Below are 453,111 nucleotides of genomic sequence, written 5' to 3'. Positions count from 1 at the left end.
GAGCAGTACTACCAGGACCAGGGCCGCGACTGGGAACGCTACGCGATGATCAAGGCGCGGGTGGTGGCCGGTGACCAGGTGGCAGGCGCGCAGTTGCTGGACCTGCTGCGGCCCTTCGTTTACCGGCGTTACCTGGATTTCTCGGCGATCGAAGCATTGCGCACCATGAAGCAGCTGATCCAGCAGGAAGTGCGGCGCAAGGGCATGGCCGAGAATATCAAGCTGGGTGCCGGCGGCATCCGCGAAGTCGAATTTATTGCCCAGGCCTTCCAGTTGATTCACGGCGGGCGCGACCTGAGCCTGCAGCAGCGGCCGTTGCTCAAAGTGCTGTCGACCCTCGAAGGCCAGGGTTACCTGCCGCCGGCGGTGATTGCCGAGCTGCGCGAAGGCTATGAATTCCTGCGCTATACCGAACACGCGATCCAGGCGATTGCCGACCGCCAGACCCAGATGCTCCCGGACGATGAACTGGACCGCGCGCGCATCGCCTTCATGCTTGGCTTTGCCGACTGGCCGAGCTTCCATGCCCAACTGATGCACTGGCGTGGGCGCATCGACTGGCACTTTCGCCAGGTGATTGCCGACCCGGACGAAGACGAGAATGAAGAAGGCGAAGTGATTGTCGGCGGCGAATGGCTGCCGCTGTGGGAAGAAGCCCAGAATGAAGAGGCCGCCTGCCGTCAGCTGCAGGACGCCGGTTTTGCCGACCCGCAAAAAGCCCTCAAGCAACTCGCCGGTTTGCGTGTCAGCCCGCAGTTGCGGGCCATGCAGCGCCTGGGGCGTGAACGTCTGGATGCCTTTATTCCGCGCCTGCTGGCCCAGGCGGTGGAGCACGCCGACCCGGACCTGGTGCTGGAACGGGTGTTGCCGCTGGTCGAAGCGGTAGCCCGGCGTTCGGCCTACCTGGTGTTGCTCACCGAAAACCCCGGCGCCCTGCGCCGTCTGCTGACCCTGTGCGCCGCCAGCCCATGGATCGCCGAGCAGATCACCCGCTTCCCGCTGCTGCTCGATGAACTGCTTAATGAAGGCCGCCTGTTCAGCCCGCCGCAGGCCCCGGAACTGGCCGCCGAGCTGCGCGAGCGGCTGACGCGCATCCCCGAGGACGACCTCGAGCAGCAAATGGAGGCCCTGCGCCACTTCAAACTGGCCCACAGCCTGCGCGTGGCCGCTTCAGAAATCGCCGGCAACCTGCCGCTGATGAAAGTCAGCGACTACCTGACCTGGCTGGCCGAGGCGATTCTCAACCAGGTGCTGGCCCTGGCCTGGCGCCAGACGGTCAGCCGTCACGGCCAGCCCAAGCGCAGCGACGGCAGCCTGTGCGACCCGGGCTTCATTATTGTCGGCTACGGCAAGGTTGGCGGCATCGAGCTGGGCCACGGCTCGGACCTGGACCTGGTGTTCATCCACGACGGCGACCCGCAGGCCGAAACCGATGGCGCCAAGCCGATCGACAGCGCGCAGTTCTTTACCCGCCTGGGCCAGCGCATCATTCACCTGCTGACCACCCAGACCAACTCCGGGCAGCTCTACGACGTGGACATGCGCCTGCGACCTTCGGGTGCGTCGGGGTTGCTGGTCAGCTCCCTGGGCGCCTTCGAGCGTTACCAGCAGAACGAAGCCTGGACCTGGGAGCACCAAGCCCTGGTCCGCGCCCGGGTGCTGGTCGGTTGCCCGCAGGTGGGCACGGCGTTCGAGGCGGTGCGCGCGCGCATCCTTGGCCAGGCCCGCGACCTGCCCAAGTTGCAGGCCGAGGTCAGCGAGATGCGTGCCAAGATGCGCGATAACCTCGGCACCAAGCTCAGCGCCGCCGGGACTGCGGCCAATGCTTTCGAGGCCGGCGTGCCCTTCGATATCAAGCAGGATGCCGGTGGTATCGTCGATATCGAATTTATGGTGCAATACGCCGCTTTGGCCTGGTCTCACGACCATCCGGCACTGCTGCGCTGGACCGACAACATCCGCATCCTCGAAGAGCTTGAGCAGGCCGGGCTGATGCCCGCCAGCGATGCCGTGCTGCTGCGCGAGGTGTACAAGGCGTTCCGTTCCGCCGCGCACCGCCAGGCCCTGCAAAAGCAGGCCGGGGTAATCGATGCCGGGCAGTTCGTCCAGGAGCGCCAGGAGGTGCGGCGGATCTGGTCGCAGCTGGGTTTGAGTTGAGCCATCGGCCAGGCGGTTCAGGCACCAGGACGCCTGCCACGACCACAGTACAGCCCGAGTGGCGTACACTGGTCGACATATAGCCTGAATATAAAGAGGGGAGGCCAGGCTGTTTGCGAACAGTTTGCAGCCTCCCTGATCGTTTCTGGATAAAGCATGAGAATTTTGATCATTGGCCCCAGCTGGGTGGGCGACATGGTAATGGCGCAGACCCTGTTCCAGTGCCTGAAGCAGCGTCACCCGGAATGTGTGATCGATGTGCTGGCGCCCGAGTGGAGCCGGCCGATCCTCGAGCGCATGCCTGAAGTGCGCCAGGCCTTGAGCTTCCCGCTCGGCCACGGCGCGCTGGAGCTTGCCACGCGCCGGCGTATCGGCAAGTCCCTGGCCGGCCAGTACGACCAGGCGATCCTGCTGCCCAACTCGCTGAAATCGGCGCTGGTGCCGTTCTTTGCCGGCATCCCCAAGCGTACCGGCTGGCGCGGCGAGCTGCGTTTCGGCCTGCTCAACGACGTGCGCAAGCTCGACAAGGCCAAGTACCCGCTGATGATCGAGCGCTTCATGGCCCTGGCCTACCCGGCCGGCGCCGAGTTGCCGCAGCCGTACCCGCGCCCGAGCCTGCAGATCGAAGCGCCGAGCCGCGACGCCGCCCTGGCCAAGTTCGGCCTGAGCCTGGATCGCCCGGTGTTGGCACTGTGCCCCGGTGCCGAGTTCGGCGAAGCCAAGCGCTGGCCGTCGGAGCATTACGCCAAGGTCGCCGAGACCAAGATCCGCGAAGGCTGGCAGGTCTGGTTGTTCGGCTCGAAGAACGACCACGCGGTCGGCGAGGCCATTCGTGCGCGGCTGATCCCGGGCCTGCGTGAAGAAGCAATCAACCTCAGCGGCGAAACCTCGCTGGCCGAGGCCATCGACCTGCTGTCGTGCAGCGATGCGGTGGTGTCCAACGATTCCGGGCTGATGCACGTGGCGGCGGCGCTGAACCGCCCGCTGGTGGCGGTCTACGGCTCTACTTCGCCAGGCTTTACCCCACCTTTGGCCGATCAGGTCGAGGTGGTGCGCCTGGGCCTGGAGTGCAGCCCATGCTTCGACCGTACCTGTCGCTTCGGCCATTACAACTGCTTGCGTCAGCTGGAACCGGAAGCCGTGGAAGCTGCGTTGCAGCGCCTGAACGGCCCGAGCCTGATCGACGTCATGGCCGAGGTCGACTAAGTGCGGGTACTGCTGATCAAGACCTCGTCCCTGGGCGATGTGATCCACGCGCTGCCGGCGCTGACCGACGCTGCCCGGGCGATCCCCGGCATCCGCTTCGACTGGGTGGTGGAAGAAGGCTTCGCCGAGATCCCCAGCTGGCACCCGGCAGTCGACACGATCATCCCGGTGGCCATCCGTCGCTGGCGCAAGAACCTCTGGCAGACCTTCAAGAGCGGCGAATGGCGCCAGTTCAAGCAGCGTCTGCGCGAGCGCAAGTACGATTTGGTGATCGACGCCCAAGGCCTGGTCAAGTCGGCCTGGCTGACCCGTTACGTCAAGGCGCCGGTGGCCGGCATGGACCGTTACTCGGCCCGTGAAGGGCTGTCCAGCCGCTTCTACGACCGGCGTTTGTCGGTCGAGCGCGGCCAGCATGCGGTAGAGCGGGTACGCCAGTTGTTTGCCCTGGCGCTGGGCTACAACCTGCCAGCAGGCCTGGGTGACTACGGCCTGGACCTGAACCGCCTGCAGTTGCCGCCGGCGGCGCCGTTCGTGGTGTTCCTGCACGGCACCACCTGGGCAACCAAGCACTGGCCGGAAGCCTACTGGCGCCAGTTGGCTGAACGCCTGGGCCAGCAAGGCCTGCAGGTACGCTTGCCGTGGGGCAACCCGGCCGAACAGGCGCGTGCCGAGCGCATCGCCAAGGGCCTGGCCAACTGCCAGGTATTGCCCAAGCTCAACCTGGTGGGTGTTGCCCGGGTGCTGGCGGCGGCCAAGGCCTGCATTGCCGTGGACACCGGCCTCGGTCACCTGGCGGCGGCGCTGGATGTGCCGACCCTGTCGCTGTTCGGGCCGACTAACCCGGGGCTGACCGGGGCCTATGGCAAGTCCCAGGTGCACATCGCCAGCGATTTTGCCTGCGCGCCGTGCCTGCAGAAAAAATGTACCTACAAGCCGAGCGCTGATGACCAGCGCCGGTTCGATCTCAAACGCGAGTGGCCGCTGTGCTTCACTCGCCTGAATCCCGAGCGTGTGGCGAGCCAATTGCGCGCGTTGCTGCTGGCTGAGGATGTTCGTTGATGCAACTGGCTTTTGTTCTGTACAAGTATTTCCCCTTCGGTGGCCTGCAGCGCGACTTCATGCGCATTGCCCTGGAGTGCCAGCGGCGCGGTCATCAGATCCGCGTCTATACGCTGATCTGGGAAGGTGACGTGCCCGAGGGCTTCGAGGTGCTGGTGGCGCCGGTCAAGGCGCTGTTCAACCACCGGCGTAACGAGAAGCTCAGTGCCTGGATGCAAGCGGATCTGGCCAAGCGCCCGGTCGATCGCCTGATCGGCTTCAACAAGATGCCCGGGCTGGATGTCTACTTTGCTGCCGACGGCTGCTTCGAAGACAAGGCGCAGACCCTGCGTAATTCGCTGTATCGGCGTTGGGGCCGTTACCGGCATTTTGCTGAATACGAGCGGGCAGTGTTCGCCAAGGATGCCAAGACCGAGATCCTGATGATCTCCGAAGTCCAGCAGCCGCTGTTCATCAAACACTACGACACGCCGATCGAGCGCTTCCACCTGCTGCCACCCGGCATCAGCCAGGATCGCCGGGCGCCGGCCAATGCCGCCGAGATCCGCGCTGAGTTCCGCCGCGAATTCGACCTGAAGGACGATCAGCTGCTGCTGGTGCAGATAGGCTCGGGCTTCAAGACCAAGGGCGTCGACCGCAGCCTCAAGGCCCTGGCCGCCTTGCCGTCGGCCTTGCGCAAGCGCACGCGGCTGATGGTTATCGGCCAGGACGACCCAAAAGTGTTTCAACTGCAAAGCGCGACCCTGGGCCTGACCGAGCAGGTGCAGTTCCTCAAGGGCCGCAGCGATATTCCGCGATTTCTGCTCGGCGCCGACCTGCTGATTCACCCGGCCTACAACGAAAACACCGGCACCGTGCTGCTTGAAGCGCTGGTCGCCGGGTTGCCGGTGCTGGTCTCGGCCGTGTGCGGCTATGCCCATTACATCGCCGAGGCCGACAGCGGCCTGGTGCTCGACGAGCCGTTCGAGCAGGAGCAGCTCAATCGCTACCTGCAGCGCATGCTCGAAGACGGCCCGGCCCGCGCCGACTGGGCGCGCAATGGCCTTGCATTTGCCGATACCGCCGACCTCTACAGCATGCCCGAGCATGCCGCCGACGTGATCCTGGCGCAGGAGCGCGCATGAAACTGATACTGGCTGAGCCGTTCAAGCGCCTGTGGGCCGGGCGCGATGCCTTCGAGGCCGTCGAGGCCTTGCAGGGCGAGGTGTACCGCGAGCTGGAAGGCCGCCGTACCCTGCGCACCGAGGTCGAAGGCCGTGGCTATTTCGTCAAGATTCACCGCGGCATCGGCTGGGGCGAGATCTTCAAGAACCTGTTCACCGCCAAGCTGCCGGTGCTCGGTGCCGGCCAGGAATGGCAGGCTATCCAGCGCCTGCACCAGGTGGGCGTGCCGACCATGACCGCGGTTGCCTATGGCGAACGTGGCGACAACCCGGCGACCCAGCATTCGTTTATCGTCACTGAAGAGCTGGCGCCGACCGTCAGCCTTGAAGACTTCAGCATCGACTGGCTCAAGCAACCGCCGCAGCCACGCCTCAAGCGTGCGCTGATCGCTGAAGTGGCGCGCATGACCGGCATGATGCACCGCGCCGGGGTCAACCACCGCGACTGCTACATCTGCCACTTCTTGCTGCACACCGACCGACCGGTGACGGCCGATGACTTCAAGTTGTCGGTCATCGACCTGCACCGCGCCCAGACCCGGGCGAAAATCTCTCGCCGCTGGCGTGACAAGGACCTGGCCGCGCTGTATTTCTCGGCGCTGGACATCGGCCTGACCCGGCGCGACAAGTTGCGCTTCTTGCGGGGCTACTTCCAGCAGCCGCTACGCCAGATCCTGGCCGAAGAAGCGGGGCTGCTGTCCTGGCTGGAAGGCAAGGCGCGCAAGCTCTACGAGCGTAAACAACGGTACGGAGACGCGCTCTGATGGCGGGTTGGAAACTGGAGCCTGCGTATCAGGCCCTGGCGACGGATTTTGGCAGTATCGACGCGGTATTCGCCCTCAAGGGCGAGCGCCTGACCCACGACCCGCTGAGCGAAGTGATCCGGGTCGAGCGCGACGGGGTCAACTATTACGTCAAACGCTATACCGGCGCCGGCAAGGGCTTGCGCCGCTACCTCGGGCGGCCGCGGATCAAGGCCGAATGGCAGAACCTCAAGCAGTTCGCCAAGTGGGACATTCCCACCGCCGAAGTGGTCGCCTTCGGTCATGAGCGCAATGGCCTGGCGTTCGGCCGCGGGGCGATGATCACCCGCGAGCTGCCGCGCACCGAAGACCTTTCGGCCCTGGCCGAGCGCAACGATGCGCGCCTGGCCGATCGCGCCTGGGTCGATCACATCAGCCGTCAGCTGGCCCGCCATACGCGGATCATGCATGACCATCACTTCACCCATAACGACCTGAAGTGGCGCAACCTGCTGGTGGACGACCAGGCCACGCTATTCTTCATCGACTGCCCGACCGGCGATTTCTGGTGGGGCTTCATGCTGCGCTACCGCATCACCAAAGACCTGGCGTGCCTGGACAAAGTGGCCAAGTATCACTTGTCCAACACCCAGCGCCTGCGCTTTTACCTGCAGTACCGCGGGCGCGAGCGTCTGAATGAATCGGACAAGCGCCGCATTCGTCATGTGGTGACGTTTTTCGAGGGACGCGAATGACTGATTTTCTTGCCGGTGCCGATAAGGCACTGCTTGAGCGCCATGGCCTCAACGGTTTCGATCAGCTCTGGGCCCTGCAGCTCGATGCGGTGGATGAGCCCAACACCGGCCGTGGCGGCTGGAGCAGCGTCTATCGCCTGGAACTTGAAGGCAAGGGCTACTACCTCAAGCGCCAGAGCGACTACCTGACCCGCACGTTGCACAAGCCGTTTGGCGAGCCGACCTTCGCCCGCGAGTTTCGCAATATCAGCCGCTACCAGAAGCTCGGCATTCCCGCATTGCAGGCGGTGTATTACGGCGAGCGCAAGGTTGCTGGCGAGCGCCGGGCGATCCTCATGACCCGCGCCCTGGATGACTGGAGCGACCTCGACAGCCTGCTGGCGCAGTGGCCACAGCTGGACATCGGCCAGCGCCAGGGCATCCTGCGCGCCTGCGGGCAGCTGGCGCGCACCCTGCACGCGGCCAACCAGGTGCATGGCTGCTTTTATCCCAAGCATATCTTCCTGCGCATCCGCAGCGACGGCTGGATGGCGCAACTGATCGACCTGGAGAAAACCCGGCCGTTGCTGCTGGGCATGCGCGACCGCCTCAAAGACCTTGAGCCGCTGTTACGCCGGGCGCCGATCTGGAGTGAGGCCGAAGTGCGGGTGATGCTCTCGTCCTACCTGGACCAGCCCAGCGACAGCCCGCTGGTCGATACCTGGCTGCAGCGCCTGACGCGCCGCCGCCGTGAGAAAGAGGCTCGCTGATGCGTTTGTCTGAACTCAAGGATGCCGGGCGCAGCCCGGACCTGCCACTGAACATCAGCCTGGCCGACGCCGCTGGCAGCGCCGAGCTGCAATTGCTCAGCCTGCTGCGAGTACTGCCCGGCCAGCGTTACGTCGGCGCCGGGATCTGGCGCGGCAAGCCGGTTTTGGCCAAGTTGCTGGTTGGCAGCAGCGCCGCCCGGCATTTTCAACGCGAGCTGGACGGCGCACGGCTGCTGGCCGCGCAGGGCCTGACCACGCCGTTGCTGCTGGCCGATGGCTTGCGCGAAGGTGAGGGTGGCTGGCTGCTGTTCGAGTTTCTCGAAAACGCGCAAAGCCTGGCCGATGCCTGGGCGCAGGTCGAAGCCCTGCCGCCGCTGGCCGATGAACAGCACCTGGTACTTGGCGAAGCGCTGACCGCCGTGGCGCAGATGCACGCCAAGGGCCTGTGGCAGGACGACCTGCACCTGGACAACCTGCTGCGTCACGACGGCCAGCTGTATCTGATCGATGGCGCCGGGATCAAGGCCGAAACCCTCGGCCAGCCCCTGTCGCGCCAACAAGTGCTACACAACCTCGGGGTGCTGTTCGCCCAGTTGCCCAAGCGCCTGGAGCCTTTTATCGAAGAGCTGCTGGTGCATTACCTGCTGGCCAACGCCGAGCACGCCTTGCCGCTCGAAGCACTGCAAAAGCAGATCGACAAGGTGCGCAGCTGGCGCCTGAAGGACTACCTCGACAAGGCCGGGCGCGAGTGCACGCTGTTCAGCGTCGAGCGCGGCCCGTCGGGCCTGCGTTCGATCCGCCGCACTGAAGTGGCCGCCATGCTGCCAGTGCTGGAGCAGGCCGATGCGCTGATCGACCAGGGCCACCTGTACAAGACCGGCGGCGCTGCCAGTGTCGCGAAAGTCGAGGTCGATGGCCGGCCGCTGGTGCTCAAGCGCTACAACATCAAGAACACCGCCCACTGGTTCAAGCGCTTCTGGCGTCCGAGCCGGGCCTGGCATTCGTGGATCGAAGGGCATCGCCTGGAGTTTCTCGGCATTGCCACGCCCAAGCCGCTGGCGGTGCAGGAGCTGCGCTTCATGGGCTTGCGCAGCCGCGCCTACCTGGTTACCGAGTATGCCGATGGCCCGGACTTGCTGGCCTGCTTTGCGCCTTATGTCGAGTCTGGCGAGGTGCCTGAGGAGCAGTTGCAGGCCCTGCAACAGCTGCTCGGGCAACTGATCCACGAGCGCATCAGCCATGGCGACATGAAAGGCCACAACCTGTTCTGGCAGGACGGCCAATGGTCGCTGATCGACCTCGATGCCATGTGCCAGCACGCCACCCAGATGAGCTTCGCCCAGGCCTTCGCCCGCGACCGCGCGCGGCTGTTGCGTAACTGGCCCGCTGGCAGCGCCCTGCATCAGCGTCTGGACGCTGCACTGCCAACGCTTGAAAGCTAGTTTTCGGTCAAGGGCAGCCAGTCGCTGGCACGTCCCGTCTGGCGCACGCGGATGTGCCAGTTCGGTGTTTGCCAGCGCAGGCTGATGCTGGTCGGGATGGCGCCCTTGAGGTGTTCGGGCAGCAGCAGTCGATATTGGTTGGCCAGCAGGCTGGGTTCCACGGCCAGTTGGCGGTCTCCCAGTTGCAGGTAGTGGCCTTCAGCGTTGCTGAACAGGCCGTTTGCCTGTGGGGTTGCGAGCAGCGGCGTCGCCAGCTGACTGTCGGCGATCAATCTGGGCAGGTCCGGCAGGCCCTCACGCCAATGTACCGGTGCATCGTACTGCCACTGACCCTCGGCGTTGCGCCGTACCGGCAGGTGCAGGTAGGCGTCGGGTTGGCGCGGATCCTGAATCCGCCAGCGGCTGCCGTCAAAACTCACCCGATAGTAACGATCGGCCTGATCCTTGATGTAGTACTGGCTCAACCCTTGATACTCGGACACCTGTTCGTACACCCCCTCGTGGTAGTGGCCGTCGATGCGATAGCGCAATCTGCCCGGGTGGACCTGGGTTGCCAGGTTGGGGCTGATCAGCTTTGGTACCCGGCCGGGAAGCCTGCGCAGGGTCTGGCGCATCAGGGCCGAGCCACCCAGCTGGGCCAGGCCATCGGTGGCGTGCGACAAGGCGTTGTAGAAGTGCTCCAGCGTTTGCGCAGTATCCGCTTGGGGCAAGTCCTCCAGACCCTCCCAGATTGACCACAGGCAGCGCGCGAAAGCCAGGGGGACCTGCACTTTACTGGGAAGCAGCACGGTGATCAGGTCAAGGATCAGCCAGATGCCTTGCCACAGGTGCTGGGCATCGAGCTGTCCGGTGCTTGTCCCTTGGGCGGCCGCATTACTGATGAAGTGGCGGACCTCGGCCTGGTAACACTGGGTAAAGAAGTCTGCGTTGATCACCGATTCCTGCACCTGGCCCTGGTGATGCTGGTTCGCGAACAGACTTCGCGCAGCGGGCTGCGCTGCCTGCGCCAGACGATCGACGAAGTAGGCTTGCAGGTCGGGGCTCTGCTGCAGTGTTTGCCAGAGCTGGCGGCGGTCATCGAATTCGCGCCACGGCTTGCGGTCCGGTGCGTCCGGAGTATAGAGCAGTAACGACGGCACCCCTTGGGCGTCGCGTGGGCTGATCATCAACACACCCTGAACCGTGGCTTGCGCTATCAGCAACTGTTGAACGTCCAGAACTTGCCCTGACACGGCTGGGCGGTTGCTGCTGTCGGGATGCTCGAGCACATTCATCGCCCAGCGGTAGCCGCGCTCCTCCCGGTCGGGGCGAAAGTAGCCGGCGTATCGACCCTTGATCGCCTCGGCGCGCATGCGTGCACCACTGATGTCACGGTAGGCCTGACGACGCCAGTGCGAGGCGGGTGAATGCAGCAGATGCCGGCGCAGGAATTGCCCGTAGCTGCCCGCAACACTCAGCTCGCGCACCAGGCGCTTGACGTAGTTCGCTGAAAGCCAGGGGATTGCCCGGCCATCGCTGTGGGTAATGCGCGCACTCAGCCAGTAGTCGACATCGAACAGGCCGACATTCTCCAGGGCAAATTCGCTCAGGGTTCGTTGCTGGCGTACCGGGATCAGCACCTCACCGGCCTGTGGCCGCGACCTGCCGGGAACACTGCTGCCAGGATTGGTGGGGATGGCCAGCGGCCCGCCTTGATGAATCAGGGTGGTGCTGACCTGTATCCGATCGGGGTCCAGCTCATGGCCGTGATCGTTGAGCAGTCGCTGGCGCAAGGTTCTACGGCAGTAGTCGAGCAGGCTATGGCGCTGCTGGAACTGTTGCAGGGTCAGCAAGCCCGGTGCACTGGCCAGTTCGATGGCGCTGGCCAGTTCCTGCAAGGATTGCATCATCTGGGTCAGGCCCTGCAGCGGTGTGCTTCTGAACCATGGCGGCATGTGTCGGTCCAGCAGTGCGCTGTAGCGGGTTGCCAGGCTGCCGGCGTTGCCCAGCCGGCTGTGCAGGTCGATGGCCGGCCCGGGCGCGGCAGCGGCATGCCAGGCGTTTTTCAGGGCGCGGCGCTGATGGGCGATGACGGCGTCGAGCAGGTGCTGAAAAACATCCTGCTCCTGGGTGGCAAAGGTCATGGTTTGCGCCGAGCGGCATTGCAACTGGCGCTCGACCGGTAGCAGGTCCAGCAACGCCGCTCCCTGCACCTGGTCATCCAGGCGCTCCGCCAGTTCGCGGGTCAGCGCCGGCAGGCCGCTGAAACCTTCCAAGCCATGCGCCAGGCTGAACAGCAGCACCTCGCCTTCGGCGTCGGCAGCGGTGATCAACAGGCAACTGCGCAGTTGGCTGCGCCAGTAGGGCTGGCTGGCACTTAGCACGACTGCCTTGACCTCGGCCTGCTCGGCGCGTGGCAGGCCGTGACGCAGCGCCGCACTGGGGTGGGTAACGATCCGCGAGACCAGCCGGTGCAGGGCAGGGCTCAGGGTCTGGTCGGCCAGGCGCAGGTCGGCCTCGGCCTGCCATTGCCCGGCGCGCAGGGTACGCAGGCGTTCACGTCGGCTTTGCTGGCTGTCGGGGCGAAAGGGCTGGTTGTAGTACTGGCGCAGCGCGGTGCGCCACTGGCCCAGTTTCAGGTAAGGGCCTTGCGGGGTAGCGGCAAGGATAGTGCGGATTTCGCGTTCGCTTTCTTCGAGTCGTTCGAGTGGCTGCATGACCTGTCTCCCTGGGGTGGCAGGTCATGCTAGGGCGCGTTGCTCAGGCGCTGGCGCTATACATGTATTCAGCTGCGCCGGACGGGCAGCAACGCACGCAGGCTGTAAAGCGCCGGCAAGCCCAGGCCGAGCCAGGCCAGCGCATCCCACCAGCCATCGCCGAGCAGGGCAGCGAACAGCCCCAGCGCGCCCAGCAGGGCAATGACTGTCGGTATGGCGAATACGCTCCAGAAACCTGACGACTTGCGCTTCATTGCAGCGTCTCCATCTGCGCCGCAACCAGCGGCTTGCTGGCCCGCCGGCGCACCACCCAAAGGTACACGCCGCTACCCAGGACGATGATGGTCAGCACATCCAGCACTGCCCAGAGGATCTGCATTGGCCGGCCGCCGTAGTCACCAAAGTGCAGCGGCTGCGACAGGCCCATGGCGTCCATGTACCAGGGGCGGTCGCCGATGGCGGTGACTTGCAGGTTGCTGGCGTCGATCAGCACCGGCGTCAGCAGGTGCGCGGTCAGGTGGGTGCTGCCCTTCATGAACACCGCATAGTGGTGCTCGCTGGAGAAACGCGTACCGGGGAAGGCGATGAAGTCCGGCCGCATGCCCGGTGCGGCGTCGGCGGCGATATCCAGCACACGGCTGACCGGTGCCAGTTCGGTGAGCGGCGGTGCATCGCGGTAGGGCGCAACCATCGCCGTCAGGCTGTCGTTGCGCCAGGCGGCGATGACCAGGTCCGACAGCGCGCTGATCACCCCGGTGACGCCCACCACCAGCGCCCAGGTCAGGGTAACGATGCCGATCAGGTTGTGCAGGTCGAGCCAGCGCAGACGCGTGGATTTGTCGTTGCGCACCGTAGCGAACTTCAGCCGGCGCATGAACGGCGCATAGAGCACCACGCCAGAGATGATCGCCACCACGAACAACAGCCCCATGAACGCCAGCAGCAGTTTGCCGGGCAGGCCGGCGAACATGTCCACGTGCAGGCGCAGCATGGTCATCATGAAACCGCCGTTGGCCGAAGGCATTTCCACCGCTTCACCGCTGCGCGCATCGAGCATGAAGGTGTGCGACGAGTTCGGCTCGGTACCTGCGGTAGCGGCCATGATCGCGACCACGCCGTTGCGGTCGTCTTCATCCCAGCCGAAGTATTGCATCACTTCACCGGGGCGATGGGCCTGGGCCTTGAGCACCAGTTCCTGCAAGTCGAGCCTGGGCGTGTCGGCCGGCATCTCCTTGAGCTCGGGGGCATCGCCCAGCAGGTGGTCGATCTCGTGATGAAAGATCAGCGGCAAGCCAGTAACTGCCAGCATCAGCAGGAACAGGGTGCAGATCAGGCTGGTCCAGGTATGCACGAAGGACCAGCGGCGGATGGTTCGGCTGTTCATCCGCGGCCTTAGAACTTGTAGTTGACGCTGGCAACCACGTTGCGCTCGTCACCGTAGTAGCACCAGTAACCGTCGCAGTTGGCCAGGTAGTCCTTGTTGAACAGGTTCTTGGCCTCGACGGCGACGGTCATGCCTTTGAGCGTGCTGACCTTGCGGCCCAGGTCGTAGTGCACCGAGGCGTCGTAGACGGTGTAGGAGCCAACATAGCCCAGATCGGTGTTGGTGGTGTTGCCGTAGTTGTCACCGACATAGCGCACGCCACCGCCGACACCGAAGCCGTCGAGCAGGCCGTTGTGCCAGGTGTAGTCGGCCCACAGGGTCGCCTGGTTGCGCGGGATCAGGGCCATGCGGTTGCCTTGCTCGTTGGCCGCACCCTTGAGGATCTCGGTATCGGTGTAGCTGTAGGAACCGATTACCTTGAGGTTCTCAGTCACCTGGGTGGTGGCTTCCAGTTCCAGGCCGCGGACCTGCAACTGGCCAACCTGCTGGGTAATGTTGCCTTCGGTGACTTTCACGTTGTCCTGGCGCAGGTCATACACGGCGGCGGTGTAGAGGTTCTTGCTGCCCACCGGCTGGTACTTGATGCCGACTTCGTACTGGCGGCCTTCGGTGGGTTTGAACGAGTCAGTCGAGGCGACGGCGGCGCCGGTGGTCGGCTGGAACGACTCGGTGTAGGAGATGTACGGGGTTACGCCGTTGTCGAACACGTAGCTCAGGCCGACGTTGCCGGTGAAGGCCTTGTCGCGCTCGGTGCTGGTGGCATCGTTCTGGTTGTGGAAGGTGGTGCCGGTGTGCACCCAGTCTTCACGCCCGCCCAGGGTCAGGCGCCAGTTGTCGAGGGCGATCTGGTCCTGAATGTAGAGGCCGGTCTGGCGGGTTTTCTGGCCGTAGTCGTACATGGTGAAGTACGACACCTTGGAAAAGTCCTGGCCGTACGGCGGGTTGATCACGTTGCCTGGCGGCACGCTGAAGGCCAGGCCGTAGTCCCAGCGGTAGTTGGTGTTCGAGCGCTGGTGATCGAGGCCGATCAGCAGGGTGTGGCTCAGGGCGCCGGTCTGGAAGTCGGCCTGGAAGTTGTTGTCGACGGCGAACTGGCTGATGTCTTCGTTGACGATGCCGGTTTCACGCGGGACGCTGCCGTCTGCTTCGACGCTGCCGCCTGGGGTGGAGGTATCGTTGTTCATGGTCGCGACGTTGATGCCCTGGAACGACAGGTCGCTTTTGGTATAGCGCAGGTTCTGACGGAACTGCCAGACATCGTTCAGACGGTGCTCGAAGGCATAGCCCAGGGCGTAGTAGGTGCGATCGTAGAACTCCCAGTCCGGGTCACCGAGGTTCTTGTGGTGGGAGATGTCGCCAGCCGGCGAGCCCAGCTTGGTGCCCTGCAGCGGCAGGAACTGGCCGCTGATACCGGTATCGTCACGGGTGAACTGGGTGATGAAGGTCAGGCTGGTGTCTTCATCCATGTTCCAGGTCAGGCTGGGCGCGAGGTTGTAGCGCTTGTCTGGAACGTGGTCGGTCGGTGCGCCGCTGTCGCGTACCACGCCGCTGACGCGATACAGGAACTGGCCGTCGTCATCGATCTTGCCGGTGCTGTCGAAGTTGATCTGGCGGTGGTTGTTGCTGCCAACCTGGGCTTCGACCTGGTGGGCGCTTTCAGCCTGGGGGCGACGGCTGACCATGTCGAGCATGCCGCCGGGCGGGGTCTGGCCATACACCGACGAGGCCGGGCCGCGCAGCACGGCAATGCGCTCAAGGTTCCACGGCTCGACCTTCGGGTTGGCGAACGAGCCTTTGGGTAAAGGCAGGCCGTCGAGGAACTGGGTCGGGTCGAAACCGCGTACCCGCAGCCAGTCGGCGCGGGGGTCGGAGCCATAGCCGCTGCTTTGTACGCCAGCGGTGTAGCGCAGGGCGTCGTTGAGGTTGAGAACCTGGCGGTCGTCCAGTTGTTCACGGGTGATCACGCTCATCGAGCGGGGTGCTTCAACGATCGGGGTGTCGGTTTTGGTACCAGCGGCGGTGCGCGTGGCGGTAAAACCGGTGGCCGGGCCCCAGGCGCTTTCGTAGTCGCTGCGCGCGTTGACGCTGGTTTCCGGCAGCGCCAGGGTGCCCTCGGGGGTGGCGATCAGGCTGTAGGTACCGGCGCTGCTCTGCTGCAGTTGCAGGCCGGTGCCGCGCAGGGCCGCTTGCAGGGCGCCGACGCCATCGTACTGGCCGTTGACCGGCGCCGAGGTGCGGCCGCTGGCCAGGCTCGGGTCCAGGGCCAGGGCGATGCCAGCCTGGCTGGCGATCTGGTTGAGCGTGGTCGACAGCGGCGCGGCAGGCAGGTTGTAGCTGCGCAGGGTGGCCGATTGCTCGGCAGCGATCAGCGGGCTGCTCGCCAGAGGTGCTGTCAGGGCAATGGCCACGGCCAGCAGACCGGGACGCAGGAAGTTCTCAAAAGCGCGGGACATACAGCGGCTCCTCGACGGAAGTAAGTGCTAACTAGCTTCCTTGCCGAGTGAGTTGGAAAAAGTGTCAGGGGTTAGTGAAAATAATTTTGATTTTTATTTCACGCTGCTCGCCGGCGTATCGCTTTTAGCCACCACCGTCACCCACCACGGCGTGCGCTGCTCGATCTGCACCGGCAAGGTCGGTAGCAACGAGGTCAGTGCCAGGTCGATATCATTGAGCGGGAAGCTGCCGGTAATGCGCAGGTCGGCCACATCCGTAGCAACCCCCAGGTGCCCGCTGCGGTAACGCCCCAGCTCCTCGACCAGATCGGCCAGGCGCACGTTGTCGACCACCAGCATGCCGCGGGTCCAGGCATCGGCACCGGCAGCCAGGCCGTCGGCGCGGCCCAAGCGGTCGTGGTTCATCAGCACCTGCTGGCCTTCCTTGAAAATCTGCTCGTCGCCGCTGTCTTGCGGGCGCGCCGCTACTGCCGACTGCAGCACGCTCAGGCGTGTGCCCTGGTCTTCGAGCTTGACCAGGAAGCGCGTTCCCAGTGCGCGCAGGCGGCCGTCTTCGGTAGTGACTACAAACGGACGATCGTCCTTGTGGCCGGTTTCGATGGAGATTTCGCCTTCGTGCAGGACGATCAGGCGCTGTTTCTCGTCGAAGCGGATATCCACCGCCGAATGGGTGTTGAGGCTGATCAGGGTGCCGTCGGTGAGACGCAAGGTGCGCTGCTCGCCGGTGCCGGTGCGCTGGTCGGCCAGCCAGTAGCCCAGCGACTGATGGGCACTGACCCAGCTCAGCAGGCCGACCACTAGTACCAGGCTGGCCAGGCCGCTGCCCAGCTTGCGCACACGCTGGCGCAGACCGGCGCGAGATTGCAGCAGGGCCTGGCGGGCAGGGCCGGCGGCGGCGCTGAAGCGCTGGTCGAGCATGCCCAGTTGCAGCCAGGCGCGGGCGTGCTCTTCGCTGGCAGCATGCCAGCGGGCGAACTCGGCGCGCTCGTCGGCGCTGCCGCTGCCCGAGTCCAGGCACAGCTGCCAGGCGATCGCGGCATCCAGTACCCGCGCCGAAACCGGCTTGCTGTTCATGTCGGTTCACCGTACAGCGCCACGTAGCACTGGCGCATGCCCTGGGCCAGGTACTGGCGCACCCGCGACACGGAAACCCCCAGGCGCTCGGCGATCTCGGCATGGCCCAGACCGTCCAGGCGGTTGTACAGGAACGCCGCCCGGGCTTTGCTCGACAGTTTGCCGAGCAGGCGGTCGATGGCCTTGAGGTCTTCGATGATCAGCTGCTGTTCTTCCGGTGAGGGCTGTTCGGCTTCGGGGATCAGCATCAATTCGGCCAGGTACGCCTGTTCCAGTGCCGCGCGGCGAAAGTGGTCGAACAGCAGGCCCTTGGCGATGGCCAGGAGGAACGCCCGGGGTTCGCGTGGCGCCGGCAATTGCTCGCGCCCGAGCAGGCGCACGAAGGTGTCCTGGCTCAGGTCTTCGGCGCGCTCGGCGCAGGCGATGTTGCGCCGCAGCCAGGCGAGCAGCCAACTGCGATGGTCGCGGTAAAGCGTACCGACCAGCTCAGTGTGTGGGCTTTGCACAGACGACAAGGCGTTCCCCGAAAAGATGCGTTAACTAACGAGAATTATTCGCGATTGTCGCAGAAGCTCCCCATTAGACGCAATTCACGCTCATCGGATGATGCTTAAAAGCCATGACTTTGTTGCCGCCGCCTGCGCAGGCGGTGCAACTGCTGGTCGAGCAAGGCCGGGCTGTCCAGCTGCTGGCACCGGGCCTGGCTGAACAGAATCAGCGCCAGCTCGGCGGTGACCATGGCATCGGCGCTGGCGTTGTGCCGTTCGGCGGCCTCCAGACCAAAGTAGGCGGTCCAGTCATCCAGCCCGGCTTCACGCAGGGTGATCTGCGGGTTGAGCAGCGGCGCCAGCTCGGCGACATCGAAGAATGGATGCTGCAGGCGATAACCCAGGTGGTCCTTCAGCGCACGGCTGAGCATGCGTTGATCGAATGGCGCATGAAACGCCAGCAGCGGGCTGTCGCCGATAAAATCCATCAGCTCCAGCAGCGCCTGGGCTGGATCACTGCCAGCGGCGATGGCGCTGGGGCCCAGGCCGTGGATCAGCACACTGGAGGTGAGCTTGTGGTCCCGCTGGTGCAGGGTGCGTTCGAACTGCTGGCTGAAGTCGATGGCGCCGTCTTCGATCACTACCGCGCCAATCGATAGCACCTGGTCGCGGTTGAGGTTCAGGCCGCTGGTTTCCAGGTCGAGCACCACCCAGCGCTGCTGGCGCAGGCTGTGTTCGGCCAGCGGCGCGTGGGCTGTCAGTTGCTCCACGCGCTGGCGCAGGTGCTCGTCGAGCCGCGGTTGGTTGGGGCGCAGCCAGGCAAACAGGCTCATAGCTGGTACCGCAGGGCCAGGCTGCTTTGCAGGCGCTGGGCCTGGCGCAGCGACTCGCGCAGGATGCGCCGGTCCAGGTGGTTGAGGCTGTCGGGGTCGACCCGGTTGGAGTAGGGCAGGTTCTGCCGGCTTTGCAATTGATGTTGCTGCATGCGGGTTTGCTGAATGAAGTGGTAGGCCTCTTCATAGGCGGCGCCGTCGAGCGGGTCGATCACTTGCCTGGCCACCAGTTGGCGCAGGCGCTCCAGGGTGTTGTTGGCGCCGATGCCGTTGGCCAGGGCCAGTAACCGTGCGCCATCGACGAACGGCGTCAGGCCCTGGACCTTGAGGTCGAGAGTGGCGGCCTTGTCGTTACCCTGGCGGGTCAGCACGAACTCCCGGAAACGTCCCACTGGCGGGCGCTGGCGCAGGGCATTATCGGCCATCATGCGCTGGAACAGGCGGTTGTCGGCTACCTGCTCGAGGATGCTCTGGCGCAGTTGCTCACAGGCCTGTTCGTCGCCCCAGACCACCCGCAGGTCGAAGTAAATGCTCGACGCCAGCAGGTTTTGGGGCGTGGCTTCGCGAATGAAAGCGGCAAAGCGCCGTGCCCATTCGGCGCGGGACAGGCACAGCTCGGGGTTGCCGGCCATGATATTGCCCTTGCACAGGCTGAAGCCGCATTGCGCCAGGCCCTGATTGATGTGCTGGGCCAGCGGCAACAGGCGCCCGCGTAGTTCGGCGGCATGGGCGGCATCGCGGGCTTCGAAGAGGATGCCGTTGTCCTGATCGGTGTGCAGGGTCTGTTCGCGGCGGCCTTCGCTGCCGAAGCACAGCCAGCTGAAGGGCACGCCCGGGTCGCCCTTGTCTTCGATGGCCAGCTCGATCACCCGGCACACGGTGTGGTCGTTGAGCAGGGTGATGATCTGGGTGATCTGCGTCGAAGACGCGCCATGGGCGAGCATGCGTTCAACCAGCTGGCTGATTTCGCCGCGTAGCGATACCAGGTTTTCGACCCGGCTGGCGTGGCGGATGGTGCGCGCCAGGTGCACCAGGTCGACCCGTTGCAGGGAGAACAGGTCCCGCTCGGACACCACGCCGCACAAGCGCCGCTCTTCGACCAGGCAGACGTGGGCGATATGCCGCTCGGTCATGGCGATGGCGGCGTCGAAGGCGCTGGCTTGCGGGCTCAGGTAGAACGGCGCGGCGGTCATGTGCCGGCTGATCGGCTGAGCGAAGTCGGCGCTGGCATCGGCGACCACCTGGCGCAGGTCGCGCAGGGTGAAGATGCCGATGGGAAAGCGCTGCTCGTCGACGATGACAATACTGCCGACCTGTTGCTCGTGCATCAGCCGCACCGCTTCACGCAACGGCGTGGCCGGATCGCAGACCACCGGGTGACGCATGGCCAGCTCGCCCAGGCGGGTGTTCAGTGAATACTGGTTGCCGAGGGTTTCCACCGCGCGGCGCTGGACCTGCTGGTTGACCTGGTCGAGCAGGCTGCTGACCCCGCGCAGGGCGAAGTCGCGGAAGGCTTCGGACAGGGTGAACAGGCGGATGAACGCGGCCTTGTTCAATTGCAGGCAAAAGGTATCTTCGCCGGCCAGGTGTTCGGTACGGGTCGCCCGTTCGCCGAGCAGGGCGGCGAGCGGGAAGCACTCGCCGCTGGTGATCTCGAAGGTGGTTTCGGTGCCCGGGCGGCTTACGTGCTGACGCTCGCCGACCACCCGGCCCTGCTTGACGATGTAGAAGTGCTCGACCGGGCCGTCGCTGGGCTTGATGATGCTGTCATTGGCCGCGTAGAAGCGCAGCTGGCACTGTTCGACGAGAAACGCCAGGTGGGCGTTCTCCATCTGATTGAAGGGTGGAAAGCGTTGCAGAAACTGCATGGTCCCCTGGATGTTCTGCATGACTGCAGTCTTTCCTGCCTGGGCGAAGGCGTCCTTTTTGCTCATGAGCATTACCGCGTCTTTGTGTCGAGCTGTGACCATCGACCTTGTTGTTTTCGTTGTTCATGGTCGGCCGCGGGCTGCTCAGTGCCCATTGGACGTAAGTCTATAAACTGCGTCAGGCTGTTGAAGCGTTGCGTCATGTGTCAATTTGCCGACGAAAGGCAGTTTGCAAGTAATCTCAATGCGGTCTGAACTTGATTCACAGGACATTTTGCAGGTCATTGATGATGAGACAGCCATGTCCGACCACGAAGACATACTGAGCGAAGCCGAGCGCAAAGCCCTGGCATCGGTGATTGCGCCTGAGGCTGCGCCGCCCAAGGTTTTGATCGTCGACGACAACCGTGTGGCCCGCGATGCCCTGGCCAGGTACCTGAGTTCAAAACGCATCAAATGCCTGACCGCCAACAGCGGCAAGCAGGCGCTGGAGTGCCTGGCCAAGGAGCGCGGTATCGGTCTGGTGATCACCGACCTGCGCATGGGCTCGTTCGGTGGGCTTGAGCTGATACGTCAGATTCGCGAATCGGAGCGCGCGGCGATGCCGATCATCATCGTCTCAGGGGCTGCGGATGTGAAAGACGCCATCGAGGCGATGCACTTGAGCGTCGTCGACTTTCTGCTCAAGCCGATCGATCTGGACAAGCTGGTGGGGTTGGTGCGCAGGGAACTGGGGATGGGCTGAAGCCATCACGGGTCAAGTCGGATCGGCGCACCGCCGCTCCGACTTGACCCGCGATGAAGACTACGCGATTACAGGCCGTTCCGGGCCTTGAACTCGCGACGACGACGATGCAGCACCGGCTCGGTGTAACCATTCGGTTGCTTGCTGCCTTCGACGACCAGCTCAACCGCCGCCTGGAAGGCGATGTTGTTGTCGAAGTCCGGAGCCAGCGGGCGGTACAGCGGGTCGTTGGCGTTCTGCTTGTCGACCACCGGCGCCATGCGCTTGAGGCTTTCCAGGACTTGCGCTTCGCTGACCACGCCGTGACGCAGCCAGTTGGCCAGCAACTGTGCGGAAATCCGCAGGGTGGCGCGGTCTTCCATCAGGCCGACATCGTTGATGTCCGGCACCTTCGAACAACCGACACCCTGGTCGATCCAGCGCACCACGTAACCGAGGATGCCCTGAGCATTGTTGTCCAGTTCGTTGCGCTTTTCTTCGTCCGACCAGTTGGTATCGGTCGCCAGCGGGATGGTCAGGATGTCATCGACCGAAGCGGGTGTACGCTTGGCCAGTTCCGCCTGACGGGCGAACACGTCAACCTTGTGGTAGTGCAGGGCGTGCAGGGCCGCAGCAGTCGGCGACGGTACCCAGGCGGTGTTGGCACCGGCCAGCGGGTGGGCGATCTTCTGCTCGAGCATGTCGGCCATCAGGTCCGGCATGGCCCACATGCCTTTACCGATCTGGGCGCGGCCTTGCAGGCCGGTGGCCAGGCCGATATCGACGTTGGAGTTTTCGTAGGCGCCGATCCACTTCTGGGTCTTCATGGCGCCTTTGCGCACCACGGCGCCGGCTTCCATGGAGGTGTGGATTTCGTCACCGGTACGGTCGAGGAAGCCGGTGTTGATGAACACCACGCGCTCGCTGGCCGCCTGGATACAGGCCTTGAGGTTGACCGTGGTGCGGCGCTCCTCGTCCATGATCCCGACTTTCAGGGTGTTGCGCTTGAGGCCCAGGGCATCTTCGATGCGGCCGAACAGCTCGTTGGTGAACGCAGCTTCTTCCGGGCCATGCATCTTCGGTTTGACGATGTACATGGAGCCGGTGCGGCTGTTCTTGCGGCTGGTGTTGCCATTGAGGTTGTGCATCGAGGCGAGGCTGGTGACCAGGCCATCGAGGATGCCTTCCGGCACTTCGTTGCCGTCCTTGTCGAGGATGGCGTCGATGGTCATCAGGTGCCCGACGTTACGCACGAACAGCAGCGAACGGCCGTGCAGGCTGACCGAACCACCGTTAGGCGCGGTGTATTCGCGGTCCGGGCTCATGGTCCGGGTGAAGGTCTGGCCAGCTTTGCTGACGCTTTCGGCCAGGTCGCCTTTCATCAGGCCCAGCCAGTTGCGGTAGATCACCACTTTATCGTCGGCATCGACGGCGGCAACCGAGTCTTCGCAGTCCATGATGGTGGTCAGGGCGGCTTCCATCAGCACGTCCTTGACCCCGGCGGCGTCGGTCTGGCCGACCGGGGTGCTGGCGTCGATCTGGATTTCGAAGTGCAGGCCGTTGTGCTTGAGCAGGATCGCAGTCGGCGCCGAAGCGTCGCCCTGATAGCCGATCAGCTGGGCATCGTCACGCAGGCCGCTGTTGCTGCCACCCTTGAGGGCGACCACCAGCTTGCCGTCTTCAATGCGGTAGGCAGTGGAGTCGACATGGGAGCCGGCAGCCAGTGGTGCCGATTCGTCGAGGAAGGCGCGGGCGAAGGCAATCACCTTGTCGCCGCGAACCTTGTTGTAGCCTTTGCCTTTTTCTGCGCCGCCGGCTTCGCTGATGGCATCAGTGCCATACAGCGCGTCGTACAGCGAACCCCAACGGGCGTTGGAGGCGTTCAGGGCAAAGCGGGCATTCATGACCGGCACGACCAGCTGAGGGCCGGCCATGCGGGCGATTTCGTCGTCGACGTTCTGGGTCGAGGCCTGGAAGTCTGCAGCTTCTGGCAGCAGGTAACCGATGTCCTGAAGGAAGGCCTTGTAAGCCACGGCATCGTGAGCCTGGCCTTTGCGCGCCTGGTGCCAGGCGTCAATCTGCGCCTGCAGTGCGTCACGTTTGGCCAGCAGTGCTTTGTTCTTTGGAGCGAGGTCGTTGATGATCTTTTCCGCACCCACCCAGAATTGTTCGGCGTTGACGCCGGTTCCGGGAATGGCTTCGTTGTTCACGAAGTCGAACAGGACTTTGGCGACCTGAAGGCCACCGACTTGAACGTGTTCAGTCATTGCTTGCCTCACTCTGCTCAGCTATTCAGCTCTTCTATTTAAGCCTTGCGCGCTTCTCTAAACACGGCACCAGAACATGCCCTTGTGGGCGGCTGGGTGCGGCCTGCCAGACAGGCTGGCAGGCGTTGGCGTATTTTCACAGGCGCCTTGGCAGACATCGATCCAACGTTTTGTAGTCCACGCTGCGGCATACTACATGATGCGCTGCGGTTGTGAAAATCAGACTAAATACGTCGTTCTGCGACCAATTGGTCGCATAGGGTCACGCTGGGAGTGCGTATGTTCTCAAAAAAGCGGCAGATTGTTCCAGATAAATCTTGAAACAGTACACGATTAGTCAATCGCTGCTCCTGCGGCAGGTTGCCGCGCCTTGCCTATACTTTCTGCGCGCCCTTTGATTTCGGGGGCTGAACGTCAAAAGCAGAGGGTTAGCGCGTGGATCATCTCGTATTGACAGTGATCGCCCCCGACAAGGCCGGGCAGGTCGAGCGGATCGCTCAATGCATTGCCGAGCATAACGGTAACTGGTTGGAGAGCCGCATGTCGCGCATGGCCGGGCAATTTGCCGGCATTCTCAAGGTAGCGGTGCCGGCCGAGTCCTACGATGAACTGGTCGAGGCGCTGAAGGCCCTGATCAAGCACGACATTCGTGTGCTGATCGCCGAGAGCGGCATTGAGCCGTCCTGCACCTGGAAGCCGATCGCCATGGAGCTGGTGGGCAATGACCGCCCGGGTATCGTTCGCGACATTACCCGGCTGCTGGCCGAGCAGGGCGTCAACGTCGAGCGTCTGACCACCGAGGTACGCCCGGCGCCGATGAGCAGCGAACCGCTGTTCCATGCCGATGCCTTGCTGGCGGTGCCGCTGACGCTGTCGCTGGAGGTGTTGCAGGGCAAACTGGAGGCATTGGCCGACGACCTGATGGTCGAATTGAACCTGCGCCCCGAGGATTAGTTATCCCGGTTTATCGGGGATGCGCCTGTGGATAAGCTTGGGAGATGTCGCTGCAGGCCACGATTGGCGTGGCCTGCAGGTGGTTGTGTGTTTTTTGATCAGCTGCGCCGGCGCAGGCTCAGCCAGGCGTCGACGCTGTACAGCGCCAGGCCCGCCCAGATGAACATGAAGGCCACCAAGGTGCTGCTCGACAGGTGCTCGCCGAACAGCCACACCGCCTGCAGCAGGACCAGGGTTGGCGCCAGGTACTGCAAGAAGCCCAGGGTGGTGTAGGGCAGGTGCCGGGCGGCGGCGTTGAAGCACACCAGCGGCACCAGGGTGACCGGACCTGCGGCTATCAGCCACAAGGCTTCGCTACTGGTATAGAAACTGGCCTGGGCGCTGTGAGCCATGGGGTTGAGCAGCATCCAGCCGATGGCCAGCGGCACCAGCATCCAGGTTTCCACCACCAGCCCGGGCAGGGCGGCGACCGGCGCCTGTTTGCGGATCAAGCCATAGAAACCAAAGCTCAGCGCCAGTACCAGGGATACCCAGGGCAGGCTACCGACCTGCCAAACTTGTTGCGCTACCCCAAGCGCGGCCAGCCCTACTGCGACCCACTGCAAACGGCGCAGGCGTTCACCGAGTAAAAGCATGCCCAGCAGCACGTTGACCAGCGGGTTGATGTAGTAGCCCAGGCTGGCTTCAAGCATGCGCCCGTTGTTAACCGACCACACGTAAGTCAGCCAGTTGCCGGCGATCAGCGAGCCGCTCAGGGCCAGGATTGCCAGGCGCTTGGGGTTTTCGCGCAGTTCGCGCAACCAGCCCGGATGTTTCCAGACCAGCAGCAGCAACGAGCCGAACAGCGCCGACCAGAGCACCCGGTGGACGATGATTTCTACCGCGGGGACGCTTTGCAGCGCTTTGAAGTAGAGCGGGAACAAACCCCAGATGATGTAGGCGCTCAGGCCCAGGATGTACCCGCGGCGCGGGTTGGCGGCGTGCATGCAGATTCCTTGCTTAGGCAGCTATCTAAAAGCAGGGGGCTATTGTAGACAGACTCGCACGCGCTTCAGAACAATTTCAGCGGTTCTTCATCCAGCGCCGCCATTTGCTCGCGCAGGGCGAGGATCTGGTCGCCCCAGTAGCGCTCCTGGCCGAACCAGGGGAAGCTGCGCGGGAACGCCGGATCGTCCCAGCGCCGGGCCAGCCAGGCACTGTAATGCAACAGGCGCAGGGCGCGCAGAGGCTCGATCAGCGCCAGCTCGCGCGGGTCGAAATCGTGGAACTCGTTGTAGCCATCCATCAGCTCGGCGAGTTGGCCAAGACGCTCGTGGCGTTCGCCGGCAAGCATCATCCACAGGTCCTGCACGGCCGGGCCGGTGCGGCAGTCGTCGAGATCGACGATGTGGAACACTTCGTCGCGGCACATCATGTTGCCCGGGTGGCAGTCGCCGTGCAGGCGGATGACCTGGTGCGGAGTGCTGGCGTAGATCGCTTCGACCCGCTTGAGCAGGTCGCGGGCTACCGATTCGAAAGCCGGCAGCAGGCTTTTAGGGATGAAGTTGCCTTCGAGCAGGGTGTTCAGCGAGGCGTGGCCGAAGTTATCCACCGCCAGCGCTTCGCGGTGCTCGAACGGGCGGGTAGCGCCAACCCCGTGCAGGCGGCCGAGCAATTGCCCGAGGCGATACAGCTGATCAAGATTGCCTGGCTCCGGCGCGCGACCACCGCGGCGCGGGAACAGGGTGAAGCGAAAGCCGCTGTGCTCGAACAGGGTCTCGCCGTTGTGCACCAGTGGCGCCACCACCGGCACTTCGCATTCGGCGAGTTCTGCGGTAAAGCTGTGTTCTTCGAGGATCGCCGCGTCGCTCCAGCGATCCGGGCGGTAGAACTTGGCGATCAGTGGTTCAGCCCCTTCGATGCCCACCTGGTAGACCCGGTTCTCGTAGCTGTTGAGTGCCAGCACCCGGGCGTCGCTGAGAAAGCCAATGCTTTCCACGGCGTCCAGGACCAGGTCGGGGGTGAGTGTTTCAAAGGGGTGGGACATGCTCGCTCCTGCTATGCGGCAGGTGGCCGCAAGGTTCCTGCATGGTATCGCACATCGCCGGCTCGTGTGGGAGCGGGCTTGCCCCGCGATGCAGACACCACCTGATGTGCCGTCTGCACTGGCGTCATCGCGGGTCAAGTCGAGTTGTCGCACCGCCGCTCCTACAGATGGGCGCCAACGATCCCACCATCCTCCCTGCTGATTGCCATCACCGACGAGCGCGGCTTGCCATTGGGCAGGTGCTCGGGGAAGGTCGAACCGCCGGTTTCGCCCGGATGCTGGATACCGACGAACAGCGTGCGCTGGTCCGGGGCAAAGGCGATGCCGGTCACTTCGCAGGCCACCGGGCCGACCATGAAGCGGCGGATCTCGCCACTGGCAGGATCTGCACAGAGCATCTGGTTGTTGCCCATGCCAGCGAAGTCACCGCTGTTGCTGTAGTCGCCGTCAGTCAGTATCCACAAGCGGCCATCGGCATCGAAGCCCAGGCCATCGGGGCTATTGAACATGTTTTGCGGGGTGATGTTGGCGGAACCTGCCTTGGCATCACCGGCATGCACGGATGGATTGCCGGCCACCACGAACAGGTCCCAGTCGAAGCTCATCGCGCCATGGTCATCGGCGCTTTCGCGCCAGCGCAGGATCTGCCCGTAGACATTCTTCTCGCGCGGGTTGGGGCCGCCGACCGGCTGGCCGTCTTCACCGCGTTTGAAGTTATTGGTCAGGGTGCAATAGACCTGGCCGTCCTTGGGGCTGACCACGATCCACTCCGGGCGGTCCATGCGCGTGGCCTGCAGGTGGCTGGCGGCCAGGCGTGCATGGATCAGCACCTGGGCCTGGCTGGCAAAACCGTTGGCGGCGTTGAGGCCGTGCTTGCCGTGGGTCAGTTCCAGCCATTGGCCTTTGCCGCGCGGATGGTCGTGGTTCTGGTCGCCATCGTCGAAGCGCGCCACATACAAGGTGCCGTGGTCCAGCAGATTGCGGTTGGCGCTGGCGTTCTTGTGGTCGATGCGCTCGCGGCTGATGAACTTGTAGATGAACTCGCCGCGCTCATCGTCGCCCATGTACACCACCGCGCGGCCGTCGGCGGTTTCGGCGAGGGCGGCGTTTTCGTGCTTGAAGCGGCCCAGGGCAGTACGCTTGACTGGCGTTGATTGCGGATCGAACGGGTCGATTTCGACCACCCAGCCATGGCGGTTGAGCTCGTTGGGATTTTTTGCCAGGTCAAAGCGCGGGTCGTGCGGGTGCCAGTCGACGTCCTTGCCGCTGACCGAAGCGCCATAACGCTTCTGCGCGGTATCGAAGGCCTGGGCCGGATCGCTGCTGCCGAAGCAGTCGGTGAAGTTCTCTTCGCAGGTCAGGTAGGTGCCCCACGGGGTTTTGCCGTTGGCGCAGTTCTGGAAGGTACCCAGCACCTTGCGCCCGCTGTTGTCGGCCGCGGTTCTGAGCAGGGCATCGCCGGCGGCGGGGCCGCTGAGGCTGATGGGCGTGTTGCCATGGATGCGTCGGTTGTAGGGCGAATCCTGGATGAATTGCCACTGGCCGTCGGCGCGTCGCACTTCGATTACCGACACCCCTTCAGCGGCCTGGGCCTTGTGCACCTCTTCGGCAGAGGCCGGTTTGCCGCCGTGGCTGAACAGGTAGCGGTAGTTGGTGTACTCGTTGTTGATCGCCATCAGCGCGCGGTTGTCGTCGCCGGGGAAGGGGAACAGGCTCATGCCGTCGTTGTGGTCACCGAACTGCAGTTCCTGGGCCTGGGCACTGCCATTGCCGGAAGGGTCAAAGGCTGGCGCGTTGGCGTGCAGCGGCTGGCCCCAGCTGATCAGCACCCGGGCCTTGTAGCCTGGCGGCAGGCTGATGCTGTCGGCGCTGGCGGCGGGAATGCTGGCAAAGCCCAGCAGGCTGCTGTTGCCGGCGCTGACGCTGGCGGCCAGAACGCTGCGGCTGAGCAGATTGCCACCGAGAAACAACGCTGCGCCGCACAGGGCCCCGGCACCGATAAAGCGCCGGCGGCTGAGATGGGTGAGCTGTTCGAGGTCGGTTGGCTGGTGTTCTTCTAATAGGTGCATGACAGGCTTCCTGCGGGTTTGGCAGTCACCTTAGTCAGGGCGCATGACGGTTTTGTGGCAGTTTTACAACGGCGTTCCGAGAAGTACGTAGGAAGGCTGGAACTGCACCTGCAGGTCGCTACCTACAACGACCCGGTGATCCTTCAGCCAGTGAGCTTCGGCAAAGGCACACAGGGTTTGCCCGCTGGCCAGGGCCAGGCGCACTTCGGTGGGGCCCTCGGCGTCGTCAAGCAAGGCATCGACCTTGACCGGCAAGCAGTTGTAGCCCTGCGCAGGTTGTTCATCGAGGCCGAGCAACTCCAGCCAGCCGGCCTTGATCAGGGCGACGACGGCGGTACCGGGGCTCAGTTCCAGGCGAGCGGTGCTGTCGTGGGTGATCTCGGCGTCGATGCGCAGATCACCCGCCAGGGTCAGGCTGATGCGGTCATAGCGGCCCTGGGTCTCGATCGAACTGATACGCCCGTGCAGTTGGTTGCGCGCGCTGGTGCGCAGCATCAGGCGGCCGAGCAGGTCGAGATCGCTGGCGTCTTCGGCGGCTTCGAGGATCTGCGCCTGCAGCGCCTGCAAACGCTGGTACAGGCGCAGCACCCGTTGGCCTTCGGTGGACAGTTTGGCCCCACCGCCGCCACGGCCGCCGACACTGCGCTCGACCAGCGGGCTGGCCGCCAGGTTGTTGAGCTCGTCGATGGCATCCCAGGCGGCCTTGTAACTCATGCCGGCGCTTTTCGCCGCACGGGTGATCGAGCCTTGTTCGGCAATGTGTTGCAGCAAGGCAATACGCTGCGGACGGCGGACGATGTGCTGGGTGAGCAGGGCAGGCAGAGACATAATCGGTAACGGGCACCTGAAAGGAAACAGCCCGAAAGTGCCCGCACCCCGCGTGCAAGTCAAGCGCTGCCGGGCTTGGCGGTGCGTGCCAGGCAGTAGACATCGACCCGCCGGGCGCCCGCCTTGAGCAGCAGGCTGGCCAAGGCCTGGGCAGTAGCGCCAGTGGTCAGCACGTCATCCACCAGCGCCACATGACGCCCGGCAATCAGCTTGCTGTCGTGGATGGCGAAGGCCTGGCGCAGGTTGCGTTTGCGCGCCTGCGCCTTGAGACCTTGCTGGGCCGGGGTATCGAGGGTGCGGATAAGCACCTGTTCGCTGCAGCTTATGCCCAGTTGCTGCGCCAGCCAGTGACCGAGCATGCCCGCCTGGTTGTAGCCACGTTGGCGCAAACGCCGCTTTGCCAGCGGCACCGGCAGCAACAAGGCCGGGCGCGGCAGCCCTTCTTCAAAGCGATGGATCAACCAGCGCCCGAGCAGTTGTGCCAGCAGGCGGCCCAGCGGCCACTGGCTGTTGTGCTTGAAGCGAGTGACCAGTGCATCGACCGGAAAGCCGTAGTGCCAGGGCGCCTCGACCCGATAGAAAGCCGGCGGGCGCCGGCTGCACTGGCCGCAAACCAGACCGTGCATGGGCAGCGGCAGGGCACAGACCTGGCAATGCTCATCGAGCCAGGGCAGTTCGCTTTCGCAGGCGACACACAAAGGGTAGGGCTGCTCGGCCGCTTCATTGCAGAGCAGACAGGTATGGTTATTAAATAGCCAGTTGTAAACCTTGTTTTTGACTTGTGGTTGACAGTGCATCAGCCTTCCTTAACTATGCGAGCTATCCGTGATGCGCTGGCGGGGTTTCCTGTGCCGGCGCTTGTACAAGCCTAAACAAGGAACCGCCGATGAGCGCCAGCACAACTGCAACAACACGTCACGACTGGTCCCTGGCCGAGGTCAAAGCCCTGTTCCAGCAGCCGTTCAATGACTTGCTGTTCCAGGCGCAAACCGTGCACCGCGCGCATTTCGACGCCAACCGCGTGCAGGTCTCGACCCTGCTGTCGATCAAGACCGGCGCCTGCCCGGAAGATTGCAAATATTGTCCGCAGTCCGGCCACTACAACACCGGGCTGGAAAAACAGAAGCTGATGGAAGTGCAGAAGGTCCTCGAAGAGGCCGCCCGCGCCAAAGCCATTGGTTCGACCCGCTTCTGCATGGGTGCGGCCTGGAAGCATCCGTCGGCCAAGGACATGCCCTACGTGCTGCAGATGGTCAAAGGGGTCAAGGCCATGGGCCTGGAAACCTGCATGACCCTTGGCAAGCTCGACCTTGAGCAAACCCAGGCGCTGGCCGAGGCCGGGCTGGACTACTACAACCACAACCTCGACACCTCGCCGGAGTTTTACGCCAGCATCATCACCACCCGCACTTACAGCGATCGCCTGCAGACCCTGGCCTATGTGCGCGACGCCGGGATGAAAATCTGTTCGGGTGGCATCCTCGGCATGGGCGAGTCGCTGGACGACCGCGCCGGGTTGCTGATCCAGCTGGCCAACCTGCCGGAGCACCCGGAGTCGGTCCCGATCAACATGTTGGTAAAGGTCGCCGGCACTCCGCTGGAAAACGCCGAAGACGTCGACCCGTTCGATTTCATCCGCATGCTCGCCGTGGCCCGCATCCTCATGCCCAAATCCCACGTGCGGCTGTCGGCCGGGCGCGAAGCGATGAACGAGCAGATGCAGGCCCTGGCCTTCTTCGCGGGCGCCAACTCGATCTTCTACGGCGAGAAACTGCTGACCACCGCCAACCCGCAAGCCGACAAGGACATGCAGCTGTTCGCGCGCCTGGGTATCCAGCCCGAAGCCCGTGAAGAGCACGCCGACGAAGTCCATCAGGCGGCCATCGAGCAGGCTTTGGTGGAACAGAAGAGCAGCGAGCTGTTCTACAACGCCGCCTCGGCCTGAGGCGCGCATGGCTTTTGATCTTCGCGCGCGGCTCGAGCAACGCCGCGCGGCTGACCTGTACCGTCAGCGCCCGCTGCTGCAAAGCCCGCAGGGCCCTGAAGTGGTGGTCGACGGCCAGCCGTTGCTGGCGTTCTGCAGCAACGACTACCTGGGCCTGGCCAATCACCCGGAAGTGATCGCCGCCTGGCGCGCCGGTGCCGAGCGCTGGGGTGTCGGCGGCGGCGCTTCGCACCTGGTGATCGGCCACAGCAGCCCGCATCACGCGGTGGAAGAAGCCCTGGCCGAACTCACCGGACGGCCGCGGGCATTGCTGTTTACCACCGGCTATATGGCCAACCTTGGCGCGCTGACCGCGTTGGTCGGGCAGGGCGATACGGTGCTGCAAGACCGCCTCAATCACGCCTCGCTGCTCGATGCCGGGCTGCTCAGCGGCGCGCGCTTCAACCGCTACCTGCACAACGATGCCCAGAGCCTGGCCAGCCGCCTGGACAAGGCCGTCGGCAACACCCTGGTGGTGACTGACGGGGTGTTCAGCATGGACGGCGACCTGGCCGACCTGCCCGCCCTGGCTGCAGCGGCCAATGCCCGCGACGCCTGGCTGATGGTCGACGACGCCCATGGCCTGGGTACCTTGGGACGCAACGGCGGCGGCATCGTCGAGCATTTCGGCCTGACACTGGCGCAGGTGCCGGTGCTGATCGGTACGCTGGGCAAGGCTTGCGGTACCGCGGGTGCTTTCGTGGCGGGCAGCGAAGAGCTGATCGAATGCCTGATCCAGTTCGCCCGGCCCTACATCTATACCACCAGCCAGCCACCGGCGCTGGCCTGCGCCACCCTGCGCAGCCTGGAACTGCTGCGCAGCGAACACTGGCGACGTGAGCACCTGGCGGCGTTGATCCAGCAATTTCGCCGCGGCGCCGAGCAGATTGGCCTGCAGTTGATGGACAGCTTCACGCCAATCCAGCCGATCCTGATCGGCGACAGCGCGCGCGCTTTGCGCCTGTCGCAGCTGCTGCGCGAGCGCGGCCTGCTGGTGACCGCGATCCGCCCACCCACGGTGCCTACCGGCAGTGCGCGGCTGCGCGTGACCCTGAGTGCGGCGCACAGCGCGGCGCAGGTGCAGCTATTGTTGAATGCATTGGCTGACTGTTATCCGCTGCTGGAGCCTGCTGATGCGTAATCATCTGATCCTGTTGCCGGGCTGGGGCCTGGGCAGCTCCGCCTTGCAACCGCTGGTGGCGACCCTGCGGGCCATCGACCCCGGTTTGCGGGTCGAGATCCAGGCCTTGCCCAGCCTGGTGTCGAGCAACCCCGAAGACTGGCTCGACAAGCTCGACCGGCAACTGCCACGCCATGCCTGGCTGGGTGGCTGGTCGCTGGGCGGCATGCTCGCCGCAGAGCTCGCCGCTCGGCGCGGCGATGACTGCCATGGCTTGATCACCCTGGGCAGCAACCTCAGTTTTGTTTCGCGCCCAGGCTGGCCGCACGGTATGGCGGTGGATACCTTCCAGACCTTCCTCGAAGGCTGCCGCTATCACACCCAGGTCACCCTCAAGCGCTTTGTTTCGCTGTGCAGCCAGGGCGCGCAAGAGCCGCGCAGCCTGGCCCGGTTGCTCAGCGCCTGCATGCCCGCGCCGGCCCCCGAGGAACTGGTGGCGGGGTTGCAGGTGCTCGGCCAGCTCGATACCCGGAAGGCTGTGCAAGATTATGGCGGCCCGCAGTTGCACCTGTTTGCCGGGCGTGACGAGCTGGTGCCGGCGGAGGTCGCCGGCGAGTTGCTGGAGATTCTGCCCGACGTGGAAGTCGGGCTGCTGGAAGACAGTGCTCATGGTTTTGTGATGGAAACACCTCATGAGTTGGCAGCAGCAATCAAGGCCTTTGTACATGAGAGTGGCGATGACTGATCTTTCCCTGCCGGGCCTGCCCGGCGCCTTGCCCGATAAACGCCAGGTTGCCGCGTCGTTCTCCCGCGCCGCCGCCAGCTACGACAGTGTCGCCGAACTGCAGCGTGCGGTAGGTACTGCGCTGCTTGAGCAGTTGCCGGGTGCACTTGAACCGCAACGTTGGCTGGACCTGGGCAGTGGCACCGGCTACTTCAGTCGCGCCCTGAACAGCCGTTTTCCCCAGGCCGCCGGTATCGCCGTGGACATCGCCGAAGGCATGCTCGAGCACGCCCGCGAGCAGGGCGGGGCGCATCATTATGTAGCTGGCGATGCCGAGCGCTTGCCGCTGCGCGACGCCAGTGTCGAGCTGATTTTCACCAGCCTGGCGGTGCAATGGTGCGGCGATTTTCGCGCCGTGCTCAGCGAAGCCCGGCGGGTACTGCAGCCCGGCGGTGTACTGGAGTTCGCCAGCCTCTGTGTTGGCACCCTGCACGAGCTGCGTGAAAGCTGGCAGGCAGTCGATGGCCTGGTGCACGTCAATCGCTTCCGGCGCCTTGAGGACTATCAGCGCCTGTGCGGCGAAAGTGAGCTGCAGGTGCTGAGCCTGCAGGCCCGGCCCCATGTGTTGTACTACCCGGACGTACGCAGCCTGACCCACGAACTCAAGGCCCTCGGCGCCCACAACCTCAACCCCGGCCGTCCGGCAGGCCTGACCGGACGCGCGCGCATGCAGGGGCTGTTGCAGGCCTATGAGCGCTTCCGCCAGCCGCAAGGACTACCGGCGACCTACCAGGTGGTCTACGGTGTACTGCAAAAGCCGCCGGTAGAAGGGGATTGAGATGAACCCGGCCTATTTCATTGCAGGGACCGACACCGACGTCGGCAAGACCACCATCGCCGCCGGCCTGCTGCACGCCGCGCACCTGGCCGGCCTGAGCACCCTCGGTGCCAAGCCGGTGGCGTCCGGTTGCGAGGCCAGCAGCCAGGGCCTGCGCAACGCCGATGCCATGGCGCTGATCGCCGAAAGTTCGCTCAAGCTGCCCTACGAGCAGGTCAACCCGTTCGCCTTCGCGCCGGCCATTGCCCCGCACCTGGCTGCGCGCGAGGCCGGTATCGCCCTGAGCGTGCAGGCCTTGTTGACGCCGATGCGCGAGGTGCTGGCCCAAGGCGCTGATTTCACCCTGATCGAAGGTGCTGGTGGCTGGCGCGTGCCGTTGTCCGACCAGGCCAATCTGTCGGACCTGGCCGTGGCCCTGAAGCTGCCGGTGATCCTTGTGGTCGGCGTACGTCTGGGCTGCATCAACCACGCCTTGCTGACGGCTGAAGCCATTGCCCGCGATGGCCTGCAACTGGCTGGCTGGGTGGCCAACATTGTCGACCCGCGCACCTCGCGCCTGGAGGAAAACCTCGCCAGCCTCGCCGAACGTTTACCGGCGCCGTGCCTCGGGCGGGTGCCGAAGCTCAAGCAGGTCAGCGCTGAAGCGGTGGCCGCGCACTTGCAACTGGACCTGCTGGACTGACGCTCGTCTATCGTAAGGCACAGTGCCATTAGTGTTTTCAACGGGCCTTTTGTTGGCAAGTCTGCTTCAATAGAGGCTGTTCGCCTTCAGCGTCATGGAGTTTCGACATGGAAATCTCGGGCAACTCAGTCTACTACGCAGGGCTCGGCGCCATTCAGGCCGGGCAGAACCGCGTCGATCAGGCCGCCAGCCAGATCGCCAACACCACCGTCGAGCGTGCCGCCACCAGCCAGTCCAGCGACTATCAGGCCGAGCGCCTGCGTGCGGTCGATCGCAGCCAGCAGATGGACCTGGCCACCAGCAGCGTCGAGATGGCGCTGGGCAAGCATCAGGTCGAACTTGGTGTCAAAGTGGCCAAAGCATCGGACGAAATGCTCGGCACCCTGATCGATACCTACGCCTGACCCCCTGCGGCTCGCCCTCTGCGCGCCTTCAACTAGTCTTTATGTATCAGCGCCTTGGCCTTGCAGGCCGGCGCTCGGCTGCGCGTTTGCGGGGTATTTGGCCAGGGCAATCGCGCAGTCTGGCATGGCCGAACTGCCCTCTGCTTGATGCTTGACAAGTTTTCGGCGTAAACGTATGTTTCAAACAACTGTTTGACCGAAAGCCGCCTAGAGCTGGTCGGTATATCGCGGTCTCCCTATCCAGGATTCATCAGCAGAGGTTCATCGCTATGCCTGATTACAAAGCCCCCTTGCGTGATATTCGCTTCGTTCGTGACGAGCTGCTCGGCTACGAAGCGCATTATCAGAGCCTGCCGGCTTGCCAGGACGCCACCCCGGACATGGTTGACGCCATCCTCGAGGAAGGCGCCAAGTTTTGTGAACAGGTACTGGCCCCGCTGAACCGTGTCGGTGACCTTGAAGGCTGCACCTGGAGCGAGTCGGGCGTAAAAACCCCATCCGGCTTCAAGGAAGCCTACAAGCAGTTCGTCGAAGGTGGCTGGCCAAGCCTGGCCCATGACGTCGAGCACGGCGGTCAGGGCCTGCCTGAGTCGCTGGGCCTGGCGGTCAGCGAGATGGTTGGCGAGTCGAACTGGTCGTGGGGCATGTACCCTGGCCTGTCCCACGGCGCGATGAACACCATCTCCGAGCACGGCACCGCCGAGCAGCAGGAGACCTACCTGACCAAGCTGGTATCCGGCGAATGGACCGGCACCATGTGCCTGACCGAGCCACACTGCGGTACCGACCTGGGCATGCTGCGCACCAAGGCCGAACCTCAGGCTGATGGTTCCTACAAAGTTACCGGCACCAAGATCTTCATCTCGGCCGGTGAGCACGACATGGCCGACAACATCGTCCACATCGTCCTGGCCCGCCTGCCCGATGCTCCTGCTGGCACCAAAGGCATTTCGCTGTTCATCGTGCCGAAGTTCCTGCCGACCGCCGAAGGCACTGTCGGTGAGCGCAACGCCGTTTCCTGTGGCTCGATCGAACACAAGATGGGCATCCACGGCAACGCCACCTGCGTGATGAACTTCGACGCCGCTACCGGCTACCTGATCGGCCCGGCCAACAAAGGCCTGAACTGCATGTTCACCTTCATGAACACTGCTCGCCTGGGTACCGCGCTGCAAGGCCTGGCCCACGCTGAAGTGGCGTTCCAGGGCGGCCTGAAATACGCTCGCGACCGCCTGCAAATGCGCTCGCTGACTGGCCCGAAAGCGCCGGACAAAGCCGCTGACCCGATCATCGTCCACCCGGACGTACGCCGCATGCTGCTGACCATGAAGGCGTTCGCCGAAGGCAACCGCGCCATGGTCTACTTCACCGCCAAGCAGGTGGACATCGTCAAGTACAGCCAGGACGAAGAAGAGAAGAAGAAAGCCGACGCACTGCTGGCCTTCATGACGCCGATCGCCAAGGCGTTCATGACTGAAGTCGGCTTCGAAGCAGCCAACCACGGCGTACAGATCTACGGCGGCCACGGCTTCATCGCCGAGTGGGGCATGGAGCAGAACGTTCGCGACAGCCGCATCTCGATGCTGTACGAAGGCACCACCGGCATCCAGGCGCTGGACCTGCTCGGCCGTAAAGTACTGATGACCCAGGGCGAAGCGCTCAAGGGCTTCACCAAGATCGTGCACAAGTTCTGCCAGGGCAACGAAGGCAACGAGGCGATCAGCGAGTTCGTCGCACCGCTGGCCCAGTTGAACAAAGAGTGGGGCGAGCTGACCATGAAGGTCGGTATGGCTGCAATGAAAGACCGCGAAGAAGTCGGCGCCGCTTCGGTGGACTACCTGATGTACTCCGGTTACGCCTGCCTTGCCTACTTCTGGGCCGACATGGCGCGCCTGGCTGCCGAGAAGCTGGCTGCCGGCACCACTGAAGAAGCCTTCTACACCGCCAAGCTGCAGACCGCGCGTTTCTACTTCCAGCGCATCCTGCCGCGTACCCGCACCCATGTCGCAACCATGCTGTCGGGCGCCAACAACCTGATGGACATGAACGAAGAGCACTTCGGTCTGTCGTACTGATTCAAAGGCTGTAAGGAAAAACGCCTGCCCTCACCGGCAGGCGTTTTTTTTTGCCTTTTGTTTTCTGTGGGAGCTGGCTTGCCCCGCGATGTGAGGTAGCTGACAGAATGCTATCGCGGGGCAAGCCCGCTCCCACCGACCAAGCGCATTCATCTATTCATGTGCGCTGCCGATACATTAAGGCACAATGCCATTATTGATCTGCCGGGTCGGAGATTACCCTTGTTTCGTTTATCCGCTGTACGCCTGAGCCACTTCCTGCCATCAGTCTGTTTGCTGGTGTCGGGGCTCGCGGCCGCTTATGTGAGAGACCTCAGCGTCTTTTTCACCTCACTGTTCAATGTCCTGCCTACTCTGGTCCTGTTGCTCGGCGGCGCCTATTGCGCCGTGTACCGTCGTCAGCGCGAACTGTTTCTGATGCTCACGGTGTACATCGCCTACTTCCTGCTCGACACCCAGACCGACTTCTACCGCGACAACGGTCGCGTGCGCGAAGACGCAGCGGTGGTGTTCCACCTGGTTTGCCTGCTGTTGCCGCTGATGTTTGCCCTGTATGGCGCCTGGCAGGAGCGTACCCACCTGTTCCAGGACATGGTCGCGCGCTTCGCCGTACTGCTGGCCGTGGGCAGCGTCGCCCTGGGCCTGGAGCAGAGTTTCCCGCAGGCACTGCTGAGCTGGCTGGCGGAGATCCGCTGGCCATCGCTGCACGGCCAGTGGATGAGCCTGATCCAGCTGGCCTACCCGGTGTTCTTCTGCGCCTTCATCCTGCTGGTGGTGCAGTACCTGCGCCAGCCACGGCCGTTGCATGCCGCGCAGTTGATCGGCCTGATCGGTATCTTCTGGATGCTGCCCAAGACTTTTATCCTGCCGTTCACCCTGAACATCATGTGTAGCCAGGTGATGCTGATGATTGCCGCAGCGGTGTCCCACGAGGCTTATCAGATGGCCTTCCGCGATGAGCTGACCGGCTTGCCCGGCCGCCGCGCGCTCAACGAACGCATGCAGCGCCTGGGGCGCAACTATGTGCTGGCGATGACCGACGTCGACCACTTCAAGAAATTCAACGACACCCATGGCCACGACGTCGGTGACCAGGTGTTGCGCCTGGTGGCCAGCAAGCTGTCCAAAGTTACCGGCGGTGGTCGGGCCTATCGCTATGGCGGTGAGGAATTTGCCGTGGTGTTCGCCGGCAAGAGCATCGAGGAGTGCATGCCGCACCTTGAGGCCGTGCGCGAGGTGATCGCCAACTACAACATCCAGTTGCGCAATCAGGACAGCCGCCCCCAGGACGACCAGCAAGGGCGCCAGCGCCGCGGTGCGTCGGCGGCCTCAAGCGTTTCGGTGACCATCAGTATCGGCGTCAGCGAGCGTCTGGCCGATCATCGCTCACCCGACGAAGTGCTCAAGTCCGCCGACCAGGCCTTGTACAGTGCCAAAGGTGCCGGGCGTAACTGTGTCGTCGCCTACGGTGTACAGGCCAAGCGTGGTGCCGTACGCATGGCGTGACCGAAATAGACTATACAGTCGCCAGATGACCCTATGTGTCACAAAAGTTGTTCGGTTACACTGCTTGCATAACAGTGATGCGGCCTGCGGGCCGTCCCCGACTCTAGTGTGAGAGGTAGCCATGGCTGACTATAAAGCGCCCCTGCGCGATATGCGCTTCGTCCTCAATGAAGTCTTCGAGGTGTCCAGGCTCTGGGCGCAGTTGCCGGGCCTGGCCGAAGTGGTCGACGAAGAAACCGCGCTGGCGGTGCTCGAAGAAGCCGGCAAGGTCACCAGCAAGAGCATCGCGCCGCTGAGCCGCAGCGCCGATGAAGAAGGCTGCCACTGGGACAACGGTGCGGTGAGCACCCCGGCCGGTTTCATCGAGGCCTACCAGACCTACGCCGAAGGCGGCTGGGTGGGCGTCGGTGGCGACCCGGCCTACGGCGGCATGGGCATGCCCAAGGTGATCTCGGCCCAGGTCGAGGAGATGGTCAACTCGTCCAGCCTGGCGTTCGGCCTGTACCCGATGCTGACTGCCGGTGCCTGCCTGTCGATCAACGCCCACGCCAGTGAAGAGCTCAAGGAAAAGTACCTGCCGAACATGTACGCCGGTATCTGGGCCGGCTCCATGTGCCTGACCGAGCCGCACGCCGGCACCGACCTGGGCATCATCCGCACCAAGGCCGAGCCTCAGGCGGACGGCAGCTACAAGGTCAGCGGCACGAAGATCTTCATCACCGGTGGCGAGCACGACCTCACCGAGAACATCATCCACCTGGTGCTGGCCAAGCTGCCGGACGCCCCTGCCGGGCCGAAGGGCATTTCCCTGTTCCTGGTACCGAAGGTCCTGGTCAATGCCGATGGCAGCCTGGGCGCGCGCAACCCGGCCACTTGCGGCTCGATCGAGCACAAGATGGGCATCCAGGCCTCGGCCACCTGTGTGATGAACTTCGATGAAGCGGTCGGTTACCTGGTCGGCGAGCCGAACAAGGGCCTGGCGGCGATGTTCACCATGATGAACTACGAGCGCCTGGGCGTTGGTATCCAGGGCCTGGCCTCGGCCGAGCGCTCCTACCAGAACGCCATCGAATATGCCCGCGACCGCCTGCAGAGCCGCTCGCCAACCGGCCCGCAAGCCAAGGACAAGGTCGCCGACCCGATCATCGTCCACCCTGATGTGCGGCGCATGCTGCTGACCATGAAGGCCCTCAACGAAGGCGGCCGTGCGTTCTCCACCTATGTGGCGATGCAGCTCGATACCGCCAAGTTCAGCGAAGACGCCCAGACCCGCAAGCGCGGTGAAGACCTGGTGGCCTTGCTGACGCCGGTGGCCAAGGCATTCCTAACCGATCTGGGCCTGGAATCGGCTGTGCATGGCCAGCAAGTGTTCGGTGGCCACGGTTACATTCGTGAGTGGGGCCAGGAGCAACTGGTGCGCGATGTGCGCATCACCCAGATCTACGAAGGCACCAACGGCATCCAGGCCCTCGACCTGATGGGGCGCAAGGTGGTTGGTAGCGGCGGCGCGCTGTACAAGTTGTTCGCCGACGAGATCCGCCACTTCACCGCCAGCGCTGGCAACGAGCTGGACGAGTTCGTCAAACCGCTGAATGCCGCCCTCGACAACCTCGACGACCTGACCGCCTGGGTGCTCGACCGGGCCAAGAGCAACCCGAATGAAATCGGCGCGGCGTCTGTTGAATACCTGCAGGCGTTTGGCTATACCGCTTATGCCTACATGTGGGCGTTGATGGCCCGGACCGCCCTGGCCAAGCAAGGCGAGGACGATTTCTACGCCAGCAAGCTGGGCACCGCACGCTTCTATTTCGCCCGTCTGCTGCCGCGGATTCACTCGCTGAGCGCTTCGGTCAAAGCCGGTAGCGAGTCGCTGTACCTGCTGGATGCGGCGCAGTTTTAAGCGTAATAGTTGTTTGTAAGCATTCTCTTACATGACGTGGTGACTTTTCGCCTCTATCGGAAGATTGGATCCACAGTTAATCTTCTCACATGGACGTAGCGCAGGAAGCGCAAAGTACAGAACACGGACACGAAGGATTCCTGCCAGGATGGCGGGGCGAAAAGGATTTCAGGGAAACAGTCTGCAAAGCCCCGCTTCGGCGGGGTTTTCTTTTGCCTGCGATTTGACCTCAGCCCAGTACATCCAGCGGCGACACGCCGATCTGGCGCGGGTCGGCTTCTTCTTCCAGCAGGTTGCGCAGCAACTCCACCGAGGCTTGCTGGCGCTGTGCATCGCGAAACACCAGGCCGATCTTCAGCGGCACCCGTGGTTCGCTCAATGGCTTCCACAACAAGTCCTGGTCATCTTCGACCACTTCCTTGGCGCGCCCGGGCAGTACCGTTGCCAGCGAGGTGTGCGCGAGGCTGTCGAGAATCCCGCCCATGTTGTTCATTTCCGCCTGCACTTGCGGGCGCCGGCCGAGGTTGGCCAGTTGCGACTGCCAGATCTGCCGCACCTGAAATTCTTCGCCGAGCAGCAGCATCGGCAATTCGGCGGCCTGCTTGAGCGATACCTTCTTGAATTCGCGCAAGGGGTGGGTGTTGGGGATGACCAGTTGCAGCTCGTCTTCGTACAGTAACAGCCCATGCAGGCCGGGCTGGCGCGGCGGCAGGTAGCTGATGCCGATGTCCAGGCTGCCATTGAGCAGGCGCCGCTCGATCTCCAGCCCCGACAGCTCATAGATTTGCACCACCAGGTGCGGCTGCGCCTTGCGCACCCGGTCTAGCAGTTGCGGCACCAGGCTTGGCCGCACGGTTTGCAGTACGCCGATGGCCAGGGTGCGCAACGACTGGCCCTTGAAATTGCGCAGGGCCTCACGGGCCCGCTGCAAGCCATCGAGCAAGGGCAGGGCGTGGTTGTACAGGGTGTGCGCGGCCAGGGTCGGCAGCAGGCGCTTGTTGCCGCGCTCGAACAGGCTGACATCGAGGTTCTGTTCAAGCTGGCGGATCTGCTGTGACAGCGCCGGTTGCGACAGCGACAAGCGCTCGGCGGCCCGGCCGACGTGGCCCTCTTCATACACCGCGACGAAATAACGCAGTTGGCGAAAATCCATAACTGATACTTATCAAAAATGCTCGAAAAACCAAATGGCCGTTAGCCGCCAAGAAGCCTAGTCTATCCCGTATTCACAAGGTTTACAGGGCCAGAAGGCGCGATGAATACCGTGTATGTGGATGGCGTTTACATAGGCAAGGCAAAAAACCTCGGGCATGGCTTGTTGACTGATATCGATAAGCAGGAGGTTGCAAGACGCTTGTGGTTATGGCCGCAAGGGTTGGGTAACGACGAACACGGCGACCCACGCTTCCATACCGGCCCCGAACGGGCCTTGCACCACTACCCGGCCGAGCATTACGCCTGGTGGCGGCAACGTTATCCACAGATCGACTGGCGCGCCCCGGGTTTTGGCGAAAACCTCTCGACCCACGGCCTGGATGAACATCAGGTATGCCTGGGCGACATGTTCCGCTGGGGCGGGGCGCTGTTGCAGATCAGCCAGCCGCGTTCGCCGTGCTATCGCCTGAGCCATCGCTGGGGTTTGCCGAACCTGCCGCAACAGGCCCAGGACAGTGGCCGCTGTGGCTGGTTCTACCGGGTGCTCAGGCCAGGTTTCGTCAGCGCCGACGAGCCTTTTGAACTGATTCAACGCAGTTATCCGGGCCTGACCGTGGCCTGGGCGCTACGCACTTTTTACCGTGAACCTCTGGAGCATGCAGGTTTGAAAAAGCTGGTGGATTGTCCGGCCCTCTCGTCTCGCTGGCGCGATATCGCCATCAAGCGCATGCGCACCGGTCAGGTCGAAGACTGGACCGCGCGTTTGCTTGGCCTGCCGCTCGAGGGGCTGCGCGCATGAACCTGTTCAACCTGCGCCGCCCGGCTCCGGCCGTGGCCGAGCGCAAGATCGCTGCGCAACCGGTAGAAGACCTGTCGCGGGAATGCCTGATGCCGGCGGTAGCGCGAGCGCCCCAGGTGTTCGTTCGCGGCCAGGGTTCGTGGTTATGGGACAGTGAAGGCCATGCGTATCTGGATTTTACCCAGGGCTGTGCAGTCAACAGCCTCGGCCACAGCCCCAGCGTGCTGGTCAAAGCCTTGGGCAGCCAGGCCCAGGCGCTGATCAATCCGGGTGCCGGTTTTCATAACCGCGGCCTGTTGAATCTGGTCAACCAACTGTGCGAAAGCACCGGCAGCGATCAGGCCTATCTGCTCAACAGCGGCGCCGAAGCCTGTGAAGGGGCGATCAAGCTGGCGCGCAAATGGGGCCAGCTGCATCGCAACGGCGCCTTCCACATCATCACCGCCAGCCAGAGCTGCCATGGCCGCAGCCTGGGCGCGCTGTCGGCTTCCGACCCGTCGCCGTGCAATCGCTGCGAGCCGGGGTTGCCGGGCTTCAGCAAGGTGCCGTTCAACGACCTTGAAGCGCTGCACGCGGCGGTCGACTCGCGCACCGTGGCGATCATGCTCGAACCGATCCAGGGCGAAGCCGGGGTGATTCCGGCGACCCAGGCGTACCTGCAGGGCGTCGAGCGGCTGTGCCGCGAGCTGGGCATCCTGCTGATTCTCGATGAAGTGCAGACCGGCGTCGGCCGCTGCGGGGCGATGCTCGCCGAACAGTTGTACGGCGTACGTGCCGATATTCTCACCCTCGGCAAGGGCCTGGGTGGCGGCGTGCCCTTGGCGGCCCTGCTGGCCCGTGGCAGCGCCTGCTGCGCCGCGCCCGGCGAGCTGGAAGGCAGTCACCATGGCAATGCACTGATGACTGCGGCAGGCCTGGCGGTATTGCAGACCGTGCTGGAGGCGGGCTTCTTCGAGCATGTGCAAGATTCCGGGCGGCACCTGCGCGATGGCCTGAGCCGGTTGGCCGGCCGCTATGGCCAGGTCGAGGTGCGTGGCCAGGGGCTGCTCTGGGCGCTGCAACTGAGCGAAGACAATGCGGGTGAGCTGGTCCAGGCTGCCTTGCACGAAGGCCTGCTGCTCAATGCCCCGCAAGCCGACGTGTTGCGCTTTTCGCCGGCACTGACGGTGAGCAAGGGCAACATCGACGAAATGCTGTTGCGCCTGGCCCGGGCCTTTGCCCGCGTGCATGCCGCGCAGCAGAACCAGCGACGCGAGGCCACGGCCTGATCAATACATCGCGTTAACGAATTTTCCGAACCGTCTCGCGTTCCTGCGCATCGCCCCGGGCCTGTTGTTTTTGGCTTGGGGCGTTTTTTTGTCTGCTGCCAACGAGTGGAACCCTGGTGCCGCGCTAGAGTCAGTTCTAGTACATCTTTGAAGGGAGCTGCCCAATGGATTTTATTCGCATCATCATCGCCATTCTCCTGCCGCCGCTGGGTGTGTTCCTGCAGGTCGGCTTCGGCGGCGCCTTCTGGCTGAACATCCTGCTGACGTTGCTGGGGTACATTCCGGGCATCGTGCATGCGGTGTATATCATCGCTAAGCGGTGAGGCCAATCGCGGGTCAAGTCGGGTCGCGATAGCGATCTAACTGCCCTCCAGCACCCGCCGATAGAACTTCCATTCCTCTTCCAGCGCATGCGCCAGGTTGCTCGCGGTACGAAAACCGTGACGCTCCGATGGGTAGAAATGCCCTTCGGCGCGAATGCCGTTGGCTTTCAATGCATCCAGCATCGAACGGGTCTGTTCCGGCACCACCACGGCATCCAGCTCACCCTGGAAGAAGATCACCGGCACCTTGATGTTGGCGGCGTGCAGCAACGGCGTGCGCTGCTGGTAACGTTCGGCGTCGACTACCGGGTCGCCGATCAGCCAGTCCAGGTAATCGCCTTCGAATTTGTGCGTGGCGCGGGCCAGCGCCTGCGGGTCGCTGACGCCGTAGAGGCTGGCACCGGCGCGGAATACATCATGGAACGCCAGGGCGCAGAGGGTGGTGTAGCCGCCAGCGCTGCCGCCACGGATGAACGCGCGCTGCGGGTCGATCAGCTTGCGTTCGGCCAGGTGCCTGACCACGGCGCAGGCATCTTCGACGTCAATCTCGCCCCAGCGCAGGTGCAGGGCCTGGCGATAGTCGCGGCCATAGCTGCTGCTGCCTCGGTAATTGAGGTCGGCCACGGCAAAACCGCGCTGGGCCCAGTACTGGATGCGCGGGTCGAGCACCGGGTAGCAGGCCGAGGTCGGCCCGCCATGGATGAACACCAGCAGTGGCGGCTGCGCCTCACCGTTCATGGCCGGGTAGAAGAAACCATGAGCGAAACCATCGCCACTGGGGTAGCGCAGGGCCTGCGGGCGGCTGATGCGTTCGGCCGGCAGCGGCAAGGCACCGCCTGCCAACACCTGCACCTGATGATTCTGGCGATTGATGGCGATAACCGCAGGTGGGCTGATGGCCGACGCGGCAATGGCATAGATGTGTTGCTCGTCGAGGTCTAGGCAGCGGAAGCGGTTGTAGTTCGCGCTGTAGTCTTCTACCGAACCGTCGGCATGACAGATGCCTAAACGGCTGAAGCCGTTTTCGAACCAGCTGGCCAGGTAGTGTTGCTGATCCAGCGCCAGCCAGGTGCTGGCGCCCAGTTGCCAGGGCGCGCCGGCGTGGTCGGCAGCGGCGGCCGGCAATGCGCTCCAGCCTGCGGCGGTTTCGCCCCAGGGTTGCCAATAACCGTTGCGGTCGGACAGGCAATACAAGCGGCCGCCGGCATCAAAATGTGGTTGCTGCAGGGACTGTTGCAGGCCTTGTTCACCGGCGATACAGCGCGGTGTGCTCCAGCGGCCATTGGCCTGGCGCTGGCAACAGAGCAGCCGGGTTGCGGTCCATGGTTGCTCGGGGCGGCTCCATTCTATCCAGGCCAGGCGCGAGCCATCGGCGCTGAGGGTGGGCGCGGCGTAGAAGTCGGCGCCTTCGGCCAGTACTTCACGGCTGCCCTTGGCGATGGCCACCAGGCGATGCTCGACCGTCCCCGGGCCATGGCTTTCTTCCACTGCCAGCACCTGGCCATTGGCCCAGCGCAGGTCGCCGTAACGCTTCAGACCCTCGGTCAGTGGTTGCGGCAACCCGCCGTCAAGGTCCTGGCAATAGAGCTGCTGGTCGGCCTCGTTGACGAACACCAGGCCATCGTCGCTCAGGCAGAAGCTGCCGCCACCGTATTCATACACCCGGCTGCGCACGCTGAAGCCATTGGGCGTCAGGCAGCGGGCCTGGCCATCGCGCCAGAGCCAGATCCGGCAGGCGCCGTCGCTGGGGCGAAACTCGTTCCAGAACAGGCCCTGGGCGGCAACCCGCAGCTCGGCGAAATCGGTACCGGCGGCGACCGCCTGTTCGGCGCTGAAGCGCTCAGCCGCGGACAATGACACGGGAGTTTCGCTCATTACGGAAGGTCAGCTCGTCGATGGTCTGATGGGCATGCTCGGCGTCTTCACGCGCCTTGAGGATGATGCCGTGCTCGGCCGACTTGGCGCAAACCGGGTCGGCATTGCTGGCGTCGCCGGTGAGCATGAAGGCCTGGCAGCGGCAGCCGCCGAAGTCTTTCTCCTTTTCGTCGCAGGAGCGGCACGGCTCGGGCATCCAGTCATAACCGCGAAAGCGGTTGAAGCCGAACGAGTCGTACCAGATGTGCTGCATGCTGTGCTCGCGCACATTGGGAAACTGCACCGGTAACTGCCGGGCGCCATGGCAGGGCAGGGCGGTGCCGTCCGGGGTGACGGTGAGGAACACGCTGCCCCAGCCGTTCATGCAGGCCTTGGGGCGCTCTTCGTAATAGTCCGGGGTGACGAAGATCAGCTTGCACGGGTTGCCGGCGGCTTGCAGTTTGGCCCGGTACTCGTTGGTGATGCGCTCGGCGCGTTCGAGCTGGGCGCGGGTCGGCAGCAGGCCGACGCGGTTCAGGTGCGCCCAGCCATAGAACTGACAAGTGGCCAGTTCAACGAAGTCGGCTTCCAGGGCCACGCACAGCTCGATGATGCGGTCGATCTTATCGATGTTGTGCCGATGGGTGACGAAGTTCAGCACCATCGGGTAGCCATGGGCTTTTACCGCGCGGGCCATCTCCAGCTTTTGCGCGAAGGCCTTCTTCGAGCCGGCCAGCAGGTTGTTCACCTGCTCGTCGCTGGCCTGGAAGCTGATCTGGATATGGTCCAGCCCGGCCTCTTTGAAGGTGGCGATCTTCTGTTCGGTGAGGCCGATGCCGGAGGTGATCAGGTTGGTGTAGTAGCCCAGGCGCCGGCCCTCGCCGATCAGTTCGGCCAGGTCCTGGCGCACCAGCGGCTCACCGCCGGAAAAGCCCAGTTGCGCGGCGCCCATCTCCCGCGCTTCGGCCATCACCTTGAACCACTGCGCGGTGCTCAGCTCCTGGCCCTGGGCGGCGAAGTCCAGGGGGTTGGAGCAGTACGGGCACTGCAGCGGGCAACGGTAGGTCAGCTCGGCGAGCAGCCACAGCGGCAGGCCGACGTCAGGTTTTGCCGGCAATTCAGGCAAGGCTGATCCAGTGTTCGGCACGGGCCACCTCCATGAACTGCTCGATGTCGTCACCAAGTTCAGGTACGCCAGGGAACTGCTTGTCCAGCTCGGCGATGATCGCGGCGACGTCACGCTGGCCGTCGATCAGCCCGCCGATCAGCGCAGCGCTGTCGTTGAGCTTGATCATTCCTTCCGGGTACAACAGCACATGGCCCTTTTGCGCCGGCTCGTACTGGAAGCGATAGCCCGGGCGCCAGGCCGGAACTTGCGCGCGATTAAAACTCATAGGGCGATTCCTTTGTGCCAGACCCTTTCGCTGGTGACACTGTGATAGGGCGGGCGGTTCAGTTCGTAAGCCATGCTCATGGCATCGAGCATGCTCCAGAGGATGTCCAGCTTGAACTGCAGGATCTCCAGCATGCGCTGCTGGCCTTCAACTGTAGTGTAGTGCTGCAGGGTAATTGCCAGCCCATGCTCGACGTCACGCCGGGCCTGGCCCAGGCGAGTGCGGAAGTACTCGTAGCCGGCCGGGTCGATCCATGGGTAGTGCTGCGGCCAGCTGTCGAGCCGCGACTGATGGATCTGCGGGGCGAACAGCTCGGTCAGCGAGCTGCTGGCCGCCTCTTGCCAACTGGCGCGGCGGGCGAAGTTGACGTAGGCATCCACGGCAAAACGCACGCCGGGCAGCACCAGTTCCTGGGAACGCAGCTGCTGCGGATCGAGGCCGACCGCCTGGCCCAGGCGCAGCCAGGCTTCGATGCCGCCGTCTTCGCCAGGGGCGCCGTCATGGTCGAGCAGGCGCTGAATCCACTCGCGGCGGATTTCGCGGTCCGGGCAGTTGGCCAGGATCGCGGCGTCTTTCATCGGGATGTTGACCTGGTAATAGAAACGGTTGGCCACCCAGCCCTGGATCTGCTCGCGGCTCGCGCGGCCTTCATACATCGCCACATGGTAGGGGTGATGAATGTGGTAATAGGCGCCCTTGGCGCGCAGGGCCTGTTCGAATTCGGCGGGGGACAGCGGTTTGGCGTCGCTCATGTCGGCTCCTAGAGGGTGATGCTCATGCCGTCGAAGGCCACTTCGACGCCGCGGCGTACGCATTCGGCGCGTTCGGCCGAATCCTCATCGAGAATCGGGTTGGTGTTGTTGATGTGGATAAGCACCTTGCGCTGACGCGGGAAGCCTTCCAGTACCTCGAGCATGCCGCCCGGGCCGTTCTGCGCCAGGTGGCCCATCTCGCGGCCGGTGCGGGTGCCGACACCGCGGCGCTGCATTTCATCATCCTCCCAGAGGGTGCCGTCGACCAGCAGGCAGTCGGCGTCGCTCATCATCTGCAACAATTTGCCGTCGACCTGGCCCAGGCCCGGGGCGTAGAACAGCTTGCCGCCGGTGCGCAGGTCTTCGACCATCAGCCCGAGGTTGTCACCCGGGTGTGGGTCGAAGCGGTGCGGTGAGTAGGGCGGTGCGGCGCTACGCAGTGGGAAGGGGGTGAAGCGCAGGTTCGGGCAGGCATCGATGACGAAGCTGCCTTCGAGCTCGATGCGCTGCCACTGCAGGCCACCGTTCCAGTGGCTGAGCATGGTGAACAGCGGGAAACCAGTGCTCAGGTCCTGATGGACCATGTCGGTGCACCAGACCTGGTGCGGGCAGCCTTCGCGCAGGCTGAGCAGGCCGGTGGTGTGGTCGATCTGGCTGTCGAGCAGGACGATGGCATTGATGCCGGTGTCGCGCAGGGCCCGGGCCGGCTGCATCGGGGCAAAGCTTTGCAGCTGTGCGCGGATGTCCGGCGAGGCGTTGCACAGCACCCAGTGGATGCCGTCGTCAGACAGGGCAATCGATGACTGGGTGCGCGCCGTGGCGCGCAGGCTGCCGTCGCGAAAGCCTTTGCAGTTGGCGCAGTTGCAGTTCCACTGGGGAAAACCGCCACCGGCGGCGGAACCTAGAATCTGGATGTACATGGCCACTCCTGCCGCGTCCTGAAATAAAAACGCCCCGGCGGGCCGAGGCGTTGTACCGCAAGCAGGTTCAGCGGCTTGCGAAATACATGGTCACTTCAAAGCCGATACGCAGGTCAGTGTAAGCAGGTTTGGTCCACATGGGATTACTCCTTCCGGATAGGTCTGGGGGTTGTCAGCTACTTATTTAGTCCACCCTCCAGGTGAGGGGTTCCATAGCCAAGATTGCGCTATCTTACTAAAAAAATACGGACCGAATGGTTAAATCTAAGATAAACGCCATTACCGGGACGGTAAGAATCGCCTGCATCAGTGCCAGTTTTCGCTGGGCGCCGGGCCGTTGGCCAGGCACAGCCAGCCGTGTTCGGCCTGGCTTACCTGGCGGGCCAGGTGCTGCAGTTGCGGCGTTTCGACCGCCAGGATCGCCGCTTGCAGATCCCTCAACTGCGGCTGGCGATGGCCGGCCAGATGCGCCTGCCAGGCCCATTCGGCCACCTCGTTGTTGGTCATCGCCGCTTCGTCGAACTGGGCGGCGAGGGCCTGTTTATCTGCAGGGTTGCAGCTCAGTGTGGCGGGCAGGTTATCGAGCAATGCCTGGATGTGCCCGATGATCTCGGTATGGCTGGCCGATGGCGACTGCACGCCAAGCAGCAGGCCGTTGCAGCCCTCGATCTGTCGGAAGGCGCTGAATACCGCGTAGCCCAGGTTCAGTTCGACCCGCAGGCGCTGATAGAAAGGCCCTTGTAGCTGCTGGGCAAACAGCCGGCCTGCGGCTTGGTCCTCGATCGGGCAGAACAGCAGCAAGGCCTGTTCACTGGCCGCTGGCGGTAGCGTTTGCCAGCGCCGCACAGGTTCGATTGTGGTCGGCAGATGCCTGCCATCGCACCCTGGCATTGCGCTTAGGGCCTGGTTCAGCGCCGATTGCTGGCTGGCACTGAAGCCGGTCGAAAGTCCAGTCCAGGTTGAATGCTCCCACAACGCATCCAGATCGCTCTGGCTGATTATGCAGGCTGGCAAGGGCTCGTCGACGCGGCGGCCTAGTAGTTGCTCCGGCAACTGCCTGAGCAGCGCGCGGATCGGCATGGTATCGGGCTGCTCGGCAGCGCCAGTTGTCCAGCTCTGGCTGGTCGGCTGCCGCAGGATGGCCAATGTCTGTTCAATCACTGCGCCCACCACGGTGCCATTGCCGGCGCAGCGCAACTGCCAGTATTTGTCGCAGGCGCTCAATTGCACTTGCACCCCAGCCTGCGCAGCCTGTTCACGCAAGGCTTGCAGCGCCCGATCAAGTACCTGACACAGGCGCCCACGCAAGGCTGAGGTGAGCTGCCAGCGCAGGTAGACCACACCATGCTCGCGCGACGGCGGTAGCAGGGGAGAGACAGTCAGGCGTTCGGGAACGGCGCTGACCGAGAGGGTCTGCGCCTTCACGCTCAGCAACGGATTTGCAGCGGGCAACTGCCAGGCGTGGGTAGGCGTTTTAACCTGGCCGGCGAGCATTGTTTCGAGCAACTGTTCAAGCGCAGCCAAGCCTTGCGCGTCCAGCGCTTCGAAGCGTTGCCCGGTGCTGTCCCGGCGTGCCAGCTCCAGCGCGCTGGCGGCAAGTTCGCGACAACGCTGCAAGCGGGCGTATTCCTGGTTGATGCTGCTCAGGTCCGCCGTGCGGAAAAACGCCAGCCAGTCAGTCAACAGCGCCTGGACCTGCGTGGCATCAGCCGTGTCGTTGAGCTTGAAGCCCGCATGCAGCAGCGTCTGGCCGGCAAAGCTGTACAGCGAGGAAAACGCGAAGTGCGCCAGCCAGCCCCGCGCGCGCAAGGTCGCCGGCAAGCCGCCGGGCCGGGTGTCGCTTAGCCAGGTAGCGAGAAAATCGACTGCCTGCTCAAAACCTGTGGGGAGTTGCTCGCACGGGTACAGCACATCCAGTTGCCGTTCGTTGTGCATCAACAGCGCAGCCCGGCTATAGAAGCTCGGTGGTAGCGATTGCTGCACTTTTGCCCCGCGACTGAACACCTGGCCGAAGCGATTCGCCAACGCCTGCAGTTCGTCGAGGCTTTGTGGCCCGCTCAGGCTCAAGGTGATTTGCCCGGCCTGGTAGAAGCGCTGGTGAAAGCCGCGCAACGCCGCCTGGAACGCCGGATTTTGAACCTGCAGGCTGTAGCGGTTGCCAGCTTGGAACGCGCTCAGCGGATGTTCGCTGCCCGCAGCCTGAAGCAAGGCAAACTGGTGCTGCGCTTGTGGATTGCGCGACCAGGCAATGAACTCGGCATGGATCACTTCCCGTTCGCGCACTTGCCGCTCAAGGTCGAACTGCGGCTGTGCGAGCATCTGGCACAGTCGCTCAAGCCCCCCGGCAAAAGCCGCGGGCGGTACTTCGAAAAAGAACTCGGTGCTGCGTTCACGGGTGCTGGCGTTGACCTGCCCGCCGTGGTGCTGCACATAGCGCATCAGGCCGTCGTCCAGGGCGAAGCGTTGATTGCCGAGGAAGAACAGATGCTCGAGAAAGTGTGCCAGCCCCGGCCACGCCGGTGGCGCGTCATGGCTGCCGGCCGCTACCCGCACAGCCGCCGCACAGCGTTTTAGCTGCGGTGCATGGCGCAGGGTGACCTGCAGGCCATTGGCGAGGGTCAGGTTGTGCAGGGCGCTGGGCATGACGACTCCGGGTACAGGCGAACCGTCATGCTAGCGGATTATTGCCGCGCCGTGCTGTAGAGCTCGGGGCGCAGGTCGTGCAGGTAAGGGTTGTTGGCCCGCCCTTGGTGCACTCGCTGCAGGTCGAGGTCGGCGCTCAGCAGCGCGCTGTCACGACCGGCCATCGCCAGGATGCTGCCATCCGGGCCAACGATGCTGCTCTGCCCGCAGTAGTGGATTTCGCCTTCGCTGCCGCAGTAGTTGGCGTACGCCAGGTAGCACTGGTTCTCGTAGGCGCGGGCGCGCACGGTGACCTGGGCAATGAAGTCGAAGGGCACCATGTTCGCCGTCGGCACCAGGATCAGTTCGGCACCGGCCAGGGCCAGGCGCCGGGCGTTTTCCGGGAACTCGATGTCGTAGCAGATCAAAAAGCCCAGGCGCCAGCCGTTGAGCTCGACCACCGGAAAGTGATCGGGCCCCGGGCTGAACATCGCCCGGTCGAGGCCACCGAACAGGTGGGTCTTGCGGTAGTTGCACAGGCTGCTGCCGTGGGCGTCGATCAACTGCACGCTGTTGAAGATCTGCCCGTCCTCGGCCAGTTCCGGGTAGCCGTAGGCAATGGCGATGCGGTTGCTCTGGGCGATCTCCACCACGGCCATGGCCGAGGGGCCGTCTTCGGCTTCGGCCAGGCGCGCGACGGCTTCGCTGCCGATGTTGTAGCCGCTCAGGAACATCTCCGGGCATACCAGCAGTTCGGCGCCGCGGGCAGCGGCCAGTTGCGCCTGCTGGTGCAGGCGCTCGAGGTTGCCGGACAGGTCCAGCGGTTGCGGTTCGCCTTGGAACAGGGCGATGCGCATGGCGATTCTCCCGTCAGTCGGCCAGGGCGATCGGGCCGATTTCATTGAATACGTCGCCCGGGCCTGGGTTGTCCGGGTGGGTCTGGCCACCAAAGTGATTGATGATACCCCACACCGCATTGAGCGACGTTTGCACCGCGCCTTCGACCCAGGCCGGGGTCCACGACACATCGTCACCGGCAATGAAGATGCCGCGCTGCTCGGCCGGCATGTCCTGCTGCATGAAGTGCGCGTACATGCGCTGGTTGTAGCGGTAATGGCCGGGCAGGGCGCCCTTGAAGGCGCCGAGGAAGTGCGGGTCGGCTTCCCACGACACGGTGATCGGGTCGCCGATGATGTGCCCGGCGATATCGACTTTCGGGTAGATCTTCTTCAGCGCATCGAGGGCCAGCTTGACGCGCTTTTCCACTGGGTGCGGGAGCATTTTCAGCGCATCGCTCATCCACGAGTACGACAGGCAGATCACCCCCGGCTTGTCGTCGCCGTTGTCGAACAGGTAGGTGCCGCGGGTCAGGCGGTCGGTCAGGGTCATGCTCATCAGGTCGCGGCCAGTATCTGGATCCTTGTCCTTCCAGAACGGCCGGTCGACCATGACGAAGGTCTTCGACGACTGCATGTAGCGGGTACGGTCCAGGGCCATCCACATCTTCTGCGAGAACAGCGATTCTTCGCACTCGATCTGGGTGGTCAGCAGCCAGCTCTGGCAGGTGGTCAGCACCGCGGCGTAGTGGCGGGTGTCGCCCCAGGTGTCGGTTACCGCCAGGCGCCCGTCGCTGTCGCGGGCAATGCTTTTCACCCCGGCACGTGGCGCGCCGCGGTGTAGCGAGCTGAGGCTGGTGCCGGCCGGCCAGTGCGCGCAACGCTCCGGCACATGGCGCCAGATGCCCAGCGGCACTTGCTCGACGCCGCCAACTACCAGGTGCTGGTGATCGTCGCAGTTGGTCATCACCACGCGGAAGATTTCCAGCATCGAATTGGGGAAGTCCGAGTCCCAGCCACCGGTGCCGAAACCGACCTGGCCGAACACCTCGCGGTGCAGGAAGCTGAGCTTGGCGAAGGCTTTTGAGGTGGCGACGAAGTCGTAGAAGGTGCGGTCGTCCCACAGCGGTACCAGGGTGTTCCACAGCTCCTTGAGGCGCGGCACATCGCGGTCGCGGATGGCTTGCTGGATGTCGCCGAAGCGGGCGCCGTCTTCCAGGGCATCGGCCCAGGCGTCGGCAACCTCCTGGAACAACTTGGGCAAATCGGAGAGTTTTTCCGCGTAGTGGGTCTGGCCTTCGAGGTCGATTACCGTGCTGCCCGACGCAGGGGTCAGCGGGTTGGGAAAGGGCTTGGTTTCAAGGCCGAGCTTGTCGACATAGTGGTAGAACGCCGTCGACGACACCGGAAAGCGCATGCCACCCAGCTCGGCGATGATCCCGTCGCTGCCTTCGAAGGCTTGCGAGCGCAGGCGCCCACCCATTTTCGAAGCTTCGTAGACCACAGGCTTGAGGCCCAGCTTCATCAGCTCGTAGGCCGCCACCAGCCCGGCGATACCGGCACCGACAATCGCCACTTCCTCTCCATGGCGCGCCGCCGGGATGCTACCCAAGCCGGCCGGGTGCTCGATCCAGTCGTCAAAGGCAAAAGGAAAATCCGGGCCGAAAATGGTGATGGGTTTCTTGCCGTCGGCGGGGTGACGATTGTTCTTGTTCATAAGTGACCTTGCCAGGCGCTGCGCGGGGTACGGAGCTTGAGTATAGAAAAAACACTGGCGGTCATTTTAGGGGGTGGGGGTTACGTAATTAAGATGCAGAGTGTCGTCGTTATGATTTGATGTAAGTCATTTTGACGATACTGATTGGCTAAATGACGAGTCAGGCCAGCGCAGCCAGGTGCTCCACGGTTTCAGGGAATTTTTCTACCAGGCGAATCAGCGTCATTGCCTGGGCATTGGGGCGAGCCCGACCCTGTTCCCAGTTTTCCAGGGTGCGGGCATTGGTGCGCAGGTACATGGCAAATACCGCGCGAGACATGTTCAGGTGTTCGCGAATAGCCACAAGCTCCTCCGCCGAGACGTCCATCAACTCGGCGAGCTGTACTTTGTGCGAGCGCAGGGTCAGTTTGCCCTGGCGCTCCTGGGCAAGGGCATCGAAGCCTTCGTTCAGTTCGGAAAAAATATCACGTTTCATTTTATCTCCTCGCTTCGATTTCCAGATCGAGCATCTGTTTGAGCGAATGGCGTTGCGCAGGGATCAGGTCATCCAGGTAGTCACTGCGATAGCGCGCAAAGGCCGGTAGTTCGACGAAAAGTGCTTCCATGCTTTGTACGTTACCTGCGTATAGTTTGTGGTTATCAAGCCTTGCCGTCAAGCGACGGGCCTGTAACCAGCCTATACGTGCAGCCGCGATGCATCCGGGGGGATGATTGCCTGGTGTGTCAAACCGGCTGTCCGCGATCCACCTTGCTGCTGAGGATGATCGAGGTGGTGGTTTTTTCCACGCCTTCAACGCTGCCGATCTGGTCGAGCAACTGGTCCAGTTGCTCGGGCGAGTCGCTGCGCAGCCAGGCGACGTAATCGAATTCGCCGCTGACCGCGCACAACTGCTGCACCTGGCCCATGGCGCTCAGGCGCCGCACCACGTCCTTGCCCGAACGCGGTTGTACCTTGATCCCGACATAGGCCTGCAGGCCACCATCGATCAGGCGCTGACCCAGGCGCACGCCGTAGCCGCTGATGACCTTGGTCTTTTCCAGACGGGCCAGGCGCGAAGTTACCGTGGTGCGCGCGATACCCAGTTGCCGGGCGAGCGTGGCGACGCTTTCACGGGCGTTGATCTGCAGCAGCGAGATCAGCTGGCGATCGATTTCGTCGAGGGCGACGGGGCGGCTGTCGGACATGGGCACTCTCTGGCAAGAGCCGCTTTGCGCGGCTCATGGAATAAGCGCGATAGCCTATCCATTGCCCTCACCCTGGGGCAAGGCGTCTGTGCTCAGCGCGCCTTGAAGCAGTGCTCGGCCTGGGGGAAGCTGCCGTCGCGTACTTCCCGGGCATAGGCGGCCAATGCCTGGGCAATCTGCGGCTGAAGGTCGGCAAAGCGTTTGACGAAGCGCGGTTGGTATTCACCGAACAAACCCAGCAGGTCCTCGGTGACCAGCACCTGGCCATCGCAGGCAGGCGAAGCGCCGATGCCGATGGTGGGGATTGTCAGCTCTTCGCTCACGCGGCGTGCCAGGGGTTCGGCGATGCCTTCGAGCACCACCGAAAAGGCACCGGCGGCCTGCATGGCCAGGGCGTCCTGGCGCACTTTGGCGGCGCCCTGGTCGTCGCGGCCCAGGGCCTTGAAACCTCCCAGGCAGTTGACCTGTTGCGGCATCAGGCCGACATGGGCCATGACCGGAATCCCACGGCGGGTGAGGAATTCTACGGTCTCGGCCAGCTCTTCACCGCCCTCAAGCTTGACGCCCTGGGCACCTGTCTCGCGCAGCAGCCGGGCGGCGCTGAGGAAGGCCTGTTCGGGTGAGGCCTGATAGCTGCCAAAGGGCAGGTCGATGACCACGCAAGCGCGCTGGGAGCCGCGCATCACTGCCTGGCCATGGGCAATCATCATCTCCAGGCTGACTCCCAAAGTGCTGGGCAGGCCATATAGCACCATGCCCACCGAGTCGCCGACGATAATCACGTCGGCTTCGGCATCTACCCAACGCGCCATCGGCATGCTGTAGGCGGTCAGCACCACCAGGTTGCCAGCGCCCTTGCGTTGCTGGATGGCGGGCACGCTCAAACGGTTTTCACGCACATGGCTGCTCATCGGTCTCTCCTTGGGTTGTTCAACGAAGCCGGGCGCAGGCTACCATCGGCCTTCGTCGGCTCACTTGAGCAAAGGAGACAGGCATTGCCGCCAATGAGACAAAGCAGTGAAGTACCGCCGTTGCCGGACTTCCAGCAACTGCCGGGGCCGGTTTACCGGCGCATGTTTGCCATTCCGGCCGGCCATCGCGTGCAATTGCACAGACACCCCTGGGTGCAGTTCACTTACGCCAGCGCCGGCATCATGCAAGTGGTCACCGAGCAGCACAGCTACCTGCTGCCGCCGCAATGTGCGTTGTGGATACCGGCGGGGGTCGAGCACACCGCCTACAGCGACCAGACCATCGAGTTTCGCGGGCTGTACCTGGATGACTCGCTGCTCAATGGCTACCAGCGCCCTTGCGGTGTGGTGCAAGTCACGCCGCTGGTACGCGAGCTGATCGCCAAGGCCAACAGCTTTGCGCCGCAATACCCTGCCCAAGGCGCCCAGGCGCGGCTGTTGCAGGTGCTGGTCGATGAGTTGCGCGAACTGCCCGAAGCGCCGTTCGGCCTGCCGCTGCCCAGCGATCCGCGCCTGCGCCGAATCAGCGAAGCCTTGCAGGCCAACCCTGGCGACAACCGCAGCATTGAAGACTGGGCGCAGCAGGTGGGGGCTTCGCGGCGCACCCTGGTGCGGTTGTTCCAGGCCCAGACGCAGTTGTCGTTCAGGGAGTGGCGCCAACGCTTGCGCCTGTTGGCGGCCTTGCCGTTGCTGGCGCAAGGCATGAGCGTCACGGCGCTGGCCAATGAGCTGGGCTACGACTCGGTGTCGGCGTTCATCGCCTTGTTCCAGCGCCACTACGGCAAGACCCCGGGCTTGTGGGCGGCAGAACTGCGCAGCTGACAGCGGGCACAAAAAAACCGCGCCATGCGCGGTTTTTTGTTTGGTGGGCCCAGCAGGACTCGAACCTGCGACCAAGGGATTATGAGTCCCCTGCTCTAACCAACTGAGCTATAGGCCCCAGTGGACGCGGATTATAACGAGGGTTTCCAGGCTGTGCTATCCGAAAGATCTGAAAGTGCTATGCGAAGGAAACTCGCGGCAAATTCTTCGGGCGGCAGCGGCAGGCTGACGATGTAGCCCTGGATCTGCTCGCAGCCTTCGGCAGCGAGAAACTGCTGCTGAGCCTGGCTTTCCACCCCTTCGGCGATGATGGTCAGTTGCATGCTGCGGCCCAGGGCAATGATGGCGCGGGCAATGGCCGCATCATGAGGATCGTCGGGCAGGCCGCGGATGAACGACTGGTCGATCTTGAGGATATCCAGCGGCAGGCGTTTGAGGTAGCTCAGCGACGAGTAGCCGGTGCCGAAGTCGTCGATCGCCAGTTGCACGCCCAGGTGCTTGAGTTGATGAAGGATGGCCAGGGCTTCTTCGGCCTGGCTCATGATGAAGTTCTCGGTGATTTCCAACTGCAGGTCACCGGCCATGAGCTGGTGGGTCTTGAGCAGTTGTTCGATGCGTTTGACCAGGCTTGGCTGGCGCAACTGGGCGCCGGCGAGGTTGACCGACAGCGGGCCGAACGCCAGGTAGTTATGTTTCCAGACCTGCATTTGCCGGCAGGCTTGTTCCAGTACCCAGTCGCCCAGTTGCAGGATCATGCCGTTCTCTTCGGCCAGTGCAATGAAGTGCTCCGGCGGGACGTCGCCGAACGTCGGGTTGGTCCAGCGGATCAGCGCTTCGGCGCCGACCAGGCTCTGGGTCTTGAGGCTGAACTTGGGCTGATAGCACAGGCTCAGTTCATTGCGCTCGATGGCCCGGCGCAGTTCGTGCTCCAGGGCGATGCGCTCGCTGGCCTGGGCGGTGAGGTCGCGGGTGTAGGACTCGACCCGGTTGCGCCCCTTGGCCTTGGAGCGGTACATGGCGGCGTCGGCGTTGCGGATCAGCGAGGCGACGTCGGTGCCGTCCTGTGGATAAAGGCTGGTGCCGATGCTGGCGCTGGTAAAGAACTCATGTTCGCCAGCCTGGAACGGTGCGCCAAAGCAGGCCAGCAGTTTGTGCGCGATGTGCTCGGCATCACTAGGCTGGTGCAGGCCGGGCAGCAGGATGATGAACTCGTCGCCGCCCAGGCGTGCGACGGTATCGATGTCGCGCACCTGTTCCTTGAGCCGCTGGGCGATGCCTTTAAGCAACAGGTCGCCGACCGGATGGCCGAGGCTGTCGTTGATGTGCTTGAAGCGATCGAGATCGAGAAACAGCACCGCGCCTTGGCGCTTGGAGGCCTGGGAACAGTTGAGCGCGGCCTGCAGGCGGCTTTCGAACAGGGTGCGATTGGGCAGGCCGGTCAGCGGGTCGTGATGGGCCTGGTAATCGAGCTTGGCCTGGGCGTGCTTGAGGCTGGAGATATCGGCGAACACCGCGACAAAGTGGGTGATGGCGCGCTCGCTGTTGCGCACCGCGCTGATGGTCAGCCAACTGGGGTAGACCTCGCCGTTCTTGCGCCGGTTGTGGATTTCGCCCTGCCAATGGCCCTCGGCCGTCAGTTGGTGCCACATGGCCACATAGAAGGCGCTATCGTGCTGGCCGGAGGCGAGCAGCCGTGGGGTCTGACCCAGCGCTTCAAACTCGCTGTAGCCGGTGATTTCGCTGAAGGCGCGGTTGACCGCACTGATGCGCTGGTCGATGTCGGTGATCAACACGCCTTCGGCGGTGTTCTCGAATACGGTGGCGGCCAGTTGCAGTTTTTCCTGCATCAGATGGCGCTCGGTGATGTCGCGGGCGATGGTCAGCATGCAATCGACCCCGGCAATCGGCAGCGGCCTGGCTGACAGTTCGCAGAGGCGGATCTGGCCGTCGCTGCGGCGGATATGGCAGCTGAAATCACGCACGAAGCCGTCGCGCTGGAGCATGTCCAGCAGCCGCCGGCGCTCGTTGAGGTCGACCCAGATACCCAGGTCCAGCGAGGTGTGGTCCAGCGACATGTGGGTGTCGTAGCCGGTCAGGCGGCAGAAGCCTTCGTTTACTTCGATCAGCAAACCGTCACTCTGGCGCGACAGCAACAGGCCGTCGGGGGAGGCGTGGAAGGCCTTGGCGAACTTCTCTTCGGAGGTTTGCAACTGCTCCTGGGTTTCTTTCAGCTGGCTGATGTCGCGTACTGCCACTACCAGCGCCGGCGTGCTGTCGAGCTGGAAGGTCTCGGCGGAAGTCAGGCCGGTGAACAGCTGGCCGTTGCTGCGCCGGAAGAGCATTTCCAGGTTGCGGATGCTGCCTGCCTGCAAGCGCTTGAGCAGGTCCGGGCCAACGCCGTCGATGCCCCAGATGTTCAGCTCGGTGGCGGTGCGGCCCAGCACTTGCGCCGGGCTCAGGCCGATCTGTTCTTCAAAGGCCTCGTTGACTTCCAGCAGGCAGCCGTCGCTCATCCGGGCGATGACCAGGATATCCGGGCACTGCTGAAACACCGAGGCGAACTTCTGCTCCGACAGGCGCAGGGCTTCTTCGGCGTTCTTGGTTTCGCTGATATCGATCATCAGCCCACGCATCACTGGTTTGTGCCCGTGTTCGATGAGGCTGACGATATCGCGCACCCACAGGCTGCGGCCGTCGGCGCGGATTACGCGGTAATCAAGGCTGTGATCGCGGCCGGCGGCGGTTTCGCTGTCGCAATAGGCCTGGGCCCAGAGGGCGTCGTCAGGGTGGATGATACTGCGCCAGAAGCCCGGGCGCAGCCACTGGTTCAACGGGTAGCCGAGCAGGTCTTCGGCATGGGGCGAGACGTAGCTGTAGGTGAAGTCGTTGGCGTCGGCTTCCCAGGCAATGGCCGAAAGGCTTTCGACCAGGCCGCGGTAGTGGTATTCGCTGCTGCGCAGTTCCTGCTCAAGGGCGATGCGCCGGGAAATCTCCGAGCTCAGGCGGCGGTTGACGCGGATCACCGCAGCAAGGATGGCGATCATCAGCAGCAGGGCGGGCAGGCCGTAGATCAGCAGGTCGTACCACAGCGTGCGGTGGTCAAGCACTTTGCCGACCCAGCGCTCCTGGATATTGCTGATTTCGCCGGGGCTCATGTCGGCCATGACCTTGTCGAGAATGCCGACGAGGATCTTCTGTTCCCGTGGCACTGCCATGGCCAGCTGATAGCGGTAGGGCGTTTCGCCGCTGACGTAAAGGCCTTCGAGCTTGAGCTGGCGCAGGCTCCAGATGCTCGAGGCAAGGTCGCCCACCACGGCGTCCACTTCATCGGTGGCCAGGGCCTGCAGCGCCGAGCTGACATTGGGCAGGGCCACCAGGTTGAGGTCCGGGTGGTGGGTGCGCAACAGCTCGTGGGGCGCGTAGTTTTCCACCACGGCGATCTTCAGGCCGTAGAGGTCCTTGATGGTCCGTGGCTGCGGCCCGCCATCATGGGCGAGGATGACGATCGGAAAATCCAGGTACGGGCGGGTGAAGGCCAGAAAGCTCTGGCGCTCTGGGGTCGACATGATACCGGGCAGCAGGTCGAGCTTGTTCTGCCGGGCCTGCTCGAGCACGGCAGTCCAGCTGATCGGCTCGATCGGCTTGAACTGCACGTCCAGGCGGTCCTGGATAAGGGCAATGTAGTCGGCGGCCAATCCCTGGTAGCGACCGTCCTGGTCCCGGTATTCAAAAGGTGGCCAGGATGCATCGACGCCCAGGCGCAGCTGCGGGTGGGCGCTGAGCCAGGCTTGTTCTTCCTCAGTCAGGGTCAAGGCGCCGGCAGTTGCACTCCAGACGAGCAGGAGAGCCAACAGAAGGGCCGGCATTCGGGGCATAACGGCCTCGTCACACAGGTGGATTGATTCGAGTGTAGACGGGCATTTCAGCGGCGGGGTAGTGGGCAAAGGCTGAAAAGCGCCGTTCGCCGGAAAAGAAAAACCCCGGCCTGGGCCGGGGTTTGTCATCACTCGTCGAGGAAGGAGCGCAGATGCTCGCTTCGCGTCGGGTGGCGCAGCTTGCGCAGCGCCTTGGCTTCAATCTGACGGATCCGCTCGCGGGTCACGTCGAATTGTTTGCCGACCTCTTCGAGGGTGTGATCGGTGTTCATGTCGATACCGAAACGCATGCGCAGCACCTTGGCTTCGCGTGCGGTCAGACCGGAGAGCACGTCACGGGTCGCTTCCTTGAGGCTTTCGACCGTGGCCACATCGATTGGCGACTGCATGGTCGAGTCTTCGATGAAGTCACCCAGGTGCGAATCTTCGTCGTCACCGATCGGGGTTTCCATGGAGATCGGCTCTTTGGCGATCTTCAATACCTTGCGGATCTTGTCCTCAGGCATTTCCATGCGCTCACCCAGCTCTTCCGGGGTCGGTTCGCGACCCATTTCCTGCAACATCTGCCGGGAAATACGGTTGAGCTTGTTGATCGTCTCGATCATGTGCACCGGAATACGGATGGTGCGGGCCTGGTCGGCGATCGAACGGGTGATCGCCTGGCGAATCCACCAGGTGGCATAGGTCGAGAACTTGTAACCACGACGGTATTCGAACTTGTCCACCGCCTTCATCAGGCCGATATTGCCTTCCTGGATCAGGTCGAGGAACTGCAGGCCGCGGTTGGTGTACTTCTTGGCGATCGAGATAACCAGGCGCAGGTTGGCCTCGACCATTTCTTTCTTAGCGCGACGAGCCTTGGCTTCACCGATCGACATGCGACGGTTGATGTCCTTGATCTCGGCGATGGTCAGGCCGGTTTCGCTTTCGAGGTCGATCAGCTTCTGCTGGCAGGCCACGATGGCGTCGCTTTTCTCACCCAGGGCAGCCGCCCATTTGGTGCTGCGCTTGGCCAGGTCGCTGGCCCAGGTCTGGTCGATTTCGTTGCTCGGGAACAGGCGCAGGAAGTCGGCACGTGGCATGCGCGCGTCACGGACGCACAGTTGCATGATGGCGCGTTCTTGCTGACGCAGGCGGTCCAGGGCGCTACGAACGCGCTCAACCAGGGCTTCGAACTGCTTCGGTACCAGCTTGATCGGCATGAACAGCTCGGCCAGATCAAGCATCGCCTTGAGGCTGTCCTTGTGGCTGCGGCCGTTCTTCTTCAGTACCTTGAGGGTAGCGTTGAGCTGATCCTGGACGGCACCGAAGCGCTGTTGCGCGACGACCGGATCCGGACCGCTTTCGACTTCTTCCTCTTCGTCGCTGCTTTCCTCTTTCTCTTCCTCGTCGTCGTCAGCATCGGCCTTGGCCGGGGCTTTCGGGTCGATCGGCGGCGGCACTTCGGCCGGCGGCGCGATGCCGTCGTCCGGGTCGATGTAACCGCTGAGAACGTCGGACAGGCGGCCACCTTCGGTGGTGACGCGATCGTACTCGGAGAGGATGTGCTCGACAGTACCCGGGAAGTGGGCGATAGCACCCATGACTTCACGAATACCTTCTTCGATCCGCTTGGCGATTTCGATTTCGCCTTCGCGGGTCAGAAGCTCGACGGTACCCATTTCACGCATGTACATGCGCACCGGGTCAGTCGTGCGACCAATATCGGTTTCCACAGCCGCCAACGCTGCGGCGGCTTCTTCAGCTGCGGCTTCGTCGGTGTCGGCTTCGGCCAACAAAAGGGCATCCGCATCCGGAGCACTCTCGAATACGTTGATCCCCATGTCGTTGATCATGCGGATGATGTCTTCCACCTGCTCCGGATCTGAAATATCCTCTGGCAGGTGGTCGTTGACCTCCGCGTAAGTCAGGTAGCCCTGCTCACGACCGCGGGTGATCAACTCTTTGATGCGAGACTGCTGTTGCGCTTTTCCGGACATAACACCCTATCCACTGAAGGTCTTGGCGGGCAAAAAACAAGCCGAGGATTATACCCGAGCTAGGACCTCACGCGCCAGTTGAGGTCGGGGTTTGTGCGGGAACATTACGGCTTAACAGGTCGCGCAGCTGATTTTTTTCCTCTGCGCTCAAGTCACTTTGACGTGCTTTCCTGAGCAGATGTTCCAGGCTGCGCTCGCGTTGGCGAGCGGACAAGCTAGTTATGGTGTCGAAAAACTGTTGTTCAAGGTTATCGGCATCGATCAGCCATTCCTTTTCTGCCAATGCCCTTAGCAGGCGGCCCTGTTCGGTGCCATGCCAGCGGGCGATCAGCTGTAGTGAGCGTAGCTCAGGATTCTTTTGCAACGCCTCGAGCAGGGCTACCAGCAGTTGGGCATAGACGTGTTCTTCGGCCGCCAGCTGGCTGGCATCTTCGACCTTTTTCGCCAGTTGCGGGTGATGCAGCAAGGTGCGCAGGGCGCTCAAGGTCGGCGGTTCTACCGAGGTCGGCACCCGTGGTGGCGCATCCTGGCGCTGGCCATTGCGCTCCCAGGGCTTGCCCTTCTTGTCCCAGGGTTTGCCGTCCCACTTTTTCTTGCCGCCCTTGTTCGGTGTCCACTGCTGTTGTGGCGCGGCGTACTCGGGCTGGTGAAAATCAGCGTAATCCGGTGTGTAGTCGGGAATCGCGTCGTAATCGATGCCCGGGTCGTAACTGGGTGGAGCTTCAGCCGGTGCAGTGTGCGCCAGTTGTTCGACCTGCTGGTTGTCCAGGCCGGTAATTTCCTTGAGGCGGTTGCGCATCAAGGCGCGAAGATTCGCCCCAGGCACTTTTTCGATCAACGGTGCAGCGAGGGTGGCCATGTGTGCCTTGCCCTCGAGCGAGCGCGGGTCAGCTTCCTCGGTCAACTGCTGGAAAAAATAATCGGCCAGCGGCTGCGCATGCTGATTGATGCGCGCGCGGAAGGCATCAGTGCCTTCGGCGCGTACCAGGGTGTCGGGGTCTTCGCCTTCGGGCAAAAACAGAAAGCGCGCCTTGCGCCCGTCCTGCAGGCTCGAAAGCGTAGCTTCCAGGGCGCGCCAGGCAGCATTGCGGCCGGCCTGGTCGCCGTCAAAACAGAACAGCACGCTCGGCACCACGCGAAACAGACGCTTGAGGTGCTCTTCGCTGGTGGCCGTGCCCAGGGTTGCCACCGCGTTGCGCAAGCCTTGCTGCGCGAGGGCGATGACGTCCATGTAGCCTTCGACCACGATGATCTCGTCGAGGTTGCGGTTGAACTTGCGCGCCTCGTACAGCCCGTACAGCTCCTGGCCTTTGTGGAACACCGGGGTTTCCGGGGAGTTGAGGTACTTGGGCTTGTCGTCGCCCAGAACCCGGCCGCCGAAGGCGATGACCCGGCCACGGCTGTCGCGGATCGGAAACATCACCCGGTCACGGAAGCGGTCGTAGCGCTTGCCGGACTCGGCGTTCTCGATCAGCAGGCCGGCATCGATCATGGCCTTTTGCTGCAAGGTATCGCTGCTCAAGTGTTTGAACAGGTTGTCCCAGCCGGGCGGGGCAAAGCCCAGGCCGAAGTCGCGGGCGATCTCGCCGGACAGGCCGCGGCCCTTGAGGTAGTCGACCGCGGATTTGCGCGTCGGATGGCTGCGCAGCGCCTGGCGATAAAATTCGGCGGCGGCTTCAAGCAGCGGGTACAGCGGTGAATCGACTGGTTGCCGGGGTTTGTGACCACGCCCGCTTTCTTCGCGGGGGATCTCCATGCCGGCGGCCTTGGCCAGTTCCTCGACGGCCTGGGGGAAATCCAGGTTGTCGTGGTCCATGATGAAGCCAAGGGCGTTGCCGCCCGCGCCGCAGCCGAAGCAGTAATAGAACTGTTTGTCGGGGCTGACGCTGAAGGACGGGGTCTTTTCCTTGTGGAACGGGCAGCAGGCCGTGAGGTTCTTGCCAGCTTTTTTCAGCTGCACGCGCGAACTCACCACATCGACGATGTCGGTACGGTTGAGCAGGTCGTCGATAAAACTCTGGGGAATCAGCCCGGCCATGGCACTCTCATCATCAGGCGATAAGCAAGTGTAATCGCTAATGCGGCGGGAACGGCTGCGCGTTCGAGCGATGTCGAATGGCGTAACACAAAATACGGAAAGACGTGCTCGTCTGCAGCCGGTGAAGGCTCGTCAGGAAGGACGCGCACAGCTGGCGTTGCGGCCAGTTCTGACGATTCAGGCAGGTTGTCCATGCTGCAGGGCAACAGGACGCCTTGGGCCCGAAGGCCAAAGGATCAAACAACAACTGCCGGCAGCCCGGCTGTGGGCCGGGCGAGGCAGAAGCTTGCGACGGACGTCTGTATTAGTACAGACGAACGGCGCGGCGCTGTTCGCGCTGAACTTTCTTGGCGTGACGTTTAACAGCGGCTGCTGCTTTGCGCTTACGCTCAGAAGTCGGCTTCTCGTAAAATTCGCGGCTACGAACTTCAGCCAGAACACCGGCTTTTTCGCAGGAGCGCTTGAAACGACGCAGAGCTACGTCGAAGGGTTCATTCTCTTTAACTTTGACGGCTGGCATCCAGAGCTACCTTCATTCATTACCGGGGTCAACGAACTCGTGGCAAAAATGTGCGCTGGAGAACGTCGGTTTTTAAGGGTTGCGGATGTTAACCCTTAGCCGACCGGAATGCAAAGCCTCTGATCGAAAACCGCTGGTCGGCGTCGGGAGCGGGGACTATCATGCGCGCCTTCGAATTCAGCCTCAACAAGGCACGGACCCATGCTAGTACTGGGATTGGAAACATCCTGCGACGAAACCGGCGTCGCATTATACGACAGTGAACGCGGCCTTTTGGCCGATGCATTGTTCAGTCAGATCGACCTGCACCGCGTCTATGGCGGGGTGGTGCCGGAGCTGGCCTCGCGTGATCACGTCAAGCGCATGCTGCCGTTGATCCGCCAGGTGCTGGCCGAAGCCGACTGCGTCGCCACCGAGATCGACGCCATCGCCTATACCGCAGGCCCCGGCCTGGTCGGCGCACTCCTGGTGGGCGCTTCCTGCGCCCAGGCCCTGGCCTTTGCCTGGGGGATTCCGGCGCTTGGCGTGCATCACATGGAAGGTCACCTGCTGGCGCCGATGCTCGAAGAGCAGCCACCCGAGTTCCCGTTCGTCGCCTTGCTGGTGTCGGGCGGGCATACCCAGTTGGTGCGCGTCGACGGTATCGGTCAGTACGAGTTGCTCGGCGAGACCCTCGATGACGCCGCCGGCGAAGCCTTCGACAAGACCGCCAAGCTGATCGGCCTGCCGTACCCGGGTGGCCCGGAGATCGCTCGCCTGGCAACCCAGGGCGTGCCCGGGCGCTTTGTCTTCCCGCGGCCGATGACCGACCGCCCGGGGCTGGATTTCAGCTTCAGCGGCCTGAAAACCTTTGCCCTCAATACCTGGCAGCAGTGCCAGAGTGCTGGGGACGACGGTGAGCAAACCCGTTGCGACGTGTCGCTGGCCTTCCAGCAGGCGGTGGTGGAGACTTTGACCATCAAGTGCAAGCGAGCCCTCAAGCAGACCGGCCTCAAGCGCCTGGTGATCGCTGGCGGCGTCAGTGCCAACAAGGCCTTGCGCGCTTCGCTGGAAGACATGCTGGCTGGCATCAAGGGTAATGTGTACTACGCCCGGCCGCAGTTTTGCACCGATAACGGCGCCATGATTGCCTACGCCGGCTGCCAGCGTCTGGCCGCCGGGCAGCAGGAAAGCCTGGCGATCAGCGTGCAGGCGCGCTGGCCAATGGAGCAACTGGCGCCGCTGTGAAGCTGAGCGTTGCTCATGCGCTGGATTCAGAAATGCCGTTCGCGTCCGGCGAAAAGGTCGCGTAGATTGCCGCGGTGACGCCAGACAATCAGCACGGTCAGCACGCTGATTGGCAGCAACGCTTCCGGCTCGCGCCAGGCCAGTAGTGGCAGGGTCAGTGGCGTTGCCACCAGCGCCGCCAGCGAGCTGGTACGGGTCAGGTAGAAGGTCAGCAGCCAGGCGCTGATGGCCAGCAAGGCGGCTGGCGGGTAAAGCCCCAGCAGCATGCCGGCGGCGGTGGCGACACCTTTGCCGCCGCGAAAGCGGAAGTACACCGGAAACAGATGGCCAATCACCGCGCACACGCCGATCCAGGCCTGTTGCTGCAGGTCGAGGCCAGCAAGATTGGCGACCAGCACGGGCAGCAGGCCCTTGCACAGGTCGCCAAGCAGGGTCAGGACCGCCAGTTTGCGGCCGGCCAGGCGCAGCATGTTGGTTGCACCGGCATTGCCTGAACCGCTCATGCGCGGGTCCGGGCTGCCATTGAGGCGGCTGAGGACGATGGCAAAGGACAGAGAGCCAAGCAGGTAGGCGCACAGCGCCAGTAACCAAAACATGCTAACCATTCCGGGCGAGGACGCCCTGATTCTAACGGCGCAACGCGCCCTTGTCGTGCTGTGGAGAGAAGTGCTTGGACAGAGTGTTCATCGAGGGGCTGGAAGTCGATACCGTGATCGGCGCCTATGACTGGGAGCGCGGAATCCGCCAGTGCCTGCGCCTGGACCTGAGCTTTGCCTGGGATAACCGCCCGGCCGCTGCCGGAGACGACCTGACCAAGGCCCTGGACTACGCCAGCGTGTCGGCGCGCATCCAGGCGTTTGCCGAGCAGTCCGAGTTCCAGTTGGTGGAAACCTTCGCCGAGCGCCTGGCGGCGGTGCTGATGAGTGAGTTCCAGATTCCCTGGTTGCGCCTGAAACTGACCAAGCCTGGCGCGGTACCGGCCGCCACTGGGGTCGGCGTGGAGATCGAGCGCGGATGTCTCTGAACAGGGTTTACCTCGGGCTGGGCAGCAATATCGAGCGCGAGCGGCACTTGACCGCCGGGCTCGATGCCCTGGCCGAAATGCTCACTGACATGCACTGTTCGGCGGTGTTCGAAAGCCAGGCGGTGGGCATCAAGAGCGGGCCGTTCTTCAATCTGGTGGTCAGCGGTTTGACCGAGCTGCCGCTGATGGAACTGGATCGCCGGCTCAAGCTCATCGAGGCCGACAATGGCCGCTACGCCCCCGAGCGCAAAGGTCTGCCGCTGGATATCGACGTGCTGATGTACAACGACCTGCATGGCAGTTTCGACGGGCTGGTATTGCCGCGGGCAGAGATTCTCAAGAACGCATTCGTGTTGTGGCCGCTGGCGTTGATTGCGCCAGCGCTTAAGCACCCGGGTGCCGGCAAAACCATGAGCCAGCTGTGGGCCGAGGCGCAAATCGAGCAAGTGCTGGCGCCGGTGCCGTTCGAGTGGCGTGGGCAGCAGTTGACCGGTCTTTAGCTTCGATCGCGGGGCAAGCCCGCTCCCACAGGATTGTAGGAGCGGGCTTGCCCCGCGATAGGTTCAGCGCTCGCTGCTGTCCTTGTACGCCTTCAACGCCTTCAGCCGCTCGCCCTTGAGCGCCTCGCCCAGCGCCTGCCCGGTCAGCCCTCGTTGCACCAGCGGTTGCACCTGCACTGCACGCGCCGCCGCCGCTGCGCCGCGCAGGTAATCAGCCTGTGGATAATCACGTTGCTCCAGGCCCTTGCGGCCCCGGGCGTCCATCTCGCAGGCGACGATAAACTCCTCGAAACGCTGCGGCCGGCGGTACACATCGAAGCTTTGCAGTAGCTCCAGCAAGGTCGAGGCGCGCAGTTCCAGTGCCCGGTGGCAGTGGGTGTGATATTCCCCGACCAGCAAGGCCAGTTCCTGGCATTCACGGGGCGCCTTGAAGCGCTGGTTCACCGCCTTGATCAACTTCAGCCCGCGTTGCTCGTGAGCGATGTGCCGTGGCCATTCTTCCTCTGGGGTAAGGCCCTTGCCCAGGTCGTGCAGCAAACAGGCCCAGCGCACGCTCAGGGGCTGCTGGTGCAGGGCGGCTTGCTCTAGCACCGAGAGGGTATGGATGCCGCTGTCGATCTCTGGGTGATGGGCCTCAGGCTGCGGCACACCGAACAGCGCATCGAGCTCGGGCATCAGTTGCTTGAGGGCGCCGCAATCGCGCAATACCTGGATGAATACCTGGGGTTGGTCCTCCATCAGCGCCCGGGCGATTTCCTTCCAGCTGCGCTCGGCGGTCAGGGCTTGCAGTTCGCCTGAATCTCCCAGTTCGCGCATCAGCTCGATGGTTTCCGGGGCCACGCTAAAGCCCATGCCGGCATAGCGCGCGGCAAAGCGGGCGACGCGCAGCACGCGCAAGGGATCTTCGGCGAATGCCGGGGAAACATGGCGCAAAATTCGGGCTTCTAGGTCTTTCTGGCCGTTATACGGGTCGCAGATATTACCCTGGTCGTCCTCGGCCATGGCATTGATGGTCAGGTCGCGGCGGATCAGGTCCTGCTCGAGGGTAACCTCGGGGCTGGCGTGGAAGGTGAAGCCGCCATAGCCGCGTCCGCTCTTGCGCTCGGTGCGCGCCAAGGCGTATTCCTCACCGCTTTTGGGGTGCAGGAACACTGGGAAATCCGCCCCGACCGGGCGATAGCCCAGGGCTTGCATTTGTTCCGCCGTGGCGCCGACCACGACCCAGTCGATATCACTGACCGGCCTGCCGAGCAGGCGGTCGCGTACGGCGCCGCCGACTTTGTAGATCTGCATGTAGAACCTCCGTTGATGCCACAGGATAACCTGTCTGGCAGCAACGGAGGGCGTGCTAGAGGTGCACTACCGCCAGGTCCAGGCGACCATAGTCAGCTTCGCCGTGCTCGCCTTTGGGCGGCACATGGTGGGTTTTCATCACCTGCTCGCCCTGCAGGGTCTCCAGGTGGATGTCAAAGCCCCAGAGGCGGTGCAGGTGCTTGAGAACCTCCTCGGTTGAGTCGCCCAGGGGTTTGCGGTCGTGTTGCTGGTGGCGCAGCGTCAGCGAGCGGTCGCCGCGACGGTCGATGCTCCAGATCTGCACGTTGGGTTCACGGTTGCCGAGGTTGTACTGGGCGGCCAGGGTCTCGCGGATGATCCGGTAGCCACTTTCGTCGTGGATGGCCGGTACCAGCAGGTCTTCGCGCTGATCGTCATCGAGGATGCTGAACAGCTTTAGGTCGCGGATTACCGTCGGCGACAGGTACTGGAGAATGAAGCTTTCGTCCTTGAAGCTGCTCATGGCGAACTTGATGGTCGACAGCCAGTCACTGCCGGCGATGTCGGGGAACCAGCGGCGGTCCTCTTCGGTAGGGTGTTCGCACATGCGGCGGATGTCGCGGTACATCGCAAAGCCCAGGGCATAAGGGTTGATGCCGCTGTAGTAGGGGCTGTCGAAGCCGGGCTGGAACACCACGCTGGTGTGCGACTGCAGGAACTCCATCATGAAGCCTTCGGTCACCAGGCCTTCGTCATACAGGTCGTTCATCAGGGTGTAGTGCCAGAAGGTTGCCCAGCCTTCGTTCATCACCTGGGTCTGGCGCTGCGGGTAGAAGTACTGGGCGATCTTGCGCACGATACGCACGATTTCACGCTGCCAGGGTTCGAGCAGCGGCGCGTGTTTCTCGATGAAGTAGAGGATGTTCTCCTGGGGTTCGGCCGGGAAGCGCGCGTTGTCGCGGTCGCTGTTCTTGTCGGCGCCCTTGGGAATGGTGCGCCACAGGTCGTTGATCTGTTTTTGCAGGTGCTCTTCGCGTTCCTTCTGCCGGCGCCGCTCTTCTTCAGCGGAGATCGGGTAGGGCCGCTTGTAGCGGTCGACACCGTAGTTCATCAGCGCGTGGCAGGAGTCGAGCAGGTCTTCGACGGCATCGATGCCATGGCGTTCTTCGCACTGGGTGATGTACTGCTTGGCAAACACCAGGTAGTCGATGATCGAGCTGGCGTCGGTCCAGGTGCGGAACAGGTAGTTGCCCTTGAAGAAGCTGTTGTGCCCGTAGCAGGCGTGGGCAACCACCAGGGCCTGCATGCAGATGGTGTTTTCTTCCATCAGGTAGGCGATGCAGGGGTCGGAGTTGATCACGATCTCGTAGGCCAGGCCCATTTGACCCCGGCTATAGGACTTTTCAGTGCTGAGAAAGTGTTTGCCGTAGGACCAGTGGTGATAGCCCAGCGGCATGCCGACGGAGGCGTAGGCGTCCATCATTTGCTCGGCAGTGATCACCTCGATCTGGTTGGGGTAGGTGTCCAGGGCGTAGCGCTCGGCCAGGCGGCTGATTTCCCGGTCATAGGCCTGGATCAGTTCGAATGTCCATTCGGACCCGGTAGAAATAGGGTGGCGCTTCTGCTCTCTAGCGGTCATGTCACTAACCTGCGCTGGAAGAGTTCACGGAAGACCGGATAGATATCGCCGGCCGACACCAGCTGCTGCTGGGCGAACGTATCGGCAAAGGCTTCGCCGATACGCTCATACTCGTACCACAATGCCTGATGTTCGCGAGGGGTGATCTCAACGTAAGTGTAGTACTGGACGAACGGCATGATCTGCTTGGTAAGAATCTCGCGGCAGATCGGCGAGTCGTCGTTCCAGTTGTCGCCGTCTGAAGCCTGGGCGGCGTAGATGTTCCATTCATTGGCCGGATAGCGCTCGGCCATGATCTCCTGCATCAGCTTCAGGGCGCTGGAGACGATGGTGCCGCCGGTTTCCCGAGAGTAGAAAAACTCCTCTTCGTCTACTTCGCGGGCGCTGGTGTGGTGGCGGATGAACACGACTTCGATCTTGTCGTAGTTGCGCTTGAGGAACAGGTACAAAAGGATGAAGAAGCGCTTGGCAATGTCCTTGGTGGCCTGGGTCATGGAGCCGGAAACGTCCATCAGGCAGAACATCACCGCCTTGGAGCTGGGGTTGGGTTGCTTGACCAGCAGGTTGTACTTGAGGTCGAAGGTGTCGAGGAACGGCACGCGGTGGATGCGCGCGCTCAATCGCTCGATTTCCGCTTCGATTTCCTGAATATCGCCGAAATTGTCCGGTTCTTCGCGCTTCAGGCGCGCCAGTTCTTCCTGCGCCTCACGCAGTTTTGCCCGGCTGCTGCCGGACAGGGCGATACGCCGGGCATGGGCTGAACGCAGGGTGCGGATGATGTTGATGCGTGACGGGTTGCCTTCGTTGCTGATACCGGCGCGCACTGTCTTGAAGGTGTCGGTGCCGGTCAGGTGACGTTTGACCAGGTTGGGCAGCTCGAGGTCTTCGAACATGAACTCGAGGAATTCTTCCTGGGTAATCTGGAAGACGAACTCGTCCATGCCTTCGCCAGAGTTGCCGGCCTTGCCGCGGCCGCCGCCCCCGCCGCCCCCTTGCGGACGGGCGATATGCTCGCCCGCGGTGAATTCCTTGTTGCCAGGGTGCACCACGGTCTGCTTGCCGCCGCGGCCATGGTGCAGCACCGGCTCGTCGATGTCGCGACCGGGAATGCTGATCTGCTCGCCATGCTCCATATCGGTGATGGAGCGGCGGCTCACGGCCTCCTCGACGGCCTTCTTGATATGGTCACGGTAACGCCGCAAAAAGCGCTGGCGGTTGACCGTGCTCTTGTTCTTGCCGTTCAGGCGTCGGTCGATCACATAGCTCATAGGCCCCTCCGGGAGTAGGCGGTAGCTGCAAGCTGTAAGCTTCAAGCTTCAAGTTGGATCACCGCTGCCCCCGCAAGCCGACACGTATTTGACCTACGTGCGCGACTTGCAGCTGACAGCTTGCAGCTTGGCGCTTATTGCGATTTTCTGACTCGCAGGTACCATTCCGAGAGCAGCCGAACTTGCTTGTCTGTGTAACCGCGTTCCACCATTCGGGTGACGAAGTCGTTGTGCTTTTGTTGATCCTCTTTGCTGGCCTTGGCGTTGAAGCTGATGACCGGCAGCAGGTCCTCGGTGTTGGAGAACATTTTCTTCTCGATCACCACCCGCAGTTTTTCGTAGCTGAGCCAGGTCGGGTTCTTGCCGTTGTTGTTGGCCCGGGCGCGCAACACGAAGTTGACGATTTCGTTGCGGAAATCCTTCGGATTGCTGATGCCGGCCGGCTTCTCGATCTTCTCCAGCTCTTCGTTGAGGGCGATGCGGTTGAGGATCTCGCCGGTTTCCGGGTCGCGATACTCCTGGTCCTGAATCCAGAAGTCGGCATACAACACGTAACGGTCGAAGATGTTTTGCCCGTACTCGCTGTAGGACTCCAGGTAAGCGGTCTGGATTTCCTTGCCGATGAACTCGATGTAGCGCGGTGCCAGGTACTCTTTGAGGTAGCGCAGGTAGCGTTCGCGCACTTCGGCCGGGAACTGTTCCTGTTCGATTTGCTGCTCCAGCACATACAGCAGGTGCACCGGGTTGGCGGCAATTTCGTGAGGGTCGAAGTTGAACACCTTGGAGAGGATCTTGAAGGCGAAGCGGGTCGACAGGCCGTTCATGCCTTCGTCCACTCCAGCGGCGTCGCGGTACTCCTGGATCGACTTGGCCTTGGGATCGGTGTCCTTGAGGTTTTCGCCGTCGTACACCCGCATTTTCGAGTAGATGTTCGAGTTTTCCGGCTCTTTGAGCCGTGACAGCACGGTGAACTGGGCGAGCATCTTCAGGGTGTCTGGCGCGCAATGGGCCTTGGCCAGCGAGCTGTTGAACAGCAGCTTGTCGTAGATCTTGATCTCGTCGCTGACCCGCAGGCAGTACGGCACTTTGACGATGTAGATACGGTCGATGAAGGCTTCGTTGTTCTTGTTGTTGCGGAAACTGTGCCATTCCGATTCGTTGGAGTGGGCCAGCAGGATCCCGGAGTAGGGGATCGCCCCAAGGCCTTCGGTACTGTTGTAGTTACCTTCCTGGGTTGCCGTGAGCAGCGGGTGCAGAACCTTGATTGGCGCCTTGAACATCTCGACGAATTCCATCAGGCCCTGGTTGGCTCGGCACAGTGCGCCCGAGTAGCTGTAGGCGTCGGCGTCGTTCTGCGGATATTCCTCGAGTTTGCGGATGTCGACCTTGCCGACCAGGGCGGAAATGTCCTGGTTGTTTTCATCACCCGGTTCGGTTTTGGCCACGGCAATCTGGTTGAGGATCGACGGGTAGAGTTTGACCACTTTGAACTGGCTGATGTCGCCCCCGAACTCGGCCAGTCGCTTGGTCGCCCAGGGCGACATGATGGTGTTCAGGTAGCGTCGTGGAATGCCGAAATCTTCTTCGAGAATGGCGCCGTCTTCAGCGGCGTTGAACAGCCCCAGGGGCGATTCGAATACCGGCGAGCCCTTGATGGCATAGAAGGGCACCTTCTCCATCAATTGTTTGAGCTTTTCGGCCAGGGACGATTTACCACCGCCCACCGGGCCCAGCAGGTAAAGGATCTGTTTCTTCTCTTCCAGGCCTTGGGCGGCATGGCGGAAATACGACACGATCTGGTCGATGCACTCTTCCATGCCATGGAAGTCTTCAAAGGCCGGATAACGGCGGATCACCTTGTTGGAGAAGATGCGCGACAGCCTTGAGTTGTTCGAGGTGTCGACCAGTTCCGGCTCGCCGATAGCCATCAACAGGCGTTCGGCCGCCGACGCATACGCGCTGCGATCGCTTTTGCAGAGCTCAAGGTACTCTTGCAGCGAAAGTTCTTCCTGACGGGTGGACTCGAAACGTTGTTGGAAGTGGCTAAAAATACTCATGACGTCACCTCGCTCGATACGTGGAGCCGACGCCGGATCAGTCAGCTGATGCTGGCATGCAATCGACACCGCCGATTGCTGTATACCCCCCAGAACACCTAGAACTCGCTACCGATGACCCGCACGCCGGTGTACCGGCTCTCCCCTTTTTGGATGGCCTGCGCTTAAGGATAGTTCGTTATCGGGGAGTTCAAGGGCGGTTGTACATGAAGTTCGCCATGACCGTTCGTCTGGCCAGGCGCGAGCCCGCACAGGACGCGGGCTGCGAGAGATGAAAAAAATTATTCGGCAGTGCCTTGGGCGGTTTCTGCAGGGTAGGTGCCACGCCACAGCTCGAAGCCGCCGTCGAGGCTGTAGACGTCGGAAAAGCCCTGGCTGATCAGGTAGGCGGCAGCGCTCTGGCTGGAGTTACCGTGATAGCAGACCACTACGGTGGGGGCATCGAGATCGGCATTGCGGATGAAGTCCGCTACCGAGTGATTGTCCAGGTGGCTTGCGCCGGTAATGTGGCCGGCGGCAAAGGCTTGCGGGTCGCGAATATCGACCACGACCGCACCTTGCTCGCGCAGCGCCTGGGCCTGCTCGGGAGGGATGCGTTTGAATTCGCTCATGGGTACGGTTTCCTTCAGGACTGGTCGTTCATTCTAGCCGGTTGTGCGGACGCAGGCTGCGTGCGCGGGGTGCCTTGCTCGGTGCATTCACAGCGCTGCAATGCGCCGGTATCGACGTTGTACAGGGTCATCGCGCCACCCCAGACGCAGCCGGTGTCCAGGGCGATCACCCCGGGCTCCTTGCAGCGCCCTTCAAGGGCGGCCCAATGGCCGAAGATGATCTTCACATGCCGTGAGCGGCGGCCCTTGTGGGCGAACCAGGGCTTGTAGCCGGGCGGGGCGGTGTCGGCGCCTTCCTTGCCCTTGAGGTCGAGCTTGCCTTCGCTGGTGCAAAAGCGCATGCGGGTGAAGTAGTTGGTGATCACCCGCAGGCGGGTGACGCCGCTCAGGTCCTTGCTCCACTTGTTCGGCTCGTTGCCGTACATGCCATCGAGGTAGGGCTTGAAGCGATTGTCGTCGCGCAGCGCTTCCTCAACTTCGCCTGCCAGCTCCAGGGCCTTGCCCAGGGTCCACTGCGGCGGGATGCCGGCGTGCACCAGCACTACGCCGCGCTGCTCGTCGTAATGCAGCAGCTTTTGCCGGCGCAGCCAGTCGAGCAGTTCGCCAGCATCTGGCGCATCGAGAATTTCGCGCAGGGTGTCGCTTTTTTTCAGGCGCTCGATGTTGTGCCAGGCGGCCAGCAGGTGCAGGTCATGGTTGCCCAGTACGCACACCAGCGATTCGCGGATGGAATAAAGGAAGCGCAAGGTTTCCAGCGATTCCGGGCCGCGGTTGACCAGGTCACCGACCAGCCACAGGCGGTCGACCTTTGGATCGAATCTCACCCGTTCGAGCAGACACTTGAGCGGCTGCAGGCAGCCTTGCAGGTCTCCGACTGCGTATACCGCCATCAGTGCAGGGCTCCGGGGACGGCGAGGCGGAAGGGGGCAATGACGGCGTCGAAACGCTTACCGTCCTCGGCAAACATCTGATAGCTGCCCTGCATGGTGCCGACTTTGGTGCTGATGACCGCGCCGCTGCTGTAGGTGTGGCTTTGCCCGGGTTCAATGGCCGGTTGCTGGCCGATCACACCGGCGCCCTTGACCTCTTCGACATGGCCATCACCGTTGGTGATCAGCCAGTGTCGTGACATCAGCTTGGCGGTCACAGAGCCATTGTTCTTCACCGTAATGGTATAGGCGAAGGCGAAACGGTCGTTTTCGGGGTCGGATTGTTCTTTGAGAAAGCGGGTCACGACGCTGACGTCGATCTGGTAACGGGGATCAGACATGCAAGGGGCCTTGGCAACAGACGCGGATACGGCGATGGCGTCAGTCTAGGCTATCGGCGGGGTAGCCGGCCAGTCATGCGGGCATGACTGGCCTATGGCGCAGGTTACGCGGCGCCCTGTTGCTCGGCCAGCTTGTCGGCCAGGCGCACGAAGGCGGCGAGGTCCAGTTGCTCGGGGCGCAGGCTGCCATCGACGCCGGCAGCTTCAATGGCGTCGCTGCTGAGCAGGGCCTTGAGGGTGTTGCGCAGGGTTTTGCGGCGCTGGTTGAAGGCTTCGCGAACGATGCGTTCGAGCAGGCGATGGTCCTTGGCCGGGAACGGCAGGGTTTCGTGTGGCACCAGGCGCACGATCGCTGAATCGACCTTGGGCGGCGGGTTGAACGCGCCGGGACCGACGTTGAACAGGTGTTCGACCCGGCAGTGGTACTGCACCATGATCGACAGACGGCCCCAGTCACCACCGCCAGGGCCTGCGGCCAGGCGCTCGACCACTTCCTTCTGCAGCATGAAATGCATGTCGCGGATCAGCTCGGCGTTGGCCAGCAGGTGGAAGATCAGTGGCGTCGAGATGTTATACGGCAAGTTGCCGACCACGCGCAGGCTGTGGGGGGCAGCGCCGAGGGTGGTGAAGTCGAACTTCAGTGCATCGCCCTGGTGCAGGCGAAAGTTGTCGCGGTTAGCGAACTGCTGGTTGAGGATCGGTACCAGGTCTTTGTCCAGCTCGACCACGTCCAGCTGCGCGCCGCTGGCCAGCAGGCCGGAGGTCAGGGCGCCCTGGCCCGGGCCGATTTCCAGCATGCGCTCGCCGGCCTTGGCGTGGATCGAGCGCAGGATGCGGTCGATGACCCCGGCGTCGTGCAGGAAGTTCTGGCCAAAGCGCTTGCGCGCCTTGTGTTGGTATTGCTCGGTCATTTTCGGGTCTCGGCCATCTGGTAGGCGGTTTCCAGGGCGACCTGCAGGCTGCCGGTGTCGATCTTGCCGCTGCCGGCCAGGTCCAGGGCGGTGCCGTGGTCGACCGAGGTGCGGATGATCGGCAGGCCCAGGGTCACGTTGACCGCAGCGCCGAAGCCTTTGTACTTGAGCACGGGCAGGCCCTGGTCGTGGTACATCGCCAGCACTGCATCGCAGTGCTCCAGATATTTGGGGGTAAACAGGGTGTCGGCGGGCAACGGGCCGCGAAGGTCCATGCCTTCGCTGCGCAGGCGCGCCAATGTCGGTTCGATGGTGTCTATTTCTTCGTGGCCCAGGTGGCCACCCTCACCGGCATGCGGGTTGAGGCCGCAGACCAGGATGCGCGGGTTGGCTATGCCGAACTTGTGTTGCAGGTCAGCATGCAGGATCCGCGTGACGCGCTCCAGGCGCTCGCTGGTGATGGCATCGGCAACCTCGCGCAGCGGCAGGTGCGTGGTCACCAGGGCCACGCGCAGGCCGCGGGTCGCCAGCATCATCACCACTTGCGCGGTGTTGGTCAGGTCGGCGAGAAACTCGGTGTGCCCGGAAAAGGCGATACCGCTTTCGTTGATCACGCCCTTGTGCACCGGTGCGGTGATCATCCCGGCGAAATGCCCGTCCAGGCAGCCTTGCCCGGCGCGGGTGAGGGTTTGCAGGACGAATGCGGCGTTGGCTTTGTCCAGCTGGCCGGCAACCACCGGGTTTTGCAGCGGCGTGTCCCAGACATACAGGCTGCCTGCCGGAGCGGGCTGGTCGGGGAGGGCGTCGAGGCTCACCGGCAGCAGCGTGACGGCCACGCCCAGCTGCGTGGCCCGCTCGGCGAGCAGGTCACGGCTGGTAATGGCAATCAGGGGGTGCGGCTGGGCTTGCGTGGCGAGCAGCAGGCACAGGTCAGGACCTATGCCGGCCGGCTCGCCGGGTGTGAGGGCGAAGCGCTGCGGTTTCACTGCGCGGCCTGATCGGCGCCAGGAAGCTTGATTTCGACGTAGGCTTCGTCACGGATCTGACGCAGCCAGGTCTGCAGTTCTTCATCGTACTTGCGGTTGCGCAGTACGTTCATCGCTTGTTGCTCGCGGGCCTGTTCGGTGCTGTCGGTGGCGCGGCGGCCCAGCACTTCGAGCACGTGCCAGCCATACTGGGTCTTGAATGGCTTGGTCACCTGGCCCTGTTGGGCGTTGGCCATTTCTTCGCGGAACTCTGGCACCAGGGCGCTTGGATCGATCCAGTTGAGGTCGCCGCCATTGAGTGCCGAGCCAGGGTCTTCGGAGAAGCTCTTGGCCAGCGTGGCGAAATCTTCACCATTCTGGATACGGTCATAGAGCCGTTGTGCCAGTTCCTTGGTCGCCGCTTCGCTGCGAATCTCGCTTGGCTTGATCAGGATGTGGCGGACATGCACTTCGTCGCGCATGGTGGCACCACCGCCGCCGCGTTTTTCCTGCATCTTGATGATGAGGAAACCGGTAGGAATACGCAGTGGCTGAGTCACGTCACCAACGCTCAGGCTGCTGAGCAGCTTGGCGAGCTCTGGGGGCAACTGGCCGGCTTTACGCCAGCCCATTTCGCCGCCTTCCAGGGCGTTCTCGCTGGCGGAGCTGGCGATTGCCATCTGGCCGAAGTCGGCACCGCTTTTCAGGCGCGAGTAGACCTCACCAGCCTTTTGCGCGGCCGCCTGGATCTGCGCCGAGTTGGCGCTTTCCGGGGTCGGGATCAGGATATTGGCCAGGCGCCATTCTTCCGACAATTGCATCTGGCCTTGCTCCGAGGCGAGGAAGTTTTTCACTTCCTGCTCCGAGACCTGGATGCGCTCGGCAACCCGGCGCTGACGCACGCGGCTGATGATCATCTCGCGTCGAACCTGCTCGCGGGCATCTTCGTACGACAGGCCGTCGTGGGCCAAAGCGGCGCGGAACTGCTCCAGGTTCATGCCATTGCGCTGGGCAATGGTGCCGATGGCCTGGTTCAGTTCTTCGTCGGTGATGCGGATGCCCGAGCGATCGCCGATCTGCAGTTGCAGGTTCTCGACGATCAGGCGCTCGAGCACCTGTTGGTCCAGGACACCGGCGGGCGGCACCTGGCCGCCACGCTTGGCGATGGTCTGCTGGACTTCGCGTACGCGGCTGTCCAGCTGGCTTTTCATCACCACGTCGTTGTCGACGATGGCCACAACGCTGTCCAGGGGTTGCACGGCGGCGTGCGCCGTGCCGGTCAGCAATACCGCGCCCAGCAACAGCGGGCGCAGACAATCAGTAAGCTTGGTCTTCACGAGTACGATAACCTTGAATGCCCTGGTCGAGGAACGACTCGACCTTGTTGCCCACTACGCCGCCGAGGCCTTTCAGCACAATCTGCAGGAAGACGCCGTGGTCGCCTTTTTCGTTTTGCGGAACTGCCTGGCTGAAATCGTCGTAATCGATCCAGTAACGGTTGATCAGACGCAGCTTCCAGCAGCAGTTGTCATATTCGAAACCACCGAAGGCTTCCAGCGTGCGGTTGCGGTTGTAGTCATGCTGCCAGCGTGCAATCGCGGTCCACTGTGGAACGATCGGCCACATGACCGAGAAGTCATGCTGCTGGATCTTGTAGTAGTCCTTGATGTAGTTCGCATCACCCGGCTGGCCATAGTCGCCACCACCTACCTGCCAGCGACCAGTGGCGCTGTTGTAGATGACCATGTCGTTGCGGTAGCGGTAACCGAGGTTGACCACCTTGTTGACGTTGTCTTCAGGCTGGTAATGGAACATCGCGCTGCCCGAACGGGTGCTGCGGCTGTCTGGATCCCAGTTGAAATCGGAATTGAAGCGCCAGTCGCGGTTGAAGCGGTATTCGTATTCCAGTGCGTACGGGGAAACGTCCGACTGTGCGTCTTGGCGGTCCTTGTAGGCAATACCAGGCAGCTGAACCTTGCGGTCCTTGAAGTACAGGGCCTGGCCAACGCTAAGGCGCTGACGTTCAAAACCGTTCTCTTCGATCCAGCGGTTGGTCACGCCCAGCGACAGTTTGTTCTCGTCGCCGATACGGTCGTTGCCGCTGAAACGGTTGTCGCGAAACAGCGAGGCGTAGTTGAAGGTGTACTCGCTGGTGTCGAAGACCGGGATGTCCATCTGGTTCTTGTACGGGACGTACAGGTAGTACAGACGTGGTTCCAGGGTCTGGGTGTAGTTCTTGCCGAACCACTGGGTGCTGCGGTCGAAGTACAGGCCGCTGTCGACGCTGACGATCGGAACATCGCGATCCTGCGAAGAGTTGAACCGGCCGAATTCGCGCGGCTGGCCTGGCGCCTGGGCCTTGCCCTGACTGTCGAGGTCAAGGTCGTAGTGGGTGTAGGCGTACTTGAGCGATGGCCGTACATAGCCATAGCTTGCTTCCATCGGCAGGCTGATGGTCGGCGCCAGGTGCAGGCGAGTACCGTTGGCTCGGGCCAGGCCGGTGATGTTTTCGTCTAACCTTTTACCACCGATAATGTTTCCGAACGAGTCCCGAACGAAGCCGTTGGATGGGTCCGGATTACCATCTTTGTCGAAAACGAGGTCGTTCTTCAGATCACGCTCGAAGCGTACAGCCTCGGATTCGTAGGTGAAGTTCATGCCGCCCGGGTGGTAAGGCAGCATGCCGTTGAAAGTGACCTGCGGCAGGCGGTCATACGGGGTGATCTGCGAAATGGTCGCCAGCTCGAAAGCCTGCACGTTCAGCCGCGCGGTGTAGGTATCGCCGCGATAGGTCAACGCACCTTGCTGATTGACGAAGTCCCGGCTTTCGACACCGATCTGATCCGATTCCAGGTCCTGGAAGTAGAACGGGTCGCTGAAGTCGGTGTAGTCGACTTCAGTCATCAGGCGCTCGTCGAGGCCGCCCTTGTGCTGCCAGTTGACCATCCAGCGCTGGTCTTTGTAGTCCGTCTGCAGCTTGCGGTCATCATCCTTGTCATTCAGGTAAGCACCACCGAACTGCCCTTCGCTGGACTTGGTCAGGTAGCGGAACTCACCCTCCATCAACATGCCGCGCTTGGCCATGTAGCGTGGATACAAGGTGGCGTCGTAGTTCGGCGCCAAGTTGAAGTAGTACGGCGTGACCAGCATGAAGCCGGTATCGCTGCTGGTGCTGAACGACGGCGGCAGGAAACCGGACTGGCGGCGGTCATCGATCGGGAAGTAGATGTACGGTGTGTAGAACACCGGGAAATCCTTGACCCGCAGGGTGACGTTGGTCGCGGTACCGAAGCCGGTGGCCGGGTTCAGGGTAATGTTGTTGCCCTTGAGCTGCCAGGCGTTGCTGTTCGGCTCACAGGTGGTGTAAGTACCGTCCTTGAGGCGGATGATGGCGTTTTCAGCACGCTTGGCGTACAGGGCGCTGCCGCGGATGCGCGATTTGTGCATCACGTATTCGGCGTTATCGACCTTGGCTTCACCGGTGTCGAGCTGGATGTCGGCGTGATCGCCGACCACCAGCGAACCGTTGTCGCGAATCTTCACATTGCCGCTCAGCTCACCACGGTTCTCGGCCTGGTACAGGTTGGCCTCGTCGGCCTCGACCTGCATGCTGCCCTGGCGCATGACCACGTCACCGGCGAGGGTGGCGATCTGCTGCTCCTGCTGGTAGCGCGAAACCTTGGCACCGATGAAGGTCGGCGACTCGTCTTTGGGCGTGGTGTCGGTCATGCCCGGACGGGTCGGCTCGATGTAGGCACCGGCGCAGTAAGGCCCGGTTTCGGCGAGCTGGGCTGGGGTGAGCTGGTCACGAGGGACCCAATCCAGGTGGCTGGCATCGGGGCTACGGGATTTCAGCACGCGGCCTTTGGCTTCGGTGACCAGCACCGGACCTTGAGCCTGCTCCTGAGCGACCTCGCCGGAGCCGGCTGGCGTTTCACCGGACGAGCTGGCGGCCGCCCCGGCGTGCACCGGGCGCGGCGGCAGTGCGGCGGCAGGGGTTTTGGGCTTGCAGTCCCAGCCTCCGGCAGCAGACACTTGGCAGTCGAACTGCTCTGCGGCAACCACGTATGGGGTGGCCAGAGGTTGCATCGCCAGCAAACCGCCGGTGACCAGCAACGGGAATTTTTTACGAAACGCGGGGGATTTCAATGCCATCTTATTAGTCCGGGCTTCCTGCGTGCCATCTGCCCGCGTGTGGGGCCGCACGCCTCTCGATGGTCTGAAAAAGATGCTGGATAATAAAGCATGACCCGCTTGACGGCTAGGGCCGTCGGAGACCCTTGTAATGCCCGATCACGATGTACGCTTGCAACACCTGAATGTCTGGCTCGCCGAGCAGCTGGCAAATCTGTTCCATAAACAGGGCTGGGGCACGGTTCCCGCGGGTAGCCTGACCGCCGCCAGCAGCGATGCGAGCTTTCGCCGCTACTTCCGCTGGCAGGCCGAAGGCCACAGCTTTATTGTCATGGATGCGCCACCGCCGCAGGAAAACTGCCGGCCATTCGTTGATATTGCCCACTTGCTGGCCACGGCCGAGGTCAATGTTCCGGTCATTCATGCCCAGGACCTTGAACGTGGTTTCCTGTTGCTCAGCGACCTGGGCACCCAGACCTACCTCGATGTGATCAACGCCGAGAACGCCGATCGCCTGTTCAACGACGCCATTGATGCGCTGCTGGCCTTCCAGCAGTTGCCGATGAACGCGCCGCTGCCAAGCTACGACGTGGCCTTGTTGCGCCGCGAGCTTGAGCTGTTCCCCGAGTGGTACGTCGGCCGTGAACTGGGCCTGGGCTTTACCGATGCGCAACTGGCCGCCTGGCAGCGTATCAGCAGCCTGTTGATCGACAGCGCCCTGGCCCAGCCAAAGGTGCTGGTGCACCGCGACTATATGCCACGCAACCTGATGGACAGCAAGCCAAACCCCGGCGTGCTGGACTTCCAGGACGCGGTGTACGGGCCGGTCACCTATGACATCACCTGCCTGTTCAAGGATGCCTTCCTGAGCTGGCCGCAGGCACGCGTGCAGGGCTGGCTCAAGGATTACTGGCAGCGCGCCCAGGCCAAGGGCATCCCGGTGCAGGCCGAGTTCGAGGACTTCCACCGCGCCAGCGACCTGATGGGCGTGCAGCGTCACCTCAAGGTCATCGGCATCTTTGCGCGCATCTGCCACCGCGACGGCAAGCCGCGTTACCTGGCCGATGTACCGCGCTTCTTTGCCTATATAGATGAAGTGATCGCGCGCAGGCCGGAGCTGGCCGAACTCGATGAACTGATCGAGAGCCTGCAGGCCGCAGCCGGAGCGCGTCCATGAAAGCGATGATTCTTGCTGCAGGCAAAGGCGAGCGCATGCGCCCGCTGACCCTGCACACCCCCAAGCCGCTGGTGCCGGTGGCCGGTATGCCGCTGATCGAGTACCACCTGCGTGCGTTGGCAGCGGCGGGCTTCAAGGATGTGGTGATCAATCACGCCTGGCTCGGGCAGCAGATCGAAGATCACCTGGGCGATGGGTCGCGCTGGGGCCTGAACATCAGTTACTCACCCGAAGGTGAGCCGCTGGAAACCGGCGGCGGCATCTTCAAGGCCCTGCCGTTGCTGGGCGATGAGCCTTTTGTGTTGGTCAATGGCGATATCTGGACCGAGTACGACTTCGCCCGCCTGCCGAAGCATCTCGACGGCCTGGCCCACCTGGTGCTGGTGAATAACCCTGGTCATCATGGCAAGGGTGACTTCTGTCTGGATAAAGGCCAGGTCAGCGATGCCAACGCCGATGCCGACACCCTGACCTACAGCGGTATCGCCGTGCTTGCCCCGCAACTGTTCGCCGACTGCCAGGCCGGCGCCTTCAAGCTGGCGCCGCTGCTGCGCCAGGCGATGACGGCCGGGCAGGTCAGCGGTGAGCATTTCAGCGGGCACTGGGTGGATGTCGGCACCCTGGAGCGGCTGGCCGAAGTCGAGCAACTGCTCGCTGAGCGCCGCTGACATGTTGTGGCCGAGCACAGTGATAGGTGCCGGAGCAGGCTTTGCCATCGCCAGTATTCCCGGGGCATTGCTGGGGGCGTTGCTGGGCCAGGCGATGGACCGCCGTTTGCAGTTGCACAGTTGGGCGCATCTGCGTGAACGCCTGGGTGGGCGGCCGGTGCTGCGTGACGACGAGGTACTGTTCGTCCTGCTTGGGCGCCTGGCCAAGAGCGACGGACGGGTGGTCGATGGCCATATCCAGCAGGCACGGGTGGAGATGCAGCGCCTGGAAATGAGCGAACCGGCCAGGCGCCGCGCCATCGCCGCGTTCAATCGTGGCAAGGCTGGCAAGGAGCGCCTGAGTGTTCATCTGCGCCGCCTCAAGCAACAGCCGCATGCCGCCGAAGGCATGTTGCGCGCATGCTGGCGCATGGTCTGGGCTGATGGCCAGGCTGGCCGGCATGAACGCGAGCTGCTGCTGGCGTGGGGCCAGGCCCTTGGCTGGTCGGCGGCCAAGGTCCAGGCCCTGGCGCTGGACTATGAACCGCAAAAGGCTGTGCTGGCCGATGGCACGCTGGGTTATCCACAAGCCTTGCGCATGCTTGGCGTCAGCGCCGACAGCGAAGCCGGGCAGATCAAACAAGCCTACCGGCGCCTGCTCAGCCGTCATCATCCGGACAAGCTGGTGGGCAATGGCGCCAGCCCCGCACAGGTTCGCGAGGCTACCGAACGAACCCGCGAACTGCATCAGGCTTACGCCGTCATCCGTAAACGCCGTGGCTTCTAGTCGAGTTTTTCCGGGCTGAGCCAGCCGCGGATGCGGCGGAACAATTGCTCCTGTTCCGCCGCGCTGTTGCCTGGCATGGCGGTCAGGCTGACCTGCCGGTAGTTGGCGTCCTTCAAGCGTTTACTGGCTTGCAGGCGCTGCTCGGCGGCGCGCCTGGCCTGGGGCAGGGTGGCGTAGAAGAAGTCTGCGGTGGCTACCTTGAGGTTCGGCGCCAGGCTGTCCAGGCTCTGTTCGGCCTGGGCCGGTGTTTGTGCGGCGACCATCACCAGCTTCTGCACCTGGGCCGGTTGCCGTTCGCTCAAGTAACGCGCTGCCCAGTAGGCGCCGCTGCCGTTACCGAGAAGGACAATGCTGCGGGCGTTCTGTTGCTGGGCATAGGCAACGGCCGCATCGAGGCGGGCGAAGATGCGTTCGGCATCGGCCTTGTCATCGTCGACCGGCGTCTTCGCTTGTTCGATACTTTCGCTGTTCTCGCTTTCGGCTGCAGTGGCCTGCTCGATACTGGCGTTGGCATTGGCCGGGGTGTCCTTGGCCGGTGCGCTTTCGCCTGGCTCGGCCTTTTTTTCCACTGCCGGGGGCGCTTCGACGCGCGCCTGCGGGGCGCTGGCAAGCAAATCCGGCTGGGCCAGGCTCAGGCTGTGCCAACCGGCATCGGGAAACTTGCGCCGCAGCGGGCCGACGGTTTTCGGCCAGTCGGCATTTTCGCCAGCACCGGCAAGAATGATCAGGGCGCCTTCGGGCTCGGCAGTGTTGGCCGGTTTCCACAGGGCCAGGAAGCTGTCGCTGCCAGCCTGCAGGGTTTGCTGTTCGGCTGCAGGAACCTGGCGTTCCAGGGCCTGGGCGTCTTCCTGGCTGCGTTCGGCCAGCGGTTGGCGTTCGACTGCGGCAGGTTTGCTGTCGGCAGCCGCTTCTGGCGTTTCACCAGCGGCTGCTTGTGCGGTACAAGGTAGTATCAGTGACAGGCATAACGCCGGCAGCGTCGTGCGATAAAGTGCGAACATGGATCGATCCAGGCCAGATTAATACCGGCAGCCTAATAGTATTTGCTCAGGACGGCCATGCTCGGTGGCCGTCCTACCCTTGATGAGAGTGCAGATGAAGCTTTTGCGCTGCCTGTTGCTTATCGGCTGTTTTTGCCTGCCCTTGATCACTTGGGCGGCGTCGCCTTCCGCGCCTGCGCAGGTTGTGCTGGAGCCGGCCCAGCAGCAATGGCTTGAGCAACACCGCAGCCTGCGCGTCGGGCTGGTGCTGCAGGCACCTTTTGCCCAGTTCGACCGGCGCCTGCAGCAACTCTATGGGGTCAACGTCGAGCTGATGAATTGGCTTGACCGTTCGCTGGGGCTGGACCTTACCTGGCGCAACTTTACCGATCAGGCTGCCCTTGAGCATGCGCTGCAGGCCGGCGAAGTCGATCTGGCCCCAGGTCTGACCCAGACACCTGCCAGCCTGCGCCTGTGGTTGTTCAGCGATCCCTACATGCGCGTGCCGCAATTGATCGTCGGCCCGCGTACTGGCGCGGTGGCGGTTGATCTGGAGAAGCTCGCCAGTACCGATCGGGTCGCCGTGCGCATGCCCAGCACTGTCGCCGACTACCTGCGTGCCACCTACACCAACCTCAACCTGCAAGGCGTGCCTCAGGAGCGCCAGGCGTTGCAGTTGGTGCTCAGCGAACAGGCGCGGTTTGCCGTGGTAGATGAAGCGCAGTTGAGCCGTCTGTCTCGGGAAAGTGAATTCAGCGAGCTGGTGGTGGTCGGTGATATCGGCCTGCCGCAGTTGCTGCGGGTCGGCTCGCGCCGGGACTGGCCGGAGCTGGCCGAGATTCTTGAGCGCGGCCTGCAGGCCGTTCCGGCCAAGGACCTGGAGCAACTCCACCAGCGCTGGCTGGAGCCTAAATACCCGCGCCTGAGCGAATCCCCGGGCTTTTGGCAGAACCTGGGGCTGTTGCTGGCGGCGCTGCTGCTCAGTTGCGTGGCCATCGTCATTTGGCAGCGTCGGCAACTACAGCAGCTCGAGCACAGTCTATTGGCCACCCGCGACACCCTGGCCCAGCGCCAGGCCCGCGAAGAAGCCTTGCGCCTGAGCCAGTTTTCCATCGACCAGAGCACCGTGGGCATTCTCTGGGTCAACTGGGACAGCCATGTGCGCTATGCCAACCGGGCCGCCGAAAGCATGCTCGGATACCCCTCGGGGGCGCTGATCGATCGGCCGCTGATTGATTTCGAGCCGAACCTGCACATGGACCGCTGGCTCGATCTGTGGAAGCGTGCCCGTGCCAGCGATGAAGCCCCGCAGCATTTTGAAACCCGGTGCCTGCGTGCCGATCGCAGCCTGCTGCCGGTGGATGTGTCGCTGAGCTTTCTGCGCTTTCGTGATGCCGAATACCTGGTGGTGTTTCTTGCCGATGTCACCGAACGCAGGCGCGCCCTGGCGGCGCTGCGCGAGAGCGAGGCACGGCTCAAGGGTATTGCCGGCAACGTACCCGGCCTGGTGTTTCGCCTTGAACGCAACCCGGCCGAAGGCGAGCTGGAGTTCCCCTACATCAGTGAAGGCAGTGAAGCCCTGGTGGGCTATGCGCCTGCGGCGTTGCAGCATCCGGACATGGGCCTGCGCAACCTGGTGCACCCTGACGACCGCGCCGATTACCACCGGGTCCAGGACCTGGCCCTGGCCACTGACAGCGACTGGTCCTGGCAAGGGCGGATCCTGACCCGCCAGGGCGAGCAGCGCTGGGCCGACATCAAGGCCAGTACCCGCACCCTGGCGGATGGCCGGGTGGTCTGGGACGGAGTGGTCTGGGACATCAGCCAGAGCAAGCGCGTCGAACTCCAGCTGGCCCGTTCACAGGAGCAACTGCGCGAACTGTCGGCGCACCTGGAAAGCGTTCGCGAGGAAGAAAAAGCCCGTATTGCCCGGGAAGTGCACGATGAGCTGGGACAGATGCTCACGGTGCTCAAGCTTGAAACATCCATGTGCGAACTGGCCTACGCCGAACTGGACCCCGGCCTCAACGAGCGCCTGGGCAGCATGAAGCGCCTGATCGCCCAGCTGTTCCAGCTGGTGCGCGATGTGGCCACCGCCTTGCGCCCGCCGATCCTCGATGCCGGCATTGCATCGGCCATCGAGTGGCAGGCTCGGCGTTTCGAGGCGCGCACGCAGATCCCCTGCCTGGTGCAGGTACCGGAGAATCTGCCACCCTTGAGTGATGCCAAGGCCATTGGCCTGTTCCGCATCCTGCAAGAGGCGCTGACCAATGTCATGCGCCATGCCCAGGCGCATACTGTGCAGATCAGCCTGAGTCTCGATGGCCAGACCCTACGCCTGACGGTGATCGATGATGGCGTAGGGTTTGTCCTTGAGCAAAGTCGGCCAACGTCCTTTGGCCTGGTCGGTATGCGTGAGCGGGTGCTGATGCTCGGTGGCAGCATGGCCCTGGAAAGCGAGCCGGGCGAGGGCACCTGCCTGAGCGTGGCCATCCCCCTGGATTAGGAGCATTGCGTGATTCGAGTACTGGTTGCCGAAGACCACACCATTGTCCGTGAAGGCATCAAGCAGTTGATCGGCCTGGCCAAGGACATGCAGGTAGCAGGGGAGGCCGGCAATGGCGAACAGCTGCTGGAAACCTTGCGCCATACCGAGTGTGAGGTGGTGCTGCTGGATATTTCCATGCCCGGGGTCAATGGCCTGGAGGCGATCCCGCGGATTCGCGCCTTGAACAACCCACCGGCGATCCTGGTGCTGTCGATGCACGACGAAGCGCAGATGGCAGCGCGGGCGCTGAAAGTCGGCGCTGCCGGCTACGCCACCAAGGACAGTGATCCGGCATTGCTGCTCACCGCGATTCGTCGGGTCGCCGGTGGCGGGCGTTACATCGACCCGGACCTGGCTGACCGCATGGTCTTCGAGGTCGGCCTCACCGATGCCCGGCCGCTGCATTCATTGCTGTCTGAGCGCGAATTCTCGGTGTTCGAGCGCCTGGCCCAGGGCGCTAACGTCAACGATATTGCCCAGCAACTGGCGCTGAGCAACAAGACCATCAGCACCCACAAGGCGCGGCTGATGCAGAAGCTCAACGTCACCTCGCTGGCGGAACTGGTGAAGTACGCGATGGAGCACAAGTTGTTGTGAGTGTTCCAGAAGCGACATTGCGCTGAGCTCATCGCGGGTCAAGCCCGCTCCCACAGGGGGCGGTACCGTGGGAGCGGGCTTGACCCGCGATAGCATTGAACCTGCCATGCACATATCCAAAAACGTCACTCTTGTAGGGCAATCCCTACCCCAAGCCTTCCATCCTGCTGATATCAATCTCTCTCCACCGCCGATTTGCGCCGCTTGCCGCCTTCACTAGGCTTTGGATACAGCAGTCATCCAACAAAAAGGTGCGGGTATGAGTGAGGTGAATTCGAGCGCTGCAACCGGCGAAGTGCTGGTCAGCTTCCGTGGTGTGCAGAAGAGCTACGACGGCGAATCGCTGATCGTCAAAGACCTCAACCTGGATATCCGCAAGGGTGAGTTTCTCACCTTGCTCGGCCCGTCCGGTTCCGGCAAAACCACCAGCCTGATGATGCTCGCCGGCTTCGAAACGCCGACTGCAGGCGAGATCCAGCTGGCTGGCCGTTCCATTAACAACGTGCCGCCGCACAAGCGCGACATCGGCATGGTGTTCCAGAACTACGCGCTGTTTCCGCACATGACCGTGGCCGAGAACCTGGCCTTCCCTTTGAGCGTGCGCAACCTGAGCAAGACCGACATCAGCGAGCGGGTCAAACGCGTGCTCAACATGGTCCAGCTCGACGCTTTCGCCCAGCGTTATCCGGGCCAGCTTTCCGGTGGCCAGCAGCAACGGGTGGCCTTGGCCCGGGCGCTGGTGTTCGAGCCGCAGCTGGTACTGATGGATGAACCGCTGGGCGCTCTGGACAAGCAACTGCGCGAACACATGCAGATGGAGATCAAGCACCTGCACCAGCGCCTGGGCGTCACTGTGGTCTACGTGACCCACGACCAGGGCGAAGCGCTGACCATGTCCGACCGCGTCGCGGTATTCCACCAGGGCGAGATCCAGCAGATCGCCGACCCGCGCACCCTGTATGAAGAGCCGAAAAACACCTTCGTCGCCAACTTCATCGGCGAAAACAACCGCATCAATGGCCGCTTGCTCAGCCACGATGGCGAGCGTTGCCAGGTGCTGCTGCCGCGCGGCGAGAAGGTCGAGGCGCTGGCGGTCAATGTCGGCCAGGCCGGCGAGCCGGTAACCCTGTCGATCCGCCCCGAGCGCGTGCGCCTCAACGGCCACAGCGAAAGCTGCGTCAACCGTTTCTCCGGGCGCGTGGCCGAATTCATCTACCTGGGCGACCACGTGCGGGTACGCCTGGAAGTCTGCGGCAAGGCCGATTTCTTCGTGAAGCAGCCGATTGCCGAACTCGACCCGGCCCTGGCCGTGGGCGATGTGGTACCGCTTGGCTGGCAGGTGGAGCACGCCCGCGCGCTCGATCCTCTGCTGGAAGCCAATTGAAGGTTTGCTTCACCAACCCTGTTCTGTGGAGAGAATAATAATGCTCAAGCACTTGAAGTTGACCGCCCTGACCCTGGGCCTGTTTGCGGCAAGCCAGGCCATGGCGGCCGACCTGACCGTGATTTCCTTCGGCGGCGCCAACAAGGCGGCCCAGGTCAAGGCGTTCTACGAGCCATGGGAGAAGGCGGGCAAGGGCAAGATCGTCGCTGGCGAGTACAACGGTGAAATGGCCAAGGTCAAAGCCATGGTCGACACCAAGAGCGTGTCGTGGAACCTGGTGGAAGTCGAGTCGCCGGAGCTGGCCCGTGGTTGCGACGAAGGCATGTTCGAAGAGCTTGATCCGGCGCTGTTCGGTAACGAGTCCGACTATGTTCCCGGCGCTATCCAGCCGTGCGGTGTCGGCTTCTTCGTCTGGTCCACAGTCATGGCCTACAACGCCGACAAACTGAAGACCGCGCCGACCAGCTGGGCCGACTTCTGGGACACCAAGCAGTTCCCGGGCAAGCGCGGCCTGCGCAAAGGCGCCAAGTACACCCTCGAGTTTGCCCTGATGGCCGACGGCGTTGCGCCCAAGGACGTCTACAAGGTGCTTGGCACCAAAGAAGGCCAGGACCGCGCCTTCAAGAAACTCGACGAGCTCAAGCCGAGCATCCAGTGGTGGGAAGCCGGTGCCCAGCCGCCGCAGTATCTGGCCTCGGGTGACGTGGTCATGAGCTCGGCCTACAACGGCCGGATTGCCGCGGTGCAAAAAGAGAGCAACCTGAAAGTCGTATGGAACGGCGGTATCTACGACTTCGACGCCTGGGCCATCCCCAAAGGCGCCAAGGATGTTGAACAGGCAAAGAAATTCATCGCCTATTCGGTCCAGCCTGAACAGCAGAAGACCTACTCCGAGAACATCGCCTACGGCCCGGCCAACTCCAAGGCCGTCGCGCTGCTGTCCGACGAGATCAAGAAAGACATGCCGACCACCCCGGAAAACATTGCCAACCAGGTGCAGATCGACGTGGCGTTCTGGGCCGACAACAGCGAGCAGCTGGAGCAACGCTTCAACGCCTGGGCTGCCAAGTAAGGGCTGCTGATGGGGCGTCGGCTTGCCGCCGGCGCTCCTTGTTCTCAAGATTTCGGAGTTCGCTATGGCCATCGCAGTGCCCCTGAATGAAGGCGCCGGTTCCAACCTCAAGCAGCGTCTCAAGCGTGCCGAGCGGGTCAACCGCTGGAAGGCGCAAGCGCTGATCGCACCGCTGGCGCTGTTTCTGCTGCTGGTGTTCCTCGTGCCGATTGCCGCGCTGTTGTACAAGAGCGTGGGCAACCCGGAAGTGGTCGGCGGCTTGCCGCTGACTGTGACGGCTGTGGCCGAGTGGGACGGCAAGGGCCTGCCAGGGGAGGCGGTATATAAGGCGCTAAGCGAAGACCTCGCGCAAGCACGCAAGAACCAGACCCTGGGCGATACCTCCAAGCGTCTGAACATGGAGCTGGCCGGCTATCGCAGCCTGCTGGCCAAGACCGCGCGAGCGTTGCCGTTCAAGACCGAGCCGGCTTCCTATAAAGAAGCCCTGCAGGAACTGGACGAGCGCTGGGGCGATCCGGCCTACTGGCAGGCGATCCGCCGTAACACCAGTAGCGTCACCCCGTTCTACCTGCTGGCGGCCCTGGACCATCGTATCGATGACCTCGGCGAGCTGGCCAAGGCCACCCCGGACCAGGCCATTTACCTGGACATCTTCACCCGTACCCTGTGGATGGGCTTCGTCATCACCGCCATCTGCCTGGTGCTGGCCTATCCGCTGGCCTACCTGCTGGCCAACCTGCCGACCCGGCAGAGCAACCTGCTGATGATTCTGGTGCTGCTGCCGTTCTGGACCTCGATCCTGGTGCGGGTTGCGGCCTGGATCGTGCTGCTGCAATCGGGCGGGCTGATCAACAGCGCGCTGATGGCCATGGGCATCATCGACAAACCGCTGGAACTGGTGTTCAACCGCACCGGGGTGTACATCTCCATGGTGCACATCCTGCTGCCGTTCATGATCCTGCCGATCTACAGCGTGATGAAGGGCATTTCGCCCACCTACATGCGTGCGGCGATATCCCTGGGCTGTCATCCGTTCGCCAGCTTCTGGCGGGTGTACTTCCCGCAAACCTACGCCGGCGTAGGCGCGGGCTGCCTGTTGGTGTTCATCCTCGCCATCGGCTACTACATCACCCCGGCGCTGCTCGGCAGCCCCAACGACCAGATGGTCAGCTACTTCGTGGCCTTCTACACCAACACCAGCATCAACTGGGGCATGGCGACCGCGCTGGGCGGCCTGCTGTTGCTGGCCACCGTGCTGCTTTACCTGATCTATAGCTGGCTGGTCGGCGCCAGCCGCCTGCGCCTGAGCTGAGGAGCGTTGTCATGCTGAGCCCCTACATGTCGCCCGTCGAGCGGGTCTGGTTCTACAGCTTGCGCATCCTTTGCGGGCTGATCCTGTTGTTCCTGGTGTTGCCGGTGCTGGTGATCATTCCGCTGTCGTTCAACTCCGGCAGCTTCCTGGTCTACCCGCTGCAGGGCTTTTCGCTGCAGTGGTACCACGACTTCTTCGCCTCCGCCGAGTGGATGCGCGCGCTGAAGAACAGCATCATCGTCGCCCCGGCGGCCACGGTGCTGGCGATGATCTTCGGCACCCTGGCTTCGATCGGCCTGACCCGCGGTGATTTCCCCGGCAAGTCGCTGATCATGGCCCTGGTGATTTCGCCCATGGTGGTGCCGGTGGTGATCATCGGTGTGGCCAGCTACCTGTTCTTTGCTCCGCTGGGCATGGGCAACAGCTTTATCTCGTTGATCCTGGTGCATGCGGTGTTGGGCGTGCCGTTCGTCATCATCACCGTTTCGGCGACCCTGCAGGGCTTCAACCATAACCTGGTGCGTGCCGCCGCCAGCCTGGGCGCCTCGCCGCTGACCACCTTCCGGCGGGTTACCCTGCCGCTGATTGCGCCGGGGGTGATCTCCGGGGCGCTGTTCGCTTTTGCCACGTCTTTTGACGAAGTGGTGGTCACCCTGTTCCTTGCCGGCCCCGAGCAGGCGACCCTGCCACGGCAGATGTTCAGCGGCATTCGCGAGAACCTCAGCCCGACCATCGCCGCCGCTGCAACCTTGCTGATTGCCTTCTCGGTGGTGCTGTTGCTGACCCTGGAGTGGTTGCGTGGGCGCAGCGAGAAGCTGCGTACCCAGCAGCCGGGTTGAGATCGTTCGCGGGGCGAGTCGAGTCGACTTGCCCCGCGATGAGCACCCGTCGACCGCCTTGATACCGGTCAGCCCCTGAGCGTTTGCCTGAGGTACAATGCGCGCCACTGTGATTCTGCCTACAGGTGCGCCATGCAGCCCTACGCTATTGCCCCCTCGATTCTTTCTGCCGACTTCGCCCGCCTCGGCGAGGAAGTCGACAACGTCCTGGCCGCGGGTGCCGACATCGTTCACTTCGATGTAATGGACAACCATTACGTGCCCAACCTGACCATCGGCCCGATGGTCTGCACCGCCCTGCGCAAGTACGGCATCACTGCACCGATCGACGTGCATTTGATGGTCAGCCCGGTCGACCGCATTATCGGTGACTTCATCGAAGCCGGCGCCAGCTACATTACCTTCCATCCGGAAGCCACCCTGCACATCGATCGTTCGCTACAGTTGATTCGCGACGGCGGTTGCAAGGCCGGCCTGGTATTCAACCCGGCGACTCCGCTCGACACCCTCAAGTACGTGATGGACAAGGTCGACATGATCCTGTTGATGAGCGTCAACCCAGGCTTTGGTGGCCAGAAATTCATCCCCGGCACCCTCGACAAGCTGCGCGAAGCCCGCGCGCTGATCGACGCCAGCGGCCGTGATATCCGCCTGGAAATCGACGGTGGCGTCAACGTCGGCAACATCCGTGAAATCGCTGCTGCTGGCGCCGACACCTTCGTCGCCGGTTCGGCGATCTTCAACACCCCGGACTACCGTGAGGTGATTGCCAAGATGCACGCCGAACTGGCCCTGGCCCGCCCATGAGTGGCTTCGAGCAGCTGTTCCCCGGCGCCCTGCCCAAACTGGTGATGTTTGATCTGGACGGTACCCTGATCGATTCGGTACCGGACCTGGCAGCGGCGGTGGATAACATGCTGCTCGCAATGGGCCGTCCGCCCGCTGGCCTTGAAGCGGTACGCCACTGGGTCGGCAATGGTGCGCCGGTGCTGGTGCGCCGCGCGCTGGCCGGTGGCATCGAGCATGGCGCAGTGGATGACGACGAAGCCGAACGGGGCCTGGAGCTGTTCATGCAGGCCTACGCCGAAAGCCATGAGCTGACGGTGGTCTACCCCGGAGTGCGCGACACCCTCAAGTGGTTGCACAAGCAGGGCGTGGAAATGGCCCTGATCACCAACAAGCCCGAGCGCTTCGTTGCACCCTTGCTTGACCAGATGAAAATCGGCCGTTATTTCCGCTGGATCATCGGCGGCGACACCCTGCCGCAGAAAAAGCCCGATCCGGCTGCCTTGCTGTTCGTGATGAAAATGGCCAGCGTCGAGCCCGAGCAGGCGCTGTTCGTTGGCGACTCGCGCAGCGACGTGCTGGCGGCCAAGGCTGCCGGGGTCAAATGCGTTGGCCTGACCTATGGCTACAACCATGGCCGGCCGATCAGCGAAGAGGCGCCGTGCCTGGTCATCGACGACCTGCGCGCGCTGTTGCCTGGTTGCTTAGATCCGGCCACTGGGATAACGTTGGCGGACGTTCAATCCCCCTCAGATCGAGATTCCATCGTGGCGGTTATCGGCAAACTCTGGATGAAAGTCATCAAGGCCCTGGCCCGCTGGCGTTGGCGCGCCTGACTGCTATCCGCCGGCCCACGCCGGCCTGCTTGCCTGCCTGACCCATCTGCTGCTTGCCACGAGGCTATCATGACCCGCGAAGAATTCCTGCGCCTGGCCGCTGCCGGCTACAACCGCATTCCCCTGGCCTGCGAGACCCTGGCCGACTTCGACACGCCGCTGTCGATCTACCTGAAACTGGCTGACCACGCCAACTCCTACCTGCTCGAATCGGTGCAGGGCGGCGAGAAGTGGGGGCGTTACTCGATCATCGGCCTGCCGTGCCGCACCGTGTTGCGTGTGCACGATCACCAGGTGCGGATCACCCATGACGGTGAACTGGTCGAGCAGCACGAAGTGGAAGATCCGCTGGCCTTCGTCGAAGCTTTCAAGGAGCGCTACCAGGTGCCGACCATCGCCGGCCTGCCGCGCTTCAACGGCGGCCTGGTCGGCTACTTCGGTTATGACTGCGTGCGTTATGTCGAGCGGCGCCTGGGCAAGTGCCCGAACCCTGATCCGCTGGGCGTGCCGGACATCTTGCTGATGGTCTCCGATGCCGTGGTGGTGTTCGACAACCTGGCCGGCAAGATGCACGCCATTGTCCTCGCCGATCCGGCTGAACAAGACGCTTACGAAAACGGCCTGGCCCGGCTCGAAGGCCTGCTTGAGCAACTGCGCCAGCCTATCGCCCCGCGTCGCGGCCTCGATCTGGGTGGGCCGCTGCCGGCAGAACCTGAGTTCCGCTCAAGCTTTACCCAGAGCGACTACGAACGTGCGGTCGATACCATCAAGGAATACATCCTCGCTGGCGACTGCATGCAGGTGGTGCCATCGCAGCGTATGTCCATCGACTTCAAGGCCGCGCCGATCGACCTGTACCGGGCGCTGCGCTGCTTCAACCCGACGCCATACATGTACTTCTTCAACTTCGGCGACTTCCACGTAGTGGGCAGCTCGCCGGAAGTGCTGGTGCGGGTCGAAGACAACCTGGTCACCGTGCGCCCGATCGCCGGTACCCGCCCACGCGGCGCCACCGAAGAGGCTGATCGCGCGCTGGAAGAAGACTTGCTGTCTGACGACAAGGAAATCGCCGAGCACCTGATGCTCATCGATCTGGGCCGCAACGACGCCGGCCGGGTGTCGGAAACCGGCTCGGTCAAAGTCACCGAGAAGATGGTGATCGAGCGTTATTCCAACGTCATGCACATTGTGTCCAACGTCACCGGCGAGCTGAAGCAGGGCTTGAGCGCCATGGATGCCCTGCGTGCCATCCTGCCGGCGGGCACCTTGTCCGGCGCGCCGAAAATCCGCGCCATGGAAATCATTGATGAGCTGGAGCCGGTCAAACGCGGCGTCTACGGTGGTGCGGTGGGGTATTTTGCCTGGAACGGCAACATGGACACCGCAATTGCCATCCGTACTGCGGTGATCAAGGACGGCGAGCTGCACGTGCAGGCGGGTGGTGGCATCGTTGCCGATTCGGTGCCAGCGCTCGAGTGGGAAGAAACCATCAACAAGCGCCGGGCGATGTTCCGTGCGGTGGCGCTGGCCGAGCAGACGCCACGCAACTGAGCCTGATCCACGGCGCCTGTTGGTAACAGGCGCCGTTTCCCTTCCCTAGAACTGCAGGCTCAATGCCAGGTTGATCCCCTGCTGGGTCAGCTCGTCGCTCTTGCGCCAGTTGTAGCTGCCGCGCAGGGCCAGGCCCGGTGCCAAGCTCTGGCTCAGACCCAGGGTTGCCCGGTTCAGATTGCTCTGCGGGGTGTAGCCGGTCAGGGTGAAGTCGTTGCCCGGCAGGCTGTTGAGGTGGAGGGTCAGGTCCTGCTGGTCGTCTTCGAACTCGTGCTCGTGAGCGACTTCGGCGAACAGCAAGGTGCTGGGCCCGGCCTGGTACTTGCCCTGCAAGCCCAGGCCCAGGCGCCGCGATTCGCGGTCCTGATCGTCAAAGCTCAGGGCAGTGGCGCGGCTGTCTTTCTCCGAATAGCCATCGACCTTCACCCGCGCATAATCGGCGCTGACAAACGGCGAAAGGCTCCACTGGCTGCCGGGCGCTGCCAAGTCATAACCCAGGCGTGCGGCGAAGGCCCACAGTTCGCCATCGGTATCACCTTTCTCGCTGCGATCATTTACCCCCAGGGCGAAGGTGCGCTTCAAGTCGCTGTAGTCCAGGTGCCCGCCGGTCAGCGCGGCATCGGCCCACCACTGGTTCTGCTGGAACTGCACGAAAGCGGTTGCCAGGTAGCTGTCGAGCTTGTAGTCGGAGTCTTGCCCGCCGGCTTCGAGCTTCTGCTGGTAAACGCCTGTGGCCACGCCAATACGCCAGGCCTCGTCCAGACGATAGCTGCCGCCCAGGGTCAGGTTATAGCCATGGCCGTCGGCGCTGGCCGAGCTGCGCTGGCTGTCGATATCCAGGTTCTGCCCCCCGGCGGCTACGATGGCCTGCCATTGGCCAACCGGCTGCCAGCGGCCTTGCCATTGGTTGCGCAGTTCATCCTGGTGCGCGCGCAGGCTAGCGTGGGCCATTTCTGGTAACAGCGTCAGCTCCCAAGGGGCGGAAAGAATCGAAAACGCGTAGTCGGCGATCAGCTCCTGCCCAGCACTGGTGGGGTGGACCGAATCGTTGAACAGCAGCTTGCTCGGGTCGGGCGTGGCACCGTTGATGCCGTAGGTTGCGTTCTGCACACAGCCATTACCGCTGAAACAGGTACCGACCAGGTTCTGCCCGCTGGCCAGGCCGAACTGCGTCGGAGCAGCCAGGGCTTCCTGTAGTAGCAACGGCACATTGAGCGGAATAACTTGTGCATCAATCTGGCTCAGCTGGCCGACCAGTTGCTGGTTGAAGATACTACTTAACTGCGAAGCCGGGCCCTGCATCGGCGTGCCGTTGATGGCCGGAGTCAGGCCCAGGTCGGGCAGCAACCAGACCATGATGTACTGCGCGCCACCCTGTTGCAGGGCCTGGGCGCTGGCGGCCAGGCGATTGGCGGCAGCTGCGGCGGTTGCCGGGCTGGTGATCTGGCCCTGGAGGAAGTCGTTGCCGCCACCGGTCAGGTAGTAAAGCGCGTTGGGGTCGGCGCGCAGACCACCGGCCAGATAGCCCGGACGTTCGCGCAGCACGGTGCCGGCGCCGGGGTTGCCCGGTGGAATGATCACATCGGAAGTACCGGTGATCGAGTCGAGAATCTGGTCGGTACGGTAACCACCCACTGCCCAGTTGTTGCCGTCCGGGCGACCCAGCGCGGCATTGACTGGCGAGGTCGAAGCGCCCAGGTCGGCCGCAGCAACACCCAGCTGGGCACCGAGCAGCATGGGCGAAACCGCGCCGAAGGCTTCGCCGTTGGCGTATGTTGGCCCGACCCGGTTGGTAAAGCGCTGGGTGGAACCCGCCGGGCCATTGCTGTCGGGGAACTGCCCGGCATCGGCAAGGCTGTCGCCGAAGACGATCAGAGTTGAGTAAGGGGAGGGGGCGGCATGGACGCTGGAGCAGGCCAGGGCCAGCAGCGAGAATGCACAAGGCAACAGGGAGCGCGCGTTCAACATCGCAAAGATCCTTTTTCGTTGTTGTTATCGGATGACGCCTTACGACGTTAGCAAAACATTCCGCGCGTCTTCCATCGCTAAAGCGTTTCGGCATGCCACCGTCATATTGCGTGGACCGCGCCGGTAGGCTACTGTGCGGGAACGTATGAACGAGACCTACCCCGTGTTGATCGTCAGCAAACTCTTGATGCGCGTTATCAAGGCCCACGCCCGTTGGCGTTGGCGCGCCTGACTTTATCTCTTGCCGGTTAGCCGGCCCTGTACCGCTTTGCCTTTCTGAATGCTTTACCTGCTGTAACCGGCGCTTGCTGGTGTGCACCGGGAAGCTCGCACCTGTAGCACCGAGCACAGGCACATCGAAAGGCATGTATTCAAAGTCAGTAGATGCAAGAGGTTGAACCCAGATGTTACTGATGATCGACAACTACGACTCCTTTACCTACAACGTCGTGCAATACCTCGGCGAGCTGGGTGCAGAGGTCAAGGTCATTCGCAATGACGAACTGACCATCGCCCAGATCGAAGCCCTTAACCCCGAGCGCATTGTCGTTTCCCCTGGCCCCTGCACCCCGACCGAAGCCGGTGTGTCGCTGGAGGCCATCAAGCATTTTGCCGGCAAGCTGCCGATCCTCGGCGTATGCCTGGGCCACCAGTCCATCGGCCAGGCCTTTGGCGGTGAAGTCGTGCGCGCCCGCCAGGTGATGCATGGCAAGACCAGCCCGGTGCTGCACAAGGACCAGGGCGTGTTTGCCGGCCTCAACAACCCGCTGACCGTCACCCGCTACCACTCGCTGGTGGTCAAGCGCGAAACCCTGCCCGAGTGCCTGGAACTGACCGCCTGGACCGCCCTTGAAGACGGCTCGGTGGACGAGATCATGGGCCTGCGCCATAAAGAGCTGAACATCGAAGGGGTGCAGTTCCACCCCGAATCGATCCTCACCGAGCAGGGCCACGAGCTGTTCGCCAATTTCCTCAAGCAGACCGGCGGCCGCCGTTAAGGATCGAACATGGATATCAAGAGCGCGCTGAGCCGCATCGTCGGCCACCTGGACCTGAGCACCGAAGAAATGCGCGATGTCATGCGCGAAATCATGACCGGCCAATGCACCGAGGCGCAGATCGGCGCCTTCATGATGGGCATGCGCATGAAGAGCGAGAGCATCGATGAAATTGTCGGTGCCGTGTCGGTGATGCGCGAGCTGGCCGACAAGGTCGAGCTCAACACCCTCGACCAGGTGGTCGACGTGGTCGGCACTGGCGGTGATGGCGCCAACATCTTCAACGTATCCACCGCTTCGGCCTTTGTCGTCGCCGCCGCCGGTTGCACCGTGGCCAAGCACGGTAACCGTGCGGTCTCGGGCAAGAGTGGCAGCGCCGACCTGCTGGAAGCCGCTGGCATCTACCTGAACCTGACGCCGGTGCAGGTTGCACGCTGCATCGACAGCGTCGGCATTGGCTTCATGTTTGCCCAGACCCACCACAAGGCGATGAAATACGCCGCCGGCCCGCGTCGTGACCTGGGCTTGCGTACCCTTTTCAACATGCTCGGCCCGCTTACGAATCCGGCCGGGGTCAAGCACCAGGTCGTCGGCGTGTTCACCCAGGCACTGTGCCGCCCACTGGCTGAAGTGCTGCAACGCCTGGGCAGCAAGCATGTGCTGGTGGTGCATTCGAAAGATGGCCTGGACGAATTCAGCCTGGCGGCGCCAACCTTCGTTGCTGAACTCAAGAACGACCAGATCAGCGAGTACTGGGTCGAGCCCGAAGACCTCGGCATGAAAAGCCAGAGCCTGCATGGCCTGGCCGTGGAGAGCCCGGCCAAGTCGCTGGAGCTGATCCGCGATGCCCTGGGCCGGCGCAAGACCGAGAACGGCCAGAAGGCTGCGGAAATGATTGTGCTCAACGCCGGCGCCGCACTGTACGCCGCCGACCACGCCATGAGCCTCAAGCAGGGCGTGGAGCTGGCTCACGACGCATTGCACACTGGCCTTGCCCGGGAAAAACTCGAAGAGCTCGGTGCCTTTACCGCGGTATTCAAGCAGGAGAATGAAGGATGAGTGTGCCGACGGTTCTGGAAAACATTCTGGCGCGCAAGGTCGAAGAAGTCGCCGAGCGCAGCGCCCGTGTCAGCCTTGCCGAGCTTGAACGCCTGGCGGCCGCTGCCGATGCGCCACGCGGTTTTGCCAAGGCCCTTATCGAACAGGCCAAGCGCAAGCAGCCTGCAGTCATTGCCGAAATCAAGAAAGCCTCGCCAAGCAAGGGCGTGATCCGCGAAAACTTCATTCCGGCCGACATTGCCGTCAGCTACGAGAAGGGCGGCGCGACCTGCCTGTCGGTGCTGACCGACGTCGATTACTTCCAGGGCGGCGACATCTACCTGCAACAGGCGCGCGCCGCGTGCAAGCTGCCGGTGATTCGCAAGGACTTCATGATTGATCCTTATCAGATCGTCGAAGCCCGGGCCTTGGGCGCCGACTGTGTGCTGCTGATCGTTGCCGCGCTGGATGATGTGAAGATGGCCGAATTGGCCGCGACGGCAAAAGGCGTGGGCCTCGATGTGCTGGTCGAAGTGCACGACGGCGACGAGCTGGAGCGGGCGCTGAAGACTCTCGACACGCCGCTGGTGGGCGTCAACAACCGCAACCTGCACACCTTTGAAGTCAGCCTGGAAACCACCCTCGACCTGCTGCCGCGCATCCCCCGTGATCGCCTGGCCATTACCGAGAGCGGCATCCTCAACCGCGCCGACGTCGAGCTGATGGAAATCAACGAGGTCTACTCCTTCCTGGTCGGCGAAGCGTTCATGCGCGCCGAACACCCGGGGCTGGAGCTGCAGCGCCTGTTCTTCCCGGAGCGTGTGGTGCAGAACCCGGTGCAAGGCCTGGACTGATTCAACTCTGAAGCCGGCGATGCCGGCTTTTTTGTTTCTACAAGGTTAATGCGATGACTGATCAAGTGCTTGATGTCACTGTCGAGGCCGGGCTGCACGCCGAACAGGAGCTGCTGGCGGCGGTATGCAAGGGCGAAAAGGATCATGGCCTGTTGTTCTGGCGACCGACCGATCATGCCCTGGTCATGCCCCGGCGCATGAGCCGCCTCGAAGGCTTCGAGGCGGCCTGCGCCGAGCTTGCGATTGCCGGTTGGCCGGTGCTGCTGCGCGAAACCGGTGGTGAGCCAGTGCCGCAGTCGCCGGCGGTGATCAACATCGCCCTGGTTTACGTCGCGCCGAAAAGCGAAGGTGATCACGGCCGTATCGAAAACGCCTACGAGCGCCTGTGCCTGCCGCTGTGTGATGTGCTGCGCGAATGGGGCGGGATGGCATCGGTGGGGGAAATCGAAGGGGCGTTCTGTGATGGCCGCTACAACGTCAACCTCAACGGCCGCAAACTGGTCGGCACCGCCCAGCGCTGGCGCCAGGGCCTGGGTGGCAAGCGCCCGGTAGTGCTAGTGCATGGTGCGCTGTTGCTGGATAACCAGCGCGAGTCGATGGTGGCGGCGGTCAACCGCTTCAACGAATGCTGCGAGCTGGAGCAGCGCTGCCTGGCCGACAGCCACATCGCTTTGCACGAGGTGGTACCCGAGGCGCCGCTGCTCGAGCGCCTTGGCCAGGCCTATGCCGAAGTGATCAAGGGCATCGCCCGCGATTAACGGGTACCGAAGACCACCATGGTCTTGCCCTTGACGTGTACCAGGCTGCGCTCTTCGAGATCCTTGAGGACGCGGCCAACCATCTCCCGCGAACAACCGACGATGCGGCCGATTTCCTGGCGGGTGATCTTGATCTGCATGCCGTCGGGGTGGGTCATGGCGTCTGGCTGCTTGCACAATTCCAGCAGGCAGCGGGCTACCCGGCCGGTGACGTCGAAGAAGGCCAGGTCGCCGACCTTGCGCGTGGTGTTGCGCAGGCGCTGGGCCATCTGGCTGCCCAGGGCATAGAGAATGTCCGGGTCGTGACGCGCCAGTTCACGGAATTTTTCGTAGCTGATTTCTGCAACTTCACATTCGCTTTTGGCCCGCACCCAGGCGCTGCGCTGGTGTTCCTGGCCGGCTGGTTCAAACAGCCCCAGCTCGCCGAAAAAGTCGCCACTGTTGAGGTAGGCGATGATCATTTCGTGGCCGTTGTCATCCTCGATAAGGATGGTCACCGAGCCCTTGACGATAAAGGACAGGGTTTCGGCCTTGTCACCGGCGCAGATGATGTTGCTCTTGGCCGCATAGCGGCGGCGCTGGCAATGGACCAGCAGCTTGTCGATGTTCTTGATCTTGGCTGGAAGGGCTGATGCAACCATGGCTGGATCCCGGTCAGGAGGCGACGCTTCAATTTCTTTTATAGATAGTCTGGCGATAAGCGCCAGTGATTTGGCGTCAGCTTATCAGACACTTGTCCTTCTATCGGCAGATTTACTCATGCGCTTGAGCTTTTCCGCCGGGCTCGCAGGGTCTAAGCTGGCAGCCTTTTTTCAATCAAGGGAGTCCAGGTAATGAAGGCGCGTATCCAGTGGGCAGGTGAAGCCATGTTTCTGGGCGAATCGGGCAGTGGCCATGTGGTCGTGATGGATGGCCCGCCCGAGGCCGGTGGCCGCAACCTGGGTGTACGGCCCATGGAAATGCTGCTGTTGGGCCTGGGTGGCTGCAGCAACTTCGATGTGGTCAGCATCCTGAAGAAATCCCGCCAGGCAGTAGAGAGCTGCGAAGCTTTCCTTGAAGCCGAGCGCGCCAGCGAAGACCCGAAGGTATTCACCAAAATCCACCTGAATTTCGTGGTCAAGGGCCGTGGCCTGAAAGAAGCCCAGGTCAAGCGTGCGGTCGAGCTGTCGGCAGAGAAGTATTGCTCGGCCTCGATCATGCTCGGCCGGGCCGGTGTCGAGATCACCCACAGCTACGAGATTGTCGAGCTCGGTTGATTACCAGCAAGCCCGCTCCTGTGGGGGCGGGCTAACGGCGCAGGCGCTCCAGCCCGATCAGCCAGGCCAGCCCCGGAACCAGCGCCACCACCAACCAGTGCAGGTTGAAGACGAGCAAACCGACGATTTCTGCGCTACTCCAGGTATTGCCAAAGGCGTCGGCAAATATCAGGCACTGCAGCCAGGCCGTCAGCGCGGCCGATAGCACAAAGGCCAAGGCAAGCAGGCGCTGCCTGTGAATGAAGCAGCCGGCCAGCAGCAACAGCAGTTGCCCGGGCAGTGAGAACACCCACAGGTCGACGGCACTGTTGCCATCAGGTTGGGAGATGTCAGGCAGTTTCAGGCTAAAGGGTTCCCCGCTCATGCCGGCGGTCAGCAGGCACACGAACAGATAAGCCACCAGCACCAGCCCCAGGCTTTGCAGCAAGCGAAGGCAAAATAACCGAATCATCAGTGGCGCAACCCCGGCAGCAGCTTCAGCAAGCCTTGCGGCAATCGCGCCTGCAAACGGCTGCTCAAAGCCTCGCGGTGCTTCTGATAGAAAAGCCCCAGGCCAATCACGCCCAACCCGATCAGGGTCAGCACCACCGGGAACAGCAGCGACTCGGCAAACACCTCGTAAGACAGGTAACCCAGGTACATCGCCACGCCCATGCCACCAAAGACCATGAACAGCGGACGGCGCAGCAACAGTGCTATGCCCATCAGGCCAAGGTTGATCAGACCATAAAGCGCTTTGTCCCATTCACTGTCGGTATCCAGCAGCGGCAAGCCGAGCCAGAAGGCCAGCAATCCGGCCAGATAGCCCCAGAAGGCATAGTCCTGGCGGGTGCGACCGTCGATCACCAGGAACACCAGCAATGTCGCCAGGCCAAACCACAGTGACACCGTACGCCGCTGATTCCAGTCGAAGGCCTCGCCATAGAACCATTCGCTCAGGTCCATGGACATGAACCACAAGGCCACGGCAATCGGCATGACGATGAACGGAAACGGGATCAGGCGCAGCATCAACAAGCCGGCCAGTATCGTCGCCGCCTCCATCAGCAGCCAACCGTCCTGCACGTAGGTGTAGTAGTTGTGGTAGTTTCCCTGGGCGTTGTCCAGTAGCCAGAAACCGCTGAGTCGCTGCGCCGCAAACACTGCCAGCGGTACGATGCTCACCGCCACCGCAGCAAGTACGCCAGCAGGGATGACCTGGCCGCGGCGTTGCATTAGCAAGGCGCCCAGGGTCAGTACGCCGATATAAATCAGTGAGACCAGCAGCAGGGCGCTGTCACCGACGCGCATCCAGGCTTCACTGAGCAGCCAGCCCATGGCGGCCATGATCAGCAGGGCGCCGAAGTAAAACGCCACGTGGGTCAGCTGGAAACTGGCCTGGGATTGCGGCTGGCGCTTGAGAAATTCAAGCAGGGCCTGATCCTGGCCCGGGTTCAGAACGCCGGCGCTGACTGCGCGGGCCAGGTCCTTGGCGTCGAAGCGTTCCGTCATCGGTGGTCCTAGATACGATAAGTGCTTTTGGTCATGACCTTGGCCATCAGACTCATGCCGAACTTGACCGGTGCCGGGAAGCGGAAGCCGCCAGCATCCAGGGCCGATTCGGCATGTTGCTCTTCGTCGATGCGCATCTGCTCAAGAATCGCCCGGGATTTTTCATCCTCGGCCGGGATTTGCTCCAGGTGTTCGTCCAGGTGCTTGCACACCTGATGCTCGGTGGCGGCGACAAAACCCAGGCTGACCTTGTCGCTGACCAGGCCGGCGAGGGCGCCGATGCCGAAGGACATACCGTAGAACAGCGGGTTGAGCACGCTGGGGTGGCTGCCGAGCTGGCGAATGCGCTGCTCGCACCAGGCCAGGTGGTCGATTTCTTCTTCGGCGGCGTGTTCCATGGCCTTGCGAACCTGGGGCAGCTTGGCGGTCAGGGCCTGGCCCTGGTACAGCGCCTGGGCACAGACTTCACCGGTATGGTTGATGCGCATGAGCCCGGCGACATGGCGGGTCTGGGTTTCGTCGAGGGTGACATCCGGCTGGATGATCGCCGGCGACGGCCGGGAAGGCTGGCCGCTGAAGGGCAGCAAGGTGCGCATGGCGGTGTCGGCCTGCAGCAACAAGCGGTCGAGCGGGGAATAGTGACGTTCGGTAGCCATCGGGCACCTCCGCAAGAATGTGCCCGACAGTTTACCCCAATCGCGATGCCGGGGCTTGCCCTGGATCAGCCCGGTGGCCAGTGCATCTGACGCTGGCCAAGCACGTGCATATGAATGTGGTAGACGGTCTGCCCACCCAGCTCATTGCAGTTCATGACCACGCGAAAGCCGTCTTCGCAGCCCAGTTCCTTGGCCAGCCGCTGGGCGGTGAACAGGATGTGCCCGGCCAGGCCCTTGTCTTCTTCGGTCAGATCGTTGAGGGTGCGGATCGGTTTTTTCGGGATGACCAGAAAATGTACCGGTGCCTGCGGGGCGATATCGTGGAAGGCCAGAACCTGGTCGTCCTCGTAGATGATCTTGGCCGGGATTTCCCGGTTGATGATCTTGGTAAACAGAGTATCCACTACGGCTGCTCCATGAGGGTAATCGGACTTGAGTGTACGCAGGCCAGACGCTTGCGCCCAGCCCTGTACCACTAGCGCGGGCAATAGGCCTGGTTGATGGCGCCGGCCAGCTTGCGTGCCAGCCAGCGCGATAGCCAGCGCGGGCTGAAGGCCAGCCAGCGGTTGCGCCGGCCGGGGATGATCAATGCGCGGTTCTTGTCCAGGGCGCGTACGGTATACAGCGCGACTTCTTCCGGGCTCAGGCTGCGTTGGCCGTTTTCCAGCCGCGGGATACGCCGCAACGGCGAACGCACCGGGCCTGGGCACAGCACCGAAACCTTGATGCCGGTGCGTTTGAGCTCTTCGCGCAGGCCTTCGGAAAAGTGCAGCACATAGGCTTTGCTTGCCGCGTAGCTGCTCATCCACGGGCCGGGCGCGAAGGCGGCAAGCGAAGCGACGTTGAGTATCTGCCCGCCGCCCTGAACCGCCATGGCATTGCCAAGGGCGTGGCAGAGGCGGGTCAGGGCGAGGATGTTCACCTCGATCAGGTCCTGCTCATCGCTCCATTCCTGGGCCAGAAAGTGCCCGTAGGAGCGAATGCCGGCGCAGTTGACCAGCAAGTCGATGTGCCGCTCGCTTTCTTCCAGCTCCAGCAGGAACCCCGACAACCGCAACGGCTCGCCCAAATCGCAGGCACGAAACAGCACTTCGACGCCAAACCGCTGGGTCAGCTCGATGGCGATGCTTTCCAGCGGGTCGCGCTGTCGGGCCACCAGGATCAAATTGCGTCCCCGACGTGCCAGCGCCTCGGCCAGTGCCAGGCCCAAGCCGCTGGAGGCACCGGTGATCATGGCGTAACGGGTCATGCAGTTCTCCAGTCGGGAAGGGTGGCCAAAGTGCGCAGTTTACAGGTGCCGGGCCCGGAGTGCTGCTACCCGTGGCGTGTCTAGATGCCGGGGCGGGTGACGGTGACGTATGCAAGCCCGGCAACCAGGACCAGCCACAGCCAGGCCAGGATCACCACTGCGTTGTTGTTGGGCGCTGGCGGCGCACCGAAGCGGTTGCTGCCACGCGTGCCGGGCATCAGTACCAGCACCAGGATGAAGAAGTTGCCGACCCATGGAAGGATCGACAGCCAGCAGAACCAGCCGCTCCAGTTCAGGTCGTGCAGGCGCTGGACGATGAACAGCATGCTCAGGATTCGTGCCGACAACAGGCCGATCATCATCAGGCCGCCGAGGTCCAGCGACATTGAACTGGACAGCAAGGCCACCAGGAAAATGCCGCCGATGGTCGCAGCGAACAAGACCAGGCTCCAGGCCAGCAGGCGCACGCGGCCAATTCGCCCTTCCAGGCTCATGACCTTGGGTTTGCTCGAGTTGGCGAGAGTCAGGGTGTCATACATGCGGGCTTCCTTTGCCGTGATAAAGCGTGAGTCAGCCCGGCCAGCGATGGCCAAGGGCTGTGGCCGAGGCGTGCGCCTGGCGGTATTCGGTATCCAGGCGGGTAATCAGTTGCTCGACCGAGCAGAGCTGGTCGATGGCACCGACACCTTGTCCGGCAGACCAGACGGTCTTCCAGGCCTTGGCCTCGTCGTCGATGGGTTTGAGCTTGGTCTCGGTGTGGCTGCGCAGGGCGGCCATGTCGAAACCGGCGTTTTCCAGGCTCTGGCGCATGAAGCTGGCAGGCACCCCGGAAACCGCAGCGGTGTGGATGATATCGGCTGCCTTGGCTTCAAGCATCATTTCTTTGTAAGGCCCCGGCGCCTGGCTCTCGTGGGTGGCGATAAAGCGCGTACCCAGGTAGGCGAGGTCAGCGCCCAGCAACTGCGCGGCGAGGATTTCCTGGCCACGGTTTATGCAACCGGCCAGCAGCAAGGTCTTGTCGAAGAACTGGCGAATCTCGGCGATCAGGGCGAACGGGCTCCAGGTGCCAGCGTGGCCGCCGGCGCCCGCGGCTACGGCAATCAGACCGTCGACACCGGCTTCGGCGGCTTTCTCGGCATGCCGGCGGGTGGTCACGTCATGGAACACCAGGCCGCCATAGCTGTGCACGGCATCGACCAGTTCCTTCACCGCCCCGAGGCTGGTGATGACGATCGGCACCTTGTGTTCGACGCACAACGCCAGGTCTGCCTGCAGGCGCGGGTTGCTCTGGTGCACGATCAGGTTGACGGCATAGGGTGCAGGTTTGTCGAGGGCCGCCAGGCCTGTTTCGATCTCTTCCAGCCAAGCCTTGAAGCCTGCGCTGTCGCGCTGGTTCAGGGCCGGGAAACTGCCGACCACCCCGTTGGCACAACAGGCCAGTACCAGTTGCGGATTGGAGATCAGAAACATCGGCGCCGCTACCACCGGCAGGCGCAAGCGTTGTTCGAGCAGGGCAGGCAATGACATGGCAGGTTTCCCGAGGCTGAGTATGGGTTTAGGTTAGAACGGTTTGACCACCACCAGAATTACCACGGCCAGCAGGACCAGCACCGGCACTTCATTGAACCAGCGGTAGAACACGTGGCTGCGGGTGTTTTCGCCGCGGGCGAAGCGCTTGAGCTGTGCGCCGCACATATGGTGGTAACCGATCAGCAGCACCACCAGGGTGAGCTTGGCGTGCATCCAGCCCTGGCTCATGAAGCCCGGGGTCAGGCTCAGCAGCCAGATGCCGAAGACCAGGCTGGCGATCATCGCCGGCAGCATGATGCCGCGGTAGAGCTTGCGCTCCATGATCACGAAGCGTTCCTGGCTGATGCTGTCCTGGCTTTGTGCGTGATAGACGAACAGGCGCGGCAGGTAGAACAGGCCGGCAAACCAGCAGACCACGCTGACGATATGCAGCGCTTTGATCCAGAGAAAAAGCATGGGTTGAGTTCCTTCAGGGTTCACGGTGGTCAGATAGTAGAGGCAAGGGGCCCGGCGAGCCATCGCAACAGTTGTGGGCGTGTTTCAGCGCCCCTATTATCGTGGGCTTTCCTGATGGTTCGTTGATAAGGGGCACGCGTTATGGTCAAGGTCGGTATCGTTGGCGGCACGGGTTACACCGGGGTCGAGCTGCTGCGTCTGTTGGCACAGCATCCACAGGCCGAGGTGGCAGTGATCACCTCGCGTTCCGAAGCTGGCCTGGCGGTTGCCGATATGTACCCGAACCTGCGAGGCCACTACGACGGCCTGGCCTTCAGCGTGCCGGACGTGAAGACCCTGGCCGCCTGCGACGTAGTGTTCTTTGCCACCCCGCACGGTGTCGCCCACGCCCTGGCCGGCGAGCTGCTGGCCGCGGGCACCAAGGTCATCGACCTGTCCGCCGACTTCCGCCTGCAGGACGCCGATGAATGGGCCAAGTGGTACGGCCAGCCGCACGGCGCGCCCGAGCTGCTCAAGGACGCGGTCTACGGCCTGCCTGAAGTCAATCGCGAGCAAATTCGCCAGGCACGCCTGATCGCCGTCCCGGGTTGCTACCCGACCGCCACCCAGCTGGGCTTCCTGCCCCTGCTCGAAGCCGGCATCGCCGACGCCTCGCGGCTGATCGCCGACTGCAAATCCGGGGTCAGCGGCGCTGGCCGAGGTGCTGCGGTGGGCTCGCTGTTCTGTGAGGCGGGCGAAAGCATGAAGGCTTATGCGGTCAAGGGGCACCGTCACCTGCCGGAAATCACCCAGGGCCTGCGCCGGGCGGCGGGTGCTGATGTCGGACTGACCTTCGTGCCGCACCTGACCCCGATGATCCGCGGTATCCATTCGACCCTGTATGCAACCGTCGCCGATACCTCGGTCGATCTGCAGGCGCTTTTCGAAAAACGCTACGCCGATGAACCGTTCGTCGACGTAATGCCGGCCGGCAGCCATCCGGAAACCCGCAGCGTGCGCGGTGCCAACGTCTGCCGAATTGCCGTGCACCGTCCACAAGGCGGCGACCTGGTGGTGGTGTTGTCGGTGATCGACAACCTGGTCAAGGGCGCGTCGGGGCAGGCGGTACAGAACCTCAACATCCTCTTTGGCCTGGACGAGCGCATGGGGCTTTCCCACGCCGGTCTGCTTCCGTAAACGCCAGCTTTCAAGCTGCAAGTAAAAGGTGCACGCGATCCGCTTATAGCTTGCGGCGCACCTCTTGCAGCTTTTGTATTGTTGACCGCTTTTCTCGGAGAAGCGGATAATGCGCGTCATCACGCATTATGGCGGCATAGCGCCGGGAGATAGTCAGCATGAGCGTCGAATCCTTCACCCCTGTGGCATTGCAGTTCACTGAGGGTGCAGCGCACAAGGTGAAGACCCTGGTCGATGAAGAAGGCAATGATCGCCTGAAGTTGCGAGTTTTCGTGACCGGCGGCGGTTGCTCGGGTTTTCAGTACGGTTTCACTTTCGATGAAGACGTTGCCGAAGACGACACCATCGTCGAGCGCGAAGGCGTGGCTCTGGTTGTCGATCCGATGAGTTTCCAGTATCTGGCAGGAGCCGAGGTGGATTACCAGGAAGGCCTGGAAGGCTCGCGTTTCGTCATCAAGAACCCGAACGCCACCACGACCTGTGGTTGCGGTTCTTCGTTCTCGATCTGATCGCAAGGGCAGTACCGCAAACGCCGCGCTGATGCGCGGCGTTTTGCTGTCTGCGAGTTATGCCGGGTAGATCGCGCCCAGTACCCGCAGGCCACGGGCAGCGGTGACGCTGGGGCGGTTGGCGGGGATGCGCTGCAGGCAGCAGTGGGCCAGCCAGGCAAAGGCCATGGCCTCAACCCAGTCAGGGTCGATCCCGCAAGCGGCAGTGCTGCTGACCCGGGCATTGGGCAGCAGGGCTGCCAGGCGCTGCATCAGCACGCTATTGTGGGCGCCGCCGCCGCAGACCAGCAGTGCCTGGGTATCATCCTGTGCCGCTTGCAGCGAGCTGACGATGCTACGGGCGGTCAGTTCCAGCAGGGTGGCCTGCACGTCTTCATCCCGAAGGCTTGGCTGAGGGGCCAGGTGCTGATTGAGCCAAGGCAGGTTGAACACTTCGCGGCCGGTGCTTTTCGGGCCGCTGCCTGCGAAGAACGGATCGCTCAGCAGCGAGGCGAGCAGGCCTGGGATAACCTGGCCGGTGCCCGCCCAGGCACCATTGGCGTCATAGCTGTGCCCTTGTTTCTGCTGAATCCAGGCATCGAGCAGCACGTTACCCGGCCCGCAGTCGAAGCCGCTGACCGGTTTGTCCTGTTCGATCAGGCTCAGATTGCTGAAACCACCGACATTGAGCACCGCCAGGCGTTGGCCCTGATGGGCGAACAGGGCTTCGTGAAAGGCCGGGACCAGGGGAGCGCCTTGGCCGCCGGCGGCAACGTCACGGCGACGGAAGTCGCTGACCACGCTGATGTCGGTAAGCTCGGCCAGCAGCGCCGGGTTGCCGATCTGTACGGTAAAGCCGCGCGCCGGTTCGTGGCGGATGGTCTGGCCGTGGCTGCCGATGGCGCGAATGGCCTCGGGCGTGAGGTTGCGCGCGGCCAGCAGGTGCTGGATACCTTCGGCGGCAAGCTGCACCCAGCGGTTTTCGGCCAGGGCGGCGCGGGCAATCTCGTCCGGCCCGCTGGCGCACAGGGCCAGCAGGTCCTGGCGCAGGTCGGCGGGCATGGGGATGTAATGGGTGGCGAGCAGCGTGAGTTGCTGCTCCTGTTCGATCAAGGCGATGTCCAGGCCATCGAGGCTGGTCCCGGACATCACACCCAGATAGAGCGGCATTGCTTAACGCTTGCTCGAAGCAAGCAGAGTGGCCTTTTCCTGGTCCATGCGCGCGACCAGTGGCTGGCTTTGCTGCAGGAAACGCTGGCGCTCGGCCTTGGCGATCGGATCAGCCATTGGCAACTTCTGCCCGAGCGGGTCGACGTGGACGCCGTTGACCTGGAACTCGTAGTGCAGGTGCGGGCCGGTAGACAGGCCGGTGGTGCCAATGTAGCCGATGATTTGCCCTTGCTTGACGGTGCCGCCGGTCTTCACGCCCTTGGCGAAGCCCTGCATGTGCCCGTACAGGGTCTGGTAGCGGTTACCGTGCTGGATGATCACGGTGTTGCCGTAGCCGCCGCGGCGGCCTGCCAGCAGCACTTTACCGTCACCGGCCGCCTTGATCGGTGTGCCGCGTGGTGCTGCGTAGTCGACACCTTTGTGCGCGCGGATCTTGTTCAGGATCGGGTGCTTGCGGCCAGCCGAGAAGCGCGAGCTGATGCGGGCGAAATCAACCGGAGTGCGGATGAACGCCTTGCGCATGCTGTTGCCGTCGGCGGTGTAGTAGTTGGTGTTGCCCTGCTTGTTGGTGTAGCGCACTGCGGTGAAACTCTTGCCGCGGTTGGTGAAGCGGGCAGAGAGGATATTGCCGGTACCGACGACCTTGCCGTTCATGACCTTCTGTTCATAGATCACGTCGAACTCGTCGCCCTGGCGGATGTCCTGGGCGAAGTCGATGTCATACCCGAAGATGCGCGCCATATCCATGGTCAGGTTGTGATTCAGGCCGGCACGCTGGGCCGAGGCCGACAGCGAACTCTTGATCACGCCATGTACATAGGCCGAGCGCACCACGGGCTTGCTGATTTCACGGTTGAACGCGTAACCGTTTGCGCTCTTGGTCAGGCGAATGGTTTCCAGATCACTGAGCTTGCTGTGCAGGCTGGCCAGCTGACCGTCCTTGTCCAGTTCGATCTGCAGTACCTGGCCATGCTTGAGCTGGCTGAACTGCTTGGCCTGCTTGTTACTGGCCAGCACTTCATGCACAGCGGTGGCCGGCAGGCCGACCTTGGCGAACAGGGTCGACAGGGTATCGCCACGGCTCACGGTGACTTCGCGGTGGCTTGGGTCCTTGGCTGGCGCGGCTTCGGCAGCGGCGGGCGCAGGCTCGGTCTTGGCGGTTTCCTCGGTTGCTGCGGCGCTGTTGTCGATCTGCGCAAACGGCGAGGGGGCGGCGTCGGTGTTCTGGGTAAGTGGGGCGTCCTGTTCCTGCTTGAGTTGCTCTGCCGGGCTTTCCAGCTCCAGGTTCAGGGTGGTTTTCTTGGCTTCGACCTCGCTGGATGGGAACACCAGCAAGGCCAGGCTGAGTAAGGCGGCGATGCCGCTGGCGGCCAACAGGTGGCTCTTCGGATAAAGCGGGGGCGCTTTAGGCGGTTCGTTGGTCATAGATGAATTGACTTTGAAATAGATGAAGTGGAAAAGATGAATGACATGATGAAGATGAAATAACTGTATAAAATATAACCAAATCCCCTTCAGCGCAAGCGCGCAGACGTCATCAGTCGGCTTCGAGGTCACACTCGGGGCAAAAACTTGTATTTGATGGCTGATCTTGTATGGTTGGGTCCCTTTGAATCTGAGCCTTACGGGTCTGTTATGAAGTCGGTTGAAGAGCAGCTAGCGCTGATCAAGCGTGGAGCGGAAGAGGTACTGGTCGAGTCCGAGTTGGTCGAGAAGCTCAAGCGCGGGCAGCCGCTGCGGATCAAGGCGGGTTTTGACCCGACTGCGCCTGACCTGCACCTGGGGCATACCGTCCTGATCAACAAGCTGCGCCAGTTCCAGGACCTGGGTCACCAGGTGATCTTCCTGATTGGCGACTTCACCGGCATGATCGGTGACCCGAGCGGCAAGAGCGCTACCCGTCCGCCGCTGACCCGCGAGCAGGTACTGGATAACGCCGAGACCTATAAACAGCAGGTGTTCAAGATTCTCGACCCGGCCAAGACCGAAGTCGCGTTCAACTCCACCTGGATGGACAAGCTCACCCCGGCCGACTTCATTCGCCTGGCGTCGCAGTACACCGTGGCGCGCATGCTCGAGCGCGACGACTTCGACAAGCGCTACACCACCAACCAGCCGATCGCGATCCATGAGTTCCTCTATCCGCTGGTGCAGGGTTATGACTCGGTGGCACTCAAGTGCGACGTCGAGCTCGGCGGTACCGACCAGAAGTTCAACCTGCTGATGGGACGCGAGCTGCAACGTGCTTACGGCCAGGAAGCACAGAACATCGTGACCATGCCGCTGCTCGAAGGGCTCGACGGCGTGAAGAAGATGTCCAAGTCCCTGGGCAATTATGTCGGCATCCAGGAAGCCCCCGGGGTGATGTACAGCAAGCTCGTGTCGATTCCTGACACCCTGATGTGGCGTTACTTCGAGCTGCTGAGCTTCCGTTCCATGGAAGAGATCGAGCAGTTGCGTGCCGATGTGGCCAATGGCGCAAACCCGCGTGACATCAAGATCAAGCTGGCGGAAGAGATCGTTGCCCGCTTCCATGGCGAGGAGGCTGCCGCCAATGCTCACCGCGCGGCAGGTAACCGTATGAAAGAGGGCGAGTTGCCGGAGGATCTGCCTGAGGTTGAGGTCTCTGCGGCTGAAGGCTTGCCGATCGCTGCCGTGTTGAACCGCGCGGGTCTGGTGAAGAACTCGGCGATGGCGCGGGATCTGCTCAATGGCGGCGCGGTGAAGGTCGACGGTGCGGTGGTTGATCGTGATTTCATGTTTGCACTTGGCGCGACCCATGTATGCCAGGCGGGCAAGAAGGCATTTGCCCGGGTTACCCTCAAGGCTGAGTAGGCGGTAGCGGCAAGCTATAAGCTGCAAGCTACAAGTTGGGCGCGGTGATGCTGCTTTTACTTGTAGCTTGAAGCTTGCTACTTATAGTCAAACCGCCCCTGCTGAAACAAAGTTGAAATAAGTCCTTGACGCCCCCGCAGATCTCTCTATAATTCGCCCCACTTCCGGCGCAGTCGGAACTGAAAACTCCTTGAGTTTCAAAGAGTTAGCGGTTCCAGGGTCATCCGGAGGTGCTTCGATCGAAAGATCGGCAGCGGTGAAAAGGCAGTTGACAGCGGTTTGAAACGCTGTAGAATTCGCCTCCCGCTACGAGAGATCGCAGCGAGTCAAGTGTTTGAAGTGAAACGAAAAACTTCAAAATAAACGCTTGACAGGCTCTGAGGAAAGCGTAGAATGCGCGCCTCGGTTGAGACGAAAAGCTCTTAACCAACCGCTCTTTAACAACTGAATCAAGCAATTCGTGTGGGTGCTTGTGAGCTCAGACTGATAGTCAAAAAGATTATCAGCATCACAAGTGGCTACACGAAAATCGAAAGATTTGAAAGTAAGTCATTTGAGATTGCTGAGCCAAGTTTAGGGTTTTCTCAAAACCCAAGCAGTATTGAACTGAAGAGTTTGATCATGGCTCAGATTGAACGCTGGCGGCAGGCCTAACACATGCAAGTCGAGCGGATGAGAAGAGCTTGCTCTTCGATTCAGCGGCGGACGGGTGAGTAATACCTAGGAATCTGCCTGGTAGTGGGGGACAACGTTTCGAAAGGAACGCTAATACCGCATACGTCCTACGGGAGAAAGCAGGGGACCTTCGGGCCTTGCGCTATCAGATGAGCCTAGGTCGGATTAGCTAGTTGGTGAGGTAATGGCTCACCAAGGCGACGATCCGTAACTGGTCTGAGAGGATGATCAGTCACACTGGAACTGAGACACGGTCCAGACTCCTACGGGAGGCAGCAGTGGGGAATATTGGACAATGGGCGAAAGCCTGATCCAGCCATGCCGCGTGTGTGAAGAAGGTCTTCGGATTGTAAAGCACTTTAAGTTGGGAGGAAGGGTACTTACCTAATACGTGAGTATTTTGACGTTACCGACAGAATAAGCACCGGCTAACTCTGTGCCAGCAGCCGCGGTAATACAGAGGGTGCAAGCGTTAATCGGAATTACTGGGCGTAAAGCGCGCGTAGGTGGTTTGTTAAGTTGGATGTGAAATCCCCGGGCTCAACCTGGGAACTGCATCCAAAACTGGCAAGCTAGAGTAGGGCAGAGGGTGGTGGAATTTCCTGTGTAGCGGTGAAATGCGTAGATATAGGAAGGAACACCAGTGGCGAAGGCGACCACCTGGGCTCATACTGACACTGAGGTGCGAAAGCGTGGGGAGCAAACAGGATTAGATACCCTGGTAGTCCACGCCGTAAACGATGTCAACTAGCCGTTGGAATCCTTGAGATTTTAGTGGCGCAGCTAACGCATTAAGTTGACCGCCTGGGGAGTACGGCCGCAAGGTTAAAACTCAAATGAATTGACGGGGGCCCGCACAAGCGGTGGAGCATGTGGTTTAATTCGAAGCAACGCGAAGAACCTTACCAGGCCTTGACATGCAGAGAACTTTCCAGAGATGGATTGGTGCCTTCGGGAACTCTGACACAGGTGCTGCATGGCTGTCGTCAGCTCGTGTCGTGAGATGTTGGGTTAAGTCCCGTAACGAGCGCAACCCTTGTCCTTAGTTACCAGCACGTTATGGTGGGCACTCTAAGGAGACTGCCGGTGACAAACCGGAGGAAGGTGGGGATGACGTCAAGTCATCATGGCCCTTACGGCCTGGGCTACACACGTGCTACAATGGTCGGTACAGAGGGTTGCCAAGCCGCGAGGTGGAGCTAATCTCACAAAACCGATCGTAGTCCGGATCGCAGTCTGCAACTCGACTGCGTGAAGTCGGAATCGCTAGTAATCGCGAATCAGAATGTCGCGGTGAATACGTTCCCGGGCCTTGTACACACCGCCCGTCACACCATGGGAGTGGGTTGCACCAGAAGTAGCTAGTCTAACCTTCGGGAGGACGGTTACCACGGTGTGATTCATGACTGGGGTGAAGTCGTAACAAGGTAGCCGTAGGGGAACCTGCGGCTGGATCACCTCCTTAATCGACAGACATCAGCTGTCTTATGAGCTCCCACACGAATTGCTTGATTCATTGAAGAAGACGATTGGGTCTGTAGCTCAGTTGGTTAGAGCGCACCCCTGATAAGGGTGAGGTCGGCAGTTCGAATCTGCCCAGACCCACCAATTACATGTGGTGCAGCCTGTAGCAATACGGGGCCATAGCTCAGCTGGGAGAGCGCCTGCCTTGCACGCAGGAGGTCAGCGGTTCGATCCCGCTTGGCTCCACCACCTTACGTCAAAGCTTAGAAATGAATATTCGCCTCGAATATTGATTTCTGAACTTTTTCAGAATCGTTCTTTAAAAATTTGGGTATGTGATAGAAAGATAGACTGGACAGCACTTTCACTGGTGTGTGTTCAGGCTAAGGTAAAATTTGTGAGTAATTACAAGTTTTCGGCGAATGTTGTCTTCACAGTATAACCAGATTGCTTGGGGTTATATGGTCAAGTGAAGAAGCGCATACGGTGGATGCCTTGGCAGTCAGAGGCGATGAAAGACGTGGTAGCCTGCGATAAGCTTCGGGGAGTCGGCAAACAGACTTTGATCCGGAGATCTCTGAATGGGGGAACCCACTCAGCATAAGCTGAGTATCTTGTACTGAATACATAGGTGCAAGAGGCGAACCAGGGGAACTGAAACATCTAAGTACCCTGAGGAAAAGAAATCAACCGAGATTCCCTTAGTAGTGGCGAGCGAACGGGGACTAGCCCTTAAGTGGCTTTGAGATTAGCGGAACGCTCTGGAAAGTGCGGCCATAGTGGGTGATAGCCCTGTACGCGAAAATCTCTTAGTCATGAAATCGAGTAGGACGGAGCACGAGAAACTTTGTCTGAATATGGGGGGACCATCCTCCAAGGCTAAATACTACTGACTGACCGATAGTGAACCAGTACCGTGAGGGAAAGGCGAAAAGAACCCCGGAGAGGGGAGTGAAATAGATCCTGAAACCGTATGCGTACAAGCAGTGGGAGCCTACTTTGTTAGGTGACTGCGTACCTTTTGTATAATGGGTCAGCGACTTATATTCAGTGGCGAGCTTAACCGAATAGGGGAGGCGTAGCGAAAGCGAGTCTTAATAGGGCGTTTAGTCGCTGGGTATAGACCCGAAACCGGGCGATCTATCCATGGGCAGGTTGAAGGTTAGGTAACACTGACTGGAGGACCGAACCGACTACCGTTGAAAAGTTAGCGGATGACCTGTGGATCGGAGTGAAAGGCTAATCAAGCTCGGAGATAGCTGGTTCTCCTCGAAAGCTATTTAGGTAGCGCCTCATGTATCACTGTAGGGGGTAGAGCACTGTTTCGGCTAGGGGGTCATCCCGACTTACCAAACCGATGCAAACTCCGAATACCTACAAGTGCCGAGCATGGGAGACACACGGCGGGTGCTAACGTCCGTCGTGAAAAGGGAAACAACCCAGACCGTCAGCTAAGGTCCCAAAGTTATGGTTAAGTGGGAAACGATGTGGGAAGGCTTAGACAGCTAGGAGGTTGGCTTAGAAGCAGCCACCCTTTAAAGAAAGCGTAATAGCTCACTAGTCGAGTCGGCCTGCGCGGAAGATGTAACGGGGCTCAAACCATACACCGAAGCTACGGGTATCACTTAGGTGATGCGGTAGAGGAGCGTTCTGTAAGCCTGTGAAGGTGAGTTGAGAAGCTTGCTGGAGGTATCAGAAGTGCGAATGCTGACATGAGTAACGACAATGGGAGTGAAAAACTCCCACGCCGAAAGACCAAGGTTTCCTGCGCAACGTTAATCGACGCAGGGTTAGTCGGTCCCTAAGGCGAGGCTGAAAAGCGTAGTCGATGGAAAACAGGTTAATATTCCTGTACTTCTGGTTATTGCGATGGAGGGACGGAGAAGGCTAGGCCAGCTTGGCGTTGGTAGTCCAAGTTTAAGGTGGTAGGCTGAGATCTTAGGTAAATCCGGGATCTTAAGGCCGAGAGCTGATGACGAGTTGCCATTAGGCGACGAAGTGGTTGATGCCATGCTTCCAAGAAAAGCTTCTAAGCTTCAGATAACCAGGAACCGTACCCCAAACCGACACAGGTGGTTGGGTAGAGAATACCAAGGCGCTTGAGAGAACTCGGGTGAAGGAACTAGGCAAAATGGCACCGTAACTTCGGGAGAAGGTGCGCCGGTGAGGGTGAAGGACTTGCTCCGTAAGCCCATGCCGGTCGAAGATACCAGGCCGCTGCGACTGTTTATTAAAAACACAGCACTCTGCAAACACGAAAGTGGACGTATAGGGTGTGACGCCTGCCCGGTGCCGGAAGGTTAATTGATGGGGTTAGCTAACGCGAAGCTCTTGATCGAAGCCCCGGTAAACGGCGGCCGTAACTATAACGGTCCTAAGGTAGCGAAATTCCTTGTCGGGTAAGTTCCGACCTGCACGAATGGCGTAACGATGGCGGCGCTGTCTCCACCCGAGACTCAGTGAAATTGAAATCGCTGTGAAGATGCAGTGTATCCGCGGCTAGACGGAAAGACCCCGTGAACCTTTACTATAGCTTTGCACTGGACTTTGAATTTGCTTGTGTAGGATAGGTGGGAGGCTTTGAAGCGTGGACGCCAGTTCGCGTGGAGCCATCCTTGAAATACCACCCTGGCAACTTTGAGGTTCTAACTCAGGTCCGTTATCCGGATCGAGGACAGTGTATGGTGGGTAGTTTGACTGGGGCGGTCTCCTCCTAAAGAGTAACGGAGGAGTACGAAGGTGCGCTCAGACCGGTCGGAAATCGGTCGTAGAGTATAAAGGCAAAAGCGCGCTTGACTGCGAGACAGACACGTCGAGCAGGTACGAAAGTAGGTCTTAGTGATCCGGTGGTTCTGTATGGAAGGGCCATCGCTCAACGGATAAAAGGTACTCCGGGGATAACAGGCTGATACCGCCCAAGAGTTCATATCGACGGCGGTGTTTGGCACCTCGATGTCGGCTCATCACATCCTGGGGCTGAAGCCGGTCCCAAGGGTATGGCTGTTCGCCATTTAAAGTGGTACGCGAGCTGGGTTTAGAACGTCGTGAGACAGTTCGGTCCCTATCTGCCGTGGACGTTTGAGATTTGAGAGGGGCTGCTCCTAGTACGAGAGGACCGGAGTGGACGAACCTCTGGTGTTCCGGTTGTCACGCCAGTGGCATTGCCGGGTAGCTATGTTCGGAAGAGATAACCGCTGAAAGCATCTAAGCGGGAAACTTGCCTCAAGATGAGATCTCACTGGAGCCTTGAGCTCCCTGAAGGGCCGTCGAAGACTACGACGTTGATAGGTTGGGTGTGTAAGCGCTGTGAGGCGTTGAGCTAACCAATACTAATTGCCCGTGAGGCTTGACCATATAACACCCAAGCAATTTGAGCGAAAGCCAGATTGCGGTGTTGTGAAGACTGCACAGCCGAAGATTTGTAACTCACAAACATCACATACCCGATTCGCTGGAGTGTCTTAAACAAGACCTTCTGGCAACAGAATTTCTTGACGACCATAGAGCATTGGAACCACCTGATCCCATCCCGAACTCAGCAGTGAAACGATGCATCGCCGATGGTAGTGTGGGGTTTCCCCATGTGAGAGTAGGTCATCGTCAAGATTAAATTCCGAAACCCCTATCTGCATATGCAGGTAGGGGTTTTGTCTTTCTGGCTGTTTCCTCTGTGGGCGGTGACCACAGAGGGCCATTCCTACAGCTCAGTTTTCTATGCAATCCCCACCTGCATGGCTATCATGCCCTCCTCATTGTGAGTCGAGATTGGCATGCTGAAGTTGTTGAAGCTCCTCAAGGATGGCCGGTTCCATTCCGGGCAAGACCTGGGCGCAGCCTTGGGCGTCAGCCGCGCCGCTGTCTGGAAGCAATTACAGCTTCTTGAGGCTGAGCTGAACCTGCCCATTCATAAAGTCCGTGGCCGCGGCTACCAGTTGGCCACGCCGTTGTCGTTGCTGGAAGAATCGGCCATAGCCGAGCTTTCCCAGGGCGAACAATGGCCAGTATTGATATTCGAATCCATCGACTCGACCAATGCCCAGGCTCTGCGCTCAATCAGCGAAGGTCAGGCTGCGCCGTTCCTGGTGCTGGCTGAGCGTCAGGCAGCAGGGCGCGGCCGACGTGGTCGTCAGTGGGTCAGCCCCTTCGCGGAAAACCTCTATTACAGCCTGGTGCTGCGTATTGAAGGCGGCATGCGCCAGCTGGAAGGTCTGAGCCTTGTGGTTGGCCTGGCGGTAATACGTACGCTGCAGGCCTTTGGTGTTGCCGGCGCGGGACTGAAATGGCCGAATGATGTTCTGGTAAACAATCAGAAGATCGCCGGTATCCTCCTGGAGCTGGTCGGAGATCCTGCGGACGTCTGTCACGTCGTGCTGGGGATTGGTATCAACGTCAACATGCAGGTCAACGAGCAGATCGATCAGTTGTGGACGTCAGTGCGTCGTGAGACAGGGGTGGCAGTCGATCGTAATAAACTGGTGGCTGCGCTCAGTCAGAACCTGCAGCAGGATCTGCAGCGCCATCGGCAATCCGGATTCGCCGCGTTCCAGGCCGAGTGGGAACAATCCCATCTGTGGCAGGGGGCTGCGGTGTCCTTGATTGCCGGAGTCAACCGGATTGACGGAATTGTTCTAGGCATTGACCGGCAAGGGGCGCTGCGCCTCGAGGTCGATGGTGTTGAAAAGAGCTTTAGCGGTGGTGAGCTCAGTTTGAGGTTGCGTGATGATTCTTGAGCTCGATTGTGGCAACAGCTTTATCAAATGGCGAGTCATCAGCGCTACTGAGGGCGCCGTTGTTGCCGGCGGCATTGTGGACTCCGATCAGGCCCTGGTGGCTGCCGTCACGGCGCTCCCTGCAGCGCCCCGGCGCTGCCGCCTGGTCAGTGTCAGAAGTGAGGAGGAGACCGCTGGCCTTTCGGCGCTGCTCGCCCAGCATTTTGGCTTGAGCGTCGTGGTGGCTCAGCCTGCCAGGGAGGTCGCTGGCGTACGCAATGGCTATGAAGATTACCAGCGCCTCGGCCTGGATCGCTGGCTTGCGGTGCTGGGCGGCTTTCACTTGGCCCGTGGCGCGTGTCTGGTGATGGATTTCGGTACGGCGGCCAAGGCTGACTTCGTTTCGGCCGACGGCGAGCACCTGGGTGGCTTCATCTGCCCGGGCATGCCGTTGATGCGTAGCCAGCTGCGTACCCACACCCGACGCATCCGCTATGACGATGCCTCCGCTGAGCGCGCACTGTCGAGCCTTGCCCCTGGCCGTTCTACCGTCGAGGCGGTGGAGCGTGGCTGCGTGCACATGCTTCAGGGCTTTGTTCGCTCGCAGCTTGAGCATGCCCATGAGTTATGGGGTGATGATTTCACTGTGTTGCTGACCGGGGGCGATGCGCTCCTGGTGCAAAAGGCTGCTCCACAGGCCCGGGTGGTTCCGGACCTGGTATTTGTTGGCCTGGCCATGGCTTGTCCCCTGGATTGAGGTGCCTATGCGTTGGTTGTTTCTGTTGTTGGTGGTGCTCAACGTCTTTTATTACGTCTGGCACCAGCAGGAAGCGCCGTTGAAGGCCAAGGAAGTGGCGCCGTTGTCGCTGTACAAGGGAAATCAGCAGGATATTCGTCTGCTGAGCGAGTCGAGCAAGGGTAAAACTGCGCCCGAGCGTGGCCAGGAGTGCCTCTATGTAGGTGGCTTGGTGGGCCAGGATCAGCTAAAAGCGCTGCGTCAGCGCTTGCTGACCCTGGATATCGCTGCTGCTCCGGTGACCGGCCGCCTGGGGGACAGCACGGGTTTGTGGTTGCAGATTACGCCCCAGAGCCAGCGTTTGCTGGACCAAACCGTGCTCGGGACACTTTCCCATGATTTCAAAGACTTAAAACATAAAATAATGTTGTGCGAGGGTATTGCAACTGGCGAATAGCTTGATAGAATGGCGCCCGCTTCACAGGGAACACCACTGAGGTGGTAGAGCTGGAAGCGGTGTCAAAGCAGCTAAGCTTCAGATTTGATTGAAAAAATTTGAAAAAACGCTTGACACTTGATCGGTATCTGAATAGAATGCCGGCCAATTCTGGAGGGATTCCCGAGCGGTCAAAGGGGACGGACTGTAAATCCGTTGCGAGAGCTTCGAAGGTTCGAATCCTTCTCCCTCCACCAGTTTTAGCGAGAGCCGCAAGCTCCGCGGGTATAGTTTAGTGGTAGAACCTCAGCCTTCCAAGCTGATGATGCGGGTTCGATTCCCGCTACCCGCTCCAGGTTTGCTGTTGTTGCACAGTGTTACGCTCTTGTAGCTCAGTTGGTAGAGCACACCCTTGGTAAGGGTGAGGTCAGCGGTTCAAATCCGCTCAAGAGCTCCATATAACAAGGCAGATATGAAAATATCTGCCTTTGTTTTAATGGTCATATTGACTTGCTTGTTTCTTATTGCTGAGGATTGTCTCGATGGCTAAGGAAAAGTTCGATCGTAGTCTGCCGCACGTAAACGTCGGCACCATTGGTCACGTTGACCATGGCAAGACCACGCTGACTGCGGCACTGACCCGCGTCTGCTCCGAAGTTTTCGGTTCGGCCGTCGTTGAATTCGACAAGATCGACAGCGCTCCAGAAGAGAAAGCTCGCGGTATCACCATTAACACCGCACACGTCGAGTACAACTCGAACATTCGTCACTACGCTCACGTCGACTGCCCAGGTCACGCTGACTACGTGAAGAACATGATCACCGGTGCTGCCCAGATGGACGGCGCGATCCTGGTTTGCTCGGCCGCCGATGGTCCGATGCCACAAACCCGTGAGCACATCCTGCTGTCCCGTCAGGTTGGCGTTCCGTACATCGTGGTCTTCCTGAACAAGGCTGACCTGGTAGACGACGCTGAGCTGCTGGAACTGGTCGAGATGGAAGTTCGCGACCTGCTGTCCACCTATGACTTCCCAGGCGACGACACCCCGATCATCATCGGTTCGGCTCGTATGGCGCTGGAAGGCAAAGACGACAACGAAATGGGCACTACCGCTGTCAAGAAGCTGGTTGAGACTCTGGACAGCTACATCCCAGAGCCTGAGCGCGCTATCGACAAGCCGTTCCTGATGCCAATCGAAGACGTATTCTCGATCTCGGGTCGTGGTACCGTTGTTACCGGTCGTATCGAGCGTGGTATCGTCCGCGTTCAAGACGCCCTGGAAATCGTTGGTCTGCGTGACACCACCACCACCACCTGCACCGGTGTTGAGATGTTCCGCAAGCTGCTGGACGAAGGTCGTGCTGGCGAGAACTGCGGCGTGCTGCTGCGCGGCACCAAGCGTGACGACGTTGAGCGTGGCCAGGTTCTGGTCAAGCCAGGTTCGGTCAAGCCGCACACCAAGTTCACCGCAGAAGTTTACGTTCTGAGCAAAGAAGAAGGCGGCCGTCACACTCCGTTCTTCAAAGGCTACCGTCCACAGTTCTACTTCCGTACTACTGACGTGACTGGTAACTGCGAGCTGCCAGAAGGCGTTGAAATGGTAATGCCAGGTGACAACATTCAGATGACTGTTACCCTGATCAAAACCATCGCGATGGAAGACGGTCTGCGTTTCGCTATCCGTGAAGGCGGTCGTACCGTCGGCGCTGGTGTAGTAGCGAAGATTATCGAATAAGTAGTTGATTTCTCTCGATCAGGCCGGCATAATGGTCGGCCTGATAAGCTTTTAGGTCAGTAGCTCAATTGGCAGAGCGACGGTCTCCAAAACCGTAGGTTGGGGGTTCGATTCCCTCCTGACCTGCCAGATTCACCTCGTGTGTCTGGCTTTCTTTTCACAGGATCTTCCTAGATGACTCCCAAGGCTGAAGCCCAAGACTCTCGTTTTGATCTGCTCAAGTGGCTGGCTGTTGTCGCTTTGGTAGTCGTTGGTGTTGTGGGTAACCAGTATTACTCTGCTTCGCCGATTCTGTACCGCGTACTTGCACTGCTTGCCCTTGCTGCTGTAGCTGGCTTTGTTGCCCTGCAGACCGCCAAAGGCAAGTCGTTCTTTGCGCTGGCAAAGGAAGCTCGCACCGAGATTCGTAAAGTCGTATGGCCAACCCGCCAAGAAACCACGCAGACCACGCTCATCGTAGTGGCGGTTGTCCTGGTGATGGCGTTGCTGCTGTGGGGTCTCGACTCCCTGCTGGGTTGGTTGATTTCCTTGATTGTTGGCTAAGGGTGTCCCGTGGCTAAGCGTTGGTACGTTGTGCATGCTTACTCGGGTTACGAGAAGCATGTCATGCGCTCGCTGATCGAGCGCGTAAAGCTGGCTGGCATGGAAGATGGCTTCGGCGAAATTCTGGTCCCCACTGAAGAAGTGGTTGAGATGCGCAATGGCCAGAAACGCAAAAGCGAGCGTAAGTTCTTCCCAGGTTATGTGCTGGTCCAAATGGACATGAACGAAGGGACTTGGCACTTGGTCAAGGACACCCCTCGCGTCATGGGCTTCATCGGTGGTACTGCAGACAAGCCTGCACCGATCACCGACAAGGAAGCCGAGGCCATTCTGCGTCGCGTTGCCGATGGCAGCGACAAGCCGAAGCCGAAGACTCTGTTTGAGCCGGGCGAAGTGGTCCGTGTTATCGATGGTCCGTTTGCTGATTTCAACGGTACCGTTGAAGAAGTTAACTACGAGAAGAGCCGGATCCAAGTGGCCGTGCTTATTTTCGGTCGCTCTACCCCGGTAGAGCTCGAGTTCAGCCAGGTCGAGAAGGTCTAGCCGAACAAAGCATCCCATACCCCGCAGCCCTATGTGCTGCGGGGTTTTGTCGTCACTGGGATAAAACGCAAGTCATCCGGGGAGCCATCTGGCGTTCGTACCCGATATTGGAGTAGCTCATGGCTAAGAAGATTCAGGCTTACATCAAGCTGCAAGTAAAGGCCGGCCAGGCCAACCCAAGCCCACCCGTTGGTCCAGCACTGGGTCAACACGGTGTGAACATCATGGAATTCTGCAAGGCCTTCAACGCCCGTACCCAGGGTCAAGAAGCCGGCCTGCCGACTCCTGTGATCATCACTGTTTACAGTGACCGCAGCTTCACCTTCGAAACCAAAAGCACCCCTGCTTCGGTTCTGCTGAAGAAAGCAGCTGGCCTGACCAGCGGTTCTGCACGTCCGAACACCGTTAAAGTCGGTACTGTGACCCGTGCTCAGCTGGAAGAGATCGCAAAAACCAAAAATGCTGATCTGACCGCTGCTGACATGGATGCGGCCGTGCGTACCATCGCCGGTTCCGCTCGCAGCATGGGCCTCAACGTGGAGGGTGTGTAATGGCTAAGCTGACCAAGCGCCAAAAGGCCATTGCTTCGAAAATCGAAGCAGGCAAAGTCTACAACTTCGAAGAAGCAGCAGTGCTGCTGGCCGAACTGTCCACCGTGAAGTTCAGCGAATCCTTCGACGTTGCTGTCAACCTCGGTGTTGACCCACGTAAATCCGACCAGGTCGTACGTAGCGCTACCGTGCTGCCACACGGCACTGGCAAGACCGTACGTGTAGCTGTCTTCACCCAGGGTCCTGCTGCCGAGGCCGCTCTGGCTGCCGGCGCTGACCGCGTTGGTATGGACGACCTGGCTGCCGAAATGAAAGGCGGCGACCTGAACTATGACGTCGTTATTGCTTCCCCGGACGCAATGCGTGTTGTAGGTCAGCTGGGTCAGGTTCTGGGTCCTCGCGGCCTGATGCCTAACCCGAAAGTCGGTACCGTAACTCCAGACGTAGCCACCGCGGTTAAAAACGCCAAGGCTGGTCAGGTTCGTTATCGCACCGACAAAAACGGCATCATCCACACCTCCGTTGGCAAAATCGGCTTTGAAGCTGGCAAGCTGAAGGAAAACGTTGAAGCCCTGATCGCTGATCTGAAGCGTATCAAGCCAGCTTCCTCGAAAGGTATCTACGTCAAGCGCGTTACCCTGAGCACCACCATGGGCCCAGGTCTGGTCATCGACCAGAGCTCGCTGAACGCGTAAGACAAAACTCGGTGCGAGCGATCGCGCCAGGTTGAAAAATTGGGGTCCCTGCCTGGCGGGGGCTATCCAAGACCGTAGGCGACGCAAGTCTTAAACCACAAGCCTACGCAGATGGTGCCCCTGGTTCCTTACCGAATCAGACACCAAAACGACATCCGGCCCCGGCTGGATGAAACGGTAACAAGCAGGAGTTTTACCCGTGGCAATTAAACTCGAAGACAAGAAGGCCATCGTCGCTGAAGTCAACGAGGCTGCCAAAGTCGCTCTGTCTGCTGTCGTGGCTGATGCCCGTGGCGTGACTGTAGGCGCAATGACCGGACTCCGTAAAGAGGCTCGTGAAGCTGGCGTTTACGTACGTGTTGTACGTAACACCCTGCTCAAGCGCGCTGTTGCTGACACTGAATTCAGTGTCCTCAACGACGCCTTCACCGGCCCTACCCTGATCGCGTTCTCCAACGAACACCCGGGCGCTGCTGCCCGTCTGTTCGCAGAATTCGCCAAGGGTCAGAGCAAGTTCGAGATCAAGGCAGCTGCGTTCGACGGCAAGTTCCTTGCCGCAAACCAGATCGACGTGTTGGCTTCGCTGCCGACCCGCGACGAAGCTATTGCAAAGCTGATGAGCGTGATCCAAGGCGCTACCAGCAAGCTGGCTCGTACTCTGGCAGCCGTTCGCGACCAGAAAGAAGCTGCTGCAGCCTAAGGCGCAGAAAGCACTTTCGAAATCATACGTTTAATTTGATGGCTGCGTAGGCTGTCACCCCAATACAGGATTTAAGTCATGTCTCTGACTAACGAGCAAATCATCGAAGCAATCGGCCAGAAAACCGTTCTGGAAGTTGTTGAGCTGATCAAAGCAATGGAAGAAACCTTCGGCGTTACCGCTGCTGTTGCCGCTGCTGGCCCAGCTGCTGCCGCTGCCGTTGTTGAAGAACAAACCGAGTTCAACGTTGTTCTGGTTGCCGCTGGCGACAAGAAAGTAAACGTGATCAAGGCTGTTCGCGAACTGACCGGCCTGGGCCTGAAAGAAGCCAAGGAAAAGGTTGATACCGCTCCTCAGGTTGTTGCTGAAGGCGTTTCGAAAGAAGCCGCTGACAAAGCTAAAGCTGACCTGGAAGCAGCAGGCGCTACCGTCGAACTGAAATAATTTCGACTGTGCGTCTCCAGCCCGAGCGACAAGCGAAAGGCTGATGGCTGGTGGCTCTTGCCACCGGCCTTTTTCCGTTATTGGCAGCTGACCAGGTCGGCGCTGATAACGAGCTGCAACCACCAATGATGGTGGCGCAAACCAAGGGGTTTGCACGATTTTCTGGCTGCTCCCGTCGGGAGAAGCCAAACAAGCAGGTGACCAAGCTGGGGAACGCTGATGGCTTACTCATACACTGAGAAAAAACGTATCCGCAAGGACTTTAGCAAGTTGCCGGACGTCATGGATGTGCCTTACCTCCTGGCCATCCAGCTGGATTCGTATCGTGAATTCTTGCAAGCGGGAGCGACCAAAGATCAGTTCCGCGACGTGGGCCTGCATGCGGCCTTCAAATCGGTTTTCCCGATCATCAGCTACTCCGGCAATGCTGCCCTGGAGTACGTTGGCTATCGTCTGGGCGAACCGGCTTTTGATGTCAAAGAATGCGTACTGCGTGGCGTGACCTACGCGGTGCCGCTGCGGGTAAAAGTCCGCCTGATCATTTTCGACAAAGAATCGTCGAACAAAGCGATCAAGGACATCAAAGAGCAAGAAGTCTACATGGGTGAAATCCCCCTGATGACTGAAAACGGTACCTTCGTAATCAACGGTACCGAGCGTGTTATCGTTTCCCAGCTGCACCGTTCGCCGGGCGTGTTCTTCGATCACGACCGCGGCAAGACGCACAGCTCTGGCAAACTGCTGTACTCGGCGCGGATCATTCCTTACCGCGGCTCGTGGCTGGACTTCGAATTCGATCCGAAAGACTGTGTATTCGTCCGTATCGACCGTCGTCGCAAACTGCCTGCGTCGGTTCTGCTGCGCGCGCTGGGCTACAGCACTGAAGAAGTGCTGGACGCTTTCTACACCACCAACGTTTTCCACGTGTCGGGCGAGAAGCTCAGCCTGGAGCTGGTGCCTCAGCGCCTGCGTGGTGAAGTTGCGGTCATGGACATCCATGACGAAACCGGCAAGGTCATTGTCGAGCAAGGTCGTCGTATCACTGCTCGCCACATCAACCAGCTGGAAAAAGCTGGCGTCAAGCAGCTGGACGTGCCGCTGGAGTACGTCCTGGGCCGCACTACCGCCAAGGCGATCGTGCACCCGGCTACCGGCGAGATCCTGGCTGAGTGCAACACCGAGCTGAGCACCGACGTCCTGGTGAAAATCGCCAAGGCCCAGGTTGTTCGCATCGAGACCCTGTACACCAACGACATCGACTGCGGTCCGTTCATCTCGGATACCCTGAAGATCGACTCCACCAGCAACCAACTGGAAGCGCTGGTCGAGATCTATCGCATGATGCGTCCTGGCGAGCCGCCAACCAAGGATGCCGCCGAGACCCTGTTCAACAACCTGTTCTTCAGCGCCGAGCGTTACGACCTGTCGGCCGTTGGCCGCATGAAGTTCAACCGTCGTATCGGTCGCACCGAGATCGAAGGTTCGGGCGTGCTGAGCAAGGAAGATATCGTCGAGGTCCTCAAGACCCTGGTCGACATCCGTAACGGCAAAGGCATCGTCGACGACATCGACCACCTCGGTAACCGTCGCGTCCGCTGTGTCGGCGAGATGGCCGAGAACCAGTTCCGCGTTGGCCTGGTGCGTGTAGAGCGCGCGGTCAAAGAGCGTCTGTCGATGGCAGAAAGCGAAGGCCTGATGCCTCAGGACCTGATCAACGCCAAGCCGGTTGCGGCGGCGGTGAAAGAGTTCTTCGGCTCCAGCCAGCTCTCGCAGTTCATGGACCAGAACAACCCGCTGTCCGAGATCACCCACAAGCGTCGTGTCTCTGCACTCGGCCCTGGTGGTCTGACCCGTGAGCGCGCAGGCTTCGAAGTCCGTGACGTACACCCGACCCACTACGGCCGCGTGTGCCCGATCGAGACCCCTGAAGGTCCGAACATCGGTCTGATCAACTCCCTGGCGGCATACGCTCGCACCAACCAGTACGGCTTCCTGGAAAGCCCGTACCGCGTGGTGAAAGAGGGCGTGGTTACCGACGACATCGTGTTCCTGTCGGCGATCGAAGAAGCTGATCACGTCATCGCCCAGGCTTCGGCCACGATGAACGAGAAGAAGCACCTGATCGATGAGCTGGTAGCTGTTCGTCACCTGAACGAATTCACCGTCAAGGCGCCGGAAGACGTCACCCTGATGGACGTTTCGCCGAAGCAGGTAGTTTCGGTTGCAGCATCGCTGATTCCGTTCCTCGAGCACGACGACGCCAACCGTGCGTTGATGGGTTCGAACATGCAGCGTCAGGCTGTACCAACCCTGCGCGCCGACAAGCCGCTGGTCGGTACCGGCATGGAGCGCAACGTTGCCCGTGACTCCGGCGTTTGCGTCGTGGCCCGTCGTGGCGGCGTGATCGACTCTGTCGATGCCAGCCGTATCGTTGTTCGCGTTGCCGATGACGAAGTTGAAACCGGTGAAGCCGGTGTCGACATCTACAACCTGACCAAATACACCCGTTCGAACCAGAACACCTGCATCAACCAGCGTCCGCTGGTTAACAAGGGTGACGCGGTTCAGCGTGGCGACATCATGGCCGACGGCCCGTCCACCGACATGGGTGAACTGGCGCTGGGTCAGAACATGCGCATCGCGTTCATGGCGTGGAACGGCTTCAACTTCGAAGACTCCATCTGCCTGTCCGAGCGTGTTGTTCAGGAAGACCGCTTCACCACGATCCACATCCAGGAACTGACCTGTGTGGCCCGTGACACCAAGCTTGGCCCAGAGGAAATCACCGCGGACATCCCGAACGTCGGTGAAGCTGCGCTGAACAAGCTGGACGAAGCCGGTATCGTTTATGTTGGTGCTGAAGTTGGCGCTGGCGACATCCTGGTCGGCAAGGTCACGCCAAAAGGCGAAACCCAGCTGACTCCGGAAGAAAAACTGCTGCGCGCAATCTTCGGTGAGAAAGCCAGCGACGTTAAAGACACCTCCCTGCGCGTGCCTACCGGCACCAAAGGTACTGTCATCGACGTACAGGTCTTCACCCGTGATGGCGTCGAGCGCGACAGCCGTGCGCTGTCCATCGAGAAGATGCAGCTGGACGAGATCCGCAAGGACCTCAACGAAGAGTTCCGCATCGTCGAAGGCGCAACCTTCGAGCGTCTGCGTTCGGCCCTGAACGGCCAGGTTGTCGACGGTGGTGCAGGCCTGAAGAAAGGCACTGTGATCACCAACGAAGTCCTGGACGGTCTGGAGCACGGCCAGTGGTTCAAACTGCGCATGGCCGAAGACGCGCTGAACGAGCAGCTCGAGAAGGCCCAGGCCTACATCGTTGATCGTCGCCGTCTGCTGGACGACAAGTTCGAAGACAAGAAGCGCAAGCTGCAGCAGGGCGATGACCTGGCACCGGGCGTACTGAAGATCGTCAAGGTCTACCTGGCAATCCGTCGCCGCATCCAGCCGGGCGACAAGATGGCCGGCCGTCACGGTAACAAAGGTGTGGTCTCGGTGATCATGCCGGTCGAAGACATGCCGCACGACGCCAACGGTACTCCGGTCGACGTGGTCCTCAACCCGTTGGGCGTACCATCGCGTATGAACGTCGGTCAGATCCTCGAAACCCACCTGGGCCTGGCGGCCAAAGGTCTGGGCGAGAAGATCAACCGCATGCTCGAAGAGCAGCGCAAGGTCATCGAGCTGCGCAAGTTCCTCACCGAGATCTACAACGAGATCGGTGGTCGTCAGGAACAACTGGAGACCTTCTCCGACCAGGAAATCCTGGACCTGGCGAAGAACCTCAAAGGCGGTGTGCCAATGGCCACTCCAGTCTTCGACGGTGCCAAGGAAAGCGAGATCAAGGCCATGCTGAAACTGGCAGACATGCCAGAAAGCGGTCAGATGCAGCTGTTCGACGGTCGTACCGGCAACAAGTTCGAGCGTCATGTGACCGTTGGTTACATGTACATGCTCAAGCTGAACCACTTGGTGGACGACAAGATGCACGCGCGTTCCACTGGTTCTTACAGCCTGGTTACCCAGCAGCCGCTGGGTGGTAAGGCGCAGTTCGGTGGTCAGCGTTTCGGGGAGATGGAAGTGTGGGCGCTGGAAGCATACGGCGCGGCATACACCCTGCAAGAAATGCTCACAGTGAAGTCGGACGACGTGAACGGTCGGACCAAGATGTACAAAAACATCGTGGACGGCGATCACCGTATGGAGCCGGGCATGCCCGAGTCCTTCAACGTGTTGATCAAAGAGATTCGTTCGCTCGGTATCGATATCGATCTGGAAACCGAATAACACGTGACGCGAATCGGGAGCGTGGCTGAAAAGCCCGCTCCCTGCTCCGCCAGGAGGAAAGGCCTTGAAAGACCTACTGAATTTGCTGAAAAACCAGGGTCAAGTCGAAGAGTTCGACGCCATCCGTATCGGATTGGCCTCGCCTGAGATGATCCGTTCGTGGTCGTTCGGTGAAGTTAAAAAGCCGGAAACCATCAACTACCGTACGTTCAAACCTGAGCGTGACGGCCTGTTCTGCGCCAAGATCTTTGGCCCAGTCAAGGACTACGAGTGCCTGTGCGGTAAGTACAAGCGCCTGAAGCACCGCGGCGTGATCTGCGAGAAGTGCGGCGTTGAAGTCGCCCTGGCCAAGGTTCGTCGTGAGCGCATGGCGCACATCGAACTGGCTTCGCCGGTTGCCCACATCTGGTTCCTGAAGTCGCTGCCGTCCCGTATCGGCCTGCTGATGGACATGACCCTGCGTGATATCGAGCGCGTTCTCTACTTCGAGAGCTATGTCGTTATCGACCCGGGCATGACCACCCTGGAAAAAGGCCAACTGCTCAACGACGAGCAGTACTTCGAAGCGCTGGAAGAGTTCGGTGACGACTTCGACGCCCGCATGGGTGCCGAGGCTGTCCGCGAGCTGCTGCACGCTATCGACCTGGAGCACGAGATCGGTCGCCTGCGCGAAGAGATTCCGCAGACCAACTCGGAAACCAAGATCAAGAAGCTGTCCAAGCGTCTGAAACTGATGGAAGCCTTCCAGGGCTCGGGCAACCTGCCTGAGTGGATGGTCCTGACCGTTCTGCCGGTTCTGCCGCCAGACCTGCGTCCACTGGTTCCGCTGGATGGCGGTCGCTTCGCGACTTCCGACCTGAACGACCTGTATCGTCGGGTGATCAACCGTAACAACCGTCTGAAGCGCCTGCTCGACCTGTCCGCGCCGGACATCATCGTGCGCAACGAAAAGCGCATGCTGCAGGAAGCGGTCGACGCCTTGCTGGATAACGGCCGTCGCGGTCGTGCCATCACCGGCTCGAACAAGCGTCCTCTGAAATCCCTGGCCGACATGATCAAGGGTAAGCAAGGTCGTTTCCGTCAGAACTTGCTCGGTAAGCGCGTTGACTACTCCGGCCGTTCGGTAATTACCGTAGGTCCGACCCTGCGTCTGCACCAGTGCGGTCTGCCGAAGAAAATGGCTCTCGAGCTGTTCAAGCCGTTCATTTTCGGCAAGCTGGAAATGCGTGGTCTGGCGACCACCATCAAGGCCGCCAAGAAGATGGTCGAGCGCGAGCTGCCAGAGGTCTGGGACGTTCTCGCCGAAGTGATTCGCGAACACCCCGTACTGCTCAACCGTGCGCCGACCCTTCACCGTCTGGGTATCCAGGCCTTTGAACCGGTACTGATCGAAGGTAAGGCTATCCAGCTGCACCCGCTGGTCTGTGCTGCGTACAACGCCGACTTCGACGGTGACCAAATGGCCGTTCACGTGCCGCTGACGCTGGAAGCCCAGCTCGAAGCGCGCGCGCTGATGATGTCGACCAACAACATTCTGTCGCCAGCCAACGGTGAGCCAATCATCGTTCCGTCGCAGGACGTTGTACTGGGTCTGTACTACATGACCCGTGAAGCCATCAACGCCAAGGGCGAAGGTCGCGTGTTCGCCGACCTGCAGGAAGTCGACCGCGTATTCCGCGCCGGCGAAGCTGCCCTGCACGCCAAGATCAAGGTTCGTATCAACGAAACCGTAAACGATCGTGATGGCGGCAGCGTCAAGAACACCCGTATCGTCGACACTACTGTCGGCCGTGCGCTGCTGTTCCAGGTTGTACCGCCAGGTCTGTCGTACGACGTGGTCAACCAGCCAATGAAGAAAAAGGCGATCTCCAAGCTGATCAACCAGTGCTACCGCGTGGTTGGTCTGAAAGAGACCGTGATCTTCGCTGACCAGCTGATGTACACCGGTTTTGCCTACTCGACCATCTCCGGCGTTTCCATCGGTGTTAACGACTTCGTTATCCCGGATGAAAAAGCCCGCATCATCGGTACCGCTACCGACGAAGTGAAAGAGATCGAGAGCCAGTATGCCTCCGGCCTGGTAACCCAGGGCGAGAAGTACAACAAAGTCATCGACTTGTGGTCCAAGGCGAACGACGAAGTTTCCAAAGCGATGATGGCCAACCTCTCGAAAGAGAAAGTCATCGACCGCAACGGCGACGAAGTCGAGCAAGAGTCCTTCAACTCGATGTACATGATGGCTGACTCCGGTGCCCGGGGTTCGGCAGCTCAGATTCGTCAGCTGGCCGGTATGCGTGGTCTGATGGCCAAGCCGGACGGCTCGATCATCGAGACGCCGATCACCGCGAACTTCCGTGAAGGTCTGAGCGTACTCCAGTACTTCATCTCGACTCACGGTGCTCGTAAGGGTCTGGCGGATACCGCGCTGAAAACCGCGAACTCCGGTTACCTGACTCGTCGTCTGGTAGACGTTGCCCAGGATCTGGTGGTTACCGAGATCGACTGCGGCACCGAGCAAGGCCTGCTGATGACGCCGCACATTGAAGGCGGCGACGTTGTAGAGCCGCTGGGTGAGCGTGTACTGGGTCGTGTTATCGCCCGTGACGTGTTCAAGCCAGGCACCGACGACGTTATCGTTCCGGCCGGTACCCTGGTCGACGAGAAGTGGGTCGAATTCATCGAGCTGAACAGCATCGACGAAGTGATCGTGCGTTCGCCGATCAGCTGCGAAACCCGCTACGGCATCTGCGCCAAGTGCTACGGTCGCGACCTGGCTCGCGGTCACCAGGTGAACATCGGTGAAGCGGTCGGCGTTATCGCTGCCCAGTCGATCGGTGAGCCGGGTACCCAGCTGACCATGCGTACGTTCCACATCGGTGGTGCTGCAAGCCGGACCTCGGCTGCCGACAGCGTCCAGGTGAAGAACGGCGGTATGGTTCGCCTGCACAACCTGAAACAGGTTGAGCGTGCCGACGGTAACCTGGTTGCCGTATCGCGTTCCGGTGAGTTGGCGATTGCCGACGAATTCGGTCGTGAGCGTGAGCGTTACAAGCTGCCTTACGGTGCGGTCATTTCCGTGAAGGAAGGCGACAAGGTCGACGCTGGCGCAATCGTCGCCAAGTGGGACCCGCACACCCACCCGATCGTTACCGAAATGAAAGGTACCGTGACCTTCGTGGGCATGGAAGAAGGCATCACCATCAAGCGTCAGACTGACGAATTGACTGGTTTGACCAACATTGAGGTTCTGGACGTCAAAGACCGTCCGGCTGCAGGTAAGGAAATCCGCCCTGCAATCAAGATGGTCGACGCCAATGGCAAGGATCTGCTGCTGCCAGGTACCGACGTACCGGCTCAGTACTTCCTGCCGGCGAACGCCCTGGTTGGTGTGGCTGACGGTGCCCAGATCGGCGTCGGTGACGTTATCGCGCGTATCCCGCAAGAAACGTCGAAGACCCGTGACATCACCGGTGGTCTGCCACGGGTTGCCGACTTGTTCGAAGCCCGTCGTCCGAAAGAAGCCTCGATTCTGGCTGAAGTCAGCGGCACCATCGCCTTCGGTAAAGAGACCAAGGGCAAGCGCCGTCTGGTCATCACCCCGAACGATGGCAGCGATCCGTACGAAGAGCTGATTCCGAAGTGGCGTCACCTGAACGTCTTCGAGGGCGAACAGGTTAACCGCGGCGAAGTTATCTCCGACGGTCCAAGCGATCCGCACGACATCCTGCGTCTGCTGGGTGTAAGCGCGCTGGCCAAGTACATCGTCAACGAGATTCAGGACGTTTACCGTCTGCAAGGCGTGAAGATCAACGACAAGCACATCGAGACCATCCTGCGTCAGATGCTGCGTAAAGTTGAGATCACCGAGTCCGGCGATTCCAGCTTCATCAAGGGCGACCAGATGGAACTGACCCAGGTACTGGTAGAGAACGAGCGTCTCGGCGCAGATGACAAGTTCATCTCCAAGTTCTCGCGCGTACTGCTGGGTATCACCAAGGCCTCGCTGTCCACCGAATCGTTCATCTCGGCGGCTTCCTTCCAGGAAACCACCCGCGTACTGACCGAAGCGGCGGTAACCGGCAAGCGCGATTACCTGCGCGGCCTGAAAGAAAACGTGGTCGTGGGTCGTCTGATCCCGGCCGGTACCGGTCTGGCCTACCACAGCGAGCGCAAGCGTCGCCGTGATGCCGACAAACCGCTGCGCGTAAGTGCCAGTGAGGTGGAAGCCGCACTGACCGAAGCGCTGAATTCCAGCGGTAACTGAAAGTAGGATAGGGCCCCGGCAAACCTGTTTTGGCCATCGGCGACATAATTTGTTGCCGATGACTGGAAGGGGAGGGCCGGGGCCTTGTCTTGACTGGGGGCAAGATCCTCTTTAGACTCTTGTACCCCTAAATTTGGTGGGACTCCGTCCTGCCAATTTTTGCTTTTCTTGCAAGACAATAGCGTCGCAAGACAACAGTGGAGCTAGTAGATGGCAACTATCAACCAGCTGGTACGTCAGCCGCGTAAGCGTATCGTCGAGAAATCCGACGTTCCTGCGCTGCAGAACTGCCCGCAACGTCGTGGCGTGTGCACCCGTGTGTACACCACCACGCCGAAAAAACCTAACTCGGCACTGCGTAAAGTTTGCCGTGTGCGTCTGACCAACGGTTTCGAGGTTTCCTCGTACATCGGCGGTGAAGGCCACAACCTGCAAGAGCACAGCGTCGTACTGATCCGTGGCGGTCGTGTAAAAGACTTGCCAGGTGTTCGTTACCACACCGTTCGCGGCTCCCTGGATACCTCCGGCGTCAAAGGTCGTAACCAAGGTCGTTCGAAGTACGGTACCAAGCGTCCGAAGTAATCGGCCGTTTGTCGCAGTTTGCAGTTATCAATTTTATTGAGTCGATAAGAGTAAGGTCGGGCACGCACCCTTAAGGGGCACTGTCCCGGGCTAACCTGAAGACCGTTTGAGGGCTTATCAATGCCAAGACGTCGTGTAGCAGCCAAGCGTGAGATTCTGGACGATCCAAAATACGGAAGCCAGATCCTCGCCAAGTTCATGAACCACGTAATGGAAAGCGGCAAAAAAGCCGTTGCCGAGCGTATCGTTTACGGTGCACTGGACAAGGTTAAAGAACGCAAGAACAGCGATCCCCTGGAAATCTTCGAGAAAGCTCTCGACGCCATCGCTCCGCTGGTCGAAGTTAAGTCGCGCCGTGTTGGCGGTGCCACTTACCAGGTTCCTGTTGAAGTTCGTCCATCCCGTCGTAACGCCCTGGCAATGCGCTGGTTGGTAGACTACGCCCGCAAGCGTGGCGAGAAGTCCATGGCTCTGCGCCTGGCTGGCGAGCTGCTGGATGCTGCTGAAGGCAAAGGTGCTGCAGTCAAGAAGCGTGAAGACGTACACCGTATGGCCGAAGCCAACAAAGCGTTCTCGCACTACCGCTTCTAATTCTGGCATCACTATTTTTGCGAGGGCTCTATGGCTCGTACTACACCAATCAACCGCTACCGTAACATCGGTATTTGCGCGCACGTTGACGCGGGCAAAACTACCACTACCGAGCGGATCCTGTTCTACACAGGCCTGAGCCACAAGATGGGCGAGGTGCATGACGGCGCCGCGACCACCGACTGGATGGTGCAGGAGCAGGAGCGGGGTATTACCATTACCTCCGCTGCTGTTACCACCTTCTGGCAGGGTTCCCGTGGCCAGTATGACAACTACCGCGTAAACGTCATCGATACCCCCGGCCACGTTGACTTCACCATTGAAGTAGAACGTTCGCTGCGCGTACTCGACGGCGCGGTCGTTGTGTTCTGCGGCACTTCAGGCGTTGAGCCACAGTCCGAAACCGTATGGCGTCAAGCCAACAAGTACGGCGTTCCACGTGTTGTTTACGTGAACAAGATGGACCGTGCCGGTGCCAACTTCCTGCGCGTCGTAGGTCAGATCAAGAACCGTCTGGGTCACACCCCGGTTCCTGTTCAGCTGGCCATCGGTTCGGAAGATAACTTCCAGGGTCAGGTCGACCTGATCAAGATGAAGGCTATCTACTGGAACGACGACGACAAAGGCACCACTTATCGCGAGGAAGAAATTCCTGCCGATATGCTGGAGCTGGCTGAAGAGTGGCGCGCCAATATGGTCGAAGCCGCTGCCGAAGCCAACGAAGAGCTGATGAACAAGTACCTTGAAGAAGGTGAGCTGACCGTCGAAGAAATCAAAGCCGGTCTGCGCGCGCGCACCCTGGCCAGCGAGATCGTTCCGGCTGTCTGCGGTTCGTCGTTCAAGAACAAGGGCGTTCCCCTGGTTCTCGACGCCGTTATCGACTTCCTGCCTGCTCCGACCGAAATCCCGGCGATCAAGGGTATCCACCCTGATCTGATCGAGAAGCCGAAAGAAGAGCTGGTTGACGCCGACTACGACGAGCGTCATGCCGACGACAACGAGCCGTTCTCGGCTCTGGCGTTCAAGATTGCCACCGACCCGTTCGTGGGTACTCTGACCTTCGTCCGCGTTTACTCGGGTATGCTGCAGTCCGGCGACTCCGTGATCAACTCGGTCAAGGGCAAGAAAGAGCGCGTTGGTCGTATGGTGCAGATGCACGCCAACCAGCGTGAAGAAATCAAAGAAGTACTGGCAGGCGACATCGCTGCTCTGATCGGCATGAAGGACGTCACCACCGGTGACACCCTGTGCAACGCCGACAAGCCGATCATCCTCGAGCGTATGGACTTCCCGGAGCCTGTGATCTCGGTAGCTGTTGAGCCGAAGACCAAGCAAGACCAGGAAAAGATGGGTATCGCACTGGGCAAGCTGGCTCAGGAAGACCCGTCGTTCCGCGTCAAAACCGACGAAGAAACCGGCCAGACCATCATCTCCGGTATGGGTGAGCTTCACCTGGACATCCTCGTTGACCGCATGAAGCGCGAGTTCAACGTCGAAGCCAACATTGGTAAGCCACAGGTTTCGTACCGCGAGCAGATCACCAAGGACAACGTCGAGATCGAAGGTAAGTTCGTTCGTCAGTCCGGTGGTCGCGGTCAGTTCGGTCACTGCTGGATTCGCTTCTCGCAGCCAACAGTGGACGCACAAGGCAACATCACCGAAGGCCTGGAATTCACCAACGAGGTTGTAGGTGGTGTGGTTCCTAAGGAATACATCCCGGCGATCCAGAAGGGTATCGAAGAGCAGATGAAGAACGGCATCGTTGCCGGCTATCCGCTGATCGGCCTGAAGGCTACCGTGTTTGATGGTTCCTACCACGACGTCGACTCCAACGAGATGGCGTTCAAGGTGGCGGCCTCCATGGCGACCAAGCAACTCGCAGCCAAAGGCGGCGGTAAAGTGCTTGAGCCGATCATGAAGGTAGAAGTTGTGACCCCTGAGGACTACATGGGTGACGTGATGGGTGACCTGAACCGTCGTCGTGGTCTGATCCAGGGTATGGAAGATTCGGTGTCCGGCAAGGTTGTCCGTGCTGAAGTTCCGCTCGGAGAAATGTTCGGTTATGCGACCGACGTTCGTTCCATGTCTCAGGGTCGCGCGAGCTACTCCATGGAATTCTCCAAATACGCCGAAGCTCCGTCGAATATCGTCGAAGCACTCGTTAAAAAACAAGGCTAATCCAGCCCTTTAGGCAAGAGGTTCACTGTCGTGGCTAAAGAAAAATTTGATCGTTCCCTTCCGCACGTCAACGTTGGCACCATCGGTCACGTTGACCACGGTAAAACCACTCTGACCGCAGCTCTGACTCGCGTCTGCTCCGAAGTTTTCGGTTCGGCCGTCGTCGAATTCGACAAGATCGACAGCGCTCCAGAAGAGAAAGCTCGCGGTATCACCATCAACACCGCACACGTCGAGTACAACTCGAACATTCGTCACTACGCTCACGTCGACTGCCCAGGTCACGCTGACTACGTGAAGAACATGATCACCGGTGCTGCCCAGATGGACGGCGCGATCCTGGTTTGCTCGGCCGCCGATGGTCCGATGCCACAAACCCGTGAGCACATCCTGCTGTCCCGTCAGGTTGGCGTTCCGTACATCGTGGTCTTCCTGAACAAGGCTGACCTGGTAGACGACGCTGAGCTGCTGGAACTGGTCGAGATGGAAGTTCGCGACCTGCTGTCCACCTATGACTTCCCAGGCGACGACACCCCGATCATCATCGGTTCGGCTCGTATGGCGCTGGAAGGCAAAGACGACAACGAAATGGGCACCACCGCTGTCAAGAAGCTGGTTGAGACTCTGGACAGCTACATCCCAGAGCCTGAGCGCGCTATCGACAAGCCGTTCCTGATGCCAATCGAAGACGTATTCTCGATCTCGGGTCGTGGTACCGTTGTTACCGGTCGTATCGAGCGTGGTATCGTCCGCGTTCAAGACGCCCTGGAAATCGTTGGTCTGCGTGACACCACCACCACCACCTGCACCGGTGTTGAGATGTTCCGCAAGCTGCTGGACGAAGGTCGTGCTGGCGAGAACTGCGGCGTGCTGCTGCGCGGCACCAAGCGTGACGACGTTGAGCGTGGCCAGGTTCTGGTCAAGCCAGGTTCGGTTAAGCCGCACACCAAGTTCACCGCAGAAGTTTACGTTCTGAGCAAAGAAGAAGGCGGCCGTCACACTCCGTTCTTCAAAGGCTACCGTCCACAGTTCTACTTCCGTACTACTGACGTGACTGGTAACTGCGAGCTGCCAGAAGGCGTTGAAATGGTAATGCCAGGTGACAACATTCAGATGACTGTTACCCTGATCAAAACCATCGCGATGGAAGACGGTCTGCGTTTCGCTATCCGTGAAGGCGGTCGTACCGTCGGCGCCGGCGTCGTAGCCAAAATCATCGAGTAATCGTTGATCGCTTAAAAAGGCCCCCGCTCAGCGGGGGCTTTTTTATTGGGTTGACACTCAGTGGGGCCCTCTATAGAATCACGCCTCCTTTTAACGGGCGTAGTGCGCCCGGTGGGAATAGCAGCCTGGAGTCTGAAATCCAATGCAAAATCAGCAAATCCGTATCAGGTTGAAGGCTTTTGACCATCGCCTGATCGACCAATCCACCCAGGAAATCGTGGAAACCGCGAAACGTACTGGTGCTCAAGTGCGTGGTCCAATTCCACTGCCTACCCGTAAAGAGCGGTTCACCGTTCTGGTCTCCCCGCACGTCAACAAAGACGCGCGTGACCAGTACGAGATCCGTACTCATAAGCGCGTACTGGACATCGTCCAGCCAACGGATAAAACCGTTGATGCTCTTATGAAGCTTGATCTTGCGGCCGGTGTGGAAGTGCAGATCAGCCTCGGCTAAGACACGGTCTTAGTCGTGTAACGCTCTGAAATGGGCGGCCATAGCGGGTGAAAGCCCCGTACACTCATGAGGTTTACAACATGACTATTGGTGTAGTCGGTCGTAAATGCGGTATGACCCGTATTTTCACCGAAGAAGGTGTCTCCATTCCGGTCACGGTCATTGAGATCGAGCCGAATCGCGTCACCCAGTTCAAAACTGAAGAAACCGATGGCTATCGTGCAGTGCAAGTCACTGTCGGTGAGCGTCGCGCTTCGCGCGTGACTGCTGCTCAAGCAGGTCACTTCGCCAAGGCGAACGTTGCCGCGGGTCGCGGTGTCTGGGAATTCCGCCTTGAAGAAGGTGAGTTCCAGGCCGGTGATTCGATCAACGCTGAAATCTTCGCTGCAGGTCAGCTGGTAGACGTTACCGGCCAGTCCAAGGGTAAAGGCTTTGCCGGTACCATCAAGCGCTGGAATTTCCGCGGTCAAGATAACACCCACGGTAACTCCGTCTCCCACCGCGTCCCGGGCTCTATCGGCCAGTGCCAGACTCCTGGTCGTGTATTCAAGGGCAAAAAAATGTCCGGTCACATGGGCGCCGAGCGCGTGACCGTTCAGTCCCTCGAAGTAGTGCGCGTCGACGCTGAACGCAATCTGTTGCTGGTCAAGGGTGCCGTTCCAGGCGCAACTGGCAGCGATCTGGTTGTGCGTCCGGCTGCCAAGGCTCGCGGTTAAGGGGAAGCTGACATGCAACTAAATGTAAATGACGCTCAAGCGATCGAAGTTTCCGAACTGACTTTCGGCGGCGAATTCAACGAGACGCTGGTACACCAAGCAGTCGTGGCCTACATGGCCGGCGGCCGTCAGGGCACCAAGCAGCAGAAAACCCGTTCCGACGTTGCTGGTGGCGGTAAGCGCCCATGGCGTCAGAAAGGCACTGGCCGTGCTCGTGCCGGTACTATCCGTAGCCCAATCTGGCGTGGCGGCGGTACCACTTTCGCAGCTCGTCCTCAGGATCACTCGCAGAAGCTCAACAAGAAGATGTACCGCGCAGCAATGCGTTCCATCCTCGCTGAGCTGGTGCGTACCGACCGTCTGGTCGTGGTTCAGGACTTCGCTGTTGAAGCACCGAAAACCAAAGACCTGCTGAACAAGCTGAACGGCATGGGTCTGAGCGACGTTCTGATCGTTTCGGACGCTGTTGATCAGAACCTGTACCTGGCTGCTCGTAACCTGCCGCACGTCGACGTACGTGACGTACAGGGTTCCGATCCGGTCAGTCTGATCGCATACGACAAAGTGTTGATCACTGTGTCGGCCGTGAAGAAATTCGAGGAGCTGCTGGGATGAACCAGGAACGCGTATTTAAAGTCCTCCTTGGCCCGCATGTTTCCGAGAAGGCTACCGTTCTGGCTGAGAAAAAAGGCCAGTTCGTATTCAAGGTTGCTACTGACGCAACCAAGCTGGAAATCAAGAAAGCTGTCGAAGGCCTGTTCGGCGTAAAAGTCGAAAACGTGTCGACTGTAAACGTTCTGGGTAAAACCAAGCGTACCGCACGTGGTCTGGGCAAGCGCAATGACTGGAAGAAAGCGATCGTTTCGCTTCAGCCAGGCCAAGATCTCGATTTCAGCAGCAGTGCTGAGTAAGGAAGGGGTGCATCATGGCAATCGTTAAATGCAAACCGACTTCCCCTGGCCGCCGTTTCGTGGTCAAGGTGGTCAACAAGGAGCTGCATAAAGGCGCTCCTCACGCACCGCTGCTCGAGAAGAAATCGAAGTCTGGTGGTCGTAACAACAATGGCCGTATCACTACTCGTCACGTAGGTGGTGGTCATAAGCAGCATTACCGTATGGTCGATTTCCGTCGCAACGACAAAGATGGCATCGTCGCCACTGTCGAGCGTATCGAATACGATCCAAACCGTACTGCTCACATCGCACTGCTGTGCTACGCAGACGGCGAGCGCCGCTACATCATCGCCCCTAAAGGCGTTGCTGCTGGCGACCAGCTGATCGCAGGCGCTCTGGCTCCAATCAAGCCAGGCAACTCCCTGCAACTGCGCAACATCCCAGTGGGTAGCACCATTCACGGCATCGAACTGAAGCCGGGCAAAGGTGCACAGATCGCTCGTTCCGCTGGTGCTTCGGCTCAGCTGATCGCTCGCGAAGGTGTCTATGTGACCCTGCGTCTGCGCTCTGGTGAAATGCGTAAAGTCCTGGCTGAATGCCGTGCGACCCTGGGTGAAGTCTCGAACTCCGAGCACAGCCTGCGTTCGCTGGGTAAAGCTGGTGCCAAACGCTGGCGTGGCGTTCGCCCAACCGTTCGTGGTGTTGCCATGAACCCGGTTGACCACCCACATGGTGGTGGTGAAGGTCGTACCTCCGGTGGTCGTCATCCGGTATCGCCATGGGGCTTCCCGACTAAGGGCGCGAAGACTCGTGGTAATAAGCGTACCGACAACATGATCGTCCGTCGTCGCAAGTAAATAGAGGGATACGACAGTGCCACGTTCTCTGAAAAAAGGTCCTTTTATCGATCTTCACCTACTGAAGAAGATCGAAGTGGCGGCGGAAAAGAACGATCGCAAACCAGTTAAGACCTGGTCGCGCCGTTCCATGATCCTGCCACAAATGGTCGGTCTGACCATCGCGGTACACAACGGTCGCCAACACGTCCCAGTTCTCGTGAACGAAGACATGGTCGGCCATAAACTGGGCGAGTTTGCCGGTACCCGCACTTATCGTGGGCACGTGGCTGACAAGAAAGCCAAGCGTTAAGGGGTAAGGAAATGGAAGTAGCCGCTAAGTTGTCGGGCGCTCGAATCTCCGCCCAGAAAGCCCGCTTGGTCGCCGACCAGATCCGCGGGAAGAAGGTGGGCGAAGCGCTCAACCTGTTGGCTTTCAGCAGCAAAAAAGCCGCTGAAATCATGAAGAAAGTCCTCGAGTCGGCCGTAGCCAACGCCGAGCATAACGAAGGCGCAGACGTTGATGACCTGAAGGTCTCCACCGTTTTCGTCAACGAAGGGCGTTCGCTGAAGCGCATCATGCCGCGTGCCAAAGGCCGCGCTGATCGCATCGTCAAGCGGTCTTGCCATATCACTGTCAAGGTTGCGGACAAGTAACGGAGTCGATCAGATGGGTCAGAAAGTACATCCCACTGGCATTCGCCTGGGAATCGTCAAGGAGCACACCTCCGTCTGGTACGCAGACGGTCGGACTTATGCGGACTATTTGCTCGCAGATCTGAATGTGCGTGAGTACCTCCAAGACAAACTAAAAAGCGCGTCCGTTAGCCGTATCGATATCCATCGTCCGGCCCAAACTGCACGCATCACCATCCACACCGCTCGTCCAGGTATCGTTATCGGGAAGAAAGGTGAAGATGTTGAGAAACTGCGTCAGGACCTGACCAAGCAAATGGGTGTGCCTGTGCACATCAACATCGAAGAGATCCGCAAGCCGGAACTCGACGGTATGCTGGTAGCTCAGAGCGTAGCTCAGCAGCTGGAGCGTCGTGTGATGTTCCGTCGCGCCATGAAGCGCGCCGTACAGAACGCCATGCGCATTGGTGCCAAAGGCATCAAGATCCAAGTGAGCGGTCGTCTCGGCGGTGCTGAAATCGCACGTACTGAATGGTATCGCGAAGGTCGTGTGCCGCTGCACACCCTGCGTGCCGATATCGACTATGCCACCTACGAAGCTCACACCACTTACGGTGTGATCGGTGTGAAGGTTTGGATTTTCAAAGGCGAAGTAATTGGTGGTCGCCAAGAAGAACTGAAACCACAAGCACCAGCGCCTCGTAAAAAAGCTGCTAAGTAAGGGGTACGCCAAATGTTGCAACCAAAGCGTACAAAATTCCGCAAGCAGATGACTGGCCACAACCGTGGTTTGGCACTGCGCGGTAGCAAAGTCAGCTTCGGCGAGTTTGCTCTGAAAGCTGTTGCTCGCGGTCGTCTCACCGCCCGCCAGATTGAGTCGGCACGTCGTGCTCTGACCCGTCACGTAAAACGTGGCGGTAAAATCTGGATCCGTGTGTTCCCGGACAAGCCGATCTCCAAGAAGCCTCTCGAAGTGCGGATGGGTAAAGGTAAAGGTTCCGTGGAGTACTGGGTTGCCCAGATCCAGCCAGGCAAAGTCCTGTACGAGATCGAGGGTGTTTCTGAAGAGCTGGCGCGTGAGGCTTTCGCCCTGGCGGCTGCAAAGCTGCCTCTCGCCACCTCCTTTGTTAAGCGGACGGTGATGTGATGAAAGCGAATGAACTTCGTGAAAAATCAGCACAGCAGCTGAACGAGCAACTGCTCGGCTTGCTGCGCGACCAGTTCAATCTGCGTATGCAGAAAGCAACTGGCCAGTTGGGGCAGTCGCACCTGCTCTCGCAAGTTAAGCGTGACATCGCTCGCGTGAAAACTGTGCTCAACCAGCAGGCAGGTAAGTGATCATGGCTGAAGCTGAAAAAACCGTCCGTACGCTGACTGGCCGTGTCGTCAGCGACAAGATGGACAAAACCATCACCGTACTGATCGAGCGTCGCGTAAAGCACCCGATCTACGGTAAATACGTTAAGCGTTCGACTAAGCTGCACGCGCACGACGAAACCAACCAGTGCCATATCGGCGACAAGGTCTCCATCCGTGAGACCCGTCCGCTGGCCAAGACCAAGTCCTGGGCACTGGTTGAAGTTCTCGAACGCGCTGTTGAAGTCTAAGGGCTAAGGGTCGGAGAAATTTTATGATTCAGACTCAATCCATGCTCGATGTGGCCGATAACAGCGGCGCTCGTCGCGTCATGTGCATCAAGGTTCTCGGCGGTTCGCACCGCCGTTACGCCGGCATCGGTGACATCATCAAGGTAACCGTCAAGGAAGCAATTCCTCGCGGTAAAGTGAAGAAAGGCCAAGTGATGACTGCTGTTGTAGTCCGCACTCGCCACGGTGTCCGTCGTGCTGACGGCTCCATCATCCGCTTTGATGGCAATGCTGCTGTTCTGTTGAACAACAAGCAAGAGCCGATCGGCACCCGTATCTTTGGGCCAGTGACCCGTGAACTTCGTACTGAGAAGTTCATGAAGATCGTCTCGCTCGCCCCAGAAGTGCTGTAAGGAGATCCGACATGCAAAAGATTCGTCGTGACGACGAGATCATCGTGATCGCCGGCAAAGACAAAGGTAAGCGCGGTAAGGTGCTCAAGGTTCTCGCTGACGACCGTCTGGTCGTTGGTGGGATCAACCTGGTGAAGCGTCATACCAAGCCTAACCCGATGTCGGGCGTACAGGGCGGTATCGTCGAGAAAGAAGCGCCACTGCACGCTTCCAACGTCGCCATTTTCAACGGCGAAACCAACAAGGCTGACCGCGTTGGTTTCAAAGTAGAAGACGGCAAAAAAATTCGTGTCTTCAAGTCGACCCAAAAAGCGGTTGATGCTTGAACACTGCTAGGTAGAAGACCATGGCACGACTGAAAGAGATTTACCGGAACGAGATTGCTCCCAAGCTTAAGGAAGAACTTAAGCTGGCGAACGTGATGGAAGTTCCGCGCGTTACCAAGATCACCCTGAACATGGGTCTGGGCGAAGCTGTCGGCGACAAAAAAGTCATCGAACACGCTGTTGCTGACCTGGAGAAGATCACCGGTCAGAAAGCCGTTGTGACTTTCGCTCGGAAATCCATCGCGGGCTTCAAAGTCCGTGAGGGCTGGCCGATCGGCGTTAAAGTTACCCTGCGCCGTGATCGTATGTACGAATTCCTGGACCGCCTGCTGGCGATCTCCCTGCCTCGGGTTCGCGACTTCCGCGGCCTGAATGCCAAGTCCTTCGACGGTCGTGGCAACTACAGCATGGGCGTGAAAGAGCAGATCATCTTCCCGGAAATCGACTACGACAAGATCGATGCTCTGCGCGGTCTGGACATTACCCTGACCACCACTGCCAAGAACGATGACGAAGGCCGCGCTCTGATGCGTGCTTTCAAATTCCCGTTCCGCAACTGATTGGAGTAGGAAAATGGCCAAGAAGAGCATGAAAAACCGTGAGCTGAAGCGTCAGCTCACTGTTGCCAAGTACGCCAAGAAGCGTGCCGAGCTGAAAGCGACCATCGTCAACCTGGAAGCAACTCCAGAAGAGCGTTTTGCCGCTGTCGTAGCTCTGCAGAAGCAACCACGTGACGCCAGCGCCTCGCGCCTGCGTAACCGTTGCCGCATCACCGGTCGTCCACACGGCGTTTACCGCAAGTTCGGCCTCGGCCGTAACAAGCTGCGTGAAGCAGCAATGCGCGGTGACGTTCCAGGTCTGGTTAAAGCCAGCTGGTAAGACGTACCGGCAGCGTCCAGGTGGCGGGGGAGCAATCTTCCGACCACCGGTGACCTTGCAACGAAACAAGCCCCTTCTGGGGCTTGTTTCGTTTCTGGGAACTGTCTAGAATGACCGGCTCTCCTGAGCCCGGGTTTTTACGCCCGGCGATTTCAGGGGACTGTAGTAGCCGAGAGGCTAATTTTTCTTGTATCAGGAGCGTCTAGCCCATGAGTATGCAGGACCCGTTAGCGGACATGCTAACTCGCATCCGTAATGCCCAGATGGCTGAAAAGTCCGTCGTAAGCATGCCTTCGTCGACTCTGAAGGTTGCGGTAGCCAAAGTTCTGAAAGATGAAGGTTACATCGCTGGCTACCAAGTCAGCAGCGAAGTAAAACCATCGCTTTCCATCGAGCTGAAATACTTCGAAGGCCGTCCGGTCATCGAGGAAGTCAAGCGCGTAAGTCGTCCAGGCCTGCGTCAGTACAAGTCCGTCGAAGAACTGCCGAAAGTACGTGGCGGTCTGGGCGTGTCTATCGTCTCCACCAACAAAGGTGTGATGACTGATCGTGCTGCGCGCGCTGCCGGTGTCGGCGGCGAAGTTCTCTGCACAGTGTTCTAAGGGGGGATAAGCATGTCTCGCGTCGCTAAGAACCCCGTTAAGCTGCCAGCCGGTGTCGAAGTCAAATTCGTCGGCCAACAGCTTTCGGTGAAGGGTGCCAAGGGCACTCTCGAACTGAACGTTCACTCGTCGGTTGAAATCGTTGAAGAAGCTGGTGAGCTGCGTTTCGCTGCTCGCAATGGCGATCAACAAACTCGCGCTATGGCCGGTACTACCCGCGCCCTGGTGAACAACATGGTCCAGGGCGTAAGCCAAGGCTTCGAGCGTAAGCTCCAGCTGGTCGGTGTTGGTTACAAAGCACAAGCCAAAGGCACCGTGCTGAACCTGGCACTCGGCTTCTCGCATCCAGTGGATTACGAACTGCCGGCCGGTATCACCGCAGAGACCCCAAGCCAGACCGATATCCTGATCAAGGGTATCGACAAGCAGCTGGTAGGTCAGGTGGCCGCTGAAATCCGCGACTTCCGTCCACCAGAGCCGTACAAAGGCAAGGGTGTGCGTTACGCGGACGAAGTCGTCCGTCGTAAAGAAGCCAAGAAGAAGTAGGGCCTAGCAAATGACCGACAAAAAAGTTACTCGACTGCGTCGCGCTCGCAAAGCACGCCTGAAAATGCACGAACTCGAAGTCGTGCGTCTCTGCGTGTTCCGCTCCTCGCAGCACATCTACGCCCAGGTCATTTCGGCCGACGGCAGCAAGGTTCTGGCCAGTGCCTCGACCTTGGACAAAGAACTGCGTGATGGTGCCACCGGCAACATCGACGCGGCCACTAAGGTTGGCAAGCTGGTAGCTGAGCGCGCGAAAGCCGCCGGTGTATCTCAAGTTGCCTTTGACCGTTCCGGCTTCAAGTACCATGGCCGCGTCAAAGCGCTGGCTGATGCTGCTCGTGAAGGCGGGCTGGAGTTCTAAGTTATGGCAAATAACGATCAAAAGCGCGACGAAGGCTACATCGAGAAGCTGGTTCAAGTTAACCGCGTTGCTAAAACCGTCAAAGGCGGCCGTATCTTCACTTTCACCGCGTTGACCGTGGTGGGTGATGGTAAAGGTCGTGTTGGCTTCGGCCGTGGCAAGTCGCGCGAAGTACCTGCTGCGATCCAGAAAGCCATGGAAGCTGCCCGTCGCAACATGATTCAGGTAGACCTGAACGGCACTACTCTGCAGTACGCCACCAAGTCCGCCCATGGCGCGTCGAAGGTGTACATGCAGCCTGCCTCGGAAGGTACCGGTATCATCGCCGGTGGCGCAATGCGTGCCGTCCTGGAAGTTGCTGGCGTTCAGAACGTCCTGGCCAAGTGCTACGGCTCGACCAACCCAGTGAACGTGGTTCATGCCACTTTCAAGGGTCTGAAGGCTATGCAATCTCCTGAGTCCATTGCTGCCAAGCGCGGCAAGAGCGTTGAGGAGATCCGCTGATCATGGCTACCGTTAAAGTAACGCTGATCAAAAGCACCGCCGGCCGTCTCCCTAACCACAAACTGTGTGTTAAGGGTCTGGGTCTGCGCCGCATCGGTCACACTGTAGAAGTCCTGGATACTCCCGAGAATCGCGGGATGATCAACAAGGCTTACTACATGCTGCGCGTCGAGGGTTAATCGATGAAACTCAATGATCTGAGTCCAGCGCCGGGTTCCCGTCGCGAGAAGCATCGTCCGGGCCGTGGTATCGGTAGCGGTTTGGGTAAGACTGGTGGCCGCGGCCACAAAGGTCAGACCTCCCGTTCCGGTGGCACCATTGCTCCAGGCTTTGAAGGCGGTCAACAGCCGCTGCACCGTCGTCTGCCGAAATTCGGCTTCGTTTCCCTGAAAGCCATGGACCGCGCAGAAGTGCGTCTGTCCGAGCTGGCCAAAGTGGAAGGCGACGTTGTCACCGTGCAATCCCTGAAGGATGCCAACGTGATTAACCAAAACGTACAGCGTGTGAAAATCATGCTGTCCGGCGAAGTTACTCGCGCGGTCACCATCAAGGGTATCGCAGCCACCAAAGGTGCGCGTGCGGCTATCGAAGCAGCTGGCGGCAAGTTCGAGGAATAAATGGCTAAGCAAGGTGCTCTCTCTTCGCTCGGCAAAGGCGGGATGTCTGAACTCTGGGCTCGTCTGCGTTTTCTGTTCCTGGCGATCATCGTCTACCGGATAGGCGCACACATCCCAGTTCCAGGTATCAACCCGGACCGGCTGGCGGAACTGTTTCGACAGAATGAGGGGACCATTCTTAGCTTGTTCAACATGTTTTCCGGCGGCGCGCTGGAACGGATGAGCATCTTTGCACTGGGGATCATGCCGTACATTTCGGCATCGATCATCATGCAGCTGATGACCGCCGTCAGCCCGCAGCTGGAGCAGTTGAAGAAGGAAGGTGAAGCTGGCCGTCGCAAGATCAGCCAGTACACCCGCTACGGCACCGTTATCCTGGCGCTGGTCCAGGCCATTGGCATGTCCATTGGCCTGGCCGGTCAGGGCGTGGCGTTTTCTGCTGACTTTGGCTTCCATTTCGTTGCGGTGTCCACGTTCGTGGCCGGCGCGATGTTCATGATGTGGCTGGGCGAGCAGATCACCGAGCGCGGTGTAGGCAACGGTATCTCGATGTTGATTTTCGCAGGTATCGTCGCCGGTCTTCCGAGAGCAATCGGGCAGTCTTTCGAGTCTGCACGCACAGGCGATATCAACATTTTCGCCCTGGTCGCTATCGGTTTGCTGGCAGTAGCGATTATCGGTTTCGTGGTGTTCATTGAGCGTGGTCAGCGTCGTATCGCCGTTCACTACGCCAAGCGTCAGCAGGGCCGCAAGGTCTTCGCTGCGCAGACCAGCCACCTGCCGTTGAAAGTGAACATGGCGGGTGTAATCCCTGCCATTTTCGCGAGCAGCATCTTGCTGTTCCCGGCTTCGCTGGGTGCCTGGTTCGGTCAGTCCGAAGGTATGGGCTGGTTGCAGGACATCTCGCAGTCGATCGCTCCTGGTCAGCCGTTGAATATTCTGCTGTTTAGTGCAGGGATTATTTTCTTCTGCTTCTTCTATACGGCGTTGATGTTCAATCCGAAAGACGTAGCGGAAAACCTGAAGAAGTCCGGTGCCTTTATTCCGGGCATCCGTCCAGGTGAGCAGTCGGCGCGCTACATTGATGGCGTTCTGACCCGCTTGACCATGTTCGGTGCTCTTTATATGACGGCCGTGTGTCTGCTTCCCCAGTTCCTGGTGGTCGCGGCAAACGTTCCGTTCTACCTTGGCGGGACCTCGTTGCTGATTGTGGTAGTGGTTGTGATGGACTTCATGTCCCAAGTACAATCGCACCTCGTTTCGCACCAGTACGAATCCCTGATGAAGAAAGCCAACCTGAAAGGCTACGGTGGCAGCGGTCTGCTGCGCTGATTGACCCTTAAGGTTCGAGGAGTTGGTGATGAAAGTTCGTGCATCGGTGAAAAAGCTGTGCCGTAACTGCAAAATTATTCGCCGCGAAGGTGTCGTTCGAGTAATTTGCAGTGCGGAACCACGTCACAAGCAGCGCCAAGGCTGATTGTGATCTGCGCTACAAACCCAGCAGCTAGTGCGCTGCTGGGTTGATTATTTGTTTCTACAGCGATATTATCTCGCGCCCTATTTCTTGGCTTCCGGGGCGTAGGTAGCTGTCAATTGGAGTCCCACTGAATGGCCCGTATTGCAGGCGTCAACATTCCAGATAACAAGCACACTGTTATCTCGCTGACCTACATCTATGGTGTTGGTCGCACTACTGCACAGAAAATCTGTGCAGAGACTGGGGTCAACCCAGCCGCAAAGATCAAGGATCTGAGCGACGAGCAGGTTGAATCGCTGCGTACTGAAGTCGCGAAGTACATCACCGAAGGTGATCTGCGCCGTGACATCAACATGAAAATCAAGCGGTTGATGGACCTGGGTTGCTACCGCGGCCTGCGTCATCGTCGGGGTCTGCCAGTACGCGGTCAGCGTACCAAGACCAACGCGCGTACCCGTAAGGGCCCGCGTAAGCCGATCCGCAAGTAATCGCACCAGCGAATCGACAGGAATTTAGAAATGGCAAAACCTGCTGCTCGTCCTCGTAAAAAAGTCAAAAAGACAGTGGTTGATGGCATCGCCCACATCCATGCCTCTTTTAACAACACCATCGTGACCATCACCGATCGTCAAGGTAACGCTCTGTCTTGGGCTACCTCCGGCGGTTCGGGTTTCCGCGGTTCCCGCAAGTCCACCCCGTTCGCTGCTCAGGTAGCTGCTGAACGTGCTGGTCAAGCTGCGCTGGAATATGGTCTGAAGAACCTCGACGTCAACGTCAAGGGTCCAGGTCCAGGTCGTGAGTCCGCTGTTCGTGCTCTGAACGGCTGTGGCTATAAGATCGCCAGCATCACCGACGTGACGCCAATCCCGCATAACGGGTGCCGTCCGCCGAAGAAGCGCCGCGTGTAATCAGGAGACAGATAAATGGCACGTTACATTGGTCCAAAATGCAAACTGTCTCGTCGTGAAGGCACCGATCTGTTCCTGAAGAGCGGCGTTCGCGCTCTGGAATCGAAGTGCAACATCGAAGCAGCCCCAGGTATCCACGGTCAGCGCCGCGGTCGTCAGTCCGACTACGGCACCCAGCTGCGTGAGAAACAAAAAGTCCGTCGTATCTACGGCGTACTTGAGCGTCAATTCAGCGGTTACTACAAGCAAGCGGCCTCCAAGAAGGGCGCTACTGGTGAGAACCTGCTGCAACTGCTCGAGTGCCGTCTGGATAACGTCGTTTATCGTATGGGCTTTGGCGCTACTCGTGCCGAATCCCGTCAGCTGGTTTCGCACAAAGCGATCAGCGTAAACGGCAAGACTGTAAACGTTCCGTCCTACCAAGTTCGTCCGGGTGACGTGGTCGCGGTTCGCGAGAAGTCGCTGAACCAGCTGCGCATTGTTCAAGCCCTTGAACTGTGCGCCCAGCGTGGCCGCGTTGAGTGGGTAGATGTGGATGCTGCCAAGAAGTCGGGCGTTTTCAAGAACGTTCCTGCTCGCAGCGACCTGTCCGCCGACATCAACGAAAGCCTGATTGTCGAGCTCTACTCCAAGTAAGGGCTAGAAAATAGGTGCATCCATGCAGATTTCGGTAAATGAGTTCCTGACGCCCCGCCACATCGATGTGCAGGTCGTCAGTCCAACCCGCGCTAAAATCACGCTCGAGCCTCTCGAGCGTGGCTTTGGCCATACCCTGGGCAACGCGCTGCGCCGCATCCTGTTGTCCTCCATGCCTGGCTGTGCAGTAGTCGAGGCCGAGATTGACGGTGTACTCCACGAGTACTCGGCAATCGAAGGTGTACAGGAAGATGTCATTGAAATCCTGTTGAACCTGAAAGGCCTGGCTATCAAACTGCACGGTCGTGACGAAGTTACGCTGACCTTGTCGAAGAAGGGTTCGGGGGTGGTTACCGCTGCCGATATTCAGCTGGATCATGATGTCGAGATCGTTAACCCCGATCACGTAATCGCTAACCTGGCGTCGAATGGCGCCTTGAACATGAAGCTCACCGTAGCTCGTGGTCGTGGTTATGAGCCGGCCGATTCGCGTCAGAGCGATGAAGACGAAAGCCGCAGCATTGGTCGCTTGCAGCTCGACTCTTCGTTCAGCCCGGTTCGCCGTATCGCATACGTGGTGGAAAACGCCCGTGTCGAGCAGCGTACCAACCTGGACAAGCTGGTAATTGATCTGGAAACCAACGGTACCCTGGATCCTGAAGAGGCCATCCGTCGTGCCGCAACCATCCTGCAACAGCAGCTGGCTGCGTTCGTCGACCTCAAAGGTGACAGTGAACCAGTGGTAGTCGAACAGGAAGACGAGATCGATCCGATCCTGCTTCGTCCGGTTGACGATCTGGAATTGACCGTGCGTTCGGCCAACTGCCTTAAGGCGGAGAACATTTACTACATCGGCGACCTGATTCAGCGCACCGAAGTAGAACTGTTGAAGACTCCGAACCTGGGCAAGAAATCCTTGACCGAAATCAAGGACGTTCTGGCCTCCCGTGGTCTGTCCCTCGGCATGCGCCTCGACAACTGGCCGCCTGCAAGTCTTAAGAAGGACGACAAGGCGACTGCCTGATCGTCGTAATCACCGAACGTAGTGTTTGGTAAGGAATGAACCCATGCGTCATCGTAAAAGTGGACGTCACCTGAGCCGTACTAGCTCTCACCGTAAGGCCATGTTCCAGAACATGGCGGTGTCGCTGTTCGAGCACGAGCTGATCAAAACTACTCTGCCAAAAGCCAAGGAACTGCGCCGCGTTGCCGAGCCGCTGATCACCCTGGCCAAGGAAGACAGCGTTGCTAACCGTCGTCTGGCTTTCGACCGTACCCGTTCGAAAGAAATCGTCGGCAAGCTGTTCAACGATCTGGGCAAGCGCTATGCCACCCGTCAGGGCGGCTACCTGCGTATCCTCAAGTGCGGCTTCCGCGCTGGCGATAACGCACCTATGGCGTACGTCGAGCTGGTTGATCGTCCTGTTGGTGGCTCGGTTGAAGCTGCTGAGTAAGGCGAACAGTCTGTAACAAGAAACCGGGCCTAGTGCCCGGTTTTTTGTGTCTATATGTATTGTAATAATCTATTGATCTGAGTCAGGCAATGAATTTGTTGTTGTCATAGTTGTGGTCAATACTCCTCCCAAGCCGATTAGCCGGCCGTTCAAGACCGATAGGGAGAGAGAGCATGAGCCAGAACAAAATACTGACCACCGCCAGCGGCGCCCCGGTAGCCGACAACCAGAATTCGCGTTCGGCAGGCCCACGCGGCCCGCTGTTGCTGGATGACTTCCATCTCATCGAGAAGCTCGCGCATTTCAACCGCGAGAACATCCCTGAACGCCGCGTACACGCTAAAGGCTCGGGTGCCTATGGCACCTTCACCGTTACCCGTGATATCACCCAGTACAGCTGCGCCAAGCTGTTCAGCAATGTTGGCAAGCAGACCGAGACCTTCCTGCGTTTCTCCACTGTCGGTGGCGAGCGGGGGTCGGCCGATACCGAGCGCGACCCGCGCGGTTTTGCCCTGAAGTTCTACACCGAGGAAGGCAACTGGGACATCGTTGGCAACAACACCCCGGTGTTCTTCATCCGTGACCCGCTGAAATTCCCCGACTTCATCCACACCCAGAAACGCCTGCCGCAAAGCAACCTGAAAAGCGCGCAGATGATGTGGGACTTCTGGTCGCACTCGCCTGAAGCGCTGCACCAGGTCACTATCCTGTTCTCCGACCGCGGCATTCCGGACGGCTACCGGCACATGCATGGTTTTGGCAGCCATACCTACAGCCTGATCAACGCTCAGGGCCAGCGCACCTGGGTCAAATGGCACTTCAAGACCAAGCAGGGCATCAAGAACCTGGCTCCTGCCGAGGCTGCTCGCCTTGCCGGTACCGATCCGGATTACGCCCAGCGCGACCTGTTCGAAGCGATCGAGCGCGGTGACTTCCCGAAATGGGCCGTGTGCATCCAGGTCATGAGCGAAGAAGAAGCGGCCAGCCGCGACGAGAACCCGTTCGACGTGACCAAGACCTGGTCGCAGAAGGACTACCCGCTCATCGAGATCGGCGAACTGGAACTCAACCGCAACCCGCTGAACTACTTTGCCGAAGTCGAGCAAGCCGCGTTTGGCCCGAGCAACATGGTGCCCGGTGTCGGCCTGTCGCCAGACCGCATGCTGCAGGGGCGCGTGTTCGCTTACGCAGACGCCCATCGCTACCGCGTCGGTACCAACCACCAGCAACTGCCGGTAAACGCCCCACGCAGCCCGGTAAACAGCTACCAGCGTGATGGTTCTATGGCGTTTGGCAGCAACGGTGGTGCGGCGCCTAACTATGAGCCGAACAGCTACGCCAATGCGCCCAAGCAAGCGCCGCAGTATGCTGAGCCGCCACTGGCGCTCAACGGTGTCGCCGATCGTTACGATCACCGCGAAGACACCGACTACTACAGCCATGCCGGTGCGCTGTTCCGCCTGATGAACCCGGAGCAGAAGGCGCTGCTGATCAGCAACATCGCCGGCGCCATGGGCGGAGTTTCTGAAGAGGTGGTCCAGCGTCAGTTGCAGCACTTCTTCAAGGCCGATCCGGCCTATGGCGAAGGGATTGCCAAGGCTTTGGGCATAAATCTCGCCTAAGTCGAAGTGATAAGAAGAACCGCCCTCATTTGGGCGGTTTTTCAATGAATATCACTACCGTTTACCCGCTTTTTTGCACTTTTTTGCCCAATTCTCAGTGACCTTCCGGTCATCCTGGTTCAAACTATGACTTTCACACAGGGAGAGGCAGGGCGATGCAAGGTCACCCGGACGTAATCGATTATCTCAACACGTTGCTGACGGGCGAACTGGCGGCACGTGACCAATATTTCATCCACTCGCGGATGTACGAGGACTGGGGCTTGAGCAAGCTCTACGAGCGTATCAACCACGAAATGGAAGAAGAGGCGCAACACGCCGATGCCCTGATGCGTCGTATCCTCATGCTCGAAGGCACCCCGCGCATGCGTCCTGATGACCTGGACGTCGGCACCACCGTGCCGGACATGATCGCCGCCGACCTGCGCCTGGAGTACAAGGTGCGCGCTGCACTGTGCAAAGGCATCGAGCTGTGCGAACTGCACAAGGACTACATCAGCCGCGACATCCTGCGCCTGCAACTGGCCGATACCGAAGAAGATCACACCTACTGGCTGGAAAAACAGCAGGGCCTGATCAAGTCGATCGGTCTGGAGAACTACCTGCAATCGCAGATGTAATTTTCCGGAGCAAAAAAAGCCCCGCCAGTGCGGGGCTTTTTCATGTGCGAGCGGGCCGAATCAGGCGCGGTCACGTTCCAGCAGCGGCTTGAGGTAGTAGCCGGTATACGACTGCTTCATCTCGGCCACTTGTTCCGGTGTACCGAAGCCGATGATCTGTCCGCCTTTGGAACCGCCCTCGGGGCCGAGGTCGACGATCCAGTCGGCAGTCTTGATCACGTCCAGGTTGTGCTCGATCACCACTACGGTGTTGCCGTGATCGCGCAGGCGGTGCAGCACATCGAGCAACTGCTGGATATCGGCAAAGTGCAGGCCGGTAGTCGGTTCGTCGAGGATGTACAGGGTCTTGCCGGTGTCACGCTTGGACAGCTCGCGTGACAGCTTGACCCGCTGCGCTTCGCCACCGGAGAGGGTGGTCGCCGACTGGCCGAGCTTGATGTAGGACAGACCGACATCCATCAGTGTCTGCAGCTTGCGCGCCAGCGCCGGTACCGCGTCGAAGAACTCGCGGGCTTCCTCGATGGTCATTTCCAGGACCTCGTGGATGTTCTTGCCCTTGTACTTGATCTCCAGGGTTTCGCGGTTGTAGCGCTTGCTCTTGCACACATCGCACGGCACGTAGATGTCCGGCAAAAAGTGCATCTCGACCTTGATCAGGCCGTCGCCCTGGCACGCTTCGCAGCGCCCGCCCTTGACGTTGAACGAGAAACGACCCGGGCCGTAGCCGCGCGAGCGCGACTCCGGCACGCCGGAGAACAGCTCGCGAATTGGCGTGAACAGTCCGGTGTAGGTCGCCGGGTTCGAGCGCGGGGTACGGCCGATCGGGCTCTGGTCGATGTCGACCACCTTGTCCAGGTGCTGCAGGCCATCGCAGCTGTCGTGCGGCGCCGCTTCCAGGGTGCTGGCACCGTTGAGGGCGGTGGCGCTGAGCGGGAACAAGGTGTTGTTGATCAGGGTCGATTTGCCGGAGCCGGACACGCCAGTCACGCACGTCAGCAGGCCGATCGGAATTTCCAGGTCGACGTTCTGCAGGTTGTTGCCGCGCGCGCCCTTGAGCTTGATCGAGAGCTTCTTGTTACGCGGCGTACGCTTGGCCGGTACGGCAATCTTCACTCGGCCAGACAAGTACTTGCCGGTCAGCGAGTCGGGATGGGCCATGACCTCGGCCGGGGTGCCTTCGGCGACGATCTGGCCGCCATGCACGCCGGCGCCCGGGCCAATGTCGACGACGTAGTCGGCCAGGCGAATGGCGTCCTCGTCATGCTCGACCACGATCACCGTGTTGCCGATGTCGCGCAGGTGATTGAGGGTGCCGAGCAAGCGGTCGTTGTCGCGCTGGTGCAGGCCGATGGACGGCTCGTCGAGGATGTACATGACCCCGACCAGGCCGGCGCCGATCTGGCTGGCCAGGCGGATACGCTGGGCTTCACCGCCGGAGAGGGTATCGGCGCTGCGATCGAGGGTCAGGTAGTCGAGACCGACGTTGACCAGAAACTGCAGGCGCTCGCAGATTTCCTTGAGGATCTTGTCGGCAATTTCGCCCCGGCGACCGGTCAGCTTGAGGCCACCGAAGTAACCGCTGGCATCGCCGATCGGCAGGCAGGTGACTGCCGGCAGGGTCTTCTCGCCGACCCACACGTGCCGCGCTTCACGGCGCAGGCGCGTGCCACGGCAATCCGGGCAGGGCTGGGTGCTGAGGAACTTGGCCAGCTCTTCGCGCACGGTCGCCGACTCGGTCTCGCGGTAGCGGCGTTCCAGGTTCGGCACGATGCCTTCGAACGGGTGCGAGCGCTTGACGATGTCGCCGCGGTCGTTGAGGTATTTGAAATCAACGTTCTGCTTGCCGCTGCCGTGGAGGATGACTTTCTGCTGCTCGGCCGGTAGTTCGCCGAAGGGGATCTCGAGGCTGAAGTCATAATGCGCGGCCAGCGAGCCGAGCATCTGGAAGTAATAGACGTTGCGCCGGTCCCAGCCGCGAATCGCACCTTCAGCCAGGGTCAGCTCGCTATTGACCAGGCGCTTGATGTCGAAGAACTGCTTGACCCCCAGGCCGTCGCAGGTCGGGCAGGCGCCGGCCGGGTTGTTGAAGGAGAACAGCTTGGGCTCCAGCTCGCTGATCGCATGGCCGCAGATCGGGCAGGCGAAGCGGGCGGAGAAGATCATTTCTTCGAACGGTTGGTCGTCCATCGAAGCGACCAGGGCGATGCCGTCGGCCAGTTTCAGCGCGGTTTCGAACGACTCGGCCAGGCGCTGCTGCAGGTCATCACGCACCTTGAAGCGGTCGACGACTACTTCGATGGTGTGCTTTTTCTGCTTGTCGAGCTTGGGCAGTTCATCGAGCTCGAACAGCTTGCCGTTGACCCGCGCGCGGACGAAGCCCTGGGCGCGCAGCTCTTCGAATACTGCCAGGTGTTCACCCTTGCGCTCGCGAATCACCGGCGCCAGCAGCATCAGCTTGCTGCCTTCGGGCTGGGCCAGGACCAGGTCGACCATCTGGCTGACGGTCTGCGCTTCCAGCGGGATGTCGTGGTCCGGGCAGCGCGGGGTACCGACGCGGGCGTAGAGCAGGCGCAGGTAGTCGTAGATTTCGGTGATGGTGCCGACGGTCGAACGCGGGTTGTGCGAGGTCGACTTTTGCTCGATGGAGATCGCTGGCGACAGGCCTTCGATGGTATCGACGTCGGGCTTTTCCATCATCGACAGGAACTGCCGGGCGTACGCCGACAGGGATTCGACATAACGGCGCTGGCCTTCAGCGTACAGGGTATCGAAGGCCAGGGACGACTTGCCGGAACCGGACAGGCCGGTGATGACGATCAACTTGTCCCGGGGCAGGGTCAGGTCGATGTTCTTCAGGTTGTGGGTACGTGCCCCACGAATCAGGATCTTGTCCACTGCGGCCTCGCTCGGCGGGCATAAACGGTTGAGTATACGGCTCCATGCCATTACGCGGCAAAGCGTCGCGTATATGCCGTTATGCGATGGGACTGGTAGAATCGCCGCCGGTTCACACGAGGTTTATCCATGCACGATCCCCACAGCGAACGCATGAGTGGCAGCGAGACCCGCGCCGCAGGCGGCCTGGCCCTGGTGTTCGCCTTCCGTATGCTGGGCATGTTCATGGTCCTGCCGGTACTGGCGACCTATGGCATGGACCTGGCCGGTGCCACCCCGGCACTGATCGGCCTGGCCATTGGTGCCTACGGCTTGACCCAGGCTTTCCTGCAGATTCCGTTCGGGGTGATCTCCGATCGCATCGGCCGTCGCCCGGTGATTTACCTGGGCCTGGTGATCTTTGCCCTGGGCAGCGTGCTGGCGGCCCAGGCCGACTCGATCTGGGGGGTGATTGCCGGACGCATCCTGCAAGGCGCCGGGGCGATTTCTGCCGCGGTCATGGCCTTGCTCTCGGACCTGACCCGCGAACAGCACCGTACCAAGGCCATGGCCATGATCGGCATGAGCATCGGCCTGTCGTTTGCCGTGGCCATGGTCGTCGGCCCACTGGTTACCCGTGCCTTTGGCCTCTCGGGGTTGTTCCTGGCCACCGCGGCCATGGCCGTAGTCGGTATTGCGATCATTGCCTTTGTCGTGCCGCCGTCCCACGGCGCGTTGCAGCATCGTGAGTCCGGGGTTGCCAAGCAGGCGCTGATGCCGACCCTGCGTCACCCGGACCTGCTGCGCCTGGACGTGGGCATCTTCGTCTTGCATGCCATTCTGATGGCCAGTTTCATCGCTTTGCCGCTGGCTTTCGTCGAGCGCGGCGGCCTGCCGAAAGAAGAGCACTGGTGGGTGTACCTGACCGCCTTGCTGATTTCATTCTTTGCAATGATCCCGTTCATCATCTACGGCGAAAAAAAGCGCAAGATGAAACGTGTCCTGCTGGGCGCGGTCAGTGTGTTGATGCTTACCGAGCTATTCTTCTGGCTGTCAGCAGACAACTTGCACGAACTGGTGATCGGCACCGTGATATTCTTCACCGCCTTCAACCTGCTGGAGGCATCCTTGCCTTCACTGGTAAGCAAGGTGTCGCCCGCCGGCGGCAAGGGCACGGCCATGGGGGTATATTCCACCAGCCAGTTCCTTGGTGCCGCGTTGGGAGGAATTCTCGGTGGCTGGTTGTTCCAGCACGGTGGCCTGAGCACGGTGTTCCTTGGCTGCGCAGCGTTGTGTGCCCTGTGGTGGGTCGTGGCGCTGAGCATGCGTGAGCCGCCGTACGTGACCAGCCTGCGCATGCCGTTATCGGCCGAGGCGGTACGGGAAGCGGGGCTGACAGAGCGGCTGATGGCCGTCCCGGGAGTGACCGACGCAGTGGTGGTGGCCGATGAAGCCGCCATCTATATCAAACTTGATACACAAATTTTGGATCGCACGACCCTGGAACGCCTGGTAAACCCGGCTTCCTCCGCGTGCGAAGCCTAGGAGAACGTTATGGCCCGTGGGGTTAACAAAGTCATTCTGGTCGGTACCTGCGGCCAGGATCCCGAAGTCCGCTACCTGCCCAACGGTAACGCCGTGACCAACCTGAGCCTGGCTACCAGCGAGCAGTGGACCGACAAGCAGACCGGCCAGAAGGTCGAGCGCACCGAATGGCACCGCGTATCGATGTTCGGCAAGGTCGCCGAAATCGCCGGTGAATACCTGCGCAAAGGCTCGCAAGTCTACATCGAAGGCAAGCTGCAGACCCGCGAGTGGGAAAAGGACGGCATCAAGCGTTACACCACCGAAATCGTTGTCGACATGCAGGGCACCATGCAGCTGCTCGGCGGCCGCCCGCAGAACCAGGACGGCGCCCCGCAAGGCGGCAACAATTACAACCAGGCGCCACGCCAACAGGCTCCGCGTCCACAGCAGTCCGCGCCGCAACAGCGCCCGGCGCCTCAGCAGGCCGCACCGCAGCCGGCTCCGGACTTCGACAGCTTCGATGACGACATTCCGTTCTGATTCGCCACGCTGACCGCAATACCCTCAAAACGCCCGGTGCATCGCATCGGGCGTTTTGCTTTTTGTCGACCGACAATCCGTTTTCATCCCGCTCCCGGGAATCTTGACTAGAGTGACAGTGGGCGGCCATCAATCTGCCGCCACCGTGATCGTTTCAAGAGACGCCGGCAACGTCCCGCGCGTCCACCACCTGATCAGGAGTGCACGATGGATCTCAACCGTCGGCAGTTCTTCAAGGTCGCAGCAGTTGGCCTTGGAGGCTCGAGCCTGGCAGCGTTGGGCATGGCCCCGACACCTGCCTTCGCCGAGCAGGTGCGCCACTTCAAGCTGGCGCACACTAAGGAAACGCGCAACACCTGCCCCTATTGCTCGGTCGGCTGTGGCCTGATCCTGTACAGCCAGGGGGACGGCGGCAAGAACGTTGCGCAGAACATCATCCATATCGAAGGCGACGCCGACCATCCGGTGAACCGCGGTACGCTGTGCCCGAAAGGCGCCGGCCTGCTCGACTTTATCCACAGCCCCAGCCGTCTGCAGTACCCGCAAGTGCGCAAGCCCGGCAGCAGCGAGTGGACGCGGGTGTCCTGGGATGAGGCGCTGGACCGTATCGCCGATCTGGTCAAGACCGACCGCGACGCCAACTTCATCGAGAAGAACGCCCAGGGGCAGACGGTCAACCGTTGGCTGACCACGGGTTTTTTGGCGGCATCGGCGGCGTCCAGCGAAGCCGGTTACCTGACCCACAAGGTCATTCGCAGCCTGGGCATGCTGGGGTTCGATAACCAAGCGCGTGTCTGACATGGCCCGACGGTGGCAAGTCTTGCCCCGACGTACGGCCGTGGTGCCATGACCAACCACTGGACTGATATCGCCAACGCGAATCTGATCCTGGTGATGGGCGGCAACGCTGCAGAAGCGCACCCGTGCGGCTTCAAATGGGTGACCGAAGCCAAGGCCCATAACAAGGCCCGGCTGATCGTGGTCGACCCGCGGTTTACCCGTACCGCGTCGGTGGCCGATTACTACGCGCCGATTCGCACCGGTAGCGATATCGCCTTCATGGGGGGCCTGATCAATTACCTGCTGAGTAACGACAAGATCCAGCACGAGTACGTGCGCAACTACACCGACGTGTCGTTTATCGTCAAAGCCGGCTTTGGCTTCGAGGATGGCCTGTTCAGTGGCTATGACGCGGCCAAGCGCAGCTACACCGACAAGTCCGGCTGGGGTTACGAGCTGGGCGAGGACGGCTTTGCCAAGGTCGACCCGACCCTGCAGGACCCGCGCTGCGTCTACCAGCTGATGAAGCTGCACTACAGCCGCTACACCGCGGACCTGGCGAGCATGACCTGCGGCATGCCGCAAGACCGCATGCTGAAGATCTGGGAAGAGATCGCTACCTGCTCGCAACCGGGCAAGACCATGACGATTCTCTATGCCCTGGGCTGGACCCAGCACTCGATCGGTGCGCAGATCATTCGCAGTGCGGCGATGGTGCAACTGCTGCTGGGTAACGTCGGCATGCCCGGTGGCGGTGTCAATGCCCTGCGCGGGCACTCCAACATCCAGGGCCTGACCGACCTCGGCCTGCTGTCCAACTCGCTGCCGGGCTACCTGACCCTGCCGGGCGATGCCGAGCAGGACTATGACGCCTACATCGCCAAGCGGGCGCTCAAACCGTTGCGGCCGGGGCAGCTGTCGTACTGGCAGAACTACGGCAAGTTCCACGTCAGCCTGATGAAGGCCTGGTATGGCGCCAATGCCAGTGCCGAGAACCATTGGGGCTACGACTGGCTGCCGAAGCTGGATATTCCCGGTTACGACGTGCTGAAGATGTTCGACCTGATGGGCCAGGGCAAGGTCAACGGCTACATGTGCCAGGGCTTCAACCCGATTGCCGCGTTGCCGGACAAAAACCGCGTGACTGCGGCCCTGAGCAAGCTCAAGTGGCTGGTGGTGATGGACCCGCTGGCCACCGAGACCTCGGAGTTCTGGCGCAACGTCGGGCCCTATAACGACGTGCAGAGCGAGGCTATCCAGACCGAAGTCATCCGCCTGCCCACCACCTGCTTTGCCGAAGAGGACGGCTCGCTGGTCAACAGCAGCCGCTGGTTGCAATGGCACTGGAAGGGCGCCGACGGCCCGGGGGAAACCCGCACCGACGTGCGCATCATGAGTGAGCTGTTCCTGCGCCTGCGCAAACGCTACCAGACCGAAGGCGGCGCCTTTGCCGAGCCGCTGTTGAACCTCAGCTGGCCCTACAAGGTAGCCGATGAACCGTCGCCCGAAGAACTGGCCAGGGAGCTCAACGGCAACGCCGTCAGCGACCTCACTGATGCCACTGGCGCTACCCTCAAGGCCGGCCAGCAGTTGTCCGGTTTTGCCCAGCTCAAGGATGACGGCAGTACTGCTTCTGGCTGCTGGATCTTCTGCGGCAGCTGGACCGAGCAGGGTAACCAGATGGCCCGGCGCGACAACAGCGACCCATTCGGCATGAAGCAGAACCTCGGCTGGGCCTGGGCCTGGCCGGCCAACCGGCGGATCCTCTACAACCGCGCCTCGGCCGACCCGCAAGGCAAGCCGTGGGACCCGAACAAGCGCCTGGTGTGGTGGAACGGCAAAGCCTGGGGCGGCACCGATACCCCGGACTACAAGGCAGACGTGCCGCCAGAGGCCGGCATGAACCCGTTCATCATGAACCCTGAAGGGGTGGCGCGCTTCTTTGCCGTCGACAAGATGAACGAAGGCCCGTTCCCCGAGCATTACGAGCCTTTCGAAACGCCGATCGGCATCAACCCGCTGCACCCGAACAACAAGCAGGCGACCAGCAACCCGGCCGGGCGCATCTTCGATTCGGTGTGGGACACCCTTGGCCAGGCCAAGGATTTCCCTTACGCGGCGACCAGTTACCGGCTGACCGAGCATTTCCACTTCTGGAGCAAGCACTGCAAGCTCAACGCCATTGCCCAGCCCGAGCAGTTTGTCGAGATCGGCGAAGTGCTGGCGCAAGAGAAGGGCATCGTCGCCGGGGACCGCGTGCGGGTCACTTGCAAGCGCGGGCATATCGAGGCGGTAGCGGTGGTCACCAAGCGCATCCGGCCGTTGCAGGTCAACAACCAGACCGTGCACCAGATCGGCATTCCGCTGCACTGGGGCTTCACCGGCAGTACCCGTCACGGCTACCTGACCAACACCCTGGTGCCGTTCCTCGGTGATGGTAATACGCAGACGCCGGAATCCAAGTCGTTCCTGGTCAACGTGGAGAAAATCTGATGGCTAGCCAAGACATCATCGCCCGTTCGGCCACCACCACGCCGCCCTCGTCGATCCGCCAGCTGGAGGAGGTGGCCAAGCTGATCGACACCACCAAGTGCATCGGTTGCAAGGCCTGCCAGGTGGCCTGTTCGGAGTGGAACGAGCTGCGAGACGAGGTCGGTCACAACCATGGCACCTACGATAACCCCCAGGACCTGAGCGCCGAAACCTGGACGCTGATGCGCTTTACCGAGCACGAAACCGGCGACGGCAACCTGGAGTGGCTGATCCGCAAGGACGGTTGCATGCACTGCGCCGATCCCGGTTGCCTGAAGGCCTGTCCGAGCCCGGGAGCAATCATCAAGCATGCCAACGGCATCGTCGATTTCAACCAGGACCACTGCATTGGCTGCGGCTACTGCATCACCGGCTGCCCGTTCAACATCCCGCGAATCTCGCAGAAGGACCACAAGGCCTACAAGTGCACCCTGTGTTCCGACCGGGTGTCGGTGGGGCTGGAGCCGGCCTGTGTGAAAACCTGTCCGACCGGCGCCATTGTCTTCGGCAGCAAGCAGGACATGAAGGAGCACGCCGCCGAGCGCATCGTCGACCTCAAGTCGCGGGGTTTCGACAACGCCGGCCTGTACGATCCCGATGGTGTCGGCGGTACCCACGTGATGTACGTGCTGCACCATGCCGATACCCCGCGTTTGTACGCGGGCCTGCCGGACCAGCCGATCATCAGCCCGCTGGTAGGCCTGTGGAAAGGCGTGACCAAGCCGCTGGCGCTGCTGGCCATGGGCGCGGCGGTGCTCGCCGGGTTCTTCCACTATGTGCGCGTCGGCCCGCAGCGGGTCGAAGAGGACGAGCACCCGAGCCCTGCGGATACCAGTGTGCAGGTGGTCGACCCGGCGGTGCATGTCTATGACCCGAACCGGCCGGGTGGGCAAGGGGAGGAACGACCATGAACGACAAACCTATCCTGCGCTACAACGCCAACGAACGGACCAATCACTGGCTGGTGGCGATCCTGTTCATCATGGCCGGGTTGTCGGGGCTGGCACTGTTTCACCCGGCACTGTTCTGGCTCAGCCATCTGTTCGGCGGCGGGCCGTGGACACGGATTTTGCATCCGTTCATGGGCGTGTTGATGTTCGTGTTTTTTGTTGGCCTGGTGCTGCGTTTCTGGCGGGCGAACTACTTCATCGCCAACGACCGCCTATGGCTCAAGCGTATCGACCGGGTGATGCGCAACGAAGAGGAGGGCGTACCGCCAATCGGCAAGTACAACCCCGGGCAGAAGCTGCTGTTCTGGACCTTGCTGCTGTGCATGCTGGTGCTGTTGATCAGCGGCGTGGTGATCTGGCGGGCCTACTTCAGCAGTTATTTCGGTATCGGTTCGATTCGCCTGGCGACCCTGGCGCACGCCCTGGCGGCGTTCGTGCTGGTGCTGAGCATCATCGTCCATATTTACGCCGGGATCTGGATCAAGGGTTCGGTCAGCGCCATGCTGCATGGCTGGGTCAGCCGTGCCTGGGCGAAAAAACATCATGAGCTGTGGTATCGGGAAGTGACTGGCGACAAACAGCCGCCACCGCCGATCAATAAAAAAGGATGAGCGCTTGAGTACTCTTCTGGAACCTGGGCAGATCGAAGCGGCGGCCAGCACGCCGCCGTTTCTCTACCTGCCGCCGAAGAACCTGTTCGCCCTGCGTGCGCAGCGCCTGGAGCAACTGGCCGAGGGCAACCCGCTGGCGGATTACCTGCGTCTGCTGGCCGGCCTCTGCCATGTGCAACAGAGCCTGCTCGACCAGCCGCCTGCCGCAGCTCCCAGCGACAGCGAACGCCAGCGCCTGTGTGTCGAGCATGGCTTGCCGCCGCTGGCTGCCGACAGCCTGGTGCGCGACGGACACTGGCTGGCTTATCTACAGGCGTTGTTGCAGCGCTATCCGGCTTCCAGTGGCGCCGTGGCCGATGCCGTGTCTGTGCTGCAATGCGCCGCCGATGAGCAGCGCAAGCTGTGGGCCATCGCCTTGCTCACAGGTTCGTACAGCCTGGTACCGGCGGCGCTGGTGCCGTTCCTGGGCGCGGCGTTGCAGGCGGCCTGGAGCCATTGGCTGCTGAGCCTGCAGGGGGTCGAACTGAAAGCGGCGGACAGCCTCTGCCAATGCCCGGCCTGTGGCTCGCCGGCCATGGCCGGGGTCATCCGCCATCGCGGCAAGTACAACGGCCTACGTTACCTGGTGTGTTCGCTGTGTGCCTGCGAATGGCATGTGGTGCGGGTCAAATGCGTGTATTGCGAACAGAGCAAGGGCCTCAAGTACTTCAGCTTCGAGGATGACCGCTATGCCAGCGCCAAGGCGCCGCTGCAGGCCGAATGCTGTCCGGGCTGCAACACCTACCTAAAGCATATCTACCTGGAAAACGACGCCGATGCCGAAGCACTGTCGGCCGACCTTGCCAGCCTGGCGCTGGACCTGCGCCTGGATCAGGAAGGCTTCCAGCGCCTGGCGCCGAACCTTTTGCTGGCGCCGGGAGGGGAGTGAGATCGGGTCTACACTGAGGTTTTGCCCATGGCCAGCGCCCACTGAAGTTGAGAACCGTCTGAATGCCGTCCAACCTCGCCAAGCTCCCGATCCGCCTGCCCTCCATCGACACTCTGTTGCGTCACCCCGCCAGCCAGCCGCTGACCGAGCGCTATGGCCGCGACGCGCTGCTGGCGACCTTGCGCCAGTTGCTCGACGACCTGCGCGAGGACGCCCGGCTCGGCCAACTGGATGCCGCTGAACTGGCCGCGCCGGTGCTGCTCGGCCGCGCCGGCGAGCGCCTGGTGGTTCGCCACCGCAGCCAGGTGCGGCGGGTCTTCAACCTCACCGGCACGGTGCTGCACACCAACCTGGGCCGGGCCTTGCTGCCCGAGGAAGCCATCGACGCCGTGCAACTGGCGGCCCGCTATCCGCTCAACCTCGAGTTCGACCTGGCCAGCGGCAAGCGCGGTGATCGCGATGACCTGATTGAAGGCTTGATCCGCGAGCTCACCGGCGCCGAAGCCGTCACCGTGGTCAACAACAACGCCGCGGCCGTGCTGCTGGCGCTCAACAGCCTCGGTGCGCGCAAAGAGGGGATCATCTCGCGCGGTGAGTTGATCGAGATTGGTGGCGCTTTTCGCATTCCCGACATCATGGCCCGCGCCGGGGTCAAGCTGCATGAGGTGGGCACCACCAATCGCACCCATGCCCGCGATTACGAGGCGGCCATCGGCCCGCGCAGCGGCCTGTTGATGCGCGTGCATTGCAGCAATTACAGCATTCAGGGCTTCACCACCCAGGTGCCGACCGCAGAACTGGCGCGCTTGGCTCATCGCCATGATTTGCCCCTGCTCGAAGACCTCGGCAGCGGCAGCCTGCTCGACTTGAGCCGCTGGGGCCTGCCGGCCGAGCCGACTGTGCGCCAGGCCCTGGCCGATGGCGCCGATCTTGTCACCTTCAGCGGCGACAAGCTGTTGGGCGGGCCACAGGCTGGCATCATTGTCGGGCGCAAGGACTTGATCGCGCGGATCAAAAAGAACCCGCTCAAGCGCGCCTTGCGGGTCGACAAGCTCACCCTCGCAGCGCTAGAAGCGGTGCTGGGCTTGTACCGTAATCCTGATCAACTGGTCGAGCGCCTGCCCAGCCTGCGCCTGTTGACCCGGCCGCAGGCCGAGATTCTCCAGCAGGCCGAACGCTTGCAGCCAGCGTTGGCGCAACAGCTGGGCGAACAGTGGACGGTCAGCGCAGAGCCCGCACTGGGCATGATCGGCAGTGGCAGCCAGCCGGTGGCGCGCTTGCCCAGTGCGGCCTTGTGTGTGCGCCCGCAGGTGTCCAAGCGCCTGCGCGGTCGCGCCTTGCATGGCCTGGAACGCGCGCTGCGGGCCTTGCCGATTCCAGTGCTCGGGCGCATCGATGACGATGCCCTGTGGCTGGACCTGCGCCAGCTCGATGACGAAACCGCGTGGCTGGCGCAACTGGCGCAGGTGCAGGCGTGATTATCGGTACCGCCGGGCATATCGACCACGGCAAGACCGCTTTGCTCGAGGCCCTGACCGGCCAGGCGGGTGACCAGCGCCGGGAAGAGCGCGAGCGCGGCATGACCATCGACCTCGGTTATCGTTATGCCGCCCTCAGCCCTGGCGCAGCTCTAACCGGCTTTATCGACGTGCCCGGTCACGAGCGGTTTATCCACAACATGCTCGCTGGCGCCCAGGGCATCGACCTGGTGCTGCTGGTCGTGGCCGCCGATGACGGGGTGATGCCGCAGACCCGCGAGCACCTGGCGATTGTCGAGCTGCTGGGCATTCCCCAGGCCTTGGTGGTGATCAGCAAATGCGACCGGGTCGAGCCGCAGCGGCTGCAGGAAGTGCAAGCCCAGGTCAGCGTGCTGCTGGCTGCCGGGCCGTATGCGGGGGCATTGCAGTTTGCAGTTTCCAGCGTCACTGGCGAGGGCATCGAGGCGCTGCGCCAGGCCTTGCTGGCGGCTCAGGCTGAGGTTAGCCAGCGCAGCAGCCAGGGCGGTTTTCGCCTGGCCATTGACCGCGCTTTTGCGGTTGCCGGTGCCGGCATCGTGGTCACCGGCACGGCGCTGGACGGGCGTGTGCAACTGGGCGACAGCCTGCTGCTCGGCAAAGCCGGCAAGCCGGTGCGGGTGCGTGGCCTGCATGCGCAGAACCAGGCCGCCGTCGAGGCCCATGCCGGGCAGCGGGTGGCCTTGAACATCAGCGCCGAGCGCCTGGCCCTTGAGCAGATTCACCGCGGTGACTGGCTGCTTGCCGAGTGGCTGCATGCGCCGACCCAGCGCGTGGACATCGAGCTGCAACTGCTGGCCAGCGAACTGCGCGCCTTCGAGCACTTCAGCCCGGTGCATGTGCACCTGGGCACCCAGGATGTCACCGCCCGGGTAGCGTTGTTGCAGGGCGAGCATGTGCTACCGGGCAAGCGCATGTTCGCCCAACTGCTCACCAATGCACCGGTACAGGCGGTGCACGGTGATCGCTTGGTGCTGCGTGACCAGCGTGCGCAACGTACCCTCGGTGGCGGCCGGGTGCTTGATCCCTTTGCACCTGCGCGCCAGCGCCGCAGCGAGGCGCGCATTGCCCAGTTGCAGGCCCTGGCTGGCGCCGACAGCCTTGAGCAGGCCTTGCCGGCGCTGCTGGCCAGTGATGACCTGGGCCTCGACCCGCAACGCCTGGAGCGCCAGTTCAATCGCCTGCGCAGCCGCTGGCAACTGCCGGCCAATGTCCAGGTAATCGCCACTCGCCAAGGCCCGCTGCTGTTCACCGATGAGCATTGGCAAACATTGCAAACGGCGTTGTTGGAGGGGCTGGCGCGGTTTCATGAACAGGAGCCGGACCAGCTCGGTCCTGATCGTGATCGCTTGCGCCGCTTTGTTGGCCTGACCCTTGAGCGCCCGGCCTTCATCAGCCTGGTGGATGAACTGCTCGCCAGCGGCAGGTTGGTCAGCAGCGGGCCCTGGCTGCACCTGCCCGAGCACCAGATACGCTTGAGCGATGCTGACTCGCAGCTGTGGAGCCAGGTGCAGCCATTGCTGGTCGAGGGGCTGTTCGACCCGCCCTGGGTACGCGACCTGGCCAGGTCACTACAAGTCGATGAAGCCGAGGTGCGCCTGTTGCTGCGCAAGCTTGGGCGTTTGGGCCAGGTGCACCAGGTGGTGCGCGATCTGTTCTATCCTGAGGCCACGATCCGGCAAATGGCGGCTATGCTCTTGCAGCTGGCCAGCGACGATCCGGTGGTGCAGGTGGCGGCGTTTCGCGATGTGCTGGGGATCGGGCGCAAGCGCAGTGTGCAGGTACTCGAGTACTTCGACCGTATCGGCCTGACCCGGCGTCTCGGTGACCGACGCCAGGTTCGCGCCGACAATGCCCTGGCCCAGGCGCCGGGGCAGTAACCCGTTCAAGGAAGGCAATCGCGCCCGGTGGCGCGGCCGGGCTTCAAACCCGGTTGGGGACGGCAGCCGTTCCCGGGCAGGTTCGACTCCCGCTGCCTTCCGCCATTTCTACTGGGCGCGCTCGCCGCACAGGTCCTGGGCGAACCAGTGTTCCGCCGCTTGCACATCGAGCCCGGCACCGAGCAAAGCGAACATCTTGCCCAGCGCCGCTTCGCGGGTCATGCCGCCGGCGCTGATCAGGCCGGTATCGCGCAGGCGGCTGCCGGCCGCATAGGTGTCGAAGTGCACCGCGCCTTCCGGACACTGGCTGATGGCCGCAATCAACACCCCGCCTTGGCGGGCGTCGTGCAGCGCATCGAGCAGGTCCTGATCGTCCGATGGCCCGGTGCCGCTGCCGTAGCACTCCAGCAGCAAGCCCTGCACGCCGCTAGAGAGCAGGCCGCGCAGATGGCCTACCTGCAGCCCGGGGAACACCGGCAGCACCATCAGGTTTACCGGTTGGCGTGGCTGGCGGTAATCCAGGCAGGCCGGGAGCGACTCGGCGCGTTGTCCATCGCGCTCACGCGGCAGCGCGGCGAAGGCATCGAAGGCTTCGCTGCGCAGCTTCGACGTGCGCGCGCCGTGCAGCAGCTGGCCGTGGAAATACAGCTGCACGCCATTGTCGATACCGGATGCCATCACCCGCAGGGCGCCGCAAAGGTTGTCCCAGGCGTCGCTGTCGGCGGTGCCGGCCGGCAACATCGAGCCGGTCAGCAGTACCGGTACTGGCAGGCCGAGCAGCAAAAACGACAGCGCCGCTGCGGTGTAGGCCAGGGTGTCGGTGCCGTGCAGCAGCAGGATACCGTCGTGGCCATCGCGCTCCACCGCTTCGACAATCGCCTCGCGCATGGCCAGCCAGTTGCTTTGCTGCATGTTGGCGCTGTCGATCAATGGCCGCAGTTCGCGCAGCCGCCAGCTCAACAGCGGTGCATCGGCCATTCGCTCCAGGTGCTCGCGCATACGCGCTTCAAAGCCGCCGGCAGGCGCCAGGCCCTGCGGGGTTTGCAGCATGCCGATGGTGCCGCCGGTGTACAGCACTAGAAGGTTGTTGACGGCGCGCATGTCAGCTCTGCGTCTGTGCGTTGGCGACGTTGACGTCGGTCCGGGTCTCGACCTGCGGATTCACTGGCCAGGCAGCCGGGTCCAGGTCCAGGTCGGAAAACTTCGACGCGTCGAACACTGGCTGGGCGATACCGGCGCGGCGCTGTTCGTCGTAGTCGCGCATCACCCGCAGGCCGACCTTGAACAGCAGGGCCAGGGCTACCAGGTTGACGAACGCCAGGCAGGTCATGGTGATGTCGGCGAAAGCGAACACGGTCGACAGGTTCTGCACCGAACCCCAGAGAATCAGCAGCAGTACCAGGCCGCGGTAGCCCAGCAGCACCAGGCGGTTGCGGGTGAAGAACTGCAGGCTGGTTTCGCCCAGGTAGTAGTTGTAGAGGATGCAGGTGAAGACGAACAGCGACAGCGCGACGCTGACGAAGATCCGCCCCCAGTCACCGACGACCGCAGCCAGGGAGTTCTGGGTCAGGGCGATGCCGTCACCTTCAAAGCCTGGGGTGTAAAAGCCCGACAGCAAGATCAGCAGTGCAGTGCAGGTGCAGATCACGAAGGTATCGAGGAACACGCTGAACGCCTGGACCACACCTTGGGCGGCCGGGTGTTTCACCGCGGCCACGGCGGCGACGTTCGGTGCGCTGCCAAGGCCGGCTTCGTTGGCGAACACGCCACGTTTGACGCCCATGACGATGGCGCTGCCGAGCAGGCCGGCAAACGCTGGATCGAGGCCGAAAGCGCTTTTGACGATGGTTTCGAGCATGGCTGGCACGTGGTCGATCTGGGTGAAGATCACGTACAGGGTCACGCCGATGTAGGCCAAGGTCTTGACCGGGACCAGCAGGTCGGACACCGAGGCGATACGCTTGATACCGCCGATGAACACCAGGCCGAGCAGGGCGGCGAGGGCGATACCGGTGTATTTCGGCTCGAAGCCGAAGGCGTTCTGCAGCGAGTGGGTCACGGTGTAGGACTGCAGGCCATTGAAGGTAAAGCCGTAGGTCACCAGCAGCAGAATCGCGAACACCATCGCCATCCAGCGCAGCTTCAGGCCGTGCTGGATGTAGTAGGCCGGGCCGCCACGGTACAGGCCGTCGCCGTCGCTACGTTTGTAGACCTGGGCCAGGGTGCACTCGAAAAAGCTGCTGGACATGCCCACCAGCGCGGTCACCCACATCCAGAACACCGCGCCCGGGCCGCCGAGGGTCACGGCGATGCCGACACCGGCGATATTACCGGCACCGACGCGGCCGGCCAGGCTCAGCATCAGCGCCTGGAACGAGCTCAGTTGGCCTGCCTGGCCGCGCAGGGATTCCTTGAAGACGCTGAACATGTGGCCGAAATGGCGGAACTGGACGAAACGGGAGCGCAGGGTGAAGTAGCTGCCGAGTCCGACGATAAGCACGATGAGGAGTTTCCCCGAGAGGAAATCGTTGAGCGCTTCGAGCATGAAATGACCTCGATTCTTATTCTTCGCATGAAAGACGACAGGCCGGCGTCGATGCGCCGTGTCCGTGGGGCGCATGGTTGGTCATGACAAGACTGGTTACAATTTCGCGGGTTGCTCTCAGTTGATGCGACTTGATGCTAAACTGGCGCCTATCGCATCACCTGGAACAGCTCACATGAGCGAACATCTCGGCGCCAATCTCAAGCTCGCCTGCAGCCACTACCGCTCTATCTCGGAAGTTTGCCGGCAGCTGTCGATCAATCGTGCACAGTTCAACAAGTACCTGAGCGGGCAAAGCCAGCCGACGGCGTACAACCTCAAGCGCATCGGCGATTTCTTCGGTGTCGAGGATTACGAACTGGGTTTGCCGCCGGAGCAGTTCGCGCGCCTGATTGGTGCGCGCAGTACCGCCAACCAGGCGCTCAGCCACAACGATCCGCTGGCCGAGCTGCTGCGGCCGTTGCGCGAACACGCCGGCAACCTGTCGCGCTATTGCGGTTACTACTTCGAATACTCCAACTGCATGTCGGTACCCGGCTCCATCCTGCTGTCGCTGGTGCACCTGCGCGAAGAGCGCGGCAGTTTTCTGTTCGAGCGCCAGGAGCGTCAGGAGCGCTCCAGCAGTACCGATGTGCAGGCCGAAGACTGGGTGCGCTGCCGTTACCTGGGCGCGGCGTTCCAGTTGCAGGACCGCCTGTTTCTGCTCGATTACGAATCGCTGACGGTCAACGAGATGAGCCAGACCATCCTCATTCCCAGCTTCAAGAGTCGCATCACCCGCCTCAACGGTCTCAAGACCGGGGTTTCCAGTGGTGACCGGCGTACCCCGGCCTGCACCCGGGTGGTGTGGGAGTTCCTCGGCACCGAGATCAACCGCATCAGCGCCTACCGCCAGGTCAAGCTGTACCGCCCGGACGATCCACGGATCGACGACGACGTGCGTGAACGCCTGAGCGCCGGGCCGATCCGCAACGGCCTGTTCGAGATTGAATAACCCGCTTAGCCGAGAATGAACTCGGCCACCACCTGCGCCACCTGATTGGCCACCGCCGGCTTGTCGCGCAGGTGTGCGGCAATGCCGTGATCGCAGTCGGTCAGCAGCAGGCATTCCAGGTGCGGTGCCGGCACGGCGCGCAGCAGGGCCTGGGTGACTTCTTCAGGGATCGGGCTATAGCGCTGGGCGCCGGCCAGCCACAAGGTGCCGGCCGAGGTGCCTTCGGCTTGCCCGTAGGCTTTGGAGTTGAGCCCGTCGAATTCGCCGATCACCAGCAGCACCCGGCCCGCAAACGAGCGCAGAAACTCGTAGCTGTCGCAGTCGAGAAAGCCGTAGGGCTGGCGGATCGCTGCGCTGAAGGCCGGGCCGAACGGCGCCTGGTGGGCGGCGTCCGGGTAAACCGCCGGGCAGATCAGCACCAGTTTGTCGATGGCCGGCGTTTGCGCTGCCAGTTTCAGCGCGATGGCGCCGCCCAGGCTGTGGCCGAGCAGGGTCTGGCAGCGCTCGGCGATATGCCGGTGAAAGCGCTGCGCTTCTTCCAGGTTGGTGGTCAGCGACGGCTGCGGCGCGCCGGGCTCGGCGGCCAGGCTGTGGCCGGAGAGGTTGCCGGTCAGTGAGCCGATCCCCTGCTGTTGCAGGCGATACAGCAGCGGGTTGAGGCGGGTGAAGTCCGAGCGCGCGCCACCGATCACGAACATCGGCGCAGCGCGCTCCTGGTCAGGTATAAGCAGCCGCGCCTGTTGCTGGAAACCGTCGAAGGTTTCGCTGATGAAGCGCTCGGTAGCCGGCGCGGGTTCGTCGTACTGCCAGGTGGAGCGTTGAGTCGAAATTGCTTCCAGGTGCATGGACACCGCCTATAGAAACTGATGTTGCAGCCATTCGCCAAGGGGGTTGCCGGCGCTGAGCAGCAGCTTGAGGGCCATGATGCAGCACACGCAGACCAGCAGCGGCTTGATCAGTTTAGGACCGAAATGCACCGCGCAGCGAGCCCCCAGTTGCGCGCCGACGAAGGCCGCGCAAGCCATCGCCAGGGCCAGCGGCCAGACGATCGCGCCGCTCAGGGAAAACACCGACAGCGCCCCGAGGTTGCAGGCGGCGTTGAGCAGTTTGCTGTTGCACACCGCGCGCAGCATCGGCTGGCCGAGCAGAACCACGCACGCCACCATGTAGAACGAGCCAACGCCGGGGCCGAACACCCCGTCGTAGAAGCCGATCACTGGCGCCACCGCCAGGCAGAACAGGCTGATCGAGATCCTCGCCTTGCGCTGCTGCTCGTCCGGCTTGGGGCTGAAGGCAAAGTAGGCGGCCACCAGGATCAGCAGCACCGGTACGCAGGCCTGGAGGAAACTCTTGGGCACCAGGCTCACCGACAGCGCCCCGAGGGCGCCACCGGCAAAAGCCATGGCCGCCATGGGCAGGCCACGCTTCCAGTCGATCATGCCCTTGCGGGCAAAGGCAAAGGTGGCCGAGACCGTCGCCGAGGCGGCCTGGAACTTGTTGGTGGCGATCGCTGCCAGCGGGTCGATGCCGGCAACGAACAGCACCGGCAGGGTGATCAGCCCGCCGCCGCCGGCGATGGCGTCGAAAAAGCCGGCCATCAGCGCTACCGACGCCAGGGTCAGCAACAGGGTGATATCAATTTCCATCATCGGGGGGTTCCCTTGTTCAGCCACGCACCAGCAGCGGGTCATCGTTGAGGACTACCGGGCGCGCAAAGCGCGAGTAGCCGAACAGGCGCACCAGCAGGCGCCGGTTGTCCTGGAGAATGTCGCGTCCATGCAGGGCGCGGCAGTTATTGATCAGCAAGGCGCTATCGGGTTGGAGCACGAACGGTAAGGGCTGGGCGTCCCGGACCAGCGCCTGGAAGGCGTCGAAGGCACGGGCTGCGGCGTCGCTGGCGTGATCGTTCAACGAGAAACGATACGAGTTGTAGCGCAGGCTGAAACCGCCGTCGGGATCGAACTGCAGCATCGACGTGGCCTGGCCGGCCTCGCCTTGACCGGCGACAAAGCACTCGCTGCGGGTGAAGTCGAAGGAGGCCGAGGTCAACGCCAGCGCATGCAGGCTGCCCAGTTGCTCGATGATGGCGCGCAGCGGGATGATCCGGGTCGGTTCGCCCGCCGGGTTCCAGCGCGCGGAAAGGATCAGCGCTGACGGCGCAGGTGAGCGGCCCTCGCTGGCGGCAACCGAACAGTTGTAGGGCGCTTCGGTATGCGGGCCCAGGTGCAACCCGGCGTGAGAGCTGAGTTCGACTTCGGTGTGCTGGTGCTCGTCGGGGCGGGGCACGCTGCCGCCGCCTTTGAAGTTGCCGACCAGCCGCATGATCTGGCCTTCGTTGTCGATATCGAAGGCAAAGGCCCGGTAGTTCACCAGCTCCAGCAGCAACTGGTTGCGCGAGGCCAGGTACAGGCAGCGCTCGCTCTGAGCCAGGGTGGCCAGCTCAGGCAGATGCTCGGGCAGCGGATCGCTGCCGGGGCAGGCCATCTGCGAGCACATCAGGGCCGACAACTGGCCATCGGCAAAGCGTTGCAACACGGCCTTCTGGCTGGCGTCGAGGGTAGGGTGCAGGCGTTGTGCCCACTGGCGCGCCTGGTTGGCGACTCCGCGGGCCTGAGGGCCGCCGAGTTCGGCGAGGTGCTGGCTGGCAGCTGCCAGCGTACGGGCCTGGTCCTGGTCGAAACTCAGGTACGCGACTTCCGAATCCTGCATGGGAAACATTCCTTTGTTATTGGTTTTATCTGGCAATCCGTGCCGACCAGGGTGCAGAAAGTGCTGCTGCGCCCCGGCGAACGAATAAGCTAACTATTCTCCTGGTTAATCCATTCAGGCGAGTCAGCTCATTCCGGGCGCAGTATAGGCAGTTTCCGGATTTGTGTAAGCACAGGAAAAACCTTGCCCTCAGCGCCGCGCCGGGCAGGACGGGCGCCCCTGTGTTGGACTTCCCCTGCCGGAAACCGCAAAATGAAGGCTTTCTTCCAATAATCTGATCGGACCTGCTGACTCTATGCGAATGCGCCTGATGCTGTTGGGTGGTGGAAGTGCCCTCGGGCAAGCGCTGATTCGACTCGGGGCCGAGGAAGATATCGGCTTTCTGGCACCGCGCCCGCCGGACAGCGGCTGGGATCCGGCGAGCCTGACCCAGTTGCTCGACGACACCCGCCCTGATGCGCTGATCAACCTGGCTTACTACTTCGACTGGTTCCAGGCCGAAGCGGTCAGCGAGCAGCGCCTGGCCCAGCAGGAGCGCGCCGTCGAGCGCCTGGCCGAGCTGTGTCAGCACCACAACATCATTCTTGTCCAGCCGTCCAGCTACCGGGTCTTCGATGGCTCGCGGGCGACCGCCTACAGCGAAAAGGACGAGCCAGTGCCGCTGGGCCTGCGTGGCCAGGCCCTGTGGCGCATCGAGCAGAGCGTGCGCGCCACCTGCCCGCAGCATGTGTTGCTGCGCTTTGGCTGGGTGCTCGACGAGAGTATCGATGGCGTCCTCGGCCGCTTCCTGACCCGCGCCGAGCAACCGCAGGAACTGCTGCTGGCCGATGACCGGCGCGGCAACCCGACGCCGGTGGACGACGCTGCGCGGGTAATCCTCTCGGTGCTCAAGCAGCTCGATTGCGCCGCGCCCCTGTGGGGCACCTATCACTATGCCGGGAACGAGGCGACCACGCCGCTGGCGCTGGGGCAGGCTATCCTCACGGAAGCGGCCCAGTTGCATAAGCTGGCGGTACAGGCCCCGACCGCGCAGGCCCACGCCGCGCGCCCGGACGCCAGCGAAGAACCGCAGCATGCGGTGCTGGCCTGCAAGAAAATCCTCCACACCTTCGGCATCAAGCCCCGCGCCTGGCGCGCCGGTTTGCCGCCCTTACTGGATCGCTTCTATCGTCATGGCTGATGCCCCTATTCTGATCACCGGTGGCGCCGGCTTCATCGGTTCCCACCTCAGCGATGCGTTGCTGGAAAAAGGCTATAGCGTGCGTATCCTCGACGACCTGTCGACGGGCAAGCGCAGCAACCTGCAGATCGACAACCCCCGGCTGCAACTGGTCGAAGGTGATGTCGCCGACGCCGAACTGGTCAAGCGCGCCGCGGCCGGTTGCCAGGCGGTGGTGCACCTGGCCGCGGTCGCCTCGGTACAGGCCTCGGTGGACGACCCGGTGAAAACCCACCAGAGCAACTTCATCGGCACCCTCAACGTGTGCGAGGCCATGCGCCTGAACGGCATCAAGCGCGTGCTGTTTGCCTCCAGCGCGGCGGTGTACGGCAACAATGGCGAAGGCCAGTCGATTGTCGAAGACACGCCCAAGGCGCCGTTGACGCCTTACGCGGTGGATAAACTGGCCAGCGAGCAGTACCTGGACTTCTACCGCCGCCAGCATGGCCTGGAGCCGGTGGTGTTCCGCTTTTTCAATATCTTCGGCCCGCGCCAGGATCCTTCCTCGCCGTATTCCGGGGTTATCAGCATCTTCTGCGAGCGCGCCCTGAACGGCACGCCGATCACCCTGTTTGGCGACGGTGAGCAGACCCGCGATTTTCTCTATGTTGGCGATCTGGTCACGGTAATGGTCCAGGCGCTGGAGTTGGCACAGGTCGAGGAGGGCGCGGTGAACATCGGCCTGAACCAGGCCACTTCGCTGAACCAGTTGCTGGCGGCATTGAAGTCGGTGGTTGGCGATTTGCCGGCGATCAACCATGGGCCGGCGCGCTCGGGCGATATCCGCCATTCGCGGGCGAACAACCAGCGCTTGCTGGCGCGTTTTGATTTCCCTGAGCCGACGCCGCTGGTGGTGGGGCTGGCGCGACTTTTAGGACGCTGAAAAGCAGCGCGGGGCAAGCCCGCTCCTACATCACGCTGTAGGAGCGGGCTTGCCCCGCGATGTGCGTTTGAAGACGCTTAGAACTTGTAACCCACGCCAACCATGTAGACCCATGGATCGACATCGACGTCGACCTTGGTCTTGCCAACGCCCAGGGCGCTGGGGCCGTCGATGGTGGCCTTGGTGTCGATGTCGACGTACCAGACCGCGGCGTTGATCAGGAAGTTGTCGTTGATCATGTAGTCCATGCCCAACTGACCGGCCAGGCCGACCGAATCCTTCAACTTCATGTTGCTGAAGCCTTGAGCCTTGCGGTTGCTGCTCAGGTCTTCGTCAAAGAACATGGTGTAGTTCAGACCGATACCGGCGTAAGGCTGGAACTTCGACGAAGCTTCCATCGGGTAGTACTGCAGCGACAGGGTCGGTGGCAGTTGCTTGATGTCGCCCAGCTTGCCATCCAGGCCAGCGCCCAGGCCCTTGACGCCCACGGTGTGCTGGAACGGAGTGGCGGCCAGCAGCTCGAGGCCGATGTGGTCGGTCAGCATGTAGGCAAACGCCAGGCCCAGCTGGGTGTCGCTGTCCAGAGTAGCCTTGGTGCCGGACATCTTGGTGCCGTCGAGCTTGATGTCGCCGCTGTTCTCGTTGGGAGCGGTAGTGATCGCACCGGCACGCAGGATGAAGTCGCCAGCCTGGTGGGCGTGGGCAACAGGGGCTGCAAGCGCCAGAGCAACGAGCGAGGCGCCAAGCAAGGACTTGTTCATGGAAGCTCCCAAAGGACGTTTAGAATTTAATGAGTCCAATGGTAAGGAGCTGACGGACGGCGACTTTTGACGCAGCTCAATGAAATCGTCAAAGGCTGACAAGCGGCCATTCATTCTAGCTCGTATGCGTAGATTTTCTCGGCTTCCATCTGATATCCGGCATCGGCCAGCTCGCTGCTGGAGGCTTTGACCTGCATCTGGCCTTCAATCCAGTACGGTTGGTAGAGGTCTTCGACCTTGACGCCGATCTCGCTGAAGATGTGAACGATCTGGTTCGACGGCGGTGGCGGTACATGAATGCAGGCGCCATAGTAAGGCACCAGCAGGAACTCGGTGGTGCGGCCTTCTTCGCTGACCTCCAGCGGCACGATATACCCCGGCAGTTTGACCTGCTGGCCATCCAGGGCCTTGACCACCGGGGCATTGGGTGCGGTTTGCCGCGCAGCGGGTGCCGATTCGGCAGCCAGGGCGTCGCTCAGTTGCGAAAGGTCATGCAGCGGCGCCAGTTGTGGCTGGATCACCGGCGCCCCGGCCGGGATCAGTTGCTGCCACTCCAGGGTGCGCGGTTCAGCGGCCCACAGGGGCGAGGCAATCAACAGCAGCAACAGCAGCAAGGCGCGGTTCATCGAGTTACTCACAGGTGAATGGACAGGCCGTCGGCCAGCGACTGGCGATAGGCGCGCCAGGCCGGCACGCTGCCCATCAGCAAGGCGGCGCCAAGGATGATGCCCAGAAGGGTCCATTCATGGGCGCTGGGCCAGGCCAGCGGCAGCAACAGGCCGTAATTGGCCTGCACGTAACCCTGGGCCAGGGCGATGCCGGCGTACAACAAAGCCACCCCGGCGATGATGCCGGCCACCGCCAGGGCCAGTGCTTCGAGCACCAGCAGCCCGGCAATGTGCCAGGGACGCGCGCCGACCGAGCGCAGGATGGCCATTTCCCGGCGCCGTTCGTTGAGGCTGGTGAGGATCGCCGTGAGCATGCCAATCAGGCCGGTCAGCACTACGAACAGCGAGACCACGAACAGCGCCTGCTCGGCCGTGCCCATCAGGCTCCAGAGCTCTTGCAGGGCCACGCCCGGGAGGATCGCCAGCAGCGGTTCGTTGCGGTACTCGTTGATCTCCCGTTGCAGGCTGAAGGTGGCCACCTTGTTGTTCAGGCCGAGCATGAAGGCGGTGATGGCGGCGGGCTTGAGGTCCATGTTGCGCGCCTGATCGGCGCTGATACGCCCGGCGCCGCGGGCCGGCATGCCGTTGTGCCAGTCGATGTGGATGGCCTCCATACCGCCCAGGCTGATGTGCAGGGTGCGGTCGACCGGGGTGCCGGTGCGTTGCAGCACGCCGACCACGGTGAACGGTTTGTCATCGTGTTTGACCAGGCTGATGGCCGCCACGCCATGGGCCAGCACCAGCTTGTCGCCCAGCTTGTAGTGCAGGGCATCTGCCACCTCGGCACCAAGCACCACCTCGAACGGGTCGGTGGCGAAAGCGCGGCCCTCGGCCAGTTGCAGGTTCTGCTTGCGGCCGTACTGGTAGTGCTCGAAATAGCGCGCGTCGGTGCCCATCACCCGGTAGCCGCGATGGGAATCGCCCAGGGAGATGGGAATGGCCCATTTCACCCGTTTGTCGCTGGCGTAGTGTTCGAAGCTCTCCCAGCGGATGTTGTTGGTGGCGTTGCCGATGCGAAACACCGAGTACAGCAGCAGGTTCACCGAGCCCGAGCGGGCGCCGACAATCAGGTCGGTGCCGCTGATGGTGCTGGCAAAGCTGGCGCGGGCTTCGGTGCGCACCCGCTCGACCGCCAGCAGCAGGCACACCGACAGGGCGATGGCGAAGGCGGTCAAAAATGCAGTAAAGCGGCGGTTGGCCAGGCTGGCCAGGGCAAGGCGGAGCAGGTACATCAGGCCTCCAGGTCGTTGGCCGGGCGGGCCGCGCGGTTGAGTTCGGCAAGGGACAGCTGGCGGTCGAACAACGGTGCCAGGCTCTGGTCGTGGCTGACGAACAGCAGGCTCGAGCCGGCCGCACGGCATTCGGCGAACAACAGGCGGATGAAGGCTTCGCGGGTGTCGGCGTCGAGGGCTGATGTTGGCTCGTCGGCGATTACCAGCTCCGGCTGGCCGATCAAGGCCCGGGCGGCGGCAACGCGCTGTTGCTGGCCGATCGACAGGCTGCCCGCGCGGCGGGCAAGCAACGCCGGGTCTTTCAGGCCCAGGTGGGCGAGCAGGCTGGCGGCGGCCTGGTCGATGCTGCCATGGCGCTCGGCGGCGCGTTGTGCGCGGCTGCGCGAGAAGCGGCAGGGCAGTTCGACGTTCTCCCGTACCGAGAGGAACGGCAGCAAGTTGAACTGCTGGAAGATGTAGCCGGTGTGATCGACGCGAAAACGGTCGCGGGCGGCCAGCTTCAGTTCGCTCAAGTCCTGGCCAAGCAGGCGGATGCTGCCGCGATCGGGTTTTTGTACACCGCCCAAAAGGCCCAGCAGGGTGGTCTTGCCGCTGCCGCTGGGGCCTTTGAGAAACAACGATTCGCCGGCTTCCAGGCGCAGGGCGGGAATCTCCAGCAGGGGGGCTTGGCCCGGCCAGGCGAAGCCCAGGTCGGTCAGTTCAATCAGTGCCTGGCTCATAAATGAACGCCCGGGTTACCCCGGGCGTTTCGCTGCAAAAGGGCTATCAGAAGTTGATCGTGGCCTTGGCCGGGGTCGCTTCGACACCTTGCTGGCCGTTGGGCCCGATCAGTTGCAGGGTAATTTTCTGGGTGGCGGGGAAGGCCTTGAACAACGGAGTCAGGTCGAGGCTCTTGAGCTCAGCGGGCTTGTCGCAGGTCAGCCGGTAATGGGCATGGACCTCACTGTGCTCATGGCCTTCGTGCTCGTCGCCGTCATCATCGACTGCCGGCTTGTCGCCGAACAGCGGGCTTTCCAGCTCCTGGTCACTTTCGCTGCAGTTGGCCGCCTTGGCCAGGCCGAACAGCGCCAATGGTTTTTCCAATTGTGAACGCACGGCAGCAACCTTGGCTTTGTCGGCGGCGCTGGTGGCCGGGTGTTCGAAGCCGACCAGGTTCATCGCCGGGCTGTCCAGTTCCAGTTCCAGGGACTTGTCGTCGAGCACCACATTCAAGCGCGCGACGCCGTGTTCATGGGCGCCGAGGCTGCCATGGGCGTGGTCATGATCGTGGTCGTGGCCTTCATGGGCGTGGGCGACGGCCAGGGGCAACAAGGCAAACGGCAAGGCGAGCAACAGACGACGCATGGGCTGACTCCGCGGAGGCACTGGAATGATTTGGTAATGTTATAACAACTTGTTCGGCGTGCGCCAGTGTGCTTGGCGATGAAGCGTTGGCGTGGGAGCATGGGCCCATTGACTGCGCACAAGGACACCCCCATGCGAATTCGCGGACACATCGGCGACTGGCCGGTAGACCTGACCCTGGAACTGGACCCGGCGGAATGGGCGCAACTGGGCGGCCAGCTGGCCGCTGTGACGCCAGCGCCTGCAGCAGCGGCGAGTGCGGTTGCGGCGGTGCGACCGGATGATGCGCTCTGGCAGGCGGCGCGCGAGGTACTGCGCAAGGCCGGGCAGCTCAACGGGCCGGAGTTGCTTGAACACTTGGAAGGGCTGGCGGGCAATACCGCGGCGGGCAAGCGACTGCTGGTGCGCCTGCGCCACAGTGCCGAGGTGAAGGTGCAAAGCGGGGCGGATGCGCCGGTTTATCATTGGGTGGGGTAATGAGGGTATCGCGGGCCAAGCCCGCTCCTACAAGATCAGTAGGAGCGGGCTTGCCCCGCGATCAATTCAATACAAGGCAGCAAACAACTTGCGACGGTAGTTGCCAACCAGCGGGTGGTCGTTGCCCAGCAGGTCAAACACCTGCAGCAAGGTCTTGTGTGCCACCCCGCCGTCATAGCCGCGATTGCGCTTGAACAGCTTGAGCAAGCCTTCCAGCGCCGCTTCGTACTGCTGACGCGACAACTGCTGGATGCACAGCTGGTACGCGGCCTCGTCATCTTCAGCATTCTGCGCCAGGCGCGCTTTAAGGTCGGCGACTTCCGGCAGGCTGGCGGCCAGGCCGAGAAAGGTCAGCTGCGCCTTGGCACCGGCCAGGGCAGCCTTGTGCTCGTCGCTCTTGACCGCGTCGAGCACGGTCTGGGCTTCACCCAGTTCGCCGCGCTCAGCCAGGCAGCGGGCGTAGAGGATCAGCGCCCCGGCATTGCTGTTGTCTTCGCTGAGCAGCGCCTTGAGGGTGCTTTCGGCTTCGCTGAAACGGCCTTCGGCAAACAGCGCCTGGGCTTGCTCCAGCGGGTCGGCGGCAGCCGGTGGCGGCAGTTGCACATGGGGCTCGAGCAGGGCGCGAATCGCCGATTCCGGCTGGGCACCGGCAAAGCCGTCGACCGGCTGGCCATCCTTGAACAGCACCACGGTCGGCAGGCTGCGGATGCCGAAGCGGGCGACGATGTCCTGTTCGATATCGCAGTTGACCTTGGCCAGCAGCAGTTCGCCCTGATAGCTCTCGGTGATCTGCGCCAGCAGCGGCATCAGCGCCTTGCACGGCGCGCACCACTCGGCCCAGAAGTCGACCAGTACCGGTTTATGGAAAGAGTTCTGGATCACCGACTGTTCGAAGTCGGCGCCAGTGGCATCGAAAATGTACGGGGTAGCAGGGTTCATCGCGACTCTCGAAAATCCGTGAATGGCATCACTATAAAGGCTGGCGGCTGGCGTGGTACAGGCTGACCCGGCGGAATTCGTGGGGCTCGGCCAGGTCCGGCAGGGTCAGGGCATCCAGCACGCCCAGCGACCGGTACAACGGGTGGCTGAAATCCCGTACCCGCGAATCGGCGACCAGGGCCTGCTGGCCACGGCTGAGAAACTCGTCCAGCATCGGTAGGTTGGCGCGGTCGTAGAGCACGTCGGCGACCAGGATCAGGTCGAAACGGTCGGCCTCCTGGAAAAAATCGCTGGAATAACTCAGTTCCACCTCATTGAGCTCGGCATTCGCCCGGCAGGCCTGCAGCGCCAGCGGGTCAAGGTCGCAAGCCACCACTTCCAGCGCGCCGGCCTTGGCCGCCGCGATACCGGCAATCCCGGAGCCTGCGCCAAAGTCCAGCACGCGCTTGCCTTCGACCCAATGCCGATGCTCATCCAGGTAGCGGGCCATGGCCAGGCCGCTGGCCCAGCAGAAACTCCAGTACGGCGGCTCGTGAAGGATGCGCCGGGTTTCTTCGGAGCTGAAGGCGCGGTCCATGTTCTGCGCATCGATCAGCCACAACTTGAGCGCGCACTCGGGCAGGTCGCTGACCACCAGTTGCGCATCCCCAAGCAACTCGCTCAAGGCCTGTTGCAGTGGAGCGGGCGCCATCATGGCGCCTTTTCGAAGCGCAGCGGGCCGGTGGCCTGGGTTTGCGCCTGGGCGATGCGCAGGGGCGGCAGGTGCAGGATCAGCTGGCCGGACTTGCTCGCGCGACCGCGCAGCTCGACCCGCGCCCCGGCGGGAAAGGCCTCGGGGTTGAAGCGCAGGCGAAACGGCAGGTCCAGGCCATTGCCGCTGAACGTGCTGCTGGCCAGCAAGCCTTGCGGGCGGCCGCGCTCATCGATCACCAGCAGGGCCAGTTCGACTTCGGCGCCGGCCGGAATGTTCTGCAAGGTGCCGCTCAATTCGCGTTGATAGGCCGGCAGCGGCCCGAGCTCCTTGGCCGGTTTGCTGGCTACCGGGGCTTTGGGCGCCGGCACAGGCTGGGGTTTATCGCTGCTGCACGCGCTCAGCACGGCAGCAAAACTGAGCACGACAAGCGCTCTTGATGGCATGGGGAATTCCTTCGCGGCATATTTCCTCACTGGATGGTAACCCCTTTGGCTTGTCTTGCCAGTGGGATGCGCTACCATGGCCCTCCCTTTTTTTGTTGCCTGCCACCATGCACTGTCCCTTCTGCGGTGCCAACGACACCAAGGTCATCGACTCGCGACTGGTTGCCGAGGGCGAGCAAGTGCGCCGTCGGCGCGAATGCGTAGCCTGCGGTGAGCGCTTCACCACCTTCGAAACCGCCGAACTGGTTCTGCCCCGGCTGATCAAGCAGGACGGCAGCCGCCAGCCTTTCGACGAAGAAAAACTGCGTGCCGGTATGCAGCGCGCCCTGGAAAAACGCCCGGTCAGCGTCGAGCGCCTGGAAGCGGCGCTGGCGCATATCAAGCACAAGCTGCGGGCTACCGGTGAGCGCGAGATCAAGTCGCTGGTGGTCGGCGAGCTGGTCATGGCCGAGCTGCAAAAGCTCGATGAAGTCGCCTATATCCGCTTTGCCTCGGTGTACCGGCGTTTCCAGGACCTCAACGAGTTCCGTGAAGAAATCGACCGCCTGGCCCGTGTGCCGGCTAAAGAGTGAGCATGTCCAGCGAACGCGCGGTGCTTGATGCGCACTACATGGCCCGGGCCGTCGAGCTGGCCCGCAAGGGCCTGTACTCCACCCACCCGAACCCGCGCGTGGGTTGCGTGATCGTCCGTGACGGCCAGGTGGTCGGCGAAGGCTGGCACGTGCGCGCCGGCGAGCCGCATGCCGAGGTGCATGCCTTGCGCCAGGCCGGCGAGCTGGCCCGCGGTGCTTGCGCCTACGTCACCCTTGAGCCGTGCAGCCACCATGGGCGCACCCCGCCGTGTGCCGAGGCGCTGCTCAAGGCCGGCGTGGCGCGGGTGGTCGCGGCCATGCAGGACCCCAATCCGCAAGTCGCCGGCAATGGCCTCAAGCGCCTGGCCGATGCGGGTATCGAGGTTGCCAGCGGTGTGCTGGAGGCCGAGGCCCGCGCCCTGAACCCGGGCTTTCTCAAGCGCATGGAACACGGCCTGCCGTTCGTCCGGGCCAAGCTGGCGATGAGCCTGGACGGCCGCACGGCCATGGCCAGCGGCGAGAGCCAGTGGATTACCGGCCCGGCGGCGCGCTCGGCAGTGCAGCGTTTGCGCGCCCGCTCCAGCGTGGTGCTGACCAGCGCCGAAAGTGTATTGGCCGACAACGCGCGGATGACCGTGCGCGCCGAAGAACTGGGCCTGGACCCGGCAACCACCGCGCTGGCCCTGGCGCGTCCGCCCTTGCGGGTGTTGATCGATGGTCGCTTGCGTGTGCCGCTCGATGCGCCGTTCTTTACCGCCGGCCCGGCCCTGGTGGTCACCGCCGCTGAAGCCGACGCACGTTATGCCCAGGCCGGTCATGAGCTGCTGAGCCTGCCCGGCAGTGCTGGCCGCGTCGACCTGCCGGCGCTGATGCTTGAGCTGGCCGCGCGTGGCGTCAACGAAGTGCTGGTCGAAGCCGGTGCCGGCCTGGTCGGCGCCTTTGCCCGGCAGGGACTGATCGACGAGTACCAGATTTTTGTCGCCGGACGCATCCTTGGCTCCAGTGCCCGGCCGTTGCTCGACTGGCCCCTGGATAAAATGAGCCAGGCGCCCCATTTGCAGATCACCGAAATGCGCGCAGTAGGCGATGACTGGCGAGTCACTGCAGTACCCAAGCCTGCGCCCGGCGTATAATTTGCGGCTAGCGCCATGCGCAGCCCTGTTCTCGAGGAGGACTTCATGTTCACCGGCATCATCGAATCGATTGGCAGCATCCGTTCCCTGACCCCTAAAGGCGGTGACGTGCGGGTATATGTCGAAACCGGCAAGCTCGACCTGGGCGACGTCAAGCTGGGGGACAGCATCGCCGTCAACGGCGTGTGCCTGACCGCGGTCGAGCTGCCTGGCGATGGCTTCTGGGCCGACGTCAGCCGCGAAACCCTCGACTGCACCGCCTTCAACGAGCTCAAAAGCGGCAGCCGGGTCAACCTCGAAAAAGCCCTGACGCCGACCACCCGCCTGGGCGGTCACCTGGTCAGCGGCCATGTCGACGGCGTCGGCGAAGTGGTCTCGCGCAGCGATAACGCCCGCGCCATCCAGTTCCGCATCCGTGCACCCAAGGAGCTTGCCAAGTACATTGCCCACAAGGGCTCGATCACCGTCGACGGCACCAGCCTGACGGTGAACGTCGTCGATGGCGCCGAGTTCGAGCTGACCATCGTCCCGCACACCCTGGCCGAAACCATCATGGCCGACTACCGTCCAGGTCGTCGGGTGAACCTTGAGGTCGACCTGCTGGCACGTTACCTGGAGCGTCTGCTGCTGGGTGACAAGGCCGCCGAGCCAAGCAAAGGCAGCGGCATCACCGAAAGTTTCCTGGCCGCCAACGGCTACCTGAAATCCTGATTTGAAAGGGGGTGCCGAGTGGCGCTCAACAGCATCGAAGAACTGGTCGAAGACATCCGCCAAGGCAAAATGGTCATCCTCATGGATGACGAAGACCGCGAGAACGAAGGCGACCTGATCATGGCCGCCGAGTGCTGCAAGGCCGAGCACATCAACTTCATGGCCAAGCACGCCCGCGGCCTGATCTGCATGCCGATGTCGCGCGAGCGCTGCGAAACGCTCAAGCTGCCGCTGATGGCGCCACGCAATGGCTCGGGTTTCGGCACCAAGTTCACCGTGTCGATCGAAGCCGCCACCGGCGTCACCACCGGCATTTCCGCCGCCGACCGCGCGCGCACCGTGCAGGCTGCCGCCGCCCGTGATGCCAAGGCCGAAGACATTGTCAGCCCCGGTCACATTTTCCCGCTGATGGCCCAGCCTGGCGGTACCCTGGCCCGTGCCGGCCACACCGAAGCTGCCTGTGACCTGGCGCGCATGGCCGGTTTCGAGCCGAGCGGGGTGATTTGCGAGGTGATGAACGACGACGGCACCATGTCGCGTCGCGCCGAACTCGAGACTTTTGCCGCCGAACACAACATCAAGATCGGCACCATTGCCGACCTGATCCACTACCGGATGATCCACGAACGTACCGTTCAGCGGGTTTCCGAGCAGCCGCTGGACAGCGAGCTGGGCCATTTCAACCTGGTCACCTACCGTGATTCGGTCGAAGGCGATGTGCACATGGCGCTGACCCTGGGCAACATTTGCGCCGAAGAACCGACCCTGGTGCGGGTGCACAACATGGACCCGCTGCGCGACCTGCTGATGGTCAAGCAACCGGGCCGCTGGAGCCTGCGCGCGGCCATGAGCGCCGTTGCAGACGCCGGCAGCGGCGTGGTGCTGCTGCTCGGCCACCCGCTCGATGGCGACGTGCTGCTGGCGCACATTCGCGAAAGCGCCGACGCTGGCGCCCAGGCGAAAACCCCGACCACCTACAGCACCGTCGGTGCCGGTTCGCAGATCCTGCGCGACCTGGGCGTGCGCAAAATGCGCCTGATGAGTTCGCCAATGAAGTTCAATGCGATATCCGGATTCGATCTGGAAGTTGTAGAATACGTGCCCTCCGAATAAAGCAGGCGGTTTTTCGCGCTGCCATTCGTGTCCCAAACACCCACAGGCCGCCTGTTTGCGGCCTGGCTCTTTAAGATGAGAACTCCGCAATGACCCTGAAGACCATCGAAGGTACCTTCATTGCCCCCAAAGGTCGCTATGCTTTGGTGGTTGGCCGCTTCAACAGCTTCGTCGTCGAAAGCCTGGTGAGCGGTGCCGTTGATGCCCTGGTTCGCCACGGTGTGAACGAAAGCGACATCACCATCATCCGTGCCCCGGGTGCCTTCGAAATCCCGCTGGTGGCACAGAAAGTCGCCCAGCAAAGCGAATATGCCGCGATCATCGCCCTGGGCGCCGTGATCCGTGGCGGTACCCCGCACTTCGAATACGTTGCGGGCGAATGCACCAAGGGCCTGGCCCAGGTGTCCATGGAGTTCGGCGTGCCGGTCTCCTTCGGTGTCCTGACCGTCGATTCGATCGAACAGGCCATTGAGCGTTCCGGCACCAAGGCCGGCAACAAGGGCGCCGAAGCTGCCCTGTCCGCTCTGGAAATGGTCAGCCTGCTGGCGCAGTTGGAGGCCAAGTGATTAGCGACGAAAGCGATCGTTTCAACCCGCGCGATCCAAAACCTGCGGATGCTGGCAAGCCATCGAAAAGCGCCAAGCGTCGCGAAGCCCGTCAGCTCGCGACCCAGGCCCTGTATCAATGGCACATGGCCAAGCAGTCGCTGAACGAGATCGAAGCGCAGTTCCGGGTCGATAACGATTTCATCGATGTCGACGGCGCCTACTTCCGCGAAATCCTCCATGGGGTTCCGGCGAAGAAAGTCGAGATCGATGAAGCACTCAAGCCATGCCTGGACCTGGCCCTCGAAGAGCTCGATCCGGTTGAACTGGCGGTGCTGCGCCTGTCCACCTGGGAGTTCATGATGCGCGTCGATGTTCCGTACCGCGTCGTGATCAACGAAGGTGTGGAGCTGGCCAAAGTGTTTGGCGCCACCGACGGCCACAAGTTCGTCAACGGCGTGCTCGACAAGCTGGCACCACGCCTGCGTGAAGCCGAAGTCAAGGCGTTCAAGCGCTGATTCCGGCGCTCTGTGCCAATGGGTGAGTTCGAGCTGATCCGTCATTACTTCGCCGCCGCGTCCTGTGCGCAAGGCGGCGAAGGTGTGGCCCTGGGCATTGGCGATGATTGCGCCTTGCTCAGCGTGCCAGCCGGCGAACAGCTGGCGATCTCCACCGATACGCTGGTGGCCGGGGTGCATTTCCCGGCTGTCTGCGACCCTTTTCTGCTCGGTCAGCGTTCGCTGGCCGTCGCTGCCAGTGACCTGGCTGCCATGGGCGCCACGCCCATCGGCTTTACCCTTGCCCTGACCCTGCCCGAGGTTCGCGCCGACTGGCTGCAGGCTTATGCCCGCGGTTTGAACCAGATGGCCGAAAGCTGCCAGCTGAGCCTGATCGGCGGCGACACCACCCGTGGCCCGCTGAGCCTGACCATGACCGTGTTCGGCCGCGTACCCGGCGGCCAGGCCCTGACCCGCAGCGGTGCCCGCGCCGGCGACCTGCTGTGCGTCGGCGGCGAACTGGGCAATGCCGCCGGCGCCTTGCCGCTGGTGCTCGGCGAGCGCGTGGCCGAGGCGGCCCAGGCCGAACCGCTGCTGGCCCATTACTGGTCGCCGCAACCGCAACTGGCGCTGGGCCAGGTGCTGCGCGGCAAGGCAACCTCGGCCCTGGATATCTCCGACGGCCTGCTCGCCGATTGCGGACATATCGCCAAGGCGTCGCAGGTGGCATTGCAGGTCGAGCTGGAGCGGCTACCGTTGTCGGCGGCGCTGCTGGCCTTTTTCGGTCGCGCAGGCGCGCAACAGGCGGCATTGGCCGGCGGCGACGATTACGTCCTGGCCTTCACCTTGCCCGAAGCTGAGCTTGCACCGTTGCTGGCGGCCGGCTGGCCGGTCCATGTGGTCGGGCGGGTGAGTGCCGGCAGCGGCGTGCGCCTGCTTGATGGCAGTGGCCAGGACATCACCCCACACACCCGGGGCTATCAACATTTTAAGGAGACACCGTGACCGATCACCCCAAACAGGTGCCTGCGGAGTTCGTTCCGCCGTCGGTCTGGCGCAATCCCTGGCATTTCCTGGCATTCGGCTTTGGCTCCGGAACCCTGCCCAAGGCGCCGGGAACCTGGGGCTCGCTGGTGGCTCTACCGTTTATCCCGTTGTGGCAGATGCTGCCCGATTGGGGCTACTGGCTGATGCTCGGGTTGACCATGCTGTTCGGCTTCTGGCTGTGCGGCAAAGTTGCCGACGACCTCAAGGTCCACGACCATGAGGGCATCGTCTGGGACGAAATGGTCGGCATGTGGATAACCCTGTGGCTGGTGCCAGAGGGCTGGATGTGGCTGCTGGCGGGCTTTTTGATGTTCCGTTTCTTCGACATCCTCAAGCCCTGGCCGATCCGCTGGATTGATCGTCATGTGCATGGCGGGGTCGGGATCATGCTCGACGATGTTCTGGCCGGGGTGTTTGCCTGGCTGGGCATGCAGGTTCTGGTATGGAGTTTCACCTAAGGAGCGGGGCAATGACGGGATGGCGGCTGTTGCTGGTGTTGCTGGTCCTGGCGGCAGGTGTGGTCAAGGCGGCAGACGCGCCGTCGGCGACACCTGGCCAGGTTCGTCTGGTCAGTGAAGAGTGGCTCGACTACACCAACGCCGACGGCAGCGGCCTGGCCTGGGACGTGCTGCGCAAGGTGTTCGAGCCGGCCGGCGTCAAGGTTCTCACCCAGAGTGCGCCGTACAGCCGCGCGGTAGGCCTGGTCAAACGCGGTGAGGCCGATGCCTGGGTCGGTTCCTATCACGAAGAGAACGCCGACAACCTCTATCCGCGCTGGCATTTCGATATGGACCATATCTATGCCCTGGGCCTGGCCACCAGCCCTGTACCGACCCAGCAGACCCTCGGCCAGTATCGCCTGGCCTGGGTGCGCGGCTACGACTACAAGAGCTATCTGCCCAATGTCGGACACTTTCGCGAAATCCAGCGCCGCGAGGGGATTTTGCCGATGCTTGAGCATGATCGCGTCGACTACTACATCGATGCCCTGACCGAAGTCGACTATGTGCTCGGCCAGGCCCCCGATCCCAAGCTGTTTCGCCGCAGCCACCTGGCGGAGTTGCCGCTGTACCTGGCCTTTGGCCGCACTGCCGAGGGCAAGGCGTTGCGCGCGCTGTTCGACCAGCGCATGGACAAGCTGGTGGCCAGTGGCGAGTTGCGGGCGATCTTCGAGCACTGGAAGCAGCCCTATCCGTTCGACGGCGAGGGCAAGCGGCCGTAGCTGATATCGAACTTGTCGATCTGTTTGCCCAATAATTCAGCCTAAGCAGCGTCGCCACGCTGCTGATACAATCGGCCCACGTCAATTTTCAAGTTACTGATCAGGAGCACAACGTGCCCGTCGTTTTTGTTGCCGCTTCCAAGCTGCCTACCCCGTTTGCGACCTTCACCATGCATGGTTTTCTCGATGAAGCCACCGGCCGCGAGCACGTCGTGCTCAGCCTGGGTGATGTGGCCGATGGGCAGCCGGTGCTGGGGCGCCTGCATTCCGAATGCCTGACCGGCGATGCCTTGTTCAGCCAGCGCTGCGACTGCGGCTCGCAACTCGAAGCGGCCCTGCAGGCGATCGCCCGCGAAGGCCGCGGCGTGCTGCTGTACCTGCGTCAGGAAGGTCGTGGCATTGGCCTGTTGAACAAGATCCGCGCCTACGAGCTGCAAGATGGCGGCGCCGACACCGTCGAAGCCAACGAGCGCCTGGGCTTTGCCGCCGACCAGCGTGACTACGGCATGTGCCAGCCGATGCTCGAGCATCTGGGCGTCAAGTCGCTGCGGCTGATGACCAACAACCCGCGTAAGGTCAAGGCGCTGACCGGCATGGGCATTCCGGTTGCCGAGCGCGTACCGCTGCACACCGGCCACAACCCGCATAACAAACACTACCTGGCGACCAAAGCCGGCAAGCTCGGCCACATGATGGGCAACGAGCACCAGGGCGAGGCCGGTCGGGCGTGACCCGCGCCCAGGTTCGCCGTCGCCTGGAGCTGGCCTGGTGGCAGTACCTGGCGGTGGCGCTGGCGCCGTTGCTGGTGTTTGCCTGGGCCTTCGGTGGCGTGCAGGCGTTGATTCCGATCCTGGCCATGCCGATGTTCATCGCCGGCGTGGCCTCGATGTTCCTCAGCCTGCCGCGCTTTGGCGCCTACAAGCATGGGCTGATCGCCACCCAGAAAGCCCTGAACAGCGACGATGAACCTGCGGCCTGGATCGAGCTGGCACGTATCCGCCGCTTGGGCATGTTGTTCGCCTGCCTGCCGGCCTGGGTCGCCGCGTTGTCGGTATTCGTTGGCCTTGAGGCGGTGCCGCAGATCCTCCTGGCAATCTCCAGCGTGGTCCTGCTCTACCTCTATCGCATTCCTCGTCAGCTCGGCTGATGCGTCGCTACCTGTGGCTGTTGCTGCTGGCCTTCGGCATGCCGCTGGCAGCGGCGCCGCGGGTGGTTAGCCTGGCGCCCTCGATCACTGAAATCATCCTCGAGCTGCAAGCCGGCGACCTGCTGGTGGGCATGGCCGAGTGGCACGAACGGCCGACGCAGTTAAGCGCCGTACCGCTGGTGGGGCGCTACGGCCAGCTGGACATGGAGCGCCTGCTCAGCGTGCGCCCGGACCTGGTGCTGTACTGGCCGGGCAGCGTGCCGGCGGCCCAGCGCGACCAGCTCGAACGCCTGGGTATCCCGCTATACAGCGTCGATGTGCACGAGCTGGATGACCTGGTGTCGCAGGTGGACGAAATTGGCCTGCGGATCGGGCGCAAGGCGCAGGGCGGGCAGTTATCCACAGCCTTGCGCAAGCGCCTCGCCGCGTTGCGCCAGCAGTACCATCGCGAGCATGCACTGACAGTGTTCTACCAGGTCTGGGACAAGCCGCTGTACACCGTCGGCGGCTACCAGATCATCTCCGATGCGCTGAGTGTCTGCGGCGCGCGCAATGTGTTTGCCGACCTCCCCCAGCCGGCGCCGCAGGTCAACTTGGAGACCGTGCTGGCGCGCAACCCGCAGGTGATCCTTGCCCCTGATCAGCTCCAACTCGATGCCTGGAAGGCCTGGCCGCACGTCGCTGCCGTGCGTGATGGCCTGTTGCTGCAGGTACCTGACAAAGGCCTGGAGCGCCCCAGCGGGCAGATGATCGAAGCGACGGCCAAATTGTGCGAGTTGCTTCAGGCTAAAGCGCCGGTGTCCAGGTGACGCCCAGTAGCCAGGTGCGGCCTTCTTCGCGGTAATCGGCATAGCCTGCGCCGTAGCTGTACTGCGCACGGCTGTAGGTTTTATCCAGCAGGTTATCGGCTTTGAGCTCCAGGCGAACCTCGCGGCTCAGGTTCCAGCTGCTGCGCAAACCGAGCAGACCGTAGCCACTGAGTGAGCGCTTGTTGTCGGCGTCGGCGTAACTGCTGCTGACTGCTTGCCAGCTGGCACCGAGGCCGAGGCGATCGAACTGGCGATCCAGGTCCAGGCTCAGGGTGCGGCGGGCGCGACGTTCGAGGGTGTGCCCGGAATCGCGGTCACGCGGGTCGATCAGTGCCAGGCCGAGGCTGCTCTGCCAGCCAAACCACTGCTGATGCAGACTGGCTTCGAAACCATTGATGCGTGCCGAGCCGACATTGTGTGGAATGAAGTTGGGGCCCAGGGAGATCGCATTGCGCAGGTCGGTGCGGTACAGCGAGGCCTCCAGCCGGGTGCTTTCGGTCAGTTGGCTGCGCCATTGCAGCTCGTAGCTCTTCGAGCGCTCGGGCTTGAGGTCGGGGTTGCTGAAGTCCGTGTAGTAAAGGTCGTTGAACGTCGGTGCGCGAAAGCCTTCGCTGTAGGACAGAAGCAGGTCGTTGTCGACGTTGAGCGGCACGCCGAGACTGGCGCTCCAGCTGTTCTGGCTGCCGAATTGCTGGTTCTGGTCGCGGCGCACGCCGATTTCGGTATTGAAGCTGTCGCCTTTGTAGCGATGCTGGACAAAGGCGGCGCGGTTCCAGCGGCTGTCTTCGTCAAAGGTCGTGCTGCCATGCAGGCGATCCTGATACCAGTCGCCACCGAGCAACAGGTTGTTGCGCTCGTCGAGGCTCAGGTCATTCTGCCAGTTGATCGAGTCGCGGTAAGTGTTGAACTCGCTACCGCCCGGCTGCAGCGAGTCGCGCTTGGTATCGCGGTTCTCGCTGTGGCCCAGTTCCAGGCGTGAATGCCACATGTCACTGAGCTGAGCGTCGGCATAGGTGCCGAGGCTACTGACGGTGAAGTCGGTGTAGGGCTGGCTGTGGTCGCCAAACAGGTTGTCGTATTCGCTGCGTCCGCGGCTGTCGAGCAGATTCAGGCCCAGTTCCAGAGCGTCGCTGGCAACATGGCTGAGGTTCAGGCTCAGGCTCTTGTTTCTGTAGGCATCATGATCGCCGTTGGCCGGGAATGACTCGCGGGTAGCGTTGATGCCGTCGGTTTCGTCCAGACCTGCGGCGAGGTTGAAACGAGTGCGCTCGTCACCTCCGGACAGGCCGACATCGCGCTGCCAGGTCTTGTTGCTGCCACCGGCCAGGTGCAGGCGCGGTTGCAGGCCGGGCTTGCTGGCGCGGCGGGTGAAGATCTGGATCACCCCGCCAATCGCATCGCTGCCATAGATCGCCGAGCGCGAACCGCGCAACACTTCGACCCGCTCGATCTGATCAATGTTGAGAAACTGCAGGCCGCTGTCGCCGGACGAGGTGTTGGCAATACGTACGCCATCGACCAGCACCAGGCTCTGGGCCGACTTGGTGCCGCGAATGAAAATGCCGGGCAAGCTGCCACGCCCGCCTGTGCGCGAAATTTGAACCCCCGGCACCCGAGTCAGCAGATCAGTAACACTGGAAGGCTGCAGGCGGTCGATGTCGTCGCGGGTGAACACCGTATTGGCGGCGCTGGTTTGCGTGCGGTCTTCGACCTGGCGGTTGGCGCTGATCAGCGTGTTGGGCAGCTTCAGGGCGCTTTCGCGGTCGATCGGGTCGGCCAGCAGGGTGGTTGGCAATAGCAGGAGGGGGGCAAGGCGCAGGGATTTCATGGGCAATTCCATTGCTATCGCGGGTCAAGCCCGCTCCTACAAAACCTGTAGGAGCGGGCTTGACCCGCGATGCGGTCTCAAAGACCGAGCAGTTGCATCCGCTGACGCACCGAAGCCTCGATGCCGGCGGCATCCAGGCCGCACTCGGCGAGCATCTGCGCAGGCTTGGCATGCTCGACATACACATCCGGCAGGCCCAGGTGCAGCACTGGCTTGAGCACGGCTTCGCGGGCGAGGAACTCGCTCACTGCCGCACCGGCGCCGCCCATGATGGCGTTTTCTTCGACGGTCACCAGCAGTTCGTGTCCACCGGCGATCTCGCGTACCAGGGCTTCATCCAGCGGTTTGACGAAGCGCATGTCGACCACGGTGGCATCGACCTGCTCGGCAACCTTGAGGGCTTCGCTCAGCTGCACGCCGAATACCAGCAAGGCGACCTTGCTGCCCTGGCGGCGGACGATGCCCTTGCCGATTTCCAGTGGCTCAAGGTTGTTCTCGATGGTTGCGTTCGGGCCGCTGCCACGTGGATAGCGCACGGCGGCCGGGCCGTTGTACAGGTGGCCGGTGCTGAGCATCTTGCGCAGTTCGTTCTCGTCGCTCGGGGTCATCACCAGCATGCCGGGGATGCAGCGCAGGAACGACAGGTCGAAGCTGCCCGCGTGGGTCGGGCCGTCTTCGCCGACCAGGCCGGCGCGGTCGATGGCGAACAGCACGTCGAGGTTCTGCACCGCGACATCATGGATCAGCTGGTCGTAGGCGCGCTGAAGGAAGGTCGAATAGATCGCCACCACCGGCTTGGCGCCTTCGCAGGCCATGCCCGCAGCCAGGGTGACCGCGTGCTGCTCGGCAATCGCGACGTCGAAGTAGCGATCCGGGTAGCGCTCGCTGAAGGCCACCAGGTCGGAGCCTTCCTTCATGGCCGGGGTGATGCCGACCAGGCGCTGGTCAGCAGCCGCCATGTCGCACAGCCATTGGCCGAACACTGCGGAGTACTTCGGTCCGGCAGCCTGTTTCGGCGCGGCGGCGGGTTTGTCCACAGGCTCAAGCTTGGTGATCGCGTGGTAGCCGATCGGGTCGACTTCGGCCGGGGCGAAACCCTTGCCCTTTTTGGTGACCACGTGCAGGAACTGCGGGCCCTTAAGGTCACGCATGTTGCGCAGGGTGGTGACCAGGGTCGGCAGGTCGTGGCCATCGATCGGGCCGATGTAGTTCCAGCCCAGCTCTTCGAACAGGGTGCCGGGTACCAGCATGCCCTTGGCGTACTCTTCGGTGCGGCGGGCGATTTCCCAGGCGCCGGGCAGGCGCGAGAGGACCTTCTTGCTGCCCTCGCGCATGCTCGAGTAGGTGCGGCTGGAAAGAATCTTGGCCAGGTAGTTGGACAGGCCGCCGACATTGCGCGAAATCGACATGTCGTTGTCGTTGAGGATCACCAGCATGTCGGCATCGACTTCCTGGGCGTGGTTCAACGCCTCGAAGGCCATGCCGGCAGTCAGCGCGCCGTCACCGATCACGGCAATCGACTTGCGCGGATCGTTCTGCAGACGGGCGGCGATGGCCATGCCCAGGGCCGCACTGATCGAGGTGCTGGAGTGACCGACGCCAAAGGTGTCGTACTCGCTCTCGGCGCGGCGCGGGAAGGCGGCCAGGCCGTCCTTCTGGCGCAGGGTGTGCATGCGCTGGCGGCGACCGGTGAGGATCTTGTGCGGATAGGCCTGATGACCGACGTCCCACACCAGACGGTCGTCCGGGGTGTCGAAGACGTAGTGCAGGGCGATCGTCAGCTCGATGACGCCCAGGCCGGCACCGAAATGCCCGCCGGTCTGACCAACGGTATAGAGCAATTCCTGGCGCAACTCGTCGGCCAGGTTCTCCAGGTCGGCTTCAGCCAGGCGGCGCAGGCCGGCAGGCGTATCGGCACGGTCAAGCAGCGGCGTGACCGGGCGTTCGCGGGGGATCTCTTGAAACGTCGTGGGCATCAGGCGAATCGTTATAGATATGAAGTGGCGGCAGTTTACCTTATTGCGGTGTTGGCTGCCCATTTGAGCTAATCGCGGGGCAAGCCCGCTCCTACAGTGATCGCTGTGGGAGCGGGCTTGCCCCGCGATACCCGCGCTGCTTAGTTACGGCGCTCGACGATGTACCGCGCAAGTTCGCGCAGCGGCTCGGCTGCCGCGTCAAACGGACGCAGGGCATGCAGGGCCTGGTCGCGCAGTTCCAGGGCGTAGGCCTTGGCTGCCTCGAGGCCGAGCAGGGCCGGATAGGTCGGCTTGTCGCGGGCGATGTCGGCGCCCTGGCGCTTGCCCAGGGTGGCGGTGTCGCTCTCGACGTCGAGGATATCGTCCTGAACCTGGAAGGCCAGGCCGATGGCCTGTGCATAGGTTTGCAGGGCCTTGAGCTGGGTCTGGTCGGCGCGGGCGCTGGCCAGGGCGCCGAGCCTGACGCTGGCTTCGATCAGCGCGCCGGTCTTGTGCCGGTGCATGAACTCCAGCGCCGTCTGGTCGAGCTTGAGGCCCACCGAGCCCAGGTCGATGGCCTGGCCGCCGACCATGCCGGCAGGCCCTGCAGCCAGCGCCAGGGTCTGGACCATGGCCAGGCGGATGCTGTCTTGCTGCGGGCTCAATTGCGGGTCGAGCAGGGCGCTGAAGGCCAGGCTCTGCAAACCATCGCCAGCGAGGATCGCGCAGGCTTCATCGAAAGCCTTGTGAGTGGTCGGCTGGCCGCGGCGCAGGTCGTCATCGTCCATCGCCGGCAGGTCGTCGTGTACCAGCGAGTAGGCGTGAATCAGCTCGACCGCGCAGGCCGCGCCGTTGGCCTGCTCCGGTGCAGCACCGAGGGCCTGGCAGGCGGCATAGGCGAGCAGCGGGCGTACCCGTTTGCCGCCATTCATGACGCTGTAGCGCATGGCCTCATAGAGGCGGCTGAGCTCAACCGAGGGGGCGATGAACAGGTGTTCGAGGGCGGCGTCGACCCGCGCCTGGCAACTGGCCTGGTAGGCGGCGATCATTCCGGCTGTTCCGCATCGAAAGGCTCGGCCGCCAGTTCGCCATCGCGCTCGAGCAGCACCTGGACCTTCTGTTCGGCCTGGGCCAGCGCGCTCTGGCAGTCGCGGGTCAGGCTGATGCCTTGCTCGAAGGCAGTCAGCGAGTCTTCCAGCGACAGCTCGCCGTTCTCCAGGCGCTCGACCAGGACCTGCAGGTCGGCGAGGGATTGCTCGAAATCAATGGAGGCTTTTTTTCGGGCCATGGCGGCTGTCTCGGTGGCAGTATAAACGGCGCGACACTAGCAGAGCGGGGCGGGGGGAGCAAATCGATAGGGTCGATCTTTCGTCGCATTCTGTTGCACAAAGGCCGGCGGCGAAGTCTTGATTTTTCTACAGGGCTCGCATTGTGAGGGCTTGTGGCTCTCTGCCATAATCGCGCCCGCTTTGCCCCGCGGCTCTGCGGCGGTAACGCCTCCTATTTCTGTTGTCACGTAATGGACTACGTTGTGAGCTTCCTTTCGATCGAGTTCGGCCTCTGCTTCACACTGTTTTTCATCGTTTACTGGAGCCTGTGCTGGAGCGTTCGCTTGCAGAACGTCCTGCTGCTGGCCGCCAGTTACGGCCTGGTGGCCAGTTTCAGCTTCAACTCCCTGTACATCCTGCTGGGCTACAGCGCCCTGGTGTATCTGCTCGGCCTGGTCGGTGAGCGTTATCCCGGGCGGCGCTTCAGCTATTTGTTGGTGTTGCTGCTGGTGCTGGGCTGTTTCTACCTGTTCAAGTACCAGGAGTTCTTTGTCGGCGGCGTGCAGGGCGCCCTGGCCAGCGCCGGGCTGGACGTGTCGCTGCCGGTGCTGGAAGTGCTGGTGCCGATCGGCCTGTCGTTCTACGCCTTTCACTCGGTCAGCTACCTGGTGTCGATCAACCGCCGCGAGATGCCCTCGGCTTCGCCGTTCGACCTGGCCCTGTACCTGGCGTTCTTCCCCAGCCTGATCGCCGGCCCGGTCAACCGCGCCAGCCATATGCTGCCGCAAATTCGCACGAGTACTATCCGTGAAGTGCTGGAGCCGCAACGGGCCCTGGGGTTGATTGCCCTGGCGGTGGTCAAGCTGTTCTTCTGCAGTGCCTGGCTGGCCAGTGAGTGGGTTGACCCGGTGTTCGAGACGCCGGGCAGCTATTCGCCCGAGCAGATACTGCTGAGCGTGTATGGCTACAGCTTTCTGATTTATTTCAACTTCAGCGGTTACACCAACCTGGTCACCGGCATTGCCTTGCTGCTGGGCTTTCGCCTGCCCGACAACTTCAATGCGCCTTATGCCGCGCACAACCTCAAGGAGTTCTGGGGCCGCTGGCACATCAGCCTGTCGCTGTTCATTCGCGACTATGTCTACATTCCGCTGGGCGGCAATCGCCAGGGGGTGTGGCGCGGCAACCTGAACATGCTGCTGGCGATGCTGATTTCCGGCCTGTGGCACGGGGCGAGCATCAACTTCATCATCTGGGGGGCGCTGCATGGCATTGGCCTGGCGCTGTACAAGGCTTCGACCTACATCCTGCCGCAGCCGATGCGCTGGCCGGGCGCCGGCCTGGCGGCGCGCCTGCTGACCTTCCACTACGTGGCCTTCGCCTGGATCTTCTTCCGTAGCGCCAGCCTTGATGAAGCCATGGACATGCTCGCCGGTATCGGCGGCTTGAGCCTGGATGGATTGTTCTCCAGTACCGGCCTGCTGTTGCTGGCGAGCGTGTTGTATGTCGCCGTCTACCCGCAGTTGCTGGTGCTGCTGCGCCAGTTCTTTGCTACCACCACGCGCTTGCCCTGGCAGCTGTATCCAATACCGCTGGGGTTGTTCATTTCCTTGGTCATTTTTGCTTCGCAATCGGGCGTGCCGGGGTTCATCTATGCAAGCTTCTAATGCCGGTCGTTTGCTGTCGTCGCAACTGGGCGCGGCCAAGGCCTTCTACGCCGTTGTCATCACCACGCTGTTGCTGTTCTGGCTGAACCAGGATTCGATCAGCCTGTATTGCCAGCAGAAGTATCACCAGAGCTGCGAGCTGCCGGTACTTGGCCAGAGCCCGGCCTGGCGCATGGGCGGTAACCTCACTCATGCCCTGGGCGATGCTCGCGACAGCTTTATCGACAGCCTGGAAAAACGCAGCGAGCAGGTGCTGGTGGCCAAGGTTGAGACCAGCGACACCGTGGAGCTGCCAGCGCCGATTCCTGTGGTCCCGGTGCACCTGGACAAGCCGCCGGTTGCGGCTCACCCGGTGCCAGTCAAGGTTGCGACAACGGCTGCGCCTGTGCCGGCAACAGTGGCTACGCCAGTGCCGCAACCCGCAGCGCAAGTTGCCCAGGCACCTTTGCAAGCCGGCACCGTGGTGTCCCTGGCGGCGGGTGATGAAGTCTTCCTGGTCGGCGACTCACTGATGCAAGGCGTCGCTCCGCACCTGGCCAACAGCCTGCGCAAGCGTTACCAGATCAAGAGCGTCAACCTCAGCAAGCAGAGCACCGGCCTTGCCTATCCCGGTTTCTTCAACTGGCCGCAGACCGTGGCCAAGACCCTGGAAAGCGAGCCGAACATCCGCCTGATGGTGATCTTCCTCGGCCCCAACGACCCCTGGGACATGCCCCAGGGCAAGGGCAAGCCGTTTTTGCGCTTCAAGTCGCCGGAGTGGGAAGTCACCTATCGCCAGCGTATCGACTCGATCCTCGACCAGGCCCGTGAGCACAATGTGCAGGTGATCTGGGTCGGGCCGCCGAACATGCAAAAGCCCAAGCTGTCTACCGCCATGGCTTACCTGAGCGGGCTGTACGAGCAACAGACCGGCCTGTATCAGCAGCATTACGTTTCGGCCAACCCGGTCCTGGGTTACAACGACGACAGTTTCTCCTATACCTTGCAGAACGCTCAGGGCAAACGGATCAAGACCCGGGTCGATGACGGCATCCATTTCACTACCACCGGACAGAAGCTGATCTCGGAACGGATTCTCTCGTTGATCGCCTTTCCCGGCCTCACTGTAACGGGACACTGATGCCTCGACTGCACAACATTCTGGGGTTGGCCCTGCTGATCTGCGCGTTGCCGGGCTGTAGCCCGGTAGCGGCGGTCAACACCTCGGCCAAGCCTGCCAATACGGCGGCCAAGGCCCCGGCCAATCGCGTCGACGGCAACCTGGCGGTACTGGCGGGCAAGTTCAAGAACGCCAACCGCGCACCGGTCAACATCATCCAGTTCGGCGATTCGCACACCGCTGCCGACCTGTTCAGTGGCGAGATGCGCCGCCTGCTGCAGGCGCGTTATGGTGATGGCGGTATCGGCCTGATTGCCGCCACGCCGGTGCCCGGCACCCGCTACGACCAGGTCATCCTGAAAACCGCCAAGCGCCAGTGGGAGCTGGTGTCGGCGCGCAACCAGCAAAGCACGCAATTCCCGCTTGGCGGTTACCTGTCGGTGCCGCTGGCGGCCAACCCCAACGTGCGCATCGAAGCCCGCGAGCCTACGGCGCAACGCTATCGGGTGCAGGCGCTGTACCAGGCGCGGGAAAACAGCACCCTGGTGCTGCGCGATGGCCGTGGGCGCAACCAGCGCCTGCTGGCGGCCACCGGCGGGCAGTGGCGCTTCGGCCCGCAAGTCAGCAACCTGGCTCTGCCGCTGGACCTGAGCGTCAGCAACCGCCCGGGCACGCTGCTGGGTGGCTGGTATATCCAGGGCCAGAAGAATGCCGGGGTGATCTACTCGGCGCTGGGCATCAATGGCGCGCGCCTGGAAGTGCAGGATAAATGGCAGGCCGGCTGGCAGGACAACCTCAAGACCCTGCGCCCCGACCTGGTGATTCTCGCCTACGGCACCAACGAAGCCTTCGATGACACCCTTGATCTTGGCCTGTACCAGACGCAACTGCGCAACACCCTCAAGCGCCTGCGCCAGGATCTGCCGCGCGCGGTGATATTGCTGGTCGGCCCGCCGGACTCGATCAAGCAGCGCAAGGCTCGTAGCTGCAGTGCGCGCCAGCCGCAGCAACTGGCCCAGGTGATCCGCATCCAGCGCCAGGCGGCCAAGCAGGCCAATGCGCTGTTCTGGGACTGGCAGGCGTACATGGGCGGGCAGTGCTCGATTGTCGGCTGGCAGGCGTCGGGCCTGGCCCGTGGTGATCTGGTGCACCTGACGGCTGATGGCTACAAGAAAAGCGCGGCCGGCCTGCACGAGTTTTTGCGCAACCAGCTGGGCTTGAAGTAGGGCAGAAAAAAGTAGAGGCGGGGACGACTCAGGGTTGGCTTGCGGCGCCCCATGAAGTCGTCTTCCCGCCCCTTAACAGAGGCAAACCCGGGGGCGTGCAACCGCCCCCGCTCAGCACGATGCGACTGCCTTGAATCAGTCGCGGTTCATTCCTCTGCATTCACCTTAGTAGCTGTCTGCAGGGCTGTAAATTTTCTCGAACAGATTATTTCTCAGGTGCTTTCCGGGGCTGCCTGGCGCGCACTCAAAGGCCCAGGGCGTAGTCCAGGTAGCCTGGGTAGGCCTTGCGCCAGTCGTCCTGGAAGGTGTGGCCTTCAGGGTGTTCGTGGCTCTGCACCTTGTTGTTGCTGGCGAAGGCTTTTTCGGTGGTGGCGGTCAGTTGCAGGTTGCTTTCATGCTCCTGGGCGCCGTGGACCACGACCAGGCGCTTGTCCTTGGCCTTCTGCACGGTGAACGGGATCTTGAAGCCGCCCGGCGACAGCAGCACCGCGCCGCTGTAGTTCTGCGGGTACTGGGCGATCAGGTGGGCGGCGTGTTCGGCACCCTGGGAGAAGCCGATCAGGGCGACTTTCGAGCGGTCGATGCGGGTGTCTTTTTCCAGCTTCTTCAGCGCTGCGGCCACCGCTTGTTCGGTCGGCTCGACCGACTGCTGCTGCCACATGAACTGATGCTCGTCGCGCTTGAGGGTACCGTTCAGGGCCACCAGCACGGCCTTGTCGCCGACCAGGTCCGCGCGCATGTTGGTGCCCTTGACGCCTTCGGTGCCAAAGCCTGCCAGCCACACCACCACCGGCCAGCCGCCAGCCGGGGCCTTGCCTTCAGGGATGCTGAAGGCGGCGAGGCCGGCGTCCTTGGCCTGGGTCGGGTAGTTCTTCTCGGCCGCTTGCAGCAGCTTCTGGTAGGCCGGGTCGTTTTTCATCGGCTCCAGTTCGTCGTCTTCCTTGAGGATCACCGCTTGCCAGAAGCCGCGCTCGCGGGCCTCGTCGAGGTATTGCGCGGCCAGTTCCGGGCTGTCCATGGACGACAGCGCGGCAGCGGCCTGGTACGCGGCGAAGGCGTTCTTCGGGTCGAGGCGGGCGGCGGTCAGGTAGAAGGCCAGGGCGCCGGCATAGTTGTCGTGCTCGCTCTTCTCTTTGTCACCGGCATCCATGAACTCGGCCGGGGTGGCGTCGTTGAGGTACAGGTTGGCCATGGCGGCCATGCCTTGCCAGCGGCCTTTGTGCAGGGCCTGGTCGGTGGCCTCGTCGGCGAAAGCAGTGGTTGCGGTGAGGCTGAGGCCGGCCAGCAGGCCGAAGGAGCAGAGGTGCAGGCGGGTCGCTGTCAGCAATGACATAGCCGAGAGTCCTTTTTCGGTAGTGCTCGGCCAGGTGCGGCCGAAGAGGGCGCGGATTCTAGCACCCTGTTCAGCCCTTGAGTTGATTCCAGTCCAGGCCAAAGCGTGCCAGGTATTTGCGCAAACGGTCGGCGTCATTGGGCTTTTCTTTTTCCAGGCGCGAGACATCGAACAACTGGCGCCCGGCCTCGGACAGTGTGCGGGCGTTGCCGCACACCTTGAGTACCGCCTGCAGTTGCAGACGGTCGAACTGGTCAAGGGCCTGGTCGCCGAGCAAGGCGTCGAGTGGGTTGGCACCTTGCTCCAGGCCCCAGGCGTGTTGTAGGCGCTCGATTTCTTCGAGTACCAGCGGCTCGTCGATACGGCCGCTGTCGGCGAGGGTGGCCATGCGCGTGATCGACGCCGACAGCTCGCGAAAGTTACCGGCCCAGCGCGCTTGCGGCGAGTTGGCAAAGGCCAGGTAGCGGCGCTTGGCTTCGAGGTTGAAGCGCACTTGGCGGTTCTGTTCGCGGGCATGGCGCTGCAGTTCGAAATCGATGTTCGGCTCGATGTCTTCGCGGCGCCCTGCCAGGCCTGGCAGGGCGAAGGTCCAGAGGTTGATGCGCGCGTAAAGGTCTTCGCGAAACAGCCCTTCGGCGACCCGGCTGCGCAGGTCGCGGTGGGTGCCGGCGATCAGCTGGAAGTCGCTCTCTACCTCAAGGTCCGAGCCCAGCGGGAAGAAGCGTTTTTCTTCGATGGCCTTGAGCAGCATGGCTTGTTCATCAGCGCCCAGCTCGCCGATTTCATCAAGGAACAACATGCCGCCATCGGCGGCGCGCAGTAGACCTTCGCGGGCGTTCTGGGCGCCGGTGAAGGCGCCTTTGCTATGGCCAAACAGTGTCGACATGGCGCCGTCGCCGCGCAGGGTGGCGCAGTTCACTTCAACGAAGCGTCCCTCCAGCTGATGGCGACCGCGCTTGAGCTCATAGATGCGCCGGGCCAGGAACGACTTGCCAGCGCCGGTCGGGCCGACCAGCAGCATCGGTGCCCGTGAGCGCAGCGCCACCCGCTCGATCTGCTCGATGGAGCGGTTGAAGGCGGCGTTGCGGGTAGCGATGCCGGCCTTGAGAAAATTCAGGCTGTCGGCCTGCTCGCGCTGAAAGCGCGATGCGATGTGGTCATAGCGCGACAGGTCGAGGTCAATCAGCGTGCTGGTGCCGGCCGGGTCGGCGATGTCTTCCTTGCCGCGCGCTGGCGAGGTCTGGATCAGCCGCGCCGGCAGGTAGCGCGCCTCGGTCAGCAGGAACCAGCAGATCTGCGCCACGTGGGTACCGGTGGTGATATGCACCAGGTAGTCCTCGTGCTCGGTATCGAAGGGGTAGGCGCTGGCAAAGTCGTGCAGCGCGCCATAGACCTCCTCGAAGTCCCAGGGGTTACGCAGAACCATCGGCTGCAAACGCACCTCGGTGTGCGGCGAGATGCTCTGGATATCTTCGCGAATGCGCTCGGCCAGGCCCAGGTCGCGAGCGCTGGTGCCGTGGATCAGCTCCAGGCGGTCGATGGGGGTTTGTGCCTGCTGGCACAGGCTGATGGTCGGCCGCCAGCGCTGCCAGCGCGCCGCGCCTTTGCCGTTGCGATCCAGGGTGGTGCCGAGAAAGCCGATGGCGACGCTGCGCTTGCTCATTGCTGTTTAGCTCAATAGATAAATGTGTATCCCATAATATATAAAAATCTTGTCTGGTGTGGACTGAGAAAACTCATGGTTTTTTGTTTGTAAAAATAAAAGCCTTATAAATCAATATGATAAGAATTAATTTTGGGCCTGATTCAAAACCTGGCACGCCCCTCGCAATATCTTCCCCGACCGCATCGCCAAGCTGGCCAACGGGACGGGGTTTATGTCCCCGCCGGTGCACGAGCCCACCCCTGGTGTAGGTGTCGTGCATGCCGCCGCCGCAACGTGCAGTCGATAGCGTGGCTCCTCACGGAGACGCTGGTCTCGAGGCCTGACTCGAACCTTACATACCCTCCAAGGTATTCAAATGTTGTACCCGCCGGTGGGGCGTAGCCAGGGAAAGGCTGCAAGGTGCGCACGGAGCGCACACGCCCACCGCCGATTTGCCCGGCTTGCCGGCCGGGCCCGGAGCAAGGCAGTTGCCGCACCGCAGGATGCGGTCAGTGGACAGGATGTCCCGGCAACTGCCTCCTCCGGGCCACGCCCGCAACGCTCGGCGCTTTGGCAACACCGGCACCAAGGACTTAATTGCACAGGATGATCAAGATGAAACTGTTGAAACGCTTTATCGTGAAAAAGAACGAACGCGGCCTGCTGTTCTGCGAAGGCGACTTTGTGTCGATCCTCGAACCTGGCGTGCACAAGCGTTTCGACCTGCACAACCGGCTGACGGTAGAAACCTTCAGCCTCAATACTTCGCTGTTCGAACATCGCCTGGCGGGCTACCTGCGTCAGAGCGAGCCGGCCTTGGTCGAGCAGTATTTCGAGCGCATGGACCTGGCGGAAAACGAAGCCGGCCTGCGTTTTGAGGACGGTGCCCTGGTCGAATTGCTGGCCCCGGGCAGCCGCCAGCTGTACTGGAAGGGCCAGAGCGCGCAGGCCCTGCAGCGCATCGACCTGAGCCAGACCTATCGCCTGGATGCCGCCCTGGTAGCCCAGCTCAACCAGCCTAAACTGCGCGGTCGCAGCCTGGCCGGGCTGGATGCGGTGTTGCTGGCGGCGGTGCCGGCGTTCCATGTCGGTGTGTTGAAGGTCGATGGTGTGGTGGAAGAGTTGCTGGGTGCCGGGCAGTACGGTTTCTGGCGCTTCAACCGTCAGGTGAGTGTCGAGTTGGTCGACATGCGGATCCAGGCCATGGAAATCAGCGGGCAGGAAATTCTCACCCGCGACAAGGTCAGCCTGCGCCTGAATCTTGCGGCCAACTGGCGCTACAGCGATGTGCTCGGTGCGTTCGCGCAGTTGAGCAAACCGCTGGAGCATCTGTACCGCGAGGTGCAGTTCGGCCTGCGGGCGGCGGTGGGTACCCGCACCCTCGATGAGCTGTTGGAAAACAAGCAGTTGATCGACGATTCGGTCAGCCAGTACCTGCAGGAAAAACTCGCTGGCAGCGGCATCGAAGTCAGCGGCCTGGGGGTGCGCGACATCATCCTCCCAGGCGAGATGAAAACCCTGCTGGCGCAGGTGGTGGAGGCAGAGAAAGCGGCGCAAGCCAACGTCATCCGCCGCCGTGAAGAGACCTCGGCGACCCGATCGCTGCTCAACACCGCCAAAGTCATGGAAGACAACCCGACGGCCCTGCGCCTGAAGGAGCTGGAGACCCTGGAGCGGGTGGCCGAGCGCATCGACCGGATTTCGGTGTTCGGCGGCCTGGATCAGGTGTTGAATGGACTGGTCAGCATCAAGGCCGGATGAGTGTTGCCGGGCTCAAGCAGCCCGGCAACAACAGATAAAAATGGAAGTACCGACATGAACATACTCGAAGTGGCCGGCGGCAAGCCGATCAAGCTCTGGACCGACGGCGTCCCGGTGGACGAGGGCGCTCGTGAGCAACTGCTGAACACCGCGAAGATGCCGTTCATCTTCAAGCACCTGGCGGTGATGCCCGATGTGCACCTGGGCAAGGGCTCGACCATCGGCAGCGTGATCCCGACCCTGGGCGCGATCATCCCGGCGGCGGTTGGCGTCGACATCGGCTGCGGCATGATTGCCGCGCGCACCTCGCTGACTGCCAGCGACCTGCCGGACAACCTGCACGGCCTGCGCTCGGCGATCGAAAAGGCTGTGCCCCACGGCAAGACCTTCGGCCGCCGTGACCAGGGCGCCTGGGACAGCGTGCCGGCCATGGCCGACCGTGCCTGGCACGACCTGGCGGCGCGCTTCAAGGCGATCACCGACAAGTACCCGAAGCTTGAGAAAACCAACAACCGCCAGCACCTGGGCACCCTCGGCGGCGGCAATCATTTCATCGAGGTTTGCCTGGATGAAGCCAACCGCGTCTGGTTCATGTTGCACAGCGGTTCACGCGGGGTCGGCAATGCCATCGGCAACCTGTTCATTGAACTGGCCCAGGCCGACATGCGCCAGCACATCGCCAACCTGCCGGACCGCAACCTGGCCTATTTCGAAGAAGGCAGCCGGCACTTTGCCGACTACGTCGAGGCGGTGGAGTGGGCGCAGGATTTCGCCCGGCAGAACCGTGCGCTGATGATGCACGCGGTGATCGGCGCTACACGCAAGGTGCTCGGCAAACCCTTTGAGGCCAACCTCGAAGCGGTCAACTGCCACCACAACTATGTGCAGCGCGAGCATCACTTTGGCCACGACGTGCTGGTCACCCGCAAGGGTGCAGTGTCGGCGCAAAAGGGCGAGCTGGGGATTATTCCCGGCTCCATGGGCGCCAAGAGTTTTCATCGTTCGTGGCCTGGGCAACGAAGAGGCGTTCTGCTCCTGCAGCCATGGCGCCGGGCGGGTGATGAGCCGTACCCGGGCCAAGCAGGCGTTCACCGTTGAGGATCAGCGCCGCGCCACTGCCCATGTCGAATGCCGCAAGGACAAGGACGTGATCGACGAGATCCCCATGGCCTACAAGGACATCGACGCGGTGATGCAGGCCCAGCGCGAACTGGTGGAAGTAGTGCACACCCTGCGTCAGGTGGTGTGCGTAAAGGGATAGGAAGGGATACACCATGAACAAGGAAGACCGTCACCCACTGCCGGGCGCCATGCGCGAGTGGGTGCTTGAAGAATTGCGCCGGGTCGAGCTTGAACACGATGTGCGCGTGCTCTACGCCTGCGAATCCGGCAGCCGTGCCTGGGGCTTTGCCTCCACCGACAGCGATTTCGACGTGCGCTTCATCTACGTCCCGCGCCAGGACTGGTACCTGCGTGTCGACGAGCCGCGCGACGTGATCGAACGGCCGCTAACCGACGAGCTGGACATCAGCGGTTGGGAGCTGCGCAAGACCCTGAAGCTGCTGCGCAACTCCAACCCGACCCTGCTCGAATGGCTCGGCTCGCCGCTGGTGTATCGCGCCGAGCCCGGTGCGGTCGAGTCGCTGCGGGCGCTGGCGCTGAACTTCTACAGCGCCCGGGCGGCGCGGCATCATTACTTGTCGATGGCGAAAAAGAACCACCGCGACTTTCTCCAGGGCGAGCAGGTGCGCTTCAAGAAGTACCTTTACGTGCTGCGTTCGCTGTTGGCGGTGCGCTGGATCGACCTGGGCCTGGGCATGCCGCCGACGGCCTTTGCCGACCTCTTGGCAGGCACCTTGAACGAGCCACAGATGCTTGCCGAGATCGATGAATTGCTGCGCATCAAGCGCCAGGCGGTCGAGGCCGATTACGGGCCGCGACGGGTGGTGCTGCAGCAGTTCATCGACACTGAGCTGCTGCGCGCCGAAACTTCACCAGCCTTGCCGCGGCTGCGCGGTGATACGCAACAGCTGGATGACTATTTGCGCGATACTGTGCGGCGTTATTCATAGGAGGCGCGCCTTGGCGTGCCTTCCTTGTCGAAAGGACTCGGACCGTTTTCATGCCTGACAGCAAATACCAACGCCTGCCCCATGCCGGAGACTTCGAGCAAGTCTCTGGCACCGAGATTGTCTACCTGTCGCCCAAACCCTTGCCCACGGGCGTCGAGGCCTACAGCTACCAGCTCCTGCACCGTGATGCCAATGAGGTCTACCTGGACTTCGGCATCGGCCGGGGCAACTTCGAGTTCATGGCCCGCTGCGGCATTGCCGCGGTCATGGGCGTGATCACCAGCTTTGTGATGACGGCGCTGCTCGCGGGCTGGGCACGGCGCAAGTACGAGCCGTTCTGGTCGGGTGTTCTCGACTTTCTCGCCTCGCCGCCGATCTGGGGCTTTATCGGCGCGTTGGCGCTGATGTACGTGTTCATTTTCTGCAAGACCGTGCGCGAGCTCAGAGTCCAGCCGCCGATCCGTTTCAACCGCCAGCGGCGCGAAGTGGCGATGGTGCCGAAGAAAGGTGCAGCCCCCCATTATGTGCCGTGGGAAGAGGTTATCGCCTGTGTCTCGGCCGGCAAACTGGTCACCGAATACGCGGTGCTGCCCGAGTTCAAACTGATGATCGGCCTGCGTGACGCCGCCAGCGGTAACGTCCTCTGGTTGACTGTGGCCTGCGGCAGCCTGCGCGCTGCGGTGGCCGAGTGGGAGGCGATTCGCGCCTACATGGAAGAGGGCCCGGCAGCCTTGCCGGCGCCACCGTCAGAAGAATTCGAAGAGGGCACGGTGGCGTATTTCCACATGGCCCGCCTTGGCTATCGCGAGAATTTCCCCTGGCTGCAATATGTGTTCGGCTTTCTGTTCGTCCAGGCGTTCGGCGGCTGGACCTTGCCGTGCCATATCTCCAACTGGGTCAACAATCGCCCCAGGGCCCTGTTCCCCAAAGCGGTGCAGGAGTGGTCCCGGCCCTTGCCGGCAGATCAGCATGCGCTCCCCAGTGAGGCGCTGCTTAAAGAAAGTGCCGAGGTACGCGAGGTTTTTTACCGGGGCAAAACCCTGCTGGATTACTTCAAGGTGAAATTTGCCGAGGCGGCCTGACGGTGCGCCGTTATGCAAAGGAGTTGAGCATGAACAAGGACGTGATTCAGAGTGCGGCATGCTGAAGCTGCGCGTGAGAGAACGCTGGCAACGGTTGCAGATAAGCGGCAGCGATCAGGTGGTGATGCTGCTGCTTTCAGTGATGGTCGGCTTGTGCATCGCGGCGGCGTACTGGACGGCCCACCCCAAGTCCGGGTGCATCCGCCTTGGGCGCGGTAATAGCGGGCCGATCAGTTGCGATCCGCAGGTCATTGCCGGTGAAGCGATGAACATCGTGCTGTTCAGCCTGCTGTTCGCGGTACCACTGTTCTACATACTTGGCCGGCTATTGGTGCAACTGTTCAGGCCGTTGAATTCGCCGCCGTGATGGAATGTTCAGGGCCAGCACACTGATCAACACGACCACCGCTGCGACTATCACCATCAGCGAAGGCTGCTCGCCGAGCAGCGAGGCCGCGATCAGCATGGCGCAGGGCGGGATCAGGTACAGCGCCATGGTTGCCCGGCTGACCTGCGTGTGGCTCAGTACAAAGGCCCAGCCCAGGTAGGCCAGGGCGCTGGGAAATACGCCCAGCATCAACACCGCCAGGTCTGCCTGCAGTGGCGCGGCCTTCACGGCGCCGGCCAGGCCCGGCAGATACACCAGCAGCAAGGCGGTGCCGGCCCAGATGGTATAGCAGACCATGGTCAGGCCGTCGTACCGATGGCCATGAAGTTTCTGCAGGGTGAAGTAGATACTCCACGACAGCGCGGCCAACAGCACCAGCAGGCCGTGGGCGTTCAGTGCGCCTGGCCCGTGATCCCCGGCAACCACCATCGCCGCGCCAAGCATGCCCAGCACCAGGCAGCCCCAGTGCCAGGCGCTGGCCTTCTGACGCAGAACAAAACAGCCGATCAACAGGCTGAACAACGGTGTGGATTGCGCCAGCACACTGGATGCCCCGGCACTGATCCCGCGCTGGCCGAAGTTGATCGCCACATGGTGGGCAAACACTGCGAAAAAACCGAGCAGCATCAACAGCGGCAAGTCCTTGAGCCGGGGCAGGCTGATCCCTCGCCACAGTGCGACAAAGGCCATGAATACCGACGCCACGATAAACCGCGCCAAGGCCAGATGGCCCGGTTCGTAGCCTTGCAGGGCGATATGGATGCCCGTGGGTGAGTAGGCCCAGCACAGCACCACAAACAGGGTCGCCAGGACGATTTTCAGGGATTGGGCGCGTGGCATCGCAAGAGGCTCCGGGGGGCTGGGAGCTTCAGTATCAGAAAGGCCTATGCTCACCACAATCGACTTATACTGAGCGTATCGTTCACTTTGGGTGATGTATGGAGCTGATGCAGATTCGCATGTTCAAGACGGTCTACGACACCGGCAGCATCGCCCGTGCGGCCGAGGTGTTGCACTACGTGCCGTCGAACATCACTGCGCGGATCAAGGCGCTTGAACAAGAGCTGGGCGTGGCGCTGTTCTTTCGCCATGGTCGCGGTTTGAAGATCAGCCCGGCAGGCGAAACCTTCCTTGAATACGCCACCCAGATGCTCGCCCTGGCCGAAGCCTCTAAGGCCGCTCTGAGCCCGCACGCCATGCCCAGCGGGCGCCTGCGTATCGGCGCCATCGAGTCCTCGGCCAGTGGCCGGCTTCCGCGGTTACTGGCCGAATACCATGCGCGCTTCCCGCAGGTATCGCTGGAATTGAGCACGGGCACCTGGTCGCAACTGCTCGATGACGTGCTCAACCATCGCCTCGACGGGGCGATTGTCGCAGTGGAGGTCGAGCGGCCGCTGCTCAAGCGCACGCCCATGTACCAGGAAGACCTGGTGCTGATCGCGCCTGAATCGCTGGGGCCGATTCGCGGTGCTGAAGACCTGCAGGGCAAGGCCATCTTCATGTGGCCGGAAGGTTGCCCATACCGCGCGGCTCTGGAGCACTGGTTGCTCGAACAGGGGCAAAAACTGCCGATTGTCGGCATTGCCAGCTATGGCGCCATCGTCAGTTGCGTCAGTGCTGGCGCCGGAGTGTCGCTGGTGCCCAGGGGCATCTTCGAGCAATACCGCAAGGGCGCCGGCTGGAGCGGCCATGAGTTCGCCGAACTCAAGGCCATCAGCAACGCCTTCTACTGGCATGCCCAGGCAGCAAGGCATCCGGCCCGGGATGCCTTCGTGCAGATGCTGCGCGAGGGGTTGGCGCCGGACGCTATTGGATCGGGTACTTGAGCATCGCCGGATGCCCTTCGATCTTCTGCGCCAGACGCTGCACATGTGCATAGTCGCTGGCCGCAACCACCTCGGCGCATACGTACTGGGTGAACGACCAGGCCACCGCCGTGGTGATTTCTGCCTGGCTCAAGGGCAGGGTGGGGCACTTGGTCGGCTGTTCGGCGAGCAAGCCGTCGAGCCGCGCATACGCCGCCTGCAACTGCCCGGTCACCCGCTCCAGCCAGGGCGTGTGCAGCTTCTCTTGCGGGCGCAGGTTGTGCTCGTAGTAGATCTGCACCGACTTCTCACTGGCCGCCAGCGCCAGGCCGATCACCTGCAAATCGCTGGCGCGGGCCAGCGGGTCTTGTGGCAATAACTTTTTGGCGGGTACGGCCAGGGCTTCGAAGTAATCCAGAATCAGCGTCGAATCCATCAGCAGCGTGCCGTCGTCCAGCACCAGGCTCGGCGCCTTGACCACCGGATTGATCGCGGCGAACTCGGCAAAATTGCGAAACACTGACAGCGCCTGGTGTTCGAAGCTGATGCCGTACAGCTCCAGCGATACCGCGACGCGGCGCACGTAGGGGGAATCGAGCATGCCGATGAGTTTCATGACCACTCCAGTGAGAACAGGTTACGACCGAGTAAAAGTAGTCGAGTTTTTCCCGGTGTGGTTCGAAGTGTGGGCTTGGCAGCTCAGGTGTGCGCAGGGGAATGTTTCAGGCATTAAAAAGCCGGCTTGTGGCCGGCTTCCGGGGACGGGCTTGGCTAATTTTTGGTAAGCCGCAACCGCCTTAAAATCGTTGCTCCGGCGCTGGGGCCGGGAGGTGGCGGGCAAGCTGTGGAGTGCCGCGCCAGGGCCGCGGACGGGCTTGGCCGTCGGGCTAAATGTGCGGCGTAGCATACTGGGATTGACCGGCGATGCCCAGCAAAAAATTACCTCTGGCTCTCAGTCTGGGCGGCTGTCGCGCAGGTGGCCCCACCAGAATACCCAGCCGAGCACTTCCAGGCGCTGGGTCTTGAGTTGCGCCGGGCTGTAGGTTTCGGTGGGATATTCGTCGCTGTCCTGGCTGTGCAGGCGCAAGGCGCCGTTGGCGCGGCGGCTGAGGCTGTTGATGCGCAGGCGGCCGTTGTGCAGCAAGGCGTAGATTTCGCCTTCGACCACCCGGGTCAGGCTGCGGTCGATGGCCAGGGTGGTGCCCCGTGGCAGCAGCGGGCTCATGTTGTGCCCGGGCATGCTCAGGCACAGGGCATCGCCGGGGTCGACGCCCACGGCGTCGAGGGCGCGCAGCGGCAGGCGCAGGTAACGATCTTCGACCGCTTTTAGCTGGCGGGTCTGGATGCTGTAGAACGGCACCTGGATGTCGTTGTAGCTGTGCGCCGCCAGCGCGCTGGCATCGGGGCCTTCGACCCCTGGGCGAGCGGCCTGGCTGTTGAGGCGCGGCAAGGGGTTGGGGTGCTTGGGGCCTTCGCCGTTGCGCAGCCAGCGGCTGCGCACGCACAGCAGTTCGGCGATTTCATCCAGCCGGGCCAGGGGCACACCGCGCTTGAACCAGTTGTTGACGTGCTGCGGCGTAACCTTGCGCTGCGCAGCAAAGTCGGAAGGGGACAGGTTGCACTCGCTCAGGAGCGCTTTGAGACGATCACCGGATGTATTCATGAGGCCCGAGTCTAGTGGGCTTGGCGGTTGCGGGAAATAAACGCGAAGTTCTTCTTTTGCCGGGAAATGTGACCGGTTTACAGGCGTTGGCTTAGGATGCTGTAGGAAACTTTTCAATCAGGCATAAAAAAGCCCCGCGTGTGCGAGGCTCTTTTCGTCAGGCGCGTGCTTAGCCTTTGTAAGCTGCAACCGACTTGGTGATCGCAGCGCGGGCGGCGTCAGCGCCATCCCAGCCTTCGATCTTGACCCACTTGCCTTTCTCGAGATCTTTGTAGTTCGCGAAGAAGTGCTCGATCTGCTGGATCAGCAGGGCTGGCAGGTCGGTGTATTCTTTGACGTCGACGTACAGTTGCGACAGTTTGTCGTGCGGTACGGCGATGACTTTGGCGTCGCCGCCGCCGTCGTCGGTCATGTTCAGGATGCCGACCGGACGGGCGCGGATGACCGAGCCTGGCGCTACCGGGTACGGGGTAACAACCAGCACGTCGAGGGGGTCACCGTCGTCGGCCAGGGTGTTGGGGATGTAGCCGTAGTTGGCCGGGTAGAACATCGGGGTAGCCATGAAACGGTCAACGAACAGGCAGTCGCTGTCCTTGTCGATCTCGTATTTGATCGGCGCGTGGTTGGCTGGAATCTCGATGGCGACGTAGATGTCGTTCGGCAGGTCTTTGCCAGCCGGAATCTTGCTGTAGCTCATTGGGCAGTGCCCCCATGTTTGGCCAAAAATTGGTCGCGATTATAGGCACATTCCAGCGCGCTTGCCACGCCCGGGCGGATGTCCGGCAGGCTCAGTCCTGCGCGTCCTGGTAATGCGGGTGGTGGCGCTGCAACTGCTGCAGGCGGGCCAGCGGGTCCTGGCGGTAGAAGCCGCGCAATTGCTGGTACACCGCGGGGTAGGCGTCGTTGAGCAGGTCCGGGGCGCTGAAGAAGTATTCGCAGGTGACGGCGAAGAATTCTGCCGGGTTTTCCGCGGCATAGGGGTCGATGGCGGTTTCGGCGTCGGGGTTGCGGTCGAGCTGGGCGTTGAGGTCGTCAAAGGCCGCTTGCATGACCTGGGCCCAGTCGCTGACGCGCAGGTCACTGTGCAGCGGCGGCAGGCCGTTGGCATCGCCATTGAGCATGTCGAGCTTGTGCGCCAGTTCGTGGATCACCAGGTTGTAGCCTTCCCAGCCGCCACTGGCCAGCACGCCAGGCCAGGCGAGGATCACCGGGCCCTGCTGCCAAGCTTCGCCGCTGTGCTCGCCGTCCCATTCGTGCTCGATGCCGCTGGCGTCGCGATGGCGCTGGGGGCTTACGAAGTCGTCGGGGTAGAGGATGATTTCGTGAAAACCCTGGTACCAGTTCAGCTCGCCCAGGTGCAGCAGCGGCAGTTGCGCCTGGGCGGCAAGAAACAGCCGCTGCTCGCCGTCCAGTTCGACCCCGGGCAGGGCAGTCAGGTGCTTGCTATCGAGGAACAACACGCAGGCTTCACGCAGCCATTGGTCTTCTTCGTCGCTCAGGCCATCGAGCATCGGCAGGCGCTCGCGCACCCGCTGCCAGCGCTGCGGGTCGAGCGGGTGTCGGGCCAGGGTACGGCGACGGCGCCAGGCGCTCAGCGACCACATAAACCGGGCTTAGTGAACCTTGGCTTCGTTGCGGCCCATGCGGCTGCGCACGATGCCAATGATCATCGGCACCAGCGACAGCAGGATGATGGCGACGATCATCAGCGACAGGTTCTGCTTGATGAACGGCACGTTGCCGAAGAAGTAGCCGAGGGTGACCAGGCCGCCTACCCAGAGCACGGTGCCGGCGACGCTGAAACCGAGGAAACGCGGGTAGTGCATTTTGGCGATGCCGGCGACGAACGGCGCAAAGGTGCGCAGGATCGGCAGGAAGCGCGCCAGGGTCACGGTCTTGCCGCCATGACGCTCATAAAAGTCGTGGGTCTGCTGCAGGTAGTCGCGGCGGAAGATCTTCGAGTTGGGGTTGCGGAACAAGCGTTCGCCTGCTGTTCGGCCAATCACGTAATTGGTGCTGTCGCCCAGGATTGCCGCCGCCATCAGCAGGCCGCCGAGCAGCACCGGGTCCATACCGCCGCCTGCGGCCACGGCGCCGGCGATGAACAGCAGGGAGTCACCCGGCAGGAACGGCATGACCACCAGACCGGTCTCGCAAAAGATCACCAGGAACAGGATCGCGTAGATCCACGGGCCGTAGTTGTTGACCAACAGGTCCAGGTAAGCGTCGAGATGCAGAATAAGGTCCAGCGGGTTGAAATCCATGTACAGCACCTTGTGTTCTTGACCCGGGCGACGGGCTTGCGATGGCTGGCAGTGCGAATGCGGACGGTCGCTACCCGGAAGATGGGTAAAGTTTCACACACAATGAAGAGGCGCATTATACGGCTACGAACAGATTGTGCCTGCGCAGTTTGTAGCGGCGGATGTCGAATGAATGTGAACGGCAGGCATCGCGCCTGCCGTTGCGCCTGGATCAGTCCGAGTGGATAGGCAGGATGTAGCTCTTGAACTCGGTGTCTTCGTGAAAACCGATGGACTCGTAGGTTTTCATCGCCACTTCGTTGTCGCTGCTGGTCGATACCCGCAGGCGCACGGCGTTGGTTTCCTTGGCCAGCTTCTTGGCTTCGCGCATCAGGTGGTCGGCCACCAGCATGCGCCGGGAGTCTTCGGCGACATAGATATCGTTGAGGATCCACACGCGCTTGAGCGACAGCGACGAGAAGCTCGGGTAGAGCTGGCAAAAGCCCATCAGTTTGCTGTCGTCATCGTCCGGCAGGGCCAGGTAGATGGTCGACTCGCCACGTTCCAGGCGTTTTTTCAGGAACGAGCGCGAGGAGTCCGGGTAGGGCAGCTGGCCGTAGAACTCGCGGTATTTGACGAACAGCGGGGCAAGCAGGTCCAGATGTTCCAGGGTTGCTTTGATGATTCGCATAAGCAGGCCTCAGGGTCCATGGGAGTTTGCGGCGAATCGCCGGCAGCCTTGGCAGATGCTGCCTGAAAGCAATTAGAAAGCGCAATCTACGATCTCAAGGTTTACTCAGCAGGAAATTTCCGCTTTTCGGCGCATCGGTGTCTGACTCAAGGGTTTGCACCTGGGCTTCGTCCTTCAGATTGACCCCCGACAACTGCCGCCGACAGGCCTCGCGCATCAGGTACAGCAGGCGGTGGGCGGCCATGCCGTAGCTCAGGCCTTCCAGGCGCACGTTGGAGATGCAGTTGCGGTAGGCGTCGGTGAGGCCGACCTTGGGGTTGTAGGTGAAGTACAGCCCGAGGCTGTCCGGCGAGCTCAAGCCCGGGCGTTCGCCGATCAGGATCACGGTCATTTTCGCCCCGAGCAGCTCGCCCACTTCATCGGCCACCGCCACCCGGCCTTGTTCGACCAACACCACCGGAGAGGTCGACCAGCCGTCGGCGGCGCTCTGTTCTTCCAGGCGGGCGAGAAACGGCAGGGTATGGCGATGCACGGCCAGGGCCGAGAGGCCGTCGGCAACGACGATGGCCAGATCGACGCCACCGGGGTTGGCCTGGGCGTGTTCGCGCAGCTGTTGTGCTGAATCTTCGTGCAGGCGGCGCCCCAGGTCGGGGCGTTGCAGGTAGCTGTGACGATCGGCGGCGGCGCTGTGCAGCAGCAGGCTTTCACGTCCGCGCTCGCTCAATTGCTGGCGCAGGCCGGCATGGTCGAAGGCCAGGTGCACGGCGTCGCGGGCCTGGGCGTGGGCGAACTGAAAGTCCAGCTGGGCGCCGGTCGGCAGGCTGGTGCCGGTGCGGCCCAGGGCGATGCGCGCCGGGGTCAGGCGGCGCAGTTCCAGCCAGGGATTGGCGCTGTTGTCGTGTTGGGGAGTATTGGCCATAGTCGACTCGCTTATCCCAGTTGCGCCAGGGCCTGGCGGAAGGCCGGTGGCAGGTTGTCACCGAAACGCACCCGGCCGTCGGCCTGGGTGAAGATACCCATGCGCGCCAGCCAGCTTTCGAACTCCGGCGCAGGCTTGAGGCCCAGGGTTTGTCGGGCGTAGAGCGCATCATGGAATGAAGTTGTCTGGTAGTTGAGCATGATGTCGTCGGAGCCGGGGATGCCCATGATGAAGTTGATACCGGCCACACCCAGCAGGGTCAGGAGCATGTCCATGTCGTCCTGGTCGGCTTCGGCATGGTTGGTGTAGCAGATGTCGCAGCCCATGGGCACGCCCAGCAACTTGCCGCAGAAGTGGTCTTCAAGCCCGGCGCGGATGATCTGCTTGCCGTTGTACAGGTACTCCGGGCCGATGAAACCGACCACGGTGTTGACCAGAAACGGCTTGAAATGGCGGGCCACGGCGTAGGCGCGGGTTTCGCAGGTCTGCTGGTCGACGCCATGGTGGGCGTTGGCCGAGAGGGCGCTGCCCTGGCCGGTCTCGAAGTACATCAGGTTCTGCCCGAGGGTGCCGCGGTTGAGGCTCAGACCTGCGTCGTAACCCTCTTTGAGCACATTGAGGTTGATACCGAAGCTGGCGTTGGCCGCTTCGGTGCCGGCAATCGACTGGAACACCAGGTCCAGCGGCACGCCGCGGTTGATCGCCTCGATCGAGGTGGTCACGTGGGTCAGCACACAGGCCTGGGTGGGGATGTCATAGCGCTGGATGATGGCGTCGAGCATCTCCAGCAGGGCGCAGATCGAAGCAATGCTGTCGGTGGCCGGGTTGATGCCGATCATCGCATCGCCGTTGCCGTAGAGCAGGCCGTCGAGAATGCTCGCGGCAATCCCGGCCGGCTCGTCGGTCGGGTGGTTGGGCTGCAGGCGGGTCGAAAGCCGCCCGCGCAGGCCCATGGTGCCGCGAAAGCGGGTGACCACGCGGATCTTCTGCGCCACCAGCACCAGGTCCTGCACGCGCATGATTTTCGACACGGCCGCAGCCATTTCCGGGGTCAGCCCCGGGGCCAGGGCACGCAGGGTGTCTTCATCGGCGGCTTCGCTGAGTAGCCAGTCACGCAGCCCGCCGACGGTCAGGTGGCTGACGGCGGCAAAGGCATTGGCATCATGGGTGTCGATGATCAGCCGGGTGACTTCATCGTCTTCGTAGGGGATCAGCGCTTCAGTCAGAAAATGCTTGAGCGGGATGTCGGCCAGGGCCATCTGCGCCGCCACCCGTTCGCCGTCGTTGCTGGCGGCGACACCGGCGAGAAAGTCACCCGAACGCGCCGGGCTGGCCTTGGCCATGACTTCCTTGAGGCTGTCGAAACGGTAGGTCTGGTTGCCTGCCGTGTGAACAAAACTTGCCATACAGACTCTCCAGAACGCCGCAGGGCTGGCCTGCGGCGTAGGTGGCGTTGATCAGTGCAGGGCCTCTTCGGCCTTCTGGATCGCGGCGAATTCTTCTTCCGGGGTCCCGGCGACCAGGTGGTGCCGGCTGTAGAAAGCAAAGTAGGCAATCAATACCGCATAAATCGCCGCGGCGCCAATCACTACCCGTGGGTCGACCAGAAAGCCGGCCACCACCGCGATGCAGGCCAGAACCAGGGCCACGCCCGAAGTGAAGATGCCGCCCGGGGTGCGATACGGCCGCTCCATTTTTGGCCGACGGATGCGCAGGGTGATGTGCGCGGCCATCATCAGTACATAAGACAGCGTAGCGCCGAACACCGCGACCAGGATCAGCAGGTCGCCCTGGCCGGTCAGCGACAGGCCAAAGCCGATGATCCCGGGGATCACCAGGGCCAGTACCGGCGCTTTGCTCTTGTTGGTTTCCGAGAGCTTGCGTGGCAAGTAGCCGGCACGCGACAAAGCAAAAATCTGCCGCGAATAGGCGTAGATAATCGAGAAAAAGCTGGCGATCAGGCCGGCCAGGCCCACCAGGTTGACGAAACCGCCCATCCAGGTCGAACCACCGTAGGCTTTCGACAGCGCCTCCACCAACGGATTACCGGAGGCTTTGAGCGCCTCGGCACCGGCACCACCCGGGCCGACCACCAGGATCAGCAGGGCAAAGGCCAGCAACACCAGCATGGCGCCGATCAGGCCGCGGGGCAGGTCGCGCTTGGGGTTCTTGGTTTCTTCGGCAGCCAGCGGCACACCTTCGACGGCGAGGAAGAACCAGATCGCGTAAGGGATCGCCGCCCATACCCCGACATAGCCGAACGGCAGGAAGCTGCTGGCGCCGACGGCGTCGGTCTGGGCGATATCGAACAGGTTGTTGACGTCGAAGTGCGGCACCATCGCCACCAGGAACACGCCCAGGGCAATGGCGGCCACGGCGGTGATGATGAACATCAGCTTCAGCGCTTCACCGACCCCAAAAATGTGGATGCCGATGAAGATGATGTAGAAGGCCAGGTAGATCATCCAGCCGCCAATGCCGAACAGCGACTGGCAGTAGGCGCCGATGAACACGGCAATGGCCGCCGGGGCAATCGCGTATTCGATGAGGATCGCCGTGCCGGTGAGAAACCCGCCCCAGGGCCCGAAGGCGCTGCGGGCAAAACCGTAGCCACCACCGGCGGTAGGGATCATCGACGACAGCTCGGCCAGCGAGAAGCACATGCACAGGTACATGGTCGCCATCAGCAAGGTGGCGAGGAACATGCCGCCCCAGCCACCCTGGGCCAGGCCGAAGTTCCAGCCGGCATAGTCGCCGGAAATCACGTAAGCGACGCCCAGGCCCACCAGCAATACCCAGCCGGCGGCGCCCTTTTTCAGTTCACGTTGTTGGAAATAGTCGGAGCCGACTTTTTCGAAGTCGACAGAAGAGCCTGCCGGCACGCTGCCGGTATGATCGCTTGGCATAGGATTCACCTGTTGTTTTTATCAATACCGGCGGGTGCCGGTTTGTCTGGTGATGGTCTTGCAGGAAGCGAGCCAGCGCGGCCCCGGTTCGAAGCCGCGCTGTATCTCGTTTAGAAGAAGCCCAGCGGGTTGATGTCGTAGCTGACCAGCAGGTTTTTGGTTTGCTGGTAGTGATCGAGCATCATCTTGTGGGTTTCACGGCCGACGCCGGACTTCTTGTAGCCACCGAACGCGGCGTGGGCCGGGTACAGGTGGTAGCAGTTGGTCCACACGCGACCGGCCTTGATGCCGCGGCCCATGCGGTAGGCGCGGTTGATGTCGCGGGTCCAGACTCCGGCGCCGAGGCCGAACTCGGTGTCGTTGGCAATCGCCAGGGCTTCGGCTTCGTCCTTGAAGGTGGTGATGCTCACCACCGGGCCAAAGATTTCTTCCTGGAACACGCGCATCTGGTTGGTGCCCTTGAGCAGGGTCGGCTGGATGTAATAGCCGGTCGACAGGCTGCCTTCGAGTTTTTCCACCTTGCCGCCGGTGAGCAGCTCGGCGCCTTCCTTCTCGGCGATTTCCAGGTACGAGAGGATCTTGTCGAACTGTTGCTCGGAGGCCTGGGCGCCGACCATGGTGTCGGTGTCCAGCGGGTCGCCGCGCTTGATCTGCTTGATCTTCTTCATCACCTCTTGCATGAACGCCGGGTAGATCGACTCCTGCACCAGTGCCCGCGATGGGCAGGTGCACACCTCGCCCTGGTTGAAGAATGCCAGCACCAGGCCTTCGGCGGCTTTCTCGATGAAGCTCTGCTCGGCCTGCATGATGTCTTCGAAGAAGATGTTCGGCGACTTGCCGCCCAGTTCGACGGTTGACGGAATGATGTTCTCGGCGGCGCATTTCATGATGTGCGAACCGACCGGGGTAGAGCCGGTAAAGGCGATCTTGGCGATGCGCTTGCTGGTGGCCAGGGCTTCACCGGCTTCGCGGCCATAACCTTGCACCACGTTGAGCACGCCAGGCGGCAGCAGGTCGCCGATCACCTCCAGCAGTACGCTGATGCCCAGCGGGGTTTGCTCGGCCGGCTTGAGTACCACGCAGTTGCCGGCGGCCAGGGCCGGGGCGAGTTTCCACGCGGCCATCAGGATCGGGAAGTTCCACGGGATGATCTGGCCGACCACACCCAATGGTTCATGGATGTGGTAGGCAACGGTGTTGCCGTCGATTTCGGCGGCGCTGCCTTCCTGGGCGCGCAGGCAACCGGCGAAGTAGCGGAAATGGTCGGCAGCCAGCGGGATGTCAGCGTTGAGGGTTTCGCGGATGGCCTTGCCGTTGTCCCAGGTTTCGGTGATGGCCAGCAGTTCGAGGTTCTGTTCGATACGGTCGGCGATTTTCAGCAGGATCAGCGAACGTGCCTGCACCGAGGTTGTGCCCCAGGCATCAGCGGCGGCGTGGGCGGCATCCAGGGCTTTTTCGATGTCTTCGGCAGTCGAGCGGGGGAATTCGGCGATCAGCTGGCCGTTCACCGGCGAGGTGTTTTCGAAGTACTGGCCTTTGACTGGGGCAACGAACTCGCCACCGATGTAGTTCCCGTAACGGCTCTTGAAGGAAACCTTGGCGCCTTCGGTACCGGGATGTGCATAACGCATGATGTTTCTCCTGGCTATTGTGCTTGTTGGGGAGGATGTAAAGCATAGAGCAAGGGTTGGGCCAGTGTCGGTGACCCCAGGTAAATCAAGGGCTTGGCAGGTTTTAACGCAGGTGCAGGAAGGGCGCTGTAGCAGCGCCGGTACAGCCTGGGTGACACTTTGTACCGTTGCTGACACAAAGCGTGACCCGACGGTCAAGCCAGCATTGCATTGCGCCGACGGGTGGAGGATGCTGGGCTTATCTCGTCTGCGGAGAACAATAAAAAGTGCAGAGCAATCACCTTAGCCGGCATGCCCGGCAAGTCCTCACCGTGACCCAGGGCAAGGCCCTGGCACAGGGCCCCGGCAGCGATCCGTCGATTGCCCGTTCCTGGCTGCGTTGCCTTGAGGACTATCACCTGGATCCGGCCCAGAGCATGGCCCCGACCGTGCTTGAGCACGGCCGCGTGCTGGAAAGCCGCGAGCGCTTGCAGCAGGTACTGCAGATCGCCGGCAACGAGATGAACAGCCTGCACCAGCAACTGTCCGGTGCCGGCCATGCGGTGCTGCTCACCGATGCCCGCGGGGTCATCCTCAATTGCGTCACCGCGCCTACCGAACGGCGCATCTTCGAGCGCGCCGGGCTGTGGCTGGGTGCCGACTGGAGCGAGGCACGTGAAGGTACCAACGGCATCGGCACCTGCCTGGTCGAGCGCCAGGCGGTAACCATCCACCAGGATGAGCACTTTCGTGGCCGTCATACCGGCCTGACCTGCTCGGCCAGCCCGGTGTTCGACCCGCACGGCGAGTTGCTGGCGGTGCTCGATGTCTCGTCTGCCCGCGCTGATGTTTCGCGCCAGAGCCAGTTTCACACCATGGCGCTGGTCAACCTCTCGGCGAAGATGATCGAGAGCAGCTACTTTTTGCGCTATTTCGATAACCAGTTCCTCCTGCGCTTTCATCTGCAGGCCGAATCGGTAGGAATGTTCAGCGAAGGGCTGCTGGCTTTTGATGGCGACGGGCGGATCTGCGCGGTCAACCAGAGCGCCTTGAACCTGCTGGGCACCATCCGTGGCGGTGTGCTCGGCAAGCCTGTGGATATGTTCTTCGATTGTGCCCAGGACGAGCTGTTCAGCCGCGCCACTGCCCAAGCCAACACCAGTTGGCCATTACGTACCCGCGATGGCCGGGTATTGTTCGCCAGTCTGCGCGGCCAGGTGCGTTCGCTGCCGCCGGCAGCGGCGCCGTTTGTTGCCCCGGCGAAAACCTCGCAGCACGGTGGTATCTGCCTGGTCGATCCGGCCCTGCAGAACGATTTTCGCCGGGCCGTTCGTGTGTTCGAACGCGATGTGCCATTGCTGCTGCGCGGCGAGACCGGCTGCGGCAAGGAGGCCTTCGCCAAAGCCGTGCACCAGGCCAGCCAACGCAGCAGCAAGGCGTTTGTTGCCCTCAACTGTGCGTCGATCCCCGAGAGCCTGATCGAGAGCGAGTTGTTCGGCTATCGCGGCGGCAGTTTTACCGGGGCGCGCAAAGAGGGCATGCGCGGCAAGCTGCAGCAGGCCGACGGTGGCACGCTATTGCTGGACGAGATCGGCGACATGCCGCTGGCCCTGCAGACCCGTTTGCTCCGGGTGCTGGAAGACCGCATGGTGGTGCCCATCGGCGGCGAACCGCAGGCCGTCAACGTGCGCATCATCAGCGCCAGCCACCGCAACTTGCTCGAGCGGGTCGAGGATGGCAGTTTCCGCGAAGACCTTTACTACCGCCTCAACGGCCTGGAAATCGATCTGCCGGCCTTGCGCGAGCGCAGCGACAAGTCGCAGTTGCTCGACTTCATCCTGGCCGAAGAGGCCGGTGAGCAAAGCGTAAGCCTGGACCCTGCGGCGCGCCGGGCGTTGCTCGACTTCGCCTGGCCGGGCAACGTGCGCCAGCTGCGCAACGTCCTGCGTACCTTGGTGGCGCTGAGCGAAGAGGGGCACATCGAGTTTGCCGACCTGCCGGCGGTCGTTCGCCAGCCGCCGGCACTTATCAAAAGCTCCTCACCTGTGGATAACCCCGCGCCGCTGCTGGACAGCGCCGAGCGCAACGCCTTGCTGGCAGTGCTGGAGCAGCAGCGCTGGCACATGACCCATGTCGCCGCGCAGTTGGGGGTTAGCCGTAATACCTTGTATCGAAAACTTCGCAAACACGGCATCGCCCGGGACGCCTGAGCGAAACACAGGATGCGATTTGTCGCGCCCTAGGCTACCCTGCCTCGACGTTTTGCGAGGTCGATCATGCACATTCATATTCTCGGTATTTGCGGCACTTTCATGGGTTCGCTGGCCGTGCTGGCCAAGGAGCTTGGCCATCGGGTCACCGGCTCCGATGCCAACGTCTACCCACCGATGAGCACCCAGCTTGAAGCCCAGGGCATCGAACTGACCCAGGGCTATGACGCCGCCCAACTGGACCCGGCGCCCGACCTGGTGGTGATCGGCAACGCCCTGTCGCGGGGCAACCCGGCAGTCGAGTACGTACTGAACAAGGGCCTGCCCTACGTGTCGGGCCCGCAGTGGCTGGCCGACCACGTGCTGCAAGGCCGCTGGGTGCTGGCGGTTGCCGGCACCCATGGCAAGACCACCACCAGCAGCATGCTTGCCTGGGTGCTGGAGCACGCCGGCATGAGCCCGGGCTTCCTGATCGGCGGCGTGCCGCAGAATTTCTCGGTCTCGGCGCGCCTGGGCGGCACGCCGTTCTTCGTGGTCGAGGCCGACGAATATGACAGCGCCTTCTTCGACAAGCGCTCGAAGTTCGTGCACTACCGTCCCCGTACCGCGATCCTCAATAATCTTGAGTTCGATCATGCGGATATCTTCCCTGACCTGGCCGCCATCGAGCGACAGTTCCACCACTTGGTGAGAACCATTCCAAGCGAAGGCCTGGTGATCCATCCGACCACCGAGCCGGCCCTTGAGCGCGTGATCAAGATGGGCTGCTGGACGCCGGTGCAGACCACCGGTGAAGGCGGGCAGTGGCAGGTCAAACTGCTCAGCGCCGACGGTTCGCGTTTCGAAGTCAGCTTCGAAGGCGCAACCCAGGGCGTGGTCGAGTGGGAGCTGACCGGGCAGCACAACGTCGCCAACGCCCTGGCTACTTTGGCGGCTGCACGACATGTCGGCGTGGTACCGGCCATGGGTATTGCCGCATTGAGCGCGTTCAAGAGCGTCAAGCGGCGGATGGAAAAGGTCGCTGAAGTACAGGGCGTGACCATCTATGACGACTTCGCTCACCACCCGACCGCTATCGCCACCACCCTCGACGGCTTGCGCAAACGCATCGGCGATGCTCCGCTGATTGCCGTGATCGAGCCGCGCTCCAACTCGATGAAGCTCGGCGCCCACCGTGATGGCCTGCCCGAGAGCGTCAACGATGCCGACCAGGTGATCTGGTACGCACCGCCGAACCTGGGCTGGGACCTGGCCGCCACCGCCGCCGAATGCAAGGTGCCGGCTGTGGTGGCCGACAGCCTTGAAGCGATCATCGAACGGGTCAAGAGCCAGGCCAAGCCCGGCACCCAGGTGGTGATCATGAGCAATGGCGGCTTCGGCGGCCTGCACGGCAAGCTGGCCGAGGCGCTGAAATGAGCGGGCCAGAACGCATCACCCTGGCCATGACCGGGGCTTCGGGGGCGCAGTATGGGCTGCGCCTGCTCGATTGCCTGGTGCGCGAAGACCGCGAGGTGCATTTTCTGATCTCCAAGGCCGCGCAACTGGTGATGGCCACCGAGACTGATGTGTTGCTGCCGGCCAAACCGCAAGCCATGCAAGCCTTCCTCACCGAGTACACCGGCGCTGCCGCCGGGCAGATCCGCGTGTATGGCAAGGAAGACTGGATGTCGCCGGTCGCCTCGGGCTCCGGCGCGCCGGCGGCGATGGTGGTGGTGCCGTGTTCTACCGGGACTTTGTCGGCGATTGCCACCGGCGCCTGCAACAATCTGATCGAGCGGGCTGCGGATGTCACCTTGAAGGAGCGTCGGCAGTTGATCCTGGTGCCGCGTGAGGCACCGTTCTCGACCATCCACCTGGAGAACATGCTCAAGCTGTCGAACATGGGCGCGGTGATCCTGCCGGCGGCGCCGGGCTTTTATCATCAGCCGCAGACCATCGACGACCTGATCGACTTTGTTGTCGCACGGATCCTCAACCTGCTGAACATTCCCCAGGACATGCTGCCGCGTTGGGGCGAGCATCATCTGGGCGCGGATGAATGAAGCGCCTGCTGGGCGTGATGCTGCTGTGCGTGATGGCTAGCGGTTGCGCCAGCGTGCGCACCCTGGATGCGGCCAAGCCGGGGGCGCCGGTGGTGTATGCCGGTACGCGCCTGGATCTGTATGCGTTGCAGGGCGGTTGTTGCGCCATTGACCGCTTTGGCGCCGAGGCGCCGAAGTATCCCGGGCTGGACCTGCCGGGCAGTGCCTTGCTTGATACCGTACTGCTGCCGCTGTCGGTATTGACTGCGCTGGGAATTGGCTTTCAGGCGACGGGCGGGTTGTAGCGGCTGGCCTGAGCGCGGGGCAAGCCCGATCCCACACACTCTGTGGGAGGGGGTTGCCCCGCGATTGCTACTTGCCCAACCGGCGCAATTCATCCGACTCGACAATCCGTATCCCGTCCTGCTCTTCCAGCGCCAAACGCCACAGCGCCCTGGCCAGTTGGCAGGCCTCGATGCCCCGGTACTTGCCCGGGATCAGCTTCGACAGCGGCCCGGCCAAGCGTTCCGACATCCGCGGTTCGATGCGGTCACCCAGCAGCAGCGAAGGCCGGGCGATGGTCAGTTGCGGCCAGTCCTGGGCCTTCAATGCGGCCTCCATTTCGCCTTTGACCCGGTTGTAGAAGATCGGCGACCTGCGGTCGGCACCCAGGGCGCTGACCACCAGCAGGTGCCGCGCGCCCATCTCGCGGGCGCGTTTGCCGAAGGCGACGACCATGTCCAGGTCGACCGCGCGAAAGGCCGGCTCGGACCCTGCCTGCTTGATCGTGGTGCCCAGGCAGCAGAAGGCGATGTCGACGCGACCTGCCAGTTGCGGGAGGAACACCGCCGGGTCACCCACCGGGTTTTCCAGGTGCGGGTGTTCGGCCAGTGGGCGACGGGTGGGGGCCAAAACGCGGCTGACGGTGGGCTCGTTGAGCAGCCGATCAAGTAAGTGTTCACCGGTAAGACCGGTGGCTCCGGCAAGCAGGATGTGCTGAGGCGTCAAGTACATGATGTCTCTCCCTTGATACAGTCAGCTTAGTGGTTGCCAGCATTTTTTGCATGCTCGGCCTGTTGCTTGCCCGCATCACTTTGCAAGGCTTTGCGCGCTTGTTGCTGGCGCAGGCGCTGCCAGTGATCGAGTACGCCCTTGGGTGCCCAGATCTGCGGCTCGGAGGCATCGAAGCCTTCAATGGCCTCGCGCTCGGAGACGCTGGCGCTGGCCCGCTCGAAGGCCTGCTGCAGGTCGTCGGTCTGGTTCAGGGCCTGGGCGAACAGGGCGTCGCCAAAGTAGGTGAAGTCGGCTTCTTCGGAGCAGCCGAACGACACCCGGTCGGCGCGCGAGGCGGTCATGATCAGGGTCCGCTCGTCCTTGAGCGGGGCGATATAGCCGCCTGAATAACAGGCCGAGATGACAATGATCTTGTCGCGGTCTTTCAAGGGCGCCAGGGTCGTGGCCAGGGCATCGGCGGGCAGGTCTGCCAGTTGCAGGCGCGGCTGGTCGAGTACCAGTTCGTGCTCGTGGCTGCCGTGGCTGGTCAGGTAGATGAACACCAGGTCTTCCGGGCCGCTGCGTTCGGCCAGGGTGCGCACGGCGCGGGCAAGGTTCTCGCGGGTGGCCATGGGCCGGTCGCTGAGGTGGTCGCGGTGGTTGACCAGGCTGATCTGGCCGACCGCGCCAAAGCGGCTCTTGAGCATGTTGCTGACGTAATCGGCCTCGCGCAGGAACACGCTCTGTTTGCCATCGCCCCCCAGGGCCAGGCTGTAGAGTTCGATGTCCGGGGTCGAGGCCGGCACCTTGGCCAGCGCTTGGTCGAGCAGGCCGCCCTGGTTGAGCAGCGCCAGTTCCAGCGGGTCGGGCAGCAGTTTGCCGTGCTCGTCGCGCACGCGCTGGCCATTGAGCCACTGGCCGCTTTCATTGCGCCCGTCGAGCAGGGTCAGGCGGCCGTTGCCCTGGTAGGTGTCGTTCTCGAAGCCGCCGACATAGACACTGCCGTCCGGCAACTGTAGGCGCCCGTTACCGGAAAACCGCCAGTCGCGAAAATAACCCTTGTAGTGGCTGCCGTCGCTGCCGATCAGCTCGCCCTTGCCGCTGAGCGAGCCGTCCTTGAACTGGCCGATCCACACGTCACCATCAGTGTTTTCGTAACGGCCGCGGCCTTCCAGGCGGTTGTCATGGAAGGCACCGATGTACTGGTCGCCTTCGGCGCTGTTGAAGGTACCGCTGCCTTCGAGCTGGCCGTTGACGAAACGGCCGCTGAACTGGTTGCCGCTGGCGTCGCTGCGGATGCCTTCGCCATTGGGTTTGCCGCGGGCGAACAGGCCCTGGTACTGGCTGCCGTCAGCCAGTTCGAGATGGCCGGCGCCGTGGTACTGGTCGTCCTTGAACTGGCCACGGTAAAGCAGGCCGGGTTCCTTGAGGGTGCCTTCGCCGTCGCGGCGGCCGAGCTTGAACCCACCGGTGTAGCTGCTGCCCGGTGTTTTCAGGGTGCCCAGGCCGTGGAACAGGCCCTGCTGGAACCCGCCGCGGTAGACCTCGCCATTGCTACCATGCCATTCACCCTGGCCATGCCACTGGCCATTGAGGAAGTTGCCCTTGTACCAACTGCCGTTGGGGTAGTCGATGCGCCCGGCACCTTGCAGCAGGCCGTCGACCACCTCGCCCCGATAGCGGCCGCCATCGGGCAGGCGCGCATCGGGCGGCGACAGGGGTTCGCCGTCACCGCAAGCGGCCAGTAGCAGGGTCAGGGCAAGGGGAACGAGTGGGCGCATGGCGGGGTCCGGACAAGTGAGGCCCCGAGTATGCCGTAGAACGCGGGGGGTGAAACAGTCGCCAGGACGGTTTCACCCAGTGCCTGGCTCAGATGAAGCAGAGCGACAGCGGTTCGGCGATGTAGGCAGGTTTTTCCTGGCCTTCGATTTCCAGGGTGGCGGTGACCTTGAGCAGCCACTGTCCGGGTTTCTTCTCGGTCACCTCGGCCAGATCGACCTTGAGCCGCACCTTGCTGTCGACTTTCACCGGCTGGATGAAACGCACGCTGTCCAGGCCATAGTTGACGGCCATTTTCAGGCCTTCAGGCACAACCAGAATGCCTTCCATCAACTTGGGGATCAGCGACAGGGTGAGAAAACCGTGAGCGATGGTGCTGCCAAATGGCGTTTTTGCCGCCTTGTCCGGGTCGACATGGATGAACTGAAAGTCGCCTGTCGCCTCGGCAAACAGGTTGATGCGCTGTTGATCGATGGTCAGCCATTCGGAACGTCCCAGTTCCTTTCCAACGTACTGCGAAAGCTCTGCAACAGGTACATAGGGCATTGTGACTCTCCAGATTGTCTTTGGTTTTGTTATGACTTCGGCAGATTCGAAAGTCTAAGATCAGCACGCCTGCAGGAAGTGGTCAAGTCGGCGAAGATCGGCTTATAGCCCGGTCGTTAGCGTGCTTATAATGGCCGCCAGGCCTCAAGGAGATGCTTATGCTGTTGCGTGGTTTGACCTGGCTGGTGCTGTTCCAGTTGCTCGGAACGGCGATCAATCACCTGGTGGTGCCGATCCTCCCCGGGCCGATCATCGGCCTGCTGTTGCTGCTGGTGTACCTGATGCTGCGTGGCGAGGTGGGCGCGCCCCTGAGCGAGGCGGCCAACAGCCTGCTGCGCTACTTACCACTGCTGCTGGTGCCGCCGGCGGTGGGGGTAATGGTCTATGCCGCGGATATCGCCGCCGACTTCTGGGCCATCGTCGGCGCCCTGGTGCTGTCGGCGCTGCTCACCCTGGTGTTCGTCGGCGTGCTGATGCACAAGCTGATGGCCCGCCAGGGCAGCCATGAGGAGCAGCCATGAGCCTGGACTGGAGCGGCGCCGTCAACGCAGTCATTCACCATCCGCTGTTTGGCATCGGCATCACCCTGGGCGCCTACCAGCTGGTGCTGGCGGCCTACGAGAAAACCCGCTGGATCTTCCTGCAGCCGGTGCTGGTGTCGATGCTGGTAGTCATTGGCGTACTGCTGGGCTGTGGCCTGACTTACAGCGAATATCGCAAAAGCACCGAGATCATGAACATCCTCCTGGGCCCGGCGACCGTGGCCCTGGCAGTGCCGCTCTATCTCAACCTGCGGCGCATTCGCCAGCTGTTCTGGCCGACCTTTACTACGCTGGTAATCGGAGGGGTGTTCGCCACCGGCGCCTGCCTGTTGCTGGGCTGGTGGTTTGGCGCCGAGCACATGATCCTGATGACCATGGCGCCAAAATCGGTGACCTCGCCGATTGCCATGCTGGTGGCCGAGCAGATTGGCGGCGTGGCCGCGCTGGCGGCGGTGTTCGTGTTGATCACCGGGGTGATAGGGGCGATTTTCGGCCCGGCGCTGCTGTCGCGTTGTGGTGTGCACAGCCCTGAAGCGCGCGGCATGGCTTTAGGCGTGACTGCGCATGCGGTTGGTACTTCGGTAGCGCTGCAGGAAAGTGAAGAATGCGGGGCCTTCGCGGCCCTGGCGATGAGCCTGATGGGGGTTGCCACGGCGGTATTCCTGCCACTGGCGGTTAGCCTGGTTGCTTGAGGAGTTGCAATGACGTTACCCCTGTTTCCGCTCAATACCGTGCTGTTCCCGGGCTGCTTTCTCGATCTGCAGATCTTCGAGGCGCGTTACCTGGACATGATTGGTCGCATCATGAAGCAGGGCGGCGGTTTTGGCGTGGTGTGCATCCTTGAGGGCGAGCAGGTTGGCGCTGCGCCCAGCGGTTTCTCGCAGGTTGGCTGCGAGGCGCTGATTCGCGATTTTCAGCAGCAGGACAACGGCCTGCTGGGGATTCGGGTCGAAGGCACCCGGCGCTTTCGTGTCGGGCCGTTCGAGGTGCAGAAGGACCAGTTGCTGGTCGCTGATGTGTCGTGGCTGCCGGAGCTTGCCGACGAGCCGCTGGAAGATGACCATCACGACTTGCTGGCGCTGCTGCAAGCCCTGGGCGAGCACCCGATGGTCGAGGCGCTGGGCATGCCGGTGACGGTCCACGGCCAGCAGGCCCTGGCCAACCAGCTCGCCTACCTGCTGCCGTTCGTTGAAGAAGACAAACTCGACCTGCTGGCCATCGACTCACCGCACAAGCGCCTGGAGGCTATCCAGGCGCTGCTTGACCGGCTGCAAGGCGAGCTGTTCGCCTGATGCCTCAGTACTGGTAGCGCAGCAAGGCGTGCGGCAGCGAGTGCAGGGCGAAGAACGCCAGCAGGGCGACGCAGGCCGGCAGGATCAGCCACCAGACCCGTAGTGGCAGGGCGGTGAGCGGTTGCCGGTATTGGGTCAGGGTCAGGCTGGTAGCGCACACGCAGCAGGCGAGCATGGCGCCGGCGAGGATGTCGGTCGGCCAGTGCGCCCCCAGGTACACCCGTGACAGCGCGATCGCCAGTGCCGGAATGCAACCCAGCATGATCCAGGTCAGGCGCATGCGCGGCGGCTGCCCGCGCCCGGCCAGCACCGCCAGTACCAGGAAGAACGCAAACGACGCCGAGCTGTGGCCGCTGGGCATGCTGTAGGTGGTCAGCGGGTCGGTGAGTACCTCCGGGCGCGCCCGGGCAAACAGCCACTTGAGGCTGCCATTGGCCAGGGCCGTGCCGATCAGGGTGCTGCCGGCGAAAATCGCCGGGCGCCACTGGCGGGCCAGCAATAACAGGCCGGTGAGCAGGCCGCCGAGGAAGAACTGGGTTCGGAAATCGCCGAGGCGGGTGATCAGCACCACCGTGCCGTCGATGGCACGGCTACGGTTCTCCTGGATCAGGGTCATCAGGCCCTGGTCGAACTGGGTCAGGTATGGCCAGCCGAGAAACAGCCCGGTCAGGGCCAGCAAGCTCATCCCGGCAATCAGCCGGGTGCCGCGGCGCATGCTGCGCAGGCTGCTGTTGATGCTCAGGCCGACCAGCACCGCCAGGCCGCCCATCACTACCCCAGCCTGTGGCCAGAAGCCTTCCGGCAACGGCAGGCGCATGGCCGCGCCGGTTGCCCAGCCCGGCAGCAGGTAAGCCACTGCCCAACCGGCTCCGGCCAGCAGGCTGACGGCGATAAAACGCGGCAGCGGCATGTCGAACATGCCGGCGACCATGGGCAGCATCGGCCGCAGCGGGCCGATGAAGCGCCCGACTAGCAGGCTGGCGATACCATAGCGCTGAAAGTAGGTTTCGGCGCTGCCGATCCATTCCGGATGGTGGCGCAGCAGCGGCAAGCGGCGGATGTTCTGGTGAAAGCGCCGGCCTAAGGTGTAGGAGATCGCGTCGCCGAGCAAACCACCGGCAAAGCCCAGCAACAGGGTTTCGCCCAGGCTCAAGGCACCGCTGCCGGCCAGTACCGCGACGGCGAACAGCAAAACGGTGCCGGGGACGATAATCCCGGCAATCGCCAGGCATTCCACGCAGGCCACCAGAAAAATCGCTAATCCCAGCCACTGCGGGTTGGCGCTGAGCCAGGTGGTCAGGCTGTCGAGCCATGGGCCCATCGTGTCAGTTTCCTTGTGTCAGTAAAAAGTAGTCCCGGCCTTCGACTTGGCCCCGGCGCAGCGGGTTCCGTGTGCAATGGCGGGCAAAGTCGGCGTCGACGAAACGGTAGGGCAGATGTTCATCGCGGCCGTGGGGAATCCCCAAGCGGGTGGTCTGGATAATTTGTTTCACTTTGATACCGCAGTCCTCGACAAACAGCTGCTCGGCATCAAAGCGTTTGCCGTCCCAGTGCGGCACTTTCAGGCCCAGGGCCTTGCACAGCAGGGTCTGGCCGGCGCACAGGCGTTCGGGCGGGCGCGCCTGGCCGCTGGCGTCAGGGTTGTTCAGTTGCATCTGTGCCAGGCTGTTGTCATCCGACAAGGCATCGACGAAGGGGTAGGCCGATTTGATCAACACCGCATTGCCCGGCCCGTGGGCGCTGAAGTTCAGCGAGTCGCCGCCGCGGGCGTAATACATGTAGATGTGCCCGCCGTCGAGAAACAGCGCCCGGCGTTTTTCGGTGTAGCCGAGCGAAGCGTGGCTGCCCTTGTCGCTGAGGTAGTAGGCCTCGGTCTCGATGATTCGCGCCGCCAGCCAGTACGGGCCGTGGCGGTGGCGGATGACCTTGCCCAGCAGGGCCCTGGCCAATTCGCCAGCGTCGCGGTCGAAGAAGCTGTCGGGCAGGGCCTTGGGCGGGCAGGGGGCGGAGTCTGGCATGCGGGCAGGTTCGCGGGTGGACAGGTGGGCGATGATAGCAATTTCTGTCTTAACCAACCCTGAATGGCCATTATGAAGCGAGGGGCCGGCACTCTTTTCGACCATCCGCCTGTCACCGCTGGGCGTGGGGCCACACGACAGTTATAATCATCCGATTTTCCCCTTCGCCAAGACCACTGAGCCCATGACTGAGTCCGTTCTTGACTACATGACCCGCCTGGGTCGCGCTGCCCGCGCGGCGTCGCGCGTGATCGGCCGTGCCAGCACTGCGCAAAAGAACCGCGCCCTGCAAGCCGCCGCCAACGCCCTGGACGCTGCCCGCGCCGAGCTGACCGCCGCCAACGAACTGGACCTCGCTGCTGGCCGCGCCAATGGCTTGGAAGCGGCCATGCTCGAGCGCCTGGCGCTGACCCCGGCACGCATCGACGGCATGATCGTCGGCCTGCGCCAGGTGGCCAGCCTGCCGGACCCGGTCGGCGCGATCCGCGACATGAGCTACCGGCCATCGGGTATCCAGGTCGGCAAGATGCGCGTGCCGCTGGGGGTGATCGGCATCATTTACGAATCGCGTCCGAACGTGACCATCGACGCTGCCAGCCTGTGCCTGAAGTCTGGCAACGCCACCATCCTGCGCGGCGGCTCCGAAGCCATCCATTCCAACCGTGCCATTGCCGCCTGCATCCAGCGCGGCCTGGCCGAGGCCGGCTTGCCGGCGGCGGTGGTGCAAGTGGTCGAAACCACCGATCGCGAAGCGGTCGGTGCGCTGATCAGCATGCCGGAGTTCGTCGACGTCATCGTGCCGCGTGGCGGCAAGGGCCTGATCGAGCGCATCAGCCGCGACGCGCGGGTGCCGGTGATCAAGCACCTCGATGGTATCTGCCACGTCTATGTGGCTGAGCACGCCGAGCTGGACAAGGCCCGGCGCATCGCCTTCAACGCCAAGACCTACCGCTACGGCATCTGCGGGGCGATGGAAACCCTGCTGGTCGATCAGTCGGTCGCGGCCGAGTTCCTGCCGGAAATGGCCCGCCAATTTCGGGAAAAAGGCGTCGAATTGCGCGGTTGTGAGCGCACGCTGAAAATCATCGAGGCGCTGCCGGCGACCGAAACGGACTGGAACACCGAATACCTCGCGGCGATTCTGTCGATCCGCGTAGTGGACGGTCTGGACCAGGCCATCGAACACATCAATCGCTATGGCTCGCACCATACCGATTCGATCGTCACCGAACACCAGGCGCAGGCTCGCCAGTTCATGGCCGAGGTCGATTCGTCGTCGGTAATGATCAACACCCCGACCTGCTTTGCCGACGGTTTCGAGTACGGTCTGGGCGCGGAGATCGGGATTTCCACCGACAAGCTGCACGCCCGCGGCCCGGTTGGCCTGGAAGGCCTGACCTGCGAAAAATACGTGGTGATCGGCGACGGTCAGCTGCGCGGACAGGAGTCGCTCTGACTTGGCCGAGCGCAAACCGCTCGCCCCAGTCTCGACGATGTCGCCCGCCCGGCGCATCGGCGTGCTCGGCGGGACTTTCGACCCGGTGCACATCGGACACCTGCGCAGTGCGCTGGAGGTCGCCGAAGTGCTGGCGCTCGACGAGCTGCGGCTGATGCCCAACGCCCGCCCGCCGCACCGTGATACGCCGCAAGTGTCGGCCCAGGATAGGCTGGCGATGGTCCAGTGCGCGGTTCAGGGCGTGCCTACGCTGTCGGTCGATGCCCGCGAACTGGCCCGTGACAAGCCGTCGTACACCATCGAAACGCTGGAACTGATGCGTGCTGAAATGGCCGCCTCGGAGCAACTGTTTCTGCTGCTGGGCTGGGACGCGTTCTGCGGCCTGCCCAGTTGGCACCGTTGGGAAGAATTGCTGCAACACTGTCACATCCTGGTGCTGCAACGCCCGGATGCCGACGTCGAGCCGCCGGATGCCTTGCGCAACCTGCTGGCCGCACGTTCGGTCAGTGATCCGCAGGCCCTTGAAGGGCCTGCCGGGAATATTGCATTCGTCTGGCAGACGCCGCTTGCGGTGTCAGCCACGCAGATCCGACAGCTGCTGGCCAGCGGCAAGTCGGTGCGGTTTCTGGTGCCGGACGCAGTACTGGCCTACATCGATGCGCACAACCTTTACCGTGCGCCGAACTGAGGGTGCTGAGAAGCGCCTCATACTATTGAGTTGAATGAGTTTTATATGACCAAGCAAAAACACAACGTCAGCGCCGAAGAGCTGGTCGAACTGACCAAGTCCGCCCTGGAAGACGTCAAGGCCCAGGACATCCAGGTTATCGACGTAAAAGAAAAGCACAGCCTGACCGACTACATGATCATCGCCACCGGTACCTCCAACCGCCAGATCAGCGCGATGCTGGAAAAGGTCCGTGAGCAGGTCAAGGCCAAGGGCGTTCAGCCACTGGGCGAAGAAGGCAAGGGCGACAGCGACTGGGTACTGCTGGACCTGAATGATGTCATCGTCCACATGATGACTGCCGCTGCCCGTCAGTTCTACGACCTTGAGCGTCTGTGGATGGGTGCCGAGCAGAGCCGTGCCGCCGATGGCAAGCACCACAGCCCGGAAAACACCCACGACTTTGCAGACAAGCTGAAAGATCGGGAATAAGGAAGGCTCGTGCGTCTGCGTCTGATCGCGGTCGGCTCGCGCATGCCCAAGTGGGTCGAGGACGGTTGGCATGAATATGCCAAGCGCCTTCCCGCGGAGCTGTCGCTGGAGCTGGTGGAAATACCGCTCAATACCCGGGGCAAGAATGCCGACGTCGCCCGCCTGATCCGTCAGGAGGGTGAGGCCATGCTTGCCAAGGTCCAGCCAGGGGAACGGATTGTCACCCTGGAGGTCCATGGCAAGCCCTGGAGTACCGAGCAACTGGCGGTCGAGCTGGACCGCTGGCGGCTGGATTCGCGTACCGTCAACTTCATGGTCGGCGGCCCCGAAGGGCTGGCGCCGGAAGTCTGTGCGCGGGCCGAGCAGCGCTGGTCGCTGTCGCCGCTGACACTGCCCCACCCGTTGGTAAGGATACTGATCGGCGAACAGCTGTACCGCGCCTGGACCGTATTGTCCGGGCACCCCTACCACAAATAAGCCTTAAGCCTTTTCAATGTCGCAGCCGATTCGCCTCAAGGATCACGAGAAAGACGCCCGTCTGGTGCGTAGCCGCGTCGTGGTCGGTGCAGTGGCGATCGTCCTGCTGATTTGCGTGTTGATCGCCCGCCTGTATTACCTGCAGGTGATCCAGTACGACTATCACTCGACCCTGTCGGAAAATAACCGGGTGCATGTGCAGCCGATTCCGCCGACTCGCGGGCTGATCTTCGACCGCAACGGGGTGATCGTCGCCGATAACCGGCCAAGCTTCAGCCTGACCATGACCCGTGAGCGCTCCGGCGACTGGCAGCAGGTACTCGATGTGATCGTCGAGGTGCTCGAGCTGACCCCGGACGACCGCACCCTGTTTGAAAAGCGCATGCGCCAGGGCCGCCGGCCGTTCGAGCCGGTGCCGATCCTGTTCGAGCTGACCGAAGAACAGATCGCCCGGGTTGCGGTGAACCAGTTCCGCCTGCCCGGCGTCGAGGTGGTCGCCCAACTGGTGCGCCATTACCCGCAGGGAGCGCACTTTGCTCACTCGGTCGGTTATGTCGGGCGGATCAACGAGAAAGAGCTCAAGACCCTCGACCCGGTCAACTACAGCGGCACCCACCATATCGGCAAGACCGGCATCGAGCGCTTCTACGAGCCGGAACTGCACGGCCAGGTGGGTTACGAAGAGGTTGAGACCAACGCCCGTGGCCGGGTATTGCGGGTGCTCAAGCGCACCGACCCGATCCCCGGCAAAGACATCGTCCTGAGCCTCGACATCAAGCTGCAGGAAGCTGCCGAGGCCGCGCTGGGCGGGCGTCGTGGCGCCATTGTCGCGCTTGATCCGAATACCGGCGAAGTACTGGCGATGGTCAGCCAGCCAAGCTTTGACCCCAACCCGTTCGTCACCGGCATCAGCTTCAAGGCCTATGCCGAGCTGCGCGATTCGATCGACCGGCCACTGTTCAACCGCGTGCTGCGCGGCCTGTACCCGCCGGGTTCGACCATCAAGCCGGCAGTGGCCATCGCCGGCCTCGACAGTGGTGTGGTCACCGCCAGCAGCCGGGTGTTCGACCCGGGCTTCTACCAACTGCCCAATTATGACCACAAGTACCGCAACTGGAACCGCAGCGGCGACGGCTGGGTCGACCTCGACCTGGCGATCATGCGCTCCAACGACACCTACTTCTACGACCTGGCGCACAAGATGGGCATCGACCGTCTGTCCAGCTACATGAACAAGTTCGGTCTCGGGCAGAAAGTCTCCCTCGACATGTTCGAGGAGTCCGCCGGCCTGATGCCGACTCGCGAATGGAAGCGCGCCACCCGCCGCCAGGCCTGGTTCCCGGGCGAGACGCTGATCCTCGGTATCGGCCAGGGCTACATGCAGACCACGCCGCTGCAGATGGCCCAGGCCATCGCCCTGATCGCCAGCAAGGGCAAGTGGAACCGTCCGCACCTGGCCAAGACCATCGAAGGCCAGCCACCGGTGGACGAGAACCCGATGGAAGACATCGTCTTGCGTGACAAGTCCGACTGGGCCAGGGTCACCCATGGCATGGAGCAGGTGATGCACAACGCCCGCGGTACCGCCCGCGCCGCCGCCGCCGGTGCCCAGTACCGGATTGCCGGCAAGAGTGGTACCGCCCAGGTGGTAGCGATCAAGCAGGGCGAGAAGTACGACCGCAACAAGGTTCAGGAACGCCACCGCGACCACGCCCTGTTCGTCGGCTTCGCCCCGGCAGAGAACCCGAAGATCGTGGTTTCGGTGATGATCGAAAACGGCGAAGCGGGTGGCCGCGTCGCGGCGCCGGTGATGCGTCAGGTAATGGACGCCTGGTTGCTCGACGAGCATGGCCGGCTCAAATCCGAGTTCGCTCCCGCCACCGTCGTTCAGGAATCGGCCCAGTGAAGAACAATTTCGATCGCATGCTTTCCAGCGAGGACGTAATGCGTCGTCGCGCAAGCTTCCTGCAGCGCATCCATGTCGACGGCCCGTTGCTGATCCTGCTGCTGACCCTGGCTGCCGGCAGCCTGTTCGTGCTCTATTCGGCCAGCGGCAAGAACTGGGACCTGCTGCTCAAGCAAGCCAGTTCGTTCGGCATCGGCCTGGTGTCGATGTTCGTCATTGCCCAGCTCGAACCACGTTTCATGGCGCGCTGGGTGCCCCTTGCCTATGTGGTCGGGGTGATCCTGCTGGTGGTGGTCGACGTCATGGGCCACAACGCCATGGGCGCCACGCGCTGGATCAACATTCCCGGGGTGATCCGCTTCCAGCCCTCGGAGTTCATGAAGATCATCATGCCGGCGACCATCGCCTGGTACCTGGCCAAGCGCTCGCTGCCGCCGCATTTGAAGCACGTGGTGATCAGCCTGATCCTGATCGGCCTGCCGTTCATCCTCATCGTGCGCCAGCCAGACCTGGGTACCGCCTTGCTGATCCTCGCCTCCGGCGCCTTCGTACTGTTCATGGGTGGCCTGCGCTGGCGCTGGATCCTCAGCGTGGTGGCGGCGGCAGTGCCGGTGGCGGTGGCGATGTGGTTCTTCGTCATGCACGACTACCAGAAGCAGCGGGTACTGACCTTTCTCGACCCGGAAAGCGATCCGCTGGGCACCGGCTGGAACATCATCCAGTCGAAAGCGGCGATCGGCTCGGGCGGGGTGTTCGGCAAGGGCTGGCTGCTGGGCACCCAGTCGCACCTGGACTTTCTCCCGGAAAGCCACACCGACTTCATCATTGCCGTGCTCGGCGAGGAGTTCGGCCTGGTCGGCATCTGCGCGCTGCTTTTGATCTACCTGCTGCTGATCGGCCGCGGCCTGGTGATTACCGCCCAGGCCCAGACGCTCTACGGCAAGTTGCTGGCCGGCAGCCTGACCATGACCTTCTTTGTTTATGTGTTCGTCAATATCGGTATGGTCAGCGGCTTGTTGCCCGTGGTGGGGGTGCCGCTGCCCTTCATTAGTTATGGCGGAACTTCGTTGGTGACGCTGCTGTCAGCGTTTGGGGTTTTAATGTCGATCCATACGCATCGCAAATGGATTGCGCAGGTTTGAATAAGGTGAAGAATTACATGCAAGCAATGCGTGGCTGGGCGGCTCGTTGTGCGCCCTGGGTCGGCTTTGTAGGTTTGCTCGGCGGCGCGCAAGGCGCTGCTGCCGGCGACTACGACGGCTCGCCCCAGGTGGCCGAGTTCGTCGGCGAAATGACCCGCGACTACGGTTTTGCCGGTGAGCAACTGATGGGGGTGTTTCGCGAGGTTCAGCGCAAGCAGTCGATCCTTGACGCGATCTCGCGCCCGGCTGAACGGGTAAAACCCTGGAAAGACTACCGGCCGATGTTCCTCACCGACGCCCGCGTCGCCCGCGGCGTCGACTTCTGGCGTCAGCATGAGGCCACCTTGGCCCGCGCCGAACAGGAGTACGGCGTGCCGGCCCAGGTGATCGTCTCGATCATCGGCGTCGAAACCTTCTTTGGCCGCAACACCGGCAATTACCGGGTGATTGATGCGCTGTCGACCCTGGGCTTCGATTACCCGCCGCGTGCCGAATTCTTCCGCAAGGAACTGCGCGAGTACCTGTTGCTGGCCCGTGAAGAGCAGGTCGACCCACTGACCCTCAAGGGCTCCTACGCCGGGGCCATGGGCTTGCCGCAGTTCATGCCGAGCAGCTTTCGCGCCTACGCCGTGGATTTTGACGGCGACGGCCACATCAATATCTGGAACAACCCGGACGATGCCATCGGCAGCGTTGCCAGCTACTTCAAGCGTCATGGCTGGGTCGCTGGCGAGCAGGTGGTCAGCCGCGCCACGGTGCGTGGCGAGCGCGTCGACGAGGGCCTGAGCCCGGGCATCGACGCGGTCAAGACGGTCGGGGAGTTGCGGGCACTGGGCTGGTCGAGTCATGATGCGCTGCGCGATGATCTGCCGGTCACCGCCTTCCGGCTCGAAGGTGACAATGGCCCGGAATACTGGCTGGGCCTGAAAAACTTCTACGCGATCACTCGCTATAACCGCAGCGTGATGTATGCCATGGCAGTGCATCAGCTCTCGGACCTGCTGGTTCAAGCACGGGGCGCCAAGTAATGCGCGTAATGTTCTCCGCTACATCGCTGAAACTGCTGGGTTGCGCGGCCCTGGGCCTGGTGCTGGTGAGCTGTTCGAGCAGCCGCCCGAGCACCTCCACCCAGGGTAATGCCAATGTCGTGCGGGCCAAGCCCGGCCTGGACATCAACCGGGCCCACAAGGACGGCGCGCCCTGGTGGGACGTCGACGTCTCGAAGATCCCCGACGCGACCCCGACCGTGCACACCGGCAACTACAAGGCCAACCCCTACACCGTGCTGGGCAAGACCTACTTCCCGATCCCCGACTCGCGCAACTACCGCGCCGAGGGCACGGCATCCTGGTACGGCACCAAGTTCCACGGCCAGAACACCGCCAACGGCGAGGTCTATGACCTCTACGGTATGAGCGCGGCGCACAAGACCCTGCCGCTGCCGGCCTACGTCAAGGTTACCAACCTCGACAACCAGCGCAGCGTGATCCTGCGGGTCAACGACCGCGGGCCGTTCTATTCCGACCGCATCATCGACCTGTCGTACGCGGCGGCGAAGAAGCTCGGCTATGCCGAGACCGGCACCGCGCGGGTGCGCGTCGAAGGCATCGACCCGAAACAATGGTGGGCCCAGCGGGGCCAGCCGGCGCCGATGGTCCTCGACCAGCCGCAAGTGGCCCAGACCCAGGCGCTGCCGGCCAGCACCGGCACGGTCGAGCAATGGACGCCACCGCCGCAGCAGCACGCCGCTGCGGTCGTACCCCTGCAAGTCGCCAGCAACAACACGATGGCCAGCAATGGTCTTTACTTGCAGGTCGGCGCTTTTGCCAACCCCGATGCTGCCGAACTGCTGCGCTCCAAGCTCAGCAGCATGGTCAGCGCACCGGTGTTCATCAGTTCGATCGTGCGCAACCAGCAGACCCTGCACCGGGTCCGCCTGGGGCCGATCAACAGCCAGGGCGAAGCCCAGCAGATGCAGGACAGCGTGCGCCTGGCCAATCTGGGGCAGCCCAAAGTCGTCACGGCAGACTGATCGGGGGGACTGATCGGTTTGTCATGCAGCCGGGCGCAGCCGCCATGTACAATGGCGGTTTTGCCCGTCAGGCCATGCGCCTGTAAACGTTTTGCCCATGAGGGCATGAGCCCATTAGCCATTTCGAGAGACGGATGAACATAACCAGCTTTGCCAAACGCCTTTGCCTGCTTGTACCGCTGATGATTGCCCCTGCCGCCTTCGCGGCAGAGCAAATGATGCCGTCGCCGCCGCAACTGGCTGCCAAGTCCTACGTGCTCATGGAAGCCTCCAGCGGCAACATCCTGGTCGAGAACAATGGTGACCAGCGTCTGCCTCCGGCGAGCCTGACCAAGCTGATGACCGCCTACATCGCGACCCTGGATATCCGTCGCGGGCAGATCGGCGAAAACGACCCGGTGACCGTCAGCGAAAACGCCTGGCGCACCGGCGGTTCGCGGATGTTCATCAAGGTCGGCACCCAGGTCAGCGTCAGCGACCTGCTGCACGGCATCATCATCCAGTCGGGTAACGACGCCAGCGTCGCCCTCGCCGAGCACATCGCCGGCAGCGAAGACGCCTTCGCCGACATGATGAACAAGACCGCCGGCGACCTGGGCATGAGCAACAGCCACTTCATGAACCCGACCGGCCTGCCGAACCCCGAGCACTACTCGTCGGCCCACGACATGGCAGTGCTGGCGCGCGCGATCATCCACGAAGACCCGGCTCACTATGCGATCTACTCGCAGAAAGAGTTCTTCTGGAACAACATCAAGCAGCCTAACCGCAACCTGCTGCTGTGGCGCGACAAGACCGTCGACGGCCTGAAAACCGGCCACACCGACGAAGCCGGCTACTGCATGGTGTCTTCGGCAGTACGTGACGGCATGCGCCTGATCGCCGTGGTCTTCGGTACCAACAGCGAGCAATCGCGTGCGGCCGAAACCCAGAAGCTGCTGACCTACGGCTTCCGCTTCTTCGAAACCCAGACCTTCTACCAGAAGGGTACCGAGCTTGCCCAGGCACCGGTCTGGAAGGGCGCAACCAATCAGGTCAAAGCCGGTCTCGCCGAAGACCTGACCATGACTTTGCCTAAAGGCCAATTGAAAAAGCTGGCCGCAAGCATGACCATGAACCCGCAATTGATCGCTCCGATCAACAAAGGTGACGTGATCGGTAAAGTGGAAGTCAAACTGGATGACAAGGTTGTCCACAGTGCCGACCTGATCGCGCTGGATGGCGTTGAGGAAGGTGGTTTCTTCCGTCGTGTGTGGGATAGCATTCGGCTATTCTTCTACGGGTTGTTCAACTGATATCGTGACCTGCCACGCCCCCGCCACTCATGCGGGGGCGTTGTTGTTGCCACGGCTTACGAGGCCGTTACTGCTATGACCGAAGCTGACAAGTCGCACAAAATCGAATTCCCCTGCGCCGATTACCCGATCAAGGTCATCGGCGACACCGTGGTCAATTTCAAGGACACGGTGATCGAGATCCTCAAGAAGTACGCCACGGTCGACATGAGTACCCTGGCTGAACGTCAGAGCAAGGAAGGCAAGTACACCACGGTGCAACTGCACATCATCGCCACGGGTGAAGACCAGCTGCACGATATCAACAGCGCCCTGCGCGCGACTGGAATCGTGAAAATGGTGCTCTGATGCCCGCGTGCCTCGGCTTTCGCGACCTCGGCCTGCTGCCTTACGAGCCGGTGCTGGAGGCCATGCGTCGGTTTACCGACCAGCGTGGCCCGGGCACCGCGGATGAGGTATGGCTGGTTGAACACCCGGCGGTGTTCACCCAGGGCCAGGCCGGCAAGGCCGAGCATCTGCTGGTACCGGGTGACATCCCGGTGGTGCAGACCGATCGCGGCGGCCAGGTGACCTATCACGGCCCGGGTCAGCTGGTGGCGTACCTGCTGCTGGATGTACGCCGCCTGGGTTTTGGCGTGCGCGATCTGGTCAGCCGCATCGAGCGCTGCCTGATCGAGTTGCTGGCCAGTTACAACGTCGAGGCGGCGGCCAAGGCCGATGCCCCGGGCGTTTATGTCGACGGGGCGAAGATCGCCTCGCTCGGCCTGCGGATTCGCAATGGCTGTTCGTTCCACGGCCTTGCCTTGAACGTGGACATGGACCTGGCGCCATTCCGCCGGATTAACCCCTGCGGGTATGCGGGGCTGGCCATGACCCAGCTGCGCGACCAGGCAGGCTCGATCGAACTCTCTGAGGTAAGGGCAAGGCTGCGCGGGCAGCTGGTCAAGCACCTCGACTATGCTGAGCAGACGACCCTTACGGGCGGAATCTTCTGAATATGACTACTGTTGTGCAAGAACCAGTGCAAAGCGTGACGCCAGCGCCTCGGCCGAAGGTCGAGGCGGGTGTCAAACTGCGTGGCGCGGAAAAAGTCGCGCGTATCCCGGTAAAGATCATCCCCACTGACGAGCTGCCAAAGAAGCCTGACTGGATTCGCGTGCGTATCCCGGTTTCGCCGGAAGTCGACCGCATCAAGCAACTGCTGCGCAAGCACAAGCTGCACAGCGTCTGCGAAGAAGCCTCCTGCCCGAACCTGGGCGAGTGCTTCTCGGGTGGCACCGCGACCTTCATGATCATGGGTGACATCTGCACCCGTCGCTGCCCGTTCTGCGACGTCGGCCATGGCCGGCCGAAGCCCTTGGACGTCGACGAGCCGAAGAACCTCGCCGTGGCCATTGCCGACCTGCGCCTGAAGTACGTGGTGATCACCTCGGTGGACCGCGACGACCTGCGCGACGGTGGTGCCCAGCATTTTGCCGACTGTATCCGTGAGATCCGCGCGCTGTCGCCGGGTGTGCAGCTCGAGACCCTGGTGCCGGACTACCGCGGGCGCATGGATGTGGCCCTGGCGATTACCGCCGAAACCCCGCCGGATGTGTTCAACCACAACCTCGAAACCGTACCGCGCCTGTACAAGGCCGCGCGTCCGGGTTCGGACTACCAGTGGTCGCTGACCTTGCTGCAGAAGTTCAAGGAACTGGTGCCGCACGTACCGACCAAGTCCGGGCTGATGCTGGGCCTTGGCGAAACCGATGAAGAAGTGATCGAAGTGATGCATCGCATGCGCGAGCACAACATCGACATGCTGACCCTCGGCCAGTACCTGCAGCCGTCGCGCAGCCACTTGCCGGTGCAGCGTTTCGTGCACCCGGACACCTTCGCCTGGTTCGCCGAAGAAGGTTACAAGATGGGCTTCAAGAACGTTGCTTCCGGTCCGCTGGTGCGTTCTTCGTACCATGCCGACCAGCAGGCGCATGAGGCCAAGATCAAGCTCTGATCGACAGCCTGGTTGTCTCGATGCCGATGTCTGCTGCAAAGCGACATCGGCATTTTTGTTTGCCGACCTGTCCACACAAGGAGTCGTCTGGATGAACCTTCCCTTCACCCATCAGGCCGATGTGCTGTCTCACGCCCAGCCGTTGCCCATGGCCTTGCCCGCTGGCGGGCTGATCGCAATCATCGCCCCGGCAGGTCCCGCCCAGGTCGATACGCTCAAGGTCAACCAGTGGTTCGAGGCGCGCGGCTATCGCTGCCGGATCTACCCGGGAGTAACCGCCGCCGAGGGTTATCTGGCCGGTAGCGATGCGCAGCGCCTGCAAGACCTGCACAGTGCATTTGCCGCTAAGGATGTCGATGCCATCATCTGCCTGCGCGGTGGCTACGGCAGTATGCGCCTACTGGAAAACATCGATTTCGACTTGCTGCGCCGGCATCCCAAGCCGTTGGTCGGCTACAGCGACATTACCGCGCTGCACACGGCGATTGCCCGTCATGCCGGGTTTGTGTCTTTCCATGGTGCCATGCTCAAGTCGGAGCTGCTGGGCAACAAGCAGGAGCCGACACTCTCTTCGCTGTTCGAGCAGCTGCGCGGCCAGCTGGGCGCCGGTGACCGTCTTGAGCACCCTCAGGCCTGGCCATTGACCACCATCCTGCCAGGCACTGCCAGCGGGCCTTTACTGGGGGGTAATCTGTCGTTGTTGTGCGCGACCCTGGGCACCCCGGCAGAACTCCACTGTGATGGCGGTATTCTGTTTATCGAAGACGTCAACGAGCCGCTGTACCGGGTCGACCGCCTGCTGACGCAATTGCGTCTGGCGGGCAAGCTCGAAGGGATTCGTGGCGTGCTGGTCGGGGATTTTGCCGGGATTGCACTAGAGGCGCTGGCGCCCTTGCTGCGCCAGTTCTTTGCACCGCTGCAGGTGCCGGTGCTGGCCGGCTGGCGCAGTGGTCATTGCGACCCGAACCTGACGTTGCCGATGGGGGCCAGGGTGTGCCTGGATGCCGATGGCAAGTGTTTGCGACTGGAGCAGGATTTGTTTGAGCGCCATCGCGGGGCAAGCCAGAGTGACTTGCCCCGCGAGGTGCGTCAGCGCTGACGCAAGCTATCGAGCAGCTTGTGCGTCGGATAGCCATCAGCCGGCCAGCCCAGCGCCTGCTGGGCGCTGCGGATGGCCTTGCGGGTGTTGGCGCCGATGATGCCGTCGGCGGCGCCGGCGTCGTAGTTGCGGGCACTGAGCAGGGTCTGCAGCTCGACACGCTCGCTGCGGCTCAGTGGCAGGTCATCCTTGGGCCATGAGCCGGCAATGTAGCCCGAGCCATCGAAGCGCTGGCCGAGCAGGCCGACGGCCATGGCGTAGGACGACGAGTTGTTGTACTTGAGGATCGCGCGGAAGTTGTCCAGTACCAGGAATGCCGGGCCGCGATAACCGGCCGGCAACAGCAGGGCGGCGGACAGCTGCTCGCTGCCGGCTGGCAAACGTACGCCGGCGGGCAGTTTCAGGCCCATCTGCAGCCATTCCGATACCGGCTTGCGCTGGCTGCCATCGGCCAGCCAGTAGTCGAAGCCAGGCGCCAGCTGCACCTCAAAGCCCCAGGGTTCGCCGCGTTTCCAGCCGGAGCTCTGCAGGTAATGCGCAGTCGAGGCCAGGGCGTCAGCCGAGCTGTTCCAGATATCCCGGCGGCCGTCGCCGTCAAAATCCACGGCATGGGTGTTGTAGGTGGTGGGGATGAACTGGGTCTGGCCCATGGCCCCGGCCCACGAGCCCTTCATGGCGTCGGGCTGGATATCACCGTTTTGCAGGATTTGCAGCGCCGCGATCAACTGCGCCTGGGCGAATGCCGGGCGGCGGCCTTCATAGGCCAGGGTGGCGAGAGAGCGGATAACCGATTTGTTGCCCTGGAACTGGCCAAAGTTGCTCTCCATTCCCCACACCGACACCAGCACATTGCGGTCGACGCCGTAGCGTTGTTCGATCTGGCTCAGCAACTCGGCATGTTTTTCCAGCAGGCCTTTGCCGTTGCGTACCCGCAGTGGCGACAGCGCACCATCGAGGTACTCCCATACCGGCCGGGTAAACTCAGGCTGGCTGCGGTCGGCCTTGATCACGTCCATGTCGGGTGTGACACCGAGGAATGCGCGGTCGAAGGTGCTGGCATTGATACCCGCTTGCAGGGCTTGCTGGCGGAATCCCGCCTGCCATTGGGCGAAGCTTTGCAGCGGCTGGATTTCGCTGAGCGTGTCGACGGCAGGGGTGGGCAGGGTGACGACTGGAGCCGGTTGGGCAGGGGCCAGCGGCAGCGCATCGGCAGCGGTGGGTTTCTCCGCGCAGGCGACAAGCAGGATGAGGCTGGAGGCGGCAATCAGCTGGCGAGGTTGCCAGCGACGGGAAAGACAAAGGGGCATGCACAGGTCCAGGTATTTCAGGTCAGGTGCCGACCATACCATGCCTGCCGGATTCTTGCCTTTATGCGGCCAAAAAGTAAGAAGCCTCCCAATCTCTCGATTGGAAGGCTTCGCGGCGGTAGCTGCCTTTGCCTTTGCCGGCGCGTTCCTGGCGGCTGCGGAACAAGGGCTGGGCGACGATGGATTTGGCCTTGTTGGGCCCGGGCTTTGCGGGTTTTTTGCTCATGACAGGGAGTCCTGCAGGGTGGGTGTGGGGCGCAATATAGGTGTGAAGTTATCGCGGGGCAAGCCCGCTTCCACACAAATCGGTAGGAGCGGGCTTGCCCCGCGATACATTTCACTCCGCCGGCAAAGCCAGGCGCTGCCCCGCCATCAACAACGACAAGCGCGCCAGGCTGGTCCACGGCGAACCCTGGGCCTGGCCCTTGATCTGCGCATCGATGCGCTGGGCATCCTGCAGCAACTGGCTCCAGCGCTGCGCCGAATGGCGTTGCAGGGCTTTGCTCATCAGCGGCTTGCGCTTGTCCCAGACCGGCGGCCGGGCCTGGCTGAAGGCCTTGTCCAGCGGCACGCCCTGGCTGAACTGCTGGGCAAGCCCGGCCAGCAGGCGCAGTTCCCGGGCCAGGGCCCAGAGAATCACCGGTGGCTCGACCCCTTCGCCGCGCAAGCCCTCAAGCATGCGCAAGGCGTGGGCCGCCTCGCCATTGAGGATCGCATCGACCAGGCCGAACACATCGAAACGGGCACTGTCGGCTACCGCCGCCTGGACCGTTTCAACCGTGATCTGATTGCCTTCGGCCAGCAGCTTGAGCTTCTCGATCTCCTGGGCTGCTGCCAGCAGGTTGCCTTCAACCCGGGCGGCGATCAGGTCAACCGCGTCGCGCTGGGCGCTCAGCCCGGCCTGGGACAGGCGCTGGCTGATCCATTGCGGCAACTGGTGGCTGTCTACCGGCCAGATCTGCACGAACTGGACGTGCTGGCCTTCGATCAGCGCCTTGCCCCACTTGGTCTTCTGCGCACTGCCATCGAGCTTGGGCAGGCTGATCAGCAGCAGGGTGTCTTCGGCAGGCTTGGCGCAGTACTCGATCAGTGCTGCCGCGCCCTTGTCGCCAGGCTTGCCGGAGGGCAGGCGCAGCTCGAGCAGGCGGCGCTGGGCGAACAGCGACAGGCTGGCCCCGGCCTGGAGCAGGGTGCCCCAGTCGAAGTTGGCGTCGGCGCTGAACACCTGGCGTTCATCGAAGCCTTGCTGGCGCGCCGCGGCACGCACGGCGTCGGCCGCTTCCTGGCACAGCAGCGGGTCATCGCCACTGATCACGTAAACCGGCGCGAGGCTGCCTTGCAGGTGTTTGTTGAGCTGGGCGGGAGTGAGTTTCATGATGGCAGACGGGGCACCGAAGTGCCCCGTTCAGTCTCAGTTGCGCGGCAGTTGCAGCGGCGACTGCTGAGGCGTTTCGTCCTGGGCACGGCGGGCGGCTTCCAGGGCGTCGGCTTCGGCTTGCGCACGTTCGTCAGCCTTTTGTTGCAGGCCTTCAAGCTGACTCGGAGTCAGCAGTTGCAGGCGTACCAGCATGTTCTGCACCAGGTCGCGGCGCATTTCCTTGCGGGTCTGGTTGGCTTCCTGGTCGGAACCGGTGATGTTGTTGCCGTCATGCACGTAGATCTTGCGCACTTCGAGCTTGTCGTTGAGCAGGTTGGTGTCGTTGTGACCTTCGATGCTGTAGCTCAGCACGGTGGTCAGTTCGTACTCGGCCGAGCGCCCGGAACCGGCGTAGGTTGCCGCACGCTGGGACTCTTGTTCGTTGGTCAGCACCAGCTTGTAAGGCGCGCCGGCGTGGACATTGACGCCGTTGCTTTGCAATGCCTGGCGCAACTGCAGCACGGTATCGCCGTAGGCGTTACGCGCGCTCAGGTCCAGTTCCTTGATCGCCAGTTCCGTGTTGCCGGTACCGCGCAGCTGGAAACCGCAGGCGCTGAGCATCACGGCCAGGCCCATTACCAGCAGATTGCGTTTGATCATGTTGTAGCTCCCTTGTGGGCCGATTCTGTGCGCCGGCCCGCGCTGTGGCGGGCCGGCTTTTCCTGTCAGTTGGCGACGATGTTGACCAGCTTGCCCGGTACCACGATGACCTTGCGGATGCTCAGGCCTTCGGTGAAGCGCAGCACGTTCTCGTTGCTGCGCGCGGCGGCTTCGACTTCTTCACGGCTGGCGGCGGCCGGCATTTCGATCTGGCCACGCAGCTTGCCGTTGACCTGGATGACCAGGACGATGCTGTCCTGGACCAGGGCGCTCTCGTCCAGTACCGGCCAGGCCGCATCGATCACTGCGTCCTGGTGGCCCAGGCGCTGCCACAGCTCGTGGCTGATGTGCGGGGTAATCGGCGCCAGCAGCAAGGTTACAGCTTCCAGGCCTTCCTGCAGCAGGGCGCGGTCCTGTTCGCTGGCTTGCGGGGCTTTCTCCAGTACGTTCATCACGGTCATCACCTGGGCGATGGCGGTGTTGAACTTGTGGTGCTGGCCGACATCGGTGCTGGCCTGCTTGATGGCTGCGTGGATGGCGCGGCGGATCACTTTTTGCCCGTCATCGAGGCTGGCGACATCCAGCTTGCCCGGCAGGCCCTGGGCCACGTGGGCCTGAGCCAGGCGCCAGACGCGGCGCAGGAAGCGGTTGGCACCTTCGACACCGGAGTCGGACCATTCCAGGCTCATGTCCGGCGGCGAGGCGAACATCATGAACAGGCGGCAGGTGTCGGCGCCGTAGGCTTCGATCATCGCCTGCGGGTCAACGCCGTTGTTCTTGGACTTGGACATCTTCTCGGTGCCGCCGATCTCGACCGGCAGGCCGTCGGTTTTCAGCGTGGCGCCGATGATCTTGGCCTTGGCGTCGCGCTCGATCTCGACGTCGGCCGGGTTGAACCAGTCCTTGCCGCCGTTGCTGGCAACGCGGTAGTAGGTTTCGGCAACGACCATGCCCTGGGTCAGCAGGTTCTTGAACGGCTCGTTGGAGGTGACCAGGCCTTCGTCGCGCATCAGCTTGTGGAAGAAGCGCGCGTACAGCAGGTGCAGGATCGCGTGTTCGATACCGCCGATGTACTGGTCGACCGGCAGCCAATGGTTGGCCGCTTTCGGGTCGACCATGCCGCCTTCGTAGTTCGGCGAGGCGTAGCGGGCGAAGTACCACGACGACTCGACGAAGGTGTCCATGGTGTCGGTTTCACGCTTGGCCGCGGTACCGCATTTCGGGCAGCTGCACTCGTAGAACTCGGGCATGCGCGCCAGCGGCGAGCCGGCGCCATCGGGCACGACGTTTTCTGGCAGGATGACCGGCAGTTGCTCTTCCGGTACCGGCACATCGCCACAGGACGGGCAGTGGATAATCGGGATCGGGCAGCCCCAATAGCGCTGGCGGCTGATGCCCCAGTCGCGCAGGCGGAACTGGGTGCGGGATTTGCCCAGCTCTTTCTTGATCAGCGCCACTTCGATGGCGTCGAACGCGCCGGCGAAGTCCAGGCCGTCGAATTCGCCGGAATTGATCAGCTGGCCGTGCTCGCCATAGGCGGCCAGCCACTCGTTGCCGACTTCATCGCCGGCACTGGTGCGCACCACGGCCTTCACTGGCAGGTTGTACTTGTGGGCGAACTCGAAATCGCGCTCGTCGTGTGCCGGTACCGCCATTACTGCGCCATCGCCGTAGTGCATCAGCACGTAGTTGGCGACCCACACCGGCAACTTCTCGCCGGTCAGCGGGTGCTCGACGAACAGCGAGGTGGCCAGGCCCTTTTTCTCCTGGGTGGCGATGTCGGCTTCAGCGACGCTGCCGCTCTTGCATTCATCGATGAAGGCTTGCAGCTCGGGGTTGCCCTGGGCGGCCTGGGTGGCCAGCGGGTGCTCGGCGGCAACGGCCACGTAGGTGGCGCCCATCAGGGTGTCCGGACGGGTGGTGAAGACTTTCAGCACCCCGGCGTGGCCGATGCTGGCCTGGTCGTAGGGGAACTGCACTTCCATGCCGCGGGACTTGCCGATCCAGTTGCGCTGCATGGTCTTGACCTGCTCAGGCCAGCCCGGCAGCTCGTCGAGGCTTTCCAGCAACTCGTCGGCGTAGTCGGTGATCTTGAAGTAGTACATCGGGATTTCGCGCTTCTCGATCAGCGCGCCCGAACGCCAGCCGCGACCGTCGATGACCTGCTCGTTGGCGAGCACGGTCTGGTCGGCCGGGTCCCAGTTCACGGTACCGTTCTTGCGGTAGATCACGCCTTTTTCGAACAGGCGGGTGAACAGCCACTGTTCCCAGCGGTAGTAGTCCGGCTTGCAAGTGGTGACTTCACGCGACCAGTCGAATGCCAGGCCCAGGCTCTTGAGCTGGGTCTTCATGTAGTCGATGTTTTCGTAGGTCCACTTGGCCGGGGCGACGTTGTTCTTCATCGCGGCGTTTTCCGCCGGCATGCCGAAGGCGTCCCAGCCCATTGGCTGCAGGACGTTCTTGCCGAGCATGCGCTGGTAACGGGCGATCACGTCACCGATGGTGTAGTTGCGCACGTGGCCCATATGTAGCTTGCCGCTTGGGTACGGGAACATCGATAGGCAGTAGTACGTGTCCTTGCCTGGCTGTTCACTGACTTCAAAAGACTTTCGCTCATCCCAGTAAGACTGGGCGGCGGCTTCGATTTCGCGGGGCTGATAGAGTTCGTGCATGGCTACTTTGCGCTGAGAAATGGGAGACCTTATCCAGGCAGCGATCAAACCGCTGCATCGGCAATCCGGTGTCAAGTATGGTGAACGCCCTAGCATACATGACCCCTGTCCACCGAGGGAAACCCTGATTGCACCGCCTTTGGCGCGGCGGGCCGTTGGTCGCGGCGTCCGGCTGCTTTTGCGAGTAACGCTAAGCTCATGTGTGGGGGGAGATATATTTATCTTCAATGAGGTGAACGGATGGGAGAGTCGCAGCAACAAGTAACCAAACCGGAGCTTTACGAACGGCTGATCGATCGTCTGGGCCTGGCCCTCGAGGTCGCCAGAACCTCCGTTCGATTACGCGATGAAGTGCCTGCTGAATTGGAGTTGCGTGGTTTGAGCCGCGCTGAATTCGAAGTGATCAAGGCCTATCTGGAATCCCTTCCGGAGGGCGGGCATGGACGCGTCGGCGCATTGCCACACGTGGAGACGCCACCTGCGGCCAGAGTTGTCTGGCTCAAGGACAAGCGCTCCGCTACCACAGCGAAGTCCAGGACGCTGCATTTCAAGTAGCTGTTCGGGTTTTTCCGGCGCAAGGCGGAGTGCGCCACTGCAGCAAAAACTTCCCGGAGCGGCACCTGACTATTGTTGCCAGGTGCCGTTCCTCTTAGGCTGCGCACCTCCAAGGAGGTGTCCTGTGCCCATTCGCTATCTCATCAAACAAATGATCATGCCGCCCGGCATCCTGTTTCTTTTGCTGATTGCTGCCTGGTGGCTGCGCAAATCCTGGCCGCGGCTGTCGACCCTGTGCTTTGCCCTGGGCCTGGGCGGCTTGTGGCTGATGAGCCTGCCGATCGTGGTGGAGCAGGCTGCCCGGCAACTGGAAAGCGAGCCGGCCCTGGCCAGCAGTCAGTGGGCAGGGCTTGCGCAGCATGCAGATGCCATCGTCATCCTCGGGGCCGGGCGCGAGCGCGGCGACCCTGCCTGGGACTCGCAGGACCAGCCCACGGGCGTGGCCATGGAGCGCATGCGTTACGCCGCGCAACTGGCCAAGGCCTCGGGGTTGCCAGTATTGACCAGCGGCGGATTGCATTACGGTACGCCGCCCAGCGAAGCGCAGCTGATAGCCGATTCCTTGCAGCGAGACCTCGGGGTCAGCGTGCGCTGGAAGGAAGAGCGCAGCCGTACCACCTGGGAAAACGCGCAGATGAGTGCCGAGTTGTTGCAGCCTCTGGGGATCAAGCGCGTAGTGGTGGTGACCCAGGCCTGGCACATGCACCGTTCACGCTGGAGCTTCGAGCAGGCGGGGTTTGTCGTGGTGCCGGCACCGGTGGGCTTTCTGGGTCGTGACCATGCCCGACCCTTCGGTGGCTGGCTGCCGGAAGGCAAGTCGCTGTGGCAGAGCGGCCAACTGCTCAATGAGGCAGTCGGCCTGCTCGGCTACAAGCTGTTCTACTAGACAGTCTTGGCGATCCGGCTGGCCAGCAGGGCCCAGCCCAGCAGCAGCGCGCAGAGAATCACCAGTGGCCAGGAGCGCCACTGCAGGTAAGGGGTGAGTTGCTGCATCGGCACCACTTCGCCATAGAGGATGCCGCGCTCGAACTGCGGGATCTGTGCGGTGATGCGCCCGAACGGGTCGATCAGGCCGGTGACACCGTTGTTGGTGGCGCGGATCATCCAGCGGCCGGCTTCCAGGGCACGCATCTGCGCCATCTGCAGATGCTGCAGGGGGCCGATCGAGGTGCCGAACCAGGTGTCGTTGCTGATGGTCAGGAGGATATCGCTGCGGGCCGCCAGGCTTGCGGCAAACTCCGGATAAACCACTTCGTAGCAGATGTACGGCGCGATTTGATAGCCCTTGGCCTGCAACAGTGGCTGATCGGCCGGGCCACGGGCGAAGTCCGACATTGGCAGGTCAAAGAAGGCGATCAGGCCACGGAGCATGTCCTGCAGCGGCACGTACTCGCCAAATGGCACCAGTTTCTGCTTGAGGTAGGTGCCATCGCCTTCGCCGGTAACAGTGATGCCGTTGTAATAGCGGCGTTGCTCGTGCACCACTTCACGTACCGGAACCCCGGTGATCAAGGCGGTATTACGCTCGGCGGCGAAGTTGCCCATCATGTCCAGGTAGCCCTGGGCCTGGTCCTTGAGGATCGGCACCGCGGTTTCCGGCCACACCAGCAGGTCGACCGGCTTGGAGCTGAAGCTCATGTCGCGGTACAGGGCCAGTTGAGCATTGACGTGTTCGGGGTTCCACTTCATTTCCTGCTCGACGTTGCCTTGCAGCGCAGCAACGGTCAGCGGCTTGCCCGCCGGGCTGGTCCAGGCGTGGTTTTTCAGCGCCAGGCCGATGGCCCAGGGCGCCAGCAGCAAGACCACGGCCACTGCCAGAAACGACGTGCGCGCGCGCAGGCGTGGCAGGTTGCACAGCAGCGCCGCGCACAGCGCCAGGCAGAACGAGATCAGCCACATGCCGCCCAGCGGCGCCAGGCCCGACAGCGGGCCGTCGAGCTGGCTGTAACCGGAGTACAGCCAGGGGAAACCGGTAAGGAACCAGCCGCGGAACGCCTCCTGGCCGACCCATAAGGCGGCGAAGCACAGAGCATCGGCCAACGGCGCCTCGTTGCGCCGTAGCCAGCGCGCCCAGAGCCAGGCGGGCAGGGCGAAGAACCAGGCAATGGCGGCAAAGAACGCCAGCAACAGCCCGGTGGCCAGCAGCGGCGTGGCGCCGCCGTAGGTATTGATGCTGACGTAGATCCAGCTGGTGCCGGCAGCGTACAGGCCAAAGCCGAAGCACCAGCCGCGGCCCAGGGCCTGGCGCGGGCTGAGCTCGCGCAGGCCGAGGTAGAACAGGCCGGCCGCAAGCAATGCCAGCGGCCAGATGTCGAACGGCGCCAGGGCCAGGGTGGTGATTGCACCGGCCGCCACGGCCAGCAGGTTACCGGGCCAGCCGGGGCGGGTGATCCAGCGCATGGTTGTCCTTAACGGGTGATAGGGGTCAGACGCAGCAGGTGAATCCGGCGGCTGTCGGCGTTGAGAATACGGAAACGGTACGGGCCGATCTCGGTGGTCTCGTTACGCTTGGGCAGGTGGCCGAAGGCGCTCATCACCAGGCCGCCGACGGTGTCGAACTCGTCGTCGGAGAACTGGCTGTCGAAGAACTCGTTGAAGTTCTCGATCGGCGTCAGCGCCTTGATCAGGAAGTCGCCGCTGGGCAGTGGCTTGATGTAGCTGTCTTCCTCGACGTCATGCTCGTCTTCGATGTCGCCGACGATTTGCTCGAGGACGTCTTCGATGGTCACCAGGCCCGCCACGCCGCCGTACTCGTCGATGACGATGGCCATGTGGTTGTGGTTGGCGCGAAACTCGCGCAGCAGCACGTTCAGGCGCTTGGACTCGGGCACGAAGGTGGCCGGGCGCAGCAGGTCCTTGATGTTGAAGCTGTCGCCGTTCTCCTTGAGGATCAACGGCAGCAGGTCTTTGGCCAGCAGCACGCCGAGCACGTCATCGTGGCTTTCGCCGACCACCGGGTAGCGCGAGTGGGCGGCGTCGATCACCGCCGGCAGGAACTCACGCGGCGACTGGGTCGCCTTGATGCTCATCATCTGCGAGCGCGGCACCATGATGTCGCGCACCTGCAGGTCGGCGACCTGGATGGCGCCCTCGACAATGGTCAGCGCCTCGCTGTCGAGCAGCTTGTTCTGATGGGCTTCGCGCAGCAGCTCAAGCAGCTCCTGACGGTTTTTCGGCTCGTGGGCAAAAGCCTGGGTCAGTTTGCCCAGCCAGGACTTTTGCCCGTTGCTCGATCGATCTTCGCTCATGGCGGTTACTCGTGATCCTTTGCAGATATCAGTGTTGAATTGTCGTCGTGTTCGTCGTCGGCGTACGGGTCCGGATGACCCAGTTCAGCAAGCAACGTTCGTTCCAGTGCTTCCATTTCCTCGGCCTCATCGTCGTCGATGTGGTCGTAGCCCAGCAGGTGCAGGCAGCCATGGATGACCAGGTGCGCCCAGTGGGCCTCGAGCGCCTTGCCCTGTTCGACAGCCTCGCGTTCGACCACGGCGATGCAGATCACCAGGTCGCCGAGCAGCGGAATGTCGAGCAACTCGTCAGGCACATCGGCCGGGAACGACAGCACGTTGGTGGCGTAGTCTTTGTGCCGCCAGGTGTGATTCAGTTCGCGGCCTTCGGCTTCATCGACCAGACGGATGGTCATTTCCGAGTCGGCCGTGCGCTGGCGCAGGGCCAGCTCGCACCATTGGCGGAATTGATCTTCGGTCGGGTGGTTCGCATCGCTTGCCAGCTGCAGATCGAGCTCAAGCATCGCGGTGTTTGCCTTCGGTCGGGTTCTGCTGCTGGCTGTCGAAGCGCTCGTAGGCCTCGACAATGCGCTGCACCAACGGGTGGCGGACCACGTCCTTGGGCTGGAAGTGGGTAAAACTGATACCCGGCACGCCCTTGAGCACCTCGATGACATGGGCCAGGCCCGACTTGGTGCCACGCGGCAGGTCGACCTGGGTGATGTCACCGGTGATCACCGCGGTGGAACCGAAACCAATGCGGGTGAGGAACATCTTCATTTGCTCGACCGTGGTGTTCTGGCTTTCGTCGAGGATGATGAAGCTGTTGTTCAGGGTGCGCCCGCGCATGTAGGCCAGCGGTGCGATCTCGATCACCTGGCGTTCGATCAGCTTGGCCACGTGTTCAAAGCCGAGCATCTCGTACAGCGCGTCATACAGCGGGCGCAGGTACGGGTCGATCTTCTGTGCCAGGTCGCCGGGCAGGAAGCCGAGTTTTTCACCCGCTTCGACCGCCGGACGCACCAGCAGGATGCGTCGCACCTGTTCACGCTCCAGGGCATCAACCGCGCAGGCCACGGCCAGGTAGGTCTTGCCGGTACCGGCCGGGCCGATGCCGAAGTTGATGTCGTTGCCGAGGATTTCCTTCACGTAGCGCTGCTGGTTCAGCCCGCGCGGACGAATCATGCCCTTGCGCGTGCGCAAGGAAACACTGACTTCGTTGACGGCCGGGTTCTCCAGCTCTTCGACGGCCGATTCCTGCAGGTACAGGTGGACCATTTCCGGCGACAGCTCGGTGGCCTTGGCCTCGCGATAGAGGCGGCGCAGCAGTTGCTCGGCAGAGGAGGTGTGCTTGGGTTCGCCGATCAGTTCGAACTGATTGCCGCGGTTGCGGATTTCGATGGCCAGGCGCTGTTCGATCAGGCGCAAATGCTCGTCGAACTGCCCGCACAGGTTGGCGAAGCGATGGGCCTCGAAAGGCTCGAGGATGAAACGATGTGGTTCGATAGGTGCGTTCAAGGTCGTTTTTCAGCCGCCCAACGGCAAAGGATATGGTCTCAAGGATAACCCTAGCCGCTGCAGGGCGAAAGCGCTGAAACGATCAAGGGTCGCCGGGCCTGTAACCAGGCCCGGCAGGACAGCTCAGTGGGCCAGCGAGCCGAACAGCGAGTGTGGGCGCGCGTCGTCGATATGGATATCGACGAACTGGCCGATCAGCTTGGGATTGTCGCAGCGAAAGTTGACGATACGATTATTCTCGGTACGCCCCTGCAACTGGCCAGGATCGCGGCGCGAGTAGTCGGTGACCAGAATGCGCTGGACCGTACCGACCATTTGTCGGCTGATCTCGAAGCCCTGGGTGTCGAGGCGGTGCTGCAGGGCCTTGAGGCGCTCTTTTTTCAGTTCTTCCGGGGTTTCGTCCGGCAAGTCCGAGGCCGGGGTGCCCGGGCGCTGGCTGTAGACGAACGAGTAGGAAAAATCGAAACCGACGTCGGCCACCAGCTTCATGGTCTGCTCGAAGTCTTTCTCGGTTTCGCCGGGGAAGCCGACAATGAAGTCCGAGCTGATGCAGATGCCCGGTACCGCCGCCTTGAGCTTGCGCAGCTTGGACTTGTATTCGAGGACAGTGTGGTTGCGCTTCATCGCCGCCAGCACCCGGTCGGAGCCCGATTGCACCGGCAGGTGCAGGTGCTTGACCAGCTCCGGCACCTCGGCGTGGGCCTGGATCAGGCTGTCGGAAAATTCCAGCGGGTGCGAGGTGGTGTAGCGGATGCGCTCGATGCCATCGACGGCGGCGACCACGCGGATCAGCTCGGCAAGGTCGGCAAGGCGGCCGTCGTGGGTCTGGCCGCGGTAGCCGTTGACGTTCTGCCCCAGCAGGGTGACTTCACGCACGCCGTTCTCGGCCAGGTGGATGACCTCGGCCAGCACGTCGTCGAACGGCCGGCTGACTTCCTCGCCGCGGGTGTAGGGCACCACGCAGAAGGTGCAGTACTTGCTGCAGCCTTCCATTACCGAGACATAGGCGGTGGGGCCGTCGATACGTGGCTCGGGCAGGTGGTCGAATTTTTCGATCTCCGGGAACGACACATCGACCTGCGGCAGGCGCGTGGTGCGCGCCGCGTCGATCATCTCCGGCAGGCGGTGCAGGGTCTGCGGGCCGAAGACCACATCGACATACGGCGCGCGCTTGCGGATCGACTCGCCTTCCTGGCTGGCCACGCAGCCGCCGACGGCGATGACCATGTCCGGTTTGAGGTCCTTGAGTTCACGCCAGCGGCCCAGCTGGGAGTACACCCGGTCCTGGGCACGCTCGCGGATCGAGCAGGTGTTGAGCAGGATGACGTCGGCGTCCTCGGCGCGGGCCGTGACTTCAAGGGCTTGATGTTCACCCAGCAGATCGACCATGCGCGAGCTGTCGTACTCGTTCATCTGGCAACCGTGGGTTTCGATGTAAAGCTTCTTGGCCATGGGAGATCATCTGGTAATTCGAAGAACCGCACATTATAAGGGGCCGGCGCCGTGGATCCTAGCGTTGTCGGCCCGGTGCCTATGTTATAGTTTGCGACTTCTTTACCACCCTTGATTGTCCCCGCCAAAAATGACCAAACGCGAAGCTCCGATCTACAAAGTGATCTTTCTCAACCAGGGCCAGGTGTACGAGATGTACGCCAAACAGATCTACCAAAGCGATCTGTGGGGCTTCCTTGAGGTCGAGGAGTTTGTCTTTGGCGAGCGCACCCAGGTGGTGGTCGACCCGAGCGAAGAAAAGCTCAAGGCCCAGTTCGAAGGCGTGGTGCGCAGCTTTGTGCCGATGCATTCGATCGTGCGTATCGACGAGGTGGAGCGTCTGGGCACGCCGAAGATCAGCGAAGCACGCGGTACTGGCAATGTAATGCCATTCCCGATGCCAATGCCGGAAAAGTAAGCGGGGATCAGGGCAGCGGCGAGAAGGGCGTGCGGCCTTCGGCGGTCTGCAGCTCCAGCAGGTACTTGCGGAAAATCTGCCCCAGCACCTGGGTGGCGACTTCCAGTTCATCGCGGGGCATCTTCGCAGACACCTCGTCGGCCATGTCCAGGGCATCTTCGGCGCCGTTGACCGCCGCCATCTTCAGCACGATGTAGGCCTGCACATTGTTGGCCGCCACACCTTCACCCTTGTAGAACATGCTGCCCAGGCGGTATTGCGCCTCGGCGTGGCCTTGCAGCGAGGCTTGCTCGAAGTAGCTCAGGGCCTGGTTGAGGTCGCGCGGGGTGTTGGTGCCTTCGTAGTAGAACTCACCCAACTCGTACTGGGCCTGGGCATCCCCGGACTTTGCCGCGTCCTGGCAGGCGGCGAGGGCTTGCGGCAGGTCTTCGGGCTGGGAATCGAGGGTGCAGCGGCCCGTTGCCGGAATCAGCAACGAGTTACCGCCTGCCGTGGCCAGCAGGGGCTGAAGAAGCAACAGGCAGCCCAGGGCGAGGGCGCGGCCGGTGCGGTTCATGGGGATCGACATACCTCTGCAAAGCTGCGGCCAAAGTGTCTGGTGGCACATTATGGGATAAGCAGCGCCTACCTTACAAAGTCTTTACTCGATTTTCTGCTTTGCAAGGCCCCATCGCGGGGCAATCGTGCGCCTGCAGGCGCACGATTGCCCCGCGATGGTCCATTGAATTACAGCTTGGCAAACGCCTTCTCAGCCGCATCCAGGGTGATCTGCAGCTCGGTGTCACCGTGGGCGATCGAGGTAAAGCCGGCTTCGAAGGCGCTTGGCGCCAGGTACACGCCACCTTCGAGCATCAGGTGGAAGAAGCGCTTGAAGCGCTCGGCATCGCTGGCCATGACGTCATCGAAAGTAACGATATCGTCGGCGCCACTGAAGTACAGGCCGAACATGCCACCGGCCTGGGTGGTGACGAACGGGATGCCAGCAGCATCGGCGCGCTGTTGCAGGCCATCGAGCAGGCGGCTGGTGAAGGCGCTCAGCTCGTCATGAAAGCCCGGGCGGCTGATCAGCTTGAGGGTGGTCAGGCCGGCGGCCATGGCCAGCGGGTTGCCCGACAGGGTGCCGGCCTGGTAGACCGGGCCCAGCGGCGCGATCTGTTCCATGATCTTGCGCTTGCCGCCGAAGCAACCGACCGGCATGCCGCCGCCGACGATCTTGCCGAAGGTCGACAGGTCCGGAGTAACACCATAGTGCGCCTGGGCGCCACCCAGGGCGACGCGAAAGCCGGTCATCACTTCGTCGAAAATCAACACCACGCCATGCTTGTCACACAGCGTACGCAGGCCTTCGAGGAAGCCCGGCGCCGGTGGCACGCAGTTCATGTTGCCGGCTACCGGCTCGACGATGATGCAGGCGACCTCCTGGCCGACTTCGGCGAGCATCTTCTCGACCGCGTCGATGTCGTTGAACGGCAGGGTCAGGGTGTGTTTGGCGAAGGCTGCCGGCACGCCGGCCGAGCTTGGCACGCCCTGGGTCAACAGGCCGGAACCAGCTTTGACCAGCAGGCTGTCGGAGTGGCCGTGGTAGCAGCCTTCGAACTTGATGATGCTGTCGCGGCCGGTGTAGCCACGGGCCAGACGGATGGCGCTCATGGTCGCCTCGGTGCCGGAGCTGACCATGCGGACCATTTCCATCGAGGGCACGATCGAGCAGACCAGGTCAGCCATTTCGGTTTCCATGGCGGTTGGCGCGCCATAAGACAAACCGTGTTCCAGCTGCTTGCGCACCGAGTCGAGCACGTCCGGGTGGCTGTGGCCGAGGATCATCGGGCCCCAGGAACCAACGTAGTCGACGTAGCGTTTGTCATCTTCATCGGTGACATAGGCGCCAGCGGCATGCTTGAAGAACAGTGGCGTGCCGCCAACGCTCTTGAACGCCCGCACCGGCGAGTTGACGCCACCGGGGATGTGTTTCTGGGCGTTGGCAAACAGGGTTTCGGAACGAGACATGATGGGCTCTCTCAATCAGGCAGAAGCGAACAGGGCGTTGAAGGCGTGGGCACGGCGGGTGACTTCCTGCGTGCTGTCGGCGCCGAACAGGCCGTGAATCACCGCCAGCAGGTCGGCGCCGTGGGCGACCAGCGGGGCGGCGTTGTCGAGGGTGATGCCGCCGATCACGCAGATCGGCAGCTTGATGCGGGTGCGCGCTTGTTCCAGCAAGGCGATGTCGGCGGCGGGCACGCCCGGCTTGGTCACCGAGTTGAAGAAGCGGCCAAAGGCGACGTAGCTGGCGCCTTCTCGGGCGGCCTGCTCGGCCAGGTCCAGTTGCGCGTGGCAGGTTGAACCAATGATTGCGTTGCGCCCGAGCAGGGTCCGCGCCGGGGTCAACGGCCCGTCGGTCTGCCCCAGGTGCACGCCGACGCCCAGGCGTGCGGCCAGTTCGGCGTCATCGTTGATGATCAGTTGGGTCTTGTAGCGCTCACACAGCTTGGCCAGGGCTTCGGCTTCGCGCAGCCGACGGGACTCGTCCTGGCTTTTGTCACGGTACTGCAGCAAGGTCACGCCGCCTTCAAGCGCCGCTTCGACATAGGGCAGGAACTTGCCGGCCAGCAACTGGCTGTCAGTGATGGCATACAGGCCGCGTAACTTCATGGTGTAGACCTCAAGCGAAGATCAGGAACAGAAATCCAGGGGCAGGCGGCGCGGCACGTACTGGCCTTTGCCCAGTTGCTCGGCGTCGCGCAGGGTTCGCCAGGTGTAGTCCAGGGCCGAACGCACCGCGCTTTGCAGTTGCTCGCCAAGGGCCAGGCGGCCGGCCAGGGCGCTGGCCAGGGTGCAGCCGGAACCGTGGTAACTGCCGGGCAGGCGCTGGCAGGTCCAGGTATGACGCTGGCCGTCGCGGCTGTACAGGCGGTTGTGGATTTCGTGTTCGTCACCGTGACCGCCGGTGATCAGCAGGTGTCTGACAAACGGCAGGAGTTTTTCGGCGCATTCATCGGCGCTGCCGTCGGGCAGCTCGGCCAGGATGCGCGCTTCGGGAAGGTTGGGGGTAGCAATGGTTGCCAGCGGCAGCAGGCGTTCGCGCATGGCGTAGCCGACTTCATCCTTGCCCAGGCGGCCACCGCCGCCAGCGCGCAGGACCGGGTCGCAGACCAGCGGCAGGTGCGGGTGGGCACTGAGCAGTTCGACCACGGTATCGACCATTTCGGTCGAGCCGAGCATGCCCAGCTTGACCGCCGCTACGGTCGAATCGGCCAGCACGGCATTGGCCTGGGCCAGTACCCACTCGCGGTCGAGGACACGGAAGTCAGTGACATTGACGGTATCCTGAACGGTCAGGGCGGTCACGGCCGGAGCGGCATGACAGCCTTGCGCAATCAGGGCTTCGATATCTGCCTGCAAGCCGGCACCGCCACTGGGGTCGTGGCCGGAGAGACAGAGGACAACGGGGCGGGAGCTGTAGGTATTCATGGTGCGCGAGCTTATCACCAAACGCTTTTGCTGGGTCCGCCCCGGCGCCGGGGATTTTTCAACGGGCGTTTGAACTGTACTTGTGAAATCGCTGAAAGTGGCGTTCTAGAGCCTTCGGCGTAAAGTTTTCAGTGGCATCTGGCAGGCTCGGAAAGCTATGCTAGAGTGCTCGAATAAACCGATAACGGTTACTGCCGGATTGCATCGCCTCAAACGGACAGGAGGCTACGCGACGCGACCGGGACAGGCCATGCTGGGGCTGTATGCGCTATTTGCTGATTGTTGTGCTGGGCTGGTTGCCGTTACTGGCCCTGGCGGTCGATTTCGACGACTCCACCCGCAGCTTGCCGCTGGGGCAAGTGATGCAAGTGTTCGAAGACCGCGATGGCAATGCCAGCATTGCGCAGGTCAGTGCGCCCTCGTTCGCCGAGCATTTTCGCCCGCATCGGGCCGAGGTCCTCAACGCCGGTTACTCCACCTCGGTGTTCTGGTTGAAAGTCCAGCTGCGCTACACCGCCTTGCCCTCGGCTGCGCCCCGCGCCTGGTTGCTGGAACTGGCCTACCCGCCGCTCGATCACCTGGAACTCTACCTGGCCGACGCCAGCGGCACCTTCCACCTGGCCCAGCGCACCGGCGACGCCTTGCCCTATGCCAGCCGGCAGATCAAACAGAACAACTACCTGTTCGAATTACCGTTCACCCCCGGCCAGACCACCACCGCTTATTTGCGCCTGCACAGCGAAGGTTCGGTGCAAGCGCCGCTGACCCTGTGGTCGGCCCAGGCTTACCTCGAAGCACAGCCCACCCGCTTGTACGTGTTGGGCCTGATCTACGGCGTATTGCTGGGGATGCTGGTGTACAACCTGTTCATCTACCTGAGCGTACGCGACACCAGTTACCTGTATTACATCCTCTACATCGCCTCGTTCGGCCTGTACCAGGTGTCGGTCAACGGCGCTGGCGTGGCGTATTTCTGGCCGGACAGTCCCTGGTGGGCGAACGCCGCCACGCCGATGTTCATCGGCGCGGCAGGTTTGTTCGGTTGCCAGTTTGCCCGCAGTTTCCTGCAATTGAGCAATCACAGCCGTGTCTTCGATGCAGTGCTCAAGGTGCTGATGGGCTGCGGCGCGCTGGTCATGCTGTTGTCGCTGACCAGCAGCTACGGTGTTGCCCTGCGCCTGGCCACCGCCTTGGCCCTGCTGTTTACTGTGTGCATTTTCGCCGCCGGGATTTTCGCCTGGCGCCGCGGTTTGCGCGTGGCCCGCTACTTCATCATCGCCTGGTCGGCATTCTTGCTCGGCGGCCTGGTCAACACCCTGATGGTGCTGGGTTATCTGCCGAACGTGTTCCTGACCATGTATGCCAGCCAGATCGGTTCGGCGCTGGAGGTCGGCCTGTTGTCCCTGGCCCTGGCCGACCGCATCAACAGCATGCGCGACGAGCAGGCCCGCACCCTGCGCGAAACCGGCCGTACCCTGGAACAGCTGAACATCGAGCTGGCCAACAGCAACCGTCTCAAGGACCAGTTCCTGGCTACCGTCACCCACGAACTGCGCACGCCGATGAACGGTGTGATCGGTTCGCTGGAACTGATGCAGACCATGTCGCTGGACGGCGAGCTGGCCCAGTACCAGCACACCGCAAGCTCCGCGGCCCAGGACATGATGGGCATGGTCGATGACATCCTCATCCTCACCGAACTGCAGGCCGGCCGCCTCAGCGCGCAAAATGCACCGTTCAGCCTGCGCTCGCTGCTGCAGGAAGTGCGTGCCGAATACGCCGCGCCGGCCATGGCCAAGGGCTTGTACCTGAGCCTGGATATCCCGGCGGAGCTGCCTGACGTACTGATCGGCGATCGACACAAGCTGGCCATGTGCCTGGGTTACCTGATGGACAACGGCATCAAATTCACCCACCAGGGTGGAGTCATGTTGCAGGCCCGCGGCACACGGCTGGGGCCGGACCTGTTGGGCCTGAGCATCAGTGTCAGCGACAGCGGCATCGGTTTTGACTGCCTGGACGAAGCCACGCTTTACCAGCGCTTCTTCCAGGTCGATGGTTCGATGACCCGTGAATACGGCGGTCTGGGTATTGGCCTGGCGATCTGCCGGCAGCTGGTCGAGTTGATCGGTGCACGCCTGCAGCACGAATCCAACCCGGGCCTGGGCAGCCGTTTCGAGCTGAACCTGAGCGTGCCCTTGAGCCCGCCCCAGGCGCAGTTGGGCATGCCTCGGCCAGGGTTAAACCACGGCTAGTTAGGCGTTTTTGTCACTTTGACAGGGGGGCAGGGCGTGATTCACTGAAAATTCAGTCACGCCAGGATCCAGGAGGCCCCTCGATGAACCTGCACCAGTACGCTGAAACCCATGAGGTCACCAACCAGCCACCGTCCCTGGACGGGGCCAACCTGTACCGCATCGACCTGCCACTGCAGGAATGGTCGCGGCGCTACGGGGCGGGTTGGGCGCAGGAGCGCATCGACGCGTACGGAGCCCTGGCCGGCGGGCCGCTGATGGCCGCAGGCTTTCTGGCCAACCAGAACAAGCCGCAGTTCAGCAGCCATGACCGTTATGGCCATCGCATCGACCTGGTGGAGTTCCATCCGGCCTATCATGAGCTGATGCGCACGGCCATCGAGCATGGCCTGCCGTCCTTGCCCTGGACCGACCCGCGTGAAGGCGCGCATGTCGCCCGCGCCTCGATGACCTACCTGCACAGCCAGGCCGAAGCCGGCAGTGGTTGCCCGCTGACCATGACCTTTGCCGCGGTGCCGGCGCTCAAGCTGCAACCTGAGCTGGCCGAGTACTGGCTGCCGAAAGTGCTGGCCACCGAATACGACCCGCGCAATCTCGGCGATCGCCACAAGGCCGGCGTGACCCTGGGCATGGCCATGACCGAGAAGCAGGGCGGCACCGATGTGCGTGCCAACACCACCCGTGCCTATCCGGTGGGTGCGCCCGGCCCGGGCCAGGCCTATGAGCTGGTCGGACATAAATGGTTCTGTTCGGCGCCGATGTGCGACGCCTTTTTGACCCTGGCGCAGACCGACAAGGGCTTGAGCTGCTTCCTGCTGCCGCGCCACCGCCCGGATGACAGCCGCAACCAGTTCTATATCCAGCGCCTGAAGAACAAGCTCGGCAACTGCTCCAACGCCTCCAGCGAGGTCGAGTTCCGTGGCGCCCTGGCCTGGATGGTCGGCGAAGAAGGACGCGGCGTGCCGACCATCATCGAGATGGTGGCCATGACCCGCTTCGACTGCATGGTCGGCTCCAGCGCCCTGATGCGTCAGGCCCTGACCCAGGCTGCCCATCATTGTGCCCATCGCCAGGTCGGCGGGCGCTTGCTGGCCGAGCAGCCATTGATGCAGAACGTGTTGGCCGATCTGGCCCTGGAAAGCGAAGCGGCGCTGGCCCTGAGCCTGCGCATGGGCCGCGCCCTCGACCAGCCGGATGATCCGCACCAGGCGCGTTTTGCCCGCTTGATTACCGCCGTGGGCAAGTACTGGATCTGCAAGCGTGCGCCGGCAATGATCAACGAAGCGGCCGAATGCATGGGCGGCGCCGGTTATGTCGAAGACAGCATCCTGCCGCGGCTGTACCGCGAAGCGCCGGTCAACTCGACCTGGGAAGGTTCGGGCAATGTCCAATGTCTGGACGTGTTGCGGGCACTGTCCAAGGAGCCAGGTGTGCTCGACACGTTGTTCGCCGAGCTCGGTGATGGCCACGGCGACCCGCGCCTGGCCGCACATATCGGTAACCTCAAGGCGGCCTTTGCCGACACCGCAGACATCCAGTACCGCGCCCGCCAGCTCACCGAAGACATCGCCGTCGGCCTGCAGGCCAAGCTGCTGCTCGAAGCCGGTAACGCCGCGGTCAGCGATGCCTTTATTGCCAGCCGCCTGGGCGGCAATGGCCGGGTGTATGGCGTACTGCCCCGTGGCGTCGACGTCGCCGCGCTGGTGCAACGCTCGACCCCGAACTGGCCGCTCTAACGTGCGTGCCTTTGCCGCCGGATATAGGCAAGATGGGCGTATGCATGTCAGACAGGAAGTACATTGTGAGCCGTACTGATGAAGCCTTCGTTGTCGTAGCAACCGCCGAGCAGGCCGTCGATCGCCTCGCCGCCCTGCACGAACAAGCCACCGCGGCCCTGAGCCAGGCGCTCAAGCGCTACCTCAAGGACCGTACCGAGCCGGATGCCGAGGAGCGCGCACTGTTCCGCTACCCCGAGCTGCGCCTGACCTACCAGTACCATGGCGAAGTGCCGGCGATCACCCGCGCCTATGCCAAGGTCCAGTTGCCGGGCACCTACAGCGTGACCGTGACCCAGCCGGCGGCGTTCCGGGCTTACCTGCTGGAGCAATTGAAGCCGCTGATGCGCGACTTCACCGTCACGGTTGAAGTGGGCGTCAGCCAGCAGAACATTCCTTACCCCTATGTGGTCGAGCAGGGCGATGAGCTGGCCGGTACGGGCATTACGGCTGCGGCGCTGGCGCGGGTGTTCCCCAGCACCGATCTTTCTGCCGCCACCGACGGCATCGCTGACGGCCTGTACGACTGGGCCAACGTCGACCCGTTGCCGCTGGCGCTGTTCGACGCCGCGCGGGTGGATTTTTCCCTGCGCCGCCTGGTGCATTACACCGGCAGCGACTGGCGCCATGTGCAGCCGTGGATCCTGCTGACCAACTACCACCGCTATGTCGACCAGTTCATCAGCCACGGCCTCGAGCGGTTGCGTGACGACCCGCGTTTCGTACGCATGGTCCTGCCGGGCAACGTGATCATCGAAAAGGCCATGGACAACGGCGAAGCGCAGGCCCTGGTCGCCGGAGTGGTGTGGCACCGCTACCAGATGCCGGCCTACCACCTGATCGCCGCCGATGGCGACGGCATCACCCTGGTTAACATCGGCGTCGGCCCGTCCAACGCCAAGAACATCACCGACCACCTGGCGGTACTGCGCCCGCATTGCTGGCTGATGATCGGCCACTGTGGCGGCCTGCGCCAATCGCAGACCATCGGCGACTACGTGCTGGCCCACGCCTACATGCGCCGCGACGGGATTCTCGACCGGGTAGTGCCGCCGAACATTCCGATTCCGGCCCTGGCCGAAGTGCAACTGGCCCTGCAGGAAGCGGCGGCGCAAGTGACCGGCGAGCGTGGCGACGAGCTGAAAAAGCGCCTGCGCACCGGCACCGTGCTGACCTACGACGACCGTAACTGGGAGTTGCGCTGGGCGCAGGAGCGGCCGTTGATCAACCTGTCGCGGGCGGTGGCGGTGGACATGGAAAGCGGCACCATCGCCGCCCAGGGCTATCGTCTGCGGGTACCCTACGGCACTTTGCTGTGCGTTTCCGACAAGCCGCTGCACAGCGAGATCAAACTGCCGGGGGCTGCCAACGCCTTCTACAACCGGGCGGTCAGCCAGCACCTGAAGATCGGCATCGCTGCCCTCGACCTGCTGCGTACCGAGCTCAACTCGCTGCACTCGCGTAAACTGCGCAGTTTTGACGAGCCGCCGTTCCGCTGAGGCCCCATGTCGTTACCCCCACGCTCCAAGCCGCGGCGCCCCGCGGCCAAACCCGCCGGCCCGCGTCGCCACGCCAAGGCGCCGCCGGCCGAGCCGCGGTTGATCCTGTTCAACAAGCCCTTTGACGTGCTGACCCAGTTCAGCGACGGCGAAGGGCGCGCGACCCTCAAGGACTTCATCGCCATCCCCGGCATCTACCCGGCTGGGCGCCTGGACCGTGACAGCGAGGGCCTGCTGCTGTTGACCAACGACGGCCAGTTGCAGGCGCGGATCGCCGACCCCAGGCACAAGCTGGCGAAAACCTATTGGGTACAGGTAGAAGGGGAGCCGAGCGAGGAGCAACTGCAGCGATTGCGCGATGGCGTCGAGCTCAACGACGGCCCGACCTTGCCGGCCCAGGCCCGTCAGCTCGACGAGCCCGAATTGTGGCCACGCAACCCGCCGGTACGCTTTCGCAAAAGCGTACCGACAAGCTGGCTGGAGCTGGTCATCAAGGAAGGGCGCAACCGTCAGGTGCGGCGCATGACCGCTGCCGTCGGCTTGCCGACCCTGCGCCTGGTGCGCGTGCGGATCGGCGACTGGAGCCTGGATGGCCTCGATCAGGGCCAGTGGCGGGAAGTACCGGCCAGGCTTTAGACGCCTTCGATAAAGCCGATCACCACGCTTTTGATGATGAAGGCGAGGATGCCCAGGCCCAGCACGAAAAACAGGATGAAGGTGCCGAACTTGCCGGCCTTGGATTTTTTCGCCAGGTCCCAGACGATAAAACCCATGAAACCAATCAGGATGGTGACCAGGATGGTCATCATCCATTCTTCGAACAACGCAGGATCCATCGATACTCTCCGGCAGGTTGAGGCGCGCGATTATACGCCGCCGTTGCCAGCCTGACTAACGCAGGTGCGTGAGCGGCAGTTCGGTGCTGGCCAGTACCTGGTTGAGAACAAAGCTGGAGCGCACGCTGGTCACGCCTTCGATACGGGTCAGGTGGCCGAGCAGCAACTGCTGGTAATGGTCCATGTCGGGCACCACGACTTTCAGTTGGTAGTCGGCATCCATCCCGGTCACCAGGCTGCATTCGAGCACCTGCGGCAGGCTGCGGATCGCCGCTTCGAAGGTCTCGAAGCGCTCGGGAGTGTGCCGGTCCATGCCGATCAGCACATAGGCGGTCAGGCTCAGGCCGAGCTTCTTGCGGTCGAGCAGGGCGACCTGGCGGGCTATGTAACCGTCGTCTTCCAGTTGCTTGACCCGGCGCGAGCAAGGCGAAGGCGACAGGCCGATGCGTTCGGCCAGTTCCTGGTTGGAGATACGCGCGTCGCGCTGCAATTCGGCAAGAATGCTCAGGTCATAACGGTCGAGCTTGCTCATGGGATTGGCCTTTTCTGTTTCGATTGCGTCGAATTATCAATCTGTAGGCAAAAATTGCGCAAGTGATATTTAAATGAGCAATCTTCGCAATCCTCTGCCGCTGCCATCGCCGTATTCTTATCACCAGAATCACTGCCCGGACATCAGTCCAGTGCGGCGGGCCGAATCAGGCCAGCTGCGGCCAGCAACCCCACCAGGTTGTGCTCGGCCCCCGGGCTACACACTGTCCACAAGACGGCGTGAGGTGAGCCGGTGTCACAAGCGCCGAGCACGGACAAAATTCTCAAAGGGAGACCCCAGGGTCTCCCTTTTTTATTACTCAAATTTCATCTGGCGGCCGATAACCCCTGGCAGACGGCCTGATAGAGTAATCACAGGCCCCTTGTTATCGGTCCGAGAGGAAAGTATGAAGTCGCGTGTCTGGGGTATGGCGGGTGTGGGTGTGCTGTGCATGAGTGTCAATCTGCCGCTGCTGGCTGAGGGGCAGGGAGCTTCACCCTTGCAGTCGCGGCCCGATGAAGTGCGCCAGACCCAGGAGCCGCGCACCGGCTATTACCAGGATATCCCGCGGCGCAACGACAACCGCTATTACCACGCCGGTGGCGGCGGGCATGGGGATGGCCACGGCAATGGCTGGGGGCCGGGGCCGCAATACCGCCCGGGGCAAACCATCGAACACTTCCCCGAGCAGTACTGGAAAGTACCCTATCGCGGGCATGACTACTTCTATTCCGGCGGTTACTGGTATCGCCCGCAAGGCCCGCGTTATGTGGTGGTGACTCCGCCCTATGGCGTGCGGGTCAACTACCTGCCCGACTATGCGCAGCAAGTGTGGATAGGCAGTGCGCTGTTCTTTCTGGCGGCAGGGACGTATTACCAGTACCTGGAAGACAGCCGCGAGTATGTGGTGGTCAACCCGCCGGCGGCCAGTGCTGTAGATCAGGATCTGCAGCAAAATCGTGACCGATATGAGTGTTATCGCCGGGCAGTACAGCAGACCGGTTTTGACCCGGCTGCGGCCAGCTACGCGCCGTCGCCGCAGGTGGCCGATAACTATCGGCGGGCGCAGGCTGCTTGCTTGAGTGGCCGGGGTTACAGCGTCAATTGAACCGGGGCATGCAGTTCCATTGTGGGACCCGGCCTTGCCAACTGCATCACATCACCGGATCCGCATGCACCAGCACTTCAGCCTTCGGGTACTTGTTGTTGATCGCCGCCGCTGCCTGGTCACACAAGGCATGGGCCTGGGTCAGCGGCAGGTCTCCGGGTAACTCCAGGTGCAACTGCACGAACCAGTGGCTACCCGACACCCGCGTACGCAAGTCGTGGGCGCCGCGCACCCCCGGCACACTGCAGGCCAGCGCCAGCATCTGCTCGCTGATGTCGCCGGGCAGCTCCTGATCCATCAGGATCGAGCTGCTCTCGCGGGCAATCTGCAGGGCGCTCCAGAGGATGTACAGGGCAATGCCCAGGCCGAAAATTGCGTCCAGCTGCGGCCAGCCAAAGCGTGCCAGTACCAGGGCAACGAGGATGCTGCCGTTGAGCAGCAGGTCGGAGCGGTAATGCAGTGAGTCGGCGCGCACCGCGGTCGAGCCGGTGATGCGGATCACCTTGCCCTGCAGCATCAGCAAGGCAATGGTCAGCACCAGCGACAGCAGCATCACCGCAATGCCGATGCCGGTGTCACCCAGAGGCTGCGGATTCTGCAGCCGCTCAACCGCCTGCACGCCGATCAGCACCGCGCTGACGCCGATGAACAGCGCCTGGGCCATGCCGGCCATGGCTTCGGCCTTGCCGTGGCCGTAACGGTGGTCGTCATCGGCCGGGCGCAGGGCGTAGTGCACCGCCAGCAGGTTGAGGAACGAGGCGACGCCATCGAGGGCCGAGTCGGTCAACCCGGCCAGCAGGCTGACCGAACCACTGAGCCACCAGGCCAGCGCCTTGGTCAGGATCAGGATACTGGCCACCGCCAGCGATGCGCGGGTGGCCAGGCGCAGCAGGCGTTGGTGTTCAGCCGAGGGAGTCATGCCTAAAGTGGCTTCCTTTCAGAGTTCAAGCAGCGGGCTTGAGGCCGTACATGGCCAGTTGCTCGACACTACCCTTGTGCTGGATCAGGCGCGGGTCGTTGAGCGGTAGGCGCTGGCCCAGTTCGCTTTCGAGAATAGCCTGCAGCTTGCTGTTGTCGACCTTGCCGTCGGCGCTGATGGCTTCATTGAGTTTTTCAGGCGCGACCTGGGCGGTGGTGCCGCCGGGCAGGTAGATGGCGCCGGTGGCGAAGTCGATGCCGAAAGCGATCAGGCCCGGGATCACATAGAAAAGAATGCCGATGGCGTCGAGGGCAGCGACCACCGGGTCGATCTTGCCTTCGATCTGGCCGCGCCGGTCGGGGAAGAACAGGGTGCCGCAGGCGGTCAGTTGGCTCAGCAGGGTGGCGATCACGACGCCGCCAATGACACGGGAGGGAATACGCATGGAAGTCTCCGGAATGAAGGCGACAAAGATACAGGCAAAGAGCCTGTATCTACAGCTAAGACCATGATAAGGCAGGCTCGGTTCGCCGTTATACTCGGCGGATTGTTTGAGGGCCACCATGAAATCATTACCGATCGATGCCGCACTGCCAGCCTTGCGCGCTGCCTTGAGCCAGCGCCACGAGGCAGTACTCGAAGCGCCTCCCGGCGCCGGCAAGACTACCCGCGTACCACTGGCGCTGCTCGATGAGCCGTGGCTGGCCGGGCAGCGCATCCTCATGCTCGAACCACGGCGCCTGGCGGCGCGGGCGGCGGCCGAACGGCTGGCCAGCGAGCTGGGTGAGCAGGTCGGGCAAACGGTCGGTTACCGCATTCGCCTGGACAGCAAGGTCGGGCCGAACACGCGCATCGAGGTGGTCACCGAAGGGATTCTCACCCGCCGCCTGCAGGCCGATCCGGCGCTGGACGGAGTGGGTTTGCTGATCTTCGACGAATTCCACGAGCGCAGCCTCGATGCTGACCTGGCCCTGGCCCTGAGCCTCAATGGTCGCGAACTGTTGCGTGACGACCCGCCGCTGAAAATCCTGCTGATGTCGGCGACCCTTGAGGGCGAGCGCCTGTCGAGCCTGCTCGACGATGCTCCGGTGGTCAGCAGCGAAGGGCGCATGTACCCGGTGGATATTCGCTGGAGCCGGCCGTTCCAGGCAGGCGAGTTCATCGAGCCGCGGGTGGTCGATACGGTGCTGCAGGCCATCAGCGACGAGTCGGGCAGCGTGCTGGTGTTCCTGCCGGGGCAGGCGGAGATTCGCCGCGTGCATCAGTCACTGCAGGAGGCCCTGGGCGAGCGCCGCGATATCCTCCTGTGCCCGCTGCATGGCGAGCTCGATCTCAATGCCCAGCGCGCCGCCATCGACACGCCAGCCGCCGGCTTGCGCAAGGTGGTGCTGGCGACCAACATCGCCGAGACCAGCCTGACCATCGACGGTGTGCGCGTGGTGGTCGACGCGGGCCTGGCGCGGGTGCCGCGCTTTGATCCTGGCAGCGGCATGACCCGCCTGGACACCCAGCGCATCTCCCGCGCCAGCGCCACCCAGCGTGCTGGCCGCGCTGGGCGCCTGGAGCCCGGCGTGTGTTATCGCTTGTGGTCCGAAGCCCAGCACGAGCAACTGGCGGCCTATGGCGCGGCCGAAATTCTCCAGGCTGACCTGGCTGGATTGGCCCTGCAACTGTCGCGCTGGGGCGTTACCCCCGAACAACTGCGCTGGCTCGATCAGCCACCTGCGGCCGCCTATGGCCAGGCGCTGGAGCTGTTGCAGCGCCTGGGCGCATTCAAGGCCGACAGCCCGGACAGCCTCAGCGCCCACGGCCAGGCCATGGCCGAACTGCCGGCGCATCCGCGCATCGCCCACCTGCTGTTGCGCGGCCAGGACCTGGGCCTGGCCGACATGGCCTGCGATGTCGCCGCCTTGCTCGGTGAGCGCGACATTCTGCGCGGCGGCGGTGCCGACCTGCATAGCCGCCTGGCCCTGCTCAGCGGCGAAACCCGCGCGGCCAAAGGCGCGCAGGGCGGTGTGCAGCGCGCCCGGCAACTGGCCCGTCAGTACCGCGGTTACCTGCGCGGCAAAGCCACTGCAGCCGTCGCCGACCCCGAGCATTCGCGCTGGCTCGGCGCCCTGCTGGCACTGGCTTATCCCGACCGCGTTGCGCAGCAGCGGCGTGCCGGCGGTGCGGAATATCGCCTGGCCAACGGTCGCGCTGCGTTGTTTGGCGAAGCCGATGCCTTGATGAAACATTCGTGGCTGGTGATCGCCGATCTGGGCAGCCGTCAGGGCCAGCGCGAGGAGCGCATTTACCTGGCCGCCGATTTCGACCCGGCGCTGTTCGACGGGGTGCTGGCCGAACAGGTGCGCAGCCTGGATATCCTCGACTGGGACGAACGCGAGAACGTTTTGCGTGCCGAGCGTCAGCGCAAGGTCGGTGAGCTGGTGCTCAGCCGCGAGCCTTTGACCGGCCTGGATGAAGACGCCCGCGCCAAGGCACTGCTGGAACTGGTGCGGCGCAAGGGTCTGGAGTTGCTGTCGTGGACGCCCGAGCTGCGCCAGTGGCAGGCGCGGGTGGCGCTGTTGCGCCAGCTCGACCTGGCAAGCCGTGGTGAAAGCGAGTGGCCGGACCTCAGCGATGCCGCGCTGCTGGCGAACCTGTCCGAGTGGTTGCAACCCTACCTGGGCAAGGTCACCCGCCTGAGCCACTTCGCCCAGCTCGACCTCGCGTCGATCTTGCGCAACCTGCTGCCCTGGCCGCTGCCCCAGCGCCTGGATGAGCAGGCGCCGGTGCACCTGAGTGTGCCCTCGGGTTCGAACATTCGCCTGGACTACAGCGAAACCCCGCCGATTCTCGCCGTGCGTCTGCAGGAGCTGTTCGGCCTGGCCGAAACTCCGCGCATCGCCCAGGGCCGTCAGCAAGTCCTGCTGCATTTGCTGTCGCCCGCGCGCAGGCCGGTACAGGTGACTCAGGACCTGGCCAACTTCTGGCGCAGTACCTATGCCGAAGTGAAGAAAGACCTCAAAGGGCGCTACCCCAAGCACTACTGGCCGGATGACCCGTTGGTGGCCGAAGCCACGGCGCGGGCCAAGCCGCGCAAGTAGTCACGGCTGCGCCGGCAACAGCAGGCGCGCCGTCACTGGCAGGTGATCGGAAATCTCCAGGGTGTCCTGCTGAATTACCCGTGCCCCCAGACGCTGCAGTTTGGGGCTGTGGAACAGGTAGTCGAGGGTGCGGTCCGGGCCTTGCAGGTTGCGGTCGTTGGGGTAGTGGGTCAGCCAGGCCGCGCGGTCGGCGCCGCTGGCTTCGGCGTTGCTGGGGATCATCGGGTATTTGTCCCAGAGCAGATGCAGGTCGCTGTCGGCACCGTACTGGCCGCGCAGTTCGGCCGGCAGGCGGCGGTACTGGCCGAGCGGCAGCAGGTTGAAGTCGCCGCCGATCAACCACGGCGTGCCTTGGCTTTCCAGCTTGTCGAGCAGGCGCGTCACCTGTTGCACCTGCTGGCGCTGGATATCGCTGCCGGCTTCGAAGGTCGCCAGGCGGGTGTTGAGCACCGCCAGCTGACCGCCATCGCGCAGCGGCAGGTAGCTGGCAACAATCGCCTGCTGCGGTTGCAGCAAGCGCCGCCAGGCATTGCTGGCGTCGACTGGCAGTTGCAGGCGCTCGGCCTGTTTGATCGGGTAGCGGCTCAGGGTCGCCAGGCTGCGGCCGACGCTACCGAAGATGTGCCAGTCGGGGACGAAATCGGCTTTCCAGTCGTAGGCCTGCACCGCGCAGGGGTAAATATCCACCAGCCGTTCGCGCAGCAGTGCCAGTTGGTCCTGGTAGCCGCTGGCCTTGGCGTTGTTGTCCAGTTCCTGGAGCAGGACGATGTCCGGCTGCTCGGCGCGGATTACCCGCGCCACTTCATCAAGGTTGAAGGCGAGGTCTTCAGGGGTAGGGCGGGTGTCGTCGCCGCGGCCCTGGTCGTACCAGAATACGTAGCGCTTGCCGGCCAGGTACTGCACGTTCCAGGTCATCACCTTGAGCACCTGGCCGGGTACCAGCGCCGCCGTGCTGGCCCGGCAACTGACCGCCAGGCTCTCGCGCGGTTCAGGTTGCCAGCTCAGCTGGCTGGCCAGCAGCCACAGCAGGGCGATCACAACAAGCAGGGTCAGCAGGGCGTTGCGCAGTAGTCGGATCATCGGCTCGGCTTGGCTTGGCAGGTCGCACCAGCATAACCGAGCCGTTTATCCGCAGGCCAGATAAGCGGTATTCAGTCGCTCGCGACAATGTTCAGGAGCGCACCCGTTCGATGTGGAAGATGACTTCCTTGCCGTGGTTGACTCTCAGGTAAGAGAAGCGCGGCGGCGCCTCTGGGTCGTGGTGGGTTCGTACAATGTTGCCCAGGTGGTCGCGTAAGCGGCAAACCACGGTATCAGTGCTCCACAGTAGCGGTTCGATCTTGATGTAGTCGCTGACGCTGGCGTATTTGTACAGCCCCAGGTAGCCGTTGCGACTGACGCCGACGGTCTTGTCGTGATCGGCGCCGCTGCCGGTGATCATGAAGTGTAGTCGGTCGGAGCTTCGGGAGTGGAACAGAAAGCGAAATGCGTAGGCAGGCTTCTGCTGGCCGGCCACCAGCCAGTCACTCTGCCCGGAGATGGCCTGCCCGCTGGCGTCATTGAATCTGCTCAGATGGACCGAATGCCCGGTATCGCCCTTCAGGTTCTCAGTGCCTTCAGGCGTATCGAGGATATGCACCCTGCCAAGAAAGATTTCGGCGCTCTGGGCCCAATTAGTATCAGTTGCGAACGTGGTCATGGACGACTCCCTGTTAACCGGTTGTGTCCTTACACTTTCATCCAGGGGTGAGCGTAGCGGCAGCGTGCAGATTTTCCAGTGAGGGTTGCCGGGTTCAAGCAGTGGCTTCGGTCTCCCGCAGCATGTACAGGCGGAACATCACCACAGTGCTGAACAGCTGCAAAAAACCGTTGCCGCTATCCAGGGCCAGTTGCGCCAGCGGCGAAGGCTCGGGCACCAGCATCATGCTCAGGCCGTCGATCAGCCACAGCACTGCCATTACGCCGAGGACGCAACTGAAGATGCGCCAGAAGTTGCCGGTGGTCATCTGGAAACTGGTACGCATGGCTTCGATCGGTGGCTGGCCGCGCAATACCAGGGCGTATTCGGCAAACACCAGGTGGATCATCACCCAGATGCCGGGAATGATGAACAGCGCGGCGCCGGCCATGATCAGCAACGAGCTGAGCATCACCATCAGCGCAAACGACGGCCACAGGCGCAAGGCCATGGCCAGCAGGTTGCGCTTGAGCGGGGCGTAGCCGTTGCTGCGGCTGTCGAGGTAGAGGATCAGCGCGGCGCTGTACAGCGGGTAGAACAGCAGGCTGACCAGCATGCCGTAGCCTGGCGAGGCGTCCTTGCCCAGTTGCTGGTACAGCAACTGGGCGCACAGGGCTTCGAGCACCACCAGCGGCAGGCACAACTGGGCAATGCTCAGCAGGTGACGGCGGAAGAAATACAGGGAGTCGCGCAGAACACTAAGCGGATTCATCGGTCGATTTCAATCGCATTGAATAAAAGCAGGGCGTCACTTTAGCCCAGGCGCTGGCCAACCTGAAGAAAGTTTAATCCCGGCTTGTGTTGAATCTGGCGCCTCGGCACCCCATTTTACCGGTACCCGTTTTTCCGCTTTTGCAGTGAGGTTGCCCATGAACAGTGAAGAACAAACCCTGATCGACGGCCTGTTCGGTCGGCTCAAGCAGGCCGAAGATCCGGCCGTGCCGCGTGATGCCCAGGCCCAGGCGCGCATTGGCGAGCACCTGCAGCAGCAACCGGCGGCGCCTTACTACATGGCCCAGGCGATCCTGGTGCAGGAAGCAGCGCTCAAGCGCCTGGATGAACAGAACAAGCAACTGCAGGCCGAGCTCAAACAGGCCAAGGCCCAGGTAGCCGCTACCGCACCGAGCAGCAGTGGCGGCTTCTTGTCGAGCATCTTCGGCAGCGGCACCCGCGACCCGCAGCCGGTGCAAAACCAGCCGGCGGCCAGCGCTCCTGCCAGTGGTGGCGACTGGCGCGAACCGTCGCGCCCCTCGTTCAACCCGCCTGCCCAGCAGCAGGGCTTCAACGCAGCTCCCGCCCAGGCCCCGGCCCGCGGCGGTGCCAGCAGCTTCCTTGGTGGCGCGCTGCAAACTGCTGCAGGCGTGGCCGGCGGGGTGATGCTGGCCCAGGGCATCAGCAGCCTGTTCAATCATCACTCGCAGCCTGAAGAGGTGGTCGAAGTGATCAAGGAAGAATCAGCACCCGCCAGCGATAGCGGCGGCTGGGGCAGCAACGACGAGCAGCGCCTGACCGCCGACAACGGCGGCTATGGCAACGACCAGGGCGGCTTCATGGACACCGACTACGGCAGCGATGACGGCGGCTTCTTCGGCGGCGACGACGACAGCTTCGTCTGACCGCGCTTACCCGCATGGCCCGCGGGCTGGCATACTGGGCGCCGAAACGGCCCCGGTGTGCGGCGGCCGGCAACAGCGCCGTGGCGCCATGAGGAAAAGCGGTGAAGAAGATCGCGGTATTCGCCGATGTGCAAAACCTCTACTACACCGTGCGCCAGGCCTACGGTTGCCACTTCAACTACGCGGCGCTGTGGGCCGATATCAGCCAGCACGGGCAGATCGTCGAGGCGGTGGCTTACGCCATTGACCGCGGCGATAGCAAGCAGCAGCAGTTTCAACAGATCCTGCGCAACCTCGGTTTCACGGTCAAACTCAAACCCTACATCCAGCGCAGCGACGGCTCGGCCAAGGGCGACTGGGACGTGGGCATCACCCTCGATGTGATCGATGCCGCCGCGCGGGTCGATGAGGTGGTGCTGGCCTCCGGCGACGGCGATTTCGACCTGCTGCTGGAGCGGGTCATCAGCCGTCACGGCATTCAGGCCGTTGCCTATGGCGTGCCGGGGCTGACTGCCAATTCACTGATTCGCGCTGCTAGCCGATATGTGCCCATCGAGGGCAGCCTGCTGCTCAAGCATTAAGATTTTTGAGGTTGTCGTTTTGGAACGTATCGCTGTCATCGACTTTGAAACCACTGGCATTTCACCCGGCGCCGGTTGCCGCGCCACCGAAGTGGCGGTGGTCATGCTGGAACGCGGGCGCATCGTCGAGCGCTACCAAAGCCTGATGAATGCCGGGGTACCGGTACCGGCGTTTGTCGCCGGCCTGACCGGTATCACCACCGCCATGCTGCGCAGCGCGCCGCCAATTGCCCGGGTGATGAACGAAGTAGCCGAGTTCGTTGGCGATACGCCGATGCTCGCCCACAACGCCTCGTTCGACCAGAAGTTCTGGGACTACGAGCTGGCGCAGATCGGCCGTAGCCGTAGTCAGCGTTTCGCCTGCTCGATGTTGCTGGCGCGGCGCCTGATGCCCTCGGCGCCAAACCACAAGCTGGGCACCCTGACCCGCTGGGCCGGCCTGCCTGACACCGGCACCGCGCACCGGGCCATGGCCGATGCCGAAATGGCCGCCAACCTCGCCCAGCACCTGGCCGGACAATTGCGTCAGCAGGGCGTCAACGGCGTTTCCCACCAATTGTTCTGCAGCCTGCAGAAAGTCCCTGCGGCGAAGATCGGCGAAGCGCTTAAAACCTATCGCTAGGCCTTCTTGCCGTTGTGCTCCAGGTGGCCCAGCGGCAAACGCCGCTCCACGGCGCTGGAGAGAATGATCGAGGTTTTGCTGAAGCCGAACCGGGCGACCCGGTTGATCAGCTCTTCGAGTTCCGGCATCGAACCCACTGCCGCTTGCATGATCACGCAGGGGTCGCCGGTCACCCGGTGGCACTCGGTCAGTTGCGGAATCTGCGTGAGTTCTTCGTAGGTTTGCTGGTTGCCATGGCTGGCCAGGCGCAGTTCGATCACGCACTGGATCGGCAGGCCGATCTTCTCCAGGTCGACCTTGGCCTGGTAGCCGGTAATCACCCCGCTGGCCTCAAGCTTGGCCACCCGTTCGGCCACCGCCGGAGCGGAGAGATTGACCTTGCGCGCGAGCTCGGCGAAGGAGGCGCGGCCGTTGTCCAGCAGGGCGCTGAGGAGCATGCGATCGTATTTGTCCATGGGTTTCCAGGGGCGGGTTGTTGATTCCAAGGCGCAAGGCCAAAAGATCCGTTGTTTCAAAAGTGTACGGTTCGTTTAAACAGGTTTTGTAACTTATGTTTACTGCGCTGCCTTTCTAAACTAACTGCCCGACACCCATAATTCGAGCCCCCCATGCCTGCCTCCCGTCGCTTCCCGTTAGTCTTGATCGGCGCCTTTCTCGCCTTGTACCTGGTCTGGGGCTCGACCTACCTGGTGATTCGCATCGGCGTCGAATCCTGGCCGCCGTTGCTGATGGCCGGGGTGCGTTTCGTCATTGCCGGCTCCTTGCTCTACGGCTTTTTGCGCTGGCGCGGCGTGCCGGCGCCGACCTGGCCGCAATGGCGGGCGGCGAGTGTCATCGGTGTATTGCTGCTCAGTTGCGGCAACGGCGGCGTAACCCTGGCTGAACATGCCGGTGTAGCTTCAGGCGTGGCAGCGCTGGCGGTGGCCACAGTGCCGCTGTTCACCTTGATGTTCGGCCTGCTCTGGGGCCATCGCAACACCCGTCTGGAATGGGCCGGGATTGTCCTCGGCCTGGTCGGCATCGCCTTGCTCAACCTCGGCTCCAACCTGCAGGCCAGCCCGGTCGGCGCTGCGCTGATCCTGTTTGCCGCCGCCTCCTGGGCCTTCGGTTCGGTCTGGAGCAAAAGCCTGCCGCTGCCCGCCGGGCCGATGGCCAGCGCCGCAGAAATGCTTGTCGGTGGCGTGGTCTTGCTGCTCGGCAGCGCCCTGAGTGGCGAGCGCATGACCCAGATGCCTACCGCCGCTGGCTGGGGGGCGCTGGCCTACCTGGTGTTCTTCGGCTCGATCCTGGCCTTCAGCGCCTACATGTACCTGCTCAAGCATGTGCGCCCGGCCGCGGCCACCAGTTATGCCTACGTCAACCCGGCGGTGGCGGTGTTGCTGGGGATTGTTTTTGCCGGCGAGCAAATTGGTTTCGAGGAATGCGTGGCAATGGCGGTTATCATTGGCGCCGTTGTGCTGATCGGTGTGCCGCAGTGGCGCCGGCCGGCAGTGGAAAAAGCCAAAACTGTTGGCGAAGTGGAAGGTGAACTGTGTAAATGAAAGGACGTTTTGCCAGGAAGGCAGTGAAGATTTTTGCTTGTGTGGCCTTGCTCGTAATGGGCGTGGTCATGCTGTATGACGGTAAGCAAACCTTCATGACCCTGTATTTCCAGGAACCCATCTCTCTGGAAAACAGTTTCGAAATCGAGGCCGCCTATTTGCAGGCCGTGCGCCAAGCCATGGCCCCCTGGCCGATCCCGGCGGGCAAGCTCGAACTGCGCCTTGAGCCCGGCAACCGGCAAGCGTTGCAGGTGCGTTTTGCCAAGGATGCCCTGGACGCCGGGCAGCGTCAGCAACTGCGGGTGCTGTTCGAGTCATTCGAGCCTGCGCGGGAAGAGGTTCGGCCCACAGGCCGGCTGCTGGTCGACATGCGTCAGGCGCGTCAGGTGGGCCTGGGTGTTTACGATTTTGGCCCGGCGCCCGCTGAAGTCGTCGCGCTTGGCGAGATGTCGCTGGCGCTGCACTTCAGCTTTCCTTCGCAAATCGATGTGCAACTGCGGCGCAACGAGCAGGCGACTGCGCAAAAGCCGCAAGCCGATATGATCTGCGAGGCTAGCGCCAGGCTGAATGGCGCCTTGCCCTTCGAAGTCACCGACTTCAATGTCAGTGGCGCCGATCTGCGCGGCGAGATGAAACTGCGCATGCCCAGCGGTTTACAACTGCGGGCGCCGGCGCAATTGTCGTTCGATGAGCAGCGATTGCTTGAGCGCCTGGAAATGGGCGATATGCGGGTGCGTATCCAGCGCCCGGAGACTATCGACCGGTTGGTGTTCGAGTTCGGCAAAATTGGCACTGTCAGGGATCAGCCTTACCTGTTTTTCATCCGCAGCGATCCCGAAGCATTCGCGGCATGTCGTGCGATTGCCTACCAGAGCGGCAGGCCGTTTTCGTTCTACCTGGGTGAAGGGCTCGATCGCCTGCTCAAGGTACGCTTTGCACCGCAAGGCTGATAGCGATGGCGGCACGCGCCGGGCCTGAACAAGGTAAACTGCCGCCATTGCTGAATTCCCCTGACGGTATTGCCATGACTTTCGCCAAACTCGGCCTGATCGAACCCTTGCTGCGCGCGCTCGAGCGCCTGGACTACAACACCCCGACGCCGGTCCAGGCCCAGGCCATTCCTGCCGTACTGGCCGGCCGCGACCTGATGGCCGCCGCCCAGACCGGCACCGGCAAGACCGCAGGTTTTGCCCTGCCGCTGCTGCAACGCCTGACCCTGGAAGGGGCCAAGGTCGCCAGCAACTCGGTGCGCGCCCTGGTGCTGGTGCCGACCCGTGAACTGGCCGAACAGGTTCACGCCAACATTCGTGAGTACGCCGAGCACCTGCCGCTGAGCACCTATGCGGTGTACGGCGGGGTCAGCATCAACCCGCAGATGATGAAGCTGCGCAAGGGCATCGACTTGCTGGTGGCCACCCCGGGCCGGCTGCTCGACCTGTTCCGCCAGAACGCAGTCAAGTTCAACCAGTTGCAGGCGCTGGTGCTCGATGAAGCAGACCGCATGCTCGACCTGGGTTTTGCCGAAGAGCTACGCGCGGTGTACGCCGCCCTGCCGGCACGCCGGCAAACCCTGCTGTTCTCGGCGACGTTCTCTGACGAGATCCGCCAACTGGCCGCGCAGACCCTCAATGACCCGCTGAGCATCGAAGTCAGCCCGCGCAATGTCACCGCCAGTACGGTCAAACAGTGGATCGTGCCGGTGGACAAGAAGCGCAAGCCGGAGCTGTTCAGCCACCTGATGCGCAAGCAGCGCTGGAAGCAGGTGCTGGTGTTCGCCAAGACCCGCAATGGCGTTGACCAGTTGGTCGAGCGCCTGCGTGGCCAGGGCGTCAATGCCGACGGCATTCATGGCGACAAGCCCCAGGCAACCCGCCAGCGTGCCCTGGACAGCTTCAAGGCCCGCGAGATCCAGATCCTGGTCGCCACCGATGTGGCGGCGCGCGGGCTGGATATCGACGACCTGCCGCTGGTGGTCAACTTCGACCTGCCGATCGTCGCCGAGGACTACATTCACCGCATCGGTCGTACCGGGCGCAAAGGCAATAGCGGTGAGGCGATTTCGCTGGTGTGCGCCGACGAAGTGCAGCTGCTGTCGGCGATTGAAACCCTGACCCGCAAGACCTTGCCACGCCACGAAGAGCCGGATTTCATTCCGGACCACAAGGTGCCGATGACCGATGCCAGCGGCCAGGTGCTGAAGAAGCCGAAAAAGCCGAAGAAGCCCAAGGAAAGCAGCAGCAAGCGCAGCCTCGGGCGCTGGATGGACAGCGCTGAAGCGCCAGCGGCAGCGCCGCAGGCCAAGCCGGTACGCAAGGTACCGGCGTTCAATACCGGGCCGCGCAAGCGCAAGCCTTGAGGACGCCATCGCGGGTCAAACCCGCTCCTACAGAGGGCCGCGATAACCTGTGGGAGCCGGACTTGCCGGCGATGGAAGGCGAAGCCTTCCCTTAAGCCTTGAGCCAGTCCAGCAAGCCCAACCCGGCCTTGCGCCCACTGGCAAAACAGGCAGTCAGCAGATAGCCGCCGGTTGGCGCTTCCCAGTCGAGCATTTCACCGGCACAGAACACGCCGGGCACCTGCTTGAGCATCAAGCGCTGATCCAGTGCTTCGAAGGTTACTCCGCCGGCGCTGCTGATCGCTTCGTCCAGCGGGCGAGGGCGCACCAGGGTGATCGGCAAGGCCTTGATCGCCCGCGCCAGCAAGGCCGGGTCAGCAAAGGTCGGTTGATCGGTCTGCTCTCGCAACAACGCCGCCTTGACCCCGTCCAGCCCCAGTTGACTGTGCAGGTGCTTGGCCATTGAGCGCGAACCCCGCGGCTTGGCCAGGGCCTGCTGGATTTTATCCACAGGCCGGTTGGGCAGCAGGTCAACCAGCACCCTGGCGCTGCCATCGCGGTTGATCGCTTCGCGGATCTGCGCCGACCAGGCGTACACCAGGCTGCCTTCCAGCCCTTGGGCAGTGAGCACGCATTCGCCCAGGCGCGGCGCCTGGCCGGCAAGGCTCAGGGCGATGTTCTTCAGCGGCGCGCCGGCAAACTTGTCCTTGAGCAGCGCGCTCCAGCCTTCGACCTCGAAGCCGCTGTTGGCCGCCTGCAATGGCGCGATCTGCACGCCTTGCGCTTGCAGCCAGGGCAGCCAGGCCGCATCGGAGCCCAGGCGTGCCCAGCTGCCGCCGCCCAGCGCCAGCACGGTGGCGGTCGGCTTGAGCGCCAGCTCGCCCTGTGGATAAGCGATTCGCAAACTGCCATCGGCATTCCAGCCCAACCAGCGATGGCGGGTGTGGATAACGACCCCGGCATCGCGCAGGCGCTTGAGCCAGGCGCGCAAAAGTGGCGCGGCTTTCATGTCGCGGGGGAACACCCGGCCGGAACTGCCGACGAAGGTTTCGATGCCCAGGTCGTGAATCCACTGGCGCAGCACATCGGCATCGAAGCCTTCGAGCAGGCGGGCAACGTCTTGCGTGCGCTCGGCATAACGGGCGATGAATGCCGGGTAAGGCTCGGAGTGGGTGATGTTCATGCCACCGACCCCGGCCAGGAGAAACTTGCGCCCCACCGAGGGCATGGCGTCGTACAGCTCGACGGCGACCCCGGCCTGGCTCAGCACTTCGGCGGCCATCAACCCGGCCGGCCCGCCTCCGATAATGGCAACGTGTGGGCGGTCGGTGGTGCAAGTGTCGGTCATGGTCGGCTGCAAGCTGGAAAAAAGAGCCGGCATTCTACCTTAGCGCGGCGCCCGGAATCACTGATCAAAAAACGTACAGCGGCCTCAAGGCCCTGTGGTTAAAGGACTTGAGGGGCTTTCCCGCAGGTTATCCACAGGCGGTTCCACAGTCATTGTGAGTAACCCAGCACACGGCTGGCGCTGTGGTGCAGTATGCCGTGGCGGCGGGCGAGGGCTTCGCGGTCCTTGCTGTAGCCACCACCAATCACCCCAACCACCGGAATGTCCCGGCCCAGGCAGTGGCGCAGCACGCTTTGGTCACGGGCGGCGACGCCTTCATCGGTCAGTTGCAGATAACCCAGGGCGTCGTCCTTGTGCACATCGACCCCGGCGTCGTACAGCACCAGGTCCGGGCGGTACAGCGGCAACAGGTAGTTGAGCGCGTCATCGACCACCTTCAGGTACGCCTGGTCGCCCATGCCGCGCGGTAGAGGGATGTCCCAGTCGCTTTCGGCCTTGCGCGCGGGGAAGTTCTGCTCGCAATGCAGCGATACGGTGATCGCGTCCGGGGTGTCATGGAGGATGCGCGCGGTACCGTCGCCCTGGTGCACGTCGCAATCGAAGATCAGCACCTTGTGCACCCGCCCGGCGGCGAGCAGGTAATGGCTGATCACCGCCAGGTCATTGAAGATGCAAAAGCCGGCCGGGTGATCGTAATGGGCGTGATGGGTGCCACCGGCCAAGTGACAGGCGATGCCATGCCCCAGCGCCTGCTCGGCTGCCAGCAGCGAGCCGCCGACCGCGCGCACGGTACGCCGCGCCAGGGCTTCGCTCCAGGGCAAGCCAAGGCGGCGCTGGTCTTCGCGCGACAGCTCGCCGTTCATGTAGCGCTCGATATAGGTGCGGTCATGGGCCAGGGCGAGGATGTCGTTGGGGCAAACCTCGGGGCGTAGCAACGCCGCGTCGGTAGTCAGGCCGCTGGCGACCAGGTGGTCGCGCAACAGGCGGAACTTGTCCATCGGAAAGCGGTGCTCGGCGGGAAACTCCGGGCTGTAGTCGTCGTGGTAGATCAGCGGCAGCGGCATGGCAGGGTCTTGAGCGAGACAGAAGCTGATCTTGCCAGTTACCAAGGCCGTTACGCCAGCTTCTACAATGAGTAGCAATCCCTTGCACAGGCGTACTTATGGTGTTGGCTTCATGGACTTTCTGGGCGGTGTTATCCGCCGTGTTCGCCGCGTTGACCGCGATCTTCGCCAAGGTCGGCATCAGCGGCATCAACTCCGACTTCGCCACCTTGCTGCGTACGGTGGTGGTGCTGATCAGCCTGGCGCTGATTCTGTATGCCACCGGCCAGTACCAGTCGCTGAGTTCGATCCCGGCCCGCAGCTATCTGTTTCTGGTGTTGTCGGGGCTGGCCACCGGCGCCTCGTGGATCTGTTACTTCCGAGCCCTGCAGTTGGGCCAGGCGTCACAGGTGGCGCCTGTGGATAAACTCAGCGTGGTGCTGGTGGCGGTACTTGGCGTAACCCTGTTGGGCGAGCGGCTTGACTTGCGCCAGTGGGCCGGCATCAGCCTGGTCACTCTGGGCGTAGTGATGCTGGCGTGGCGTTGATCAATGCCGGCGTGCGTGCTCTGGTCGCCACCCGCGCGGGAGCCTGTAATGCCAGCCGGCCGTAAAAGAACAGTGCTGTCAGCCAGGTCGTCAGCCAGACGAAAATCCCTGCCCAGAAGGTGTGCGACATATAGTGCCAGCCCTGCAGCACGCGCGTGGTGCCAAACACCAGCCCCAGCAACAACACCGCCACCAGCAGTTTACGCGCATGCGCCCAGCGATGGCGTCGGGCAACGAAGTACAGCGCCAGCAAGGTAAAGCCGCTGGAGGCGTGGCCACCCGGCCAGCAACGCCCGGCACCGGCCTTGTCCAGCCAGGTGAAGTTCTCGAACCATTCCTGGCGCAGCTCGCTGCCGCCGTACAGGGTGGTCTCCACCGGGCAGTACACGCTGGTGTGGCTTTTCAGGTAATGGATGACCGTGGTGCTCAGGGCGAAGGCCACCACCACGAACAGCAAGTCGCGACGGTAGCGGGTGGTCAAGCGCAGCACCGCAGCGATACGCCAGGTGTTCAACATGCGGCTGGCAGTGGACTGTGGATAAGCGGCAAAGCGTGGCCAGATAAACGACAACAGCGAGCCGATGACTGCCAGCTCGCCGGTCCAGTTCGGCAAGATGCGCGGCCACTTGTGGGTCACTTTCTCGAACCATTGGTTGTGCAGCAGCGGGAACTGGCCGCTGGCCGGGTCGAGCAGCAGGTTGCTGATCAGCCGGTCGAGACTGGTGAGGTCGAACAGCAAAAAAACCACGGCAGCCAGCAGCAGCGGCAAACCCAGGTTGATCAGATAGAAGTCGCGGCGAGAGGGGCCCGGCATGCTTTACATTCCTGCGCTGGCGACAAGTTTGCGCCATTCATTGGCGTTCATCTGCCCGAGAATCCGCGCCTTGCCGTTGCTGCCCATGGACACGAACAAGGCACTGGCATAGGCGCTGGAGCGTTCACCACCGGGCACATTCAATTGCCGCTCAAGATGATCGATGCAACCACTGTGGGTGACCAGCACCAGGTTATGGTCGGCGCGCTTGTGCTTGAAGGCGGCATCGGCAAAACCCTTGTCGCATTGCTTGAGCCAGTCCTCGCTGGCGATCGCCTTGCCGAACATGAAGTGCGCAGTTTGCTGGGTGCGCACCTCCGGGCTGCTCAGCACCTGAGCGTTGTTCAGGCCCAGGCGCTGGATGCCGTTACCGACGTCGCTGGCCGCCTGGCTACCCTCGAGGGTAATGCCGCTGGGGTCGCCCAGGCAGCGGTTGTGCGAACGGTCGCAACGTTCGGCATGGCGGATCAGGACGATGACCGCGCCCTTGGCCCATTCGCTGTAAACACCACTGTTGTGCATCTGATTGTCGCTGCCCAGGTCCACGATCGGTGTCCTCGATGTCCACCACAGTGCAAGGATGACCAGGGCGAGCAGGAGGCCCAGCCCGGTCAGCGGTTGGCGCCAGGGAGCGCCGCGTCGTCGCTGGGTGGCAGTGCTGGCGGTAAGCGCAGGCGTCAGGTGGGAAGATGACATAGGACCACTTCAGGCAGGTTCAAGAGTGAACGCACTGTAGAAAAGGTCAGGTTCAGAACCAGTGAAAGGGATGTGAAAAATAGCTTGGAGCCGAGGTTGTTACCTACGCTATAAACAGCAGGCTGTGGATAAGGAGCCGAGCATGACCCCGATATTGCAACTGGAAAGCGCACGGTTGCTGTTGCGCCAATGGCAGGATGACGACCTCAGGGAGTTCGCCGCGATGTGCGCCGACCCGCAGGTCATGCGTTACTTTCCTGCACCCTTGACCCGGGTCGAGAGCGCTGCGCTGATCGGCCGGATTCGCGGCCACTTCAATGAATACGGCTTTGGCCTGTGGGCCCTGGAGCGCAAGGACACCGGCGCCTTTATCGGCATGACCGGCCTGCTCAACGTGAGTTTTGCCGCCGATTTTACCCCGGCGGTGGAGATCGGCTGGCGCCTGGCCCGGCGCCACTGGGGGCTGGGTTTTGCCAGTGAAGCGGCCTGGACCAGCCTGCGCTGCGCCTTCGCTCAACTGGGCCTGGAGCAGGTGGTGTCGTTCACCACCGAGAGCAACCTGCCATCGCAAAAAGTCATGCAGGCCATCGGCATGCAGCAGGACCTGGCCGGCAGCTTCGAACACCCCAGGCTAGAGCCTGGCGACCCTTTGCGAGCGCACGTGTTGTACCGCATCGACCGCGCCCAGTGGCAGGCCACCCTGCGCGGCTGAATTGCACAACATACGGGCCGGCAATGACAAACCCTGTATTATTTGCCGCAGTTGCGCATTGCCTTGGAGAATCTTGAATGAGCCACGTGTTGGACGATCTGGTTGACCTGTTGAGCCTGGAATCGATCGAGGAAAACCTGTTCCGCGGGCGAAGCCAGGACCTGGGCTTTCGTCAGTTGTACGGTGGGCAGGTACTGGGCCAGTCGCTGTCGGCGGCCAGCCAGACGGTCGAGGAGGCGCGCCACGTGCACTCGCTGCACGGCTACTTCCTGCGCCCGGGCGACGCCAGCATGCCGGTGGTCTATTCGGTCGACCGCGTACGCGATGGTGGCAGTTTCAGCACCCGGCGGGTGACGGCGATCCAGAAGGGCAAGACCATCTTCACCTGCAGCGCCTCGTTCCAGTACGACGAGGAAGGCTTCGAGCACCAGAGCCAGATGCCCAAGGTGGTCGGCCCGGAAAACCTGCCGTCGGAAGTCGAGCTGGCCAAGCGCATGGCCGATCGCCTGCCTGAAGCCATTCGCGACAAGATGCTCTGCGCCAAGCCGATCGAAATGCGTCCGGTAACTGCCGAGGATCCGTTCAACCCCAAGCCCGGCGAGCCGGTCAAGTACGTCTGGTTCCGTGCTGACGGCAACCTGCCGGACGTGCCGGCGCTGCACAAGTACATGCTCGCTTATGCCTCGGATTTTGGCCTGTTGACCACCTCGCTGCTGCCCCATGGCAAATCGGTGTGGCACAAGGACATGCAGATCGCCAGCCTCGACCACGCGCTGTGGTTCCACGGCAACCTGCGCGCCGACCAGTGGCTGCTGTACGCCATGGACAGCCCGTGGGCCGGCAATGCCCGTGGTTTTGCCCGCGGCAACATCTACAACCAGGCCGGGCAACTGGTGGCTTCGTCGTGCCAGGAAGGCCTGATTCGTCATCGCCAGGACTGGCAATGAGCCTGCAGCAGATTCGCCACTGGGTGTTCGACATGGACGGCACCCTGACCGTTGCCGTGCATGATTTTGCCGCGATCAAGGTGGCGCTGGATATTCCCCAGACCCACGACATCCTCACCCACCTGGCGGCCCTGCCGGCCGATGAAGCCGCAGCCAAGCACGCCTGGTTGCTGGAGCATGAACGTGAGCTGGCGATTGGTTCGCGCCCGGCTACCGGTGCCGTGGAGCTGGTCCGCGAACTGGCGGCGCGCGGTTGCCAGCTGGGTATCCTTACCCGCAATGCCCGGGAGCTTGCGCATATCACCCTTGAGGCAATCGGCCTGGCCGACTGCTTTGCCGTCGAGCACGTGGTCGGGCGTGATGAAGCACCGCCCAAGCCACACCCTGGCGGCTTGCTGAAGCTGGCCGACGCCTGGGCGGTGGCGCCGAGCGAGATGGTCATGGTCGGCGACTACCGCTTTGACCTGGACTGCGGCCGGGCGGCGGGGGCGCGGACGATTCTGGTGAACCTGCCGGATAACCCCTGGCCAGAGCTGGCCGACTGGCATGCAGCGGATTGCCGGGCGTTGCAGGTGATGCTCGACAATTGAGTTGAATTCATCGCGGGGCAAGACCGCTCCTACATTCGGTGTGCAGGAGCGGGCTTGCCCCGCGATGGGGCCTCAGAACTCCCAGCGCGTCGTCAGCATCACATTGCGCGGATCACCGTAGTAGGTGGTGTCGAAGTTGCCCAGCCCGGTCAGGTAGCGCTTGTCGAAGACGTTGTTGGCATTGACCGTGAAGCTCAGCTGCTCGTTGTATTGATAACGGGTCATCAGATCGACCAGGGTATAGCCGCCTTGCTTGATGAAGCTGTAATCCTCGATCGAGCGGTTGTAGATCTTGCCGTAGAACGCGCTCTGCCAGTTGATTCCACCCCCCACTGTCACCTTGTCCAGCACCCCCGGCAGGCGGTAGGTGGTGAACAGCCGCACCAGGTGTTCAGGTTTGCTGGTGCTCATCGGGAAGCCATAGATACGCTGCTCGTCGGCATCGCGTGAACGCGCGTAGGTATAGCCGGCCGAGAGGTTCCAGCCTTCCTGCAGCTCACCGGCCACTTCCAGCTCGATGCCCTGGGTGGTGGCGCCACTGGTCGCCTTGTAGATGCCCTCGTTGGTCGCAGGGTTGGTGCCGATCGACTCGGCAACGTTGTCCTGCTCGATGCGAAACAGCGCCAGGCTGGCGTTGAGCTTGCCGTCGAAGTAGGCCGCTTTCAGGCCGGTTTCGTAGCTGTCGCCTTCGACCGGGTCGAGGGTGGCACCGTTGCTGTCTTTGTTGCTCTGTGGCTGGTAGATCGAGGTGTAGCTGGCGTACACCGAGTAGGTGTCGTTCAGGTCATAGACCACTCCGGCGTAGGGCGTGACCACGCCGTGTTGCTTGTAGCTGGCCTGGCTGTCGGCAAAGTTCGGGTTCAGGCCGTCGTAATCGTAGTTGTCGCTGTACTTGAAGGTGCTGACCCGGGTGCCGAGGATGACTGAAAAGTCATCGGTCGGGTGCAGGCGGGTGGCGATGTAGGCGCCGTTCTGGCTCTTCTTCTGTTCGTACTTGCCGTTTTTCGGGAAGTCCGGCACGCCGATGTGACCGTCCCAGTCAAAGATGCTGCCGGGCACCGTGCCAAATTCGCCGGTGTCCCAGGTGGCGCCGGTCTGGCGCGAATGGTTGGTGTCAAGGCCGACGACCAGGTCGTGCTGGCGGCCGAACAGGGTGAACGGGCCGGAGATATTCAGGTCGGCACTGTTCTGCACCCGGTGGCCTTCCCAGCGGCCCCAGAAAAAGTACATGCCGTCACCATTGCGATCCGGCGCGCCACCGCTGGCCGAGGCCAGACGGGTGTCGTGATCGCTCTGCAACTGGTTGACGCTGAGCTTGAGCGACCAGTCGTTGGCCAGCGCCTGTTCCAGCGAGGCGAAGTAGGTGCGGTTCTGGAAGTCGCGGCGGCTCCAGTCGGCGCCCGGGTTGAACGAGCGGGAGAAGTCAGTGCGACCGCCGTCGGTGTAGTACACCGGGTTGCCGGTCCAGGAGCTGCCGCGCGGGGTGGTGGTCTGCTGGTCGATACCGACGGTCAGCAGGGTATCCGGGGTGATGTCGGCCTCGAGGATGCCGTAGTACACCTCTTTGTTCTGCTGGTAATGGTCCTGGTAGCCCTTCTTGTCCTGCTGGGCGCTGACGAAACGCCCACGCACGCTACCGCTGCTGTTGATCGGGCCGGAGACATCGACTTCGCCGCGGTAGTTGTCCCAGCTGCCGGCACTGCCGGTGAGCGAGCCCTGGAACTGCGCGGTCGGTTTCTTGCGGATCAGGTTGACCGTGGCCGACGGGTCGCCGGAGCCGGTCATCAGGCCGGTGGCGCCCTTGAGCACCTCCACACGGTCATAGATCGACATGTCGACATGCGCGGTACCTTCACCGTACACCCCGTCATACACGGTGTTGACGCCGTCGTACTGGTAGTTGGTGATCACCAGGCCGCGGCTGGTGAACTCGGTGCGGTCGCTGTCATAGGTTTGCGCCGAGACGCCGGGGGTATTGCGCAGCACATCGGAAATACTCTGGGCGCCCTGATCGTCCATCTGTTGGCGGGTAACCACGGTGATGGTTTGTGGCGTCTCGCGGATCGACAACGGCAGCTTGGTCGCAGTACGGGTCGCTGCGGTAGTGTAGGAATGCGTACCCTCGGTGGTTTCACCCAGGCCTTGAGCATTGATGCTGGTGGCGCCCAGTTCCATCGCCGCGCCAGTATTGGCGGGCACCAGCACGTAGCCGCCGTTGGACTGACGCTGGGCCTGCAGGCCGGTGCCGCTGAGCAGGCGCGCCAGGCCTTCCTCGACCGAGTAGGTGCCGTGCAGGCCGGCCGACTGCTGGCCTTGAGTCTGGCGCGCATCGAACGACAGGGTGATGTTGGCGCGGGTGGCGAACAGGCTCAGGGTAGTGCCCAGCGGGCCCGGGGCTATCTGGAACTGGGTGCTGGCGCTTTGCGCCATGGCGTGGGCCGGCAGCAGCGCGAGCAGCGGCAGCGGTGCCAGGGTCAGGCCGAACAGCGCCAGGTGGACAGCGCGAACCAGCGGGCGAGGGGCGCGCGGACAAGTCGGGGTCATGCAGGATTTCCTTCGATTGGCTGGGCAGAGGGGCGGTCGAAATTTGCCGCTTTAACTGCGTAGCCGAATGAGAATGAAAATCGGCAACCCTTTGTACGAAATTTCTTCAGACAGCTTCAATGCTGACCCAGTAGCGAGTCATATAATGCACCCTGACCGGCAACGACACGCCGAGGTTTTCCAGAATCGTGTCGGTGTCGTCGATGCGAAACGCACCTGACAGGCGCAGGTCAGCGATGCCCTCGGCGCAGCGCAGCACGCCGGGGCGGTAGCGGCGCAGTTCGCTGATGAAATCGGCCAGGCGCCATTCGATCACGGTCAGCATGCCCTGGGTCCAGGCGCCGGTGCCGGGCAGGGCGGTGCTGGCGGCAGCAATCTGCGTGCGGTTGAAGCTGACGCTTTGCCCGGCCTCCAGGCGCAGCATCAGCAGCGGCTGGTCGAGCGGGCGCACCTGCACCGCATGTTCGAGCACGCTGACCCGGCTCAGGCCATTGTCGCTACGCACGTTGAAGCGCGTGCCGAGGGCGCGCACCCGGCCTTCGGCGGTTTCGACCATGAACGGGCGCGCCGCGCTGTCAGGGGCGGTTTGCACCATGATCTCACCACTGTACAGGCGCAGCAGGCGTTGCTGGCTGTCGTAGCGGATATCCACGGCACTGTCGGTGTTCAGTTCAAGCTGGCTGCCATCGTCCAGGCGCACCTGGCGGCGCTGGCCCTTGCCGGTGCGCAGTTCGGCCATCCACGCCTGGCCCGGGGTACTTTGCTGTACCGCCCAGCCGGTTGCGCCAACGGCCATGAGCAGCGCCAGGGTCTTGAGCACGGCGCGGCGCCGGGCGCGCACGCCGGCAAGCGTCGGCAGGGCGACATCAGCGGGCAGTCGGCCCAGTTGGCGCTGCAGCTTTTCGACCCGCGCCCAGGCCTGGGCATGGGCCTGGTTCTTGCCCAACCAGTCTTGCCAGGCCTGCAACTGCGCAGCGCTGGGCGGCGCGGCGTTGAGCTGAACGTACCAGGTGGCGGCAGCTTCGAGGGTGCGATAGTCCAGCGGCTGGGCCATGTCAGTCGTCCGTGAGCAGCAGGCAGTGGGTCATGGCGCGGATCAGGTGTTTTTTCACCGTGGTCACCGATATCCCCAAGCGTTCGGCGGTAGCCACATAGCTCAGGCCTTCGAGTTGCACGGCCAGGAAGATAGAGCGCGTGCGCTCGCCCAGGCCATCGAGCATCTGGTCCACCGCCAGCAGGGTTTCGAGGATCAGCAAGCGGCTTTCCGGTGATTCGGCGACCCGCTCCGGGCGCAGCGCCAGTTCGTCCAGATAGGCCTGTTCAAGCGCCTTGCGGCGAAACTTGTCGATCATCAGCGCATGGGCGATGGCGCCCAGGTAGCTGCGCGGCTCGCGAATGGTGTCTGCATTGCGTGCATTCAATACCCGGATAAAGGTGTCCTGGGCAAGGTCGGCGGCATCGGCGGCATTGCCCAGGCGGGTACGCAGCCAGTTTTTCAACCAACCGTTATGTTCGCTGTAGAGCGCGTGCAGGGCAGCATGATCGGGAGCGGGCATGGCGGGGCAATATCGAGTAATTGATAATTAGTCGCATTATTGTGGTTTGCTGGCGCACTATGCAAGCGCTCGTGCTTGACCTGGGGCAGGGTCGGGCGAAGACTGGTCAGCTATTTGCCGAATCGACTCAGGAGGTTTCCATGACCAGCAGGGCCATTATCGTCCAGACCGGCGGTGGTTACGACAAGGTGCAGGTAGGCACCCGCGAGGCAGCCGCCCCGCAAGCCGGCGAAATCAGCGTGCGCCTGCATGCCAACTCGCTCAACTATCACGACTTCGCCGTGGTCAGCGGCATGTGGGGCCCGACTGCGCCGCGTATTCCCATGGCCGATGGCGCTGGCGTGGTGACCGCAGTGGGCACTGGCGTCAACGAGTTCGCTGTTGGTGATTCGGTGGTCAGTACGTTTTTCCCGGACTGGCTGGACGGCCAACCGTTGGTCGAAGGTTTCGCCAGCGTTCCGGGCGACGGCATCGATGGTTACGCCCGCGAACAGGTCACCGCTCGCGCGACGTCCTTTACTCATGCACCCAAGGGCTACAGCCACGCGCAAGCGGCGACCCTGACTACCGCCGGCCTGACTGCCTGGCGTGCGCTGATGGCCGACGACTCGCTCAAGCCAGGCGATACCGTGCTGGTGCAAGGCACCGGTGGCGTGTCGATTTTCGCCCTGCAGTTCGCCAAGCTGGCGGGCGCCACGGTGATCGCCACGTCCTCCAGCGACGACAAGCTCGAACGCCTCAAGGCCCTGGGCGCCGACCACCTGATCAACTACCGCAAAACCCCGGCCTGGGGCGAGAAAGTACGCCAGCTCACCGCCAACCGCGGTGTCGATCACGTGATCGAGGTCGGTGGCCCGGCGACTCTGGAGCAGTCGATGATCGCCGCGCGTATCGGCGGGCATGTGTCGCTGATCGGCATTCTTACCGGCGTGGCGGGCAACCTGCCGCTGGTCCAGGCGCTGGTGCGGCAGATCCGCCTGCAGGGTGTGCTGGTTGGCAGCCGCGCCCAGCAGCAGGCGATGGTCCGCGCCATCGATGCCAATGGCCTGCGCCCGGTGATCGACAAGACCTTCGAGCTGGAACAGATTGTCGAGGCCTTCCGCTACCAGGAAAGCAACCAGCACTTCGGCAAGATCTGCCTGAGCATCTGAGCCAGCGCCTCAGATCTGCCCCAGCAACCAGCCGCGAAATGCCGCCAATGACGGCAGCGACTGGTTGCGCGGCGGGTAGATCAGGTAATAGCTGCGCTGGCTGGCAAACGGCGCGCCGACGCTGACCAGCTCCCCGCTGGCCAGCTCGTCGGCCACCAGGATGCGCGGCACCAGGCCGATACCGATGCCGGCGCGCACCGCCTGGATCAGGTGCGAGGTCAGCTCGAAGCTTGGCCCCAGGCGCATGCTGCGGTGCGCCAGGCCATGATGGGAAAACCACTCGCCCCAGGCGTTGGGGTTGTTGGCCACGTTGAGCAGCAATTGCTCAGGCAGGCGCGGCGGCGACCAGTCGGCCTGGCTGGCGGCAGTCTCCGGCGACAGAATCACCAGCAACTCTTCGGCATGCAGGCGATGACAGACCAGCCCGGGCACATCGGCATTGCCGACGACGATGGCGGCGTCGATGCCGCTGGTTTCGAAATCGATGGCTTCGATGCGCGAATTGATGTGCACCAGCATGCCCGGGTGCAATTTGTAGAATTCATGCAGGCGCGGCAGTAGCCACTTGGAACCGAAGGTCGGTAGGGTGGCCAGGCGCAGGCTGCCTTCGCCGGACTGATAGGCCATGGCCTGCAAGGTGGCGCTGCGAATGCGCCCAAGGGCTTCGCTCATCTCCCGTTGATACAGCCGGCCGACATCGGTCAGGCGCACCTGGCGGCCTTCGCGGCGGAACAGGGTCAGGCCCAGTTGCTGCTCCAGTGCCTGCACCTGGCGGCTTACCGCGCTTTGGGTCAGCGACAGCTCGGTGGCGGCGCGGGTATAGCTTTCATGCCGGGCGGCGGCTTCGAACGCCAGCAGCAATGACATGGACGGTGTGAGATGGCGGTAATTCATTCGTTAAAGTCATCGATAGCGGCAGAAATATCCAGTTGTCCGCAGCGTCGCGCTCCGGGATCATTGGCATATCAGTGTCTTGAGGCTGACCTAATTATGCTCAGCCAGCAAGTGTTCCGATATTCCCGTGATTAGCCAAATTAAAGAGGCCATCCTTTGATGATCGCCCAGTTGCCGACCAGCGCCCCCGCTGGCGACTATGCCGATTTTCTCGCCGCCCTGCGCGCCAGCGGTTTCCGTGGCCAGTTCAGCGCCGACTACGCTACCCGTACGGTGCTCGCCACCGACAACTCGATCTACCAGCGCCTGCCGCAAGCGGCGGTGTTTCCGCTGGATGCCGAGGATGTTGCCCGCGTCGCTACGCTGATGGCCGAACCGCGCTTTCGCCAGATCAAGCTCACCCCGCGCGGCGGTGGCACCGGCACCAACGGCCAGTCGCTGACCGACGGCATCGTCGTCGACCTGTCGCGGCACATGAACAACATTCTCGAGATCAACGTCGAGGAGCGTTGGGTGCGGGTGCAGGCCGGGGTGGTCAAGGACCAGCTCAACGCAGCGCTCAAGCCCCACGGGCTGTTCTTCGCCCCGGAGCTGTCGACCTCCAACCGTGCCACCGTCGGCGGCATGATCAACACCGATGCCAGCGGCCAGGGCAGTTGCACCTACGGCAAGACCCGCGACCACGTGCTCGAACTGCACAGTGTGCTGCTCGGCGGCGAGCGCCTGCACAGCCTGCCGATTGATGACCAGGCGCTGGAGCAGGCTTGTGCACAAGAAGGCCGCAGCGGTGAGGTGTACCGCATGGCCCGGCAGATTCAGGAAACCCAGGCCGAGCTGATTGAGACCATCTTCCCCAAGCTCAACCGCTGCCTGACCGGCTACGACCTCGCGCACCTGCGCGACGAGCAGGGCCGCTTCAACCTCAACAGCGTGCTGTGCGGTGCCGAAGGCTCGCTGGGTTACCTGGTCGAGGCCAAGCTCAATGTGCTGCCGATTCCGAAATACGCCGTGCTGGTCAACGTACGCTACAGCAGCTTCATGGATGCCCTGCGCGATGCCAATGCGCTGATGGCGCACAAGCCACTGTCGATCGAGACGGTGGACTCCAAGGTGCTGATGCTGGCGATGAAGGACATCGTCTGGCACAGCGTCGCCGAGTACTTCCCCGCCGAAGCCGAGCGCCCGACCCTGGGCATCAACCTGGTGGAGTTCTGCGGTGATGATCCGGCCGAAGTGAACGCGCGGGTGCAAGCCTTCGTCGCCCACCTGCAGGCCGATACCGGCGTCGAGCGCCTGGGCCACACCCTGGCTGAAGGCGCCGAAGCGGTGACCCGCGTCTACACCATGCGCAAGCGCTCGGTGGGCCTGCTTGGCAACGTTGAAGGCGAAGTGCGCCCGCAGCCGTTCGTGGAAGACACCGCTGTACCGCCCGAGCAACTGGCCGACTACATTGCCGATTTCCGTGCCTTGCTCGACAGCTACGGCCTGGCCTACGGCATGTTCGGCCACGTCGATGCCGGCGTGCTCCACGTGCGCCCGGCGCTGGACATGAAAGATCCGGCCCAGGCGGCGCTGGTCAAGCCGATTTCCGATGCCGTGGCGGCGCTGACCCATCGCTACGGCGGCCTGCTCTGGGGCGAACATGGCAAGGGCCTGCGTTCGGAGTACGTGCCGGATTTCTTCGGTGCCCTGTACCCGGCGCTGCAATCGCTCAAGGGCGCCTTCGACCCGTACAATCAGCTCAACCCCGGCAAGATCTGCACCCCGCCGGACAGCGAGCAGGGCCTGATCAAGGTCAACGAAGCACCGATGCGCGGCGACTTTGACCGGCAGATCGATGAGCGGGTGTGGCAGAGCTTTGGCAGCGCCGTGCACTGCAACGGCAACGGCGCCTGCTACAACTTCGACCCCAACGACGCCATGTGCCCATCGTGGAAAGCCACCCGCGAACGCCAGCATTCGCCCAAGGGCCGTGCCTCGCTGATCCGCGAATGGTTGCGCCTGCAGGGTGCGGCCAGCATCGATGTGCTGGCGGCGGCAAAGAACAAGACCTCCTGGCTCAAGGAGCTGCCCAAGCGCCTGCGCAACAACCAGGCCCGCTCCCGTGGCCAGGCTGACTTTTCCCACGAAGTCTACGAAGCCATGGCCGGCTGCCTGGCGTGCAAATCCTGCGCGGGGCAGTGTCCGATCAAGGTCAACGTGCCGGAATTTCGTTCACGCTTTCTGGAGCTGTACCACGGCCGCTATCAGCGCCCGCTGCGTGACTACCTGATCGGTTCGCTGGAGTTCAGCATTCCTTACATGGCTTATGCGCCAGGCTTGTACAACGCGGTGATGGGTTCGAAGTGGGTCAGCCGCCTGCTCGAGCGCCATGTCGGCATGCTCGACAGCCCGCTGATCAGCCGTTACAACCTGCAGAACACTTTGACCCGCTGCAACGTGCGCGCGGCCAGCGTACCCGCGCTGCGCGAACTGACCCCGGCCCAGCGCGAGCGCAGCATCGTGCTGGTCCAGGATGCCTTCACCCGCTACTTCGAAACACCGTTGCTGGCGTCGTTCATCGAACTGGCCCATCGTCTGGGTCACAAGGTGTTCCTCGCGCCTTACAGTGCCAACGGCAAACCCTTGCATGTCCAGGGCTTCCTCGCAGCCTTTGGCAAAGCGGCGATTCGTAACGCCACCCAGCTCAAGGCCCTGGCCGATTGCGGCGTGCCGCTGGTCGGCCTCGATCCGGCCATGACCCTGGTGTACCGCCAGGAATACCAGAAGGTCGAAGGCCTGAGCGATTGCCCGAAGGTGTTGCTGCCGCAGGAATGGTTGATCGACGTGCTGCCTGAACAGGCTGCGGGCGCCAGCGACAGCTTCCGCCTGCTGGCCCACTGCACCGAGAAAACCAACGTGCCGGCCAGCACCCGTCAGTGGGAACAGGTATTCGCCCGCCTGGGGCTGAAACTGGTTACTGAGGCTACCGGCTGCTGCGGCATGTCGGGTACCTATGGCCACGAGGCGCGCAACCAGGACACCTCGCGGACCATCTTCGTGCAATCCTGGGCCGGCAAGCTGGATAAACCGGGGGAAGCATTGGCCACCGGTTATTCCTGCCGCAGCCAGGTCAAGCGCATGGCTGAGCGCCAGTTGCGTCATCCGCTGGATGTGCTGCTGCAGTACGCCAAGGGCTGATGGCCGCTCAGGGCTCGAGGGTATCGACGCTGACGGTGATGTAGAAGAACTCGATCTGTGCCCACTGCGAGCGCTGGTTGGCCAGCGTCTCTTCGGAGGCCATGAGGACTTGGTAAGTGATGCCGCTGTGTGGGTCGCGGTGGAAGTGGCGCAGTGAGTCCCACATGCAGCAGAAAAACTGCAGGCGGCCCATGCCATAGGTTTGCTGCAGGTGGGCCTCGGCCACCGCTGCTTCGGCGCCCCTGACCCTGTAGGTCGCGATCAAGGGCGCCGTCTGTCCTTCGATGTCCTGATGGCAGCCCTGGTACTGGATGCCCTTGGGGTACGCGCCCGATGTGCCGAGGAAGTCCTCGCACTTAGGTGCGGCCTGCAGCGACCCGCACAGCAGGAGCAGGGTCAGGATAATCAATGGGCGCAATGGTTTCGTCCTTGAAGTACGCCGGATCAGGCAAAGCTGATGTTGGTGCGCTGCTTGCCGTAAACAACCCGGGCGGCGGACATCAGTTGATGCGGGATTTCGACGAACGGGATATCCGAGTTGGTGATGGCGATGTCCACAAGTTGCAGCATCATCGAGTTCTTTTTGACCAGGATGACATCCGACCAGTCAGTGTTGGTCACGGCCACAGGCACGAAGTCGGAACGCTTGAGGAAGCTGCTGAGGGCTTCCAGTACACCCAGGTTCTGCTTGGTGCCTTGCAGGCTATGGCAGCAATCGTTGAGAAGCATGAAGCCATCATCGGCCAGCAGGTCCTGGTAGTACATCATGTCGCGCAGGATGTACTCGTATTGATGGTTGGCATCAATGTAGATCAGGTCGAATTTCTCGATACCGGTTCTTGGCTGGATCTCAGGAATGGCGTCGATCGTCTCGGCGCGAATGAGGGTGACGTTGGGCTTGTCGGCGAATTTGCCCTGGCATTCTTCATACAGGTTGTCCCAGGTGGCCATGTCATAAAGCGAGCCGCCATAGTAGTAATCATAGCTGTCTACAGGGTCAACCCAAGGTGGCAGCTGGTCGAACGGGCTGTAGGCTTCGGTGGCCGAGGGGCTCCAGCTGTCGATCAAGACCATCTGTTCAGGGCTGAGGGCGTTATAGAGGTTCAGCGCATTTTGCCCGCGCAGGACGCCAAGCTCGGCGATGACCGGCTTTTTATTGCAGGCGTCAAACACTGCCTTGAGAACGTGGTAAAAGGTCTCGCGGTGGGTCATACAGACTTTCATGCCTGCTCCTGTTCTGTGGTGGTTGCGGCCCCCCGGAGTCGACAAGGATACGAGACGGGGCGGTCCTTCCAGGTGTTTATCGACCGCTGCGCCAATAGGATGAGCACGGTTTTGTCCGCAGCGTGTCGATGGCCGACAGGCGGGTTCAGTCAGGGTTCTGCGGGCAACAAAAAAGGCATCGGCGCAAGCGCCAGATGCCTTTTTCGTTTTGCGTATTTGGTGGAACCGGGGGGATTTGAACCCCCGTCCGCCAGTGATCCGCTGTCGGTACTACATGCTTAGCCGTGTCTATTGAGTTAATCCGCAGCCGCCCGACGGGCAGGGTGCTTTGGACGAGTTGTGTAAGTTTTAGCCGCTTCGTCCACAACGTACTGCACGGCGATCCTGTTCTGTATGACAATCACTTCGGGTTTACAGGCATCCCCTAGTGATTGCTGGAGCCGAAGCTACCAGGAGAGCGGGCTCGGCTGCTTACGCAGCGAGAGCGTAACCCTCGTAGTTTTCGTCATTGGCAACTATAGAAAGTTGCAACAGTGGATTTACGAGTTCTGTTACCAACTCGGCATGCACCTAGAGTTTCACTACCGGCGTCGAATCCTAATCGGCCCCATGTGTTGCGCTCTAGCTGTAAGCGTTTTTCAACGCTCGAGGTCCAGTATACGCCATCGGTCGGGCGACGTCGACTGCTGGTCTGACATCGCCCGGCAGACGGGTTATTGGCCGTTGCTGCCTTTCTCGGTTTTCTCCAGGCGCTCCAGAGTCTTGCTGGTAATAGCAATGCAGTCTTTCGTGTTACCCGCTGCCTGGGCAGCCTTGGCGTCCTTGACATGCTCGGCCACGGCGTTGTCCATACCTTCGGAGGTAGCTCCGGCGGTGGCCGTGGCATCTTCAATCTTCTGCAGGTTTAGGGCGCACAGGTCTTCTTCCGCAAACACAGGGGAGGCAAGCAGTGCGGCGGCAATGAACAGTCCGGAAATCGCAGTACGCTTCATGTGAATCTCCTTGGCTGGGAAGGCCTCGGGAAAAGGGGGCCTAACTTGATGGACTGCGCCGCTTTCATAAAGGTTCAGATAGCCCGCGCCCGGGTTACCCGGTCCACCAGGTACACCAGCCCGTGATAATCGATCCCGCCATGGTTCGACAGGCCGATTTCACAGGTGCGGCTGGTGGAGATGCCTTCGCTGCAGTACTGCACCGCATCCTTGAGGCTGCGCAGCGAATGGGCATTGAGCTGCGGGGTGGTAAAGCCCTTGTCACCGGCAAAACCGCAGCAATGGATGCCTTCGGGAATCACCACCTGCTTGCTGCAACGTCGCGCCAGGTCGATCAGCGCCTGGCTTTCACCCAGGTGCTGGGTGCTGCAGGTCACGTGTACGGCGATCGGCTCGTCCTGGGGGGTGAACTCCAGTTTGTCGACCAGGTGAGTGCGGATGAAGCGCACCGGGTCATACAGGTCCAGGCGCGTTTCGGCCAGGTCCTGGACCAGGCGCAAGGTGCACGGGCTGGTATCGCAATAGATCGGGTCAAGGCCGCCGCGGCTGGCATGCAGCAGGGCGTTGATCAGCTCCTGGCGCTTGTGCTCGGCCTGTTCGGCGTAGCCCTTGGAAGCAAACGGCTGGCCGCAGCACAGGTTGTCCTGGTTGTCCGGGAATATCACTTGATAACCGGCCTTTTCCAGCAGGGCGCGGGTCTTGTCCAGCAACGAGATTTGCTCGCGATCCGCCGCCGCCGGGCCCATCACCCTTGAAACGCAAGCCGCCAGGTAGACGACTCGGGGCCGCGCATCGTTGCTGGCCGGGCTGAGCTGCACCGCTTTTAGCGGTTGTGGCATGGCCGGCGTCCACTGTGGCACTCGGCCGTGGCTGATCTTGCTGAGGCCGGCGCTCAGGCGACTCAGGCGCGGCGCGCCAAGCAGGCGACGGGCGCCGTTGGCGGCTTGCAAGGTAAGGCGCGCGCCACTGAGGGCGGTATGGAAATTGTCAGCCAGCCAGTCGGCAGTCTTCACGTGTTCGGCGGCCTGGCCGCGCAGCTTTTTCACCAGCTCACCGGTATTGATCCCCACCGGGCAGCGTTGGGCGCACAGGCCGGTGGCGGCGCAGGTGTCGATGCCCTGGTACTGGTAGTTGCGTTCCAGCTCGCGGGTATCGCTGCCAGCGCGTTTTTTCGCCTGGATATCGCGCCACATGACGATGCGCTGGCGCGGGCTCAGGGTCAGCCCCTTGGACGGGCAGACCGGCTCGCAGAAGCCGCATTCGATGCACTTGTCGACGATCTCGTCAGCCGCCGGTAGCGGCTTGAGGTTTTTCAGATGGATTTGCGGGTCTTCGCTGAGCACTACATCCGGGTTGAGAATGCCATTGGGGTCGAGCAGGCGCTTGAGCTGCCACATCAACCGGTAGGCATCGCTGCCCCATTCCAGCTCGACAAAGGGCGCCATGTTGCGCCCGGTGCCGTGTTCGGCCTTGAGCGAGCCGCCGAATTCGACCGCCACCAGTTGCGCCACGTCGTCCATGAAGGCCTGGTAACGCGCGACCTCTTCGGCGCTGTTGAAGCCCTGGGTGAAGACGAAGTGCAGGTTGCCTTCCAGGGCATGGCCGAACAGGATCGCCTCGTCATAGTGATGTTTGTCGAACAGCGCAATCAGGCGATTGACGCCGATGGCCAGTTGCTCGACCGGGAAGGTCACGTCTTCGATGATCACCGTGGTGCCGGTCTTGCGCACCGCGCCAACGGCGGGGAAGGTGTCCTTGCGGATGGCCCAGAGCTTGGCGTTCTCCTTGGCGTCCTCGGTGAAGTCGACTTGCTTCTCCACCGGGAAGCTGGCCAGCGAGGCCATGATCTGCGCCAGTTGCTCGTGCAGCAGCGCCTGGGTTGCTGCGCGGGATTCGATCAAAAGTGCGCAGGCGCCATCGGACAGTTGCTGGACGAAGGCCGGCATCCCGGGCTTGTCCTGCACCGAGCGCAGGCTGCGTCGGTCGAGCAGTTCCACCGCCGATACCGGTTGGCTTTTGAGTACGGTAACGGCGTTGCAGCAGGTTTCTACATCCGCGAAGACGATCAGTGCCGAGGCCTTGTTCGGGTGATCGATCACCGTGTCGTAGGTCACGGCACTGATAAAGCCCAGGGTGCCCTCGGAGCCGACCAGCAGGTGGCTGAGGATATCCAGCGGTTGGTCGTAGTCGATCAGGGCATTGAGCGACAGGCCGGTGGTGTTCTTCAGGCGGTACTTGTGGCGAATTCTGGCGGCTAGCTCAGTGTTGGCGCGGGTGTCCCGGGCCAGGCGCGCGAGCTCATCGAGCAGGTCGGCGTGGCTCTGTTCGAAGGCGGCGACGCTGGCCGGGTCTTCGCTGTCCAGGCGCGTGCCGTCGGCCAGCACCAGGCGCATGCCGGCCAGGGTGTGATAGGTGTTCTGCGCGGTGCCGCAGCACATGCCGCTGGCATTGTTGGCGACGATACCGCCAATCTTGCAGGCGTTGATCGAGGCAGGGTCCGGGCCGATCTTGCGCCCGAACGGGGCCAGCCAGGCGTTAGCCTGGGCGCCGATCACGCCAGGTTGCAGGCGGATCTGCTGGCCCTGGTGGCGAATCTCGCGGCCGTTCCAGTTATCGCCGAGCACGATCAGCACCGAATCGCTGATGGCCTGGCCGGACAGGCTGGTGCCGGCGGCGCGGAAGGTGACCGGCACGCGCTCGCGCTGGGCCAGCTTGAGCAGGGCGACCACTTCATCTTCGGATTCGACCCGTATCACCAGTTTGGGAATCAGCCGGTAGAAGCTGGCATCGGTGCCGAAAGCCAGGGTCGACAGCGGATCGTCGAAACGGCGCTCGGCGGGTATCAGGCGTGCTACCGAGTCGAGAAACGCGGCGGGCAGACTCATGCAATCTCCTCGCGGGGCCGTGGCGTCTGGTGCGCCGCGTGCCCCGGTCAATCAGGCGGTGATTCGAAGGCGCGGCTATCAGGCACCCAGTTCGCGGACCAGCGAGTCGCGGGTGATTTCGCTGATCGATTTGGCGCCTGTCAGTACCATGGCCACGCGCATTTCTTTTTCGAACAGCTCCAGCAGGTTCTTCACCCCGGCTTCACCGGCGGTGGCCAGGGCGTAGAGGAATGCACGGCCGATCAACACGGTGTCGGCACCCAGGGCAATCATGCGCACCACGTCCAGGCCGCTGCGGATGCCGGAGTCGGCGAGAATCTTCAGATCGCCTTTGACCGCGTCGGCAATCGCCGGCAGGGCGCGGGCACTCGACAGCACGCCATCGAGCTGGCGGCCGCCGTGGTTGGAGACGACGATGCCGTCGGCGCCGAACTTCACGGCGTCCTTGGCATCTTGCGGGTCGAGGATGCCCTTGATCACCATCGGGCCTTCCCAGAATTCGCGGATCCACTCAAGGTCTTTCCAGGAAATCGACGGGTCGAAATTGGCGCCCAGCCAGCCGATGTAATCGGCCAGCCCCGTGGGGCTGCCGCGGTAGGTGGAGATGTTGCCCAGGTCATGGGGTTTGCCCAGCAGGCCGACATCCACGGCCCACTGCGGGTGGGTCATGGCCTGCCAGACGCGGCGCAGCGGCGCGTTCGGGCCGCTCATGCCGGAGTGCGCATCGCGGTAGCGGGCGCCGGGCACCGGCATGTCCACGGTGAACACCAGGGTGGTAACGCCAGCGGCCTTGGCGCGCTCCAGGGCGTTGCGCATGAAGCCGCGATCCTTGAGCACATAGAGCTGGAACCACATCGGCCGGTCAATGGCCGGCGCCACTTCTTCGATCGGGCACACCGACACCGTCGACAGGGTGAACGGAATGCCTTTGGCCGCTGCCGCCCGCGCCGCCTGGACTTCGCCGCGGCGTGCGTACATGCCGGTCAGGCCGACCGGGGCCAGGGCCACCGGCATGCTCAGGGTTTCGTTGAACAGCTGGGTCTCGAGGCTCAGCTCGGACATGTTCTTCAATACGCGCTGGCGCAGGGCGATGCCGGCCAGGTCTTCGACGTTGTGGCGCAGCGTGTGCTCGGCGTAGGCACCGCCGTCGGCGTAGTGGAACAGGAATGGCGGCAGCTTGCGTTGGGCTGCTGCGCGGTAATCGGTAGCGGCAGAAATGATCATGGGGTCTCGCAGCGTTGGGTGAAGGGGAGCTGCCGGGCGCACCACAACGCGCCCGGCCCCTGACACTTTAGTGAACCAGCATGCCGGTCAGCCAATAAGCCTGGATCAAGGTGATCAGGCCAACGATAGTGGCGAAGAACAAGCTGTGCTTGAGGGTGAAGCGGAACAGGTCCGACTCTTTGCCGACCAGGCCGGTAGCGGCGCAGGCCACGGCGATCGACTGCGGCGAAATCATTTTGCCGGTCACGCCGCCGCTGGTGTTGGCGGCCACCAGCAGGGTGTCGTTGACCCCGATCTGGTGCGCGGTGGTGGCCTGCAGCGAGCTGAACAGGGCGTTCGACGAAGTATCGGAACCGGTCAGGAACACGCCCAGCCAGCCGAGGAACGGCGAGAAAAACGGGAACGCCGCGCCAGTGCCGGCCAGTACCAGGGCCATGGTCGACGACATGCCCGAGTAGTTGGTGACGAAGGCAAAGGCCAGGACCATGCCGATCGACAGGATCGGCCAGCGCAGTTCGAAGAAGGTCTCTTTCAAAGTGGTCAGACCAGTTTTGAAATTGATCTTCAGCACCAGCATCGAGATCAGCGCCGAGAAGAAAATCGCGGTACCGGTGGCAGAAATCGGGTCGAGCTTGAACACCGCCGGGATCGCCGTCGGGGTGGCGACGATCGGTGCGGTCTTGATCACCAGTTGGTCAAGGTGCGGGATGGCGAAGTTGAATACCCAGCTGTACATCGAGCCACCGGCGGCGAAAGCGGCCTTGAACGGCTTGAGGGTCCAGATGGTGACCAGCACGGTGAGGATCAGGAACGGCGACCAGGCTTTGAAGATCTCGCCGAAGCTGTACGGCGAAGGCTGGCTGCCACCGCTCTGTACCACAGCGGCGCCAACACTACCGGGGGCGGCGGCGAACGAACGCTTGGGCTGCCAGACCTTGAGGAACAGGGTCAGGGAAATCAGGCTGGCCAGGGCCGAGGTGATGTCCGGCAGTTCCGGGCCAATGAAGTTCGAGGTGAAGTACTGGGTCACGGCAAAGCTCAGGCCGGCCACCAGGGCGGCTGGCCAGGTCTCTTTGACGCCGCGCAGGCCGTCCATCATGAACACCAGCCAGAACGGTACGAACAGCGACAGCAAGGGCAGCTGGCGGCCGGTCATGGCGCCGATCTTGAACGCATCGATACCGGTCACCTGGCCGGCCACGATGATCGGGATGCCCAGGGCGCCGAAGGCCACAGGCGCGGTGTTGGCGATCAGGCACAGGCCGGCGGCGTATAGCGGGTTGAAGCCCAGGCCCACGAGCAGGGCGGCGGTGATCGCCACCGGGGCGCCGAAACCTGCCGCACCTTCAAGGAAGGCGCCGAAGCAGAAACCGATCAATAGCACCTGCAGGCGCTGGTCGTCGGTAATCGACAGCACCGAGCTGCGGATCACTTCGAACTGGCCGCTCTTGACCGTCAGCTTATACAGGAACACTGCGGCGACAATGATCCAGGCAATCGGCCACAGGCCATAGGCAAAGCCGTATCCGGCGGCGGCAAGGGCCATGTCGGCAGGCATCTGGAAAGCAAAGATCGCCACCAGGATCGACAGGCCCAGCGTGATGCTGCCAGCCACGTGACCCTTGAGGCGGAACACCGCCAGCGCGAGGAAAAAGAACACGATCGGGATGACTGCCGCGAGCGCGGACAGGCCAAGACTACCAAGCGGACTGTAAAGCTGTTGCCAGGTTTGCATATGGGGTGGCCCCTAATTGTTGTTGGTCAGGCACTGGCATTGGATAATTGGTAAGACCAATTTACAATGTCGAGGCGCTAGGTTAAAAGCCTCGAAGTGGCTGTGTCAATTTGTCCCAGGAAACTTTTCTTGGGATGGTTGAAGGGGAGCGGGCCTGAACGGCAGGGAAATTTGCCAACTGATTAGTGTCGGCGGGTCGCGGATGCGCCAGAATAGACAGCCCCGAACGCACTCGGGATTGTGGAGAGCATGTGATGGTTTTTGATCAGGTCCGCCAACGCCGTTTGTCCGACGATATCGTCGAACGGCTGGAAGGGATGATTCTTGAGGGCACCTTGACGGCCGGTCAGCGCCTGCCCGCCGAGCGGGCGCTGGCCGAGCAGTTCGGCGTGTCACGACCGTCGTTGCGCGAAGCGATCCAGAAGCTGGTGGCCAAGGGCTTGTTGGTCAGCCGCCAGGGCGGTGGTAACTATGTGGCCGAATCGCTCGGCTCGACCTTCAGTGACCCGCTGCTGCAGTTGCTCGAAAGCAACCCGGAAGCGCAGCGCGACTTGCTGGAATTTCGGCATACCCTGGAGGCATCCTGTGCCTATTATGCGGCGATCCGTGCCACTGAGCCTGACCGCCTGCGGCTCAAGGCAGCCTTCGACACCTTGCAGGATTGCTACGCCCGCGCTGATGAAGTCGACCGGGCCGAAGAGGGCGCGGCCGATGCGCGTTTTCATCTGGCAATCGCCGAAGCCAGTCATAACGCGGTGTTGTTGCACACCATTCGCGGCCTGTTCGACCTGCTCAAGCGCAACGTGGTGACCAACATCGGCGGCATGTACAAACAGCGCAGCGAAACCCGCGACATGCTCATCAGCCAGCACCGCGAGCTGTACCTGGCGATTGTCGAAGGGCGTGCCGAAGATGCACGCGAAGTCTCCAGCCGGCACATCACCTATGTGCAGGAAGTGCTCGATGAAGTGCGCCAGGAGGTTCAGCGGGTGGCGCGGGCGGAGCGGCGCAGCGGGCGCTAGCAATCGTGGGGCAAACTCGCCCCTGTAGGAGCGGGCTTGCCCCGCGATGAGGGCGCTTCAGGCTGGAATCAGTCTTCCTTGCCCTTGTTGCGTACCGCGCGCTGCAACTCGCGGTCGGAATCGCGCTCGCGCTGGGTATCGCGCTTGTCGTATTCCTTCTTGCCCTTGCCCAGTGCGATTTCGCACTTGATCAAGTGCTTGCTCCAATAGATCGACAAGGCCACGCAGGTGTAGCCCTTCTGCTGGACAGCCGCATGCAGGCGTTCCAGCTCTCGACGGTTGAGCAGCAGTTTGCGGGTACGTGTCGGGTCGGCGATGACGTGAGTACTGGCGGCTGTCAGCGGCGTGATGTGGCTGCCCATCAGCCAGGCCTCGCCATCCTTGAGCACCACGTAACTGTCGGTCAGGTGCGCCTTGCCGGCACGCAGACTTTTTACTTCCCAACCGGACAGGACCAATCCGGCCTCGAACTTGTGCTCGATGAAGTAATCGTGACGCGCCTTTTTATTCTGCGCGATAGTCCCTGTCGGATGTTTCTTTTGTTTAGCCATAGGGGCGGCATTATAGGCAGTCGCCGCGCTGTCGGCTATGGGTAGCGGTGCGCTTGAGCCATTGCCGTGAATCCCGGACAATGCGCGCACTTGATGCGCTCAATGGCGCCCATCGGCATTCGGGTTGCGTTTGCCGCTCAGCTTTGGAATCGACCCCTGGATGACTACCCATATTCAACGTTCGGCCCTGCTGCCATATCCCGCCCAGGCCCTGTACGACCTGGTCAATGATGTCGCGCGCTACCCGGAGTTCCTGCCCTGGTGTTCGTCCAGCACCGTGATCGAAGAAAGCGACACGCACATGCGCGCACGCCTTGAGGTAGCCAAGGGCGGGATGAGCCAGCAGTTTGTAACCAGCAATGTGCTGGTGCCGGGCCAGTCCATCGAAATGAACCTTGAAGAAGGACCATTTTCCCAGCTGCATGGTGTCTGGGTGTTCAAGCCGTTGGGCGAGAAAGCCTGCAAGATCAGCCTCGACCTGTCGTTCGATTACGCCGGGCCATTGGTGCGCGCCACCTTGGGGCCGTTGTTCAACCAGGCCGCCAACACTCTTGTCGATGCTTTCTGCCAGCGTGCCAAGCAGCTCCATGTCTGAAGCCTTGCTGACCGTCGAGGTGGTGTATGCCGTGGCTGAGCGGCAGGTGCTGCTCAGTGTTGAGGTGCCGGCGGGTGCGACTATCAATGAAGCAGTAAAACTGTCGGGGATCGTCGCGCATTTTCCCGAGGCCGATATTCAGGCCTGCCCGGTCGGGGTCTTTGGCCGGGTGATCGCCAATCCTGAAGCGCACAAGGTTGAGGCGGGTGATCGCATCGAGCTTTATCGGCCTTTGCTGGCGGACCCGAAAGAGGTGCGCAAGCAGCGCGCGGCCAAGGTTGCTCGGGTATTCAAGAAGGCCAAGCGTTAAGCAATCCTGCGCTAAAGTATTTCGACTGGGTGTTCAGTTTACGCCCTTCTGACGTCGAGCTGACCTAGCATTTTTACCAGTAGTCGGCGATTTCTCATTGAGGTTAGCTGTGCTTCGAAAGGCTGAAGGTATGGCCTTGAGTAGTCACATACACTTGAATGGGACTTCACCATGTCCACATCAATAAAGCTTGAACCGGTCGTTGAACTTGTCGGCGCCGAAGGCACAACCTATCACCCGATGAAACATCAGCAGGGTAATGCCGCGACGGTCAAAGTCTGTTATGAGGGGCTCACCGCTGATGACACTATTCGTGTTTATTGGCAAACAGTTGATGATGAATATCAATCTATCGATATTTGGGTAGAGGAACAGGGTTGTGCACTGTTCCAGGTATCTCATTACCTACTGGGCTTGCGAATCACTGCGACGGCGCGTATCTACTGTGAAGTTGTTCGTGATGATGAGACGTTCACTTCGCCGGTCAGCGAATACTCAATCAGCCTGCGGTCTGAAGATCTGCCGGAAACCACAGTGCTGCAAATGACTGCGGAAGGGAAGCTGGATCTTTCGTTGTTGTGCTGTGAAGACCCCGATGTTTATATTGAGCCTTGGCCTTTTGTCAAAGTTGGCCAGCGAGTGACGCGCTTGGCGCTAATGGGGCCTTCTGCGCAGTTCATGCTGTATGAGGGGGATCTAATTACAGCCGCTGATGTGGCGGGTGGCTGGAGTAGGAAGCTGCCGCTGGACAAGCTTCGGCAATTTGCTCATGGCGAGTTGGTATTTTTGCAATTAATGATTCAACTCAATCCTGACGTGTCCAGTGGGCATCAACTCTTCCCGCTTAAAACCGTTACCATCCTGACGGAGCCTCATCTAAGCCTCTCGCCTCCAGCTGTGGTCGAAGCAACAGACTGTGGTTCAGGTGACTTTGTCCTCAACCCAGCCAATGCCGTCGAGGGTGCGACCCTCCAGGTGGCCTATGAAAACATGTGCTGCAATGACCAGGTGTGTGCCACCTGGCAGGGGACGCCGGGTGCGGGGACGCCAGAGCTTGAGTGCCAGATTGTCGGTGATTCGCAGGTTGTCAATTTTCGGGTTCCTCCTCAAGTAATAAGCGCAAACTTCAACGGTAGGGTCTTCGCAGCTTACTCAGTCTGGCGTGAAGGTGGGGCTTGGGAGTCGCCGCCGCTTGAGATCCAGATACTCGACATCGATGTGTTGCCGACTCCGGCTGTAGAGCAGGCCACAGGCCAATGGCTGGACCTCAATACCTTCCCCGGCGATGCGGTTGCCACGGTTGAACCATGGGATTTTGTTGAGGTTGGCCAGGCGTGTTGGTTGACCGTGACGGGGCAACTCGAGAGCGGGGGTGAGCACACTTTCCAGGTATTGGAAGGCATGCCATTGACGGCAGAATGGCTGGCAAATGGCGTAAGTACACTGCTGGCGCGAAATGAGCTTGAGCAACTGGCGGATTACAGTGATCTACAGCTGAACTTCGCGGTTAATTTTGATGGAAAAGTCGACAGGTCCACAGCCAGGGAGTTTCCGCTGCTGTCACTGCAAGTTGTACAGGCCGACTTGCAGCTACCTGCGCCGCAGGTTGTGCAAGCGGTCGGCAACACCTTGACGGTGTACAACGGTAGGGATGGCGTAACGTTGCGGGTTCGCTACGAGCGGATGAGCTCGCATCACAGTATCCAGCCGTGCTGGCAGCGTTGGGACGAAAGTTGTTTGCCGATCACTGCCAAGCCTGGCAATCCTGGATCGGGTTACGTCGACTTTTTTGTGCCGCGTGAAGCGGTGATTGTGGCCAGCGGTAAGACGGTGAAGATTCACTATACGGTCACTTATCGCGGTGGGCAAAAGTCGCAGGTTTCCTCAAGCTTGGGTTTGATTGTCACGAATCCGGTGCGTCTACCGACGCCGGTTGTGCCACAGGCGACGTTAGGTATTCTGGATTTGCGTAATTTTTCCGGTGATGCTGATATCTCTGTCGAGAAGTGGTGGTTTATTTTGCCTAAGCAACGTGTGTGGTTGCGCGGGCGTGGCACGCGGCAGGATGGCAGTGCTTATAACTTCACTATTCTCCAGGCATATACTGTAACAGCTGCAGAAGTAGCTCGTGGGCTCAAGGCTGTGCTGCGTCGTGAGCACCTAGGTGTATTGAAGCAGAACAGCACTCTGACAATTACGTGTAGCGCTACAACTGATGAGAGTGCGCAGGAGGGTAAAGCGGTAGTATTTCCATCGCTTTCATTGATCGTGCGTTCATCAGCGTTCGAAGACTTGACGGGTTTTGAAAATGGCTGGAATGGTTGGGGGTGGGGAGGGGCTGGGGCTTCCAGTGATCTGAGTATTCGATTAGAGGGGGCAGGCAAAATTTTGGTTAATATGACTCATACCAATAATTCTGCCGGTGTCTTCCTGAGAAAAACATTTAATAGCTTGGAGGTGGGTAGAAAATATATGTTTAGCATGGATGTGCGTCAGTTTAATAATGTCAGTCCTGCGCCGCAGATCTCGGTTATGGCTGACAGTGTTTCAGTCATAGGGGTTAATACTATTTCTGGTATGGTGTGGCGAAAATTGTCGGGAAGTTTTACTGCGACGAGAACCTCTATGCAGGTGAGTCTCTACTGTCATTTGGCGGGAACTTCCGGCAACGACTTCGCAATGGATAACTTAAGGCTATCCAGCCTTTAGTCAGTTAATTGGAGCTCGGCGTCAAGGTGCTTTTGAAGCAAGCATCACGAGAGAGCTGATCGCGGTGCCATCAGCTCTCTCGATCCCGTCATCACTGCGGCGAGGTATCCAGCGGCTCTGGCACCGGCACCGGGATGACCTCAATGGTATCCACGTCTTTCTGGATGGTGTCTTCCAGCGAGCCTGGTTTGGCAGGTTTTTCCTGCGCAGCGGGTTCGGTAGTGCCAGTCGGGCTGACCGTGGTGTCGCCGCTGCCACCGAGGATTTCCTGGTCGCGGCTGACGCCCGGCATGAAGTCGCCGGACAGGCTGCTGAGCTGATCGTTCTCGTTGAAGAAGATGCTCATGCGCTCCTGTTGGCGCTCACCGCCGCCAGGCTGCAGGCTGTACAGGTAATCCCAGCGATTGGTATGGAACGTATCCTGGATCAGCGGGTTGCCCATGATAAACCGTACTTGCCGACGGGTCATTCCGGGGCGCAATTGGTCTATCATGTCTTGCGTGACGACATTGCCCTGCTGGATGTCGATTTTGTAAACCCCGGGGAACGAGCAACCGGCGAGTGCGAGCAGTCCCACGAAGGTGAGGCTGGTTAGCAAGAGCTTGGTGTTTTGCATCGGTGGGCGACTTCCACTATCTTGGCTGGACAACGTAAACCCCGATCATACCCGTATTCAGAGAAGCTGCGAAGCAGCATCGGCGAGAAAGCTGACCATGGTTGAAAATAGCGAACTGCGCAAAGCCGGTCTCAAGGTGACACTGCCTCGAGTGAAAATTCTACAGATGCTCGACTCTACCGAGCAGCGTCACATGAGTGCTGAGGATGTCTACAAAGCGCTGATGGAGGCAGGCGAGGACGTCGGTCTGGCCACGGTTTACCGTGTTCTGACCCAGTTCGAAGCCGCAGGCCTGGTCGTGCGCCATAACTTCGATGGCGGCCACGCCGTGTTCGAGCTGGCTGACGGTGGTCACCACGACCACATGGTCAACGTCGACTCCGGCGAAGTCATCGAGTTCTTCGACAGTGAAATCGAGAAGCGCCAGAAGCAAATCGTGGAAGAGCACGGTTTCGAGCTGGTGGACCACAATCTGGTCCTGTACGTACGCAAGAAAAAGTAAGCAATTATTACATTGCTGCATATGTACTGAAGGCGACCCTGGGGTCGCCTTCGTGCTTTCTGGCTGGCAGCTTTTTATAGCTGCGCGTTTCAGGCCTTGCTGGTGACCACCATCTTGCGGGCGTGGGCCAGGGATTCTTTGGTCAGGTCGATGCCGCCGAGCATGCGTGCAACCTCTTCAACGCGCTCGCGCTTGCCCAGGTTGGCCACTGCGGTGTGGGTGGCATCGCTGTCGCGCACCTTGTGCACGAACAGGTGGTGATGGCCCTGGGCTGCTACTTGAGGCAAGTGAGTGACGGTCAGCACCTGGCCGCGTTCACCCAGGCGGCGCAGCAGCTGGCCGACGATCTCTGCCGTTGGCCCGCCGATGCCGACGTCGACTTCGTCGAACACCAGGGTCGGGATCCGTGAGGTCTGCGCGGTAATCACCTGGATCGCCAGGCTGATCCGCGACAGCTCGCCACCGGAAGCCACCTTGGCCAGGGCCTTGAGCGGCTGCCCGGGGTTGGCGCTGACCAGCAGCTCGACCTGCTCCAGGCCCTGGGGTTGCAGTTCGTCGCTGCTGTTGGGCCGCAGCTCGATGCTGAAACGCCCGCCTGGCATGCCCAGGCGCTGGATTTCCTGCTCCACCGCACTGGCCAGCTGGCTGGCGGCTTGCTGGCGCAGGGCGCTCAGTTCGCCGGCCTTGTCCTGGTAGTGGCGGGCATAGGCGGCCAGTTCTTCACCCAGGCGCTCGATCGATTCGTCGTTGGCGTTGAGGTTCTCCAGCTCTTCCATCAGGCGCTGCTGCAGGCCAGCCAGCTCGGTGGGGTGCACCCGGTGTTTGCGGGCGAGGGTATAGATGGTGTCGAGGCGCTCTTCGAGCTGTTGCAGGCGCGCCGGGTCGGCATCGAAGTTGTCGAGGAAGCGGTTCAGTTCGCCAACCGCTTCTTCTACCTGGATCTGCGCACTGGCAATCATGCTGGCCGCCTCGCCCAGGGCCTTGGGTGCGTTGTGCACGGCGGTCAGGCGGTTGAGGCTGGCGGTCAGGGCATTGAGCACGTTGCCCGAGTCGTTCTCGCTGCAGTGGTCGATGACCTGCCGGCAAATGCCGAACAGCGCTTCGGCGTTGGTCAGGTTCTTGTGTTCCTGTTCCAGCAGTTCCAGTTCGTTCTCGCCCAGGCCAAGGTTGTCGAGTTCTTCGAGCTGGTAGCTGAGCAACTGGTGCTGCGCGCGCTGCTCATCGCCGGAATTGGACAGCCGCTCCAGCTCCTGGCGGGTCTGGCGCCAGCGCTGGGCGGCAAGCTGGACCTGGCGGGCGAGGTCGGTGGCGCCGGCGTATTCATCGAGCAGGCGCCGATGCGTGTCGGTTTTCAGCAGTGACTGGTGTTCGTGCTGGCTGTGGATATCGATCAGCAGCTCGCCCAGGGCCTTGAGGTCGCCGAGCGGGCAGGGCGTGCCGTTGATATAGCCACGGCTACGGCCTTCGGCGGTGATCACCCGGCGCAGGATGCACGGGCCGTCGCTGTCGAGGTCGCGTTCGGCGAGCCAGCTGCGCGCCTCGGGGATGTCGACCAGGTCGAAGGTGGCAAGGATGTCGGCCTTGTCGGCCCCTGGGCGCACCACGCCACTGTCGGCGCGATCGCCCAGGGTCAGGCCCAGGGCGTCGAGCATGATCGATTTGCCGGCCCCGGTTTCACCGGTGATGACGCTCATCCCGCGAGCGAGCTCGAGGTCCAGGTGTTCGACGATGGCGTAATTGTGTACGGACAGGTGCACCAGCATTGGGGCGGCTCCCAGGCGTTAGGTCTGGTTATTTATACAGTGTTTTTAAATCCGCTGACAATGCTGATGTTTAGTTCAATTTGGTAATCGCGGCGCGGTTCTGATTGCGCTGGGTTATGAGCGAATGTGTACAAGCTGTGTTGCCGGCCCTTGAACCTGGGTTTTGCGACCCCATATAGCCGGCAGACGCGCGAGGAATGCTCGCAGACCTTATTCGAGAGGAGAGATTTTATGGCTGACGAACAGCTGGATGAACAGAATCTGAACGCCGAAGCGACTGGCGACCAAGAGCTGAGCGCCCGCGTGCAGGTGCTCGAAGAGCAGCTGGCGGCGGCCCAGGATCAATCCCTGCGCACCGCCGCCGACCTGCAGAACGTGCGCCGCCGCGCCGAGCAGGACGTAGAAAAGGCGCACAAGTTCGCCCTGGAAAAATTCGCCGGTGACCTGCTGCCGGTCATCGACAGCCTCGAGCGCGGCCTGGAACTGTCCAGCCCCGACGACGAGAGCATTCGCCCGATGCGCGAAGGTATCGAGCTGACCCTGAAGATGTTCCACGACACCCTCAAGCGCTACAACCTCGAGGCCATCGACCCGCATGGCGAACCGTTCAATGCCGAGCACCATCAGGCGATGGCCATGCAGGAAAGCGCCGAGGTCGAGCCCAACAGCGTGCTCAAGGTGTTCCAGAAGGGCTACCAGCTCAACGGTCGCCTGCTGCGCCCGGCCATGGTCGTGGTCAGCAAGGCCCCGGCAGCGGTTTCGCCGTCGATTGACGAGCAGGCTTGAAATCGTTTTCGGCGCCCCCATCTAGGTGTCAAGCATTCAAGTATTACCGCAGTTAGCCACCACTGCTGCGGCAACCAAATTCAAGTTTCGGGAGAGTTAACATGGGTAAAATCATCGGTATCGACCTGGGGACCACCAACTCCTGTGTCTCCATTCTGGAAAACGGTAACGTCAAGGTCATCGAGAACGCCGAAGGCGCTCGTACCACGCCGTCGATCATCGCCTACGCCAACGATGGCGAAATCCTGGTTGGCCAGTCGGCCAAGCGCCAGGCGGTCACCAACCCGCACAACACCCTGTACGCGGTAAAACGTCTGATCGGTCGTCGCTTCGAAGAAGAAGTGGTGCAGAAAGACATCCAGATGGTTCCGTACAAAATTGTCAAAGCTGACAATAACGACGCCTGGGTTGAAGTGAACGGCCAGAAAATGGCACCGCCACAAATCTCGGCTGAAATCCTGAAAAAGATGAAGAAGACCGCCGAAGACTACCTCGGCGAGCCAGTGACCGAAGCGGTGATCACCGTTCCGGCCTACTTCAACGACAGCCAGCGCCAGGCCACCAAAGACGCCGGCCGTATCGCCGGTCTGGACGTCAAGCGGATCATCAACGAGCCGACCGCGGCTGCGCTGGCCTATGGCATGGACAAGGCCAAGGGCGATCACACCGTGATCGTTTATGACCTGGGTGGCGGTACCTTCGACGTTTCGGTAATCGAAATCGCCGAAGTCGATGGCGAGCACCAGTTCGAAGTTCTGGCCACCAACGGTGACACTTTCCTCGGTGGTGAAGACTTCGACATCCGCCTGATCGACTACCTCGTCGACGAGTTCAAGAAAGAAAGCGGCATGAACCTCAAGGGTGACCCGCTGGCTATGCAGCGCCTGAAAGAAGCCGCTGAAAAGGCCAAGATCGAGCTGTCTTCGAGCCAGATGACCGACGTCAACCTGCCGTACATCACTGCAGACGCCACCGGTCCTAAGCACCTGAACGTGAAGATCTCCCGCGCCAAGCTGGAATCGCTGGTAGAAGACCTGGTTCAGCGCACCATCGAGCCATGCCGCATCGCCATGAAAGACGCCGGTATCGACGTCAGCAAGATCGACGACGTGATCCTGGTCGGCGGTCAGACCCGTATGCCGCTGGTGCAAAAAGCGGTTACCGACTTCTTCGGCAAAGAAGCGCGTAAAGACGTCAACCCGGACGAAGCGGTTGCCATGGGTGCTGCCATCCAGGGTGCGGTACTGGCCGGTGACGTCAAGGACGTATTGCTGCTGGACGTCAGCCCGCTGACCCTGGGTATCGAAACCATGGGCGGCGTGATGACCGCGCTGATCGAGAAGAACACCACTATTCCGACCAAGAAGTCGCAAGTGTTCTCGACTGCCGATGACAACCAGGGCGCCGTGACCATTCACGTGCTGCAAGGTGAGCGTAAGCAGGCTGCTCAGAACAAGTCCCTGGGCAAGTTCGACCTGGCCGACATTCCACCTGCTCCACGTGGTGTGCCACAAATCGAAGTGACCTTCGACATCGACGCCAACGGCATCCTGCACGTCGGCGCCAAAGACAAGGCCACTGGCAAGACCCAGTCGATCGTGATCAAGGCCAACTCCGGCCTGTCTGATGAAGAAATTCAGCAGATGATCCGCGACGCTGAAGCGAACTCGGAAGAAGACCGCAAGTTCGAAGAGCTGGCCGCTGCCCGTAACCAGGGTGATGCACTGGTTCACTCGACTCGCAAGATGGTCGTTGACGCGGGTGACAAGGTCACTGCCGACGAGAAAACCGCGATCGAAGCGGCTGTGGTTGCCCTGGAAGCCGCCATCAAGGGCGACGACAAGGCTGCCATCGACGCTAAAGTCGAAGAGCTGTCGAAGGTCTCGGCTCCGGTTGCCCAGAAGATGTACGCCGAGCAGTCGGCTGAACAGCCTCAGGGTGGCGCTCAGCAAGCTGAGCCGGAAGCCAAGCACGACGACGTCGTCGATGCCGAGTTTGAAGAAGTCAAAGACAACAAGTAATTGCTACAGGTTGTCGGCCAGTTGACTGTTTATTGATGGTTGGCTGGTAGGATGTCGCCGCGCGGGGGCTTGCTCCCGCGTTGGCGTGTCTGCAATACCCGAATTTTTACAGCATCTGTCAGCCGCCCGTGGGGCAGGTGAGGCGGGTGCTGGCGGCACAGCGCGGAATGCGCAGAGGTTTGCCGAACGTCCTCAAGAGTGCAAAGACTTATGGCAAAGCGTGACTATTACGAAGTTCTGGGAGTTGAGCGCGGCTCCAGTGAAGCGGACCTGAAGAAGGCCTATCGCCGCCTGGCGATGAAGCATCACCCGGACCGTAATCCTGATGACAAGGACTCGGAAGAGAAATTCAAGGAAGCCAACGAGGCTTACGAAGTGCTCTCCGATGCCAGCAAGCGTGCGGCCTATGACCAGTATGGTCATGCCGGCGTGGATCCGAGCATGGGTGGCGGCGGTGCCGGTTTCGGCGGCGCGAACTTCTCGGATATCTTCGGCGATGTGTTCAGCGATTTCTTCGGCGGTGGCCGTGGTGGTTCGCGCGGTGGCGCCCAGCGTGGCAGCGACCTGCGCTACACCCTGGAACTGAACCTGGAAGAAGCCGTGCGCGGCACCACGGTCAATATCCGTGTGCCGACGCTGGTCAACTGCAAGCCGTGCGACGGTTCCGGGGCCAAGAAAGGCTCGTCGCCGTCGACCTGCCCGACCTGTGGCGGTATCGGCCAGGTGCGCATGCAGCAGGGCTTCTTCTCGGTCCAGCAGACCTGCCCGCGCTGCCACGGCCAGGGCAAGATCATCACCGACCCGTGCGATTCGTGCCACGGCGAAGGGCGCATCGAAGAGTACAAGACCCTGTCGGTCAAGGTCCCGGCTGGCGTTGATACCGGCGACCGTATTCGTCTGTCTGGTGAAGGTGAAGCCGGTTCGCACGGCGGCCCGACTGGCGACCTGTACGTTGTCATCAACGTGCGTGAGCACCCGATTTTCCAGCGCGACGGCAAGCACCTGTACTGTGAAGTGCCGATCAGCTACACCGACGCTGCCCTGGGTGGCGAGCTGGAAGTGCCGACCCTCGATGGCCGGGTCAAGCTGAAGATCCCGGAAGGCACTCAGACCGGCAAGCAGTTCCGTCTGCGCGGCAAAGGTGTGGCACCGGTTCGCGGTGGTGGTGCCGGTGACCTGATGTGCCGGGTCGCGGTGGAAACCCCGGTCAACCTCAGCCGTCGCCAGCGTGAGCTGCTCGAAGAGCTGCGTGATTCGCTGGAAGGCGACAGTTCCCACTCGCCGAAAGCCAATGGCTGGTTCGAAGGCGTGAAACGCTTCTTCGGCGATCTGTAAGAAGGAATAGGGCATGCGACGTATAGCGGTAATGGGCGCTGCAGGGCGCATGGGCAAGACCCTGATCGAAGCGGTGCAGCAAACCCCGGGTGCCGGGCTGACCGCAGCGATCGATCGCCCGGACAGTTCGCTGGTCGGCGCTGATGCCGGTGAACTGGCGGCTCTGGGCCGAATCGGTGTGTTGTTGTCGGACGACCTGGCCAAGGTTGCCGACGAGTTCGACGTGCTGATCGACTTCACTCACCCCTCGGTGACCCTGAAGAACCTGGCGTTCTGCCGCAAGGCAGGCAAGGCGATGATCATCGGCACCACCGGTTTCTCGGTCGAAGAAAAGCAACTGCTGGCCGAGGCGGGCAAGGACATTCCTATCGTCTTCGCCGCCAACTTCAGCGTTGGCGTCAACCTCAGCCTCAAGTTGCTGGACATGGCGGCGCGGGTGCTGGGCGATGATGTCGATATCGAGATCATCGAGGCGCACCACCGGCACAAGGTCGATGCGCCGTCGGGTACCGCGCTGCGCATGGGTGAAGTGGTTGCCAATGCCCTGGGCCGTGACCTGCAGGAAGTGGCGGTATATGGCCGTGAAGGCCAGACCGGCGCGCGTGATCGCAAGACCATCGGTTTTGCCACTGTGCGCGCTGGCGATGTGGTTGGTGATCACACCGTGCTGTTCGCTGCCGAAGGTGAGCGCCTGGAGATCACCCACAAGGCCTCCAGTCGCATGACCTTCGCCAAGGGGGCGGTACGTGCCGCGCTGTGGCTGGACGGGCGCGAGCCTGGCTTGTACGACATGCAGGACGTGCTCGACCTGCGTTGACCTGCGCTGTATCCCCTGTGGGAGCGGGCTTGACCCGCGATTGCGGTTTGTCTGTCACGCCGCAATCGCGGGTCAAGCCCGCTCCCACAAGACCCTCCCAGTGCGCCCTGTCGCATTCCTGCGCCTTTCAGGCACATCAGTGGTAGACCAAAAAAGCGTTTTTCTGTAAGCTACAGCTTTAGTGTGTCCACTAAAAGCGCGCAGATAATTCGACGAAGAAAGCGGGGTGACGTGTCTATACGTCATTCCGCTTTTTTGCAACCTGCGATCGCCCCTTCAGGCTTGATTTACGGGAGGTCTTCTTGACTAAGCCAGCCATACTCGCCCTTGCCGATGGCAGCATTTTTCGCGGTGAAGCCATTGGAGCCGACGGACAAACCGTTGGTGAGGTGGTGTTTAACACCGCAATGACCGGCTATCAGGAAATCCTGACTGACCCTTCCTATGCGCAGCAAATCGTTACCCTGACTTACCCGCACATCGGCAACACCGGTACCACGCCGGAAGACGCCGAGTCCGACCGCGTCTGGTCGGCGGGCCTGGTGATTCGCGACCTGCCTCTGATCGCGAGCAACTGGCGCAACAAGCAATCCCTGCCTGACTACCTCAAGGCCAACAACGTGGTTGCGATCGCAGGTATCGACACCCGTCGCCTGACCCGCATCCTGCGTGAGAAGGGCGCGCAGAACGGCTGCATCCTCGCCGGCGACAACATCAGCGAAGAGGCTGCAATCGCCGCCGCTCGCGGTTTTCCGGGCCTGAAGGGCATGGACCTGGCGAAAGTCGTCAGCACCAAGAGCAGCTACGAATGGCGCTCCAGCGTCTGGGAGCTGAAGACCGACAGCCACGCCACAATCGAGGCGTCCGAGCTGCCTTACCACGTGGTTGCCTACGACTTCGGCGTCAAGCTGAACATCCTGCGCATGCTGGTTGCCCGCGGTTGCCGCCTGACCGTAGTGCCGGCGCAAACCCCGGCCAGCGAAGTTCTGGCACTCAACCCTGATGGCGTGTTCCTGTCCAACGGCCCTGGCGATCCGGAGCCTTGCGACTACGCGATCCAGGCGATCAAGGACATCCTCGAAACCGAGATCCCGGTATTCGGCATCTGCCTGGGCCACCAGTTGCTGGCCCTGGCCTCCGGTGCCAAGACCGTGAAAATGGGTCATGGTCACCACGGCGCCAACCACCCGGTCCAGGACCTGGACACCGGCGTGGTCATGATCACCAGCCAGAACCACGGCTTTGCGGTTGACGAAGCGACCCTGCCGGGCAACGTGCGCGCCATCCACAAGTCGCTGTTCGACGGTACCCTGCAGGGTATCGAGCGCACCGACAAGAGCGCGTTCAGCTTCCAGGGCCACCCTGAAGCCAGCCCGGGCCCGACCGACGTCGCGCCACTGTTCGACCGTTTCATCGATGCCATGGCCAAGCGCCGCTGAGCATCTGGCGAGAAGGCCCTGGACCGGTGCAAGCCGCGTTCAGGTGCCGCCCCCAAGATTGTTCAATGCGGCTTGCCGACTGACCTGCGGAATTGAGTGACAACCCATGCCAAAACGTACAGACATCAAAAGCATCCTGATTCTCGGCGCTGGCCCGATCGTGATCGGCCAGGCCTGCGAATTCGACTACTCCGGCGCCCAGGCCTGTAAAGCCCTGCGCGAAGAGGGCTACCGCGTCATCCTGGTGAACTCCAACCCGGCCACCATCATGACCGACCCGGCCATGGCCGACGCCACCTACATCGAGCCGATCAAGTGGCAGACCGTTGCCAAGATCATCGAGAAGGAGCGTCCTGACGCGCTGCTGCCGACCATGGGTGGCCAGACTGCCCTGAACTGCGCCCTGGACCTGGAGCGCGAAGGCGTTCTGGAAAAGTTCGGCGTAGAGATGATCGGCGCCAACGCCGACACCATCGACAAGGCTGAAGACCGTTCGCGCTTCGACACCGCCATGAAGGCCATTGGCCTTGAGTGCCCGCGCTCCGGCATCGCCCACAGCATGGAAGAGGCCAACGCGGTGCTCGAGAAGCTCGGCTTCCCGTGCATCATCCGTCCGTCCTTCACCATGGGCGGCACCGGTGGCGGCATCGCCTACAACCGTGAAGAATTCGAAGAAATCTGCGCCCGTGGTCTGGACCTGTCGCCAACCAAAGAGCTGCTGATCGACGAATCGCTGATCGGCTGGAAAGAGTACGAGATGGAAGTGGTCCGCGACAAAAAGGACAACTGCATCATCGTCTGCTCGATCGAGAACTTCGACCCGATGGGCGTGCACACCGGTGACTCGATCACCGTGGCGCCAGCACAGACCCTGACCGACAAGGAATACCAGATCATGCGCAACGCCTCGCTGGCGGTGCTGCGTGAAATCGGTGTCGAGACCGGCGGTTCCAACGTGCAGTTCGGTATCTGCCCGGACACCGGCCGCATGGTCGTGATCGAGATGAACCCGCGGGTTTCCCGTTCCTCGGCGCTGGCCTCGAAAGCCACCGGCTTCCCGATCGCCAAGATCGCCGCCAAGCTGGCCGTCGGTTACACCCTCGACGAGCTGCAGAACGACATCACCGGCGGCCGTACCCCGGCGTCCTTCGAGCCGTCGATCGACTACGTCGTCACCAAGCTGCCGCGTTTCGCCTTCGAGAAATTCCCGAAAGCCGACGCCCGCCTGACCACCCAGATGAAATCCGTGGGTGAAGTCATGGCCATCGGCCGGACCTTCCAGGAATCGCTGCAGAAAGCCCTGCGCGGCCTGGAAGTTGGCGTTTGCGGCCTGGACCCGAAAGTCGACCTGGCCAGCCCTGACGCTGCCAGCATCCTCAAGCGCGAGCTGACCGTGCCGGGCGCCGAGCGCATCTGGTACGTCGCCGACGCCATGCGTTCGGGCATGACCTGCGACGAAATCTTCGCCCTGACCGGTATCGATCACTGGTTCCTGGTGCAGATGGAAGACCTGATCAAGGAAGAAGAGAAGGTCAAGACCCTGGCCCTGTCGGCGATCGACAAGGACCTGATGCTGCGTCTGAAGCGCAAGGGCTTCTCTGACCAGCGTCTGGCCAAGCTGCTGGGTATCACCGACAAGAACCTGCGTCGTCACCGCCACAAGCTGGAAGTGTTCCCGGTCTACAAGCGCGTCGACACCTGCGCCGCCGAGTTCGCCACCGACACCGCCTACCTGTACTCGACCTATGAGGAAGAGTGCGAGGCCAAGCCGTCGACCCGTGACAAGATCATGATCCTCGGTGGCGGTCCTAACCGTATCGGCCAGGGTATCGAGTTCGACTACTGCTGCGTGCACGCAGCACTGGCCCTGCGTGAAGACGGTTACGAGACCATCATGGTCAACTGCAACCCGGAAACCGTCTCCACCGACTACGACACTTCCGACCGCCTGTACTTCGAGCCGCTGACCCTGGAAGACGTGCTGGAAGTGGTTCGCGTCGAGAAGCCCAAAGGCGTGATCGTCCACTACGGCGGCCAGACCCCGCTGAAACTGGCCCGCGCCCTGGAAGAAGCCGGCGTACCGATCATCGGTACCAGCCCGGACGCCATCGACCGCGCCGAAGACCGCGAGCGTTTCCAGCAGATGGTTCAGCGCCTGAACCTGCTGCAGCCGCCAAACGCCACCGTGCGCAGCGAAGACGAAGCGATTCGCGCTGCCGGCGTGATCGGTTACCCGCTGGTGGTTCGCCCGTCCTACGTACTGGGCGGCCGCGCCATGGAGATCGTCTACGAGCTGGACGAGCTCAAGCGCTACCTGCGTGAAGCGGTGCAAGTGTCCAACGACAGCCCGGTGCTGCTCGACCACTTCCTCAACTGCGCCATCGAGATGGACGTGGATGCGGTCTGCGACGGCACCGATGTGGTGATCGGCGCGATCATGCAGCACATCGAACAAGCCGGTGTTCACTCTGGTGACTCGGCGTGCTCGCTGCCACCGTACTCGCTGCCGGCCCATGTGCAGGACGAAGTGCGCGAGCAGGTCAAGAAAATGGCCCTGGAGCTGGGCGTTGTCGGCCTGATGAACGTGCAGCTGGCCCTGCAGGGCGACAAGATCTACGTGATCGAAGTCAACCCGCGCGCCTCGCGTACCGTACCGTTCGTCTCCAAGTGCATCGGCACCTCGCTGGCGATGATTGCCGCGCGCGTCATGGCTGGTAAATCGCTGAAGGAAATCGGCTTCACCAAGGAAATCATTCCTAACTTCTACAGCGTCAAGGAAGCGGTGTTCCCGTTCGCCAAGTTCCCGGGTGTTGACCCGATCCTCGGCCCTGAGATGAAATCCACCGGTGAAGTCATGGGTGTCGGCGACAGCTTCGGTGAAGCCTTCGCCAAGGCCCAGATGGGTGCCAGCGAAGTGCTGCCGACTGGCGGTACCGCGTTCATCAGCGTGCGTGACGACGACAAGCCACAAGTGGCCGACGTTGCCCGCGACCTGATCGCCCTGGGCTTCGAAGTGGTTGCCACCGTCGGTACCGCCAAGGTCATCGAAGCGGCTGGCCTGAAAGTGCGTCGCGTGAACAAGGTGACCGAAGGTCGTCCGCACGTGGTCGACATGATCAAGAACGACGAAGTGTCGCTGATCATCAACACCACCGAAGGTCGTCAGTCGATCGCCGACTCCTACTCGATTCGTCGCAATGCGTTGCAGCACAAGATCTACTGCACCACCACCATTGCGGCCGGTGAAGCCATCTGCGAAGCGCTGAAGTTTGGTCCGGAAAAGACCGTTCGCCGCTTGCAGGATCTGCATGCAGGACTCAAAGCATGAGCATTACCAAGTACCCGATGACCGTCCAGGGCGCTCGCGCCCTGGAGGAAGAGCACCTGTTCCTGAGCAAGACCGAGCGTCCGCGCCTGAGCCAGGCCATTGGTGAGGCCCGTGAGCTGGGCGACCTCAAGGAAAACGCCGAGTACCACGCTGCCCGTGAAGAGCAGGGTATGGTCGAGGCGCGTATCCGCGATATCGAAGGCCGTCTGCAGAACTCGGTGGTGATCGACGTCACCACCATTGCCCATACCGGCAAAGTGATTTTCGGCACCACCGTAGTGTTGGCCAACACCGAAACCGACGAAGAGGTGACCTACCAGATCGTTGGCGAGGACGAGGCGGACGTCAAGAACGGCAAGCTCTCGGTCGGTGCGCCGATCGCCCGCGCCATCATCGGCAAGGAAGAGGGCGATACCGTGGTGATCAAGACGCCAAGCGGTACGGTCGAGTACGAGATTGTCGAAGTCAAACACATCTGACCGACGCCGCGGCTTTGCCGCGGCCGCGGTAATCTGGCAACTGACCCAGGTGTTCTGGGTTGGCGGCCTGTGGATGTTGCATTTCGGTTTGCTACCGGCGTTGGGCAAGATTGGCCTGGCGCCGCTGCTGATCGAGGATATCGGCAGCCTGATGGCATCGTTGCTGGTCGCGTTTGCGGCGTTTTGCGCAGGCGTGCAGGCACTCGTGCTGATGCAGGCTCAGGGCCTGGCCAGTCTGTGGCGGGATATGCGGGGGCAATTGCTGTCGATGGCGATGCTGGCGTGCGTGGTGTATTTCGCCTTGCGCGTGGGCATGCCGGAGGAGTTGCGCTGGCAGCTGTTCTGCTACCTGGTGCTGGGCCTGACCGGCTTGTTGCTGGTCATGCAGCCCGTGCCGGGCAGGGCGCGCAAGGCGCGCCACTGACCGCGGCGAACATCACTTGTAACGGTGGATGTTCGACAGCTGTTTGTTCGGCTGTGGATTGCGGCGATAGATCAGCGCCTTCTTGCCGATGGTCTGTACCAGTTCGGCGCGGCCGGCCTTGCACAGCGCGGCGATTGCGGCGGCACGTTCTTCGCGATCTTCGGAGCGAATTTCGACCTTGATCAGTTCGTGATCGGCCAGGGCGCGTTCGAGTTCGGCGATAACCCCTTCAGTCAGCCCATTGCCTGCCACAATCAGAACTGGTTTCAGATCGTGGCCAATGGATTTGTACTGTTTCTTCTGCTCGTTATTGAGCGGCATAATCTGACCCTTTGTCTGATTCTGTAAAAATGGCGGCCATTTTACCCGAGGGCCCGTGGATCCGCCCAGTTAATCACGACCCTTATCATCGAGGTGCCCAATGGCGCGTTCCAAGACAAGCCTTGGCTGGCTGAAAGAACACTTCAACGATCCTTACGTTAAAAAAGCGCAAAAGGATGGTTATCGCTCGCGTGCGAGCTATAAATTGCTGGAAATCCAGGAAAAGTACCGGATTATCCGCCCCGGCATGAGTGTCGTCGACCTCGGCGCGGCGCCCGGTGGCTGGTCGCAGGTGACCAGTCGTCTGATCGGCGGTCAGGGCCGTTTGATCGCCTCCGATATCCTCGAAATGGACAGCATTCCCGACGTTACCTTCATCCAGGGCGACTTTACCCAGGACGAAGTGCTGGCGCAGATTCTCGAAGCAGTGGGTAATTCACACGTAGACCTTGTGATTTCCGATATGGCCCCCAATATGAGTGGTACGCCTGCCGTGGATATTCCCAAGGCCATGTTTCTCTGTGAGCTGGCCCTTGATCTGGCGACCCGGGTACTCAAGCCGGGTGGTGATTTTTTGATCAAGATTTTCCAGGGCGAAGGGTTTGACGTATACCTCAAGGACGCTCGTCAGAAATTCGACAAGGTCCAGATGCTCAAGCCTGATTCTTCGCGGGACCGCTCCCGCGAGCAGTACTTGCTGGCGCGGGGGTATCGCGGCGAGTAGGGGCGTCAGGCCGGCGGCTTCCAGGGTATCCGATAGTTTTTTCCAATCGGCTCTCCTGCCTGACCTGGATGTACTTCGTGTAGTCTAGGTTTCACAAAGGGTTACAGACGGCGCCTGCAGATGTGTAGGTTATGTAGTAAGTTAAGCCGGTGAATATCATGCGAGGCACGGCTGCGCCGTCAGCCGGCTTCAGAGGGTAGCTAATTGAACGATATGGCAAAGAACTTGATCCTGTGGTTGATCATCGCGGCTGTCCTGGTGACGGTGATGAACAACTTCTCCAGCCCGAATGAGCCGCAGACCCTCAACTATTCCGACTTCATTCAGCAGGTCAAGGATGGCAAGGTCGAGCGCGTTGCGGTCGACGGCTACGTCATTACCGGTAAACGCACCGATGGCGACAGCTTCAAGACCATCCGTCCGGCCATTCAGGACAACGGCCTGATCGGTGATCTGGTCGACAACCACGTCGTGGTTGAAGGCAAGCAGCCAGAGCAACAGAGCATCTGGACCCAACTGCTGGTCGCCAGCTTCCCGATCCTGGTCATCATTGCCGTATTCATGTTCTTCATGCGCCAGATGCAGGGCGGCGCCGGTGGCAAGGGCGGGCCGATGAGCTTCGGCAAGAGCAAGGCGCGCCTGCTCTCCGAAGACCAGGTAAAAACTACCCTGGCCGACGTTGCCGGTTGCGACGAAGCTAAAGAAGAAGTCGGCGAGCTGGTTGAGTTCCTGCGCGATCCGGGCAAATTCCAGCGCCTGGGCGGTCGTATTCCGCGCGGCGTGCTGATGGTCGGCCCGCCAGGTACCGGTAAAACCCTGCTGGCCAAGGCCATTGCCGGCGAAGCCAAGGTGCCGTTCTTCACCATTTCCGGTTCCGACTTCGTCGAGATGTTCGTCGGTGTCGGTGCCAGCCGTGTTCGCGACATGTTCGAGCAGGCCAAGAAGCACGCACCGTGCATCATCTTCATCGACGAAATCGACGCCGTCGGTCGCCATCGTGGCGCCGGCATGGGTGGCGGTCACGACGAGCGCGAGCAGACCCTCAACCAGTTGCTGGTAGAGATGGACGGCTTCGAAATGAACGACGGCATCATCGTCATCGCCGCGACCAACCGTCCGGACGTACTCGACCCGGCGCTGCTGCGTCCAGGCCGTTTCGACCGCCAGGTTGTCGTTGGCCTGCCGGATATCCGCGGTCGTGAGCAGATCCTCAAGGTGCACATGCGCAAGGTGCCGATTGGCGACAACGTCAATCCAGCCGTTATTGCCCGTGGTACCCCGGGCTTCTCCGGTGCCGACCTTGCCAACCTGGTCAACGAAGCCTCGTTGTTCGCTGCCCGTGGCGGCAAGCGCGTGGTCGAGATGAAAGAGTTCGAGCTGGCCAAAGACAAGATCATGATGGGCGCCGAGCGCAAGACCATGGTCATGTCCGAGAAAGAGAAGCAGAACACTGCTTATCACGAAGCTGGCCATGCCATTGTCGGTCGCGTCGTGCCCGAGCACGATCCGGTCTACAAAGTGTCGATCATCCCTCGCGGCCGGGCACTGGGTGTAACCATGTTCCTGCCTGAGGAAGACCGTTACAGCCTGTCCAAGCGCGCGCTGATCAGCCAGATCTGCTCGCTGTACGGCGGCCGTATCGCCGAAGAGATGACCCTGGGCTTCGATGGTGTCACCACCGGTGCCTCCAACGACATCATGCGGGCCAGCCAGATTGCCCGCAACATGGTCACCAAGTGGGGCCTGTCGGAAAAACTCGGTCCTTTGATGTATGCCGAAGAAGAGGGCGAGGTGTTCCTCGGTCGCAGCGCCGGTTCCCAGCACGCCAGCGTCTCCGGTGAAACCGCCAAGCTGATCGACTCCGAAGTGCGCAGCATCATTGACCAGTGCTATGCCACGGCCAAGCAGATCCTCACCGAGAACCGCGACAAGCTCGACGCCATGGCCGATGCGCTGATGAAGTACGAGACCATCGATGCCGATCAGATCGACGACATCATGGCCGGTCGCGAGCCACGCGAGCCGCGTGACTGGGAAGGTGGATCAGGCACTCCAGATGCCTCGGCACCACGCCCCGAGTCGCCGATCGGCGGTCCAGCGGCGCAAGTCTAAGGGCATATATGACTTCACAGCAGTACCCGACCCGGTTGCCTTGCGGCAACCGGGTTCTTGATTTGTCCCGTACCCATGTCATGGGTATCCTCAATATCACCCCCGATTCCTTCTCCGATGGTGGTCGCTTCACTCAGCGTGATGCGGCCTTGCGCCACGCCGAGGCGATGGTGGCTGCCGGCGCAACCCTGGTCGATGTCGGTGGCGAGTCCACTCGCCCAGGCGCTCGCGCGGTATCGGCACTGGAAGAGCTGGAGCGTGTCGCGCCTATCGTCGAAGCGATCAATCGCGAACTCGATGTGATCATCTCGGTCGATACCTCGACGCCAGCCGTAATCCGCGAGTCGGCCAGGCTTGGTGCCGGGTTGATCAACGATGTGCGCTCGCTCAGTCGTGATGGCGCCCTGGATGCTGCGGCAGCCACTGGTTTGCCGGTGTGCCTGATGCACATGCGCGGTGAGCCCGGCGACATGCAGGACGATCCTCAATACCAGGATGTCACCGCCGAGGTGGCGAGCTATCTTGAAGAGCGAATGGCTGCGTGTGCGGCCGTGGGCATCGAGGCCGAACGGATCATCCTTGATCCGGGTTTCGGCTTTGCCAAGACCCTCGGGCACAACCTCAGCCTGTTCAAGCACATGGACGCGCTCTACCGCTTGGGGCGTCCGTTGCTGGTGGGCGTTTCACGCAAGAGCATGATCGGCCTGGCCTTGGGCCGTCCGGTCGGTGAGCGGCTCTATGGCAGCCTGGCCCTGGCTGCGCTGGCGATGACCAAGGGCGCGAGCATACTGCGCGTTCACGATGTCGCCGAAACCGCCGATGTAGTGCGGATGATTGCTGCGGTGCAAGCCGCCGAATAAGAGTGATGGAGCATCTATGAGCAGAAAATATTTTGGTACCGACGGTATTCGTGGCCGTGTCGGCGAATACCCCATCACCCCTGACTTCATGCTCAAGCTCGGCTGGGCGGCTGGCATGGCCTTTCGCAAGCAGGGTGCCTGCCGGGTGTTGGTGGGTAAAGACACGCGCATTTCCGGCTACATGTTCGAGTCGGCTCTGGAAGCAGGCCTTTCCGCCGCCGGCGCCGATGTGATGCTGCTGGGGCCGATGCCGACCCCGGCCATCGCCTACCTGACCCGTACCTTCCATGCCGAAGCGGGCATCGTCATCAGTGCCTCGCACAACCCCCATGACGACAACGGCATCAAGTTCTTCTCCGGCCAAGGCACCAAGCTGCCGGATGAAGTCGAGCTGATGATCGAGGAGTTGCTCGATCAGCCTATGACCGTGGTTGAATCGAGCAAGCTGGGCAAGGTCTCGCGCATCAACGATGCGGCCGGTCGCTACATCGAGTTCTGCAAGAGCAGCGTGCCGAGCAGCACCGATTTCGCCGGCCTCAAGCTGGTGGTCGACTGCGCCCACGGCGCTACCTACAAGGTTGCGCCCAGCGTGTTCCGCGAGCTGGGTGCCGATGTCACCGTGCTATCGGCGCAGCCTGACGGCCTGAACATCAACGAAAACTGCGGCTCGACCCATATCGAGTCGCTGCAGGCGGCGGTGCTGGTTGGTCATGCCGATCTGGGTATTGCCTTCGATGGCGACGGCGATCGGGTGCTGATGGTGGACCACACGGGCACCATCGTCGATGGTGACGAACTGCTGTTCATCATCGCCCGTGACCTGCACGAGCGCGGCAAGCTGCAGGGCGGGGTGGTGGGTACCCTGATGAGTAATCTGGGCCTGGAACTGGCCCTGAAGGACCTGGATATCCCGTTCGTGCGCGCCAAGGTCGGTGACCGCTACGTGATGGCCGAGCTGCTGGAGCGCGATTGGGTGATCGGTGGCGAGAACTCCGGGCACGTGGTGTGCTGCAACCACACCACCACCGGTGATGCGATCATCGCCGCGCTGCAGGTGCTGATGGCCCTCAAGCGCCGTGAGGAAACCCTCGCCCAGGCTCGCCAGGCCCTGCGCAAATGCCCGCAGGTGCTGATCAATGTGCGCTTCGGCGCGAGCAAGGTCGACCCGCTTGAGCATCCGGCCGTTCAGGAAGCCAGTGCCAAGGTTACCGAGGCCCTGGCCGGTCGTGGCCGTGTGCTGCTGCGCAAGTCCGGGACAGAGCCTCTGGTGCGGGTAATGGTCGAAGGCGAGGACGAAAGTCAGGTGCGCGGCCACGCCGAAGCCCTGGCAAAACTGGTAAGTGAAGTTTGCGTTTGAAATAGGCTTGCCAGAGGTGATCGGGTTGGGTAACATCTGCGCCCTCTTTGACCGACGAGGTACAGCATGCGTCGCCCTATGGTAGCTGGTAACTGGAAGATGCACGGTACCCGCGCCAGCGTCGCTGAGCTGATCAAGGGCTTGAGTAATCTCGCCCTGCCGAGCGGTGTCGAGGTCGCGGTGTTTCCCCCCGCCCTGTACATCAATCAGGTAATTGATGGCGTACAAGGCAAGGCGATCGCCGTCGGCGCTCAGAATTCTGCGGTACAGCCTGAGCAAGGCGCACTGACCGGTGAGATTGCACCGAGTCAACTGGCCGAGGCAGGTTGCGAGCTGGTACTGATTGGGCACTCCGAACGCCGCCAGATCATTGGCGAGAACGACGAAGTCCTCAATCGCAAGTTCGCTGCGGCACAGGCTTGCGGTTTGAAGCCGGTGCTCTGTGTAGGGGAAACCCTCGAAGAGCGCGAAGCGGGTAAAACGCTTGAGATTGTCGGGCGTCAGCTGGACAGCGTCATCGAAGCGTTCGGTGTCGAAGTCTTCGCCAGTGCGGTGATTGCCTATGAGCCTGTATGGGCCATCGGTACAGGGCTGACGGCCTCGCCACAGCAGGCTCAGGATGTGCATAAAGCCATTCGCGAGCAGCTGGCGGCAAAGAACCCGGAAGTCGCGGCGAATGTGCGGCTTCTATACGGCGGCAGCGTGAAGGCGGCCAATGCGGCTGAACTGTTCGGCATGCCGGATATCGATGGGGGCCTGATTGGTGGGGCTTCCCTGAACGCAGACGAATTCGGTGCAATTTGTCGCGCCGCAGGAAACTGAAAAATGCTGGAAACAGTGATCGTTGTTTTGCATCTGTTGGGCGCGCTGGGTTTGGTAGTGCTGGTGTTGCTGCAACAGGGTAAAGGTGCGGAAGCGGGTGCATCTTTCGGCGCAGGTGCTTCAAATACTGTGTTCGGAAGCCAAGGTTCTGCTACCTTTCTGAGTAAGTTTACTGCTATACTAGCTGCCTCTTTCTTCTTAACTGCTCTTGGGTTAGGATACTTTGCTAAGGAGAAAGCTCACGAGCTGACTCAAGTAGGGTTGCCAGATCCAGCGGTCTTGGAAGTGAAGCAGCAAAAGCCGGCAACAGATGATGTACCGGTGCTCCAGGAGCAGAAGAGCGAAGCCACTAACACTGGCGATGTTCCTCCCGCTCAAGAGCAGAAGTAACGGGTTTCAAAGTAGTATTGCCGAGGTGGTGGAATTGGTAGACACGCAACCTTGAGGTGGTTGTGCCCATAGGGTGTAGGGGTTCGAGTCCCCTTCTCGGTACCAATTGAAACAAGACAGCCCGCTACAGCGGGCTTTCTTGTAGGTGGAGGTTAGATTGACCCTGTCGGGGTTCGGTCGTATACTTTCGCCCCAGCTTTGTCGCGGGGTGGAGCAGTCTGGTAGCTCGTCGGGCTCATAACCCGAAGGTCGTTGGTTCAAATCCAGCCCCCGCAACCAGTTTCAGCGGAGCCCCTTTTGCAGGGGCTTTTTCTTGGCTGAACAGTCATAACGCCGGTATTCAACGGCGTATCAGGGATGGGCGCTTTGCCCATTTTTTATTTGCATAGCATGCACGAGGGGGTTCAGGTGTCGAGCAAGCTAGAACAGTTGCAGGCCTTGTTGGCCCCGGTGGTCGAGGCTCTTGGCTATCAATGCTGGGGGATCGAATTCATCTCTCAAGGCAAACATTCGGTACTGCGTATCTATATCGATAAAGAGGATGGAATCCTGGTTGATGACTGCGCGATTGTCAGTCGTCAAATCAGCGGTGTTCTCGATGTCGAAGATCCGATCAGTTCCGAGTACACCCTTGAAGTGTCCTCTCCTGGCATGGAACGCCCACTGTTCACCTTGGAACAGTTCGCTTCGCATGCCGGTGAACAAGTGAAGATCAAGCTGCGTACGCCCTTTGAAGGTCGTCGTAACTTTCAGGGCCTTCTCCGTGGCGTGGAGGAGCAGGATGTTGTGGTCCAGGTGGATAACAACGAATTCCTGTTGCCGATCGACTCGATCGACAAGGCCAACATTATTCCCAGTTTTGACTGAGACGTGCCGGATCCCGCGGACCGCGCGGATCCAATGGCTTGCGAAAGGCGAGGCGTACGATGAGCAAAGAAGTACTGCTGGTTGTTGAGTCGGTATCCAACGAAAAGGGCGTACCGGCCGGCGTAATTTTTGAAGCGCTGGAAGTGGCCCTGGCCACTGCAACCAAAAAACGTTTTGACGACGAAGTCGACCTGCGTGTGGAAATCAACCGCCACACCGGTAGCTACGAAACCTTCCGTCGCTGGACTGTCGTCGAAGAAAAGGATCTGGACGATCCGGCGATCGAAGTGTGGCCAGCGAAGATTCAGGACACCCATCCTGAAGCCAAGGTCGGTGACGTGATCGAAGAGAAGATCGAGTCGATCGAGTTCGGCCGCATTGCCGCCCAGACCGCCAAGCAAGTCATCGTCCAGAAGGTCCGTGAAGCCGAGCGCGCTCAAGTGGTAGATGCCTACCGCGAGCGTCTGGGCGAGATCATCTCCGGCACCGTCAAGAAGGTCACCCGTGACAACGTCATCGTTGACCTGGGCAACAACGCCGAAGCGTTGCTGGCCCGTGAAGACATCATCTCCCGCGAGACTTTCCGTGTCGGTGTGCGCCTGCGTGCACTGCTCAAGGAAATCCGCACCGAGAACCGCGGCCCGCAGTTGATCCTGTCGCGTACCGCGCCACAGATGCTGATCGAACTGTTCCGCATCGAAGTGCCGGAAATCGCCGAGGGCCTGATCGAAGTCATGGCCGCGTCCCGTGATCCGGGTTCGCGCGCCAAGATCGCCGTGCGCTCCAAGGACAAACGCATCGACCCGCAAGGTGCCTGTATCGGCATGCGCGGTTCGCGTGTCCAGGCGGTGTCCGGTGAACTGGGTGGCGAGCGTGTGGACATCGTCCTCTGGGATGACAACCCTGCACAGTTCGTCATCAACGCCATGTCGCCGGCTGAAGTCGCGGCGATCATCGTCGATGAAGACGCCCACGCCATGGACATCGCCGTGGGTGCCGACAACCTGGCCCAGGCGATTGGCCGTGGTGGCCAGAACGTGCGCCTGGCCAGTCAGTTGACCGGCTGGACCCTGAACGTGATGACCGAATCGGACATCCAGGCCAAGCAGCAAGCTGAAACCGGTGACATCCTGCGCAACTTCATCGACGAGCTGGAAGTCGACGAAGAGCTGGCACAGGTGCTGGTCGATGAAGGCTTCACCAGCCTGGAAGAGATTGCCTACGTACCGCTGGAAGAAATGCTCAACATCGACGGCTTTGACGAAGACATCGTCAACGAGCTTCGTGCTCGCGCCAAGGATCGCCTGTTGACCAAAGCCATCGCTACTGAGGAAAAGCTGGCAGACGCCCATCCGGCCGAAGACCTGCTCTCGCTTGAGGGTATGGACAAGGATTTGGCGATGGAACTGGCGGTGCGCGGCGTAGTTACCCGCGAAGACCTGGCCGAGCAGTCGATTGATGACCTGCTCGACATCGACGGCATCGACCAAGAGCGTGCCGGCAAGTTGATCATGGCCGCCCGAGCCCACTGGTTCGAGTAATTAGGCGCGGCCTGAGGAGAGAAGTGCATGACGCAAGTCACGGTGAAAGAATTGGCCCAAGAGGTCGCTGCACCGGTAGAGCGCCTGCTGCAGCAGATGCGTGAGGCAGGTCTGCCGCACACCGACGCCGGTCAGGTAGTGACCGACAATGAGAAGCAGGCATTGCTGGCTCATTTGAAGAGCAGCCACAAGGCAAAAGTGGAAGAGCCGCGCAAGATCACCTTGCAGCGCAAAACCACCAGCACCCTGCGTGTCGCCGGTAGCAAGAGCATCAGCGTAGAAGTACGCAAGAAGAAAGTATTCGTTCAGCGCAGCCCGGAAGAAATCCAGGCCGAGCAGAAGCGCGAGCTGGAAGAGCGCCGTGCAGCGGAAAACGCTGCCCGCGAAAAGGCCGATGCCGAAGCACGTCAGCGTGCCGAGGAAGAGTCCCGTCGCCAGCCAGCCGCTGCCAACGCCGCACCGGCTGCTGCCGCTGCGCCGGCTCCAGCGCCTGTAATCGAAGCCGCAGCCGCCGATGCTCCGGCACCGGTTGCCGAGCGCAAGAAAGACGACGTGCGTCGCAGCGACAAGTCGCGTGACGACGAGCGTCGTGGCGGCGAGCGCCGTAACGAAGCGCCGCGTGTTTCGGTCAAGGTCAAGGAAAAGGAAAAGGCGCCTACCCCGCGTGCCGCTCCGCGTACCACCGACGAAGAAAGCGATGGCTTCCGTCGTGGTGGCCGTGGCAAGGGCAAGCCGAAGAAGCGCAACGCCCACGGTTTCCAGAACCCGACCGGTCCGGTTATCCGCGACGTGCAGATCGGCGAGACCATCACGGTTTCCGACCTGGCCAACCAGATGTCCGTCAAGGGCGCTGAAGTGGTCAAGTTCATGTTCAAACTGGGCACTCCGGTGACCATCAACCAGGTGCTCGACCAGGAGACAGCTCAGCTGATCGCCGAAGAGCTGGGCCACAAGGTCACCCTGGTCAGCGACACCGCCCTGGAAGATTCCCTGGCCGAGTCGTTGAAGTTCGAAGGCGAGACCTTCTCCCGTGCACCAGTCGTGACCGTAATGGGTCACGTTGACCACGGTAAGACCTCGCTGCTCGACTACATCCGTCGTGCCAAGGTTGCTGCTGGCGAAGCCGGTGGTATTACCCAGCACATCGGTGCGTACCACGTGGAAACCGACCGCGGCATGGTCACCTTCCTCGACACCCCTGGCCACGCCGCGTTTACCGCCATGCGTGCCCGTGGTGCCAAGGCGACCGACATCGTGATCCTGGTGGTTGCGGCGGACGACGGCGTGATGCCGCAAACCCGCGAAGCGGTCCAGCACGCCAAGGCTGCCGGTGTTCCGCTGGTGGTTGCGGTGAACAAGATCGACAAGCCAGGTGCCGACCTCGATCGTATCCGTAACGAACTGGCCGTCGAAGGCGTCACTTCCGAGGACTGGGGTGGAGATACTCCGTTCGTCAAGGTGTCGGCGAAGATGGGTACCGGTGTCGACGAACTGCTCGAAGCGGTCCTGCTGCAAGCCGAGATCCTCGAACTCAAGGCCACTCCATCGGCTCCAGGTCGTGGTGTGGTGGTTGAATCGCGTCTGGACAAGGGCCGTGGCCCGGTGGCTACCGTGCTGGTTCAGGACGGTACCCTGCGTCAGGGCGACATGGTCCTGTGCGGTTCGAACTACGGTCGCGTACGGGCTATGCTCGACGAGAACGGCAAGCCTGTTAAGGAAGCCGGCCCGTCGATCCCGGTCGAGATCCTCGGCCTGGATGGCACTCCGGACGCCGGTGACGAGCTGTCGGTAGTGGCTGACGAGAAGAAAGCCCGTGAAGTTGCCCTGTTCCGTCAAGGCAAGTTCCGCGAGGTCAAACTGGCTCGCGCTCACGCTGGCAAACTCGAGAACATCTTCGAGAACATGGGCCAGGAAGAGAAGAAGACCCTCAACATCGTGCTCAAGTCCGATGTTCGTGGTTCTCTCGAGGCCCTGCAGGGCTCCCTGAGCGGCCTGGGCAACGACGAAGTACAGGTTCGCGTGATTGGCGGCGGTGTCGGTGGTATCACCGAGAGCGATGCCAACCTGGCCCTGGCGTCCAATGCAGTACTGTTCGGCTTCAACGTGCGTGCCGATGCCGGCGCGCGCAAGATCGTCGAGCAGGAAGGTCTGGATATGCGTTACTACAACGTGATCTACGACATCATTGAAGACGTCAAGAAAGCCCTGACCGGCATGCTCGGCAGCGATGTTCGCGAGAACATCCTGGGTATCGCCGAAGTGCGTGACGTGTTCCGTTCGCCGAAGTTCGGCGCCATCGCCGGCTGCATGGTCGTCGAGGGTGTGGTCTACCGCAACCGTCCGATCCGCGTACTGCGCGAGGACGTGGTGATCTTCGAAGGCGAGCTGGAATCGCTGCGTCGCTTCAAGGACGATGCGTCCGAAGTACGTGCCGGCATGGAATGCGGTATCGGCGTCAAGAGCTACAACGACGTCAAGGTCGGCGACAAGATCGAAGTCTTCGAGAAAGTCCAAGTGGCTCGTACGCTCTAAGCCGCGAGCATGGGAACCGCCAATCGCCCGCCCCAGGGCGCCGCTTGGCGGCTCTGAACGCAACGCCCGGTCCGGCTCTAGCCTGGCCGGGCGTTTGCCGCTTTAGTTACAGGTAGCAAAAATGGCAAAAGAATATAGCCGTACCCAACGCATCGGCGATCAGATCCAGCGCGAGCTGGCCCAGTTGATCCGTCGTGAAGTCAAGGACCCGCGCGTCGGCGTGGTCACCATTACCGCTGTGGATGTCAGCCGCGATGTCGGCCATGCCAAGGTGTTCATCACCTCCATGGGCCAGGAAGGCGCGGAAGACATCAAGCAGACCCTCAAGGTGCTCAACGGCGCGGCCAGTTTCCTGCGCGTGCACCTGGGCAAGGAAATGCAACTGCGCAGCGTGCCGCAACTGCATTTCCACTATGACGAAAGCATCAGTCGCGGTGCCCACCTGTCGGCCCTGATCGAGCGCGCCGTCGCCGAAGACAAGCTGCACCAGGCTGCCGACACGCCCCTGGACACCAAGGAGTAAGCGGTGGCTCAGGTCAAGCGTATCCGTCGTAACGTCAGCGGCATCATCCTGCTCGACAAGCCGTTGGGGTTCACCTCCAACGCTGCCCTGCAGAAGGTCCGCTGGCTGCTCAATGCCGAAAAGGCCGGGCACACCGGCAGCCTCGATCCACTGGCCAGCGGCGTGCTGCCGCTGTGCTTCGGTGAGGCGACCAAGTTCTCGCAATACCTGCTCGATTCCGACAAGGGCTACGAGACGGTCATGCAACTGGGTCAGACCACCACCACGGGCGATGCCGAAGGTGAAGTGCTGAAAACCCGTGACGTGACCGTTGGTCGCGCCGATATCGAAGCGGTTTTGCCACAATTTCGTGGTCAAATCAGTCAGATACCGCCGATGTACTCGGCCCTCAAGCGTGACGGCCAGCCGCTGTACAAGCTTGCCCGTGCAGGTGAAGTAGTGGAGCGCGAGGCGCGTTCTGTTACTATTAACCGCTTGGAATTGCTCGAGTGCGAAGGCACCCGTGTCCGGTTGTCGGTCGGCTGCAGCAAAGGCACCTACATCCGCACCCTGGTCGAGGACATCGGCGAGGTGCTCGGTTGCGGAGCCTATGTCGCTGAACTGCGCCGTACGCACGCCGGTCCTTTCGAGCTGGCCCAGACCGTGGCCCTCGAAGAACTCGAAGCGGTCCACGCCGAAGGTGGCAACGAAGCGGTCGATCGTTTCCTGATGCCATCGGACAGCGGTCTGCTGGACTGGCCACTGTTGCAGTTCTCCGAGCACAGTGCGTTCTACTGGCTCAATGGTCAGCCGGTCAGAGCCCCCGACGCGCCGAAGTTCGGCATGGTCCGGGTACAGGATCACAACGGTCGCTTCATCGGCATCGGTGAAGTGAGCGAAGACGGGCGCATCGCGCCGCGTCGCTTGATTCGGTCAGAATGATCGAAACCTTCAGTGTCAGGCCCAGGCCTGGCACTGGTGGTAAAGAGGATGGCTGTTAATAGGCACGGTCACGCCTCACTTTATGAATACAGGGAGCAGTCCCTGGCCTATTGGAAGCCGTTTGTTCGGTTTCCCTTGATTTGGAGAAGCCAGATGGCACTCAGCGTTGAAGAAAAAGCAAAGATCGTTGGCGAATACCAGCAAGCCGCCGGTGACACCGGTAGCCCGGAAGTACAGGTTGCTCTGCTGACCGCCAACATCAACAAGCTGCAAGGCCACTTCAAGGCCAACGGCAAAGACCACCACTCCCGTCGTGGTCTGATCCGCATGGTTAACCAGCGTCGCAAGCTGCTGGACTACCTGAAAGGCAAGGACACCACCCGTTACAGCGCCCTGATCGGTCGTCTGGGTCTGCGTCGCTAATAGCGGCCTGGCCAGTGGTGTGCACGGCGTGCTGCAGTCACCGCACGGAGCCTTTGGCCCCCGTGTCGGTGAGCACGCCTTGCCTATCTATGAGGTTGGCTGTCTGTCTCGCCTGAGCGGTTTACCGCGAGGGCAGGGCAGGCTCCCAACCTCTAGTTTTATCTGGACTGCCAACAGGGCCGATTCCCTGTTCTGCCCAAGAATTCGCAAGAACCCGTTCCCCCAGAGCCACTGAAAAAGGTAGGAAACCGTGAACCCGGTAATCAAGAAATTCCAGTTCGGTCAATCGACCGTTACCCTCGAGACGGGCCGTATTGCTCGTCAAGCGTCCGGCGCCGTATTGGTCACCGTCGACAACGATGTCACCGTACTGGTGACCGTGGTCGGTGCCAAACAGGCCGATCCAGGCAAAGGCTTCTTCCCCCTGTCCGTTCACTATCAGGAAAAGACCTACGCCGCCGGCAAGATCCCTGGTGGTTTCTTCAAGCGTGAAGGCCGTCCTTCCGAGAAAGAGACCCTGACCTCGCGTCTGATCGACCGTCCGATCCGTCCGCTGTTCCCGGAAGGCTTCATGAACGAAGTGCAGGTTGTCTGCACCGTCGTTTCCACCAGCAAGAAGACCGATCCGGACATCGCTGCGATGATCGGTACCTCGGCGGCCCTGGCCATCTCCGGCATTCCGTTCGAAGGCCCGATCGGCGCCGCCCGCGTTGCTTTCCACGAAAGCACCGGCTACCTGCTGAACCCGACCTACGAGCAACTGGCTGCTTCGAGCCTGGACATGGTCGTTGCCGGTACCTCCGACGCCGTACTGATGGTTGAATCGGAAGCCAAAGAGCTGACCGAAGACCAGATGCTGGGCGCCGTACTGTTCGCCCACGACGAATTCCAGGCTGTGATCCAGGCTGTCAAAGAGCTGGCCGCCAAAGCTGCCAAGCCGACCTGGGACTGGACTGCCAAGGCCGAGAACACCCCTCTGCTGAGCGCCATCCGTGGCGAATTCGGTGCTGCGGTTTCCGACGCCTACACCATCACCGTCAAGGCTGACCGTTACGCTCGCCTGGGCGAACTGCGCGAGCAAGTGATCGCCAAGTTCTCCGGTGAAGAAGGCCAACCTTCGGCTTCCGAAGTCAAAGAAATCTTCGGCGAAATCGAATACCGCACCGTTCGCGAAAACATCGTCAACGGCAAACCACGTATCGACGGCCGCGACACCAAGACCGTACGTCCGCTGAACATCGAAGTCGGCGTACTGCCAAAGACCCACGGTTCGGCACTGTTCACCCGTGGCGAAACCCAGGCCCTGGTCGTTGCGACCCTGGGTACTGCCCGTGACGCCCAGCTGCTGGATACCCTCGAAGGCGAGAAGAAAGACCCCTTCATGCTGCACTACAACTTCCCGCCGTTCTCGGTCGGCGAGTGTGGTCGCATGGGCGGTGCTGGCCGTCGCGAAATCGGTCACGGCCGTCTGGCCCGCCGTTCGGTCCAGGCCATGCTGCCTGCTGCCGACGTGTTCCCGTACACCATCCGCGTTGTTTCGGAAATCACCGAATCCAACGGTTCCAGCTCGATGGCTTCGGTCTGTGGTGCATCCCTGGCACTGATGGACGCTGGTGTGCCGATGAAGGCGCCGGTTGCCGGTATCGCCATGGGCCTGGTGAAAGAAGGCGAGAAATTCGCCATTCTGACCGACATCCTCGGTGACGAAGACCACCTGGGCGACATGGACTTCAAAGTGGCCGGTACCGCCAAAGGTGTTACCGCGCTGCAGATGGACATCAAGATCAACGGCATCACCGAAGAGATCATGGAAATCGCCCTGGGCCAGGCCCTGGAAGCGCGCCTGAACATCCTCGGCCAGATGAACCAGATCATTGGTCAGTCCCGTAGCGAACTGTCGGAAAACGCTCCGACCATGATCGCCATGAAGATCGACACCGACAAGATCCGTGACGTCATCGGTAAAGGCGGCGCGACCATCCGTGCCATCTGCGAAGAAACCAAGGCTTCGATCGACATCGAAGACGACGGTTCGATCAAGATCTTCGGTGAGACCAAAGACGCCGCTGAAGCTGCTCGCCAGCGCGTTCTGAGCATCACTGCCGAGGCCGAGATCGGCAAGATCTACGTCGGTAAGGTTGAGCGCATCGTCGACTTCGGTGCCTTCGTCAACATCCTGCCTGGCAAGGACGGTCTGGTTCACATCTCGATGCTGAGCGATGCTCGCGTCGAGAAAGTGACCGACATCCTCAAGGAAGGCCAGGAAGTTGAAGTACTGGTACTGGACGTGGACAACCGCGGCCGTATCAAGCTGTCGATCAAGGACGTTGCCGCTGCCAAGGCATCGGGCGTCTAAGACCGCCGCTTAAGAAAAAGGACCCTTCGGGGTCCTTTTTTTATGCCTGCAGAAATTGTCTTGCGGACTTGCATCTTGCATGCAGGATTTTGCCACTGCTTGCAAAATGCACGATCCAGTTTTTTGCTTGATTAGATAAGCTACTGTTTTATAAGGAGAAAATTATTCACAAAAGCTGGCACAGGCCCTGCAATAGTATTCATACCCCTGCTGCCAGGACTTACGGCGCAGACTTTTCGAAAAACAGGAGTGTCTCGTATGAAGAAGTTCGCTATTGCTGCCGCTACTGCCACCGCCCTGACCCTGACCCTGGCTAACGCGGCGTTTGCCCAACAGCCTTCCCAGGCTCCGCTGACCGTTGCTGCTGGTGAAGTTACCAAAGCAAAAGAAGCGACCTCCGACACCTGGATCACCACCAAGGTCAAAGCTGACCTGATGACCGAGAAAGGCATTCCGGGTAGCGACATCAAGGTCGAAACCAACAAAGGCGTGGTCTCCCTGTCTTCCGAAGTTGCCGTGACCGATTCGCAGAAAGACATGGCGGTCGCTATCGCCAAAAAAATCAAAGGCGTTCAAGCCGTCTCGGCTGATGGCCTGAAAAGCAACTAAGGCGTTTGTCCCGACTCGCTGACCCTTACAGGTTCATGCGAAAGACCAAAAGGACTTGGTCACTCAAAGCCCCGGCACTGGTTGCCGGGGCTTCTTTTTTGGGGGAAAGGAGGGGAAGAAGAGGTGGTTATTCCGCGTCCAGATGCAGCGGCGAGATCACTCGGCCATCCGCCTCGGCCTGGCCCAGGCTGGCATCGACGAAGTACACCCGGTCATCCGCCAGCTGGCCTTTATCTACCAGGTAGTCCTTGATACTGCTGGCCCGGGCCTGACCCAACTGACGCAGCAGCAGGGCGCTTTCGCCCCAGGACTTGAGCACGGCATCGCGCAACTGGGTGGTGCGCTGTTCGCGATCGAGTTGTTCCCACTCCGCTGGAGGCTGTTTCTTCATGCGGGTACGGTAGATGCCTTCAAGCATCGCCGGCTTGTCGCCATCCGGCACCTTCAGCTCGGAGGCCTGGGCTGGCACCTTGTCGCCGCGGCGCTGGAGGATCTTGTAGTAGGTACTCTGGTACTCACGCTCCAGGCGCTGCTGGGCAATCAACGGTCCGTCGCTGCTCTGGGCGCTGGTGCCTTCGATCTCCAGGCGCAAGGCAGGGCGCTCTTTGAGCGCCGTCGCCAGCTTGTCCAGGGCGCTTTGCGCATCCGGGCCCAGGTCGCTGGAGCCAGCGGCAAAGGCGACGTTGCCCAGGTCCTGGGAATCGCCGCCGCTGACCAGCCCGCCGATGAACTTGAAGGGCGCCTGGGCCGCGCGTAGCACCAGGTTGCGCAGGGTCTGCCAGACAATCGGCATGACGCTGAACTGCGGGTCATTGAGGTCGCCAGTCACCGGTAGCTCGATGGAGATCTTGCCGTCGGTGTCCTTGAGCAAGGCCACTGCCAGGCGAATCGGCAGGTCCACCGCATCTGGGCTGTCGACCTTCTCACCCAGCTGCAGTTGCTCGACCACTACCTTGTTCTCGGCCTTGAGCTTGCCTTGGGTGATCACGTAGTGCAGGTCGATGTTCAGCCGGCCCTTACGGATGCGAAAGCCGGCGAACTTGCCCGAGTAAGGCGTCAGGGTGGTCAGCTCGACGCGTTTGAAGCTGGTGGCGATGTCCAGGGCGGCCATCGGGTCGAAGGGGTTCAGCGAGCCTTTGATGGTCACCGGTGCATAGCGATCGACCTTGCCCTTGATATCGACCTTGGCCGGTTTTGGCTGACGGTTGTCGATGGTGCCGATCTGGCCGTTGAGCTGCTGGATGGCGGTGGCGAAGTTCGGGGTCAGGCTGAAGTCGGCAAAGTTGGCCGAACCGTCATTAATATCGATTTCACCGATACGGATGCCCAGTGGTTTTTCCGCAGGCGCCTTGGCTGTGGCCGGCGCCTTGGACTGCGCGGTAGCCGGTTGCGGGATCAGCAGGTCATCGACGTTGGTGGTGCGGTCTTCGTTGATCATGAAGCGCGCGTAGGGCTGCTTGAGGGTCACTTTGCCGATGCTCAGGGCGTCACCGTGGCGGTACGACAGACCGTCGAGGTTCAGCTGCTGCCATTTGACGAAGTCGCGATCCTTGATGGTGTCCAGGGTGTGCAGCTGGTTGACCTGGGCCTTGCCGTCAATGCTGAAGGCCAGCGGCTCGGTGCTCTTGAGGTCGACGTTGAGGTCGCTGCCGAGCATGCCGCTGCGCAGTTCCAGGCGGATGTACGGGCTGATGTAGGCCTGGGCGACACGCAGGTCGATGTCCTGGGTGTTGACCTTGAGCTTGGCGCTCACCGGCGCCAGGTTGACCTCACCGGCCGCCTGCAGCTTGCCTTGCTTGCCGACACCGGTATCGAGCTTGAGGGTGAAGGGCGACTGGTTGAGGCTGTCGAAATTCTGCAGGTCGAGGTTCAGCGGGCCAACCTCGAGGGCGACCGGTTGTTTCTGCGAGCGGTCGGCCAGGTGTACCTGGTAATTGCGCAGTTGCACGTCTTTGAGCAGCACTTGCCATGGCTTGCTCGGTGCCTCGGCGGCGGCCTTTTCCTTGGCATCCGGCTCGGCGGCGGCAGGTTCGGCTTTCTCTTTGGCCGTGGCTTTGGCCGGCTGGCTGGCAAACAGCTTCTGCCAGTCGAGCTGGCCATCGGACTCTACTGCCGCCCAGGTTTCGAGCTTTTCGCTGCGGATCTTGCCAACGGTGACCAGTTGCTTGGCCAGGTCAATCGAGGTTTCGCTGACATCCAGACGCGCCAGGCGTGCCAGCGGGCGGCCATCCGGTGCCTTGATGGCAAAGGGGGCAATGCTCACCGAGGTGTTGTCCAGCAGCAGCTCGGTTTCCTTGGACAGGTTCAGCTTGTAGTGGGTATCGAGGCTGACCACACCTTCTTCCAGCACCAGCGGCACGGCATCGCGCACATAAGGCCAGAAAGCTTTCATCTTGCCGTCGGTGACCTTCAGGGTGCCTTCGGAGGCGATCGGTACCAGGCTGAAGTTGCCGGCCCAGTCGATTCGCCCGCCCGCCGGGCCATTGGCGACCAGGGTCATTTCGGTACTGTCTTCGGGCAGGGTGCTGAGGTTCTTCAGTTCCAGGTTCATCGAGTCGTAGAGAAACTCGATCGGCTCGCTCGGGCGCAGGTCCTGGAAATGCAGGTAGCCTTCGCTGAGCTTGATACTGCCGATGCGCAGCGGGAACGGATCGCCGGCAGGTTCTTGCGGCTTGGGCTCGCTCGGCGGCAGCTTGAACAGTTGCGTCAGGTTGAGGCTGCCGTCCTTGGCGAACAGCAGCTCGGTACGCGCCTTGTCCAGCTCGACACTGTCCAGGTGCAGGGCACCGCTCCACAGGCTGTTGATTTGCAGGTTGGCGTACAGGCGTTCGAAGCCGACCTGCTCTTTGCCCGGCTCGCCGATCTGCAGGCCCCAGAGGGTCAGTTCGAGGCTGAACGGGTTGAGCTCGATCCGCTGCAGGTGCGCCGGCACCGTGGCGTAACTGGCCAGTTGCTGGTTGGCGATACGCAGGGCAACCCCTGGGAGAATCAGAAAGCCTAGCAGGCTGTACAAGGCCACTGCGGCCAGCATGGCGCCGAGGGCGCGTTTCAATCCTTTGGGCATGTGTGGCGTCGTCTGTCTCGAACTGGAGTGCTTGGAGTATGGCACGTAAAAACGGTTCCGAAGCTACTCCGAAAATTAACGAAATTTTGTTTCAGAGCTGAAGAATCAAGGTCTTCAGTGGCGGCTGGCCATCCTGCGACGGAAAGTCGCCGGCAGGTTTGAGCACTTGCCAGTCGCGTACCGGGCGCCCGGCTTTCTCGGCGCAGCGCAGCACTTGCTCGCGCCAGTCGTCGAGACTGACCTTGGCCAGGTTGTTACAGCAAATCAGTACGCCGTCGTCGGCGGTGCTCAACAGGGCCGGCTTGAGCAGGCTCTGGTAGTCGCGCAGCAGGTCGACGGTGCCGAAGGCGCTCTTGGCCCAGGCCGGTGGGTCGAGGAACACCAGGTCGAACTGGCGCTGCTCCAGGCGCGGATACGGCGGCAGCTTGTGGCCGCGACGCTGGCTGACCGGCAAGCCGGCGAACTGGCGGATCGCCGGAAAGTAATCGGACTGGATAAAGCTCATCGGCAACAGTTGCGGGTTGAGTGCGCCGTTCTCCTTGCCGACCGCCAGGTTGCCTTCGGCGAAGTCCAGGTTGCACACCTCGCGCGCGCCGCCCGCTGCGGCGCTGAGGCCAACGCCGCAGGTATAGGCAAAGAGGTTGAGCACGCTTTTGCCGGCACTGTGCTGCTTGACCCAGCCACGGGCATTGCGCAGGTCGAGGAACAGTAGCGGATCCTGCCCGGCATGGCGGCCACGTACCCGGTAGTTCAGGCCCCATTCGTGACCGACATGATCGGCCAGCGCGGCCTCGCTCGCCTGGTACACCGGGTCGCGACGATCGATGCGGCTGTTGCCCTGGGAGCGGTCGTTGTAGACCAACAGCAGTTCCAGGCCCAGGTGCGCTTGCACCGCCGCGTGCAGCTCCAGCAAGGCGCCGGTCTCAAGGCTTTGGTGGAAGCTTTGCACCAGCAACTGCGGGCCGTAGCGGTCGATGGTCAGGCCGCTGGCGCCTTCCTGGCTGCCATGGAACAGGCGATAGCAGTCGGTGCCCTGGGCATGCAGTTCGGCGAGAAGGCCCTGGCGGGCGTCGAGGGCGGCGCGCAGCGCCTGATTCAAGAGGGACATGCACGTGGCCTTGGTTTGCGGACGTGCAGTTTATCAGTTCAGGCCAGGGGAGGGGCCGTTGCAGCCCCTCCCGCAGTGATCAGCGCTCGATCGCCAGGGCCACGCCCTGACCACCGCCGATGCACAGGGTCGCCAGGCCTTTGCTGACGTCACGCTTGATCATTTCGTGCAGCAAAGTTACCAGCACCCGGCAACCCGAGGCGCCAATCGGGTGCCCCAGGGCAATCGCGCCGCCATTGACGTTGACCTTGCTGGCGTCCCAGCCCAGCTCCTTGCCCACCGACAGGGCCTGGGCGGCAAAGGCTTCGTTGGCCTCGATCAGATCGAGGTCGCTCAACTGCCAGCCGGCCTTGTCCAGGCAGCGGCGGGTGGCGCTGACCGGGCCGATGCCCATGATCGCCGGATCAACCCCGGCGTTGGCATAGGCCTTGATCCGCGCCAGGATCGGCAGGCCCAGCTGTTGCGCCTTGGCCGCACTCATCAGCAGTACCGCTGCCGCACCGTCGTTGAGCGAAGAGGCGTTACCGGCTGTTACCGTGCCGTCTTTCTTGAACGCCGGCTTGAGCTTGCCCAGCGACTCGGCGGTAGTGCCGGCGCGGGGTTGCTCGTCGGTGGCGAAGGCCACCGGCTCGCCCTTGCGCTGCGGAATCAGGATCGGGGTGATTTCGTCGACGAAGCGCCGGGCTTCGATGGCAGCGGCGGCTTTCTGCTGCGAGGCGGCGGCGAAGGCGTCCTGTTCTTCCCGGCTGATGCTGTATTTTTCCACCAGGTTCTCGGCGGTGATGCCCATGTGGTAGTCGTTGAACGCATCCCACAGGCCGTCGCTGATCATGCTGTCGATCAGTGTGCTGTGGCCCATGCGCAGGCCGGTACGGGCACCCGGCATGACGTAGTTGGCCAGGCTCATGTTCTCCTGGCCGCCGGCGATGATCACCTCGGCATCGCCGCAGCGAATTGCCTGGGTCGCCAGGTGCAGGGCCTTGAGGCCCGAGCCGCAGACCTTGTTCAGGGTCATGGCCGGTACCGCGTGGGGCAGGCCGGCCTTGATCGCGGCCTGACGCGCCGGGTTCTGCCCGGCACCGGCGGTCAGTACCTGGCCGAGGATGACTTCATCGACCAGTTCGGCATCGATGCCGGTCTGGGTCAGCAACTGGCGGATCACCGCAGCGCCGAGGTCGACGGCAGGAATGTTGGCCAGCGCCCCCTGGTAGCTCCCGACAGCAGTACGGGTGGCGGCAACGATTACGACATCTTGCATGGCGCGGGTCCTCACTCTTATTGGATTTGGCGTCAGAACGGTTCAGGCCCCAGGGCCTGGATAGACCGGCATGGTGGCATAGATGAGCGGGCGAGGGCTATTGGCGTACCGCTCAGGCGATTCCCATACGTCGCCGGGCGCGATGGGCCGAGCCGTCGCGCATGGCCCAGCGCAGCACCGGAGCAGTGCTGTGGATGCCCAGGCGAATCAATCGGCGTTGCAGCGGGTTCTGGCCCAGCTCGAGCATCGCGCTGGCCCATTCCGGCAGCAGGTCGATACCGGCGCGCAGCATCAAGGCGCCGACCGGTTGCGCCAGGCGGCTGGGCGCCGGCGCGTCGAGCAGCACCTGCACCACTTCATGGCTGCGCGCGTCGCACAGCAGTTGCGGGCGCATGGCCTGCAGGTAGTCGGCAATTTGCTGGCGTGAGCGCGGCACGTTGCGCGCGCCCAGGCGCTCGGCGATCAGGGCGATCTCGGCGTAGTAGGCGTCCTGTTCGGTGACCGGCATCTGCGGGTTGCGGTAGCGCATGTGGGCGGCAAGAAAGCTGCTGACCTCGGCCACATGCACCCAGGTCAGCAGGTCCGGGTCGCTGGCGGCATAGGGCCGGCCATCGGCAGCGCTGCCGACCACCTGCAGGTGAATGGTGCGCACTTTTTCGATCAGCCAGTTGGCATCCCGGCTCGAACCAAAGGTGGTGCCGGAGATGAACTGGCTGGTGCGGCGCAAGCGGCCGAGCAGGTCCTGGCGAAAGTTGGAATGATCCCATACGCCAGCCAGCGCCAGCGGGTGCAGCAACTGCAGGAGCAGGGCACTGATGCCGCCGATCAGCATGCTCGGGAAGTCGCCGTGCACACGCCAGCTGAGGCTGTCCGGGCCGAACAGGCCGGGGTCGCCCTTGGGGTTTTCCAGGTCGAGCTGACCCAGGGACAAGCCGGTCAGGCTCATTACCTGGGTTTCGATACGGCGGCGAATCGCTTCCATGGTTACCTTGTGTTCAAGGCAGCCGATCAGCGCTGCCGCTTAAGTGTTCAGGCGTTTGTCGATCAGGCCCTGGACCACGCTCGGGTCGGCCAGGGTCGAGGTATCGCCGAGGCTGTCGAGCTCGTTGCAGGCGATCTTGCGCAGGATGCGCCGCATGATCTTGCCCGAACGGGTCTTGGGCAGTGCCGGCGCCCACTGGATCAGCTCGGGTTTGGCGAAGCTGCCAATCTCTTTGCTGACCAGGGCCAGCAGCTGCTGCTTGAGGCTGTCGTCCGGGGTCACACCGTTCATGGGCGTGACAAAGGCATAGATGCCTTGGCCCTTGAGATCGTGAGGGTACCCGACAACGGCCGCTTCGGCGATGCTGTCGTGCAGTACCAGAGCGCTTTCCACCTCGGCGGTGCCGATCCGGTGCCCGGAGACGTTGATCACGTCATCGATGCGCCCGGTTATCCACAGGTCGCCGTCTGCGTCGCGGCGCGCACCGTCGCCGGTGAAGTAATAGCCCGGCAGCGGCTTGAAGTAGGTATCGATCATCCGCTGCGGGTCGCCGTACACGCTGCGGATCTGTCCGGGCCAGCTGGCCTTGATCGCCAGCATGCCGCTGCCGGGGCCTTCGATCAGCTTGCCTTTTTCGTCCAGCAACACCGGTTGCACGCCGAACAGTGGCTGGGTGGCGCAGCCGGGCTTGATTCGCCGGGTGCCCACCAGCGGGCTGATCATGATGCCGCCGGTTTCGGTCTGCCACCAGGTGTCGACGATCGGGCAGCGCTTTTCGCCTACGGCCTCGAAGTACCATTCCCAGGCTTCCGGGTTGATTGGCTCTCCGACGCTGCCGAGCAGGCGCAGGCTCTTGCGCGAGGTGCCCGCCAACGGGCCCTGGCCTTCGCGCATCAGCGCGCGCAGGGCGGTGGGCGCGGTGTAGAAGATATTGACCTGGTGCTTGTCGACCACCTGCCAGAAGCGCGAGGCATCGGGGTAGTTGGGCACGCCTTCGAACATCAGGGTAATTGCACCGTTGGCCAGCGGCCCGTAGACGATATAGCTGTGGCCGGTCACCCAGCCGACATCGGCGGTGCACCAGAACACCTCGCCCTCGCGGTAATCGAACACGGTCTTGAAGGTCAGCGCCGCCTGCAGCAGGTAGCCGGCGGTGGTGTGTAGTACGCCCTTGGGTTTGCCAGTGCTGCCGGAGGTATAGAGGATGAACAGCGGGTCTTCGGCGTCCATCGGCTCGGGTGGGCAGTCATCACTGACCTGCTTGATCGCTTCGTGGTACCAGAGATCGCGGCCTTCGCTCCAGTCGATCTTGCCGCCAGTACGCTTGATCACCACCACCGTACTGACATCCGGGCAACTGAGCAGGGCCTTGTCGACGTTGTGCTTCAGCGCCACGCTCTTGCCGCCGCGCACGCCTTCATCGGCGGTGATCAGCGTGCGACAGTCGGCGTCGAGAATCCGGTCACGCAGGGCATCCGGCGAGAAGCCACCGAACACCACCGAGTGAATGGCGCCAATGCGGCTGCAGGCGAGCATGGCGTAGGCCGCCTCCGGGACCATGGGCAAGTAGATGCACACCCGGTCGCCTTTTTTCACCCCGCGTTGCTTGAGTACGTTGGCCAGGCGGCAGACCTGCTGGTGCAGTTCGCGGTAGGTGATGACGCTGGAGTCGGCAGGGTTGTCGCCTTCGCGAATGATCGCCGGTCGATCGCCCCGGGTGGCCAGGTGACGATCGATGCAGTTGTAGCTGACATTGAGTTGCGCGCCCTTGAACCAGGCGGCCTGGCCGGTCTTCATGTCGCTCTGCTGGACCTGGCTCCAGGGCTTGATCCAGTCCAGGGCCTTGGCCTGTTCGCACCAGAAGGTATCCGGGTCGTCGATGGACTGGCGGTACAGGCGCTGGTAGTCGGCCTGGCTCAGTTGCGCCGCTCTGCTGACGGCATCGGCTTGGGGAAAGTCGCTGATATCGAACATGGCGGGGTCCTGTTCTGACGGATTGTTTTTGTCAGGACAGTGTAGCCGCTGCCCCCGGCCGTGTTCGTTCGGCCAGGGGCAGCGCGGGCGGTCAACCGCGGTGACGGCTGCGGAAGAAGTTGATCAGGCCCTGGGTCGAGGCGTCTTCGGCAGGCTCTTCAATGCCGCCGGTCAGGCGCTGGTAGACGCCCTTGCCGAGCTCCTTGCCCAGCTCCACGCCCCACTGGTCGAAGGCGTTGATACCCCAGATGACGCTTTGCACGAATACCTTGTGCTCGTACATCGCCACCAGTGCGCCAAGACGCCGTGGGCTGATGCGCTCGACCACCAGGGTATTGCTGGGGCGGTTGCCCGGAATCACCTTGTGCGGTGCCAGCTTCTGGATCTCGGCTTCGGCCATGCCTTTGTCACGCAGCTCGGCTTCGGCTTCGCTGCGGGTCTTGCCCAGCATCAGTGCCTGGCTCTGCGACAGGCAGTTGGCGTACAGCCACTGGTGATGGTCGGCGACCGGGTTGAAGCTGACCACCGGGACGATGAAGTCGGCCGGAATCAGCTGGGTGCCCTGGTGCAGCAACTGGTGGTAGGCATGCTGGCCGTTGCAACCCACGCCGCCCCAGATGACCGGGCCGGTGTCGTGGTTGACCGGCGTGCCGTCCTGGCGGACGCTCTTGCCGTTGGATTCCATGTCCAGCTGTTGCAGGTGCTTGGTGATGTTACGCAGGTAGTGGTCGTACGGCAGGATCGCGTGGCTTTGCGCGCCCCAGAAGTTGCCGTACCACACGCCGAGCAAGGCCAGCAGCACCGGCATGTTCTGTTCGAACGGCGCGTTCTGGAAGTGCTGGTCCATGGTGTAGGCACCGGACAGCAGTTCCTTGAAGTTGGCGGTACCGATGGCCAGCGCAATCGGCAAGCCGATGGCTGACCACAGCGAGTAACGCCCGCCGACCCAGTCCCACATCGGGAAAATGTTTTCTTCACGGATGCCGAAGGCCACGGCGGCGGCCTTGTTGCTGGAAACAGCGATGAAGTGCTTGTACAGCTCGGCTTCCGAGCCACCCTGGGCCAGGTACCAGGCGCGGGCGGCCTGGGCGTTCTTCAGGGTTTCGAGGGTGTTGAACGACTTGGACGAAACGATGAACAACGTGGTTTCGGCGCGCAGCTTGGCCGACAGCTCGTGGAACTCGCTGCCGTCGATGTTCGCCAGGTAATGGCAGCGCACGCCGCGCTGGGCGTAAGGCAGCAGGGCTTCGGAGACCAGCTCGGGGCCGAGGAACGAGCCACCGATGCCGATGTTGACCACGTCGGTGATCGGCTTCTCGCTGTAGCCGCGCCACAGGCCATCATGGATGCGGCCAACCAGCTCGGTCACCTGGTTGAGGACCTTGTGCACTTCGGGTATCACGTTGACGCCGTTGACGCTCAGCTTGTCGCCCACCGGGCGGCGCAGGGCGGTATGCAGGGCCGGGCGGCCTTCGGAGGCGTTAAGGATTTCGCCGGCGAACAGGCCCTTGATGGCCTCTTGCAGACCGACCTCGTTGGCCAGGCCCACCAGCAGCTCGCGGGTCTGGGCGTTGATCAGGTTTTTCGAGTAATCGAGGAACAGCCCGCAGGTGCTCAGGGAAAATTCTTCGAAGCGCTTTGGCTCGGCAGTGAATGCGTCGCGCATGCTGAAGTCCTGCATGGCTTCGCGGTGCTGCTGGAGCGCCTGCCAGGCGGGCAGGGCGGTAACATCATGAGGGGTGCGGTAATACGCCATCGCTGCAGGTTTCCTTATTGCGTGAACTGCCTTGGACACTGAAAACAGCGCCCCGTTTGCAGGCTGATGCCAATTATAGGCATGCAGCCTGCGTTACAGGGAGAGGCAGCTCAGCGGGCGACCGGGTTACTTGTCGTCAAGGTTCAGGTGCAGGTTGTCGATCAGGCGGGTAGCACCAATGAAGGCGGCTACCAGGATCACCAGATCGCGGTCTTCAGGCGTCGCCGGGCGCAGGCTCAGGGCCTGGCGGACTTCCAGGTAGTCCGGGCGAAAGCCTGCTGCAGCCAGTTGCTGCTGGCCGTTGGCGATCAGCGCCGGGTAGTCGCGTTCGCCTTGCTCGATGGCGGCGGCCATCTGGCTCAGCAGGCGATACAGCGCTGGCGCCGTGGCGCGCTGCTCGTTGCTCAGGTAGCCGTTGCGCGACGACAGCGCCAGGCCGTCTTCGGCGCGCACGGTCGGCTCGCCGATGATCTGGATCGGCATGTTCAGGTCGCGCACCAGCGCGCGGATTACCGCCAGTTGCTGGAAGTCTTTCTGGCCAAATACCGCCAGGTCCGGCTGGACCATGTTGAACAGCTTGCTGACCACCGTCGCCACGCCTTCAAAGTGGCCTGGACGGCTGGCACCACAGAGCCCGTCGGACAGCTGCGGGACGCTGACCCGGGTCTGCCCGGCCATGCCGTCGGGGTACATTTCTTCGACCGTGGGGGCGAACAGCAGGTGGCAGCCGGCCTGGAGCAGTTTCTCCTGGTCGGCGGCGAGGGTCCGCGGGTACTTGTCGAGGTCTTCGCTGGGGCCGAACTGCAGCGGGTTGACGAAGATGCTGGCGACGACGAAGTCGACCCGTTGCGCGGCCTTGGTCACCAGCGCGGCATGGCCGCTGTGCAGGTTGCCCATGGTCGGCACGAAGCCGATGCGTTTGCCCTCACTGCGCGCCCGCGCCACGGCGGCGCGCAGTTCGAGGACGGTCTTGACTGTATTCATGCACTGAACCCGTGTTCGCTGGCGGGGAAGCTGACTTCCTTGACGGCGGTTACATAAGCCTTGAGCGCACCTTGAATGTCGCTCTGGCCGGCCATGAAGTTCTTCACGAACTTCGGTACCCGGCCGGTCAGCGACAGGCCGAGCATGTCGTGCAGCACCAGGACCTGGCCGTCGGTGGCGCTACCGGCACCAATACCGATGACCGGAATGCTCACCGCCTGGGTGATTTCGGCGGCAAGTTCGGTCGGCACGCACTCGAGCAGCAACATGGCCGCGCCGGCTTGCTCCAGGGCGATGGCGTCGGCACGCATCTGCCGGGCCTGGTTTTCCTGGCGGCCCTGGACCTTGTAGCCACCGAGGATGTTCACGGTTTGCGGGGTCAGGCCCATGTGCGCGCACACCGGCACGCCACGTTCGGCCAGCAGGCGGATGGTCTCCGCCAGCCAGGCGGCGCCTTCGACCTTGACCATGTGCGCGCCGGCTTGCATCAGCGCGCCGCTGTTGGCGAACGCCTGCTCGGTGGTGGCGCAGGCCATGAACGGCAGGTCGGCAAGAATCAGCGCACCTTCGTTGCCGCGTTTGACGCAGGCAGTGTGATAGGCCATCTCGGCATTGGTTACTGGCAAGGTGCTGTCATGGCCCTGGAGGACCATGCCCAGGGAGTCACCCACCAGCAATACTTCCACGCCGGCACGGCTGGCGGCCTGGGCAAAGGTCGCGTCGTAGCAGGTCAGCATGGTTATTTTCTCACCCTTGGCCTTGAGGCTCTGCAGGGTGGTCAGGGTTACTTCTGGCATGAAAAGGAATCCTCGTTCAGGCGCTGTGAAAAACGACTGCGTACAACGCGTGTATTCATCTTCTGGAACAGCACATCATCGATCGTGGTGTTTGAATTACGACCTGTTCCAGGCCTATATACGCCTTTTTGCGACGCTCGGGGCGCCACGGGACGCCTATAGTCGTGAGCGAGGGGGCTGAAGTCAATTACCCTGTTACCGCATTGTTACTAATGCGCTGTTACGGGCGTTACCGGCTGGGGGAGCGCCCGGCTACAGGCGCTCGAGGCCGACGAACGGGCAATCTGCCAGTAATTGGGACAGGGGCCTTTGATCGGCCAGGCAGAAGTCTTCGGGTACCAGCTCGGCCAGCGGGTAGAGGACGAACGGTCGCGCCTGCATGTGGTAATGCGGCACTTTCAGGCGTGGCACATCGATGACCTGGTCGCCGTACAGCAGGATATCCAGGTCGAGGGTGCGCGGGCCCCAGCGCTCTTTGCGCTCGCGGCCCTGGTCGGCCTCGATGGCCTGCAGCGCATCGAGCAGCTCAAGCGGCGCGAGGGCGGTATCCAGCGCTGCCACGGCGTTGGTGTAGCGCGGCTGCCCGGGCGATAGCGATTCGCTGCTGTAGAAAGCCGAAACCCCGGCCAGGGCGCTTTCATGCAACTGCCCCAGCGCCTCGACGGCGCTGCGCAATTGCTGCTCGGGATCGGCCAGGTTGCTGCCCAGGCCAATGAAGGCGCGGACCATCGGTTACTCGCCTGCAGCGCCGTCGGCGCGCTTGCGTTTGCTCGGGCTGCGCTTGCGTTTGCGCGGGCCGGCACCGGCGCCTTCGTCACGGCTGCCGAGCTCACGAATCATGTCGCGGCGCTCGCTGTCGTTGCAGTCCTGGTAGTCGGTCCACCATTGGCCGAGGCCATCGGTTTCTTCGCCCGCGCTTTCACGCAGCAGCAGGAAGTCGTAACCGGCGCGGAAACGCGGGTTGTCGAGCAACAGGTCGGCACGCTTGCCGCTGCGCCGTGGCAGGCGCTCCTGCATGTCCCAGATCTCGCGGATCGGCATGGTGAAGCGCTTGGGGATCGCAATGCGCTGGCATTGTTCGGCGATCAGCTCGTGGGCGGCTTCGTTCATCGCCGGGATCGGCGGCATGCCACGGCTCTGCAGGCGCAGGGCGCGACCCGGCAGGGCTGGCCAGAGCATCGCGGCGAACAGGAAGGCCGGAGTCACCGGCTTGCCCTGCTTGACGCGCAGGTCGGTGTTGATCAAAGCCTGGCTGATCAGGGTGTGGGTGTAGGTCGGGTGTTCTTCGAGCGCTTCGGCACTGGCCGGGAACAGCGGGTTGAACAACTCCAGGTCGACGAGCATTTCAAAGGTATCGGCAGCCTGCCCGGAGAGGAACAGCTTGAGCGATTCTTCGAACAGGCGCGCCGCCGGGATCTCGCGCAGCATCGGTGCCAGTTGGCGAATCGGCTGCACGGTGTGCTTCTCGATACCGAAGTTGAGCTTGGCGGCGAAACGCACAGCACGCAGCATGCGCACCGGGTCTTCCTGGTAGCGCTGGGTCGGGTCGCCGATCAGGCGGATCAGGCGGTTGCGGATGTCGTGTACGCCGTTGGCGTAGTCGAGGATGCGCTCGCTGACCGGATCGTAATACAGGGCGTTGATGGTGAAGTCGCGGCGTTGGGCGTCTTCTTCCAGGGTGCCGTAGACGTTGTCGCGCAAAATTCGCCCACTCTCGTTACGCGACGAGGTGTGGCTGTTCTCTTCTTCGCTTTCCGGGTGGTTGGCGCGGAAGGTGGCGACTTCGATGATTTCACGGCCGAAATGTATGTGAACCAGCTTGAAACGGCGACCGATGATACGGGCGTTACGAAATTCGCCGCGGACCTGTTCAGGGGTGGCGCTGGTGGCGACGTCGAAGTCCTTGGGGGTGATGCCCAGGAGCTGGTCGCGTACGCAGCCACCCACCAGGTAGGCCTGGTAGCCAGCGTTTTGCAGGCGCTCGACGATGTTCACCGCGTGGCGGCTGAACTGGCCACGTTGCAGCGAATGTTGACCACTATTGATCACTTCGGGCGTGGTGCGGATATGGTGCTGGCCACGCACGGTAGGACGGAATGACTGGAACAGCTTCTTCAGCATGGGATGCACTGTTTGAAGGAATGTTCGGCCAAAAACGAAGAATGGCCGCATGATGGGCGGGGATTCTAGCATTTACTCGGTGGATGGTGTAGGCGGTCGCGTCGGACGACGCGCGGGCAGGCTGGGGCGGGCAGAAACTACAAGGGGAGCCGAAGCTCCCCAAGAAGTAGTTGCGTGCTCTTATTGTTTTTTTGCCGGGCTTCTTGTTTTTGTTGAGTGCCCTGCCCACAAAAAAGCTTGTGGGCGGTCTCCCTAACCGGGATCAAGAGCAAACGGATTGCTTTGGTCGCTGAGGTTGCAATGATCATGCGATCCAACCAGTTCAGGCCCTGCTTGAGTGCAGTTTTTATTGTTCTCTGCCTGGTTGTGGGGCAAGCCCCAAATACAACTCCTCTCCAAAAGAATCAGTTAGCTGCGCCTCCGCCGTCTTGTTCTTATTGTGCGTGAGCCGATTCGTCTTATTTTTATTGTCTTTTGCAGTGCTTGTTATTGTTCTTGTACCAAACATATAGCAGGTGCCGTGCCAACTTTTGCAAAGCCCAGTAAAACAAGGGTTTGGAGCGGTTTTGCGGGGTTCGCGGGGCGAAAAAAAACCGGGGCTTCGTTACCGTAAGCCCCGGTTTTTGTTACGACTTCGTGCTGCGGTAACAGTTTGTCGCAAGGTGACAGTGTTACCGCCGCCCACCGTCGAAAACTGCTGAAACGCCTCAGCCTTCGCTGGTGGCCCCGCTCTTGCGCCGCGGGATACCCAGGCGCTGACGACGTTCCCACAGGCACTTGCGACTGACTCCGAGTTTGCGTGCAAGCTCGGTCTCGGTCATGTGGTCCTGGTGCTCGAGGACGAAATGCTGGAAGTAGTCCTCCAGCGACAGGTCTTCAGTCGGCTCGTGGCTGGTGTTGCTGGCATTGCTGCCGGTACCCGGCAGGCTGGCAAACGGATCGTCGTCTTCCAGATCGCTCAGTTCGATGTCGATGCCCAGCAGGTCGGCGGAAATTTCCGGGCTCTCGCAGAGGATTACCGCACGCTCCACGGCGTTTTCCAGCTCGCGCACGTTACCTGGCCAGGAGTAATGCCGGATCGCCTGCTCGGCGTCGTGGCCAAAGCGCAGGTCGTTACGCCCCACGCGCGCACTCTGGCGGGCGAGGAAGGCATTGGCGATCTCGTTGACGTCGGCGCCCCGCTCGCGCAGGGCGGGCAACTTGAGGGCGATGACGTGCAGGCGGTAGTAAAGGTCTTCGCGGAACTGGCCGACCTTGGCCAGGTTCTTGAGGTCGCGGTGAGTCGCGGCAATCAGGCGCACATCGACCTTTTGCGATTGCACCGAGCCGACCCGGCGAATCTCGCCTTCCTGCAGCACGCGCAACAGGCGGGCCTGGGCTTCGAGCGGTAGTTCGCCGATTTCGTCGAGGAACAGCGTACCGCCATCGGCGGCTTCGACCAGGCCGGCACGACCGGCGCTGGCACCGGTAAAGGCGCCTTTCTCGTGGCCGAACAGTTCCGATTCGATCAGGGTCTCGGGAATCGCCGCGCAGTTCACCGAGATCATCGGCGCCTTGGCGCGCCGTGAGAGGTTGTGCAGGGCGCGGGCCACCAGCTCTTTACCGGTACCCGACTCGCCCTGGATCAATACATTGGAATCGGTTGGCGCAACCTTGCGGATCTTGCCGTACAGGTCCTGCATCGGCGGGCAGGAACCGATGATGCCGATCTCGCCGTTGGCTGCAGTGCTGGCCGCCTTGTCGCCGGGCACCGCCTTGCCGTTGCCGCGCTCGGCCGGGGCGGCCGGCGCGTTCTGCCGGTCACGCAGGATGCGCGCCACGGCCTGGAGCATTTCGTCGTGATCGAACGGCTTGGCGATGTAGTCCACCGCGCCCATTTTCATCGAGTCGACGGCAGAGCGCAGGCTGGCGTAGCTGGTCATGATCAGCACCGGCGTGCCCTGGCCGAGCTTGATCAGTTCGGTGCCCGGTGCGCCGGGCAGGCGCAGGTCGCTGACAATCAGGTCGAAGGTCGCAATGCTGAAGCGTTCCTGGGCTTCCTGCACCGAGCCGGCCTCGCTGACCTGGTACTGGTTGCGCTCGAGCAATCGGCGCAACGCCGAGCGGATGATGGTTTCGTCTTCGACGATCAGAATATGCGGCATTGATTCAATTCTCTCGACGGTCTCAGTTCACAGCGGACGTCGCTACGACATGGCGCGGCAGGGTCACTCGGATCCGGGTGCCGCGTTGGCTCTGGCTATCGGCCGGGCTGTCGATGGTGATTTGTCCATAATGCTCTTCCACGATGGAATAGACCAGAGCAAGCCCCAGTCCGGTGCCTTCGCCCGGGTCCTTGGTGGTGAAGAAGGGTTCGAACAGACGATCCATGATGTTTTTCGGGATGCCGCTGCCTTCGTCCTCGACGATCAGGTCGACGGTATGCTCGCTGGCTTCGCTCTTGACCCGCACGGCACTGCCGGGCGGGGAGGCGTCGCGGGCGTTGGACAGCAGGTTGATCAGCACCTGGGCCAGGCGTTGCGGGTCGCCCTCGACCCAGTGGTCCGGGTCGCACAGGTTGAAGAACTGTACTTCGAAATTGCGCCGGTTCAAGGCCAGCAGACCGATGGCGTCCTGGGCCACTTCGGCCAGGCATACCGGCTCGTCGCTGTGCTGGTGGCTGCCGGCATGGGCAAAGCTCATCAGCGACTGGACGATGCGCGAGATGCGTTTGGTCTGCTCCAGGATCTGGCTGCTCAGCTCGGTGATCTCGCCGTCCTCTTCGCGCTCTTCGCGCAGGTTCTGCGCAAGGCAGGCGATACCGGTGACCGGGTTGCCGATCTCGTGGGCCACCCCGGCAGCCAGGCGGCCGATGCTGGCCAGGCGCTCGGAGTGCACCAGCTTGTCTTCCAGGGCCTGGGTCTCGGTGAGGTCTTCAACCAGCAGCACCAGGCCGCTGTTACCCGGTGCCAGTGGCTCGTCGATGGCCGCCTTGTGCAGGTTCAGCCAGCGGGTCTGGCCATCGAGGCCCAGGCGTTGTTTGTGCAAGTGTTCGTCGGGCACGTTGATGAAGCCCAAAAGCAGGCCGCGCCAGGGGTCGGCAATGGTGGTCAGGCGCGAGCCGACCACGCGCTTGGCGGGGATGCCGGTGAGCTCTTCCATGGCCTTGTTCCACATCAGGATCTCCTGGTCCTTGGCCAGCGAGCAGACGCCCATCGGTAACTCCTGCAGGGTCTGGCGGTGGTAACGGCGCAGGGCATCGAGCTCGGCTGCAAGGCCGGTCAGGCGCGAGTGGTAGTCTTCCAGGCGGCTTTCGATGAAGTGGATGTCTTCGGTCACGTAGTTTTCGTTACCGGACTTGTAGGGCAGGAAGGTCTCGACCATGTCCTGGGCCACACTCGGGCCCATCAGCCCCGACAGGTTGGCCTCGATGCGGTCGCGCAGGCGGCGCAGGGCATACGGGCGGCGCTCGTCGAACGGCAGGTAGAGGTCGCGCAGGGCCTGTTCGACTTCTTTCTGCGCAGCCTTGGCACCTAGCGGCTTGGCCAGTTGCGTGGCGAATTCCTGCGGCGAGGCCGCGTGCAGCTCACGGCGCTGCGGGCGGCGCACGTTATCCACCGCGCAGGCCTCGGCGGCGCTGACTTCTTCACTGCTGGCGTTGGTGAACAGCGAGATCAGGGTAAACAGCAGCACGTTGGCGGCCAGCGAGGCGATCGCAGCCATGTGCCAACTGGTGTCGTCGAGCACATAGATCATGTTCAGCAGCGGGATGTAGAAGCCTTGCAGGTTGCCCACCAGCGGCAACAGCATGGTCACCATCCACACCAGGATCCCCGCCAGCAGGCCGGCAATGAAGCCGCGGCGGTTGGCGGTCGGCCAGTACAGCACCGAGAGCACGCCCGGCAGGAACTGCAAGGTGGCGACGAAGGCGACGATGCCGAGGTTGGCCAGGTCCTGCTGGCTGCCCAGGGTCAGGTAGAAGCCGAAACCGGCGGCGATGATGGCGACGATCAGCGCCCGCCGGGTCCATTTCAGCCAGCGGTAGATGTTGCCCTCGGCCGGTGGCTGGTACAGCGGCAGCACCAGGTGGTTGAGGGCCATGCCCGAAAGCGCCAGGGTGGTGACGATGATCAGCCCGCTGGAGGCCGAGAGCCCACCGATATAGGCCAATAGCGCCAGTGCCTGGTTGTTGGCGGCGATGCCCAGGCCCAGGGTGAAGTATTCCGGGCTGGTGCTGGCGCCCATTTTCAGGCCGGCCCAGAGAATCAATGGCACCGCCAGGCTCATCAGCAGCAGGAACAGCGGCAGGCCCCAACTGGCGCTGACCAGCGAGCGCGGGTTGAGGTTTTCGGTAAAGGCCATGTGGTACATGTGCGGCATGACGATAGCCGAGGCGAAGAACACCAGCAGCAGGGTGCGCCATGGGCCTTCCTGCAAGGGGGTGTGCAGGGCGGCGAGGGCGGTCTGGTTCTGCAGCAGCCAGACTTCCAGCTCATGCGGGCCGCCAAACACGCCGTACAGCGCATACAGGCCAATGCCGCCGAGGGCCAGCAGCTTGATCACTGATTCGAAGGCAATGGCGAACACCAGGCCCTCGTGTTTCTCCCGGGTAGCGATGTGCCGCGAACCGAAGAAAATGGTGAACAGGGTGATCAATGCGCAAAAGGCAAAGGCGACCCGCGCCTTGACCGGTTCGCCGGTCAGAATGCTGATCGAGTCGGCCACCGCCTGGATCTGCAGGGCCAGCAGCGGCAGCACGCCGATCAACATGAAGATGGTGGTCAGCGCCCCGGCCCAGGTACTGCGAAAGCGGAAGGCGATCAGGTCGGCCAGCGACGACAATTGGTAAGTGCGGGTGATCTTCAGGATCGGGTACAGCAGCACCGGTGCCAGCAGAAAGGCCCCGGACACCCCCAGGTAACAGGCGAGAAAGCCGTAGCCGTATTGGTAGGCCAGGCCCACCGAGCCATAAAAGGCCCAGGCACTGGCATAGACGCCCAGCGACAGGGTGTAGGTCAGCGGGTGGCGGATGATCGAGCGCGGGATCATCCCGCGTTCGCTGACCCAGGCCACGCCGAACAGCACCAGCAGGTAGGCGGCGCTGATCAGGATCATCTGGGTCAGGCTAAAGCTCATCGGCATCACGTTGGCTCTGCAGGATAAAGGTCACGACGATCAGGATCAGCCAGAGCAGGTAAGGGCGATACCAGGCTCCGGTTGGCTCGATCCACCAGTCCATGATGGCCGGGGAGAACAGGTAGATCCCCACGACCAGAAGCAGGACCAAACGATAGATATACATGCTGGCCTCAAAGGTTAGGGCGCTGCGGCTTGGACTTATTATTGGCGCAAATGGCTGCGGCGATGGTAACGGGCTTGTGGGTTTTTGCCAAAGAATTGAATTTACTGGGCTTTCTGTGTGAGCCGGGCCCACAAGGATCAGTGCAGATCGGCCTCGGGCACGCTCAGGCGCCGGGGCAGGGCGTCGGGGTTCCAGTGCAATGCGGCATGCGCCAGCACTTCGCCCGGGGTACCGTACTCCATGCCTGCTTCGGTCTTTTGTCCCAGTGCGCGCAGGGCGCGCAGCAGCAGGGGCGTGGCCTGGTCGGCGGCCAGTGGTGGCGAGCGGTAGGACTTGCCCAGCTTGTGCCCGTCAGGCTGCACGATCAGTGGCACGTGCAGGTAACGCGGCTGCGACAGGCCCAGCAGTTCCTGCAGGTACAGCTGGCGCGGGGTGTTATCCAGCAGGTCGGCGCCGCGCACGATATCGGTCACACCCTGCCAGGCATCATCAAGCACCACCGCCAGTTGATAAGCGTACAGGCCATCGCGACGGCGAATGACAAAGTCACCCACCTCACGGCCCAGGTGCTGTTCGAAACGGCCCTGCACGCGGTCATCGAAATGGTAGGCCAGCTCCGGCACCCGCACGCGGATGGCGGCGCCTTCGCAGGCATGCCCGGCATTGCGGCACAGGCCCGGGTAAACGCCGTTGTAGCCTTCGAGTTGCTTGCGCGAGCAGGTGCAGGCGTAGGCCAGGCCCTGGCGGAACAGGCGTTCGAGCACTTCGGCATAGGCCGCGTGGCGCTGGCTTTGGTAGACCACCTCGCCGTCCCATTCCAGGCCGTAGCTTTCCAGGGTTTGCAGAATGGCGGCCTGGGCGCCGGGAGCTTCGCGGGGCGGGTCGATGTCTTCCATGCGCACCAGCCAGGTGCCGCCGACTGCCCGGGCATCCAGCCACGAGGCCAGGGCCGCGACCAGCGAACCAAAGTGCAGAAATCCACTGGGCGTGGGGGCGAAGCGTCCGATGTAGCGGGAGTCGTTCATGGCGAGCAGGTATGAAAATGAAACGGGGCGCCTGATGCGCCCCGTTCGGATGGGAGAAGGATCAGCCTTTGCCGACCGTTTTTTCTTTCTTCTCCGCGATTTCCTTGCAGTCAAAGCACAGGTCCGCGGTAGGGCGGGCTTCCAGTCGGCGAAGACCGATTTCAACGCCGCAGGCGTCGCACCAGCCGTATTCTTCGTCCTGGATCTTCTGCAGGGTCTTGTCGATTTTCTTGATCAGCTTGCGCTCGCGATCGCGGTTGCGCAGTTCAAGGGCAAATTCTTCTTCCTGGCTGGCGCGGTCGGCGGGGTCCGGGAAATTGGCCGCCTCGTCCTTCATGTGGTCCACAGTCCGGTCCACACTGGTCATCAGCTCCTGCTTCCAGGCACCCAGAAGTTTGATGAAGTGCTTGCGCATGGGATCGCCCATGTACTCTTCACCCTTGGTTACCTGATAGGGCTCGACACCGTACATGGTCTGAGTTTTTTGCTTTTCTAGGGTGGACATGAATAGACCGCCTCTCACTTTTCTAATCCATTGCGCAGGCTGCTCCATCTCCGGCGCCCGCCGGCCCTGCGACTGCGAGCCGCCGAACTTACCAGATCGAATCGGGGTGCGCTACTCCCGGTTGTCAAGGCCAGGGCAACGCTACCTGGCCTTGATGATCTTTGCAGTGGACCGCAGCTTTTGCCACACGTTCGACCCCGCGCGTGGGTAGAATCATTATTCTAGACCCTTTTGAGAGAAGGCTAATGGCCCAGCCCTACAGTGCGCGCAGCCGCGCCATCGAACCTTTCCACGTGATGGCCCTGCTGGCCCGCGCCAACGAGCTGCAAGCGAGCGGCTGCGACGTGATCCACCTGGAAATCGGCGAACCGGATTTCACCACCGCCGCGCCGATCATCGAGGCCGGCCAGGCCGCACTGGCCCAGGGGCATACCCGTTATACCGCTGCCCGCGGGCTGCCGGCGCTGCGCGAAGCGATTGCCGGGTTCTACCAGCAGCGCTACGGGCTGAGCATCGACCCGCAGCGCATCCTCATCACCCCGGGCGGTTCCGGCGCCTTGCTGCTGGCCGCCAGCCTGTTGGTCGACCCGGGCAAGCACTGGCTGCTGGCCGACCCCGGCTACCCGTGCAACCGGCATTTTTTGCGCCTGGTCGAAGGCGCCGCACAACTGGTGCCGGTCGGCCCCGAGGCCAATTACCAACTCACCGCCGACCTGGTCGAGCGCTACTGGGACCAGGACACCGTCGGCGCCCTGGTGGCGTCACCTGCCAACCCCACCGGCACGGTGCTCGATCGCGATGAGCTGGCAAGCCTCTCGGCTGCCACCCGCGCGCGTAACGGCCATTTGGTGGTGGACGAGATCTACCACGGCCTGACCTACGGCATGGATGCACCGAGCGTGCTGGAAGTCGACGACGAAGCCTTCGTCCTGAATAGTTTTTCCAAGTATTTCGGCATGACCGGCTGGCGCCTGGGCTGGCTGGTGGCGCCACCGGCTGCGGTGGCTGATCTCGAAAAGCTGGCGCAGAACCTCTACATCAGTGCCCCGAGCATGGCCCAGCATGCCGCCCTGGCGTGTTTCCAGCCTGGCACCCTGGCGATTCTCGAAGAACGTCGGGCCGAGTTCGCCCGCCGCCGCGATTTCCTCTTGCCGGCCTTGCGTGAGCTGGGCTTCAAGATAGCCGTAGAGCCACAGGGTGCCTTTTATCTGTACGCCGACATCAGCGCCTTTGGCGGCGATGCCTTTGCCTTCTGCCGGCACTTCCTCGAAACCGAGCACGTGGCCTTCACCCCGGGCCTGGACTTCGGTCGCCACCAGGCCGGGCACCATGTGCGCTTTGCCTACACCCAGAGCTTGCCGCGCCTGCAGGAGGCGGTCGAGCGGATTGCCCGCGGACTACGGAGCTGGCAAGGCTGATGCGCTTTTCTCCACCCCTTGAAACCGCACGTTTGCTGCGCCGCTACAAGCGCTTCCTGGCTGACATCGAGCTGGCCAGCGGCGAGCAAATGACCATCCATTGCCCCAATACCGGCTCGATGTTCAATTGCATGGTCGAGGGCGGCCAGGTCTGGTTCAGCCGCTCCAACGACCCCAAGCGCAAGCTGCCCGGCACCTGGGAAATCAGTGAAACCCCGCAGGGGCGGCTGGCCTGTGTCAACACCGGGCGCGCCAACGCGCTGGTGGAAGAAGCCTTGCGTGCTGGCGTCATCAGCGAATTGGCCGGATTTACCGGGCTCAAGCGCGAAGTGGCTTACGGCGAGGAGAGCAGCCGGGTGGATTTTCGCCTGGAGTTTGCCGAAGGGCCGGCCTATGTCGAGGTCAAGAGCGTCACCCTGGGCTTTGACGACTCGGCAGTCGCCGCCTTCCCTGACGCCGTCACCCAGCGCGGTGCCAAGCACCTGCGCGAGCTGGCGACCCTGGCCCGCCAGGGTGTGCGCGCGGTGCAGCTATATTGTGTGAACCTCAGCGGGGTCGAAGCCGTACGCCCGGCCGACGAGATCGACAGCGCCTATGCCGATGCCCTGCGCGCAGCGGTGGCCGATGGCGTCGAAGTGCTTGCCTACGGCACGCGGATCGATGGCGGACAGGTTTATATCGATCGGCCTTTGCCGGTGTTGCTCAGTCGATAAGCCAGATGCCCTGGCTGTCTTCGCGACAGTTCAGGGCCGTCAATTGCTCGCCCTCGCAAGGGCCGGCCACGCATTCGCCGGACTCGATCAGAAACAGCGCGCCGTGGCGCCCGCAGGCAATCAGGCTGGCGCTGCTGTCGAGAAAGGCGTCAGGTTCCCAGTTCAGGGGGATGCCACGATGAGGGCAGTGATTGCGGTACAGGTAGACTGTGCCCGCACGCCGGACCGCGAAAATCCCCAGGTCATTGACACTGAAGCCTCGGCTCTGGCCTTCGCCCAGGTGCTCGGAATGACAAAGAAAATGCATGGTGAGGGTTACTCGTAGTCACAGTGACGGCTTGACGTGCAAATGCAAATAATTATCAAATTGCCTGCATCAGCCGTATCGGACGCTTTATACCGTGCGTCCCCGGCATTATCCACCCGGATTGCCGCTCCTCCTCATTCAAGGAAGCCTGTTATGCGCCCACGTGCCCGCCTGATCGCCCTGTGTGCCGGTCTTGTGTTCAACACCCTGGCCCAGGCCGACACCTTGCCGCAGCGCTGGGTCAGCGCCGGTGGGGCACTGAGCGAGTGGGTGGCGGCGCTGGGCGGCGAGCAGAAGCTGGTCGGGGTCGATACCACCAGTCAGCATCCGCAATCGCTCAAGGCCTTGCCGAGTATCGGTTATCAGCGCCAGCTTTCCGCCGAAGGGGTGCTGAGCCTGCGTCCGGATGTGCTGGTGGGCACCGAAGAAATGGGCCCGCCGCCGGTGCTCGCGCAAATCCGCGGCGCCGGGGTCAAGGTCGAGCTGCTGTCGAGCAAGGCCGACCTGGGTGCGGTGGAAAGCAACCTGCAGCAACTGGGGCGCTTGCTCGGCAATGAGCAACAAGCCCGGCAACTGTTCGCCGACTACCGCCAGCAACTCGATGAGCTGCAGGGCAAGATCAAGCAACTGCAAACCACCCAGGCCGCTCCCGGAGTGATTCTGCTGGTCGGTCATGCCGGCTCCAAACCGATGATCGCCGGCAAAGGCACCGCTGGCGACTGGTTGCTCAAACAGGCCGGTGCGCGCAACCTGGCAGATAACGAAGGCTACAAGAACTTCTCTGTCGAGGCCTTGGCAGCCCTTGACCCGGATGTGCTGGTGTTCGCCGACCGCAGCCTCAGCGGTGAGCAGGCCTTGCAGGCGCTGCTCAAGGAAAACCCGGCCCTGAATGCTTCGCGCGCCGCCCGTAACAAACGCCTGATCGAACTGGACCCGACCTTGCTGGTGGGGGGGCTCGGCCCGCGGCTACCGGTTACCTTGCAGAACCTTTCCCACGCCTTTTACCCGACCGCGCAATGAACCGGCTGGTCAAGCCGCGCACGCTGTTCGTCACCCTGACGCTGCTGTGCCTGTTGGCGATCTGGTTGTCGCTGGCGCTGGGGCCGGTCAGCCTGCCGTTGTTCGATACCCTGCGCGCCGGAGCCCGGTTGATCGGGCTGCCGGTGGCCGGCGACGGGCTGGAGCAGGCCGAGCTGATCCTCGGCCAGATCCGCTTGCCACGGACCCTGCTGGGGTTGGCCGTGGGTGCCGTGCTGGCGCTGTCCGGGGTGGCGATGCAGGGGCTGTTTCGCAACCCGCTGGCCGACCCCGGCCTGGTCGGGGTGTCTGCGGGGGCCGCGCTCGGTGCGGCAGTGGCGATTGTCGGCGGCTCGTGGATGGGCGGTATTCCCGAGGCCTTCGGCCCTTATCTGTTATCGCTGTGTGCATTTCTGGGTGGCCTGGGGGTGACGGCGCTGGTGTATCGCCTGGGCCGGCGCGATGGCCAGACCAACGTGGCGACCATGCTCCTTGCCGGCATCGCCTTGACCGCCCTGGCCGGCGCGGCGGTAGGGCTGTTCACTTACCTGGCCGATGACGCCACCTTGCGCACCCTGACGTTCTGGAACCTGGGCAGCCTCAATGGCGCCAGTTACCAGCGCCTGTGGCCGCTGGTGCTGGTGACCGTGGGGGTCTCGCTGTGGCTGCCACGCCGGGCCCAGGCCTTGAATGCTTTGTTGCTGGGCGAGTCTGAAGCCCGCCACCTGGGCATCGAGGTCGAGAAGCTCAAGCGCGAACTGGTGTTCTGCACGGCGCTGGGGGTGGGCGCGGCAGTCGCGGCGGCGGGGCTGATCGGCTTTATCGGCCTGGTGGTACCGCACCTGGTGCGTTTGCTGGCCGGGCCGGACCACCGCGTATTGCTGCCGGCATCTTTGTTGGCCGGGGCCTCGCTGTTGCTGTTCGCCGACCTGATCGCGCGCTTGGCGCTGGCACCTGCGGAGCTGCCGATCGGTATCGTTACCGCGTTCATCGGTGCGCCGTTCTTCCTCTATCTGCTGTTGCGGGGGCGTGCCTGATGCTGTGTGTCGAAAACCTGTCGCTGCGCCGTGGCGAAAACCAGGTCCTCTGCGATATCAGCCTGGCCCTGCAGCCCGGCCAGGTACTGGGCGTGCTGGGCCCCAACGGTGCCGGTAAAAGCAGCCTGCTCGGGGTGATGTGCGGTGAGTTGAATCCCAGCCACGGACGGGTGAGCCTGGATGACCGCGGGCTGTGCGACTGGCCCGGGCAGCAGCGGGCCCAGCGCCTGGCGGTGCTGCCGCAGGTGTCCAGTCTGGGCTTTGCCTTCAAGGTCGAAGAAGTGGTCGGCATGGGTCGCTTGCCGCATAAAACCGGTCTTGAGCGCGACCAGCAGATCATCGACGCGGCCCTACAGGCGGCCGATGCCGGCCACCTGCTCGGGCGCAGCTATCTGGCGCTCTCTGGTGGCGAGCGTCAGCGCGTGCACCTGGCGCGGGTGCTGGCGCAGCTGTGGCCAGGCGAAGACGGGCGCATCCTGCTGCTCGACGAGCCGACCTCGATGCTCGACCCGCTGCACCAGCACACCACCTTGCAAGCGGTGCGCGAATTCGCCGATCGCGGCGCCGCGGTGATGGTCATCCTCCATGACCTGAACCTGGCGGCACGCTACTGTGATCGTATCCTCTTGCTCGAACAGGGCCGCAGCCATGCCCTGGATACCCCGCAGCAGGTATTGCGCCCCGATTCGCTCAAGGCGGTGTTCGGCATCGATGTGCTGGTCCAGCCTCACCCCGAGCGGGGGCACCCGCTGATCATTGCCCGTTAGGAGTACCGCCCATGCGTTGTCCCCGCTTGCCCGCATTGTTGCTGTTGCTGGTCTGGGGGCTCGCCGGCTGCCAGTCCCGGGCCGAAGTACCGCCATTGCCCGCCTGGCAAAGCCCCGAAGGCCGCGATCATGCCGAGCTTGGGCAGATCCGTGAGCTGAGCAGCGGGCGCCTGTTGACGCCCGCGCAACTGCTGGAGCGGCTGGCGCAGGCGCCGCGGCTGCTGGTAGGCGAGAAACACGACAACCCCGACCACCATGCCCTGCAGTTGTGGCTGCTGCGCGCCCTGCCGGGGCAACGGTCGCAGGGCAGCCTGCTGCTGGAGATGCTGCAGCCGGTGCAGCAAGCCAAGGTCGATGCGCTGAAGCAGCAGGCCTTGCCGGCCGATCTGCCGCTGGCGCTTGGCTGGCAGCAAGGCTGGGATTGGGCCCTGTACGGGCCGATTGTCCGTGAGGCCCTGGGCCAGCCTTACCCGTTGCTGGCCGCCAACCTCGACACCGACGAGGTGCGCAGCCTCTATCGCCAGCCGCCACCCTTGAAAGGTGAGCGCTCGACCGCCGCCAAGGTCCGGGCCGTGCTGCTGGAGCAAGTCCGGGAGTCCCATTGCGGCCTGCTGCCCGAAAGCCAGTTGCCGGCGATGCTGGCGGTTCAGCAACAGCGCGACCGGCGTATGGCCGAGCGCCTGCTGGCCGCGCCACAGCCAGCGTTGCTGTTAGCCGGTGGCTATCACGTGCGCAAGGACATCGGCGTGCCCTTGCATTTGGCCGACCTGGGCGCCGAAGCCGGCACGCAGGTGTTGATGCTCGCCGAAGTGGGGCAGGGGGTTGATGCGCAGATGGCTGATTATGTCTGGTACACCCCGGCTTTGCCGGAGCAGGACTACTGCGCGCAGATGCGTAAGGGCGAGTAAAAAGCCCAGGCAAAAAAAGACCCGGCAAAGTGCCGGGTCAATAACCGTGATTAGCCTGATGAGGAGATAATCTGAGAGTCCGAACCAGGGGCTTTCAGGTTACCCAACCAGTCTCGCGACCAGTTGTGATAATCATAACGATTCTCATTTCGTAGTCAAGCGTCGTGATTCAAAATTCCCGATTATTTTTCTGTACGGCAATTTTGCCGTCGAGTTGCTGGTTCAGGGCTTCCTTGCGTTCAGCCGGAATATCGTTCCAGTGCACATCAAGCAAGGCGCCTTCAATCGCGTACAGCAGCACCTTCGAGGCCCGGAAACCCCGGGTACGGACGGCCTTGTAGGCGTTGACCGCACCCAGCCGGCGTAGATCCGAAGCACTGTGAATGCCGACCGCATGCAGCCACTGCGCAGAAGTCTTGCCAAGGTTTTTCAGATGCTGGAGTTCATCGTTCATCAAGCCTCCTTGCGACGGCTGAACGGGTCTTGATTTAGTAATCGCGGCAGGTCAATGAGCAGTGTAGCGGCACTTGGGAAATACGCGGCGTTTTGCCATCCATGTGCCGACGGGTAGCCGAAAGCCCCCGCCAGGCCACGGCCGGCGGGGGTTTCGAAGGTTGCTGTCAGCGTGTGCGGTAGCGCAGGCGGGTGCCGAAGTTGACCGACATGAGAATCTCGTCGGCGCTCAGTTCGCTGGGAAAGTAGGTGCCGGAAATCTGTGCATGGGCCAGGCTTGCGCCTTCCAGGCCGTTGTGACGCAGGTCCAGGCCGCGCAGGTCGGAGGCGCGAAAGTAAGCATCGGTGAAGTCGATGCCGGTGGTGTCCAGCTCGCGCAGGTCGAGCCCGCGAAAATCGCCGCCACGAAAGTCGACGGTGCCATCCTTGGGTTTCTCGCGATTGAAACTGGCGATCTGTTCGTCATGCACCAGCGCATACAGCGCGCTGTCCAGTTGCCGTGGCTGATTCATGAGGCGCCTCCTTGTTTGCACTTGTGGTGATACTATAGTGCCATCACCAAGGGGCGCCCGGAATCAGGCGTGAACTGTCGACTGCTTCACGTCCTGGGTGGTATCAGAGCCCGGGCAGGCGCTGGCGGATCTGCTTGACCAACAGGTCGAGGCTGCCACTTTCGTTGGTTTCCACGCGCTTGCTTTGCAGCAGCTCTTCGGCGCTGAGCGGATCACGGCTGGCCTGTTGCGCCTTGACCACGTCCAGGGTGGCATCCGACGGATCGTTCTGATCGGCCTGACGCTGGGCCAGCCAGCTAGCGATCACCGCATCCGGGGCGTTGCAGTCGAGGATCAGGAACGGCACGCCGGTTTCGCTGGCAACGCCGGCGGCGGCCTGGCGCTGCTCGTGCTTGAGGTAGGTGGCGTCGATAACTACCGGGAAGCCAGCACGCAGGATGGTTTCGGCCAGCTGGTGCAGACGCTGGTAGGTGGCCTGGCTGGCGTCTTCGCTATAGATGCCGGCTTGCAACTGACCGGCATTGGCGCTGGCTTGCTCACCGAACATACGCTTGCGCTCGACGTCCGAACGCAGGCGAATGGCGCCCAGGGCGTCGACCAGGCGCATGGCCACGTGGCTCTTGCCGACTGCAGACACACCATGGGTGATGGCCAAAAAGCGCGAAGGGATGGCGCTGTAGCTTTCCGCCAGGTTGGCATAGTTGCGGTAGGTGCGCAGGGTAGTGGCGCGCTGCACCGCATCGGCGTTGGCCGGCATGCTGAACAGGGCGACCTTGGCCCGGACCAAGGCGCGGTAGGCCTTGTAGAAGTTCAGCAGTTCCAGGCCGGCGTAGTCACCGGTGAGTTCCAGGTACTGGCTGACGAAGCGGCGCGACAGCGATTTCAGCCCGCGGTCTTCGAGGTCCATGGCCAGGAACGCGGCATCGGCGTAGACGTCGGTCAGGCGGAACGGCTCGTTGAATTCAATGCAGTCGAAAATCACCACCTTGCCATCGATCAGGGTGGCGTTGCCCAGATGGATGTCACCGTGGCATTCGCGAATGAAACCTTCGGCCTTGCGCTGCTCGAGCAGGCCATGCAGGCGCTTGAAGCTGTCCTGGGCCCAGGCTTGCAGGGCATCGAGCTGCTGCAGGTCGGCCTTGTCGGAAAGGAACGGGCGAATCTGCTCGAAGTTCTGCTCGACCGGGGCCATGACGCTGTCCGGCGTGCCCAGCGGATGCTCGACGGCAACTTTTGGCGCGGCCAGGTGGAAGCGGGCGATCTGCTCGGCCATCTGGTCGATGTGCGCGGCGGTCAGTTCGCTGTTGGCCTGCAGGGTGCTGAGCATATGGCTCTGGGGGAACTGGCGCATTTTCAGCGCGTATTCGATCGGCTCGCCTTCGCCGCCCAGTTGGGGCGCTTCGGCGCTGCCGGTGATCGGCAGTACTTCCAGGTACAGGCCTTCGGTCAGGCGCTGGTTCAGGCGCAGCTCTTCGGCGCAGAAGTGTGCCCGCTGGGACAGCTCGGTAAAATCGAGGAAACCGAAGTTCATCGGCTTCTTGATCTTGTAGGCATAGTCACCGGTGAGCAGCACCCAGGAGATATGCGTCTCGATGACCTGAAATGCCTTCACCGGGTGAGGGAACAGGGCGGGATTCTGCAGGGCTGTGATCAAGGCTTGGCTCACGGGCGATCCTTCTGGGTCGGAGATTCGAATCGGCCATTATGGCCGCAAGCGGGGCTGGTGCAAACCGCCGGAGGGCGCCTGTCGATGATTGATAAAGTGCGTATAATCCGCCGCCATGACTCGATCCCGATCCCCCCGTACCGCTAAAAAACGCCCGTCTGGCCGCTCGCGTGCCTGGCTGGGCTGGGCCTTGAAGCTCAGCCTGGTCGGCCTTGTGCTGGTGGCGGGCTATGCCATTTACCTCGATGCCGTGGTCCAGGAGAAATTCTCCGGCAAGCGCTGGACCATCCCGGCCAAGGTGTATGCCCGGCCGCTGGAACTGTTCGTCGGCCAGAAGCTGAGCAAGGCCGACTTCCTCATCGAGCTCGATGCCCTCGGCTATCGCCGTGAAAGCGTCGCCAATGGCCCGGGTGCGGCGGCGGTCAACGGCAATACCGTCGACCTCAACACCCGTGGCTTCCAGTTCTATGAAGGCATGGAAAGCGCACAAGCGGTGCGCGTGCGCTTCTCTGGCGACTATGTTGCCGGGCTCAGTGGCGCCAACGGCTCGAAACTCGACGTGGTGCGCCTCGAGCCGCTGCTGATCGGCGGCCTGTACCCGAAAAACCTCGAAGACCGCATCCTGATCAAGATCGACCAGGTGCCGCCGTACCTGCTGGAAACCCTGGTGGCCGTGGAAGATCGCGACTTCTATCACCACTTCGGCGTGTCGCCCAAGTCGATTGCCCGGGCAGTGTGGGTCAACACCTCGTCCGGCGCCATGCGCCAGGGCGGCAGTACCCTGACCCAGCAGTTGGTGAAGAACTTCTACCTGACCAACGAACGCAGCCTCAGCCGCAAGCTCAATGAAGCGATGATGGCCCTGCTGCTTGAGCTGCATTACGACAAGCGCGAAATCCTCGAGGCCTACCTCAACGAAGTGTTCGTCGGCCAGGACGGCCAGCGTGCGGTGCACGGCTTCGGCCTGGCCAGCCAGTTCTTCTTCAGCCAGCCGCTGTCGGAGCTCAAGCTGCACCAGATCGCCTTGCTGGTCGGCATGGTCAAGGGCCCTTCCTATTACAACCCGCGGCGCTACCCGGAGCGGGCGACGGTGCGGCGTAACCTGGTGCTCGACCTGCTGGCCGAACAGGGCGTGGCCACCCCGGAAGCGGTGGAAGCAGCGAAGAAAATGCCACTGGGTGTGACCAAGCGCGGCAGCCTGGCCGACAGCTCCTACCCGGGCTTCCTCGACCTGGTCAAACGCCAGCTGCGCCAGGACTATCGTGACGAAGACTTGACCGAAGAAGGCCTGCGCATCTTCACCAGCTTCGATCCGATCCTGCAGATGAAATCCGAAGCGGCCATGGGCGAGACCTTCAAGCGTCTGGCCGGGCGCAAGGGCGCCGATGAAGTCGAAGCGGCGATGGTTGTGACCAACCCGGAGACCGGCGAAGTCCAGGCCCTGATCGGTAGCCGCCAGGCAGGTTTTGCTGGCTTCAACCGCGCGATCGACGCGGTACGGCCGATCGGCTCGCTGGTCAAGCCGGCGGTGTACCTGACCGCCCTGGAAAAACCGAGCAAATACACCCTGACCACGTGGGTGCAGGACGAGCCGTTCTCGGTCAAAGGCGCCGATGGCCAGGTGTGGAAGCCGCAGAACTACGACCGTCGTTCCCACGGCACCATTTATCTGTATCAGGGCCTGGCCAACTCCTACAACCTGTCGACCGCCAAGCTCGGCCTGGAACTGGGCGTGCCGAACGTACTGAAAACCATCGGCCGGCTGGGCGTCAACGTCGACTGGCCGGCGTTCCCGTCGATGATGCTCGGCGCCGGCGGCATGTCGCCGATGCAAGTCGCAACCATGTACCAGACCCTGGCCAATGGCGGCTTCAACACGCCGATGCGCGGTATTCGCAGCGTGCTCACCGCCGAAGGCGAGCCGCTCAAGCGCTATCCGTTCCAGATCCAGCAAACCTTCGATCCGGGCGCCATTTATCTGGTGCAGAACGCCATGCAGCGGGTCATGCGCGAAGGTACCGGGCGTTCGGTCTACAGTGTGCTGCCAAGCTCGTTGAACCTGGCGGGCAAGACCGGTACCAGTAACGATTCTCGCGACAGCTGGTTCGCAGGCTTCAGCCAGGATTTGCTGGCAGTGGTGTGGCTGGGGCGTGACGACAACGGTAAAACGCCATTTACCGGAGCCACCGGTGCGCTGCAGGTCTGGACCAGTTTCATGCGCAAGGCCGACCCGCTGCCACTGGACATGCCGCTGCCCGACAACGTGGTGCAGGCCTGGATCGATCCGCATAGCGGCCAGGGCTCGGACGCCAGTTGCCCGGGCGCCGTGCAGATGCCGTATATTCGCGGAAGTGAACCGCCGGCCGGAGCCGCCTGTGGTGGTGAGCCGGATCCTGCCGAGTCCGTCATGGACTGGGTCAAGGGTTGGATGAATTAAGCATTAGCCTAGAGAGGGTGTGCAGTGAACAAGTGGTGGTTTCCAGCCTTGACGGCGCTGGCTTTGCTCAATGGCTGCGCCAGCAATCCGCGCGGCTCCATTCCCGTGGTCGACTCCAGTACCCGGGTCTCCAACAGCGAGCGGGTTACGGCCAACCGTGGCGCGCCGGCGCAGGTCAATAACGGTACGCGCCAGGCGCAAGCCGTGCCGCAGGACTCCGGGGTGATGGTCATGGTCCCGCAGGGTTCCGGCGCCGCACCGATCCAGACCTTCCCGGCGGCCACCGGCGCCGCGCCGATCAGCACCGGCCCCATTACTCCGGGCCCGAGCAGTACGACGCCGTTCGACAGCAGCGCGACCAACGCCGGCAGCTACACCATGCCGAGCACCAGCGCGCCGAGTGCGCCGAGCGGCATTCCGCGCTCCAGCGCTGCCAGCGGTGGCCTGTCGGCTGACGAACAGCTCGACGGCCCGGTGCTGGCGCTGCTGACCACCGCCCAGCAACAGCAGAGCGGCGGCGACTACAACGGCGCTTCGTCGAGCCTGGAGCGTGCCCAGCGCATTGCCCCGCGTGAGCCGCAGGTGCTTTACCGTCTGGCCCAGGTACGCCTGGCCCAGGGCGATGCCGCTCAATCCGAGCAACTGGCGCGCCGCGCCCTGACCTACGCCAACGGTCGCCCCGACCTGCAGGCCGGGCTGTGGAACATCATTGCCCAGTCGCGCGAAAAGCAGGGTGACTCGGCCGGTGCAGCGCTGGCCCGGCAGAAAGCCCAGGTCAACCTGTAATGGATCAACGCATCCTCGATATCGCCGATCACCTGCTGTTGATCGAGCGCGAGCTGCACGTCCAGGGCTGGTGGAGCGAGCAGCCGCCAAGCCCCGAGGCGCTGGCGAGCACAGTGCCCTTTGCGGTCGACAGCATGAACTTCGATCAGTGGCTGCAGTGGATTTTCCTGCCAAGAATGAAAGTGATTCTCGAGAACGGACTGGCGCTGCCAAATGCCTCCGGGATCCTGGTCATGGCTGAAACGGTATACGTCGACCGCCCGGAGCAAAGCCGCGAGCTACGCAGGCTGCTAGCAGAGTTTGACCAATTGATCAGTCCTTCTGCCTGAATTTCCCTCTTTTCACCCTTGGAGCCACAGATTGTGGCTCTTTTTGTTTGTATTATTAGTATTTCTGCTGCTGTCACTGGTATTAGTGGTGGCTGTAGATAGTCCTTGGGCGAAATTGGCAATAATTTTTCTTGACTTGCGCGCGCCGAAAAAGAAGAATCCAGATTCCGCTGTAGAGGGACTGCCAGAAGCAGACCCGCTAAGCAGATCATGAGGCGCACACCCGCGCCGACCTGTTACACCCCGCAACGCGTTACCTCGCGCTGGGTGGGAAAACCCCGCAACACTTTGGGGCGCTCCCAATACTTGCTCAGTCAGTGCTGACGTAGTCGGCGATTTCGTCGCTCATGCTCTGCTTGGCAGTAAACCTATTAAGACCCGTCCACCGTGGACGGTATTCTGGCGTTTTAGAGGTGAACAACGTGGAGCTTTTATCTGGCGCTGAGATGGTCGTCCGCTTTTTGCGTGACGAAGGCGTTAAGCACATCTACGGGTACCCTGGTGGTGCTCTCCTTCATGTTTACGATGCCCTGTTCAAAGAACCGGAAGTAAGCCACATCCTGGTTCGTCACGAGCAGGCCGCAACCCATATGGCGGACGGTTACGCCCGTGCCACCGGCAAGGCCGGCGTGGTACTGGTGACCTCGGGCCCTGGCGCGACCAATGCCATCACCGGTATTGCCACCGCGTACATGGACTCCATTCCGATGGTCATCCTCTCCGGTCAGGTGCCCAGCACCATGGTCGGTACCGATGCCTTCCAGGAAACCGACATGATCGGTATTTCCCGGCCGATCGTGAAGCACAGCTTCATGATCAAACACGCTTCGGAAATTCCTGAAATCCTGAAAAAAGCTTTCTATCTGGCGCAATCCGGTCGCCCGGGCCCGGTCGTGGTCGATATCCCCAAAGACATGACCAATCCTGCGGAAAAGTTCGAATACGTCTACCCCAAAAAGGTCAAGATGCGTTCCTACAGCCCGGCTGTTCGTGGCCACTCGGGGCAGATCCGCAAGGCTGCCGAGATGTTGCTGGCTGCCAAGCGTCCAGTGGTCTATGCCGGTGGCGGTGTGATCCTCGGCGGCGGCTCTGCAGCCCTGACCGAAGTTGCGCAGATGCTCAATCTGCCGGTCACCAATACCTTGATGGGCCTGGGCGGCTATCCGGGTACCGATCGCCAGTTCCTCGGCATGCTCGGCATGCACGGCAGCTACACCGCCAACCTGGCCATGCACCACGCTGACGTGATTTTCGCTGTCGGTGCGCGCTTCGACGACCGCGTGGTCAACGGCCCGGCCAAGTTCTGCCCGAACGCCAAGGTTATCCACATCGACATCGACCCGGCGTCGATCTCCAAGACCATCAAGGCCGACGTGCCGATTGTTGGCCCGGTCGAGAGCGTGCTGAGCGAAATGGTCGCGACCTTGCGCGAAATCGGCGAGCAGCCAGATAAAGCCGCCATGGACGCCTGGTGGAAGCAGATCGAAGAATGGCGTGGCGATCGCGACATGTTCCCTTACGACAAGGGCGACGGCAGCGTGATCAAGCCGCAGACCGTGATCGAGACCCTCTGCGAAGTGACCAAGGGCGATGCCTTTGTTACCTCCGACGTGGGTCAGCACCAGATGTTCGCGGCGCAGTACTACCGCTTCAACAAGCCCAATCGCTGGATCAACTCCGGCGGCCTGGGCACCATGGGCTTCGGTTTCCCGGCGGCCATGGGCGTGAAGTTGAACTTCCCGGACCAGGACGTTGCCTGCGTTACCGGCGAGGGCAGCATCCAGATGAACATCCAGGAGCTGTCGACCTGCCTGCAGTACGACCTGCCGGTGAAGATCGTCAACCTGAACAACGGCGTCTTGGGCATGGTCCGCCAATGGCAGGACATGGCCTACAACAGCCGTCACTCGCACTCCTACATGGAATCGCTGCCTGACTTCGTCAAGCTGGCCGAGGCCTATGGTCACGTGGGTATCCGCATCACCAGCCTGAAAGACCTCAAGCCCAAGCTCGAGGAAGCGTTCGCCATGAAAGACCGCCTGGTGTTCATCGATATCCAGGTCGACAACAGCGAGCACGTCTACCCGATGCAGATCAAAGACGGCTCCATGCGCGACATGTGGCTGAGCAAGACGGAGCGTACCTAATCATGCGGCACATTATTTCCCTGCTGTTGGAAAACGAACCCGGTGCCTTGTCTCGCGTGGTCGGTCTGTTCTCGCAGCGTAACTACAACATCGAAAGCCTGACGGTGGCGCCAACCGAAGACCCGACCCTGTCGCGTCTGACGTTGACCACGGTCGGTCATGATGAGGTGATCGAGCAGATCACCAAAAACCTGAACAAGCTGGTTGAAGTCGTCAAGCTGGTCGACCTCTCGGAAAGCGCGCACATCGAACGTGAACTGATGCTGGTCAAGATCAAGGCCACGGGCGCCCAGCGCGCGGAGATCAAACGCACCACCGATATCTATCGTGGGCAGATCGTCGACGTCAGCAGCAGCGTCTATACCGTTCAGCTGACTGGCGCCAGCGACAAGCTTGACAGCTTCATTCAGGCCATCGGTACCGCGTCCATTCTCGAAACAGTGCGCAGCGGCGTTACCGGCATTGCCCGTGGCGACAAAGTGCTCAGCATCTAACTCAAAAAATTAGCGATGGCCCTATGGGCCGAGATAACAGGGGTATTTTCATGAAAGTTTATTACGACAAAGACTGTGACCTTTCCATCATCCAGGGCAAGAAAGTTGCCATCATCGGTTACGGCTCCCAGGGCCACGCTCAGGCGTGCAACCTGAAGGACTCCGGTGTGGACGTCACTGTCGGTCTGCGTAAAGGTTCGAACACCGTTGCCAAAGCCGAAGCTCACGGCCTGAAAGTTGCCGATGTAGCGACCGCTGTTGCCGGTGCCGACCTGGTCATGATCCTGACCCCGGACGAGTTCCAGTCCCAGCTGTACAAGAACGAAGTCGAGCCGAACATCAAGAAAGGCGCCACCCTGGCCTTCTCCCACGGTTTCGCCATCCACTACAACCAGGTCGTTCCACGCGCCGACCTGGACGTGATCATGATCGCGCCAAAAGCGCCAGGTCACACCGTACGTTCCGAGTTCGTCAAAGGCGGCGGCATCCCTGACCTGATCGCGATCTACCAGGACGCTTCCGGCAATGCCAAAAACGTTGCCCTGTCCTACGCCGCTGGCGTCGGCGGCGGCCGTACCGGCATCATCGAAACCACCTTCAAGGACGAGACTGAAACCGACCTGTTCGGTGAACAAGCCGTTCTCTGCGGCGGTACCGTCGAGCTGGTCAAAGCCGGTTTCGAAACCCTGGTTGAAGCGGGCTACGCGCCAGAAATGGCCTACTTCGAGTGCCTGCACGAACTGAAGCTGATCGTTGACCTCATGTACGAAGGCGGTATCGCCAACATGAACTACTCGATCTCCAACAACGCCGAGTACGGCGAGTACGTGACCGGCCCTGAAGTCATCAACGCCGAATCCCGCCAGGCCATGCGCAACGCTCTGAAGCGCATCCAGGACGGCGAATACGCCAAGATGTTCATCAGCGAAGGCGCCACCGGCTACCCTTCGATGACCGCCAAGCGCCGCAACAACGCTGCCCACGGCATCGAAGTCATCGGCGAGCAACTGCGCTCGATGATGCCTTGGATCGCAGCGAACAAAATCGTCGACAAGGCCAAGAACTGATCTTGTCCTGATGCGATGAAAACGCGGCTTCGGCCGCGTTTTTTCGTTTAGGCGGTCAGCTTCTGGTATAAAGCTTCATCGTTTGTCGGCGAACCCTCGTCGCAGACGTCTGTCGAAACTTTCCACACCGTTGCAAGGTAATGTCCATGAGCGAACGTCCCGAAGAGCCGAACAAGGCCTCTGACGCCGAAAGCCTGCTACCGATCGATGAGCATGTTGAAGAAGGGCATGACGCCGAAGGACGCAAGGTTCGGCATCGCGGCATCTATCTGCTGCCCAACCTGTTCACCACTGCGAACCTGTTCGCCGGTTTCTATTCGATCATCAACTCTATGAGTGCCCAGGCGGCCCTCAGTGCGGGTGATCCACGCGAGGCGAGCAAGTATTTCGCCTTCGCCGCCATCGCCATTTTTGTCGCCATGGTCCTTGATGGCCTGGACGGCCGCGTGGCACGCATGACCAACACCCAGAGCGCCTTCGGTGCCGAGTACGACTCGCTGTCGGACATGGTTGCCTTCGGTGTCGCCCCGGCATTACTGGCCTTCGGCTGGGCCTTGGGTGACATGGGCAAGGTCGGCTGGATGGTTGCCTTCATCTATGTCGCTGGCGCCGCGCTGCGTCTGGCGCGCTTCAACACCCAGGTCGGCAAGGCCGACAAGCGTTACTTCATCGGCCTGGCCAGCCCGGCGGCAGCCGGCGTGGTGGCCGGTACCGTCTGGGCTTTCAGCGACTACGGCATCCAGGGCTCGAAGCTGTCGTTCCTGGTGGCGCTGCTGGTGGCGGCGGCCGGTATGCTGATGGTCAGCAACATCAAGTACAACAGCTTCAAGGAGCTGGACCTCAAGGGGCGCGTGCCGTTCGTAGCGATCCTCGCCGTGGTGCTGGTGTTCGCGGTAGTCTTCAGTGACCCGCCGCGCATCCTGCTGCTGGTGTTCCTCGGCTATGCGGCCTCCGGTCCTGTGCAATACCTGTTGCGCATGCGTCGGCGGAAAAACATCGAGTGATGTAATTTCGCTAGGGCTCCGTAGTCTACTGGTGCATCAGTCCTCCAGTTCTACGGAGCCATCATGCTCATCAAGCTGCCCAAAGCCTCCGATTGCAAAGAATCGGACGTCACCCCCGAATCTCTCTATGTCTCTCGCCGCGCCATGCTTGGTGGGTCGCTGGCTGCCCTGGCGGCAACCGCGCTGCCACGCTGGGCCAGTGCTGCCGATCCATCGCGCTATGCCGATGTCGAGGCGGGCAGGGCGCCAGGCTGGTTCAACGACAAGCTCGCCGCTACCCAGTGGCAAGCCGTAACCGCGCCGGGGGAGGCGACCACGCCTTTCAAGGACGCCACCCACTACAACAATTTCTATGAGTTCGGTACCGACAAGGGTGATCCGGCGGCCAATGCCGGCAGCCTGAAAACCGAACCCTGGACCGTGGTGGTGGATGGCGAGGTCGGCAAGCCCGGGCGTTATGCCCTCGAAGACTTCATGAAGCCCTACCAGCTGGAGGAGCGCATCTATCGTCTGCGCTGCGTGGAGGCCTGGTCGATGGTCATCCCCTGGTTGGGCTTTCCGATTTCGGCACTGCTCAAGCAGGTCGAGCCAACCTCCAAGGCCCGCTACATTCGCTTCGAAACGTTGCAGGACCCGAAGACCATGCCTGGTCAGCGCTCAAGCTTTGCCCTGATCGACTGGCCTTATATAGAAGGCTTGCGCCTGGATGAGGCGATGAACCCGCTGGCCATTCTCGCCGTCGGCATGTACGGGCGCGAACTGCCCAACCAGAACGGCGCGCCGTTGCGTTTGGTGGTGCCATGGAAGTATGGGTTCAAGAGCATCAAGTCGATCGTGCGCATCAGCCTGGTCGAAGAACAGCCACGTACCACCTGGCAGGCGATTGCCCCGGATGAATATGGCTTCTATGCCAACGTCAATCCCGAGGTCGATCACCCGCGCTGGACCCAGGCTCGTGAGCGGCGCCTGCCCAGCGGCCTGTTCAGCCCCAATGTGCGGCCCACGCAGATGTTCAATGGCTATGCCGAAGAAGTGGCAGGGCTTTACAGTGGTCTCGACCTGCGGAAGAACTACTGATGCGCTATCCACTGTTCAGGCTTGGCATCTTTATCCTGGCCAGTATCTGGCCGCTGTGGTGGTTATATGAAGCGGCCATGGAGGCCCTTGGGCCGGACCCGGGCAAGATCCTCGTTGATCGCCTGGGGCTAGGGGCTTTGATCTTCCTGTTGATAACCCTGAGCATGACGCCCTTGCAGCGCCTTACCGGGTGGTCGGGCTGGATCGTCTCGCGGCGCCAGCTGGGGTTGTGGTGCTTTGCTTATATAGTGCTGCACCTGAGTGCCTACATGTTCTTCGTGCTTGGCCTGGACTGGGGGCAGTTGGGCGTAGAGCTGAGCAAGCGTCCCTACATTATTGTCGGCATGCTGGGATTTGTCGGTTTGCTGATATTGGCGGTGACATCCAACCGCTACAGCCAGCGTCGCCTGGGTGCTCGCTGGAAGAAGTTGCACAAGCTGGTGTATGTCATCCTCGGGTTGGGCTTGCTGCACTTTCTCTGGGTGGTGCGGGCTGATCTTAAAGAGTGGTCCATATACGCCGTTATTGGTTTGTTCCTGCTGGCCCTGCGCATTCCCGCGCTTGAGCGGCGAATTCCGCGGTTGGTAACGCGTAAAACACCGCCTTGCCTTTGAAACAAAGTTGAAATAAGTCCTTGACGCCCCCGCAGATCTCTCTATAATTCGCCCCACTTCCGGCGCAGTTGGAACTGAAAACTCCTTGAGTTTCAAAGAGTTAGCGGTTCCAGGGTGATCCGGAAGAGCTTCGGTCGAAAGATCGGCAGCGGTGAAAAAGGCAGTTGACAGCGGTTTGAAACGCTGTAGAATTCGCCTCCCGCTACGAGAGATCGCAGCGAGTCAAGTGTTTGAAGTGAAACGAAAAACTTCAAAATAAACGCTTGACAGGATCTGAGGAAAGCGTAGAATGCGCGCCTCGGTTGAGACGAAAAGCTCTTAACCAACCGCTCTTTAACAACTGAATCAAGCAATTCGTGTGGGTGCTTGTGAGCTCAGACTGATAGTCAAAAAGATTATCAGCATCACAAGTGGCTACACGAAAATCGAAAGATTTGAAAGTAAGTCATTTGAGATTGCTGAGCCAAGTTTAGGGTTTTCTCAAAACCCAAGCAGTATTGAACTGAAGAGTTTGATCATGGCTCAGATTGAACGCTGGCGGCAGGCCTAACACATGCAAGTCGAGCGGATGAGAAGAGCTTGCTCTTCGATTCAGCGGCGGACGGGTGAGTAATACCTAGGAATCTGCCTGGTAGTGGGGGACAACGTTTCGAAAGGAACGCTAATACCGCATACGTCCTACGGGAGAAAGCAGGGGACCTTCGGGCCTTGCGCTATCAGATGAGCCTAGGTCGGATTAGCTAGTTGGTGAGGTAATGGCTCACCAAGGCGACGATCCGTAACTGGTCTGAGAGGATGATCAGTCACACTGGAACTGAGACACGGTCCAGACTCCTACGGGAGGCAGCAGTGGGGAATATTGGACAATGGGCGAAAGCCTGATCCAGCCATGCCGCGTGTGTGAAGAAGGTCTTCGGATTGTAAAGCACTTTAAGTTGGGAGGAAGGGTACTTACCTAATACGTGAGTATTTTGACGTTACCGACAGAATAAGCACCGGCTAACTCTGTGCCAGCAGCCGCGGTAATACAGAGGGTGCAAGCGTTAATCGGAATTACTGGGCGTAAAGCGCGCGTAGGTGGTTTGTTAAGTTGGATGTGAAATCCCCGGGCTCAACCTGGGAACTGCATCCAAAACTGGCAAGCTAGAGTAGGGCAGAGGGTGGTGGAATTTCCTGTGTAGCGGTGAAATGCGTAGATATAGGAAGGAACACCAGTGGCGAAGGCGACCACCTGGGCTCATACTGACACTGAGGTGCGAAAGCGTGGGGAGCAAACAGGATTAGATACCCTGGTAGTCCACGCCGTAAACGATGTCAACTAGCCGTTGGAATCCTTGAGATTTTAGTGGCGCAGCTAACGCATTAAGTTGACCGCCTGGGGAGTACGGCCGCAAGGTTAAAACTCAAATGAATTGACGGGGGCCCGCACAAGCGGTGGAGCATGTGGTTTAATTCGAAGCAACGCGAAGAACCTTACCAGGCCTTGACATGCAGAGAACTTTCCAGAGATGGATTGGTGCCTTCGGGAACTCTGACACAGGTGCTGCATGGCTGTCGTCAGCTCGTGTCGTGAGATGTTGGGTTAAGTCCCGTAACGAGCGCAACCCTTGTCCTTAGTTACCAGCACGTTATGGTGGGCACTCTAAGGAGACTGCCGGTGACAAACCGGAGGAAGGTGGGGATGACGTCAAGTCATCATGGCCCTTACGGCCTGGGCTACACACGTGCTACAATGGTCGGTACAGAGGGTTGCCAAGCCGCGAGGTGGAGCTAATCTCACAAAACCGATCGTAGTCCGGATCGCAGTCTGCAACTCGACTGCGTGAAGTCGGAATCGCTAGTAATCGCGAATCAGAATGTCGCGGTGAATACGTTCCCGGGCCTTGTACACACCGCCCGTCACACCATGGGAGTGGGTTGCACCAGAAGTAGCTAGTCTAACCTTCGGGAGGACGGTTACCACGGTGTGATTCATGACTGGGGTGAAGTCGTAACAAGGTAGCCGTAGGGGAACCTGCGGCTGGATCACCTCCTTAATCGACAGACATCAGCTGTCTTATGAGCTCCCACACGAATTGCTTGATTCATTGAAGAAGACGATAGAAGCAGCTTTAAGCTCCAAGCTGATAGCTCCAAGCTAACAGTTACGCGCTCGAAATTGGGTCTGTAGCTCAGTTGGTTAGAGCGCACCCCTGATAAGGGTGAGGTCGGCAGTTCGAATCTGCCCAGACCCACCAATTTTGTTATGGGGCCATAGCTCAGCTGGGAGAGCGCCTGCCTTGCACGCAGGAGGTCAGCGGTTCGATCCCGCTTGGCTCCACCATTAATACTGCTTCGTAAAGCTTAGAAATGAGCATTCGCATCGAATGTTGATTTCTGAACTTTTTCAGAATCGTTCTTTAAAAATTTGGGTATGTGATAGAAAGATAGACTGGACAGCACTTTCACTGGTGTGTGTTCAGGCTAAGGTAAAATTTGTGAGTAATTACAAGTTTTCGGCGAATGTTGTCTTCACAGTATAACCAGATTGCTTGGGGTTATATGGTCAAGTGAAGAAGCGCATACGGTGGATGCCTTGGCAGTCAGAGGCGATGAAAGACGTGGTAGCCTGCGATAAGCTTCGGGGAGTCGGCAAACAGACTTTGATCCGGAGATCTCTGAATGGGGGAACCCACTCAGCATAAGCTGAGTATCTTGTACTGAATACATAGGTGCAAGAGGCGAACCAGGGGAACTGAAACATCTAAGTACCCTGAGGAAAAGAAATCAACCGAGATTCCCTTAGTAGTGGCGAGCGAACGGGGACTAGCCCTTAAGTGGCTTTGAGATTAGCGGAACGCTCTGGAAAGTGCGGCCATAGTGGGTGATAGCCCTGTACGCGAAAATCTCTTAGTCATGAAATCGAGTAGGACGGAGCACGAGAAACTTTGTCTGAATATGGGGGGACCATCCTCCAAGGCTAAATACTACTGACTGACCGATAGTGAACCAGTACCGTGAGGGAAAGGCGAAAAGAACCCCGGAGAGGGGAGTGAAATAGATCCTGAAACCGTATGCGTACAAGCAGTGGGAGCCTACTTTGTTAGGTGACTGCGTACCTTTTGTATAATGGGTCAGCGACTTATATTCAGTGGCGAGCTTAACCGAATAGGGGAGGCGTAGCGAAAGCGAGTCTTAATAGGGCGTTTAGTCGCTGGGTATAGACCCGAAACCGGGCGATCTATCCATGGGCAGGTTGAAGGTTAGGTAACACTGACTGGAGGACCGAACCGACTACCGTTGAAAAGTTAGCGGATGACCTGTGGATCGGAGTGAAAGGCTAATCAAGCTCGGAGATAGCTGGTTCTCCTCGAAAGCTATTTAGGTAGCGCCTCATGTATCACTGTAGGGGGTAGAGCACTGTTTCGGCTAGGGGGTCATCCCGACTTACCAAACCGATGCAAACTCCGAATACCTACAAGTGCCGAGCATGGGAGACACACGGCGGGTGCTAACGTCCGTCGTGAAAAGGGAAACAACCCAGACCGTCAGCTAAGGTCCCAAAGTTATGGTTAAGTGGGAAACGATGTGGGAAGGCTTAGACAGCTAGGAGGTTGGCTTAGAAGCAGCCACCCTTTAAAGAAAGCGTAATAGCTCACTAGTCGAGTCGGCCTGCGCGGAAGATGTAACGGGGCTCAAACCATACACCGAAGCTACGGGTATCACTTAGGTGATGCGGTAGAGGAGCGTTCTGTAAGCCTGTGAAGGTGAGTTGAGAAGCTTGCTGGAGGTATCAGAAGTGCGAATGCTGACATGAGTAACGACAATGGGAGTGAAAAACTCCCACGCCGAAAGACCAAGGTTTCCTGCGCAACGTTAATCGACGCAGGGTTAGTCGGTCCCTAAGGCGAGGCTGAAAAGCGTAGTCGATGGAAAACAGGTTAATATTCCTGTACTTCTGGTTATTGCGATGGAGGGACGGAGAAGGCTAGGCCAGCTTGGCGTTGGTTGTCCAAGTTTAAGGTGGTAGGCTGAGATCTTAGGTAAATCCGGGATCTTAAGGCCGAGAGCTGATGACGAGTTGCCATTAGGCGACGAAGTGGTTGATGCCATGCTTCCAAGAAAAGCTTCTAAGCTTCAGATAACCAGGAACCGTACCCCAAACCGACACAGGTGGTTGGGTAGAGAATACCAAGGCGCTTGAGAGAACTCGGGTGAAGGAACTAGGCAAAATGGCACCGTAACTTCGGGAGAAGGTGCGCCGGTGAGGGTGAAGGACTTGCTCCGTAAGCCCATGCCGGTCGAAGATACCAGGCCGCTGCGACTGTTTATTAAAAACACAGCACTCTGCAAACACGAAAGTGGACGTATAGGGTGTGACGCCTGCCCGGTGCCGGAAGGTTAATTGATGGGGTTAGCTAACGCGAAGCTCTTGATCGAAGCCCCGGTAAACGGCGGCCGTAACTATAACGGTCCTAAGGTAGCGAAATTCCTTGTCGGGTAAGTTCCGACCTGCACGAATGGCGTAACGATGGCGGCGCTGTCTCCACCCGAGACTCAGTGAAATTGAAATCGCTGTGAAGATGCAGTGTATCCGCGGCTAGACGGAAAGACCCCGTGAACCTTTACTATAGCTTTGCACTGGACTTTGAATTTGCTTGTGTAGGATAGGTGGGAGGCTTTGAAGCGTGGACGCCAGTTCGCGTGGAGCCATCCTTGAAATACCACCCTGGCAACTTTGAGGTTCTAACTCAGGTCCGTTATCCGGATCGAGGACAGTGTATGGTGGGTAGTTTGACTGGGGCGGTCTCCTCCTAAAGAGTAACGGAGGAGTACGAAGGTGCGCTCAGACCGGTCGGAAATCGGTCGTAGAGTATAAAGGCAAAAGCGCGCTTGACTGCGAGACAGACACGTCGAGCAGGTACGAAAGTAGGTCTTAGTGATCCGGTGGTTCTGTATGGAAGGGCCATCGCTCAACGGATAAAAGGTACTCCGGGGATAACAGGCTGATACCGCCCAAGAGTTCATATCGACGGCGGTGTTTGGCACCTCGATGTCGGCTCATCACATCCTGGGGCTGAAGCCGGTCCCAAGGGTATGGCTGTTCGCCATTTAAAGTGGTACGCGAGCTGGGTTTAGAACGTCGTGAGACAGTTCGGTCCCTATCTGCCGTGGACGTTTGAGATTTGAGAGGGGCTGCTCCTAGTACGAGAGGACCGGAGTGGACGAACCTCTGGTGTTCCGGTTGTCACGCCAGTGGCATTGCCGGGTAGCTATGTTCGGAAGAGATAACCGCTGAAAGCATCTAAGCGGGAAACTTGCCTCAAGATGAGATCTCACTGGAGCCTTGAGCTCCCTGAAGGGCCGTCGAAGACTACGACGTTGATAGGTTGGGTGTGTAAGCGCTGTGAGGCGTTGAGCTAACCAATACTAATTGCCCGTGAGGCTTGACCATATAACACCCAAGCAATTTGAGCGAAAGCCAGATTGCGGTGTTGTGAAGACTGCACAGCCGAAGATTTGTAACTCACAAACATCACATACCCGATTCGCTGGAGTGTCTAACAAGACCTTCTGGCAACAGAATTTCTTGACGACCATAGAGCATTGGAACCACCTGATCCCATCCCGAACTCAGCAGTGAAACGATGCATCGCCGATGGTAGTGTGGGGTTTCCCCATGTGAGAGTAGGTCATCGTCAAGATTAAATTCCGAAACCCCTATCTGCATATGCAGGTAGGGGTTTTGTCTTTCTGGCGTCTGTGGGAACGGCGGTGCGACGCCTCGACTTGCCCCGCGATGCGATGTGGCTGACAGAAGGGTATCGCGGGGCAAGCCCGCTCCGACATCGGTTAGAATAGCGCCCTCGCGTTGACTCAGAAGTTCACTATGTCAGAACCTGCCGACCCCCATCAGCTCGCCGACTTGCCCCTGGAAGACCTGGTGGCCTGTCACGAATGCGACCTGCTGATGCGCAAGCCTGTGCTCAAGCAAGACGAAAAGGCCCACTGCCCGCGCTGTGGCTACGAGCTCTACGCCCATCGACACAATGTGGTCCAGCGCAGCCTGGCCCTGGTGCTGGCCGCCTTGCTGCTTTACGTACCGGCCAACTTCCTGCCGATCATGCAACTGCACCTGCTGGGGCAAACCTCCAACGATACGGTCTGGAGCGGCGTGGTCGGGCTGTACAACACCGGTATGCGCGGCGTAGCGGTGGTGGTGTTTCTCTGCAGCATGGCGATTCCCTTGCTCAAACTGTTGTGCCAGCTGGCAGTGCTATTGAGCATTCGCCTGAACGTTGGTCGCAGTTACGGTTTGTTGCTTTATCGGATTTATCACCATCTACGCGATTGGGGCATGCTCGAGGTCTATTTCATGGGCGTGCTGGTGGCGATGGTCAAGCTGGTCGACCTGGCTGAGCTCAGCCTCGGCCTGGGCCTGGCCTGCTTTATCAGTTTGTTGTTGGTGCAGGTGTGGCTGGAGGTGGTGATGTCGCCCCACCAGATATGGAGTGCTTTATCGGGGGAAGACCTGCATGCGTGCGATTGATGCCGGGATTCTGGTTTGTGGCGAATGTCATGAACTGAATCGCCAGGAGCCGGACAGTGACGCGCAAACCTGCACCCGCTGTGGTGCGGTGGTGCACGCCCGGCGGCCAAACAGCCTGGTGCGAACCTGGGCGTTGCTGATTACTTCGGCAATCTTGTACATCCCGGCCAACGTGTTGCCGATCATGACCGTCAGCGCTCTGGGGCAGGGTAGCCCGGACACAATAATGTCCGGCGTCATCACCCTGATGAAGCACGGCATGCTGCCGATCGCCGCAGTGGTGTTCATCGCCAGTATTCTGGTGCCGACTTTCAAGCTGGTCGGCATTGCCCTGCTGCTCTATTCGGTGCAGCGCCACCAACCGTTGTCGGCCCGGCAACGGATCCTGATGTACCGCTTCATCGAATTCATCGGACGCTGGTCGATGCTGGATATTTTCGTGATCGCCATTCTGGTGGCGGTGGTGAATTTCGGCAGGATCGCCAGTGTCGAAGCCAATCTGGGCGCCGTCGCCTTCGCCAGTGTGGTGATTCTGACGATGCTCGCTGCAGTAACCTTCGATCCCCGACTGATTTGGGATAACACGGAGTCGGATGACGACCATGAGTGATTTGCCTACGGCTAAAACCCGCCCAGCTTCGAACTGGTCGGCTATATGGATATTGCCCCTGATCGCCCTGGTGATCGGTGGCTGGCTTGGCTGGCAGGCCTATCGCGAGTCAGGTGTGAACATCCAGGTCCGCTTTGAGAGCGGTGAAGGTATCGTTGCCAACAAGACCGAAGTGGTCTTCAAGGGTATGTCGGTCGGTAAGGTGAAAGAGCTGGTGCTGGATGCCAAGGGCAGCAACACCGGGGTCATCGCCACCATCGAAATGAACAAGGAGGCCGAGCCGCACCTGAACACCGGTACGCGCTTCTGGCTGGTCAAACCGAGCGTTAGCCTGGCCGGGATCACCGGCCTGGAAACCCTGGTATCGGGCAACTACATCGCCGTCAGCCCGGGGCAGGGCGAGCCGACCAAGCGCTTCAAGGCACTGGATGAAGCGCCGCCGTTGTCCGACAGCGAGCCGGGCCTGCACCTGACCCTCAAGGCCGACCGTCTGGGTTCGCTCAACCGCGACAGCCCGGTGTTCTACAAGCAGATCCAGGTTGGCCGGGTGAAGAGCTATCGCCTCGCCGAAGACCAGGGCACGGTCGAGATCAAGGTGTTCATCGAGCCGGCCTACGCCGACCTGGTGCGCAAACATACGCGCTTCTGGAATGCCAGCGGCATCAGCATCGACGCCAACCTCTCCGGGGTGAAGGTACGCAGCGAGTCGCTGGCCAGCATCGTCGCCGGCGGTATTGCCTTCGCCACCCCCGAGCACCGCAAGGACAGCCCGCCCACCGATCCGAACCTGCCGTTTCGCTTGTACGAAGACTTTGATGCGGCCCAGGCCGGGATTCGCGTCAAGGTCAAGCTGAGCGACTTCGAGGGCCTGCAGGCCGGGCGTACCCCGGTGATGTACAAAGGCATCCAGGTCGGCTCGCTGAAGACCCTCAAGGTCGATCCCGACCTGGCCAGTGCCATGGCCGAGCTGACCCTCGATCCGCTGGCCGAAGACTACCTGGTCGACGGTACGCAGTTCTGGGTGGTCAAGCCATCGATCTCCCTCGCCGGTATTACCGGCCTTGAGGCGTTGGTCAAGGGTAACTACATTGCCATCCGCCCGGGCGACAAGGGCGCGACGCCGCAGCGCGAGTTCGAGGCGCGGGCCAAGGCACCGCCGCTGGACCTCAAGGCGCCCGGCCTGCACCTGGTGCTGTACAGCGACAACCTTGGCTCACTGGAGGTCGGCAGCCCGATCCTCTACCGCCAGGTCAAGGTCGGTACGGTGCAGAGCTACCAGTTCTCGAAGAAGAGCAAGCGCCTGCTGATCGGTGTGCATATCGAGAAAGAGTACGCCGGCCTGGTCAACGGTTCGACGCGCTTCTGGAATGCCAGCGGCATTACCCTGAGTGGCGGCCTGTCGGGCATCCAGATCAAGAGTGAATCGCTGCAGAGCCTGATGGCTGGCGGTATCGCTTTCGACACACCTATCCCGAATGTGAAGCTCAAGCGCCGCATTCCGTTCTTCCGCCTCAATGAAAGCCAGGAAGCGGCCAACCGCAGCGGTACCACGGTGACCATCCGCGTCGATCGCGCAGACGGCCTCAAGGTTGGCACGCCGGTTCGCTTCAAGGGCCTGGATGTCGGCAAAGTCGAACAGGTCGACCTGACCAATGATTTGCAGGCGGTGCTACTCAAGGCGCGGATCACCGAAGTGCCGGAGCGTATCGCCCGCGAAGGTACGCAGTTCTGGGTGGTCAAGCCGGCCCTGGGCATCGTCAAGACCGCCAACCTGGAAACCCTGGTCACTGGCCAGTACCTGGAAGTGCAGCCGGCAGTCAGAAGTACCGGGCCGCAGCTCAACTTCAATGCCTTGCCTCAGGCGCCGGATTTCTCTGGGCGCGAAGCTGGCCTGTCGCTGGTGCTCAGTGCTGCGCGGCGGGGTTCGATCAAGCCGGGCGTACCGGTTACCTACCGCGAGATTCCGGTAGGCAAGGTCACCGGATTTGAATTGGGCCAGACCGCCGACCGGGTACTGATCCATATCCTGATCGAGCCCAGGTATGCAGCGTTGGTGCGTGGCGGTAGCCGTTTCTGGAACAGCAGCGGCTTCGGCTTCGATATCGGCCTGTTCAAGGGCGCGACGGTGCGTACCGAGTCGCTGGAGACCCTGATAGAAGGCGGCATCGCCTTCGCCACGCCAGACGGCGAGAAGATGGGCAATCCGGCGCGGCCGCAGCAGACCTTCGCCCTGTTCGACAAGGCCGAGGATGAATGGCTGCAGTGGGCACCGAAGATTCAGATTGGTAAGTAGTCGCTAGCCATCGCGGGTCAATCCCGCTCCTACACAAACCTGTAGGAGCGGGATTGGCCCGCGATGCTTTTCTGCCCGCAACCCAAATCACAGGCAATAAAAAACCGACCCTAGGGTCGGTTTTTCAACAAGCATGTCGCTTAGGCAGCTGCAGCTTCTTTCAGCGCCTTGATGTGGCCATTCAGACGGCCTTTATGGCGAGCAGCCTTGTTCTTGTGGATGATACCTTTATCGGCCATACGGTCGATAACTGGAACAGCCAGAGTGTAAGCAGCTTGCGCTTTTTCGGCGTCTTTTGCGTCGATGGCTTTAACTACATTCTTGATGTAGGTACGAACCATGGAACGCAGGCTGGCGTTGTGGCTGCGACGCTTCTCAGCCTGTTTTGCACGTTTTTTGGCGGAAGGTGAGTTGGCCACCGTCGAGCTCCTCGAAAGACTTGGTAAATAGCAAACAAAATAGGCCGCGAATCATGCCGATGAGTTGATCGGTTGTCAAGGGCACTTGCATGGTTCCGCTGAGTGGTCGTTCTGTACAAGGGAGTGATTCCCTTCTGCGGTACGACCTGTAAACTCGGGAGCTTTTGCTCTGCTTGCGTTGCGGCGCGGAGTATCGCACAACTGGGCGCGTTGCGGCACAGCCCTTTATCCTCAGGCGTGAAAAACTTTCGATGAATCTTCTTAAATCCCTGGCCGCGGTCAGCTCCATCACCATGATCTCGCGGGTGCTGGGCTTCGTCCGCGACACCATCCTGGCGCGGGTATTCGGTGCCGGCGTGGCCACAGACGCCTTCTTCATTGCCTTCAAGCTGCCCAACCTGCTGCGGCGCATCTTTGCCGAAGGCGCGTTTTCCCAGGCGTTCGTGCCGATTCTGGCCGAATACAAGACCCAGCAAGGCGAGGAGGCCACCCGCACCTTCATCGCCTATGTCAGTGGCCTGCTGACCCTGGTGCTGGCCCTGGTCACCGCCCTGGGTATCCTCGCCGCGCCCTGGGTGGTGTGGGTAACAGCCCCAGGCTTTGTCGACAGCACTGAAAAATACCAGCTGACCACCGACCTGCTGCGGGTGACCTTTCCTTATATATTGCTGATCTCGCTGTCATCGCTGGCCGGCGCCATCCTCAATACCTGGAACCGCTTTTCGGTGCCGGCCTTCGTGCCGACCCTGCTCAACGTGGCGATGATCGGCTTTACCCTGTTCCTCACGCCATATTTCGACCCGCCGATCATGGCCCTGGCCTGGGGCGTGCTGGCTGGCGGCCTGGCGCAGCTTCTGTACCAGCTGCCGCACCTGAAGAAGATCGGCATGCTCGTGCTGCCGCGCCTGAACCTGCGCGACAGCGGTGTATGGCGAGTGCTCAAGCAGATGCTGCCGGCGATCCTCGGGGTTTCGGTAAGCCAGATCTCGCTGATCATCAACACCATCTTCGCCTCGTTCCTGGTCGCAGGTTCGGTGTCGTGGATGTACTACGCCGACCGCCTGATGGAGCTGCCTTCCGGAGTGCTGGGTGTAGCCCTGGGTACTATCCTGCTGCCCACCCTGGCCAAGACCTACGCCAACCGCGACCGGCACGAATACTCGCGGATCCTCGACTGGGGCCTGCGCCTGTGCTTTTTGCTGGTGCTGCCGTGCACCCTGGCCATGGCGATCCTGGCCGAGCCGCTGACCGTGGCGTTGTTCCAGTACGGTAAATTCAGCGCCTTCGATGCGGCCATGACCCAGCGTGCGCTGATTGCCTATTCCCTCGGGCTGCTGGCGATTATCCTGGTCAAGGTCCTGGCCCCTGGCTTCTACGCCCAGCAGAACATTCGTACTCCAGTGAAGATCGCCATCTTCACCCTGGTCTGCACCCAGCTGTTCAACCTGGCCTTCATCAGCCACCTGCAGCACGCCGGCCTGGCCCTGGCCATCAGCCTCGGCGCCTGCCTGAACGCCGGCCTGCTGTACTGGAAGCTACGCCAGCAGCAGTTGTTCCAGCCACAACCGGGCTGGGCCAAGTTCCTCGCCAAGCTGGTGGTGGCAGTGCTGCTGATGTCGGCGGTGTTGCTGGTGGGCATGCACTACATGCCGGCCTGGGCCGAAGGGCAGATGCTTGAGCGCTTTCTGCGCCTTGGCGCGCTGATCCTGGCCGGAGTCGTGACCTATTTCGGCTGTCTGCTGCTGTTCGGATTCCGCCCGCGTGACTTCGCCCGCAAGGCGTTGCATTAAGGCGTAACGGCGGTCAGACGTCGGTTTTACACATTCCACGCCACGGGGTGACGCTGCTGCCTGTCGTCAGCGCCCGGGTGTGGTTATAATCGACCACTTTATGAGCAAGAAGCGCGTTATGCAGCTGGTTCGAGGCCTCCACAACCTGCGCCCCCAGCACCGGGGCTGTGTCGCCACTATTGGCAACTTCGACGGTGTTCACCGCGGCCACCAGGCAATCCTGGCGCGCCTGCGTGAGCGAGCGGACGAGTTGGGCGTGCCCAGCTGCGTGGTGATTTTCGAGCCACAGCCGCGTGAATACTTTGCCCCCGACACTGCGCCCGCACGCCTGGCGCGCCTGCGCGACAAGGTCGCCCTGCTGGCCGCCGCCGGTGTCGACCGGGTGCTGTGCCTGGCGTTCAACCAGCGCCTGAGCAAGCTCAGCGCCGCCGAGTTCGTCGACACCATCCTGGTCGATGGCCTGGGCGTGAAGCACCTGGAAGTGGGCGACGATTTCCGCTTTGGCTGCGACCGGGTTGGCGACTTCGACTTCCTCGAGCAGGCCGGTATCCTTCAGGGCTTTACCGTCGAAGCGGCGCAAACCGTCGAACTCGATGGCCTGCGGGTCAGCAGCACGCAAGTGCGCGATGCCCTGGCCAATGCCGATTTCGCCCTGGCCGAGCGTTTGCTGGGGCGGCCGTTCCGCATCCGCGGGCGCGTGCTGCACGGGCAGAAGCTGGCCCGCCAGCTGGGTACCCCGACAGCCAACATCCAGCTCAAGCGCCATCGGGTACCGCTTACCGGGGTTTACCTGGTCAGCGTCGAGGTCGATGGCAAGAACTGGCCGGGCGTCGCCAACATTGGTGTACGGCCCACCGTTTCAGGTGATGGCAAAGCCCACCTGGAAGTACATCTTCTGGATTTTGCCGGCGATCTCTATGGCCGGCGTCTGACGGTGGAATTCCACCACAAGCTGCGTGAAGAGCAGCGATTCGCCTCCCTGGAGGCGCTGAAGTCGGCGATCGATGCGGATATCGCCGCCGCACGTGCCCATTGGCACGGTCAACCGCTAACGAAGAGCCTGAAATGACCGACTATAAAGCCACGCTAAACCTTCCGGACACCGCCTTCCCGATGAAGGCCGGCCTGCCACAGCGCGAACCGCAGATCCTGCAGCGCTGGGACAGCATTGGCCTGTACCAGAAGCTGCGCGAAATTGGCAAGGATCGTCCGAAGTTCGTGCTGCACGACGGCCCGCCCTACGCCAACGGCAAGATCCACATCGGTCATGCGCTGAACAAGATTCTCAAGGACATGATTGTCCGCTCCAAGACCCTGTCCGGTTTCGACGCCCCGTACGTCCCGGGCTGGGACTGCCATGGCCTGCCGATCGAGCACAAGGTCGAAGTGACCCACGGCAAGCACCTGAGCGCCGACCAGACCCGCGAGCTGTGCCGCGCCTACGCCGCCGAGCAGATCGAAGGGCAGAAGACCGAGTTCATCCGCCTGGGTGTGCTGGGCGACTGGGAAAACCCGTACAAGACCATGAACTTCACCAACGAAGCCGGTGAGATCCGCGCGCTGGCCGAAATGGTCAAGCACGGCTTCGTGTTCAAGGGCCTGAAACCGGTCAACTGGTGTTTCGATTGCGGTTCGGCCCTGGCCGAAGCCGAGGTCGAGTACGCCGATAAAAAATCGCAGACCATCGACGTCGCCTTCCCGGTGGTCGATGAGGCCAAGCTGGCCGCCGCGTTCGGCCTGGCTTCGCTGGCCAGGCCTGCTTCGATTGTGATCTGGACCACCACGCCGTGGACCATCCCGGCCAACCAGGCGCTGAACGTCCACCCGGAGTTCAAGTACGCTCTGGTCGATACCGGCGACAAGCTGCTGGTGCTGGCCGAAGAGCTGGTCGAGTCGTGCCTGAAGCGTTATGCGCTGGAAGGTTCGGTGATCGCCACCGCGCCAGGCTCGGCGCTTGAGCTGATCAACTTCCGTCACCCGTTCTACGATCGCCTGTCGCCGGTATACCTGGCCGACTACGTCGAGCTGGGCGCCGGTACCGGTGTGGTGCACTCCGCGCCAGCCTACGGTGAAGACGACTTCGTCACCTGCAAACGCTACGGCATGGTCAACGACGACATCCTCACCCCGGTGCAGAGCAACGGCGTGTACGTGCCGTCGCTGGAGTTCTTCGGCGGCCAGTTCATCTGGAAGGCCAACCCGGCCATCGTCGAAAAACTCTCGGAAGTCGGTGCGCTGATGCACACCGAAACCATCAGCCACAGCTACATGCACTGCTGGCGCCACAAGACCCCGCTGATCTATCGCGCCACCGCGCAATGGTTCGTCGGCATGGACAAGCAGCCCGACAACGGCGAAACCCTGCGCAAGCGTGCGGTCAAGGCCATCGAAGAGACCAAGTTCGTCCCGGCCTGGGGCCAGGCGCGCCTGCACTCGATGATCGCCAACCGTCCGGACTGGTGCATCTCGCGTCAGCGCAACTGGGGCGTACCGATCCCGTTCTTCCTCAACAAGCAGTCCGGCGAGCTGCACCCGCGCACCGTCGAGCTGATGGAAGAAGTGGCCAAGCGTGTCGAGAAAGAAGGCATCGAAGCCTGGTTCAAGCTCGACGCCGCCGAACTGCTCGGTGACGAGGCCGGCCAGTACGACAAGATCGCCGACACCCTCGACGTCTGGTTCGACTCCGGTACCACCCACTGGCACGTGCTGCGTGGCTCGCACAGCATCGGCCACGAAACCGGCCCGCGCGCCGACCTGTACCTGGAAGGTTCCGACCAGCACCGCGGCTGGTTCCATTCCTCGCTGCTGACCGGTTGTGCCATCGACAACCACGCACCGTACCGCGAGCTGCTGACGCACGGCTTCACCGTCGACGAGAACGGTCGCAAGATGTCCAAGTCGCTGGGTAACACCATCGAGCCGCAGAAGGTCAACGACACCCTGGGTGCCGACATCCTGCGCCTGTGGGTTTCGGCCACCGACTACTCCGGCGAGATGGCGGTTTCCGAGCAGATCCTGCAGCGCAGTGCCGACGCCTACCGGCGTATCCGCAACACCGCGCGCTTCCTGCTCTCCAACCTGTCCGGCTTCGACCCGGCCCGCGACCTGCTGCCGGCCGAAGACATGCTGGCGCTGGACCGCTGGGCGGTCGACCGTACCCTGCTGCTGCAGCGCGAGCTGGAAGAGCACTACGGCGAATACCGCTTCTGGAACGTCTACTCGAAGATCCACAACTTCTGCGTGCAGGAGCTGGGCGGCTTCTACCTGGACATCATCAAGGACCGTCAGTACACCACTGGCGCCAACAGTGTTGCCCGTCGTTCCTGCCAGACCGCGCTGTACCACATCAGCGAAGCGCTGGTGCGCTGGATCGCGCCGATCCTGGCGTTCACCGCCGACGAGCTGTGGCAGTACCTGCCGGGCGAGCGCAACGAGTCGGTGATGCTCAACACCTGGTATGAAGGCCTGAGCGAGCTGCCGGAAGGCTTCGAGCTGGGTCGCGCCTACTGGGAGCGGATCATGGCCGCCAAAACCGCGGTCAACAAGGAACTGGAAAACCAGCGTGCGGCCAAGGCCATCGGTGGCAACCTGCAAGCCGAAGTCACCCTGTTCGCCGACGACGCCCTGAGCGCCGACCTGAACAAGCTGGGCGACGAGCTGCGCTTCGTGCTGATCACCTCGGCGGCCAGCGTTGCGCCATTCGCCCAGGCGCCAGCCGATGCGGTCGAGACCGAAGTCCCGGGCCTGAAGCTGAAAGTGGTCAAGTCCGGCCACGCCAAGTGCGGCCGTTGCTGGCACTTCCGCGCGGACGTCGGCGCGAACCCGGAGCACCCGGAAATCTGCGCCCGTTGCGCCGACAACATCGGCGGCAAAGGCGAGGTGCGCCACTATGCCTAACCCTGGTGTGGGGCGCTTCGGGCGCCTCAGCTGGCTGTGGCTGAGCGTGCTGGTCCTGGTCCTCGACCAGGCCAGCAAGTTCTACTTCGAGGGCGCGCTGAGCCTGTACCAGCAGATCGTGGTCATTCCCGACTACTTCAGCTGGACCCTGGCCTACAACACCGGTGCCGCCTTCAGCTTCCTGGCTGACAGCTCCGGCTGGCAGCGCTGGCTGTTCGCCCTGATCGCCATAGTGGTCAGTGCCGTGCTGGTGGTCTGGCTCAAGCGCCTGGGGCGCAACGAGACCTGGCTGGCCGTCGCCCTGGCACTGGTGCTGGGGGGGGCGCTGGGCAACCTGTACGACCGCATCGTGCTCGGCCACGTAGTCGACTTCATCCTCGTGCACTGGCAGAACCGCTGGTACTTCCCGGCCTTCAACCTGGCCGACAGCGCCATTACCGTGGGTGCGGTGATGCTGGCGCTGGATATGTTCAAGAGCAAAAAGTCCGGAGAACCCGTCCATGACTGAGACCCGTATCGGCCAGAACACCGAAGTGACCCTGCACTTCGCACTGCACCTGGAAAACGGTGACACCGTCGACAGCACCTTCGACAAGGCGCCGGCGGTGTTCAAGGTCGGCGACGGCAACCTGCTGCCGGGCTTCGAAGCGGCGCTGTTCGGCTTCAAGAGCGGCGACAAGCGCACCGTGACCGTCAACCCGGAAAACGCCTTCGGCCAGCCAAACCCACAGAACGTGCAGGTCATGCCGCGTTCGCAGTTCCAGGACATGGAGTTGTCCGAGGGCCTGCTGGTGATCTTCAACGACGCCGCCAACGCCGAATTGCCCGGTGTGGTGAAAGCCTTCGATGATGCCCAGGTGACCATCGACTTCAACCATCCGCTGGCCGGCAAGACCCTGAACTTCGAGGTGGAAATCCTCGCGGTCAAGGCCCTGTGAGCCTGGAGCCTGCCATGCAAATCAAACTCGCCAACCCCCGTGGCTTCTGTGCCGGTGTGGACCGGGCGATCGAGATCGTCAATCGTGCCCTCGAAGTGTTTGGCCCGCCGATCTACGTGCGTCACGAAGTGGTGCACAACAAGTTCGTGGTCGAAGACCTGCGCGCGCGCGGGGCGATTTTTGTCGAAGAACTCGACCAGGTGCCGGACGACGTCATCGTCATCTTCAGCGCCCACGGTGTTTCCCAGGCCGTGCGCCAGGAAGCGGCGGGGCGCGGCCTGAAGGTATTCGACGCGACCTGCCCACTGGTCACCAAGGTGCATATCGAGGTGGCGCGCTACAGCCGTGACGGCCGCGAGTGCATCCTGATTGGCCACGAAGGCCACCCGGAAGTCGAAGGCACCATGGGCCAGTACGACACCAGCAACGGTGGCGCCATCTACCTGGTCGAAGACGAGGACGATGTTGCCAGCCTGCAGGTCAACGACCCGGACAAACTGGCCTTCGTCACCCAGACCACGCTGTCGATGGACGACACCAGCCGGGTGATCGATGCCCTGCGCGCGCGCTTCCCGAATATCGGCGGGCCGCGCAAGGACGACATCTGCTACGCCACCCAGAACCGTCAGGACGCGGTCAAGCAACTGGCCAACGAATGCGACGTGGTCCTGGTGGTCGGCAGCCCGAACAGCTCCAACTCCAACCGCCTGCGTGAACTGGCCGAGCGCATGTCGACCCCGGCCTACCTGATCGACGGCGCCGAAGACCTGCAAAAAAGCTGGTTCGATGGCGTTGAGCGCATTGGTATCACCGCCGGTGCTTCGGCCCCCGAGGTGCTGGTGCGTGGCGTGATCGAACAACTGCGTGCCTGGGGTGCCACCGGCGCCGAAGAGCTTGATGGCCGCGAAGAGAACATCACCTTCTCGATGCCCAAAGAGTTGCGCGTACGTTCACTGATCTGACCCGCCGGCCGCGCACAGCGGCTGCTCGCCGGGCTCTTCGCGCAGGCTGACCCGGCCTGTGTGTGCCAGTACCACCCGGTACTGGCTGAAGGGCTCGGGGCGCTGGCAAATGAACAGCGTCCCGGCCTGAAACGCTCCCCCCGCGTGCAACGGCACCCCCAGCCCACTGAAGCGCACCTGCCGGGCCACCGGTTGATTACCCACGACGTTCACCCGCTCAAGCCGCTGTTCGTACAGCAGCAGTGGGCCATCCTGTTCCACGACCATGCGCCAGCCATTACTCCAGTTATCTTCGAGCGCTTGCAGGCGAACCACCTGGTTGCGCAGCAAGGCCTCGCTACGCGCCGTGCGCAAAGCCTGAGCCAGGTCCTTGGCGGCAGTTTGCTGTTGTAGCCCGCTGCTCATGGTGTTGTAGGCCGGCAGGCTGATGTGCGTGAGCATCCCCACCAGCGCTAGCGCGAACATCATTTGTATCAGTGTTACGCCCTGTTGCTTCACCGTGCATTCCTCCCTGGAAGTGCTTCTATAGAGTCAGGCCGGCGCACCGCAGCGTCCAGTCGGGCGGTTTGGCAAAGTGCTGGGGAAAAGTCGCAGGAGGGATGGCGCCATGGATGGCGGACGGCAACAAGGAATGAGCTTGCTCGAGGTGCTGCTGGCCATGCTGGTGCTGGGGCTGGGTGTGTTTGCTGCAGCGGCTGCGCAGGTACGGGCGCTGCAGGCCACCGACAGTGCCTTGCACAGTACTCAGGCGGCGTATCTGCAGCATGGCGCGCTCGAACAAGCGCGCATCAACGCAGGGCCAGGCCGATGACCCGGCAAGCCGGCGTCGGCCTGGTCGAAGTGTTGCTGGCCCTCAGCCTCGGCTTGGTGCTGCTGCTCGGTGTCAGCCGCTTGTTTCTGGCGGCCACTTCGAACTGGCAGGCTCAGGGCATCGCCGCACAACTGCAGGAAGACGCGCGCCTGGCGTTGCAGCGCATGGCCCAGGATATTCGCATGAGCGGCATGTTCGGCTGCTTGCGTGCGGATGCAATCAGCCATGTGAACCCGTCCTCGGCACAGGCGTTTGCCCAACCGCTGGAGGTAATCCGCGCAGCGGACGGCCAATTGCAGCAATTGAGCCTGATCAGCGCCGAAGTCGCTGGCGCCGGTGGGCGGCCGAACTGGACGCTGGTCACCGATTGCATAAGCCAGGCGCGGGTCTATCCCGATGTCCAGGCGGCGCCGGCCGGGCACTTCGCGATACCGATACGACGCCAGACCTATCGCGTTGATGGCACCAGCCTGATGCTCGGCAGCGGCGCCAGCTATGCGCCGCTGATCGACAACCTCGGTGAGCTGCGCGTCGACATTATCAGCCGGAGTGCCACCCGCATCGCCGGACTGCGCCTGAGCCTGACCTTGCTTGACCCGCTGGCGCGGGTAAGGCCGCAGCAGTATCAACTGACAGTGGCCCTGCGCAATGGCTAGGCCCGGCGGCCAGCGTGGGGTGATCCTGCTGGTCAGCCTGGTGTTGCTGGGGATGTTGGGTGTGCTCGGCGTCTCGGCGATGGTCAGCGCCACCCTGCAGGAGCGCATGGCCGGCAACCTGCAGGCAACCCTGCAAGGCTTCGAGCACGCGGAGCAGACCTTGTTGCTAGGTGAGTCGAGCGTGTCGGGCGTGTTGCCGTGCAGTTACTGTTTACCGCCGCCGGAAGCTGCACGGGTGCGGGCGCCTGGCGTCTACCGCGGCGAAGGGCCGACCTCCGGCCTGAGCTGGCAAGGCGGCGCCAGCGGCTTCCACCTGGTACAGAACCTTGGCCAGAGTACCCACGCCGCGCACTGGCCCGCCAACCTGTCCGTTACCTTGTACCGGATCACCGCCGTCAGCCACGCCGGGGCAGGGCGCAGCGTGCTCGAAAGCGTTTATGCACAGGCTGTAGAAGAGGGCGCCCAGCCACCCAGGCGCATTCTCTGGCGCCAGCTTCACTAGGAGTTCGACTTATGTCCACCCTGCAGAAAGGTTTGAGCCTGATTGAACTGTTGCTTGTCGTCGCCGTGGTCGGCATTCTGGCGGGCATTGCCTATCCCAGCTACAGCGAACAGGTCCGCAAGGCCGCACGCACGGAAATCGCCGGGTTGCTGTTCGAAAGCGCGCAACTGCTCGAGCGTCACTATGCCCGCAGCGGCCAGTACGCCAACAGCGAAGCCCTGGTCACCCCATTGGCGCCCGGGACCGAGCACTACCGGCTGCAGGCCGTTCGTCATTCGACGTCATTCACCCTTACCGCCCGGCGCATTGGCGGTGGTTTGATGAACAGTGACCGCTGCGCCGATTTCGAACTCGACCAGGCCGGTGTGCGCCGCAATCCCGGTGCCGTTGATGGCGGCCGCGGCTGTTGGGGTGGCTGAGGTTTACTTCAGAAGTTGGATCAATACATGACCAAGCAAGTAGTGATTGTCGGTGGCGGGGTAATCGGCCTGCTGACAGCGTTCAACCTGGCGGCCGAGGTCGAGCAGGTGGTGCTGTGTGACCGTGGCGCGCTCGGCCAGGAGTCTTCCTGGGCTGGCGGCGGCATCGTCTCGCCGCTGTACCCGTGGCGCTATAGCCCGGCGGTAACGGCCCTGGCGCATTGGTCGCAGGATTTTTATCCACAGCTGGGCGAGCGCCTGTTCGCCAGCACCGGGGTTGACCCTGAAGTGCACACCACCGGCCTGTACTGGCTGGACCTCGACGACGAAGCCGAAGCCCTGGCCTGGGCCAAGCGCGAAGGACGGCCGCTAAGTGCTGTGGATATCTCGGCGGCCTATGACGCGGTGCCGGTGCTGGGCGGCGGTTTCCGCCGCGCCATCTATATGGCCGGGGTTGCCAACGTGCGTAATCCACGCCTGGTCAAATCACTCAAGGCCGCCTTGCTGGCGCTGCCGAACGTGAGCATTCGCGAGCAGTGCGAAATCACCGGCTTCAGCCGTGAGGGCGAGCGCATCACCGGGGTCGAGACTGCAACCGGGCCGATTCCGGCCGATCGCGTGGTGCTGACGGCTGGCGCCTGGAGCGGCGACTTGCTGCGGCCATTGGGCCTGGAGCTGCCGGTGGAGCCGGTGAAAGGGCAGATGATCCTGTACAAGTGCGCCGAAGACTTTTTGCCGAGCATGGTGCTGGCCAAGGGGCGTTATGCGATCCCGCGGCGCGACGGGCATATTCTGGTGGGCAGTACCCTGGAGCATGCCGGTTACGACAAGACCCCAACCGACGAAGCGCTGGAAAGCCTCAAGGCATCGGCGGTGGAGTTGCTGCCGGCGCTGGCCGACGCCACCCCGGTGGCCCATTGGGCGGGGCTGCGGCCGGGTTCGCCTGAGGGCATTCCGTACATCGGCGAGGTGCCGGGCTATGCCGGGCTGTGGCTGAACTGCGGGCATTACCGCAATGGCCTGGTGCTGGCGCCGGCGTCCTGCCAGTTGTTTGCGGATTTGTTGCTGGGGCGTGAGCCAATCATTGATCCGGCGCCATATGCACCGGCTGGGCGGGTGGCTGCTCTTTAGGGCTCATCGCGGGGCAATCAGCGCTGCGCCCCAGGCCCCTGCTCCAGATGCGCCTGGCTGCAATACCACTGCGCCCCGCGATGCAGCGCCCGGTCACTGGGCAAATGCACGCCGCAATGGGCGCAGCGGACCATCTTCAGCGGGTCTTCGAGGCTGTTGTTTTGCCCAGCAGCATTGCTGGCCTTGAACTTGCGCCACAACCAGAAGGCAGCAGCAATCAGGGCAATCCAGAAAAGTAGGCGAACCATGGTGTCCAGCTTTGTCAGTGAAGAGCCTTCAGTCTAGGGCTCGGGCATGAAAAAAGGGAGGCCTTGGCCTCCCTTTATCTTTTACACGATGGCTCAGTCGAACACACCGAAGGTCATGTAGCTGAACCAGGAGCGGTCTTCGTTGTTACCTTCCGCTTCGTGGTTTTCTTCTTCGATGACGTCACCGTTGGCATCTTTAGGCAGCAGCTCTTGCGGGATCGCGTCCTTGGCGTCCTGGTACTGCTTCACCACGTCCTGGTTGGCACGGGTTTCACCCGGCGGCAGCGGCGGGGCGGTATTGATCAGGCCCAGGGTGGCCTTGGACAGCCACGAGCGGTTGTCGGCTTCGTTCTGCTGCGGCACGAACTGGCCATCGACCAGGCTCGGGTGGTCCGGGTAGTTGAGCTTGAGGGTTTCCAGGCTGGTGGCCGCCAGTTCGTCCAGGTGCAGGCGCATGTAGGCTTCGGTCATCACCGCCAGGCCGTCGCCTACCGATGGGGTTTCCTGGAAGTTCTCTACTACATAGCGGCCACGGTTGGCGGCAGCGACATAGGCCTGACGGGTCAGGTAGTAGTCGGCCACGTGGATTTCGTAGGAAGCCAGCAGGTTGCGCAGGTAGATCATGCGCTGCTTGGCGTCAGGCGAATAGCGGCTGTTGGGGAAGCGGCTGGTCAGCTGGGCGAATTCGTTGTACGAGTCGCGGGCAGCGCCCGGGTCACGCTTGGTCATGTCCAGCGGCAGGAAGCGCGCCAGCAGGCCGCGGTCCTGGTCGAACGAGGTCAGACCCTTGAGGTAGTAGGCGTAGTCGACGTTCGGATGCTGCGGATGCAAGCGAATGAAGCGCTCGGCGGCAGACTTGGCAGCCTCCGGTTCGGCGTTTTTATAGTTCGCGTAGATCAGCTCGAGCTGGGCCTGGTCGGCGTAGCGGCCGAACGGATAGCGCGATTCCAGAGCCTTCAGCTTGCTTGTGGCGCTGGTATAGCTGTGGTTGTCCAGGTCGGCCTGCGCCTGCTGGTACAGCTCGGCTTCGCTCAGGTTTTCGTCGACGACTTCCTTCGAAGAACAAGCAGCGGTCAGTCCGAGGATGGCGATCAGCAGCAGGTGTTTCACTTGCATGGCGGCTTGCGTCCCTATGACGGCCGCTGTCTTGGGCGTGGCCGTCCTGTTATGATGAGCACCCCGATGCAACCCTCGGGGCAAAAGACGTCGTATTTAACCACAAGCGCGCAGTCGAAACCAAAGGCTGTGCCGCCCGCTGATTCGAGCATGTCCGAGATCATTCAACTTCGCGCAGAGGTGCCGTCCGAATTGGGCGGGCAACGCCTCGACCAAGTCGCCGCCCAATTGTTCGCTGAGCACTCGCGCTCGCGCCTGTCCACCTGGATCAAGGAGGGGCGCCTGACGGTCGATGGCGCTGTCCTGCGTCCGCGCGATATCGTCCACGGCGGTGCGCTGCTGGCGCTCGATGCCGAGCAGGAAGCCCAGGGCGAGTGGGTGGCCCAGGACATCGAGCTGGATATCGTCTATGAAGACGACCACATCCTGGTGATCAACAAGCCTGCCGGGCTTGTGGTCCACCCGGCTGCGGGCCACGCCGATGGCACCCTGCTCAATGCCCTGCTGCACCACGTGCCGGACATCATCAACGTGCCGCGCGCCGGTATCGTCCACCGCCTGGACAAGGACACCACCGGTCTGATGGTGGTGGCCAAGACCATCCAGGCGCAGACCCAGCTGGTTGCCCAGTTGCAAAGCCGCAGCGTCAGCCGCATCTATGAATGCATCGTGATCGGTGTGGTCACGGCCGGCGGCAAGATCAACGCGCCGATCGGTCGCCACGGCGGTCAGCGCCAGCGCATGGCGGTCACCGAAGGCGGCAAGCCTGCGGTCAGCCACTATCGCGTACTGGAGCGCTTCCGCTCGCACACCCACGTGCGGGTCAAGCTCGAAACCGGGCGTACCCACCAGATTCGCGTGCACATGGCCCACGTCAACTTCCCGTTGGTCGGCGACCCGGTCTACGGCGGGCGCTTCCGCATTCCGCCAGCGGCCAGCCTGACCATGGTCGACGCGCTCAAGACCTTCCCGCGCCAGGCCCTGCATGCACGCTTCCTGGAGCTCGATCACCCGGTGACCGGCGAGCGCATGGGTTGGGAATCGGCGCTGCCGGACGACTTCGTCTGGCTGCTGTCGCTGCTCAAGCAGGACCGCGAGGCGTTCGTCGGATGAGCGAGCTGACGCAAGCGCTGCTGTTCCCGGACTGGCCTGCGCCAGCCCGGGTGCGCGCCTGCGTCACTACGCGCAGCGGCGGGGTCAGCCTGCCGCCCTATGAAAGTTTCAACCTCGGTGATCATGTTGGCGATGCGCCAGCAGCGGTGGCCGAGAACCGCCGGCGCCTGACCGCCGAGTTCGGCATTCAGCCGGCCTGGCTCAAGCAGGTGCATGGCGTAGTTGTAGCCGATGCCGACCCTGGCGTTATTGCCGAGGCTGATGCCAGCTACAGCGATGCCCCCGGCATTGCCTGTACGGTCATGACCGCCGACTGCTTGCCGGTGCTGTTCTGCGATCGCGCCGGCACCCGCGTAGCCGCCGCCCATGCGGGCTGGCGCGGGCTGGCCAACGGTGTGCTGGAGGCGACTCTGAAGCGCTTGGCCCTGCCGCCCGAAGAGGTGCTGGTGTGGCTGGGCCCGGCGATTGGCCCGCAAGCCTTTGAAGTCGGCCTTGAGGTTCGTGATGCGTTCACGACCGTTCATCCGGAAACTGCCCAGGCCTTCGTGCCCGGTGCCCAGCCCGGCAAGCTGATGGCCGACATCTACCAGCTGGCCCGCCTTCGCCTTGCAGCGCGCGGCGTCAATGCCGTCTATGGTGGTGGCTTGTGCACCGTCAGCGACCCGCGCTTCTATTCTTATCGGCGCACCCCGCAGGGTGGCCGCTTCGCTTCGCTGGTCTGGCTGGCAGCGCGCTGACCTGGATCAAGCCCGCCTAGCTTGAATCTTCCAGAATCACCCTTATCTACAGTGGTATCTCTGGCAGGTTTTTCTTCATCAGGTGTGTCCATCGCTCCGACCTGCCCATAAAGGAAGGTAACCCATGCGAATAGACCGTTTGACCAGCAAGCTGCAATTAGCATTATCCGATTCCCAATCCCTGGCCGTGGGTATGGACCATCCGGCCATCGAGCCTGCGCACCTGGTGCAGGCCCTGATCGATCAGCAGGGCGGTTCGATCAAGCCGTTGCTGATGCAGGTCGGCTTTGACGTCAACAGCCTGCGCAAGGCGTTGAGCAAAGAGCTCGACCAGTTGCCGAAAATCCAGAACCCGACCGGCGACGTCAACATGTCCCAGGACCTGGCGCGTCTGCTCAACCAGGCCGACCGCCTGGCCCAGCAGAAGGGCGACCAGTTCATCTCCAGCGAGCTTGTGCTGCTGGCGGCCATGGACGAGAACAGCAAGCTTGGCAAGTTGCTGCTCAGCCAGGGCGTGAGCAAAAAGGCCCTGGAAAATGCCATCAGCAACCTGCGCGGCGGCGAGGCGGTCAATGACCCCAACGCCGAAGAGTCGCGCCAGGCCCTGGACAAATACACCGTCGACCTGACCAAGCGCGCCGAAGACGGCAAGCTTGACCCGGTGATCGGCCGTGACGATGAAATCCGCCGGACCATCCAGGTGCTGCAACGCCGGACCAAGAACAACCCGGTGCTGATTGGTGAGCCTGGCGTCGGTAAGACCGCCATCGCCGAAGGCCTGGCCCAGCGCATCATTAATGGTGAAGTGCCGGACGGCCTTAAAGGCAAGCGTCTGCTGTCGCTGGACATGGGCGCGCTGATTGCCGGTGCCAAGTTCCGCGGCGAGTTCGAAGAGCGCCTCAAAGGCTTGCTCAACGAGCTGTCCAAGCAGGAAGGGCAGATCATCCTGTTCATCGACGAGCTGCACACCATGGTCGGCGCCGGTAAAGGCGAAGGCTCGATGGACGCCGGCAACATGCTCAAGCCGGCCCTGGCCCGTGGTGAACTGCACTGCGTCGGCGCCACTACGCTGAACGAGTACCGCCAGTACATTGAAAAGGACGCAGCGCTTGAGCGGCGTTTCCAGAAGGTGCTGGTAGAAGAGCCGAGCGAAGAAGACACCATCGCCATCCTGCGTGGCCTCAAAGAGCGTTACGAGGTGCACCACAAGGTGGCGATCACCGACGGCGCGATCATCGCCGCGGCCAAGCTCAGCCATCGCTACATCACTGACCGGCAGCTGCCGGACAAGGCCATCGACTTGATCGACGAAGCGGCCAGCCGCATCCGCATGGAGATCGACTCCAAGCCGGAAGTGCTCGACCGCCTGGAGCGCCGCCTGATTCAACTGAAAGTTGAGTCCCAGGCGCTGAAGAAAGAGGACGACGAGGCCGCGCTCAAACGCCTGGAGAAACTCACCGAAGAGATCGCCCGGCTCGAGCGCGAGTACGCTGACCTGGAAGAGATCTGGACCTCGGAAAAAGCCGAAGTACAGGGCTCGGCGCAGATCCAGCAGAAAATCGAGCAATCGCGTCAGGAGCTCGAAGCGGCCCGGCGCAAGGGCGACCTCAGCCGCATGGCCGAGCTGCAGTACGGGGTGATCCCGGACCTGGAGCGCAGCCTGCAGATGGTCGACCAGCACGGCAAGGCGGAAAACCAGCTGCTGCGTAACAAGGTGACTGAAGAAGAGATCGCCGAAGTCGTGTCGAAGTGGACCGGCATCCCGGTGTCGAAGATGCTCGAAGGCGAGCGGGAAAAACTGCTGAAAATGGAAAGCCTGCTGCACGAGCGGGTGATCGGTCAGGAAGAAGCCGTGGTTGCGGTATCCAACGCCGTGCGTCGTTCGCGTGCCGGCCTTTCGGACCCGAACCGTCCGAGCGGCTCGTTCCTGTTCCTAGGCCCCACCGGTGTCGGTAAAACCGAGCTGTGCAAGGCGCTGGCGGAATTTCTCTTCGACACTGAAGAGGCCATGGTGCGCATCGACATGTCCGAGTTCATGGAGAAACACTCCGTGGCTCGCCTGATCGGTGCTCCACCAGGCTACGTAGGCTATGAAGAGGGCGGCTACCTGACCGAAGCCGTGCGGCGCAAACCTTATGCGGTGGTGCTGCTGGACGAGGTCGAGAAGGCCCACCCGGATGTGTTCAACGTGTTGCTGCAGGTGCTGGAAGACGGTCGCCTGACTGACAGCCACGGGCGGACGGTGGATTTCCGCAATACCGTGATCGTCATGACCTCCAACCTGGGCTCTTCGCAGATCCAGGAACTGGTGGGCGATCGTGAAGCGCAGCGTGCGGCGGTGATGGATGCCGTGGGTTCGCACTTCCGGCCGGAGTTCATCAACCGGATCGACGAAGTGGTGGTGTTCGAACCGCTGGGTCGCGAGCAGATCGCCGGCATTACCCAGATCCAGCTCGGCCGCCTGCGCAGCCGTCTGGCCGAACGTGAGCTGAGCCTTGAGCTGAGCCCCGAGGCGCTGGATAAACTGATCGCCGTCGGTTACGACCCGGTCTATGGCGCACGGCCGCTGAAACGGGCGATCCAGCGCTGGATCGAGAACCCGTTGGCGCAGCTGATCCTGTCGGGCCAGTTCCTGCCAGGCAGTGCCATCACGGCGAAGGTCGAGGGCGAAGAGATCGTCTTCGCCTGAGTTTTCGGCGGGTTACGCTAAGGCCTCGAATTTCGAGGCCTTTTTTCTTTGCATTTTTTCTCGAGTGCTTGTAAAGTGCGCCCCGCTGTATGTCGCCCCGCAGCTTCCCGGCAAAATTGGGAATCTGAAAAAAAGTTGCAAATCAGTAAGTTGAATGCAAATTAGGGGTTGACAAGGGTTTTGAAGGTTGTAGAATAGCGCGCCTCAGAGACATGAACGCAGCGATGCACAAGGTCGAAGAGTTCGAAGCGGTAGTGATACAGCACTCGAAATTGCAGCACTGTTGTAATTGAAATTGATAGTTCCGCGATAGCTCAGTCGGTAGAGCAAATGACTGTTAATCATTGGGTCCCAGGTTCGAGTCCTGGTCGCGGAGCCAAATTTCAAGCCGGGGTATAGCGCAGTCCGGTAGCGCGCCTGCTTTGGGAGCAGGATGTCAGGAGTTCGAATCCCCTTACCCCGACCATCTTAGGGTCGTTAGCTCAGTTGGTAGAGCAGTTGGCTTTTAACCAATTGGTCGTAGGTTCGAATCCTACACGACCCACCATTTTTGAATCCGGTACGCTGGGTTCAAGTCTTAAAAGGTTGGTTTGCCATTAGCAGCCAGCCATAAAAAAAGGCACCTTAATCGGAGCCTTTTTTTTTACCGGGGTATAGCGCAGTCCGGTAGCGCGCCTGCTTTGGGAGCAGGATGTCAGGAGTTCGAATCCCCTTACCCCGACCATCTTCAGAAAGAAGGGCACCTTGCAAAAGGTGCCCTTTTTTCGTTTCTGCGCCCTGGCTGATACTATCCGGCTATTTCCTGCAAAGGAGTTGCGCCGTGCCCCTGAAAACCTCCGTGTACATCGCCACCAGCCTCGATGGCTTCATCGCCCGTGAGAGCGGTGAGCTGGACTGGCTGATGGTTGCCACCAGCTCCAGTGACGATCACGGCTATGCGGCGTACATGGCCACCATCGACACCCTGGTCATGGGCCGCAACACCTTCGAGAAGGTCCTGACCTTTGGCGAGTGGCCGTATCCGCACAAGCGTGTGGTGGTGCTGAGCAGCACCTTGCAGCAGGCCGATATGCAGCATGGCGTTGAAGTGCACCCGGGGCCGGTCGCCGACCTGGTCGAGCACCTGAATGAAACAGGCGCCAAGGGCCTGTACCTCGATGGCGGGCAGGTGATTCAGAGCTTCTTGCGCGAAGGCCGGCTGGATGAACTGACCATCACCCGCATACCAGTGTTGCTGGGCAGCGGCATCCCGCTGTTTGGGGCCCTGGCGAAGGACGTGACGCTGCAGCATATGCGCAGCACCACCTTTGAAAGCGGCTTTGTGCAGAGTACTTATAGGGTACTCAAGTAGAGCTTACAGCTTCCACAGGGATTGATGTCAGGCCTGCTTGTTGAGGTAAACATAGAACCCTGTGGGAGCTGGCCTTGCCGGCGATGAGGCCGGCACTGCCACTAACAATTGAAACTCAGTGCAGCTTCAACCGCGGCTCAGTCCCGCGACCGATCCGGCTGCCGAGCATCAGCATCAGCGTACGGAAAGTCCCATACAGCGCCATCTGGTGCATGCGATACAGCGACACATAAAACATCCGCGCCAACCATCCCTCGAGCATCACGCTACCGGTCAGGTTACCCATCAGGTTACCCACCGCCGAGAAGCGCGACAGCGACACCAGCGAGCCGTAATCCCGGTACGCGTAAGTCGGCAACGGCTTGCCTTCCAGGCGCGCCTTGAGCCCCTTGGCCAGCAATGACGCCTGCTGATGCGCAGCCTGTGCCCGTGGCGGCACGTTACGGTCGCTACCCGGTTGCGGGCAGGCAGCACAGTCGCCAAAGGCGAAAATGTTGTCGTCCAGAGTAGTCTGCAGGGTAGGGCGCACCACCAGCTGGTTGATGCGGTTGGTTTCCAGGCCGTCGATGTCTTTGAGGAACCCCGGCGCCCGAATACCCGCCGCCCACACCTTGAGGCTGGCCTGAATCACCTCGCCATTGCTGGTGCGCAGCTCATCGGCCGTCACTTCGCTGACCGCCGCGTTGGTCATCACTGTCACCCCGAGTTTTTCCAGGGTCTTGTGCACCGGCACGCTGATGCGCTCCGGCAGGGCTGGCAGCACCCGCGGGCCGGCTTCGATCAGGGTGATGTGCATGTCTTTTGGCTGGATACGATCCAGGCCATAAGCCGCCAGTTCGTGGGCCGCGTGATGCAGCTCGGCGGCAAGCTCGACACCGGTGGCACCGGCACCAACGATGGCCACGCTGATTTTTTCATGGGCCTGATCACCTGCGTGGGCACGCAGGTAATGGTTGAGCAGTTGCTGGTGGAAACGCTCGGCCTGCTTGCGGGTGTCGAGGAACAGGCAATGCTGCGCCGCGCCCAGGGTGCCGAAGTCGTTGGTGTTGCTGCCCACCGCGATCACCAGGGTGTCATAGCCCAGGGTGCGCGCAGGCAGCAGCTCGCGACCGTCTTCATCGAGGGTCGCGGCCAGCTGGATCTGCTTGGTTTCGCGGTCCAGGCCGCTCATGCGCCCGAGCTGGAACTGAAAGTGATTCCACTTGGCCTGGGCCACGTAGTTCAGTTCGTCTTCGGAAGAGTTGAGCGAGCCGGCCGCCACTTCGTGCAGCAGCGGCTTCCAGATGTGCGTCAGGTTGGCGTCGACCAGGGTGATGCTGGCGCTACCCTTTTTGCCCAGGGTCTTACCCAGGCGGGTCGCCAGTTCCAGGCCGCCGGCGCCGCCGCCGACAATCACTATACGGTGAGTCATGGAGATATCTCATAAGGTTTACGGAATTCGGGTCTTGAGTGGTAGGCCGCACGGGGCGGGCGTTGTGGGCGAGCGCAAGGCAGCTCATAGCACCAGTTGACTCAAGAGGCGGCTCAACAAGCCGAGCGCAACCGTTACGGCCACCACCAGCACAAGGAGCAGCCAGGGCCGGAAAGGCTTGCGCTCGACTTGGTGCTGAGGGGCTTGCAGGTATTCATCGACACGACGCTGGTCATCGGGATTCAGGCGGCTGGTCATGAGGGCCTCGTCAGATAGACGCTTGTGACTGTGGGAAAGCTACAGTGTTCACTGTAGTAGCTCGAAGGTCGCCTATCTTTCAGTCACTTGGCTGTCTTTATAACGAATGATTGCGCTTTGTATCACCGGCGCAGAATTTATGCCATCGGGCTTTGGCAGGGGGCCAGCTCAGAGGCTGATTCCGACATCAAAAACGATGCTGCGCCCCAGATTGCCACGCAAGAAATCCGGCGCATCGGGGTGGGCAAACAACACCCGGGCGAAGGTCGGGCCCACCAGCGACAACGAGCGCCAGCCCTGGCGCAGGTATTCGGTGGGTGGCGGGAAGTGGCTATTTAGGTCGAGCACTTCGCGCTTGAGGCTGGCGAAGGCAATGATGTCCAGCTCGCTCAGGTCGAGGCCGCGTTCCTGATAGTTGTGCGATTTTTTCCGCAGGGTAGGCGCCAGGCGCTGCAGCAGCTCCTGGGCGCTGATCCGCCGTGGCCGGGCTTCGCGGCGCACCAGCTGGCTCAACGAAAAGGCACTGCGCCGGCGCTGCAGCTCTTCGCGCCACTCGTCGTTCAGGCGCCGGCCCTCATCGAGGACAAAAAACACCTCGAAGGCGGCATCGCGAAACAGCACGTCAGGCGGCTCTTGCCCGGCGGCGGCAAAATCTTCGCTGCGGTAAGGAATATTCAGGCCTTGCAGCAGGCGCTGGCAGACCCAACGCTCACGTTCCCATTTACGGGCATTGGATAGAAACGCATTGGCTTGTTCGGCCTGAATGGTGAGCAGGCGCAAGTAGTCTGAGTCGTCCATGGGCACAAGCTTAGCGTTCAATTGAGCTTTGCAGGAAATGTCTGCAAGGCCATTGCTGCAACGCCGGGCCAGCGCCTAGACTGCGCTCCCGTTGTGGGCTCAGTGAATATCAGGGAAGAAACATGAGCGTAGTGAAGATGGGCGGCATATTCGGGTCCGGCACAGTGGTTTGTGCCCTGGTGGTGTACGGCGTGGGCTTTTTGTTCTGGACGCCTACCGTGCCCTACGACACCCCGGATGGCCGCTATATAGTGCTCAAGGAGGGCGACTCAGCGCCCTACAGCGTCAAACTCATCGACCATCGCGGCGCAGAAGATGAAATCGTGCGCAGCTACGCCGAGTTCAGCCCCAAGGTGCTCAGCGTCATGCCCGGCGACTACCGCTTGCGCCTGACCCTGAACGAGTTCGCCTGCTACGGCGCCTGGGCCGATGTGCAGGTGTCGGCGACCACCGTCAGCGTGGTCGAGCTGCAGCGCAACCCGAGTTGCCAGCCAGCAGACTGGCTGGTTGAAGGTGCGGTGTTCCGCCTGTTCGAGGCACCCAAAGCGCCAGCGCAGGCTGATCAAGCCAGCCCCGAGGTGTAGACTGCCCCCACGTCTATTGCCTCACTCGCACAAGGGTTATTTGCCGTGATCAGTGCTGCCGTACTTTCCAGCCAGACCCTGACCATCGCCTGGGTCGCCTACGTACCCGTGCTGATCTGGGCGGTGGCGCGTACCCGCTGGCTGGAACTGTTCGCCGACAGCCGGCGCCAGCACTTGCTGTTTGGCACGGTGTTCGCCTTGTTTGCCCTGTGGCTGGTACGCCGCGACTTCGACACCGGGGTGTCGTATCACTTTATCGGCATGACCGCCGTCACCCTGCTGCTGGACTGGCCGCTGGCGATTGTCGGTGGCTTGCTGGCGCAGCTCGGCCTGCTGGCGCTGGGGCGTCAGGACCTGGCGGCGATGGGGGTCAATGGCCTGCTGCTGATCGGCCTGCCGTTGCTGGTCACCGAGGTGTGCGCGATCCTGGTGGAGCGAGCCCAGCCGCGCAACCTGTTCGTCTATATCTTCTGTTCAGGCTTTTTTGCTGCAGCGCTGTCGGCACTCTTGTGCCTGCTCGGTGGGCTGGGGTTGCTGTGGATGGACGGGCGGTTCGTCATGCCGGAGTGGATCGAGGACTTTATCGGCTACCTGTGGCTGATCATCTTCCCCGAAGCCTTCATCAACGGCATGGTGGTCAGCGCCCTGGTGGTGTTCTGCCCGGAGTGGCTGGAGACCTTCAACCGGACCCGCTACCTGCAGGCCCCGTGGAAGGATGACGACCCCGAGCGCTGAGGCCTCAGTGACGCGGGTCGAGCTCGCCGGAGAACAGCTCGTCTTCGGCATCCGGAGCGACCGGAATCTTGTGCTCTTCCGCTGCCCAGGCACCCAGGTCGATCAGCTTGCAGCGGTCGGAACAGAACGGCCTAAACGCGCTGGCCGCGCTCCATTCCACAGGGGCGCCACAGGTCGGGCAATCTACGGTCGTTGGTTGGCTCATGCTTGGCCTCCTCGCAAAGTCAGGTAAAAGTGGTGCAGGCGGTCGACCTCCGAATGCAGCCAGGCCAGGTCGCGGTCGTTGACGATCACGTCGTGGGCGTGGCTAAGGCGTTGTTCACGGCTGGCCTGGGCCTTGAGGATGGCCTGCACCTGCTCAGTGCTGGTCTGGTCGCGCAGCAGGGTGCGTTGCACCTGCAGTGCCTGCGGCGCATCGATCACCAGCAGGCGGTCGGTGCGTTTGTACTGGCCAGACTCGACCATCAACGGCGAAACAAACACCGCATAGGGCGACTCGGCCTTGGCCAGGTAGCTGAAGATCTCCTGGCCGATCAAGGGATGCAGCAGCGCTTCGAGCCACAGCCGTTGCTGCGGGTCGGCGAAGATCAGCTCGCGCAGGGCCGCGCGGTTGAGCTGGCCGTCTTCGAGCAGCACCCCCGGGCCGAAACGCTCGACGATACTCGCCAGCGCCGGGCGGCCCGGCTCGACCACCCAGCGCGCGGCCTGGTCGGCGTCGACCAGGTGCACACCCAGCTCGACAAAGCGCTGCGCGGCGGCGCTCTTGCCACTGCCGATGCCGCCGGTAAGGCCGAGAATCCAGGGGGTGAAAGCAGCGGTGGTCATCAGAATCCGGAATATTTCAGATAGGAAGTGGTTATTTGACCACCCCAGAGCAGCGCGATCCAGCCCGCAATGGCCAGATAGGGACCAAAGGGGATCGGCGTGCTCGCCTGCTTGCGCTGCAGGCGCAGCATAACCAGGCCGATCACCGCCCCCAGCAGCGACGACAACAGCAAGGTCAGCGGCAAAATCTGCCAGCCGCCCCAGGCGCCGAGCATGGCCAGCAACTTGAAATCGCCATAGCCCATGCCCTCTTTGCCGGTGACCAGCTTGAACACCCAGAACACCGACCACAGGCTCAGGTAACCGGCCACCGTGCCCCACAGGGCATCCTCCAGCGGCACGAACAGCTCAAAGGCATTGGCGATCAGCCCCAGCCACAACAACGGCAGCACCAGGGCATCGGGCAACAGATGGTGCTCGATATCGATCAAGCTCATGGCCAGCAGGCCCCAACTCAGCACCATCAGCGCCAGGGCCGCAGCGGTAAAACCCAGATGCCAGGCGGCAAACAGCGTCAGCGCCCCGCAGGCAAGCTCCACCAGCGGGTAGCGCGGGCTGATGCGCGCCTGGCAAGCGGAACAGCGCCCGCGCAAGGCCAGGTAACTCACCACCGGTATGTTTTCCCACGGGCGAATGCGGTGGGCGCAATGCGGGCATTGCGAGGGCGGTAAAAACAGGTCGAAGCGCGGCGCTTGTGCCTCGCTGGGCAACGCCAGCACCTCACGGGCCTCGGCCTGCCATTGGCGTTCGAGCATGATCGGCAGGCGATGCACCAGCACATTGAGAAAACTGCCGACAATCAGCCCGAGCAACAGGGCGAAGCTCAGGTACATCAGTGGCTGGCTGGCCAGGGTGTTCAACAGGTTCATGGTCAGATCACATTGCCCAGCTGGAAGATTGGCAGGTACATGGCGATCACCAGGCTGCCCACCAGCAACCCCAGGATCAGCACGATCAACGGCTCGAGCATGGCCGTGAGGGTGTCGAGCAGGTGGTCGATGGCCTGTTCATAGTGGCTGGCGATCCTGGCGAGCATATCGTCCAGCGTGCCGGCTGTCTCGCCAATGGCGCACATCTGCACCACCAACGGTGGGAACAACCCGCTGGCGCGCAGTGCCACGTTCAAGGCCAGGCCACTGGCAAGGTCGTCGCGCACCTTGTGCACCGCCTGCTCATACAACGAATTGCCGCAGGCCCCGGCAACCGGCCCCAGCGCCTCCACCAGCGGCACCCCGGCGGCAAACGAGGTCGACAGGGTGCGGGCAAAGCGGGCGAGGGCGGCGTGCCGGAGCAGGCTGCCCAGCACCGGCAAGCGCAGCGCCACGCGCACCAGCCACAAACGCACCCCAGGCTTGTGCCGATAAGTCCAAACCAGCGCACTACAAGCGCCGCCAAAGGTTATCAACAGCCACCCAAGGTGCGCGCCCAACCACTGCGACAAATTGATCACCTGTTGAGTAAACGCCGGCAGCTCGGCACCAAAACCGCCGAACAACGACTGAAAGCGCGGCACCACCTCCAGCAATAACAACGCCGACACTCCAAAGCCCACCAGCAACACCAGCACAGGATAGGTCATGGCTTTTTTCAGCCGCATGCGCAGGGCCTGGCGTTGCTCCTGCAGCGCCGCCACCTGGGCCAGCACCGTCTCCAGGCTGCCGGACTGCTCACCGGCGTCCACCAGGTTGCAGTACAGCCGATCGAAGTACTGCGGGTGGCGGCGCAGCGCAGTGGCCAGGCTGCTACCAGCGGCGATATCGGCCTTGATCGCCCCCAGCAGGCTGGCCAGCGCCGGGTTGGTGCTGCTCTGGGCGACTACATCCAACGCCTGCAACAGCGCCACCCCGGCCTTGACCAAGGTGGCCAGCTGGCGGCTGAACTGGCTCAGCGCCTTGCCATCCGGTGGCCGCCGCCATTGCCACAACGGCGGGCGCACACTGGCGATACGCCCCGGGCGAATCCCGCGCTGGCGCAACTGCGCCCTGATCAACGCCGGGCTGCGCGCCGCACTCTGGCCGCTGATCAAGGCACCTTGGGCGTTGGTGCCTTGCCAGCTGTACATCCGGTTGCTTTCGGTCATCGCCACATCCTTGTTGCGCTGCCTTGCACAAGCCTGGTAACAGCTCCAGGCCCCGAGTGGCGAGCAGGGTTGCCCGCCGCCCACTAGAGTAGTCGAGCCAGAGCGACCGAATGACCGTCACAGGGTGACAAAAGGTGTCTGTTCGGGCCTACTGGCGCGCCTGCTGGCGCCGCACCACTGCGGCCGGCATGAACTGATTTTGTGAGGGAGAGTGTCCATGAAAGGGCAACGCGGTATTACCTTGATCGAACTGATGATCGTGGTGGCGATCATCGGCATTCTGGCGACCATCGCCCTGCCGATTTACACCAATAGCCAGGTCCGCACTAAAGCCACGGCGGCCCTGGTAGAAATTTCTGCGTTGAAGACCGCCTTCGACCTGCGCCTGAACGAAGGCAAAGACATCGCCAACGTCGCCGCCCTGGGTGGCCAGGAGCGCACCGCCCACTGCGCCATTGCCGCCAGCGGCACCGCGGCCACGGGCGTGGGCAGCATCGTCTGCACCCTGATCGATGCCCCGGCCATCGCCACCGACAAAACCATCACCCTGACCCGCGCCGCCACCGGCTGGGCCTGCACCAGCACCCTCAACGAAGACCTCGCCCCGGCAGGCTGCAAAGCCCTCTGAAACAGACGCAATTGCTGTTAATAAACAGTGATTTGCGTAAGCGATCTGGCAGTGGTAGCGTTATCGCCACGCCGGTGTAGCTCAGTCGGTAGAGCAGCGCACTCGTAACGCGAAGGTCGCAGGTTCGATTCCTGTCTCCGGCACCAGAGACCAGTTTACAGAAGTCTATGACTGTCTACGAAACGCCACACAAAGCCCGCCTAGTGCGGGCTTTGTTGTTTCTGCTTGTCTCGTTTTGTCTCTGTGCATCTACGCGATTTAGGGATATGGTTAGGGATATCTCGGTTCGACAAGGAAACGTATCCCTATGGCGCGCACTGTGGTGCCCCTGTCTGATCCCAAATGCGATGCGGCCAAGCCCCGGGAGAAGGACTACAAGCTCTTTGACGGCAAGGGCCTCTACTTGTTGGTGAAGCCGACAGGGGTGAAGACCTGGCGGTTGAAGTACACCAAACCTGACGGACGTGATGGTTTGGCCACGTTCGGCAATTACCCGGCACTGGGCCTGAAGGCTGCCAGGGAGAGACGCGCTCAGGCGCTGGAGCTTCTCGCTGCAGGGAAGGACCCCATTGAGCAAGCTCGTCTGGACAAGCAGGAAGCGGCCAATGCTCGGTCGAATACGTTCCGTTTGCTTGCGCAGGAATGGCACTCGGCATGTGCTCGTAAATGGTCACCCGGTCACGCTGCCACTGTTTGGCGCCGCATCGAAGCCCACCTGTTACCTGCTCTTGGGGATCGCCCCGTCGCAGAGCTAAGAACTCGGGACCTGCTTGTACCACTCAAGGCGGCAGAAAAACGGGACACCTTGGATACGGCTGGGCGGCTGCGCCAATACATGACTGGCATTCTCCGTATGGGGGTTCAGCATGGCCACATAGATTTCAATCCGGCGGTTGATCTGCAGGGAGCCACGGCTACCCGGAAAACAGCCCATCGACCGGCGCTGCCGTTCGAGCGGTTACCCGAACTCCTTCAGCGCATTGAGGCCGACAGCGGGCGTGGCTTGACTAAGCTAGCGGTGCAACTGACTTTGCTGGTGTTTATCCGCTCCAGCGAGCTCCGTTTTGCGCGCTGGGGGGAGATCGACATGGGCAGGCTAATGTGGGAAATCCCTGGTGAACGAGCGGCCATCGAAGGCGTAAAGAATTCTCATCGCGGTTCGAAGATGAGCACCCCCCATCTGGTGCCGCTTAGCCGCCAATCTGTAGAAGTTTTGGAAAATATCCGCACTCTGACTGGGCGTTTCGAACTGGTGTTTGCCGGTGATCACCATCACTGGAAACCCATGAGCGAGAACACAGTCAACAAGGCGCTTAGGCGAATGGGCTACGACACTAAGACAGAGGTATGTGGCCACGGTTTTAGGGCAATGGCTTGTTCCGCATTGATTGAGTCAGGACTGTGGAATAAAGATGCCGTCGAGCGGCAAATGAGCCACCAAGAGCGGAATACGGTACGCGCTGCGTACATCCACAAAGCCGAACACATCCAGGAGCGAAGGCTCATGGTGCAGTGGTGGGCTGATTACCTTGATGCCAACCGCAAGGAAGCAATCACTCCGTATGACTACGCGCACAGGCAAGATGCGGTGGAGAACGCGTTGAAGCTGCGGGGGCGGACATGAGAGGGATAGTCTCATCGTCAAACCAGCGGTTGCCGATTCAGCCTTGCGGACTCATTGGAGCTGCGTGCCTTTGTAATGCTAAGCACATTGTCCAGAAAACGGGTGTTTCTGGTGTTGCCGGTGTTTCGCATAGCTCCAAATACCTGAAAACCGTGAGCTGTGGCGTAGCAACACCATGGCCCCGCTGTTCGGATGCAATGGTGTATCGGAGTCTTGAGGTGTATCAATCGCAGCAGGTCCCTTTGGCCTGTTGGCCGCTTGAGAGACGACAACTGCGCAGGTTCAGTCCTTCGCTACAGGGGCGTGGGAAATGAAGAGGCCAGGAATGAGCCAGGAACCATTTTTCGCCGAGATTGCTGGAACTGAGTTTTTTAGCTTGCTTGAGGATCTTGATGAGATCGAGGATGCCGTAAGGGGCGCTGCTCTATATCACCAGTTTCAGGAGCACTACCGAGACGCTTTCGAATTAGCTGGGCATGCCGCCTGTTACTGGCTCGAGGAGGATGGAGCCTATGCAGATATGGCAGCCGGGCTGATACAGGAAATGTTCCGTTTGCGGGATGTCATTTTCGATCACTTCAGTTGCGCCGAAGAATCATCATTGCCTCGCGTTCTCAGCAGAGTCATGGGCTTGGATGAAGACATAACTAATTCACGTATCGTTGCTAGTTATGCGTTTGTCCAGGCTATAGAAGCGGTCCAGGTACTCGGCGATTGGCTGTTTGAGCTGGAGGGCGCTGTATACGATCTTGACGCCGATCTGATTGAGCAATTACGTCAGCGCGACCCAGCGCAGTATCGGTTGTTAGTCGAAAGAAAGCGCCGAGCTCAGAGCGATAGCGAGATAACTGCCAGGGAAAGTTTTGCCCAGCTGTTGGGAGCAGCGGATAAAACCTTGATGATTGCGGCTCTCTACGAGCAGGCAGAGATCGGCCTTGCTTCCGAAAGGTTCGAACCGGGCAGCTTTTTCCCTCAAGCACTCAAAACGATCTTTAAGAACAAGTCCGCGGAGAAGGGGCGAGCAGCAGGCCTGGCGAACAGGAGGCCTGATTCGGCAAAGCAAATCGAAGCGAGAGCGCGGAGGAGGCGAATTTGCGCGGAGGCTGACCGTTTTCTCAAGTTGGAGCCGAAGATCATTCAGAGCGACCTTGTCTCTAGGTTGGTTGCGAAAGGGGGGCTTGGAAGCTCCGTTACCATAATGAAACACCTGCGAGCAGCAGGTTATCTCTCGGAGAAAAAGACGAGATAGAAATACCAAAGCGTGTTTGGTTTTTTCTTCGTTTTTAGTCTGTGCCTGTCTCTACCGATACAGGCACGAATATGACGACCTCCACTACATCCTCATTGCTTCGATCTGGACGCGATCCAGAAACCACACTGATCCGCATCAGTGAAGTAATGGCCATCGTTGGGTTGGCCCGGCCCACCATATACAAGCTAATGCAGCAATCTGGAAGTGGCTTCCCGCTTCCGGTGAAATTGAGCAGCAGCAATGCACGTGGTGCCCCTGTAGCCTGGGTGCTCTCTGAAGTTCAAGCATGGACACGTAGCCGCATCAAGGCGCGTGATCGGGTGGCTGCATGAGCGTGCGCCGCCACCACTTCGTTGGCCCATTCCATGATCCTTACGGGGCAGCGTTCTGCCTCTACAAACCAGGTGATATCAACTGGCGCCACCGCATCATTGCAGGGGTGAGCTGGAACGGCCAAACCCAACAGGCGTTCTTCTTCAATCCTGATGGATTGACCATCCCCCTCCGGGCGAACCCGTGGGAAATGCCCGCCTTCATGCGAAAGCATGGGCTCCGCCGAGAGTTCTCCGCTATCTACGGCAGCGGCCCGTTCTCGATGGATGAACAACGCCGTGCAGACCTTAATGCGCGCCAGTTGGCTGAATGGGTGACGTACTGGTTTACCGACGAGACGTATCTCTACTCCAACGACCCTGAAGTTTGGGGTGACTGGGTGGAGCGTGATTTGGAGCAAGAGCGTGTTACCAGTGAGCAGAGTCATGCGTTCGGGCGGGAACAGATCGATCTCGAAACCTTCGCGGCTGAGTGCGTGGCAAAACGCGAAGAATGGCTCATGGAGGAGCACCGTCGCCGGTGTCTGGAGGACGCAAGGATCTTCGCCTGGCTGAAAGGCGAGGCGCATCCGCCTGCATCCAGCAACTGAAGCGTTGGTTCTCCCTGCTCAAATGAAAACGCCCCCGGCGGCTACCGAGGGCGTTGAGGTAATACTTCATGCACGATCAATCTAATCGCGCAGAGGCATTGGCGCAAGAGTGCCTAACTGTTGCGCTTTCTCTTGCTCCCATTTACTCTGTCCCAGTCGCTGCAAATTCAGCGACCGGGCGTAGGAACCCGGAAATTAGTAGGCGCATCAGCGCCCAGACCACAACTGTTGGCGTTTTTTTACGTCCACAGTTTCGTGTTATGGCGGCTGTGTGTGGGCAGGCTTCGGCCTGGCCGGGTGCCTACTATCCCGGTATTCCTACCCTGCACACAGCTGCCACCCAATCCCGTAGGAAGGACGGTGGCGGCTCCAGTCAAAGTAGGAGCAATGCCCATGCACGCCCTCAATACGTCCAAAATTCGCGCCGCTGCTCACCGAGCAATGGCTCTCGCCGCTTTACACGCCGACTCCAGCCTTCGTACCCGCCTCGCTCGTTACAACGACCACATTGCAAAAGCTCGGGCACTGGAAAGTACTGGGGGTGCCAAATGAGCACCGCACTCTATTTCGCCCTCCCCGAAGACCTACTCAGCGTTAACCGGGAAGCTCCGGCTGGCATCCCCATCGACGCCATTACCTGCGCCGTCGAACGTGCCAATGCTGTTCTGCTTTTGCTCGAGGACCAGTTCGAGGCAGAACAAGGCCAACGGCTGGCCAACCGAATCATCCTCGGCGCCTTGTGGGATGTTCGTGGGACTCTGGAGCTGATCCGCACGCTGGCGCTGCACGCCGACGACACTACCCGCGTGACTGTAGAAGGGGGGGCCAATGAACGCATCCCTTTTGATCGACACCGTCGGTGCGGCGACCTTCGCTAAATGCAACTCGGAGAATCAACCACTGTTCCGAGTGAACGCCGGAGTCTCTTGCGAGGAAGCTTTGGAGCAGGCATCGCTACTCATGGATTGCATCAACAAGCTGACTTTGATGGGCGGCATGGATGACAACAATGGGGCGCTGGTATGGGCTGCTCACTACTTGGGTGAACAGGTCAAAGCCGTCATTGATGATGTGGCCGACGGGCTCCAGCGTGCCCAGGCAGGTGACGTATGAGCACTACTAAAACCTATGTTCGGCGTCCTACCTTTGCTCAGGTCAAAATTGCCACACTGCAAAACATCGACTCAGTTTTGACTCATTGGCTGCCCAACGGAAAACGTGTTGATGGCGGAAAGGAATACACCGCCCCCAATCCTACCCGCAATGACAAGCATGCAGGCTCACTGAAAGTTAGCCTGAGTAAAGGCACGTGGGCGGACTTCGCCACCGGCGACAAGGGCGGCGACCTGATTGACCTGGTGCGGTACCTCGAAGGCGGCACCGACGTCGATGCTTGCCAGAAGCTCGCAGACTTTCTGCGCATTGATCCCAGCGCAGCCATCCTGTCTAGCGCCGCGAAAAAGCCAGCGGCTGCTGAATGGCAGGCCGTGCTGCCAATTCCCACTGAGGCGATGACGAAGTGCCCTAGTAAGCATCGACAACATGGTGCTCCGTCCAAGGTATGGTGCTACCGCAACGGGCACGGGGAGCCCTTGATGGTGCTCTACCGCTTCGATGTGGCCGGTGCCGAAGGAGAGCCCAGTAAGAAGGTCTTCGCACCGCTGACCTGGTGCACGCGTGGCGAGCACGGGGCGGCTCAATGGCGCTGGCAGGGGCTCTCTGAGCCTCGCCCCTTGCTGCGCCTGGATGAGTTGAATAGACGACCTGAGGCACCGGTAGTGCTGTGCGAGGGCGAAAAGGCCGCCGATGCTGCGGTGGCACTTCTGCCCGGGCATATCGCTTCCTGCTGGCCGAATGGTTCCAACTCTTGGCACAAGGCGGACTTCTCGCCGCTGCAGGGGCGTGGGGTGCTGCTGTGGCCGGACAACGATGATAGTGGTTCGAAATGCATGCAGGCCGTGGCGGCAAAGCTGGCTGAGATCGGTTGCATGGTGCGGACCATCGACCTCACTGTTTTCAAGCGCAAGCCAGTACTTAAAGGTAGCACTCCCAGCTTCGCCAAAGGCGGACGTTGGGGCGATGGTGATGACGCGGCCGATGCACTGGACAGGGGGTGGACTGCCGAGCACTTGGCATTGCTAGCTCAGAGCGGCGAACTATTCGGCGTTGTGGACCAGCGTGCTCCTTCAAGTACCCAACCAGCCGATTCGAAGCCCAATAATCCGGCCAAGGGGAAGGCTCGCCCCAACCGTGACCTGCTTCCGGCAGGTTTTCGCCTCACCGAGGACGGCGTGTTTTATGCCACCGAGGATGGTGATGCACGTCCCGTGTGTTCTCCCTTGGAAATCCTCGCTCGGACCCGTGATGAGAAGGGGCATAACTGGGGCCTGCTCGTTGAGTTCGATGACCCCGACGGCGAAAAGAAGCGATGGAACATTCCGGCACGTACCATGACCGGTGACTTTGGCAAAGACGTATTGGGGCCCTTAGTCGATATGGGGCTGAGGCTGGCCGGTTCACGGTCCGGACGGCATGCCCGCAACGACCTGCAGAGCTACCTGCAGGGATTCGACAGTTCACAGCGGGCACGTCTAGTAACCCGCTTGGGTTGGCACAACAACGCCTTCCTGTTGCCTGATCGCCAGATCGGCCAGCACGGCGAACATCTGCACTTTTATGACGCTGGCGCCCAACTCCCCCCGATCAATGAGGCGGGCACCCTGGAGCAGTGGCAGAGTCAGATTGGCGCGCTGTGTGTCGGTAACCATCGCCTGGCATTCGTGGTCAGCACGGCCTTTGCGGGCCCTTTGCTTCACCTGTTAGGCCATGAGTCAGGTGGCTTCCACCTGTACGGCGACAGCTCCGGCGGCAAGACCACTCACCTACAGGTTGCCGCCTCGGTGTATGGCGGGCCTCGTCTGGTGCGCTCCTGGCGATCGACCGACAACGCGCTGGAGTCGATTGCAGCAGCGCATTCCGATGGCCTGTTGATCCTGGACGAAATCGGCATGTGTGATGCCCGCATCATCGGCGAGACGGTTTACATGCTCGGCAACGGCACCGGCAAGGCCAGGGCCAATGATCGAGGCCAAGCAGGCCGTTCCGTACAGGAGTGGCGGCTGCTGTTTTTATCTACCGGAGAGAAGACCCTTGCCCAGCACATGGCGGAGGCCAATAAGGAACTCAAGGCTGGCATGGAGGTGCGCATGCTCGCAGTGCCAGCGAATGCCAGCAAAGGGCTTGGCATGTTCGACACGCTGTGCGGCTTCGAGGATGCCGCGGCGCTTTCGGATGCGTTGAAACTACGGGTGAGCAAATTCTACGGTACGCCTCTCACCGCCTTTCTGGAGGCATTGTGCGCCCCCGGCAAGCTTCCCGGTTGGGTGGGCATCTTGCGCCGTACCGTGGAGCAATTCATTGCTCAGAACCTGCCGGCTTCGGCGAGCGGGCAGGTGCAGCGTGCGGCATTGCGTTTCGGTTTGGCTGGTGCAGCGGGCGAGCTGGCCACCGCTCTAGGCGTAACAGGCTGGTCCGATGGCGCTGCGATCATGGCGGCACGCGTTTGTCTGCATGCGTGGCTAGCTGAGCGCGGCGGTGCCGGAAACATGGAGGGCGAAGCCATCATGGCGCGGCTGCGACAAGTCATTGAACGTTTCGGCGAAAGCCGGTTCACCCGGTGGGAATCCACTGCTGCGAAGATTGATGAACACGGCCCCCGAACGATCGACCGTTTGGGTTTCCGCAAGACCATGGAGCACGGCATGGGCGACACCATGCACACGACGATCACCTACTACGTACTCCCTGAGGCATGGCGCTCGGAGGTGTTCCGTGGAATGAACATTACCGCCGTCAATCGGGAGCTGGTGGAGCGAGGCGTTCTGCAGGTTGGCAAGGATGGGAAAGCGTCCAGCACTGTGCGCCTGCCCGGTATGGGCATGCAGCGATGCTATGTAGTGCTGAGTGAGCCAAACACCGACGCCTCGCTGGCTGAGGCCGTGGCCGCCTGACGGCAGCCTACGCAGAAGAGGCAAGTGTCGGCGCGTCCGGCCTCGCCAGCCGCTCAATTCAAACTTCAATTTTGTGGACGACAGAAAAATGAAAAGCCTTGAAAATCTGAATGCCGACCGTAGCAAACACGAAGCAGAAATCTGCGAGTTAGAAGGGAAAATCGCTCAATGGGAAGAGCATCTGAATGACACCAGCTTCGCTGCAACTCCAGCCGGTAATGATCTTGAGATTAACCTGCGAGAGGCGGAATCGAAGGTGGGGCGTATCGAACACAAGATCTCGCTCATCGATCAGGACATCGCATGGATCGATCGCAAAACCAACGGCGCCGAGCTGATGTCAGGGTACAAAGCCACCATGGAGAACTGGTCGCTCGACAAGGCCGACTTAGAGGGCAAGCGCAAGGTGCTCAGTGCCCGACTAGCGGAAACGAGGAGACAAACAGAGAAAGTGATCACGGGCGCCCGTCAGGCCGAGGAGGAGGCCGCACGTGCCTACGCTCAAGCAGTTGCCTGGAGCGACGTAGAGGGGGAGAAAAAAGCTGCCGATGATGCACAGAAAGCGGCGAAGACTTTGGGTGCAGCTTTGGAGCATCAGCGTCGGCAAGGGTTGATCGTCACTGCCTTGGAGCATGAAGTCGATATCATCGATAACCACATTGAAGAAGCTGCTCAAGAATTTCTCAAGGCTGAGAAATCAGCAGTCCTATTGGCTCTTGAGCGACTGGAAGAACAGTGGGATGCGTCTGTGAAGCAGCTCCTGGACGTTGGGGCAAAGCTGTATGCAGCGAAGCGCTACATGGGACGCGAGCAGATGGCATTTCATCGTTTCCACGTGAGCAGTCAAGTGGAAAGCTACACCCACTGGGACGAACGGAACTTAGCTGACATGAGTTACAAGTATGACCCAACTCAGATTATCGATATCCAGCTCCTTAATTCCGATCAGATCAACGAAGCAGCTTGACTAAACGTCGAACGCATCACGTTATCATCAGTGATGCGTTCGGCGTCAATGAGTAACGGCGGCCAGCGACCGACACGGTTAGCTTCTGCCGCTCGCCATCGGTGACCTCAGTTCTAACCAAGTGTGTTGACTCGCAGCTACACTAACTCTCCTCATCGAATTCGCTAGACCGACCTGGGTGGTAGGCAACTGTCAGCGATTCAGTTACCTCTACCACAGCCACGGTGTGCCTTGATCGCGAGGAGCGATTGCCGAATCCAGGCTCATACTGACGAAGTACTATCAGGATGAGCAGGTTCGCACTATTCGCAGTCAGGTATCGCTGGAGCAAGTCCGTCCGACAACGTAGCTGTGTTCCACTGGACCGGTGTTCTTTGTAACGGTCTGCTTGCTGACTCCAAGTCTCGGAATGCACCAGAACAGCGCCGGACGGATCAACCCACCGGCGCCCATAGGGGCCTTCCGCGGTGATTTGTGCGAAAGCATTTACGTGGCTAGCAAGTTTCAACCGCGAAGCCGCTGAGCCTACGCCCAGCGTATCGGATGCATCGAGTCCCTCAGCAGCATTGACATCTACAACCCAAGGTATGAAGGGTGAATGTGAGCGAGCAGCGTCAGGATCGGTATCCTCATACTCGTCCAACCGAGGTATATAGGCTTGGAACGGTTCCTCGTTGGTAAGGTCGGCGGCGATCCGCGTGCTTTCCTTGGCCGAAACCAAAGCAGACCGGATATGGACGTCGATGCCATCGATCGACTTCCATTCGCCATCAACCACTAACCATTCGCCTAGATCGTCGTTGATGCCCAGTAGTGATTGCAGCGTGCTCGATGCTCCGGTTAGGCCAACTTTAGCCCCGGACACTTCTCGTAGATTGATGCGGGTAGCCAGAGGTCGACGATCTGTGGCATCGGCTAACCAGAGCCCGTCCTTACGAGTCAACACTCGCCGGCTCAACCATTCCTCCCACGGGTCAACATCGTCATAGGGCCCCTGAACCACCGGGAGTTTGGAGAGAAATTCACCGGCTACCGCATGCAAGGCATGCCAACACAACTGCTCACCATAACTATGGTGGTCAGAGGAGAATCCACGAAGCCTCCCACGACGGTATACAGCCCGCCCGCGTTGATCCGACATATGCGTGATTTCAGCATCGTGCTGTCTCACCCATTGATTCATGGCATTTTCTGTGTACCGATGCGCCTGGCCGAATACCTCACCCAGCTGGGTGACATCGTACTTGCCAAAGTCATAATCAAGATGCAGTGACTTCAGAGGCTTCGCCGTGCCCTCCGGTCGCCCTTTGTAGAATGAGCCGCCGAGATGCCTGCTCAACTTTTTAATTGGATAGGGCGAGAGATTGACACGTTCAAGCTCGTTCAATTTTTTTTGCTCAAACGTGAGATGGCCATGGCAATTACATGTGAGCAGTGCTTGCGCCGAGAAGTGTTTGAAAAGCACGTGAGGCTCTTTCGCATCCAGAGCGACTCGCTCCAAAAGGGGATGGTATTTGCTCACCGCTACCGGCTGATCCAAGGCAATTCGCGCTAACGCGATCAGGAGCCAAAGCTTTGCATGGAGATGGAAGAAAGGTAATTCCGGAGCTTGGAAGCACGCCGCATCCGTTGCGTCAAACCTCATCACAACCTTGTCCAGAATATCCGTGTGACCAAGCCGCATCGCAACCCTAAGGGCGTGAGCGGCCATCCACCGTCTTTCTGCCTGAGGTGAACCAAGTGCGAACCAAATGAGACCGGCGGCCACCTCCGCTTGATCACCGGTAGGGTAAAGAGTGGATTGCCATGGGCCGTCCACAACTGACAATGCCAATTTTGCTGCCCCGGTATTCAATAATCGATGGATGGCCGCTTGACCAACTCCATCTACGGCCGACTCATTGACGGTGGTCGCTAGGTTCAACCACACGGATGCCGGTACATCGAAATTGGGACGGGAAAACTCCTTGATCAACTCCAGTATGAGCACGTGACGGTCCATGCCTGAGACCGCCGAAAGCTCATCGATGTCCGAGGTGTTCAGACGACCAAATGATACGAACTCATCCGCACACTGCCGGATAATGATCGCGGCGCAGTCATAAAGTGCGCTGGCAAGAGCATTGGATGCTTGCGACCAGGAGGTTTTGCACGCGCTCAGAATACGAAGCTTTTCATGGAGCGTTAGTTGTTCCTGACGAGCAATCGTGGTGACGTACTGTGACCACTTACCATATGAGATTTTCGCTTGAATTTGCTCGAAAAAGTCGCGTTGTGCACTCCATCCCCAGCTATTCAGCTGCTGCAGTTTTTCTAGTGCATCAGCGAGAGAAAGTTCGTCCACAGGGTCTGTTTTGAGGACAAGTGACGCAAGCAACGCGTCGGTAGCAACCCGCTCTTGATGGCGTCGTTCGACATCGGTAGAAACAGGGGAGCCTCTCCAGTTGTTCAGGTCGTTGTATTCGCGCGTAGAGACTTCAATCCGGTCAGCCAGTGAGGTGAGGTATTCGTGCTCACCGGAAATCGCACCGAAGGCGGAGCTTGCTAGGCCTGCTAAGGCGCGTGGTACAGCGGCGCTAAACCCGTGAGGGTTGTTTTGTTGATACTGAGTGATCAACTCCTGTGTGAGATCCTCCAACCGCCTCGGCTGCCGATGTACTAAGGTCTCAATTAGTTGCTCTGTACCGCACACAAAGAGCTCTGCCGGACTAGCAGTGCGAAGGATCGCCAGTGCAGCAGTCGCATCGATCTTCCCCCAGTGGATCAGCGCCCGGAGATATGGGAGGAGGGTGTAATCAAGTGTGACCCTGCCACGATCTTCCCATCGCGCAAGCTTGGCCAGTCCCTTCAACCCCGAGACTGTGGCCATCGCCATGCCATACATGCCCCAATTGAACTTGTTTTCCTCATCCCCGAGATTCAATTCGCAAATGTTAGAAAGCGTATGACTGTCCTCCTCGGAAAGCTCCTCCCCATGCAGAGAGGCTGCAAATTGCATCAACTCATTCACGAACTGATAGTCGCCAGAACCGACGGCATCCATCTGCTCCAAACCCCGGTGAAAGTAGACAGCTGCCTCCCGCTGGCTGGCTGGCGAGACCGCTCGTGCTAGATCAGCGAACAACGTCGCCCGCTGATTGACCTCATCTTCTTGTTCGATTGCCAATCTGGCGGCGTTGGCTGTTGCCCCCGCCAGAACATGAAACTCAGGCCTGACGGCCAGTACGCCCACGATACTGATCAGATGCGAAATATCGGATATTCCCCGGACTTTTACTGCATCCAGGTAGTTGACAACTTCAGCGTGCTCTAGTGAAGGGGCTGCTTCGAACGTCAGCGTAAGGAGCCGGTCGGCCACCAGTAGCCGCTGTCGCTGCGCATCAGTGCCACCGGATTGGTAGTCGTTGCAGCCGAGTAATTCCGGCCAGATTTCGAGTAGCGGGGTCAAGCGACGTCCATTTTCAAGCTGGTTACTGAAACAGGCGGCAAATGCACGAGAAATGGTTAACCAGTGATCCAGCTGGTGCGCTAGGAACCGCGTGGCGTTGCTTTTCGTGTCGGCTGTGATGGCCTTCTTATGGCTATCGTTGGCGTGCGTCTCGTTAACCTGTTTCTGAAGCTCAGCCTTCAGAACTGTCATGAGCTCCCCCCATTGGAGTTGGGTGGGAATTTCCACGATGAGATCAGCCAGTTCTTGAGGAAGCAGTTGTCGCTCAAGGAGGTCTATATCATCGGAGACGCAGAGCAGCGCCTGCTTAGCCAGAAATGAATAGACTTCTCCAGACCAGTAGTCGCTCATGTATACGTACAGCGACGGAGCGGGTATTGGTGTGGCGGCCAAGATTTGGCTGGCCTCTGTTTTCATTCCCTGCACAAGGGCTACTGAAGCCGCTCGTAACAGCCCACGAATGATCCGCGGTTGTTTATAGCCAAAGTCTTTCTCTCCCACCCGCACCTGTTCGGTCTTTTCGCAAACTTCCGCAAGTCTGCGGATTAGGGCTTGTTGCAGGGACGAATCCCCTTCAACAAAGGGAATCAGCGCTGCTAGAGTTCCAGCTCCCAACAGATCAGATTTCACGAAAGCGTCGACCGCACAGCTTTGGATACTCCCCATATCAGCGCCCAGGCGCAACAGAGGCACTAGCGTTTCGGCCACCTCAAAGGCATACCAATCCATCCATATCGCAAGGTCGCCAGCCGCACGCTCAATCTCCCCTTTGATCAGATAACAGAAAGGCACGGCAGCCATGTCTAGGGCGGTCGGGTCCGCTCTGTCGTGCTGTAGCTGACGTTCGCGGCGGTCTTGTTCAAGCCAGTGGGTCCTCCACTCTCTAACCCGGTGGGCGTGGTGATAGGCGTCTGCCAAATCTCCGCCAAGACCATAAGCGATTGTCAACCGCGCGTGACGAGTACCAGGCCAGTGCGTGCGTAACTCAAAAAGGCGCCGGATTGAGTCAGCATCCCCAGAAAATACGGCGAGGTCAGGGTTGTCGAGGATGTAATCCGTTCCACGCTGATCCACAGCGGCCAGCGTCGACAACTCCACTAGTAGTGGGACCAGGCGGTTTGCCTCATCCTTCTCCGCCGCGTAGGCCACTGCCGCCCGCAGACGTGCGTGCCGAATAGCTTGGCGACTCACAGGGCTTTTGATGGCGGTCGGGGTCCTCTCGTCAAACGCGAGGTCAAACAATCGCTCGCCGTCCTCCAGTTGTTGTAATAAATCGGGCAACGTGGTCGCGGCATAAATCGACGTAGCCTGCATGCCTAAGAGGTTATTCGCGAGACTGCGTAAGGTGTCCTTGTTGGCGCAATATTGGTCTCGGATGAGGGTCTCTGTCGGCTCATCCCGGAACATCAGTCCATGCTTGGTGTGTTCTAACAGCGGGGAGAGGTCTGCCGCGAAACTGGCAATAGCTCCCTCTTCCAGCCCGCTTGCCTCAGCAAACTCCCGCACAGGGACTGGCGGTGGCAGGGACGCCAGTCCGGTCAAAAACGTATTGATGTCAAGATCACGGTAGCCCTGCTTGCGCGCTTGTTTGAGCGCGGACTCGATTCGTTTGCGCAGCAGCTCATCCAACTGGATGACATTATCCCGCTCGGATGACGCCAGAAGTACGGGAGCATCCGCGACCAGGTGTTCCAGGACACGAGCGTTCCCTCGCGATCGAGACTGAGCCACTTGAATATTGGCCTCACTTTGCTCGATCAGCCGGGTTCTCAGGAACTCACGGGTCTCATCAATCGTGAAGGGCTGTAACTCGAATTGTTCACATGTAGCGTCACCCGTCGCAACGGCACGTCGATGAGTGCGCGTGCTTACCACCAACTGCACACCAGGAATCGGATCACCCTGAGTTAAGCTAGCGAGCAGAAGCGCAGGAAAGGAGGTCTCACCGCGATCTCTGGCTTGTTCGCCGGCATTATCGATCGCGTCGAGCAACAGTATGAGTTGCCGGTCAGGTTCGAAGCGGCGAACCGTTTCTGCGGCTTGATTCATCCGAAGGCGAAACACCCGTATCAGATCATCGCTGTTATCCGTACCCGGTAGAAGTGGGTCACAAAAGCCTCGACACGCTAGTTCATTGACGATATGAACCAAACCTTTTCGCGGGAGATGCCGCGCATCGCCTGGTGCGCGGTACTGGCCCATGCCATAGCAATCGAAGAGAACAATCTCATGAGTTTCAGCAAGCCGACCAGCTATCGAATTCAGGAAGACCGTCTTGCCGATACCGCCGTCCGCATGAATGGCCAGCGGGACATTAAGTTGCGGAATCTTCGCGACGACATCTGATAGCTGGCTGCGCTCTAAAACGGCGCCGACATCTGGAAAACTTGCGGGGCAGGGCATGAGGTCATGCTCATCTTGCAATTCTAAGGCTGTCAGAATGTCCGCGCGTGAAATGACGTTGCGCCGTTGATTGGCAAGGTTCGCTTTATCTCGCGCCAGCTCCCTAATGGAGTTGAGTCGAACCCTGGCCTGAGGGTCACGTGCAGCGGCCCAGTCTGCGAGGATCACTGCCAACCGGTGCTTGCTCTCCCGCAGATCTCCTCGAAGCCCTGTGAAACGCAATCGGCTGACAAACTCCACCAAATCCTTGCCCTTGAGTTTGCAAGCAGCCTTGACTTGGTCTGCCTGTTGTTTCGCTGTGCCCGTCAAGGCCGTTCCGGCAATAATCCCAGCAACCGCGTCGTCCAGCTCTCCGAGAATCGGACGGTTTGTTACCAGCTCAAAACGAAGCTTGTCTCGCGCTTGAGCAGTGCCGTACTTGGTCTTGTGTGACCGGTAGGTCTTGGCGAATTTATCGATGGTTTTCTTTGCATCTGCGGCACGAAACGCCTTGTCTTCCGAGGCTTTCGAGTACTTAACTTGTACCACGACGATCTTGTGCGCCTGCTCGAACGAGGCGGCATTCCCATAATACAGAACGGCATCGGCAATTTCGTTTCCTGCGTCCTCTGCACCCGTTTGATCGATGGGAGAAAAGCCTTCGATCGCAACCCCAATAAATTTGTCTCTGGGCAGCAGAAGGCCCAGACATTTACGTGCGACCCACGCCTCGTGGAATTCGTGACCATCCCTGGACGCTCGAACACTGTCCATTTTTTCACGCGTTTTAGTCATTGCGATCGATGCGCTCCCTGCTGGCCTTTCTGAGTTTCGATGACCGATCATGACATTTTCTACTCACGCGGCCTATCCGAAGACCTTGTCAGGTCTGGCCTAAGAGGGAACTAGATCGGATAGTCAAAAAGACTTGAAGTAATTACGAAAGTAAGTTCGTGCACAGAATGGCTGTGTAACACCGACACACCTCACAATGCCTTGTTACACAGGCGGGCCAGTAACTGATTCTATTAAAAGTCCTTGTAGATCATGATTTTAGACATGATGAAACACGAGAAACACGAGAAACACTGGAAACCCTCCCTAAGCTCTCCAGTGTCACTACCCCCGCCCAGCATCTACCGTCACCTCCAGCGAGAATCGGGCTTTGACGGCGTCGTGCTGGCTATGTTGCGGTGGTGCCGGGGACCCTGAGCAAAACGAAGCGATACGGGGCTGGAAACCCGCGGGACTCTGTTAGCAGCAGGGGTCCCAGCTTAGTGAACAGGTGAATTGGGTGAACACACCCGTCTGGGTGGTAAGCCTACTTAATCATTCGCCTGGCTACTGACCCTTCTCCTCAAGTGGAAGGAAGCTTCGTCAACTATCGACCGACCAGCAGCTAAAAGGGCGGCGCAGGTTTCCGAGGCACAGGATCCCCATCACTTTTCGCATGGCTTCGAGTTCTGTGTTCAGGATCGCTCAAGCCTGCGTAGCCACGTGTCCCAAGACTCTACTCGGATAGGTGGCGTGAAGTTTCTTTCAAAATCATGTCTTTTGGCACTTTCTGCTCGGTCATCTACAGTCCTACCGCCGATAAGAACTGTTCGAATATTGATATCTTTTTGAGGGTCTACTCCAAGCTTGTGGCACGGCCCCAAAAAGGCATTGTGAATTTGTTCGCCTCGCTCAACACGCTCTCTGATCGAGTGCACATGAAGCCTGAAAGGTTCCATTTCTCGATAAATTTTGCCTATTCGGCCCTGTATCTGACTGGCGGCTTGATTTATTTTGTGATTGAACGCCTTGTAGTGGTCGGCGTTTAACAGGTTGAAGTCGGCGCCCTTAACCTCGATCAGGATTACATCCATACGCGATCGCCCAGTGAAAACTACAAAATCTACCAGTCCATCTCCAAGAGGAAACTCGGAGAAGCATAGATATTCGTCATCTGGTTTGGCGTAGACCTCTCCAAAGATGGATAGATCTTGTTTGAGCAATCTTTGAATTTCCCGTTCACTTGCTCTTCCACTGATAAGCGTCTCAATTTCTGATTTCGAAATCATGGTGTCTGCGATTTCGAGTCGACGTTTAATAATCGATGGGTGTGGTTGCCAAGGAGAATCGACAAAGGGGTCGCGAGAAAATCGCAGTTGGTCTGCTCGGAATACGATTCGACTGTTCGATAAGCTTCTTTCATCCAGCTCTTCTGATGCCCCTCCGATCAGCGATATCACCTCGCTTCTGGAGGCTGTCCGCCATTGTGTCCCTTGACGCGAGCCGACTGTGACGATTTCAAAATTGTCTAGGAGAGGGTCCTTCCGTTCTGTGTGGTCAATGTAGATGGCCGATCCGATGATAATTCCCAGCTCGTGGAGAGATTTAATGATGTGTTCGACGGCGTTTGTCACCGACATACCATCATTTTTTTCATCTAGGTCGGTCAGCAACACAACGGTGTGGACTGATGTTACGAAGGTTCGTACCCGGCACAGGCCTCGGTCGAATCTGGAGCTTCCCTGGGGGTAGTCATGCACCATATCGATGACTTTCATAACGCGTCCTTAAAAATCTGAATTTACCAATCTCTTTGGCGTAAGTGGATTTCGATTTAGGGATACGTTTAGGGATACGCTAGAGGTTTTTTGAGCGGGTTTTCTTTGTTTTATAGGGGCTACAGGTGCCATATTCGATTCCTGTCTCCGCACCAGATATCTGATTTCTAGCTGTCTGAGGCCTCTACGAAATACTCAACAAATCCTGCCTTGTGCGGGCTTTGTTGTTTCTGGTTTTTTCTGATGTCTTGTTGTCTCTCTGCTGGTCCAGGGATTGAGTATGGATGTTCAGGTGGTACCATAGATAAGTATTACGGATAATGGAATTCATGGAGTGTCCAGTGTGAAAAAATGGAGGTTAGTATTAATCGGTACAGTTTCGCTGTTCCTCGCAGCCTGCGAGAAAGCACCCTCTTATGAGTTCGAGGGCACATACTTCATAACTGAAGGTGAAAACTGCACGATTCCGGCAAGTGCGGAAGACAACAAGAATTATTTTTTAGAAATAACCAAGCAGGTACACAACGGAAGCGTGTCGTACTCCGCCAAGCTCCCATCAGTTGCAAAAGCCGAAATGCCCATTACTAGCGTGAAAAACGCCTCGCCCACTAAAGACAATGAACTCACGTTCAGCTTTACTCACGCCAAGGTACCCGGCGTCATGCCAGGGAGCTCAAAGATGAGCTTCGAAATTTCTGCAGTTCCTAATAAGAACAAAGAAAACCATCTCTGGCTAACTAAACAAAAGGCCATCATGGTTCGGGACGAGAAAGTAACCGAGTACGATGTTCTTGATAATTTGAGAAGATTTTTCGAACTCGGGAAGGCAGGGGCTTGCTTGAGAAAGGGGACAGCGACGAGCTGAGTACAACAGGGCGGCGGTGTTGGCGAGGATAACCAGACGCGTTCAACCTCGCCCGCCACCTTTCGGTCATTCGCCAAACAGCGCCTTGGTGTATTTTTTGGAGACGGCTCCGGATCGCTCTCCGTTCGCGCCGTAGTAGCGATCTTCGCGACATAACCGCTCTTTCACGTCGCAGAATATCCCGTTGGCGAAGGTGAATTCGGTCAGGTCGACGTCACTCGATGTGAATACGTCGGTCGTCGCTGCCTTCTTGCCTAGGTACTTTTCCGTTAGCTCGCGGGAGATGCCTTTGTCGTTGGCGCACACGTAACGGTCGCAGAGCACGCCCGACTCTGGCGTTTTCAGTGCGGTTCGCTGTTTGGCCTGTGCGGGCATCACGCCCACGGCCAGCAGCAGCGCCAAAGAGAACAGTAGAGGTGATTTATTCATACTCATTGGACTTCGTTCAGTGGGTTTCAGATTTACGCAAGCCACGGCGCAGCAGGTTAGCAGACCATGTTAAGGCAAAGAGGTTTCTGCGAGACCAGGCGATTCATTTGCCGTCGCCAAATCCTCGATCAATGCCTTCGCCATCCCACTGAGAAAATGAGCCGCACAAGTCATCGCTTCATCTTCTTCAATCATCACGTGATGAGTCAGCTTGCTCACGCAGCCCATCAACAAAGCTGCCTGTTCCAGCACAAATTCCACACTGTGCCCTGGCTCAACCCGAAACAGTCGTTCGGTGGTCTTCCCGCCCGGGCCTTCGCCGAAGGTGCCGACGCCTATCGTTTTCAGAACTGAAGCACGATCTTCGCTCATCCATACCTCCCAAAGCAGGCAGCCAGCATTGCCGAAGCAACACTGGCGCTCTTCTGAAATTGACCTCAGTGCTTCAACTGAACCTTGCTCAAAGCCACTTCAATCAAGCTTCGGGCGTGTTCAATCTCATGCATGGTCGCCAAGGTGAGTACCTGCTCAGGCGGCCTGGGATGGAGCAGCACTGTCTGCTGAGCAATCGTCAGCGCGCGGACCAAGTATCCGGACGTCTGGACGAGAAGGTCTTCAAGGGATTGGTTGGGATGATGCGGTGGGTCGGGGACGATTTTGAGCATGCGAACCTCTAGAGTCATCGAGGCTGCTACAGACCTGCTGTCAAACAAGTAGGTGGCAGCGGTACGCGGGTTGACAGACCGAGGACTCTAGAAACTCGGCGCACACGAGGTGCCCCACGTACTGCCGCCATAAAGCGTGCACGTGTTCTAGAGATCTGGAGGCCTGTCAAAGCCTGTCGTTAAAGGTCAACGACCGGTCGAGACTAGAGTGAGGCCAATGCCATCGCAATGGTTTACGCGCGGCAAAAGTATGATTGGGAAATGGACTACATGGAATCAGGAAATTCTGAAGATTTCCGCCGTTAAAGTACCGTTCTCGCGACTATTCGTTACAAATCCACGCGCCACGCTGGTGACCCTGCCATCACCCACGCCATCATAGGAGGTCACCGCAACCTGGCCTGTCCAGGCGCTGCGTTTTATACGAAGGGCAACGAAAGCCCTCTTTTTCTGCTGGGGCGATGGATGAAACAAGGGCGAGTGTGGGCGCTGATGTTGATGGTTGCGGTCTTGTCGGGCTGCGCCACGGCGCCGCCGAGGGATCAGAACAATCTGTGCAATATCTACCGCCAGTACCCGGACTGGTACGAAGATTCGCTGAAGATGCAGCAGCAGTTCGGCACGCCGCAACATGTGGCGATGGCGATCATGAAGCAGGAAAGCAGCTTCGTCTCCGATGCGCTGCCGCCCCGCGACTACTTGCTGTGGGTAATTCCGTGGGGGCGGGTGAGTTCGGCCTATGGTTATGCACAGGCCCAGGACCCGGTCTGGGGTGAGTACAAATCCGGCACCGGCAATGGCGGTTCGCGCGATAACTTCGATGACGCGGTGATGTTCATCGGCTGGTACACCGCCGGTACCCAGCGCCAGTTGGGGATTTCCAAGTGGGATACCTACAACCAGTACCTGGCCTATCATGAAGGGCGTGGGGGTTTTAGTCGTGGGACCTATCGCAGCAAGCCGTGGCTGATGCAGGTGGCGCGCAAGGTAGAGGCGCAGTCGCGGGTCTATGGCGCCCAGCTCAAGGCCTGTCGCCAGGAGCTGGAGGATGATCGCGGTTGGTTTTAGACCGTTCGGCGCAGCAGCGGGCGGGTCTTGATCAGCCCCGCCGCAAGGGCCGCCAGAATCAGGGCAATGGCGATGCCTTCGTTGCGCTCGATGTGGTGGCCGAGCATGAGGATGGAGCCGGCGATGCCGAATATCGGGATCAGCAACGACAGCGGCGCAACGGTTGAAACCGGGTATTCGCGCAGCAACAGGTTCCAGCCCCAGTAGCAGAAGTGCGTCGCCGCGTAGACCTGGAACACCAGCGAAAGCAGGGCGATGCCCTCAAGGTGGCTGGCCAGGGCGGTGAACGGCGCGCTGCCCTGGCTGAGCCAGGTGAGCAGCAGCAAGGGGATCGGCGGAAATAGGCTGGCCCACACCACAAAGGCAAACATCTCACGCACTTTCGAGCGTTTGATGATGACGTTGCCAACGCTCCAGCTGAAGGCGCTGACCAGCAATACGCTGTAGCCCGCGGTCGTCGCCTGGCCGGGGCTGCTGGCGATAATGCAGATCAAACCCAGGGCGGCGAGTAGCACGCCAACGCACTGGCCAAGGCTCATGCCTTCGCGAAACAGCAGCACGCCCCAGCCCAAGGTGAAGAAAGCACTGAACTGGATCAGCAGGGCAGCGGTGCCGGGTGGCACGCCCAGGCTGATGCCTAAGTTGATCAGCGCCCACATTGCCACGCCGAAGATCAAACCATAGGCGGCCAGCCAGCCCAGGGCCACGGGCGGGCGTTTGATGAACAACACCCAGGGCAGGGCGGCGAGGCTGAAGCGCAGGGCGGTAAGCAACAGCGGGTCGATCTCGGCCAGGGCCAGTTTGCTGATGGGGAAGTTCAGGCCCCAGACGGCTGTCACCAGCACGGCGAGCAGCAGGTGTTTTGGTTGCATGGTGTTGTTATCCACAGGCGGGCAGAGCCCAACTATGCGCAATGTAAGTTTGGCCCGCTTGCGCTATCGGGTCGCAGGCCGTTAGATTCGGGCCATGATTGAAATTGACCCGTCTGAACACATTCCCCGCGATGCGGTGGTGACCGCCGTTGATTATGCCGATGGCCATCACTTCGCCTTGCATACCCATCTGCGCGGGCAGTTCGCCTACGCGGCCTGTGGGGTGATCACTGTGTTCACGCGCGAGGGCAACTGGGTGGTGCCACCGCAACGGGCCATCTGGGTGCCGGCGCAGGTGCCCCATGAGATGGTCATGAGCGGGCCGGTGACCATGCTCAACACCTATATCAGCAACGAGGCGGCGGCACGTTTGGCGCTGCCGGGGTTGTGTCAGGTGTTCGATGTGTCGGCGTTTTTGCGCCAGTTGCTGATTCAGGCAGCAGACGTGCCGGCGCTGTATGCGCAAGAACAGCGCGACGGTCATTTGATGGCCTTGCTGCTGCACGAAATCGCCAGCATGGCGCCGCTGTCGCTGAATGCGCCGCTGCCGGATGATCCGCGCCTGGCCCAGGCGTGCCAGCGGCTGTTGCAGCAACCCTCGCTTGAGGTGAGCATCGATGACATGGCCCGGCAGGTGGGCCGGAGCCGGCGAACGTTTACCCGGCTGTTTCGTCAGCAAACCGGTATCAGCTATGTTGAATGGCGCCAGCAGGCATGCCTGTTGGCAGCGGTGGTGCGCCTGGGCAATGGCGAGCCGATCACCCGGGTGGCGGTGGACCTGGGCTATAGCAGCCCGAGTGCGTTCACCAGTGTGTTTCGCAAGGTGCTGGGAGCGGCGCCGAGTCGGTATTTCAGCAAGGAAGCGCTATGAATCATGGCGCGCATGCACAGCCGCAACGGCCATGCGCCCTACTGTTCATCCGCCGAAGCGATGTCCTTCTGGTGTGAAACGGCTACCGCTATTGCGGTTCGACGCACTGCTGAGGATATGTGTGAAGTGTCGGCGCCTTTGGGGCTTGATGACTTATTCGCGCTGCTGCTCAGGCCGAGTCGGCGCTTTGTGGTGGATAAGCGGCAGGTTTATGAGGAGCGGATTGCGGGTAAGGCGTGGTTGAGTAAGTGGCCACGGTATAGGAGGGCGCATGAACTACCATTAAAGCCATCGCTCCCCAATAGACGGCGCCAAATAGCATGTTGTAAGCAAGGCAAATATAAAATTTAGAATAATTAAGATTGGGCCCGGGAAAGTGTCTTTTTAACTGCCGAGTAATGAGTGGCCCGACGCTGGCGATAGAGAAGAATATTAGCATGGTCATTTTTCGCTGAGCTCGTACTCGGGAATTATAACTTTCGTGGATAAGCCAATCCGTGAAATAGGACTAATAGCATCGAAAGCCAGCCTATCAGGGGGTGGTCATCAAGCCGGTAGGTTCTACCATCAAAGTAAACAAATTGCTCATGGTTGATTAGGTGTAGGTAGCAGGCGCTAAAATACACATTGCAGGTTATGCAAATCAGGGTTTTTACCCATCCCAAGTCAGGGCCTGAGAAGAGTTTTTTTAATAACAGTGCTAGGGTAATGCCAAGCGTCGCAAATCCAAGAAAAGCGATAATTATCATTTTTTGAGTTCTTTATAGATCTGCTCGCTGGTACTTAAATCGGTCGCGATCTCAGTAGTTAGTGATAAACCTCCCAGTCTTTTGAATCCGCGCTCATAGTCTGATTTCAAGTATCGAAACAATCGCCAGCTGTCTTTTTTTAGAACGTACCGGCTAAGGCCATATACGGAAAGACCTAAATCAACACTACCATAAGCTATATTGCCCTCCCGGCTCTGATGGCCCAGCATTTTTGCTGCATGCTGGTACCCTTTTCTGACCGGCCCCTGCGTATCGTTTCTGCTCAATAATAAGTTTTGACTGTTTTCATAAATGTTGTTCGCTCCATGGGCCATAAGCGGTACGCCAAATAGTACGCACAGGGTTCCCACCGAGGCGTAGCAAATGCCTCCCCCTGCGGCTACTTGAGCCGTACCCGCTGCCAGGCCCAACCCTTTGTTGAAAATTTCGCCCGACTGGCTAAGCAAACTCCGCTGCTCTTCCTGGATTTCTCTAAGCCCTTCCTCAGGGCTCAAGCGTCGCTGCTCGACATCATCGACCACGCGCTTGGCGTAGTACGCCAGCTCGCGGTTGAATTGCATGCGTACACCATCATCCTGAAGATGTCGGGCACTGATCGAGCAGGCGTAGCTGGTCAGGCGTGCGGCGGCGCTACTGATTTCCCATAGATCGTGTGAGCGCAGTTCAGGTTTTTTCTTCATTCGCTCCATTGCTTGTCCCCCCAAAAGGCGTGACCGCTGGTGCCTGCCAGGTGATGAGTCCAGAAAATGTCGCTATAGCGGATGGCAAGGTGTTCCTGGGCATCCATGTCGTGCTGGAGAACCGCGTGGGGTACATCGATTCTCAAATCGACGACCATCCCGCCCCTGAGCTCTATGGTGTAGTACTTCTCATGGTGGCCGCTGGAAGAGATTCGAAAGAAGTTGATCAGGCACTTCAGCTCCTCTCGATTGGCCAGCGCCTGAGCCAGTAACGGTGATGCCTTGTCTATGTTTTTGCTGATGACAATCGGGCGGTGGGTGGCGTTCTGGGTGTTGCCGAGGTTGGAAAGGTTATGACTGTACGCCAGCACCATGATCTCGTCGCAATGCCCGGACTGGTACTTGTTGCCCATTGAATCTGCGGTGGAGCAGCCAGCCGAGATCAGCCCTTGCTGCCTGCCGGTGATGGTCATGTATCCATGATTGGCCATAAGCGTTACTCCCTGTAGTCAGAGAGCGCAGCCTAGATTCGAATAAGCAGATGGGTATGTAGGTCGTTTCCGAAAATTGTCGCTTTGGCCTGAAAGATTTACGCCCAGCCAAACAACTCACAAGCATTACCCGTACTCACCTCAGCCAACCGCTCAACCTCAATCCCCATGATCGCGGCCAGCGCCTGGGCAATCTGCGGCAGGTGCTCCGGGCTGTTGCGCACGCCCGGGAACATCACCGGGGCCATGTCTGGCGCGTCGGTTTCCAGCACCACGCTGTCGAGCGGTAACTGTGGCAGCACCTTGTGCAAGCGCAGCGCCTGCGGCCAGGTCGCGGCGCCGCCGAGGCCGAGTTTGAAGCCGAGCTTGTGGTACTCGCGGGCTTCTTCGACGCTGCCGGCGAAGGCGTGGATGATGCCGCCGCGCTTGAGTTTGTAGCGTTTGAGCGTGGCGATGACCACGGCGTGGCTGCGGCGCACGTGCAGCAGGGCGGGCAGGTTGCAGTCTGCGGCCAGTTGCAGCTGGGCTTCGAACAGCGCTTGCTGGCGTTCGCGGTCGAGTTCGGGCAGGTAGTAATCCAGGCCGAATTCACCGACGGCACACAGCTGGCGCTCGCCCTGCAGGCGGGTCAGCCAGTCGCCCAATTCGACAAGGTGCTCGGGGCGGTGCTGGTCTAGGTAGACCGGGTGCAGGCCGAACGCGGCATTAAGTTGCGCGTCGCTGCGCACCAGGTCCCAGACCCGCTGCCAATTATCCTGATACACCCCCAGCACCACCATGCGCTCGACCCCGCCGGCCCGGGCGTTGGCCATTAAGGCCGGGCGGTCGGGGTCGAAGTCTGGAAAGTCCAGGTGGGTGTGGGTGTCGATCAGGCGCATGTTCAGGCCGGGAAGATTCGCTGTTTGAAGGTTCGACCGATGGCGTGCACGCCCGGTTGGTATTGCTTCTGTTCAACGGCGGCGAGGGCCAGCTTGAGCGCGGTTTCGGCGATCAGGCCGTGTTGCTGGGCCATGGCGTTGACCGGCAGCGGCAGAAAGTCGAGCAGTTGGTTGTCACCGAAGGTGCCCAGTTGCAGGCGGCGCGAGTCGGCCGGGCGCGCTTGCAGTACGTCGAACACGCCTTGCAGCAGCACGTAGGAAGTGGTCACCAAGGCGTCGGGCAAGCGGCCGAGGTCTTCGAGCAGCTGGTTCATCAGGCGCTGGCCGCACTCGCGGCTGAAGGCTTCGCCTTGCAGGCGGCTGACGTTACCGCCGAAGCCTTCCAGGGCCTGGTCGAAGCCGCCGGCGCGGGCCTGGCTGACGCTCAGCTCCGGGCGCGCGCCGATCAGGGCAATGTGTGCAGGCTGGGTGGCCAGCAGGCTGCGGGTCAGTTGCTGGCTGGCGTTGCGGTCGTCGCTGACGATCGAGCAAAAGTGCGCGGGGTCGAGGCTGCGGTCGATGGCGATGATCGGCATGCCCTTGGCTTGCAGTTCGCGGTAGCTGTCGTCTTCTGGCGGCAGGCAGCTGGCGACGAACAGGGCGTCGCAACGGCGGGCGCGAAACAGCTGCTGCAGCTGGCGCTCGCTGTCGGGCTGGTCGTCGCTGCTGGCGATCAGCAGTTGGTAACCCTGGGCCCGGGCGCGTTGTTCCAGTTGCTTGGCGATGCGCGCGTAGCTGGGGTTTTCCAGGTCGGGGAGGATGAAGCCGAGGGTACGTGTGTGCCGGCTGCGCAAACCTGCAGCCTGGGGGTTGGGGGTAAAGCCATGGGCTTCGACCACCGCCTGCACCCGCTCGACAGTGCTTTTGCTGATGCGTTGCTGTTCGGCCTTGCCATTGATGACGTAGCTGGCGGTGGTGACGGACACACCGGCCAGACGCGCGATATCGCTGAGTTTCACCGCATTTTCCTTGTTATTACCGAGACTGGCTGCAAAGCCTGACCGGGTATTGTCGCCGATCCTGGAAGGATGGCGCAGACGACCATTGTCGCAATTGTCCTACAACATGGGCAATGTTGTTCACAGTTCCTACAGGAGCTGCATGCACTGAACCCTGTGGGAGCCGGCCTTGCCGGCGATGGGCTGCAGAGCAGCCCCCCGCAATACGACAAGCAGGGCTTCATTCATCCCACATTATCGAGTAACGTGCTCGTGAATCTAGATTAAACGTTTCAGCAGGCGATTTACTGCCGATCCCTTCGCCTGGACAGGGCCATTGCAACTGGCCCTTAGCTGAACAATTCACAACAATACCTCAGCACCGCCCTGGTGCTGCAAAGGAGAAGGTCATGCTCGAGCTCACCGTGGAGCAGATATCCATGGGCCAGTCGGCTGTGGATAAGTCGGCGGCGCTGCACCTGTTGGCTGAGCGCCTGGTCAGCGACGGCCTGGTTGCCGAAGGCTATCTGGCCGGCCTGCAAGCCCGTGAAGCGCAAGGCTCGACCTTCCTCGGCCAAGGTATTGCCATCCCCCACGGCACCCCCGCAACCCGCGAGCTGGTGCATGCCACCGGGGTGCGCCTGCTGCAGTTTCCCGAAGGGGTCGACTGGGGCGATGGCCAGATCGTCTACCTGGCCATTGGCATCGCCGCCCGCTCCGATGAGCACCTGCGCCTGTTGCAACTGCTGACCCGCGCCCTGGGCGAGACCGATCTGGCCGAAGCCCTGCGCCGTGCCAGCTCCGCCGAGGCGTTGCTGAAGTTGCTGCAAGGCGCGCCGCAAGAGCTGGCGCTGGATGCGCAGATGATCGGCCTGGGCGTGCCCGCCGAAGATTTTGACGAGCTGGTATGGCGCGCCGCACGCCTGCTGACCCGCGCGCAGTGTGTCGGCGGCGGCTTTGCCGGGGTGTTGCAGCAGCTCGACCCGCTGCCGCTGGGCGAGGGGCTGTGGTGGCTGCACAGCGAGCAGGCGGTGCGCCAGCCGGGCCTGGCCTTCGTCACCCCGCAGCAACCGCTGCGCCACAATGGCCAGCCGGTGCAGGGCCTGTTCTGCCTGGCCAGCCTCGGCGCCGCCCATCAAGCCTTGCTCGAGCGCCTGTGCACACTGTTGATCGAAGGCCGCGGCCAGGAGCTGTGCCGCGCCACCAACAGCCGCACCGTGCTGGAAGTGCTGGGCGGCGAGCTGCCTGCCGACTGGCCCAGCGCGCGTATCGGCCTGGCCAACGCCCACGGCCTGCATGCGCGGCCGGCCAAGGAATTGGCGCAACTGGCGAAAAACTTCGATGGCGAGATTCGCCTGCGTCTGGTCGACAGCGGCCAGCCAGCGGTATCGGCCAAGAGCCTGAGCAAGCTGCTGAGCCTCGGCGCCCGGCGTGGGCAGATGCTGGAAATCATCGCCGAACCCGCCATTGCCGGCGATGCCTTGCCGGCGTTGCTGGCCGCGATTGAAGCGGGCCTGGGCGAAGAGGTGGAGGCGCTGGCGCCCGTCGTCGAGGCGGTCATCGAGGTGATGGCCGAGCCTGAGCTTGTGCCACCGGCAGTGGGCGCGCTGATCCACGGCGTTGCCGCCGCGCCGGGCATTGCCAGCGGCCCGGCGCATATCCAGGTGCTGCGCGAGTTCGACTACCCGCTGCGCGGTGAATCGCTGCCCATCGAGCGGCAACGCCTGCAGCAAGCGTTGGCCAATGTGAACCACGAAATCGAAGCGCTGACCCAGCGCAGCCCGGCCAAGGCCATCCGCGAGATTTTCGTCACCCACCAGGAGATGCTCGCCGACCCGGACCTTACCGACGAAGTCGACCAGCGCCTGCGCCAGGGCGAAAGCGCCGCCGCTGCGTGGATGGCGGTGATCGATGCCGCCGCGCGCCAGCAGGAGTCCTTGCACGATGCGCTGCTTGCCGAACGTGCCGCCGACCTGCGCGATATCGGCCGGCGGGTATTGGCCCAGCTGTGCGGCGAAGCCGACGTGCCGGCGCCGCAGCAACCCTATGTGTTGGTGATGGAAGAGGTCGGCCCCTCCGATGTGGCGCGCCTCGACCCACAACGGGTAGCCGGGATTCTGACCGCTCGGGGCGGCGCCACCGCCCACAGCGCCATCGTCGCTCGTGCCCTGGGCATCCCCGCTGTGGTGGGTGCGGGCGACGCCGTGCTGCTGATTGCCCCGGGTACGCCGCTGCTGCTTGACGGCCAACGCGGGCGCCTGACCGTCGCCCCCGCCGCTGACCAACTCGAACGGGCCCTGGCCGAACGCGACCGCCGCGAGCAACGCCTGCAGGCCGCCAAGGCCCGGCGCCTGGAGCCTGCAATCACCCGCGACGGCCATGCCATCGAGGTGTTCGCCAATATCGGCGAAAGCGCCGGGATCGAAGCGGTGGTTGATCAGGGCGCCGAAGGCGTTGGCCTGCTGCGCACCGAACTGATCTTCATGGCCCACCCGCAAGCCCCCGACGAAGCCGTGCAAGAGGCCGAGTACCGCCGCGTGCTCGATGGCCTTGCTGGCCGGCCGCTGGTGGTGCGCACCCTCGATGTCGGCGGCGACAAACCCTTGCCTTACTGGCCGATCGCCAAGGAAGAAAACCCCTTCCTCGGCGTGCGCGGCATTCGCTTGACCCTGCAACGCCCGCAGGTGATGGAAAGCCAGCTGCGCGCCTTGCTGCGCGCTGCTGGCGACCGGCCGCTGCGGATCATGTTCCCGATGGTCGGCCAGCTCGAAGAGTGGCGCCAGGCGCGGGCCATGGTCGAGCGCCTGCGCGAGGAAATCAGCGTCAGCGACCTGCAACTGGGGATCATGATCGAGGTGCCATCGGCCGCCTTGCTGGCGCCGGTGCTGGCCCAGGAAGTGGACTTTTTCAGCGTCGGCACCAACGACCTGACCCAGTACACCCTGGCCATCGACCGCGGCCACCCGAGCCTTTCGGCGCAAGCCGACGGCCTGCACCCGGCGGTGCTGCAACTGATCGACATCACCGTGCGCGCCGCCCATGCCCATGGCAAATGGGTAGGCGTATGCGGCGAACTGGCGGCCGATCCGCAGGCGGTGGCGCTGCTGCTCGGCCTTGGCGTCGATGAGCTGAGCGTTGCGGCGCGCAGCATCGCCGAGGTGAAAGCCGAAGTACGTGATCTGAACTTTGAACATGCCCAGAAGCTTGCGCGCCAAGCCTTGCTGCAGGGCAGTGCCGGCGCAGTGCGGGCACTGCTGGAGACCCGTTGATGGCCAAGATACTGACCCTGACCCTGAACCCGGCGCTGGACCTTACCGTCAGCCTCGACAGCCTGCAGGCCGGCCAGGTCAACCGCAGCCAAGCGCAGCACAGCCACGCCGCCGGCAAGGGCCTGAACGTTGCCCAGGTGCTGGCTGATCTTGGCCATAGCGTGACGGTGGGCGGCTTTCTCGGTCGCGACAACCTGGCGCCGTTCGAGGCCCTGATCGGCCGCCGTGGCTTTGCCGATTGCTTTGTGCGGGTGGCCGGCGAGACCCGCTGCAACATCAAGCTGGTCGAAGCCTGCGGCCAGGTCACCGATATCAACGGCCCCGGCCCGCAGGTCGATGAGCAGGCGCGTCTGGAACTGCTGACCCGCCTGGAGCAGATCGCCCCCGGTCACGCTGCGGTGGTGGTCGCCGGCAGCCTGCCGCAGGGCATCAGCCCGCAGTGGTTGCAGATGCTCCTGGCCCGGCTCAAGGCCATGGGCCTGAAAGTGGCTCTGGACACTAGCGGTGAAGCCTTGCGGGCCGGGCTTGCCTGCGGGCCGTGGCTGGTCAAGCCGAACACCGATGAGCTGAGCGAAGTGCTTGGCACTGCGGTGCATGATGTTGCCCAGCAGCAACAAGCTGCAACCCGGTTGATCGGCCAGGGTGTCGAACATGTGGTGGTGTCCCAGGGCGAGCAGGGCGTCAACTGGTTCCGCCAGGGCAGCGTCCTCAGCGCTGTGCCGCCCAAGGTCACGGTAGCCAGTACCGTCGGCGCCGGCGATTCGCTGCTGGCAGGCATGGTCCATGGCCTGCTGAGCGCCGACACGCCGGCGCAAACCCTGCGCCGGGCCACGGCGATTGCCGCCCAGGCGGTGACCCAGATCGGTTTCGGCATCAACGACCGGGCGCAACTGGCGCAACTGGAAAGCCAGGTGCAGCTGACAGAAGCACAACAAGAGGCTTGCAGATGAACATTGCCATCGTCACCGCCTGCCCCAATGGCCAGGTCTCCAGTGTGCTCAGTGCGCGCCTGCTGGAAGCGGCCGCGCTGCGCCAGGGCTGGAGCACCAGCGTTGAAGTGCACGACCCGCAGCAACCCGAGCGGCAGTTATCGGCGGCGGCGATCGCTGCCGCCGACTGGGTGCTGGTGGTCAACACCGGCCCGCTGGAGCTGCGCCGTTTCGCCGGCAAGCGCCTGTACCAGAGCACCCCGGCGCAAGCCCTGGCGGATGTCGAAAACTTTCTCCGTGAAGCGGCCGAAAAGGCTGTGGTTTATCAGCCCGAGGCCGAGCCGGTTGCAGCGCCGGTAGAGCGCGGCGCGAAGATTGTCGCGGTCACTGCCTGCCCGACTGGCGTCGCCCATACCTTCATGGCCGCCGAGGCCTTGCAGCAGGCGGCGCAGCAGCTGGGCTACCAGCTCAGCGTCGAGACCCAGGGCTCGGTGGGGGCGCGTAACCCCTTGTCGGCAGCGGCCATTGCCGACGCCGACGTGGTGCTGCTGGCCGCCGATATCGAGGTGCCCACCGCGCGCTTTGCCGGCAAGCGCATCTACCGCTGCGGCACCGGCGTTGCCCTCAAGCAGGCCCAGGCGACACTGAAAAAAGCCCTGGCCGAAGGCCGCGAAGAAGCTGCCGCGCAAGGTGCAAACGCAGCGCTTGCGCGCAGCGAAAAAACCGGGGTGTACAAGCACCTGCTCACCGGCGTGTCGTTCATGCTGCCGATGGTGGTGGCCGGCGGTTTGCTGATCGCGCTGTCGTTCGTGTTCGGTATCGAGGCTTACAAAGAGCCCGGCACCCTGCCTGCGGCATTGATGCAAATTGGCGGTGACGCGGCGTTCAAACTGATGGTGCCGCTGCTGGCCGGTTACATCGCTTATTCGATCGCCGACCGTCCGGGGCTGGCGCCGGGGATGATTGGCGGCTTGCTCGCCAGTACCTTGGGCGCGGGGTTTATCGGCGGGATCGTCGCAGGCTTTCTCGCCGGTTACAGCGCCAAGGCCATCAGCCGCTGGGCGCGCCTGCCCAGCAGCCTTGAGGCGCTCAAGCCGATCCTGATCATCCCGCTGCTGGCCAGCCTGTTCACCGGCCTGGTGATGATTTACGTGGTCGGCAAGCCGGTGGCCGGCATGCTCGAAGGCCTGACCCATTTTCTCGACAGCATGGGCACCACCAACGCGATTCTGCTCGGCGTGTTGCTCGGCGGGATGATGTGCGTCGACCTCGGCGGGCCGATCAACAAGGCGGCCTATGCGTTTTCGGTCGGGCTGCTGGCGTCACAGAGTTATGCACCGATGGCCGCGACCATGGCCGCCGGCATGGTGCCGCCGATTGGCCTGGGCATCGCCAGCTTCATTGCCCGGCGCAAGTTCGCCCAGAGCGAGCGCGAAGCCGGCAAGGCGGCGCTGGTGCTGGGCCTGTGTTTTATTTCCGAGGGGGCGATTCCGTTTGCCGCCAAAGACCCGCTGCGGGTGATCCCGGCCAGCGTCGTCGGCGGTGCGCTGACCGGCGCCTTGTCGATGTACTTCGGCTGCAAGCTGATGGCGCCCCATGGCGGCCTGTTCGTCATGCTGATCCCCAATGCGATCAACCATGCCGTGTGGTACTTGCTGGCGATCGTCGCCGGCAGCCTGCTGACGGCAGTGGTGTATGCCGTGCTCAAGCGTGGTGAAGAGGTGGAGCTGACAGTGCAGCCGGCCAAGGCCTGATCAGTTGCGCGGGCGCGGGTACTTCTTGCGCAGGGGGACCAGCAGGTCGCTCAGGCCGTTGTGATCGACCTCGTGCATCAGCGCCAGCAGGCTACCCAGCTCGCCCTTGGGAAAGCCCTGACGGGCGAACCAGTTGAGGTAGTGACCAGGCAGGTCGGCGATCAGCCGGCCCTGGTATTTGCCGTAGGGCATTTCGCGGGTGACCAGCAGGACGAGGGCTTCCGGGTTCATGGCAAGGCTGTTCTTTGAAGAGGTGGGCCAACATACATGCAATCTGCATGAAGGCCAAAGGACAGTTCATGCAGAACGCGTGCAAGTGATAAGTTCATTTAATTTCAAGTCATTGAAAATTAACGATAATTTTTATGTCAGCCGGCTGGCACGAACCCTGCTCCGATCTATTGCACTTCCCTCATGCAAAGGAGCAACGTCATGACTACCCCCAACAAAGAAGTGGTCTCGGTTCTCAACGAACTGATCGAGTTCAGCAAGGATGGCGAAAAGGGTTTCAAAACCTCTGCCGAGGATGTGAAAAATCCGCAGCTCAAAAGCTACTTCATCCAGCGTGCCGGTGAGTGCGGTAGCGCCGCCGCCGAACTGCAACAGCAAGTGCGCAGCCTGGGTGGCGACCCGGAAACCTCGACCAGCGTCAGCGGTGACCTGCACCGTGGCTGGGTCAACCTGAAGTCGATGCTCACCGGCAAGGATGAAGAAGCGGTGCTCAACGAAGTCGAGCGCGGCGAGGACCACGCCCTGAAAGCCTACAAGGACGCCCTGGAAAAACTGGCTCGCCTCAACACCCTGCCAAGCAGCGAGGTGTACGCCCTGGTTGAACGCCAGTACCACGGTGTGCAGCGCAACCATGACCAGGTCAAGGCCTTGCGCAACCAGGCTCGCGCCAACTCTTAACGCGCAGCTTCGACCCGGTTGCGGCCGTTGCCCTTGGCACGGTAAAGCGCCTCGTCGGCATCGCCCAGCAAGGTCGCAAGATCTTGCTGGGCGCCTGGCGTGTGGCAACCGATGCCGATACTGACGGTCACCGGCGCCGTGTCCGCGCCAAACGGTGGCAACGCCTCGACGGCTGCGCGAATACGTTCGGCCAGCAGCAGTGCCCCCGGCAGTTCAGTTTCCGGCAACACCACCAGAAATTCCTCACCCCCATAGCGTGCGGCCAGGTCGGCCGGGCGGCGAATGCTGCTGGCAATCGCTGCGGCCACCTGGCGCAAGGCGGCATCGCCACCCGGGTGGCCATGACGGTCGTTGAAGGCCTTGAAGTGATCGACATCGACCATCAGCACCGCCAGCGGCCGGGCATTGCGCAGGCTTCGCGCCCATTCCTGGCGCAGCACCTGGTCGAGGCGCCGGCGGTTGGCAAGGCCGGTCAGGCTGTCGGTGGCGGCCAGCGCCGCCAGGCCTTGTTCGGCGCTCTGCCGGCGGCGCAATTCGCGGCCCAATAGCAGGGTCAGCCAGAGAATGCCGATGCACAGCACGCCGGTGGCGACGCTGACCAGCACGGCGGTGCGCCGCCACGACTCGAAGACTTCGTCGGCGGAGTGGGCGACGATGACGATCAGCGGCAAGTCGCCAACCCGGGCGAAGGTAAACAGCCGTTCTTTGCCGGTGCGCGTGGAAACCCCGGCAAAGGTGCCGCTGACATCGGCGCGCATGCGCTGGAAGTTCGGCCGGTCGCTGTAGTTCTGGCCGATTTTTGGTTCATCCGGGCTGCCCGGCTGGCGTACCAGCAGGGCGCCGTCGGTGTTCATCAGGTTGATGCTGCTGTCGGTGCCGATGTCCAGGCGCTGGAACAGCGTGCTGAAGTACGACAGGCGCAAGGCCCCGGCAGCCACGCCGAGAAACTCGCCGTGGGGCCCGGAGATGCGCCGGCTGAAGCTGATGCACCAGTCCAGGTCTCCCAGCCGTGCCTTGAACGGCTGGCCGATGACCAGGCCCAGGTCGGGGTTGTCGCGATGCTGCTGGAAGTCCTTGCTGTCGGCGAAATTGGCCTGGCGCGGGATGGCGCTGGTGGAGTCTGCAACCACGTCGCCCTTGGCATCGAGCCAGAGGATATCGCCACGTACCGGTGCGGTAACGGCCTGGTTGAAGAGAATC

At 61.8% G+C, this 453,111-nt stretch carries 418 protein-coding genes, 17 tRNA genes, 6 rRNA genes, 1 other RNA gene and 2 pseudogenes (2 of these 444 only partly in view); 267 read left to right on the top strand and 177 right to left on the bottom strand.

The features are described 5' to 3' along the window. The 8 genes from glnE to LOY34_RS25100 all read left to right on the top strand — a co-directional run. Window positions 1-2,157: the 3' portion of a bifunctional [glutamate--ammonia ligase]-adenylyl-L-tyrosine phosphorylase/[glutamate--ammonia-ligase] adenylyltransferase gene (gene glnE / locus LOY34_RS25135; RefSeq protein ID WP_195885185.1), read on the top strand. 780 nt of this gene lie to the left of the window's left edge; the window shows 2,157 of its 2,937 coding nt (coding positions 781-2,937); its start codon lies beyond the left edge, outside the window; it ends in the stop codon at window positions 2,155-2,157. 156 nt (window positions 2,158-2,313) lie between these two features. Beyond that, window positions 2,314-3,363 carry a lipopolysaccharide heptosyltransferase II gene (gene waaF / locus LOY34_RS25130; protein WP_195885184.1) on the top strand — a complete coding sequence of 350 codons (1,050 nt, stop codon included), beginning with the start codon at window positions 2,314-2,316 and terminating at the stop codon, window positions 3,361-3,363. Continuing rightward, window positions 3,364-4,422: a lipopolysaccharide heptosyltransferase I gene (gene waaC, locus LOY34_RS25125; RefSeq protein ID WP_045199168.1), complete on the top strand. Its 1,059-nt coding sequence runs from the start codon at window positions 3,364-3,366 to the stop codon at window positions 4,420-4,422. It begins immediately after the preceding gene. Continuing rightward, complete coding sequence (locus LOY34_RS25120) at window positions 4,422-5,546, top strand: glycosyltransferase family 4 protein (RefSeq protein WP_195885183.1); 1,125 nt, start codon at window positions 4,422-4,424, stop codon at window positions 5,544-5,546. The genes waaC and LOY34_RS25120 overlap by 1 nt, the downstream gene beginning before the upstream one ends. Next, entirely contained in the window at window positions 5,543-6,349 is an 807-nt protein-coding gene (gene rfaP, locus LOY34_RS25115) for a lipopolysaccharide core heptose(I) kinase RfaP (protein ID WP_195885182.1), read from the top strand. Before LOY34_RS25120 ends, rfaP begins: the two co-directional genes overlap by 4 nt. Further along, window positions 6,349-7,083, top strand: a complete 735-nt coding sequence (locus LOY34_RS25110; protein ID WP_045199173.1) for a lipopolysaccharide kinase InaA family protein — start codon at window positions 6,349-6,351, stop codon at window positions 7,081-7,083. Before rfaP ends, LOY34_RS25110 begins: the two co-directional genes overlap by 1 nt. Beyond that, a complete protein-coding gene (locus tag LOY34_RS25105) occupies window positions 7,080-7,832 on the top strand; it encodes a lipopolysaccharide kinase InaA family protein (RefSeq protein ID WP_195885181.1) in 753 nt (250 codons plus the stop codon). The genes LOY34_RS25110 and LOY34_RS25105 overlap by 4 nt, the downstream gene beginning before the upstream one ends. Then, complete coding sequence (locus tag LOY34_RS25100) at window positions 7,832-9,274, top strand: lipopolysaccharide kinase InaA family protein (protein WP_195885180.1); 1,443 nt, start codon at window positions 7,832-7,834, stop codon at window positions 9,272-9,274. The genes LOY34_RS25105 and LOY34_RS25100 overlap by 1 nt, the downstream gene beginning before the upstream one ends. Here the strand turns inward: LOY34_RS25100 and LOY34_RS25095 are convergent. The 8 genes from LOY34_RS25095 to LOY34_RS25060 all read right to left on the bottom strand — a co-directional run bounded on the left by LOY34_RS25095 (window position 9,271) and on the right by LOY34_RS25060 (window position 20,136). Further along, on the bottom strand, window positions 9,271-11,970 hold the full coding sequence (locus LOY34_RS25095; RefSeq protein WP_258664074.1) for a dermonecrotic toxin domain-containing protein: 2,700 nt from the start codon (window positions 11,968-11,970) through the stop codon (window positions 9,271-9,273). The two genes, LOY34_RS25100 and LOY34_RS25095, sit on opposite strands and share 4 nt — an antisense overlap. Window positions 11,971-12,038: 68 nt before the next feature. Next, window positions 12,039-12,224, bottom strand: coding sequence for a hypothetical protein (locus LOY34_RS25090; protein WP_195885178.1), 186 nt, complete (start codon window positions 12,222-12,224; stop codon window positions 12,039-12,041). After that, complete coding sequence (locus tag LOY34_RS25085) at window positions 12,221-13,354, bottom strand: PepSY domain-containing protein (RefSeq protein WP_195885177.1); 1,134 nt, start codon at window positions 13,352-13,354, stop codon at window positions 12,221-12,223. Before LOY34_RS25085 ends, LOY34_RS25090 begins: the two co-directional genes overlap by 4 nt. An 8-nt stretch (window positions 13,355-13,362) precedes the next feature. Further along, a complete protein-coding gene (locus tag LOY34_RS25080) occupies window positions 13,363-15,807 on the bottom strand; it encodes a TonB-dependent siderophore receptor (protein WP_195885176.1) in 2,445 nt (814 codons plus the stop codon). Window positions 15,808-15,900: 93 nt separating this feature from the next. Beyond that, window positions 15,901-16,881 carry a FecR family protein gene (locus LOY34_RS25075; protein WP_045199184.1) on the bottom strand — a complete coding sequence of 327 codons (981 nt, stop codon included), beginning with the start codon at window positions 16,879-16,881 and terminating at the stop codon, window positions 15,901-15,903. Then, complete coding sequence (locus LOY34_RS25070; protein ID WP_195885175.1) at window positions 16,878-17,396, bottom strand: RNA polymerase sigma factor; 519 nt, start codon at window positions 17,394-17,396, stop codon at window positions 16,878-16,880. Before LOY34_RS25070 ends, LOY34_RS25075 begins: the two co-directional genes overlap by 4 nt. 95 nt (window positions 17,397-17,491) lie before the next feature. Continuing rightward, complete coding sequence (locus tag LOY34_RS25065) at window positions 17,492-18,202, bottom strand: PolC-type DNA polymerase III (protein ID WP_195885174.1); 711 nt, start codon at window positions 18,200-18,202, stop codon at window positions 17,492-17,494. Continuing rightward, entirely contained in the window at window positions 18,199-20,136 is a 1,938-nt protein-coding gene (locus tag LOY34_RS25060) for a DUF294 nucleotidyltransferase-like domain-containing protein (RefSeq protein WP_195885932.1), read from the bottom strand. Before LOY34_RS25060 ends, LOY34_RS25065 begins: the two co-directional genes overlap by 4 nt. Before the next feature lie 235 nt (window positions 20,137-20,371). On the opposite strand from LOY34_RS25060, the gene LOY34_RS25055 reads away from it, so the two are divergent. Further along, window positions 20,372-20,815: a response regulator gene (locus LOY34_RS25055; protein WP_195885173.1), complete on the top strand. Its 444-nt coding sequence runs from the start codon at window positions 20,372-20,374 to the stop codon at window positions 20,813-20,815. A gap of 68 nt (window positions 20,816-20,883) precedes the next feature. Here the strand turns inward: LOY34_RS25055 and LOY34_RS25050 are convergent, their stop codons facing one another. Further along, window positions 20,884-23,061, bottom strand: a complete 2,178-nt coding sequence (locus LOY34_RS25050; protein WP_195885172.1) for a malate synthase G — start codon at window positions 23,059-23,061, stop codon at window positions 20,884-20,886. A 435-nt stretch (window positions 23,062-23,496) separates the two neighbouring features. Between LOY34_RS25050 and LOY34_RS25045 the strand changes: the two genes are divergently transcribed. Next, window positions 23,497-24,015, top strand: coding sequence for a glycine cleavage system protein R (locus LOY34_RS25045; protein WP_045199194.1), 519 nt, complete (start codon window positions 23,497-23,499; stop codon window positions 24,013-24,015). Between the two features lie 98 nt (window positions 24,016-24,113). On the opposite strand, the gene rarD is transcribed toward LOY34_RS25045, so the two are convergent. The 5 genes from rarD to LOY34_RS25020 all read right to left on the bottom strand — a co-directional run bounded on the left by rarD (window position 24,114) and on the right by LOY34_RS25020 (window position 29,735). Continuing rightward, window positions 24,114-25,001: an EamA family transporter RarD gene (gene rarD / locus LOY34_RS25040; RefSeq protein ID WP_045199195.1), complete on the bottom strand. Its 888-nt coding sequence runs from the start codon at window positions 24,999-25,001 to the stop codon at window positions 24,114-24,116. A gap of 65 nt (window positions 25,002-25,066) precedes the next feature. Then, window positions 25,067-26,041 carry a serine/threonine protein kinase gene (locus tag LOY34_RS25035; RefSeq protein ID WP_093378854.1) on the bottom strand — a complete coding sequence of 325 codons (975 nt, stop codon included), beginning with the start codon at window positions 26,039-26,041 and terminating at the stop codon, window positions 25,067-25,069. A gap of 161 nt (window positions 26,042-26,202) precedes the next feature. After that, a complete protein-coding gene (locus LOY34_RS25030; protein WP_195885171.1) occupies window positions 26,203-28,110 on the bottom strand; it encodes a PhoX family phosphatase in 1,908 nt (635 codons plus the stop codon). A 63-nt stretch (window positions 28,111-28,173) separates the two neighbouring features. Continuing rightward, a complete protein-coding gene (locus LOY34_RS25025; RefSeq protein ID WP_195885170.1) occupies window positions 28,174-28,938 on the bottom strand; it encodes a TOBE domain-containing protein in 765 nt (254 codons plus the stop codon). A gap of 59 nt (window positions 28,939-28,997) precedes the next feature. Continuing rightward, window positions 28,998-29,735, bottom strand: coding sequence for a ComF family protein (locus LOY34_RS25020; RefSeq protein WP_093378871.1), 738 nt, complete (start codon window positions 29,733-29,735; stop codon window positions 28,998-29,000). A gap of 89 nt (window positions 29,736-29,824) precedes the next feature. Here LOY34_RS25020 and bioB point away from each other — a divergent pair, with 89 nt between their 5' ends. The 9 genes from bioB to LOY34_RS24975 all read left to right on the top strand — a co-directional run bounded on the left by bioB (window position 29,825) and on the right by LOY34_RS24975 (window position 40,171). Further along, complete coding sequence (bioB, locus tag LOY34_RS25015; protein WP_123565345.1) at window positions 29,825-30,883, top strand: biotin synthase BioB; 1,059 nt, start codon at window positions 29,825-29,827, stop codon at window positions 30,881-30,883. Between the two features lie 7 nt (window positions 30,884-30,890). Beyond that, a complete protein-coding gene (gene bioF / locus LOY34_RS25010; RefSeq protein ID WP_093378874.1) occupies window positions 30,891-32,063 on the top strand; it encodes an 8-amino-7-oxononanoate synthase in 1,173 nt (390 codons plus the stop codon). After that, window positions 32,056-32,787 (top strand): alpha/beta fold hydrolase, encoded by a 732-nt coding sequence (locus tag LOY34_RS25005; protein ID WP_195885169.1) that lies wholly within the window; start codon window positions 32,056-32,058, stop codon window positions 32,785-32,787. Before bioF ends, LOY34_RS25005 begins: the two co-directional genes overlap by 8 nt. After that, complete coding sequence (bioC, locus tag LOY34_RS25000) at window positions 32,780-33,604, top strand: malonyl-ACP O-methyltransferase BioC (protein ID WP_195885168.1); 825 nt, start codon at window positions 32,780-32,782, stop codon at window positions 33,602-33,604. The genes LOY34_RS25005 and bioC overlap by 8 nt, the downstream gene beginning before the upstream one ends. 1 nt (window position 33,605) lies before the next feature. Next, window positions 33,606-34,286 (top strand): dethiobiotin synthase, encoded by a 681-nt coding sequence (gene bioD, locus LOY34_RS24995; protein ID WP_093378882.1) that lies wholly within the window; start codon window positions 33,606-33,608, stop codon window positions 34,284-34,286. 107 nt (window positions 34,287-34,393) lie between these two features. After that, the gene (locus tag LOY34_RS24990) at window positions 34,394-34,690 is read left to right on the top strand and encodes a hypothetical protein (RefSeq protein ID WP_045199215.1); all 297 of its coding nucleotides are present in this window, start codon (window positions 34,394-34,396) and stop codon (window positions 34,688-34,690) included. A 269-nt stretch (window positions 34,691-34,959) separates the two neighbouring features. Further along, window positions 34,960-36,765 (top strand): phenylacyl-CoA dehydrogenase, encoded by a 1,806-nt coding sequence (locus tag LOY34_RS24985; RefSeq protein ID WP_010221411.1) that lies wholly within the window; start codon window positions 34,960-34,962, stop codon window positions 36,763-36,765. Between the two features lie 222 nt (window positions 36,766-36,987). Then, window positions 36,988-38,271 carry a diguanylate cyclase gene (locus tag LOY34_RS24980; protein WP_045199217.1) on the top strand — a complete coding sequence of 428 codons (1,284 nt, stop codon included), beginning with the start codon at window positions 36,988-36,990 and terminating at the stop codon, window positions 38,269-38,271. A gap of 121 nt (window positions 38,272-38,392) precedes the next feature. Continuing rightward, entirely contained in the window at window positions 38,393-40,171 is a 1,779-nt protein-coding gene (locus LOY34_RS24975) for an acyl-CoA dehydrogenase C-terminal domain-containing protein (protein WP_195885166.1), read from the top strand. A gap of 229 nt (window positions 40,172-40,400) precedes the next feature. Here the strand turns inward: LOY34_RS24975 and LOY34_RS24970 are convergent, their stop codons facing one another. Further along, window positions 40,401-41,324, bottom strand: coding sequence for a LysR family transcriptional regulator (locus LOY34_RS24970; protein ID WP_045199221.1), 924 nt, complete (start codon window positions 41,322-41,324; stop codon window positions 40,401-40,403). Window positions 41,325-41,426: 102 nt separating this feature from the next. On the opposite strand from LOY34_RS24970, the gene LOY34_RS24965 reads away from it, so the two are divergent. From LOY34_RS24965 to LOY34_RS24955, 3 genes are all read left to right on the top strand, one after another. Beyond that, entirely contained in the window at window positions 41,427-42,125 is a 699-nt protein-coding gene (locus tag LOY34_RS24965; protein WP_045199223.1) for an MOSC domain-containing protein, read from the top strand. Further along, a complete protein-coding gene (locus LOY34_RS24960; protein WP_195885165.1) occupies window positions 42,122-43,393 on the top strand; it encodes an aspartate aminotransferase family protein in 1,272 nt (423 codons plus the stop codon). The genes LOY34_RS24965 and LOY34_RS24960 overlap by 4 nt, the downstream gene beginning before the upstream one ends. A gap of 164 nt (window positions 43,394-43,557) precedes the next feature. After that, a complete protein-coding gene (locus LOY34_RS24955) occupies window positions 43,558-43,716 on the top strand; it encodes a YqaE/Pmp3 family membrane protein (RefSeq protein WP_003177654.1) in 159 nt (52 codons plus the stop codon). Between the two features lie 36 nt (window positions 43,717-43,752). Here LOY34_RS24955 and LOY34_RS24950 read toward each other — a convergent pair whose 3' ends face one another. From LOY34_RS24950 to panB (LOY34_RS24890), 13 genes and pseudogenes are all read right to left on the bottom strand, one after another. Next, window positions 43,753-45,591 carry a S9 family peptidase gene (locus LOY34_RS24950; RefSeq protein ID WP_195885164.1) on the bottom strand — a complete coding sequence of 613 codons (1,839 nt, stop codon included), beginning with the start codon at window positions 45,589-45,591 and terminating at the stop codon, window positions 43,753-43,755. After that, window positions 45,557-46,717 (bottom strand): pyrroloquinoline quinone biosynthesis protein PqqE, encoded by a 1,161-nt coding sequence (gene pqqE / locus LOY34_RS24945; RefSeq protein ID WP_195885163.1) that lies wholly within the window; start codon window positions 46,715-46,717, stop codon window positions 45,557-45,559. The genes LOY34_RS24950 and pqqE overlap by 35 nt, the downstream gene beginning before the upstream one ends. Continuing rightward, window positions 46,689-46,964: a pyrroloquinoline quinone biosynthesis peptide chaperone PqqD gene (pqqD, locus tag LOY34_RS24940; RefSeq protein ID WP_045199234.1), complete on the bottom strand. Its 276-nt coding sequence runs from the start codon at window positions 46,962-46,964 to the stop codon at window positions 46,689-46,691. The genes pqqE and pqqD overlap by 29 nt, the downstream gene beginning before the upstream one ends. Beyond that, entirely contained in the window at window positions 46,961-47,716 is a 756-nt protein-coding gene (gene pqqC / locus LOY34_RS24935; protein ID WP_045199236.1) for a pyrroloquinoline-quinone synthase PqqC, read from the bottom strand. The genes pqqD and pqqC overlap by 4 nt, the downstream gene beginning before the upstream one ends. 8 nt (window positions 47,717-47,724) lie before the next feature. Further along, complete coding sequence (gene pqqB, locus LOY34_RS24930) at window positions 47,725-48,636, bottom strand: pyrroloquinoline quinone biosynthesis protein PqqB (RefSeq protein ID WP_045199237.1); 912 nt, start codon at window positions 48,634-48,636, stop codon at window positions 47,725-47,727. A 67-nt stretch (window positions 48,637-48,703) separates the two neighbouring features. Further along, a complete protein-coding gene (gene pqqA, locus LOY34_RS24925) occupies window positions 48,704-48,775 on the bottom strand; it encodes a pyrroloquinoline quinone precursor peptide PqqA (protein WP_008365141.1) in 72 nt (23 codons plus the stop codon). Window positions 48,776-48,942: 167 nt separating this feature from the next. After that, window positions 48,943-51,279 (bottom strand): pyrroloquinoline quinone biosynthesis protein PqqF, encoded by a 2,337-nt coding sequence (gene pqqF / locus LOY34_RS24920; protein WP_195885162.1) that lies wholly within the window; start codon window positions 51,277-51,279, stop codon window positions 48,943-48,945. 38 nt (window positions 51,280-51,317) lie between these two features. Next, complete coding sequence (locus LOY34_RS24915) at window positions 51,318-52,115, bottom strand: carbon-nitrogen hydrolase family protein (RefSeq protein ID WP_195885161.1); 798 nt, start codon at window positions 52,113-52,115, stop codon at window positions 51,318-51,320. Between the two features lie 13 nt (window positions 52,116-52,128). Next, a complete protein-coding gene (locus tag LOY34_RS24910) occupies window positions 52,129-53,811 on the bottom strand; it encodes an NAD(P)/FAD-dependent oxidoreductase (protein ID WP_045199243.1) in 1,683 nt (560 codons plus the stop codon). Window positions 53,812-53,971: 160 nt separating this feature from the next. Next, window positions 53,972-54,286: a DNA-binding transcriptional regulator gene (locus LOY34_RS24905; protein ID WP_045199246.1), complete on the bottom strand. Its 315-nt coding sequence runs from the start codon at window positions 54,284-54,286 to the stop codon at window positions 53,972-53,974. 67 nt (window positions 54,287-54,353) lie between these two features. Continuing rightward, a pseudogene (locus LOY34_RS27380) lies at window positions 54,354-54,467 on the bottom strand (toxin); the annotation flags it as partial. A 67-nt stretch (window positions 54,468-54,534) separates the two neighbouring features. Next, complete coding sequence (locus LOY34_RS24895; protein WP_038998420.1) at window positions 54,535-54,996, bottom strand: Lrp/AsnC family transcriptional regulator; 462 nt, start codon at window positions 54,994-54,996, stop codon at window positions 54,535-54,537. 92 nt (window positions 54,997-55,088) lie between these two features. Continuing rightward, window positions 55,089-55,907, bottom strand: coding sequence for a 3-methyl-2-oxobutanoate hydroxymethyltransferase (panB, locus tag LOY34_RS24890; RefSeq protein WP_195885160.1), 819 nt, complete (start codon window positions 55,905-55,907; stop codon window positions 55,089-55,091). A gap of 93 nt (window positions 55,908-56,000) precedes the next feature. On the opposite strand from panB (LOY34_RS24890), the gene LOY34_RS24885 reads away from it, so the two are divergent. After that, window positions 56,001-56,789, top strand: a complete 789-nt coding sequence (locus LOY34_RS24885; protein ID WP_195885159.1) for a helix-turn-helix domain-containing protein — start codon at window positions 56,001-56,003, stop codon at window positions 56,787-56,789. Window positions 56,790-56,830: 41 nt separating this feature from the next. Here the strand turns inward: LOY34_RS24885 and LOY34_RS24880 are convergent. The 5 genes from LOY34_RS24880 to rpsU form a co-directional block, all read right to left on the bottom strand. Beyond that, window positions 56,831-56,907, bottom strand: a tRNA-Ile gene (locus LOY34_RS24880). Between the two features lie 13 nt (window positions 56,908-56,920). Beyond that, window positions 56,921-60,664 (bottom strand): EAL domain-containing protein, encoded by a 3,744-nt coding sequence (locus LOY34_RS24875; protein ID WP_195885158.1) that lies wholly within the window; start codon window positions 60,662-60,664, stop codon window positions 56,921-56,923. A gap of 128 nt (window positions 60,665-60,792) precedes the next feature. Further along, window positions 60,793-62,643 (bottom strand): RNA polymerase sigma factor RpoD, encoded by a 1,851-nt coding sequence (gene rpoD / locus LOY34_RS24870; RefSeq protein ID WP_045199259.1) that lies wholly within the window; start codon window positions 62,641-62,643, stop codon window positions 60,793-60,795. 67 nt (window positions 62,644-62,710) lie between these two features. Continuing rightward, window positions 62,711-64,681 carry a DNA primase gene (dnaG, locus tag LOY34_RS24865; protein ID WP_093378936.1) on the bottom strand — a complete coding sequence of 657 codons (1,971 nt, stop codon included), beginning with the start codon at window positions 64,679-64,681 and terminating at the stop codon, window positions 62,711-62,713. A 304-nt stretch (window positions 64,682-64,985) separates the two neighbouring features. Then, entirely contained in the window at window positions 64,986-65,201 is a 216-nt protein-coding gene (rpsU, locus tag LOY34_RS24860) for a 30S ribosomal protein S21 (protein ID WP_002551877.1), read from the bottom strand. 201 nt (window positions 65,202-65,402) lie between these two features. On the opposite strand from rpsU, the gene tsaD reads away from it, so the two are divergent. Beyond that, window positions 65,403-66,428: a tRNA (adenosine(37)-N6)-threonylcarbamoyltransferase complex transferase subunit TsaD gene (gene tsaD, locus LOY34_RS24855; RefSeq protein WP_038998431.1), complete on the top strand. Its 1,026-nt coding sequence runs from the start codon at window positions 65,403-65,405 to the stop codon at window positions 66,426-66,428. Between the two features lie 26 nt (window positions 66,429-66,454). Here the strand turns inward: tsaD and plsY are convergent, their stop codons facing one another. After that, window positions 66,455-67,024 carry a glycerol-3-phosphate 1-O-acyltransferase PlsY gene (gene plsY / locus LOY34_RS24850; protein ID WP_045199269.1) on the bottom strand — a complete coding sequence of 190 codons (570 nt, stop codon included), beginning with the start codon at window positions 67,022-67,024 and terminating at the stop codon, window positions 66,455-66,457. A gap of 74 nt (window positions 67,025-67,098) precedes the next feature. Here plsY and folB point away from each other — a divergent pair, with 74 nt between their 5' ends. Both folB and folK (LOY34_RS24840) read left to right on the top strand, forming a co-directional pair. Next, window positions 67,099-67,452 (top strand): dihydroneopterin aldolase, encoded by a 354-nt coding sequence (gene folB, locus LOY34_RS24845; RefSeq protein ID WP_045199271.1) that lies wholly within the window; start codon window positions 67,099-67,101, stop codon window positions 67,450-67,452. Then, on the top strand, window positions 67,443-67,952 hold the full coding sequence (folK, locus tag LOY34_RS24840; protein WP_258664072.1) for a 2-amino-4-hydroxy-6-hydroxymethyldihydropteridine diphosphokinase: 510 nt from the start codon (window positions 67,443-67,445) through the stop codon (window positions 67,950-67,952). The genes folB and folK (LOY34_RS24840) overlap by 10 nt, the downstream gene beginning before the upstream one ends. A gap of 63 nt (window positions 67,953-68,015) precedes the next feature. Here the strand turns inward: folK (LOY34_RS24840) and LOY34_RS24835 are convergent, their stop codons facing one another. The 11 genes from LOY34_RS24835 to LOY34_RS24785 all read right to left on the bottom strand — a co-directional run bounded on the left by LOY34_RS24835 (window position 68,016) and on the right by LOY34_RS24785 (window position 82,100). Then, the gene (locus tag LOY34_RS24835; protein WP_195885156.1) at window positions 68,016-69,245 is read right to left on the bottom strand and encodes a multifunctional CCA addition/repair protein; all 1,230 of its coding nucleotides are present in this window, start codon (window positions 69,243-69,245) and stop codon (window positions 68,016-68,018) included. A 55-nt stretch (window positions 69,246-69,300) separates the two neighbouring features. Then, complete coding sequence (locus LOY34_RS24830) at window positions 69,301-70,863, bottom strand: SpoVR family protein (RefSeq protein WP_045199277.1); 1,563 nt, start codon at window positions 70,861-70,863, stop codon at window positions 69,301-69,303. After that, window positions 70,860-72,131, bottom strand: a complete 1,272-nt coding sequence (locus tag LOY34_RS24825) for a YeaH/YhbH family protein (RefSeq protein ID WP_045199279.1) — start codon at window positions 72,129-72,131, stop codon at window positions 70,860-70,862. The genes LOY34_RS24830 and LOY34_RS24825 overlap by 4 nt, the downstream gene beginning before the upstream one ends. Window positions 72,132-72,265: 134 nt before the next feature. Beyond that, window positions 72,266-74,188, bottom strand: coding sequence for a PrkA family serine protein kinase (locus LOY34_RS24820; protein ID WP_010221441.1), 1,923 nt, complete (start codon window positions 74,186-74,188; stop codon window positions 72,266-72,268). Window positions 74,189-74,469: 281 nt separating this feature from the next. After that, a complete protein-coding gene (glpE, locus tag LOY34_RS24815) occupies window positions 74,470-74,799 on the bottom strand; it encodes a thiosulfate sulfurtransferase GlpE (RefSeq protein WP_195885155.1) in 330 nt (109 codons plus the stop codon). Between the two features lie 14 nt (window positions 74,800-74,813). After that, on the bottom strand, window positions 74,814-75,689 hold the full coding sequence (locus LOY34_RS24810; RefSeq protein WP_045199283.1) for a symmetrical bis(5'-nucleosyl)-tetraphosphatase: 876 nt from the start codon (window positions 75,687-75,689) through the stop codon (window positions 74,814-74,816). Next, on the bottom strand, window positions 75,689-76,069 hold the full coding sequence (apaG, locus tag LOY34_RS24805) for a Co2+/Mg2+ efflux protein ApaG (protein WP_045199285.1): 381 nt from the start codon (window positions 76,067-76,069) through the stop codon (window positions 75,689-75,691). The genes LOY34_RS24810 and apaG overlap by 1 nt, the downstream gene beginning before the upstream one ends. 104 nt (window positions 76,070-76,173) lie before the next feature. Then, the gene (gene rsmA / locus LOY34_RS24800; protein ID WP_045199287.1) at window positions 76,174-76,980 is read right to left on the bottom strand and encodes a 16S rRNA (adenine(1518)-N(6)/adenine(1519)-N(6))-dimethyltransferase RsmA; all 807 of its coding nucleotides are present in this window, start codon (window positions 76,978-76,980) and stop codon (window positions 76,174-76,176) included. Further along, window positions 76,977-77,966 carry a 4-hydroxythreonine-4-phosphate dehydrogenase PdxA gene (pdxA, locus tag LOY34_RS24795; RefSeq protein WP_045199289.1) on the bottom strand — a complete coding sequence of 330 codons (990 nt, stop codon included), beginning with the start codon at window positions 77,964-77,966 and terminating at the stop codon, window positions 76,977-76,979. Before pdxA ends, rsmA begins: the two co-directional genes overlap by 4 nt. Further along, on the bottom strand, window positions 77,963-79,282 hold the full coding sequence (locus LOY34_RS24790; RefSeq protein WP_045199291.1) for a peptidylprolyl isomerase: 1,320 nt from the start codon (window positions 79,280-79,282) through the stop codon (window positions 77,963-77,965). Before LOY34_RS24790 ends, pdxA begins: the two co-directional genes overlap by 4 nt. Further along, window positions 79,263-82,100, bottom strand: a complete 2,838-nt coding sequence (locus LOY34_RS24785; protein ID WP_258664071.1) for an LPS-assembly protein LptD — start codon at window positions 82,098-82,100, stop codon at window positions 79,263-79,265. The genes LOY34_RS24790 and LOY34_RS24785 overlap by 20 nt, the downstream gene beginning before the upstream one ends. Window positions 82,101-82,230: 130 nt before the next feature. Here LOY34_RS24785 and LOY34_RS24780 point away from each other — a divergent pair, with 130 nt between their 5' ends. The 3 genes from LOY34_RS24780 to LOY34_RS24770 are packed head-to-tail and all read left to right on the top strand — an operon-like array spanning window position 82,231 to window position 84,690. Continuing rightward, window positions 82,231-83,256, top strand: coding sequence for an aminoglycoside phosphotransferase family protein (locus LOY34_RS24780; RefSeq protein ID WP_195885154.1), 1,026 nt, complete (start codon window positions 82,231-82,233; stop codon window positions 83,254-83,256). Beyond that, window positions 83,253-83,924 carry an N-acetylmuramate alpha-1-phosphate uridylyltransferase MurU gene (gene murU, locus LOY34_RS24775; protein WP_195885153.1) on the top strand — a complete coding sequence of 224 codons (672 nt, stop codon included), beginning with the start codon at window positions 83,253-83,255 and terminating at the stop codon, window positions 83,922-83,924. Before LOY34_RS24780 ends, murU begins: the two co-directional genes overlap by 4 nt. Before the next feature lies 1 nt (window position 83,925). Then, window positions 83,926-84,690 carry a DnaJ domain-containing protein gene (locus tag LOY34_RS24770; protein WP_195885931.1) on the top strand — a complete coding sequence of 255 codons (765 nt, stop codon included), beginning with the start codon at window positions 83,926-83,928 and terminating at the stop codon, window positions 84,688-84,690. On the opposite strand, the gene LOY34_RS24765 is transcribed toward LOY34_RS24770, so the two are convergent. Continuing rightward, complete coding sequence (locus LOY34_RS24765) at window positions 84,687-85,691, bottom strand: alpha/beta hydrolase family protein (RefSeq protein ID WP_195885152.1); 1,005 nt, start codon at window positions 85,689-85,691, stop codon at window positions 84,687-84,689. The two genes, LOY34_RS24770 and LOY34_RS24765, sit on opposite strands and share 4 nt — an antisense overlap. 94 nt (window positions 85,692-85,785) lie before the next feature. Between LOY34_RS24765 and LOY34_RS24760 the strand changes: the two genes are divergently transcribed. The 9 genes from LOY34_RS24760 to trpE all read left to right on the top strand — a co-directional run bounded on the left by LOY34_RS24760 (window position 85,786) and on the right by trpE (window position 96,595). Beyond that, window positions 85,786-88,176 (top strand): PAS domain S-box protein, encoded by a 2,391-nt coding sequence (locus LOY34_RS24760; RefSeq protein ID WP_195885151.1) that lies wholly within the window; start codon window positions 85,786-85,788, stop codon window positions 88,174-88,176. Between the two features lie 9 nt (window positions 88,177-88,185). After that, the gene (locus LOY34_RS24755; RefSeq protein ID WP_093378971.1) at window positions 88,186-88,815 is read left to right on the top strand and encodes a response regulator transcription factor; all 630 of its coding nucleotides are present in this window, start codon (window positions 88,186-88,188) and stop codon (window positions 88,813-88,815) included. Between the two features lie 259 nt (window positions 88,816-89,074). Then, complete coding sequence (locus LOY34_RS24750; RefSeq protein ID WP_038998451.1) at window positions 89,075-90,199, top strand: ABC transporter ATP-binding protein; 1,125 nt, start codon at window positions 89,075-89,077, stop codon at window positions 90,197-90,199. A gap of 40 nt (window positions 90,200-90,239) precedes the next feature. After that, on the top strand, window positions 90,240-91,271 hold the full coding sequence (locus tag LOY34_RS24745) for an ABC transporter substrate-binding protein (protein WP_195885150.1): 1,032 nt from the start codon (window positions 90,240-90,242) through the stop codon (window positions 91,269-91,271). Window positions 91,272-91,335: 64 nt separating this feature from the next. After that, window positions 91,336-92,583 carry an ABC transporter permease gene (locus LOY34_RS24740; RefSeq protein ID WP_045199309.1) on the top strand — a complete coding sequence of 416 codons (1,248 nt, stop codon included), beginning with the start codon at window positions 91,336-91,338 and terminating at the stop codon, window positions 92,581-92,583. 11 nt (window positions 92,584-92,594) lie between these two features. Beyond that, window positions 92,595-93,422, top strand: a complete 828-nt coding sequence (locus LOY34_RS24735) for an ABC transporter permease (protein WP_045199311.1) — start codon at window positions 92,595-92,597, stop codon at window positions 93,420-93,422. Window positions 93,423-93,554: 132 nt separating this feature from the next. Then, entirely contained in the window at window positions 93,555-94,229 is a 675-nt protein-coding gene (gene rpe, locus LOY34_RS24730) for a ribulose-phosphate 3-epimerase (protein WP_045199313.1), read from the top strand. Continuing rightward, window positions 94,226-95,044, top strand: coding sequence for a phosphoglycolate phosphatase (locus LOY34_RS24725; protein WP_045199315.1), 819 nt, complete (start codon window positions 94,226-94,228; stop codon window positions 95,042-95,044). Before rpe ends, LOY34_RS24725 begins: the two co-directional genes overlap by 4 nt. A gap of 69 nt (window positions 95,045-95,113) precedes the next feature. Further along, window positions 95,114-96,595 carry an anthranilate synthase component I gene (trpE, locus tag LOY34_RS24720; protein WP_045199317.1) on the top strand — a complete coding sequence of 494 codons (1,482 nt, stop codon included), beginning with the start codon at window positions 95,114-95,116 and terminating at the stop codon, window positions 96,593-96,595. Window positions 96,596-96,640: 45 nt separating this feature from the next. Here the strand turns inward: trpE and estP are convergent, their stop codons facing one another. After that, window positions 96,641-98,560, bottom strand: coding sequence for an esterase EstP (estP, locus tag LOY34_RS24715; protein WP_408980919.1), 1,920 nt, complete (start codon window positions 98,558-98,560; stop codon window positions 96,641-96,643). Between the two features lie 407 nt (window positions 98,561-98,967). On the opposite strand from estP, the gene LOY34_RS24710 reads away from it, so the two are divergent. From LOY34_RS24710 to LOY34_RS24695, 4 genes are read left to right on the top strand one after another with little or no spacing between them, the layout of a single operon-like run. Further along, on the top strand, window positions 98,968-99,561 hold the full coding sequence (locus tag LOY34_RS24710) for an aminodeoxychorismate/anthranilate synthase component II (RefSeq protein WP_195885148.1): 594 nt from the start codon (window positions 98,968-98,970) through the stop codon (window positions 99,559-99,561). A 9-nt stretch (window positions 99,562-99,570) separates the two neighbouring features. Continuing rightward, on the top strand, window positions 99,571-100,620 hold the full coding sequence (trpD, locus tag LOY34_RS24705; protein WP_045199323.1) for an anthranilate phosphoribosyltransferase: 1,050 nt from the start codon (window positions 99,571-99,573) through the stop codon (window positions 100,618-100,620). Then, entirely contained in the window at window positions 100,617-101,453 is an 837-nt protein-coding gene (trpC, locus tag LOY34_RS24700) for an indole-3-glycerol phosphate synthase TrpC (protein WP_093378986.1), read from the top strand. Before trpD ends, trpC begins: the two co-directional genes overlap by 4 nt. Before the next feature lie 53 nt (window positions 101,454-101,506). Further along, on the top strand, window positions 101,507-102,211 hold the full coding sequence (locus LOY34_RS24695; protein WP_045199328.1) for a lipoyl protein ligase domain-containing protein: 705 nt from the start codon (window positions 101,507-101,509) through the stop codon (window positions 102,209-102,211). On the opposite strand, the gene crp is transcribed toward LOY34_RS24695, so the two are convergent. Beyond that, window positions 102,208-102,852, bottom strand: coding sequence for a cAMP-activated global transcriptional regulator CRP (gene crp / locus LOY34_RS24690; RefSeq protein ID WP_045199329.1), 645 nt, complete (start codon window positions 102,850-102,852; stop codon window positions 102,208-102,210). The genes LOY34_RS24695 and crp overlap by 4 nt on opposite strands. 192 nt (window positions 102,853-103,044) lie before the next feature. On the opposite strand from crp, the gene LOY34_RS24685 reads away from it, so the two are divergent. After that, the gene (locus LOY34_RS24685; protein WP_010221469.1) at window positions 103,045-103,467 is read left to right on the top strand and encodes an OsmC family protein; all 423 of its coding nucleotides are present in this window, start codon (window positions 103,045-103,047) and stop codon (window positions 103,465-103,467) included. 31 nt (window positions 103,468-103,498) lie between these two features. Here the strand turns inward: LOY34_RS24685 and LOY34_RS24680 are convergent, their stop codons facing one another. From LOY34_RS24680 to hemJ, 8 genes are all read right to left on the bottom strand, one after another. Then, window positions 103,499-103,918: a hypothetical protein gene (locus tag LOY34_RS24680; protein ID WP_052676536.1), complete on the bottom strand. Its 420-nt coding sequence runs from the start codon at window positions 103,916-103,918 to the stop codon at window positions 103,499-103,501. Then, window positions 103,918-104,958 carry a DUF2157 domain-containing protein gene (locus LOY34_RS24675; RefSeq protein ID WP_195885147.1) on the bottom strand — a complete coding sequence of 347 codons (1,041 nt, stop codon included), beginning with the start codon at window positions 104,956-104,958 and terminating at the stop codon, window positions 103,918-103,920. The genes LOY34_RS24680 and LOY34_RS24675 overlap by 1 nt, the downstream gene beginning before the upstream one ends. 8 nt (window positions 104,959-104,966) lie before the next feature. Further along, a complete protein-coding gene (coq7, locus tag LOY34_RS24670; RefSeq protein WP_045199333.1) occupies window positions 104,967-105,614 on the bottom strand; it encodes a 2-polyprenyl-3-methyl-6-methoxy-1,4-benzoquinone monooxygenase in 648 nt (215 codons plus the stop codon). 65 nt (window positions 105,615-105,679) lie between these two features. Further along, window positions 105,680-106,018, bottom strand: a complete 339-nt coding sequence (locus tag LOY34_RS24665; RefSeq protein ID WP_045199336.1) for a histidine triad nucleotide-binding protein — start codon at window positions 106,016-106,018, stop codon at window positions 105,680-105,682. 71 nt (window positions 106,019-106,089) lie between these two features. Then, window positions 106,090-106,863 (bottom strand): SDR family oxidoreductase, encoded by a 774-nt coding sequence (locus tag LOY34_RS24660; RefSeq protein ID WP_045199338.1) that lies wholly within the window; start codon window positions 106,861-106,863, stop codon window positions 106,090-106,092. Between the two features lie 80 nt (window positions 106,864-106,943). Continuing rightward, window positions 106,944-107,402, bottom strand: coding sequence for a DUF805 domain-containing protein (locus LOY34_RS24655; protein ID WP_093378993.1), 459 nt, complete (start codon window positions 107,400-107,402; stop codon window positions 106,944-106,946). Between the two features lie 31 nt (window positions 107,403-107,433). Next, entirely contained in the window at window positions 107,434-108,390 is a 957-nt protein-coding gene (locus LOY34_RS24650) for a nitronate monooxygenase family protein (RefSeq protein WP_093378996.1), read from the bottom strand. 33 nt (window positions 108,391-108,423) lie between these two features. Further along, window positions 108,424-108,849: a protoporphyrinogen oxidase HemJ gene (gene hemJ / locus LOY34_RS24645; RefSeq protein WP_045199341.1), complete on the bottom strand. Its 426-nt coding sequence runs from the start codon at window positions 108,847-108,849 to the stop codon at window positions 108,424-108,426. Between the two features lie 141 nt (window positions 108,850-108,990). Between hemJ and argC the strand changes: the two genes are divergently transcribed. Then, window positions 108,991-110,025: an N-acetyl-gamma-glutamyl-phosphate reductase gene (gene argC / locus LOY34_RS24640; RefSeq protein ID WP_195885146.1), complete on the top strand. Its 1,035-nt coding sequence runs from the start codon at window positions 108,991-108,993 to the stop codon at window positions 110,023-110,025. A gap of 158 nt (window positions 110,026-110,183) precedes the next feature. Continuing rightward, window positions 110,184-110,534: an iron-sulfur cluster insertion protein ErpA gene (erpA, locus tag LOY34_RS24635; RefSeq protein WP_010221479.1), complete on the top strand. Its 351-nt coding sequence runs from the start codon at window positions 110,184-110,186 to the stop codon at window positions 110,532-110,534. A 57-nt stretch (window positions 110,535-110,591) separates the two neighbouring features. Here erpA and LOY34_RS24630 read toward each other — a convergent pair whose 3' ends face one another. Next, on the bottom strand, window positions 110,592-111,683 hold the full coding sequence (locus tag LOY34_RS24630; RefSeq protein ID WP_195885145.1) for an anhydro-N-acetylmuramic acid kinase: 1,092 nt from the start codon (window positions 111,681-111,683) through the stop codon (window positions 110,592-110,594). Window positions 111,684-111,686: 3 nt separating this feature from the next. Beyond that, complete coding sequence (locus tag LOY34_RS24625; protein ID WP_045199347.1) at window positions 111,687-113,108, bottom strand: peptidoglycan DD-metalloendopeptidase family protein; 1,422 nt, start codon at window positions 113,106-113,108, stop codon at window positions 111,687-111,689. A gap of 210 nt (window positions 113,109-113,318) precedes the next feature. Here LOY34_RS24625 and tyrS point away from each other — a divergent pair, with 210 nt between their 5' ends. The 56 genes from tyrS (at window position 113,319) to bfr (ending at window position 156,968) form a co-directional block, all read left to right on the top strand. Then, entirely contained in the window at window positions 113,319-114,518 is a 1,200-nt protein-coding gene (gene tyrS / locus LOY34_RS24620) for a tyrosine--tRNA ligase (RefSeq protein WP_045199348.1), read from the top strand. Between the two features lie 603 nt (window positions 114,519-115,121). Further along, window positions 115,122-116,658: ribosomal RNA gene (locus tag LOY34_RS24615) — 16S ribosomal RNA — on the top strand. A gap of 66 nt (window positions 116,659-116,724) precedes the next feature. Beyond that, window positions 116,725-116,801: transfer RNA gene (locus LOY34_RS24610), tRNA-Ile, on the top strand. A 29-nt stretch (window positions 116,802-116,830) separates the two neighbouring features. Beyond that, window positions 116,831-116,906, top strand: a tRNA-Ala gene (locus tag LOY34_RS24605). A gap of 214 nt (window positions 116,907-117,120) precedes the next feature. Next, window positions 117,121-120,011 (top strand): 23S ribosomal RNA (locus LOY34_RS24600). Window positions 120,012-120,147: 136 nt separating this feature from the next. Further along, a 5S ribosomal RNA gene (gene rrf / locus LOY34_RS24595) occupies window positions 120,148-120,263 on the top strand. The 16S, 23S and 5S rRNA genes sit together here with 2 tRNA genes alongside, the layout of an rRNA operon. Window positions 120,264-120,427: 164 nt before the next feature. Continuing rightward, window positions 120,428-121,387 carry a bifunctional biotin--[acetyl-CoA-carboxylase] ligase/biotin operon repressor BirA gene (birA, locus tag LOY34_RS24590; protein WP_195885144.1) on the top strand — a complete coding sequence of 320 codons (960 nt, stop codon included), beginning with the start codon at window positions 120,428-120,430 and terminating at the stop codon, window positions 121,385-121,387. Beyond that, window positions 121,377-122,123: a pantothenate kinase gene (locus tag LOY34_RS24585; RefSeq protein ID WP_045202403.1), complete on the top strand. Its 747-nt coding sequence runs from the start codon at window positions 121,377-121,379 to the stop codon at window positions 122,121-122,123. Before birA ends, LOY34_RS24585 begins: the two co-directional genes overlap by 11 nt. Window positions 122,124-122,130: 7 nt before the next feature. Continuing rightward, the gene (locus LOY34_RS24580) at window positions 122,131-122,559 is read left to right on the top strand and encodes a hypothetical protein (RefSeq protein WP_258664069.1); all 429 of its coding nucleotides are present in this window, start codon (window positions 122,131-122,133) and stop codon (window positions 122,557-122,559) included. Window positions 122,560-122,711: 152 nt separating this feature from the next. After that, window positions 122,712-122,795, top strand: a tRNA-Tyr gene (locus LOY34_RS24575). A gap of 24 nt (window positions 122,796-122,819) precedes the next feature. Further along, window positions 122,820-122,893, top strand: a tRNA-Gly gene (locus tag LOY34_RS24570). Window positions 122,894-122,919: 26 nt separating this feature from the next. Then, window positions 122,920-122,995: transfer RNA gene (locus LOY34_RS24565), tRNA-Thr, on the top strand. A gap of 85 nt (window positions 122,996-123,080) precedes the next feature. Then, window positions 123,081-124,274: an elongation factor Tu gene (tuf, locus tag LOY34_RS24560; RefSeq protein WP_010220303.1), complete on the top strand. Its 1,194-nt coding sequence runs from the start codon at window positions 123,081-123,083 to the stop codon at window positions 124,272-124,274. A 53-nt stretch (window positions 124,275-124,327) separates the two neighbouring features. Continuing rightward, window positions 124,328-124,403: transfer RNA gene (locus LOY34_RS24555), tRNA-Trp, on the top strand. A gap of 45 nt (window positions 124,404-124,448) precedes the next feature. Then, window positions 124,449-124,817, top strand: coding sequence for a preprotein translocase subunit SecE (gene secE, locus LOY34_RS24550; RefSeq protein ID WP_045202238.1), 369 nt, complete (start codon window positions 124,449-124,451; stop codon window positions 124,815-124,817). A 9-nt stretch (window positions 124,818-124,826) separates the two neighbouring features. Continuing rightward, window positions 124,827-125,360, top strand: coding sequence for a transcription termination/antitermination protein NusG (nusG, locus tag LOY34_RS24545; RefSeq protein WP_010220294.1), 534 nt, complete (start codon window positions 124,827-124,829; stop codon window positions 125,358-125,360). Window positions 125,361-125,479: 119 nt separating this feature from the next. Next, entirely contained in the window at window positions 125,480-125,911 is a 432-nt protein-coding gene (gene rplK / locus LOY34_RS24540; protein ID WP_010220295.1) for a 50S ribosomal protein L11, read from the top strand. Further along, window positions 125,911-126,606 carry a 50S ribosomal protein L1 gene (gene rplA, locus LOY34_RS24535; RefSeq protein ID WP_045202241.1) on the top strand — a complete coding sequence of 232 codons (696 nt, stop codon included), beginning with the start codon at window positions 125,911-125,913 and terminating at the stop codon, window positions 126,604-126,606. Before rplK ends, rplA begins: the two co-directional genes overlap by 1 nt. 199 nt (window positions 126,607-126,805) lie before the next feature. Further along, entirely contained in the window at window positions 126,806-127,306 is a 501-nt protein-coding gene (gene rplJ, locus LOY34_RS24530) for a 50S ribosomal protein L10 (RefSeq protein WP_045190247.1), read from the top strand. Window positions 127,307-127,384: 78 nt separating this feature from the next. Beyond that, the gene (gene rplL / locus LOY34_RS24525; protein WP_043861936.1) at window positions 127,385-127,750 is read left to right on the top strand and encodes a 50S ribosomal protein L7/L12; all 366 of its coding nucleotides are present in this window, start codon (window positions 127,385-127,387) and stop codon (window positions 127,748-127,750) included. Window positions 127,751-127,969: 219 nt separating this feature from the next. Continuing rightward, the gene (gene rpoB / locus LOY34_RS24520) at window positions 127,970-132,043 is read left to right on the top strand and encodes a DNA-directed RNA polymerase subunit beta (protein WP_045202245.1); all 4,074 of its coding nucleotides are present in this window, start codon (window positions 127,970-127,972) and stop codon (window positions 132,041-132,043) included. A 64-nt stretch (window positions 132,044-132,107) separates the two neighbouring features. Beyond that, the gene (gene rpoC, locus LOY34_RS24515; RefSeq protein WP_045202248.1) at window positions 132,108-136,307 is read left to right on the top strand and encodes a DNA-directed RNA polymerase subunit beta'; all 4,200 of its coding nucleotides are present in this window, start codon (window positions 132,108-132,110) and stop codon (window positions 136,305-136,307) included. A 210-nt stretch (window positions 136,308-136,517) separates the two neighbouring features. Next, window positions 136,518-136,889, top strand: a complete 372-nt coding sequence (rpsL, locus tag LOY34_RS24510; protein ID WP_003186084.1) for a 30S ribosomal protein S12 — start codon at window positions 136,518-136,520, stop codon at window positions 136,887-136,889. Between the two features lie 120 nt (window positions 136,890-137,009). After that, complete coding sequence (rpsG, locus tag LOY34_RS24505; protein WP_008089143.1) at window positions 137,010-137,480, top strand: 30S ribosomal protein S7; 471 nt, start codon at window positions 137,010-137,012, stop codon at window positions 137,478-137,480. A gap of 30 nt (window positions 137,481-137,510) precedes the next feature. After that, window positions 137,511-139,658: an elongation factor G gene (fusA, locus tag LOY34_RS24500; RefSeq protein ID WP_045202252.1), complete on the top strand. Its 2,148-nt coding sequence runs from the start codon at window positions 137,511-137,513 to the stop codon at window positions 139,656-139,658. Window positions 139,659-139,688: 30 nt separating this feature from the next. Next, complete coding sequence (gene tuf / locus LOY34_RS24495) at window positions 139,689-140,882, top strand: elongation factor Tu (protein WP_010220303.1); 1,194 nt, start codon at window positions 139,689-139,691, stop codon at window positions 140,880-140,882. 142 nt (window positions 140,883-141,024) lie between these two features. Continuing rightward, window positions 141,025-141,336: a 30S ribosomal protein S10 gene (gene rpsJ, locus LOY34_RS24490; protein WP_003186070.1), complete on the top strand. Its 312-nt coding sequence runs from the start codon at window positions 141,025-141,027 to the stop codon at window positions 141,334-141,336. Window positions 141,337-141,416: 80 nt separating this feature from the next. After that, entirely contained in the window at window positions 141,417-142,052 is a 636-nt protein-coding gene (rplC, locus tag LOY34_RS24485) for a 50S ribosomal protein L3 (protein ID WP_010220304.1), read from the top strand. Window positions 142,053-142,064: 12 nt separating this feature from the next. Continuing rightward, window positions 142,065-142,667, top strand: coding sequence for a 50S ribosomal protein L4 (gene rplD, locus LOY34_RS24480; protein ID WP_010220305.1), 603 nt, complete (start codon window positions 142,065-142,067; stop codon window positions 142,665-142,667). Continuing rightward, window positions 142,664-142,963: a 50S ribosomal protein L23 gene (rplW, locus tag LOY34_RS24475; protein ID WP_010220306.1), complete on the top strand. Its 300-nt coding sequence runs from the start codon at window positions 142,664-142,666 to the stop codon at window positions 142,961-142,963. Before rplD ends, rplW begins: the two co-directional genes overlap by 4 nt. A 14-nt stretch (window positions 142,964-142,977) precedes the next feature. Continuing rightward, entirely contained in the window at window positions 142,978-143,802 is an 825-nt protein-coding gene (gene rplB, locus LOY34_RS24470; RefSeq protein ID WP_038606161.1) for a 50S ribosomal protein L2, read from the top strand. Window positions 143,803-143,818: 16 nt separating this feature from the next. Beyond that, window positions 143,819-144,094 (top strand): 30S ribosomal protein S19, encoded by a 276-nt coding sequence (gene rpsS, locus LOY34_RS24465; RefSeq protein ID WP_002555486.1) that lies wholly within the window; start codon window positions 143,819-143,821, stop codon window positions 144,092-144,094. A gap of 11 nt (window positions 144,095-144,105) precedes the next feature. Then, a complete protein-coding gene (rplV, locus tag LOY34_RS24460) occupies window positions 144,106-144,438 on the top strand; it encodes a 50S ribosomal protein L22 (RefSeq protein WP_003103908.1) in 333 nt (110 codons plus the stop codon). Window positions 144,439-144,451: 13 nt separating this feature from the next. Then, on the top strand, window positions 144,452-145,138 hold the full coding sequence (gene rpsC / locus LOY34_RS24455; RefSeq protein ID WP_010220308.1) for a 30S ribosomal protein S3: 687 nt from the start codon (window positions 144,452-144,454) through the stop codon (window positions 145,136-145,138). A 12-nt stretch (window positions 145,139-145,150) separates the two neighbouring features. Further along, the gene (rplP, locus tag LOY34_RS24450) at window positions 145,151-145,564 is read left to right on the top strand and encodes a 50S ribosomal protein L16 (RefSeq protein WP_003255479.1); all 414 of its coding nucleotides are present in this window, start codon (window positions 145,151-145,153) and stop codon (window positions 145,562-145,564) included. Next, window positions 145,564-145,755 carry a 50S ribosomal protein L29 gene (rpmC, locus tag LOY34_RS24445; RefSeq protein WP_002555481.1) on the top strand — a complete coding sequence of 64 codons (192 nt, stop codon included), beginning with the start codon at window positions 145,564-145,566 and terminating at the stop codon, window positions 145,753-145,755. Before rplP ends, rpmC begins: the two co-directional genes overlap by 1 nt. Window positions 145,756-145,757: 2 nt before the next feature. Continuing rightward, the gene (gene rpsQ / locus LOY34_RS24440; protein WP_008374160.1) at window positions 145,758-146,024 is read left to right on the top strand and encodes a 30S ribosomal protein S17; all 267 of its coding nucleotides are present in this window, start codon (window positions 145,758-145,760) and stop codon (window positions 146,022-146,024) included. A 23-nt stretch (window positions 146,025-146,047) separates the two neighbouring features. Next, complete coding sequence (gene rplN / locus LOY34_RS24435; RefSeq protein WP_002555479.1) at window positions 146,048-146,416, top strand: 50S ribosomal protein L14; 369 nt, start codon at window positions 146,048-146,050, stop codon at window positions 146,414-146,416. 11 nt (window positions 146,417-146,427) lie between these two features. Beyond that, window positions 146,428-146,742 (top strand): 50S ribosomal protein L24, encoded by a 315-nt coding sequence (gene rplX / locus LOY34_RS24430; protein ID WP_009397501.1) that lies wholly within the window; start codon window positions 146,428-146,430, stop codon window positions 146,740-146,742. A gap of 20 nt (window positions 146,743-146,762) precedes the next feature. Then, complete coding sequence (rplE, locus tag LOY34_RS24425) at window positions 146,763-147,302, top strand: 50S ribosomal protein L5 (RefSeq protein ID WP_010220311.1); 540 nt, start codon at window positions 146,763-146,765, stop codon at window positions 147,300-147,302. 13 nt (window positions 147,303-147,315) lie between these two features. Continuing rightward, window positions 147,316-147,621, top strand: a complete 306-nt coding sequence (gene rpsN / locus LOY34_RS24420) for a 30S ribosomal protein S14 (protein WP_010220312.1) — start codon at window positions 147,316-147,318, stop codon at window positions 147,619-147,621. Between the two features lie 209 nt (window positions 147,622-147,830). Next, window positions 147,831-148,223 (top strand): 30S ribosomal protein S8, encoded by a 393-nt coding sequence (gene rpsH / locus LOY34_RS24415; RefSeq protein ID WP_010220313.1) that lies wholly within the window; start codon window positions 147,831-147,833, stop codon window positions 148,221-148,223. A 12-nt stretch (window positions 148,224-148,235) separates the two neighbouring features. Then, window positions 148,236-148,769, top strand: a complete 534-nt coding sequence (gene rplF, locus LOY34_RS24410) for a 50S ribosomal protein L6 (protein ID WP_010220314.1) — start codon at window positions 148,236-148,238, stop codon at window positions 148,767-148,769. A gap of 10 nt (window positions 148,770-148,779) precedes the next feature. Beyond that, on the top strand, window positions 148,780-149,130 hold the full coding sequence (gene rplR / locus LOY34_RS24405; RefSeq protein ID WP_009397496.1) for a 50S ribosomal protein L18: 351 nt from the start codon (window positions 148,780-148,782) through the stop codon (window positions 149,128-149,130). Between the two features lie 3 nt (window positions 149,131-149,133). After that, window positions 149,134-149,634, top strand: a complete 501-nt coding sequence (gene rpsE / locus LOY34_RS24400; protein ID WP_010220316.1) for a 30S ribosomal protein S5 — start codon at window positions 149,134-149,136, stop codon at window positions 149,632-149,634. Window positions 149,635-149,636: 2 nt separating this feature from the next. Further along, window positions 149,637-149,813 (top strand): 50S ribosomal protein L30, encoded by a 177-nt coding sequence (rpmD, locus tag LOY34_RS24395; RefSeq protein ID WP_010220317.1) that lies wholly within the window; start codon window positions 149,637-149,639, stop codon window positions 149,811-149,813. A gap of 3 nt (window positions 149,814-149,816) precedes the next feature. Then, entirely contained in the window at window positions 149,817-150,251 is a 435-nt protein-coding gene (gene rplO / locus LOY34_RS24390; RefSeq protein ID WP_010220318.1) for a 50S ribosomal protein L15, read from the top strand. After that, window positions 150,252-151,583 (top strand): preprotein translocase subunit SecY, encoded by a 1,332-nt coding sequence (gene secY, locus LOY34_RS24385; protein WP_010220319.1) that lies wholly within the window; start codon window positions 150,252-150,254, stop codon window positions 151,581-151,583. Between the two features lie 28 nt (window positions 151,584-151,611). After that, window positions 151,612-151,728: a 50S ribosomal protein L36 gene (gene rpmJ, locus LOY34_RS24380; protein ID WP_002555468.1), complete on the top strand. Its 117-nt coding sequence runs from the start codon at window positions 151,612-151,614 to the stop codon at window positions 151,726-151,728. Between the two features lie 131 nt (window positions 151,729-151,859). After that, a complete protein-coding gene (gene rpsM / locus LOY34_RS24375) occupies window positions 151,860-152,216 on the top strand; it encodes a 30S ribosomal protein S13 (protein WP_010220320.1) in 357 nt (118 codons plus the stop codon). Window positions 152,217-152,246: 30 nt separating this feature from the next. Then, complete coding sequence (gene rpsK / locus LOY34_RS24370) at window positions 152,247-152,636, top strand: 30S ribosomal protein S11 (RefSeq protein WP_002555466.1); 390 nt, start codon at window positions 152,247-152,249, stop codon at window positions 152,634-152,636. A gap of 15 nt (window positions 152,637-152,651) precedes the next feature. Then, window positions 152,652-153,272: a 30S ribosomal protein S4 gene (gene rpsD / locus LOY34_RS24365; RefSeq protein WP_010220321.1), complete on the top strand. Its 621-nt coding sequence runs from the start codon at window positions 152,652-152,654 to the stop codon at window positions 153,270-153,272. Window positions 153,273-153,294: 22 nt separating this feature from the next. Continuing rightward, window positions 153,295-154,296, top strand: coding sequence for a DNA-directed RNA polymerase subunit alpha (locus LOY34_RS24360; protein WP_003186012.1), 1,002 nt, complete (start codon window positions 153,295-153,297; stop codon window positions 154,294-154,296). Window positions 154,297-154,339: 43 nt separating this feature from the next. Continuing rightward, on the top strand, window positions 154,340-154,726 hold the full coding sequence (rplQ, locus tag LOY34_RS24355) for a 50S ribosomal protein L17 (RefSeq protein WP_002555463.1): 387 nt from the start codon (window positions 154,340-154,342) through the stop codon (window positions 154,724-154,726). A gap of 173 nt (window positions 154,727-154,899) precedes the next feature. Then, a complete protein-coding gene (locus LOY34_RS24350) occupies window positions 154,900-156,348 on the top strand; it encodes a catalase (protein WP_045200029.1) in 1,449 nt (482 codons plus the stop codon). A gap of 155 nt (window positions 156,349-156,503) precedes the next feature. Then, the gene (bfr, locus tag LOY34_RS24345; protein WP_045200027.1) at window positions 156,504-156,968 is read left to right on the top strand and encodes a bacterioferritin; all 465 of its coding nucleotides are present in this window, start codon (window positions 156,504-156,506) and stop codon (window positions 156,966-156,968) included. A 60-nt stretch (window positions 156,969-157,028) separates the two neighbouring features. On the opposite strand, the gene uvrA is transcribed toward bfr, so the two are convergent. After that, the gene (uvrA, locus tag LOY34_RS24340) at window positions 157,029-159,863 is read right to left on the bottom strand and encodes an excinuclease ABC subunit UvrA (RefSeq protein ID WP_045200024.1); all 2,835 of its coding nucleotides are present in this window, start codon (window positions 159,861-159,863) and stop codon (window positions 157,029-157,031) included. A gap of 129 nt (window positions 159,864-159,992) precedes the next feature. Between uvrA and LOY34_RS24335 the strand changes: the two genes are divergently transcribed. The 9 genes from LOY34_RS24335 to LOY34_RS24295 all read left to right on the top strand — a co-directional run bounded on the left by LOY34_RS24335 (window position 159,993) and on the right by LOY34_RS24295 (window position 171,209). After that, complete coding sequence (locus LOY34_RS24335) at window positions 159,993-161,387, top strand: MFS transporter (protein ID WP_045200021.1); 1,395 nt, start codon at window positions 159,993-159,995, stop codon at window positions 161,385-161,387. A 9-nt stretch (window positions 161,388-161,396) separates the two neighbouring features. After that, window positions 161,397-161,909: a single-stranded DNA-binding protein gene (locus LOY34_RS24330; protein WP_045200019.1), complete on the top strand. Its 513-nt coding sequence runs from the start codon at window positions 161,397-161,399 to the stop codon at window positions 161,907-161,909. A gap of 207 nt (window positions 161,910-162,116) precedes the next feature. Next, the gene (gene fdnG, locus LOY34_RS24325) at window positions 162,117-165,182 is read left to right on the top strand and encodes a formate dehydrogenase-N subunit alpha (protein WP_156160223.1); all 3,066 of its coding nucleotides are present in this window, start codon (window positions 162,117-162,119) and stop codon (window positions 165,180-165,182) included. Then, the gene (fdxH, locus tag LOY34_RS24320) at window positions 165,182-166,132 is read left to right on the top strand and encodes a formate dehydrogenase subunit beta (protein WP_045200013.1); all 951 of its coding nucleotides are present in this window, start codon (window positions 165,182-165,184) and stop codon (window positions 166,130-166,132) included. Before fdnG ends, fdxH begins: the two co-directional genes overlap by 1 nt. Beyond that, the gene (locus tag LOY34_RS24315; RefSeq protein WP_045200010.1) at window positions 166,129-166,782 is read left to right on the top strand and encodes a formate dehydrogenase subunit gamma; all 654 of its coding nucleotides are present in this window, start codon (window positions 166,129-166,131) and stop codon (window positions 166,780-166,782) included. The genes fdxH and LOY34_RS24315 overlap by 4 nt, the downstream gene beginning before the upstream one ends. Window positions 166,783-166,786: 4 nt before the next feature. After that, window positions 166,787-167,710, top strand: coding sequence for a formate dehydrogenase accessory protein FdhE (fdhE, locus tag LOY34_RS24310; RefSeq protein ID WP_195885141.1), 924 nt, complete (start codon window positions 166,787-166,789; stop codon window positions 167,708-167,710). Between the two features lie 62 nt (window positions 167,711-167,772). After that, a complete protein-coding gene (gene selA, locus LOY34_RS24305; protein ID WP_195885140.1) occupies window positions 167,773-169,188 on the top strand; it encodes an L-seryl-tRNA(Sec) selenium transferase in 1,416 nt (471 codons plus the stop codon). Then, a complete protein-coding gene (gene selB / locus LOY34_RS24300; protein ID WP_195885139.1) occupies window positions 169,185-171,104 on the top strand; it encodes a selenocysteine-specific translation elongation factor in 1,920 nt (639 codons plus the stop codon). The genes selA and selB overlap by 4 nt, the downstream gene beginning before the upstream one ends. A gap of 9 nt (window positions 171,105-171,113) precedes the next feature. Continuing rightward, window positions 171,114-171,209: transfer RNA gene (locus tag LOY34_RS24295), tRNA-Sec, on the top strand. A 3-nt stretch (window positions 171,210-171,212) separates the two neighbouring features. Here LOY34_RS24295 and LOY34_RS24290 read toward each other — a convergent pair. Together LOY34_RS24290 and LOY34_RS24285 are read right to left on the bottom strand one after the other, a co-directional pair. After that, window positions 171,213-172,205, bottom strand: a complete 993-nt coding sequence (locus tag LOY34_RS24290) for an asparaginase (RefSeq protein WP_195885138.1) — start codon at window positions 172,203-172,205, stop codon at window positions 171,213-171,215. A gap of 1 nt (window position 172,206) precedes the next feature. Further along, the gene (locus LOY34_RS24285; RefSeq protein ID WP_195885137.1) at window positions 172,207-173,649 is read right to left on the bottom strand and encodes a sodium:alanine symporter family protein; all 1,443 of its coding nucleotides are present in this window, start codon (window positions 173,647-173,649) and stop codon (window positions 172,207-172,209) included. Window positions 173,650-173,824: 175 nt separating this feature from the next. Here LOY34_RS24285 and LOY34_RS24280 point away from each other — a divergent pair, with 175 nt between their 5' ends. Then, window positions 173,825-174,643: a helix-turn-helix transcriptional regulator gene (locus LOY34_RS24280; RefSeq protein WP_045199998.1), complete on the top strand. Its 819-nt coding sequence runs from the start codon at window positions 173,825-173,827 to the stop codon at window positions 174,641-174,643. Window positions 174,644-174,648: 5 nt separating this feature from the next. Here LOY34_RS24280 and LOY34_RS24275 read toward each other — a convergent pair whose 3' ends face one another. The 3 genes from LOY34_RS24275 to LOY34_RS24265 are packed head-to-tail and all read right to left on the bottom strand — an operon-like array spanning window position 174,649 to window position 177,352. After that, window positions 174,649-175,488 carry an alpha/beta hydrolase gene (locus tag LOY34_RS24275; RefSeq protein ID WP_093379020.1) on the bottom strand — a complete coding sequence of 280 codons (840 nt, stop codon included), beginning with the start codon at window positions 175,486-175,488 and terminating at the stop codon, window positions 174,649-174,651. 9 nt (window positions 175,489-175,497) lie between these two features. Beyond that, entirely contained in the window at window positions 175,498-176,292 is a 795-nt protein-coding gene (locus LOY34_RS24270; RefSeq protein ID WP_045199995.1) for a TSUP family transporter, read from the bottom strand. A gap of 16 nt (window positions 176,293-176,308) precedes the next feature. Then, window positions 176,309-177,352: a TauD/TfdA family dioxygenase gene (locus LOY34_RS24265; RefSeq protein WP_195885136.1), complete on the bottom strand. Its 1,044-nt coding sequence runs from the start codon at window positions 177,350-177,352 to the stop codon at window positions 176,309-176,311. Between the two features lie 295 nt (window positions 177,353-177,647). On the opposite strand from LOY34_RS24265, the gene LOY34_RS24260 reads away from it, so the two are divergent. Both LOY34_RS24260 and LOY34_RS24255 read left to right on the top strand, forming a co-directional pair. Further along, entirely contained in the window at window positions 177,648-178,532 is an 885-nt protein-coding gene (locus tag LOY34_RS24260) for a sugar nucleotide-binding protein (RefSeq protein ID WP_045199991.1), read from the top strand. Beyond that, complete coding sequence (locus LOY34_RS24255; protein ID WP_195885135.1) at window positions 178,525-179,454, top strand: NAD-dependent epimerase/dehydratase family protein; 930 nt, start codon at window positions 178,525-178,527, stop codon at window positions 179,452-179,454. The genes LOY34_RS24260 and LOY34_RS24255 overlap by 8 nt, the downstream gene beginning before the upstream one ends. Before the next feature lie 77 nt (window positions 179,455-179,531). Here LOY34_RS24255 and LOY34_RS24250 read toward each other — a convergent pair whose 3' ends face one another. The 5 genes from LOY34_RS24250 to LOY34_RS24230 all read right to left on the bottom strand — a co-directional run bounded on the left by LOY34_RS24250 (window position 179,532) and on the right by LOY34_RS24230 (window position 183,459). Next, complete coding sequence (locus LOY34_RS24250; protein WP_038998518.1) at window positions 179,532-180,215, bottom strand: OmpW family protein; 684 nt, start codon at window positions 180,213-180,215, stop codon at window positions 179,532-179,534. A gap of 110 nt (window positions 180,216-180,325) precedes the next feature. Next, window positions 180,326-180,841, bottom strand: coding sequence for a DUF3299 domain-containing protein (locus tag LOY34_RS24245; protein ID WP_093379026.1), 516 nt, complete (start codon window positions 180,839-180,841; stop codon window positions 180,326-180,328). 8 nt (window positions 180,842-180,849) lie between these two features. Next, a complete protein-coding gene (locus LOY34_RS24240) occupies window positions 180,850-182,115 on the bottom strand; it encodes an ABC transporter permease (protein WP_195885134.1) in 1,266 nt (421 codons plus the stop codon). Next, on the bottom strand, window positions 182,115-182,834 hold the full coding sequence (locus tag LOY34_RS24235; RefSeq protein ID WP_123565079.1) for an ABC transporter ATP-binding protein: 720 nt from the start codon (window positions 182,832-182,834) through the stop codon (window positions 182,115-182,117). The genes LOY34_RS24240 and LOY34_RS24235 overlap by 1 nt, the downstream gene beginning before the upstream one ends. A 46-nt stretch (window positions 182,835-182,880) precedes the next feature. Further along, complete coding sequence (locus LOY34_RS24230) at window positions 182,881-183,459, bottom strand: DUF2796 domain-containing protein (RefSeq protein WP_045199983.1); 579 nt, start codon at window positions 183,457-183,459, stop codon at window positions 182,881-182,883. A 132-nt stretch (window positions 183,460-183,591) separates the two neighbouring features. Between LOY34_RS24230 and LOY34_RS24225 the strand changes: the two genes are divergently transcribed. Continuing rightward, a complete protein-coding gene (locus LOY34_RS24225) occupies window positions 183,592-183,936 on the top strand; it encodes a hypothetical protein (RefSeq protein WP_045199981.1) in 345 nt (114 codons plus the stop codon). Between the two features lie 66 nt (window positions 183,937-184,002). On the opposite strand, the gene trxA is transcribed toward LOY34_RS24225, so the two are convergent. Genes trxA through LOY34_RS24210 form a run of 3 tightly spaced genes read right to left on the bottom strand, consistent with a single transcriptional unit; the run spans window position 184,003 to window position 186,012 of the window. Beyond that, on the bottom strand, window positions 184,003-184,875 hold the full coding sequence (trxA, locus tag LOY34_RS24220; RefSeq protein ID WP_195885133.1) for a thioredoxin: 873 nt from the start codon (window positions 184,873-184,875) through the stop codon (window positions 184,003-184,005). Window positions 184,876-184,906: 31 nt separating this feature from the next. Next, a complete protein-coding gene (locus LOY34_RS24215) occupies window positions 184,907-185,566 on the bottom strand; it encodes a methyltransferase (RefSeq protein ID WP_195885132.1) in 660 nt (219 codons plus the stop codon). Then, the gene (locus LOY34_RS24210) at window positions 185,566-186,012 is read right to left on the bottom strand and encodes a YbaY family lipoprotein (protein ID WP_093379042.1); all 447 of its coding nucleotides are present in this window, start codon (window positions 186,010-186,012) and stop codon (window positions 185,566-185,568) included. The genes LOY34_RS24215 and LOY34_RS24210 overlap by 1 nt, the downstream gene beginning before the upstream one ends. 107 nt (window positions 186,013-186,119) lie before the next feature. On the opposite strand from LOY34_RS24210, the gene nrdR reads away from it, so the two are divergent. From nrdR to LOY34_RS24150, 12 genes are all read left to right on the top strand, one after another. Next, window positions 186,120-186,584: a transcriptional regulator NrdR gene (gene nrdR / locus LOY34_RS24205; RefSeq protein ID WP_010222838.1), complete on the top strand. Its 465-nt coding sequence runs from the start codon at window positions 186,120-186,122 to the stop codon at window positions 186,582-186,584. Window positions 186,585-186,586: 2 nt separating this feature from the next. Further along, the gene (gene ribD / locus LOY34_RS24200; RefSeq protein ID WP_195885131.1) at window positions 186,587-187,717 is read left to right on the top strand and encodes a bifunctional diaminohydroxyphosphoribosylaminopyrimidine deaminase/5-amino-6-(5-phosphoribosylamino)uracil reductase RibD; all 1,131 of its coding nucleotides are present in this window, start codon (window positions 186,587-186,589) and stop codon (window positions 187,715-187,717) included. Between the two features lie 45 nt (window positions 187,718-187,762). Continuing rightward, on the top strand, window positions 187,763-188,428 hold the full coding sequence (locus LOY34_RS24195) for a riboflavin synthase (protein WP_010222840.1): 666 nt from the start codon (window positions 187,763-187,765) through the stop codon (window positions 188,426-188,428). A gap of 18 nt (window positions 188,429-188,446) precedes the next feature. Beyond that, complete coding sequence (gene ribBA / locus LOY34_RS24190; protein ID WP_038998529.1) at window positions 188,447-189,541, top strand: bifunctional 3,4-dihydroxy-2-butanone-4-phosphate synthase/GTP cyclohydrolase II; 1,095 nt, start codon at window positions 188,447-188,449, stop codon at window positions 189,539-189,541. Between the two features lie 89 nt (window positions 189,542-189,630). Then, window positions 189,631-190,107, top strand: a complete 477-nt coding sequence (gene ribE, locus LOY34_RS24185; protein ID WP_010222842.1) for a 6,7-dimethyl-8-ribityllumazine synthase — start codon at window positions 189,631-189,633, stop codon at window positions 190,105-190,107. After that, a complete protein-coding gene (gene nusB / locus LOY34_RS24180; RefSeq protein WP_045199970.1) occupies window positions 190,104-190,604 on the top strand; it encodes a transcription antitermination factor NusB in 501 nt (166 codons plus the stop codon). Before ribE ends, nusB begins: the two co-directional genes overlap by 4 nt. Before the next feature lie 18 nt (window positions 190,605-190,622). Then, the gene (gene thiL / locus LOY34_RS24175) at window positions 190,623-191,588 is read left to right on the top strand and encodes a thiamine-phosphate kinase (protein ID WP_045199968.1); all 966 of its coding nucleotides are present in this window, start codon (window positions 190,623-190,625) and stop codon (window positions 191,586-191,588) included. After that, the gene (locus tag LOY34_RS24170; protein ID WP_045199966.1) at window positions 191,585-192,088 is read left to right on the top strand and encodes a phosphatidylglycerophosphatase A; all 504 of its coding nucleotides are present in this window, start codon (window positions 191,585-191,587) and stop codon (window positions 192,086-192,088) included. The genes thiL and LOY34_RS24170 overlap by 4 nt, the downstream gene beginning before the upstream one ends. 11 nt (window positions 192,089-192,099) lie before the next feature. Further along, the gene (locus LOY34_RS24165; protein ID WP_195885130.1) at window positions 192,100-192,852 is read left to right on the top strand and encodes an ABC transporter substrate-binding protein; all 753 of its coding nucleotides are present in this window, start codon (window positions 192,100-192,102) and stop codon (window positions 192,850-192,852) included. Window positions 192,853-192,965: 113 nt separating this feature from the next. Further along, complete coding sequence (gene ribA, locus LOY34_RS24160; protein WP_010222848.1) at window positions 192,966-193,583, top strand: GTP cyclohydrolase II; 618 nt, start codon at window positions 192,966-192,968, stop codon at window positions 193,581-193,583. Then, entirely contained in the window at window positions 193,580-193,999 is a 420-nt protein-coding gene (locus LOY34_RS24155) for a hypothetical protein (protein ID WP_045199962.1), read from the top strand. Before ribA ends, LOY34_RS24155 begins: the two co-directional genes overlap by 4 nt. Beyond that, window positions 193,999-194,808: a cobalamin-binding protein gene (locus tag LOY34_RS24150; protein ID WP_195885129.1), complete on the top strand. Its 810-nt coding sequence runs from the start codon at window positions 193,999-194,001 to the stop codon at window positions 194,806-194,808. Before LOY34_RS24155 ends, LOY34_RS24150 begins: the two co-directional genes overlap by 1 nt. Here LOY34_RS24150 and LOY34_RS24145 read toward each other — a convergent pair. The 4 genes from LOY34_RS24145 to LOY34_RS24130 form a co-directional block, all read right to left on the bottom strand. After that, window positions 194,786-196,636 carry a TonB-dependent siderophore receptor gene (locus LOY34_RS24145; RefSeq protein ID WP_258664068.1) on the bottom strand — a complete coding sequence of 617 codons (1,851 nt, stop codon included), beginning with the start codon at window positions 196,634-196,636 and terminating at the stop codon, window positions 194,786-194,788. The two genes, LOY34_RS24150 and LOY34_RS24145, sit on opposite strands and share 23 nt — an antisense overlap. A 77-nt stretch (window positions 196,637-196,713) precedes the next feature. Next, on the bottom strand, window positions 196,714-198,612 hold the full coding sequence (gene dxs, locus LOY34_RS24140; RefSeq protein WP_195885127.1) for a 1-deoxy-D-xylulose-5-phosphate synthase: 1,899 nt from the start codon (window positions 198,610-198,612) through the stop codon (window positions 196,714-196,716). A 140-nt stretch (window positions 198,613-198,752) separates the two neighbouring features. Continuing rightward, window positions 198,753-199,640, bottom strand: coding sequence for a (2E,6E)-farnesyl diphosphate synthase (gene ispA, locus LOY34_RS24135; protein ID WP_045199955.1), 888 nt, complete (start codon window positions 199,638-199,640; stop codon window positions 198,753-198,755). Next, window positions 199,637-199,879 carry an exodeoxyribonuclease VII small subunit gene (locus tag LOY34_RS24130; protein WP_045199952.1) on the bottom strand — a complete coding sequence of 81 codons (243 nt, stop codon included), beginning with the start codon at window positions 199,877-199,879 and terminating at the stop codon, window positions 199,637-199,639. The genes ispA and LOY34_RS24130 overlap by 4 nt, the downstream gene beginning before the upstream one ends. Before the next feature lie 243 nt (window positions 199,880-200,122). Here LOY34_RS24130 and LOY34_RS24125 point away from each other — a divergent pair, with 243 nt between their 5' ends. The 3 genes from LOY34_RS24125 to LOY34_RS24115 are packed head-to-tail and all read left to right on the top strand — an operon-like array spanning window position 200,123 to window position 203,851. Beyond that, on the top strand, window positions 200,123-201,526 hold the full coding sequence (locus LOY34_RS24125) for an MBOAT family protein (protein ID WP_045199950.1): 1,404 nt from the start codon (window positions 200,123-200,125) through the stop codon (window positions 201,524-201,526). Then, window positions 201,513-202,646, top strand: coding sequence for an SGNH family hydrolase (locus tag LOY34_RS24120; RefSeq protein WP_195885126.1), 1,134 nt, complete (start codon window positions 201,513-201,515; stop codon window positions 202,644-202,646). Before LOY34_RS24125 ends, LOY34_RS24120 begins: the two co-directional genes overlap by 14 nt. Then, window positions 202,646-203,851, top strand: coding sequence for an SGNH/GDSL hydrolase family protein (locus LOY34_RS24115; RefSeq protein WP_045199946.1), 1,206 nt, complete (start codon window positions 202,646-202,648; stop codon window positions 203,849-203,851). The genes LOY34_RS24120 and LOY34_RS24115 overlap by 1 nt, the downstream gene beginning before the upstream one ends. 244 nt (window positions 203,852-204,095) lie before the next feature. On the opposite strand, the gene LOY34_RS24110 is transcribed toward LOY34_RS24115, so the two are convergent. Continuing rightward, window positions 204,096-205,184 (bottom strand): alpha/beta hydrolase, encoded by a 1,089-nt coding sequence (locus LOY34_RS24110; RefSeq protein WP_045199943.1) that lies wholly within the window; start codon window positions 205,182-205,184, stop codon window positions 204,096-204,098. A 70-nt stretch (window positions 205,185-205,254) separates the two neighbouring features. Then, a complete protein-coding gene (gene rtcR, locus LOY34_RS24105) occupies window positions 205,255-206,847 on the bottom strand; it encodes an RNA repair transcriptional activator RtcR (protein ID WP_195885125.1) in 1,593 nt (530 codons plus the stop codon). A gap of 597 nt (window positions 206,848-207,444) precedes the next feature. Between rtcR and LOY34_RS24100 the strand changes: the two genes are divergently transcribed. The 5 genes and pseudogenes from LOY34_RS24100 (at window position 207,445) to LOY34_RS24080 (ending at window position 212,111) form a co-directional block, all read left to right on the top strand. Then, window positions 207,445-208,590, top strand: a complete 1,146-nt coding sequence (locus LOY34_RS24100; RefSeq protein WP_195885124.1) for a slipin family protein — start codon at window positions 207,445-207,447, stop codon at window positions 208,588-208,590. Between the two features lie 54 nt (window positions 208,591-208,644). Further along, window positions 208,645-209,851: pseudogene (locus LOY34_RS24095) on the top strand (RtcB family protein). Window positions 209,852-209,864: 13 nt separating this feature from the next. Beyond that, window positions 209,865-210,662, top strand: coding sequence for a nucleotidyltransferase domain-containing protein (locus LOY34_RS24090; RefSeq protein ID WP_123565095.1), 798 nt, complete (start codon window positions 209,865-209,867; stop codon window positions 210,660-210,662). A 50-nt stretch (window positions 210,663-210,712) separates the two neighbouring features. After that, window positions 210,713-211,744: a hypothetical protein gene (locus LOY34_RS24085; protein WP_082075475.1), complete on the top strand. Its 1,032-nt coding sequence runs from the start codon at window positions 210,713-210,715 to the stop codon at window positions 211,742-211,744. A gap of 58 nt (window positions 211,745-211,802) precedes the next feature. Next, window positions 211,803-212,111: a hypothetical protein gene (locus tag LOY34_RS24080; protein WP_045199935.1), complete on the top strand. Its 309-nt coding sequence runs from the start codon at window positions 211,803-211,805 to the stop codon at window positions 212,109-212,111. On the opposite strand, the gene LOY34_RS24075 is transcribed toward LOY34_RS24080, so the two are convergent. Further along, on the bottom strand, window positions 212,070-212,972 hold the full coding sequence (locus LOY34_RS24075; RefSeq protein ID WP_195885123.1) for a DMT family transporter: 903 nt from the start codon (window positions 212,970-212,972) through the stop codon (window positions 212,070-212,072). The two genes, LOY34_RS24080 and LOY34_RS24075, sit on opposite strands and share 42 nt — an antisense overlap. Before the next feature lie 98 nt (window positions 212,973-213,070). Here LOY34_RS24075 and LOY34_RS24070 point away from each other — a divergent pair, with 98 nt between their 5' ends. Continuing rightward, a complete protein-coding gene (locus tag LOY34_RS24070) occupies window positions 213,071-213,958 on the top strand; it encodes a LysR family transcriptional regulator (protein WP_195885122.1) in 888 nt (295 codons plus the stop codon). Here the strand turns inward: LOY34_RS24070 and LOY34_RS24065 are convergent. From LOY34_RS24065 to LOY34_RS24020, 10 genes are all read right to left on the bottom strand, one after another. Next, window positions 213,939-214,553, bottom strand: a complete 615-nt coding sequence (locus LOY34_RS24065) for a glutathione S-transferase family protein (RefSeq protein WP_195885121.1) — start codon at window positions 214,551-214,553, stop codon at window positions 213,939-213,941. The genes LOY34_RS24070 and LOY34_RS24065 overlap by 20 nt on opposite strands. A 336-nt stretch (window positions 214,554-214,889) precedes the next feature. Further along, a complete protein-coding gene (locus LOY34_RS24060; protein WP_123565100.1) occupies window positions 214,890-215,600 on the bottom strand; it encodes an XRE family transcriptional regulator in 711 nt (236 codons plus the stop codon). Between the two features lie 169 nt (window positions 215,601-215,769). Beyond that, on the bottom strand, window positions 215,770-216,297 hold the full coding sequence (ppa, locus tag LOY34_RS24055; protein WP_007933577.1) for an inorganic diphosphatase: 528 nt from the start codon (window positions 216,295-216,297) through the stop codon (window positions 215,770-215,772). A gap of 91 nt (window positions 216,298-216,388) precedes the next feature. Continuing rightward, window positions 216,389-217,204, bottom strand: coding sequence for a zinc-dependent peptidase (locus LOY34_RS24050; protein ID WP_123565101.1), 816 nt, complete (start codon window positions 217,202-217,204; stop codon window positions 216,389-216,391). Window positions 217,205-217,213: 9 nt separating this feature from the next. After that, on the bottom strand, window positions 217,214-217,864 hold the full coding sequence (locus tag LOY34_RS24045; protein ID WP_038998563.1) for a DedA family protein: 651 nt from the start codon (window positions 217,862-217,864) through the stop codon (window positions 217,214-217,216). 211 nt (window positions 217,865-218,075) lie between these two features. Beyond that, window positions 218,076-218,534 (bottom strand): N-acetyltransferase, encoded by a 459-nt coding sequence (locus LOY34_RS24040; RefSeq protein ID WP_045199916.1) that lies wholly within the window; start codon window positions 218,532-218,534, stop codon window positions 218,076-218,078. Between the two features lie 94 nt (window positions 218,535-218,628). Further along, entirely contained in the window at window positions 218,629-219,453 is an 825-nt protein-coding gene (gene eutC / locus LOY34_RS24035; protein ID WP_195885120.1) for an ethanolamine ammonia-lyase subunit EutC, read from the bottom strand. Window positions 219,454-219,464: 11 nt separating this feature from the next. Next, the gene (locus LOY34_RS24030) at window positions 219,465-220,859 is read right to left on the bottom strand and encodes an ethanolamine ammonia-lyase subunit EutB (RefSeq protein WP_195885119.1); all 1,395 of its coding nucleotides are present in this window, start codon (window positions 220,857-220,859) and stop codon (window positions 219,465-219,467) included. A gap of 51 nt (window positions 220,860-220,910) precedes the next feature. Beyond that, a complete protein-coding gene (eat, locus tag LOY34_RS24025) occupies window positions 220,911-222,359 on the bottom strand; it encodes an ethanolamine permease (RefSeq protein ID WP_045199911.1) in 1,449 nt (482 codons plus the stop codon). 110 nt (window positions 222,360-222,469) lie between these two features. After that, entirely contained in the window at window positions 222,470-223,990 is a 1,521-nt protein-coding gene (locus tag LOY34_RS24020) for an aldehyde dehydrogenase family protein (RefSeq protein WP_123565105.1), read from the bottom strand. Window positions 223,991-224,256: 266 nt separating this feature from the next. Here LOY34_RS24020 and LOY34_RS24015 point away from each other — a divergent pair, with 266 nt between their 5' ends. From LOY34_RS24015 to LOY34_RS24000, 4 genes are all read left to right on the top strand, one after another. Then, window positions 224,257-226,179, top strand: coding sequence for a sigma-54-dependent Fis family transcriptional regulator (locus tag LOY34_RS24015; protein WP_195885118.1), 1,923 nt, complete (start codon window positions 224,257-224,259; stop codon window positions 226,177-226,179). Window positions 226,180-226,245: 66 nt separating this feature from the next. Further along, entirely contained in the window at window positions 226,246-227,595 is a 1,350-nt protein-coding gene (mpl, locus tag LOY34_RS24010) for a UDP-N-acetylmuramate:L-alanyl-gamma-D-glutamyl-meso-diaminopimelate ligase (RefSeq protein ID WP_195885117.1), read from the top strand. Continuing rightward, window positions 227,592-228,221 (top strand): flavin prenyltransferase UbiX, encoded by a 630-nt coding sequence (gene ubiX, locus LOY34_RS24005; protein WP_045199899.1) that lies wholly within the window; start codon window positions 227,592-227,594, stop codon window positions 228,219-228,221. The genes mpl and ubiX overlap by 4 nt, the downstream gene beginning before the upstream one ends. Beyond that, window positions 228,218-228,505, top strand: a complete 288-nt coding sequence (locus LOY34_RS24000) for a YceK/YidQ family lipoprotein (protein ID WP_093379169.1) — start codon at window positions 228,218-228,220, stop codon at window positions 228,503-228,505. The genes ubiX and LOY34_RS24000 overlap by 4 nt, the downstream gene beginning before the upstream one ends. 67 nt (window positions 228,506-228,572) lie before the next feature. Here the strand turns inward: LOY34_RS24000 and LOY34_RS23995 are convergent, their stop codons facing one another. The 3 genes from LOY34_RS23995 to LOY34_RS23985 all read right to left on the bottom strand — a co-directional run bounded on the left by LOY34_RS23995 (window position 228,573) and on the right by LOY34_RS23985 (window position 231,518). Next, complete coding sequence (locus LOY34_RS23995) at window positions 228,573-229,214, bottom strand: oxidoreductase (protein ID WP_045199893.1); 642 nt, start codon at window positions 229,212-229,214, stop codon at window positions 228,573-228,575. A 26-nt stretch (window positions 229,215-229,240) separates the two neighbouring features. Beyond that, window positions 229,241-230,974 (bottom strand): C13 family peptidase, encoded by a 1,734-nt coding sequence (locus tag LOY34_RS23990; protein ID WP_093379172.1) that lies wholly within the window; start codon window positions 230,972-230,974, stop codon window positions 229,241-229,243. Between the two features lie 88 nt (window positions 230,975-231,062). Beyond that, on the bottom strand, window positions 231,063-231,518 hold the full coding sequence (locus LOY34_RS23985; protein WP_045199890.1) for a MaoC family dehydratase: 456 nt from the start codon (window positions 231,516-231,518) through the stop codon (window positions 231,063-231,065). Between the two features lie 158 nt (window positions 231,519-231,676). On the opposite strand from LOY34_RS23985, the gene LOY34_RS23980 reads away from it, so the two are divergent. From LOY34_RS23980 to LOY34_RS23970, 3 genes are read left to right on the top strand one after another with little or no spacing between them, the layout of a single operon-like run. Further along, window positions 231,677-232,039, top strand: a complete 363-nt coding sequence (locus LOY34_RS23980) for a CidA/LrgA family protein (protein WP_045199889.1) — start codon at window positions 231,677-231,679, stop codon at window positions 232,037-232,039. Further along, complete coding sequence (locus LOY34_RS23975) at window positions 232,036-232,752, top strand: LrgB family protein (RefSeq protein ID WP_045199887.1); 717 nt, start codon at window positions 232,036-232,038, stop codon at window positions 232,750-232,752. The genes LOY34_RS23980 and LOY34_RS23975 overlap by 4 nt, the downstream gene beginning before the upstream one ends. Before the next feature lie 9 nt (window positions 232,753-232,761). Next, window positions 232,762-233,352, top strand: a complete 591-nt coding sequence (locus tag LOY34_RS23970; RefSeq protein WP_045199885.1) for an LON peptidase substrate-binding domain-containing protein — start codon at window positions 232,762-232,764, stop codon at window positions 233,350-233,352. A 4-nt stretch (window positions 233,353-233,356) separates the two neighbouring features. Here LOY34_RS23970 and LOY34_RS23965 read toward each other — a convergent pair whose 3' ends face one another. Beyond that, window positions 233,357-234,673: a bifunctional DedA family/phosphatase PAP2 family protein gene (locus tag LOY34_RS23965; protein ID WP_045199883.1), complete on the bottom strand. Its 1,317-nt coding sequence runs from the start codon at window positions 234,671-234,673 to the stop codon at window positions 233,357-233,359. A 4-nt stretch (window positions 234,674-234,677) separates the two neighbouring features. Further along, window positions 234,678-235,370 carry a DNA-3-methyladenine glycosylase gene (locus tag LOY34_RS23960; RefSeq protein WP_195885116.1) on the bottom strand — a complete coding sequence of 231 codons (693 nt, stop codon included), beginning with the start codon at window positions 235,368-235,370 and terminating at the stop codon, window positions 234,678-234,680. A 184-nt stretch (window positions 235,371-235,554) separates the two neighbouring features. On the opposite strand from LOY34_RS23960, the gene LOY34_RS23955 reads away from it, so the two are divergent. The 13 genes from LOY34_RS23955 (at window position 235,555) to LOY34_RS23895 (ending at window position 247,932) form a co-directional block, all read left to right on the top strand. Next, entirely contained in the window at window positions 235,555-236,826 is a 1,272-nt protein-coding gene (locus LOY34_RS23955) for a glutamate-5-semialdehyde dehydrogenase (protein WP_045199881.1), read from the top strand. Between the two features lie 37 nt (window positions 236,827-236,863). Then, entirely contained in the window at window positions 236,864-237,514 is a 651-nt protein-coding gene (gene nadD, locus LOY34_RS23950) for a nicotinate-nucleotide adenylyltransferase (protein WP_050990013.1), read from the top strand. A gap of 45 nt (window positions 237,515-237,559) precedes the next feature. Beyond that, window positions 237,560-237,985 carry a ribosome silencing factor gene (gene rsfS / locus LOY34_RS23945; RefSeq protein ID WP_045199877.1) on the top strand — a complete coding sequence of 142 codons (426 nt, stop codon included), beginning with the start codon at window positions 237,560-237,562 and terminating at the stop codon, window positions 237,983-237,985. A 9-nt stretch (window positions 237,986-237,994) separates the two neighbouring features. Next, entirely contained in the window at window positions 237,995-238,462 is a 468-nt protein-coding gene (gene rlmH, locus LOY34_RS23940; protein ID WP_045199875.1) for a 23S rRNA (pseudouridine(1915)-N(3))-methyltransferase RlmH, read from the top strand. 16 nt (window positions 238,463-238,478) lie between these two features. Beyond that, window positions 238,479-240,368 (top strand): penicillin-binding protein 2, encoded by a 1,890-nt coding sequence (gene mrdA / locus LOY34_RS23935; protein WP_045199872.1) that lies wholly within the window; start codon window positions 238,479-238,481, stop codon window positions 240,366-240,368. A 38-nt stretch (window positions 240,369-240,406) separates the two neighbouring features. Next, window positions 240,407-241,510: a rod shape-determining protein RodA gene (gene rodA, locus LOY34_RS23930; RefSeq protein WP_045200058.1), complete on the top strand. Its 1,104-nt coding sequence runs from the start codon at window positions 240,407-240,409 to the stop codon at window positions 241,508-241,510. A gap of 17 nt (window positions 241,511-241,527) precedes the next feature. Next, window positions 241,528-242,538: a lytic murein transglycosylase B gene (mltB, locus tag LOY34_RS23925; protein ID WP_045200056.1), complete on the top strand. Its 1,011-nt coding sequence runs from the start codon at window positions 241,528-241,530 to the stop codon at window positions 242,536-242,538. Further along, window positions 242,538-243,542 (top strand): septal ring lytic transglycosylase RlpA family protein, encoded by a 1,005-nt coding sequence (locus LOY34_RS23920; protein ID WP_045199870.1) that lies wholly within the window; start codon window positions 242,538-242,540, stop codon window positions 243,540-243,542. The genes mltB and LOY34_RS23920 overlap by 1 nt, the downstream gene beginning before the upstream one ends. Window positions 243,543-243,676: 134 nt before the next feature. Further along, window positions 243,677-244,837 carry a D-alanyl-D-alanine carboxypeptidase family protein gene (locus LOY34_RS23915; protein WP_045199868.1) on the top strand — a complete coding sequence of 387 codons (1,161 nt, stop codon included), beginning with the start codon at window positions 243,677-243,679 and terminating at the stop codon, window positions 244,835-244,837. 75 nt (window positions 244,838-244,912) lie between these two features. Further along, window positions 244,913-245,185, top strand: a complete 273-nt coding sequence (locus LOY34_RS23910; RefSeq protein WP_045199865.1) for a DUF493 domain-containing protein — start codon at window positions 244,913-244,915, stop codon at window positions 245,183-245,185. Further along, window positions 245,185-245,832 (top strand): lipoyl(octanoyl) transferase LipB, encoded by a 648-nt coding sequence (lipB, locus tag LOY34_RS23905; protein ID WP_045199863.1) that lies wholly within the window; start codon window positions 245,185-245,187, stop codon window positions 245,830-245,832. The genes LOY34_RS23910 and lipB overlap by 1 nt, the downstream gene beginning before the upstream one ends. Window positions 245,833-245,834: 2 nt before the next feature. Then, window positions 245,835-246,833 carry a lipoyl synthase gene (gene lipA, locus LOY34_RS23900; protein ID WP_010222903.1) on the top strand — a complete coding sequence of 333 codons (999 nt, stop codon included), beginning with the start codon at window positions 245,835-245,837 and terminating at the stop codon, window positions 246,831-246,833. A 91-nt stretch (window positions 246,834-246,924) separates the two neighbouring features. Further along, window positions 246,925-247,932 (top strand): LD-carboxypeptidase, encoded by a 1,008-nt coding sequence (locus LOY34_RS23895; RefSeq protein ID WP_195885115.1) that lies wholly within the window; start codon window positions 246,925-246,927, stop codon window positions 247,930-247,932. On the opposite strand, the gene LOY34_RS23890 is transcribed toward LOY34_RS23895, so the two are convergent. The 5 genes from LOY34_RS23890 to leuS all read right to left on the bottom strand — a co-directional run bounded on the left by LOY34_RS23890 (window position 247,923) and on the right by leuS (window position 253,928). Then, on the bottom strand, window positions 247,923-249,239 hold the full coding sequence (locus LOY34_RS23890; protein WP_045200053.1) for a lytic murein transglycosylase: 1,317 nt from the start codon (window positions 249,237-249,239) through the stop codon (window positions 247,923-247,925). The genes LOY34_RS23895 and LOY34_RS23890 overlap by 10 nt on opposite strands. A gap of 61 nt (window positions 249,240-249,300) precedes the next feature. After that, window positions 249,301-249,465 (bottom strand): alternative ribosome rescue factor ArfA, encoded by a 165-nt coding sequence (gene arfA / locus LOY34_RS23885; RefSeq protein ID WP_045199858.1) that lies wholly within the window; start codon window positions 249,463-249,465, stop codon window positions 249,301-249,303. Window positions 249,466-249,576: 111 nt separating this feature from the next. Beyond that, window positions 249,577-250,614 (bottom strand): DNA polymerase III subunit delta, encoded by a 1,038-nt coding sequence (gene holA / locus LOY34_RS23880; RefSeq protein ID WP_045199856.1) that lies wholly within the window; start codon window positions 250,612-250,614, stop codon window positions 249,577-249,579. Window positions 250,615-250,650: 36 nt separating this feature from the next. After that, window positions 250,651-251,256, bottom strand: a complete 606-nt coding sequence (gene lptE, locus LOY34_RS23875; protein ID WP_045199854.1) for an LPS assembly lipoprotein LptE — start codon at window positions 251,254-251,256, stop codon at window positions 250,651-250,653. 65 nt (window positions 251,257-251,321) lie between these two features. Next, entirely contained in the window at window positions 251,322-253,928 is a 2,607-nt protein-coding gene (gene leuS / locus LOY34_RS23870; RefSeq protein ID WP_123565119.1) for a leucine--tRNA ligase, read from the bottom strand. A 240-nt stretch (window positions 253,929-254,168) separates the two neighbouring features. On the opposite strand from leuS, the gene LOY34_RS23865 reads away from it, so the two are divergent. After that, the gene (locus tag LOY34_RS23865) at window positions 254,169-254,483 is read left to right on the top strand and encodes a hypothetical protein (RefSeq protein WP_045199850.1); all 315 of its coding nucleotides are present in this window, start codon (window positions 254,169-254,171) and stop codon (window positions 254,481-254,483) included. A 124-nt stretch (window positions 254,484-254,607) separates the two neighbouring features. After that, on the top strand, window positions 254,608-255,369 hold the full coding sequence (locus tag LOY34_RS23860) for a YdcF family protein (protein ID WP_195885113.1): 762 nt from the start codon (window positions 254,608-254,610) through the stop codon (window positions 255,367-255,369). Here LOY34_RS23860 and lnt read toward each other — a convergent pair. The 5 genes from lnt to miaB all read right to left on the bottom strand — a co-directional run bounded on the left by lnt (window position 255,366) and on the right by miaB (window position 260,680). After that, on the bottom strand, window positions 255,366-256,883 hold the full coding sequence (gene lnt / locus LOY34_RS23855) for an apolipoprotein N-acyltransferase (RefSeq protein ID WP_045199845.1): 1,518 nt from the start codon (window positions 256,881-256,883) through the stop codon (window positions 255,366-255,368). The genes LOY34_RS23860 and lnt overlap by 4 nt on opposite strands. 8 nt (window positions 256,884-256,891) lie before the next feature. Then, window positions 256,892-257,731 (bottom strand): HlyC/CorC family transporter, encoded by an 840-nt coding sequence (locus LOY34_RS23850; RefSeq protein WP_010222913.1) that lies wholly within the window; start codon window positions 257,729-257,731, stop codon window positions 256,892-256,894. A gap of 5 nt (window positions 257,732-257,736) precedes the next feature. After that, on the bottom strand, window positions 257,737-258,234 hold the full coding sequence (ybeY, locus tag LOY34_RS23845; protein WP_045199843.1) for an rRNA maturation RNase YbeY: 498 nt from the start codon (window positions 258,232-258,234) through the stop codon (window positions 257,737-257,739). Further along, window positions 258,227-259,228 carry a PhoH family protein gene (locus LOY34_RS23840; RefSeq protein ID WP_045199842.1) on the bottom strand — a complete coding sequence of 334 codons (1,002 nt, stop codon included), beginning with the start codon at window positions 259,226-259,228 and terminating at the stop codon, window positions 258,227-258,229. Before LOY34_RS23840 ends, ybeY begins: the two co-directional genes overlap by 8 nt. Window positions 259,229-259,351: 123 nt before the next feature. Beyond that, entirely contained in the window at window positions 259,352-260,680 is a 1,329-nt protein-coding gene (miaB, locus tag LOY34_RS23835; RefSeq protein ID WP_045199840.1) for a tRNA (N6-isopentenyl adenosine(37)-C2)-methylthiotransferase MiaB, read from the bottom strand. A gap of 130 nt (window positions 260,681-260,810) precedes the next feature. Between miaB and LOY34_RS23830 the strand changes: the two genes are divergently transcribed. Further along, window positions 260,811-261,137, top strand: a complete 327-nt coding sequence (locus tag LOY34_RS23830) for a DUF1820 family protein (RefSeq protein ID WP_010222917.1) — start codon at window positions 260,811-260,813, stop codon at window positions 261,135-261,137. 7 nt (window positions 261,138-261,144) lie between these two features. On the opposite strand, the gene LOY34_RS23825 is transcribed toward LOY34_RS23830, so the two are convergent. The 4 genes from LOY34_RS23825 to LOY34_RS23810 all read right to left on the bottom strand — a co-directional run bounded on the left by LOY34_RS23825 (window position 261,145) and on the right by LOY34_RS23810 (window position 264,605). After that, window positions 261,145-261,693: a tetratricopeptide repeat protein gene (locus tag LOY34_RS23825; RefSeq protein ID WP_045199838.1), complete on the bottom strand. Its 549-nt coding sequence runs from the start codon at window positions 261,691-261,693 to the stop codon at window positions 261,145-261,147. A gap of 170 nt (window positions 261,694-261,863) precedes the next feature. Next, window positions 261,864-263,144: a glutamate-1-semialdehyde 2,1-aminomutase gene (hemL, locus tag LOY34_RS23820; RefSeq protein ID WP_045199836.1), complete on the bottom strand. Its 1,281-nt coding sequence runs from the start codon at window positions 263,142-263,144 to the stop codon at window positions 261,864-261,866. A gap of 15 nt (window positions 263,145-263,159) precedes the next feature. Beyond that, window positions 263,160-263,786 carry a thiamine phosphate synthase gene (gene thiE / locus LOY34_RS23815; RefSeq protein ID WP_045199834.1) on the bottom strand — a complete coding sequence of 209 codons (627 nt, stop codon included), beginning with the start codon at window positions 263,784-263,786 and terminating at the stop codon, window positions 263,160-263,162. A gap of 21 nt (window positions 263,787-263,807) precedes the next feature. Further along, window positions 263,808-264,605, bottom strand: coding sequence for a hydroxymethylpyrimidine/phosphomethylpyrimidine kinase (locus LOY34_RS23810; RefSeq protein WP_045199832.1), 798 nt, complete (start codon window positions 264,603-264,605; stop codon window positions 263,808-263,810). A 263-nt stretch (window positions 264,606-264,868) separates the two neighbouring features. Here LOY34_RS23810 and LOY34_RS23805 point away from each other — a divergent pair, with 263 nt between their 5' ends. From LOY34_RS23805 to LOY34_RS23790, 4 genes are all read left to right on the top strand, one after another. Next, window positions 264,869-266,860, top strand: a complete 1,992-nt coding sequence (locus tag LOY34_RS23805) for a hybrid sensor histidine kinase/response regulator (RefSeq protein WP_195885112.1) — start codon at window positions 264,869-264,871, stop codon at window positions 266,858-266,860. A gap of 83 nt (window positions 266,861-266,943) precedes the next feature. After that, window positions 266,944-268,596, top strand: coding sequence for an acyl-CoA dehydrogenase family protein (locus tag LOY34_RS23800; RefSeq protein ID WP_195885111.1), 1,653 nt, complete (start codon window positions 266,944-266,946; stop codon window positions 268,594-268,596). A gap of 32 nt (window positions 268,597-268,628) precedes the next feature. After that, the gene (amn, locus tag LOY34_RS23795; protein ID WP_401292543.1) at window positions 268,629-270,134 is read left to right on the top strand and encodes an AMP nucleosidase; all 1,506 of its coding nucleotides are present in this window, start codon (window positions 268,629-268,631) and stop codon (window positions 270,132-270,134) included. 6 nt (window positions 270,135-270,140) lie between these two features. Further along, complete coding sequence (locus LOY34_RS23790; RefSeq protein ID WP_045199823.1) at window positions 270,141-270,770, top strand: pseudouridine synthase; 630 nt, start codon at window positions 270,141-270,143, stop codon at window positions 270,768-270,770. Here LOY34_RS23790 and LOY34_RS23785 read toward each other — a convergent pair. Together LOY34_RS23785 and LOY34_RS23780 are read right to left on the bottom strand one after the other, a co-directional pair. After that, window positions 270,767-270,970 (bottom strand): DUF2788 domain-containing protein, encoded by a 204-nt coding sequence (locus LOY34_RS23785; RefSeq protein WP_010222926.1) that lies wholly within the window; start codon window positions 270,968-270,970, stop codon window positions 270,767-270,769. The genes LOY34_RS23790 and LOY34_RS23785 overlap by 4 nt on opposite strands. Window positions 270,971-271,025: 55 nt before the next feature. Next, window positions 271,026-271,502, bottom strand: a complete 477-nt coding sequence (locus tag LOY34_RS23780; protein WP_010222927.1) for an Lrp/AsnC family transcriptional regulator — start codon at window positions 271,500-271,502, stop codon at window positions 271,026-271,028. 406 nt (window positions 271,503-271,908) lie between these two features. On the opposite strand from LOY34_RS23780, the gene LOY34_RS23775 reads away from it, so the two are divergent. Continuing rightward, window positions 271,909-272,610, top strand: coding sequence for a DUF6515 family protein (locus LOY34_RS23775; RefSeq protein ID WP_195885110.1), 702 nt, complete (start codon window positions 271,909-271,911; stop codon window positions 272,608-272,610). A 46-nt stretch (window positions 272,611-272,656) separates the two neighbouring features. Here the strand turns inward: LOY34_RS23775 and LOY34_RS23770 are convergent, their stop codons facing one another. Then, the gene (locus tag LOY34_RS23770; RefSeq protein ID WP_195885109.1) at window positions 272,657-273,529 is read right to left on the bottom strand and encodes a cation diffusion facilitator family transporter; all 873 of its coding nucleotides are present in this window, start codon (window positions 273,527-273,529) and stop codon (window positions 272,657-272,659) included. 25 nt (window positions 273,530-273,554) lie between these two features. Beyond that, a complete protein-coding gene (locus LOY34_RS23765; protein ID WP_093379221.1) occupies window positions 273,555-273,974 on the bottom strand; it encodes a polyribonucleotide nucleotidyltransferase in 420 nt (139 codons plus the stop codon). 118 nt (window positions 273,975-274,092) lie between these two features. Here LOY34_RS23765 and hrpB point away from each other — a divergent pair, with 118 nt between their 5' ends. After that, the gene (gene hrpB / locus LOY34_RS23760) at window positions 274,093-276,618 is read left to right on the top strand and encodes an ATP-dependent helicase HrpB (protein ID WP_258664067.1); all 2,526 of its coding nucleotides are present in this window, start codon (window positions 274,093-274,095) and stop codon (window positions 276,616-276,618) included. Here hrpB and LOY34_RS23755 read toward each other — a convergent pair whose 3' ends face one another. The 3 genes from LOY34_RS23755 to LOY34_RS23745 all read right to left on the bottom strand — a co-directional run bounded on the left by LOY34_RS23755 (window position 276,619) and on the right by LOY34_RS23745 (window position 279,068). Continuing rightward, entirely contained in the window at window positions 276,619-277,698 is a 1,080-nt protein-coding gene (locus LOY34_RS23755; protein WP_258664066.1) for an endonuclease/exonuclease/phosphatase family protein, read from the bottom strand. It abuts the gene before it with no gap. Between the two features lie 91 nt (window positions 277,699-277,789). Beyond that, window positions 277,790-278,317, bottom strand: a complete 528-nt coding sequence (locus LOY34_RS23750) for a hypothetical protein (protein WP_195885085.1) — start codon at window positions 278,315-278,317, stop codon at window positions 277,790-277,792. A 94-nt stretch (window positions 278,318-278,411) separates the two neighbouring features. Next, a complete protein-coding gene (locus tag LOY34_RS23745) occupies window positions 278,412-279,068 on the bottom strand; it encodes a hypothetical protein (protein WP_195885084.1) in 657 nt (218 codons plus the stop codon). A 157-nt stretch (window positions 279,069-279,225) separates the two neighbouring features. Here LOY34_RS23745 and LOY34_RS23740 point away from each other — a divergent pair, with 157 nt between their 5' ends. The 3 genes from LOY34_RS23740 to LOY34_RS23730 all read left to right on the top strand — a co-directional run bounded on the left by LOY34_RS23740 (window position 279,226) and on the right by LOY34_RS23730 (window position 281,175). After that, a complete protein-coding gene (locus tag LOY34_RS23740; RefSeq protein ID WP_258664065.1) occupies window positions 279,226-279,972 on the top strand; it encodes a DUF2076 domain-containing protein in 747 nt (248 codons plus the stop codon). Window positions 279,973-280,073: 101 nt separating this feature from the next. Further along, window positions 280,074-280,553, top strand: a complete 480-nt coding sequence (locus LOY34_RS23735; RefSeq protein ID WP_036996945.1) for an NYN domain-containing protein — start codon at window positions 280,074-280,076, stop codon at window positions 280,551-280,553. Between the two features lie 19 nt (window positions 280,554-280,572). Continuing rightward, window positions 280,573-281,175, top strand: a complete 603-nt coding sequence (locus LOY34_RS23730; RefSeq protein WP_045199808.1) for a PolC-type DNA polymerase III — start codon at window positions 280,573-280,575, stop codon at window positions 281,173-281,175. Here the strand turns inward: LOY34_RS23730 and LOY34_RS23725 are convergent. Beyond that, the gene (locus LOY34_RS23725; protein ID WP_045199806.1) at window positions 281,172-281,630 is read right to left on the bottom strand and encodes an Lrp/AsnC family transcriptional regulator; all 459 of its coding nucleotides are present in this window, start codon (window positions 281,628-281,630) and stop codon (window positions 281,172-281,174) included. The genes LOY34_RS23730 and LOY34_RS23725 overlap by 4 nt on opposite strands. A 153-nt stretch (window positions 281,631-281,783) precedes the next feature. Between LOY34_RS23725 and yedA the strand changes: the two genes are divergently transcribed. The 3 genes from yedA to LOY34_RS23710 all read left to right on the top strand — a co-directional run bounded on the left by yedA (window position 281,784) and on the right by LOY34_RS23710 (window position 285,072). Next, window positions 281,784-282,716, top strand: a complete 933-nt coding sequence (yedA, locus tag LOY34_RS23720; RefSeq protein ID WP_045199804.1) for a drug/metabolite exporter YedA — start codon at window positions 281,784-281,786, stop codon at window positions 282,714-282,716. Window positions 282,717-282,757: 41 nt separating this feature from the next. Next, entirely contained in the window at window positions 282,758-283,666 is a 909-nt protein-coding gene (locus LOY34_RS23715; RefSeq protein WP_195885082.1) for a hypothetical protein, read from the top strand. Between the two features lie 74 nt (window positions 283,667-283,740). Beyond that, on the top strand, window positions 283,741-285,072 hold the full coding sequence (locus LOY34_RS23710) for a DEAD/DEAH box helicase (protein ID WP_045200051.1): 1,332 nt from the start codon (window positions 283,741-283,743) through the stop codon (window positions 285,070-285,072). A 91-nt stretch (window positions 285,073-285,163) separates the two neighbouring features. Here LOY34_RS23710 and LOY34_RS23705 read toward each other — a convergent pair whose 3' ends face one another. Next, window positions 285,164-286,399 (bottom strand): TIGR03862 family flavoprotein, encoded by a 1,236-nt coding sequence (locus LOY34_RS23705; protein ID WP_195885081.1) that lies wholly within the window; start codon window positions 286,397-286,399, stop codon window positions 285,164-285,166. Window positions 286,400-286,548: 149 nt separating this feature from the next. Further along, window positions 286,549-287,463, bottom strand: a complete 915-nt coding sequence (locus LOY34_RS23700; protein WP_195885080.1) for a histone deacetylase — start codon at window positions 287,461-287,463, stop codon at window positions 286,549-286,551. A 98-nt stretch (window positions 287,464-287,561) separates the two neighbouring features. Here LOY34_RS23700 and LOY34_RS23695 point away from each other — a divergent pair, with 98 nt between their 5' ends. Continuing rightward, a complete protein-coding gene (locus LOY34_RS23695; RefSeq protein WP_123565145.1) occupies window positions 287,562-287,990 on the top strand; it encodes an EamA family transporter in 429 nt (142 codons plus the stop codon). On the opposite strand, the gene LOY34_RS23690 is transcribed toward LOY34_RS23695, so the two are convergent. Continuing rightward, a complete protein-coding gene (locus LOY34_RS23690) occupies window positions 287,956-288,804 on the bottom strand; it encodes a phosphatase PAP2 family protein (RefSeq protein WP_195885079.1) in 849 nt (282 codons plus the stop codon). The genes LOY34_RS23695 and LOY34_RS23690 overlap by 35 nt on opposite strands. Window positions 288,805-288,807: 3 nt before the next feature. Beyond that, window positions 288,808-289,500 carry a histidine phosphatase family protein gene (locus tag LOY34_RS23685; protein WP_195885078.1) on the bottom strand — a complete coding sequence of 231 codons (693 nt, stop codon included), beginning with the start codon at window positions 289,498-289,500 and terminating at the stop codon, window positions 288,808-288,810. Between the two features lie 142 nt (window positions 289,501-289,642). Between LOY34_RS23685 and LOY34_RS23680 the strand changes: the two genes are divergently transcribed. The 3 genes from LOY34_RS23680 to LOY34_RS23670 all read left to right on the top strand — a co-directional run bounded on the left by LOY34_RS23680 (window position 289,643) and on the right by LOY34_RS23670 (window position 291,749). Continuing rightward, window positions 289,643-290,212 carry a GNAT family N-acetyltransferase gene (locus LOY34_RS23680; RefSeq protein WP_093379253.1) on the top strand — a complete coding sequence of 190 codons (570 nt, stop codon included), beginning with the start codon at window positions 289,643-289,645 and terminating at the stop codon, window positions 290,210-290,212. Window positions 290,213-290,289: 77 nt separating this feature from the next. Next, on the top strand, window positions 290,290-291,159 hold the full coding sequence (gene tesB / locus LOY34_RS23675; RefSeq protein WP_045199789.1) for an acyl-CoA thioesterase II: 870 nt from the start codon (window positions 290,290-290,292) through the stop codon (window positions 291,157-291,159). Continuing rightward, window positions 291,156-291,749 carry an HAD family hydrolase gene (locus LOY34_RS23670; protein WP_258664064.1) on the top strand — a complete coding sequence of 198 codons (594 nt, stop codon included), beginning with the start codon at window positions 291,156-291,158 and terminating at the stop codon, window positions 291,747-291,749. Before tesB ends, LOY34_RS23670 begins: the two co-directional genes overlap by 4 nt. Window positions 291,750-291,821: 72 nt before the next feature. Here LOY34_RS23670 and LOY34_RS23665 read toward each other — a convergent pair whose 3' ends face one another. The 3 genes from LOY34_RS23665 to LOY34_RS23655 form a co-directional block, all read right to left on the bottom strand. Beyond that, window positions 291,822-294,293, bottom strand: a complete 2,472-nt coding sequence (locus LOY34_RS23665; protein WP_195885077.1) for a TonB-dependent siderophore receptor — start codon at window positions 294,291-294,293, stop codon at window positions 291,822-291,824. Window positions 294,294-294,399: 106 nt separating this feature from the next. Beyond that, window positions 294,400-295,347, bottom strand: coding sequence for a FecR domain-containing protein (locus tag LOY34_RS23660; RefSeq protein WP_195885076.1), 948 nt, complete (start codon window positions 295,345-295,347; stop codon window positions 294,400-294,402). 1 nt (window position 295,348) lies between these two features. Then, complete coding sequence (locus LOY34_RS23655) at window positions 295,349-295,849, bottom strand: sigma-70 family RNA polymerase sigma factor (protein WP_045199783.1); 501 nt, start codon at window positions 295,847-295,849, stop codon at window positions 295,349-295,351. 140 nt (window positions 295,850-295,989) lie between these two features. Between LOY34_RS23655 and LOY34_RS23650 the strand changes: the two genes are divergently transcribed. Then, entirely contained in the window at window positions 295,990-297,000 is a 1,011-nt protein-coding gene (locus LOY34_RS23650; protein ID WP_045199781.1) for an NAD(P)-dependent alcohol dehydrogenase, read from the top strand. Between the two features lie 9 nt (window positions 297,001-297,009). Here LOY34_RS23650 and LOY34_RS23645 read toward each other — a convergent pair whose 3' ends face one another. Then, window positions 297,010-297,894 (bottom strand): LysR substrate-binding domain-containing protein, encoded by an 885-nt coding sequence (locus LOY34_RS23645; protein ID WP_195885075.1) that lies wholly within the window; start codon window positions 297,892-297,894, stop codon window positions 297,010-297,012. A 159-nt stretch (window positions 297,895-298,053) separates the two neighbouring features. Between LOY34_RS23645 and LOY34_RS23640 the strand changes: the two genes are divergently transcribed. Next, entirely contained in the window at window positions 298,054-301,074 is a 3,021-nt protein-coding gene (locus tag LOY34_RS23640; protein WP_258664063.1) for an FAD-binding and (Fe-S)-binding domain-containing protein, read from the top strand. A 7-nt stretch (window positions 301,075-301,081) separates the two neighbouring features. On the opposite strand, the gene LOY34_RS23635 is transcribed toward LOY34_RS23640, so the two are convergent. The 7 genes from LOY34_RS23635 to LOY34_RS23605 all read right to left on the bottom strand — a co-directional run bounded on the left by LOY34_RS23635 (window position 301,082) and on the right by LOY34_RS23605 (window position 309,134). Next, complete coding sequence (locus LOY34_RS23635) at window positions 301,082-301,492, bottom strand: DUF4952 domain-containing protein (RefSeq protein ID WP_195885073.1); 411 nt, start codon at window positions 301,490-301,492, stop codon at window positions 301,082-301,084. A gap of 26 nt (window positions 301,493-301,518) precedes the next feature. Beyond that, window positions 301,519-302,298, bottom strand: a complete 780-nt coding sequence (locus LOY34_RS23630) for a class I SAM-dependent methyltransferase (protein ID WP_045199772.1) — start codon at window positions 302,296-302,298, stop codon at window positions 301,519-301,521. 217 nt (window positions 302,299-302,515) lie between these two features. Beyond that, window positions 302,516-302,907: a transfer-messenger RNA gene (gene ssrA / locus LOY34_RS23625) on the bottom strand. A 104-nt stretch (window positions 302,908-303,011) separates the two neighbouring features. Continuing rightward, a complete protein-coding gene (locus tag LOY34_RS23620) occupies window positions 303,012-303,290 on the bottom strand; it encodes a hypothetical protein (protein WP_045199770.1) in 279 nt (92 codons plus the stop codon). 74 nt (window positions 303,291-303,364) lie between these two features. Next, window positions 303,365-306,175 (bottom strand): FAD-binding and (Fe-S)-binding domain-containing protein, encoded by a 2,811-nt coding sequence (locus LOY34_RS23615; RefSeq protein ID WP_195885072.1) that lies wholly within the window; start codon window positions 306,173-306,175, stop codon window positions 303,365-303,367. A 78-nt stretch (window positions 306,176-306,253) separates the two neighbouring features. Continuing rightward, window positions 306,254-307,399: an FMN-dependent L-lactate dehydrogenase LldD gene (gene lldD / locus LOY34_RS23610; RefSeq protein ID WP_195885071.1), complete on the bottom strand. Its 1,146-nt coding sequence runs from the start codon at window positions 307,397-307,399 to the stop codon at window positions 306,254-306,256. A 67-nt stretch (window positions 307,400-307,466) separates the two neighbouring features. Continuing rightward, complete coding sequence (locus tag LOY34_RS23605; protein ID WP_093379286.1) at window positions 307,467-309,134, bottom strand: lactate permease LctP family transporter; 1,668 nt, start codon at window positions 309,132-309,134, stop codon at window positions 307,467-307,469. A 254-nt stretch (window positions 309,135-309,388) separates the two neighbouring features. Between LOY34_RS23605 and LOY34_RS23600 the strand changes: the two genes are divergently transcribed. After that, window positions 309,389-310,156 carry a GntR family transcriptional regulator gene (locus LOY34_RS23600; RefSeq protein WP_045199761.1) on the top strand — a complete coding sequence of 256 codons (768 nt, stop codon included), beginning with the start codon at window positions 309,389-309,391 and terminating at the stop codon, window positions 310,154-310,156. Window positions 310,157-310,224: 68 nt separating this feature from the next. On the opposite strand, the gene smpB is transcribed toward LOY34_RS23600, so the two are convergent. Next, window positions 310,225-310,707: an SsrA-binding protein SmpB gene (smpB, locus tag LOY34_RS23595; RefSeq protein WP_028944546.1), complete on the bottom strand. Its 483-nt coding sequence runs from the start codon at window positions 310,705-310,707 to the stop codon at window positions 310,225-310,227. A gap of 160 nt (window positions 310,708-310,867) precedes the next feature. Between smpB and LOY34_RS23590 the strand changes: the two genes are divergently transcribed. The 3 genes from LOY34_RS23590 to LOY34_RS23580 all read left to right on the top strand — a co-directional run bounded on the left by LOY34_RS23590 (window position 310,868) and on the right by LOY34_RS23580 (window position 314,321). Next, window positions 310,868-311,302 carry a type II toxin-antitoxin system RatA family toxin gene (locus tag LOY34_RS23590; RefSeq protein ID WP_045199756.1) on the top strand — a complete coding sequence of 145 codons (435 nt, stop codon included), beginning with the start codon at window positions 310,868-310,870 and terminating at the stop codon, window positions 311,300-311,302. After that, window positions 311,295-311,612 carry an RnfH family protein gene (locus LOY34_RS23585; protein WP_195885070.1) on the top strand — a complete coding sequence of 106 codons (318 nt, stop codon included), beginning with the start codon at window positions 311,295-311,297 and terminating at the stop codon, window positions 311,610-311,612. The genes LOY34_RS23590 and LOY34_RS23585 overlap by 8 nt, the downstream gene beginning before the upstream one ends. A 171-nt stretch (window positions 311,613-311,783) precedes the next feature. Then, window positions 311,784-314,321, top strand: coding sequence for a carbohydrate binding domain-containing protein (locus tag LOY34_RS23580; protein WP_195885069.1), 2,538 nt, complete (start codon window positions 311,784-311,786; stop codon window positions 314,319-314,321). A 91-nt stretch (window positions 314,322-314,412) separates the two neighbouring features. Here LOY34_RS23580 and LOY34_RS23575 read toward each other — a convergent pair whose 3' ends face one another. Beyond that, the gene (locus tag LOY34_RS23575; RefSeq protein WP_195885068.1) at window positions 314,413-314,937 is read right to left on the bottom strand and encodes an outer membrane protein assembly factor BamE; all 525 of its coding nucleotides are present in this window, start codon (window positions 314,935-314,937) and stop codon (window positions 314,413-314,415) included. A 97-nt stretch (window positions 314,938-315,034) separates the two neighbouring features. On the opposite strand from LOY34_RS23575, the gene fur reads away from it, so the two are divergent. Next, complete coding sequence (gene fur / locus LOY34_RS23570) at window positions 315,035-315,439, top strand: ferric iron uptake transcriptional regulator (protein WP_045199750.1); 405 nt, start codon at window positions 315,035-315,037, stop codon at window positions 315,437-315,439. Between the two features lie 89 nt (window positions 315,440-315,528). On the opposite strand, the gene recN is transcribed toward fur, so the two are convergent. Next, complete coding sequence (gene recN, locus LOY34_RS23565) at window positions 315,529-317,202, bottom strand: DNA repair protein RecN (protein ID WP_195885067.1); 1,674 nt, start codon at window positions 317,200-317,202, stop codon at window positions 315,529-315,531. A 231-nt stretch (window positions 317,203-317,433) separates the two neighbouring features. Here recN and grpE point away from each other — a divergent pair, with 231 nt between their 5' ends. The 8 genes from grpE (at window position 317,434) to LOY34_RS23525 (ending at window position 327,831) form a co-directional block, all read left to right on the top strand. Beyond that, the gene (grpE, locus tag LOY34_RS23560) at window positions 317,434-317,988 is read left to right on the top strand and encodes a nucleotide exchange factor GrpE (protein WP_045199745.1); all 555 of its coding nucleotides are present in this window, start codon (window positions 317,434-317,436) and stop codon (window positions 317,986-317,988) included. Between the two features lie 101 nt (window positions 317,989-318,089). Further along, entirely contained in the window at window positions 318,090-320,009 is a 1,920-nt protein-coding gene (gene dnaK, locus LOY34_RS23555; protein ID WP_038998651.1) for a molecular chaperone DnaK, read from the top strand. Window positions 320,010-320,219: 210 nt separating this feature from the next. Continuing rightward, a complete protein-coding gene (dnaJ, locus tag LOY34_RS23550; protein ID WP_045199742.1) occupies window positions 320,220-321,344 on the top strand; it encodes a molecular chaperone DnaJ in 1,125 nt (374 codons plus the stop codon). A gap of 13 nt (window positions 321,345-321,357) precedes the next feature. Continuing rightward, window positions 321,358-322,161: a 4-hydroxy-tetrahydrodipicolinate reductase gene (gene dapB, locus LOY34_RS23545; RefSeq protein WP_038998653.1), complete on the top strand. Its 804-nt coding sequence runs from the start codon at window positions 321,358-321,360 to the stop codon at window positions 322,159-322,161. A gap of 302 nt (window positions 322,162-322,463) precedes the next feature. Then, window positions 322,464-323,600 (top strand): glutamine-hydrolyzing carbamoyl-phosphate synthase small subunit, encoded by a 1,137-nt coding sequence (gene carA / locus LOY34_RS23540; RefSeq protein WP_045199740.1) that lies wholly within the window; start codon window positions 322,464-322,466, stop codon window positions 323,598-323,600. Window positions 323,601-323,706: 106 nt separating this feature from the next. Further along, window positions 323,707-326,928 (top strand): carbamoyl-phosphate synthase large subunit, encoded by a 3,222-nt coding sequence (gene carB, locus LOY34_RS23535; RefSeq protein WP_195885066.1) that lies wholly within the window; start codon window positions 323,707-323,709, stop codon window positions 326,926-326,928. After that, entirely contained in the window at window positions 326,925-327,407 is a 483-nt protein-coding gene (greA, locus tag LOY34_RS23530) for a transcription elongation factor GreA (protein ID WP_176794211.1), read from the top strand. Before carB ends, greA begins: the two co-directional genes overlap by 4 nt. Continuing rightward, window positions 327,385-327,831, top strand: a complete 447-nt coding sequence (locus LOY34_RS23525; protein ID WP_184959383.1) for an MFS transporter — start codon at window positions 327,385-327,387, stop codon at window positions 327,829-327,831. Before greA ends, LOY34_RS23525 begins: the two co-directional genes overlap by 23 nt. 12 nt (window positions 327,832-327,843) lie before the next feature. On the opposite strand, the gene yhbY is transcribed toward LOY34_RS23525, so the two are convergent. Next, window positions 327,844-328,152, bottom strand: coding sequence for a ribosome assembly RNA-binding protein YhbY (yhbY, locus tag LOY34_RS23520; protein ID WP_038606752.1), 309 nt, complete (start codon window positions 328,150-328,152; stop codon window positions 327,844-327,846). 100 nt (window positions 328,153-328,252) lie between these two features. Here yhbY and rlmE point away from each other — a divergent pair, with 100 nt between their 5' ends. From rlmE to LOY34_RS23440, 16 genes are all read left to right on the top strand, one after another. Further along, complete coding sequence (gene rlmE, locus LOY34_RS23515; RefSeq protein ID WP_010222974.1) at window positions 328,253-328,876, top strand: 23S rRNA (uridine(2552)-2'-O)-methyltransferase RlmE; 624 nt, start codon at window positions 328,253-328,255, stop codon at window positions 328,874-328,876. A gap of 213 nt (window positions 328,877-329,089) precedes the next feature. Next, on the top strand, window positions 329,090-330,988 hold the full coding sequence (gene ftsH, locus LOY34_RS23510) for an ATP-dependent zinc metalloprotease FtsH (RefSeq protein WP_038998658.1): 1,899 nt from the start codon (window positions 329,090-329,092) through the stop codon (window positions 330,986-330,988). 8 nt (window positions 330,989-330,996) lie between these two features. Then, on the top strand, window positions 330,997-331,848 hold the full coding sequence (gene folP / locus LOY34_RS23505; protein WP_045199728.1) for a dihydropteroate synthase: 852 nt from the start codon (window positions 330,997-330,999) through the stop codon (window positions 331,846-331,848). 16 nt (window positions 331,849-331,864) lie between these two features. Then, window positions 331,865-333,205 (top strand): phosphoglucosamine mutase, encoded by a 1,341-nt coding sequence (gene glmM / locus LOY34_RS23500; protein WP_045199725.1) that lies wholly within the window; start codon window positions 331,865-331,867, stop codon window positions 333,203-333,205. A gap of 66 nt (window positions 333,206-333,271) precedes the next feature. Continuing rightward, complete coding sequence (gene tpiA / locus LOY34_RS23495) at window positions 333,272-334,027, top strand: triose-phosphate isomerase (protein WP_045199723.1); 756 nt, start codon at window positions 333,272-333,274, stop codon at window positions 334,025-334,027. A 3-nt stretch (window positions 334,028-334,030) separates the two neighbouring features. Then, entirely contained in the window at window positions 334,031-334,417 is a 387-nt protein-coding gene (secG, locus tag LOY34_RS23490) for a preprotein translocase subunit SecG (RefSeq protein ID WP_038998663.1), read from the top strand. A 19-nt stretch (window positions 334,418-334,436) separates the two neighbouring features. Further along, window positions 334,437-334,522 (top strand) — tRNA-Leu (locus LOY34_RS23485). 97 nt (window positions 334,523-334,619) lie between these two features. Then, window positions 334,620-334,696 (top strand) — tRNA-Met (locus LOY34_RS23480). Between the two features lie 129 nt (window positions 334,697-334,825). Continuing rightward, window positions 334,826-335,284 carry a ribosome maturation factor RimP gene (gene rimP, locus LOY34_RS23475; protein ID WP_045200046.1) on the top strand — a complete coding sequence of 153 codons (459 nt, stop codon included), beginning with the start codon at window positions 334,826-334,828 and terminating at the stop codon, window positions 335,282-335,284. A 59-nt stretch (window positions 335,285-335,343) separates the two neighbouring features. Then, on the top strand, window positions 335,344-336,825 hold the full coding sequence (nusA, locus tag LOY34_RS23470; RefSeq protein WP_010222981.1) for a transcription termination factor NusA: 1,482 nt from the start codon (window positions 335,344-335,346) through the stop codon (window positions 336,823-336,825). Between the two features lie 27 nt (window positions 336,826-336,852). Further along, window positions 336,853-339,357, top strand: coding sequence for a translation initiation factor IF-2 (infB, locus tag LOY34_RS23465; RefSeq protein ID WP_045199720.1), 2,505 nt, complete (start codon window positions 336,853-336,855; stop codon window positions 339,355-339,357). Between the two features lie 121 nt (window positions 339,358-339,478). Then, window positions 339,479-339,880, top strand: coding sequence for a 30S ribosome-binding factor RbfA (rbfA, locus tag LOY34_RS23460; protein ID WP_045199718.1), 402 nt, complete (start codon window positions 339,479-339,481; stop codon window positions 339,878-339,880). A 3-nt stretch (window positions 339,881-339,883) separates the two neighbouring features. Then, window positions 339,884-340,801, top strand: a complete 918-nt coding sequence (gene truB / locus LOY34_RS23455; protein WP_258664062.1) for a tRNA pseudouridine(55) synthase TruB — start codon at window positions 339,884-339,886, stop codon at window positions 340,799-340,801. Between the two features lie 153 nt (window positions 340,802-340,954). Then, a complete protein-coding gene (rpsO, locus tag LOY34_RS23450) occupies window positions 340,955-341,224 on the top strand; it encodes a 30S ribosomal protein S15 (RefSeq protein ID WP_010222985.1) in 270 nt (89 codons plus the stop codon). Between the two features lie 250 nt (window positions 341,225-341,474). Continuing rightward, window positions 341,475-343,580: a polyribonucleotide nucleotidyltransferase gene (pnp, locus tag LOY34_RS23445; RefSeq protein WP_258664061.1), complete on the top strand. Its 2,106-nt coding sequence runs from the start codon at window positions 341,475-341,477 to the stop codon at window positions 343,578-343,580. Between the two features lie 258 nt (window positions 343,581-343,838). Beyond that, on the top strand, window positions 343,839-344,189 hold the full coding sequence (locus tag LOY34_RS23440; protein WP_093379313.1) for a BON domain-containing protein: 351 nt from the start codon (window positions 343,839-343,841) through the stop codon (window positions 344,187-344,189). A gap of 127 nt (window positions 344,190-344,316) precedes the next feature. Here the strand turns inward: LOY34_RS23440 and LOY34_RS23435 are convergent, their stop codons facing one another. From LOY34_RS23435 to dksA, 15 genes are all read right to left on the bottom strand, one after another. After that, window positions 344,317-347,253, bottom strand: coding sequence for a DUF748 domain-containing protein (locus LOY34_RS23435; RefSeq protein ID WP_195885065.1), 2,937 nt, complete (start codon window positions 347,251-347,253; stop codon window positions 344,317-344,319). Window positions 347,254-347,344: 91 nt separating this feature from the next. Next, the gene (locus LOY34_RS23430; protein ID WP_045199711.1) at window positions 347,345-348,361 is read right to left on the bottom strand and encodes a class I SAM-dependent rRNA methyltransferase; all 1,017 of its coding nucleotides are present in this window, start codon (window positions 348,359-348,361) and stop codon (window positions 347,345-347,347) included. Between the two features lie 79 nt (window positions 348,362-348,440). Next, entirely contained in the window at window positions 348,441-349,619 is a 1,179-nt protein-coding gene (locus LOY34_RS23425) for an acetyl-CoA C-acetyltransferase (protein ID WP_195885064.1), read from the bottom strand. Window positions 349,620-349,731: 112 nt separating this feature from the next. Beyond that, window positions 349,732-350,601: an oxygenase MpaB family protein gene (locus LOY34_RS23420; RefSeq protein WP_045199709.1), complete on the bottom strand. Its 870-nt coding sequence runs from the start codon at window positions 350,599-350,601 to the stop codon at window positions 349,732-349,734. 39 nt (window positions 350,602-350,640) lie between these two features. Then, entirely contained in the window at window positions 350,641-352,575 is a 1,935-nt protein-coding gene (gene acs / locus LOY34_RS23415; protein ID WP_195885063.1) for an acetate--CoA ligase, read from the bottom strand. Window positions 352,576-352,666: 91 nt separating this feature from the next. Further along, window positions 352,667-354,331 carry a glucose-6-phosphate isomerase gene (gene pgi, locus LOY34_RS23410; RefSeq protein ID WP_258664060.1) on the bottom strand — a complete coding sequence of 555 codons (1,665 nt, stop codon included), beginning with the start codon at window positions 354,329-354,331 and terminating at the stop codon, window positions 352,667-352,669. Window positions 354,332-354,457: 126 nt separating this feature from the next. Continuing rightward, window positions 354,458-355,315, bottom strand: coding sequence for a pantoate--beta-alanine ligase (panC, locus tag LOY34_RS23405; RefSeq protein WP_195885062.1), 858 nt, complete (start codon window positions 355,313-355,315; stop codon window positions 354,458-354,460). Further along, entirely contained in the window at window positions 355,312-356,112 is an 801-nt protein-coding gene (panB, locus tag LOY34_RS23400) for a 3-methyl-2-oxobutanoate hydroxymethyltransferase (protein ID WP_045199705.1), read from the bottom strand. Before panB (LOY34_RS23400) ends, panC begins: the two co-directional genes overlap by 4 nt. A gap of 252 nt (window positions 356,113-356,364) precedes the next feature. After that, a complete protein-coding gene (folK, locus tag LOY34_RS23395) occupies window positions 356,365-356,841 on the bottom strand; it encodes a 2-amino-4-hydroxy-6-hydroxymethyldihydropteridine diphosphokinase (protein ID WP_093379337.1) in 477 nt (158 codons plus the stop codon). A 3-nt stretch (window positions 356,842-356,844) separates the two neighbouring features. Then, window positions 356,845-358,233 (bottom strand): polynucleotide adenylyltransferase PcnB, encoded by a 1,389-nt coding sequence (locus LOY34_RS23390; RefSeq protein ID WP_045199703.1) that lies wholly within the window; start codon window positions 358,231-358,233, stop codon window positions 356,845-356,847. 707 nt (window positions 358,234-358,940) lie between these two features. After that, window positions 358,941-360,377, bottom strand: coding sequence for a sigma-54 dependent transcriptional regulator (locus LOY34_RS23385; RefSeq protein ID WP_045199702.1), 1,437 nt, complete (start codon window positions 360,375-360,377; stop codon window positions 358,941-358,943). A gap of 22 nt (window positions 360,378-360,399) precedes the next feature. Then, entirely contained in the window at window positions 360,400-363,354 is a 2,955-nt protein-coding gene (locus LOY34_RS23380; protein WP_176794212.1) for a sensor histidine kinase, read from the bottom strand. Continuing rightward, the gene (locus LOY34_RS23375; RefSeq protein WP_003250005.1) at window positions 363,338-363,514 is read right to left on the bottom strand and encodes a hypothetical protein; all 177 of its coding nucleotides are present in this window, start codon (window positions 363,512-363,514) and stop codon (window positions 363,338-363,340) included. Before LOY34_RS23375 ends, LOY34_RS23380 begins: the two co-directional genes overlap by 17 nt. Before the next feature lie 137 nt (window positions 363,515-363,651). Continuing rightward, the gene (gene gluQRS / locus LOY34_RS23370; RefSeq protein WP_045199699.1) at window positions 363,652-364,539 is read right to left on the bottom strand and encodes a tRNA glutamyl-Q(34) synthetase GluQRS; all 888 of its coding nucleotides are present in this window, start codon (window positions 364,537-364,539) and stop codon (window positions 363,652-363,654) included. A 61-nt stretch (window positions 364,540-364,600) separates the two neighbouring features. Next, window positions 364,601-365,044: an RNA polymerase-binding protein DksA gene (gene dksA, locus LOY34_RS23365; RefSeq protein ID WP_195885061.1), complete on the bottom strand. Its 444-nt coding sequence runs from the start codon at window positions 365,042-365,044 to the stop codon at window positions 364,601-364,603. A gap of 245 nt (window positions 365,045-365,289) precedes the next feature. Here dksA and LOY34_RS23360 point away from each other — a divergent pair, with 245 nt between their 5' ends. Together LOY34_RS23360 and sfsA are read left to right on the top strand one after the other, a co-directional pair. Then, entirely contained in the window at window positions 365,290-366,462 is a 1,173-nt protein-coding gene (locus LOY34_RS23360; protein WP_045199695.1) for a pyridoxal phosphate-dependent aminotransferase, read from the top strand. Next, complete coding sequence (gene sfsA / locus LOY34_RS23355) at window positions 366,462-367,175, top strand: DNA/RNA nuclease SfsA (protein ID WP_195885060.1); 714 nt, start codon at window positions 366,462-366,464, stop codon at window positions 367,173-367,175. Before LOY34_RS23360 ends, sfsA begins: the two co-directional genes overlap by 1 nt. Here sfsA and LOY34_RS23350 read toward each other — a convergent pair. Continuing rightward, window positions 367,165-367,482, bottom strand: a complete 318-nt coding sequence (locus tag LOY34_RS23350) for a Rieske 2Fe-2S domain-containing protein (protein WP_045199691.1) — start codon at window positions 367,480-367,482, stop codon at window positions 367,165-367,167. The genes sfsA and LOY34_RS23350 overlap by 11 nt on opposite strands. 153 nt (window positions 367,483-367,635) lie before the next feature. Here LOY34_RS23350 and LOY34_RS23345 point away from each other — a divergent pair, with 153 nt between their 5' ends. From LOY34_RS23345 to LOY34_RS23330, 4 genes are read left to right on the top strand one after another with little or no spacing between them, the layout of a single operon-like run. Further along, a complete protein-coding gene (locus LOY34_RS23345; RefSeq protein WP_195885059.1) occupies window positions 367,636-368,502 on the top strand; it encodes a hemin ABC transporter substrate-binding protein in 867 nt (288 codons plus the stop codon). A gap of 50 nt (window positions 368,503-368,552) precedes the next feature. Continuing rightward, window positions 368,553-369,536 carry an iron ABC transporter permease gene (locus LOY34_RS23340; protein ID WP_176794317.1) on the top strand — a complete coding sequence of 328 codons (984 nt, stop codon included), beginning with the start codon at window positions 368,553-368,555 and terminating at the stop codon, window positions 369,534-369,536. Next, complete coding sequence (locus LOY34_RS23335) at window positions 369,536-370,303, top strand: heme ABC transporter ATP-binding protein (protein WP_195885058.1); 768 nt, start codon at window positions 369,536-369,538, stop codon at window positions 370,301-370,303. The genes LOY34_RS23340 and LOY34_RS23335 overlap by 1 nt, the downstream gene beginning before the upstream one ends. A gap of 11 nt (window positions 370,304-370,314) precedes the next feature. Then, window positions 370,315-371,211: a ChaN family lipoprotein gene (locus LOY34_RS23330; protein WP_195885057.1), complete on the top strand. Its 897-nt coding sequence runs from the start codon at window positions 370,315-370,317 to the stop codon at window positions 371,209-371,211. 169 nt (window positions 371,212-371,380) lie between these two features. On the opposite strand, the gene LOY34_RS23325 is transcribed toward LOY34_RS23330, so the two are convergent. From LOY34_RS23325 to LOY34_RS23315, 3 genes are all read right to left on the bottom strand, one after another. Further along, window positions 371,381-371,665 (bottom strand): TfoX/Sxy family protein, encoded by a 285-nt coding sequence (locus tag LOY34_RS23325; protein WP_045199681.1) that lies wholly within the window; start codon window positions 371,663-371,665, stop codon window positions 371,381-371,383. Between the two features lie 166 nt (window positions 371,666-371,831). After that, on the bottom strand, window positions 371,832-372,176 hold the full coding sequence (locus tag LOY34_RS23320) for a pentapeptide repeat-containing protein (protein ID WP_045199678.1): 345 nt from the start codon (window positions 372,174-372,176) through the stop codon (window positions 371,832-371,834). 103 nt (window positions 372,177-372,279) lie between these two features. Continuing rightward, window positions 372,280-373,842 (bottom strand): bifunctional aminoglycoside phosphotransferase/ATP-binding protein, encoded by a 1,563-nt coding sequence (locus LOY34_RS23315; protein ID WP_195885056.1) that lies wholly within the window; start codon window positions 373,840-373,842, stop codon window positions 372,280-372,282. Window positions 373,843-373,957: 115 nt separating this feature from the next. Between LOY34_RS23315 and mrcB the strand changes: the two genes are divergently transcribed. The 17 genes from mrcB (at window position 373,958) to LOY34_RS23230 (ending at window position 393,229) form a co-directional block, all read left to right on the top strand. Next, the gene (gene mrcB / locus LOY34_RS23310) at window positions 373,958-376,279 is read left to right on the top strand and encodes a penicillin-binding protein 1B (RefSeq protein ID WP_123565187.1); all 2,322 of its coding nucleotides are present in this window, start codon (window positions 373,958-373,960) and stop codon (window positions 376,277-376,279) included. Between the two features lie 24 nt (window positions 376,280-376,303). Further along, window positions 376,304-377,065, top strand: a complete 762-nt coding sequence (locus LOY34_RS23305; protein WP_195885055.1) for a hypothetical protein — start codon at window positions 376,304-376,306, stop codon at window positions 377,063-377,065. Further along, the gene (locus LOY34_RS23300; RefSeq protein WP_045199670.1) at window positions 377,065-377,394 is read left to right on the top strand and encodes a YqcC family protein; all 330 of its coding nucleotides are present in this window, start codon (window positions 377,065-377,067) and stop codon (window positions 377,392-377,394) included. Before LOY34_RS23305 ends, LOY34_RS23300 begins: the two co-directional genes overlap by 1 nt. A gap of 422 nt (window positions 377,395-377,816) precedes the next feature. Then, window positions 377,817-379,541: an acetolactate synthase 3 large subunit gene (locus LOY34_RS23295; RefSeq protein ID WP_195885054.1), complete on the top strand. Its 1,725-nt coding sequence runs from the start codon at window positions 377,817-377,819 to the stop codon at window positions 379,539-379,541. 2 nt (window positions 379,542-379,543) lie between these two features. Beyond that, on the top strand, window positions 379,544-380,035 hold the full coding sequence (gene ilvN, locus LOY34_RS23290) for an acetolactate synthase small subunit (RefSeq protein ID WP_010223016.1): 492 nt from the start codon (window positions 379,544-379,546) through the stop codon (window positions 380,033-380,035). A 50-nt stretch (window positions 380,036-380,085) separates the two neighbouring features. Continuing rightward, complete coding sequence (gene ilvC, locus LOY34_RS23285; RefSeq protein ID WP_045199667.1) at window positions 380,086-381,102, top strand: ketol-acid reductoisomerase; 1,017 nt, start codon at window positions 380,086-380,088, stop codon at window positions 381,100-381,102. Between the two features lie 146 nt (window positions 381,103-381,248). Continuing rightward, a complete protein-coding gene (gene pssA / locus LOY34_RS23280; protein WP_010223018.1) occupies window positions 381,249-382,106 on the top strand; it encodes a CDP-diacylglycerol--serine O-phosphatidyltransferase in 858 nt (285 codons plus the stop codon). Window positions 382,107-382,169: 63 nt separating this feature from the next. Then, on the top strand, window positions 382,170-383,183 hold the full coding sequence (gene msrP / locus LOY34_RS23275) for a protein-methionine-sulfoxide reductase catalytic subunit MsrP (RefSeq protein WP_195885053.1): 1,014 nt from the start codon (window positions 382,170-382,172) through the stop codon (window positions 383,181-383,183). Continuing rightward, window positions 383,183-383,797, top strand: a complete 615-nt coding sequence (gene msrQ, locus LOY34_RS23270; RefSeq protein ID WP_258664059.1) for a protein-methionine-sulfoxide reductase heme-binding subunit MsrQ — start codon at window positions 383,183-383,185, stop codon at window positions 383,795-383,797. The genes msrP and msrQ overlap by 1 nt, the downstream gene beginning before the upstream one ends. A gap of 499 nt (window positions 383,798-384,296) precedes the next feature. After that, window positions 384,297-385,833: ribosomal RNA gene (locus LOY34_RS23265) — 16S ribosomal RNA — on the top strand. 124 nt (window positions 385,834-385,957) lie between these two features. Beyond that, a tRNA-Ile gene (locus LOY34_RS23260) sits at window positions 385,958-386,034 on the top strand. A gap of 10 nt (window positions 386,035-386,044) precedes the next feature. Continuing rightward, window positions 386,045-386,120 (top strand) — tRNA-Ala (locus tag LOY34_RS23255). Window positions 386,121-386,340: 220 nt separating this feature from the next. Next, window positions 386,341-389,231: ribosomal RNA gene (locus tag LOY34_RS23250) — 23S ribosomal RNA — on the top strand. 134 nt (window positions 389,232-389,365) lie between these two features. Further along, window positions 389,366-389,481 (top strand): 5S ribosomal RNA (rrf, locus tag LOY34_RS23245). 185 nt (window positions 389,482-389,666) lie between these two features. Further along, a complete protein-coding gene (locus LOY34_RS23240) occupies window positions 389,667-390,326 on the top strand; it encodes a paraquat-inducible protein A (RefSeq protein WP_045200780.1) in 660 nt (219 codons plus the stop codon). Further along, window positions 390,313-390,936: a paraquat-inducible protein A gene (locus tag LOY34_RS23235; RefSeq protein WP_010220589.1), complete on the top strand. Its 624-nt coding sequence runs from the start codon at window positions 390,313-390,315 to the stop codon at window positions 390,934-390,936. The genes LOY34_RS23240 and LOY34_RS23235 overlap by 14 nt, the downstream gene beginning before the upstream one ends. Further along, window positions 390,929-393,229 carry a PqiB family protein gene (locus LOY34_RS23230; RefSeq protein ID WP_195885051.1) on the top strand — a complete coding sequence of 767 codons (2,301 nt, stop codon included), beginning with the start codon at window positions 390,929-390,931 and terminating at the stop codon, window positions 393,227-393,229. The genes LOY34_RS23235 and LOY34_RS23230 overlap by 8 nt, the downstream gene beginning before the upstream one ends. Window positions 393,230-393,369: 140 nt before the next feature. On the opposite strand, the gene rpsT is transcribed toward LOY34_RS23230, so the two are convergent. Continuing rightward, window positions 393,370-393,648, bottom strand: coding sequence for a 30S ribosomal protein S20 (rpsT, locus tag LOY34_RS23225; RefSeq protein ID WP_010220592.1), 279 nt, complete (start codon window positions 393,646-393,648; stop codon window positions 393,370-393,372). Window positions 393,649-393,899: 251 nt separating this feature from the next. Between rpsT and murJ the strand changes: the two genes are divergently transcribed. From murJ to ispH, 6 genes are all read left to right on the top strand, one after another. Then, the gene (murJ, locus tag LOY34_RS23220; protein WP_045200785.1) at window positions 393,900-395,438 is read left to right on the top strand and encodes a murein biosynthesis integral membrane protein MurJ; all 1,539 of its coding nucleotides are present in this window, start codon (window positions 393,900-393,902) and stop codon (window positions 395,436-395,438) included. A gap of 118 nt (window positions 395,439-395,556) precedes the next feature. Beyond that, entirely contained in the window at window positions 395,557-396,507 is a 951-nt protein-coding gene (gene ribF, locus LOY34_RS23215; RefSeq protein ID WP_045200788.1) for a bifunctional riboflavin kinase/FAD synthetase, read from the top strand. Then, window positions 396,504-399,335 (top strand): isoleucine--tRNA ligase, encoded by a 2,832-nt coding sequence (ileS, locus tag LOY34_RS23210; protein ID WP_258664058.1) that lies wholly within the window; start codon window positions 396,504-396,506, stop codon window positions 399,333-399,335. Before ribF ends, ileS begins: the two co-directional genes overlap by 4 nt. Then, window positions 399,328-399,843: a signal peptidase II gene (gene lspA / locus LOY34_RS23205; RefSeq protein WP_045200792.1), complete on the top strand. Its 516-nt coding sequence runs from the start codon at window positions 399,328-399,330 to the stop codon at window positions 399,841-399,843. Before ileS ends, lspA begins: the two co-directional genes overlap by 8 nt. After that, complete coding sequence (fkpB, locus tag LOY34_RS23200) at window positions 399,836-400,273, top strand: FKBP-type peptidyl-prolyl cis-trans isomerase (protein ID WP_045200794.1); 438 nt, start codon at window positions 399,836-399,838, stop codon at window positions 400,271-400,273. The genes lspA and fkpB overlap by 8 nt, the downstream gene beginning before the upstream one ends. Before the next feature lie 14 nt (window positions 400,274-400,287). Further along, the gene (gene ispH, locus LOY34_RS23195; protein ID WP_093379392.1) at window positions 400,288-401,235 is read left to right on the top strand and encodes a 4-hydroxy-3-methylbut-2-enyl diphosphate reductase; all 948 of its coding nucleotides are present in this window, start codon (window positions 400,288-400,290) and stop codon (window positions 401,233-401,235) included. Here ispH and LOY34_RS23190 read toward each other — a convergent pair. Then, on the bottom strand, window positions 401,224-401,676 hold the full coding sequence (locus LOY34_RS23190; RefSeq protein WP_258664057.1) for a GspH/FimT family protein: 453 nt from the start codon (window positions 401,674-401,676) through the stop codon (window positions 401,224-401,226). The two genes, ispH and LOY34_RS23190, sit on opposite strands and share 12 nt — an antisense overlap. A 166-nt stretch (window positions 401,677-401,842) precedes the next feature. On the opposite strand from LOY34_RS23190, the gene LOY34_RS23185 reads away from it, so the two are divergent. From LOY34_RS23185 to thiO, 5 genes are read left to right on the top strand one after another with little or no spacing between them, the layout of a single operon-like run. Then, on the top strand, window positions 401,843-402,046 hold the full coding sequence (locus LOY34_RS23185; RefSeq protein ID WP_045200800.1) for a prepilin-type N-terminal cleavage/methylation domain-containing protein: 204 nt from the start codon (window positions 401,843-401,845) through the stop codon (window positions 402,044-402,046). Beyond that, window positions 402,043-402,702 carry a PilW family protein gene (locus LOY34_RS23180; protein ID WP_258664056.1) on the top strand — a complete coding sequence of 220 codons (660 nt, stop codon included), beginning with the start codon at window positions 402,043-402,045 and terminating at the stop codon, window positions 402,700-402,702. The genes LOY34_RS23185 and LOY34_RS23180 overlap by 4 nt, the downstream gene beginning before the upstream one ends. Beyond that, a complete protein-coding gene (locus LOY34_RS23175; RefSeq protein ID WP_195885047.1) occupies window positions 402,695-403,204 on the top strand; it encodes a PilX N-terminal domain-containing pilus assembly protein in 510 nt (169 codons plus the stop codon). The genes LOY34_RS23180 and LOY34_RS23175 overlap by 8 nt, the downstream gene beginning before the upstream one ends. Window positions 403,205-403,224: 20 nt before the next feature. Continuing rightward, a complete protein-coding gene (locus LOY34_RS23170) occupies window positions 403,225-403,623 on the top strand; it encodes a type IV pilin protein (protein WP_195885928.1) in 399 nt (132 codons plus the stop codon). A gap of 27 nt (window positions 403,624-403,650) precedes the next feature. Then, window positions 403,651-404,754: a glycine oxidase ThiO gene (gene thiO / locus LOY34_RS23165; RefSeq protein ID WP_093379411.1), complete on the top strand. Its 1,104-nt coding sequence runs from the start codon at window positions 403,651-403,653 to the stop codon at window positions 404,752-404,754. 17 nt (window positions 404,755-404,771) lie between these two features. On the opposite strand, the gene LOY34_RS23160 is transcribed toward thiO, so the two are convergent. Continuing rightward, window positions 404,772-405,002 (bottom strand): PP0621 family protein, encoded by a 231-nt coding sequence (locus tag LOY34_RS23160; protein ID WP_038998721.1) that lies wholly within the window; start codon window positions 405,000-405,002, stop codon window positions 404,772-404,774. Between the two features lie 93 nt (window positions 405,003-405,095). Then, window positions 405,096-406,118 carry an outer membrane protein assembly factor BamD gene (locus tag LOY34_RS23155; protein ID WP_045200810.1) on the bottom strand — a complete coding sequence of 341 codons (1,023 nt, stop codon included), beginning with the start codon at window positions 406,116-406,118 and terminating at the stop codon, window positions 405,096-405,098. Window positions 406,119-406,268: 150 nt separating this feature from the next. On the opposite strand from LOY34_RS23155, the gene rluD reads away from it, so the two are divergent. From rluD to LOY34_RS23115, 8 genes are all read left to right on the top strand, one after another. After that, a complete protein-coding gene (rluD, locus tag LOY34_RS23150; RefSeq protein WP_038998723.1) occupies window positions 406,269-407,231 on the top strand; it encodes a 23S rRNA pseudouridine(1911/1915/1917) synthase RluD in 963 nt (320 codons plus the stop codon). Then, on the top strand, window positions 407,228-407,968 hold the full coding sequence (gene pgeF / locus LOY34_RS23145; RefSeq protein ID WP_195885046.1) for a peptidoglycan editing factor PgeF: 741 nt from the start codon (window positions 407,228-407,230) through the stop codon (window positions 407,966-407,968). The genes rluD and pgeF overlap by 4 nt, the downstream gene beginning before the upstream one ends. Window positions 407,969-408,092: 124 nt before the next feature. Further along, window positions 408,093-410,657 carry an ATP-dependent chaperone ClpB gene (clpB, locus tag LOY34_RS23140; RefSeq protein WP_045200814.1) on the top strand — a complete coding sequence of 855 codons (2,565 nt, stop codon included), beginning with the start codon at window positions 408,093-408,095 and terminating at the stop codon, window positions 410,655-410,657. A gap of 303 nt (window positions 410,658-410,960) precedes the next feature. Beyond that, window positions 410,961-411,036: transfer RNA gene (locus LOY34_RS23135), tRNA-Asn, on the top strand. Between the two features lie 10 nt (window positions 411,037-411,046). Next, window positions 411,047-411,123, top strand: a tRNA-Pro gene (locus tag LOY34_RS23130). A 5-nt stretch (window positions 411,124-411,128) separates the two neighbouring features. After that, window positions 411,129-411,204 (top strand) — tRNA-Lys (locus LOY34_RS23125). Between the two features lie 100 nt (window positions 411,205-411,304). Continuing rightward, a tRNA-Pro gene (locus LOY34_RS23120) sits at window positions 411,305-411,381 on the top strand. A gap of 96 nt (window positions 411,382-411,477) precedes the next feature. Continuing rightward, complete coding sequence (locus tag LOY34_RS23115; protein ID WP_093379425.1) at window positions 411,478-412,008, top strand: dihydrofolate reductase family protein; 531 nt, start codon at window positions 411,478-411,480, stop codon at window positions 412,006-412,008. 115 nt (window positions 412,009-412,123) lie between these two features. On the opposite strand, the gene LOY34_RS23110 is transcribed toward LOY34_RS23115, so the two are convergent. From LOY34_RS23110 to LOY34_RS23100, 3 genes are all read right to left on the bottom strand, one after another. Beyond that, window positions 412,124-413,419, bottom strand: a complete 1,296-nt coding sequence (locus tag LOY34_RS23110; protein ID WP_045200816.1) for an NAD(P)/FAD-dependent oxidoreductase — start codon at window positions 413,417-413,419, stop codon at window positions 412,124-412,126. Between the two features lie 84 nt (window positions 413,420-413,503). Beyond that, the gene (locus tag LOY34_RS23105; protein ID WP_045200819.1) at window positions 413,504-413,677 is read right to left on the bottom strand and encodes a DUF3094 family protein; all 174 of its coding nucleotides are present in this window, start codon (window positions 413,675-413,677) and stop codon (window positions 413,504-413,506) included. A 168-nt stretch (window positions 413,678-413,845) separates the two neighbouring features. Beyond that, a complete protein-coding gene (locus LOY34_RS23100; protein ID WP_010220617.1) occupies window positions 413,846-414,475 on the bottom strand; it encodes a DUF1780 domain-containing protein in 630 nt (209 codons plus the stop codon). A gap of 122 nt (window positions 414,476-414,597) precedes the next feature. Between LOY34_RS23100 and LOY34_RS23095 the strand changes: the two genes are divergently transcribed. Together LOY34_RS23095 and LOY34_RS23090 are read left to right on the top strand one after the other, a co-directional pair. Beyond that, window positions 414,598-415,059: a hypothetical protein gene (locus LOY34_RS23095; protein ID WP_195885044.1), complete on the top strand. Its 462-nt coding sequence runs from the start codon at window positions 414,598-414,600 to the stop codon at window positions 415,057-415,059. A gap of 45 nt (window positions 415,060-415,104) precedes the next feature. After that, a complete protein-coding gene (locus LOY34_RS23090; protein ID WP_195885043.1) occupies window positions 415,105-415,794 on the top strand; it encodes an energy-coupling factor ABC transporter permease in 690 nt (229 codons plus the stop codon). A 4-nt stretch (window positions 415,795-415,798) separates the two neighbouring features. On the opposite strand, the gene yacG is transcribed toward LOY34_RS23090, so the two are convergent. The 4 genes from yacG to LOY34_RS23070 are packed head-to-tail and all read right to left on the bottom strand — an operon-like array spanning window position 415,799 to window position 418,699. Then, a complete protein-coding gene (yacG, locus tag LOY34_RS23085; protein ID WP_195885042.1) occupies window positions 415,799-415,999 on the bottom strand; it encodes a DNA gyrase inhibitor YacG in 201 nt (66 codons plus the stop codon). Continuing rightward, entirely contained in the window at window positions 415,996-416,619 is a 624-nt protein-coding gene (gene coaE / locus LOY34_RS23080; RefSeq protein WP_045200827.1) for a dephospho-CoA kinase, read from the bottom strand. The genes yacG and coaE overlap by 4 nt, the downstream gene beginning before the upstream one ends. Continuing rightward, the gene (locus LOY34_RS23075; RefSeq protein WP_195885041.1) at window positions 416,619-417,488 is read right to left on the bottom strand and encodes an A24 family peptidase; all 870 of its coding nucleotides are present in this window, start codon (window positions 417,486-417,488) and stop codon (window positions 416,619-416,621) included. Before LOY34_RS23075 ends, coaE begins: the two co-directional genes overlap by 1 nt. Window positions 417,489-417,490: 2 nt before the next feature. Then, window positions 417,491-418,699 (bottom strand): type II secretion system F family protein, encoded by a 1,209-nt coding sequence (locus LOY34_RS23070; protein ID WP_258664055.1) that lies wholly within the window; start codon window positions 418,697-418,699, stop codon window positions 417,491-417,493. A 217-nt stretch (window positions 418,700-418,916) separates the two neighbouring features. Here LOY34_RS23070 and LOY34_RS23065 point away from each other — a divergent pair, with 217 nt between their 5' ends. From LOY34_RS23065 to LOY34_RS23020, 10 genes are all read left to right on the top strand, one after another. Then, window positions 418,917-419,327 carry a pilin gene (locus tag LOY34_RS23065; protein WP_195885039.1) on the top strand — a complete coding sequence of 137 codons (411 nt, stop codon included), beginning with the start codon at window positions 418,917-418,919 and terminating at the stop codon, window positions 419,325-419,327. 70 nt (window positions 419,328-419,397) lie between these two features. Beyond that, window positions 419,398-419,473, top strand: a tRNA-Thr gene (locus tag LOY34_RS23060). A gap of 161 nt (window positions 419,474-419,634) precedes the next feature. After that, window positions 419,635-420,951, top strand: a complete 1,317-nt coding sequence (locus LOY34_RS23055; protein ID WP_258664054.1) for a phage integrase central domain-containing protein — start codon at window positions 419,635-419,637, stop codon at window positions 420,949-420,951. 325 nt (window positions 420,952-421,276) lie between these two features. Next, entirely contained in the window at window positions 421,277-422,200 is a 924-nt protein-coding gene (locus LOY34_RS23050; RefSeq protein ID WP_100782491.1) for a hypothetical protein, read from the top strand. Between the two features lie 71 nt (window positions 422,201-422,271). Next, a complete protein-coding gene (locus LOY34_RS23045; RefSeq protein WP_100782492.1) occupies window positions 422,272-422,535 on the top strand; it encodes an AlpA family transcriptional regulator in 264 nt (87 codons plus the stop codon). Further along, window positions 422,532-423,125 carry a hypothetical protein gene (locus tag LOY34_RS23040; RefSeq protein WP_100782493.1) on the top strand — a complete coding sequence of 198 codons (594 nt, stop codon included), beginning with the start codon at window positions 422,532-422,534 and terminating at the stop codon, window positions 423,123-423,125. Before LOY34_RS23045 ends, LOY34_RS23040 begins: the two co-directional genes overlap by 4 nt. 548 nt (window positions 423,126-423,673) lie before the next feature. After that, window positions 423,674-424,003, top strand: a complete 330-nt coding sequence (locus tag LOY34_RS23035) for a hypothetical protein (RefSeq protein WP_258664053.1) — start codon at window positions 423,674-423,676, stop codon at window positions 424,001-424,003. Beyond that, the gene (locus LOY34_RS23030) at window positions 423,954-424,238 is read left to right on the top strand and encodes a DUF3077 domain-containing protein (RefSeq protein ID WP_100782495.1); all 285 of its coding nucleotides are present in this window, start codon (window positions 423,954-423,956) and stop codon (window positions 424,236-424,238) included. The genes LOY34_RS23035 and LOY34_RS23030 overlap by 50 nt, the downstream gene beginning before the upstream one ends. Further along, on the top strand, window positions 424,235-427,135 hold the full coding sequence (locus tag LOY34_RS23025; RefSeq protein WP_258664052.1) for a DUF927 domain-containing protein: 2,901 nt from the start codon (window positions 424,235-424,237) through the stop codon (window positions 427,133-427,135). Before LOY34_RS23030 ends, LOY34_RS23025 begins: the two co-directional genes overlap by 4 nt. Before the next feature lie 88 nt (window positions 427,136-427,223). Beyond that, on the top strand, window positions 427,224-428,102 hold the full coding sequence (locus LOY34_RS23020; protein ID WP_258664051.1) for a hypothetical protein: 879 nt from the start codon (window positions 427,224-427,226) through the stop codon (window positions 428,100-428,102). A 142-nt stretch (window positions 428,103-428,244) separates the two neighbouring features. Here the strand turns inward: LOY34_RS23020 and LOY34_RS23015 are convergent, their stop codons facing one another. After that, window positions 428,245-434,727, bottom strand: a complete 6,483-nt coding sequence (locus tag LOY34_RS23015) for an NACHT domain-containing protein (RefSeq protein WP_258664050.1) — start codon at window positions 434,725-434,727, stop codon at window positions 428,245-428,247. Between the two features lie 674 nt (window positions 434,728-435,401). Further along, window positions 435,402-436,484 carry a Shedu immune nuclease family protein gene (locus tag LOY34_RS23010; protein WP_258664049.1) on the bottom strand — a complete coding sequence of 361 codons (1,083 nt, stop codon included), beginning with the start codon at window positions 436,482-436,484 and terminating at the stop codon, window positions 435,402-435,404. Window positions 436,485-436,818: 334 nt separating this feature from the next. Between LOY34_RS23010 and LOY34_RS23005 the strand changes: the two genes are divergently transcribed. Further along, window positions 436,819-437,349: a hypothetical protein gene (locus LOY34_RS23005; RefSeq protein ID WP_258664048.1), complete on the top strand. Its 531-nt coding sequence runs from the start codon at window positions 436,819-436,821 to the stop codon at window positions 437,347-437,349. Window positions 437,350-437,415: 66 nt separating this feature from the next. On the opposite strand, the gene LOY34_RS23000 is transcribed toward LOY34_RS23005, so the two are convergent. From LOY34_RS23000 to LOY34_RS22990, 3 genes are all read right to left on the bottom strand, one after another. Beyond that, window positions 437,416-437,784 (bottom strand): YcgJ family protein, encoded by a 369-nt coding sequence (locus LOY34_RS23000; RefSeq protein ID WP_230090897.1) that lies wholly within the window; start codon window positions 437,782-437,784, stop codon window positions 437,416-437,418. A gap of 63 nt (window positions 437,785-437,847) precedes the next feature. After that, on the bottom strand, window positions 437,848-438,150 hold the full coding sequence (locus LOY34_RS22995; RefSeq protein WP_195885019.1) for a DUF3077 domain-containing protein: 303 nt from the start codon (window positions 438,148-438,150) through the stop codon (window positions 437,848-437,850). Between the two features lie 65 nt (window positions 438,151-438,215). Continuing rightward, window positions 438,216-438,443 carry a hypothetical protein gene (locus LOY34_RS22990; RefSeq protein ID WP_045197124.1) on the bottom strand — a complete coding sequence of 76 codons (228 nt, stop codon included), beginning with the start codon at window positions 438,441-438,443 and terminating at the stop codon, window positions 438,216-438,218. A 465-nt stretch (window positions 438,444-438,908) separates the two neighbouring features. On the opposite strand from LOY34_RS22990, the gene LOY34_RS22985 reads away from it, so the two are divergent. Further along, window positions 438,909-439,511, top strand: coding sequence for a hypothetical protein (locus LOY34_RS22985; protein WP_045197126.1), 603 nt, complete (start codon window positions 438,909-438,911; stop codon window positions 439,509-439,511). On the opposite strand, the gene LOY34_RS22980 is transcribed toward LOY34_RS22985, so the two are convergent. Beyond that, entirely contained in the window at window positions 439,508-440,383 is an 876-nt protein-coding gene (locus LOY34_RS22980; protein WP_195885018.1) for an EamA family transporter, read from the bottom strand. The genes LOY34_RS22985 and LOY34_RS22980 overlap by 4 nt on opposite strands. A 94-nt stretch (window positions 440,384-440,477) precedes the next feature. Between LOY34_RS22980 and LOY34_RS22975 the strand changes: the two genes are divergently transcribed. Both LOY34_RS22975 and LOY34_RS22970 read left to right on the top strand, forming a co-directional pair. Beyond that, a complete protein-coding gene (locus LOY34_RS22975) occupies window positions 440,478-441,254 on the top strand; it encodes a helix-turn-helix domain-containing protein (RefSeq protein WP_195885017.1) in 777 nt (258 codons plus the stop codon). Window positions 441,255-441,257: 3 nt separating this feature from the next. After that, entirely contained in the window at window positions 441,258-441,605 is a 348-nt protein-coding gene (locus tag LOY34_RS22970) for a nucleotidyltransferase family protein (protein WP_195885016.1), read from the top strand. Window positions 441,606-441,999: 394 nt separating this feature from the next. Here the strand turns inward: LOY34_RS22970 and LOY34_RS22965 are convergent, their stop codons facing one another. From LOY34_RS22965 to cra, 4 genes are all read right to left on the bottom strand, one after another. Beyond that, the gene (locus tag LOY34_RS22965; protein WP_258664047.1) at window positions 442,000-442,713 is read right to left on the bottom strand and encodes a DUF4225 domain-containing protein; all 714 of its coding nucleotides are present in this window, start codon (window positions 442,711-442,713) and stop codon (window positions 442,000-442,002) included. Continuing rightward, window positions 442,701-443,195: an Hcp family type VI secretion system effector gene (locus LOY34_RS22960; RefSeq protein ID WP_195885015.1), complete on the bottom strand. Its 495-nt coding sequence runs from the start codon at window positions 443,193-443,195 to the stop codon at window positions 442,701-442,703. The genes LOY34_RS22965 and LOY34_RS22960 overlap by 13 nt, the downstream gene beginning before the upstream one ends. 98 nt (window positions 443,196-443,293) lie before the next feature. Continuing rightward, on the bottom strand, window positions 443,294-444,073 hold the full coding sequence (locus tag LOY34_RS22955; RefSeq protein ID WP_195885014.1) for a TatD family hydrolase: 780 nt from the start codon (window positions 444,071-444,073) through the stop codon (window positions 443,294-443,296). A gap of 2 nt (window positions 444,074-444,075) precedes the next feature. Continuing rightward, complete coding sequence (gene cra, locus LOY34_RS22950; protein ID WP_093379517.1) at window positions 444,076-445,071, bottom strand: catabolite repressor/activator; 996 nt, start codon at window positions 445,069-445,071, stop codon at window positions 444,076-444,078. 389 nt (window positions 445,072-445,460) lie between these two features. Here cra and ptsP point away from each other — a divergent pair, with 389 nt between their 5' ends. The 3 genes from ptsP to LOY34_RS22935 are packed head-to-tail and all read left to right on the top strand — an operon-like array spanning window position 445,461 to window position 451,002. After that, window positions 445,461-448,319: a phosphoenolpyruvate--protein phosphotransferase gene (ptsP, locus tag LOY34_RS22945; protein WP_258664046.1), complete on the top strand. Its 2,859-nt coding sequence runs from the start codon at window positions 445,461-445,463 to the stop codon at window positions 448,317-448,319. Continuing rightward, window positions 448,319-449,269, top strand: coding sequence for a 1-phosphofructokinase (gene pfkB / locus LOY34_RS22940; RefSeq protein WP_195885012.1), 951 nt, complete (start codon window positions 448,319-448,321; stop codon window positions 449,267-449,269). The genes ptsP and pfkB overlap by 1 nt, the downstream gene beginning before the upstream one ends. Then, window positions 449,266-451,002 (top strand): PTS fructose-like transporter subunit IIB, encoded by a 1,737-nt coding sequence (locus LOY34_RS22935; protein ID WP_195885011.1) that lies wholly within the window; start codon window positions 449,266-449,268, stop codon window positions 451,000-451,002. Before pfkB ends, LOY34_RS22935 begins: the two co-directional genes overlap by 4 nt. Here LOY34_RS22935 and LOY34_RS22930 read toward each other — a convergent pair whose 3' ends face one another. After that, the gene (locus LOY34_RS22930; protein WP_093379533.1) at window positions 451,003-451,233 is read right to left on the bottom strand and encodes a DUF3820 family protein; all 231 of its coding nucleotides are present in this window, start codon (window positions 451,231-451,233) and stop codon (window positions 451,003-451,005) included. 201 nt (window positions 451,234-451,434) lie between these two features. Between LOY34_RS22930 and LOY34_RS22925 the strand changes: the two genes are divergently transcribed. Then, window positions 451,435-451,911, top strand: a complete 477-nt coding sequence (locus LOY34_RS22925; protein ID WP_195885010.1) for a PA2169 family four-helix-bundle protein — start codon at window positions 451,435-451,437, stop codon at window positions 451,909-451,911. Here LOY34_RS22925 and LOY34_RS22920 read toward each other — a convergent pair. Beyond that, on the bottom strand, window positions 451,908-453,111 hold the 3' portion of the coding sequence (locus LOY34_RS22920) for a diguanylate cyclase (RefSeq protein ID WP_093387284.1). Its footprint extends 290 nt past the window's final position; the window shows 1,204 of its 1,494 coding nt (coding positions 291-1,494); its start codon lies off the right edge, out of view; its stop codon occupies window positions 451,908-451,910. The genes LOY34_RS22925 and LOY34_RS22920 overlap by 4 nt on opposite strands.

This window comes from Pseudomonas sp. B21-009, from assembly GCF_024749345.1.
Taxonomy (GTDB): Bacteria; Pseudomonadota; Gammaproteobacteria; order Pseudomonadales; family Pseudomonadaceae; genus Aquipseudomonas.
The sequence above is the reverse complement of the archived record's forward strand: the minus strand, read 5'-3'. Positions and strand labels throughout refer to the sequence as shown.

Excerpts from the sequence above, each read along its gene's own strand:
- bioB (WP_123565345.1), top strand. The coding sequence starts at position 29,825 with ATGAGCGCCAGCACAACTGCAACAACACGTCACGACTGGTCCCTGGCC.
- ispA (WP_045199955.1), bottom strand. The coding sequence starts at position 199,640 with ATGATCGCCGCCTACCAGGCCAGTTGCCAGGCGCGGGTCGACGCCGCC.
- LOY34_RS23665 (WP_195885077.1), bottom strand. The coding sequence starts at position 294,293 with ATGACCCCGACTTGTCCGCGCGCCCCTCGCCCGCTGGTTCGCGCTGTC.
- LOY34_RS24145 (WP_258664068.1), bottom strand. The coding sequence starts at position 196,636 with ATGAAATCCCTGCGCCTTGCCCCCCTCCTGCTATTGCCAACCACCCTG.
- secG (WP_038998663.1), top strand. The coding sequence starts at position 334,031 with ATGCTGGAAACAGTGATCGTTGTTTTGCATCTGTTGGGCGCGCTGGGT.
- sfsA (WP_195885060.1), top strand. The coding sequence starts at position 366,462 with ATGCGCTTTTCTCCACCCCTTGAAACCGCACGTTTGCTGCGCCGCTAC.
- rpsQ (WP_008374160.1), top strand. The coding sequence starts at position 145,758 with ATGGCTGAAGCTGAAAAAACCGTCCGTACGCTGACTGGCCGTGTCGTC.
- rodA (WP_045200058.1), top strand. The coding sequence starts at position 240,407 with ATGCGTCGTCGCGCAAGCTTCCTGCAGCGCATCCATGTCGACGGCCCG.
- tyrS (WP_045199348.1), top strand. The coding sequence starts at position 113,319 with ATGAAGTCGGTTGAAGAGCAGCTAGCGCTGATCAAGCGTGGAGCGGAA.
- LOY34_RS24825 (WP_045199279.1), bottom strand. The coding sequence starts at position 72,131 with ATGAGCTATGTGATCGACCGACGCCTGAACGGCAAGAACAAGAGCACG.
- LOY34_RS23785 (WP_010222926.1), bottom strand. The coding sequence starts at position 270,970 with ATGGATCCTGCGTTGTTCGAAGAATGGATGATGACCATCCTGGTCACC.
- LOY34_RS24020 (WP_123565105.1), bottom strand. The coding sequence starts at position 223,990 with ATGCGTTATGCACATCCCGGTACCGAAGGCGCCAAGGTTTCCTTCAAG.
- LOY34_RS23810 (WP_045199832.1), bottom strand. The coding sequence starts at position 264,605 with ATGAATACCTACAGCTCCCGCCCCGTTGTCCTCTGTCTCTCCGGCCAC.
- ileS (WP_258664058.1), top strand. The coding sequence starts at position 396,504 with ATGACCGACTATAAAGCCACGCTAAACCTTCCGGACACCGCCTTCCCG.
- LOY34_RS24100 (WP_195885124.1), top strand. The coding sequence starts at position 207,445 with ATGAAACTGTTGAAACGCTTTATCGTGAAAAAGAACGAACGCGGCCTG.
- LOY34_RS23095 (WP_195885044.1), top strand. The coding sequence starts at position 414,598 with ATGAGCGTAGTGAAGATGGGCGGCATATTCGGGTCCGGCACAGTGGTT.
- trpE (WP_045199317.1), top strand. The coding sequence starts at position 95,114 with ATGACCCGCGAAGAATTCCTGCGCCTGGCCGCTGCCGGCTACAACCGC.
- yacG (WP_195885042.1), bottom strand. The coding sequence starts at position 415,999 with ATGAGCCAACCAACGACCGTAGATTGCCCGACCTGTGGCGCCCCTGTG.
- mrcB (WP_123565187.1), top strand. The coding sequence starts at position 373,958 with ATGACTCGATCCCGATCCCCCCGTACCGCTAAAAAACGCCCGTCTGGC.
- pgeF (WP_195885046.1), top strand. The coding sequence starts at position 407,228 with ATGAGCGAGCTGACGCAAGCGCTGCTGTTCCCGGACTGGCCTGCGCCA.
- LOY34_RS23685 (WP_195885078.1), bottom strand. The coding sequence starts at position 289,500 with ATGTCATCTTCCCACCTGACGCCTGCGCTTACCGCCAGCACTGCCACC.
- plsY (WP_045199269.1), bottom strand. The coding sequence starts at position 67,024 with ATGTTTTGGTTACTGGCGCTGTGCGCCTACCTGCTTGGCTCTCTGTCC.
- LOY34_RS25095 (WP_258664074.1), bottom strand. The coding sequence starts at position 11,970 with ATGCAGCCACTCGAACGACTCGAAGAAAGCGAACGCGAAATCCGCACT.
- rpsJ (WP_003186070.1), top strand. The coding sequence starts at position 141,025 with ATGCAAAATCAGCAAATCCGTATCAGGTTGAAGGCTTTTGACCATCGC.
- rpmD (WP_010220317.1), top strand. The coding sequence starts at position 149,637 with ATGGCTACCGTTAAAGTAACGCTGATCAAAAGCACCGCCGGCCGTCTC.
- bfr (WP_045200027.1), top strand. The coding sequence starts at position 156,504 with ATGCAAGGTCACCCGGACGTAATCGATTATCTCAACACGTTGCTGACG.
- eat (WP_045199911.1), bottom strand. The coding sequence starts at position 222,359 with ATGCCAAGCGATCATACCGGCAGCGTGCCGGCAGGCTCTTCTGTCGAC.
- folK (WP_258664072.1), top strand. The coding sequence starts at position 67,443 with ATGTCTCTGAACAGGGTTTACCTCGGGCTGGGCAGCAATATCGAGCGC.
- coaE (WP_045200827.1), bottom strand. The coding sequence starts at position 416,619 with ATGACCACCGCTGCTTTCACCCCCTGGATTCTCGGCCTTACCGGCGGC.
- LOY34_RS23955 (WP_045199881.1), top strand. The coding sequence starts at position 235,555 with ATGACTGAGTCCGTTCTTGACTACATGACCCGCCTGGGTCGCGCTGCC.
- LOY34_RS23750 (WP_195885085.1), bottom strand. The coding sequence starts at position 278,317 with ATGACCACGTTCGCAACTGATACTAATTGGGCCCAGAGCGCCGAAATC.
- LOY34_RS25035 (WP_093378854.1), bottom strand. The coding sequence starts at position 26,041 with ATGTCCCACCCCTTTGAAACACTCACCCCCGACCTGGTCCTGGACGCC.
- trpC (WP_093378986.1), top strand. The coding sequence starts at position 100,617 with ATGAGTGTGCCGACGGTTCTGGAAAACATTCTGGCGCGCAAGGTCGAA.
- LOY34_RS22965 (WP_258664047.1), bottom strand. The coding sequence starts at position 442,713 with ATGGAGCGAATGAAGAAAAAACCTGAACTGCGCTCACACGATCTATGG.
- LOY34_RS24745 (WP_195885150.1), top strand. The coding sequence starts at position 90,240 with ATGCTCAAGCACTTGAAGTTGACCGCCCTGACCCTGGGCCTGTTTGCG.
- LOY34_RS23680 (WP_093379253.1), top strand. The coding sequence starts at position 289,643 with ATGACCCCGATATTGCAACTGGAAAGCGCACGGTTGCTGTTGCGCCAA.
- LOY34_RS25075 (WP_045199184.1), bottom strand. The coding sequence starts at position 16,881 with ATGAACAGCAAGCCGGTTTCGGCGCGGGTACTGGATGCCGCGATCGCC.
- gluQRS (WP_045199699.1), bottom strand. The coding sequence starts at position 364,539 with ATGAACGACTCCCGCTACATCGGACGCTTCGCCCCCACGCCCAGTGGA.
- LOY34_RS25065 (WP_195885174.1), bottom strand. The coding sequence starts at position 18,202 with ATGAGCCTGTTTGCCTGGCTGCGCCCCAACCAACCGCGGCTCGACGAG.
- lptE (WP_045199854.1), bottom strand. The coding sequence starts at position 251,256 with ATGATCAAACGCAATCTGCTGGTAATGGGCCTGGCCGTGATGCTCAGC.
- LOY34_RS23825 (WP_045199838.1), bottom strand. The coding sequence starts at position 261,693 with ATGAACCGCACCGGCCGCGCCCTCGCCCTGGGCTGCCTGTTGCTTCTT.
- infB (WP_045199720.1), top strand. The coding sequence starts at position 336,853 with ATGACGCAAGTCACGGTGAAAGAATTGGCCCAAGAGGTCGCTGCACCG.
- LOY34_RS24725 (WP_045199315.1), top strand. The coding sequence starts at position 94,226 with ATGAGTGGCTTCGAGCAGCTGTTCCCCGGCGCCCTGCCCAAACTGGTG.
- LOY34_RS23045 (WP_100782492.1), top strand. The coding sequence starts at position 422,272 with ATGACGACCTCCACTACATCCTCATTGCTTCGATCTGGACGCGATCCA.
- glmM (WP_045199725.1), top strand. The coding sequence starts at position 331,865 with ATGAGCAGAAAATATTTTGGTACCGACGGTATTCGTGGCCGTGTCGGC.
- LOY34_RS24225 (WP_045199981.1), top strand. The coding sequence starts at position 183,592 with ATGCGAATTCGCGGACACATCGGCGACTGGCCGGTAGACCTGACCCTG.
- rplX (WP_009397501.1), top strand. The coding sequence starts at position 146,428 with ATGCAAAAGATTCGTCGTGACGACGAGATCATCGTGATCGCCGGCAAA.
- LOY34_RS23025 (WP_258664052.1), top strand. The coding sequence starts at position 424,235 with ATGAGCACTACTAAAACCTATGTTCGGCGTCCTACCTTTGCTCAGGTC.
- nusA (WP_010222981.1), top strand. The coding sequence starts at position 335,344 with ATGAGCAAAGAAGTACTGCTGGTTGTTGAGTCGGTATCCAACGAAAAG.
- LOY34_RS22985 (WP_045197126.1), top strand. The coding sequence starts at position 438,909 with ATGAAACAAGGGCGAGTGTGGGCGCTGATGTTGATGGTTGCGGTCTTG.
- secY (WP_010220319.1), top strand. The coding sequence starts at position 150,252 with ATGGCTAAGCAAGGTGCTCTCTCTTCGCTCGGCAAAGGCGGGATGTCT.
- pgi (WP_258664060.1), bottom strand. The coding sequence starts at position 354,331 with ATGGCGTATTACCGCACCCCTCATGATGTTACCGCCCTGCCCGCCTGG.
- rpoB (WP_045202245.1), top strand. The coding sequence starts at position 127,970 with ATGGCTTACTCATACACTGAGAAAAAACGTATCCGCAAGGACTTTAGC.
- rpe (WP_045199313.1), top strand. The coding sequence starts at position 93,555 with ATGCAGCCCTACGCTATTGCCCCCTCGATTCTTTCTGCCGACTTCGCC.
- LOY34_RS23850 (WP_010222913.1), bottom strand. The coding sequence starts at position 257,731 with ATGAGCGAAGATCGATCGAGCAACGGGCAAAAGTCCTGGCTGGGCAAA.
- LOY34_RS23615 (WP_195885072.1), bottom strand. The coding sequence starts at position 306,175 with ATGAGTCTGCCCGCCGCGTTTCTCGACTCGGTAGCACGCCTGATACCC.
- LOY34_RS24075 (WP_195885123.1), bottom strand. The coding sequence starts at position 212,972 with ATGCCACGCGCCCAATCCCTGAAAATCGTCCTGGCGACCCTGTTTGTG.
- rpmJ (WP_002555468.1), top strand. The coding sequence starts at position 151,612 with ATGAAAGTTCGTGCATCGGTGAAAAAGCTGTGCCGTAACTGCAAAATT.
- nadD (WP_050990013.1), top strand. The coding sequence starts at position 236,864 with ATGTCGCCCGCCCGGCGCATCGGCGTGCTCGGCGGGACTTTCGACCCG.
- LOY34_RS23100 (WP_010220617.1), bottom strand. The coding sequence starts at position 414,475 with ATGGACGACTCAGACTACTTGCGCCTGCTCACCATTCAGGCCGAACAA.
- LOY34_RS23020 (WP_258664051.1), top strand. The coding sequence starts at position 427,224 with ATGAAAAGCCTTGAAAATCTGAATGCCGACCGTAGCAAACACGAAGCA.
- selA (WP_195885140.1), top strand. The coding sequence starts at position 167,773 with ATGCCGTCCAACCTCGCCAAGCTCCCGATCCGCCTGCCCTCCATCGAC.
- dxs (WP_195885127.1), bottom strand. The coding sequence starts at position 198,612 with ATGCCCACGACGTTTCAAGAGATCCCCCGCGAACGCCCGGTCACGCCG.
- LOY34_RS23805 (WP_195885112.1), top strand. The coding sequence starts at position 264,869 with ATGCGCTATTTGCTGATTGTTGTGCTGGGCTGGTTGCCGTTACTGGCC.
- rpmC (WP_002555481.1), top strand. The coding sequence starts at position 145,564 with ATGAAAGCGAATGAACTTCGTGAAAAATCAGCACAGCAGCTGAACGAG.
- LOY34_RS24950 (WP_195885164.1), bottom strand. The coding sequence starts at position 45,591 with ATGAGCGAAACTCCCGTGTCATTGTCCGCGGCTGAGCGCTTCAGCGCC.
- pqqF (WP_195885162.1), bottom strand. The coding sequence starts at position 51,279 with ATGCCCAGCGCCCTGCACAACCTGACCCTCGCCAATGGCCTGCAGGTC.
- LOY34_RS24780 (WP_195885154.1), top strand. The coding sequence starts at position 82,231 with ATGCCCGATCACGATGTACGCTTGCAACACCTGAATGTCTGGCTCGCC.
- LOY34_RS24955 (WP_003177654.1), top strand. The coding sequence starts at position 43,558 with ATGGATTTTATTCGCATCATCATCGCCATTCTCCTGCCGCCGCTGGGT.
- rfaP (WP_195885182.1), top strand. The coding sequence starts at position 5,543 with ATGAAACTGATACTGGCTGAGCCGTTCAAGCGCCTGTGGGCCGGGCGC.
- LOY34_RS23915 (WP_045199868.1), top strand. The coding sequence starts at position 243,677 with ATGAACATAACCAGCTTTGCCAAACGCCTTTGCCTGCTTGTACCGCTG.
- rpsD (WP_010220321.1), top strand. The coding sequence starts at position 152,652 with ATGGCACGTTACATTGGTCCAAAATGCAAACTGTCTCGTCGTGAAGGC.
- LOY34_RS23790 (WP_045199823.1), top strand. The coding sequence starts at position 270,141 with ATGTCGTTACCCCCACGCTCCAAGCCGCGGCGCCCCGCGGCCAAACCC.
- erpA (WP_010221479.1), top strand. The coding sequence starts at position 110,184 with ATGAGCGTCGAATCCTTCACCCCTGTGGCATTGCAGTTCACTGAGGGT.
- rplN (WP_002555479.1), top strand. The coding sequence starts at position 146,048 with ATGATTCAGACTCAATCCATGCTCGATGTGGCCGATAACAGCGGCGCT.
- crp (WP_045199329.1), bottom strand. The coding sequence starts at position 102,852 with ATGGTTGCATCAGCCCTTCCAGCCAAGATCAAGAACATCGACAAGCTG.
- LOY34_RS23010 (WP_258664049.1), bottom strand. The coding sequence starts at position 436,484 with ATGAAAGTCATCGATATGGTGCATGACTACCCCCAGGGAAGCTCCAGA.
- LOY34_RS23050 (WP_100782491.1), top strand. The coding sequence starts at position 421,277 with ATGAGCCAGGAACCATTTTTCGCCGAGATTGCTGGAACTGAGTTTTTT.
- LOY34_RS23180 (WP_258664056.1), top strand. The coding sequence starts at position 402,043 with ATGACCCGGCAAGCCGGCGTCGGCCTGGTCGAAGTGTTGCTGGCCCTC.
- tpiA (WP_045199723.1), top strand. The coding sequence starts at position 333,272 with ATGCGTCGCCCTATGGTAGCTGGTAACTGGAAGATGCACGGTACCCGC.
- LOY34_RS24685 (WP_010221469.1), top strand. The coding sequence starts at position 103,045 with ATGAAGGCGCGTATCCAGTGGGCAGGTGAAGCCATGTTTCTGGGCGAA.
- rpsL (WP_003186084.1), top strand. The coding sequence starts at position 136,518 with ATGGCAACTATCAACCAGCTGGTACGTCAGCCGCGTAAGCGTATCGTC.
- LOY34_RS24770 (WP_195885931.1), top strand. The coding sequence starts at position 83,926 with ATGTTGTGGCCGAGCACAGTGATAGGTGCCGGAGCAGGCTTTGCCATC.
- rpsN (WP_010220312.1), top strand. The coding sequence starts at position 147,316 with ATGGCCAAGAAGAGCATGAAAAACCGTGAGCTGAAGCGTCAGCTCACT.
- LOY34_RS23710 (WP_045200051.1), top strand. The coding sequence starts at position 283,741 with ATGACTTTCGCCAAACTCGGCCTGATCGAACCCTTGCTGCGCGCGCTC.
- LOY34_RS23830 (WP_010222917.1), top strand. The coding sequence starts at position 260,811 with ATGACCAAACGCGAAGCTCCGATCTACAAAGTGATCTTTCTCAACCAG.
- rpoD (WP_045199259.1), bottom strand. The coding sequence starts at position 62,643 with ATGTCCGGAAAAGCGCAACAGCAGTCTCGCATCAAAGAGTTGATCACC.
- LOY34_RS23320 (WP_045199678.1), bottom strand. The coding sequence starts at position 372,176 with ATGAATCAGCCACGGCAACTGGACAGCGCGCTGTATGCGCTGGTGCAT.
- LOY34_RS24330 (WP_045200019.1), top strand. The coding sequence starts at position 161,397 with ATGGCCCGTGGGGTTAACAAAGTCATTCTGGTCGGTACCTGCGGCCAG.
- LOY34_RS23425 (WP_195885064.1), bottom strand. The coding sequence starts at position 349,619 with ATGCAAGATGTCGTAATCGTTGCCGCCACCCGTACTGCTGTCGGGAGC.
- rplD (WP_010220305.1), top strand. The coding sequence starts at position 142,065 with ATGCAACTAAATGTAAATGACGCTCAAGCGATCGAAGTTTCCGAACTG.
- LOY34_RS24680 (WP_052676536.1), bottom strand. The coding sequence starts at position 103,918 with ATGATTCGGTTATTTTGCCTTCGCTTGCTGCAAAGCCTGGGGCTGGTG.
- LOY34_RS23375 (WP_003250005.1), bottom strand. The coding sequence starts at position 363,514 with ATGTATATCTATCGTTTGGTCCTGCTTCTGGTCGTGGGGATCTACCTG.
- LOY34_RS23995 (WP_045199893.1), bottom strand. The coding sequence starts at position 229,214 with ATGTACTTGACGCCTCAGCACATCCTGCTTGCCGGAGCCACCGGTCTT.
- rpsU (WP_002551877.1), bottom strand. The coding sequence starts at position 65,201 with ATGCCAGCCGTCAAAGTTAAAGAGAATGAACCCTTCGACGTAGCTCTG.
- LOY34_RS25030 (WP_195885171.1), bottom strand. The coding sequence starts at position 28,110 with ATGCACCTATTAGAAGAACACCAGCCAACCGACCTCGAACAGCTCACC.
- LOY34_RS25080 (WP_195885176.1), bottom strand. The coding sequence starts at position 15,807 with ATGTCCCGCGCTTTTGAGAACTTCCTGCGTCCCGGTCTGCTGGCCGTG.
- LOY34_RS24240 (WP_195885134.1), bottom strand. The coding sequence starts at position 182,115 with ATGTACCTGCTCCGCCTTGCCCTGGCCAGCCTGGCCAACCGCCGCTTT.
- mrdA (WP_045199872.1), top strand. The coding sequence starts at position 238,479 with ATGTCGCAGCCGATTCGCCTCAAGGATCACGAGAAAGACGCCCGTCTG.
- acs (WP_195885063.1), bottom strand. The coding sequence starts at position 352,575 with ATGTTCGATATCAGCGACTTTCCCCAAGCCGATGCCGTCAGCAGAGCG.
- LOY34_RS25085 (WP_195885177.1), bottom strand. The coding sequence starts at position 13,354 with ATGAACAGCCGAACCATCCGCCGCTGGTCCTTCGTGCATACCTGGACC.
- LOY34_RS24315 (WP_045200010.1), top strand. The coding sequence starts at position 166,129 with ATGAACGACAAACCTATCCTGCGCTACAACGCCAACGAACGGACCAAT.
- panC (WP_195885062.1), bottom strand. The coding sequence starts at position 355,315 with ATGAATACAGTCAAGACCGTCCTCGAACTGCGCGCCGCCGTGGCGCGG.
- LOY34_RS24045 (WP_038998563.1), bottom strand. The coding sequence starts at position 217,864 with ATGGATTTCAACCCGCTGGACCTTATTCTGCATCTCGACGCTTACCTG.
- pfkB (WP_195885012.1), top strand. The coding sequence starts at position 448,319 with ATGGCCAAGATACTGACCCTGACCCTGAACCCGGCGCTGGACCTTACC.
- LOY34_RS23985 (WP_045199890.1), bottom strand. The coding sequence starts at position 231,518 with ATGCCCTATGTACCTGTTGCAGAGCTTTCGCAGTACGTTGGAAAGGAA.
- LOY34_RS23990 (WP_093379172.1), bottom strand. The coding sequence starts at position 230,974 with ATGCGCCCACTCGTTCCCCTTGCCCTGACCCTGCTACTGGCCGCTTGC.
- thiO (WP_093379411.1), top strand. The coding sequence starts at position 403,651 with ATGACCAAGCAAGTAGTGATTGTCGGTGGCGGGGTAATCGGCCTGCTG.
- LOY34_RS24910 (WP_045199243.1), bottom strand. The coding sequence starts at position 53,811 with ATGAACAAGAACAATCGTCACCCCGCCGACGGCAAGAAACCCATCACC.
- ubiX (WP_045199899.1), top strand. The coding sequence starts at position 227,592 with ATGAGCGGGCCAGAACGCATCACCCTGGCCATGACCGGGGCTTCGGGG.
- rplF (WP_010220314.1), top strand. The coding sequence starts at position 148,236 with ATGTCTCGCGTCGCTAAGAACCCCGTTAAGCTGCCAGCCGGTGTCGAA.
- LOY34_RS23695 (WP_123565145.1), top strand. The coding sequence starts at position 287,562 with ATGGTGTTGGCTTCATGGACTTTCTGGGCGGTGTTATCCGCCGTGTTC.
- LOY34_RS23030 (WP_100782495.1), top strand. The coding sequence starts at position 423,954 with ATGAACGCATCCCTTTTGATCGACACCGTCGGTGCGGCGACCTTCGCT.
- argC (WP_195885146.1), top strand. The coding sequence starts at position 108,991 with ATGGTCAAGGTCGGTATCGTTGGCGGCACGGGTTACACCGGGGTCGAG.
- LOY34_RS24215 (WP_195885132.1), bottom strand. The coding sequence starts at position 185,566 with ATGGCGCCCGCTCCACTGCAACAGGCCTTGAGCGAGTTGCTTGGGGAT.
- rpsE (WP_010220316.1), top strand. The coding sequence starts at position 149,134 with ATGGCAAATAACGATCAAAAGCGCGACGAAGGCTACATCGAGAAGCTG.
- LOY34_RS24735 (WP_045199311.1), top strand. The coding sequence starts at position 92,595 with ATGCTGAGCCCCTACATGTCGCCCGTCGAGCGGGTCTGGTTCTACAGC.
- LOY34_RS24650 (WP_093378996.1), bottom strand. The coding sequence starts at position 108,390 with ATGTCATTGCCTGCCCTGCTCGAACAACGCTTGCGCCTGCCGGTGGTA.
- LOY34_RS23605 (WP_093379286.1), bottom strand. The coding sequence starts at position 309,134 with ATGCAAACCTGGCAACAGCTTTACAGTCCGCTTGGTAGTCTTGGCCTG.
- rplL (WP_043861936.1), top strand. The coding sequence starts at position 127,385 with ATGTCTCTGACTAACGAGCAAATCATCGAAGCAATCGGCCAGAAAACC.
- LOY34_RS23190 (WP_258664057.1), bottom strand. The coding sequence starts at position 401,676 with ATGCTCACGCACATCAGCCTGCCGGCCTACAACACCATGAGCAGCGGG.
- folK (WP_093379337.1), bottom strand. The coding sequence starts at position 356,841 with ATGGTCCGCGCCTTCATTGGCCTGGGCAGCAACCTGGCCGATCCCGAG.
- miaB (WP_045199840.1), bottom strand. The coding sequence starts at position 260,680 with ATGGCCAAGAAGCTTTACATCGAAACCCACGGTTGCCAGATGAACGAG.
- murU (WP_195885153.1), top strand. The coding sequence starts at position 83,253 with ATGAAAGCGATGATTCTTGCTGCAGGCAAAGGCGAGCGCATGCGCCCG.
- eutC (WP_195885120.1), bottom strand. The coding sequence starts at position 219,453 with ATGGCCAATACTCCCCAACACGACAACAGCGCCAATCCCTGGCTGGAA.
- LOY34_RS24835 (WP_195885156.1), bottom strand. The coding sequence starts at position 69,245 with ATGCAGATCTACAAAGTCGGCGGCGCCGTACGCGACCGCCTGCTCGGC.
- greA (WP_176794211.1), top strand. The coding sequence starts at position 326,925 with ATGAGCATTACCAAGTACCCGATGACCGTCCAGGGCGCTCGCGCCCTG.
- dapB (WP_038998653.1), top strand. The coding sequence starts at position 321,358 with ATGCGACGTATAGCGGTAATGGGCGCTGCAGGGCGCATGGGCAAGACC.
- LOY34_RS24120 (WP_195885126.1), top strand. The coding sequence starts at position 201,513 with ATGCAAGCTTCTAATGCCGGTCGTTTGCTGTCGTCGCAACTGGGCGCG.
- glpE (WP_195885155.1), bottom strand. The coding sequence starts at position 74,799 with ATGAGCGAATTCAAACGCATCCCTCCCGAGCAGGCCCAGGCGCTGCGC.
- LOY34_RS24695 (WP_045199328.1), top strand. The coding sequence starts at position 101,507 with ATGACTGATCAAGTGCTTGATGTCACTGTCGAGGCCGGGCTGCACGCC.
- ribD (WP_195885131.1), top strand. The coding sequence starts at position 186,587 with ATGTCCAGCGAACGCGCGGTGCTTGATGCGCACTACATGGCCCGGGCC.
- lipB (WP_045199863.1), top strand. The coding sequence starts at position 245,185 with ATGCCCGCGTGCCTCGGCTTTCGCGACCTCGGCCTGCTGCCTTACGAG.
- lldD (WP_195885071.1), bottom strand. The coding sequence starts at position 307,399 with ATGATCATTTCTGCCGCTACCGATTACCGCGCAGCAGCCCAACGCAAG.
- LOY34_RS23175 (WP_195885047.1), top strand. The coding sequence starts at position 402,695 with ATGGCTAGGCCCGGCGGCCAGCGTGGGGTGATCCTGCTGGTCAGCCTG.
- LOY34_RS24360 (WP_003186012.1), top strand. The coding sequence starts at position 153,295 with ATGCAGATTTCGGTAAATGAGTTCCTGACGCCCCGCCACATCGATGTG.
- LOY34_RS22970 (WP_195885016.1), top strand. The coding sequence starts at position 441,258 with ATGGCGCGCATGCACAGCCGCAACGGCCATGCGCCCTACTGTTCATCC.
- LOY34_RS23380 (WP_176794212.1), bottom strand. The coding sequence starts at position 363,354 with ATGCCGATGAGCTTTAGCCTGACCCAGATGATCCTGATCAGCGCCGCC.
- thiL (WP_045199968.1), top strand. The coding sequence starts at position 190,623 with ATGGGTGAGTTCGAGCTGATCCGTCATTACTTCGCCGCCGCGTCCTGT.
- LOY34_RS23235 (WP_010220589.1), top strand. The coding sequence starts at position 390,313 with ATGCGTGCGATTGATGCCGGGATTCTGGTTTGTGGCGAATGTCATGAA.
- LOY34_RS23895 (WP_195885115.1), top strand. The coding sequence starts at position 246,925 with ATGAACCTTCCCTTCACCCATCAGGCCGATGTGCTGTCTCACGCCCAG.
- LOY34_RS24165 (WP_195885130.1), top strand. The coding sequence starts at position 192,100 with ATGACGGGATGGCGGCTGTTGCTGGTGTTGCTGGTCCTGGCGGCAGGT.
- LOY34_RS23420 (WP_045199709.1), bottom strand. The coding sequence starts at position 350,601 with ATGGAAGCGATTCGCCGCCGTATCGAAACCCAGGTAATGAGCCTGACC.
- LOY34_RS23435 (WP_195885065.1), bottom strand. The coding sequence starts at position 347,253 with ATGCCCAAAGGATTGAAACGCGCCCTCGGCGCCATGCTGGCCGCAGTG.
- mltB (WP_045200056.1), top strand. The coding sequence starts at position 241,528 with ATGCAAGCAATGCGTGGCTGGGCGGCTCGTTGTGCGCCCTGGGTCGGC.
- LOY34_RS24710 (WP_195885148.1), top strand. The coding sequence starts at position 98,968 with ATGTTACTGATGATCGACAACTACGACTCCTTTACCTACAACGTCGTG.
- holA (WP_045199856.1), bottom strand. The coding sequence starts at position 250,614 with ATGAAACTCACTCCCGCCCAGCTCAACAAACACCTGCAAGGCAGCCTC.
- LOY34_RS22995 (WP_195885019.1), bottom strand. The coding sequence starts at position 438,150 with ATGAGCGAAGATCGTGCTTCAGTTCTGAAAACGATAGGCGTCGGCACC.
- LOY34_RS24030 (WP_195885119.1), bottom strand. The coding sequence starts at position 220,859 with ATGGCAAGTTTTGTTCACACGGCAGGCAACCAGACCTACCGTTTCGAC.
- LOY34_RS23600 (WP_045199761.1), top strand. The coding sequence starts at position 309,389 with ATGGTTTTTGATCAGGTCCGCCAACGCCGTTTGTCCGACGATATCGTC.
- LOY34_RS23360 (WP_045199695.1), top strand. The coding sequence starts at position 365,290 with ATGGCCCAGCCCTACAGTGCGCGCAGCCGCGCCATCGAACCTTTCCAC.
- LOY34_RS23000 (WP_230090897.1), bottom strand. The coding sequence starts at position 437,784 with ATGAGTATGAATAAATCACCTCTACTGTTCTCTTTGGCGCTGCTGCTG.
- LOY34_RS24580 (WP_258664069.1), top strand. The coding sequence starts at position 122,131 with ATGCGTTGGTTGTTTCTGTTGTTGGTGGTGCTCAACGTCTTTTATTAC.
- tesB (WP_045199789.1), top strand. The coding sequence starts at position 290,290 with ATGAGCCACGTGTTGGACGATCTGGTTGACCTGTTGAGCCTGGAATCG.
- fusA (WP_045202252.1), top strand. The coding sequence starts at position 137,511 with ATGGCTCGTACTACACCAATCAACCGCTACCGTAACATCGGTATTTGC.
- LOY34_RS24265 (WP_195885136.1), bottom strand. The coding sequence starts at position 177,352 with ATGCAGGATTCGGAAGTCGCGTACCTGAGTTTCGACCAGGACCAGGCC.
- LOY34_RS25120 (WP_195885183.1), top strand. The coding sequence starts at position 4,422 with ATGCAACTGGCTTTTGTTCTGTACAAGTATTTCCCCTTCGGTGGCCTG.
- LOY34_RS23640 (WP_258664063.1), top strand. The coding sequence starts at position 298,054 with ATGATCGCCCAGTTGCCGACCAGCGCCCCCGCTGGCGACTATGCCGAT.
- dnaG (WP_093378936.1), bottom strand. The coding sequence starts at position 64,681 with ATGGCCGGGCTGATTCCCCAGAGTTTTATCGACGACCTGCTCAACCGT.
- LOY34_RS23345 (WP_195885059.1), top strand. The coding sequence starts at position 367,636 with ATGCGCCCACGTGCCCGCCTGATCGCCCTGTGTGCCGGTCTTGTGTTC.
- hrpB (WP_258664067.1), top strand. The coding sequence starts at position 274,093 with ATGAAATCATTACCGATCGATGCCGCACTGCCAGCCTTGCGCGCTGCC.
- LOY34_RS23890 (WP_045200053.1), bottom strand. The coding sequence starts at position 249,239 with ATGCCCCTTTGTCTTTCCCGTCGCTGGCAACCTCGCCAGCTGATTGCC.
- ptsP (WP_258664046.1), top strand. The coding sequence starts at position 445,461 with ATGCTCGAGCTCACCGTGGAGCAGATATCCATGGGCCAGTCGGCTGTG.
- tsaD (WP_038998431.1), top strand. The coding sequence starts at position 65,403 with ATGCTAGTACTGGGATTGGAAACATCCTGCGACGAAACCGGCGTCGCA.
- LOY34_RS22925 (WP_195885010.1), top strand. The coding sequence starts at position 451,435 with ATGACTACCCCCAACAAAGAAGTGGTCTCGGTTCTCAACGAACTGATC.
- LOY34_RS23745 (WP_195885084.1), bottom strand. The coding sequence starts at position 279,068 with ATGAATCCGCTTAGTGTTCTGCGCGACTCCCTGTATTTCTTCCGCCGT.
- LOY34_RS25005 (WP_195885169.1), top strand. The coding sequence starts at position 32,056 with ATGCGTAATCATCTGATCCTGTTGCCGGGCTGGGGCCTGGGCAGCTCC.
- LOY34_RS23980 (WP_045199889.1), top strand. The coding sequence starts at position 231,677 with ATGCTGTTGCGTGGTTTGACCTGGCTGGTGCTGTTCCAGTTGCTCGGA.
- recN (WP_195885067.1), bottom strand. The coding sequence starts at position 317,202 with ATGCTGGTGCACCTGTCCGTACACAATTACGCCATCGTCGAACACCTG.
- coq7 (WP_045199333.1), bottom strand. The coding sequence starts at position 105,614 with ATGGCTACCGAACGTCACTATTCCCCGCTCGACCGCTTGTTGCTGCAG.
- yedA (WP_045199804.1), top strand. The coding sequence starts at position 281,784 with ATGCCTGCCTCCCGTCGCTTCCCGTTAGTCTTGATCGGCGCCTTTCTC.
- LOY34_RS24270 (WP_045199995.1), bottom strand. The coding sequence starts at position 176,292 with ATGATGGAAATTGATATCACCCTGTTGCTGACCCTGGCGTCGGTAGCG.
- apaG (WP_045199285.1), bottom strand. The coding sequence starts at position 76,069 with ATGTCTGATCCCCGTTACCAGATCGACGTCAGCGTCGTGACCCGCTTT.
- LOY34_RS24210 (WP_093379042.1), bottom strand. The coding sequence starts at position 186,012 with ATGCCATCAAGAGCGCTTGTCGTGCTCAGTTTTGCTGCCGTGCTGAGC.
- LOY34_RS24985 (WP_010221411.1), top strand. The coding sequence starts at position 34,960 with ATGCCTGATTACAAAGCCCCCTTGCGTGATATTCGCTTCGTTCGTGAC.
- fkpB (WP_045200794.1), top strand. The coding sequence starts at position 399,836 with ATGACTGAGACCCGTATCGGCCAGAACACCGAAGTGACCCTGCACTTC.
- LOY34_RS23155 (WP_045200810.1), bottom strand. The coding sequence starts at position 406,118 with ATGCAAGTGAAACACCTGCTGCTGATCGCCATCCTCGGACTGACCGCT.
- LOY34_RS24245 (WP_093379026.1), bottom strand. The coding sequence starts at position 180,841 with ATGAACCGCGCCTTGCTGCTGTTGCTGCTGTTGATTGCCTCGCCCCTG.
- LOY34_RS23335 (WP_195885058.1), top strand. The coding sequence starts at position 369,536 with ATGCTGTGTGTCGAAAACCTGTCGCTGCGCCGTGGCGAAAACCAGGTC.
- LOY34_RS23160 (WP_038998721.1), bottom strand. The coding sequence starts at position 405,002 with ATGGTTCGCCTACTTTTCTGGATTGCCCTGATTGCTGCTGCCTTCTGG.
- rluD (WP_038998723.1), top strand. The coding sequence starts at position 406,269 with ATGTCCGAGATCATTCAACTTCGCGCAGAGGTGCCGTCCGAATTGGGC.
- rpsG (WP_008089143.1), top strand. The coding sequence starts at position 137,010 with ATGCCAAGACGTCGTGTAGCAGCCAAGCGTGAGATTCTGGACGATCCA.
- rplQ (WP_002555463.1), top strand. The coding sequence starts at position 154,340 with ATGCGTCATCGTAAAAGTGGACGTCACCTGAGCCGTACTAGCTCTCAC.
- LOY34_RS23960 (WP_195885116.1), bottom strand. The coding sequence starts at position 235,370 with ATGCCAGACTCCGCCCCCTGCCCGCCCAAGGCCCTGCCCGACAGCTTC.
- LOY34_RS23650 (WP_045199781.1), top strand. The coding sequence starts at position 295,990 with ATGACCAGCAGGGCCATTATCGTCCAGACCGGCGGTGGTTACGACAAG.
- LOY34_RS23645 (WP_195885075.1), bottom strand. The coding sequence starts at position 297,894 with ATGAATTACCGCCATCTCACACCGTCCATGTCATTGCTGCTGGCGTTC.
- LOY34_RS24990 (WP_045199215.1), top strand. The coding sequence starts at position 34,394 with ATGGAAATCTCGGGCAACTCAGTCTACTACGCAGGGCTCGGCGCCATT.
- msrQ (WP_258664059.1), top strand. The coding sequence starts at position 383,183 with ATGCGCTATCCACTGTTCAGGCTTGGCATCTTTATCCTGGCCAGTATC.
- panB (WP_045199705.1), bottom strand. The coding sequence starts at position 356,112 with ATGCCAGAAGTAACCCTGACCACCCTGCAGAGCCTCAAGGCCAAGGGT.
- yhbY (WP_038606752.1), bottom strand. The coding sequence starts at position 328,152 with ATGCCGCTCAATAACGAGCAGAAGAAACAGTACAAATCCATTGGCCAC.
- LOY34_RS24915 (WP_195885161.1), bottom strand. The coding sequence starts at position 52,115 with ATGCGCATCGCCCTGTTCCAAGGCGAACCGCAACCGCTGGACCTGTCC.
- LOY34_RS24000 (WP_093379169.1), top strand. The coding sequence starts at position 228,218 with ATGAAGCGCCTGCTGGGCGTGATGCTGCTGTGCGTGATGGCTAGCGGT.
- pssA (WP_010223018.1), top strand. The coding sequence starts at position 381,249 with ATGAGCGAACGTCCCGAAGAGCCGAACAAGGCCTCTGACGCCGAAAGC.
- LOY34_RS24230 (WP_045199983.1), bottom strand. The coding sequence starts at position 183,459 with ATGCGTCGTCTGTTGCTCGCCTTGCCGTTTGCCTTGTTGCCCCTGGCC.
- LOY34_RS22975 (WP_195885017.1), top strand. The coding sequence starts at position 440,478 with ATGATTGAAATTGACCCGTCTGAACACATTCCCCGCGATGCGGTGGTG.
- LOY34_RS25060 (WP_195885932.1), bottom strand. The coding sequence starts at position 20,136 with ATGAGCAAAAAGGACGCCTTCGCCCAGGCAGGAAAGACTGCAGTCATG.
- hemJ (WP_045199341.1), bottom strand. The coding sequence starts at position 108,849 with ATGCTTTTTCTCTGGATCAAAGCGCTGCATATCGTCAGCGTGGTCTGC.
- rplA (WP_045202241.1), top strand. The coding sequence starts at position 125,911 with ATGGCTAAGCTGACCAAGCGCCAAAAGGCCATTGCTTCGAAAATCGAA.
- LOY34_RS24080 (WP_045199935.1), top strand. The coding sequence starts at position 211,803 with ATGCTGAAGCTGCGCGTGAGAGAACGCTGGCAACGGTTGCAGATAAGC.
- LOY34_RS24060 (WP_123565100.1), bottom strand. The coding sequence starts at position 215,600 with ATGAATACATCCGGTGATCGTCTCAAAGCGCTCCTGAGCGAGTGCAAC.
- panB (WP_195885160.1), bottom strand. The coding sequence starts at position 55,907 with ATGAGCAGCCATGTGCGTGAAAACCGTTTGAGCGTGCCCGCCATCCAG.
- LOY34_RS23330 (WP_195885057.1), top strand. The coding sequence starts at position 370,315 with ATGCGTTGTCCCCGCTTGCCCGCATTGTTGCTGTTGCTGGTCTGGGGG.
- murJ (WP_045200785.1), top strand. The coding sequence starts at position 393,900 with ATGAATCTTCTTAAATCCCTGGCCGCGGTCAGCTCCATCACCATGATC.
- LOY34_RS23700 (WP_195885080.1), bottom strand. The coding sequence starts at position 287,463 with ATGCCGCTGCCGCTGATCTACCACGACGACTACAGCCCGGAGTTTCCC.
- LOY34_RS24660 (WP_045199338.1), bottom strand. The coding sequence starts at position 106,863 with ATGACCCGTTACGCCATGATCACCGGTGCCTCCAGCGGCTTGGGCCTG.
- LOY34_RS24115 (WP_045199946.1), top strand. The coding sequence starts at position 202,646 with ATGCCTCGACTGCACAACATTCTGGGGTTGGCCCTGCTGATCTGCGCG.
- lspA (WP_045200792.1), top strand. The coding sequence starts at position 399,328 with ATGCCTAACCCTGGTGTGGGGCGCTTCGGGCGCCTCAGCTGGCTGTGG.
- LOY34_RS23705 (WP_195885081.1), bottom strand. The coding sequence starts at position 286,399 with ATGACCGACACTTGCACCACCGACCGCCCACACGTTGCCATTATCGGA.
- rlmE (WP_010222974.1), top strand. The coding sequence starts at position 328,253 with ATGGCGCGTTCCAAGACAAGCCTTGGCTGGCTGAAAGAACACTTCAAC.
- LOY34_RS22960 (WP_195885015.1), bottom strand. The coding sequence starts at position 443,195 with ATGGCCAATCATGGATACATGACCATCACCGGCAGGCAGCAAGGGCTG.
- LOY34_RS23585 (WP_195885070.1), top strand. The coding sequence starts at position 311,295 with ATGTCTGAAGCCTTGCTGACCGTCGAGGTGGTGTATGCCGTGGCTGAG.
- lnt (WP_045199845.1), bottom strand. The coding sequence starts at position 256,883 with ATGCGCTGGATCACCCGCCCCGGCTGGCCCGGTAACCTGCTGGCCGTG.
- leuS (WP_123565119.1), bottom strand. The coding sequence starts at position 253,928 with ATGCACGAACTCTATCAGCCCCGCGAAATCGAAGCCGCCGCCCAGTCT.
- birA (WP_195885144.1), top strand. The coding sequence starts at position 120,428 with ATGCTGAAGTTGTTGAAGCTCCTCAAGGATGGCCGGTTCCATTCCGGG.
- secE (WP_045202238.1), top strand. The coding sequence starts at position 124,449 with ATGACTCCCAAGGCTGAAGCCCAAGACTCTCGTTTTGATCTGCTCAAG.
- rpsO (WP_010222985.1), top strand. The coding sequence starts at position 340,955 with ATGGCACTCAGCGTTGAAGAAAAAGCAAAGATCGTTGGCGAATACCAG.
- rplW (WP_010220306.1), top strand. The coding sequence starts at position 142,664 with ATGAACCAGGAACGCGTATTTAAAGTCCTCCTTGGCCCGCATGTTTCC.
- pqqB (WP_045199237.1), bottom strand. The coding sequence starts at position 48,636 with ATGTACATCCAGATTCTAGGTTCCGCCGCCGGTGGCGGTTTTCCCCAG.
- trxA (WP_195885133.1), bottom strand. The coding sequence starts at position 184,875 with ATGAACCCTGCTACCCCGTACATTTTCGATGCCACTGGCGCCGACTTC.
- LOY34_RS24070 (WP_195885122.1), top strand. The coding sequence starts at position 213,071 with ATGGAGCTGATGCAGATTCGCATGTTCAAGACGGTCTACGACACCGGC.
- rplR (WP_009397496.1), top strand. The coding sequence starts at position 148,780 with ATGACCGACAAAAAAGTTACTCGACTGCGTCGCGCTCGCAAAGCACGC.
- rpsK (WP_002555466.1), top strand. The coding sequence starts at position 152,247 with ATGGCAAAACCTGCTGCTCGTCCTCGTAAAAAAGTCAAAAAGACAGTG.
- LOY34_RS25020 (WP_093378871.1), bottom strand. The coding sequence starts at position 29,735 with ATGCACTGTCAACCACAAGTCAAAAACAAGGTTTACAACTGGCTATTT.
- LOY34_RS23040 (WP_100782493.1), top strand. The coding sequence starts at position 422,532 with ATGAGCGTGCGCCGCCACCACTTCGTTGGCCCATTCCATGATCCTTAC.
- thiE (WP_045199834.1), bottom strand. The coding sequence starts at position 263,786 with ATGAAGTTACGCGGCCTGTATGCCATCACTGACAGCCAGTTGCTGGCC.
- LOY34_RS25105 (WP_195885181.1), top strand. The coding sequence starts at position 7,080 with ATGACTGATTTTCTTGCCGGTGCCGATAAGGCACTGCTTGAGCGCCAT.
- LOY34_RS25090 (WP_195885178.1), bottom strand. The coding sequence starts at position 12,224 with ATGAAGCGCAAGTCGTCAGGTTTCTGGAGCGTATTCGCCATACCGACA.
- LOY34_RS23185 (WP_045200800.1), top strand. The coding sequence starts at position 401,843 with ATGGATGGCGGACGGCAACAAGGAATGAGCTTGCTCGAGGTGCTGCTG.
- LOY34_RS23655 (WP_045199783.1), bottom strand. The coding sequence starts at position 295,849 with ATGCCCGCTCCCGATCATGCTGCCCTGCACGCGCTCTACAGCGAACAT.
- LOY34_RS23105 (WP_045200819.1), bottom strand. The coding sequence starts at position 413,677 with ATGACCAGCCGCCTGAATCCCGATGACCAGCGTCGTGTCGATGAATAC.
- LOY34_RS23230 (WP_195885051.1), top strand. The coding sequence starts at position 390,929 with ATGAGTGATTTGCCTACGGCTAAAACCCGCCCAGCTTCGAACTGGTCG.
- rsmA (WP_045199287.1), bottom strand. The coding sequence starts at position 76,980 with ATGACCGAGCAATACCAACACAAGGCGCGCAAGCGCTTTGGCCAGAAC.
- rpsM (WP_010220320.1), top strand. The coding sequence starts at position 151,860 with ATGGCCCGTATTGCAGGCGTCAACATTCCAGATAACAAGCACACTGTT.
- tuf (WP_010220303.1), top strand. The coding sequence starts at position 123,081 with ATGGCTAAGGAAAAGTTCGATCGTAGTCTGCCGCACGTAAACGTCGGC.
- LOY34_RS23590 (WP_045199756.1), top strand. The coding sequence starts at position 310,868 with ATGACTACCCATATTCAACGTTCGGCCCTGCTGCCATATCCCGCCCAG.
- LOY34_RS24260 (WP_045199991.1), top strand. The coding sequence starts at position 177,648 with ATGCGAATGCGCCTGATGCTGTTGGGTGGTGGAAGTGCCCTCGGGCAA.
- LOY34_RS24905 (WP_045199246.1), bottom strand. The coding sequence starts at position 54,286 with ATGAAACGTGATATTTTTTCCGAACTGAACGAAGGCTTCGATGCCCTT.
- arfA (WP_045199858.1), bottom strand. The coding sequence starts at position 249,465 with ATGAGCAAAAAACCCGCAAAGCCCGGGCCCAACAAGGCCAAATCCATC.
- folP (WP_045199728.1), top strand. The coding sequence starts at position 330,997 with ATGACTTCACAGCAGTACCCGACCCGGTTGCCTTGCGGCAACCGGGTT.
- LOY34_RS23740 (WP_258664065.1), top strand. The coding sequence starts at position 279,226 with ATGAACAGTGAAGAACAAACCCTGATCGACGGCCTGTTCGGTCGGCTC.
- LOY34_RS23670 (WP_258664064.1), top strand. The coding sequence starts at position 291,156 with ATGAGCCTGCAGCAGATTCGCCACTGGGTGTTCGACATGGACGGCACC.
- msrP (WP_195885053.1), top strand. The coding sequence starts at position 382,170 with ATGCTCATCAAGCTGCCCAAAGCCTCCGATTGCAAAGAATCGGACGTC.
- amn (WP_401292543.1), top strand. The coding sequence starts at position 268,629 with ATGGGCGTATGCATGTCAGACAGGAAGTACATTGTGAGCCGTACTGAT.
- LOY34_RS24875 (WP_195885158.1), bottom strand. The coding sequence starts at position 60,664 with ATGCCCCGAATGCCGGCCCTTCTGTTGGCTCTCCTGCTCGTCTGGAGT.
- LOY34_RS23430 (WP_045199711.1), bottom strand. The coding sequence starts at position 348,361 with ATGTCCCTCTTGAATCAGGCGCTGCGCGCCGCCCTCGACGCCCGCCAG.
- LOY34_RS24630 (WP_195885145.1), bottom strand. The coding sequence starts at position 111,683 with ATGCCGCTCTATCTGGGTGTGATGTCCGGGACCAGCCTCGATGGCCTG.
- rplE (WP_010220311.1), top strand. The coding sequence starts at position 146,763 with ATGGCACGACTGAAAGAGATTTACCGGAACGAGATTGCTCCCAAGCTT.
- LOY34_RS24655 (WP_093378993.1), bottom strand. The coding sequence starts at position 107,402 with ATGTATGACACCCTGACTCTCGCCAACTCGAGCAAACCCAAGGTCATG.
- rpsC (WP_010220308.1), top strand. The coding sequence starts at position 144,452 with ATGGGTCAGAAAGTACATCCCACTGGCATTCGCCTGGGAATCGTCAAG.
- ribE (WP_010222842.1), top strand. The coding sequence starts at position 189,631 with ATGACCCTGAAGACCATCGAAGGTACCTTCATTGCCCCCAAAGGTCGC.
- rarD (WP_045199195.1), bottom strand. The coding sequence starts at position 25,001 with ATGCACGCCGCCAACCCGCGCCGCGGGTACATCCTGGGCCTGAGCGCC.
- rplO (WP_010220318.1), top strand. The coding sequence starts at position 149,817 with ATGAAACTCAATGATCTGAGTCCAGCGCCGGGTTCCCGTCGCGAGAAG.
- LOY34_RS24290 (WP_195885138.1), bottom strand. The coding sequence starts at position 172,205 with ATGCGCGCCGTCAACAACCTTCTAGTGCTGTACACCGGCGGCACCATC.
- dksA (WP_195885061.1), bottom strand. The coding sequence starts at position 365,044 with ATGTCCACCCTAGAAAAGCAAAAAACTCAGACCATGTACGGTGTCGAG.
- rplB (WP_038606161.1), top strand. The coding sequence starts at position 142,978 with ATGGCAATCGTTAAATGCAAACCGACTTCCCCTGGCCGCCGTTTCGTG.
- LOY34_RS24130 (WP_045199952.1), bottom strand. The coding sequence starts at position 199,879 with ATGGCCCGAAAAAAAGCCTCCATTGATTTCGAGCAATCCCTCGCCGAC.
- LOY34_RS24810 (WP_045199283.1), bottom strand. The coding sequence starts at position 75,689 with ATGGCGGTATACGCAGTCGGAGACCTGCAAGGCTGCCTGCAGCCGCTC.
- LOY34_RS25050 (WP_195885172.1), bottom strand. The coding sequence starts at position 23,061 with ATGACTGAACACGTTCAAGTCGGTGGCCTTCAGGTCGCCAAAGTCCTG.
- LOY34_RS23970 (WP_045199885.1), top strand. The coding sequence starts at position 232,762 with ATGACGTTACCCCTGTTTCCGCTCAATACCGTGCTGTTCCCGGGCTGC.
- LOY34_RS23580 (WP_195885069.1), top strand. The coding sequence starts at position 311,784 with ATGTCCACATCAATAAAGCTTGAACCGGTCGTTGAACTTGTCGGCGCC.
- LOY34_RS23035 (WP_258664053.1), top strand. The coding sequence starts at position 423,674 with ATGAGCACCGCACTCTATTTCGCCCTCCCCGAAGACCTACTCAGCGTT.
- LOY34_RS23800 (WP_195885111.1), top strand. The coding sequence starts at position 266,944 with ATGAACCTGCACCAGTACGCTGAAACCCATGAGGTCACCAACCAGCCA.
- dnaJ (WP_045199742.1), top strand. The coding sequence starts at position 320,220 with ATGGCAAAGCGTGACTATTACGAAGTTCTGGGAGTTGAGCGCGGCTCC.
- LOY34_RS24765 (WP_195885152.1), bottom strand. The coding sequence starts at position 85,691 with ATGTTCGCACTTTATCGCACGACGCTGCCGGCGTTATGCCTGTCACTG.
- LOY34_RS24785 (WP_258664071.1), bottom strand. The coding sequence starts at position 82,100 with ATGGCATTGAAATCCCCCGCGTTTCGTAAAAAATTCCCGTTGCTGGTC.
- LOY34_RS23865 (WP_045199850.1), top strand. The coding sequence starts at position 254,169 with ATGGGAGAGTCGCAGCAACAAGTAACCAAACCGGAGCTTTACGAACGG.
- LOY34_RS22990 (WP_045197124.1), bottom strand. The coding sequence starts at position 438,443 with ATGCTCAAAATCGTCCCCGACCCACCGCATCATCCCAACCAATCCCTT.
- LOY34_RS24750 (WP_038998451.1), top strand. The coding sequence starts at position 89,075 with ATGAGTGAGGTGAATTCGAGCGCTGCAACCGGCGAAGTGCTGGTCAGC.
- LOY34_RS23065 (WP_195885039.1), top strand. The coding sequence starts at position 418,917 with ATGAAAGGGCAACGCGGTATTACCTTGATCGAACTGATGATCGTGGTG.
- LOY34_RS24090 (WP_123565095.1), top strand. The coding sequence starts at position 209,865 with ATGAACAAGGAAGACCGTCACCCACTGCCGGGCGCCATGCGCGAGTGG.
- trpD (WP_045199323.1), top strand. The coding sequence starts at position 99,571 with ATGGATATCAAGAGCGCGCTGAGCCGCATCGTCGGCCACCTGGACCTG.
- LOY34_RS24250 (WP_038998518.1), bottom strand. The coding sequence starts at position 180,215 with ATGAACAAGTCCTTGCTTGGCGCCTCGCTCGTTGCTCTGGCGCTTGCA.
- LOY34_RS23055 (WP_258664054.1), top strand. The coding sequence starts at position 419,635 with ATGGCGCGCACTGTGGTGCCCCTGTCTGATCCCAAATGCGATGCGGCC.
- LOY34_RS24970 (WP_045199221.1), bottom strand. The coding sequence starts at position 41,324 with ATGGATTTTCGCCAACTGCGTTATTTCGTCGCGGTGTATGAAGAGGGC.
- LOY34_RS23765 (WP_093379221.1), bottom strand. The coding sequence starts at position 273,974 with ATGCGTATTCCCTCCCGTGTCATTGGCGGCGTCGTGATCGCCACCCTG.
- LOY34_RS24110 (WP_045199943.1), bottom strand. The coding sequence starts at position 205,184 with ATGTCATTGCTGACAGCGACCCGCCTGCACCTCTGCTCCTTCGGCCTG.
- LOY34_RS23240 (WP_045200780.1), top strand. The coding sequence starts at position 389,667 with ATGTCAGAACCTGCCGACCCCCATCAGCTCGCCGACTTGCCCCTGGAA.
- LOY34_RS24965 (WP_045199223.1), top strand. The coding sequence starts at position 41,427 with ATGAATACCGTGTATGTGGATGGCGTTTACATAGGCAAGGCAAAAAAC.
- LOY34_RS23620 (WP_045199770.1), bottom strand. The coding sequence starts at position 303,290 with ATGAAGCGTACTGCGATTTCCGGACTGTTCATTGCCGCCGCACTGCTT.
- LOY34_RS24625 (WP_045199347.1), bottom strand. The coding sequence starts at position 113,108 with ATGACCAACGAACCGCCTAAAGCGCCCCCGCTTTATCCGAAGAGCCAC.
- LOY34_RS23325 (WP_045199681.1), bottom strand. The coding sequence starts at position 371,665 with ATGAACGATGAACTCCAGCATCTGAAAAACCTTGGCAAGACTTCTGCG.
- rsfS (WP_045199877.1), top strand. The coding sequence starts at position 237,560 with ATGACCAAGCAAAAACACAACGTCAGCGCCGAAGAGCTGGTCGAACTG.
- LOY34_RS23770 (WP_195885109.1), bottom strand. The coding sequence starts at position 273,529 with ATGACTCCCTCGGCTGAACACCAACGCCTGCTGCGCCTGGCCACCCGC.
- LOY34_RS23070 (WP_258664055.1), bottom strand. The coding sequence starts at position 418,699 with ATGACCGAAAGCAACCGGATGTACAGCTGGCAAGGCACCAACGCCCAA.
- ilvC (WP_045199667.1), top strand. The coding sequence starts at position 380,086 with ATGAAAGTTTATTACGACAAAGACTGTGACCTTTCCATCATCCAGGGC.
- bioC (WP_195885168.1), top strand. The coding sequence starts at position 32,780 with ATGACTGATCTTTCCCTGCCGGGCCTGCCCGGCGCCTTGCCCGATAAA.
- LOY34_RS24335 (WP_045200021.1), top strand. The coding sequence starts at position 159,993 with ATGCACGATCCCCACAGCGAACGCATGAGTGGCAGCGAGACCCGCGCC.
- fdxH (WP_045200013.1), top strand. The coding sequence starts at position 165,182 with ATGGCTAGCCAAGACATCATCGCCCGTTCGGCCACCACCACGCCGCCC.
- LOY34_RS23350 (WP_045199691.1), bottom strand. The coding sequence starts at position 367,482 with ATGCATTTTCTTTGTCATTCCGAGCACCTGGGCGAAGGCCAGAGCCGA.
- ispH (WP_093379392.1), top strand. The coding sequence starts at position 400,288 with ATGCAAATCAAACTCGCCAACCCCCGTGGCTTCTGTGCCGGTGTGGAC.
- LOY34_RS24760 (WP_195885151.1), top strand. The coding sequence starts at position 85,786 with ATGAAGCTTTTGCGCTGCCTGTTGCTTATCGGCTGTTTTTGCCTGCCC.
- pqqC (WP_045199236.1), bottom strand. The coding sequence starts at position 47,716 with ATGAGCGACGCCAAACCGCTGTCCCCCGCCGAATTCGAACAGGCCCTG.
- LOY34_RS25100 (WP_195885180.1), top strand. The coding sequence starts at position 7,832 with ATGCGTTTGTCTGAACTCAAGGATGCCGGGCGCAGCCCGGACCTGCCA.
- LOY34_RS23725 (WP_045199806.1), bottom strand. The coding sequence starts at position 281,630 with ATGGACAAATACGATCGCATGCTCCTCAGCGCCCTGCTGGACAACGGC.
- lipA (WP_010222903.1), top strand. The coding sequence starts at position 245,835 with ATGACTACTGTTGTGCAAGAACCAGTGCAAAGCGTGACGCCAGCGCCT.
- LOY34_RS24830 (WP_045199277.1), bottom strand. The coding sequence starts at position 70,863 with ATGACCGCTAGAGAGCAGAAGCGCCACCCTATTTCTACCGGGTCCGAA.
- rtcR (WP_195885125.1), bottom strand. The coding sequence starts at position 206,847 with ATGAGCAAGCGCAGCGTCGCCATCGGCTTTCTCGGCACCACCCTGGAT.
- LOY34_RS23015 (WP_258664050.1), bottom strand. The coding sequence starts at position 434,727 with ATGACTAAAACGCGTGAAAAAATGGACAGTGTTCGAGCGTCCAGGGAT.
- LOY34_RS23575 (WP_195885068.1), bottom strand. The coding sequence starts at position 314,937 with ATGCAAAACACCAAGCTCTTGCTAACCAGCCTCACCTTCGTGGGACTG.
- ribF (WP_045200788.1), top strand. The coding sequence starts at position 395,557 with ATGCAGCTGGTTCGAGGCCTCCACAACCTGCGCCCCCAGCACCGGGGC.
- LOY34_RS23660 (WP_195885076.1), bottom strand. The coding sequence starts at position 295,347 with ATGGCCCAGCCGCTGGACTATCGCACCCTCGAAGCTGCCGCCACCTGG.
- LOY34_RS23775 (WP_195885110.1), top strand. The coding sequence starts at position 271,909 with ATGAAGTCGCGTGTCTGGGGTATGGCGGGTGTGGGTGTGCTGTGCATG.
- LOY34_RS24040 (WP_045199916.1), bottom strand. The coding sequence starts at position 218,534 with ATGCGAATCATCAAAGCAACCCTGGAACATCTGGACCTGCTTGCCCCG.
- LOY34_RS23075 (WP_195885041.1), bottom strand. The coding sequence starts at position 417,488 with ATGAACCTGTTGAACACCCTGGCCAGCCAGCCACTGATGTACCTGAGC.
- ppa (WP_007933577.1), bottom strand. The coding sequence starts at position 216,297 with ATGAGCTACAGCAAGATTCCGGCTGGCAAAGACCTGCCGAACGACATC.
- LOY34_RS23910 (WP_045199865.1), top strand. The coding sequence starts at position 244,913 with ATGACCGAAGCTGACAAGTCGCACAAAATCGAATTCCCCTGCGCCGAT.
- bioD (WP_093378882.1), top strand. The coding sequence starts at position 33,606 with ATGAACCCGGCCTATTTCATTGCAGGGACCGACACCGACGTCGGCAAG.
- bioF (WP_093378874.1), top strand. The coding sequence starts at position 30,891 with ATGGCTTTTGATCTTCGCGCGCGGCTCGAGCAACGCCGCGCGGCTGAC.
- carB (WP_195885066.1), top strand. The coding sequence starts at position 323,707 with ATGCCAAAACGTACAGACATCAAAAGCATCCTGATTCTCGGCGCTGGC.
- LOY34_RS24195 (WP_010222840.1), top strand. The coding sequence starts at position 187,763 with ATGTTCACCGGCATCATCGAATCGATTGGCAGCATCCGTTCCCTGACC.
- LOY34_RS24280 (WP_045199998.1), top strand. The coding sequence starts at position 173,825 with ATGAGCGAACATCTCGGCGCCAATCTCAAGCTCGCCTGCAGCCACTAC.
- LOY34_RS23920 (WP_045199870.1), top strand. The coding sequence starts at position 242,538 with ATGCGCGTAATGTTCTCCGCTACATCGCTGAAACTGCTGGGTTGCGCG.
- LOY34_RS22935 (WP_195885011.1), top strand. The coding sequence starts at position 449,266 with ATGAACATTGCCATCGTCACCGCCTGCCCCAATGGCCAGGTCTCCAGT.
- LOY34_RS23390 (WP_045199703.1), bottom strand. The coding sequence starts at position 358,233 with ATGCTGAAGAAGCTGTTCCAGTCATTCCGTCCTACCGTGCGTGGCCAG.
- LOY34_RS24740 (WP_045199309.1), top strand. The coding sequence starts at position 91,336 with ATGGCCATCGCAGTGCCCCTGAATGAAGGCGCCGGTTCCAACCTCAAG.
- rplC (WP_010220304.1), top strand. The coding sequence starts at position 141,417 with ATGACTATTGGTGTAGTCGGTCGTAAATGCGGTATGACCCGTATTTTC.
- LOY34_RS23690 (WP_195885079.1), bottom strand. The coding sequence starts at position 288,804 with ATGCCGGGCCCCTCTCGCCGCGACTTCTATCTGATCAACCTGGGTTTG.
- ftsH (WP_038998658.1), top strand. The coding sequence starts at position 329,090 with ATGGCAAAGAACTTGATCCTGTGGTTGATCATCGCGGCTGTCCTGGTG.
- rbfA (WP_045199718.1), top strand. The coding sequence starts at position 339,479 with ATGGCAAAAGAATATAGCCGTACCCAACGCATCGGCGATCAGATCCAG.
- LOY34_RS24275 (WP_093379020.1), bottom strand. The coding sequence starts at position 175,488 with ATGCACCTGGAAGCAATTTCGACTCAACGCTCCACCTGGCAGTACGAC.
- mpl (WP_195885117.1), top strand. The coding sequence starts at position 226,246 with ATGCACATTCATATTCTCGGTATTTGCGGCACTTTCATGGGTTCGCTG.
- hemL (WP_045199836.1), bottom strand. The coding sequence starts at position 263,144 with ATGTCTCGTTCCGAAACCCTGTTTGCCAACGCCCAGAAACACATCCCC.
- rplK (WP_010220295.1), top strand. The coding sequence starts at position 125,480 with ATGGCTAAGAAGATTCAGGCTTACATCAAGCTGCAAGTAAAGGCCGGC.
- LOY34_RS23755 (WP_258664066.1), bottom strand. The coding sequence starts at position 277,698 with ATGATCCGACTACTGCGCAACGCCCTGCTGACCCTGCTTGTTGTGATC.
- LOY34_RS24820 (WP_010221441.1), bottom strand. The coding sequence starts at position 74,188 with ATGAGTATTTTTAGCCACTTCCAACAACGTTTCGAGTCCACCCGTCAG.
- LOY34_RS24050 (WP_123565101.1), bottom strand. The coding sequence starts at position 217,204 with ATGTGGTCGCTGAGCGCCTGGCGCCGTCGCCGTACCCTGGCCCGACAC.
- grpE (WP_045199745.1), top strand. The coding sequence starts at position 317,434 with ATGGCTGACGAACAGCTGGATGAACAGAATCTGAACGCCGAAGCGACT.
- ilvN (WP_010223016.1), top strand. The coding sequence starts at position 379,544 with ATGCGGCACATTATTTCCCTGCTGTTGGAAAACGAACCCGGTGCCTTG.
- LOY34_RS24350 (WP_045200029.1), top strand. The coding sequence starts at position 154,900 with ATGAGCCAGAACAAAATACTGACCACCGCCAGCGGCGCCCCGGTAGCC.
- waaF (WP_195885184.1), top strand. The coding sequence starts at position 2,314 with ATGAGAATTTTGATCATTGGCCCCAGCTGGGTGGGCGACATGGTAATG.
- LOY34_RS24895 (WP_038998420.1), bottom strand. The coding sequence starts at position 54,996 with ATGTCCGACAGCCGCCCCGTCGCCCTCGACGAAATCGATCGCCAGCTG.
- LOY34_RS22955 (WP_195885014.1), bottom strand. The coding sequence starts at position 444,073 with ATGCGCCTGATCGACACCCACACCCACCTGGACTTTCCAGACTTCGAC.
- LOY34_RS23780 (WP_010222927.1), bottom strand. The coding sequence starts at position 271,502 with ATGAGCAAGCTCGACCGTTATGACCTGAGCATTCTTGCCGAATTGCAG.
- clpB (WP_045200814.1), top strand. The coding sequence starts at position 408,093 with ATGCGAATAGACCGTTTGACCAGCAAGCTGCAATTAGCATTATCCGAT.
- LOY34_RS24960 (WP_195885165.1), top strand. The coding sequence starts at position 42,122 with ATGAACCTGTTCAACCTGCGCCGCCCGGCTCCGGCCGTGGCCGAGCGC.
- rplV (WP_003103908.1), top strand. The coding sequence starts at position 144,106 with ATGGAAGTAGCCGCTAAGTTGTCGGGCGCTCGAATCTCCGCCCAGAAA.
- nrdR (WP_010222838.1), top strand. The coding sequence starts at position 186,120 with ATGCACTGTCCCTTCTGCGGTGCCAACGACACCAAGGTCATCGACTCG.
- LOY34_RS24085 (WP_082075475.1), top strand. The coding sequence starts at position 210,713 with ATGCCTGACAGCAAATACCAACGCCTGCCCCATGCCGGAGACTTCGAG.
- rplP (WP_003255479.1), top strand. The coding sequence starts at position 145,151 with ATGTTGCAACCAAAGCGTACAAAATTCCGCAAGCAGATGACTGGCCAC.
- LOY34_RS23300 (WP_045199670.1), top strand. The coding sequence starts at position 377,065 with ATGGATCAACGCATCCTCGATATCGCCGATCACCTGCTGTTGATCGAG.
- LOY34_RS24235 (WP_123565079.1), bottom strand. The coding sequence starts at position 182,834 with ATGAGCCAGGCACTGATTGAACTGACCGACCTGGGCTTCGCCTGGCCG.
- LOY34_RS25055 (WP_195885173.1), top strand. The coding sequence starts at position 20,372 with ATGTCCGACCACGAAGACATACTGAGCGAAGCCGAGCGCAAAGCCCTG.
- smpB (WP_028944546.1), bottom strand. The coding sequence starts at position 310,707 with ATGGCTAAACAAAAGAAACATCCGACAGGGACTATCGCGCAGAATAAA.
- LOY34_RS23630 (WP_045199772.1), bottom strand. The coding sequence starts at position 302,298 with ATGAAAGTCTGTATGACCCACCGCGAGACCTTTTACCACGTTCTCAAG.
- LOY34_RS22980 (WP_195885018.1), bottom strand. The coding sequence starts at position 440,383 with ATGCAACCAAAACACCTGCTGCTCGCCGTGCTGGTGACAGCCGTCTGG.
- LOY34_RS24150 (WP_195885129.1), top strand. The coding sequence starts at position 193,999 with ATGCGTCGCTACCTGTGGCTGTTGCTGCTGGCCTTCGGCATGCCGCTG.
- LOY34_RS23975 (WP_045199887.1), top strand. The coding sequence starts at position 232,036 with ATGAGCCTGGACTGGAGCGGCGCCGTCAACGCAGTCATTCACCATCCG.
- LOY34_RS23385 (WP_045199702.1), bottom strand. The coding sequence starts at position 360,377 with ATGCCGCATATTCTGATCGTCGAAGACGAAACCATCATCCGCTCGGCG.
- fur (WP_045199750.1), top strand. The coding sequence starts at position 315,035 with ATGGTTGAAAATAGCGAACTGCGCAAAGCCGGTCTCAAGGTGACACTG.
- LOY34_RS24065 (WP_195885121.1), bottom strand. The coding sequence starts at position 214,553 with ATGAAACTCATCGGCATGCTCGATTCCCCCTACGTGCGCCGCGTCGCG.
- LOY34_RS25025 (WP_195885170.1), bottom strand. The coding sequence starts at position 28,938 with ATGTCTCTGCCTGCCCTGCTCACCCAGCACATCGTCCGCCGTCCGCAG.
- LOY34_RS24585 (WP_045202403.1), top strand. The coding sequence starts at position 121,377 with ATGATTCTTGAGCTCGATTGTGGCAACAGCTTTATCAAATGGCGAGTC.
- dnaK (WP_038998651.1), top strand. The coding sequence starts at position 318,090 with ATGGGTAAAATCATCGGTATCGACCTGGGGACCACCAACTCCTGTGTC.
- LOY34_RS24285 (WP_195885137.1), bottom strand. The coding sequence starts at position 173,649 with ATGCTCGAAGCGCTCAACGATTTCCTCTCGGGGAAACTCCTCATCGTG.
- ybeY (WP_045199843.1), bottom strand. The coding sequence starts at position 258,234 with ATGCTTGAGCTCGATCTGCAGCTGGCAAGCGATGCGAACCACCCGACC.
- rpsH (WP_010220313.1), top strand. The coding sequence starts at position 147,831 with ATGAGTATGCAGGACCCGTTAGCGGACATGCTAACTCGCATCCGTAAT.
- LOY34_RS24675 (WP_195885147.1), bottom strand. The coding sequence starts at position 104,958 with ATGACGGAACGCTTCGACGCCAAGGACCTGGCCCGCGCAGTCAGCGCC.
- LOY34_RS24255 (WP_195885135.1), top strand. The coding sequence starts at position 178,525 with ATGGCTGATGCCCCTATTCTGATCACCGGTGGCGCCGGCTTCATCGGT.
- LOY34_RS22930 (WP_093379533.1), bottom strand. The coding sequence starts at position 451,233 with ATGAACCCGGAAGCCCTCGTCCTGCTGGTCACCCGCGAAATGCCCTAC.
- pqqD (WP_045199234.1), bottom strand. The coding sequence starts at position 46,964 with ATGAGTTTTAATCGCGCGCAAGTTCCGGCCTGGCGCCCGGGCTATCGC.
- LOY34_RS24975 (WP_195885166.1), top strand. The coding sequence starts at position 38,393 with ATGGCTGACTATAAAGCGCCCCTGCGCGATATGCGCTTCGTCCTCAAT.
- LOY34_RS23440 (WP_093379313.1), top strand. The coding sequence starts at position 343,839 with ATGAAGAAGTTCGCTATTGCTGCCGCTACTGCCACCGCCCTGACCCTG.
- LOY34_RS23965 (WP_045199883.1), bottom strand. The coding sequence starts at position 234,673 with ATGGGCCCATGGCTCGACAGCCTGACCACCTGGCTCAGCGCCAACCCG.
- LOY34_RS23110 (WP_045200816.1), bottom strand. The coding sequence starts at position 413,419 with ATGACTCACCGTATAGTGATTGTCGGCGGCGGCGCCGGCGGCCTGGAA.
- LOY34_RS24885 (WP_195885159.1), top strand. The coding sequence starts at position 56,001 with ATGAGACAAAGCAGTGAAGTACCGCCGTTGCCGGACTTCCAGCAACTG.
- LOY34_RS25110 (WP_045199173.1), top strand. The coding sequence starts at position 6,349 with ATGGCGGGTTGGAAACTGGAGCCTGCGTATCAGGCCCTGGCGACGGAT.